Origin of the sequence: Flavobacterium sediminis (genome assembly GCF_003148385.1) — a bacterium.
Classification (GTDB): domain Bacteria; phylum Bacteroidota; class Bacteroidia; order Flavobacteriales; family Flavobacteriaceae; genus Flavobacterium; species Flavobacterium sediminis.
In genome coordinates this window covers 287,305-748,677 of sequence record NZ_CP029463.1, presented here as the reverse complement: position 1 = coordinate 748,677, position 461,373 = coordinate 287,305, and the positions used below count along the sequence as shown (strand labels likewise).

Genomic DNA, 461,373 nt, shown 5'->3' with positions numbered 1-461,373 from the left:
TGTAGATCATGAGAGGCATGATAAGCAAATTGCTCCAGTTCCTTATTGATGACAACCAGATTCTGAAGCTGCATCTTTAAATTTTTATTAGTGTCTTTAATTCGTTCCTTCTCTTTTGTTATCCTGTTTAAGCTACTCATGATCCCTATAACGATCATAGGAGAATTATCATCAGATTTATTAAGAATAATAGCTTTGTCCATAATGGGGATATACGAATCGTTATTCTTCCTGATTCTGTATTCTGTTTTCCAGCCTGTTGAAGAGCTGCTTTTGAAATGACTCTTTAGGGAGTGAAATAAACTATTGAAATCGTCGGGATGAATTATTTTTTTGAGATCATAAAGGTTATGAATACTTTTTATACCGAGAGCTTTGTGTAACCCTTTGCTTAGAAAGGCAGAAGAGCCATCAAAATACCAGATATATTCATTTGAAGCAAGAATTTTCTTTTTACAAAAAGCAGAGAACATGCTATGGTTAATGTAAACATAATTATCTAAGATATCGTTTAGAAGAGAAGAAAAGTCCGGACTTGAATCTGAAGGCAGTGCGCTTTCTGCATTTAGTTCGATCTTTTTTGACGAGCTTGGAGGGCCCAGTAGGTGTTTGATCTTTTCTTTTGCATAATTGGCATTGGCGATATGGTCTACAATTTCAATGATGCCGGATATTTTATTTGAATTATTTTTTTTGTCTTTTATGGATTCATCTGCTTCTCCGGTGATTCTTAGCCATTTAAGCTTCGGGTTCTTTAGTTTGATAAGGATGTCAAAAGGAATAGCATCATAATGCAGTTTTTTTAGATTGCTAAGCAACCATTTCTTACTGTCAGGCTCAATTTCATTGTAAAAAAGTGAGAGCGGGTTATGGAAAGCAGTAAGCTCATCATGTCCGAAAAAAAGACTTAGATCCTTTGAAGTATGAAGAGAATCAGTCCTCCTTTTCAGAAAGTCAAATTCCCAATAGCAGATTTTTAAATTTCCCATAACTTAAAGATATATAGGTGATAAGGGTCAAAAATATAAAAAAAAACTGAAAAAATGATTAAGACTTTATCAGATAGGGTTGAGTAACAGAACACTTATGGTACAAAAACGTACCACATATTAATAAATAACAGCCACCTGTTAAAAACGGATTTCAAATTACAAATGTTAATGCAAAATTTGTGTAACAAAAAGTAAAAGAATCACAAGTATGTATTTACACTATAGATATTTGATTATGGTAATCTTAATGATAAGCACTGCTTCAACAGGACAGTGTTTAGACAATTTTACCAGACCAAGTGATGATTTTGTTTTGAGTTCATGGTCCGTTCGTTGTCAAAACGGGAATGACGGAATAATAGATATTTCAAATATAAGTAGTACAGCAGGTAATTTTACGAACCAAGGGTTTATTATCAGAATTTTGAGCGGTCCTACGGGAACTTCAAATTATGCTGTTCCGATAAATGAATCAACTTTTTCAATAACAGGATTAGTTGCCGGAACCTACACATTAGACATCATGGATCAATGTGGAGGAAATAGTTCGGACAAAACAATAGTCGTAGGGAGTCCTAGTAACTATTTAACGGCAACTTTTTTGATGCGTAATACTTTCAATAATACTTCACTGTCGGGGTGTGGCAATTCTGTCAAATATCGTTTTCTTTTTGTTGCCCCAGGTTCATCAGGAGATATTGAATTGGTTTTAACTAATTCAGCAAACAACACTTTGATTTTCAATCTTCCGATTGCCAGAACTAAATCGGCTATGAATAACTCATATAGTTTAGATGTAGAGGTGCCGGTAGCATTTTTTAACGGACAAGATATTACTTACAACGCATCAAATTTATGTAGTTCATTCTCAGGAGCTATTTCTTGTCCGTTAAATTATGATATTGTTTTCGGAGTGCCTTCCATTAATGAAAGCAGTGACCCTGATAATTCCTGTAATTTAGGGTTTAATATAAAGATATTCAGAGACTATATGGTCAACCCGATTACGGTTAGTGTTGAAGAAAGTTGCAATCCGGGACAAGCTGCGACTAATGCTTTCGGAGAAGTTTTACAACCACAAAGCGTTAATGTAGCACACTTGAACTCCCAGCCTATGGGAATGGCAACAGTAGTAGATCTAGGATTAAAATACAATACACATTATGATATAACTTTTACAGATGCTTGTGGGAAAGAAGTCGTTAAGCATGTGATACAGAACGGAACACCTTTTGATCCGGCTTTAAGCTGTGAGAATGGTTTAGTGACTGATTCAGGAGGCTTCTTTGATGATGTGGCTTTTATAAATTTTAACGGATTGCCATACAGTTCACAATCAGTAGGGCCGTTAACAATAACGGTAAATTCAGGGCCTTCAACGTATACAACAAGTAACGGAACCGGCGGAAGTGTAATCACTTCTCCTATTCAGTATCCTTATATAGTTAATTTCAGTTCGCCTTATGCTTATATGCTGATAGAAAAAGACAATGTAAAAGCATTTCCGTCAGGAAATTATAATTTTACCATAGAAGATGCTTGCGGAAAAACCGCTAATTACTCAATGAATACGTCATGTGTAAAAGATTATACGCTTTCTCATCATATAAATTATTGTGAAGAGGTTTCTGATAGCCTGGAGGTACGGATCAATATACCAAAAGCTTTATTCGGGACTTATGCCGCTATTTATAAATCGGACGGAACATTAGTGTATTCAGATAAGATACAAGTGGGACCACCATTTAATTTTCAACCGGTAGCTCAAACCGGAAGAATTTATCTGACATTGCAGAATAATGAAACCTATTTCTTCAGATACGGAGGTGTTGACGGTTTCGGTACAGCAGTTTATCCGACTCAATTAGGAGGAAGTAATTTAAATACCAGATTACAAGGGGGCTTTTTATACGAGTATCAATTCTCTATTAACCTGGAGCCATTTCACTTTGATTCAATAATAGCCTGTGAAACAACGGTAGAATTAGAAGCTACAGGAGGAACAGCTCCGTATAAGTATTCATTATATGACAGTACAGGTAATACACTATTAGAAAATTATCAGGATTCAAATATTTTTTCCGGATTGACCGTAGGAATGACCTATTTAGCTAAAACAAGAGATAATTGTGGTAGAGAATTTGCACAACCATTTACCGTTTATGCCGCTCCGGATCCGACTTTTCAAATTGTGAACCAACCATCATGTAATACAAGTAATGGAGTCGTTCTTTTTGAAAATCTTCCGACAGACTGGACGATTACCAATGTAGATACAAATGAGGAATATAATGGCGCTACTGCAACATTTAATTTAGAGAATTTACCGGGACAGATCTACAATTTTGAAGTTAAAGATAATGATACAAATTGTACATCTACATCATTTTTAACTATATATCTGTTTTCGGAAAATTGTCCTGAATCGCATGATGATGTATTTTATTGTTCTGATTCAGATAGTGATTATGTTATTGATGTACTCCAAAATGATAATACAAGCATAGGTTTAGATATGCAATCTATTAACCTTATTGCTCCCAATAATGCTACATCCTTCGTATATCAATGGGGGTTGGTGAAGGGGTTTACAGTACCTAGTGAAGGGGTATGGTCTGTAGACGATGTAGTAGGCAAGGTTCATTTCACTAAATTTCCTTCTGCTTTGAGTATAACAAGCGTAGCTTATACTGTAAAAGATATTGAGGGAAATTTAGCGAACCAGGCCAGTATTTATTTTGATTGTTTACCGATTGCCGTAGATGATGTCGGCTTTTATACTGTCGGTCAGTCAGTGACTTTACCGATCTTAGATAATGATACTTCGGGTTCTGTTGTAGATCCGTTAACAGTTGTATTGCTGTCAAATCAAGGAAATGCAACAAGTACTACAGCTGAATTAACCTTGCAAATTCCCGCTGAAGGAACATGGAGCGTTGATCTGACGAACGGACAAACGACTTTTTTACCGGAAACCGGCTTTTCGGGTTTGCCATCTTCAATTCAATATACTGTAGAAGATTTTGATGGAAATGTGTCTAATGTTGCTACTATAAGTCTGATCGAAAATGATTGTGATATTCAGGTTACAATTCCCGGTTTTTCATTGGAACATGTCCAGTGCTACGGTGAGATTCCTACTCAGGAAAGTTTATCTGTAGAAGACTTTATGGCATTGGGTGATCAAACCGGTCAGGTTAGTTCAAGCTGTGGCGTTATTGTAATAACGGCTGAAAATGAAGGTGTAAACGGCTGTAATCAAGTTATAACAAGAACATACCATATTGTAATCTATGATAACCAAAGCAATGTAACCAATAATTCAGCAGAAATACTTTATGAAACCGAGTTTACACAGCAATTTTTAATTCAGGATACAATTCCTCCCCAATTTACATCAACAGTACCGGCAACAATAGTATTAGGTCCTACAGATGAAATTCCTTCATCAGATACTGTCAGTGTTACAGATAATTGTAGTGAGGTGCAGATAGATTTTAATGAAGAAACAATAGAAGGAACTTGTGAAACAGAAATGAATATAATAAGAACTTGGATTGCAACAGATTGGTGTGGTAATGTAAGCTCATATACTCAGGAAATTATTATTCAGGATAACACCTATCCGGAGTTTTATCCTGATAGGTTAGAAACACTTTATTTAAGTTGTGAAACAACGCTTCCGGAGGTAGACGTTACAGCTTTGGATAATGGACAGCCTATAGCTGTTACTTATGAAGAGGAAAAGATAGAAGGAGACTGTTCCAGTTTTTATAGAATAAACAGAAAATGGAAAGCAGTAGATGGTTGTGGGAATATTAATATTTTGGAACAAACAGTAGAAGTGACCTGTGATATAAATGTCTACAATGCTTTGTCACCTGATGGTGATGGAATAAATGATTATCTGATTCTCGAAGGGATAGAGTGTTTTCCGGACAATCAGGTTACTATTTTCGATCGTTGGGGAAGTATCGTTTTTGAAACGCATGGCTATGATAATAGTTTAAATGTTTTTAAAGGGAGAGCTCAAAGCGGAATGCGTGTCGATACTAAAGCTTTACCGACAGGAACATACTATTACATTATAACGTACAATGCACCGATTGAAAATAATTTTGAAGATAAGAAGAAGACAGGTTATTTGTATATTAATCAGTAACTTAAATGTAGATGAAAAAGAAATTACAATTACTTATTTTATTGTTTTCCACTACTATACTATTTGCACAACAAGACCCACAATACACCAATTACATGTTTAACCCGATGTTGTTCAACCCTGCTTATGCCGGTTCGAGAGGTGTTTTCAGTGTTTTTGGATTACATCGGTCACAATGGGCCGGGCTCGACGGTGCGCCGATAACAAATTGTGTATCCGTGAATAGCCCGGTAGGATTAAAAGGAGTAGGTATGGGATTAATAATAAATAATGACAAACTGGGACCATCCGTTGAAAACAACATTTCGGCTAATTTTTCCTATAGCATTTATTTTTCTAACCTTTCCACTTTGTCTTTTGGTCTGAAAGCCTCTTTGGATGTTTTAAATGTAGATTATTCAAAATTATCCTTTTATGATCCATCTGATCCGCGATATCAATATAATATAAACAATCAGGTGTCGCCTAATTTCGGTGCCGGATTGTATTGGTACTCGTACAATTACTATCTGGGATTCTCCATACCGAATTTTTTAGAGACCAAACATTACAATGATGAAATAGTAAGTACCAAGACAGATCATCTGCATTATTATTTTGTCGGAGGATATATTTTTACAGTAACTTCTACTATTGAATACAAACCTGCTTTTTTAACAAAAGTAATTCAAGGAGGTAAAGTACAGGTCGATCTGACCTCTAATTTCAGATTTTATGAAAAATTCGAAATCGGAGCGTCTTACAGGATAAGCGGAGCCGTTAGCGGAGTTGCTTCTTTTCAGTTAACACCGGGTTTGCTAATAGGGTATTCCTATGATGCGGAAACTTCGCGGCTTGCAAACTATAATTCAGGAACACATGAATTCTTCTTACGCTTAGAATTACCTGAGAAAGGAAAAATTATAGAATCCCCGAGATTTTTTTAGAATTGGAAAGGCATGAAAAGAGTATTGTTCCACATATTGTTATTTGAATCTTTTTTGTCAATGGCTCAGACTAATTTTCAAACTGAGCTTGAAAAACAGTATGCCAAAAAAAACTATATGGAAGTGATTCAGCTTTATGAGAAGACAATCGCCAGAGGATACCGTTCAGCTAAAATGATTCAGTTGTTAGCAGATTCCTATTACTATAATTCATTTTATGAACAAGCAGCCGAATGGTATGAGAAACTATTGACTAATGAACCGGAAGGCTCACTGAATGAAATGGTTTATTTCAGATATTATCAAGTATTGAAAACACTTAAACAATACGATAAAGCTAAAGAATATTTCAGTCTTTACCTTAGGGCCAGTAAAAAATATAATTTAAAAATAGTGGAACAAGATACCGTAAAGTTGTTGCCTTTTTCTGTTACTTTAATTGAGAATTTACCTTTAAATACAGCTACTTCTGAGTATGGTTTGATAGAAGACAAAAATACAATGATCTTTACCAGTAACAGGGAAAATAAACAGCACCGTAACAAACATCAGTGGACAAAATTACCGTATTTGAGTTTGTATTCGGGAAGCACGGAAAAGCAGTATAAGAGTGCTATGGTCAAAGGAATTGAAAAGTTAGACTATAATGTATCCAGTCCTGTGTTTTCTAAAGACGGGAGAACCGTTTATTTTACGGTTAATGATCTTACCGGAAAAGATCACAAAAATGAAAAGTATGGCTTAAAGATCGTAAAAGCAACTATTGACGAAAAAGGAAACTGGGAAGATATTGTTTTTTTACCATTTAACAGTAACCAATACAATTGTGCTCATCCGGCTTTGAGTACAGATGAAAAGATACTGTATTTTTCTTCTGATATGCCCGGAGGTTACGGACAATCAGATATTTATGCAGTAGAAATTAACAAAGGGCAGTTCGGAACGCCGATAAATTTGGGGAACATAATAAATACATCCGGAAGAGAGACCTTTCCTGCCATAGAAGATAATTCAGGTTTGTATTTTGCTTCTGACGGAAGGATGACATTCGGAGGATTGGATATTTTTAAGGCAAAATTGTGGAACGGAATTGAGGTTTTGGATGTACTGTGTTTACCCGAACCTATAAATTCGTCATGGGATGATTTTGCCTATTACCGCAATCCGAATGCTGATTACGGATATGTGTCTTCAAACAGAGAAGGAGGTAAAGGCCTAGATGATATTTACAAATTTAACCTGAAAGCTCAAACAGGTATTGCAGCCACTTTACTGAATAAGATTAGCTCCGATCCGTTGGTTAATGCTACGGTAGCCTTGTATAATGAAAATTTTGAATTGATAGAAAAAACCTTAAGTGATGAAAAAGGTATTTTCAGATTTAAGAAATTAAACCTTACCGATATCTATATCCTCAGAGTCGAAAAGGATAAATATTTCACGGAAGAGCTGGTATATAACTTCGAGCAAGGTCTGCCTAGTGAGATATTTTTAGAACCAAAAGATCTGATTATTGAGCAAGGAGAAGATGTAGGAAAGAAACTTCAGATCAATGATATTTACTTTGACCTGGATCAATACAACATAACAAAAGAAGCCGAAGAAAAATTAGGCTTATTACTGGTTGTAATGGAACAATTTCCGGATATTTATATTGATATTCAATCTCATACCGATAGTCGGGCAGGGGACGAATACAATATGCAACTGTCAGAAAGAAGAGCGCAAGCGACAAAGAGTTGGTTAGTCGTAAACGGGGTGAGTGGTGATAGATTAAGGGCAAAAGGTTTTGGAGAAACCCGTTTGTTAAACCGTTGTTCAAACGGTGTAAATTGTAGTGAATCTGAGCATAAAGTAAATAGGAGAAGTGAATTTATTGTAAGATAACAAGCATAAAGAAAGTGCATTTTGTCGGTATTTATAGGTTATTTAACAAGTAAAGTTGTTTTTTTTATTTTTTTTAGATAAATTTATTAATGCTATAGTAAAAGAAACAACTTAATGAGAAAAAAGAATATTGTAATTGCAGTATTTTCTGTTTTACTCGTCATTGTAAATCAGTTTCTTATTGAATATTTTCTATACAATAAAAAGGAGGATGCTAATTTGATCAATCTGGTAGGAAAGCAAAGAATGATCGGTCAAAAAATAGCTTTAGAATTCTACAGTCTACAGCAAAAAAATAAGGAAAAGAATATTTCAGATATAGAAGAATCAGTTCAAGATTGGGAACATAGACAAAACCAACTGAAAAGATTCAATACAGATATGTCGAAATTACTTTTGTCAAAAGATGAAGTGCAATTTTTGTTAGATGATTTTCCGAAATTAGATCGTGAAATAGCGTTTGTCAAAAAGCAACTTATCGAATATAAAGACGGGCGAAAAATTGATTTAGAAGATATTGTAGCAAACCAGGATATTTATCTTGGTGAGATGGAAAAAGCAATAAGAATTTACACAGACCATGTAGATCGAAAATTATGGGTCGTTATTTTTTTAGTGATCTTTTCAAATATGATTATACTTCTGGTAGGGGGGTATGTGCTTTTATCGTTAAAAGCTGCCTTAGAAGAACATAAGAGCAAAGAAATAGAACTGGAGAAAGCAAACCTTACTTTAAAAGAAAAAAATAAAGAACTGGAACAGTTCAATCATATTGCGTCTCATGACCTGAAAGAACCTTTGAGAGGAATATCAAACTTCATCCAGATTATAGATGAAGATCATAAAGACAGTTTAAACGACGAAGTAAAAAGCTATCTGCAAAATATTGAGAAAGCTTCTAAAAGAATGGAAGGGTTGATAACCAGTTTGCTGGTTTATTCCAGAATAGGAAGGAACAGAGAATTGGTACTTTGTGATCTGGATATAGTGGTAAAGAGAATATTAGGCGATTTAGAAGACCTGAAGATACAGGAAAATATGAGCATAGAGTTTGATAGATTGCCCCTAATTGCCGGATATTCGTTAGAATTGAAGAGGCTCTTTCAAAGTTTGATCAGTAATGCTATTAAGTTCAGAAGAAATGACGAAAAACTTAAAATAGAGATCAGATGTAAAGAAATAGAAGGATATTATGAGTTTTCAGTAATAGACAATGGAATAGGAATTGAAAAACGAAATTTTGATAAAGTATTTTATATTTTTCAAAAACTGCACAACAATAAAGAGTATGAAGGCTATGGTATAGGGCTTACAAACTGTAAAAAGATTGTTGAGCTACATGGAGGGAAAATATGGATTGAATCCGTTTTAGGGCAGGGAAGCATTTTTAAGTTTACATTGAAAAGGTAAAATAAAAAAAGAAAAATGGATAAAAGTGTAAAATGTATTATGTTAATTGATGACAATGAGATGGATAATTTTGTTCACGAAAGAGTGATAAAAAAGCACAACGCCGCTGAACATATTGTTGCCAAACAATCAGCACTGGAAGCCCTCCATTATCTCGAGGCCGGAAATTCGGAAGATGGGAATTTCCCTAATATCATTTTTCTGGATATAAACATGCCCGGAATGGATGGATGGGAGTTCTTAGAAGAATACGGAAAATTAGAAGATGGACTGAAAGACCGGAAAGTCGTAGTGATCTTGACAACATCTGAAAACCCGGAAGATTTTTTAAAGGCAAAGAAAGCAAAGGAGCTTTTCTCTTTTAAGACCAAACCTTTAACCAAAGAAATTTTAGATGATATAATAGAAGGCTATTTGAAAAAGTTTAATTAATTCCCCCCTGTAGAATCTAGGGCACCCCATTATGAATTATTTGAAAGCAGTTTTAATTGAAAATGATAAGAAAACTATACAGTTTTTCAATGAAATCATTGAAAACTATAGTGCTATTGTAACTGTGGTGTCTGTAAATAGTACTTTGAAAGAGGCTTTGAATCTGATAGTACAAGAACGCCCGGATTGTATCATTATGAATTGCAATAAACAAAACTATGAGGCAATAGAACAATTAAAAAAGATGCAGATCGTGATTCCGAAATTTATTTTTATGTCTGGGGAACCTTCTGATGCCTGTGTAGCGTTTAAATATAATGCCATAGATTTTTTATTAAAACCTTTAGAGTTAAATTTACTCATTATAGCATTTTATAGAGTTATGAGATATCGAGAAATGGAATTGGCTTATCAAAACAGTAAAGTGATTCAGGTGAATACTACTGAAGAAGAAAATAAAATGGAGGATGTTATCGCTATTTCCTCGTCAGATAAAATAAATCTTGTTAAGATAATTGATATAATCTTTCTCAAAGCAGAAGGCGCTTATACAATAATACAGCTAAAAGACGGAACCAAGATATTTTCCAGTAAAAATCTTGGCGAATACAAACAAACGTTGCCCCAGAAGTCTTTTTTCAGAATACACCATTCTTATGTGATTAATGTAAAAGAATTATATAAGATCATTAAAAAAGACGGTACGTATTGTGAATTTATAAATGGGATCGTTTTACCTGTTGCCAAGAGGAGACAGGATGAGTTTTTTAAATTTATGAGATTGTGATTATAGTTATTAATCTACTTTGTTTAAGATGAAGAAAACAATAAAAAAAGTCATGATTATTGATGATAACGAGTTCGATTGTTACATCACATCTGCGTTAATCGAAAGCATTAATCCGGATATAGAGATAATGGAATTCAATTCTTCAAAATTAGCTTTAGAATATCTGATGGAAAATTTAGAGAAAGTAGATAAACTCCCTGATATTCTGTTTATAGATATCTATATGCCAGTGATGGATGGTTTCGAGTTTATTCAAAAATACAATCAGATACCGATCGTCCTGCGTCAGAAAGTAAAACTTTGCGTGACTTCAACTACAATAGATGATTTTCATGTTAAGAAGATGAAAAGTGATGTCAAGGTATTATTTGCCAGTAAGCCGATCAGTAGAGAATTCTTAGAACCATTATTAGCAAAATAAAAAAGCAAAATCCGTTTAATCTTTTTGCAATAAGTTTTCAGCTATTTCAAAAAATGTTACATTTGTCGAGATAGGATGAAGATAAAGAAATCAGGTGCAAACAAGTGACATATTTGTTGTTGAATACAGCAAAGAACTTGATCACTACGGTTTCTTAAACGTAAAAAGTATATATGGATAATTCCCTAATTTATACAATAGCCGAAATTGGCCAGGCACATGAAGGCAGTTTAGGCATGTTGTTTTCTTTCATTGAAGCCTTAGCAGAAACAGGAGTCAGTGCTGTAAAGTTTCAGATGCATATTCCTGAAGCCGAAAGCAGTGAACACGAACCTTTCCGGGTAAAGTTCTCATTAGAAGATAATACGCGTTATGACTATTGGAAAAGAATGAGCTTTACTCTGGACCAGTGGAAAATGATCAAACAGAAATGTGATGAATCAGGCGTAGTTTTTTTATGTTCTCCTTTTAGTAATCAGGCTGTTGACTGGTTGGAAGAAATCGGAGTAACACAATACAAAATAGGCTCGGGAGAAGTAAATAACTTACTTATGCTGGAAAAAATTGCTCAGACGGGTAAGCCTGTCATCTTATCATCCGGAATGAGCAGTTTTGCAGAACTGGACGAGACAGTTGCTTTCTTAAGAGGCAAAAAATCACCTTTCTCCATTTTACAATGCACAACTTCATATCCCACTTTACCGGAACAATACGGATTCAATGTTATTCAGGAACTAAAAGAACGTTATGGCGTAAAAGTGGGCTATTCAGACCATTCAGCTAATATCGCGACAAATATAGCAGCAGTAGCTGTAGGTGCTGAAATTATAGAATTTCATGCTGTATTCGACAGAAGACAATTCGGACCCGATTCAAAATCATCTCTGACTATTGACGAGATCAAAGAATTAGTTCACTATGTGAACAATATAAAAATAGCATTGGATCATCCTGTCGATAAAAACCGAAACGAAACATTTAAGGAATTAAAACATATCTTTGAAAAATCTTTGGCAGTGAATAAAGACCTGCCGCAAGGACATCAACTTTCATTTGCAGATCTGGAAGCTAAAAAGCCCAAAGGATATGGTATTGATGCCGCACTTTTCTCAACTGTAATCGGTAAGAAGTTGAGAAAGCCTTTAAAGAAATGGAGTTTCTTAAATGAAGAAGATTTAGGACATGAATAGAAAAAGAAAAATAGCGGTAGTGGTTACCGCAAGACCATCTTATAGTAGAGTTAAAACAGCTATTCAGGCTATAAAAAACCATCCCGAACTGGAATTGCAACTTATTGTAGCGGCCTCTGCATTATTAGATCGCTACGGTTCAGCCGTGAACTATATTAAAAAAGACGGTTTTGAGATTCATGCAAAAGTTTTCAATGTGCTGGAGGGCGAAAACCTGACCGCTGCTGCAAAAACAACCGGAATAGGAATCTTAGAATTGTCAACGGTTTTTGATAATCTGAAACCGGATATCGTGGTTACTGTTGCAGATCGTTTTGAGACTATGGCAACGGCTATAGCTGCTTCTTACATGAATATTCCGTTAGCTCATATTCAGGGAGGAGAAGTAACAGGGAACATCGATGAAAAAGTGAGACACGCTATCACTAAATTGGCAGATTACCATTTTGTAGCTTCAGAAAGTGCAAAAGAGAGAGTGATAAAGTTGGGAGAAGAACCGGACTTTGTATACAATACGGGTTGCCCGTCAATTGACTTGGCTAAAGATGTTCAGACTTCAAATTTAGATTTCGATCCATACCAAAAATATGGGGAGTAGGAGCCAAACCGGATTTAGAAAAATATCTGGTAGTCATGCAGCATCCGGTAACAAATGAATATCAGGATTCCAGAAGACATATAGAAGAAACCTTAAAAGCAATCGACGATTTAAAAATCCCTACTTTGTGGTTCTGGCCGAATGTTGATGCAGGTGCCGACGGAACTTCGACAGGAATAAGAGCTTACAGAGAATTTAATAAATTAGAGCACGTCCATTTCTTTAAGAACATGACAGGAGATGATTTCTTGAAATTATTAAATAAATCAATGTGCCTGATCGGGAATTCCAGTGTCGGAATCCGGGAGTGTGCTTACTTGGGAGTGCCGGTGGTTAATATCGGATCAAGACAAAATAAAAGAGACAGAGGATTTAACGTAAAAGATGTCGATTATAACAAAGAAGAGATCAAACAGGCTATTTTAAAACAAATTGAAAATGCAAGACCACAAAGTTCAGATGTATACGGTGGCGGGAATGCAGGAGAAAAAATAGCAGATTTGTTGTCGACAGTTCCGTTAAAATTCCATAAAACCATAACTTACTGATTGAAGAATGAAAATATTGGCAGTAATTCCGGCAAGAGGCGGATCTAAAGGAGTGCCTAAGAAAAATATTAAACCATTAGGCAATAAACCATTGTTAGGGTATACCATAGACAGTGCGAATCAGAGTGAAAAACTGACCACAACGATTGTCTCGACTGATTCTGAAGAAATAGCCGAGATAGCCAAAGCAAATGGAGCTTCTATCCCTTTTATCAGGCCAAAAGAACTGGCGGAAGACAAAACGCCCACTATAGAAGTCTTAAAGCATGCTATTAGATTTTTTGAAGATCAAGGCAAATTCTTTGATGCAATTTGTATCCTTCAGCCTACAACACCGTTTAGAAGAGAAGGTTTTATTGATGAAGCTATAGATAAATTTATCAGAACAAATGCAGATACTTTGATCAGTGTTTTACCGGTGCCGCATCAATTTAATCCTCATTGGGTATTTGAAGTTTCAGATGCCAAAGAGGGTAAATTAAAAATAGCTACCGGAGAAAAAACAATAATTCCGAGACGACAGGAATTGCCGCAAAGTTATTACAGAGACGGTTCCGTCTATCTGATAAAAACAGAATGGATAACAAAGTACAATACCTTGTTTGGCGAAACAATAGGTTATATAGAATCTGCTTCAGATGATTTTGTGAACATAGATACAATGGAAGATTGGTTAAAAGCAGAAGAAATTGCCAGACAATATAAATAAAATTGAGAACAGAAAAATAAAGTTCAAAAAAGATAATATTAGGGTAGAAAAAAATGGATAAAACAACTAAAATTTTATTTGTTGTACCGGATGGTGTAGGAATTCGTAATTATTTGTATTCTAACTTACTTGATGAACTCAAAGGAAATAAAATAGCCTTATTAAGTCCCTTGCCCGAAAAGGCATTTTATCAGATCGAAAATGAATTTGAATATTTTCCGCTCAATTTACCGAAGGAAGGAATAGTAACCAGAATAGCGCGTGAATCAGCTACCTATGCACGTTTGTGTAATAATGCTGATAAAGTTAGTAACCCGACTATTTTAAAAAACTGGAATTATTCGCCTAAGGGGAAAGCACTGAAAGCACTGACAAAAGTAGCTCAGTTTTTAGGAAAAAGAACTTTTAAGAATTACGAAAATATTCTCTTTCTGGAAAAAACAGCTCGTAACAACTGGCCGGTCAAAACGATCGCCTTTTACAAAAAGCAACTACAAGAGATTCAACCCACCTCAATCTTTATAACCCATCAAAGAGTAGCTGCATTAATGCCAATCTGTATTGCCGCAAAGCAACTGAATATTCCGGTTACAGCCGTTATTTATTCGTGGGATAATTTGCCCAAAGGGCGCTTGGCTGTTCTGGCAGATACCTATGTAGTTTGGTCAGATTATATGAAAGAGGAGATGCATACCTATTATCCTGAAATAGAAGCCAAAAATGTAATTGTAGCAGGAACACCGCAGTTTGAATTTTACCTGCAAAAGAATAAGATCATTTCAAGGGAAACATTTGCTTCACAACACGGGTTAGATGCTCAGAAAAAATGGATTTGTTACAGCGGAGACGATGTGAAAACATCACCGTACGATCCGCAATATTTAGAAGATTTGGCACAAGCCGTTTCTCAAATAGAAGAATCCTTGCGACCGCAAATTATTTTCAGACGCTGTCCGGTTGACTTTTCTGCAAGATACGATAGCATTTTAGAAAAATATAAAGGTACAATCATTCCGATCGACCCGCTGTGGAATGTACCGAATAAAGATGAAAATTGGGGCGCATTTTATGCTAAACGCGAAGATGTGGATATGCAGGTCAATTTAGCTTTTCATTGTGAATTCGTTGTAAATTTAGGGTCTACTATGGCACACGATTTTGCCATGTTCAATAAGCCTTGTTTTTATATCAATTATGATAAAGTATCGGATGGGAAATGGTCTGTTCAGATGGTTTATAATTACCAGCATTTCAGAAGCATGAACGGTTTAGAACCGGTTGAATGGTTCAATACCAAAGAAGAAATAAAGAACAAAGTGGCACATGCTTTGCAACATCCGGAAGCAATAGCAAAAGATAGAAAGAAGTGGTTGCAAAAGATCGTTAAACATCCGTTAGATAAAGCTTCCGTTCACATAGCCGAATTATTGACAAAATAAATGGAAAAGATCAAACTTTATACTGATGTTCTGAAAGTAAAGGAAGCGCCTAAATGGGGGTATGTATTTCCATTGGTCGAATATTTGGTCAAAGAGAATAAAAAGCTCTTAGAGTATTATGAAATTGTAACTAAGGTTCAGGATGCTGATTTTTTGGCTTTGCCGCTTTCCGTTGAATATTTATTACAAAACGGACAGCAAAAGTACTATGAAGATTTTCTAGCATTAGCGAAAAAGGAACATAAAAAATTACTTGTTTTTACTGCCGGAGATATTGGTAAAACCATTCATGATGCGGATGTCATCACCATAAGGCTAGGAGGTTTTAAAAGTAAACTGCCTGAAAACACATTTATCATGCCTCCTTTTATTGAAGATCCGTTGGAAAAATTCCAATTAGAGTTCAGACTTTTGCCTTATGAAGAAAAACCGTCGATCGGATTTGTAGGACATTCGGCAAAAGGAATTCGAAAATGGACAAAAGAAGGTATAGTGTTTTTAAAAGGAAATATAAAAAGACTATTAGGTAAAGAAGCTACAGATTTTCAATTGTTTTATCCGTCCAGTATTAAAAGGTTCCATTATCTAATGGAATTAAAATCAAAAAGTAAGCTTAAAACAGATTTTATTTTCAGGGAAAAATACAGAGCCGGAATTCAAACTGAAGAAGACCGTAAAAGAACGTCTTTAGAGTTCTTCCGCAATATACAGCAGAACCCTTATACCTTCTGTTTACGGGGAGCGGGGAATTTCTCTGTTCGTTTTTATGAAACACTGGCTATGGGAAGAATACCTGTTTTTGTAGATACAGATTGTCAGTTGCCTTATAGTGAGTCAATCGATTGGAATAAACAGGCTGTTATAGTTGATGCGGGAGCATTTGAAAGTATTGAAGAAAAAATCGCAAATTTCCATAAACAATTAGAAGGCGACAGATTTCAGCAAATTCAGTCAGAGAACAGGGCAATCTGGGAACAGTATTTCACTAAGGAAGGATATTTTAGTAACTTTCAGCAAGAGCTGAAAAAACAGGTATAAAATGCACATTTGTTTTATCACGAATGAATACCCTAAAGAAGGCTTTCCTCACGGAGGAGTAGGTAGCTTTGTAAAAACCATGGCAGAAGCTTTGGTCAAAGAAAAGTACAACGTCTCTGTAGTCGGGATGAATTATAGCGATAAAGATGAAGAAGAGACACAACAAGGGATAGCAATATACAGGATAAAGAAGAGTAAAATAAAAGGTATTTCCTGGTTCTTTAATGCAATGGCAATTAATAAAACCATAAAAAAGATCCATAAAGAAAACCCTATAGATATAGTGGAAACAGCCGAACTGGGCTTAGCTTTCATGCAAAAAATAAAAGGCATCAAATATGTGATACGATTGCATGGCGGTCATCATTTTTTTGCGGAAGCAGAAAAAAGAAAAATTAACAAATGGAAAGGCTTTCAGGAAAAAAGATCTTTTAAGAAAGCAGATGCCTTTATCGCCGTTTCGGAATATGTAAAACAGCATACGGCTCAGTATCTAAGTTATAATGATAAACCCGTAGTCACTATTTTTAATCCGATAAATACGGATGTTTTTAATCCGGTTCCCGGTAAAGTTGAAGAAAATACAATTACATTCGCAGGAACGGTTTGTGAAAAAAAAGGAGTCAGACAACTGATACAAGCTTTTCCTCTGGTTAAAAAAGAAGTGCCACAGGCCGTATTGAATATTTACGGACGGGATTGGTTTTACCCGGATGGGAGTTCTTATGTTGAAATGCTCCGAAGAGAGGAATTACCTCAGATAGCGCCTTACGACCAAGATGTTATTTTTCATGGAAGTATAGCTTATCAGCAAATACCTGAAGTGTATGCAAAAGCTGAAGTTTGTGTATTTCCGTCGCACATGGAGACACTGGGGTTAGTTGCTCCTGAAGCAATGGCTATGGAAAAATCGGTTATATTTACCGAAATGGGTCCAGGTCCGGAAGTAATTGTACCTTATGAGACCGGTTTGCTTTGTAATCCTTATGAACCGAAAGATATAGCAGAAAAGATAATCTGGTTATTTAAGAATAAAGAAAAAGCAAAGAACATAGCAAAACAGGCAAGAACCGTTGCTGTTGAGAAATTTTCATTGCCAAATAGTATAACCGAGAATATAGCATTCTATTCAAAAATAAAAGCATGATGAGTTGGGCAGGGCTAATTGCAACCGATTATAAGAAATATAAAAAATATGGAGGGAATTTTTTCTCCATTGTGTTTTTGACACAGGGTTTTTGGGCTATTATGCAATATAGGATTGCCCATACGGTTTATCGGATGAGAGTTCCTTTGCTTAAGCAAATTCTGCAACTCTTTATGTTGTTATGGCAAAAAGGAATTGAAATAACCACCGGGATTAGTATACCAGCTTCGGCTGTAATAGGGCATTCGTTCTATATAGGTCATTTCGGAGGTATTATTTTGAATGCTAATGTTTTGATGGGAGATAATTGCAATATTTCACAAGGCGTTACGATTGGAGTTTCAGGTCAGGGAAGCAAAAGAGGAGTGCCTATCATTGGAGATGAGGTTTATATCGGAGCCAATGCAGTTCTGGCAGGAAAGATCGCAATCGGAAATAAAGCTGTAATAGGGGCCTGTTCTTTAGTCACAACTGATGTGCCTGAAAATGCAGTGATGTTAGGTGTTCCGGCTGTTAAAATTTCAGATAAAGGATCAACAGGCTATATTTAAAAAGAGATCTCTATAAACTAAAATGTTAATTTTGAACAAAATTAGTAACTTGCACTAAAAATTAAATTCTTGGAACTTCTCGTTATTTCTTCAGCACCATTAATTCATAAGGAAGAAAAATGGTTTATGTATGGCCCCTATCAGAAAGAAATGAAGATCTGGGCTTCGCATGTAGATCAAATCCGGTTTTGTTGTCCGATCTGGAAAGAAGACAGAAAATTATTGATAGACGAAATAACGTTTTCGATAGAACCAACTATTGAACTTAAAGAATTTGACATTCAATCGCTTTATAAATTACCAAAGGCGATTTGGCTTTCAATCCTTAATTTCTTTATCATTCTTAAGGCAATGAAGAATGCCGATCACATCCATTTGCGTTGCCCGGGAAATATAGGGTTATTGGCAGCTTTAGCCCAAATTTGTTACCCTAAAAAGAAGAAAACGGTCAAATATGCCGGAAATTGGGATCCGAAAAGTAAACAGCCATGGAGTTATCGTTTACAGAAAAAGATCGTAGGAAATACTTTTTTAACCCGAAATATGCAGGTGTTGGTTTATGGAGAATGGCCGGATCAGACTACGAATATTAAACCTTTTTTCACGGCAACTTATTCTGAACAAGAAAAACTTCCTGTGATAGTAAGAGATTATTCTTCTGAAATGCAATTCTTGTTCATAGGAACATTATCCAAAGGAAAGCAACCTTTGTGGGCAATACAATTTGTAGAAGGACTTTATAAGAAAGGATTTGAGGTTCGCTTAGACATGTTCGGAGAAGGTACAGAACGGGAACAGTTGACACATTATATAAAGGAAAAAGGATTAGAAACGATCATTACTTTACATGGAAACCAACCTAAAGCTGTAGTGAAAGAAAAACTGCAAGTATCTCACTTTTTAATTTTGCCGTCCAAATCGGAAGGCTGGCCTAAAGTTGTTGCAGAAGCTATGTTTTGGGGATGTATCCCGGTTGTGACTCCGATATCTTGTGTTTCCTGGATGTTAGGCGGTAGCGAAAGAGGCATTTTAGTTTCTGATTCTCCGGAAAAAGAAGTTGAAAAGTTTACAAAGATGTTTTCAGAATCCGGATTCAAGAACATGTCAAAAGCCGGAGAGAACTGGTCCAGAACCTATACCCTTGAGTATTTTGAAACAGAAATATCGGATTTATTAAAAGCATAGATATGATTTTCCCCGAGTTTGTCAGAAATGAAGTAAATAGTATGAAGCCTTCAGGAGAGTTCTTCGCAGGCCTTTTTAGAAGAATATTCAATAAAAGGAAGGAGAAAGTCTTCGTTATTGGCTATCATAAAACGGGAACCTCTTCATTAGGAAAAGCAATGCTTACATTGGGATTCAGAGTATGCGGAAGTTTAAAAGAAGGATACGGATATAAAGACTCTGATAAAGCTTTTCCGGAATATTTAATGGAACAGGCACAGCCTTTATTTGATAAATACGATGCTTTTCAGGATACGCCTTGGTTCTTATTGTATAAAGAACTATACTATCGTTTTCCGGAGGCTAAATTTATCCTGACGATTAGAGATGAAGAGAAATGGATAAAGAGTATGCAAGGTCATTTCGGTAAGAATAGCTATCCTTATCACGATTACATTTATGAGGATTCGGATATGTTCAGTGATAGCGAAAAATACATACAGGTGTACAAGCAACATAACTCATCGGTAAGAGAGTTTTTTAAAGATAAACCGAAGCAATTATTGGAAATTAATTTGAAAGAAGATGATAAATGGGAAAAGATCTGTACTTTTCTAAATGTAAAAGTGCCACAAAGAGATTTTCCTCATGTTAATAAAGCTAGTAGTCGAACGGCTCTCGGAACCAAGATTAAAAAGTTCATTAAGAAAGTGCTGTATAAATAATTCCGAGATATGGAATACAATATTTCAATTCTGAGCTCCATCAATATTCCTTATATTTACAAACTAATTTTTTGAAAGTGCAAAAGCAAAACATACGGATTGTCCAACTTATTGATAGTTTAGAACCCGGCGGTGCTGAACGAATGGCTGTCAATTATGCAAATGCACTCGTAGATAAGCTGAGTTTTTCCGGATTAGGAGCTACCCGAAAGGAAGGCGAATTAAAACAACAGTTAAAGCAATCAGTTCATTATACTTTTTTGCATAAGCGGAATAATTTAGATCTTAAAGCTTTTTTAAAACTGAGAAGTTATTGTGTTCAAAATAAGATAGATTTTATTCATGCACATAGTTCCTCTTTTTTTTGGGCAGTATTGGTGAAATTAACCCATCCCAAGGTAAAAGTGATTTGGCACGACCATTTCGGGAATAGAGTTAGGCAAGCCAAGCCGGATTTTATGTTAAAACTATTTTCAAGATTCTTTTATCTGGTCATAGCGGTAAACGAAGAATTGCAAGAGTGGAGTGTAGAGAAATTAAATGCAAAAACCGTTTTATATCTTCCGAATTTTTCACTTCAGGATCAAGAACATGAAAAGAAAGAAACTTCTCTAAAAGGTGAAAAAGGAAAGCGAATTGTTTTTTTAGCGAATTTAAAGAATCCTAAGAATCATCTTCTGTTTTTAAAAGCATTCTACCGATCTTCAGTTTATGAAGAAGGCTGGACAGTTCATTTAATCGGTAAGAATTTTGAAGATGCTTACGCTCAGCATATTTTAGACTTTATAAAAGAGAAAAATTTACAATCATCCATATATTTGTATGGAAGTTGTAACGATATCCCACATATTTTAAAGCAGGGGACACTAGGAGTTTTAAGTTCTACTTACGAAGGTTTTCCCGTTACGCTTCTGGAATACGGTACTTATGGATTGCCGGTTCTGTCAACCAATGTGGGCTATTGTTCCAAATTGATAGAAAATGAAAAGACCGGATTGCTTTTCGATCCTTTAGATGAAGAAGGTATAGCCGGACTTTTAACCCGACTGACGGATGCTGAAGCTTTGGAGCAAATGAAGAAATTCGGAGCAAATTTAAAACAGAAAATAGAGCAACGTTACGGCGTTGAAAAAGTAATAACAGATTATATTGAGGTATTAAAATAGAGAATGAAGCTAGATGTTCGACATAATTATCTGACACTGATTGTGATTCATATTGCGATAGGCGGAATTTGTTTTTTAATTCCCTTTTTGTCAAAAGTTGTTTCTCTGATCCTTTTTTTTGGCGGACTTTGGTATGTTATCAAAAATCAGAACAGGAATCAGGAAGTTTTATACGTAGCTTCTTACATAACAGCTATAGAGGTTTTTTTCAGGATGACCAACGGAATGCACTTCAGTGAATATGGAAAATATTCCATTATTATCCTAATGGTGCTGGGAATGTTCTACAGCGGAATTAAGAAAGGATCCATGATCTATGTCTTCTTTTTGATACTATTAATTCCGGGAATACTGGTAGGGGTTCAAACCCTAAGATTTGATACCAATATCCGAAAAGCCATAGCGTTTAATATTTCCGGTCCTGCCTGTTTGGGAATCAGTGCTATCTATTGTGTCGGAAGAAACATAACATTCGAAAAGATAAAAGATATTTTAACAACAATGACTTTGCCTTTGGCAACAGTAACTACATATATCTTTTTATTTACACCAAGTGTAAAAAATGTAGTGACTAATACGCAATCTAATTTTGAAGCTTCAGGAGGATATGGACCTAATCAGGTTTCTACAATTCTGGATTAGGGATGTTCTTGTTTTTTGTTCAGATCTTATTTAATTCTAAAAACAGAAAACTGGTGTTGGTTAATACGGCTTTGTTAGCATTAGTAGCGTTCAGAGCTATTGTAACTTTTTCGAGAGGAGGAGTTATTACCGGTTTGGCAATGATAGGCGGTTTAGCCTTTTTTACCTTTATCGTTTTGAATTTGAAAGCAAAAGGGAGGTTCTTAGTGTATTTGATTGTCGGTTTTATTTTGAGTATGGGCATCTGGGCTTACAGTTCCTTGCAAACAGGAGGAATGATCGATAAACGATATGCAAACCAAGATATAAAAGGAAGAGAAAAAGAAAGTAAATTGTCAGGTAGGGAAACATTGATGAATACGGAAATTCAGATGTTTCTGGATAATCCGATCTTAGGAGTAGGAGTAGGAAAAAATAAAGAATACAGAGAAGAATTAACAGGTATCGAGGCTGCTTCACATAATGAAATTACCAGAATGTTGGCCGAGCATGGCTTATTCGGAATTATAGACTTTGTGATCTTACTTACAGTGCCAATGTTTATGTATTTAAACAACCGGCAGAATATATTTCTTTTTTCCTTTGCCGTGTTTTGGGCACTAACGATCAATCATGCCGCTATGAGGTTGGCAGCACCGGCATTTATTTACGCATTATCATTACTTAATATTCAGTTCACAGATGCCAATGAAACTACTGTACATAGGGAACAAATTAACTAAGCATGGTATCAATGCAACTACTGTTGAAACGTTAGGCAAAGCATTACAGGAAGAAGGGTATGAAGTAGTTTCTGTTTCCGATAAAAAGAATTTTTTTCATAGAATTCTGGAAATGGCAGTTGCCTGCGCTTTTCAAAAGAATGTCGATTACGTTCTGATAGATACCTATAGCACTAAAGCATTTTGGTATGCTTTTTTATGCAGTCAGATTTGTAGAATAAGGGACATACGCTATATACCTGTTTTGCACGGTGGTAATTTGCCGGAAAGGCTGAAAAGAAATCCTCGTCTGACGCGAATGATCTTTGCTCATGCCTATAAAAATTCTGCACCCTCCGGTTATTTGAAAAGTGTTTTTGAATCTCATGGCTATACCAATGTTGTTTTTATACCGAACTCGATAGCGATTGAGCAGTATCCTTTTAAAAGAAGAGAGCAATTTAAACCTGATTTACTTTGGGTAAGAGCGTTTGCTGAAATTTACAATCCTGAAATGGCGGTATATGTGTTGCAAAAAATAGCAGAAACGTATCCGGAGGCTAGTCTTACAATGGTTGGTCCCGATAAAGAGAACCTTCTCGAGGAGGTTAAGCAATTGGCTGACAAATTAAAACTGAACGTTACTTTTACCGGAAAATTAGCCAAAGAAGACTGGTGGAAACTTTCAGAATCATTTGACTTTTTTATTAATACAACCCATTTTGATAATACTCCCGTAAGCGTCATGGAAGCTATGGCACTTGGTATTCCGGTTATTTCAACTAATGTAGGAGGATTACCTTTTTTACTGGAAGATAAAAAAGATGCTATTTTGGTTTCAGACGGATCAGTTGAAGAAATGACTTCAGCAATTTTAGAATTAATACAGAATCCTTTAAAAGCAAAACAATTAGTTTACGAAGCAAGAGATAAAGCCGGGCAGTGGGATTGGGAAGAGGTAAAAACGCTGTGGAAAGAATTATTTTTAGGTTAATTTCTGTTTTTGAAATGTTAAAAAGTCTAAATAAATTCATTATTTTGCATAACTAATTTTTAAAAAATGTCCCCAAAGAAAAAAATGCATTTCGAGATATCCGAACGAAAAGTGCTATTGCGTATTTTCGACATCTTTTTTGTGTTTTTATTTTTACAGGTTATCGGGAACTTTTTTGAATTTGATTACTTTTCAATTACCGTAGATAATTATTATTGGGCTATAGTATTAGCTATATACCTGACCACGATCGGGACAATTTTTGAAATGTACAATCTGCAAATAGCGAGTAATCGTTACCAGATCATTAAAAGTATTGTGTTAACAACAGCAGTGACTACATTGATCTATTTGTTAACACCTTTCTATACACCGGTACTCCCTTCAAATCGTTTGCAGATTATTTTGTTTTTTGTATCTATTTTTACAGCGCTTTTGGTTTGGAGGTATCTTTATATTCAGTTCTTAGCGTCTAATCGTTTTTATAAGAATGTCATTTTTGTAGGGAATAGCAAAAAAATTGAAGAGCGAATCAAAGATCTTGTGAAGGGGAATCCGCATTATATTGTAAGAGGATTTGTTGCTACAGATGACAAACAACGAGCGGTTAATTTAAAAGAGATTCATATAGATGAATTAGAAAGGTTTGTATACGAAAAAGGTATTTCGGAAGTAGTCGTTACAAACGATTCCGGTAAATCAATTTCAGTGGAATTGTATGATAAATTATTAAATTTATTAGAACAGGGAATCGTAATTAAGCAATATGCTGATGTATATGAATCAGCGACTTATCGTTTACCTATTCATTTTGATAATAAAGAACTGTATCGTTTTTTCCCTTTTAGCCGAAGCAATCAGAACAAACTGTACCTTTTTTACACTCGCTTTTTTGATATTGTAATGTCGGTGTTAGGTTTATTAGGCTTACTTTTTTTACTGCCGTTCATCTCCATGTTTAACCTTATCGGAAACAGAGGGCCACTCTTCTATAAACAGGAAAGAATCGGTAGAAACGGTGAACCGTTTAAAATCGTAAAACTAAGAACAATGGTAGTCGATGCTGAAAAGCATGGGGCTGTTTTTGCAAGAGTGAATGATGCTCGTATTACCCCTATAGGAAAGCTTCTGAGGAAATCACGTTTGGATGAGGTTCCTCAGTTTATTAATGTGTTGAAAGGCGAAATGGCTATTATAGGGCCAAGACCTGAACGTCCGGTTTTTGTAGAGCAAATTGCCGAAAATATTCCTTTATATAAAACACGACATGTGATCAAACCCGGGCTAACCGGTTGGGCACAAGTTAATTATCCCTACGGAGAAAATCTGGAAGATAGCTTGATGAAATTGCGCTATGATCTGTATTACATTAAACACCGCAGTTTATTTCTTGATATAAACATTGTTGTTAAAACGCTAAGTACGGTGTTGTTCTTCAGAGGACAATAAGTGAAGTGTATTGTGACTTTTTTATTTAATGAAAAACAAAATTGTGATTACCCATTGTTTTTCCGAATCGTAAAAAAGAATAGATTACCTGATCTTTTTTGACTTAAAGCTATTTTTGCTAACAAAATAAAATGAGTAATAATAAACGGCAGTACAATACCTAAATGAATTTTGTTTAGCATGTAAACCAAATAGCCTAAAAGCATTGCAATCAATACTTTGGAGGTTAAGATGCGTTGTTTCGTTTTATGTGTAACGGAAAAAAAGAATAGAAGTAAATAAAGCGGATTGAAAAGCAATGCATTGTAATTCCATAAAACTTCCTGATGATCAGAATAAAACCCTACCAAACAAAAGAATATGCCTAACAATCCTAAAATAAAGAAATAAGAGAGCGTTAGCCATTTTTTCGGAATCAGAACAATTAAAAGCAATAAAAATATGACGGTATAAATACTGTTAAAAACAGATCCCGTAAAGTTGTTGTTTGGCGCTTCATAAACTGTTGCCATGGGTTTTGTCAGTGGTTTTCCGTTGTATTGCGCCTGATCTAAAGATTTTATAAAATCTAACGGAAGAAACAGCTTTTCTGCCGATTGGTCTACTTTAGTACCGAAAATGATATTGATCCCTAATTTTTCAAAGAAATGATTTTCTAAATAAGGATATAAAACCTCTCTGTAAGTTTGAGTAATGGGTTTTACACTTGTGATAATTTTGCTTCCTAAAACATCATTGACTTTGTCAATTACCATTGTCGTACAGTTGCGGTCAATAAATTTATATGTATAAAAGCGTTCATCCGAATGGAGTGACTGCCATAATTTATCAAATAAAGCTTGTTTTTGTGCTATAGTCAAACTATTTAATTCCTGTTCGTAAATAGAACGTTGCTCTGCTCTGTAGCTGTATTCAAATTCATTATATGAGTCAGTAGTGACAAAATACTGGAGATCCCCTTTGATAAACTTTAAGGCAAAATTAGGAGTAGAAAAATCAAATGCCCCATAGTTAAAAACAAGGTCTAAAAAGTTGACTCTATCATAGATCCGGATGGCAGTATGACCGTAAAGAGAATACGATTCATTTCCGGTACCGCAATTGAGAATACTGACTTTAGCATCTTTGGATAAGATGATATTTTGTGAAAATAGCGTAGTAAAAGTTAATAATGTAACCAGTAGGACTAATTTTCTTATCATAGCGAAATTTTTTCCGAGATTATCTGAAATATCCGAAATCGATCTTTACAGAGAAAATATTAGAATACAAGGCATCACTTTGATTTCCTAAGTCAGTTAATGCATAATCAATTTCAATTCCTTTGTATTTAAAACCAACTCCGAAATTCGGTTGAAAACTTAGTTTTGTTGAATTGTCTATTTGTGTGATCTTTTGAAAATTACCGACTCCGCCTCTTAAAAAGATCAGATCCAGATATCCGGCTTCAAAGCCGACTGCCGGAGCAATACTGGCAACATTGGTCGAAATGATGTCATTTGTTCTGGCAAACTCCATGTTCAGGTTGGCTGCACCGGTAATACTATAGTCATACCGTATAATATATTTCTTCGCAATTCCCAGTTGAGCTTTTGGTAGTGTAACCTCACTGGTTTCCGGTAATTCCTGATTTTCACCCGGAACAGCATCTTTAATGTCATTATATTTTTCCTCATTTATGGTCCAGGTATTATACGTTGTGGTAATATCCCGAAGCATTAAGCCGAATTTCCAGTCTTCATCATCAGATATATATTGCAATCCAAGGTCAAAACCGAATCCCCAAGAGGAAGCGAAGTCACCTATGACCCTGTGAATCACTTTAGCATTGATACCATAATTCAAATAGTCGATAGGAGAACTTCTGGCATAGGAAACTGTTAAAGCATAATCAGCAGTAGAAAAAAGAGAAATTCTATTGTAGTCAATATTTCCCTGACTATCGATTAACTGCGTAGTGTCCATAATATCGTCAACTCCGAAACGGATCAATGAAATACCCACAGCACTGTACGGGTCAATCGGCATCGCAAAGGCAGCATAGTCGTATTTGGCAATGTTCGCAAAATAATTTGCATGCATTAATGCTAACTGTTTATCTTCTATGTTCATCAATCCCGCTGGATTCCAATACCCCGAGTTTACATCAGCACTTTGAGCTGTTACGGCATTGCTCATACCTAAAGCAGCAGCATCAACACCGATGCTTAGAAATTCGTTGGAATATTTTCGAACGGATTGACCTACACCGGTTAATGTATATAAGGCAAGTATACAGAAGAGTAAAATCCTTTTCAAATTCTTTTTTTTACAAATATCAAATAAAAATCTTAAATACTAAACTTTAAAAGTAGTAAGTTATTGTGTTATCTTTGTCTTAAAATAAAGAAATCAACCTATTTTTATGTCTATTAAAAAACATATTCCCAATACTTTTACGCTGTTAAATTTATTAAGCGGCCTTTTAGCCATTGTTGAAATCTTCAACGGATATTACGATCATGCTTTCTATTTTGTATGTCTGGGAATCTTTTTTGACTATTGGGACGGTTTTGCCGCGAGAAAACTGAATGTTTCCAGTGAATTGGGATTGCAACTCGATTCTTTAGCAGATATGGTAACCAGTGGTGTTGTTCCCGGACTTATGATGTTTAAGTTGTTTGAATTTATACAGGCTGAAGCACCGGATTATATGTTGACTGATGATACTTACTATATGGGATTTGTTCCTTATTTAGGTTTTTTGATAACATTAGCTTCCGCTTACCGATTGGCTAATTTTAATATTGACGAACGTCAGACGGAGAACTTTATCGGGTTGCCTACACCGGCCAATGCACTTTTGATCATGAGTATTCCGATGATTCAGTATGCTGATTATTATCAGTGGTTAACCGATTTATTATACAATCCTTATGTCCTGTTAGGAATTACTTTAGTTAGTACTTATTTATTGAATGCTGAAATTGTATTATTCTCTTTGAAAATAAAAGAATTCAGTTGGAAAAAAAGTAAATTGCAGATCGGTTTTGTGTTATTTTCCATCGTTTTATTAGTGTTTTTCCAAGTAGTAGCACTACCGCTTATCATTCTTTCTTATATCTTAATTTCGATTGTTGTTAATGTGGCTAAAGCAAAGTAATGACGAAAAGAAATTATACGTCTTCACGAAATTACAAGCCAAAGACACAAAAAAAGGCTAAAGGATTAGGCTTCTATTTATTTGTAGTCGTTGTTTTTTTAACGGTTTCTGCTTTCGGGTTCTATTTTCGTGACGGATTTTTATATTATTTAGGATTCAGGGCTAAAAAAAGTGAACTTTCACATGAAGACAGAAAGATCGCCGACATCAGAATTTATGAAGTATTGAGTTCTCATACGAATCATGAATTCGGGTTTGATGTTTCAGAATACCAAGAAGACATTGATTGGCAGAATATTCAGGTACTGGAAGATACTTTTCAGCTTTCCTTTGCTTTTATTAGGGCTACAGCCGGACAGGATAAAGTGGATCTGAAATTTCGACGGAATTGGAAAAAGTCAAAAGAAAACGGTTTTTTACGAGGGGCCTATCATTATTATCGACCTAATGAGAACTCTATAAAACAGGCTGAGAATTTTATCAAAACCGTCAAATTAGAGAAAGGCGATCTGCCACCGGTTCTAGATATTGAAAAATTACCTAAAACACAGTCTTTAGAAAGGTTAAAACTGGGGTTGAAACGTTGGTTGACCAAAGTAGAGCAACATTACAAAGTTAAACCGATCATTTATACCGGTGAGAGTTACTACAACGACTTTTTGAAAAAAGAATTCTCAGATTACCCTTTCTGGATTGCTAATTACAACTTTTGGCGGAAGAATCCGGATGAGCATTGGCTGATCTGGCAATTCACAGAAAAAGCAAAGATCGAAGGTATTGACGGAACGGTAGATGTGAATGTTTTTAATGGGGATGTGGTTAAATTAATGAGCTACACGCAACCTTAATATTTAAAATGTTTTATATTTGTTTAATGATTTGAAATAAAATGCTAAACAATATTAAGACAATTTTTAGTGTGAAAGATTTAGAAAATCTTTCTGGAATAAAAGCGCACACCATTAGAATTTGGGAAAAACGCTATGAGATCTTTACGCCGGATAGAAACGAGAACAATGTTCGTTCTTATACTTCCGAAGAGCTTCAGAAATTACTCAATATTGCTTTTTTAAACCGTTTCGGATATAAGATATCCAAGATCGCACAATTGAATGAATCACAATTGGTTCAGTTAGTGCAGCAAACGTATTCGCAAAAAACCAGTGCTACTTTAGCCTTATCAGAGTTCAAACTGGCTATGTTCAATTTTGATACGGAATTATTCCACAAAGCGTATAATCAGTTGAAAGAGGTTAAAAATTTTGATGCTATTTTCTTTGATGTTTTTATCCCCTTGTTAGACGAAATAGGCTTGTTATGGCAAACAGCGACCTTAAAACCGGTCCATGAACACTTTATCAGTTCGTTAGTAAAGCAAAAATTGTTCTTTGAAATGGAAAACCTTTACCTTAAAGTGAAGGATGTAAAAGAGGATCGATTGTTTGTCTTATTTTTACCTTTGAATGAGATCCATGAACTAGGATTATTATTTCTGCAATATCAATTGCTGAAAAGAGACTATAGAGTTGTCTTCTTAGGCGAAAGTGTTCCTGTTGAAGATTTGCAGTTCATGGTTGATATTCATCCGAATCTTGTCTTTGTATCTTATTTTACGGTACAACCTTCTGCTTCAGAAATAGACAATTACCTGTCGCAATTCTCCGATTTAGTATTAAAAGAAACATCCCATGAGCTTTGGGTGTTAGGGCAACAAACACAGTATATTTCTAAACTAAATACTGGAATACAACAATTTATGAGTATTCAGGAATTGTTGCACCAAGTGTAATTTTTTTTGCCTTATTTCATTTTGTTTAATAAAATTATTATTTTTGTTAAACAAAATGATTGAAGATTGAAAACTAAAGTAAGTATAATTGGTTCCGGATTTTCCTCTCTGGCGGCTAGTTGTTATTTGGCTAAAGCCGGATTTGAAGTGGTGGTTTTTGAGAAAAACAAAAGCTTAGGAGGTCGTGCACGCCGATTATCCCGAGATGGTTTTCATTTTGATATGGGGCCAACTTGGTACTGGATGCCTGATGTTTTTGAAAAATTCTTTAATGATTTTGGAATGTCAACTCATGATTACTATGAGCTCAACCGTTTGTCTCCGGCTTATAAAGTTTACTTTAAGAATAAAGAAAGTATCACCATAGCAGATCATTTAGAGACTATTATTGCTGTTTTTGAACAAGAAGAAAGAGGAAGCGGTGAAAAATTAAGACATTTTATAGCGCAAGCCCAAAAGAACTATCACATTGCTATAAATGAAATGGTCTATAAACCGGGAGATTCTGTTTTAGAATTAGTAAGTTGGGAAACCATGATCAGAGTTCATCAGTTCTTTAAAACGATCAGTCAGAAAGTACGAAGTGAATTCAAAAGCGAAAAATTACAGCAGATACTCGAATTTCCGGTTTTATTTCTGGGAGCCAAACCATCTGATACGCCTTTGTTTTATAATTTTATGAACTATGCTGATTTTGGTTTGGGAACCTGGCATCCTTCAAAAGGGATGTATACCGTTGTAGAAGCAATGGTCACATTGGCACAATCTTTAGGCGTTCATTTTGTTTGTGAAGCTGAAGTAAATAGGATTGTACTGGAAGGGAAAAAGGCAAAAGGACTGGAAGTAAACGGAGAATTCATTGCATCCGATGTGGTATTAAGCGGGGCAGATTACCATCATACTGAACAGTTATTGCCGCAACAATTTAGAATGTATGACGAAAAATATTGGCAATCGAGAGTTTTCGCCCCTTCATCATTGTTATTTTATGTAGGCTTCAGTCAAAAGATCAGTAATGTAGAACATCATACGCTATTCTTTGATGAGCCTTTTGAACCACATGCTGTAGAAATTTACGATACACCGGCTTGGCCTAAAAAGCCTTTGTATTATGCTAGCTTTCCCTCAAAAACAGATCCCTTTTTTGCTCCCGAAGGAAAAGAAGCAGCTACATTTTTGATCCCTGTTGCACCGGGCTTAGAAGATTCTCCGGAGATCAGAGCACATTATTTTGAAATGCTAATGAACCGTTTAGAGCAAACCACCGGACAGGAACTTAAAGATTCTGTTTTGTTTTATGAATCATTCGGAATACAGGATTTTGTTCAAGATTATCATTCTTATAAAGGGAATGCCTACGGTTTAGCCAATATTTTGTTTCAAACCGCATTTTTAAGACCTAAAATAAAGAGTAAAAAAGTTCAGAATTTATTTTTTACGGGACAATTAACTGTTCCCGGACCGGGTGTTCCCCCCTCATTGATATCGGGAAAAATTGCAAGTGAAAAAATCAGAAAAGAATTTGGGTTATGAAAGCATTGTTTGACGTAGCATCTTTGGAATGCAGTAAAAAAATAACGAATACTTACAGTACTTCGTTTTCTTTAGCTATTAAAATGTTAGCGCCCGAGATACGGGATGATATTTATGCTATTTATGGTTTTGTGCGTTGTGCAGATGAAATTGTTGATTCGTTTGAAGGCTATGAACAGGAATTGCTTTTAAACGAATTTGAAGCCGAATATGAAAAAACTTTAGAGCGAAAGATCAGTCTGAATCCGGTATTGAATGCTTTTCAGAGCGTGGTTCATCAGTACGATTTGAAAGATTTGGTAGTACCGTTCTTAGAGAGTATGCGAATGGACTTGACGAAGAAAGAATATACTTCAATAGCCGAGTATGAAGACTACATTTACGGTTCAGCAGATGTGGTGGGCTTAATGTGTTTGAAAGTTTTTGTAAAAGGAGACGAGCAAAGATATGAGGCTTTAAAGACAAGTGCTATGAAATTAGGTTCGGCTTTTCAAAAAGTTAATTTTCTTCGCGATTTGAAATACGATTATGAAAATTTAGGAAGAGTTTACTTTCCGGGAGTTGATTTTAATGCGTTGACAGAAGCAAATAAAAAGAAAATCGTCGCGGAGATCAATGCCGACTTTGAGGTGGCGTACAAAGGTATTTTGCAATTGCCGGTTGAAGCTAAGTTCGGAGTCTATACCGCTTTTCGTTATTATAAAAGTTTGTTGAAAAAGATAGGGCAAACCCAACCGAATGAGTTTTTGAGAAAACGAATCCGAGTATCAGACCCTTTGAAATTATTGATTTTAGGAAAATCATATTTGCGTTACCAATTGAATTTAATTGTATGATGGTTTTAGTATATATATTGGCAACTATAGTAACTTTTCTGCTTATGGAAATCGTTACCTGGTGTACACATAAATATATAATGCACGGGTTTTTATGGTACTTGCATGAAGATCATCATCAGCCTAAATATCAGGGAGTATTTGAAAAGAATGATGCTTTTTTTGTCATTTTTGCTATCCCAAGTATCGCTCTTTTTTATTTTGGTATACATCCGGGGCTCAACCTATTATTTTTTGTTGCATTAGGAATTCTTTTTTATGGAATTGCTTATTTTTTAGTTCATGATGTCTTGATCCATCAACGTTTTAAATGGTTTAAGTATACTAAAAATAAATATTTGATAGGTTTGCGGAAAGCACATAAAGTACATCATAAGCACTTAGGGAAAGAGCAGGGGGAATGTTTCGGAATGTTGTATGTACCCAAAAAATATTTTTCAATGTAATGGAGCATTATTTGTATCTCATAATCGATTTGGCAACACTGTCTATTCCGTTTATGGCAAGTTTCTATCCGAAACACGCCTACTATAAGCGTTGGAAGTGTCTTTTTCCGTCTCTGATGATCGTGGGAATCCTTTTTTTGATTTGGGATGCTTATTTTACAAAAATAGGAGTTTGGGGGTTTAACGAACGTTATTTGACCGGTATAAAAGTTTTTACGCTTCCGTTAGAAGAAGTTTTGTTTTTTTTGTGTATTCCTTATTCGAGTGTCTTTATCTTTTTTTCGCTGGATTATCTCCTGAAAAAAGATCCCTTGTATAGAATACATAAATACATTACGTATTTGCTTATTATTCTGTCAATTGTTCTGTTAGGGCAATATTATGATCGCTGGTATACGGTATCAACGTTCGGGTTGTTGCTATTGTATCTGGTTTATCATGTTTACAGGAAAACCTATTTGGGGAGATATTATGTTTCTTATGCAGTAACCTTGGTTTTCTTTTTTGTGGTAAACGGAATTTTAACAGGTAGTTGGATAGATGCTCCCGTAGTTTGGTATAATAATGAAGAGAATATGGCTCTTCGTTTGGGAACTATACCTTTTGAGGATATGTTTTACGGGTTCTTGTTAATTGCTTTAGTTCTCGACGGATTCCAATACCTTAGAAAAAATCGGCATTAGTTAGTTTTCTTAATTATAGAAAAACCCCAATTCAGAATTGATTGGGGTTTTCTTTTTATTTATTTTCTTGTTCTTCTGATTCGTTCTTCAGGTTAAGATCTCCTTTTCCGTGAACTACAGTAGTTTTTGGAGCGTCAAAATCAATTTTTTTACGGCGAAGTTCAAAGTTCTGACCTAAATAAACCCGACGCACTACTTCGTCTTCTGCTAATTCTTCCGGTTTTCCGGCTTTTAAGATACCGCCTTCAAACATCAAATACGTTTTATCAGTAATGGCTAATGTTTCTTGAACATTGTGATCGGTAATCAAAATACCGATGTTTTTATTTTTCAGTTGGGCTACAATTCGCTGAATATCTTCTACAGCAACAGGATCGACCCCCGCAAAAGGCTCATCTAATAAGATAAATTTAGGGTCAGTAGCCAGAGCACGTGCAATTTCTGTACGACGACGTTCTCCTCCTGAAAGCAGGTCACCACGATTAGTACGGATGTGTTGTAATGAAAATTCATCAATTAAAGCTTCCATTTTAGCCTCTTGTTCTGCTTTCGAAAGATCGGTTAATTGCAGAACGCTCATAATATTGTCCTCAATACTTAGCTTTCTGAAAACCGAAGCTTCCTGAGCCAGATAACCGATCCCGTTTTGAGCCCTTTTGTACATCGGGAAATGCGTGATATCCATGTTGTCGAGATAGATGTTCCCGCTGTTAGGCTTTACCAATCCGACGATCATATAAAAAGAGGTGGTTTTTCCGGCACCATTAGGACCTAACAATCCCACAATTTCTCCTTGATTAACTTCAACGGAAATCCCTTTTACAACAGTTCTTTTTTTATAAGTTTTGACTAAGTGATCAGCTCTTAATTTCATATTTTTTTAGTTGCTCAGTAACAAAGAAAAGGTTACATGTGACTATTAGTTAGCAAATTAACAAATAAACGCTTAAACAAATAAGCGAATTAACAATTATTTAGACTCTTCCAGAGCTTCCCAGAATTCGTAAGCCCTTCTTAAATGCGGAACTACAATTGTGCCTCCTACTAAGGTGGCTATTCCCATAGCTTCCATCATTTCCTCTTTCGTAATGCCGTTTTTGTAACTGGTCTCTAAATGGTATTTAATACAATCATCACAACGCAGAACAGCTGAAGCTACCAAACCTAATAGTTCTTTGGTCTTTACGTCCAAAGCACCTTCCATATATGCATTGGTATCCAGATTAAAAATTCGCTTTACGATTTTATTGTTGTCTGCCAGTAACTTTTCGTTCATTTTGGAACGATACTCGTTAAATTCTTTTACCGGATCTGCCATTTTTTAATATTTTTTTAGTTCTTGGTTTTTACTTTCTATTCCTTTGACTACAACGGAACTGATCAAAATACTGATTTCGTATAAAATCATGATCGGAACAGCAACGATAACTTGGCTCAATACATCCGGAGGCGTTATAATTGCAGAAAGAATCAGAACAATAATAAGGGTGTATTTTCGATACTCTCTTAAGAATTTCGGAGTAACCAAACCAATTTTAGTCAGGAAGTAAATAATAATAGGTAATTCAAAAAGCAATCCGCTGGCTACTGTGGAGGAACGCAACAAACTGATGTATGAAGAAAGGTCAATGTCATTAAAGATCTCTTTACTGACATTATAATTCGCTAAAAAGTTTACAGATAACGGTGCTATTAAAAAATAACCGAAAAGGACGCCGGAAAAGAATAATAGCGAAGCTACAATAACAAAAGCCCTTGCATATTTCTTCTCATTCTCATATAAGGCAGGACTAATGAATTTCCAAAATTCCCATAAAATAAAAGGGAACCCGATGATAAACCCTGCTGTTATAGATGTCCACATGTGAGCGGAGAATTGACCGCCCATTTCGCGACTCTGTATACGGATAGGAATTTCAGTAACACAGAAATCACCGCTTAAACCGAATTTTTGAGACAGATCGCAAAAAATATGATACGTTATAAAATCCGGATTTTTAGGTCCGAAAATGATCTGATCAAAGATAAAATCACTGAAGAAAAAGGCTATAGCAGCACATATTATTACAGCAAGTGTACTTCTGATCAGTAACCATCTTAATTCTTCCAGATGGTCTAAAAACGACATTTCGCTAAGATTTTTATTTGCCATTATACGATGCCTTCTTTTAGGATGTCATGTAAGTGTAAAACGCCTTTGTACTCGCCGTTATCAATAACGATTAATTGAGTAATGGCATTGTTCTCTAAAATATTTAATGCGTCTGCTACCAAAATATCAGAGGCAATATGTTTTGGATTTTTAGTCATAATGTCTGAGGCTTTTAAATGGTTGAATGTATCATTTGTGTTTAGCATTCGTCTGATATCACCATCTGTAATGATTCCCACAACTTTATTCTGATCAACGACTGCTGTTACTCCTAAGCGTTTTTCTGAAATTTCTACAATAACCTGTTTGATAGGAGCATCAGAAGAAACCTGTGGTCTGTGAGTTGCATCCAGCATATCCTGAACCCGTAGCAATAATTTTTTACCCAATGCTCCACCCGGATGGTATAAAGCAAAATCTTCACTTTTAAAGTTGCGAAGCTCCATTAAGGCAACAGCCAAAGCATCTCCTAAAACCAACTGCGCTGTTGTACTGTTTGTAGGAGCTAAATTATTTGGACAGGCTTCTTTAGCAACGTGAGCATGCAAAATGAAGTGTGATTCTTTACCTAAAAAAGAGTTTTTATCAGACGTCATTCCGATCAAGATATTACCATGTCGTTTTAAAAGTGGAACTAAAACTTTGATTTCAGGACTATTTCCACTTTTAGAGATACAAATAGTGATATCGCCAGGTTGAACCATCCCTAAATCGCCATGAACGGCTTCAGCAGCATGCAAAAATAAGGAAGGCGTTCCGGTTGAGTTTAAAGTTGCTACTATTTTCTGAGCAATAATGGCACTTTTACCAATTCCCGTTACGACTAGCCGACCTTTAGTTTCGTAGATTTTCTGAACTGAAATAGCAAAGTCTTCCGTTAAGTAATTCGCTAATTCAGAAATGGCTTCACTCTCTTCTAATATGGTTTTTTTAGCAGATTCTAGTATTGTGGTAGTTGTGTTCAAAATGTGTTAATTATTGTTTTGTTCTTTTAAAGAAAATTGTATCTTTATAATTGCAAATTTATGTAAAAACATATTAATAGAGAATGAAACCGAACGAAATTGATTTACACAAAGAATTAAAAAAATATTTCGGGTTTAACCAATTTAAAGGACTACAAGAACAAGTTGTTAACAGTATCATAAACGGACATAATACTTTTGTAATCATGCCGACAGGTGGTGGTAAGTCGTTGTGTTACCAATTACCGGCACTTGTGCTTGATGGAACAGCGATTGTTGTTTCTCCATTAATTGCCTTGATGAAAAATCAGGTTGATGCTATTAGAAGTTTAAGTTCTGAGCCCGGTGTGGCACATGTGCTTAATTCTTCGTTAACCAAAACAGAAGTAAATCAGGTAAAAAGTGATATTACCTCAGGAGTAACCAAACTGCTATATGTTGCTCCCGAATCTTTAACTAAAGAAGAGTATATCCAATTTTTTAATGAAGTAAACATTTCCTTTGTTGCCATAGATGAAGCGCATTGTATTTCAGAATGGGGACACGATTTTAGACCGGAATACCGAAATCTTAAAAACATTATCCGTCAATTGGGAGATAATGTGCCGATTATCGGATTAACAGCTACTGCTACACCGAAAGTTCAGGAAGACATTCTGAAAAATTTGGACATGCCGGATGCGAATGTATTTAAGGCTTCTTTTAACCGTCCGAATTTGTTTTACGAAGTGCGACCTAAAACGAAGAATGTAGAAGCTGATATCATTCGTTTTATTAAACAACACAAAGGGAAATCGGGTGTTATTTATTGTTTAAGCCGAAAAAAAGTTGAAGATATAGCACAATTGCTCCAGGTAAACGGGATCAGTGCCGTTCCTTATCATGCAGGACTGGATGCTAAAACACGCGCTAAGCATCAGGATATGTTTCTAATGGAAGATGTAGATGTGGTTGTAGCAACGATTGCATTTGGAATGGGAATAGATAAACCGGATGTACGCTATGTTATTCACCATGATATTCCGAAATCACTAGAAAGTTACTATCAGGAAACCGGTCGTGCAGGACGCGACGGAGGCGAGGGATATTGTTTAGCCTATTATTCGTATAAAGATATTGAAAAACTGGAAAAATTCATGGCCGGAAAACCGGTTGCCGAACAGGAAATTGGTTATGCATTGCTACAAGAGGTAGTTGCTTATGCAGAAACCTCCATGTCCAGAAGAAAATATTTATTACACTATTTCGGAGAAGAATTTGATGAAGTGAACGGAGAGGGAGCGGATATGGACGACAATGTTCGCAATCCAAAGAAAAAAGTAGAGGCTAAGGATCAGGTGAAACTTCTGTTAGAAGTAATACGTGAGACAAAGGAATTGTTTAAATCCAAAGAAATTATCCTGACATTACTCGGAAAGATCAATGCGGTTATTAAATCGCATAAGATTGATGCCAATCCGCTTTTCGGAAAAGGATCTGATTTTGATGAGAGGTTCTGGATGGCATTGATTCGTCAGGTTCTGGTTGCCGGTTATATTAAAAAAGATATTGAATCATACGGTGTAATTAAACTTACAGATAAGGGGAAAGAATTTATTGAAAATCCGATTTCTTTTATGATGTCGGAAGATCACGAATACAGTGAAAATGAAGAAGAAAATGTAGTGTCGACCTCAAAATCTTCAGGAACAACTGATGAAGCACTGATGAATATGTTGAAAGAGTTACGTAAAAAAGTAGCTAAAAAACTGGGGGTACCTCCGTTTGTGGTTTTTCAGGATCCTTCCTTAGAAGATATGTCGCTTAAATATCCGGTGTCTATTGATGAATTGAGTAATATTCATGGCGTAGGAGAAGGAAAAGCTAAGAAATACGGAAAAGAATTTGTAGCTTTAATTGCGCGTTATGTAGATGAGAATGATATTATAAGACCAGATGACTTGGTCGTAAAATCGACAGGGACAAATTCTGCATTGAAATTGTATATTATTCAGAGCGTGGATAAAAAATTAGGCTTGGATGATATTGCTAAGGCAAAAGGACTGGAAATGGAGGAGTTATTAAAGGCTATGGAGCAAATTGTTTATTCCGGAACTAAGCTGAACATTAGCTATTGGGTTGATGAGATTTTAGATGAAGATCAACAAGAAGAGATACACGATTACTTTATGGAATCAGAGTCGGATAATATTAAAGATGCTTTAAAAGAATTTGACGGGGATTATGATACAGAAGAACTTCGATTAATGCGTATCAAATTTATTAGTGAAGTAGCTAATTAGATTCATGCGATTTTAAAAGATAACTTTAATGAAACGCAAAGTCTCTGACTTTGCGTTTTTTGTTGTACAAAGTTTTGTCTGTAAAAACTTTGTAACTTTACGGGAATACATTTTAAGTCATAATAAATGGAAGTAGAAAACTGGATTCCTCAAACTTTAATTGAGTTTGTTCTCGTTGTGTTATTTTCTTTGAGTATCGGTTTAGAGCAAAGAAAAAGATTTCCGAAAGAGAAACAAACCTTCGGTACAGACAGAACATTTGCATTCATCGGAGTATTAGGGTTTTTACTTTTGTTAGCCGATAAAGAAACACTGATTCCTTTTTTGGTCGGTTTTGTCATGGTCGGGGTTTTTCTTGCGATTTACTATTTCCAAAAGATTAAGATAGAAGGACGTTACGGGCTGACAACAGTGATATTGGGATTAATTACGTATTCTTTTTCACTGATCTTGTTGAAAAATCCGCATTGGTTTTCATTATTGTTTTTTGTAGCAGTTATTATTTTAGCCCAGATAAAAAAGCCGTTACAGGATTTTAGCGATGAGATTGATTCGGAGGAGTTCATTACGCTGGCAAAATTCATTATTATAACAGGAGTCGTGTTACCGCTGTTACCCAAAGAAACAGGATTGGACTGGCTTCCTGTATCTCCTTATAATATCTGGTTAGCAGTAGTAGTAGTATCAGCAATTTCATATCTAAGTTATTTGTTGCGCAAATATGCTTTTCCTAAAGCGGGACTTTTGCTTACCGGTATTTTAGGTGGTTTGTATAGTAGTACGGCCAGTACGATCATTTTAGCGAAGAAAAGCAAAGAAACAGGAAGACAACCTAAAACATACGCAGCTACAATTGTAATGGCAACAGCTATGATGTTTTTACGCATTTATATCCTGATCGTTATTTTTAATGTTGCTTTGGCGCTAAAAGCATTGCCTTATTTTATTGTCTTGTTTGGGGTAACACTAACTGTCGGTTTTTGGATGTATAGATCAGGGAAAGATGAAGTTTCAGCCTCTCAGCCCATATTAGATGATCGTAATCCGTTAGAATTTAAAGTAGCTGTAGTTTTTTCACTGTTGTATGTGTTGTTTTCGGCTATTACTCAGTTTTCTATTACTCATTTCGGGCAGCAAGGACTAAACGGACTGTCCATTATAGTTGGGTTTACAGATATTGATCCTTTTCTGTTGAATTTATTTCAGGGACATTATGATGTGACTAGCCATGCTTTGTTGGCAGCAACCCTTCAGGCTATTGTCGGAAATAATATTATAAAGTTGGGCTATGCCTGGTTTTTAAGTGGTGAAGGAACAAAGAAATGGGTTTTGAAAGGCTTTGGCGTTGTATTACTTTTTAATATTGCAGCAATACTATTATTGTATACGTATTGATTATGCCTCTGGTTCAATATAAACCTCACCCCTGTGTGGTTTTAAACTATCTCGGAATGTGATCATATCTTTTTCTTCAACTACCAGAAAAGCGGTCGCATACATGTCATTTATAATCTCAAAACCGGTAATTTGTAAGCTGTACTTCTCTTGTTCCAGAAACTCTTTTAGGTGAATATCGTGATGTTCGGCAGTTTTGGCGGCAGCCGGACCTCTGAAATCCCAGATTAATTTTATTTTTCTGTTCATAATTAAAGTTTAAAAACCTAAAATGATTTTAGCAATGGAAAAGTAGATCAAGATCCCGAAAATATCGTTGCTTGTGGTAATAAACGGTCCGGTAGCTAAAGCCGGATCAATGCCGAAGCGGTTTAACGTTATCGGAATAAAAGTCCCGATTAATGCTGCTAAAATAATGACGGAAACTAATGAAATAGCTACTGTAAAACCAACTAGATAATCGACCCCGATAATAAAATGACTACCTATTAGTAATAAAACAGCTAAAAAAAGACCATTCAATAAACTCAGAAGCAACTCTTTAATTAAACGTTTCCAAAGGGAGCCACTCAAAGAATTGTTGGCCAAACCTTGAACAATGATGGCAGAAGATTGAACGCCTACATTTCCGGCCATGGCAGCAATAAGCGGCGTAAAGAAGAATACTACCGGAAAATCATTCATTGCTCCCTGAAAAGTACTGGCAATCTTAACGGCTATAAAACTTCCGGATAAAGCCAGAACCAACCATGGTAAGCGTGCTTTGGTTAACTCTAAAATGCTATCATCAGCTTCTACGTCTTGTGAGATACCCGCAGCTAATTGGTAATCTTTATCAGCTTCTTCCTTGATAACGTCTACAATGTCATCAATGGTAATGCGTCCTACTAATCGTCCCAATTCATCAACTACAGGGATAGCTTCCAAGTCATATTTTTGCATAATACGGGCAACTTCCACACCTTCAGTATCCACTTTAACATAGTCTACTTTGGGAATGTATACCTCGCTGATAGGTGTTTTAGTAGAAGTGGTTAGTAAATCTTTTAAGGAAAGGCGGCCTTTTAAGCGACCTTCATCATCTACGACATAGATCGAATGTACTCGGGTAACATTTTCTGCCTGAGCGCGCATCTCTTTTACACAAGTCAGAACATTCCAGTTTTCATTGACTTTTACGAGTTCCTTTGCCATCAATCCGCCGGCAGAATCTTCGTCATAGCGTAATAAGTCAACAATATCTTTAGCATGTTCAACATCCTCCAGCTCTGATATTACCTGTTCTTTTTTCTCCTGAGGTAATTCAGCAATGATATCGGCGGCATCGTCAGTGTCTAATTCGTCCAGCTCATCAGCAATCTCTTTAGCCGAAAGGCTTTTCAGAATTTTAATCCTTACTTCTTCGTCAAGTTCCAGTAAGATCTCGGCTGTTTTTTCAGAATCTAAAGTGTTGAAAACATAAATAGCGCCATAATCATCCAGTTCTTCCATGATTTCGGCGACATCAGCATAGTGCATATCTTTAAGCAAGTGAAAAACTTCCTGCTCTTTATTTTCTTGAATTAAAACTTCAAGTTCGTGAATAAGCTCTCTGCTGATTTTAAACTCCATAGGCAGCTATTTTTTGAGTGAGTTCAATGAATTGTTCCACCGGAAGTTGCTCCGGGCGCAGGTCAAAGATACTATCTTCTTTTAAATTATCAGAATTAATAAAGCTTTTTAAGCTGTTTCGAAGTGTTTTTCTTCTTTGGTTAAAGGCTTGTTTAACTACAGAGAAAAATAATTTTTCATCACAAGGTAAATGATAATTTTCTTTACGGATCAAACGTAAAACACCTGATTTTACTTTCGGAGGCGGATTAAAAACATGTTCCGGTACGGTGAATAAATAGTCTGCCTCGTAAAAAGCCTGAGTCAATACCGAAAGAATGCCGTAAGTCTTACTGCCTGCTTTTTCGCAAATGCGTTCGGCAACCTCTTTTTGGAACATTCCTGAAAATTCAGGGATCTGATCGCGCATTTCCAATGTTCTGAAAACAATTTGGGAAGAAATGTTATATGGATAATTCCCTATGATAGCAAAAGGTTCGTTCTGGAAAACTTCATTAATATTATACTTCAGGAAATCCTTAGAAATGATATGCCCTTGCAATTTAGGGTAGTGTGTTTCTAAGTACGTTACAGATTCCGTATCGATCTCAATAACAAAAGTTTCTATAGGCTTTTCTAACAAATATTTTGTTAATACACCCATACCAGGACCTATCTCCAATACTTTTTGATACCCGTTTAATGTAAGCGTGTCGGCTATGTTTTTGGCTATATTTTCATCTGTCAAAAAATGTTGCCCAAGGTGCTTTTTGGCTCTGACTTTGTCCATTTATTTTGTTTAATGGTGAATAAAGGAAGTTTTTTTAGTTGCTTTCAGAGAAAAATTCGTTCATGACTTCCAACTCTGTTCTGAAAGACAACATTTTGTCACCGAAAAGTTCAAAACCTTCCTGACGCAATCTCGGAGCGTGTTCTTTGTAATAAAGATCCAGATTCTCTCTGGTTGGACAAAAATATTGAATAGAGTAGGTAGTTCCGCCCATTTCTTCTTCCACTAAGACTTTAACCATTCTGGCATTGGTGAATAAACCGGTTGCCAAAACATCTTGAATATGCTTGTTTTTCATCCAGTCTAACCATTGGTGGTGTACGGTTTCGTCTATATTGATAGTAACGTTGTATATAATCATATTGTTTTGCTAAATATTAGTATCACCTCTTAAAATTCTATACTGTCGTCTGGCATCAGTATAATAAATGCTGTCCTGATGCTCAAAAATTATTTTTTCGTAAAATGCTTTTGCCTGTTCGGGATCGCTTAGGAATTTATTATAAATTTCTGCGGAGAAAAATAAAGCTTCGTCTATATAAACCCCGTCTTTGTGCTCTGTTAAGATAGTATTGTAATAAACTAAAGCTTTGTCGTAATTTTTAAAGTCCTGATAAATCTGTCCGATTTTCATCAAGGTTGCTCCTTCGATTTCTTCTCCTTTGTGCCGTTCTAAAATTTGTTGAAAACCTTGTAGAGCGTCGGCTTTTTTGTTTTGATATAATTTGAGGTCAGCTTCTGAAAAAGCTTGTAATGCAATGTGAGTGCTGTCTTCTGTGGAAGAGTTGTCCTGAATGAGCAGGAATAGTTCCAATGCATCATTAGCAATTAATAAGCTTGGTGATTGTTTTAACATTTTTACATTTTGCAATGCCCAGTCAAAATCTTTCTTATAATAATTGGCTTTTGCCATTTTCATACTGGCCTGATGAGCCATTTCGTCATTCTTTAAATTGTCTTCAATTTGTGCGTAATACAAAATAGCCTGATTGAATTTCTCGTCATATAAGAAAATATCGGCTAACTCCATTTTAATTTTAGAAGACTGTCTGGTGTTCAAAGGTAATTCCAACGACTTTTGCAGAAGAGCAATTCCGGACGAAGCATCATTTCTGTAAAAAGTTTCAAAATGAGCAGTCAGAATTTGCAGGTCTAAAGTGTAAGGTGTAAAACCGTATTTTTTAAGTAGTAAGTCCATCTCTTCGGCAAGAGCAGGATATTCCTTTTTATCGGCAGAATCAATTTTAGATTGCATTAAAAAATGCTCGGCTTCAACCTGTAAAGAGGTATTTTGGGTATTTGCCAAGATAAACTCGAACATTGAAGTAGCTTCTGTTGTTTGTTGATCTTCAACAGCCATTTTAGCCAATGAAATGATATTGTATAAGGATTCCGGATCTCTTTTAAAAACGGCTTTTTCCTGAATAAATGCTTTTCCGTAATCTTTTTGCTGAACATAATACCAGCTTAAAAATTCATTCCAGAAAATATCCGGATTTTTTTGTGTACGGATAATAAGTGCCTTTTTTAAGCTATTGCTGAAAGATTCGTTTGCTTCATCGATCAAAAAACGAGTCAGATAGCTTTGTACCTGAACAGCACTTTCTTTTTTATGATAAGCATAGTCCAGTAATTTATTTGTCATCTCATCCAGTTGTCCCATTTGTCCGTAAAGTAATGCGATCTGATAGTCAAAATTTAAGTTCGGATTTAATTCCTGACCTTTTTGATAGGCTTTTAAAGCCCATTCCGGTAGAACTTTTTTATCAAATGCACTTCCTATCTGGTAGGCATAATTAGGATTGTCTTCGATGGACTTTAAGGCTTCTTCGTATTTTTTATGTGCTTTGTTTTCCTGTTTCTGAAGTTGCCAGTTGTATCCTTCTTCAATAAATAAATACGGTTGAAAGTATCTTTTACTTCTTTTAGCAATTAATTCGCCGGCTTTGTCATATTGTTGCAATTGCTGATAGCAAAAAAGAACTTTGTCAAAATAAAAGCTGTTTGAAGGTTGTTTTTCGGCTAAAGGTTCCAGTAACGTAAGCGCTTTGTCGAATTCGCCTTTCTCAAAATAATCTAAAGCCAATTGATCGTTTTGGGAAAAGGCAACCAACTGAAACAAAAGGAAGAAAGTGAAAATGGCTTTTTGCATACTAAAATAAATAATGCACTAAGTTAACATATTTGTGTTAAAATAGTGCATTGTTTGTATAAGATTAACGCTTAGTCAATAATGTCAAATCCGGTGTAAGGTCTTAATACCTCCGGAATTACAATTCCTTCAGGTGTTTGATAATTTTCTAAGATTCCTGCAAGTACGCGCGGTAAAGCTAATGAGCTTCCGTTTAAGGTGTGAGCCAGTAGATTCTTACCTTCTTTGTCTTTGAATCGCAATTTCAAACGATTGGCTTGAAACGTTTCAAAGTTAGAAACAGATGAAATCTCTAACCAACGATCCTGCGCTGTTGAAAACACTTCAAAGTCATACGTTAAAGCAGAAGTGAATCCCATATCGCCACCGCAAAGTCTTAAAATACGGAACGGTAATTTTAATTCTTGAAGAATATCTTTAACGTGTTCCACCATTCCGTCAAGAGCTTCGTATGATTTGTCAGGATGTTCAATGCGAACAATTTCCACTTTATCAAATTGGTGCAAACGATTTAAACCTCTTACGTGTGCACCGTAAGAACCTGCTTCTCTACGGAAACAAGGAGTGTAACCGGTACAAAGAACCGGTAGGTCATTTTCGTTTAACAAAACATCACGGTATAAATTAGTTACCGGGACTTCTGCTGTAGGGATCAAAAACAAAGGTTGTTCTTCATTTACTACATACATTTGTCCTTCTTTATCCGGTAATTGTCCGGTTCCGTAACCTGAAGCTTCATTTACTAAATGCGGAACCTGAGTTTCCTGATAACCGGCTGCTGTGTTTTTATCTAAAAAATAATTGATTAAAGCACGTTGTAAACGAGCTCCTTTACCTTTGTACACCGGAAAACCGGCACCGGTAATTTTAGCACCGAGGTCAAAATCGATGATGTCGTATTTTTTTGCCAATTCCCAGTGTGGTAAAGCGCCTTCAAACAGATTCGGAATTTCTCCGTCCTGGTATACGTTCAAATTGTCATCAGCTGTTTTGCCTTCCGGAACAATTTCATTCGGAACGTTCGGTAACTTGTATAGTTCTTCTTGTAAAGATGCAGCTACTTCGTTTAAAATATCGCTGAGTTCTTTACTTTTTTCTTTTAACTGAGCTGTTTTTTCTTTTAATGTTTCTGCTTGGGCTTTTTCGCCACTTCGCATCAATTCGCCAATTTCTTTGGATAACTTATTGGATTCGGCAAGAGTGTTGTCTAATTCAACCTGAGTAGTTCTTCTTTTTTCATCTAAATCTACTACTAAATTTACCAAATCGTTAGCATCCATGTTTCTCTTGGCTAAACGTTTGATAACTTCTTCCTTGTTCTCTCTAATGTAAGCTATCTGTAACATGATTAAAAAATTTAAGTGGCAAATTTAAAGAAATTTAGCGGGAGTTTGTTAACGAAATACTTTATTTTTAAACAAGTTGATTATTAAAATTTTAATAAATGATTGCTTTTGGCTACATTAGCTTAAAATTTCCCAAAAATGAAAAAACTTTACTTAATAATGCTTCTTGTTTTAGGCTTTGTTGCTTTTGCTCAAACGGAACAGGAAGAATTTAACCGAATGGTAGAAGCAGAAATGAAATCTGCTGCTGCGATTCAGAATTTTCAAGTTAATCCGAATACTCAAAATTATGATATAACCTATCATGAATTACGATTTTCCGTAGATCCGGCTGTTTATTTTATTAGCGGGCAGGTAACGACTACGTTTACTGCTTTAGAGGATATGAACAGTATTACTTTTGACTTGACTGATGTTTTAACAGTCAGTAGCGTTACTTTGGGAGGAGTGCCTTTAACCTTTACTCAGAATGTAAGTGAAGAGCTGGTAATTAATTTACCAACAACTATAATAAACGGAACATCGGCGACAATTACGATTAATTATTCGGGAGCGCCTGACACTGACGAAGCGGCTTTTACTGCAACAACTCATAGTGGTACACCTGTTATTTATACACTCTCAGAGCCTTTCGGTGCTCGAGATTGGTGGCCGTGTAAGCAAGATTTAAACGACAAAGTGGATTCAATTGATGTGTATATTACGGCACCGGATACTTATGTGAGTGTGACCAATGGTTTAGAACAATCGGTTGTGGATAACGGTAACGGAACAAAAACGACACATTTTCATCATGGTCATCCTATTCCGGCTTATCTGGTAGCAATTGCAGTAACTAATTATCAGATCTATACACAAACGGCAGGGATCGGAACGACATTTCCGATTGTGAACTATATTTATCCTGAAAACTACACTACGGCGCAGACACAATTAGCAGAAACCTTGCCTATAATGAATGTGTTTGAAACGTTGTTTGAACCTTATCCTTTTTTGAATGAAAAATACGGACATGCTCAGTTTGGTTGGGGCGGAGGAATGGAACACACTACGGTTTCTTTTATGGGGAGTTTCGGAAGGAATTTGATTGCGCATGAATTAGCCCATCAATGGTTCGGAGATAAGATTACTTGCGGAACATGGAAAGATATCTGGTTGAATGAAGGCTTTGCCGAATATTTATCAGGTCTGATTGTTGAAAACCTGGACGGGGTAACTAATTTTGTCTCTTGGAAAGCGTCAAAAATTAGTAATATTACGTCTCAGGTCGATGGGGCAGTATATTTAACAGATACTGAAGCAACAAATGTGAGTAGGATTTTTAGTGGTAGATTAAGCTATAATAAAGGAGCAATGGTTTTGCACATGTTGCGTTGGAAAATGGGAGATGCCCTGTTCTTTCAAGCCTTGCAAAATTATTTGGCAGATGCTAACTTGGCTTATGCGTATGCGATCACGCCTCAGTTGCAATCTCATTTAGAAGCTGTTTACGGAAGTAGTTTGACAGAATTTTTTAATGACTGGATCTACAATCAGGGGTATCCGAGTTATACAATTACAGCTCAGAACTGGGGTGCCGGTCAGGCAAAGATCACAGTAAATCAAAGCCAGTCTACTGCTTCTGTGACGTATTTTGAAATGCCTTTAGAGATCCGGTTGTTAGGCGCCGGAGGAGAGATTCAGGATGTAGTTGTCGATAATACATACAACGGACAAGAATTTGTGGTTGCTGTCCCGTTTGTGGTTTCAGATGTTGAGTTTGACCCTAATTACCACATTATTTCCAGAAATAATACAGCGACTTTAGGAACAGATTCTTTTACAATTGATGAATCAATTACATTGTACCCGAATCCTGTACAGGATGTTTTGACGATAAAGATGCCGAATTCAATGCTTTTACAGAATGTGACTATTTATAATGATTTGGGACAAAAAGTTTTGGAAAGCGAACAGTCTGAGATAGATCTAACGGCATTGGCAGACGGAATGTATGCCGTGAAGCTGCAGACAAGCGAAGGGGAAATTCATAAAAAATTGATAAAAAAATAGACTAACCCTAAAATAATGATAAAAAGTAAGGTGAAAACCTTACTTTTGTCGTTCTAAGTAAAAATGAAATTATAAAATGATTCAATTAGCACAAATCGTATTTATCTTATCGGTTTTAGTTATTCTTCACGAGTTTGGTCATTACATCACAGCAAAATGGTTTAAAGTAAGAGTAGAAAAATTTTATCTCTTTATGGATGCCGGTTTTTCTTTATTTAAAAAGAAAATAGGAGAAACAGAATGGGGGATCGGTTGGTTGCCTATAGGAGGATATGTAAAACTAGCCGGAATGATCGATGAAAGTATGGATACTGAACAAATGAAACAAGAACCGCAACCATGGGAGTTTCGTTCAAAACCGGCTTGGCAACGATTGATCATTATGTTAGGAGGTATTATTGTAAATATTCTTTTAGCCTGGTTCATTTATACCGTAATGTATACGACGGTTGGTAAAAAGTACGTTTCTACGGAAGTTATTCAGAAAAACGGATTGGCTTTTGGAGAAGTAGGTCAAAAAGCAGGGTTTAAGAACGGTGATAAAATTGTTTCGGTAGACGGAAAATTTCAGGACAACTTTAGCCGCATGGTAATGGATATTTTATTCAGTAGCGAAGTTAAAGTAGATAGAAACGGCGAAGTGGTTACCCTAAACTTGACAGACGAGCAAATCGGTGATATTTTAGCGAAAGAAGGGAGAAATTTTATAGCGCCTCGTATGCAGGGAGCAACTGTTGATTCTGTTTGGGCTGATACACAAGCAGAAAAAGCTGGGCTGAAAAAAGGCGATTCTATTATTGCCTTAAACGGGAATAAGTTTAAATTTACAGATGAGTTTTCATCAACATTGGGACATTATAAAAATGATTCGGTATCGATAACTCTTATTAGAAATAACAAAGAAGAAATACTAAAAGCAAAAACCGATTCTATTGGAAAACTTGGTTTTATGTTTAGAACGTATTTAAAAGATGATTATGTGATTGAACAAAAAATGAGTCTTTTTGAGGCGATACCTGCTGCTATAAAAGAATCATGGTCTTTATTAGTATATAATGTCAAAAGTTTCAAATTGATTTTAAGACCGGCTACAGGAGCTTATAAACAAGTGAAAAGCCCGGTGGGGATTGCACGCCAATTACCGGATACATGGAACTGGGAGTTTATATGGAATTTCACAGCATTATTTTCAATCGGTTTAGCGTTTATGAACTTGTTACCTATTCCGGGATTAGACGGAGGTCATGCCTTGTTCACTATTGCTGAAATGATTACTGGAAAAACATTAAGTGATAAAGCAGCTGGCTATGTTCAGACAGCAGGAATGATTATCTTGCTAACATTGATGGCATTAACATTTGGTAAAGATATTGTACAGTTAATAATCGATAAATTTTTCTGATTTTTTTAGAAAAATAATTTGTGAGTATAAAAAAACGGTTTATATTTGCACTCGCAAAAAAGGTAATACACCTTCCTCCTTAGCTCAGTTGGTTAGAGCATCTGACTGTTAATCAGAGGGTCCTTGGTTCGAGCCCAAGAGGGGGAGCAAACTTTTTTGTAAACGGAATTTAACCTATACGGTTATTCCTCCTTAGCTCAGTTGGTTAGAGCATCTGACTGTTAATCAGAGGGTCCTTGGTTCGAGCCCAAGAGGGGAGCAAAAAATAGAAAGCCTAGCGAAAGTTGGGCTTTTTTTGTATCAATACGTTAAATACTACTGTTGTCATGCCACGTGAATTTCAATTTCAAGTTTCTCCGGAAGTAGCAGCTCAGGAAGTGCTGTTAAAACAACATGTGGCTAAGCTGTTCCAAGTTTCTCCTCAGGATATTCAGAAGGTAAATGTTGTGAAACGCTCTGTTGATGCGCGTCAAAAGAGCATCAAAATCAACATTAAGGCTATCGTTTATTTAGTAGGAGAAGAATACCATGAAACGACTATTGGAATTCCGGAATATCCGAATGTAGAAAATGCACAGGAAGTCATTGTAGTTGGAGCAGGTCCGGCTGGCCTGTTTGCGGCTTTGCAATTGATTGAAAAAGGATTAAAGCCAATTGTTTTAGAACGTGGAAAAGATGTCCGTGGGCGTCGTCGCGATTTAAAAGCGATCAATAGAGATCATGTGGTTAATCCGGAATCGAATTATTGTTTCGGAGAAGGAGGTGCCGGAACGTATTCTGACGGAAAATTATACACCCGTTCTAAAAAACGCGGCGATGTAGATCGAATTCTTCAGTTATTAGTAGCTTATGGTGCGTCATCGGAAATTTTGGTTGAGGCGCATCCTCATATTGGGACTAATAAACTACCACAGATTATTCAGGATATTCGTGAAAAAATTATTGAACATGGCGGAAAGGTTTTGTTTGAAACTAAAGTAACGGATATTCTCATTAAGAATAATGAGGTAAAAGGAATTGTTACGCAATATGGCAATACTATTTTAGCGCCTAATATTATTTTGGCAACCGGACATTCGGCACGGGATATTTTTGAATTGTTATACCAAAAAGGGATTGAGATTGAAGCAAAGCCTTTTGCATTAGGAGTTCGGGCTGAACACCCGCAAAGTCTGATCGATAGTATTCAGTATTCTTGTGATTTCAGAGGGCAATATTTGCCACCGGCACCTTATTCGGTTGTGAAGCAGGTGAACGGAAGGGGAATGTACTCTTTTTGTATGTGTCCCGGTGGAGTTATTGCACCTTGTGCTACTGCTGAGGGAGAAGTGGTAACTAACGGTTGGTCTCCTTCAAAACGAGATCAGGCTACTGCAAATTCCGGAATTGTGGTAGAATTACGATTGGAAGATTTTAAACCGTTTGCTAAATTCGGACCGTTAGCCGGAATGGAATTTCAGAAAGATATTGAGCAACGTGCCTGGCGTTTGGCAGGACAAACTCAAAAAGTTCCCGCACAGCGAATGGTAGATTTTTCGCAACGAAAAACATCTGCTGAAATACCCAAAACGTCGTATGTGCCCGGAACAACTTCAATCGAATTAGGAGAGGTTTTTCCCGGATTCTTGACACAAACGATGCGTCAGGGATTTCAGGAGTTCGGAAAAAGTATGAAAGGTTATTTTACCAATGAAGCGATTTTGCATGCACCTGAAAGCAGAACATCTTCTCCTGTACGAATTTCGAGAGATCCGCAAACTTTAGAACACATACAGATTAAGGGACTTTACCCTTGCGGTGAAGGAGCGGGTTATGCCGGAGGAATTATCTCAGCCGCTATAGACGGAGAAAAATGTGCTCTGAAGATCGCTGAAAACCTTAAAAAGTAGGTTGAAATTGAAGGAAGCCTTTTCCTAGAAAATCAATAATGTCAGAGGCAATTAAACTTTCCTGACTTTTTTCTGTAGAAGCCAGATCACCTGCTAAACCATGAAGGTAAACACCCAGAATGCAGCTTTCTTTTGCAGTATATCCTTGAGCTAATAAACCGGTTATTATTCCGGTCAAAACATCACCGCTTCCGGCCGTTCCCATTCCCGGATTTCCGGTACTATTGAAATGGAGTGTTCCGTCCGGACAAAAGATACAGGTATAAGCACCTTTCAGCACAACATAAATTTTTAGTTGGTCTACTAATTTGAGTGTTTTGTCTATTTTTTCAGTGTCGTTTTTCCATGAACCGATCCAGCGAGATAATTCTTTCGGATGTGGTGTGATAATGCTGTTTACGGGAATTGTTTTTTGAAGTTCTGTATGTTCGGCCAATAAATTTAAGGCATCTGCATCTATAACCAATGGTTTGTTACAATTCATAAGTACTTCTTTCAGGAGTGCTAAGGTATTTTGCTCTTTTCCGATACCCGGGCCAATGCCTACGGCATCGTAGTGGTAAGCAAAATTTCCTGAAACAATGTTTTCTTCTTCACTTAAAAGTGTCATGATTTCCGGATTTGCTGTCTGAATAACAGTGTTTCCGCTTCGTGGAATTAGTGCAGTTACTAATCCGCTTCCGCTTTTTAAACATGCTTTCGACGATAAAACAGCAGCTCCCATTTTTCCTAGACTTCCTGTAATCAGGAGTGCATGTCCGTTTGTTCCTTTATGCGCAAATTTTGTTTTGGGTTGATAGATCCGGTGGCAATCTTCAAAGGTAGTGAAATACACATCAGTACTTTGTTGGGCAATGCCTTCCGGTAGCAAGCCAATGGGTAAAATGATTATTGTGCCGCTTTTATGTTCGTTGTCCGGAAGTAATAAGGATAGTTTCGGAAATTCGAAAGTAAGCGTGTAATCGGCATTTATAATCGTATCGTAAGTGTTTTTATGATTGTCATTCGTAAAAAGACCGCTAGGAAGATCAATACTGATCGTTTTTTTATTTAGCGAATTAAGGTATTGAATAATTGAAGATTCCAGTCCGGTCACAGGGCGGTTTAATCCATAGCCAAAAATAGCGTCAATAATAATGGTATTTTCGTCCGGTTGAAGAGTGAGATCGACCATGCTTTCAATGGTAATGGTTTGTCCTTTATTGGCATGCCAAAGCTCAAAATTAGATTCGAAATCTTCAGAATAATGATCGCTTTTTTTGACGTATACCGTTACATTGTAGAGTTTTTGTTTCAATATTCTGGCAATTGCCAAACCGTCACCGCCATTGTTGCCTATGCCACAAAATACATGAAAGTTATGTTGGTTGTCAAAATGTTTCATGATCCATTTACTGCATGCTTCTGCCGCTTTTTCCATAAGGTCAATGGAAGAAATAGGTTGGTTTTGTATGGTAAATACATCAACTTTTTTGATCTGTTCCGCTGTTAAGATTTTCATTCTTCAATAAAGGATTTAATTTTGTTTTTGTCGCCAACGATCCAAACGACATCGCTATCGTGAAGGATATAGCTTGATTTAGGATTTAGCATGCGATGACCATTGTGTTCTACTCCAACGATAATTCCGTTCGTTTCTTCTCGTATGAGAGAGTCTTTAATACTTTTGTTAACGAAAGAAGTGTTTTTAATATCCAGTTTCCAAAGTACAATTTCCATATCAGAATTGTCTGTGGATATGAGGTGGTTCTCTAAATATTTTTTGAACTCATTGACTTGTAAATCCGTTCCGATCACGTGCAATTCATCTTGAGGATAAATGAGTTCCGTTTTTGAAGGAATGTATACGGTTTTGTTTTCTCGTTTAATGAAAGCAATGTTAATTCCGAATCGCTCCCTGATCTTTAAGTCTTCTATAGTATGACCGCTGAAAACAGAATCGCACGGAACAACAAAAGACGCTATGTGACCATCCCAGGGTGTAAGGTTCTGACGTTCGATTTTAGGTTTGCTTTCTTTTCCGTTCTCTTTGAAATTTTTCAGAAAATGATCTTCCAGACGATAATAGAACTGATTGATCTGTTTTGTATAGGTAATGTAAACGAATATAGCCAGAAAGAACATTATAATGCCAAAGAAAGGCGAGATGATCTTATTAAGCATAAAACCGATCAAAAATACAGAAAGCAGCATTCTCGCGATGAACATTATAATTATAGCACCTCTGTATTTTCGTTCCTGAATTAAACTCTGAACAGCTTCTTTATTGATACGCTTCAAAGAGATCGCCCATAAAAACGGCAATAAAAACATCAGAGTAACCAAAGCTGTAATGATGGAACTGAAAGGTAATTTAAGTTCTTCGGTAAAGGGAAGCAAATAAAAACGGGATAATAAAATAATAGCAACAGCTAAAACGGTATTGATGGTTACCTGTCTTGTGTAATCAAAGATATAAGATTTCCAAAGGCTTGTCGGTTTTATTGCTTGGGTATAGGCACTGTATCGTTCAATTTGTTTTACCCATCTTTTAGGAAGTTTGTCTTCAACAAAAGCGGCAAACGGGGTAGAGAACTTAATCATGTAAGGCGTTGTAAAAGTAGTGATTGCAGAAACGGCAACTACTACCGGATATAAAAAGTCCTGAGTTACTTTTAGTGATAAGCCTAAAGTAGCAATGATAAATGAAAATTCTCCTATTTGGGATAAACTCATACCAGCCTGTATGGATTGTTTTAAAGGTTGTCCGGAAAGAAGAGAACCAATCGTAGAACTTATGGATTGCCCGAAAATGGTAACTAAAGTCAAAATAATTACCGGAACATAGTAGGTAACTAAGGTTTGCGGATTGATAAGCATTCCGACTGAAACAAAGAAAATTGCACCGAAAAGGTCTTTTACAGGTTTGATCAATTTTTCAATATGTTCTGATTCGGTTGTTTCAGCGATAATAGATCCCATGATGAAAGCACCTAATCCGGGTGAGAACCCAGCACTGGCAGCAAAGATGACCATTAATAAACAAAGTGCGATAGATATGATCAGGAGCATTTCGTCCGTTAAAAGATGTTTGGCTTTATTGAGGAAACTAGGGATAAAAAAGATTCCTAAAATAAACCATAAGATTAAAAAGAAGATCAGCTTCAAGATAGCAAAGATTAATTCGCTTCCTGAAAACTGACTACTTACAGCAACAGTGGAAAGTAAGACCATCATTAAAATGGCTAAAATATCCTGAACGATCAGTGAACCGATAACATTTCCGGCAAATTTCTGGCTCTTCACACCTAATTCTTCAAATGCTTTTAAAATGATGGTGGTAGACGAAATAGATAGAATGACACCTAAAAACAAACTGTCCATATTAGTCCAGCCCATTAGTTGTCCAACTGTATAACCTAAAAGGACCATACAGACAATTTGTGTTAATGCCGTAATAGAAGCTGTTCCGCCTACTTTTGTTAGTTTCTTAAAACTGAATTCTAGCCCTAAACTGAATAAAAGGAAGATAACACCTATTTCTGCCCAGATGGAAACATCGTGTGTTTTTTCTACTGTCGGAAAAAAATGAAAATTATTACCGGCTAAAAAACCTGCAACCAGATATCCCAAGACTAATGGTTGTTTTAGCTTCTTGAAAATAATTACAGCAATACTTGCGGTAATCAGGATCAGGCCCAAGTCAGTGATTAGTCCGGGTAAATGAATTGCATTTTGTGATAAACTATAAAACGGCATATAATTCTATTAGATTTTTCCCCTCCAAATTAAGCAAAGAAATGTAATCGGGCAAGAGTAGTTAAAACGAAAAATGATTTTTATGAAAAGATTATGATAAAGGTTAGAGCTATAGAGGTAAATGAAAAGTTTTTTTATCGGTTTATATTATTAAATTTGTATTTCGTGAAAACTAAGGATTAAGTATTCAATTTATGAAAGAAGAAAAAGTAATATTGGTTGACCAAAACGACAAACCGGTCGGACTTATGGAAAAAATAGAAGCTCATGAAAGAGCTTTGTTACATAGGGCTTTTTCCGTTTTTGTATTGAATGATAAGAATCAGGTTTTACTTCAGCAACGAGCAAAGTCAAAATACCATTCTCCCTTATTATGGACCAATACTTGTTGTAGTCACCAGCGACCGGAAGAAACCAATGTAGAAGCCGGAAAGAGAAGGCTGAAAGAAGAAATGGGATTTGAGGTAGAGTTGAAGGAGTTATTCCATTTTATTTATAAAGCACCATTTGATAACGGTTTAACAGAACACGAACTGGATCATGTTATGATCGGTAGATTTGACGGAGAGCCGAAGATAAATCCCGAAGAAGTGGAAAGTTGGAAATGGATGGCAATAGATGATATTAAGGAAGATCTGCAGCTAAATCCTGAAATGTATACCGTTTGGTTCAAGATAATTTTTGATGAATTTTACCATCACTTAGAAAGTCATAAAGTTTAAAAACTAGTATTATGAGAGCTACTGTTTCCAGAAAAGCCCATTTTAATGCTGCGCACCGCTTGTACCGCAAAGATTGGTCTATGGAAAAAAACGAATCCGTTTTTGGAAAATGCAACAATCCGAACTTCCATGGGCACAATTACGAACTGGTTGTAAGTGTAACCGGACAAATAGATGTAGAAACCGGCTTTGTAATGGATATAAAAATTCTGGCCGATCTGATTAAGGAACACATAGAAGAAGCTTTTGACCATAAGAATCTAAATATGGATGTAGAGGAGTTCAAAGACTTAAACCCTACAGCCGAAAATATAGCCGTCGTTATCTGGAATAAACTGAGATCTTTGATCAGTACAGATAAAGAATTGGAAGTAACTTTATATGAAACCCCAAGAAATTTTGTAACCTATAAAGGCGAATAATGTAACATGAAAGCTTATCCTATTCAATTTGAAGCAATTTTAAAAGAACGAATTTGGGGAGGAACCAAATTAAAAGATTACTTGAATAAACCCATTATTTCTGAGATTACCGGCGAAAGTTGGGAGATATCGACTGTTCCCGGTGATATAAGTGTTGTGGCAAATGGCGATTTGAAAGGTCGGAATCTCAATGAGATCATAGCCGATTTCCCGAAAGAGATCTTAGGAGAAAGAGTTTTAGAGAATTTCGGACAGCAGTTTCCGTTGCTGTTCAAATTCATTGATGCCCGTGAAGATCTGTCTATTCAATTGCATCCCAATGATGAGTTGGCTAAAAAGCGTCATAATTCTTTTGGTAAGACCGAAATGTGGTATGTAATGCAGGCTGAAGAACAATCACGTTTAGTGGTTGGGTTTAAAAAAGCAAGTAATCAGAAAGAATATGTACAACATTTGGAAAATAATTCATTGTTAGAGTTATTGGAAGAAATTCCGGTAAAGGCAGGTGATGTATTCTTTTTAGAAACCGGAACCATTCATGCTATCGGGTCAGGTGTTTTAATCGCTGAAATTCAGCAAACCAGTGATGTGACGTATCGTTTATATGATTGGGGCAGAGTAGATGCCGAAGGAAAATCCAGAGAATTGCATACAGAATTAGCGTTAGAAGCAATTAATTATGAACTGACGCCTTCAAAGATCACGTATACAGCAAATGAGAATCAAGCTACAGAATTAGTACACTGTCCTTATTTCAATACCGATGCTTTACCGGTGGATGGAACAGTAAAATGGAAATCGCATGAAGGTTCTTTTACTGTTTTTATGTGTGCAGAAGGAAAAGTTACATTCACTGTCGAGGGTGTAACGTATACATATCAAAAAGGAGATACAGTACTGATACCGGCTGAAATATCTTCAATAGTTATAGAAGGTAAGGCAACTTTGTTAGAAATTTTTCTATAAAAAGGCTTTGTAAAAGATATTTCTTTAATTTTGCATAAATTTTTAAACCAAAGAAAAAATGGCAAGCGTTAAAAACTTGAAAAAAGAAATCAACTACGTTTTAGGAGATTTAGTAAACATCGTTTATGTATGGGAGATGACTCACGGAGGGAAACCGACTGAGGCTACGGATGAAATTGTTGATAGTATTTACGACAAATATGATGAATTGATTACTAAAATCAACAATAATTCAGTTGAAAATAAAAAAGCATACTTCAAAGAAATTCGTAAAGAATATGAGGAAGCTGCTAATCAATTAGTTGCAAAAATCAACGATTTAAACTAAAAAAAAGTATAAAAAAAATGCGGTTTTTTTTTGCAAATGTAAAAAACAGATTTATATTTGCACCGCAATAAAGTTCACGGGACATCAGTGATAACGTGAATTTTAAATGCCGGTGTAGCTCAGCTGGCTAGAGCAGCTGATTTGTAATCAGCAGGTCGTGGGTTCGAGTCCCTCCATCGGCTCTTAAAAAGAGAAAACTTTTGTTTTCTCTTTTTTTGGAAAAAAAGAAAGAAAAGTTACTCTATCAAATCAAAAAAAAAGGAAAGCATTTGCTTTCCTTTTTTTTATACTGTAAACAAACCATTTTTATAAACCGGCTTGTTCTAATTCTTTATTGATAAAAGCAATTTCCTCAGTAGTAAGTTTAATAGTAATCGCTTTTGCGTTTTGAACGGATTGTTCCGCATTTCTGGCTCCGGCTAATGCAATAGTGATTCCCGGGCGTTCTATGGTCCAACGTAAGACCAATTGGGCTAAAGTAGCGCCTTTCTCATCAGCTAGAGGTTTTATTTTCGCTAAAAAAGCATTAGTTTTAGTAATACTTTCATCTGTGAAAAACTTGTTTTGAGCCCTGTGATCCCCTTCTTGAAACTGATAACCGGGTTTCATTTTTCCGGTTAGTAAACCTCTTTCTAACGGACTATAAGCTAAAACGGATTTATTGTGTTCTATGCAATAGGGTACAGTTTCTTTTTCCACATCACGATTTACCATACTGAATGGAATTTGATTGGATGCTAATTTAACGACTTTTTCAGCTTCAGCCATTTGCGCAGCAGTGTAATTGCATACCCCGGTATAACGTATTTTTCCTTGTTCAATTAAACGTTCTACGGCTTCAAAAGTTTCTGTGATAGGTGTTGTGCTTTCCGGCCAGTGTATTTGGTACAGGTCAATATAATCAGTACCCAGCCTTTTCAAACTGTCTTCACATTCTTTGATAACACTTTCTTTTCCGGCGTATTTATAAATAGCAATAGGTTCACCGTTGTTCTTTTGACTTTTAAAAGCGAAATCTCCTTTAGCCAGATCCCAGCGCATTCCGAATTTTGTCAGAATCTGTACTTTGTCACGGGCAATTCCTTTTATAGCTTCTCCAACGATTTCTTCACTGGTTCCCTGCCCGTAAATGGGAGCCGTATCAATAGAGGTTACGCCTAGATCATAAGCAGCTTTAATTGCTTCGACAGCATCGTTATGTTCGGTTTTGCCCCACATCCATCCTCCGGCAGCCCATGCTCCAAAAGTAATTGCAGAAACGGCTAAATCTGTTTCTCCTAGTTTTCTGAATTCCATAGTTCTTATTTGTTGTAAATTAATTTACGAATGAAGTGTTTTCCCTAACGGGAATAGCTTGTAAAAATAAGTAGTTCCTCAAATTTACGAAGAAATAAAAAAAGAGGCAAAAGCCTCTTGTTATTTATTGTTCTGATTTTTTACGTTCTTCAATATGTTCTTTTAAAAATTTACCATATTTAGACTCAGCTACTTTCGGAGTCATTTTTTTAGCAACTGTATCTAAATAAGGTAAAGCAATATCCGGAATTTCAGTTAATGCTAAATAAGGCGCTATTTCATAGTCACCATGAGTTGCGGCAAAATTAGCTACGTAGCGGTATTTGCGAACCAATAGTTTTTGGTAAGCATCTTCAATGCTATCGTGTGTTTTTTGATTAAAATCGATTTCGTTTTGAAGTCTCTTAGTAATCAATTCCAGATTAGCATCTGTAAATTTAGAATTTAAGGAATCAAATTTTTTCCATAGATCATGGTTTTTAGAACCTTTTACTTTCGCACTTCTATAGAATTCGTTTAAAGAAGTATTGATGGTAATGTTTCCAGGTTCAGCAAAAACAGCCAGACTGTTGTCTATAGAATTGGTTTGACCGCGATCCAGAAATAAATAAATTACTTCAGGTGATTCCAGATCAAAAGCCGTATCAAAATTAGAATTTCCTTTAAAATTGATACTATCAATAGTAACTAAAGTAGTGTCTTGAAGTTTTTTAATGAATAATTTTCCCTGGCTTAAACCTTTTATATCACCTGTAAGATGAACATTACCGTTTTGTTCTTGTTTGTTGCAGGCAACGAAAGCCAATAGACCTAATCCGAAAAGAATAACTTTTTTCATATATGAGATAAACAAATTATTGAGGTGATACAATTTCCATTAAATAAGTACAAAGAATAGCTCCGTATGTTCCGGCAATATAGCCAAAAATGGCTAATAGAACACCAACACTTGCGAGTGACGGATGAAAAGCCGATGCGACAACCGGTGCTGAAGCGGCGCCTCCTACATTGGCCTGACTTCCGACAGCTATAAAGAAATAAGGTGCTCTGATAAGTTTAGCCACTATAAAAATAATTAAAAAGTGAATGGTCATCCAAAGGATTCCTACCATAATTAACCCCGGATTTTCTAATACAGCAAACAGATCCATCTTCATTCCGATTGAAGCCACTAATATATAAATAAAAATACTTCCTATTTTGCTGGCTCCGGCTCCTTCATATTTTTTTAGGGGAGAAAAAGACAAAGCAATACCCAGTATAGTAGCAATAGTAATCATCCAAAAGAAGGTGCCACCGAATGTAGAGGCAAAGCTTTTTGGGTCGCGAACCGTTTCAAAATGAGTGTTGAAAAAATCGGCTAACACTTTTGAACCCCAATGTGCCAATCCGACTGAGGTAAAGGCTATTGCCGCAATTATCATGTAATCGGTCAGTGTGGGGTTTCGTTTAACACTTTCCTGATAGCTCGAAACTTTATCTTGTAATTCCTGAATAGAAGAATTGTCGGCTTTCAGCCATTTGTTGATGACTTCTTTTTTGCCAATACCATAAAGTAAGGCAGCCATTCCGATATTAGCAACAACGATGTCAACCAAGACCATGGCGCCATATTTTTGTTGGTTGTATTTGAATATTTCAAGCATAGCTGCCTGATTGGCACCGCCGCCTATCCAGCTACCAGCCAAAGTAGATAATCCCCTCCAAACGGCATCAAAACCTTGACCTCCTACAGTTTCAGGTGAAAAAGCTGAAACGATCAAAATGGCTACAGGACCGCCTAGAATGATCCCTATAGTTCCTGCCAGAAATATAATTAAGGCCTTCGGACCCAAGTTTAGTAAGGCTTTTAAGTCAATGCTGATTGTCATCAGCACTAAAGCTGCCGGTAGTAAGTAACGACTGGCAACAAAGTAAATTTTTGAGCTTTTAGTTACTATTTCGCCTTTGGAATCCAGTTCTGTCCATTCGGGGAAATAATGTGGAACGAACTAAAAAACGCGGGTAACAAATAGCATAGTAATAAAGCCGGAACAATGCTGTAGAATTTTTTCCAGAAGCCTTCTTCTTTTGAGGAAGTATAGAAAACTAATCCTATAAGAAACATTAGAATTCCGAAAACTATTGTATCATCAGTAAAGAAAGGTGGATTATGCATTTTGTGTTATTTTGGCACAAATAAAAGAAAAAATCCTCAAAATACTGAGTACTTTGAGGATTTATATGTTAGAATAAATTTTAGTTTTACCCTTTTAACCAAGCTTCACGTAATGCTTTTTTGCTTTCGTCAGTTACCTGATATCCTTCTTTACTTTCTTTAGGTAAAGTAATTTTGCCTTTTAGAACTTGTTCTTTTCCGTCTCTTTTGATCGTAACGGCAATGTCGTCGCCATCTTTCCAGTTCATACTGCCTAAAACAAGATCGTATACATTGTCAAGGTTATATTCTTTACCATCAACTGCTTTAATGATATCTCCGTTTTTAATACCTAAAGAGGTCATGAAAGCATTCAGCTCAATATTCGGTAAGATTTTGATCTCTTTTGTTGACGGATCAACAGTGATATATGGAACTTGTCCTTTTAAGAAAGGGTTTCCGTCAATTTGCAAAGTAGCTTCGGTAACTCCCATTTTTGCAAAATACTCATCATAAGGTATCGGAGTTTCTCCGGCTACGTATTTGTTTAAGAAAGCACCTACTTCAGGATACGTTAAAGCTGTTATTTTAGCAAACAGTTCGTTGTCTTTAAAAGCTTTAGTAGTTCCATACTCTTTAGAGAGTTTGTTCATAAGGTCTAAAATGCCTCTTTCACCATTGCTTTTTTCGCGAATGATAATATCAACACACATAGCAATTAAAGCCCCTTTTTGATAAACATTTACATATTGATCTTTATAAGGTTGTTCAAAAACGTTTTTACTCATTTTAGTAAAACTCATTTTATCATCCATTTGTTTGGATTGAAGAATTTTTTGAGACATTCTTTCAAAGAATTCATCTTCTGTAATTAAACCTTGGTTCACTTGAAACAAGTTAGCAAAGTATTCTGTTACTCCTTCATACATCCATAAGTGCTCTGACATTTGCGGTTGGTTGAAGTCGAAGTATTGAATTTCGTTTGAATGAACCGTTAAAGGAGTTACGATGTGGAAGAATTCGTGGGATACAACATCTTTTAATTGTTCCTGTAACATTTCCAATCCCATCATTTCCGGCATTACAACAGTAGTAGATGTCGGGTGTTCTAATGCACCGAATCCTTTAGCATCTTGTGCTCTTACATCTGACAGGTACAATAAGATCGCATATTTCTTAGTCGTATTCATTTTACCTAAGAAACGTTTTTGTGCTTTCATCATGTTTTCCATGTTAGGCGTAATGTCTTTAGCAGTGTATTTTCCTGTCGGAGAATATACACTAATGATAATCTTCATGTCATCAACCATAAATTCTGTAAAATCAGGTTTAGAGTACATGATCGGATTTTCTACTAAGCTGGCATAACGAGTAGTAGTGAACAAGTCAGAAGTGTCGCTGTTGTCTGCATCATTCATAGCAGATACACCTAATAAATTATCCGGATGTTGTACCACTAATTTATAAGGAGTTTCTGTTTTTTCATCGAAATAGCCCACAAAGCCATGTGTGTTAAGCATGAAATTCTCTCCGGCTTTGATGTTAGTTCCGGCAGGTGAAAACACATCTTCAGAGTTTCCGAAACCGGCTCCGGTCTCAGTATCAAATGTGTCATTTACCCAATACGTTATTTTGGCTAATTTTTTAGCATCAGAAATAGTATATGAGTTTTCGTCGATTTTGCCTACACTAAGTGTGTTTCCTTTAGCATCAAAAGCTTTAAATCCTTCGATGAATCTTCCGTAATCATCTTCAGAATAAGTTCCCGGAACAGTTTTAGGGATATGAAACGTAACTGTTTCAGTTGTAATGGTCGGAGGGACAGTCGTTACCATTACTTTATCATCTTTTACATTTACTAGGTCAATGGTAACATCAACTTCATTTTTTACAGAAGTTTGAGTTGGTTTACAACTCCAGAACATGCCTACCAATGCTAGTGTAAGAATTATTTTTTTCATTATTAAATTTATTTTGGTTCCTATTAGTAATAAAAACGTTGATTTTGTTACAGCACAAAAATAAAAATACTCTCTGATTCAGAGAGTATTTTAAGGAGGTAGATTAAAATTTATTTTTAAAATAGTATTTGCTGTCTAAGTCGTCATCTTCAATGTCATTAAATCGTTGAGGTTTAGGTTTAGGTTTGTTAGCTGTCGCTTTTTTCTTCCACACTTCAAAACTCTCTTTAGAAAGTTTTGTTCGCATCAATTCCGTTACTTCATTTTCAGAAACACCGAATTCTTCTTTAATTGTTTCAAAAGGTCTACGTTCCTCTTGAGCCATATTGACAATTCTTTCTATCGTTTGATTGTCAAATTCTGAAATCTTTCTTTTTTTCATCAGATGAAAAATTAATTCCTAAAGTTTTTTATTTTTATTTGGTTTACTATGTCAATATTACTAAAAAAATAAATTGAAAAAAGAAGGAGATAGTATTTTTTTGAAATTTTTTAATTTTTTTTCCGAACCAACCTTTTTTTAAATAATCTTTAAAAAATAGTTCGAAAAGTTAAATTTATTCTTGTTTTTTGAGGTTTAGAGGATTTGGGAAGTTGGTGTTTGTAATGAATTTGGCTTCCTTCTTTCATGAGTAAGAGGCTACCGTGGTTAAGTGTCAGGCTTTGCTTAATTTCTTTGTTTGTATTGTGCTTTATCTGAAATGTTCTTTCTGCTCCCAGACTTACTGAAGCAATAAAAGGATCTCTCCCCAGTTCCTTTTCATCGTCTGCATGCCAGCCATTGCTGTCTTTTTCATTGCGGTACAGGTTTAGGAGTACACTGGTAAATCTCTGATGAGTTAATGCTTCTACTTCATCTTTAATAAACATAAGTGTAGTGGTCCAAGGATGCGGCTTCATAAGAATATCAGAATAGCCATAAAGTCTTCCTTCATTTCCGTAAAGTGCCGTTAGTCTGGGTTGAAGGTGTGTTTTACCAAAAACAGTAATCTTGTCTTGTTGCCAAGGCGTTTCTTTATAAAGCTTTGCAAATAGTCGGTTGGCTGTTTCTGCACTTAAGAAATTCGGATAATACTCAAATGTGGCATCCGGAAGAGGCAGTATTATTTTTTCGTTTCCAAACAAACTCATTAGATAAAAATAAAAAAAAGGGAAATCAATCCCTTCTTTTTTATGTATTATTTTGCAATAGATTTTTATAAACAATTCCGGCAATGAGAGCTCCGAAAACAGGTGCGATCCAAAAGAGCCAAACTTGGCTTAATGGTTCGCCACCGACAAAAACAGCTTGCGAAAGTGAACGGGCAGGATTTACAGATGTATTAGTAATAGGAATGGAAATTAAATGAATTAGTGTTAAGGCTAACCCTATGGCGATCCCTGCAAATTTTGTATTGGCAAGTTTATCAGTGGCACCTATGATGACTAATAAGAAAAAAAAGGTTAAAATAAATTCAGCAACGAAAGCACTCATCAAAGGATAACCATGCGGTGAAAAGTCTCCGTAACCGTTTGAAGCAAATGCTCCGGCTTGTGTAGCGTCTATTGCAAAATCATCTTTACCTGATAAAATCAGATACAATATTCCGGCCGCCGCAATGGCACCTATACATTGAGCAATGATGTAGGGGATAATTTTTTTGGGATCAAAGCGACCTCCGGCCCATAGACCAAGTGTTACAGCAGGATTGAAATGACCTCCGGAAATATGTCCAACAGCATAAGCCATGGTTAAGACTGTTAACCCGAAAGCTAATGCTACTCCGGCATAACCAATACCCAGATCAGGGATTCCGGCTGCAAAAAGGGCGCTACCACAACCTCCGAACACTAACCAAAATGTTCCGAAGAATTCTGCAAATAATTTTTTCATAAAAATTTACTTTTAATATTTGTATATTAAAAGTATACAAAAAAATACTTTTATAGTTAAAATTTTTACAAATAATTATTTTAGGTACGTAAAAAAACTTAAATATTGAAGATGTGCAAATAGAGCTATGGTTCTATTTTCGGGTTTTTAAGTTTATAATCACAATTGAGATAAGGATTAAAAAGATTCCGAACCATTGCCAGACCTCTACTTTTTCATTTAAAATAAAGTAAGCCATAGAGACAGAGACAGGAAGTTCAAGTGATGACACAATACTTCCCAGTCCGATGCCGGTCTTAGGAAAACCTGCATTCATCAGAACAGGTGGGATTATAGTACCGAACAGTGCTAATAAAATTCCCCACTTTGTGAAGATTTCCCAATTGAAAGGAGTATTCTGAGTGATGAAAGTAAAGATCAGAACAACAATCGTTCCTCCCCAAAGCATGTAATAACTTCTTTTTAAATTAGGGGTTCCGACAGCTATCCGGTTAGCAGTATACATGGTCGTGGTGAATGAGGCAGCAGCCAGTAATCCCCAAACAATACCAAGCAATCCCGGAAATTCTTGCAGGTTGTAAATTTTTGTAGCCAAAAGTGTTCCGACTAAAACAATAATGACCGCTATTAAAGTTTTAGGAGATGGCATTTTTTTGTCAAGAATAGCTTCCAGCAGAACACTCATCCATACGGTTTGCATTAAAAGTACAATAGCAATTGAAACATTGATCTCTTTTACACACAAATAATAGAAAACACTGGTCAGTCCCAGAGATGTTCCGGCAACTATTAATGCTGTAATATCTCTTCGGGTAGTAGGATCTTTTTCTTTTTTCTTTTTTTTAGAAATTGCCATTAAAATAACCACACCGACTAAGCCGTAAATGAATTGTGCCAGTGTTACTTCAGCCGTAGTATAATCTTCTTTATAGGCCAATTTTACGAAAGTAGCCAGAAGGCCATAACTTATGGCTCCGATTCCTACAAGTACAACTCCTTTGAATATAGCATTGTTTGACATTTTCTGTTTTTTTAAGGGGCGCAAAGATAATAAATTTAGAATAGGATTATTTAAGTATGGTCGTCCTGTTTTTTAGTAGGTAAAGCCTGATTTAAAGAAAAATAAGGGTTAATGTGTAACATACAGCTAAAAATTGTGACTAAAGTAGTATAGTTTATTTAACCAACCTGATAAGAAAGCCCATGAGATTTTTTGTATTACTGATTGCTTTGAGTTGTATTTCGAATGTATCAAAAGCCCAAAACAAAGCAGCACAAGATAGTTTAAAAACGAAAGAATTAAACGAAGTTATAGTAGTACAAAAGAAAAAAGCTATAGAGCAAAAAGCAGATCGAACCATTTTTGATTTTTCTGAGCAAGCTCATCTGAATTCCGGTTCAGTAATGGAAGGGCTGAAAAAGTTACCGGGATTAATTATTTCAGATGTTGCCGGGATGATGTATCAAGGGAAGCAGTTAGAGGTTTATATGGACGGGAGACCTCTTAATATTTATTCGAATGAGTTAAACTCTTATTTAGAAAGCTTACCGGCAAATGCTATAGAAAAAGTAGAGGTGATCACACAACCAGGAGCTGAATTTCCGGCGACTTCGGGAGGGGCTATTATTAATATTGTGACTTCAAAAAGAGCAAAGAATTATCTTACGGCGACATATTCTAACGGTTATAGTTATACCAAATATGATGATTCGAGACATAAGTTCAACAACAGTTTACTGGTAAGTGCTAAAAATAGTATTCTGGGTTGGCAGGTACAGGTTGGCCAAAGTTATAACGAATCTTATCAAAGGAGTAACTTCTATAGTCCGGATGAGGTTATTTCTAAAAATGTATCGGATAGAATTAATCGTTTTTATTTCATCAAAACAGGATTAAAATTTGATTTTAAGAAAGATCGTCTGTTAGTGAATTATGATTTTAACACCAGTGCTAATACGTCTTATATTAATGCGGAAGGATTTGGTTTTACCTCTTCTGATAAAGGGATGACAGACATAGACCGTCATGACGTTATGCTGACCTATCAGAAACGATTTGAAGACATTACAAAGAAACTTGATTTTCGATTCAATTATAATGTAAACACTAATGATTTCGGGCTTTTATCCAGAGATACGAATAGTTTCGGACTTGAAAATTTATCAGACCAGAAATTCTATCAATTTAAAACGGATTATTCGCAAGAAGTCAATTTCTTAGAAGAATCGAAATGGAGTGTAGGTGCTTTAGCGGACCGATTGGATTTTACAACCAAAAGTTTCGGGACAGAAAATTTAGATTATTGGCGAACAACATTAGCGGCGTATACAGAATGGCAAACGACATATAAAAAGTTTGATTTTATTTTAGGAGGAAGACTGGAATCTTATAAAATTGAAGGAAATACAGATACAGGTTCTTTAACGCCTTTTGATTTAGTGAAGTTTTTTCCGAATGCTACCGTTCAGTACAACTTAATGGAGCAGGTTTCTTTTAATGCTAATTACAATAAAAAGATCAGCTTACCTAATACTTATGCGTTAAACCCTAATAATACCAATTATCAGAATCCGAATGTGTCATTTTACGGAAATCCTAATTTAGATCCTACGATTTTTGACAACTATGAGATCCGGTTAAGTGCATACGAATATTTCTTTATAGGGTATTCCGTTAGTGATGCCAATAATCAGGTGGTTAATAGAATTATACAAACCAATGACGGTGCTGCAAGTACCTCGATTAACGTTCCTAGACTGACTGTCCACAATTTTAATTTCGGATTGCCTATACCTTATATGCTGTTTACAAAAGGTTTAAAAGAAACCTTAAGTTTTAATTTTAATCCTGACGAAATTAATTTTATGTATTTCTATGTGGGACATCAAAAACATGTTTTGGACGATATTGATTATAAAGGGTTTTGGGTATTTAATTTGATGTCGCAACTTCAATTACCGGCAAAAATTAAATTTACGGCCAATTATAATACCTCAACAAAAGGAGGGAATTATCAATATTATGCTATCAGATATCCTTTAAGTCAGCAATTTGATCTGACATTCTCTAAAAAGTTTTTGAATAATAATTTGTCGATGTCCGTTTATATAAATGATGTTTTTAATACCAATAAACAGAAACTCGGAGCTATAGGAACCAACTTGTTGTACGATAGTAAATACGATTCAAGAAGAGTAGGGTTTTCGTTGAATTACAAGATTCCTACGAAAAACAGATTGGCAAAAGTAGAGAACAACATGCTTAACAATGACAAAAAAGAAGAAGGTGGGTTGTTGAATAACTAATTCTTCAGAGGATATTGCAACAGGAAAGCCTTGTAAATACTGTTATGTAAAATGGTAGCATGGTTTTCTTCCGGAAACAGGGCAAAGTGTATTTTCAAATCTTTTCGTTCTGTTAATAATTTTTCAAGTGTCTGCGCATCTTTGACCATTACTTTATGTTCTTGTTCGCCAACGGCTAGATAAATAAAAGTATTGTGGTAATCGTGTTGGCTTAAAAGTGTTTTAGCGTCTTTAAGCAACGATTGGTTATCCCACCACAAACTTGGGCTTGTAATTAAAAAATGTGTGAAGAGTTCCGGTTTTTTCAATAGGATCTCTGTAGCTAACAAACCACCCAGTGATTGTCCGATGATGATATTGGTTCCATTGGTCGGATAGTTGGTGTTAATATAAGGTTGCACTTCTTTTTCAAGATAGGCTATAAATCGTTCCGACCCGCCGGTTGTCGGGAACTCATTTTGAAGTTCTTTATCAGTAGTTGGGAAAGTGAAATCCCGTTTTCTATCTACATTCGTGATCCCTACAACAATAGTTTCAGGCATTTGAAATTGCAGATCAAAAAATTGAACCAATCCGCAGATGTGCAAAAAATCTTCATGAGAAGAACCATCAAGTAAATAGATCACCTGATATTTTTTATCGGAGTTATAATCCTGCGGAAGAAAAATATTCAGACTTCTTTTTTCATTGAGTTCTTTTGAGAACCATTCAATTTGTTCGCCGATAGTAAAAGCTTTTTTGGAAATTTCCTGAGCATTTACAGTCAATGTTATGATACTAAGTGTTAAAATCTGAAAAAAGCGTGTCATTTTAGCCTGTTTTTGCCAAAAATACAATTTATAAATTCAAATTGGTATAATTTTGGTACCTTTATGAAAGGAATAAAATAAAAAAATAAAATGCTAAAGATCAAGGATAAAGAAGAGTTTTTAAATACGGTTTCACACGCTGCAGGGATTGTTTTGGGCGTTGTCGGATTGGTGTTTTTATTGCTCAAAAACAGAGGGCTAAGCAGTTTTAGTACTCTGAGTATTTGGATTTACGGTTTTTGTGTGATTGCATTGTATACCGCTTCAACGGTTTACCATGCCATTTCACATGAAGTTAAAAAGCGGAAAGCGAGAATCTTTGACCATATCGGTATCTTTTTGCTGATTGCCGGAACGTATACCCCGATTTGTTTAGTTACTTTAGAACAAACTTCCGGGTGGACGTTGTTTTTCATTATCTGGAGTATTGCTACGGCCGGTTTGATCATGAAGTTGTTCTTAACCGGAAAGGTCGAAAAATTATCTCTGATCGTTTATCTCGTTATGGGGTGGCTGGTTGTGGCTCAAGTAAAAGAACTGATTCATTTGCTTTCTGTTGAAGCTTTGGTTTTTATGGCTGTCGGAGGTGCTTTCTACACGCTGGGAACTATTTTCTATGCTTCTAAGCGAATTCCGTACGGTCATTTTATCTGGCACCTGTTTGTGTTAGGTGGAAGTATTTCGCATTACTTTATGATATATACTATTGTTTAAATAAAAAATCCCGCTTCATTGAGCGGGATTTTTGTTATGAAAAAAATATTTTTACTTCAAAGTTTCAAAACTACGTTTTACAAAAGCCGTTAATTCTTCACCTTTTAATAATCCTTGCGATAGTTTCGCTAAATCTAATGCTTGTTTTACCAAAGCTGATTTTTCGGTTTCATTTTCTACATTCAAAATAGAACCGGCCAAGTCAGAATTAGTATTTACTATTAGATTATACATTTCAGGCAAGTTCCCCATTCCGAACATTCCGCCACCACCGGTTTGGCTCATTTCTTTCATTCTTCGCATGAATTCCGGTTGCGTGATGATGAACGGAGCAGATTTGCTGTCCATTGCCTCTAATTGAACGCTGTATTTTTCTTTTGGAACAACCGTTTCAAGATAGTCTTTCAATTTTGTTTTTTCGCCTTCCGAAAGTCTTGAAATTTGTTCTTCTTCTTTTTTGATTAAATTCTCTACGTGATCTGCATCTACACGAGCAAAGGTTAGTTTTTCATTATCAGCTTCTAATTTCTGGATCAAATGCGAAACAATAGGAGAGTCTAATATTAATACTTCGTATCCTTTTTCTTTGGCAGCTTCAATATAACTGTGTTGCATTTCCTGGTTAGAAGCATATAGTACAATCAGATTACCGTCTTTGTCCGTTTGTGTAGGTGCCAAAGTTTCTTTTAATTCGGCTAAAGTATAGTATTTCCCTTCGGTAGTAGGATATAATGCAAAGTCGCCTGCTTTTTCGTAGAATTTAGGTTCCGAAAGCATTCCGTATTCTAAAACGATTTTGATGTCATTCCATTTTTGCTCAAAATCCTCTCTATTTTCATTGAATAACGATTTTAGTTTATCGGAAACTTTACGGGTAATGTAGTTTGAGATCTTTTTCACATTACCATCAGCTTGTAAATACGAACGGGAAACGTTTAACGGAATGTCCGGCGAATCAATAACACCTTTTAACATGGTTAAGAATTCCGGAACGATCCCTTCTACATTGTCCGTTACAAAAACCTGATTCTGGTACAATTGAATTTTATCTTTCTGAATTTGTAAATCGTTCGATAATTTAGGGAAATATAAAATTCCGGTTAAGTTGAACGGATAATCTACATTCAGGTGAATGTTGAATAAAGGCTCATCAAACTGCATCGGATACAATTCGCGGTAAAAACTCTTATAATCTTCATCCGTCAGATCCGAAGGTTGTTTGGTCCAAGCCGGATTCGGATTGTTGATAATGTTATCTATTTCTTTGTATTCCGTTTCGTAATCTTCACCGGCATCCTCCGGTTTTGGCAATGCTTCTTTACGCGTTCCGAATTTGATCGGAATCGGCATGAATTTGTTATATTTTACTAGTAACTCGCGGATTCTGCTTTCCTCTAAGAATTCAGTTGAGTCATCTGCGATGTGAAGAATGATCTCAGTTCCTCGGTCTGTTTTATCAGCAGTTTCTAATGTAAATTCCGGGCTACCGTCACAAGTCCAGTGAGCAGCCGGTTCCTCTTTGTATGATTTGGTAATGATCTCTACTTTATTGGCTACCATAAAAGCAGAATAGAAACCTAAACCAAAATGACCGATCACGCCTGAATCTTTGGCAGTATCTTTGTATTTTTCCAAAAATTCTTCTGCCCCAGAAAAAGCGATCTGATTGATGTATTTTTTCACTTCGTCAGCAGTCATCCCTAAACCTTGATCGATAATGTGTAGTTTTTTACCTTCGGCATCAATTTTAACTTCAATCATGGGATCGCCATATTCTACAGTAGCTTCACCAATGCTGGTTAAATGTTTTAGTTTTAAAGTTGCATCGGTTGCATTCGAAATCAATTCACGTAAAAAGATCTCGTGATCACTGTATAAGAACTTTTTAATTAAAGGAAAGATGTTTTCTACTGAAACATTGATTTTTCCACTTGACATATTGTTAAATTTTTGATTAGACATAATTTGGTTAACTTTTTTCAAATAGAGTACCAAAATGGTTTTGGTGACAAAATGACATAAAAAAATCCTTTTTCAATTAGAAAAAGGACTTTACATGAAAAATAGTTAGGTTGGTTTAAATCTTAATATTCCCCGAATCGGTAAGTGATTCCGGCAGTTAAGTTATAGGTAATCGACGTAAATGAGTTAACTACATTTTCGTAGGAAAGATTTCCGTCGAAATTATAATGTTGTGAAAATACAAAAATGGCAGTTGCATCAAGTGTAAAATATAGGTTGTTACTGATTCGAAATCTCGGCGTAATACCACCTAAAAAATTTACTGTTTTATCATTTCCTTCCAGAACTGTTGATTTAACACTAGAATAACCGAATCCGGCATGTGTTAAAACATTGATGGGGTCATAAACGCGCTGACTGTCGGAAATAGTAGAGAGGTTAATGACTCCTTGTAAAGAAACGCGAAACATGTCTACTCCGCCTTCTTTATTCAATGCAGTATTGAATAAACGGTATTGGTCAGAACCAAAATCAAGTTGAAGAGCGTATGTTTCATCAAATTCATAGCTAAAACCTCCTCCTATGTGTGAAAAATTCTGAATACTGGGATCAGTAACACCACTTAACCCGTAATTTATATTTAAGGCATATTTATAATACTGTGCAAAACAATCGGATAGGTTAAAAGTCAGTAGTGATAATAATACTATTATCTTGGTTGTTTTTTTCATGGGGCAAATCTTAAAACTGGCGCAATTTAAAAATATTTTGATTAAGTATCTTATTTTTGTTAAAAAATATACAGAATGCTAAAAGTAAAAGATCTGAGCTTTTTTTATGAGAATGACAAGGAAATATTAAAAACAATTAATTTTTCTGTTACAAAGGGAAATAATTTAGCGATTATCGGGGAAAGTGGTTGCGGTAAAAGTACTTTGCTTAAGCTGATCTACGGTTTATATGATGCGGATTACGGAAGCATCCATTGGAAAGAGGGCTTAGTGACCGGGCCGAAGTTCAATTTAGTTCCCGGAATGCCTTATATGAAATATCTGGCTCAGGATTTTGATTTAATGCCTTATGTTACAGTTGCTGAAAATGTAGGGAAGTTTTTGTCAAACTTTTTTTTAGAAGATAAGAAAGCCAGAATAGACGAACTTTTAGATGTGGTTGAAATGACTGAATTTGAAATGGTTAAAGCCAAATTTTTAAGCGGCGGGCAAATGCAACGAGTAGCTCTGGCTAAAGTTTTGGCTAAAGAACCTGAAGTATTACTGTTAGATGAGCCTTTCAGTCATATTGATAATTTCAGAAAGAATAGTTTGAGAAGAAAGATTTTTCAATACCTGAAAGAAAAACAAATCACTTGTGTCATAGCCACGCATGACGTTCAGGATGTACTTTCTTTTTCGGATGAAGTTTTAGTTATGAAAAACGGAGAATTACTTGAAACAGGAACGACTCAAAGTATATATCAAGAACCTCAGAGCTTTTATACAGCATCCCTTTTCGGGGAAGTAAGTAAAATTCCTGCTCATTATTTTGAACTTCAACCTACATCTGAGGAAGAAGATTTTGTTTTATGTTATCCGCATGAATTACAGTTAGTAGAAAGATCTGCGTTGCGGGTAAAAGTATTGAAGAGCTATTTTTCTGGAAGTCACTATCTGGTTGAAGCACAGCATGATGGTGAAAAGGTCTATTTTAATTCGACAGTTGAAATAAATAAAAATGAAGAGGTCTTTTTGAGGTTAAACCGCTAAAAAAATAATTTAGTTAGGTGTTTTTTAATAAATTAGTAAATTTGCGCCACAAACTAAATCAAACATGTATCACTCAAAAATAACCGGGTTAGGATATTATGTGCCGGATAATATTGTAACCAATGATGACCTATCCAAAATAATGGATACAAACGATGAATGGATTCAGGAACGTACCGGTATACAAGAAAGAAGACACGTTAATACTCCTGAAGATACTACAACTTCAATGGGTGTAAAAGCCGCAAAAGTAGCTATTGAAAGGGCAGGATTAGAAACAGATGCTATTGATTTCGTCATTTTTGCTACTTTAAGTCCGGATTATTATTTTCCGGGTCCCGGAGTTCTGGTACAGAGAGAGTTGGGATTAAGAACTGTAGGAGCGTTAGATGTTCGTAATCAATGTTCGGGATTTGTCTATGCATTATCAGTTGCAGACCAATTCATTAAAACCGGAATGTATAAGAATATTTTAGTGATTGGTTCTGAAGTACATTCCAGAGGTTTGGACATGACAACGAGAGGCAGAGGCGTTTCTGTTATTTTCGGAGACGGAGCTGGAGCTGCTGTTTTGTCCAGAACGGAAGATGCTTCAAAAGGAATTTTATCAACCCACTTACATGCTGAAGGGCAACATGCTGAAGAGCTGGCTTTGATTGCTCCGGGAATGGGAAAACGTTGGGTAACAGATATTATTAGAGATAACAATCCGGAAGATGAAAGTTATTATCCGCACATGAACGGTCAGTTTGTATTTAAAAATGCAGTGGTGCGTTTCAGTGAAGTGATTATGGAAGGCTTACAGGCTAATGATTTACAGGTTTCAGATATTGATATGTTGATCCCGCATCAAGCTAATCTGAGAATTTCACAATTTATCCAGCAAAAGTTCAGATTACCGGATGATAAAGTGTACAATAATATCCAACAATACGGTAATACAACTGCTGCTTCTATTCCTATTGCTTTAACGGAAGCATGGGAAAAAGGAAAAATAAAAGAAGGTGATGTAGTTGTTTTAGCCGCTTTTGGTAGTGGATTTACTTGGGAAGTGTTATAATTCGCTGGTAAAAATGATATAAAATATAAAAAAGCGTTCCAAGTGGAACGCTTTTTTAGTTACTGGCAATGGTTTTTGATTGCTCAATCAAGTCTGTTGTCGTTTCATATAACGTACGGTTTTCCATTTTGCTTTTCAACCAGGCATAAAAGCTCATGACAAAAATATCTTCTTGATCCGGGCTGATCCATACAAAGGAGTTTTCGACTTTTTCTTTAAACGCCCCGGAGGTGACTTTTTCAGGGTTTTTATAATAATATTCAATGAGTTGCAGGTAAGTAATGACCCGTTCCTGATTAATTTCTTGAAGGTATTTGAAGTAGCTTCGTTTAAAACTCAGCAAACGCGATTCTACAAGGTCAATGAGGTTCAGATCGATATACAATAAGATCTCGATAAGGTTCTTTTTGATGACCCATTCTTTCCCGGCTTTTTCCATATACCAATTGTCTGTATGGTAGAGTTTGGATAAAATAGTCTGGGCATTTTTAAGTGATCCTTTCTGAAAATAGAACATGACTAAGCTTAGATGAATGTCTAATTGCGATTCTATATCGTTGTGCTTTTTATTCTTTACAGATTCCAGTAGCGCTATGGCTTCCTCTTGCCGATTTGAAAAATTATAGTTCAGGGCTAAAAGCTTATAGTGCTTTAAAAGAAAGGTATTGTAGTGCTTTTTATTTTTCTCAAGCATTTTTTGCCGCATCAGATCTAAGTATGCTAAAGAGTTCTCAAACTTCTTATTTCGGAATAACGTATTTGAGATCAGATAAAGGACTTGAATGTGATAAAAAGCTTGTTTGTCTTTGTCCTTCTGGTTTTTAATAGTTTTGTAAATAGAGATCAAAAAAGGTTCAACTTGTAAGTAATCGTTCGTCACAAAAGCAGAAATACTTATGATCGTCATCAACTGATAAACCGATTTAAAGGATACTGCTTCTTCAAGGCTAATATTATGTTCTTTGAGAATGGATTCAAATAGCATTTGAAAATTTATGGTCTTGCCTTTGTATGTAATTTGGTTCAGTGTCAGTCTCACTTTAGCATAGACCATATTCAACTGATCCTCTAATTGATGTTTTTTTTGATTGACCTTATATTTTTCTATTTCTGCTTCCAGTTCAATGCTCGGGTTGGTATGGGCATATTGTATTTTAGTGTGGTAAATTTCATTTAAAATAGCAAAAAGGTTGTGCTCTTGAGCCAGTATTTCTGCTTTGTGCAATAGTTTATACGCTATTATAGATTTGTTGTTCAATAAAAAAGTGCGAGACGCTAAAATGTACTTTATAACTTGCATATCCACAGAATTTTCTTCTTCAATGCTGATGTTTGCTATAAAATCGATAAGAGACTGGAGCAGTCTTTTTCGCAAAGCGTGATAAGCCGCTTTATTCCCGTCTTTATAGAGTTTTTTACAAAGCGCTTCAGAGGTTAAATGATCTTTGGAAATAAGTTTAAAAAGCTGGATGTTTTTAGTGTCATTGCGTCTGTTCTTTTTTTTTAGGTATTCTGTAAAACGAGTTTGTTCTTCTGATGAAAGACTGGAAATGATGTGGTTTAAATCATTCATTTAATCGTTAGATTTTTTTTAGAAATTTCAGTAAAAATAAGTGTTTTTGTCTAATTGTCTAAAAAATAATCGTCAGTTTTATGATGATTGTGTGTTTAAAGTTTTTGCAAACTGTAGCAGCTTTGTGGCAACATTACAAATAAAGAAATTATGAAAAGTATAGTAAAAACGGTAGTAATTGTAATAGGGATACTTACGCTGATGGTTTATTCGAAAAGTATCCTGACCAAAACAGGAAAAACATACACTAGTTGTATTAGCTATTTGTCTAAGCGTGCCACTGTAGGAGTAAATTGCTATTCAAAATAACCACATGCAGTTAAAACAGTTAAATAAAGCTTTTTTGATCATGACCGGAGTTTCAGTGACGGTGTTCCTGTATCTGGTTTTTTTAGGGTATGATGATATTAAGAGCGTCAGAGATGTATTAAAGATTGTAGCAGCAATACTATTTCCGGTACCGGTGATTTTTTTTATACGTTTTATATGGATTGAACGCTTTCTACCCCAAAATTCAGAAGAAGCTAAATTAAAAAATCAAAAGCCGGCAATATTGTTGTTGGTTGTAACAGTGATAATGGTTTTAGCCATCTTGCAACTACTGGAACGGATGCAGTTGTCATTAGAGAAGAACTTAATTTTTGCTCATCTGATGAATTCAACAGCGATCAGTGGTTATGTGCTCAATTATATCCTGTACAATAATTTAAAGGCAAACGGTATTTTAAGCGGCTTGTTAATGGCATTGGCTATCCATGTTTTCTTTTTTATAAACTAAATTTTATAATCATTAAATCAAATAAATATGAATTTTTCAGATCCGACTCACCAAGAATTAAACCAGGCAAATAATTCAAAAAAACGGGAATTGTTATTTACTTTTCAATCTATAATTGTTACGGGCTTATTAGCCTTAACAGCCATAGCCTTTTTCTTCTACAATGATTTGGCTATAGTAAAAGGGATTAAAGTGATCTTTGCACCGTTCCTGTCGGTAGTTCCTTTGCTATTTGTCCTGTCTATATTGCGAGAATTGCATCATGGGTTCAGAGAAGGAAATTACAACAGAGAAGAAATCCTCAAGTTTAGTGCTGTAGCTGTAGCAGTAACGATGGTTTTTACCGCATTAACCTATTTGCTGTCAGAAATAGACGCATTAGAAATATTATTAGCGGCAATTATGGCCATTCTATGTGTCGTATTCTTTTTGAAAAGTAAGATTAAAGATATCTTAGGAATGAGTATAATAACAGGAATAGCAGAAGGAATCCTGATCTATATGATTTTTTTGTTTTGATTGAAAAAAGCGTTCCATTCGGAACGCTTTTTTAGCTTTTAGAACATACCGCCGCCACCTTGTGTTTCATTTTTATCACGTTGCTTGCGCTGTAAAGCTCTGTTTTTGCCACCTCCGAATCGGTAATTGAAACCGATGTATAAGGTTTGACTTTCCCAAGTGAATTTTCCGACTTGAGGATAAGGCAGATCATTTTCAAATTGTGCTTTCATGGTATGGAAAATATCACTAAAGCGAGCGCTGATCGTTCCTTGCCCTTTCAAAACATTATAGCTGGCACCAATATCACTTCGCCACATAGTTTTACGTGTCATTTGTAAAGAAACATCTTTTCCCCGGTAAAAACCGAAAAGCTGAAAACGTAAATCTTTAGTTGCTTTAAAGGTGTTGTTAGCACGAGCATTAAAAAGAGTAGCGTCTTTTTCTACATAAATGTCGCCTACATAACCTCTGAGCGTTCTGAAATAAGCATCAATGCCAAAGTTTGCACTCCACCATTTGGTAAAATTCAAATTTCCGGAAATTTCTGCACCATAGGCATTGTTGTCTTTGAAATTGTCAAATGTCAAAACATTTTTGTTAGGATCTGTAGGATGTTCCAGCATAACACGAGTAATCTCGTCATTAATCCGTCTGTAAAATATTCCTGAAGTAAAAGAACCTATTTTAGTCGTACGAGTATAATTCAATTCAAAGGAATTCGTGAATTGCGGTTCCAAATATGGGTTTCCTTCTGAATCTAAAGTAGGAGTTGTCCATTCTCTGATAGGGTTTACCTGCCCGATACTTGGTCGATCCACTCTTCTGGAATAACTGAAATTAAATGTCCCCTTTTCGTTTGGAGTATAAGAAACAAAACCGGAAGGATAAACCGTAAAAATAGTGTCGTCAAAAGGAACATCGTCTTGACCGGATTTTTTAAATATTGCATCCACCTGATAATGTTCTAAACGAGCACCGATCTGGAAATTCCACTTATCCCATTGTTTTGCAAATGTTCCGTAAGCTGAAAAAATGTTTCTATCGTATTTAAAATCAGAATTGTACAACTGGTCAATGTAAAGATTGTTGGTCGTAGATTCGATACGCGCTTCTGCTCCTAACTCCAGTTTGGTCGTTTTAGTAAGCGGGTTGACATAATCAAGATTAGCTTTGAAATTTTTATTGTCATTAGCCGTGTTATTGGTGGTTGAACTCGGAACCAGCGGGTAATAATAAAAACTGTCTTCCGGACTTGAATAGGTGTTGTAGTTTATTTCCAATTCAATATTCTCGTCTTCTTTAGCAAAATCATGTTTGAAATCCAGATTGTAAACCTGTGTATTACCATTGCTCTTAGCAGAGAAATTCTGTGCAATATCTGTTGTCGCCGGGTTCAGATAATCGATAAAAGTTTTAGCATCGGCATCGCCGGAAAACCAGTTTTGAGTAGTGTAAACAGATAAGGTGTTTTTATCGTTGATATAGTAATCCGTTCCGAATTTCCACAAATGGGAAGTATTCTTGTTCCTGATATCAAAGCTTTGTTCGCTTTCGTTTCCGGATTGAAAACTGGATAAATGCCCCTCATTGGCATAAAAACCATGATTGAAACCGTAATTGGTATAAAAGTTCAATTTTCCTTTGCGGTAATTCATGTCTAAAGAATTATTGGTTTTAGGAGTTTTTCCGAAAGTTATACCGTTGTTAACAGAACCGTTAAAGCCGTCATTAGCATTTTTGTGCAACACAATATTGATGATTCCGCTCATTCCTTCCGGATTGTATTTGGCCGACGGATTGGTGATCAATTCAATTTGCTTGATCGAAGCCGATGGTATTTGTTTCATAAGTTGTTCAACCGGTATATTGGTGGGTTTGCCGTCCAGTAAAACACGTACATTAGAATTCCCTCTCAATGAAATTTCATTGGTTTGCGGATCAACGGAAACCGATGGGATATTATTCATGATCTCTCCGGCAGTGGCTCCGGCACTGATCAGATCTTTCCCGACATTGATCACTTTTCGATCGATCTTCTGTTCCATGATCGAACGTTCTTTAACCACTTCAACGCCTTCTAACTGGGATACATCTTCTTCAATAGTAATAGTGCCCAGATCTATTTTTTTAGAACTACTTAAATCAATGACCTGAACAATGGTTTTATAGCCTATGAACTGGATTTCCAGACTGAGTTTCTGTAGCGGTAGTTTATTGATCTCAAAGTTTCCGGAATCAGTGGTAGTACTTCCGGTTAGCATTTCAGCATTGTCTTTAACGACGACTGTAACATAAGGCAAAGGTTCCCCTGTTTTTTTGTCGGTTACTTTTCCGGAAACAGATCCGCTGTTTTGAGCAAATAAAGACATAAGATTGCTCAAAAAAAGTAAAATCAGAAAATTTACTTTCATTGTAATAACTGTTTGATTGATTGATGATACTTAGTAGACTTTGTTGTGAAGGTTTTGTTACAGGACTTCTTAAAATTATGTTTTTTTTAACAAAATCAGGATTGAGATTCTCTTTTGAAGAAATTGTCTGTTGCTTTTTAGATCGGAGAGAAAAAACTAAGCATCGGAGACTGACAACTAACAACTAAATTAATATCTTTGCAGCTTTAAAATAATAACAAAAATGACATTACAGGAAACATTAACCATTCACATTCAATCAGCCGTAAAAGATTTATTTGATTTAACTATTGAAAAAGTTGAATTTCAAGCGACAAGGAAAGAGTTTGAAGGTGATATTACCATGGTGGTATTTCCGTTAGTAAAACAATTAAAAGGTAATCCGGTTGAGATAGGAACTAAGATAGGAACCTACCTGGTTGAAAATGTAAATGACGTTGAAAAATTTAATGTTGTAGCCGGATTTTTGAACATCGTAATTTCAGATTCTTTCTATATCGATTTTTTCAATCAAATTAAAGGAAATCCCGATTTCGGAAAAGTGGAGCCAACTGTAGGGGACAAAGCGGTTATGGTTGAATATTCTTCGCCCAATACTAACAAACCCTTGCATTTGGGACACGTTCGTAATAATTTATTAGGCTATTCAGTTGCCGAAATTTTAAAAGCATCCGGTAAAAAAGTGTATAAAACCCAGATCATCAACGATAGAGGGATCCATATTTGTAAATCTATGTTGGCCTGGCAAAAGTTCGGAAACGGAGAAACTCCTGAAATTTCCGGGATCAAAGGCGATCATTTGGTTGGGAAATATTATGTAGAGTTTGATAAGCAATATAAAAAAGAGATCAACGAATTAGTTGCGCAAGGCAAAACGGAAGAAGAAGCAAAAAAGGAAGCAGTATCTATTTTAGAAGCGCAAGAAATGCTTCGTAAATGGGAGGCAGGCGATGCTGAGGTAGTAGCTTTGTGGAAGAAAATGAACCAATGGGTGTACGATGGTTTTGCTAAAACGTATGAGAGTTTGGGTGTCGATTTTGATAGCTATTATTACGAGAGCAATACCTATTTGTTAGGGAAAGACGTAGTGACGGACGGTTTGGCAAAAGGCGTGTTCTTCAAAAAACCGGACGGTTCCGTTTGGATCGATCTTACCGATGAAGGTTTAGATGAAAAATTAGTATTGCGTGCCGATGGAACGTCAGTATATATAACACAGGATATCGGAACAGCTATCCAACGGGTAAAAGATTATCCGGATGTGGGTGGAATGGTATATACTGTAGGGAACGAACAAGACTATCACTTTAAAGTATTATTCTTGATCCTGAAAAAATTAGGATTTGATTGGGCTTCCCATTTGTATCATTTGAGTTACGGAATGGTAGAATTGCCGTCCGGTAAAATGAAATCGCGTGAAGGAACTGTTGTAGATGCAGATGATCTGATGACTGAAATGACTGAAACGGCACAGTCCATTTCGGAAGAATTAGGCAAGTTAGACGGATATTCGGAAGACGAAAAAGCAGCACTTTACAAAACCATAGGTTTGGGAGCTTTAAAATATTTCATGCTTAAAGTAGACCCGAAAAAGCAAATGATGTTCAATCCGGCTGAATCGGTAGATTTTAACGGAAACACAGGGCCTTTTATCCAGTATACGTATGCGCGTATTCAATCGATCTTGCGTAAAGCCGATTTTGATTATAATGGAATAGCCTTAAGCGGAACAGAAATGGAATTGCACGAAAAGGAAAAAGAATTGATTAAACAAGTTCAACTTTTCCCGGAAGTAATTCAGAATGCAGCCGCAAACCATAGTCCGGCCTTAATTGCAAATTATACTTACGATCTGGTAAAAGAATTTAATTCATTCTACCAGAATGTATCGATATTAGGAGAAGCCGATCACTTTAAAAAAGTGCTTCGTGTACAGCTTTCCGAAGTAGTGGCTAATACGATTAAAACAGCGTTCAGCCTTTTAGGAATTAAGGTTCCTAACCGAATGTAATTCAGTTTTAGTGTGAAAACAAATAGCTATTTTGGAATAACTCTTGCGACATTGGTTCTGGCAACTATTTCTTTTTCGGTTTTTAAAGAGATTTTGCCGGAAAGGATATTTCCTGAAACCAAAGTAGCTACAAAAAATGTAGTGATCGACAGCTTGTTACTGGAAGCAATTGCTGAAGAAGCTAAACCGATAGATTCAGTTAAAGAAAAAGAAGTTGTTGCTAAACCGGTAATAGACCCGAAAGCAAAGCAAAAGATAACCTTTGTTCCTATCGAAGGAATAACATTTCCTGCGGAAAGATACGGGGATTTCAAAGGGAATCAGTATTTAATTCCTTTTTTTGAAAAACTTTATCAGTTACAAACGCAAAACAGCGGAAATGTTCGTATTGCGTATTATGGCGATTCCATGACGGATGGCGACATGATCGTACAGGATCTGAGAGCTTTGTTTCAGGCAAAATTCGGAGGACAGGGAGTCGGTTTTGTGAATATCACTTCAGAGTCGGCAGCTTCAAGGGGATCTGTAAAGCATCAATTTTCGAAGAATTGGCAAACGCAATCTTATTTAAAAACTAAAAAACCGGTTTTTCCGTTCGGGGTTAACGGTCATGTGTTTGAGGCTAATGATACGTTGAATAACAACTGGGTAAAATATAAAGCCGGTAGAAACCGTTTTTCAACAGTATTGAATAATCCGACGCTTTTTTATGGAAAATCGACAAACGAAGAAGCCGAAATCAGCGTTATTGTAAATGAAACGGATACACTTACGAAACATTTGAAACCTGATCATTTGGTAAATACTTTAAAATTAGCCGGTAATACAGATGTTAATACGATAAAAGTAACTTTTAAAGCAGCAGATAGTATCCCGGTTTACGGATTGAATTTTGATGACGGAAAAGGAGTGCATGTGGACAACTTCTCAAGCAGAGGAAATTCAGGTTTGCCTTTATCCATGTTTGATGCCGCTTTGATGCAACAATTTCAGAAACAATTGGGGTATGATCTGATCGTATTGCATTACGGAACAAATGTTTTAAATTACGGATCGTATAACTACTCTTGGTATGAAAAACGCATGAGCAGGGTAGTGGAACATTTGCGTCAATGTTTTCCGGGTGTGGCCATTTTGGTTATTTCGACAGCCGATAAAGCAACGAAATATGATTTAGAGATGCAATCTGATTCTGCAGTTGTACCATTAGTCAATGCACAAAAAAAATATGCAGTAGCTTCTAAAACAGGATTCGTTAATTTATATGAATTAATGGGAGGTGACGGTTCAATGGTTCATTGGGTAGAAGAAGAGCCTTCAAAAGCTAATAAAGATTATACACATTTTAATTACAGAGGAGCCAGAGAAGTAGCCGGCATGGTATACAATCAGCTTGACGAAGGTTATGAAAAGTATAAAAAAATGAGAGTAAAACGAAAAACGAAAGTAGCCGTGAAACGAAAAGACAGTGTAACCTCACAAAACGATTCTATACATGCAGATTAAGATACTCATTTTCATATTGTTCATCTTTCAATTCGGACAATGCCAGCAAATAGATACGACAGCAGTAGATACGGAGGAAGTAACCCATGAGTTTCTGGAAGATTCATTGCGGGGCGATAGTATGGCTACCGATGTTGTGTTAAACGGAGGAGCAATACAACATTTTTTCGAAAAATTACAGCAATTAGAGCAGAATAAAGATTGCAAGCTTCGAATTGTACATATTGGAGATTCTCATATTCAGGCTGATTTTTTCTCCGGAGAAATGAGAAGTTTGTTTCAGGAAAAATTCGGGAACGGGGGATTGGGTTTCACATTTCCGTATAACTTGGCTAAAACGAACGGAAATTATTTTATAAAATACAAATCATCTGTAGGTTTTGAAAATTACCGCAATATTTATCCGGATACTACAAAACCGGTGGGGTTAAGCGGAATTGCGCTATACAACAGTGCCAAAGATTTTGCCGTTGAGCTGAGCGTTCGCGATACCAGTTATACTTTTTCTAATGTAAAGATGTTAATGCCACACAATCAGAAGTGTTTTGATCTGGCAACAGCTTCAAAGGAGATCGTTATGGAATCTGTTGAGTTTAAAAAGATCGTTCATACGATTAAAAGAGGTGAAGCACTTTCCATCATAGCCGAAAAATACCATGTAAGTATTGCGGCTATAAAAAAAGAGAATCATCTGAGATCTAATAACATTCAGGCCGGTAAAAAATTAATCATCCCGACTAAAGAAACGGAGACAAAAAAGATCAGTCGCACGGAATTTATTCCTCTGGAATTGATAAAAGGAAAAACTTCCTGTACATACTATAGTCAGGAACCATTGGATAAGTTATACATTATTCCGGCCGAAAATCAATCTGATTTTGCATTGAACGGATTGATCTTAGAAAAGAATACTGCGGGAATTGTATACAGTTCTATAGGGGTTAACGGAGCCAAAGCATCAGATTATAACAAATTTTCGATGTTTTTTGAACAGATCCCGGCATTGGAAGCAGATCTGTTTATTATTTCCTTAGGAACCAATGAAAGTTTTGATAAAAAAGAGACTGAAGAATATTACGCCCAATTGCAACAAATGATAACTAAAATTAAAGCAGAAAACCCCGGAGCTGATATTTTATTGACAACGCCACCGCCGTCATTGTTAAAGAGAAGGTATCCTAATGCTCTGGCGAAAGACTATGCTGCACTTTTAGTAGAAAAAGCATCAGAAGATAATTTTGCCGTATGGAATTTGTACAAAGCTATGGGAGGGAATGAAAGAGTGAGCCAAAATTCGGCTCAGGGATTAATGGCTAAAGATAAAGTACATTATTCAAAGGCAGGATATGAAAAACAGGGCGAAATGTTTTTTGAAGCATTAATGAATACATACGAACAATTTAAATTACTGAAATAACCTTGATCAATTTGTTTTTGTTAGCCAATGGGTTACAAAACCTGATAGGGAATGTAACGATGGAAACGATAGAAAGCTGGTTTACTTTTAATCCTAAAGCACCTTTGTTATTTAACAGCGGTTTGTTTTTGGGAATGTTTCTGGTATTCTATTTTATCTATATTTTAAGTCGAAAGACACATTATTTCCGGATCACGTATGTTGTGTTATTTTCTTTGTTCTTTTATTACAAGTCCAGCGGGCATTATTTCTGGCTTTTGATCTTTTCATCAGTTGTTGATTACAGTTTGTCACGACTTATTTTTGCAGAAAGCAGACAAAGCTATCGGAAATTGTATTTGGTTATAAGTTTGGTTATCAATTTAGGTTTGTTGGCTTATTTTAAGTATACCAATTTCTTTATTGACAATCTCAACATGTTGAGCGACGGACATATTGCTTTTGCGGATATTGTGCTTCCGGTAGGAATTTCGTTTTATACCTTTCAAACCTTGAGCTATACAATTGACGTCTACCGAAAAGAACTGGAACCAACTAAAAGTTTTATTGACTTTTTATTTTTCGTTTCATTCTTTCCGCAATTGGTAGCCGGACCTATCGTCCGTGCAAGTGATTTTATTCCGCAGATTTACCAAAAGTTAAACCTTACAAAAGAAGATTTCAATAAAGCCTTATTCTTAATCATTGGCGGACTGATCAAAAAGGCGGTCATTTCCGATTATATTTCAGTCAATTTTGTCGATCGTGTTTTTGATGCACCTAATAGTTATACCGCCTTTGAAAATCTGATGGCATCTTACGGTTATGCGATTCAGATATATTGTGATTTCTCCGGTTATTCCGATATGGCGATCGGTTTAGCATTGTTAATGGGGTTTACTCTTCCACCCAATTTCAGAACACCTTACCAGTCGGCTTCCATTACTGAATTCTGGCGCAGATGGCATATTTCCTTATCAAGTTGGCTAAGAGATTACTTGTACATTTCTATGGGTGGGAACCGCAAAGGAAAGTTCAGAACGTATTTCAATTTATTTATGACCATGTTCTTGGGCGGATTGTGGCACGGAGCCAACTGGAAGTTTGTATTCTGGGGTGTTTTGCATGGTTTAGTCTTAGCTGTGGAACGCTATTTCGGTCAGTTTATCAAGTTACCTAAAACCATTTGGATAAAGAGTATACAAGTAGTTTTAACGTTCCATTTTGTGGTATTTTGTTGGTTGTTTTTCCGGGCCAAAGACTTTGGTACTGCCTTTCAGATCGCCGAGAACATTTCAAAGTTACAATTCAATTGGGAACAATGGAGTACTATGATTTTAGCGTATCGAAATGTATTTGTGTTACTGGCTTTTGGCTTTATCTGGCATTTTCTGCCGGAAAAATGGATGCAATACAACGAACAGCTATTCGGTAAGCTTCCGTTTTGGGCAAAAGCAATATTTCTGGGCTTCGTATTCTGGGTCGTGTATGCTACAGCAGCCGAAGGAACACAACCGTTTATTTATTTTCAATTTTAAAGATAGTATACTATTACCTGATATAAACAATCACATTAGTAAAAATGCGTATGCTACGTATTTTTTGCAGGAAATACGTATTTCGTAGTAAAAGCATCCAAGGTAAATTCGCACCAAATGTTTTTACGATTATGAAATATTTTACTTTGCTATTGTTTTATTTGCTTTTTATTACATGCGGATTTGCTCAGGTGGGTATTAATACAACATCCCCTGATGCATCTTCTGCATTAGATATCAGTTCTACTGATAAAGGAATTCTGATCCCCAGAATGACTGAAATCCAGCGAACAGCTATTGTGTTACCCGCAATAGGATTATTGGTTTACCAAACTAATGGTGAAGAAGGGTTCTGGTATTATAACGGAACAAGCTGGACTTCTTTGAAAGGAGGTGAGTTTAAAAGTACCTCAGGAATTGTGCATAACACAACAAATACGGCTGTGGATGATTTTGTCTTTGGTGCTACACAATTAGATCAGGATGGAAATCCTGACCATTACAATAAATTTTTCTTTAATAAAGAAAAGGCTGCTTTTAGAGCCGGACAAGTGGGAGATAATGCTTGGAATAATGTAAATACAGGGATTTGTTCTGTGGCTATGGGTTTTAATAATTTAGCTTCTGGGTTAGGCTCAACCTCTTTTGGGGTGGGTAATCAGGCGTCAGGGGGGATAGCAACCGCTATAGGGGAATACTCGCAGGCTACAGGTTATTCTTCTATAGCTTTAGGTGCTAATTTAATTGTTTCCGGAAATTACGCTATAGGTATTGGTTACGATAATGATGCAACAAATACGAATTCAATAGCTATCGGTAATTATAGTACTGCTAATGGAGAAGGAGCCTTTGCAATAGGAAATAATAGCTTAGCTTCAGGTTATTATTCTACAGCTATTGGTTCAGCTAATATTTCATCAGGAAATTTATCTATTGCGTTAGGTAACTCTAATACGGCTCTTTCATTTGGTGAAATGACTCTAGGCTTAAATGCTACGAATTATGTCCCACTAAGTACAACTTCATTCAATTCTTCTGATCGACTGTTAAGCGTTGGTAATGGCGTAAATACGTCAAATAGAAGTAATGCGCTAACAATACTTAAAAATGGAAATGTAGGTATTGGTGTTGAGAATCCCGAGGCAACTTTGGACTTAGTAGGAACTTTAAAATTCCAAGACGGAAATCAGGCGGTTGGTAAAGTATTAGTATCAGATGCAGATGGTAATGCTACTTGGGAAGTTGTTTCTAATTTTGGAGAATTTCAGAGTATTGCAGGAGTGGTTCAGAATACGACAAACACAGCTAATGATGATTTTGTTTTTGGGAGCTCTGCATTAGGAAATATAGCTGGGACCGGAGATGATAGACGTATGTTCTTTGACAAAAGTAAAGGTGCTTTTAGAGCTGGTAGTGTGTTTAGTGATCAGTGGGATGATGGTAATGTAGGTAACTTTTCTGTCGCTATTGGATTTAATCCTATAGCTTCGGGAGTTTTTTCAAATGCTTTAGGAATTGGGGCTAAAGCTCTGGGAGATCGTTCAACCGCAATTGGAGAAGGCTCTATTGCATCTGGTCAAAGTGCCACAGCTTTCGGTGCATTTACTAATGCTTCAGGATTTTTTTCTACTGCTATGGGTAGGTATACAAATGCTCTGGGTGCTTTTTCTACTACTTTCGGAGAAACCACAACCGCTTCAGGTAATTGTTCTACTGCTATGGGTAGAAATTCAGTTGCTTCTGGTGGGAACTCAATTGCTTTGGGACTAAGTACACAAGCTTCTTCTTTTTGCGAAACGGCACTAGGATTAAATAATTTAGTATTTACATCTTTATCTACTACAAGTTTTGATGCTAATGATGTTTTGTTAAGTGTTGGTAATGGCGTAAATACGTCAAATAGGAGTAATGCGCTTACAATTCTTAAAAATGGAAATAGTGCGTTAGGAAATCATACACCAACGGCAAGGATGGATATTGAAGGTGCGGCTTTGGGTGTAATTCCTTTACAATTAAGAGGGGGTAACAATAATGACGTTTATAACTTTAATCAAGTAACTTTTGGTTGGAATAACGATGATAGCTACAGACACAATATAAGAACGAGACATAATGGAGTTGGTGATGAGGGCAATTCAATAGATTTTTTTGTATGGGACTATGGCACAGATTCCTCTGAAACAATAGGGACTAAACACGTAATGACTATTGATGGTATTGGTAATGGTGCTTTGGGTATTGCAACTACAGCCCCTAATTATACTTTAGAAGTGAATGGCGATGCGGCAAAACCCGGAGGTGGTACTTTTATAGCAACGAGTGATAGCCGTTTAAAGCAAAATATCAATCCGTATACTAAAGGCTTAGATGAAGTTTTACTAATAAATCCGGTAACGTATCAATACAACAAACAATCCGGCTTTGATACCAAACCAGTTTATACAGGAGTTATTGCACAGGAATTAAAAGAAATTGCTCCGGAAATGGTAGGGACTTTTACAAAAGATAATACGGAATATTATAATGTAGATACAAGTGCTCTGACATTTATGTTAGTAAATAGTATAAAAAAGCTTTCGGAGGAAAATAATGCTGTTAAGAGTACCAATGAAGTTTTACAAAAGCAATTGAATCTGTTGGAAAGAAAGAATGAAGAATTAGAAAAGCAATATAGAGAAATGACGATCCGGTTAGAAAAAATAGAAGATCTACTTTCAGATTAATTATTTTGAAGGAGAAACGTAATGATATTTAAAGAAACAATGAAAGCTAGCCTTTTTTAAAAAATAATATCTTTACGGAAAATGAACATTCAATGAGAATAATAGCAATTGTTTTTCTTTTAAATTTAGGAGTATTTTGTAAAGCTCAGACTGTTCTTGAGCAAAAAAAGGATGCTGAACGTTTGATTGTGATGGATAGTCTATCCGACCTTCCTCAGGAAAGCGATTCCTTACTTAGAGAAACAATTGCAATGGCTATAAAATTAGATTCATTTGATATAGCCGTAAAGCAATCGGCAAATCTGATAAATTTTATAAATTATCAGACGAATCAAAGAGAAGAAGGTAGAAAAGTTATAGCAGAAACAAAGAAAATAGTACCTCTTGCTCATGATAAAAACACGTTGAGTAAATATTATTTTGAAATTGCCGATTTGTATTATTATTTAGGTGATTTTGACGTTTCTATAGAGAATTACAACAACTCTTATACTTATGCTGATCCGGATAATCCGCGTTTTATGGGTTTGTCAAAATTCGGATTAGGAATAGTCTATGTAGATAAAGGAGATTTCGGAAATGCTTCTTTAGCCCTGCAAGAAGCTATAAAATTATTTAGAGAGCAAAAAGATACCATTAAATGGATTGATGTTAAAAACTCAATGACTATTTTATATGGTAAGAACGGGTTTTATGAAGAAGAAGAAAAAGAGCGTCAGGAAATCATAGCTTTAGCTTCCAAGTTAAAAGGCTATTCCGGTTTATCTATTATTTATTATAATGCAGCAGCCAGTGCTAATAAATTAAACAAACAAGAGGAAAGGATCAATTATTTTAAGAAAGCAATAACATCTAATGAATCTTCAGAATACAAAACTTTTTTAGAACCGATTATAAAGTTTGGATTAGTTGCAGCTTATGCTGAGAATGATAGTTTGAAAAAAGCTAAAAAACTATTGAATGAAGTTGAACAGAATAACAATTATACCATAGGCTATAACGAATCATTTTATCTTGATGCCCGAAAGAGAGTAGCATTCGCAGAACAGAACTATGCTGAAGCAATTGATTATGGAATGGCTTATTTAAACCTAAAAAAAGCAAGTAAGGAGTATGAAGAGATTCAAAATGCAGAAAAGTTCTTATCAAAAGTTTATAAAAAAACAGGAAATGATAAAATGGCTTTAGAACATTTTGAAAATTATGTTAAAATAAAAGATTCTATAGGAGACATTCAAAAAGCACGAACGTTAAGTTATTATCAGACTTTATACGAAACCGAAAAAAGAGATTTGAAAATAAAAGCGCAGCAAAATGATATAGCACTTCTCAATACTGAAAATAAAGTTAAGAATCAGTGGTTGCTTTTCGGAGGATTAGGTTTACTAAGTCTTTTTGGTTTCATTAGCGGGCAACGTTCCAGAAATTTTGCAAGAAAGAAACAAAAAATGCAGGAAGCTTTTATTCAAAAAACGCTAATGGCTCAGGAAGAAGAACGAATTCGTGTGGCGTTGGAACTGCATGATGGGGTAGGACAGCAATTAATGCTCCTCACAAGACGAGCCGGAAACAGTAGTGACGAGAGCTTACAATATCTGGCAAAAGATACACTCGAAAATGTAAGAGCGATCTCCAGAGGACTGCATCCGGCAATCTTAGAAAAATTCGGATTTACAGTTGCCATTCAGGATTATATCAATACAATTGATGAAAACTCAGACCTGTTTTTTACAACGGAAATAGAAAATATAGATGCTTTTCTGGAGAAACAATCGGCATTACACCTGTATAGGATCTTTCAGGAATTATTAAATAACATCTTGAAACACGCGCAGGCTACATCCGTTATGATAGACATAGTCAAAAAAGAGAATCTCATTCTATGCGTAATTGAAGATAACGGAAAAGGCTTTGATTACCAACAAAAAATAAAATATTCTAAAAGTATTGGTATACAGTCAGTTATTGAAAGATGTAAGATCATTCATGCAGTACTAAAGGTTAATTCATCAAATGCAGGAACTGTTGTTGAAATAGTAATAAATAGTTCGTCCGGCATAAATACAGTGGAATAGAGAATTAAACAGAAAAAACAGAAAGCTATGCTAAAGAGTCAAATATCAATAATAATTGCTGATGACCATCCGATTATGCTTAACGGATTAAGAGAAGAGCTTGAAAAAGCAGGATATAATATTCAGGCTACCGCTAATAATGGTACTACAGCTGTTGAGGTAATAGCTTCTATGCAACCGGATATTGCCATTTTAGATGTGGAAATGCCATTTCTGAACGGTTTTGAGGTAATTAAAAAATGCCAGAGCTTGGAACTCAAAACCCGGTTTGTCATTATGACCTATCACAAAGAAAGAGGATTTGTAGTACAAGCCAAAAAGGTGGGAGTTCACGGGTATTTACTGAAGGAAGATACTATTGCAGATATAGAGATTTGTATAGAAAAAGTACTGAATAATGAAATCTATTTTAGTCGGTCTTTTACTGTTGATGTGGAAAAAGAAGTTGACAAAGAATTGAGAAAAATAGCGTTGTTAACACCTTCTGAACGAACAGTTGTCCGGCTTATTGCCCAAGAGAAAAGTTCTGCCGAAATCGGAGAAATTCTTAAAGTTTCTAAGCGGACTATCGAAAAACACAGATCAAATATTATCTCAAAACTAGAGTTAAACCCTTCGTTTGATGCACTGAACCAATGGGCGTTGGATTATAAAGAAATTATAATAACTCTTTAAAAAGGTTTTTTTATTTTGTAAAATCAGAGCAAATTCGTTTACAACAAAGAGTTTAAATCGAATGTGAAAAAATTAAATGCTGAGTACAAAGCAAGAAGCAATATTCAGCAGCAAATAAATGATGCTATTGGTGTGTGTTACTGTAGTTGATTTCTAGTAGAATAACATTAGATGAGTTCTTCAAAAGGTTTTTACAAAGCATTTCATGTATATTGATGAGCTTACGGACAAAGTTAAAGCCTGTAAAGTTACTTTTCGTTATGATGATGGAGGCTCCTCTTAATAAAATTCCTTCTTAAGGATTTGTATTTTATAACCTTCCCCGTTATTTCCACAACCTCAATAAGGCTTATTTAAGACTTTTTAAATGGTTTGTATTGGGTTTTTTGTGAATGAGGCGACGGTTAGGAATCGTCTTTGAGAATATCGTTAAGAAAAATTCTAGCTATTTTCAAAAAATAACTTTCAATTTAATAACTCAAATCCAAAAGTAAATTTTTAAAATGGAAACCAAAACAAGCAAGCTTTTACTGAAACAAATTGTCCTTCGGTTCAATCTTTTAAGATGTGTTCTGAGTGTTAGATTTTTTCTTTCAATATGATTTGTACCGAAACGTTTTACGGAATGTAGTTTCTCGTCAATCAAATAGCTGTAGTTTTTTAATCTATCTGTATATATTTTTTTCGCATCGGATAGTTTCAAAGTTTCAAGAACTTGGCTTAATGTTCTATTTGTGCGTTTTCCAACATTAAAACTGACAACATTTTTTGAGTTTCTCTCAAGCGCATATACTAACCAGATATAATTTTTCTTATGTCTAATGTAAGTGCATAATTCATCAACTTCATATGTTTTTCCTTTACTGATAATTGGACTGATAATGCTTTTGGCAATTGACACAATCCTTTTCAATAATGTTGTTGGTGAAATTTTTAATATTCTGGCTATACTTCTTATCCCTAAACCTTCTTTTGTTAATTTGATGATATTTTGGTTTGTATTTGGATTATATGCTTGATATGAATAATTTTCTATAAAACGATGACAGCAGGTTTTACAATAATATTGCTGTTTATTGTTTTTTGTTCTCCCGTTTTTAATAACCTTTTTCTCTTTACATTTTGGACAATTTATAGTATCACTAACTTTGAAACACGAGGTGGCATTTTTACTCATTTTAGTTCATTTAAGGCAATATTAGAATAAAAAAGATGAGCAGTATTGCTCATCTTTAAATTATTTTTTTCTATTATTTGTTCTATTTCAATAGGTTATAATTCTGAAATTTTATATCACTAAATTTGAAACACTACCGATATTTCCGTTATAGAGTGCCTCCGGGCTTTCTTGCGGATCGTTATATCCTATGGAAAAAGCAAAAAGATCATCTCCTAAGGTGTTCACATTGTTAATGTTTGTCAACCAACCTCTGATGTTGTAGGTATAGTCTACCGTTTGTAAACCCGTTGCTCCCGTAACGTCTGTACCGCCAACATTTTTTCTGATCAATTGCCCTAGTTTATCATAAGACTCTTAAATAGATGAAAAAGGCGAAACGGTTAGGAATCGCCTTTTTTAATTTATAAAGTATAATGCTTTTTTACTTTGCTTCATTTTGAATAATACATTAATTTTACAACAAAATTTATCAAAATGAAAAAGCTATTGTATTTAACATTACTTATATTTTTCTTTTCATGCAAAAACGAAGACAATACTAAAGTTCCTTTTGAATCCAATCAAACTAAAAGTAATGACCAACAAAATAATGCAGAAGAAAAACATATAATTAAAGATGATAATGGGAATATTATTGAGGAAGGTAACTTATTAAACAAACAAAAGCATGGCGTTTGGAAATATTATGAAGGTAAAAACCTAATTGCAGTCAAAAGATTTTATAAAGATTCTTTACTATATGTTTTAGACAAAAATGATTATATTTACAATGATGTCTATTTGCAAAAAATAAACTCTTTTATCCCAGTTCCTAAAAATTGGAATACAAATACTGTATTTAATGATTCAAATACTCTTCTTACATCTGTAAAAAATTGTGATGAAACTCTTAATTATTGTCCAAATATTGTTCTAAGATTTGAAGAACTAAATTCTATGAAATTTGAAGATTATATTCGGAATGATAAAGATCAAATTCAAAAAGATTTTCCAAATTTAAAAGAAGTTAGCTTCTCAAAAAATAACATAATAAAACAAGAATCTTATATTTTTAAATATTTTATTAATTATCAAAATGAAGATATTGCTTTTTTGATCATTTGGATAAAAAATAAAAGTAAGATTATCACTTATACAGCATCAAGTCAAAAAAGCGAAATAGAGAAAAATTTATATTTATTCTTACAAATTGGGAATTCTATAACAGAAAAAGAAAAGTAGGTTCAAACCACCTACTTTTCCTTTTTTTTTATAATTAAAAATATAACAATTGATATTATTCCGAAAAAAAATATTGGAACTAATTGTAAAAAAGCTTTTACGAAATCATTTTCAATTAACATTGAAATAAATTTAAGAAAGCTAAATAACAACATTATAAAACTTAATGAAAGGACAATATATAAAAGCTTAGTCATTATAAAAAAAATCTTTTACTTCCCAATCATTTCTATTCTTTTCCATAATTAAAATAACATTACTTTCTTTAATACTCCCTTCAACAAATAATTCAATTTGTGCATGCTCTATACCATTAATTGTTTTGATTCTACCACTCGGGAATGAACCAAACCTTTTAATATTACCTAACTGATTGATTATATTCTCATCATTAAGCACATAATCTTTAGCAACTTTAAAAGATTCAGAATTACTAATTTTAATAGTGTTTCCTATTGTTACAGAAATATATAGTACAATAATGCCAATAATTGAATAAACTAAGTATTTAATAAATTTATTTTTCATTTTTATTTTCTCCTTTTAAATCCTAATTCTAAACTTATCCCAAATTTAATACCTGCACCACCTTTCCCAGAAACTTTAATTGTTGAAGAGTCTGATGTACTTTCTGCATTTATGCTTCCTGTAGGGCTATTATGTAATGGCCCTTCTGTTGTAACTGATGTTCCTTTCGCAGATTCTTTATTACTGCCCTCTAAAGAGCCAGATGATTTTGATAAATATTCAAAACTTGATTTTTCATCAGTTGTTTTATCTAAATCACTACTATATGCAACAAATGAATTTTCCCCTTTAACAGCAATCACTTTTGTCTTCCCATCTGTAAATGAAACATCTACTGATTGACTAACTTCTAACTGTCCGTCTTTTAATGCATAATCGCTTTCAAAGCTATTTTCATCTAACAAACTACCACTAACATCAAGTAATTCAACACCTACTAATTCCCCATTTACTGATAAATTTGCATCACCTGCTGATAAACTCACACCAGCGCCAATAGAAAATTTTGAATTAAAATTAAAGTCCGCTACTACTTCGTTTTCGTCTAAAAATTCAGCTACAGCATTACCAACTTCAACAAATCCATTACTTTGATTATTAGCTCCAAAAAATGATTTAACACTATCCCAAGCCCTGCCAAACCAGCTTTTACGTGGGTCTCCTCCTTCTGCTTGCATTCCATCAGGGTCAATAAAATACATTGGGTTGTTGTAGGCATAATTATACGGTGTCCATCTTCTACTATTTTCAGCCAATGGGTCAATATTCATCCATCTACCCAGTGCCGGATCGTAATTCCTTGCACCATAGTCATATACGTTTAAACCAAGTTCATCTTGAAGCTCAAAGCCATTAAATTTGAATTTATACACCGATTCCACTGTTGTAGTTGGTCCTTTTAATACTACGGCTCCTGCTGTGCCTTTTTGATACAACAACTCATCACTGTTGTAATTAGCATGTTTTAACCCAAAAGGATAATAATGGTTCTCCTCCATGATCTTAAGGGTACTCGTTTCAGGGTCTATTCCATAACTCAATCTGATGTTCCCTAAATGATCGGTGTAGTTGAACACATAATTGTAAGCAAAGCCACAACTACCAAAAATAGTGCAAGCTTCCGTGACGTTCACATAACCCTCTGCATGCGGGAAAAACTTCAATACGTTGTCCACGTATTGAAAACCGCCTTGTAAATAAGCCGTTTGTGCTGTTTCACTTCCTAAATAGTCCAATACACTTTTCATCACTTTGGTTCCTAAAGCATCATAAAGATATACGATTTTTGCACTGGTTCCAAATGTAATCTCTACCGGAAGGTTTAAATGGTTGTACGTGATATTGGTTATACCTTTGTTGGCATCACTGATCATGTTGCCGTTGGCATCATACGCATAATCGTCATCCGGATCATATATCCCGTTACTATCATCCTTGAAACCCGATGGCATATTGGTACTGTCAAATACTTTTAACAATTGGTTACCGGTATCGTTATTCGAATACGTATAGGTAAGGTTGTCTATTTCCTGTTCTGACTGGGTGCCGTCGGTATCGCGGTCTCCGTTTCGAACCAAAGTTTTAATGTTACCGTTCTTATCGTAACTTACTTGTTCTTTGTAGTTGTTAAAAACGGCTGTCGCTTCCGGTTTAAGATAATCTGCATTGGTCAATCGGTTTAAGTCGTCATACGAATAATTGTATTTTCGCAGGACATTATCATTTGCCGTTCGCCAATAGGTAGCCGAGATGTTTCCGTTATACAAAGCATCCGGTGCCGCATCATGGATCGCCAGAGAAGCATAGTCGTTATAATCGATCTTAAAGTTAAACAGGTCATTGCCTGTCATAACATTATTAACATCATTAATGTTTGTCAACCAACCTCTGATGTTGTAGGTATAGTCTACCGTTTGTAAAGCGGTTGCTCCCGTAACGTCTGTACCGCCCACATTTTTGCTGATCAATTGCCCCAGCTCGTCATAGGTATTTTTGCTGATCAATTGTTCGGCAGTCTGGTCGATCTGCTGTTTGTGCAGCAACAAACGGCCTTGGTCGGTATAGGTATACATATCCTTTACGGTAACTACCGCTGCATTGGCATCGTATTGGTGGGTTGTCAGGGTATAGTCCACCTGTCCTGCCCAGTCCAGTTTGGTATCTACCTGGGTATAACCGCCTAAATGATTGGTCGTATAAGTCCGTACCGGGCGGTATTTGTCATCGTACAACGTATAACTTACGGTAGCCGTGGTAGCGGTCGGGTCGTCTAATACTCTTACCCAGCTACCTGTAGGGGAACCTTTTACATGCTGTGCTATCGGGTAAGTACTGTTCGGCAATGTAGTAGGAACGGTTGCCGGAGCAAAAGGATAATCGTAATTGTCATAATAGTTCAGGCTTAAAAGCTTGAAACCTGAAGTAGGCAGTACTTTATTGGTATACCCCAGTGTAACATTATCGTAGGTAAACGTATCGTCTATCCGTTCAAAAAATTCACCAACGAGATCCTGTTCGGCCTGATAAGCGGTACGCTCTACAGCTTTAACTGCTCTTCCGGTGTAGTAACCGGTATAGAGCACTCTTCCGAATACATCGTACTTGGTGATCAACCAGCCTTTGTCGTTTTCCCCTGTGGCTCCCCAAGGGTTGTATGCCGGACCGCTTGCCACTACCTGATCCTGACTGTTGTACACGATGTACTCCCATTGTTTTCCGGGTAGTTTTTTCTCGACCAAACGGTTGCGTTTGTCGTAGCGGTACTGGTAACACAACTCGTCCAGTATGTCCTGGGTAATATCGCTGGCAGCAGCCAGAGGAGGCAATACATAGGTCAGGTTGCCGAACTGGTCGTAAACGTAATAGGTGTCGTGTTTTACTTCGGTTTGTGCTCCGTAATCGGCATACGTTCGTTTAAGAACCACTTGTCCTTCTTTGTTCTTAAATTCTTCGGTGGTATGGTTCTTACCGCTGGTCCAGTTCTCGTCTTTGGTTACGGTCTTATAGAGTTCTTGTGCATTATAAGCCATTTGTTGTACCAGAGCTATGCTATAGATCTCTAAAGTAGCGTCCCAGCTTGCTGTAGCCTGAAAGAGCTTTACTTCGTTAGCATCGTTTGACTGGTAGTCAAAACGGATCTCTTTTCCGCTGTTCATCGCCCAGGCATCTCCCGGAGCTGCTTGTTTCTTTATACGGTCTAAAGGTGAGGCTTCCAGTTCTTTTTCGCTGAACGGGGTGGTGGTTCCTCCGTTATAGGAACTATAAAAGCTGTTCAGATCTGAACTCACGGTGGTTGCATCTATATAATTTAAACTCGGTGCGCTGTTTGCATAAGGCAGGAACTCTTTGGTTTGCCTACCGAAAGCATCGTATTCCACAGGGGTCACAATATCGTTTCCGCCATTAGACTGTTTGTGGGCAATCTGCTGAACAGGGCGCCCTAATCCGTCATAATAGGTGATTTGTACTACTGCCTCGTCTGCGCCCGGGTTACTCAATGAGGTTGTATTGGGCTGCTTGTAGGTCGTGGTCTTTACATAATTCTGATCCGGACTTTGCCCTAAAGCAAGAACCGGTACCAATGAAAGGAAAAATAACAGTTTTTTACGCATAAGATTATACTTTATTCTTGTTTAGGGGGTTAGTTATCGCTTGTATAGTGTATTTCGTTTTCGCTCAGGATGTTGCCGTCTTTGTCTTTGACATTCTGTAAACGGTTGAAGGCGTCGTACTGATAATCTATATAGTTTCCGTTAGGTTGAACCATCTGTACGATCAGATCGTACATATTATAGCGGTAACAATAAACTTGGGCTGTTGCCAGGGTGCTTTGATTGATCAAGGTTTGGTTTGCACTGATCGTAGCTCCGCTAAAACCGTTGCCCAGGGTAATTCCCGATGCGGTCAAGGCTGCCATCACGGTATCATAATCGCTGTTAACCACTTTATACAACGGTTTTCTGCTCTCTGACCAGATGTATACCACTTTGACTCCTTTTTCTTTTTGAACCTCTACGGGGTTTCCGTTATCGTCGTATTTTGCATAAATGATGCGGTCCTCTAACGACTGATCTTCTTTAGCACTCTGTACCTTACTCAGTAGAAAAGGTAGGTTTGCATCCGGTTGTTCGTAAATGTATTTTACGGCCGATGTTTTGCCGGTATTTTTAAAGCTTTCAACATAGATCGGTTGTGCTATACGGTTGGCTGTTTCAAGTGCTCCGTAGGCTGTTAGCTCGCTACCGCTTAAATTCGTCAGTTGCCCCAGAAAATAATCCGTAGGATAGTAATTTTTTACCTCTAGTATCTCTCCACTGCTGTTGGTGGTTTTTATATGTCCCGGCATACCGGAATAAATGTTATTGATATTATCCAGATAATCTGTTCTTAACGTTCGGGTGTCAAACGAACTGTAATCGGGTAATTGATTAAGGTTAAAACTGGTGTTGGCCGTAAAATAATCCCATACGCTTACATCGCTTAAAAAATCAGTTTCAACCTTCCATCGCAGCTCCGGTTTATAGGTATTATTGAAATAATAGCCCATATACATTGAGCCCAAATTCGTTGCATTTCCAGTAAAACCAAAAGTACTTTGGAACATCTGTACATAAAGCATATTAGGGTTTTGGTGAAAAAAGTTGATATGGTAATCGTAGCAGGTTTCTTTTTGCAATCGCAGATCAGGAGCCGAGTTGGTTCTTTCCCAAAGCCTTTCCCTGAGCAAGAGTCCGTCTACAGCACTTGTATTGGTTGCCGCATTGTTAAAGCTTTTAAAGGTATAGGCTAAAGCAGAATAATAAGAGCCGTATTCTTCTCCTGCCGGGTTAAAGAACTCTTGATACTCATCTCTTTGCGTATAAAAATCTTTTTCATAGCCTCCTTTTTCAAAATTCTCTCCGCCAAGGCTCACGCTAACGGTTCTTTCTTCTTCCAATGCTCCATAAAGCACCGGAAGGTTAAACGCCTGCAGTTGTGAATTCATCTCCATATAGGTCGATAGCACCATGCAATTTGACTGTGTCCCCTGATTAAAACCTTGTGTTCCTTCTAAAGAAAAACTATGGAACAAAGGATAATATTTTTTTATTCCTGTATCGTCTAATTTCTGAATGTTTGAGTAATAATACCGCTTATAGGAAGCTGTTTCTCCGGAAGCTGTGTAATCTACAATGCGTTTTACTCTGATCCCCAATCCGTCGTCCGGATCGTAACCGTCTAAATATTTGAATTCCAGTTTTCCGAACAAATTAGGTGTCAGCATAGTCGTGTTAGGATCATTTATATAGCCCTCATTGGGTGCATAATTATCCCCAAAACCGATCTTGATATTGTACTTATCCTGTTTCTTAAACGTATAATTAAAAGCGTATTGTGTCGTAAAACTCGTTTGCCCTGCGCTATTCATCAGCTCTTCTGCCGGAAAATGCAGGTTTTTTGTAAATACGGAATCCGTAGTTATATTCGTGATCTCCACGTATGCAAAATCTCTGTAATCTAAGGTCGCCACATTAGTATTAGACCCTGTAAAGGTTAAGGTCAACTCAACCGTTTGTTCTTCCGGAATTCCCGGAAGATCATTATATACTTCATAAAAATCATTGCCCGAAAAAACTACTGTATAATTTGATAAAAGCAGTTCGTCTTCCATGTCTGAACCGAAAACCGGATCAAAATTGATCTGTAGTTCTTTATCGGCATAAACCGTTTTTTTGTCTTCCGGTTCATAATCGATCAGGGTATATCCTCCGGTCGGGTAGGTTATTTTCTTTAAACACCCATTGGTTGCATAATCAAAATAAGGTTCTCTGTCGGCTAAATTACCGATCTCTGAGAATTTTGATTGCTCATATATATAATCGTAATACGATAAAGGTCCCGTTTCAGGGGTTATATAAAGTAATAAATAATCTGAAAATAATTTCTCGGCATTCTTAGGCAGTAGGTTAGCATTGGCTGTAACTCCGTTAAAATAGCCCAAATAGTCCTGTGCATTAGAGTTAACCCCCGGAATGTTGTTCAGATCTTCGTATTCAAAAGTATACTGCAGGGTTGTAGTTCCTGAGCTGGATTCCATGTTCGTATCCACTAAAAAGAATTTGTCGATATCCCCTGAGGCTAACTGGGTCAATGAAGGGGAATAGCTCAGATTAAAAGTATTGGTCCCGTAACTGATCTGACTCAGCACCTTGTATTTTAAGTTAGTGGTTATCGGTGTTACCTGTTCGTAAACTCCTGTGGACGTAAAATCGACATACAGTCCGTTTTGCGGACTCCAAATCTGCTTTAAGAACTTTCCGTTAAATATTTTATTTCTAACGGTCAGGGTCTGCATGTTATTTTCAGGAGTAGAAGAACTTCCTTCACAACCTGGCTCTGATTCTGAATAAATTATTTTACTTACCTTTTGGTTCTTTTTATAGTAAACATAATAGCTGGGAATGGTTTCATACGTAAAATAAACGGTATCTCCGTTAAAGCTTTCTATCTTGGTAAGGTAAAAAGCTGTTTTAGCTCTCATGCTTTGGTGTAACGGGTTGTGGTCAAATAGTTCCGTTTCCTCTACTGCCTCAAAATTATCGGCTCCGGTTTGACTGGTCACTACACCACCGAAAAAATAGGTCGTCCCGTCTGGTCCTGTAAACTTAAACTCGTAATGCGGATTGTTTGAACTTTGATCTCCGAAATCATAAAACCCGTTAGGTGCTGAAAAATTACCGAGTAGCTCTACTTTGAATTCTGATTCGTATTTGGAAAGTTTTGCACTGTAGTTCCCCAAACTGTCCTTCTCTAAATAAAATGTTCCTGAGTATCCCAGAAAATTAAAACTGAACACATCGGCTTCAGAATCGTAGTTCTTATTGTCTTCTACAAAAAAACCAAAATCATCCATATCTGCTATTTCTCCGCTTTGGAACATATCGGCAATCTGATCCGGTGAATAATGATAGGACGGATATGTCGTTTCATCCGGAAGATCACGCACCGTTCTTGTGATCACGCCTCCTGCATTCAAATTCCAATTCATCCCTGTCCAGTCAGGGTTTTCTTCAACTTTAACTCCATTTCCCATGTATGTTAAACCTACGGGAACGTTTATACTACCCGCCGGATAATTAAATACCGAAATGGTATGTGAAAATTTTCCGCTCGACTCATCTATATTCAAATCTCCGAATTGTGCCAATCCGTTTGATTGTGGTGACGGAACTGCATAATCCGGCAATTCCAGTTCTTCTTGTCCGTACCCTAAAAAACTTAAAAAGAGACAAAAAGCAGTAATTAGTTTATATTTTATCATTTCTTATCCGTATTTATTTCTTAATCACTTTAACCCCGCCGGTTTCGGTATCGGTCTTTATTTCTACTACATAGATCCCGGTTGGTAGGTTGGTCAAATCTACCGGTATCGTTTTTTCGCCTTTGATCTCCGTACGGCTGATCGTTCTTCCGCTCAAATCGTATAAAGTTGCTGTTCCTTTGCTGTAGTCAAAGCTTACAATTACATTGGTAAAATATTCCGTCGGGTTCGGTACCGCTTCCAGATCAATTCGGGCTTTCTCTTCCTTGTCCTTGTCTTTGAGCTTTACCACCCAAAAGTCATTACCGCCTTTGGCTGTCTTTTTGTCTTTTGAGGCAGTGCCGTTTGAGGTACCTGCCAAAAGATACCCCCATCGCGGGTTTCCAACAAGCGTTTCATCACCTCATCGCCTTTGCTTCCTACCGTTTGACTCCAAAGTTCCTCTCCGTTAGACTTGATCTTTAAAGCAATATAATCGTTGATCCCTTCTTTGTCTTTCCTGATGGTTTTAACAGGTGTTTTTTGTCCGCTTTTGTCCGCTTCACTCTGGGCGTAACCGCCAATGATAAACGTACCGTCTTTGTTCTCTACCAGTGAGGTTAAGATATCGGCTTTACCATAGTTATACGTTTGCTGCCATTCGATCTCACCCGACTCATCGAGCTTTAACACCCAGAAATCGGTTCCTTCACGGTTGGTCTTTGATTTGGAATACGTCGCTCCGGAATTGGAGTTCCCGCCTAACAAATAACCGCCATCCCGAGTGGGGATCAAAGCATTGAGATTATCGTCCTTTTCCCTCCGTAGGCTCTTTGCCAGTCGATCTCGCCCTGCGCATCGAGCTTCACGATCCAGTAATCTCCCAAACCGTAGTTCTCTTCTGTTTTATCGCCCGAAGCCGGAGAGTTGGAATAACCTCCTAAAATATAACCGCCGTCTGTAGTTGGTTGAATGCTGCGCAATTCGTCCACATATTTTCCGCCGATGGTTCTTTGCCATTCGATCGTTCCGGCTTCGCTGAGTTTTACAACCCAAAAGTCCAGATTCCCTCGCGAATCTTCTGATTTACCATACAAATCGGGAGTTTGTCCTTCCGGAGTTATCGTTTTATTGGAAGAGGAAGTTCCGCCTAAAATATAGCCGTTGTCTTTGGTCTGGGCAATGCTTAAAAGCTTTTCCATTCCGCTGCCGCCAATGGTTCTTTGCCACAGTTGTTGGCCTTTAGCATTGAGCTTGATGATCCAGAAGTCTTCTTTACCTTTGCTATTTTCGGTTTTGTCGGAACCTTTATCGGAAGCGGAAGTACCGCCGAGGATAAATCCCCGTCACCGGTAAGGCTATGCTTTGCAACAGGTCTTCTTTGTTGCCGCCAAAGCTCTTTTGCCAGTCCAAATTGCCGTGCTCGTCCATCTTCCAGACCCAGTAATCCAGATCGCCTTTGTTCTTTTCGTCTTTGTTGCCGTTTTTTCCGGAAACCGAACTTCCGGCCAGGATAAATCCGTAATCAGGCGTCGGTATGGCATCGTATAAGTATTCGGCATGTTTGCCTCCATAGGTCTTTTCCCATAGGATATCCTGCGCTGAAGCGATGGCAGGAATCAATAATGCAGGGAAAATAGCGGTTAAGCGTAATTTTATTCGCATTGCATTTTATTTGTAATTAAATATGGATAAATGTATATTTTTTTTGTAATACGAAAAGGCAAATAGTTGTTTTTACGGTTTTTTCAGTTTTAACCGGATATTTTAAATGTTTCTTAAATTTTTAAGGTTTTTTATCTGCATATTTTCTTTAAACTGTAGTTTTTATCTAAAAAAATACAGCGACTAAAAAATCAACACAGTGTCAAAATCGTACTCAAAATTGTTTTTTTCGGCATTTTGTGTCAATTTTTTTGATAGATTTTTTTTGACACAACAATTGTGGCATTTCTTTTTAAACTATTTTTTTGCTACAAAACGTGTGATTTTTTTCTAATGTGATTTTTTTGGATACAGTTTTTCTATATGAAAAAGAGAGGTTTTCAGATAGACGATAGATTGGAAACGATAAGAATAGATAGAAATAAAATGTAGAGCGAATCTTTTTTGGAAGATACTGATTGTATTGATTCTAATATTGTTATTGACAAGTGAATTGTTTTTTAGTATTTGGACTATACTAAATTAATGGGTAATCAATCAGGAAGACGTGGTTTGACTCTCAATTTAGAATATAAAAAAGCCGATTAATTATCGGCTTTTTTATATTTTTCATCAATATCAGCTGTCAGTGTTTTTAAGAAAGCAACAATATTATTAATCTCAGTTTCAGATAACTCTTTGTTAGTTTGCAGTTTACCCATGATCTTAACAGCGTCTTCTAACTTTGCTACTGAACCGTCGTGAAAATATGGATATGTTTTTTCAACATTTCTAAGACTCGGAGTTTTAAACATGAACTTATCCGTTTCATTTTTTGTCAGGTCATATATACCGTTATCTGTCGTTTTACTTTTAGTGTACTCCCAATAATTTCCATATAAACCGAATTTTTGCATCATTTGTCCGCCTATAGCCACACCGCTATGGCAGGTGATACATCCGTTGTTGATAAAGGATTTCAAACCGGCTTTTTCAGTTTCGTCTAAGGCATTGTCGTTCCCGTCTAACCATTTGTCAAAACGGCTTTCTGGCAGCAACTTTCTTTCAAAAGAGCCTATAGCATTCGTTAAATTAGCATAGGTAACAGGTTCCTTATCGTTAGGATATACAGATTTGAATAATTTTTGATATTCTTCAATACCTCTTAGGCGGTTTATTAAAAAGTCTTCAGACGGAATAGCGTGTTCTACCGGATTTAAGATTGGCATGCCGGCTTGTTCTTCCACATCTTTAGCCCGACCGTCCCAAAATTGTTTAAAGTGCAATGAAGCATAAATAACACTGGGAGAATTTCTGTTTCCGAAGGCTTTAGTATCGCCAAGTGAAGTAGGTGAGTTGTCTACACCGTAAGTGTCCAGATTATGACAGGAATTACAACTGATCGTTCCGTTTTTAGACAAACGTTTGTCATAATATAACTTTTGTCCTAAGCGTTCTTTATCATTTAAACGATCATCAAACCTAACAGAAGTAATATTGACAGGGTTGTTTAATTGCTGGAAATTTTCCGGAATATTTTTATTTGAAACAGAGGAAATTGGTTTGAAATAATCATCAGCTTCAACCATAAGTGCTGTTTTGACCTTGGTGTCAGCGAGCGGAATTTCTTTTGGCTCATCATTCTTACAAGAAATAAAACTTAGAATTGCCAATAGAGCTATATTTTTTTTCATAGGTCGGATTTTGTATCAAAAATAGTAAAAAAGCAAGTTGTGGTGCGTAACAAATGTAACTTACATTACAAAAAATAGCCCGAAGGCTATTTTTTATTTTTTAAGAACAGTGTCCAGAACTTTTTGCTTGTCCAGTTTCTTCGTACAGAAGAACCAGTCTTTACAGTCAAGTGTTTCTGCATCTTCCATTCTTTCTTTGGCTACACCGCAAGAACCTGCAGTAGGAACAATAACATCATCTCCCGGTTGCCAGTCAGCCGGACATGCGACCTGAAAAGCATCAGCAGTTTGTAAGGCTATTAAGGCTCTGTAAATTTCCTGAAAATTTCTACCGATGCTTAGCGGATAATATAAAATGGTTCTGATAATACCTTTCGGGTCAATAAAGAAAACAGCTCTGACTGCTTGTGTACTGCTTTCGCCCGGTTGTATCATCCCGTATCGTTTAGAAACTTCCATTGAGATGTCCTCAATCAAAGGAAAAGTTACCTCAATATCTTTCATTCCTTTGTATTCAATTTTCTCTTTGATCGTTCTTAACCAGGCAATATGACTATATAATCCGTCTACTGATAGTCCTACTAATTCACAATTGGCCTCATTAAATTGTTTTTCCATATTGGCAAACGTCATAAACTCAGAAGTACAAACCGGAGTAAAATCGGCAGGATGACTAAAAAATATAACCCATTTTCCTTCATAGTCTTTAGGGAAATTAATAGTTCCCTGAGTTGTTACTGCTGTGAATTCAGGTGCTTTTTCACCTATTCTCGGCATAAATGTTACTTGATCTTCCATAATAATTATAATTTTTGTTTAACATTAATTTTAATATTGCAAATATCAGATCAACTAATAATGTTATTTGTCTTAATAGTATTTGTGTATTAAATAATTTTATTGTAAATTTATATTTAATAAATAAAATCTATTTAAATATTGAAACGTTCTATATTAAATCAGATTGTGTAACATGTGTTACCTCAAAAGTAGAGTTAGCGTTATATTTTTGATAAAAACTAAAGAAATGAAAAATAGTATATGGTTTTTCGGTTTATTGTTATTGGTTAGTTGTAATAACAAGAAATCAGATTATCAGGAAGTTAAAACTACTGAGGATTCAGTCAGTATGGTTCAGTTTGAACCATCTGAAGCCAAAGAGCTAATGGAAAAACATTGCTATTTATGTCATAGCCCAAGTGCTGCAGAACAAGAAGGGCGTATCGCTCCGCCTATGGTTGCCATAAAAGGACGGTATATTACGATGCAGAGTTACACTAAAGCAGAATTTATAAAAGCCGTTACCGATTTTGTTGCGGAACCAACAGCTGATAAAGCATTGATGAACGGAGCTGTCAAGCGTTTTGGCGTTATGCCGAAGCAAGCTTTTCCGGAAGGCAGTGTTGCTAAAATAGCTGAGTTCATGTATGATTATCAAATTGAAGAACCGGATTGGTTTGCGGAACATTGGAAAGGAAATCATGGTGAATTTAATTGGAAACAAAGCGGGAAACAATTTCAGGAAGAAGCAAAAGAAAAAACCTATGCTGATATTGGTCTGGAATATGCTTTGGGAACCAAAAAGGTTTTAGGTAAAAATCTTATGGGAACTATACAAAAAGAAGGAACCGAAGCTGCTTTAAAATTTTGTAATGTAAGTGCAATGCCATTGACGGATAGTATGTCTGTTCACTATAATGCAGAAATTAAAAGAGTTTCCGATAAGAATAGAAATCCGAACAACAAAGCATCAGCAGAAGAATTAGGTTACATAGAACAATTCAAAAAAGATTTGTCTGCCCAAAAGGAAATCCAGCCTATAGTAGTAGAAGAGACCGAAAAAGTCCATTTCTATTATCCGATCGAAACCAATACCATGTGTTTACAATGCCATGGAAAACCCGAGAATATAAAACCGGAAGTTTTGAAGAAGCTCAAAACTTTGTATCCGAACGATCTGGCAACAGGTTATGCAGAGAATGAAGTAAGAGGAATTTGGAGCATCACGTTCGACAAAAAATAATGAAAAAGAAAACATACCTTATTACAGGAATTGGAGTAATTATCGGTTGTATTGCCGGTTATGCCTATTATTACTATGTGGGTTGTGCATCAGGAACCTGTGCCATAACGTCAAAACCGCTAAACAGTACGCTTTACGGTGGTTTAATGGGCGGTTTATTGTTCAATATGTTTGTTACTTCACCTAAGAAAGACGATAAAAAATGAAAGATTTTTGGAATAGTCGTTATGCAGAAACTGATTTTGCATACGGTGCTGAGCCTAATGAATTTTTAAAAGAGTACCTTGACTTTTTACCCAAAGGCAAAATTTTATTTCCGGCAGAAGGCGAGGGCAGAAATGCTGTTTTTGTAGCTCAAAACAATAGGGAGGTCTGTGCTTTTGACATGAGTGAGGAAGGGAAGAAAAAAGCGTTGGATTTAGCAGAAATAAAAAAAGTATCATTAGATTATGAAGTTTGTAGTGCAATGGGAATGCCCTATAAACCTGATAGCTTTGATGGTTTAGTACTGATTTTTGCTCATTTTCCGAAATCCATTCGCAAAGAAGTACATCAAAAGCTATTAACTTTAGTAAAGCCAGGCGGGAAAATTCTTTTTGAAGCTTTTAGTAAAGAACAATTGAAATATTCATCCGGTGGACCAAAGGATGTAGAAATGCTTTTTTCACCGGAAGAAGTAAAAGAGGAATTCCCGGGAGTTGTTTTTGAACAGTTGGAAAAAAAAGTTATTGTTCTCAACGAAGGAAAATACCATCAGGGAGAAGGTTCTGTTATTCGGTTTTTAGGAACCAAAGAATAAATAAAAAAGTCGGAAGATTTTTCTTCCGACTTGACTGGCTTTATGTTGGTTTTTATTAAAATTTATAATTCACAAAGAATGTAAAATTACGTCCCGGTTCTGTAATCGGAACTCTTCCGTAACCTGCTACATTGTTGAAGGCAAACGTTAAGTGGTTGTTGTAATATTGGTCAAATAAATTCAAAACACCTGTTCCTAATGAAAGGCTCTCAAAAGGCTTATAGCCTAATTTTATATCCATAACTTCATAGCCGGATGTGGCAATCTCATCATAGCTATATGAAATTTTGTTTTGTTTAGCAGTCAGTGTGTATTGTGCACTAGCCCAAAACTTTTTGATCTCATAACTCAATTTCAAGCGGGTGATCAAAGGAGGTGTTAAAGGCAGACTTTCGTTAAAATCTTTGTTTTCGGTATAGGTATAAGAAATTTCAGTGCTAAAATTAAAGTGATTTGCAAAATCAGCATTAGCATATATTTCAAAACCGGTTTTTAGCGCATTATCAATATTACGGAATACTTTCGGATGAATAGGCGGAGTTGTCGGGTTATATTTTCGAGTTAAACTTTCGTCTATAACACCTAAAATATAGTTTTCGTAAATTGAGTAGAAAACAGACGAACCGAATCGTAGCTGAGAAACAAAGCCATTAAAATTATGTTTTCCATTGAATCCGATTTCAAACTGGTTGTTTACTTCCGGTTTTAAATACGGATTCCCGACATATTCGTAAGTGTCTCTTCCTATGTTAAAAAAAGCAATATAGCGTTCTTCAATTGTAGCCGCTCTTGTTCCTCTACCAAATGAGAATTCAATGTTATAGTTCGGATTGAAAGTGTATTTGTAGGAAACCGTTCCGCTGTAATTGGCTTCGGTTTGCTTGTCTAAGTTGGGATAAAGTGCGGCAAATGTAGGATCCAGATCTTTAGCTTCAGCAGCAATAAAATCCATTCGCGAACCTATTGTTACCACAGACTTATCTGATGTTTTAATTTTGGCTTCCGCAAAAACTCCGGTATCGTTTGTATAACTGTCTTGCCAAACTTTGTCGTAAAAACTCATTGGCATAGGCAATGGGTTACCATTCATGACTTTAACTAATCGGTCTCTGCCACCATCTCGTGATAAGTTAACCATATCCACTCCGGTAAATAAAACGACTTTCGGGCTGAATTGCCATTTAGTCTCTATTTTTCCGCCATAAGTTAAAGCTTCCACATTTGAAACAGCCTCCATCATCATAAAAGAAGGTCTTCTGGTATTACTCATAGTATGGTCTACATACGAGTAATATAGTTTTGAAGTTAAACTTTTAAATGTTTTATGTGTACTATTCCATTTGTAGTCTAAAGCAGCCAGAGTACTATTGTCTTCATCGGTATCCATCGGTAATCCGGCATGTAAAACATCCCGTCCGAAATTTTGTTTGAAAGATGCCTGTAAGCGTTGATTTTCTGTAATGTCGTAACCTGCTTTTAAGCCATAATTAGTACTTCTGAAAGAAGAAGGAATCTCATTTTGGTTTCCGTCCTCATAATTTCCGTAATCTCGATAGCTTACATTTCCGGTGAAATCAAATTTCTTGATCTTGGTACCCAATTCCAGCATATTTACAATAGATTTTCCATTGCTTTCATAACCGGAAGATAATGACCCACTGATTTTTTTCTCGTTATACGCCGGGGTTTTGGTAACCAGATTGATCAGTCCGGCAAAAGTATTTCCGTAGCGAACGGAAAACGGTCCTTTGATGATCTCAATTTTAGTGACTTCTTCCGGGTTTACTAAAGTAGTTACCGGATCCATGCGATTAGGACACGCATGAAAAGCCTTGGTCCCTCCGTCGATCTGTACATTTAATTGTTCGTATTGACTAGCTCTGAACGAAGGGTCAACCGCATAATTTCCTCTTTTTATTAAAGAGAATCCGTTGATGCCCTGAAATAATTCACCCGAATTTTTAGGTTGAACCACCTTTTCGGTATAATCTTGTTTTACGATTACTTGGGCAGGATCATTGATCTGATTTCCTGTTACTAAAACTTCATTTAACAATGTTACTTTAGTAGAGTCAGTTGTGTTTTTTTGATTTTCCTGCGCATGAGATACAGTAAAGGCTAGTAAGCCTAAACTCATTATTATTTTTTTCATTTTAATTAAATAAAGTCAAACTTGTGCCATAACCGTTTTTTAAATGAATGCAAAACAGCTAAGGCAATAAAAAATTGATATTGAAAGTTAAAATGAAAATTGAGGAGGATGATCCAATTCTGTGAGAGTTGTCAATGAATATAAATCCGGACAATTCCAGAAAGTCTTTTTTAAAATTAAATACGGATTAAAAAAGGCAAAAGTTTTTTCAATATTTTGAAAAAATGTAATTTCGATATCCAGAAAAAATTGTTTTTCAGCGTTTTCTTTTTGATTTTCTTTAGCGATCTTGGCTAAGTGGCATTTACCGTTACATTTTAATTCCGGCTTGTCCTTGTTAATACAGTATTTTTCAGTGAACGCTTTGTTGTTAAAGGTATATTCAAATTGTAAAATGACCACTTTAATGTTAAACAGGAAAAGACTGCTAACAATGAGAAAAAGGAGTGTATTTTGTACAACTTTTATCAAAATAAAAGGCTGAGATCCGTTTTTTTAGAAAATATAAAGCAAATTTTGGTAAAAAAATAATACTAAAAGGTGACAAATGTCACATAACGTTTTTTCGTGATATCTTACTTTAGCTGATATGAAAAATATAAATTGGAAAAGAATGCTCTTTTCGAACTGGCATGTAATGCGTATAGTTCGTTTAGTTTTGGCTATAGGAATAAGTTTTCATGCTTACAAAAGCGGTGAAAGTTTCTTTTATTTATTCGCCTTGTATTTCTTAATACAAACTATCTTTGATTTTGGCTGCCAATCCGGTAGCTGCCCCTTAATGAAAAGGAATAAGTTATGGAAAATACATTATTAGAAATTATTCAGGATGAAAAGCCTGCTTTAGTTGAATTTACAATTGCAGATTGTGATCCTTGTGAAATGATGGCGCCAACCTTAAGGCAAGTTAAAAACGTTTTCGGAAAACGAATAAATGTGAGTATAATTACGGTAAACAGTTTAGATGAGATAGCCGAAAAATACAATATCAAATCAGTCCCTACAACAGCCCTGTTCTGTAAAGGAGAAATCTTATGGCAATCTTCATCAGTATTGTCTAAACAGGAAATTATTAATATTGTTTTAGATAAGATCGATAGTTGAGATTCTGGATTTACATAGTAGTACCCTATCTTTTTATAATTACACTTTTGCCTTCTGTCAGAGCGCTTAAGTTGCAATTTAGTGCAATGAATGATCTGGAGTGTAGTTATCAGGGAACAACGTGTGAAATGGGTAAATTTATTGCAGATTTGAATTTTAGCTCTGTTCAATGCGTCAAAGAAATGAAATTAGAGTTAGAAGAACACCTGTATATGGTTTATTCCCAAAAACAAAGTCAGTTCTTTTATACACTTTCCTTACCAACCCCGTTCAAAATTTCATCTGGCGACCGCCTAAAAAGTTGTTGTAATTCTCTTTACAAACATACTATTAATCAATAATTACAACAAGATGAAAAAAATATATTTTATTCTTGTGCTGGCGCTGTTGCAGTCAGTACACTCTCAAAGTACGTTCCCGTATGACGTGGTTTTAACACCTGTTACAGTAACAGGATTACCGGGATTGCATTCTTACGCTTTTGGACAACATAACGGCAAATGGTTGATCGTTGGTGGAAGAAAAGACGGAATCCATGCACGCCAACCTTTTAATGCTTTTCCGGAAAACCAGAATAATACGGATCTTTATGTGGTGGATCCTACTGCCAATCAGTTTTGGAGTGCCTCTGTAAATGTATTGCCGACAGGTTTACAAGAACAATTGCAATCGACTAATATGAATTTCTACCAAGATGGAGATACATTATACATTATCGGCGGTTATGCTTTTGCTACTTCTGCCAATGACCATATCACACATGATAAATTAACTGCTGTAGATGTTCCCGGATTAATAACAGCTATTGTTAATAATACATCAATTAGTCCTTATTTTAAACAAATTACAGCGCCTGAATTTGCTATAACCGGAGGACAGTTAGGAAAAATAGGAACGGATTTTTATTTGGTAGGAGGACATCGTTTTGACGGAAGGTACAATCCTATGAACGGTCCTTCATTTACGCAAACCTATTCTAATGCTATCAGAAAATTTCAAATTGACAACTCAGGAACACAACTCAGTATTTCAAATTATACAGAGATATCGGATGCTACTCATTTACATCGTCGTGATTATAATTTAGTTCCTCAGGTTTTTCCTGATGGTGAATTAGGCTATACTATTTCGTCAGGAGTTTTCCAGATCAGTGTCGATTTACCGTTTTTGTATCCTGTAGACATTAAAGCCGGCGGTTATATTCCGCAAACACAATTTAATCAGTATTTGAGTAATTATCATAGCGGAAGTGTAGGGCTTTATAATGCGACCTTAAACGAGATGCACAGTCTGTTTTTTGGCGGAATGAGTCAATATTATTATCAAAACGGGACATTGATACAGGATGATACAGTTCCTTTTGTAAAGACCATCAGCAGGGTTTCAAGATTAACGGACGGAACGCTGGAAGAATACCAATTACCTGTTGAAATGCCGGCTTTAAAAGGTTCGGGAGCAGAGTTCATTCCGAATAAAACCTTGCCGCATTATACGAATGAAGTTATTCAATTGGCTAATATTACTGCAAATGAGTTTGTGATCGGTCATTTGTACGGTGGAATTTTAACCTCTTCTGTATCGGCATTTACAGATAATCAAACCGATCTGACTTCTGCGGATACTTCAATTTATGAAGTCAAATTGGTGTACAATCCGACCTTATCAGTTTCCGGTATCGACGGAAGTAATCCTTTTACTTTTAAAGTATATCCGAATCCGACAAACGGAGATGTGGTTAAACTGACTTTTAATGCTCCTTATGCAGCATCACTGGAATACTTAGTCATGTCGATTGACGGTAAGATAATTTCTGACGGTATTATTACTGATTTTCAACCGGGAAATAATTCGATGAGTTTTGACCTGGAGTCACCTAATGATCAGGTTGTTATGCTTACATTGATTTTTGATAATAAATTTTTTGTAACACATAAGGTTATTAAAAATTAAAAAATATTAAGAAGTAAGTATTTTACTAAAGCAAAATTTCAGGTGTACGAGAAATTTTTCGTAACTTTTCGACTGTAAAATTTAACACATTTTTGTAATGGTTGTTACAGTTAAAAAGATGTAAACACCTGAAATTTGTGCAAAATTAATTATCATGGAAGAAATGCTATTTTATGACAGAATGCAATTTGCATTTACAGTCACATTTCATTACTTGTTTCCACAATTAACCATGGGCTTGTCCTTACTCATTGTGTACTTTAAGTGGAAATTTCTAAAAACCCATAATGAAGAGTACAACGATGCCGCCAAATTTTGGATGCGGATTTTTGCATTGAACTTTGCGATGGGAGTTGTTACCGGAATCCCTATGGAATTTCAGTTTGGAACAAACTGGGCGAAATTCTCCGAGTTAACAGGAGGAATCATAGGACAAACGCTCGCTATGGAAGGGATGTTCTCTTTTTTCCTGGAATCTTCATTTCTGGGATTGTTTTTGTTCGGTGAAAAGCTCTTAGGACATAAACTTCACTTTTTAACCGGTTTTCTGGTGTTCTTAGGTTCCTGGATGAGCGGTTTTTTAATTATCGCAACGCATTCCTGGATGCAAAATCCGGTAGGATATGAAATTTTAGCCAATGGTAAATTTGTACTCAATAATTTCGGAGCATTATTTACCAACCCTTGGCTTTGGCCTTCTTATTTACACAATCAGGCAGCTTCAATTGTAACCAGTTCATTTGTAGTTACCGGAATAGGAGCTTTTTATATCTTAAGTAAAAAGAATCTTGCATTCGGCAAAATGTTCGTTAAAACAGGAGTGATTTTCGGTTTGATATCTTCAATGATAGTGGCTATGCCTACAGGTGATTTGCTGGCAAAAAATGTGGTAAAACACCAACCAGTTACTTTTGCCGCTATGGAAGGGATCTTCCATACTGAAGAAGGAGGGTCTGAAATTGTATTGATCGGTCAGCCTGATGTTCAGAATAAAAAATTAGACAATAAAATTGCTGTTCCTAATATTTTAAGTTTTCTGACCTATGGAAATTGGGATCAGGAAGTAAAAGGATTAAATGAATTTCCGGAAGAAAACTATCCGACCAATATATCAGGTCTGTATTACGGATATCATATTATGGTAGGCTTAGGAACTATCTTTATCGGAATGATGTTTTTAGCGCTTGTCCAATTGTTTCGGAAAAAACTGTTTGAAACCAAGTGGTTATTGTGGGCGTTTATGTTTGCTATGCCTTTTCCTTATATAGCGAATACAACCGGATGGTATACTGCTGAATTAGGGCGTCAGCCTTGGTTGGTTTATAATTTGATGCGAACAAATGCCGGAGCATCTCCTACAGTATCATCAGGTAATACCTTGTTTACCTTCTTAGGCTTTATAGGTTTATACCTGTTGTTAGGAATGCTATTTTTAATATTAGCCGGAAAAATAATCAGAAAAGGACCTCATCCTCAAACACACTAAGTCATGGAATATTTTTGGTATATTATATTAGTCGCAATGTTAGCCGTTTATGTTGTTTTAGACGGTTATGATTTCGGAGCAGGAATTATTCATTTGTTTTTTGCAAAGACGGAAAAAGATAAAAAAGCAATAACTAATGCTATCGGCCCGTTTTGGGACGCCAATGAAGTCTGGCTTATAGCGGCAGGAGGGGTGTTGTTCTTCGCTTTTCCAACCTTATACGCTTCTTCTTTCAGTGGATTCTATCTCCCTTTGATGATGGTGTTATGGTTGCTGATCTTTAGAGCTATAGGTTTAGAATTGAGAGGTCAGATACATCATCCGATGTGGGAAGCTATCTGGGATAAAGCTTTCGGAATTGCCAGTTTATTGTTAGCCTTGTTCTTCGGAGCAGCTCTGGGGAATGTAGTCAGAGGTGTAAATTTAGGAATGGTTGAAAATGGTGTTGCAACGCAGGAAGCACATTATTTCTTTTTACCTTTATGGAATGAAAGCTTCAGTCCGCAAGCAGAACATTTAGGAATTATTGATTGGTTTACACTGATGTTAGGCGTTATTGCTGTTGTGGCTTTGACCATTCACGGAGCCAATTGGATTATCTTTAAAACCAATTCGGAATTGAACACCAAATTAAAAGATGTTGTTTTTAAACTGAATTTTGTTTTGTTTGCGTTAGTGATTGCATCATTATTGATCTGGCACATTATTGAACCGCAACCTTTTCATAATTTTATACAATATCCGTTTCTTTGGGTTTTGCCGGCTATTACTTTTACTGGCTTGTTTGGTTTGTTCAAAGTAAAAAGTTTCAAAAAAGACGGTTATGGGTTTTTATTTTCAACCTTGTTTTTGTTAGGCGGCTTGTCTTCAACGGTGGCTTCAATTTTTCCTAAATTATTGCCATCAACGAATGAGATCAATCCGTCATTGACCGTTGAAAATGTAGCGGCTCACGAATACGGTTTGTCTATGGGAATGGCATGGTTCTTTGTAGCTTTGGTTTTGGTGTTAATTTATATGGTAGTACAATACCGTGTATTTAAAGGAAAAATGGATGACGTAGGCTACGGCGAACATTAAAAAATAAGAAGTAAACAACTTCACTTTGAGCTTGTTTACTTTTTTTTAGTATTTTTGTTAACCAAATGGTTAAACTAAACAGTTAATGACAACTGAAGAGAAAATATTTAATGCTGCACGGACTGTGTTTCAGCAGAAAGGATTTGCGGGTGCCAGAATGCAGGAAATTGCAGATGAAGCCGGGATCAACAAAGCGATGCTGCATTATTTTTTTAGAAGTAAAGAGCAGCTTTTTAAAGCTGTATTTTTAAATGCTTTTTATCAGATTGCTCCCCAGATGAATGAAATTTTTAATTCATCGGATTCGCTTTTTGTGAAGATTGAAAAGTTTACGGAGAATTATATTTCATTTGTGAAGAAGAACAGGTTTTTACCGGCTTTTATTATTCAGGAAATGAATAACAATCCGCAATTTGTTAAAGAAGTTTTGTCAAATGAAGCAAGGCCAAATCCTATCAAATTAATCAAACAAGTTCAGGAAGAAATGGAGCAAGGAATCATAAAAAAGATGAATCCGAAACAGTTGTTGCTCGATATTTTTTCCATGACTGTCTTTCCTTTTGCGGCACAAACTCTGGTTAAAGGAATTTTAGAGATTTCAGAAGAAGAATTTGAGGTCTTATTAGAAGAACGAAAAAAACACATTACCGAACAAATTATTAATGCTATAAAACGATGAAAAGATACCTGTTGCTATTGGTTCCTTTTTTTACTCTGGCGCAAGAAAAAGTGAGCCTCAGAAATTGCTACGATGAGGTAGAGAAAAATTATCCGGTAGCATCTCAATACGAGCTTTTGGCTGAAAAAGGAGAATTAGAGACAAGCTCTATTAATAAAGCAAAATTGCCCAAGCTTGATGTAAATGCACAGGCAACGTATCAATCAGATGTAACTAAGATGCCGATTTCATTACCGGGTGTTACGGTAGATCCGTTGAACAAAGATCAATACAAAGCGACGTTAGATGCCTATCAGTTATTATATAACGGAGGTTTTGTAAAAGCGAATGCCAACCTGAAACAAGCGCAAACTAAAGTAGCGCAACAGCAAGTGGCTGTGACCTTGTATCAGCTTAAGGCAAAAGTAAACCAACTCTATTTTACAGTATTGTTGTTACAGGAACGGGTTTTATTGTTACAAGCCAAAAAAGAATGGTTGCAAAAAAGAATAGAAGAAGTAAAAGTAGGCGTAAAACATGGCGCATTGTTACCGTCATCAGAACAGGTTTTACAAGCTGAGGTATTGAAAATAAACCAACAGATAATAGAACTCAATGCCGATAAACAAAAGAATATCGAAACCCTGAAGTTGCTTACAGGAATTTCAATTTCTACGGATTCACAATTTGAAATTCCGACAGAGTCAACACAAAGTGTCGAAGGTATTCGTCCGGAAATTACGTTATTCAATTTACAGTCCGAACAATTAGATTTTACTAAAAAAGTAATCACTAAATCAAGATTTCCTAAGATTTCTGCTTTTGCACAGTTAGGTTATGGTAATCCGGGTTTGAATATGCTTAAAAATTCCTTCGAAACTTTTTATATGACCGGTCTGAAATTGAATTGGAATGTATTCGATTGGAACAAAACCAAAACCGATAAGAAAGTATTGGATATTGCTAAAAATATTGTCTCAACAGAACAAGAAACTTTTGAACTGAATCAAAAAAGTCAGTTGCAGGAAACAGAAAAAGAGATACAAAAAGCAGAAGCGTTATTGCAAAGTGATGAAGAAATAATTGACTTGAGAACTGAAATAGCTCAGGCATCCGAAGCGCAAATGAAGCATGGTGTTATTACAACTGCCGATTATTTAGTCGAGGTAACTAATCTTTTTGATGCTAAGAACACTAAAAAAATACACGAAGTACAATTAGCTTTAACAAAAGCAAATTATAATGTAATTAAAGGAAACTAAACATGAAATCAATGAGAAAAATACTGTTTTTACTGCCGGTTTTTAGTCTTTTAGCTTGCGGGAATGGTGCTGATGAAGCTGATGCTTACGGAAACTTTGAAGCAACAGAAGTAACCGTTTCGGCAGAAGCAAACGGAAAAATAGAATCTTTAAAATTAGATGAGGGTGATGTTTTAAAAGCAAACGAGCAAGTAGGACTGATAGATACGCTTCAGTTATATTTTGCCAAAGAACAACTCAAAGCAACACAGAATACCGTTGCCTCAAAAACAGCAGTAGTCTCTACACAAGAAAAAGTTTTACAGGAACAACTTAAGACCACATTGATCGAGCAGAAACGGATACACGATATGTTTGCGGAAAAGGCGGCGACGCAAAGACAGGTCGACGAAATTGACGGGAAGGTAAATGTGTTGAATGAGCAGATAACAAATGTTAAAACGCAAAATAGACCGATAGTAAATGAAGTAAAATCGGTAGCAGTGCAGGTAGCTAAAATCAACGATCAAATTGAGAAGAGCAAAGTCGTAAACCCGATAAACGGGACTGTTTTAGCCAAGTATGTTGAACCGGGTGAAGTAACGGCTTTTGGAAAACCATTGTATAAAATAGCCGATGTTTCACAACTGACATTAAGGGTTTATGTAGGAGAGAAGCAATTGCCACAGCTGAAAATAGGTCAGAAAGTAAATGTGAAGATTGATGTTGAAGACGGGATGAAAGACTACAGCGGTACGATTTCATGGATCGCTTCGAATGCAGAATTTACGCCTAAGATCATCCAAACGAAAGAAGAACGTGTGAACCTGGTCTATGCGGTAAAAGTTTTGGTAAAAAATGACGGAAGTCTGAAAATAGGAATGCCGGCAGAAGTTTGGTTAAAACAAGAATAAAATGAGCATTGTCGTTCAAAATATTTCTAAAAAATTTAAAAATGTTCAGGCACTTCAGGATGTTTCTTTTGAGGTGAAAAGTGGTGAGCTATTTGGTCTTATCGGTCCTGACGGAGCCGGAAAAACAACGCTTTTTAGAATTTTAACCACTCTTTTAGTGCCGCAGAACGGACAAGCTTCTGTTGTTGGTTTTGATGTGGAAAAAAAATACAAAACCATTCGTAACCGTGTAGGGTATATGCCCGGAAGATTTTCCTTGTATCAGGATTTGACTGTAGAGGAGAATTTAACCTTTTTTGCTACGATTTTCGGAACGACCATAGAAGAAAACTACGATTTAATTAAAGATATTTATGTTCAGATAGAACCTTTTAAAGACAGAAGAGCCAAAGATTTATCTGGTGGAATGAAGCAAAAACTGGCGTTGTGCTGTGCTTTGATTCATGCACCTGAAGTACTGTTTTTAGATGAACCGACAACCGGTGTGGATCCGGTATCGAGAAAAGAGTTCTGGGAAATGCTCAAACGATTAAAAAAGCAAAACATTACTATTTTAGTCTCTACCCCCTATATGGACGAAGCGTCACTTTGTGATAGAATAGCTTTTATCCGAAACGGAAAGATTTTCAAAATAGATACACCGGAAAATATTGTGCAAACTTTTGAACCGATCATCTACGAAGTAATCGCTGAGAATATGTATTTATTGCTTCAGGATCTGAAACAGTTTCCGGAAACTAAAAGTGTGTTTTCTTTCGGAGAGAGTATTCATTATATCAATAATGACCCTCGGTTTAAAACAGAAGATTTACAGCAGTATCTGGATCAAAAAGGACATTATAATTTCAGTATACGCCGGATTAAAGCAAGTATAGAAGATGTGTTCATAAATTCAGATGAAGAATAAGCTTATGGAACAAGATACTATCATTCAGGTCGAAAATCTAACCAAGCAATTCGGTGATTTTACAGCTGTGAAAGGAATCTCTTTTGAAGTGAAAAAAGGAGAGATATTCGGTTTCTTAGGTGCTAACGGAGCCGGAAAAACTACAGCCATGAAAATGTTGATCGGAATTTCAAGACCAACTTCCGGGACTGCGGTCGTAGCAGGATTTAATGTAGCTAAGGATGCTAATGAAGTAAAGAAAAATATTGGCTACATGAGCCAGCGATTTTCGCTGTATGACGATCTGACTATTAAAGAAAATATTCGTTTTTTCGGTGGGATATACGGCTTAAAACCAAAACTCATTCAGGAGAAAACAGTTGAACTGATTAAAAGACTGGATATGGAAAACGTGGCAGACGAAAGAGTAGGGCAATTGCCTTTGGGATGGAAACAAAAACTGGCTTTCTCAGTGGCTTTGTTACACGAACCTAAAATTGTTTTTCTGGACGAACCCACCGGGGGAGTAGATCCTATAACCCGCAGACAATTTTGGGAAATGATTGACGAAGAAGCCCATAACGGAACCACTATTTTTGTAACGACACACTACATGGACGAAGCTGAATATTGCACCAGAGTGTCTATTATGGTGGACGGAAAAATTGAAGCTTTGGACACTCCGAAAAAGCTCAAAGAGCAGTTTAAAGTTTCCGGAATGAACGAGGTTTTTTTAAAATTGGCTCGAAATGTCGAATAACAAATGGTGTATCTATGAAACGTTTTTTAGGCTTTGTTAAAAAAGAATTTTATCATATATTCAGAGATAAACGCTCCATGTTTATTTTGTTCGGGATGCCGGTTATTCAGATTATGTTATTTGGCTTTGCTATTACGAACGAAATTAATAATGTGAATATCGCTATCTTAGATAAATCCAATGATGTTGAAACAAAACAATTGATCTCAAAAATTGATGCTTCACGTTATTTCAATATCGAACAAAAATTACAATCCGATACAGAAATAGAATCGGTGTTCAAAAGAGGTAAAATAAAGTTAGTATTAGTATTTGAAAAAGATTTCGGGCAAAAATTAGCCAATCAGGACCAGCCGGAAATACAGATCATCTCTGATGCTACTGACCCTAATGTAGCTAATACAGCCACAAACTATGCTAATGCCATCATTCAAAATTATGTTAGGGAAGAAAGTGATGGGCAAACAAAACCTTCCGGTATTGTGTTAGATTCCCGATTTCTGTACAATCCGGATATGCGAAGTGTGTATACTTTCGTTCCGGGAGTAATGACTGTGATCTTAATGTTAGTTTCTGCTATGATGACTTCCATCTCCATCGCTCGTGAAAAAGAGATCGGCACAATGGAAGTATTGTTGGTTTCTCCCTTGCATCCGTTTCAGGTGATCTTGGGAAAGGTATTTCCGTATGTGTTTTTATCTGTGATTAACGCTATAGTCATTGTTTCGCTTGGTGTTTTTGTTTTTGGAATGCCTGTCAAAGGAAGCTTATTGCTTTTAGCAGCAGAAAGTATTTTGTTTATTGTAACCGCATTGTCTTTAGGTATTTTGATCTCGACTATTGCACAATCTCAACAAACAGCTATGCTGATTTCTATGATGGGATTAATGTTACCGGTTATTATCTTGTCCGGATTTATTTTTCCTATAGCCAGTATGCCGTTGCCCATGCAAATTATGAGTAACATTATTCCGGCTAAGTGGTTCATCATAATTATAAAAGCAATTATGTTAAAAGGAGCTTCGTTCGCTATAATTTGGAAAGAAACGTTGATCCTGTTCGGAATGACATCGTTCTTTATTTTGTTAAGTGTAAAGAAATATAAAATCAGATTAGAATAATGCGACTGTTATTATATATCATACAGAAAGAATTTAAACAGATCTTTAGAAATAAAGGAATGTTACCTTTACTTATCGTAATGCCGGTTATGCAATTGCTTATTTTGTCGAATGCAGCTAGTTTTGACATTAAGAATATTAAGATCGCTATTGTAGATCATGACCATTCAAAAATGTCGAGAGAGTTACAGTCAAAGTTCAGTGCTTCTCCTTATTTCAACGTAACCTCAGAAATGCAGACAGCCAAACAAGCTGATATTGCAATGCAGGAAGGAACTATAGATGTGATCTTAGAATTTCCGTATCAGTTTGAGCAAAATTTAATGAAAGATAATCTGGTACATATACCGGTACGGATCAATGCAATTGACGGAGCTACTGCCGGAGTGGAGAATGTGTATATAACAGAAGTGATCCGCAGTTTTAGTCAAAATATTTTAATGAGTACATTTCATCAGTCAGGGAACCAGTACACATTGCTAAGCGTTGAGCCCATACCTTCTTTTTGGTACAACAAAACACTGAATTACAAAACATATATGGTTCCGGGTATCTTGGTATTACTTGTTACAATGCTTACTTTGTTCTTGTCTGCCATGAACATTGTAAGAGAAAAGGAAATAGGAACATTAGAACAGATCAATGTTACTCCCATTAAAAAATACCAATTCATTATAGGTAAACTTTTTCCGTTCTGGGTAATCGGGTTAGTTGTACTTACTATAGGCTTGCTAATTGCTAAATTGGTCTTCAATGTTCCTATTGTTGGGAATATTGCTTTAGTATATTTGTTTACGGCATTATATTTGTTCTTGGTTTTGGGATTGGGATTGTTTATTTCTAACAATGCTCAGACACAACAACAAGCCATGTTTGTTGCTTGGTTCTTTATGGTGATTTTTATTTTAATGAGCGGTTTATTTACACCGATAGACAGCATGCCGGTTTGGGCGCAAAAACTAACCCTGTTAAATCCGATACGCTATTTTGTTGAAATGATCCGAATGGTCATGCTCAAAGGAGCAGGATTAAAAGAAATACAATTGCATTTAGTCGTTATTGTATCGTATGCTTTTGTGGTGAATGTTTTGTCAGTTTTGAGTTATAAAAAGGTAAATTAACCATTTTTGCTTCGCTTTGCAGATACCTGTTGGAGAAAATCATAAAAAAATAATAAAAGTGAAGTATAATTAGTAGAAATTTCTATATTTGCTTCCTAAGTTTAAAGAAAAGTAGTTATAAAATTAAAAATTAAGAAAATGAAAAAGTTGGTTTCAATGGTCGCTTTAGCAGCGTTCGTATTAGCTTTAAATGTAAATGCTCAAGAGCCTAAACAAGAGAAGAAAGCTAAAACAGAAAAATCGTGTTGTGCAGATAAAAAATCTTGTGATAAAGATAAGAAAGCATCTTGCGGTAGTGAGAAAAAAGCAGGATGTTGCGCATCTAAAAAAGCGGAAGACAAAAAATAATTTGAATTTTGTTTAAAAGTAAAAGGGTTACGGAAACGTAACCCTTTTTTTTATGGAGTTAAGGTTTTGATTATCTGTATCTTTTGTTACGGTAAAACTTCTTTTTAAGTACTAAATTTGGGAATAACTTAATTGAAATGCTATGAGAACCACTCTATTAAAAACAGGATTTATTTTGTTAGTACTCGTTCTATCCGGCTGTAGTGATAACGATGATAACAACAATTATGAGCCATTGACAGTTACTGAACAAAATAGTTTGCTTTTTATGCTGGAAGAAGAAAAATTAGCTCGTGATACTTATCGGTATTTAGATGACCTTTGGAGTTTAACTGAATTTGAAAATATTAAACAAAGTGAGCAAAGTCACATGGATGCTATTGCACAGCAATTAGATCGTTATAATATTTCTTATACAATCTTACCGGAAGGACAATTCAATAACCAGAACTTACAAGATTTGTATGATCAATTTGTAATAGACGGACAAGCTAATCAAGTGGCAGCTTTAACAATAGGAGCAACTATTGAAGATCTGGATATAGTTGATCTGCAAGAAGAATCTTTACTTATAAACAATTCTGCCGTACTGAATGTTTACGAAAGTTTACAATGCGGTTCCCGCAATCATTTAAGAAGTTTTGTTTCTGCTCTGGATAATCTGGGGGAAACATATACTCCTCAATATTTAACACAGGAAGAATATAATACTATAATCACGTCACCTCATGAACAATGTAATTAAAATAATAGCAGTGACCTTTTTATTTGGAATCCAAATGATAGCAGCACAGGAATCTTCTGCCATAGATTACCGTTACCTGTGGGAGGAAGAAAAATTAGCCCATGATATTTACGATGCTTTGGGTGAGAAATGGGATTTACGGATTTTTCATAATATCAAGCAAAGTGAAAGCCGTCACATGGAAAGTGTAGAAGTGATAGTTCAGACAAAACAAATAGCATTTGAATTATTTTCTGAAAGAGGAAAATTCCATAATCAAACTTTGCAAAAGTTGTACGATAGACTTTTAGCACAAGGATTGCAATCACCTAAAGAAGCTATTGAAGTAGGACGAATTATTGAAGAAACAGATATAGCTGACCTCGAACTTCTTTTAAAAGCAGAAATCCCTGCGTATGAAAAGCAGATTTTAGAATCACTCCTTTTTGCCTCAAAAAATCATCTGGCTGCTTTTAAGAGAAACGCTAACCGATTCTGATTTAGTTAAGTGTGTAACAATTGTTGCTGTAAGACAGAAGCCGTTAGAATAATTTTGACATAACAAAACTAATCATAATGTCCAAGATAGTCATACTAGGTGCGGGAATTGCAGGACATACTGCAGCAGCACATTTAAGAAGAAAGTTAGGGAAACAACACGAAGTATTGGTAGTTTCTCCTAATAGAAATTACCAATGGGTTCCTTCCAATATTTGGGTAGGAATCGGAAGAATGAAACCGAAAGATGTAATTTTTCCCTTAGAACCATTGTATAAAAGAAAAGGAATAGGATACAAACAAGCTAAAGCGGTCTCTTTCCATCCGGAAGGAGATGCACAGGAACCGAAGCCTTATATATTGGTAGAGGGTGTTTTTGGTGAAAATCAGGGAAAACAGGAAAAAGTGACCTACGATTATTTGGTCAATGCAACCGGACCCAAATTAGCTTTTGATTTGACTGAAGGCTTACAACCGGGAACAAACAACGTGTATTCCGTTTGTACTTACGATCATGCTACACATGCTTCTGAGGCTTTACACAAGCTGATTAATGAATTGAAAAAATCTGATAAAAAAGCTAAGATATTAATTGGAACCGGACATCCGAAGGCAACCTGTCAAGGAGCAGCGTTTGAGTACATACTGAATGTAGAAAAAGAACTGCAAAAGTTCGGAGTTCGGGATAAAGCCGATATTACTTGGATCTCTAATGAATATGAATTAGGAGATTTCGGTATGGACGGAATGTTGCTGGATTACAACGGTTTCAATATGAAATCTTCGGATATGGTCGAAATGGTCTTTGAAGACCGAGATATCAAATGGATTTTAGGAGCCGGAGTGAATAAAATTGAAAAAGGGAAAGCATATTATGAAAATTTAGAAGGAGAATACAAATCTGAAGAGTTTGATTTCGCCATGCTTATTCCTGCCTTTTCAGGACATGGTTTTAAAGCTTACGACAAGAATAATCAGGATATAACCGATAAGTTGTTCAAAGGATTTATGATCGTAGATGCCGATTATACTCCGAAACCATACGAAGAATGGACAGTTCAGGATTGGCCGGAAACGTATCAGAATCCTTCTTATAAAAATATTTTTGCACCGGGTATAGCCTTTGCGCCGCCACATACTATTTCAAAACCGCGCAAAAGTAAAAACGGAACAGACATTTTTCCGGCACCGCCACGAACAGGAATGCCGTCAGGTATTACCGCAAAATTAGTAGCTGACAACATTATTGACAGTATAAAAGCAGGAAAAGAATCCCTGCACCACAAAGGATCAATGGGTAATATGGGAGCTGCTTGTATTGCTTCGGCAGGTTATGGATTAACACAAGGTAGCGGAGTCAGCATAACAACATATCCTATTGTGCCCGATTATAAAAAATATCCGGATACACAAGGTAGAGATATCAATAAAACCTTTGGGGATATAGGTTTGGCAGGACACTGGGTAAAATTAGCTTTGCATTATGCCTTTATTTGGAAAGCAAAAATGCGTCCGTTTTGGTGGTTGATTCCGGAATAATAAATTAAAACAGAAAGAAAAATGGCACAAAGAATATCAAAATCTCAAAAGCGTAAAATGCAGAACCCTATTATACAGTTTTTTAAATTTTTGTATCTAAACATCAGAATTTTAAAGATTGTTGCCGGAGGGCATGGTGGTACGCGATAAGAAATTCATCGACGATGTTGATGATTGTTTTTAGTTTTATTGGTTAGTAAAGGAAGCATCTCTCAGGAGGTGCTTTCTCTATTTTGTGATAAATGTTGCATAGCAATGTAACTCTTGTTACTGATTGTGCAGCCGTTGCAGTCTAAATTTGCTATAAAATTAAGTTAAAAGCAAGAAACATATCATTTTTAAAGTATTGATTTATAATTGTCTGTTAAAAGATATGTCTCTCAGCCCGATTAACAAATACTAAAAAAGAAACAAATGAAAAAAAGTATCATTGCGTTAGGATTAACGCTTTTCTCCAATATCTTTTGGGCACAAGATACCCTTTCAGTTAAGAAAGAAGAAGTGCTTGAGAAGATAAACGAGAAGAACTTGCAGATAAAAATTGCAGAAGAAGCTTTTAAATCAGCACAAGCCGATTACCGACAATCAAACGCTTTGTTCTTACCTAATATTTCAGCTTCTCATACGGCAATTTCGACAACGAATCCGTTGATGGCTTTTGGTTCCAAATTAAATCAGGAAATTTTAACACAAGCCGATTTTAATCCGGCTTTACTAAATGATCCTGAACATATTGAAAATTTTGCAACCATGATCGAAGTACAACAGCCGATCTTTAATATGGACGGAATCTATGGACGTCAGGCCGCAAAAGCTAAAATGAATGCTTACGGTTTACAAACCGAACGAACTAAAGAATACTTACAATTAGAAGTGTCTAAAGCTTATATGCAACTACAATTGGCTTATAAAGCTGTGACAGTTTTAGAAAAAGCGAATGAAACGGCACAGGGTAATCTTAAAATGGTAGAAAACTACTTTAAGAACGGAATGTTACAAAAAACAGATGTACTGGATGTTCAGGTGCGGGTGAATGAAGTAGCTAACCAATTGCAATACGCAAAAAGTAATGTGCAAAATGCTTCTGATTATTTAGCGTTTTTGTTGAATGAAGATATGAAAGGAAAAGTATATAAACCTTATGAGGAATTAGAGAACGAAATTACAGTAGAAATTCCGGTAACAGCTCTTCCTGAAAACAGAAAAGATATTCAGGCAATGGACGAATCGGCGGCAGCATATAAAAAAATGTTCCAGTCTGCCAAAATGGGATTCTTACCGCGATTAAATGCTTTTGGAAATTACCAGTTATATGATGATAAACTATTCGGAACATCTGCTAAAGGGTATTTAATAGGAGCGCAATTATCATGGAATATTTTTGACGGTTATAAAAACATCGGGAAAACCCAAAAAGCAAAAGCCGATTTCCATAAAGCACAAACAGAAGCAGAGCAATATAAAAAGCAAAGCCAGCTTGAGTTAAACAAAACCAATCGTCAATTGGCAGATGCTGAGAACAAAGTTAATTTATCCAAATTAGCTTTTGAACAAGCAGAAGAATCTTTCAGAATCCGTAAAAACCGTTTTGAACAAGGTTTGGAAAAAACAACGGATCTATTAATGGCAGAAACCCAGAAAGCTAAAAAAGAACTGGAGTTTTTACAAGCTGTTTTTGAATATAATTTCACTAAACAATATTTACAATTCTTAACCCAATAATAATTAAAATGAAAAAAATAGTTATCCCTATAGTTGTATTGTCTACTATGTTGTTTGTAGCATGTGGTGGCGATAATAGAGAAAAAGTAGCTGAGCTAAAGCCGGTTGCTGTAAAAGTAGCCGGAACGGCTGAGACTGAAGAAGGAACTTATGTTTCGGCAAGTGGTAAGATTGAAGCGGAAAACAGTGCAAATCTTAGTACCCGAATGATGGGCTATGTGACTAAATTAAATGTTAAAGTAGGTCAAAAAGTACGTAAGGGACAATTGTTAATTAGCGTAAACAATACAGATCTTCAGGCTAAAAAAGCACAAGTGGAAGCTTCTATTATCCAAGCACAAGCTGCTTATAACAATGCGAAGAAAGATTACGATCGCTTTGTGAATTTATTTGCACAACAAAGTGCTTCACAAAAAGAGCTGGATGATATGACAGCTCGTTACGAAATGGCAAAAGCCGGTTTAGAAGCGGCAAAACAAATGCGTAACGAAGTAAATGCTCAGTTTGCTTATGCTAATATTTCCGCTCCTTTTGATGGTGTAGTAACCAACACGTTTGTGAAAGAAGGAGATATGGCAAATCCGGGAATGCCTTTAGTAAGTGTAGAAGGAGCTAAAAAATTACAAGTAACTGCCATGGTTTCTGAGAGTGATATTACTTTGATCAAAGAAGGTATGAAAGTGAATGTTTTGGTAAAATCATTAAACCAGCAGCTAACAGGTAAAGTATCAGAAGTGAGCTTATCAGCTAAAAATACCGGTGGACAATATTTAGTGAAGATCGATTTAGATAAAGCGGATGTTAAAATTTTATCGGGAATGTTTGTAAATGTTCAGTTTCCGATAGAGAGAACAGCAACACAGCAAGAAGTATCTGATGTGGTTCTGATTCCGCAAAGTGCTTTAGTTAAACAAGGACAATTAACCGGAGTTTATACGGTAGGAAGTGGTAATGTAGCCGTGTTGAGATGGTTGCGTTTAGGAAAAAACTTTGGAGATCAGGTAGAAGTTTTATCGGGTTTAAACGGTAAAGAACAATACATTGTTTCTGCTGAAGGAAAATTGTTTAATGGAGCTAAAGTTCAAATTAAATAATGAGTCAATTTGAAAATTTGAAGATGAATTATCAATTTTCAAATTATCTAATTTTCAAATCATCAAATTGTAAAAATTATGCAAGAAGGTATTTCAGGTAAAATAGCCAATTTTTTCATCAACTCTAAGTTGACCATTCTTTTAATGGTAGGGTTAATGATTATTGGTGTCTACAGTTCGTTCTTGATTCCTAGAGAAGAAGAACCGCAAATTAATGTCCCGATGGCCGATGTAATGGTGGTGTATCCGGGGCAAGCCCGAGTGAAGTGGAGAGCCGTGTGGTAAAACCACTGGAAAAAGTAATCAGTAATATTAAAGGAGTAGAGCACATTCACAGTATGGCTTTTAACGGCTATTCTATGATGGTGGTTCAGTTCTATGTAGGAGAAAATAGTGAGGATTCATACGTTAAACTGTATGATGAATTAATGAAACATCGCGATATGTTTCCGGAAGGGGTAATGCAACCCGTAGTAAAAACCCGTTCGATTGACGATGTACCTATGTTGGGATTAACCTTGTGGAGCGAGCACTACAATGATTTCGAATTGCGCAGAATTGCGGAACAGGTAACTGACGAGATCGAAAAAGTAAAAGACGTAGCTATTACCAAAGAGATTGGTGGTAGAACACGGGAGTTGAAAGTTATTTTGGATAAAGACAAAATGGCTGAAAACGGTGTGGATGCTTTAAGCATTATGCAAATGATTAAAGCGAATAACGGAAGTTCTCAATCCGGAAGTTTTGTTCGTAACGATCAGGAATATTTAGTGACTACAGGTAAGTTCTTAGCCAATACAGAAGACGTAGAGAATTTAGTAGTTGGGGTAAATAAAAATATGCCGGTGTACCTAAAACAAGTGGCTTCTATACAAGACGGACCGCAAACAGCTAAGAACTATGTTTCGTTTGGTTACGGTAAAGCCAATGAAAAATTTAAAGAGAATCAATCAGAATATCCGGCGGTAACTATTTCTGTAGCAAAAGTAAAAGGTGCCGACGCAATGAAGATATCAGAAAAGATATTGAATCATGTGGAAGAATTGAAGAAAACCTTGATCCCAAATGATGTTCATGTTGAAATTACCCGTAATTACGGTGAAACTGCTTCTCACAAAGTAGGGGAGTTGTTAATGCACTTAGGTGTAGCTATTTTAGCCGTAACCATTCTGGTAATGTTAGCTATGGGCTGGAGAGGCGGATTAGTAGTGTTCTTTTCTGTTCCTCTAACGTTTGCCTTGACTTTGTTCAGCTACTATATGCTGGGTTACACCTTAAACCGAATTACCCTTTTTGCCCTTGTATTCGTTGTAGGTATTGTTGTGGATGATAGTATCATTATTGCCGAAAATATGCACAGGCATTTTAAAATGAAACGATTGCCGTTTAAGCAAGCCGCAATTTATGCGATTAATGAGGTAGGTAACCCAACCATTTTAGCAACATTTACCGTTATCGCGGCTATTTTACCGATGGCTTTCGTAAGCGGTATGATGGGACCTTATATGAGTCCGATGCCGATCGGAGCATCTATTGCTATGATGTTGTCATTGTTTGTAGCTTTAACGATTACCCCGTATCTAGGATACCATTTGTTGCAGGAAAAAGACGAGCAGGAGCACAAAGAAGAGCAAGGCTTAGAGACGAGTTGGATTTACAAAATCTACAAGAAGTTAGAGCAACCTTTATTGGATAGTTCTGCGAAAAGAAATTTAATGTTTGCTATTACTGTTTTCTTATTGTTAGGTTCTGTGGCGATGTTCTTTACGAAATCAGTAGCTGTAAAAATGTTACCTTTTGATAATAAGAATGAATTCCAGGTAGTAATTGATATGCCGGAAGGAACAACTTTAGAAAGAACAGCTGCGGTAACTAAAGAAATAGCGCAATATTTATCGACCGTACCCGAAGTAGTGGATTATCAGAATTATGTAGGAGCCTCCTCTCCGATCACATTTAACGGTTTGGTACGTCACTATGATATGCGTGGCGGAAGTAATATGGCTGATATTCAGGTGAACTTGTTGCACAAAGAAGACAGAAGTTTACAAAGTCACGACATTGCTAAAGAAGTTCGTCCGCAAGTGCAAAAAATTGCCAAAAAATACGGAGCTAATGTAAAAATTGTAGAAGTTCCGCCAGGACCACCGGTATTATCAACTTTAGTAGCTGAGGTTTACGGACCGGATTATAAAGAGCAAATTAAGGTGGCGAATCAGGTGAAACACATTTTAGAAACAACTTCTGATGTAGTTGATGTAGACTGGATGGTAGAAGCACCTCAAGTAGAATACAAATTAGAAGTAGATAAAGAGAAAGCCATGCTAAATGGTATTGCTCCGCAACAAGTAGTAGGAAACCTAACCTATTTACTTCGTGAAATGCCGGTCTCTAATTTATACGATGAAACTTCCGTGGATCCTGTAGGTATTGTATTGGCATTAGATGATGCTGAAAAAACATCGTTGGAAGACATTGAAAACTTAAAGATCAGAGGAAGTCAGGGAAATGTAGTTTCAGTGAGTGATCTGGTTCAGGTAAAAGCAGATACATTACAAAAAGCAATCTATCGCAAAGACCAGAAACGTGTGGTATATGTATTGGCAGATATGGCAGGAGCTTTAGAAAGTCCGGTATATGCCATCTTAGGGATGAATGAGAAATTGCAAAAGATTCAGTTGCCCAAAGGTTATTCTGTAAATGAATTGTATATGGATCAACCGGAAAGTGAAAGTGATTTTACTGTAAAATGGGATGGAGAATGGCAAATTACTTTGGAAGTATTCCGTGATCTGGGAGCGGCCTTTGCTGTAGTAGTTATCATTATCTACATGCTGATCGTAGGATGGTTCCAAAATTTCAAAACCCCGATGGTAATGATGGTAGCAATTCCGTTATCATTAGTAGGGATTGTATTAGGACACTGGTTGCTAGGAGCATTCTTTACGGCAACATCTTTCATCGGTATGATCGCCTTAGCCGGAGTTATGGTGAGGAACTCGGTCTTGTTGATAGACTTTATTGAAATTCGTTTGAATGACGGTATTCCCATCAAACAGGCAATTGTTGAAGCCGGAGCAGTTCGTACAACACCTATTTTATTGACAACCGGAGCAGTTGTAATCGGAGCTTCTATTATTTTGTTTGACCCGATCTTCCAAGGTTTGGCTATTTCATTAGTAGCCGGTGCAATTGTATCCACTTTATTAACATTACTTGTTGTGCCGTTGATCTACTACATCACTGAACACAAGAAATGGGAGAAAAATAAATAAAACATAGCCTGCAAGGTTGGTAAAGCCTTGTAGGTTTAAAAAATATAAAAGATATGAAACTAGTCATCATAACCGCAATTGCAGAATTTGAAAAGGAAATAAAAAAAATTCTGAAAGAGGCAAAAGTACTTTCTTACTCTTACAGAGATGTAAAAGGGTATCGGGATAGTACGGAAGATGCTGTAGAAACCAACTGGTTCGGTGCAGAAATGAATGAAACGGAATCCGTTTTGTTTTACGCACTGGTTTCAGAAGACAATGTTAGCTTGTTTATGAATTTGATTCATGGGTTTAACGAGAAACAAGAAGCTAAGTCACATATTCATGTGGCAGTACTCAATGTAGAACAAACAAATTAAAAGTTATGATAAACAGATTAATTAGAGCAATAGCCGGAACATTTGTTATAATCAGTGTATTACTGGGGATGTATGTTAATCAAAATTGGTTTTGGTTTACCATTTTTGTCGGTGTCAATTTACTTCAGTCTTCTATAACCAAATGGTGTTTAATGGAAGATATTCTTCGAAAAGTTTTCAAAATTAAAGAGTAATTTTTTCATAGGAATTAAAGTGTTTTTAGTATAAAAGAGTTGTCTGTTATTTTATAGGCAACTCTTTTTTTAACGGATAAAATCTTCGGAATTATTCTCTGAATATTTACTTTTTTTATGAGTAGTCTGAAATATTTGGGTTTAAAATTCTATTCTGAAATTGACATTAAGGGTTCTTCTTAAAGCATAATTTCTTATTTCTTCAACGGTATTGTAATCCGGAGAGTATTTGTAGTATTCGTTAATTTCATTTTGTTTGTTCAGTATATTAATAAGTGAACAACCAGCACTGTATTTGATATTGTTTTCAGAGTTCCATTCATAAGATGCAGATGTGTCCATTTGAAAAAAAGAATTCAGATATTTATTATTCGGATAGTTATAATCTAAGCTTAAATCACCGGAAACCTGATCGCTGGATAAACTGGTTTCAGGTTTTCCGGAGTGCCAACTAGCTCCGAAGGCAAATTTTAGATTGTTTTTATTGTAAATTGTTGCAAAAGAAAAAAGATGATCAATTTCAAAATTGTTAGTGAAAACCGGTTGAGGTAAATCCGGAAAATCATATTTATTTTCATTGATACTATAACTAAACCACGTTATCAGATTACTTATTTTTTTCTGAATAAGGAATTCATAACCAGAGGTGTTATATTTACCAATAGCATAGACGAATTCCAATTGATTTTGAAACCCCTGTTGCGGAGTTGTAATCCCGTTGACTATTTTATAGAACCTTTCTGCAGACAAAAGCCATTTTCTTTTTTTGAAAGTTAAGTTAAAAGATATTTGTTTACTCCTCTGAACAGGAATAGCGTTGTCATTGCTAAGCATCCATCTTCTTTTTTCAATTCCGAAATAATCATTATGCAGTTCTATTGTTTGAACCGTATTTTGGCTTTTAAATTCACCTAAAACATTTAAAAATAAAGAATTATAAATTTCATAATTGAATTGCAATCGTGGTTCAGCAATAAGCTTTTGAAATTGTTCAATATAATTTGTTCGTAAGCCGACAGAAAGTTTCGTTCTTGAAATGGAATCTTCAAATTTTCCCTCAACAATAACAGAATGGATATTTAATTTTTCCGTTATTTCATCGTGAGCTGCATCAGTATTCGTTTGATCGAGATTTTTTGTTTTTAATCTTGTAAACTGATAACCACTATACCATTGAAATTTAGAGTTCAGCAGATGCTCGTTTTCAATTTTCAGACCAAAGTCTGATATTGAGTTTTCTTGTTTTAGGGAGGAGTTTAGAATGAGATTACTGTTTTGGGCGTCTAATTCATATTGCGAATTATAAATATTGATTTTTGAGGAATTGTTTGAATTCCATGTTTTTATCCAAGAAATATTTATTCCGTCATTTTTTTGATATAGAGTATTATAGTTACTGATAGTGGGGTTGTAAGTACTGTTTTTTTGGGTTATTTTCAGATTGTCTTTAATAGTAATAAAATCGACAACCAATTTATTCTTAGAGTTAATCTGGTTAAAATATTTTAATGTGATATCATAGAAGCCGAATTTTTCATCAGCTAAATAGAGAATATTTTCATTATTTGAATAATTTAAAATGGCATTATTCTGAAAAGCTTTATTATAATATTGCTGAAATGTTGGAGTATTAAGCCAGTCAGTAATGGATTTTCTTCCGGCAATTTCAATAAAGCTATTTTCATTTATCTTTTGTTTAACGAAAAGGTCAGCATTAATCATGTTCAACCCGAAACTGTAATTTTTTTTATCGGATAATTCAGAAGTTGTCGAAATATCTATAACACCGGAAACGCTTTCGCCATAAAAGGCAGAGCTACCATTTTTATATATTTTTATTTCATTTGATAAATAAGGGTTTATAGTTGAAATTAACCCGAATAGATGACCGGTTTGATACAATTTAATGCCATTCCATAAAAATAAATTTTGGTCATGAGTTCCGCCTCTGATGTTAATACTGGAAACACTTTCGTCAGTGCTGTAAATACCCGGGATTTGTCGGATTGTTTGAAATACATCAGCTTCAATCAGTCCGGGTAATAAGCCGAAGTCTTTAGGATGGATTACAAACGAACCGTCTTTTGCTTTAGATATTCCGGCAGTTAAATACTCTTTTATTACAATTTCATTTAATTGATATTCATTGTGTTCTAAGTAAATTGCAGTACAATCGTTTTCGTTTAAATTTACACTGGTGTTTAAAGGTTTGTAGCTGATGTGCCTAAGAAAGAGCATAGCATTTTCAGGGATAGATACTTCAAAAAAACCCTGATTGTCTGAAACGGAAACAATTTTGCCTTCCAAATAAATGTGTGTGTTCTCTATAGGAAGGAGAGTGCTTTTATCGTAGACGTAGCCACAAAATAAACGGTTGGAATGGTTCTTAGAATGATGAATGATAATGAATTCATTATCAATAATTTCAAAAGTTAAATTTGTGTTCTTTTCTAAATACTTTAATTTTTCGGTTAAGCTACTTTCTCTTTCCGGAGGTAAAAGTGTAATAGTAGCTATCGTATTTTCCAGATAATTGAAAGTGACCTGGTGTTCCCTTTCAATATCTTCTAAAATGCTTTTAAGTAATACTACTGATGTAACTTTGGGTTGACTTGTGCAAATAAGCGTTGTAAATCCAATTAGAATACTGTATATATAAATTCTTAAGCTCATTAATTTGACTCTAAAACAAACAGGCTTTCAGCCTTCTTAATTACTTTTAAGTTAAAAGTAGTAGAAACAATTTTTAGAGCAATATCCAGATCGTTTGTAGGTATTTTTCCGGTGAAAATTGTATCTCCGCTTGTCGATTTATTTTCAATAGTTACATTGTATTGTCTTTCAATTTCATTTAAAACCGCAATTAAAGTTTCTTTATGGAATGATACTTCATTATTCATCCAATCAGGCTTTTTAACAGTTACGGATAAATCAGTTTGGATGTCATTTTCAAAAATTACCTGCATGCCTTTAGTTAAAAGGAGTTCTTTGTTGTTGTAATTCACTCTTACTTTTCCTTCATAACATGTAACCTCAAATCGGTCTTCTCTGTTTTTTACATTGAATTGAGTGCCCAAAACCGTCACTTTACCCAACTCCGTCTGAACTTCAAACTTTTTTCCTTTGGCAACCTTAAAAAAGGCTTCACCCTTTAAATTTAGTTTCCGATTTGAATCCCAATTCCATTTTTTATATGAAATTTCAGAACCCGAGTTCAAAATTACTTTGGAATGATCGGGTAAAACAAAACTATTTTTCTCACCGTTTTTAGCCAATAGATTTTCTGTGCTAAAGTTTAGAAACATAAAAGTCCCTAGTCCGATAGATAAAATCAGGATAGCAGCAATTTTTAAGAACCAATTTTTTTGTAACGGAATTATTTTAGGCTTTTCTTTTTGCTGTTGCATTATATTTTCATAAATAGCATTTTTGTCAAATTCAGGAACCGTTAACTGATTTGAATATTCCTTAATTTTTAAATAGGTATGAAATTCGGGACTTTTTTCAAATTCAATCAATTCCTCGCCTTCTAATTCATCATTAAGCCATTTGGCTAAATAGTATTTTTCATCCATCTCAATTTGGTATTAACTATTTTAATAACAACTTTCTTTAGTTTTTCCCTACTTTTTATAGGTTATCAATATTCTTTCTTAATTCAAGTAAAGCTAAATGGATTCTTTTCTCAACGGCTTTTACACTAATGTCAAGTTCTTCAGCAATCTCTTTATATTTTTTGCCGTCAATTCGGTGCATTAAAAAAGCGATACGTTGTGTTTCGTTTAAATTTTCAATAGCCGTTAATAATTTATCTTTAAACTGATTTTCTTCTAAGATGAATTCCGGAGATTGATTTGTCTTGTCTAATCCCGAAAAATCTTTCATGTAGGATAACTTTACTTTTTCATGAGCAATGATATTCAGCGAACTATTATTCGCAATGGTATAGATGTATGATTTTGCTTTTTCTAAAGGAACATCTTTACAATTTTGCCAAAGTTTTATGAATGCTTCTTGGGAGACATCTTCTGCATGGTTACTATTCCCGAATTTATATAATATAAAATTCCTGAGAGTTTTTATATGACTCTCAAAAAAAACAGAAAAAATAGATTCATTACAAATATCTGTAGTTGATTTCGATTTCATTAGAGAAAAAATATTAGTAAATATACTATCTTCTTATTTATGTGTTTCAGTTTTTGTTAAAAATGTTTTTATCTATAGGCTATTTTACAGATTGTGTAAAATAATGAATATTGAGCTTTGTCAATAAAAAAATGAAATAATGAAAAAAAGAGGTAGGGTAATACGTTTTTCGCTTGTTTCATCATCAAATAATAAAAATTTTAAAAAGAATAAATTATGAAAACAATCAACAAATTTGCAATGCTAGCCGTATTATCAATTTCTTTATTTTCTTGTTCAAAAGACGATACAGATGATTCCACATCAGATAATGATCGTGATGGACTAACAAATTCAATGGAATTGAAATTAGGAACCAATCCGAATGTAGCAGATACTGATGGGGATGGTATTTTAGACGGAACAGAGGATTTTAATAAAAACGGAATAATTGATGCAGGAGAAACAAACCCGTTACTAAAAGATACTGACGGAGACCGTGTAAAAGACGGAACAGAAGACTTTAATCGAAACGGTATTCTGGATGAAGGTGAAACAGATCCGTTAAATATGGATTCTGATGGGGACGGAATAAATGACGGAGATGAAGATAGTGATAATGACGGTTTAACCAATAGTACAGAAAGTGATTCAGATACGTCTCCGTATGATAACGATACTGATCACGACGGAATAAATGACGGTGATGAAGATTCTGATCACGATGGAGTAACAAATTCAGAAGAACAACATAACGGGACAAATTCCGGAGATACTGATTCAGACGATGATGGTATAAATGATGGTGATGAAGATTCTGACGGTGACGGATTCCCTGATGGCGATGGAAATAATGACAACGATGACAATGACGGAGAATAATTAAGAATGATCATAAGTATTAATTAGTTTTTTTAGTTAGAAAAATCCCGATTACTTTATAGTATTCGGGATTTATTTTTTGAAATTTTTCGGACAGGAGTGAATTTAAGAATTTTTGTGTCTGATGTAGACTTCTTAAATCAGAGTATATATAACCTCCCCCCTTGTTTTTATTTTCAACTTTGTAATTTTCCTGTTTTGAAACTTTTAGACTTTATCTTATCTTTGCGGCTTATTAAAACTACAGCAGATCATGTTTGATAATTTAACGGATAAATTAGACAAAGCTTTCCATATATTAAAAGGGCACGGAAAAATTACGGATGTAAACGTTGCTGATACGCTTAAAGAAGTTCGTCGGGCACTACTTGATGCCGATGTTAACTTTAAAATTGCGAAAGAATTTACAAACAAAGTAAAGGAAAAAGCAATCGGAGAAAACGTATTGACTAATTTACAACCCGGACAATTAATGGTTAAAATCGTTAAAGACGAGTTAACCGAATTAATGGGAGGTGATGTAGCAGGAGTAAACCTGTCTGGTAACCCATCCGTTATATTAATGTCAGGGCTTCAGGGTTCGGGTAAAACGACTTTCTCAGGGAAGTTGGCCAACTTTTTAAAAACTAAAAAAAATAAAAACCCTTTGTTAGTAGCCTGTGACGTTTATCGTCCGGCTGCAATCAATCAATTACATGTAGTAGGTGAGCAAATAGGAGTAGAGGTTTATAGTGAACCGGAAAATAAAAATCCTGTCGAAATTGCTCAAAATGCAATCAAACATGCTAAAGCAAACGGTTTTAACGTAGTTATTGTCGATACAGCAGGACGTTTAGCAGTCGATGAAGAAATGATGAACGAAATTGCTAATGTTCATAAAGCGATTCAGCCACAAGAAACGTTGTTTGTGGTAGATGCAATGACCGGACAAGATGCTGTTAATACCGCTAAGGCTTTCAATGACCGTCTGAATTTTGACGGGGTGGTTTTAACCAAGTTGGATGGTGATACTCGTGGTGGTGCCGCTATTTCAATTAAATCGGTAGTAAATAAGCCGATCAAATTCATTGGTACCGGTGAAAAAATGGAAGCTATAGATGTATTCTATCCTTCCCGTATGGCCGACCGTATTTTAGGGATGGGAGATGTCGTTTCCCTAGTAGAACGCGCACAGGAACAATACAATGAAGAAGAAGCGCGTAAACTTCAAAAGAAAATTGCTAAAAACGAATTCGGTTTTGACGATTTCTTAACACAGATACAACAGATCAAAAAAATGGGGAACATGAAAGATTTGGTCGGAATGATTCCCGGTGCAAACAAAGCACTAAAAGATGTTGAAATAGAAGACGATGCTTTTAAACATATTGAAGCTATTATTCACTCAATGACGCCTGAAGAAAGAAGCAAGCCGGCTATTATTGACGGTAAGCGGAAAACGAGAATCGCTAAAGGTTCCGGAACTAAAGTAGAACAGGTAAATCAGTTGATGAAACAGTTCGATCAAATGAGTAAAATGATGAAGATGATGCAAGGAGGTGCCGGAAAGAATTTGATGCGAATGATGGGAGGAGGAATGAAAGGTATGAGATAAAAGAACAGACGCGTGTTTTCTCGCGTCTTTTTTTATACAAAATAATCAACAACACAACAATATGATATTATTAGACGGTAAAAAAATATCAGAAGATATTAAGAATGAAATTGCTGCGGAAGTAGCAATGATGAAAGCAAACGGAGAAAAGGTTCCGCACCTGGCTGCTGTTATAGTAGGAAACGACGGAGCCAGCTTAACTTATGTAGGAAGTAAAGTTAAAGCATGTGAACGTGTAGGTTTTGAATCTACCCTGGTAAAAATGCCAAGCACAACTTCTGAGACAGAATTGTTAAAAAAGATCAAAGAGCTAAATGAAAATGATGATATAGACGGCTTTATTGTTCAGCTTCCTTTGCCGAAACAAATTGATACCCAAAAAGTTTTGATGGCAATTGACCCTAGTAAAGATGTTGATGGTTTCCATCCGGAAAACTTTGGAAAGATGGCTCTGGATATGAGTACATTTATTCCGGCAACACCTTTCGGTATCTTAGAATTGCTGGAACGATACAATGTAGAAACACAGGGGAAACATACTGTAGTAATTGGTCGTAGCCATATTGTAGGTCGCCCGATGAGTATATTGATGGGGAGAAAAGGATTTCCTGGAAATTCAACGGTGACATTAACACACAGTCACACTAAAAATATTAATCAAATCACAACACAAGCCGATATTATTATTACAGCTTTAGGTGTTCCTAACTATTTAAAAGCAGAAATGGTAAAGGACGATGTTGTGGTTATAGATGTTGGTATTACAAGAGTTGCTGATGAAACTACTGAAAAAGGATACCGAATTACCGGAGATGTGGATTTTGAAAATGTATCTAAAAAAGCATCTTATATTACTCCGGTTCCCGGAGGTGTAGGGCCAATGACGATTGCCATGCTGCTTAAGAACACCCTACTGGCAAGAGAAAGAAGAAAATTAATGAAATAAAATAATAAAAAAAGGAGCTTTTAAAGCTCCTTTTTTTATTTATTGTTTAGAATTACTTTCTTTTGATTAAAAAAGTAAAACGCAAATACAATACCTACAATTGCTAACCAAATCATTTGATTATCAATTGGGGCAGAAGGTGGGTCTCCATCTGCTAATACACCAGATGACTGTGCAGTGCTATCAAATCCGATTAATAACACAAACAAGCTCACATAGAGCTTTACAAGAAGAGGTTTCATTTTGCAAATTAGAATTTGGGGGTTTTGTTTAGTGCAATTTACAAAAAAAAATTAATTCTGGTAAAAATCAGATGTAAAATAAAGTTTAACAGAAGGATATTTTTGTTGCGTCATCTGAATCGAAAATTCACTATCCGCTAAAAACACCAGTTGTCCGTGTTTATCGTGGCCTAAGAACTTTTGTTTCACTCTTTTAAATTCTGCAAATTCTTCACTTTTAGTGTCTTCAGGTTTTACCCAACATGCTTTATATGCCGGAAAATTTTCATAACTACACTTAGCACCATACTCATGTTCTAAACGATATTGGATAACTTCATACTGTAGAGCACCTACTGTACCGATAACCTTTCTCCCGTTCATTTCCAGTGTAAACAGCTGAGCTACTCCTTCATCCATCAATTGATCGATTCCCTTTTCTAATTGTTTTGATTTCATCGGATCAGCATTGTTAATATAACGGAAATGCTCCGGAGAAAAACTAGGGATTCCTTTAAAGTTCATAACTTCGCCTTCAGTAAGTGTGTCCCCGATTTTAAAGTTTCCGGTATCGTGTAAACCTACAATATCACCCGGATAAGAAACGTCTACAATTTCTTTCTTTTCTGCAAAAAAGGCATTCGGGCTGGCAAACTTTAAATTTTTGTTATGGCGAACATGCAGGTAAGGTTTGTTTCTTTCAAAAGTTCCCGAAACAATTTTAATGAATGCTAAACGATCCCGGTGCTTCGGATCCATATTAGCATGGATCTTGAATACAAAACCGGAGAATTTTTCCTCATCTGCTTTTACTAAACGAGTATCCGATTCTTTAGGTCTGGGTTGTGGAGCAATCTCTATGAAACAATCTAAAAGCTCACGAACACCGAAATTATTCAGAGCCGAACCGAAAAAAACCGGCTGTAAATCACCTTTAAGATAAGCTTCTCTGTCAAAATCAGGGTAAATCTCAGTGACTAACTCTAATTCTTCGCGAAGTTTTTCAGCATGTTCCTCTCCTACGATCTTGTCCAGTTCCGGATTGTTTACATCGTCAAAGGCAATAGTTTCTTCTATGTCTTTACGACTGTCTCCGGTAAATAAATTGATGTTCTTCTCCCAGATATTGTAAATTCCTTTAAAGTCGTATCCCATACCTATAGGAAAACTCAAAGGTGTAACAGTAAGTTTTAATTTTTGTTCTACTTCGTCTAATAGGTCAAATGCATCTTTTCCTTCTCGGTCTAATTTGTTGATGAAAACAATCATCGGGATATTACGCATTCTACAAACCTCTACTAATTTTTCGGTTTGTTCCTCGACTCCTTTAGCAACGTCGATCACTACAATTACACTGTCTACAGCAGTTAATGTTCTAAAGGTGTCTTCAGCAAAATCTTTGTGACCGGGAGTATCAAGAATATTGATCTTTTTATCCTTATAATTAAAAGCTAATACCGAAGTTGCAACCGAAATACCTCTCTGGCGCTCAATCTCCATAAAGTCGGAAGTCGCTCCTTTTTTTATTTTATTGCTCTTTACGGCTCCCGCTTCCTGAATAGCGCCACCAAATAACAATAACTTTTCGGTTAAGGTTGTTTTACCGGCATCGGGGTGCGATATAATACCGAAAGTTCTTCTTCTTGCAATTTCGTCTTTAAAACTCATTTTCTTTCTTTTAATTCGGGTGCAAAATTAACTCAATTAATTTAGAATTAAAATCTTCCGACAAAACAAATCTTTTAGGGTATAATTTTTTGTTAATGCAACTTATTATAGTTGGTTTATACAATTGAATTACTATTTTTGTTGGTCGCAATTCAAAAATATTACATAGAAAATGAAGAAAATTGCTTTTTTGCTTTTTGTAGTTTGTTTAAGTTCAGTGAGTTTTGGACAAAACAAACAAAAAGAAGTTCTGTTTACTATTGATAATCACCCTTATTATACAGATGAATTTATAAGGGTATATAACAAAAATCTGGATTTAGTAAAAGATGATTCACAAAAAGATTTAGACCATTATTTAGATTTGTTTGTCGGCTACAAACTTAAAGTTGAGAAAGCTAAAAAATTAGGGCTGCAAAATGATGCTAAATATACAAACGAATTAGGTTCGTATAGAAAACAATTAGCAAAGAACTATGTAAACGACAGCAAAGTAACCAATGCATTAATTGATGAAGCTTACGCCAGAACAAAAGAAGAAGTAAGAGCCTCGCATATTTTAGTATTGGTTAGCGAAGGAGCTGAACCTAAAGACACTCTTAAAGCTTACCATAAAATGTTGGATCTGAAAAAGCGTATCGATGCAGGAGAAAACTTTGAAGCGGTAGCGCAAAAATTTTCAGAAGATCCGTCAGCAAAGGAGAATAAAGGCGATTTAGGTTATTTTTCAGCATTTAAAATGGTATATCCGTTTGAAAGTGCTGCGTATAATACTCCGGTAGGGAAAATTTCAAAGATTTTCAGAACACGTTTTGGTTACCATATTTTAAAAGTAACGGATAAGCGACTGAACAGAGGAGAAGTAACCGTTGAACACATCATGTTGCTCAATCCGTCTGTGCCAAGTTCGGAAGCGAATACTGCGGTGAAGAAAGCAATAGATGACATTTATCAAAAGATAAAACAAGGTGAAAACTTCGAAGAATTAGCCAAACAATTTTCAGAAGATAAATCAACGGCTGCAAAAGGAGGTTTGTTACAAAGATTCGGTTCAGGACAGTTAACATCACAAGAATTTGAAAATATAGCGTTCTCATTAACTGAAAAAGGACAAATATCAGAACCGTTTAAGTCAAAGTTCGGTTGGCATATTGTAAAATTAGTAGAACGCAACCCGGTGCCTCCGCTTGATGAAATAAAGTATGATCTGGAAAACAAAATCAAAAAAGACGATCGTTCATTATTGATCACTAATTCGCTAGCTAAGAAGTTGCGCGCAAAATATGACATAAAGCAAAATGCTAAATTATTGGCACAAATAAAGAATGCCGTAACAGAAGATTTTTACAGAGGAATCTGGGAATATCCTTCGGATAGTAAAAAATATAATGATGACCTGATCGTTATCAATAAAGATAGAAAAATTGAAGGTTCTGCTTTTCTAACGTATTTGCAGAGCCAACAAAAAGGGAATATTAAAACCAGACCGCTCAATGCATTGGTTGATGAATTGTACCAAAAATGGGTAGACGATCAATTGATCATTTATTTTAATGACAATCTTGAAAACGAATTTCCTGAGTTCAGCTATGTGATGGATGAATATCGCGATGGTTTATTGTTGTTTGATCTGATGGAAAAAGAGATTTGGGAAAAAGCAAAGACCGATACATTAGGCTTAGAGAAATTTTACAATAGTCATGTAAAAGATTATATGTGGAAAACCCGATATGATGTTGATATTTATTCTTCTACAGAGGAAAAAGCGGCAAAAAAAGCACAGTCTTATTGTAAGAAAGGGAAATCAATAGAGTACATTAAAGAGAAATTAAATAAGGATGGAAAAGTAAACATCATGGTTAAATCGGGAGTTTTTGAAGAAGATTTTGATGTTTTGCAGGAATTGGCAATTAAAACAACCGGAGCCACAAAAATAGTACAAAAAGGAAGCTATTATTTTGTAGCAGATGTAAAAGAGATCAAAGCGGAAACACCGAAAACAATTAATGAATGCAAAGGGAAATTAACCAGTGACTATCAGCAATATCTGGAAAATAACTGGGTTACTGAACTGAAGAAAGAATTTGATGTAAAGATTGATAATACTGTTTTTGAAAAAGTAAAAGCACAAATCCGAAAATAAATGAAATACCTTGCTTCATTAGTTTTGCTGATCTCCGTTGCTTCTTGTGATTACTTCAAAAAGCCTCAGGCTCCTAAAGCTATTGCAAGAGTGGGAGAAGCTTATTTGTATGAAGAGGAAATTGAAAATTTAGTACCTAAAGGAACCTCAGACAAAGATAGCGTTGCAATTATCAGAGCATTTGTCGACCGTTGGGCAACACAAAAGATACTTTTGAATGCGGCAGAGGTCAATTTGAGTGAAAGCCGACAAGAAGAGTTCAATCAGTTGATCGAGCAATACAAAACAGATTTGTTTACCAATGCCTATTTGGAAGATATGGTCATTCGTAAAATAGATACCGTGGTAACGGAAGAGCAAATCGTAGCGTTTTATGATAAAAACAAACAATTGTTCAAGAATGCGAACGAATTAGTAAAGCTACGCTACATTAATTTAGTTAAAGAAAATCCAAAATTTGATAAAATTAAAGCAAAGTTTAGTTCCTTTACCACGCAAGATAAAAAAGAACTGAATGAAATGAGTATTCAGTTTAAAAGTTATGCTTTTAATGACTCAGTATGGGTGGATGTTAATCAGGTTTATGAAAAACTCCCTTTCATTAATGCTGACAACAAGGATCAATACATTGCCGACGGGATCAATTTTCAACATCCGGATTCCACGACGGTTTGGTTAGTGAAAGTGAAGCAGGTTATGCCGAAAGATTCACCAACCCCCTTGCAGTTTATTAAACCGACTATCAGACAGGTTATAATAAACAATAGAAAATTAGAATTAGTAAAAACATTAGAAAAAGAAATTACGGAAGATGCGATTAAAAATAAAGACTATGAAATTTACAAGTAGAGCGACAGCCTTATTCTTATTGTTTACTACAGTGTTGTTTGCTCAGCCTAAAAAGGAAAAAGTAGATGGTGTTATAGGGGTTGTAGGAGACTATGTTATTCTGGATTCTGATGTTGATTTAGAATTTATCGGACTGAAAGCTCAGGGTATTGATATCAAAAATATAAGTCGATGTGAACTTTTCGGAAAATTATTAGAAGATAAATTGTATGCTCACCAGGCCATTCAGGATAGTATTGTAGTAACGGATCAGGAAGTGAATGATTACATGAACCAACAGATCGATGCAATGGTAGAGCAAGTAGGTTCTTTAGAAAAAGTAGTGAGCTTCTACAAAAAGAAAGACGAAGAAGACTTCAGAAATTACTTTTTTGATATTATTAAAATGAACAAGCTTACTTCTCAGATGCAAAAGAAAATTGTAGACGAGATTGAGATTACACCGGAAGAAGTTCGTAACTTCTTTAAAGATATTCCTGAAGATGAAATCCCTGTTTTCGGAGCTGAAGTCGAAGTAGCACAAATTGTGAAAAAACCTAAGATATCCGAAGAAGAGAAGCAACGTACAATTGATAAATTAAAACAAATTCGTCAGGAAGTGTTAGATGGAGGAAGTTTTTTTACAAAAGCAGTGTTGTTTTCGCAAGATCCGGGTTCAAGTTCAAATGGAGGGTACTATAAAATGAATCGTAAAACCCCGTTTGTTAAAGAGTTTAAAGATGTAGCATTTAGTTTGGCAGAAGGGGAGATATCGGAACCTTTTGAAACAGAATTCGGATATCACATTATCATGATTGATAAGATCAGAGGACAGGAAGTAGAATTACGCCATATTTTAATTGCTCCGAAAGTAACACCTGAAGCTTTACAGGAAGCTAAAGAAGAAATTGAGAAGATCAGAGCGAAAATAGAAAGCGGTGAAATTTCTTTTGCAGATGCAGCTAAAGCTACTTCAGATGAAAAAGAAACCCGTAACAACGGAGGTGTTTTGTTTAATCCTCGTACAATGGAATCTAAATTTGAATTGACTAAAATGGATCCGGCTTTGTATAACCAAATTGTAGATTTGAAAGTAGGGGAATTATCGCAGCCAATTTTAGATCAGGACGAACGTGGTAACAAATTCTATAAAATTGTAACCATCAATACGAAATTGCCTGAGCATAAAGCGGATTTTGCCAGTGATTATTTAAAAATTAAAGAATTGGCTTTACGCGACAAACAAATTAAAGCAATTGCTAAGTGGACCGAAGAAAAAATCGGAGAAACGTATATTAAAATTGATAAAGAATATCAGGATTGTGAGTTTACCAATAATTGGTTGAAAAAATAATTTTTGAAGAGATCCAAAGAAAAAAATATTTGTAGGATATATAGTATTAGGGTAAGTTCTATTTTTTTTGTTTCTTTATCCTAATTTTTAATACTAAAATATAAGAGTATGTCAGACGTAGCAGCGATTCAACAACTGGTTCAAAAACAACAAGACTTAAAAAATGAGATTGCGAAAGTGATTATCGGTCAGGAAGAAGTTGTTAACCAAATTGTATTGAGCATTTTTGCCGGAGGTCATGCTTTATTAATTGGTGTTCCGGGATTAGCAAAAACCTTGATGGTTAATACCATTTCTCAGGCTTTGGGATTGGATTTCAAACGAATTCAGTTTACACCTGATTTGATGCCTTCTGATATCTTGGGAAGTGAAATATTAGATGAGAATCGAAATTTTAAATTTATAAAAGGTCCGATTTTTTCCAATATTATTCTGGCAGACGAGATCAATCGTACGCCTCCTAAAACTCAGGCAGCTCTGTTAGAAGCGATGCAAGAGCGAGCAGTTACGGTGGCAGGACATCATTATAAGCTGGATTTACCATATTTTGTATTGGCCACTCAAAACCCGATTGAGCAAGAAGGAACATATCCGCTTCCAGAAGCACAGCTCGACCGTTTTATGTTTGCTATTAAGCTAGAATATCCTTCTTTTCAGGAAGAAATTCAGGTAGTAAAAGCTACTACAACTGATTTTAAACCGCAGGTAGAGTCATTATTTACGGCGCAGGAAATATTGGATTATCAAAATGTGATCCGGAAAATACCAGTGGCAGATAATGTAATAGAATATGCCGTTACTCTGGTTAGTAAAACCAGACCTGATAACGAATTAGCACCTGATTTTGTAAAAACCTATATCGACTGGGGTGCAGGTCCCAGAGCCTCTCAGAATTTGATTTTGGCTGCCAAAACACAAGCCGCATTAAACGGAAAGTTTTCACCGGATATTGAAGAAGTTCAATCAGTAGCAACGGGAATCTTACGTCATAGAATTGTGAAAAACTACAAAGCAGATGCGGAAGGTATTTCGGAAGAGGACTTGATCAAAAAATTATTTTAGTTTTAATTTTTCATCCATTTCTTTGTCGTAGAAAAATAAGAACATACTGCCCATCATGTCTTGTAAGGTCATAGAAGTGTTATTGGTTTCCATGACTAATTCGTACTGATGATTTCCATATAGCCAAACGCCATCTATAGAGCTAAAAGGTTCTACTTTTAATAAGCCTGCTTTATCATTATAATTTTGTATCTGACTTTTGAAAATGTATTGTCGGGTAGTCGTATCATACAGACTGATGGAAGTTGCAAACGGATGCACGTGTATTGCTGAAAAATGCAGACGCAAACTGTCTTTTATTTGTAATTGTTCGTCAATAGAACTTCTGTAGGTTGCTTTCCCTTTAGGAATAATCCAATGTCCTGATAGCATATTGCCGTTGCGGTCAGTATAACAATGATTTTTAGTTTCCACCGGAATACATTGATTGCTTCCGGGAGTTAAAGGTGATTTAAAAGGGTTTTCTTTGTCAAAAGGCAACTGTATGAAAACCGTTTTACTCATCAAAGGCTTTTGAGTACCATCATATTTTTCATGTTCAACACTTACCAAGTGCTTTACTTTTTTAAAAATTTTAGGTTGGTTTAGATTTAAAGCTTGAGTAGTGATATAGAGATATTCATTTCCTTTTACAGGAATGCCATAACCGCTAGGAAAAATACAATCTTCAAAACCGCCGGAAAGAGAAGTGAGTCTCGGATATTGTTTTCCTATTCTGTCTTCCATGTTGAAATTAGAGTAATAATGAACATCATTAAGATCTACGTTCATGTGGCAGATGAAATCTTTTGAAACTTCTTTCAGGTTCTTTTCATCAACTGCTTTTATATTAAAACCGGTGATCCAAAGCAGTTCGTCTGAAGTGCTAAGCTGAATGTAGCGGGACGATTTTGGACCTTCCATTGATTTGTAAATGCCGTCAATTAAAAGAGTAGGCGAAAGCATGGTGTATCGTTGGTGAATATCTTTGACCTCCCAGTCACTATCAACTAAGTGAAGTTGGTGTAAAAGAGTTGTTTTTACGATTGCTTTATGACGGTTTGAAAGCATAAAATAGGTCAGGCTCCCAAAAAGAAAAGAAACCATAACACTAAACAGTAAGTATTTGTATATCTTTGGTCGTTTCAAAATTAAGAATATTGACACAAAAGTAACGGAAATGAATTTAGAAAAGCAAGTAAAGCAAAGAATTTTCGGATTAGATGTGGTAAGAGCCTTAGCAATAGCTCTTGTGGTTTTTTCGCATTTATATTATTTAACGGATAATCAAAGCTCTTTACTACTTTCTTTAAGCGGATTAGCAGGATACCTAGGGGTAGAGATTTTTTTTGTATTAAGCGGATTTTTGATCGGGACAATCCTCTTGAAACAATTTTTAAAGGATCAGTTCTCGATCAGAGATGTTTTATATTTTTTAAAAAGGCGATGGTATCGTACATTACCTAATTATTATTTGGTTTTAGGAATAGTGTTGTTAATTGCTTTTTTTTCAGGATTTCAATTGAGCTGGAAAGTTTGGCGTTATTTTTTCTTTCTACAGAATTTTGAGCAATATTCTATTACGATTTTTGTGGAATCATGGAGTTTGTCAGTGGAAGAATGGACCTATTTTTTAGTACCTGTGATGCTTTTTTTTGTAGCGTTTTTGGTAAAGAGTACTAAAAAAGTACTCTTCATAACAACGGTTTTTGTATTGATCGTTTTGTTTCATTTCTTTCGCTATATCCATTTTCTGAATGATAAGACGACCGACTTGAATGTTTGGGGAACAGCAATAAAATCAGTAGTTATCTATCGTGTTGATGCTATTTTATATGGGTTTGTAGTTGCTTGGGTTAACTATTTTTACACAAAAAAACTTAAACGATTACGGGTTTATTTTTTGATCGTAGCGCTGCATTTATTGTTTTTTCAGTATGTTGTTATGAATGTTTTAGGATTTAACCTGATTAAGACACCTTTGTATTATCAGGTGTTCTATTTTTCGTTGACATCGATAACGATTGCTATGCTACTGCCTTTTTTTGTGTTTTGGGAAAAAGAAGAAGGATTCATTGCTCGCGGAACAACATTTGTCAGTAAGATATCGTATAGCATTTACTTATTGCATTATTCCGTTGTTTTATACTTATTGAAAGATTTGTTCATGCAGCTTACGTATGAGATCCCTTCAGTTTTAAAAATAATTGTTTACCTGTTTAGTACACTTTTACTTTCGTACTTTTTATACCGTTTTTATGAAAAACCAATGATGGATTTGAGAAATGATAAATATTAAATTCTCATTTTTACACCCTCTATTTTAACGATTTAATAATTTTAAAAGCCTAAAATATCAATTTTGCAATAAAATATGATTTTGTTTAATTTTGATGAATAAAATTCATTAAAATGGAATAATTATAAATAATATTTCCCATATTTTAAGCTTTTGCTAAAAATTTTTAATTCTCGTGAAGATTTATTAAGTTTGTTCCAATTAAAAATAAACTAACATAAACATAACGTATTAATAAGTATGGATTCTGATATTCAAAAGAATGTTTACAACGATTACATCAAAGAGATTGAAGAACGTAAGACACAAGGTCTTCATCCAAAGCCTATTGATGGTGCAGAATTACTAAGTGAAATTATTGCACAAATAAAGGATTCAAACAGCCCAAATCGCGAAGATTCGCTTAAATTTTTTATCTATAATACATTACCGGGAACTACTCCGGCAGCTGGTGTTAAAGCTAAATTCTTAAAAGAGATCATCCTTAACGAATCAGTTGTAAGTGAAATTACACCTGCTTTTGCTTTTGAGTTATTGTCACACATGAAAGGTGGTCCTTCTATCGAAGTATTACTGGATTTAGCTTTAGGCAATGATGCAGCTATAGCAAAAGAAGCGGCAAATGTACTTAAAACACAAGTGTTCCTTTATGAGGCCGACACTAATCGTTTAAAAGAAGCTTACGAAGCGGGTAATGAAATCGCTAAAGAAATTTTAGAAAGTTACGCTAAAGCAGAATTTTTCACAAAACTACCTGAAGTACCGGAAGAAATTAAAGTGGTAACCTATGTTGCCGGTGAAGGAGATATCTCAACAGATTTACTTTCTCCGGGTAACCAGGCGCACTCGCGTTCTGACCGTGAACTACACGGGAAATGTATGATTACACCTGAAGCTCAAGAGGAGATCAAAGCTTTACAGGCGCAACATCCGGATAAATCGGTGATGTTAATTGCTGAAAAGGGAACAATGGGAGTTGGTTCTTCTCGTATGTCGGGTGTTAACAATGTAGCACTTTGGACAGGAAAACAAGCAAGTCCTTATGTTCCGTTCGTAAATATCGCTCCGATTGTGGGAGGTACAAACGGGATTTCTCCGATTTTCTTAACTACAGTAGATGTAACCGGTGGTATTGGTCTTGACCTTAAAAACTGGGTGAAAAAAGTAGATGAAAACGGAAATGTGGTTCGTAATGAAAACGACGAGCCGATTTTAGAAGAAATGTACTCTGTTGCTACAGGAACAGTTCTTACGATCAATACTAAAAAGAAAAAATTATACAACGGCGATCAAGAGTTGATTGATATCGCTAAGGCACTTACTCCGCAAAAAATGGAATTCATCAAAGCGGGAGGATCTTATGCTATTGTATTCGGTAAAAAATTACAAACATTTGCTGCAAAAACTTTAGGCGTTGAAGCTCCGGTTGTGTATGCCCCTTCAAAAGAAATCTCTAATGAAGGACAAGGTCTTACAGCGGTTGAAAAAATCTTCAACAGAAATGCTGTCGGAACGACTCCGGGAAAAGTGTTACACGCCGGATCAGATGTTCGTGTAGAAGTGAATATTGTAGGGTCTCAAGATACTACAGGTTTAATGACTGCTCAAGAGTTAGAATCTATGGCAGCTACAACTATTTCTCCTATTGTAGACGGAGCTTACCAATCTGGTTGTCACACAGCTTCCGTTTGGGATAGAAAAGCACAAACCAATATTCCGAAATTGATGAAATTCATGAACGATTTCGGTTTAATTACAGCTCGTGACCCTAAAGGGGTATACCATTCAATGACTGACGTTATTCACAAAGTGTTGAATGATATTACTATTGACGAATGGGCGATTATCATCGGTGGTGACTCTCATACCCGTATGTCAAAAGGTGTTGCTTTCGGTGCCGATTCAGGAACTGTTGCACTTGCTTTAGCGACGGGTGAAGCTTCAATGCCGATTCCGGAATCTGTAAAAGTGACTTTCAAAGGGGATATGAAATCGTATATGGATTTCCGTGATGTAGTTCACGCTACTCAAGCGCAAATGCTACACCAATTCGGAGGTGAAAATGTATTCCAGGGAAGAGTAATTGAAGTTCACATCGGAACACTGACTGCTGACCAAGCGTTTACATTTACTGATTGGACTGCTGAAATGAAAGCGAAAGCCTCTATCTGTATTTCTGAAGATGCTACTTTGATCGAATCATTAGAAATTGCTAAAGGTAGAATCCAGATCATGATCGATAAAGGTATGGATAATGCTAAGCAAGTATTAAAAGGGTTAATTGAAAAAGCAGATAAAAGAATTGCTGAAATTAAAACAGGAACTAAACCTGCTTTAACTCCGGATGCAAATGCTAAATATTATGCTGAAGTAGTAGTTGATTTAGATCAAATTGCCGAACCAATGATTGCAGATCCGGATGTAAACAATGCAGATGTTTCAAAACGATATACTCACGATACTATCAGACCTTTATCGTATTACGGAGGAGAGAAAAAAGTAGATTTAGGATTTGTCGGTTCTTGTATGGTTCACAAAGGAGACATGAAGATTTTAGCTCAAATGCTTAAAAATATTGAAGCGCAACAAGGGAAAGTTGAATTCAAGGCGCCTCTTGTTGTTGCACCGCCAACCTATAACATCGTTGATGAATTAAAAGCTGAAGGAGATTGGGAAGTATTGCAAAAATATTCAGGCTTTGAATTTGATGACAACGCACCAAAATCGACAGCACGTACTGAATACGAAAATATGTTGTATTTAGAGCGCCCGGGTTGTAACCTTTGTATGGGTAACCAGGAAAAAGCAGCTAAAGGAGATACGGTAATGGCGACGTCTACACGTTTATTCCAAGGGAGAGTTGTAGAAGATTCTACTGAGAAAAAAGGAGAATCATTACTGTCTTCCACACCGGTTGTGGTATTATCGACAATCCTTGGTAGAACACCTACAATTGAGGAATACACAACGGCTGTGAGCGGTATTAATTTAACTAAATTCGCACCTTCGCACAGACAATTAGTTATGTAATTATTGATAAGTTAAGCCTGAGTTAAAACTCAGGCTTTTTTATTATAAATATTCATTTTTTTTGTAAATTGTATATCCTAAAAAAAACTAACAAAATATATTAAAATTATGGCTTTTGATATTGAAATGATTGAAAAAGTGTACGCTGGTATGGCTGAGCGTGTTGATAAAGCACGCGAATTGGTCGGGCGTCCGCTAACATTATCTGAAAAGATTTTATATTCTCACTTGTGGGAAGGTATGCCTAATCAGGCTTATACAAGAGGAAAAGATTATGTTGACTTTGCTCCGGATAGAGTAGCTTGTCAAGATGCAACTGCACAAATGGCTTTATTGCAATTCATGCATGCCGGAAAAAATAAAGTAGCCGTTCCTACTACAGTTCACTGTGACCACTTAATTCAGGCAAAAGTTGGAGCAGCAACGGATTTAAAAGTAGCTAGAACACAATCCAGTGAAGTTTTTGATTTCTTATCTTCAGTTTCTAATAAATACGGAATCGGTTTCTGGAAACCGGGTTCAGGTATCATCCACCAGATTGTATTGGAGAACTATGCATTTCCGGGAGGTATGATGATCGGTACCGATTCACATACAGTTAATGCCGGAGGTTTAGGTATGCTGGCTATTGGTGTAGGTGGAGCTGATGCGGTTGACGTAATGTCAGGAATGTCTTGGGAATTGAAATTTCCTAAATTGATCGGTGTAAAGTTAACAGGTAAATTAAACGGTTGGACAGCACCTAAAGACGTAATCTTAAAAGTCGCCGATATCTTAACAGTAAAAGGAGGAACGGGAGCGATCGTAGAATATTTCGGAGAAGGTGCACAATCGATGTCATGTACCGGTAAAGGTACTATCTGTAACATGGGAGCCGAGATCGGAGCGACTACTTCAACTTTCGGTTACGATGATTCAATGAGAAGATATTTAGCGGCTACAGGTCGTCAAGATGTAGTAGATGCTGCTGATAAGGTAGCTTCTTATTTAACGGCTGATGCGGAAGTATATGCTAATCCAGAACAATATTTTGACCAGTTGATCGAAATTAATTTGTCAGAATTGGAACCGCATATCAACGGACCTTTTACTCCGGACAGAGGTACACCGGTTTCTAAAATGAAAGAAGAAGCTGAGAAAAACGGATGGCCATTGAAAGTAGAATGGGGATTGATCGGTTCTTGTACAAACTCTTCTTATGAGGATATGACAAGAGCAGTGTCAATCGTAGAACAAGCGGTTGAGCACCATATTACACCGAAAGCGGAATTTGGTATCAACCCGGGATCAGAACAAATTCGTTTTACTATTGAAAGAGATGGTATTATTGAAACTTTTGAAAAATTAGGAACCAAAGTATTTACCAATGCTTGCGGACCTTGTATCGGGCAATGGGATAGAGAAGGAGCTGATAAAGAAGAGAAAAATACCATTGTTCACTCATTCAACCGTAACTTCTCGAAAAGAGCTGACGGTAACCCGAATACTCATGCCTTTGTGACCTCTCCGGAAATGGTTGCTGCTTTAGCAATTTCTGGACGTTTGGACTTTAACCCGATCACAGATACTTTGTTGAATGATAATGGAGAAGAAATCAAATTAAATCCTCCGAAAGGAATTGAGTTGCCAACAAAAGGTTTTGAGGTGGATGATCCGGGATTCCAAGCTCCGGCAGCCGATGGATCTTCAGTACAAGTTGTTGTTTCTCCTACATCTGATCGTTTGCAGTTATTAGAGCCTTTCCCGGCTTGGGATGGTAAAAACATCACAGGAGCTAAATTGTTGATCAAAGCTTTCGGTAAATGTACAACCGACCACATCTCTATGGCAGGTCCATGGTTACGTTACAGAGGACACTTAGATAATATTTCAAACAATATGTTGATTGGTGCAGTAAATGCATTTAATCAGGAAACGAATAAAGTTAAAAACGAGCTAACCGGAGCTTATGATGCAGTTCCGGCGGTAGCGAGAGCTTACAAAGCGGCCGGAGTTCCTACAATCGTTGTGGGAGATCATAATTATGGGGAAGGATCTTCACGTGAGCACGCTGCGATGGAACCTCGTCATTTAGGTGTTAAAGCGGTATTAGTAAAATCTTTTGCTCGTATCCATGAAACGAACCTGAAAAAACAAGGAATGTTAGCTTTAACATTTGCAAATGAAGCCGATTATGATAAAGTACAGGAAGATGATACAATCAACTTCTTAGACTTAACAGATTTTGCACCAGGTAAACCATTAACTTTAGAATTTGTGCATGCAGATGGTTCTAAAGATGTGATTTCGGCTAATCATTCTTATAATGAAGGTCAGATCGAATGGTTTAAAGCAGGTTCTGCCTTAAATTTAATTGCCGCAGGTAAATAATTTTTATTACCGTCGAATATTTAAAAACTCCTTCTTATTGAAGGAGTTTTTTTATTCCGGATTTTCATTGTTAGCAATTGTACTTTTTAAGTTTTGATTTGGGCAATTCATACTTTTCAGATAAAAAGAAGAATAAGGAAAAATTACATTTGGATTATAAAATAAATGTGTTTGAAATTTAAATAAAATTGCTATGAAAAGAATTATTTTGAAAAGTATGACTTTATTTTTTCTGGGGTTAACGTTAGTCTCTTGTGACAACAATGATGATGTATACTATTATTATATTGAAAACCCTGATGTGGCTCACGGTATTTTGGTAAATGCAAGTCCGAATAGCGGTGATCTCTATTTTCATGCTGATGAGAATCAGATCAATTCAGGGGCGATAAATTACGGAACGGCAGTGGGGTATTTTAATTTTTCTTTAGGAGAACGATTATTTTCATTGTTAAATACGTCCGGCGATACCTTAGCTTCAACAGAATTTGTAGTAGAGGATCATCAGGTCTTTGGTCTCTTTGCAGTTAATACATTTAATCAGATCGAGTTATTTGTCGATGTAGAAGAGAATGTTAATCCCAACTCGTCGCATGCGGCAGTTCGTTTTATTAATTTATCTCCGGATAGCCAGCCAATCACAGTTTCTGTAAGTTCGGGTAATGTAGTAACTGAACTGGGTTTTAAAGAAGTTTCGGGTTTTATAGAATTTGAAGACGGAGAATACGATTTTACATTTTCAGATACTGCAACAGGGATCACACTGTTTTCCGATACATCGATGAATTTATACGGAAACCGTATCTATACAGTTTATGCAAAAGGTTTTGTATCGCCTCCTTCCGGGAGCAACGATACTTTTTCAACGGAGTATTATTGGCACTATTAATCTCCGGTATTATTATTTTTTTTGTTTTTCACTAAAAAATCCGGCCTTTAAGCCGGATTTTTAATCATAACCAATGTTCTATAAAGATATTAATAGTAAGTATATCTTCTAACTTTAGAGACATATTTGGCCAAACGAATTACCTGATGGCTGTATCCGTATTCGTTATCGTACCAAACATACATCACTACATTCTTACCGTCAGGGGCAACAATTGTAGCATTACTGTCAAAAATTGAAGGAGCCGAAGTCCCTACGATATCTGACGATACCAATTCGTTATTGAGTGAAAATTTAATTTGCTCAACCAGACTTCCTTCCAGAGCATATTTTCTCATAATATTATTCAGATCTTCTTTAGTAGTAGCCTTTTCTACTTCTAAATTTAACACAACCAGCGAACCGTTCGGAACAGGTACTCTGATAGCATTAGAAGTCAATTTACCGGTTAAGCTAGGCAATGCCTTTGCAACAGCACTTCCGGCACCGGTCTCGGTAATTACCATATTTAAAGCAGCAGCTCTACCGCGACGGTATTTTTTGTGCATATTGTCAACCAAGTTCTGGTCGTTCGTATAAGCATGGATAGTTTCTAAGTGACCTCTCACAACACCTAAAGTATCTTCTAAAGCAGCTAAAACCGGAGTAATAGCGTTAGTGGTACAAGAAGCTGCGGAATAAATTTTAACCTCGTCCGGATTGTATTCCAAATGGTTTACACCATAAACAATGTTAGGAACTCCTTTGCCGGGAGCAGTTAGTAAAACTTTGTCCACACCTTTTGATGTTAAATGGCGTTTCAAAGCTTCTTCTGTTGTAAAAGCACCGGTGTTATCAATTACTAAAGCATCGTCTATACCATATTGTGTATAATCAATGTCTTCCGGAGTATTAGCCGTAATAATATGAACGGTTGTGCCATTGATTGTTAAAGCATTGTTTTCAACATCGGCATGAACAGAACCTTCAAAATCACCGTGAACGGAATCATGACGTAATAAAGAAGCCCTTTTCTCTAATAAAACAGCATCGGTTTTATCTCGGGTAACAATAGCCCTTAAACGCAATTGTTGACCTTTGCCGATTTTACTCATCATTTCACGAGCCAGTAAACGTCCGATACGCCCGAAACCATAAAGAACCACATCTTTTGGTTTGATCTCAGAGTAATCTTTAGCGTCTTTTAATTTATCAATGACAAAAGCTTTGGCATCGTTGTATTTATCATCTTCTAAATGATATTCATAAGTCAATTTACCAATGTCAATTTTTGAAGGCGGTAAGTCAAGGCTTTCAATTGCACGGGCAATTTCCACAGAGTCAAAAACATTGATCGGTTTTTGAACAAATTCACCTGCATATTCATGCAAGTTAATAATATCGCTTACGTTACGGTCAATTAATTGGTTTCTGAAGAGTACCAATTCAATTGATTTGTCATACCATAAATCGCTTATTATTCTGATAAATTCTACACAAGCTTTTCTTCTGTCTGCCTGAAAAGCCAGCTCTTTTTCGTATAAAGCGTTATTGTTCATGTAAGTTAAGAATATGTGTTGTTTTTTTAATTCGGGGCAAAAATACTTATTTCAAACGTTTTCGTAAAATATTTTTGCATAAAAAAACCACGCCTTAGCGTGGTTGAAAATCAAATTAAAATCAATTAAAAGATAATTCGAACAATCTTTCCGTTTTTTGTGAGTATTTCATATCGGGAACGTTGTTTGTCTTTCCCACTTAAAAGTTTGGTGACGGTTTCAACATCTTTAGCTTTTACGTTATCCACACTCAGAATAATGCTTCCTTCTAATTCATTTGCATAATCAATGAGATCTTCATTGGTGATCTTTTTAATCTTAACACCATAATTGATACCGTATTCTTTTTTGTCGTTTGAACTGATATCTTCAAACTCAATTCCTTTAGCTTCGTAAGTGATTAATTCTTTTTTAGTCAGTGTAACAGGAATTGTTTTCTCTTTTTCGTCTCTGATGATGGTAACATTAACAACATCATTAGGTCGTTTGGTATTAATGTAGGAAGAAAGATCAGAAAAACCGTTGATTTTTTTAGTATCTAGTTTTACAATTACATCACCTTCTTTTAAACCTGCTTTCTCAGCACCGGATTTTTTAGTTATTTCGTTGATATAGAAACCTTGCGTTTCATTAATGCCAAAATGTTCGGCAACGGCACTGTTTAATTCAGATCCCTGAACTCCTAAAACACCTCTTTGTACATTACCGAACTGCATTAAATCTTCAATGATTTTACGGGTAATATTTGAAGGGACTGCAAACGAGTATCCGGCATAACTTCCGGTAGGAGAAGATATCATGGTGTTGATCCCGATTAGTTCTCCGTTAGTATTAACTAAAGCACCTCCGCTGTTTCCGGGATTAACGGCAGCATCGGTCTGAATAAATGACTGTAAACCCTCGTTGCTCAGATCTCTTGCTTTAGCAGAAACGATTCCTGCTGTAACGGTAGAGGTTAGGTTGTAGGGATTACCGACAGCTAAAACCCATTCGCCTACTTTAATAGCATCAGAATCACCAAACACCATATAAGGTAATTTTTCATCGGCATCAATTTTCAAAAGGGCAATATCCATTTTAGAATCAGTGCCTACCAGTTTAGCTTTGTATGTCTTATTATTGTTAAGAGTAACCTCCAGATCCGTTGCATCCTGAACCACGTGATTATTAGTTGCTATATACCCGTCTTCAGAAATAACTACTCCGGAACCGGTTCCTATTTGCTCTTGTTGTTGGACACTTCCTTTGGAACCGTAGAAAAATTCCATAATGGGATTGTAAACTTTTCGAACACTTACGTTCTTAACGTGTACAACACTGTGTACGGCCATATCGGCAGCTGTCGTAAAATCTACATTTTCAGCTCCGAGACTAACATTTTTGGAATAATTCGGGCTAACAGTAGTTAATGAAGAATTTGATTTCGGCTCTAAAAATAATTTATAAGCACCAAGAGTAATAATTCCACTTAAAAGGGAAACAATAAAAAGACTTCCTATTTTTTTCATAACTTTCATTGTTTTAATTTCATAGTAAAGTTAAAGACAAAAATTTAACATAAAATCAGTTTAACGCTCGGTTAACAATGTTTAACATCTTATTAATATTCCTTACTTTTGCTATTCTATTTTGCAATTGATGAAACTTACATTTTATAAATACCAAGGAACGGGAAATGATTTTGTAATGGTAGATAACCGACAAGATATATTCCCCAAAAATGATACCAAACTGGTAGCGCAGTTATGTGACAGGAGGTTTGGAATAGGTGCAGACGGATTGATCTTGTTAGAGAACCATTCGGAATACAACTTCAAGATGGTTTATTATAATTCTGACGGAAATGAGAGTACCATGTGCGGTAATGGCGGTCGTTGTTTGGTGGCATTTGCAAAACAATTAGGAATTGTATCGGATAAAGCGGAATTTGAGGCAATTGACGGTTATCATTTTGCTTCTGTAAGTGCAGATGATATTGTGTCTCTCCAAATGATTGATGTAGATACAGTGAAAATAACGGATGAATATACTTTTTTGAATACGGGTTCTCCTCACCATATAGAGTTTGTCAGTAATGTTAGAGATGTCGATGTAAAAAAAGAAGGGGCTGAGATTCGCTATTCAGATAGATACGGGAAAGCCGGAAGTAATATCAATTTTGTTTCACCTTTAGCGAATGGAAAATTTGCTGTACGGACTTATGAAAGAGGAGTAGAAGATGAAACCTTGTCTTGTGGTACCGGGGTAACAGCAGTTGCCATTGCGCTGTATTCTAATAAAAAAACAGTTGCAAACATAGTGAAACTACAAGTTGAAGGCGGGGATCTGTCAGTAAGTTTTAAAGAAGAGAACGGCAAATTCCATGATGTCTTTTTAATAGGTCCGGCTAAGTTTGTTTTTAAAGGAGAAATTGAGATCTGATCTATGACTTTAAGAGGACAAAATATTTATTTACGAGCTTTAGAGCCTGAAGATTTGGAGTTTATTTACACCATAGAGAATGACGAATCTGTCTGGGAAGTAAGTCATACACAAACACCCTATAGCCGTTTTTTAATCCGACAGTATTTAGAAAATGCCCATCAGGATATATATGAAGCGAAACAGTTGCGCTTAGCCATTTGTAAAAGCAAGACTGCTGAAGCAATAGGTTTAATAGACTTATTTGATTTTGATCCGCAAAACTCAAGAGCCGGGATCGGAATTTTAATTCATCAGGTTCAGGACAGACACAAAGGAGTGGGAGCTGAAGCATTACAGCTTTTGATGGATTATGCATTCACTCATTTGCAATTGCACCAGTTGTACGCAAATATAGCAGAAGATAATCAACCTAGTTTACAACTTTTTACTAAATTTGGTTTCCGAAAAATCGGAGTTAAAAAGCAGTGGAACAAGATAGGAAGTCAGTTTAAGGATGAAGTTTTGTTCCAAATTATTAATGATAAATGATAAAGCCCTTGAATTTAAAGAAATTAGTTCTGATAATTGCGGTAGCCGGATTGTTTGTAGCTTTTGCAGTAGCCGGTTATGTTTATTTTAAAGCCTTTACACCCAATACTACTTTTAATCAAAAGGAAGTTTTTGTTTACATTCCTTCGGGTTCAACTTATGAGCAGGCAAAAGAAGAATTAGCTCCGTTTTTGAAAAATATGGACAAATTTGATTTTGTAGCCAAACAAAGGAAGTATGACAGAAATGTAAAGGCAGGAAAGTTTCTGATAAAGCAAAATATGAACAGCTTTGATATGATCCGGGCTTTGCGACAAAATATTCCGGTAAAAGTAGCTTTTAACAATCAGGAAACTTTGGAGAAACTGGTACAGCGACTGGCAACGCAGTTAGAACCTGATAGTCTGGCTTTAGTACAAGCTTTTACTGCACCCGAATTTTTGCAGGAAAACGGCTTTACAGAAGAGGATATTTTAGCCATGTTCATTCCAAATTCGTATGAGTTTTATTGGAACACACCGGCTAATAAATTAGCCGATAAATTTGTTAAAGAATACAAACGTTTTTGGAATCCGAGACGTATTCAGAAGGCAATGGATAAAAATCTGTCTCCGGTTGAAGTATCTGTTTTAGCATCTATTGTACATAAAGAAACAGCAAAAGTAGATGAAAGACCTCGTGTAGCAGGGGTTTACCTGAATCGTTTGCGTACCGGAATGCCTTTACAGGCCGATCCTACAATTATTTATGCCATGAAAAAAAAATCAGGTGATTTTGATCAGGTTATAAAAAGAGTGCTGCATGCTGATTTAACTATTGAATCTCCTTATAATACCTATAAATATGCCGGGTTACCGCCCGGACCAATAGCCATGCCGGATATTTCTGCAATTGATGCTGTACTGAATGCAGAAGATCATAATTACATTTATTTTTGTGCAAGTCCGGATAAACCGGGATATCATGCCTTTGCGACCAATTTTGAACAACATCAGGTCAATGCAAGAAAATATGCGCAATGGGTAAATAAATTAGGAATAAACCGATAATCATTTGAAGCAAGGCATAGATTTATATCATTTATCGGCAACGGAAACGATTAAAGCGAGAAAAGGCATTATTCCTGTAAAGCTTTTGGTGTTTTCCTTTCTGTTTTTTGTGGGGACTTTTAGTTATTCGCAATCCAAATTAAATATATTTCTAACGCCTTCAGACTCTTTAAATAAGGTTCGTAAAAAAACCGTTTATGTAATTGAAGCTTCAGCAGCAGGTTTAGCTTTAGTAGGACTAAACCAATTATGGTATGCCGATTATCCGCAGTCTAAGTTCCATTTTTTTAATGATAATAATGAGTGGATGCAGTTAGATAAAATAGGGCATTTCTATTCAACATATCATGTCGGACGATTCGGAGCGGAGCTCTTAGCCTGGAGTGGAGCTTCTAAAAAAGAGCAATTATGTTACGGTGCTACTTTGGGATTTGGATTTCTGACGGCTGTAGAAGTATTCGACGGATTTTCTCAAGAGTGGGGATTTTCATGGGGCGATATGCTTGCCAATACTTCGGGAACAGGCTTGTATATAACGCAGGAGTTATTGTGGAAAGAGCAAAGGATAATTCCGAAATTTTCTTTTCATAAGACTTCCTATGCTGCAATCCGTCCTGAAACTTTAGGAAGTTCATTAAATGAGCAGCTTTTAAAAGATTATAATGGACAGACGTATTGGCTTTCGTTTAATCTTTATTCTTTTATAAAAAATAAACACGTACCAAAATGGTTAAATCTGGCAGTCGGATACGGCGCTGAAGGGATGCTATACGGAAATAACAAAGAAGCAATAGCGGATGGTTTTTCTCAAAATCCTAACCGACAGTTGTATCTGAGTCTTGATGTTGACCTGACAAAAATTGAAACTAAATCACATTTTTTAAAGACTGTTTTTTCACTTTTTAATACAGTTAAAATCCCGGCACCGACACTTGAACTGGGTGATTTCAACGGGGTTAAGGGACACTTGGTCTACTTTTAGAAAAGTTTAACACCTTGTATATCAATATTATAATTTTTTTCGTATCTTTGCCCTCGCAAATTTCAGATGGGTGACAGACGCTGAGAAATGAAAATTTATGATAAAAAAAGGTTCTTATTTTTTTGGATTGACCATCCTAGTAATGTTAGTTTCAACGGGATTTAATTCTTTTGAAATTGAAAAAGTAGAGGGGTTTCACTTAGAAGAGAATGAAAACTATGTGTATACAGTCCCTACAGAAGATGAATTCGAAGAAGAATTTGATGTGATTTTTCCTTATGTAGGAAAAACATTCGTAGGATTCAGAGAAGCAATAGCTTTCAGAGAGTCAAGAGGAATCTTAAATTTGGTAAACCCTTACGGATATATGGGGAAATACCAGTTTGGGAGAAGTACATTGAGAACAGTTGGTATTTACGATTTTCAGGAATTTTTGCACAATCCGGAGTGGCAGGAAAAAGCATTCAAAGCTTTAGTGGCACGTAATAAATGGGAATTGCGCAAAGAGATTAAAAAATATTCCGGAAGAAAAATGAACGGAGTAGTAATTACAGAATCAGGGATTTTAGCGGCAGCACACTTAGCCGGAGCAGGTTCTGTAAAAAAATACCTGAGAAGCAACGGAGCAAACGGCTTTAAAGATGGTTTCGGAACTTCTTTAAGAAGTTATATGAAAAAATTCGGAGGTTTTGACGTTTCTTTAATCGAAGCCGATGCTAATGCCAAAGTAAAATTAGATTAAAAACTTCACATTTTGTGAATAATGAAAATGCAAGGTCGCTTATGTAAGTCGACCTTGTTTTTTTTCCACTCACTAACCTTTTTGGTCTTAATAAATTCAGTAGGAAGGGTTATATCACAAGCGACACACAATAAAGTATCGGGTTGTAATATCTGTATAAGGTCTTCAAATAATTTATTATTTCGGTACGGAGTTTCTATAAACAATTGCGACTGATTTTTTTCAAATGATAAACGTTCCAATTGCTTGATAGTGTTCTTCTTTTCATGTCCGTCAATGGGCAAATAACCATTAAAAGCAAAGCTTTGTCCATTCATACCACTTGCCATAACGGCTAATAAAATAGAGCTTGGTCCGACTAAAGGAACTACCTGAATGCCTTTTTCATGTGCTATCTTTACGATTACAGCACCCGGATCAGCAACACCCGGACATCCTGCCTCGCTCATTAAACCAACATTTTCACCATGTAATAGCGGAGCGATCATGTTCTGATACTCATTGGGTTCCGTGTGCTTATTGAGTAGGGAAATTTTTAGTTCAGATTGTTTTTTATCAGGATGGACACTTTTAATAAAACGTCGGGCAGTCTTTTCGTTTTCTACAATATAGTGATCAATAAAATCGATACTTCTTTTGATGGTTTGCGGTAATACGTCTTCAGGGTTCATTTCGCCTAAAGTAGTCGGAATCAGATAAAGTTTGCCTAAAAAAGTGACAGGTTTCATTTTTGTAAATTCTTTGCAATTATTGAACAGGCTTCATCCAGCATTCGGTATACATTTTCAAAACCGTTTAATCCGCCGTAATAAGGATCCGGAACTTCTACATTCTCTTCGGGAAATAGTTCGTTTAGAATCAATTTTACTTTTTGTTTGGCATCCTCATCCGGTGCTAATGATAAAACGTCTTTATAGTTTGACATATCCATTGTATAAATGTAGTCAAATGTTTCAAAGTCGTCTGTTCTGAATTTTCTGGCTCTTTGGTAAGTAATATCTACACCATGTTCTTGTGCTGTAGCTATAGAGCGTTCGTCAGGCAATTCTCCTGCATGCCATCCACCGGTGCCGGCTGAATCAACTATAAAATTTTGTTTGGGAAGTTTAGACTGTAATATACCTTCTGCCAATGGAGAACGACAAATATTGCCTAAACATACCATTAAAATTTTGGTTTGCATTACATTGATAATTTTTTGTTGATATCGTCAACAAATTTACGGAATTGTTTGTCAGTTGTAACCAGATTATCAACGGTTTTACAGGCATGTAATACTGTGGCGTGATCTCGGTCACCGATTTGACTTCCGATATTGGCTAAAGAATTTTTAGTGAATTTTTTAGCAAAGAACATCGCCAGTTGTCTGGCCTGAACCACATGACGTTTTCTGGTTTTAGACTGTAAGGTCTCAATGTCTAACTGGAAATATTCAGAAACTACTTTTTGAATATAGTCGATAGAAATTTCACGTTTAACATTTTTGACAAATTTTTCAACGACTTGTTTTGCCAGATCAATAGTTACTTCTCGTTTGTTGAAAGAAGATTGAGCGATTAATGAAATGATGGCTCCTTCCAGTTCTCTGACATTACTTTTGATGTTTTTAGCCACATATTGAATGATTTCTTCCGGTATTTCAACACCGTCTCTGAACAAAATATTTTTCAGAATAGAAATACGGGTTTCAAAGTCAGGCTGGTGTAACTCTGCTGATAATCCCCATTTGAAGCGGGACAATAAACGTTGTTCAATATCCTGCATATCAACAGGAGCTTTATCAGATGTTAAAATAACCTGTTTTCCGTTTTGGTGCAAGTGATTAAAAATATGGAAAAATACATCCTGAGTCCCTGATTTACCGGACAAAAATTGTACATCATCAATAATCAGAACATCAATTAATTGATAGAAATGGATGAAATCATTACGCGTATTTTTCTTAACGGAATCAATATATTGTTGTGTGAAAATTTCAGCAGAAATATATAAAACCGTTTTTTCTGGGAATTTATCTTTTATTTCCACACCGATCGCATGTGCTAAGTGTGTTTTTCCTAAACCTACGCCCCGAATATCAATAACGGGTTGAAAGAAGTTCCTCCCGGTTTGTTGGCAACAGCTAAACCGGCACTTCTTGCCAAACGGTTCGAATCACCTTCAAGGAAATTATCAAAGCTGTAATTTGAATTTAATTGCGAATCGATGTTGATATTTCTGATGCCGGGAATGATGAACGGATTTTTTAATTCCGGATTTTTCTGTACAATAGGAACATCAACTTCCTGAGTTTTGATAACTTGTCGGTTGTTGCTAGGAATCTGTTCGGTAAATGGAAGTTTGTTCCCGTAAGGGTTTTCCATTTTAATTTTATATAATAACTTTGCGTTTGGTCCCAGTTCTTTGGTAAGAGCAACTTTTAAGAGTTTAACATAATGTTCTTCCAGCCATTCATAAAAGAATTTACTGGGAACTTGAATAGATAATGCGTTTTCATTAAGGTCAACTGACTGTATCGGTTCAAACCATGTTTTATAGGCTTGTTCCTGAACATTGTCCTTTATAAAAGAGAGACAGTTATCCCATACCGATTGCGCAGTTTTATTCATAAAAGTTCTTTTTTTACAGTTGCTTTTTAAAGATTAACAAAGGTTATCTTACAGGAAAAGGCACGAGACCTTCAAGTGATTTGGGAGAACAAATATGTGAACAATTTTCTGTAAAAAAAAATGAAACTGCTATTGGTTTTTAAAAAAAAATATTGTAAACCCTTTTATGGGAAATTAAGAATAAATTAAGATAAAATTAACAATGAAAGAACATCAGTTACAAGTAAGAGTTCGATATGCGGAAACCGATCAAATGGGAGTAGTTTATCATGGAAATTACGCCCAGTACTTTGAGATGGGAAGGGTTGAATGGTTGAGAAACCTAGGGGTTTCATACAAATGGATGGAAGAGAACGGTGTTATGCTTCCGGTCGTTTCTCTTACAATGAATTATAAAAAATCAGCCCGTTATGATGATCTGTTAACGGTAAAAACGATTTTTAAAAAACAATCCGGCGTAAAGATCGAATTTGACTACGAAATTTACAATGAAAAAGGAGAGTTATTAACAACCGGATATTCAATGCTGGTCTTTATAGATATGAAAACAGGGCGTCCGGTTTATCCGCCAAGCTACCTTGCTGAAAAGTTAGAAGTATTAGTCTGATTCTTTTTCTTTAATTGTTACTTCGTAAAGTGTATTGAAAATGTCGAATATGGTTTCGGCATTTTTTTTTCGGGTTGCGATTTCAATTTCACAACTCAATTCCATTTTTTGGTGTACAATATCTAAGTTTTTTCTTTTATAATTCGCATGACTTTATTCATGTTTTTATAATCGAAGGAAACGATGAAATGTTTGTTTATGGTTTTTTCGATAATGTCTGAGGCTTCTAAAGCCATTTGAGCCGCAGTTCGGTAGGCTGAGATTAAACCGCCGACACCTAGTTTTACTCCTCCGAAATACCGGACAACTACAATTAAAACATTGGTAAGGTCAAAAGATTGGACCTGTCCGTAGATAGGCATTCCGGCAGTATTGTTAGGTTCGCCGTCGTCATTTGCTCTGTAGTAGATTTTTTCAGTTCCGGTTTGAAAAGCATAACACCAGTGGCGTGCAGAAAAATGTTGCTTCTTTATTTCGGTCAAAATGTCTTTTACTTCATCTTCATTTTGAATGGGAAAAGCATAGCCGAAAAATTTACTGTTCTTTTCTTTGTATAATATTTCAGGCGAAGCCTGAGCGAGCGTTCTGTATGTGTCTTTTGTGTTCTCTGAATCCATTTATCGTACTAAAAATAAAGCTATGATGGCGATGATGATGCCTGCAAAATTTTGTTTGCTTAATTTTTCCTGAAAAAAAAGAAGCCCCAAAATTGTGGTGAACAAAATTACACCAATATTTAATAAAGTAAAAATGGTGGCACTTTCCATATTTTTCGTCTGCAAAGCTTTGATCATATAAAACATAGAAAAGAAGTTGGGAACTCCTAAAATTATTCCGCCTAAAATATTTTTAAAATGAAAGCCGGTTTGTTTTCGGAATATTCGGTAAGACAAAATGAGAATACCGATACTGAAAGCCGTTAAAAAGGTAAAGGCAGAAAAAATAGCCGTGTCGTTTTGGGGAACGTAAAAGCGTTGAATAAAATTCATGCCGGTATCTATTGTTCCGGCACCTATAAATAACAGACAGGGTAATAATAATGAATCAAAGCGAAGCTGGCCGGAATCTTTTTTGGAAACAAAGTAAACTGCTGTTAAGGCTAAAAATATTCCCAGTAATTTTTTAAAATGGATGGACTCGTTAAAAAATAATATGCCGAAAAGTACGGGAACTATCAGTGACATTTTGCTGGCAACGGAAGCTACTGTTAAGCCATTAACTTGAGCGGTTTTCCCCATAATGTTAAAAACAACAATAAATAAGAAACCTAAAAAAAGAGTTCCGGGAAACCAGGTTTGTTGCAATATTTCGCCGGTATTGATCTCAACCGGGCTTAGGATCATTCCGGTAGTGAAGGCAATAATATAGTTAAAAACAATGGCTTGAAAAACATCGATATTAATCTTTTTGAATAGTGTAAAAACGATAAATAGCAGCCCTGAAAAGATAATGGCTAATACCAGATCAAGCATGTGTTTTTTTTAGGTGTTCAAAAAGTTGAGTCACATCTTCTGAGGTAGGGTTCAGATGCCAGGTTTTAAAACCTAATTTTTTAGCCGACTCAATGTTTTCTTTTTTATCGTCAATAAATAAAGTTCGTTTCGGCGTTAAATTATGATTATTGATAACCAGTCTGAAAGTTTCTTTATCTGGCTTGCGCATCCCTATGTCGAAAGAGAAATAAGTCTTTTCGAAGCAACTGTAAAAATCTCGTGCAAAAGATTCGCCTACTTTGTGTTCAAAGTGTTCAATATGTGTAGCATCTGTATTGCTTAATAAAAGCAAGCGATAGTCAGACAGCATTTGAAGGAATTCCAATCGATCTAAAGGAAAGTCTTGCAGGATAGCATTCCAGGCCTCTTTTATCTCATGAATCTGGGCTTTCGGAACAAACTGTTTAATACCCTCTAAAAAAGTTCTTTCGTCTATTTTTCCGGTTTCATAGAGTTGGTTCAGCTCATTTAAAGCCGGATTCCACTGAAGTAACCCCAGTTTCTTTAAAGCATTTGGCGTTGCGTTTTTGTCTAAGTTAATGAAGACATCCCCAAAATCAAAAAGTATAGTGTTAATCATAATTTTTGTATTGTTTTAATTGGTTCCCTTGAACGTTTTCGATACTAATTGGAAAGCGATGGATTTTGGGTGCAGTAATTCCATTTTTTAAACTAATATTTCCGATAAAAACACGCGCTTCATCCCACAGGTCTTTATCTATGAAGCTTTGTAAAGTTTTAGCTCCGCCTTCGATAATAATTGACTGAAGTCCTTCCTGATGTAAATCGGATACTAAAAAGTCTAAAAAATGAGTATCAAATATAGCTTTTTTATGCGAAATAGTATTATTTTTTGTTAAAAAAATAGTGTCACTGTAAATAATTGATTTTTGTATTCCGTTTTTGACAGCAGAACTTTCCGGTATTTTTCCTTGTCGGTCAAGGATAATCCGAGTAGGATTGTTACCGAAAAAATCCCGTGCATTTAAGACCGGATTATCGTCTAAAACGGTTTGAGTACCTACTAAAATACTTTGCTCTTCCGTACGCCATTTGTGAACTAATTGTCTGGAATATTGATTGGTGATCCAAACGGGACGGTTACTGTCCTTAGTTAAAGGAGCAATGAACCCATCGTTGCTTTCGGCCCACTTTAGGATAATGTACGGACGCTTTTTCTCGTGAAATGTAAAAAAGCGTTTATTTAGTTCTTTGCATTCCTTTTCTAAAACTCCCACAGTTACATTTTTTCCGGCTTCTTTTAATTTTTGAATGCCGGTTCCGGCTACTTTGGCAAAAGGATCAATTGTGCCGACGACTACATTCGGAATTTCTTTAGCAATGATTAAATCACAGCAAGGCGGTGTTTTTCCGAAATGACTGCAAGGCTCCAGTGTAACGTAAATAGTAGCTTCTTTCAAAAGACTTTTGTCTTTAACTGAATTTACAGCATTTACTTCTGCATGGGGTTCTCCGGATCTCTTATGCCAGCCTTCTCCGATGATCTTTCCGTGGTGAACAATTACACTTCCCACCATAGGATTGGGATAAGTTGTTCCTAATCCGTTTTTTGCCAATTGTAAGGCGCGATGCATGTATTTTTCATGGGTCGTCATGATACAAAAGTAGGGATTTTAGAAATTTTTAAGTCAAAAAGGAACTCAATTTATGTATTTTTACAAAGTGAATTGTGAGATATGATAATCAGAAAAATAGAATGGAAAGATAATGCTCAAATTGCAAAAGTGATTCGAGATATTTTTGATGAATTAGATGCTCCGAAAACAGGTACGGCCTATGCGGATCCTATTTTGGATACCTTATACGAAGTATATCAAAAGCCCAGATCGGTTTATTATGTTGTGGAAAAAGATGGGCAAGTTCTAGGCGGCGGCGGAATAGCGCCTTTAGAAAATGCTTCGGAGGAATATTGTGAATTGCAGAAGATGTATTTTGCACCTGAAATAAGAGGTTTAGGCTTAGCACAGGAAATTATTGAGAAAGGTTTGGTTTTTGCTAAAGAACAAGGCTTTGAAAAATGCTATCTGGAAACGTTACCATTTATGAAGGCTGCACAGAAATTATACCATAGGGTAGGTTTTCAATATTTAGATCAGCCGCTTGGTTGCACCGGTCATAATAGTTGTGATGTTTGGATGATAAAAGAATTGTAAAACCGAACAAAAAGAAATAGATTTTGACATTAAGAGAGCTTAAAAAGCATTTCGAAAGTAAATTGGGAACCCTTTACGATCAGGGAGAAACGGAGTCGTTTTTTTATATGGTTCTGGAACATTTGCATCAAATGAAACGTATTGACTTTACGTTGAATCCTGACTTTTCAGTGGCTAGTATTGAGGGCTGGAACAGAATTATTTCCGACTTACAGCAAGAAAAACCCATACAGTATATTTTAGGAGAGGCGTGGTTTTACGGGTTACCGTTCAAGGTTAATGAATATACACTGATTCCGAGACCGGAAACGGAAGAACTGGTGGAGTGGATTTTGGAAAGTAGAAAGCCGGAAAGCGAAATGATGTTATATCAAGGAGAGTTGCGATCTGCGTTTTCAATTTTAGACATCGGAACCGGAACCGGATGTATTCCGATCTCGTTGAAAGTCAATTTACCGGAAGCAGAAGTTTTTGCTATTGACGTTTCGGAAGAAGCTTTAAAAGTAGCCAATGAAAACGCCCAGCAAAATAATGCACAAGTGCATTTTACCCAAGCGGATATTTTATTGGTCGAAGACCTTAAAAAACTGTCAGCGGTTAACGATCTGTTACCAACTAAATTAGATGTCATCGTTTCAAATCCGCCTTATGTCCGGAATTTAGAGAAAACAGAGATTCGAAAAAATGTTTTGGATTATGAGCCGCATCTGGCTTTGTTTGTGGAAGATAATGATCCTCTGGTTTTTTATCGAAAAATAGCTGAACTGGCTATAGAAAGTTTGAAACCGAATGGGTTATTGTTCTTCGAGATCAATCAGTATTTAGGTAAAGAAACCATAGAGATGTTAAAACAGTTAGGCTATCAAAATATAGAACTCCGTAAAGACTTGATGGGAAATGACAGAATGATTAAAGCAAAGATAAAAGATGAAATGAAATTTTAGCTATTATTGTAGCATCAATTAAAACATCAAGAGCCATCTGAATCCTAAAAAATAAGTGCTGAAATTCGTACTTCTGCCCTTGTACTTCGATAATTATTCATAACGCAAAGCTTCAACCGGATCTAATTTTGCAGCTTTTAATGCCGGATACAGACCGGAAACGATCGTAACGATAAAAGTCGTGATGAAAGCAGCGATAATAGCCATCCACGGAATCACAAATGAAAAACCGAAACTTAAGGCTATAATTGATCCTAATAAGATACCGAAAAGTATTCCCAGTACACCGCCTATCTGACTGATAACGAATGTTTCAGTAAAAAACTGCCAGGCAATGGTCGATTTTTTTGCCCCTAATGATTTACGGATCCCGATCTCCCGGGTGCGTTCCGTAACGGAAACCAGCATGATATTCATCAAGGCAATAGTAGAACCGAAAATGGTAATTGCACCTATCACTACTGCAATCAGGTTAATGAAAGCAATATTTTCACCCAAACGCTGGATCAGATCGTCACTTCGGTTAATTCCGAAATTGCTTTTTTCAATCGGATTCAATCGGCGTACTTTTCGCATCATTAAAGTAGCATCGTCAACGGCTTCATTAAGTAAGTTGTCGTTATTGACCATTACAGAAAGGTCGTAATTTATATTAGGAGCCGAAAACAAGGAACGGGCGATCTGATTTGGGATCAGAACACGTAAGTCCTGGCTGTTGCCGAAAGTAGATCCTTTTTCTTTTAAAACTCCGATAACTTTAAACTTAGCCCCTCTGATGGAAATACTTTTGTCTAAAGGGTTCATATCTTTAAAAAGTCCTTTTTCAAAGTCAGAACCTAAGATACAAACGTAATTATTGTTCTTAACGTCAAAAGGAGTAAGGTTTCGCCCTTTTACGACTTCCAAACCTTTGTTAGGACAAAAGTTCTCGTCGACCCCTACAATTGTAATTTCCGGATCGGTTTTTTGATCCTGATATTTAACTTCAATGCTCGAAGCGGCAGTAAAGGATAGAGAGGTAGAGGTAAAAGGGAAATTATAACGTTCTTTGAATTCTTTAGCCTGTGGGTAACTGATGATAGGATTGGGTTTTTGCTTGCTGTCATTTTGGTTGATCTCGGCAGAAAAATCGTATTGACTGATCGAAAAAGTATTGGCACCCATTGAAGCAAAATTTCCGAATAGGTTTTTTTCCAACGCCTTGGTTAAAGTCAGAATCCCTACCAGAAAAGTAATACCGATCATGATGATCAATACAGTTAATGATGTACGCAATGCCTGGCTCTTAATAGAATCAACGGCGATCTTTGAGTTTTCTTTAAATAATCCTATACGCATACAGCATTAGACTCAACTTTTTATGTTTTGTTACACAAAAAAGGGAAATAGTAAAAAGGGGACAGGAATTGCCGTTATAATTTTTAAGAATCAGTAATAAATTCGATATTTGCAGGAGTAAAATTTTAGTTTCGAAATTTATTTTTCAGATCGATAAACGGACAAACTTTTTAAATTGGCAAATTAAAGAAAATGGCTCAAAAACCTAGTATACCAAAAGGGACACGTGATTTTTCACCCGTTGAAGTGGCGAAACGCAATTACATCTTCAGTACGATAAAAACGAATTTTGAAAAATTCGGATTCCAACCGATCGAAACTCCTTCCTTTGAAAACTCTGAAACCCTGATGGGGAAATACGGGGAAGAAGGCGACCGATTGATCTTTAAGATCTTGAATTCAGGAAATTTTTTCTACAGTAAAAAAGGAATTGAGTTGCCGGAATCATTAAACGAATTGTTGGTGAATTCTGCTGAAAATATTACTGTGGAGCAACGCATTGAGTTAAATAAGTTTACCCATAAAATTTCTGAAAAAGCATTGCGTTATGATCTGACGGTTCCGTTTGCACGTTATGTGGTGCAACACCAAAATGAAATTGAGTTCCCGTTTAAAAGATATCAGATCCAACCGGTTTGGCGTGCCGATAATCCTCAAAAAGGACGTTTCAGAGAGTTTTACCAGTGCGATGCCGATGTGGTAGGTTCTAATTCGCTTTGGCAGGAAGTGGAATTGGTGCAATTGTATGATTCCGTTTTCACGGCCTTAGGTTTAAAAGGGGTTACGATAAAGATCAACAACCGAAAGATATTATCAGGAATTGCTGAAGTGATCGGTGCTTCTGATAAGTTGATCGATTTTACGGTTGCTTTGGATAAATTGGATAAAATAGGAGAAGATGGCGTTAAGAAGGAAATGGTCGCCAAAGGCATTTCGGAAGAGGCGCTTGAAAAAGTACAGCCGTTGTTCCATTTTACCGGAACTATTTCCGAGAAGATCGAAAAGTTAGCGCAATTGCTTTCTACTTCTGCAGAAGGAATGAAGGGTATTGAGGAGTTGAAATTCATTTGCGAAAATGTAATGGAACTAGGCCTGCAAACGGCTTATTTGAATTTAGATGTAACCTTAGCCCGAGGGTTAAATTATTACACCGGAGCTATTTTTGAAGTAGCAGCTCCGGAAGGAGTAGCTATGGGCTCAATTGGTGGTGGTGGTCGTTATGACGATTTAACGGGGATCTTCGGTTTAAAGAATATGAGTGGTGTCGGAATTTCGTTTGGCTTGGACCGTATTGCATTGGTGATCGAAGAATTGGGATTGTTTCCGGAAACGGTTACGGCTACTTCAAAAGCTTTGTTTTTGAATTTTGGTTTAGAAGAAGCTAAATATGCTATGAAAGCAGTGATGCAATTGCGTCAGAAAGGGCTTAAAGTAGAAATGTATCCGGATAATGCTAAAATAGGGAAACAGTTCCAACATGCAGATAAGCGTGGAATTCCTTTTGCAGTGATTGCCGGAACAGAGGAGATACAAAACGGAGTGTATGCTGTTAAAAATCTGGTTACCGGAGAACAACAAACCGTAGATTTTGATACTTTAGTTACCGTATTGCAGTAAAAAAAGGGCTTACTTTGTTGTTTCAAAGCAGGTAAAATTCTAAATGTATAGGTATGGATGTCGATAGTGAAGCTAAGAAAGTGATTTGGTCACTACAAAATAACGTTCGTTCAGAGGAAGAGCGCAATGTTTTTAAACCGACCGGGAAAAAGCCCAAAAGCAATACTTTGAAGTATGTACTGGTGGTGTTAACGGGATTGCTTGCCATTAGTTTTGTAATGGCACAATTTCAGAAAACAGCAGTGGATGTCTGTATTGTATCAGATTTCTGTATCAACTCAGAACAGGATGCTTTGTTGTATGTGCTGTATGTTTTTATAAATGTGGTACTAGTCGTCTTCGGAATATATTTTGCGTACCGTATAGGGAAATATCTGGCGGGAAGATTAATGTAATAAAAAAAGGCTTTAGAAAATCTCTAAAGCCTTTTTTATTAAGATAGAAAAATGATATTGTGATTATTCAACAATTACTTTTTTATACATTGCTTTATTATTTTTTAGCTGAACTCTTTGTGCTTCAGTAAGTCCTGATAAAACTTTGCGGTTGAATTTTTCGTTTATTTTCTTTTTTTCTTCGGTAGTAGCTGCATTAGATAAGGCTTCTAATCGCATGTCGACCAATTGTGTAAATGCGTTTTTAAGGTTAGCATCAATTTTTAAAAAGGTAGCAACTTCTTCTACACCTTTAAGCATTTCAGTTCGGTTAAGTCCTTTTTCTATGTTGATTTCCTGAGCAGAGGCATTTATTGAAAACCCAAGAAACAAAACAAAAAGTAATAGTATTTTTTTCATAATTTTTTGTATTTAGTTGTAACAAATCTAATTTAAAAAATGATTAATACAAAAAAAGAACATGAAAAAATGAATTTCTGTTCTTTTAGTGGTGTATACTTAAATTCTGTAGTTATTTAGAATTACTTCTGTAGGCGGCAAGTTCTCTTTCTAAACTTGCTATGATCTTATCTTTATCCTGTAAAGATTGTTTCAGTAATTCAATGATCTCACTTTCTCTTTTGTAATCGTCTTTCGGTTCCTGAACCACGTTTTTAGGAAACATTTCTCCCATGGGTTTATTAATGAAATCGTCAATACTGATTTCAAAATAGGTACAAATCTTTTGAATAGTTTCAATTTTAGGTAATGCTTTTTTGACAACGTAGGAGTTGATCGCACCGTTGTTTAAGCCAAACATTGCACCAAATTCATTTTGAGAACAATTCATTCGGTTGACTAAATAAGAAATATTTTCTGGAATATGATTAGTCATCAAAAATACAATATATTGATTATCAAATAATTATTAATAATTAAAAATTTACACTAAGAAAAAATCTTCTTTTTTTGTAAAATTTCTTGTTTGTTTAAGAAAAAATCTGTAAACTTGTACAATCAAAATACAAAAAAATAATTAATAATTGATAATTTCTTCAGAAAAGAGATTAAATAGTTGTGCTTTGGTGATAAGAAATGTCGTGTTAATGGATAAGGATAGTGACACAGCCGTAAAAAATGGAAGTGTTGTTTTGTGAAGGGGGCACATTTGCATAGTGTAGGGGTAAAGGATTAAAAAAATAAAAATAAAGCGTAAAATTACTATATTAACTTAACCAATAATTGGCATTTGCTAAATTAGCTTTAGAAAGAAACAGTTCATTTGAACTGTTTTTTTTATTATTGAAATTCCCTCTTTTAATTTTACGATCAAACTAAAAAGGATCAGGTGTTTTTAACTAAAGCAGATTTCGGTTATTATAATTTTATTTCGCTTGTTGAGTAAACAAATTTACAAGGAATTTAGTTCATAGAAAAGTATTCTTTTAGAATACGTCAGCTTTATATATAATGAAACATGCCTATACTTGAATATAGTTACATTCTTGCGAGTTGGGAAGTAAGTCTGCTACATTGTTTATATAATTTCCGATCTTTCGGCAGTGGAGTATCGTGTTTCATTCTGTTTCATTTGAATGTTGGTTCGGAGCTTTGGTAACTTTCCGAGCCGGGATTGAGCGTCATTAGGTGTTTGTCATTTACAGTACTATAAGAATAATAAAGTTCTTTTAATGATCTCAAACATATACAGAATTTGGGAGCAAAATAATTTGATTTATTTTTTATAGGTTGTTATATCTTGGCCACTTCCATGCAAGAGTCATAATTAGTATTAAAAGCATAAGTTCAATTATATTGAATAATACGAAGAACATTTGCCATTCGTTTCCAAAACTGGAAATAATAATCAAGATAGAAATAATAGCATATAGAGAGGATATAATAATGTTTAGCCACTTATTTAATTGTGGTTTTAGAAAAATTGAAAGAAATATCATCAAAGCAGGAATAATAAGAAGCACAGAAAAAATAACTAATAATTTGGGAGTAGTGGTGCCCATTGGTGTTTGAAGGTTTATCATTTTTTCTAATTTATTTGGTGTCATTAGTCTAAAGTAATCAGCATATATATAAAGAAACATTAATGCAGTCCATAGTGATGCCACCTTTATTTTTAGATTGATTTTATAATCTATAAGTGATTTAGAATTGTCGGTTTTTTGAGTCATTTTTATTTTGTTGATTTGAATTTAGAACATTAAATAAAGAAAAGTTTAACTACTAATTGAATTATCTTTACAGGTTGTTTATTTCTTAAATATGTGATTTAAGGGATCTACCGTATTTTTATTCGGAATTTATTTGGTCTCTTATCTTTTTCGGTAGTTTTGCAACTACCAAATCATAAGAAATATCTAACCATTCATATAGCTGTTTGTCTGTAACTGTTCCATCCATTACAACTCTACACCAATGTTTTTTACTAAAATATGATGGTTCCTGAAGAGCAGAGAATGATGCCCGAAGTTCATCTATGGTTTCGGGATTGCATTTTATACTAAAACTTGCAAATGTGGTGATATCCGTTCCTGTAAACATTTTTTCGTGTACTTTAAATACCAATACATTCGGTAAGTTAGAAAATGGAATAGATTCCGTTACTCCTTTTTTTGATAAGCAATATGTTCTAAATTCCTCTATGTTCATAATGGGAACCCTAATTTTTCTTTTAATAATCTGATTTCGTATAAGTTTTCACTGTTAGATTTATTTGCACAGAAGAGTTTGTCTTCTAATAATTCTATATTTGGAATAGCAAGTTTAATTTCTTCATTATCCAATGCCTGTTTACAGGCATACAATGGCATAACACATAAGCCATCTATTTTTTTCATTGTTTTTATAATGTCTGAAAATGAAGGGAAAACAATTCTTGCCATGATCTGTGGTCGATTCTTAAAATGATATTCCCAAAATCGATTCAAAAAAGGTAACTCATTGTCGAAAGCGAACCAATTTTGCTCTGTTAGCCATTTTTCAATTTTTTTATAGTCTATTTTTTTTAACAGAAATTCTTTTGGAATATTTAAATTGTTTGATGCTACCAAAATCAATTTTTCATTATTGAGAGGTGTAAAAGTATGCGGAAACGTATTGTATTTTTCTGTTCCGATACTTAAATGAGTTTTACCGTTTTCCAACCATTGCGCCAATTCATCAGCTGTTCCAAAATGAAAGGTCAAATACATATCTAACTCTGGTAAATAGGCTAACAAATTTGTTTTGAAATAATCATATTGGCAACCTACTACTATAGATGGACAATGTTTGTTTCCGGTTTTACTAAAGTGGGTTTCCGCTTTTTGTAATGTTGCTACCGATGCTGAAATTTGAGTATACAAAAATTTACCATACTCTGTTGGTAATATTTTTCGAGCTGTTCTAATGAAAAGCTTTTTCCCGATTTGAGCTTCTAATGCCGAAAGGTGCTTACTGACGCCAGGTTGTGTTAGAAATAATTTTTTTGACGCTTCAGAAATACTGTTGCATTCATAAATTGTTTTGAAAGTTCGATACCATTCAAAATTTACCATATAAATTTTGTTATTGTTTACATAAACAAATATAATAAAAATTATACATTAATTTGTACTAATATTGCTGGTGAATTTAAAAACATATTTAAAATGAAGAAAACATTAGTAGTAACTTACACACCGAGAATTGACTCAAACACAAAGAAACTAGTTGATTATTTTTTAGATTACAATCAAGATAATACCAATATTAAAATTCTTGATTTAACAGAAACTACACCGGATTTATTATTGCAAGAAAATTTAAATCTATTCTTAAAACGAAATTATGGAGGAATCGCTTTAGAAGATGAAGAAGTTCGAATTTTAGAAAAGAACGATTTTATGTTGCAACAAGTTTTGGATGCTGACTATGTAGTTTTAGCATACCCGATGTATAATTTTTCGTTGCCTGCTACCGTAAAGGCTTGGATAGATGGGATTACTCAAGCCGGAAAGACTTTTAAATTGACTGAAACTGGTTATAAAGGCTTATGTGAAAACAAAAAAGCTTTGGTATTAATGACAACAGGAAGTGATTTTAGTGTAGAGCCTGTCAAAAGTATGAACTATGCCACTCCTTTAATTAGTCAGCAGTTTGATTTTATTGGAATTCCCACCGAACATATTACAGCATTCGGTTTGCAACAATACCCTGAAAAAGTATTCTCAATTCTCGAAGATTCTAAACAAGAAATAAAATCATTGAGTGATATTTGGTATTCGTAAACTTGATGTTTTATAGTTACAGCCAACAGTCTTGTATAATTATATGAGAGTATAAGTTAATGATTTTTGGTTGAGTATTAACAATTGCAATTTCGAGTGGATCCAAATAAATACAGTTGAATCCACTGTAATTGCGGTTATAACTTGTTAGCGTTTTTTAGAGTAGATAAAATATACAATAAATCATTCCCAAGTTAAATCCTGCGTGACAAAATATTGCTCCCAACAAGGAACCTGTTCTTTTTTTTGTTCTAAAGAACATAATGCTAACGAGGAACATACTTAACACCCAGATCATTGTGGGAATAGGATAAAAATTCCAAATACCATAAGCAAACACTAATCCGAAATGGGCGATATGCGTTAAGGCAAAAGCCAAGCTATCTACAATGGAAGCTTTTTTTTCTCCAATTGATTTCGCAAAACTACCGTGAACTATACCTCTGAAAAATAGTTCTTCTCCGATCGGACTGAAGATCATTCCTGTAGTAGCCATTATCGAGAACAAAATAAGTTTGTCATTTCCAGCTATATCTTCGGGAATGTTGTAAGATTTTCCGATGTATTGATACCAATTATGATAAGAGCCTCCATATAGTTCTTTTCCTAAGAAGAAAAGTAGAAAGCTAAAGGCGACACCAAGGATTAATGACAAAACTAAACCCGCAATATTTTCAGTTCCTATAATTCCAATTTTCCTTCGTCCATATTTGTTTAAAAAAATGAATGGGACTAACGCTGAAACGAACATGACTGCGCCAATAGGCTCATAGTTCCCGGTTTGATTTGCTTGCAGAACCAAAATAAATCTTGGAATACATACCAATGCAATTAAAAAAAGTCCAAATTTCCAATCGAATTTGAAGAGTTTATTCCAGAAAGGTTTTAATTCAGTTTTAGTCATTATTTTTTCGGATGTGTTTCTTAATTGTTGTTAATGATTTCAGTGTAGAATGATTCGATAGAATTATTCCGTATAGAAATCAGCTTGGTTAATTTACATATTTTTCAAAACTGAGCATAGACAATGCTGAATTATAGCCGGCGTTGGTCACGGTTTATTTATATTAAAGACCACCAAATCATGGTTGTCAGAACTACAATAACCAAAACCAATGTAATTCCGTTTGTTTTTTTTATTTTATATACCTGCAAAATTTTATTGCGATGTAAAAAAAATACAAGTCCGCCAATAATTACTAATCTTAAAATCAAATTTATAAGATTAGGTTTCGGAAATAAATTATCTAATTGGCTATATACTCCACCTTCATTTCCATAAGATAATTTATAACTGCTAATTCCCGCATAAATTGTAGCAAAGGAGTAATACGTTAAAAGAGATACGATAATAAACCAACCATATTTTTTTATTTTCCACAGTCCAAAAATTCCGATTGGAAACAGTATTAGTGGGAGAAAGTGTTCGGTCATACTCAAATCCCAGTCATTTAAATCATTTAAGAGTGTTATTGTCAATGAGAAATTACTAATGAAATAAAATAAATATGATATGCTCAAAAAGATGCAAAGCGATAATAAGCTTTTAGTTAGTGTATCTTTTTCAGTCGGGATAAATAATTTTCCTAAATCTTGGGTCTTTTGTATTAAAAGTTCTTTCTGATTTTCTCTAATTAATTTTTTATTTGCTCTTGATTGTAATTGTTGCTCAAATTCGGATATTTTTGCCTTGCTAATATTTCGGGACTTGAATTCGTTCTCGGCTGAAATTAAAGCTTCTGGCACATAGCTATTTTTTTTGTAATATAAAATTTCGTAAAGTTCTAAATCCGATTTATTAGACATTACATTGTTAAATTCACTCATATTTCGTTTTCAAATTGTGACTAATGATTTCGGCTAACGAAATGGTGAGAACAAGCAATTACTTATAGTCATTGTTGGCGGTTCGTTTTTTGTTCGGTTAAGTCAGATTCGTATATTTTTTCATATTCCGAATGGACTTTTTAAAATTCAGTTGTTATTATTTTGATTCATTTATAAATCCACGCGAACCCTTCCATGTCCTTTTTTTCCAGTTGTTCTAAAATAACTTCCACCGTAAAAGTACCAATCCAAAGATCTAATGTATTCAACGCTATTTTCAGGTGTTATTTCTTTTATATCATTTTCTTTTATAATTCCTGTAAACCAACGTCCCGATTCAGAAAAAGATTCGTATTCTACAAAATACCTTATCCAAAATGAATTACAATTTTTACAGTGTCTGATTGTTACTTCACCAAACCTTCCATTAGTTTTATCAATTCCAACAAAATTTTCAGAGTCAAAATTCGAATAATCAATTGGAAGATTTTGACATTTACATTTTTCCAAATTCACTTTTATTTAGTTCATATAAATTACGAAAAACTCGTTTATATCCGGGACTTTTATCTTTTTATACATAAATTATGTTAGCTATGCTTACTTTTTAAAAAAGTATGAAAAAATAAAAGTTTGATACTTAGCTAAGTTAAAAACCTTTTACAGATTATCAAATAATTTTCTAACTCTTTTAGAATACTTCAGGTAACATGCCTATGCTTGGGATGTAGTTACATACTTGTGAGTTGGGAAGTGGAGTCCCGTGTCTCATTCTGTTTCATTTGAATGTTGGTCCGGAGCTTTGGCTACTTTCCGAACCAAAATACAGTGAGTTGTTTTTATTTTTCGGCATGCAATCCTATTCTGTTTCCCTCTGAATCAGTGATGATAGCAATAAAACCAAATGGCATTGATGTTTTAGGTTCTACTATTTTACCGCCTGCTGCTTCTACCTTATCTAATGCAGATTGAAGATAAGGACTTGCATTGATATAAATGAGTGCACCGCAATTTGAGGGTTTATTTGTGTCTGATTTAGTAAGGACACCTGTGACTCTTCCTGATGTTGCTTGAATTATTTCCGGATTATAAGGGAAAAAAGTTAGTTCTTCATTTGTCTCAGGAAAAATGCGGGTGGTCATTTCTATATCCAGAATGGTTTCATAAAACTTTTTGGCTCGTTCTGTATTATTTACAGGTATTTCAAACCAAGTTAGAACATTAGTTTCCGGGTCGATTTTCTTTAAATTTTGCATAATCTTTATCTTTAATTTATGTATGCAAATATCGGATCCTGCTTTTAGTATTTATTGTGGCAAATGTCACAAAATCATATATGCAGTCTGCGTTTTCGTATTCTGCTTAAAGTTTCTCTGGAAACGCCAAGAAATGAGGATAATTGTGTTAGTGAAACTCTTTTTGAAATTTCAGGATGATTCTTTTCGATATATTCAAAGCGTTCCTGAGGTGTGTAAAGTTTAAATAAATTTGAAAATTCTTCTTGTTTTTCAGCAAATACACGAATGCAATTACGTCCCAGAGCTTCTATTTCTTTCGATTGTTCAGTAGCCTGAAATAGTTTTTCTTTATCAAAAATAATTACAGTAGTAGGCTCACATGCAATCAGATTAAATTCAGACTTTTGTCCGCTTCCAAAACTTTTTACATTAGTAGCAATTTCATTTTCAAAGAAAAAAGCTGTGTTCTTAATGTTACCTTCAATTTCGTAATAGCTTTTGCAATAACCTTTATCAATATAAAAAAGCGAATGGCATACCTGTCCTTCTTGAAGTAGAAATTCCTTGTTCTTATAATCTTTTTTTATCAATGCGGATTGTAGTAATTCCCAACTTTCATTTGAGAAAGGCATTAAGTTTTGAATGTATTTTAAAAGGTTATTCATTGCTTTTTAGGTTTTGTATAAAAGAGCTGCTGTAGTAAGTTTATTTAATGTCGGAACACATTCAACTTTAGTCTCTTTAGATCGATAAGTATCTATTCCAGCTCAAATTTTATAAGTTTTGTTTTCTTCAGTTTTCAATCCTACAATCAACAGGCTCTTTCGTTTGTATTTCGTTATTGTTTTTTTGACTGTCTTTCTTTTTCAAATTTTTCAGACCTAAGTATTTGTTCTTCTAAATTCCACTCAAAATCAAATCTGTTTTTCAGAAATTCCGAGATTGGTTCTAATCCGATTTCAGCTCTTCTTTTATCTACATTTACAGGGTCAAATATTGGCCACACATTAAAGCTTTTCATTTCAGGGTAATATTTCATTTGTCCGCCATAGATTTGAAACTCGCCTTTGTCAGTAGCAATTCGATCTTCTGTTCTTGCTAACAGCCATGGGCTTAATTGGTTATTTTTTACAGCCTGACGCATCAAGGGGAGATATTTTATTCTGATTTCCGGACTGCTATGTTGAAGTACATTACAGAGGGTTAAATTTCCTTGTTTTCCTATAAGAGATCGATCTGGCCATCCTTGGGTATCCAGGATTTCTCGAACCTTTCTTTCGTTGAGGTCATGGTTTTTATGATATATAGTATTTTGTTTTACAAATTCCTTTGAATCAAATCCATAAATTCTCCCAATTGAATCTCTCAATCGAATAGGATCTTGTTCTGTTCTCCATATAGTATCTAAAACAGCAGCTAAGTTTTCCGATTTATGGTCGCTTGTTGTGTCTTTTTGCGATTTGTTCTTGTCAGTACAAGAAATAGTTGTTACTAAAAAGAGTATAAATATCAATCTCATCTTTAATTTTAAATTAGTTTTGTAATCCAATTTTCGTGATGATTGCTAGCCATGTCTATTTCTTTTAATATGGTTTTTTTCGAGGGTCATTTGAGTATTCCGGATGAGCGTCTGGTCAATTTTATAAAGTTCTTTATTTTAAGCTCTCTTCAAAACTCCTGAAAGGAAGATGTTTGTTCATGGTCTTTTATGCTATATGAGAATAAGGGTGCTCTTATTACCGGTTCAAACATTTATTTAGTTGTTGTCTGTTCTTGTTGTTTTTTCTTTAATGTCAGTATTCTTTGTTTATAGTAGTCATTAGGTTTTTTCTCATAAGCTTTAATCGTAAATGTTAAAGCATTGTCAAAGTCATTCATTCTTTCGTAAAATTCAGACATAGAATCATAGGTGTTAGCACTTTCAGGATAATATTTAATGGCAAGTTCAAAGTACATTTTTGCTTTTTCGGGTTGTCCCATATCCATGTTCATATAGCCTGACATATTTAAAAGCTCTTCCGGGTATGGTGGTTCTGAATATCCGAAATGGTATTTGAGCCTATTTTCTCTGTTTTTTATAATTTTGAATAATTCTTCTTTTGGGGTATCAAATGAGTTTATTTTATCAGTGTCTTCCATTTGATACCATTTAAAAAGTGATATTAAACCATCCATGATAGAAGGGAAAGAGATTGTACCATGTATATCTCCGGGGTAAAATTTCCATTCATAAGCTAATTCGTTTTTATTATTTTGATTAACTAAATTCGAAAATTCTATATTGGAACGACTAAACAAGGTAAAGTCTGTTGTGTCCTGCATTACATTATCTATGGTCACTTTTGAGTTCATCATGTGTAATTGTCCGTTTAAAGTCATATATAGCGACTTTCCTTTTAAACTATTGTTTGGAAAAATGTCTTTGGCATGATTCAATAATTTTTGATTGTCCCAATCTAAACTTGGATCAATAGCTAAATAATTTGCAAATAGTTGAGGATGATTAATAAGTGTGTAAATGGTAAAAAGACCGCCATATGAATGGCCTATTAATGTTCTGTAATTAGTGACAGAATATTTCTTTTCAACAAAAGGAACCAACTCATCTTCGATAAATTTATAGAACTTATCGGCCTCTCCGTTTTTTTCAGTAAAAGGCATTCCATATTTTGTGTCAATCTTAGTAGGGGTTAAATCTCGGGTTCTATTCTTACTGTTTGAAATTCCAATAAGGACCATTTCGGGCGTATAGCCTCCACTATAAAAACTTTGTACAACACTAACAGTAGGGAGTAGTTTTTCTCCGTCTAAAATATATGCTACGGGATATTTCTTATTATTTTTCGGGTCATAATTTTCAGGTAGTTCTATATAGATCTCTCTAAACTCTTTAAGAGTGTGGGAATACAGGCTATCAATAATTCCGATTTTCTTCAAGAATTGTTGATTTTCATGGATCTGTGCATTAACATTTAATTTGCCTAAAATAAAACATATTAAGATCAGGGTATATCGTATGTGCGTATTCATTTTTTAAATTTTTGTTTTGTTCATTTTCTTTATTTATTACAGCTTAGTCGGGATTATAAATTTCAACTGCTTTTTTTATGATTTTCATTTGAGTTTGAATGGAATTTCTTCTTCTGTAATCACTTTTAGTTTTAAAAGCTAAAACAACATCTATTTCCGGGTAAACTGTAATATTCTGTCCTAATGCTCCTTGAGCAGAATAGGCATGATTAAGTCTGTAATCATCTGTGTTTTCAATTAACCACCACATATAACCATAGCCTAAATCTAGTCCGTCTTCTTTTAGTAAAGGCACACTTTTTTGAGCTTCAATGTAAGAAGTACGCTCTTTAATTATTTCATTTACCCAATATTCCGGGATGATTTGTTCCTCGTTCCATTTGCCCTTTCTCAGCATGAGTAAACCAATACGCGCCATATCTCTGGTTGAAAACCACATATGGTAAGCAGGGAACTTAGATACCTTGTAGTTGCCGCTTTTTCGTTGAAGCGATTTGTCCCAATCCTGCATTTGCAGAGGTATGGCAAGTTGAGATTCTATTTCGTCATAAATGCTACGATTGGTTTCTTGTTCAAAAATATATCCAGCAACATTAAAGTCCCAATTACTGTATAGCCAATGCGTACCAGGTTTTACAGAACCTCTTTCCGGTGCATACCTGCGAAAATCTCCGCCGTTTGATCCGTTTAAGTATATTCCGGATCGAGCAGCAATTAAATCCCTTATTTTGGCTGTATTTTCTATCGGAAGAAGTTCGGACACATCGTTGATGTTTAATTCTCCTAACGTTTTGTCAAGGTTTATAATGCCACTTTCAATATATTTTCCAAACAATATAGCAAGAATACTTTTTCTACAGGAGGCTATATAGCTGTTTTCTTGTATATCACCATATTCTAAAACAATTTGACCTTTGTGAACAATGACCAATCCCGTAATATTTGTGCTGTCAATGATATAACGAGTAAAAATAGAGCGTTCTGTATTATCCCACCCGTTTAACGACGGATCTTCGTCTCTTGACCAAGTTTGGTCAGGATATGTCTGTGCTTCACAGGTATAGCAATATAAAAGTGAAGTGAATAATAATAGGATTAATAGTATTTTATAGTGTTTCATGTTTTATTTAAGTTTGATAAGATTTTATTTAGTGTTATGTCAAGCTGAATTAATTCTTCCTCTGTAATTCCTGCAAATGCTTTTTTTCTATTGTCTATAATAACAGGTTCCAATTTGCTTAAAACTTCTTTTCCTTTAGCGGTGATCTCTATTTTATACCTTCTACGGTCTTTAGTATTCATTGATCTTTTTATGAATTTTTTATGAACCATTAAATCAATCATGCGGGTTAGTGATGCATTGTCTTTAAAAACCAATTCCGCTATCTCTTTTTGGGTTAATTCAGGAAAATCATTAAGATATTGTAAGATTAGTTTTTGGTCAATGGTGATGTCGTTAATTACTTTAGAAAAATTTTGTTTTGAGAACCTTCTATAACTTTTTATAGTCTTTTCAATAGTATAAAATACTGTCTTAGATGGAATTTTCATATCAAATGTTTGATACAAATATAATTGATATATCAAATAAAATACATTTATATAATATTTTTTGTTACAAAACGGGTTATTTGTTATACTGATTTTTCCTTTCTATGAGATTTGTGGTAGAAAAAGGAGCATTAGAGATAAAAATTTTCGGTACTTAAATGAAATTTCCTCACTTCGATCCCTCACTCCTTAACTTTGAGGTATAAAGAAATTAGTAAAATTAAAAGCAATAAAAAAACCCTAACTGTTTGATTAGTTAGGGTTTGCTTTTAGTAGCGAAGACGGGAGTTGAACCCGTGACCTCAGGGTTATGAATCCTGCGCTCTAACCAACTGAGCTACCTCGCCATTTTTGTTGGTCTTGCATCTCTCAATGCGGGTGCAAATATAAAACAAATTCTAAACAGTCCAAATTTATTATGATAAAAAATTAGAGCTTTTTTTCTTTTTGCTTTTTCAAATATTTCTCTATATATTTCCAATCTAAAAATAAATAAAAGATGGAAGTAAAAGTAAAATATGAATTAGAATTCCCCATACACGTATCCCCATCATTACTATATCAATATATTTCAACACCTTCCGGTTTATCTGAGTGGTTTGCCGATAATGTTAACTCAAGAGGAGAATTGTTCACCTTTATTTGGGATGACTCCGAAGAGAAAGCTAAACTTATTTCGAAACGTTCCGGAGAACGCGTTCGTTTTCGTTGGCTCGATGAAGACGGAGTAGAAACCGAATACTTCTTTGAAATGAAAATTTTAGAAGATGAGATAACCAAAGATGTTTCGATACTGATTATAGATTTTGCAGAGGAAGAGGAGTTAGATGAAGCCCGATTGTTGTGGGAAAATCAAATATCAGATTTAAAACACGTTTTGGGTTCCAACTAGGTTTCCATTTACAATTATAAAGATTATATTTGTCCCGATTTTTAAGTCGGGATTTTTTATGGTTAATTTTAATGGAAATATTCAGGAAACAAGCGGTATCACAATAGAGAATAACAGAGGGTTCTTATTTGGAGACAGCATATTTGAAACAGTAAAAGTAGTAGAAGGAAAAGTGTTGTTTGCGGAAGATCACTACTTTAGATTAATGGCATCCATGCGAATTTGCAGAATGGAAATTCCTATGCGTTTTACGCTAGAGTTTTTTGAAGATGAAATTATAAAATTAACAGAGTCCTTGCCGCAAAGTAAAGCTTACAGAGCGCGTTTCACTGTTTTTAGAGTAGGTGACGGATTGTATTTGCCAGTTTCAAATGAAGTACAGTTCATTGTTACTGCCAGCGAAAACGATCAGGTGGCATACCAAATCAATGAACAGGCTGCCTATGAAATGGAAATCTATAAGGATGCTTATGTGACCAAGCAATTGTTCTCAACGTTAAAGACCAATAATAAAATGCTTCATATAACAGGAAGTGTTTTTGCTCAAGAGAATGGCTATGATAATTGCTTCCTGTTGAATAGTGAGAAAAATGTTATTGAAGCTTTACAATCGAATATTTTTATGTTAATGGGGAATACTTTAGTAACACCGCCGGTTTCAGATGGTTGTCTGAACGGAATTATGCGTAAAAAGATCTTAGAAATAGCTTCGGCAATGCCAAATATCTCTGTTGAAGAAAAATCGATTTCACCATTCGATCTGCAAAAAGCAGACGAGATCTTTTTGACCAATGTTATTAAAGGAATACAGCCTGTTACAAAATACAAAAAGAAGTCATTTCAACTGCACTTGGCAAAAGAAATAGTAGCGCAATTAAATACAGTACTTAATTTAGCATAGGGTCAGAAGGAGCGTTGGAAAACAAAATATATTCGCCACCCTGCTCTTTCATTTTCTCTTTCCAGAACTGTTGTACAGGTTTGGCTAAAAGTTTTGCCTTTAAATTATTCTCTGTAACAATCCAGGCGTTCTCTTTCAGTTCATTTTCCAATTGATGAGCCTCCCAGCCACTATACCCTAAAAAGAAACGAATATTCTTTTTGGTTATTTTCCCTTCGTTAATAAGGTCAAGTGTAACGTTAAAGTCGCCACCCCAATAAATGCCATTAGCTATTTCCACACTGTTTGGAATGATATCAGGAATGTTGTGAATGAAATACAAATTATCCTGTTCAACGGGACCGCCATTGTAAACGGAAAAATTAGCCTTGATTTCAGGTACCAAATCATGGATAGTATAGTCCAAAGGTTTATTAATGATAAACCCTACTGAACCTTCCTCGTTGTGTTCAGCTAATAAGATGATGGAGCGATTAAAAGAAATGTCTCCTAATGTTGAAGGTTCTGCTATCAGCAAATGACCTTTTTTGGGTAAAACTGATATCATAGCTTTGATTTTTTTTCTTAAAGCTATTAAAATTTTATTAAAAAATCAAGAAAAAAAGGAGAACGGGTAAAAAAAATCCTGCGAATTGCAGGATTTAATATTTTTTGAGTAAAAATTTTATTAGTTTACTGCGTTGTCAAGCTCAGCACCAGCTTTGAATTTCACAACGTTTTTAGCAGCGATTTTAATTGTTTTACCAGTTTGAGGATTTCTACCTTCTCTGGCAGCTCTTTTAGAAACCGACCAAGATCCGAAACCTACTAAAGAAACTCTACCACCTTTTTTTAGAGTACCTTCAACATTGCTTAAAAATGATTCTAAAGCTAATTTAGCAGCTGCTTTAGTGATACCGGCAGAAGCAGCCATTGCATCGATTAATTCTGATTTGTTCATAATAATACTATTTATGATTGGTTAAACTTAATTTAAGTGTTACAAATTTAGTTGTATAACGGAATTACACAAGGGTTTATGCGTTTTTTATATGAAAATGTTGATAAAACAAGGAAATTGTTAATAACATTATTTGTAAAATTCTAATTTCTTCTAATTCCAGTGATAATAAGGCTTAAGAAACGTTAGCTTCATCTGAAAAATGAATGCCGTTTAAAAGTTCCCGGATCTGCATTTTTTTCTTTCCGGGAAACTGCAATGAAAAAATTTCAAGAAAACCATCTTTTACCGCAATTTTCATTTCTTTTTTAGTGGTTAAAATTTTGCCTACTGGGAACGAATGAGATTCTGCAACGAATGTTGTATCGTATAATTTTATGTTCCATTGGTTGTTTTCATCGTTAAAATAAGTCCAAGCTGCCGGATAAGGGCATAAGCCTCTGATCAGATTGTATATTTCCTGTCCGCTTTTACTCCAATCTACCTTACAGTTGTCTTTATTTAGCTTGTAAGCTGTCTTGATCTCTCCGCTTTCTAACTGAACGGTAGTTTGTACCTCACCGTTTTCAATGAGCTTAAGTGTTTCTAAAACAGCTTCACTGCCGAGATCCATTAATCTATCGTGTAATATTCCTGCCGTTTCATCTTTTTCGATAAAGGTTTCTTTATGAAGGATCATGGCGCCGGTATCAATCTTGTCGTCAATAAAGAAAGTTGTTACACCGGTTTTGGTTTCCCCATTTATGATAGCCCAGTTAATAGGGCGGCTCCTCTGTATTGTGGCAATAGCGAAGCATGAAGGTTGAATGTACCCAATTTTGGCATGCGCCAAACAACTTCCGGTAGCATTCTGAACGCTACAACCACTTGTAGATTAGCCTTAAGACTTTTAAGTTCGGCTAAAAAATCCTCAGATTTTAAATTAGTAGGTTGTAACAGACGTAAGCCTTTTTCAACAGCATATTTTTTAACGGCACTTTCGCTTAATTTTTGTCCTCTGCCAGCTGGTTTGTCAGCGGCGGTTATGACTCCGACGATTTCGTAATTGTTATTATAGATAGTGTCAAGGATCCCGACAGCAAAGTCAGGGGTTCCCATAAAGACAATTCTTAATTTTTCCATTTGAAAATTGTATATTGGTTTTGAGAATTTAATGTGATATAATTTTGGTCTAAAAGTAATTGCAAAGCCTGTATTAAGGAAGAACTGTCTATGTTTAGTTGTTGTTCCAATTCTTCTGAAGTAGCCGCTTTCTTTAGTAATGCAGAATGGATTTCTGTAATGAGAACCGGAATGTTAGTTTCAGACTGCTTTTTTTGGAGGCAAACCGAACAGATACCGCAATCGTTTACTTCTTTTTCGTCAAAATAATTTAGCAATTTTTTGCTGTTGCAGATTTTCTGATCTGAAACATAGTATAAAACACTGTCAAATTGCTGTTTTTTAACCTCGTTGTATTGTTCTAAAAATTTTAGAACCGGATTAATGGTCAAATCGTCTTCTCTTGTTTCATTGAAAGTTATTATAGCGTCACTATTATGAACTTGAAGCGAAACACAGCCTGCTTTTTCCAGTTCGTGTATCACCTTTAAAACAATCGTTTCAGAGGTTTTCGCTTTTTTTGCTATCAAAGTAGTGTTGATACCGGTCTCTACTTCAAAGATGCCGCTGTATGTTCTTAAAATAGTGGTGATGATCTCTTCCTGATCGCGATGAAGACTGATATAACGGATGATCTCTTTACTGGGTAATAAAAAAAACATCTTTACTTTTTCACTGCTTTTATTCAAAAAAGTAATGATACCTTGCCGATCTAAAAATTGTAAAGCATTGAATGTTTTCAGAACCGGAAAAGTATAATGAGTACAAAATTGGTTGAGGTTGAAACTGAATTCTTGCCCGAAGCCCTCTCCGTAAGCGATCTGGAAAAAACTGTTCAGTTTTTTGTAAACGTCTTTTAAGAATGATTTGTCTATTTGGGCTGCTTCAAAAAGTTTTTTAGCCGTTTCTGTATCACTACTGCCTACCAGTAAAACGCTGAATGATTTTGAGCCATCCCTTCCGGCTCTTCCGGCTTCCTGATAATAATTTTCTAAATTTTCAGGCAATTGGTAGTGGATCACTGTCTTTACATCGGGTTTGTCTATTCCCATACCGAAAGCATTTGTTGCCACAATGACCTGCGTTTTGTTCTGCATCCACAATTCCATATTCTTTTCTTTTTCTTTAGCGGGTAGGCCGCCGTGAAAAAAAGTAGCGGTAAAACCTAGATATTGGATTTGACGGGCTAATTCATGACAGCTTTTTCGGTTGCGAACGTAAATGATAGAGGACTGAGGATTTTTCGTTAAAATTTGCTTTATTTTACTTAGTTTATCATCTGTTTTGATAGTATGGTATGCTAAATTTTCTCTGTAAAAAGATTTTTTAAAAAATTTAGGATGCTCTAATTCCAGATTTTCCACAATGTCTTGTTGGACTCTTTCTGTGGCTGAAGCCGTTAGTGCTAAAAACGGTACTTTGGGAAAATGTTGTTTTAAATTCTTGATTTTAAGATAAGCCGGCCTGAAGTCATGTCCCCATTGACTTATACAGTGAGCCTCGTCAATAGCGATCAGATTAACGGGGAGCTGTTTTAATCGCTCAACGATCCATTCATGCTGTAAACGTTCAGGTGAAAGGTATAGAAACTTGTAGTTGCCGAATTGGCAGTTGTCAAGTAGTGTAATGATTTCGTCTTGAGAAAGTCCTCCCGAAAGTGCGATAGCTTTTATGTCTTTTTTCTGTAAATTTTCGACCTGATCCTTCATTAAGGCGATCAAAGGTGAAATTACCAGCGTAATTCCGTCAGAAAGTAAGCCCGGAATTTGATAACAAACTGATTTTCCGCCTCCGGTTGGTAAAAGAGCAAACGTATCATTACCGTCAATAACCGATTGTATAATGGCTTCTTGAGGTTCTCTGAAGGAATTGTGTTTCCATACTTTTCGGAGAATTTGTAACGCTTGACTCATTAAAAAATTAAAAATTGTGATTGAGGTGGTCTAATACAAAGTTTACTCGTTTGTCAATGGCACCTTTAGGAATAGTGATTAGTTGGTATCCAAAGTTTTTATACGTTTCTTCTAAGTGTTCGTGTATAAGTACAGCTTGCTCATAGGTCTCGTAACGTTCCGAATCACTTTCGTAAATTTCTTTCCAAGGCGGTAAAATAAATACTTTGGTATATATATGATTTTTACATGCATCAGTAAAAAAACTCGGATAGGAGTCACCGATGTAGTGCATGTAGGCTAAAACATCAGGGATGCCACGATCCAGAAAAACAATATTTTCTTCTTCTTCCTGTGCGTTTCTATGTTGTTTGATACGGCCTTCCAGTAACAGCTCGCTAAAAAGCAAGGGCTTTTCAAGAAAAAGCTGTTCGATACCTTGCTTTTGAGCTTCGCGGATGACTTCACGCGAAACTTCCGGATAACAAATAAATCCTTTTTCGGTTAAGGCGTTAATTAAAGTTGTTTTTCCGGAACTTGGTCCTCCTGCTAAAACAATTATTTCTTTGTTCATGCTTCAATTCTAAAATACAAAAGTAAGTTTTTTTGAAAATCTAATCAACTTTGTTAAATTTATAGTTTTCACGCTATTAATTCTTGTCGGAAAGAAGTATATTTGCTGTAAATTACTAGATAGAATGGATAAGAAAACAGAAGAATTTTACATAAGACTAAAAGATGAATTGACGAATACATCACTTTGGCCTACAGAATATTTATATAAATTTATTGTACCTTCAGAACCTCATAAAATTGCAGAAATAGAAGGCGCTTTCAACGGAATGGGAGCAGTCATTTCAACTACTCAGTCAAAAACAGGGAAATATACGAGTGTTTCGGTAAGTGTTCATATGAAAAACCCTGATGCAGTTATTGAAAAATACAAAGAGGTTTCAAATATTGAAGGTATTATCTCTCTTTAAAATATGGAACAAAAAGCAGAATCTTCTTATTTAGAATACAATTCGCAGCGCTCTCCGTTGATTATACCGGAGTATGGCAGACATTTGCAAAAATTAATTGACCAACTTACGCAAATTAAAGACAGGGACGAGCGAAATAAGGCGGCCAAGTATGTGATCTCGGTAATGGGGACATTGAATCCGCATTTGCGTGACGTGCCGGATTTTCAGCATAAGTTATGGGATCAGTTGTTTATTATGTCTGATTTTAAATTAGATGTAGACTCGCCTTATCCTATACCGTCTCCGGAAGCACTGAACTTAAGACCGGACCGTTTAAAATATCCGCAAAACTTCCCGAAATATCGTTTTTACGGAAACAATATCAAATATATGATCGACGTAGCTACGAAATGGGAAGAAGGCGAAATGAAAAGCGCTCTGATCTTGGTTATCGCTAATCACATGAAAAAGTCGTATTTGAGTTGGAATAAAGAAACTGTTGAAGACGAAGTGATCTTCCAGCATTTATATGAATTGTCAGATGGAAAAATTAATCTGATGACTTCAAATGAAGAATTGTCAAATTCTCAAAGTTTGATCAAAGTCAATAAAAAAGTCTCAAATAAGGCACAATTCAACAACCAGAATAAAAATTCCAACCAAAAGAATCAGTTTAAGAAAAAGATCAATCAAAAGAATAAAAGAAACTAAAAGCACTCTATGGGTACATTTAAAATAGAAGGAGGAAAACCTCTAAAAGGTGAAATTATCCCACAAGGAGCTAAAAACGAAGCATTACAGATTTTAAGTGCTGTATTGCTGACTCCTGAAAAAGTAAAGATATCTAACATCCCTGATATCATCGATGTCAATAAGTTGATAACCTTGCTAGGAAATCTGGGGGTAAAAATCCAAAAGATCGGACACGGAAGTTATACTTTTCAGGCTGATGAAGTAAATGTAAATTATCTGGAGACAGAGGCTTTTAAGAAGGAAGGAGGAGCACTTAGAGGTTCCATTATGATTGTAGGACCGTTGTTAGCTCGTTTCGGTAAAGGATATATTCCGAAACCTGGTGGGGACAAGATCGGAAGAAGACGTTTGGATACTCATTTTGAAGGGTTTATTAATCTGGGAGCTAAGTTTCGTTATAACAGAGAAGATCATTTTTACGGAGTTGAATCAGAGGGGCGTTTGAAAGGAACATATATGTTACTGGATGAGGCTTCAGTTACCGGAACGGCTAATGTTGTTATGGCAGCCGTTTTGGCAGAAGGTATAACTACTATTTATAATGCAGCTTGTGAGCCTTATTTACAGCAATTGTGTAAAATGCTGGTTTGCATGGGCGCTAAAATATCCGGAATAGGCTCTAATTTGTTAGTGATAGAAGGTGTAGAGCAGCTTTCGGGTTGTGAACACCGTATTTTACCGGATATGATAGAGATCGGATCATGGATCGGACTGGCAGCAATGACCAGAAGTGAGATCACGATAAAAAATGTTAGTTGGGAAAATTTAGGTCAGATTCCTAATGTATTCGGGAAACTCGGAATTACAATTGAACAAAAAGGGGATGATATTTACATTCCGGCACATAAAGACGGTTACCGAATTAAAACGGATATCGACGGATCTATTCTGACTATTGCAGATGCTCCATGGCCAGGATTTACTCCGGACTTGTTAAGTATTGTTCTGGTGGTTGCTACTCAGGCAAAAGGAGAAGTTTTAATCCATCAAAAAATGTTTGAAAGCCGTTTGTTCTTTGTGGACAAATTGATCGATATGGGAGCCAAAATTATTCTTTGCGATCCGCATCGTGCTGTAGTTATCGGACATAATTTCCAATCCCAATTAAAAGCAACGACTATGACCTCACCGGATATCCGGGCAGGGATTTCATTATTGATAGCGGCTCTATCGGCTAAAGGATTCAGTACGATTCAAAATATTGAACAGATCGATAGGGGTTATGAACGAATCGATGAACGTTTGAGGCTATAGGTGCTAATATCGTGAGGGTTTAAAATATCTATCTTTCCATGAATAATAAAAAAGGCTGTTTTTTAAACAGCCTTTTTTATTTGTCTTCTAAGATAACCACTTTTTCTTTTCTGCATATTTAGCATAGCCAATAGAAAAAAGAGCCAGTATAACGATCATTACAGGCATTGCCATTGCTCCCGGACCATAAACAGCAATAGAATCAATGATAACAAAGTTGTAATACATTTGAATGATTATGGCGATGAATGAGATTGTAAATAATGTTTTAGCCCATTTTTTACGCAATAGCATAGCAATACTACCTAGTGTAGCACCAAAAACAGCAAGAGCAAAAGCTCCTGTTGACCAAGCCGGAGCATGGCAGATCATATTAAATTGTTCTTCAGTATACATGGCTTTAAAAGCTTCTGTTCTAAAAGCCTGTTGGAAATATTGGTTTACTCCCATGAGATTCCATAGTAGTAAAATACCATTGATAATCCAAAAAGATGCTGGTGGTTTTTTCATTTTGTTTTCAGTTTGGTTTACTTAAAAGTAATAAAATTAGAACTGTAAACCAAACATTACACCATCACCCATAAAACCTCCCTGATACGTTCTGACATAATCTACTCTTAAAAAACGGAATTTTCCGAAACCGATATTTCCGAAACCGATACCGAATTCCTGATAAGGTTTTCTATCGGGAACGTTGATTTGATGAAAGGTTCCGATCAGGTTCCATTGCAATTTATTCAGTAATGGTATTTTGTTCATGAGAAAACCTTTAAAATCATGTTGAAGATGTGTTTCTACATATGAATCGTTTGTGGATTGTGTATAATAAGGTAATAGATTAAAACTATTCAGATAATCCCCGTTTAGGTTAACATGCGTTTGATTACCGTTAAAATGTTTGTAATCAAGGAATGAGATATCATTGGCATTAAAAAACTTACCGGCTTTAATTCTCAACCCGAAATCTCCTTTATTTCCGAATGTTTGATTGTAATCCATTCGAGCAGCAAGAAAGTCGTATTTGTATTGCTCTTTACTGGCAGAAAATGCTTTACTGTAGTAGAATTGCAAAACAGGAAAATCATCATTTTGAACATTAAGTTTCGCATTCGGTCTGCTAATGTATTTTTGTCCGAATCGGATTCGGGTACTGATACTTGCTTTTAGGATTTCATGTTGTTCAAAAGGAACAGAGTAATTGTTGTATGGCTGTAGAGGATCATTAGAAAAGTAAAGATCACTGTTTTTAAATAGCGTATAATCTGTATTGTTAAACAACGGTCGTCGATTCTCATATTCCAATCCGGCGGTTACAAAAATTCCATTGGTCACTTCTTCACCAGCATGAATTGTAGCAAATTCCTTATTGTACAATTTCATATAATTATCCTTAAAAAATAAGGAACTGACTGAATTGACGATGTTGCTGATGGGATTAGCTTTGTTGATCTGACTGATGGCGCTTCCTCCGGAAATACTTATGTAAGCATCATTGATATTGTTAAAACGATGGTAAATGTATCCGTTTACACGTAAGCGGTCTTCGGCAAATCCATAATTAAATGTAGAGCTTATTGTGGTATATTTTCCGGTTTCTTCGTTCCATTTTCTGAATGAGAAGCCACTGTCTAAATTCCAGCCCTGAACCGTATTAAAACTCAGAGAAGTAATATCGGCCAGTCCTTTATAATTGAAATTCCATTTTTTAAATGAGTTTTTATAGGTATAGCCGGTAAAAATGTCAAAAACTTTAAAACGGTTTCCTTTAGCATCGATAGAGTCTAAGTATTCTTTAGATTTTCTGACCGTTTGAATACTGTCCTTTTTTATATAATTAGAAACCTCTTCCTCAGTCAATGGAACCTGACGGCTGGAGTTCCAATAAGCATCATCTTTTTTATTTGCGTTTTCGGCAAATGAGACAATTTCTTTCCCGAATGTTTTTTTGTCAAAACTATCTTTAAAAGTATAATTGGTAAATACATGTGTAAACTTACCGTTAAAATTCATACCGAAAATTCCGGCTTCAAAACTAATAGTCTGTATGTTTTTAACCCAAAGGCTATTATCCGTATTAAAACTGAAATTTTGTTTAAGATTTAGTGTCTCTAGAATGGGTTCCTGCATGCGGTATCCTTTAACGTCAACATCCACACCATATATTGCCCAGGAATCTTCTACAATGTAAATGTAACCTTCAAAGACAGGTTCTTTGTCTCGTTTTGGGTAAGCTTTATTTTGTTGATCAAATGCTTGTTGTTGTCGTAAAAAGTACCTTCTAAATGATATTTATAGTAATTAAAAGCATTGTTTGCGATAGGAGAGACCATTTTGATGGAAAGATCAACATAATTTTCGTAAAAATCATAGTCAGTACTCATTGCTGTATTGTAGCTGAAACCATTATCGTTTCCGGCTACTTTTGAAGCAATTATCTCTTCTTTGAGATGATCTGGCTTCTCAAATTTGATCTTAGAAACGGTTTCAGATAAATAAATTACACCGCTTCGGGTAGAATCTAAGCTACCGTTGAGATCGCCTATTTCCACTCCCATAAATTTTTCAGGAATGTCTTTGGCTCTGAAAATTCCTCTTGAATAAAAATCGGCTTCAAATTTATCAGTTTTAAAGGTATTTTTTTCTTTATTAGCTATAGCTTTTCGAATGATGTCGTTAGCCGGATTTTCTCCGTTTTGCACAACCACTTCGTTGAGCATCATGTCTTCTTCTTCTAAAGTGACATCTAAAGTGTAAGGGAAGTTAATGTTTTGTAGTATTTCTTTACGGGTTTTGAAACCTAAATATTGATATAAGACTACATAGGTTGAAGCATTTGAATTGACATATAGTTCGTATTTTCCTTGTTCGTTTGTCGTGGTACCGTTGTAAGTGTTCTCTAAATAGATACTGACATAGGGGATCGGGTTTCCGTTTTTGTCAACAACAGTACCTTTTATTTGAGAAAAAGTAAAAACAGATATCAGAAGAGAAAAGAATAGTAGTGTTTGCTTCATAATGATTAGGTGTTTCGTGATTAATAGTTATAGAAACGACTGAATAGCCAGATCGTAACTTTGTAGGCCAAAACCTATTATAACTCCTTTAGCATTAGGAGAAATATAAGATTGGTGTCGGAACGATTCTCTGGAGAAAGTATTTGAAATGTGAACTTCAATAACCGGAGTGGTAATTCCTTTAATGGCATCTCCGATTCCGATAGAAGTATGCGTGTAAGCTCCTGCATTTAAAATAATACCATCAAAAGTAAACCCCTTTTCGTGCAGTTTATTAATAATTTCACCTTCTATATTACTTTGGTAATATTCTAAAACGATGTTCGGAAATTTTTCTTGCAGTTTTTTATAATAGTCTTCAAAAGTAGCGTTTCCGTAAATTTCAGGTTCTCTTTTTCCTAACAGGTTAAGGTTCGGTCCGTTTATAATGATAAGTTTCATACAAATCTCTTTTAGGTAAAAATAAAAAAACCATTCTGAAACAGAATGGTTTTTGCATATCTTTAAGATTTTATTTTAAAACATTATTCCTACAGAGAGCTGAATAACCGAATTTTTAACATTCGCATCTTTTTTAACATCCGTTAAACCGGCAACATAACGTCCCGAAACAAAGAGACGTTTGGTTAATTTGTAGCTTAAGCCTCCGGCTATTCCGAAATCAAAAGTATTGGTGTTACTTGTGTCTATTTCATTTCGTTCACTGACCAGTACAGAGAATTGAGGACCGGCTTCTAAGCTAAGTCCGTTATCGGTCAAATAAAACTTAGCCAAAACCGGAAGAGATAAATAACCCAACTCGTTTTTTATCTGTTCGCCTAATCCTTTCAATTCTGATCCCTGAGTTGAATATAATAATTCGGGCTGTACTGCAAAATTGTCAAATATATTTAGTTCCGCTACAACTCCTGCATGGTAGCTGGCAATGTTATTAAAATCAATTCCTTCTACCGATCCTCCGGTGTAGTTTGCAAAATTGGCGCCGCCTTTGATTCCGAATTGCAGAAGCTGAGCATTTGAGCTAAGTGAAAAGATTGAAGAAATGACTGTAAAGATGATAACTGCTTTTTTCATAGCATTTTCTTTTTAAGGTTAAAGAATACTCAAAACACACTATAAATTTGAGGTTAAAATTTGATATTTTCTAACCTTAAAACGCAATATATGCGTTTTTATGACGTTTTTTCGATAAAATGCAAAAAAATACGATTAAAGGAAATTACTGATAATCAGTTGTTTGTTTTGTTTTTTGGTTTTCAAGAATGTGAAAGAATTATTAAATTTTTTAAAATTCAAACAATTGTTTAAAGTGTAAAATATTGTTAATCAATATTTAAGTTGGAATGTGTTACAAAAGTTACAATTTAGTGCGTGAATAGGTGTTTTTCATGTGAAAAAAACTTATAACTTTGCCCCGTTAACTTTAAAATTTAAACTAAACATGAAAAAAGTTTTATTATCTGTAGTAGCTTTATTCGCTTTCGGATTTGCTAATGCTCAGGAAGCAGAGACAACAGAAAACGCTGGTTTTGCACAAGGAGACGTATTTATTTCTGGTGCTTTAACTTTCAATAGTTCAAAAACAGGAGATTTCAAAGAAAATGCTTTCCAAATTGCTCCTAAAGCTGGTTATTTTGTAACTGATAACATCGCTGTTGGATTAATGGTAGCTTACCAATCTAATAAAGTTGATTTCGGTTCTGCTGATGCAACAAATGATGGTTTCGGTGTTGGTGCTTTCGGTAGATATTATTTTACACCTGCTAGCAAATTCTCTTTATTCGGAGAACTAGGTGTTAACTACATGGGGTATAACAACGAGTATGTAGAAACTACAAGTGGTTATTCTGCAGTTGATTACAAATCAAAAGTTTTCGGAGCTCAATTAGGTGCTGGTATGAACTATTTCGTATCATCTAACTTCTCTATTGAAGCTGGTGTAGGAGTTTTAGGATTCTCTACTGATGATAACGGTGGTAATGGTGCTGACAAAACTAATAGTTTTTCTTTCGGTGGAAACTGGACAGCTGTTACTTTTGGTGTTAACTACAAATTCTAATTTGTACAATAATATCCTGAAAAGGCCCGGGCATCGCCCGGGCCTTTTTGTTTGTGGTAAGCAGATGTTTTGAAAAGGTTAATTTAAAATAGCTTTTTATTGTTTATAGTATTAATAGCGGAAAAAATTTGTTAATTTAAATTTGTTAGTTATATTAGCGCAACTTTAATTCAAAATTAATTAACAAAATGAAAAAAATTTTACTTACAGTTGCGGCTATAGCAACTTTTGGATTTGCTCAAGCCCAAGATATTAAGTTTGGAGTAAAAGGTGGTTTAAACTTTACTAATTTTACAGGTGATTTCAACACGGACTCAAAAGTAGGTTTCTACGTAGGTGGGTTAGCAGATTTCACTGTGACAGAAAAGTTTCACGTACAACCAGAATTGTTGTATTCTGCTGAAGGTGCTGATAATGATGCGGCTATTTCTTATTTAAGAATACCGGTAATGGCAAAATATTATGTAGCTGATGGTTTTAACATTCAGGCTGGTCCGGAAGTGGCATTTAAAGTTGCTGCTGATGACGGAGTAGATAATGCTACAAAATCACTTGATTTCGGTTTAGGTTTAGGAGCAGGGTATGAAATGGAGAGTGGTTTAATGTTTGATGCTCGTTATAATTTCGGATTGGCTAATATTTATGATGGTGATAATTATGACCTGAAAAATGTTGGTTTCCAAATTGGTGTAGGATATAGATTTTAATACATATCATGTTTAGTTAACGAAATCCCGCCATAGGCGGGATTTTTTATGTTTAAAAATTGCTATTTTTGAAGTATGGCAAATTGGCAATCGTATTTAAAAGAATATCAGAATTATTTGCGTTTAGAAAGAGGACTTTCTGAAAATACGATCGTGAACTATAGTTTTGATATAGAGAAATTAATATTATTTTTAGATCAGCATCAAATAGAGGAGTCACCGCTAAAAATCGGCGAGGAAACAATCCAGCAGTTTATCTATGAGCTATCTGGTCAGGTCAATGCAACTAGTCAGGCTCGTGTTATTTCGGGCTTAAAAAGCTTTTTTTCTTATTTAGTATTTGAGGACTATCGGGAAGATTCTCCAATGGAGCTGATAGAAGTACCTAAAGTGGGCAGGAAGTTACCGGATACGCTTTCTACGGTTGAAATTGATCAATTAATCGGAGCGATTGATCTGTCAAAGGAGCAGGGGGAACGAAACAGAGCTATGCTTGAAACATTATACAGTTGTGGTTTGCGTGTTTCGGAATTAGTAAGTTTGAAACTTTCAGATCTTTTTTTTGAAGAAGGTTTTGTTAAGATCACCGGTAAAGGAAATAAACAACGCTTTGTTCCGGTTGGAAAATCGACTCAAAAGTATATAAATCTGTATATAAATGAGGTTAGAGTACATCAGGAAATCCAAAAAGGTTTTGAGGATATGCTTTTTTTAAACAGGAGGGGAAAGCAATTAACCCGTGCGATGGTTTTTACCGTAATTAAAGATCTGGCTAAAAAAATAAACCTGAATAAGGTAATTTCACCACATACTTTCAGGCATTCTTTTGCGACACACTTGTTGGAAAACGGGGCAGACTTACGTTCCATTCAATTGATGTTAGGACATGAGTCTATCACAACAACAGAAGTATATATGCATCTGGATCGAAAATTCTTGTCGGAAGTGTTGAATAACTACCATCCTAGAAAGTAGATTTCTATTAATTTTAAAAATAATAAAAAAGGGTTTATCAAACGATAAACCCTTTTTTAAATATAGGAATAATTATTTTGCAATATTAACAGATCTGGTTTCGCGGATCACGGTAATTTTTACCTGTCCCGGATAGGTCATTTCAGTCTGGATTTTTTGAGAAATCTCAAAAGAAAGTGTTGCAGCCATTTCGTCTGAAACTTTTTCACTTTCAACGATTACACGTAGTTCCCTACCGGCTTGGATTGCATAGGCGTTTTTAACACCGTTGAATCCGAAAGCAATGTCTTCCAAGTCTTTCAAACGTTGAATGTAAGAGTCTAATACCTGACGTCTTGCTCCCGGTCGAGCTCCTGAAATAGCATCACACACCTGAATGATAGGTGAGATCAGGTATTTCATTTCAATTTCATCGTGGTGCGCTCCAATAGCATTACATACTTCGTCTTTCTCACCATATTTTTCAGCCCATTGCATACCTAAGATTGCGTGTGGCATTTCGCTTTCTGTTTCCGGCACTTTACCGATATCGTGTAAAAGTCCGGCACGTTTAGCTAATTTTACATTTAAGCCTAACTCGGCAGCCATGATACCACAAAGGTTAGCTACTTCACGGGAGTGTTGTAATAAGTTTTGTCCGTAAGATGAACGGTATTTCATTCTACCTACGATTTTAATCAATTCAGGATGTAATCCGTGAATACCTAAATCAATAACTGTACGTTTACCTACTTCAATGATTTCCTCTTCAATTTGTTTCTGAGTCTTAGCAACTACTTCTTCGATACGAGCCGGGTGGATACGTCCGTCAGTAACTAATTTGTGAAGAGCTAAGCGTGCGATCTCTCTTCTTACCGGATCAAAGCAAGATAAGATAATAGCTTCAGGTGTATCGTCGACAATGATCTCAACACCGGTAGCAGCTTCTAAGGCTCTGATGTTACGTCCTTCACGTCCGATGATTCTACCTTTAACGTCGTCAGATTCGATGTTGAATACAGAAACACAGTTTTCTACAGCTTCTTCTGTACCGACTCTTTGAATAGTGTTGATAATGATTTTCTTTGCTTCTTGTTGCGCTGTCATTTTTGCTTCTTCCATCGTATCCTGGATGAATGACATAGCATTAGTTTTAGCTTCAGCTTTTAAGCTTTCTACCAATTGGTTTTTAGCTTCTTCAGCAGAAAGTCCGGAAATCACTTCTAATTGTTCTACCTGACTGCGGTGAACTTTTTCTATCTCTTGTTGTTTTTTCTCTAAAAACTCAACGCGATTGTTGTAGTCAGATACTTTGTGTTCTAACTCTTCGTTCAGTTTTTTGTTTTTAGCTAACTCATTAGATACTTGCGATTCTTTATCGCGTGTTCTTTTTTCTGCATCCGTGATCTTTTTGTCTCTTGACAAGATTACTTGTTCGTGCTCAGCTTTTAATTCTAAAAACTTTTCTTTAGCCTGTAAGATTTTATCTTTTTTGATTGATTCAGCTTCTGCCTTGGCATCTTTCAAAATAGAGGCAGCTTCTTTTTTTGCATTTTTGATCAGGTTTGATACGTTGCTTTTTTCCAGAAACTTAGCAATACCGAAACCTAATGCAATTCCTAAAACAATTCCTATTATACTTATTATATCCATAGTTAATTAAAAAAATTATATATAAAAAAAGCCTACATTAGGTGTTTGTATAAACTCGTAAAGACAAGTTTTGAGCTAACTCGCAGTTCATGTTTCCCACTTAAGGGCTTACAATAGATGCGACGATTCACTCGTTTAATTTGTTAGTGTTGAGTTTATCAAAATGTGAACTAATGTAGGCAGTACCTTTATTGTTACTGTAAGAACGTATTTTTTATTTTGAGAGTAACTCACTCAATTTCTTATCCAAGTTTTGCAGGCGCCTGATCCCGTTTTCATAATCTTCAGATGAATCAATCTGTTTTTGTTCTAATTGGGCGGCAAACTGTAAGGCACACATGGCCAATACATCCTGCTTGTCTCTAACAGCATAGCTTTGTTCAAACTGTTGAATCATCTCGTCTATCTTTTTTGAAGCGCTGCGCAAAGCTTGTTCTTGCTGCTCTTCAATAGTAAGCGGATAAACACGATCGGCAATTGATAACTTAATTTTTAATTTTTCATTCATCTTTTAGTCCGATAGCTGTGCTATGCAATTGTCAATTTCTCGAATAAGAGAATTTATTTTGAGTTTCGTTTCTCGTTTGTTTTCGTCACTGCCTAATAAAGAATTGACCATCTTTAAATTTTCCAATTGTTTCTTTAGTTCAGCAATTTCACTTTGTTTTACATTGTTTTCCTGTGTCGTTTTCAGTAACAAAGCTTCTAATTCTGAATTTTTTTTCTCTAATTGAATCAGTTTTTGGTTCAATTTAAAGAATTTAACTTCTAGAGAATCAATTAATTCAGTTAATTTATTCATCAATGGTACAATTCATTTCCCTTCCTACAAAATTAGTATTAGAATTTAATAATTACAATATTTTTTCTCTTTTTTTATGAAATAAGGTTTAGGGTTTATAATATTTTGGCTGTTAAGGAGTTGTAACAGAGGTTTTAATTCCTCTTTTTATTTTATTACTTTAGCTGAAAAATCTTAAAATATGCTACGTTATATTTTTCTTTTAATTGGTTTATGCGCTTATTCACAGAGTGAATACCCAAGTGGATTTATATCACCGTTAGACATTCCTTTAGATTTTTCGGGCTCATTCGGAGAATTGAGAAGTAATCATTTTCATTCAGGATTGGATATGAAAACGAATGCAGTAGAAGGATTGAAAGTGTTTGCAGTAGCCGACGGGTATATCTCCAGAATTAAAATTTCACCTTTTGGCTATGGTAAAGCTATTTATATAACGCATCCGAACGGATATACTACTGTATACGGACATTTACAAAAAGCTAACGGAGCGATTGAAGAATATATTAAAAAGGAACAATATCGTCAAAAATCGTTCGGAGTTGAAATGTTTCCCGGTCCGGCGGAATTACCGGTTAAACAGGGAGATGTTATTGCTTTTTCGGGAAATACTGGAGGAAGTGGTGGTCCGCATTTGCATTTTGAATTTCGTGAAACCAAGAGCGAGAAAGCGGTAAACCCTCTTTATTTTGGTTTTAATAAATTAGCTCCGGATAAATACAAACCGGATTTACAGGGAATAATGGTATATCCGATGGGAGATAGCGTAATCGCAAATTCTTCTCAAAAGCCATCCCGGATTTCTTTTTTGAAGCAAGTTGACGGGAATTATAAAGCAGAAAAAGTAGTAGCTAACGGAAAAATAGCATTTGCGATTAATGCGTATGACCATTGTACTAATCCGTATAATAAAAACGGACTTTTTAAAGTAAATGCATATTTGAACGGAGTACTGTATTATAGTTTTGAGCTCGATAAATTTGCTTTCAATGAAACACGGTATCTGAATAATTTTATCGATTACGGGATTTATAAGGACAAGAAGCAACGTTTTCAAAAGTTATTTTATGAGACCCCTTATCCGCTTTCTATTTTGAAACAAAATAAAAATAACGGAGTAATCAATACACAACCTAATTCGACATATACTTTCAGAATTGAAATGTTTGACTTTCATGGTAACCAAACGAATATTTTTATTCCGATTGAATATGGAGTTGAAGATGCTAAAATCACTAAAGAGGAATCTTCTGCACCTTACGTCTTGAAATCTAAGATTGAAAATAATTATGAAAAGGACAATATATCGGTTTACGTTCCGGAGAATGCGTTCTATGATGACTTTAATTTGGATTTTGAAGTAAAAGAAGGTGTTTTGACTTTTGGAAAACCTGAAATTCCGGTGCATAAAAACATTACAATTACTTTTTCAAACGTAGAAGGATTGTCTGAAGAAGAGTTGTCTAAAACTTTTATTGCTACTTTAGACGGGCATCAATTAGAATATAACGGAACACTTAGAAAAGGGAATGTTTTTTCGGCAAAAGTAAGAGAGTTAGGTATGTTTAAACTCGCACAGGATTCTGTTCCGCCAAGGATTTATAATGTTAATTTTGTGGAAGGGCGCAATTTGAACAAACAAAACACATTAAGTGTTTCAATTTCTGATAAACTTTCAGGAATTGATACGTATAACGCCTATTTGAACGGGGAATGGATTTTAATGGAATATGACTATAAAACTAAAAAGCTGATCCATCAGCTATCAGATGGTAAATTTGTTTCCGGTAGGAATGATTTGAAAATTATTGTTACAGATAATATGCAAAATTCAACTACCTTTGAGAGCTATTTTTTTATGAATTAAAAATTTAAACTACTTGAATAAATATCTTTTTCTTTTCGTTTTCGGCTTATTCACAACTTTTGCGTTTGCACAAACAGCACGTATAAAAGGAGTTATTTTGGATGAATTCAATCAGCCGGTTGAAAATGTTACAGTGAGTGTTGGTAATAAAGGAACAGTTACGAATAAGAACGGTTTTTACAGTTTGGATGTTCCTGCTAATCAAAAAGTAACGGTTACGTTTTCCCACGTTACCTATAAACGAGTAACTGTAAATGTTGAGTTAAGACCTAATGAAGATTATGAGTTTAATCCGGTATTAAATACCAATGTAGAGCAAATAGGTGCTGTGGTCGTTATGGGAAGCAGTAAAAAAAGAGTAGAAGGAATCACCACAATTGATCCCGTAGTAATCCGGAAAATTCCGGGAGCTAATCCGGGTATTGAAAACATCATTAAGACGTTGCCGGGAGTATATTCAAATAATGAATTGAGTACATCGTATGCCGTAAGAGGAGGGAATTATGATGAAAATCTGGTTTATGTTAATGAGATCGAAGTGTACCGTCCTTTTTTAATTCGCTCAGGACAACAGGAAGGTTTGAGCTTTACAAATACGGAAATGGTTGAGAGTGTAGATTTTTCAGCCGGAGGCTTTCAGGCTAAGTATGGAGATAAAATGTCTTCTGTTTTAGATATCACCTATAGAAATCCGACGCGTTTTAAGGCTTCTTTGGATGCCAGTTTATTGGGGGGAGCTTGACGGTCGAAGGAGTGTCAAAAAATCAGAAATGGAGTAATATTACCGGTGTTCGTTACCGCGATAATAGCCTTTTAGTAAATAGTAAAGAAACGGAAACCAATTACAGACCTTCATTTGCAGATATTCAAACTTTATTTACGTATAATGCCTCTTCAAAATGGCAATGGAGTTTTTTAGGAAATGTATCCCAGAATAAATACCATTACCAACCTTTAAGCCGTCAAACAAATTTCGGTACGGTTAGTGACCCGATTGCTTTGTTAGTGGTATATGACGGACAGGAAAAGGATGAGTATACTACTGCATTCGGAGCTATAAAATCAGTATATCAGTATAACGAGAAAAATAAACTGAAGTTTATAGCCTCGACCTATCATACTCAGGAACAGGAATATTATGATATTCTGGCTCAATATCGTCTGGGAGAAGTAGATTCAAATATTGGTTCGGATACTTTCGGAGATGTGGTATATTCTCGTGGAGTAGGAGGCCAATTAACTCATGCCCGTAATGATTTAGATGCTTTGATCTTTAACGGAGAAGTTAAAGGTTTTCATCAGTTAAATGAAAGATCGGAAGTAGAATGGGGGATAAAATATACTTATGAGGATATCCGCGACCGATTGGTAGAGTGGGAAGTGATCGATTCCGCCGGATTTTCATTACCAAGACCGGATCTTGAGTATCAGAATGATCAGCCGTATAATCCTTACACAGGACCATTAGCACCTTATTTTAGCTCAAGAGCAACAAATTATACTACTATCAATCGTTTTTCGGGGTACTCTCAATGGAATTACAGAGGGAAAATAGGAGAGCATCAATATTGGTTAAATGCGGGTGTAAGAGGACATTTTTGGCAAGTAGAAACTCAGGATGAAAAAGGAAATGCTCAATTTGTATTCTCGCCGAGAGCTCAGTTTGCTATAAAACCGAATTGGGATAAAGATATGCTGTTCCGTTTATCAGGAGGATTGTATTACCAGCCGCCTTTTTATCGTGAGTTAAGAGACTCGTCCGGAGTGGTAAATCCTAATGTAAAAGCGCAGCGATCATTTCATGTAGTGGTGAGCAATGATTATAGCTTTAAAATATGGAATCGCCCGTTTAAATTGGTTAGTGAGGCGTATTACAAAAAAATGACGGATGTAAATGTTTATACCATCAATAATGTCAGGATTCGCTATAAAGCGGATAATAATGCAGAAGCGTATGCTTATGGATTTGATGCAAGACTTAATGGGGAATTCGTTCCCGGAACCGAATCTTGGTTCAGTTTCGGCTTTTTAAAAACCGAAGAGAATTATAATGACAGAGGTTATATTGCCCGACCGACCGACCAAAGGCTGAAGTTCGGACTTCTATTCCAGGATTACATGCCGAATATACCTAATGTGAAGTTATATCTGAATTTAGTCTACAATACGGGATTGCCGGGAGGTTCGCCTTCTTATGCTGATCCGTATGATTATCAGTTGCGTTTAAAAGATTACCGCAGAGCTGACGCCGGATTCTCTTATGTGTTTAAAGATCAGACCCTGAAATCAGAACACAGATGGTTAAAGCCATTCAGTGAATTTGCATTAGGGGTGGAAATATATAATCTGTTCAACAATCAAAATGCGATTACGAATACTTGGGTTCGCGATGTATATACCAAATCACAGTACGGTATACCGAACTATATGACAACGCGAGTGTTTAATATTAAGTTAATTGCACGTTTGTAAAGTTGGAGATGCTTAAAAATTAGTATATTTGATAAAGAAATTTTTAACTTATGCGAGTACTTATTGCTTATATATCGGTTGTTTCGGTAATGTTTTTGGCAAGCTGTAAAAGAGAAGAGAAAGAAACACCTAAAAAAGTGATTTACGAAGAAGTGAAATCAACAGCGGTTAAAGAAGAGAAAAAAGTAGACACATCTTCTATAAAAATTGCAGATTTACCGATTCTTATGGACGGAACGAAATACTTGATCCATCCGGTTGGAGATGTACGCGTATACGATGATTACAGCAGAGTTTACGGTTCCAGTAAAACCAATCAGGTAAGTTATGCTATCTCTAATTACAATCGTTTTGAATTAACCGGATATTTTGAGAACCTGAAGTTTCAACATATTGATTCCACAGCTATTCATTCGTTGACGGATACTAAAATGCAAATTCAGACAGTTACTTATCTGAATACTATTGCAGAAAAATTTAAGAAGCACGTTTTGGTGTACACTTTAGTGGATCATGATACCAATAAGGATGGAAAAATTGATCAGAACGATATTAAATCTTTGTATTTGAGTAATATTGACGGAACTCAATTCACTAAGGTTTCAGAAGATTATAATGAATTGATCGACTGGAATATCATTGAGCCTCAAAAGAGACTTTATTTGCGCAGTATTGAAGATATCAATAAGAACGGAGCTTTTGATAAGAAAGATAAAGTACATTACCATTTTGTAGATCTTTTAGCGGACGAATGGAAAGCAGAAGAATACATGCCGATATAAAAGACTGAAAGTTACTTTTCTATGAAAGATTCTCTTTCATTTAAGAATATAAACAAACTTGCAATTCCTGCCTTGATATCCGGAGTATCAGAACCTTTACTATCTCTGACGGATGTTGCTATTGTCGGAAATATTAAAGAGCATGCAACTGAGTCTTTGGCAGCGGTGGGTATTGTAACCACTTTTTTGTCCATGCTTATCTGGGTTTTAAGACAAACGAGAAGCGCACTATCAGCTATAGTTTCACAATATTTAGGAGCGGAAAAATTAGATGAGATTGAAAATTTGCCGGCACAAACGGCTTATTTGATTACCTCATTAGGAATATTTATCATTTTTCTGACCTTACCTTTTACAGAAGAAATCTTTAAGTTATATAATGCTTCAGACACAATCTTAGCGTATTGCGTGGAGTATTATAAGATCAGGATATTCGGTTTTCCGTTTACACTGTTTACTATTTCGGTTTTCGGAACTTTCAGAGGGCTTCAGAATACTTTTTATCCGATGTTGATAGCCATTACAGGAATGGTTGTCAATATTATTTTTGATTTCCTTTTTGTTTTTGGTTTAGAACCTTTGATGCCGGCAATGGGAGTTAAAGGAGCAGCATTAGCAAGTGTTCTGGCTCAAATGATAATGGCGGTTATGTCGGTTGTTTTATTGTTACAAAAGACAAGGATCTCCATGCGGTTACGATTGCCTGTAAATAAAGAACTGAAAAGGTTCATGCAAATGGTGCTCAATCTTTTTATCCGTACATTAGCCTTAAATGTAACTTTATATTTAGGAACCAGTTTTGCTACAGCTTACGGAGAATCTTTTATTGCAGCTTATACAATAGCAATCAATATCTGGTTTTTGGGAGCTTTTTTAATAGATGGTTATGCAAGTGCCGGAAATATACTGTCCGGCAGGTTATACGGTGCTAAAGATTATAAATTATTATTGAAGTTAGGCAATACTTTAATGAAGTATGGTTTTGTTTTCGGGATAATAATGGCTATTATAGGTTTTACCTTTTATAAACCGATAGGTACTATTTTTACAAGTGATAAGGAAGTGTTGGAAAAGTTTTATTCGGTTTTTTGGATTGTTTTACTAATGCAACCGTTTTGCGGACTGGCCTTTATTTTTGATGGTATTTTTAAAGGATTAGGAAAAATGAAACAGCTTAGAAACTTATTATTAGTCGCTACTTTTACCGTTTATGTACCTGCTTTATGGATGTTAAACCAATTCGATTACAAACTAAAAGCAATCTTTATAGCAATGACATTCTGGATCGTAGCCAGAAGTTTTCCATTGATCTACCAGTTCAGAAAGATATTTCTTCCTTTAGTTGATGAAAGAAAAAATTAAATAAGGATTTCACTTTCCAGATCCGATTTTTCAATAGTAAAATCGAATCCTAGTTTCTCAACCAGTTCTATAACCAGTTTTTTGTACCAGTTTTCACTTTTAGGATGAATGTAAATTTTTTCAATAAGCGAATTAATATCCACATTGATCTTTAATCCGTTATCTATAATGACATTATTTTGACTAACGTCGGAAATAATTCGGATTTCTTTTTCGTACTGAAAGCTTTTTCGCTTGAATAAAAACGGGAAAAACGTATCGTCAAACGGAATAAAATCTTTTTTATAATCGATATAGTTTACTTCACCTATGAATTGTTCAAAATGATTTTCGGGTTGTAAAGCTTCTTTTACCCGTCCTATTGTCGATTGAATAGCTAAACCTTCATTGTTTTTGGTAAATATCTGCCACATGGCAAAAGATTCATATTCATTGGCGTGCCAACTGCTGATGACTACTTTTTCACGATGGGATTTATAGTAATCTAAAAACTTCGGATTGTTCTCAGCTATTTTTTTGATCTCTTCAAAGGTAGGTTCAGAAAAAGTTCCTTCATATTGATCTTCAAATTTATCGGAACGAGACATGAAGAGCTTTTCTGAAAGCAACATGTCTAAGAATTTTGACAGATCCAGATATTTCCAAACAATAGTGGAATCAGTATCACTTAATTTTATATTAGGATTTTCAATATACATACATAAAAAAATCTCCATAAATTTAAACATTTTATGGAGATTCTTCAATTATTTAAAAACTATATTTAATCAAAAGACTGAAGAGAAACTAATTTGGCATAAGTGCCGTTTTTCGCCATGAGTTCAGCATGTGTTCCTTGCTCAACGATTTCTCCTTTTTGCATGACTACAATTTTATCAGCTTTTTGAATAGTAGACAATCGGTGCGCAATAACCACAGAAGTTCTGTTCTGCATCATGTTTTCCAGAGCAACCTGAACCAATTTCTCACTTTCAGTGTCCAAAGCAGAAGTTGCTTCGTCTAAAATCATGATCGGTGGGTTTTTGAGGACTGCACGGGCAATAGATAAGCGTTGCTTTTGTCCACCTGATAGTTTACCGCCGGCATCACCGATGTTGGTCTCGATTCCATTCGGAAGGTCTTTTATAAATTCATAAGCATTAGCAATCTTTAAAGCCTCTAAAATTTCCTCTTCAGTAGCGTCAGGTTTACCGATTAGCAAATTGTTTTTGATCGTATCGTTAAACAAGATAGAGTCTTGTGTGACCAATCCCATTAATGAACGTAAAGAATGAATATTCCAATCGCGGATATCAGTTCCGTCAATTTTAATATGTCCTTCATTTACATCGTAAAAACGAGTTAATAAATTAGCAATTGTACTTTTTCCACTTCCGGATTGTCCTACTAAAGCAACGGTTTTTCCTTTAGGAACTTCAAGAGAAAAGTTTTTCAATACATTTTCATCTCCGTATCTGAAATTGATATTTTCAATAGTAATAGATTTATCAAAAGTGTCCTTAACCAAGGCGTTTTCTTTGCTGTCAATTGTATTTTCCTGTTCTAATATTTCAAAAACTCTTTGAGCAGCTGCAATACCGTTTTTAACTTGATATGAAGCTTTGGAAATAGCTTTTGCCGGAGTTAAGATATTGTATGCTAATCCCATGAAAGGAAGAAAAACCGTACCTGCTAATGTTTTTTCAACTAATACAAGATTTCCGCCATACCATAGTAGAACCGCAATAGTGACAATACCTAAGAATTCACTCATAGGAGAAGCCAGATTGTGTTTTTTACCTATTTTATTAGATAACTGTAGTAAGCGTTGGATAGAGCCCTTAAAATTCTTTTTGAATATAGGTTCTGCATTATAACTTTTTACTACTTTAAGTCCGCTCAGGGTTTCTTCAGCTAATGAAATCATGTATCCGCTTTCATTTTGAGCACGAAGCGATTGTGATTTTAAGCTTTTACCGATTCTGGAGATGATTAACCCGGAAATAGGAATGAAAATAAAAATGAAAAGACTTAGTTGCCAACTAAAAGTAAACATCATTATGATGGAAAATACAATAGTAAGCGGTTCTTTTACAATTAGTTCCAATAAGGTGAAAAATGAATTTTGAACTTCACCGATATCGCCGAGCATCCTTGCCATAACATCACCTTTTCTTTTTTCTGAATAAAAAGAAACCGGAAGACTGATAATTTTGTCATACATCTGCTGACGCAAACTGGCCATAATGCCGTTGCGCAGGTGCATCATGTGGAAAGAAGCAAAATAACCGGCTAAATTTTTAAGTAAAAATGTAACAATTACTAATGAAATTACGATTAGTAATGCAAATTGAGGCTCGCCATTTTCGGTAAGGCTCGTTATTTTATAATTAAAAAAACTTTTTACGTAATTAAAAACTTCGCTGATGTGGATTACATAATCGTACCAATTTTCTTGTTTGATAAAAACCGGCTCTTTTGATACTTGCTGGTTCTGATCGAACATTACATTGAGTAATGGTATAAGGGTAACGAAAGATAGCGTACCAAAAAGAGCGTATAAAACGTTATAGATAATATTCCAGACCACATGTCTTTTTAACGGACGGACATGTGGCATTAATTTTTTAATAATTTTTTTCATTAGTTCAATTTCATTTCAGCAATGATTCGGGCAATTTTGGCGTCCAATTCTTTTTCGACTGCTTTGTATTGCTCGGCAGTAGGCAATACTTGGTGAACACTAAAGTAAAACTTGATCTTAGGTTCTGTTCCGCTCGGGCGAGCACAGATTTTGCTTCCGTCTTCTAAATAATAGATAAGAACGTTTGATTTAGGAATGGTAATCTCAAATTGATCATCGTTCATTAAATCTTTTCCTTTAGAACTTTGATAATCCTCTATGCAAACTACACGTTCACCGGCAATTTCAGTTAAAGGGTGTTCGCGCAGGTTAATCATCATCTGTTTGATTTCATTAGCTCCTTCAATTCCTTTTTTAGTGATCGAAATTAAATGTTCTTTATAAAAGCCATAGTCAACGGAAAGATTTATCAATTCCTGAAATAAACTGCTTCCGGCTGCTTTGGCCTGAGCCGCAATTTCACAAACTAATAAAATGGCTGCTACAGCATCTTTATCGCGAACATTATCACCCACCATATAGCCGAAACTTTCTTCACCACCACCAATAAATTTTTGGTTAGGGAAATCTTTAATGAATTTAGCGATCCATTTAAAACCGGTTAAGCCTACTTTACATTCTACACCGTAAGTTTCTGCTAATTCAAGCATTAACGGCGTAGATACAATAGTGGAACCAATGAATTCATTACCTTTTAACTTTCCGGAGCGTTTCCATTGTTCTAAAAGAAATGCTGTCATGATAACCATGGTCTGGTTACCGTTAAGTAATTTCATATTTCCTTCCAAATCACGTATGGCAACTCCTAAACGGTCCGAATCAGGATCTGTGCCTACAACAATGTCAGCCTTAATTTTATCGGCTAGTTCTAAAGCCATGGTTAAAGCTTCAGGTTCTTCAGGATTCGGCGATTTTACTGTAGGGAAATTACCGTTAGGAACTTTTTGTTCTTCTACGATATTAACATTTTTGTATCCTGCTAAATCCAAAACATTCGGAATGGCCTTAACAGATGTACCGTGTAAAGGCGTGTACACAATTTTTAAGTTGTCTTTTGCCTCCTGAGGAGTACTAAAACTAGCGTTTTCTACAGTAGATTTCCAAAAAGCTTGGTCAATAACAGTGTCAATGTATTCGATCAGGCTTTCATTCGCTTCAAAGTTAATCTCACTGTACTGTAAGTTTTCAATAACCTGAATGATCTCCCCGTCTTGTGGCGGAACTAATTGACCGCCGTCTTGCCAATATACTTTATAACCATTGTATTCCGGTGGATTGTGTGAGGCTGTCAAGACTATTCCGGCATGGCAATTCAAATGACGAACAGCAAATGATAATTCCGGAGTGGGACGCATATCTGAAAACAGGTATACTTTAATTCCGTTCGCTGAAAATACATCGGCAACGATTTTAGCTAAAGTGTTACTGTTGTTTCTGCAATCATAAGCAATAGCTACTTTGATTTCTTCTCCGGCAAAAACTTTTTTCAGATAATCTGATAGGCCTTGTGTATTTTTACCTAATGTGTATTTATTGATCCGATTGGTTCCTACTCCCATGATCCCGCGCATTCCTCCGGTTCCGAACTCCAGGTTTTTATAGAAACTGTCTTCCAATTCTTTAGGAGCGGAGGTTATCATTTCTTTAATAGCTTCTTGTGTTTTTTCATCAAAAACAGGAGTCAGCCATTCATTTACTTTGTCTAAAATATGTTTATCGATGTGCATATCTAATTTTTTTTGTAACCAATTTTTTCTCGGTTTTCCTTTTCAATATTTTTTTGATTGGAATTCATTAAAAAGTTCAAAGCCTTGTATATATCGGGAAATTGATTTTCAATCTCTGTTAAGCGTTTTGTTAGTTCTTCGTAAGTTAAAGCAAATTTTCTTAATGAAATAAAACTTCTCATTATGGCAATGTTTATAGCTATTGCTTTTTCGTTATTTAGTACAGAGGAGGGCATTGCTACGCCTTGTTCGGTAAAGGCAAAGGGCAAATATCTGGTTCCTCCTCTTTTTTGGGTCACAAATTGTGACCTCAAAATTTCAAATTCTTCTAATGTTAATCCAAACATAAAATCAGTAGGGAATCGTTTTAAATTTCTTCTGACTGCCTGTTTTAAAGCTTTAGTTTGAATTTTGTAAAGTTCAGCTAAATCATAATCAAACATTACTTTTTGATTCCTGATTTCATAAATTTTGTCGTTAATAATTTCAATTGTGTTCATGGCGTATATAAATAAAAAATAATGCAAATTTACTAAAATTCTTGTTCAATCTTATAGCGTTCTTCATCGCTTTTGGTTCTCAAAATGATCTCGCCTAAAAAACCGGCCAGAAAAAGTTGAGTACCGATGACCATAGTTGCCAGAGAAATATAGAACCAAGGATTGTCTGTAACTAAAATAGTAGGTTCCTGATGGTATAGTTTCCAAAGTTTGAAGAAACCTATGAATCCTGCAGAAATAAAACCGATTAAGAACATCAAAACCCCTAAGGCTCCGAATAAATGCATCGGACGTTTCCCGAATGTAGATAAGAACCAGATCGTGATCAGATCTAAAAAACCGTTGATGAATCGATTCATACCGAATTTAGAATGGCCGTATTTACGAGCTTGATGTTGAACCACTTTTTCACCGATTTTAGAAAAACCGGCATTTTTGGCTAAAACCGGAATATAACGGTGCATTTCTCCTGATACTTCAATATTCTTAACGACATTTTTATTGTATGCCTTTAATCCGCAGTTAAAATCGTGTAGTTTAACCCCCGATGTTTTACGGGCAGCCCAGTTGAATAACTTAGAGGGCAGGTTTTTACCGATAACGGAATCATACCGTTTCTTTTTCCAACCCGAAACCAAATCATAATCGCCTTGGGTTATCATATTGTAAAGTTCCGGAATCTCATCGGGGCTATCTTGTAGGTCGGCATCCATAGTAATGACCACATCCCCGTTTGTTCTGGCAAAACCAGCATGCAAAGCCTGACTTTTACCATAGTTCCGGAAAAAACGAATTCCTTTTACATTCGGGTTTTCTTTAGATAGGGATTGAATGATTTGCCAAGAGTGGTCTGTACTACCGTCGTCTATGAACCATATTTCATAAGAAAAGTTATGAGAATCCATAACTTTCTTGATCCAATTGTGTAATTCAGGCAACGATTCCTGTTCGTTTAATAAAGGGATTACTATAGATAAATTCATAAAATTAAAAAGCCGGTTTGTCTTTTTTTACAATGGCGCCTACAATCAAAGAGTGAATTAAACCAATTACACTATACATAACAATAGAGAAAGGTATAGCAACATAAGGTTTCATGAACATTTCTACAAATTTCATAGACATTTTTAATTGATCTGCAGTCATATTCGGATTTTGTTTAACTGTGATTTCCTGAATTTGAGAAATAACTTCTGTTTTAAATTCCGGAAAGATAAAGTCAAAGATAAAATAAAATATACCGTAGATAACTGCTGCTAAAGCACAAAGGGATAATCCTACTTTTAACGTTTGACCGAATGAGATGTATCCGTTGTTGATCTTGTTCTTAAAATCATTAGCGGCTAAATAAATAAATGTAAAAGGTAAAATTAAATAATTAAGTACATTAATAATTACGCCTATAGTAGGATTGGTCTGGGCACTTAAATTAAATGCATACATAATTACAAATTCAAGAATCATAACGATCCCGAAAACAATTGCATAATTTACAGCCGATTTACTTGGTGATATAGTTTGTTCCATGTTAAAAATAAATTACAAATATAAACAGAATAAATATTACTAGTTATTAGTTGGTATTAAATAAAAAAAGTTACACGAATGCTTGTAAATTAAAAATTTAGTGTAAATTTGCACTCTCAAAATAAAAAGATTAACAATAAAAGGTTATTGTGTTGCTTACACCTTTTGAAGAGAAAGCCGCGGAGTAACAGATAATCACAAATAAAAAGATTTACATTATGAAAAAAGGTATTCACCCTGAAAATTACAGATTAGTGGCATTCAAAGATATGTCAAATGATGATGTTTTTATTACTAAATCTACAGTAGAGACTAAAGAAACTATCGAAGTTGATGGTGTTGAGTATCCTGTATTTAAAATGGAGATTTCGAGAACTTCTCACCCGTTTTATACCGGTAAATCTAAACTTATTGATACAGCTGGTCGTATCGATAAATTCAAAAACAAATACGCTAAATTCAAAAAATAATTTTTGGATACAGAAATACAGGAAAGCCTCTCAAAATTTTGAGAGGCTTTTTTTTTGATACTATTAAAAATAATTTTTGCTTTTGCAGATTTGTCTTAACTTTAAGCACTTTAATGTAATTGAAAAAATAAATGAACTATATACTTTTTGACGGAACTGTACGCAATGCGTTATTACCGTTTACGTTTACCCGTCCGGTCGCTGATATTCGTGTAGGTATCCTGACCATCAGAGAAAAGTGGGAAAGGTTTTTAGGCTATACAACGACAACTTTAACAGAGGAGTATTTAATGGATAAATACCCGATGGTAGAAATGGAGGAGAATATCATGATTAACGCTTCTTTTTTTCCGAATGATGTTTTAGTTGAAATGATTCTGAATTTAGAACGCAATCAAGCCATAATTGCCGGAGAAGAGATCATAGCATTTTTTACAGATGATACTCAGGAGGAGATTGATTTTGATGAGTACGAACTATTGGATTATGAGGAAGATTTTATTCGTATTGAAAATACATGGGATATTTTTGCTAAAAATGATTTAGCAATTCGTGAAGACTTTGAACTTTTAACAGAAGGCAGGGTTTCTCAACCTATTCCTAAAAGTGTTAACGTCATTGCTCCGGAGAATATATTTATTGAAGAAGGAGCACAATTAGAATTTGTGACTTTGAACGCTTCGTCCGGGCCAATTTATATAGGTGCTAATTCAGAGATCATGGAAGGATCATTAATTCGTGGACCATTTGCCTTGGGTGAAGAAGCACAGGTAAAACTCGGGCTAAAATTTATGGGGCAACGACTGTTGGTCCGCATTGTAGAGTGGGAGGAGAAGTAAATAATTCGGTCTTATTCGCATATTCAAACAAAGGTCATGATGGGTTTTTAGGAAATTCTGTTTTAGGAGAATGGTGTAACATTGGAGCAGATAGTAATAATTCAAACCTAAAGAATAATTATGAACCGGTGCGTTTGTGGAGTTATGAGACAGAAAATTTTGCAAAGACCGGCTTACAGTTTTGTGGTTTAATGATGGGAGATCATAGTAAATGTGGTATCAATACAATGTTTAATACCGGAACAGTTGTAGGTGTTTCTACCAATATTTTCGGGAGTGGATTTCCTCGAAATTTTGTGCCAAGTTTTTCTTGGGGTGGAGCTTCAGGTTTTACTACTTATTTGACTAAAAAAGCTTTTGAAACGGCTAAAATAGTTATGGCGCGTCGCCATATAGAATTTACAGAACAAGATGCGGCAATTTTAGAACACGTATTTGAAGAAACTAAGAAATACAGAAAAGAATAATGTTTGGGCTTATTTTAATTTATTGGGTAGGAAAATATTTTTACCAATTAGCAGAAAAATATAGCCAAAACAAATGGTTGTATGCTATTTTAGGAATAGTAGTCTATTACGCAGGACAGGCAATTATAGGTTTTACAATAGGACTGGTAACCGTTTTTTTCGATATTTCAATAGATTGGGATAATAAGATAATGATGGCGCTTATCGGCGTACCGGCCGGAGCTTTGTCTGCGTACCTTTTTTATATTTTTTTAGAGAAAAAATGGAAAAATGAAGAAGTAAAAGTCGACTCGATCCAGGATATAGGTAAAGAGATAGAAGATTAATGTTGGTTGAAAGAGAAGTTTTTTAGCTTCTCTTTTTTGTCTTAAAAAAATAGGACTAAGCAATAATGTTAGGAAGTAATTTTAGGAATTATATAAAGTAATAAAATGCTAAGAAATAATGAAAGCGCAGCTAATATAATTTGGCGTTTCTTTCTTTTTTTATTTTCGACTTGAAGTTTAGTTCGAATTGCTTCCAATTGTTCAAGACTAGATTTAATAGAATCTTTGGTGTCGCAATGTTTTACACTTAAATAATCTTTTATAGAAAGTCTATTTTTTTCTCCAAGTAAATCTTTATTGTTTTTTATTACAGTTTTTGGAGAGCCATAATATCCACTCATAATTTTTTTGGTAATTATACGCAAGAAATTTTTTAAAAGTTACAGAATTGTTTTAGAAACAACATCAGATTTAAAAATATCTAAGCTTTACAATAGTCTAGATATCTAATTTAATCTTATCTTTGCACTCCTCAATTTTTTGACAACGATTTCATTAATTGAGAGTTATATATGGAAAATAAAAATAAAGTAGCATTCTACACTTTAGGGTGTAAATTAAATTTCTCAGAAACCTCTACAATTGCCAGAAATTTTCAAGACGAAGGCTTTGACCGCGTTGACTTTGATGAAGTAGCTGATATTTATGTGATAAACACTTGTTCGGTTACGGATAATGCCGATAAACAATTCAAACAAATAGTACGTAAAGCGCTAAAAAAGAATGAAAAAGCCTTTATAGCGGCTGTGGGATGTTATGCCCAGTTAAAACCGGAGGAACTAGCCGCAGTTGATGGTGTGGATTTAGTTCTGGGAGCAACTGAGAAATTCAAGATTACAGATTATATCAACGACCTGTCTAAAAACGATATGGGTGAAGTACATTCGTGCGAAATTGAAGAAGCTGATTTTTATGTAGGGAGCTATTCTATTGGTGATAGAACACGTGCGTTTTTAAAAGTGCAGGACGGTTGCGATTATAAATGCACCTATTGTACTATTCCTTTGGCGAGAGGTATTTCTCGTAGCGATACCATGGAAAATGTATTGAAAAATGCTGCTGAAATTTCTGCAAAAGGAATTAAAGAAATTGTATTGACCGGAGTAAATATCGGGGATTACGGAAAAGGAGAGTTTGGTAATAAAAAGCACGAACATACTTTTCTGGAATTGGTTCAGAATTTGGATAAAGTAAAAGGGATTGAACGTTTGCGTATTTCGTCTATTGAACCTAATTTGTTGAAAAATGAAACGATTGATTTTGTAGCAAACAGTCGAACTTTTGTGCCGCATTTTCATATTCCGTTGCAAAGCGGAAGTAACGACATTTTAAAGAAAATGAAACGTCGTTATTTACGGGAATTGTATGCAGAGCGAGTGGCGAAAATTCGTGAAGTGATGCCACATGCGTGTATCGGAGTAGATGTTATTGTCGGCTTTCCGGGTGAAACAGATGAACATTTCTTGGAAACCTATCATTTTTTAAACGATTTGGATATTTCTTATTTACACGTGTTTACTTATTCTGAGCGAGATAATACGGAAGCTGTTGCAATGGAAGGCGTGGTGCCTATGAACGTGCGTTCTAAAAGAAGCAAAATGCTTAGAGGGCTTTCGGTTAAAAAGCGTAGAGCTTTTTATGAAAGTCAGATCGGAACAGCGAGAACAGTATTGTTTGAAGGCGAAAATAAAGAAGGCTATATTCATGGATTCACAGAGAATTATGTAAAAGTAAAAACTCCTTGGAATCCGGAATTAGTAAATACACTTCGCCCGGTCAATTTGTCAAAAATTGACGAAGAAGGTGCTGTCAGAATTGAATTTACGGATACTTTAGTATAAAAAAGACAAAACACGCTTTAAGCGTGTTTTTTTATATTTTAATTCCCGGAGGTAGCATATTCTGGTATCTTCTGTTCTTTCTGAAAAAACTGATCAGTTTAGCATGGGTAGGAACAACTCGTAAATTTCGCTCCTCTACCAGGTCTAAAACAGTTTTTATAAATTCTTGATGTACTTTTTCATCTTCACAATCATTTGGGCAGAATTTGGTTAAAAAAATCTTTCTTTCCTGAAGTGAGTATTCAATGGTCAGTAGGCCTTCGTCAGTTTTAACTTCGAATTGTCTTAACAGTTCGTTATCTTTTATTTCCATCTGAAAAATATTTTATGGTAGAACGTGTGTTGATTTCGTTGCGAATCAAAAAAATAATTTTCAATTACTTCTGCAAAGTTAGTGATTTGATTGTCAAATTCAAATCAATATGGCGTTAAACTTTTAAAGTTTCTAACAGAAAGTTAAAATTTATAAATTCTATTTTGAAAAATACAGAAAAGAAAAATAAAATGGTATTTTTATAGTGACTTTACAAAACAGATATAGATTGTATGGCTAAGATTCCTGTTTATTTTATGCCCGGTCTGGCTGCAAGCCCGGCTATTTTTGAGAATATAAAGTTACCGGAAGAGCAATTCGAAATGTTTTTTTGGAATGGATGGTACCGTTGCCGGAAGAAACTTTGGAACAATATGCCAAGCGAATGAGTGAAAATGTAAAGCATGATAAAGCAGTTTTGATAGGAGTATCTTTCGGAGGGATTTTAGTTCAGGAAATGAAACGGTTTTTGAATGTTTCTAAAGTAATAATCATCTCAAGCGTTAAAACCAATAAAGAACTCCCGAAAAAAATGCAGTTTGCAAAAAAAACTTTGGCCTACAAATTGATACCTACCGGTTTGTTGGCTAATACGGATAGTCTGGTGAAATATTCGTTCGGGAACAGTATTGTTGCTAAACGGATTAAGCTTTATGAAAAGTATTTAAGCGTCAGAGATAAATACTATCTCGACTGGTCAATACAAAATGTTGTCAATTGGTCACGAACAGAGCCGGATGATGAAGTTGTTCATATTCACGGAGATAAAGACGAAGTGTTTCCTATACAATATATTTCAGATTGTATAGTTGTAAAGGGAGGAACACATATTATGATTATAAATAAATTCATGTGGTTAAATCAAAATTTACCCTCAGTAATATTAGAAGAAAAAACAAGAAAACAAGTAGTATGAAAAAGATCGGTGTAATTTTAGGAGTTGTTTTAGTGGCAAGTTTATTTGTTTATGCTACAGCCACCGTTGTGAAAGAATCTGTTTATGTAGACTATCCTAAGCAAATGAATTTTGCTGATGAAGTAGTTCCTTATAAAATAACGGATGTTCAGGAGCGCTTGGATCGTGAAATGGTAACCAATATGAATTATCATTCCAATACCACTTTGGTTATCAAAAGAGCCAATAAAGTTTTTCCGGTGATCGAACCTATTTTGAAAAAAAACGGAGTGCCGGATGATTTTAAATATTTAGCCGTAATCGAAAGTAGCTTGGTCAATGCGGTTTCTCCTGCCGGAGCAAGAGGAGTATGGCAATTTATGCCGGCAACGGCCAAAGAGAACGGGATGGAAGTGAATAGTTATGTAGACGAACGTTATGATCTGGTAAAATCTACCGAAGCTGCCTGTGCTTATTTAAAAGAGGCTTATGCTAAATTCGGAAGCTGGACATTGGCAGCAGCTTCTTATAACGGTGGAATGAATGGGGTTTCCAGAAGATTGGAGGAACAACAAGTTGGCGATTTTTACGATTTACTGCTGCCTGAAGAAACCTCTCGTTATGTTTTTCGTATTCTGGCATTAAAAGAGATCATGCAGAATTCAGCTAAATACGGATTTGCGATCCCTCAGGAAGCATTGTATAAAGAAGTACCGTTTAAGACCATTCAGGTTGATAGTACAATTAATGATCTGGCAGATTTTGCTAAGTCTCAGGGAATCAATTATAAAATCCTAAAATTACATAACCCTTGGCTTCGTGATAAAAGTTTACCGAATAAATCAGGGAAAATGTATGAGTTAGTTATTCCGACAGCCGGTTACTAAAATGAGTAGAATGACACTGCAAATAATACTCTTTTTAATATGTATAGGACTTTTAGCAGGGATACTGAGCGGATTAATAGGTATAGGAGGAGGGATTATAATAGTACCTCTGCTGCTGCTGTTGGGATTTACTCAGCAGGAAGCACAGGGAACCAGTCTGGCAGCGCTATTACCACCGGTAACACTTTTAGCGGTTCTGAATTATCATAAAGAAGGTTTTGTTGATTGGCGTTACGCCGTGATGATTTCTCTCTTTTTTATTGTAGGCGGATTTTTAGGTAGTAAAATTGCCGTTGGTTTAAATGAAAAAGTACTACGCAAAATATTCGGAGTGATACTTTTACTGATCGCCGGAAAGATGATATTCACAAAATAAAAAAATCCCCTGAGTACTCAGGGGATTTTTTTATTAAATCTTTTTCATTTGCTGTTGCATCATTTTAATCTGATCTTTCAGCATATTGTGCTTATCTAACTTCTTCGCTTCATTCAGTAAATTGGTTGCTTCCATTTTACGTCTCTTGGTCATCGCAATTCCGGCCAATTGTAATTTGGCTAAGGCTAAGTCCTGATCCATAGATAAACCTAATTCAATGGCTTTTTTAAAGAATTTTTCAGCCTGAGTTAAATTGGTCTGCGAAACCATGATACCATTAAGATAATTGTAATATCCTTGTTGTTTTTTTACTAATGCAGTTTCCGGATTTTTAATTTTATCTAACCAAACTTTAGCGCCTTCTAAGTCTTGTTTACGTAACTTTAAAAAGGCTAATAAGATTAATTCGTTTTTGAAATATAAAAAGATAAAAATGGAAGAAAATAATAATAAAAATATTCCGTTTCCGATATTGCTTTCAAAGAATTGGTAAATTCCAAAAGCAATAATTAGTCCGGCAATGATTAATTTGATATTTTTGTTAAACATATTCGTATTTTTTAGTGAGTTGCAAAGGTAATAAAATCAATTAAAAATATTTTTAAAAAAGTACTTGCTATTGAAAAAAGTCTTTGTATATTTGCACTCGGTTTTCCAAAAACGGTAACCGCTTATTTTTTTGAGTTTCGATTTTAATTATAGATTTTAAAAATACAAGCAATGAGTAAGAGAACATTTCAACCATCAAAAAGAAAAAGAAGAAACAAGCACGGTTTCATGGAAAGAATGGCTTCTGCTAACGGAAGAAAAGTGCTTGCTCGTAGAAGAGCTAAAGGAAGACACAAATTAACTGTTTCTAGCGAACCTAGACACAAAAAATAATGTTCTTTTACCTAGCAATAATATAAAGGTGTTACTTCTTTTGGGTAACACCTTTTTTTTATATTTTTATGAAGACTTTTTTGTCTAATTATTTGACTACTAATAACACAACAACTTTATAATGCCAAAAGACAATTCAATCAAATCGGTTTTAATTATAGGCTCAGGGCCTATCATCATCGGACAAGCATGTGAGTTTGATTACTCCGGTTCGCAAGCTGCTCGTTCCCTAAGAGAAGAAGGTTTGGAAGTAATTTTAATTAATTCTAATCCGGCAACCATCATGACTGACCCAAAAATGGCAGATCATGTATACTTAAAGCCACTTACAACTAAATCAATTATTGAAATCTTAAAAGCACATCCTCAAATTGATGCAGTTTTGCCAACTATGGGAGGGCAAACAGCTTTGAATTTATGTATCGAAGCGGATGAAAAAGGAATTTGGGATGATTTTAATGTAAAGATTATCGGAGTAGATATCAATGCGATCCAGATCACGGAAGACCGCGATAAGTTCAAACAACTTTTAGCTAAGATCGATATTCCGGTTGCACCTGCAAAAACAGCCAATTCTTTTTTGAAAGGAAAAGAAATAGCGCAGGAATTTGGTTTTCCTTTAGTAATTCGTCCGTCATTTACCTTAGGAGGTACAGGAGCTGCTTTTGTTCATAAAGAGGAAGATTTTGATAAATTATTAACTCGTGGTTTAGAAGCTTCGCCTATTCATGAAGTTTTGATTGACAAAGCTTTGTTAGGTTGGAAAGAATACGAGTTGGAATTGTTACGTGATAAAAATGATAACGTAGTCATCATTTGTACGATTGAAAATATGGATCCGATGGGAATCCACACAGGAGATAGTATTACAGTAGCTCCGGCTATGACATTATCAGATACTACTTTCCAGAGAATGCGTGATATGGCTATCAAAATGATGCGTAGTATCGGAAACTTTGCAGGTGGTTGTAACGTTCAGTTTGCAGTTTCACCGGACGAAAAAGAAGATATTGTAGCTATTGAGATCAATCCTCGTGTATCACGTTCGTCAGCCTTAGCCTCTAAAGCAACCGGTTATCCTATTGCTAAAGTCGCATCAAAATTGGCATTGGGTTACAACTTGGATGAATTGCAAAATCAGATTACAAAGTCAACTTCAGCATTATTTGAGCCAACGCTTGACTACGTAATTGTTAAAATACCACGCTGGAATTTTGATAAATTTGAAGGTTCAGACAGAACTTTAGGTTTACAGATGAAATCAGTAGGGGAAGTAATGGGAATCGGGCGTTCGTTTCAGGAGGCTCTGCATAAAGCAACTCAGTCATTAGAGATCAAGAGAAATGGTTTGGGTGCAGATGGAAAAGGATATAAAAATTACGAGCAGATCATTGAAAAATTAACGTATGCCAGTTGGGACAGAGTATTTGTGATCTATGATGCTATTTCAATCGGTATTCCGTTAAGCCGCATTCATGAGATCACTAAAATAGATATGTGGTTCTTAAGACAATATGAAGAACTTTATCATCTGGAAAAAGAAATTTCGACTTATACTGTAGAAACCTTGCCAAAAGAGTTGCTTTTAGAAGCTAAGCAAAAAGGTTTTGCGGATAGACAGATTGCTCACATGATGGGATGTTTGGAGAGCGATGTTCATAAATTACGGGAAGAGAAAAAGATCAATAGAGTATTCAAATTAGTAGATACTTGTGCGGCAGAATTCAAGGCACAGACACCATATTATTATTCAACATTTGAAGCTGAAATTGAAACAGCAGATGGAACTCGTTATGTGGCTAATGAAAGCGCTGTAACTGATAAGAAAAAAGTAGTGGTTCTGGGGTCAGGACCTAACCGAATCGGACAAGGTATTGAATTTGATTACTCATGTGTTCATGGAGTTTTAGCAGCAAAAGAATGCGGTTATGAAACGATCATGATTAACTGTAATCCGGAAACGGTTTCTACCGATTTTGATACGGCTGATAAATTGTATTTCGAACCTGTTTTTTGGGAACATATCTACGATATTATTCAACATGAAAAACCGGAAGGCGTAATTGTACAGTTAGGAGGTCAAACGGCTTTAAAATTGGCAGAGAAGTTATCTAAATACGGAATTAAGATCATCGGAACTAGCTTTGAAGCATTGGATTTAGCAGAAGATAGGGGAAGATTCTCAGAATTATTGACAGAATTGAATATTCCGTTCCCTAAATTCGGAGTAGCAGAAAATGCGGAAGAAGCTTCTGAATTAGCAGATACTTTAGATTTCCCGCTTTTAGTTCGTCCTTCGTATGTATTAGGAGGTCAGGGAATGAAGATCGTGATCAACAAAAAAGAACTGGAAGAGCATGTGATCGAAATCCTGAAGCACATTCCGAATAATAAATTGTTGCTGGATCACTATTTAGACGGAGCTATCGAAGCAGAAGCCGATGCTATTTGTGATGCAGATGGTAATGTGTATATTATCGGAATTATGGAGCATATTGAACCTTGTGGTGTTCACTCGGGAGATAGTAATGCTACTTTACCACCATTTAATTTAGGTGAGTTTGTGATGCAGCAAATTAAAGATCATACAAAGAAAATAGCCGTAGCTCTAAAAACGGTTGGACTTATCAATATACAGTTTGCAGTAAAAGACGATACTGTTTACATCATTGAGGCTAATCCGAGAGCATCGCGTACCGTTCCGTTTATTGCGAAAGCCTATAACGAACCATATGTGAACTATGCAACTAAAGTAATGTTAGGAGAGAAAAAAGTAACGGATTTTAACTTTAATCCGCAATTGAAAGGATATGCGATCAAGCAACCGGTTTTCTCTTTCAATAAGTTTCCTAATGTTAACAAAGCTTTGGGACCTGAAATGAAATCAACCGGAGAAAGTATCTTGTTTATTGATGATCTGAAAGACGATCAGTTCTATGAACTATATGCAAGAAGAAAAATGTATCTGACTAGATAATACATAAAAAAAGGAGCTTAATTAAGCTCCTTTTTTTATGTTCCTTATTCTTATTTTTTAATGAAGTTTTTGGTATACTTCTGGTTTTCGTTGGTTTCAATAGTTAAAATATAAACTCCTTTTTGCAATGGACTAACATTGATAGAATTCGTTAATGAAGTATGGTTCATTACTTCTTGTCCCAATTGGTTGTATATTTTAATACTTTTGATCGTTAAAAGATCGATATTTGAAATATTTAGTACATTGTTAACCGGATTAGGGTAGATGTTGATCTGATCTTCATTGAAATCTGCTAAACTCAAAGGGCTTGAGCCTTCGACAATCATTAAAGATTGGTTGATGGCAGGGTTTTCAATGACATCAATTGTTCCGGAAGGCCAAATGATATGAACTTCGTCAATTGAGGTTGCTGTTCCTATCCCGAAATGAGCATTCAATGAGCTCATATATCTAAAGCCTTCACCACTTCTTATGTCTCTGATTTGTTTTCCCCAACTTCCATAGATTTCAACGCGGGCACCGATACCGTTTTTATTACTTACGATACCGTCTAATGTTATTTTTATCCAATTGTTTCCATTAGGTATTGCGTAATGGATATTGTTGTTGTTTTGAATGTCTAGAAAGCCGTCATTGTTTAGGTCACCAATAGCTCCTACACTTAAGCCTGTGTATGGAATAGGATAAAAAGTTCCGTCTCCCTGATTGTTAAACATGATCTTGTTTCCACCTCCTAATACATCGACAAAACCGTCATTGTCAAAATCGTAAGCTACATTGTCTATGTTAGTACTGGAATTGGTGTCCCAGCCTGATCCGGATGTTATTTCTGTATAGGCTTCTTCGACTGAATTACTAGTGTCTAAATTGTTCTGAAAATAATGATGAACTCCGGAACTTGCTGTAATAATGATATCCATATCACCATCATTATCAAAATCAGCTACGGCAGATGACCAAGTTTGGATAGGGGTTATATTGATTTCCGCTATAGCGGAAATGTCCGTGTAAATCCCGTTACCGTCATTTCTGTGTAATTCACAAGGAGGCCCTGAACATTTAGAGATAAAGACATCTGTATCTCCGTCATTGTCAAAATCTGTAAATAAGGTAGAATAGTTTCCACCGCCGCTTCCGATGTTCATAGCTCCGGGAGTTACACTACTTTGATAATATGTCAGATTATTGCTGGAGTCATTCAGATAGTAAACATTCGGTGCGATATCATGGCACGAGAAAACATCTAAATTTCCGTCATTGTTGAGGTCAGAAAAGTTTGTTCTTTGGCAAAAAATATACTGACCGGGAGTAAAATTGGAATAAGCAGTGCCGGTATTGTTTGAAGTCCATACGCTTAATCCGTTTCCGCTTCCTAATACAATATCATTATACCCGTCTCTGTTATAATCTCCGGCAGCCATACTCCAAGAAGGCATTTTACTGGTGCCACTGATCGGAATATCTGTAATGGAGAATACCCCGGGAGCGGTTTGATAATGAATTCTAAGATTATTAGCACTGACTCCTACTATATCGTCTTTAAAATCTCCGTTCATATCCACAATACAAATATTATAGGTGCTGTTTAGTGTACCGACAGTTACATCTGAATATGAAATAGGGGAAGCAGGAGGAACGACTATAGGATTTTCAATTACTTCAAACACAAAGCCATTATTGCTCCATCGGTTATCCCAGGCAATATAATAAGTTTCGCCGGCTGAAACATTAAATGTAGCCATAGAAGAATAGCCTGAACCGCTATCGTCATCACCGGAATAGCAAACTAAATTGTTGCAATCTCCGGTATAAACGTGAAAGCGCGTATCCACTAAAGGACTGTTTGCTGACAGGTAAGATGTTACTGTTACGGTATAATCATCTGACGGAGTATAGGCATACCATTCCCCACGAGGGTCTCCGTTGGTGATCGTTCCGTTTGGTGCACAAAAAATAGTGGGTGCGGTACCGTCAACAGCAGCTACAGTGTAGAAACCTGCTGTTGTAATAGGCAGAGCAGTCTGGCACGTGTCTTGAGCCTTTATGCTACTTACAATAAAAAATATTGAAAGCAGTTGTAAAGTAGTTTTTTTCATGTTGTTGTGGTTTTAGGTTAGTTTTATGGACAAGGCGTAAGGGAATTAATCCATTGCTCAATTAATTCAACACCTTCAGTATGTATAATAGTCCTGCCGTGTAAAGGCATTCTATAACTTTCATCTTCCGTATTTAAACGGTAATACATCATAGATCTGCCGATATTGCCCGGAGTTACAATTTTTGATAATGCCGGCGGAAAATCCTGCATGTCCTCAGTATCGACACATACTCCCATATTAGTGTTGTTGTTATAGGTATCACTATAGGCAAAACGCATAGGTCTGTAACTACAATGACCACCAACACTATGGCAGTGAGCGCAATTGATGTCTACATAGGAACGGGCTCTCAGATCAATAGGTAGAGAAGTATCGTGATAATCTACTACAGTGTTTTGTACAGAGGGCAGATTAAAGTTGTTTTCGAGATAGTCTTCTTCTATCCATTTTAATAGTTGATTTTTAGTTCCGTCAGTATAATTGTAATTAAAATTTAGGTTCTGAGGTTTGATTCCTATAGGTGTGTGAGTAGTTATTAAAACATTGTTGACTTCTTGTTCTGATTTGTGGCAGGTTATACATTGTACCTCATTCGGGATCCTGTAGGTAGCATTTTTCAGATTGTTGTTTTCGTCAATCCAACTGATCGGGATATCACTACCGTCTAAATCGAAATAAGCTTCGGTTTGTTCATCGTTCCATACATAATTAGCAAAGATCCACCCGCTTTCTTTGCGAATCATTAGTCTTGTTTCTAAAATGCGGGTTGTGTTTGAAGGCTGTACATTGTCATAATAGAACGTTTTGATAAGTACAGCTCCTACAGGTAGTTCTAAAACTTTTCCATCGCCGTTAAAAGTAGCTTTTGTGTTTTTCGGTAGCCATACAAATCTCTTTTTAAGAGCATAATCTGTAAATAGGGTACTGGCCGGGGTGTAAGGCAGAACATTTAATGAAGGATTTTGGTTTTTTAAAGAACCTTCAAAAAAATGATAGTCAGAAAGTTTTTCATAAGGAACCTGAGTCAGGTCTACAGTTACCGGAGAAATAGGAGTGTACTCGCTACTACTTCCCTGATCGTCTGAACAGGCATAAAATCCTAAAAAAAATAGTAAAATTAAATTAAAAAAAGTGTATTTTTTTGTCATATTGATTGATTTGTTTCTAACAAAAATAATACTTTTTTTAATTTAATGTAATATTATGGTTAAAAATCCATTATTATGTTGTGGGATTTTAATTGTTCTAAGGCTTCTTCGCTTTTATAATCAAAAGTGACTTCCTGCATTTTATAATTTTTCTTGTGGTTGATACGCCTTAAAGAATCAAAAAAGCGACGAACTTCTATCCAACTGCTTAGAGCTAGCGTTGGTACTTTGACATTTTTGCCTTCATTGTCTTTGGCAACCATGGTAAAATAACTGGAATTGCAATGTTTTTCTATTCCGGTCTGTATGTTTTCGGAGGTTACTCTTATCCCAACGACCATAGAGCTATTACCGACATAGTTTACGGAAGCTTTCAGGGTTACTAATTCACCCACTTCGATAGGATTTAAAAAATCAACAGTATCAACAGATGCGGTAACGCAGTAACTCCCGGAATATTTAGAAGCACAGGCAAAAGCAATCTGATCCATTAGGTTTAACAGATAGCCGCCATGTATCTTTCCGCTAAAATTAGAGTGGGAGGGCAGCATGAGTTCCGTTAAAGTAATTTTGGAAGCTTCAACAGTATTAGTTCTCATCATTATTCAGGTTAAAATGCGGTGAATTTTCTTTTTCTACTTTAGTGATATAATAGCGGGTGTCTCCCCACCAGAAAAAGGTACGGTAACGCTCAATATATTCTACTTTTACGTATTTACCCTGGTAATCTTTCAATTGTTGAATAATGTCCTTGTGTTTGTCTTCTACAGAGAAACTAAAGATCTGAGCACCGGAGATCCCCTGACTGATCTCTCCTTCCCAGGTTTTAACTAAATAGCCTTTGTGGCTGATCTTTATTAATTCTCCGGAGCGTACTCCGTTACTGTAAGGGACATAGTAAATGAAACTGATATAGCCTATTGATCCTAGTGATAGTAATAATAGGGCATAGATCACAATTTTTTTTAGAATACTCATAAAAATTAATTTTCAATTAATGAATCGTCGTTATCTGCTCTTTTTAAAATATTTTCCGGTAAGGATTTTTTAGCTTTGGCCCCCATTTTTTTCAAACGTTCTACGCTGGATACCAGATTTCCTCTTCCATCTACCAGTTTATTCATAGCATTGCTATATTCTCCTTTTGCTTCGTCCATTTTTTTACCGATTTTAATCAGATCCTGAACAAAACCTTCAAATTTGTCATACAAAGCTCCGGCCTGACGTGCAATTTCAATAGCGTTTTCTTGTTGCTTTTGATTGGTCCACATGCTGTCGATCGTACGGAGTGTTGCTAAAAGGGTAGAAGGCGTTACTATAACAATGTTTTTTTCAAAAGCTTTATTGTATAAAGTATTGTCTTCTTGCAAGGCAATAGCAAAAGCCGGTTCTATCGGAATAAATAACAAAACAAAATCAGGGCTTTCCATGTGGTAAATATCCTGATAGTTTTTATCCCCCAATTGTTCTACGTGACGTTTAATAGAAGTAACGTGTTCTTTTAAAAAGTTGGTTTTTAAACTGTCGTCGTCTTCATTCACAAAACGTTCATAAGCAGTAAGCGAAACTTTTGAATCGACCACCATCTTTTTACCATCCGGAAGATTCACAATCACATCGGGTTGGATTCTGTTGCCTTCTTCCGTAGTAAAACTTTGTTGTACTTCATATTCACGTCCTTTTTCTAAGCCCGATTTTTCTAATACACGTTCCAGAACGAGTTCGCCCCAATTTCCTTGCATTTTACTGTCGCCTTTTAACGCTTTGGTCAGGTTTATGGTTTCCTTGCTCATTTGCTCGTTCATTTCCTTTAAGCCTAAAATTTGTTGGCGAAGTGCAGCATGGTAATCAATACTTTCTTTATGGGTATCTTCTACTTTTTTCTCAAACAACTGAATTTTTTCCTGAAGCGGATTCAGGATAGTTTTCATATTCTCTTTGTTTTGTTCCGTGAATTTATTGGTTTTTTCTTCCAGAATTTTATTCGCCAGAAGTTCAAATTCTTTGGTGAATTTTTCCTGAACTTCAGTTAGTTCCTGCTTTTGTTCTTTGTTACGTTCCAGTAAATTATCGAAATCATTCTCTTTTTTAGCCAAGTGAATTGCTAAACTTTCCTTCTCTTTTTGAAGAGTATCTTTTTCAGTAGTTAAGTTTTCTAAATTTCTTTCCAACTGATTTTTTTCTTGCAGAAACTGCTGCTTTAATTGATCTATTTGGCTCAATAAACCATTAATACGTTCCTCTAAACCTGAAGTTGTGGATTGTGATTGTGTTTTGGTAAGCAATTTACCAATGTAAAAACCGATAGCTAATGCTAAAATAAAAACGGCGAGTACTAAAATTGTTTGCGACATATAAAATTGAATTTCAAATGTAAATTTAAGGAAATTAATCAATTTAAGAATTCTCTTCGGCATAATTTGAAAAACGTATTTTTGTGAAAATTTCTACATGGATCATCATCATTTTTTATTGCACAAACCACATGGTTTTTTAAGTCAGTTTATTTACGAAAAGAAACGAACGAAACGTTTGTTAGGCGAATTATATTCTTTTCCGGAAGGAACGATGGCAATTGGTCGTTTAGATGAAGATTCAGAAGGGTTGTTATTACTGACCACTGATGGGATGATGAGCGAAATAGTACGTGCAAAATCAGTTGAAAAAGAATATTATGCGCAAGTAGACGGTTTAATAACGGACGAAGCCATTGAACAATTGCAAAAAGGAGTAGAAATTGGTTTTAAAGGAATTCGGTATGTAACCAAACCTTGTCAAGCTAAACGAATAATCGAATTGCCAGATTTTATTGGTACAGGCAGAAAAATTCGCGATGAACGTCACGGACCCACGAGTTGGGTTTCCATAACGGTAACCGAAGGTAAATTTCGACAAGTACGAAAAATGACTGCAGCAGCTGGTTTTCCTACGTTACGTTTAGTTCGCGTTCGAATTGGAAATACTTTTTTAGCAGGAATTTCTGCAGGAGAAGTGAAAGAAGTAACTTCTTTTGATCTGTAAATAGATAGAATTGTCTAAAAAATATAATATTCAATTTCTTGTAAAATCTGAAACCGGTTCAGAATAATTGCTACTAGCTATTATAGTTCATTACGTAATTTAATTTTATCAAAGAAATTAAATTTGAAATGTGTTTTTGTAATATCTCCGGGGAATAAGTAGAAATACGTGGTTTTTAAATGGGGTTTTATTCACCTTAAATGGCATTTGCTCTTTAGCTTACTTTGCGGTAGATAACTAAAAACATATTATTATGCCACAAGAACAAGAACAAAGATTCAGAGAACAAGTATTAGTGAACGGAGAACAAGTGATTTCAAATGAAGGAACTATTGAAGAGTTAGGAGAAAAAGCAAGAAAGCAGGCAACAAGTAGTAAATTAAAAGGGTTGACTGCTAAAGGAGGAACTGCTGAGACTGTTATTGAAGTTGCAAAATTTGTCTGGGATATTATAAAAGATTCAAAAGCCTCTGCTGCAACGGAAGAAACCACTTCAAGAGTTTTATCTGTTAAAGATACGAATTGGGAAAATTATGAATTAGCTAAAAATTTTGCTTCAGATGAGATCACCTATAAATTAGATAACTTTGTCGGAGTAAATTGTTATACCGTTAAATTTAAGGTAGCGGGAACTTATAAAGCAGTAAACCCTGATTTCGGTGGAAAATGGATTCCTAACATTCATGTCACTTTTTCCAGATGTGATGCTAATATTCCTTGGGTAATTAACGGAAGTGCCGTTATAGATAGTACTTATGTATCAAACATCGGTACAAAAGAAAATCCGATACCTCAATTGGTATTGAATATCAAAATAAAAACGGATGCTAAATTTGCACTCAACTGGGAAAGCCACGAACGAACATTTGAATTTATACTGAACGGAGAGACTGGTGTTAAATTGATTAACTAAGAATATAAAATCCCTTTTCAAAAGGGATTTTTTTATTAAAATATTTCTTTGAAAAAAGTTTTCATTGCTTTCCAACTTCTTTTATCGGCCAATTCGTTATAAGCAGCTCCTTTACTATTATCCGTATCCAGATCTTTATGCGTAAAGGCATGTACGGCATTCGCATAAAATACCATTTGCCAGTCAGCTTCAGAGGTTTTCATTTCTTTTTGAAAAGCCAGTACTTCACTTTCTGGTACATAAGGGTCATCTGCTCCGTGTAGAACTAATACTTTGGTAGTTATTTTTTCAACTGGTCTTGAAGGATCTTTTCCTAAACCGCCATGAAAGGAAACCACTCCTTTTACGTTAAAATGAGCACGAGCTGCTTCTAAAGCTCCGGTTCCGCCAAAACAATAGCCAATCACTGCAATTTCGTTTTTATCTGCTCCTTGTAGGATCAATTGCTCAATAGCCAATTGAATACGTTTTTGATATTCTTTGTAATGGGTTTTATAATAACCGGCTTTTTGTCCGGCTTCTGAAGGATCTTTCGGTTTATTACCTACTCCGTAAATATCAGCAACAAAAGCGTGGTAACCTAGTTTTGATAAATCTTCGGCGACTTCTTTAGAGTGATCATCAATTCCCATCCAGGCGGGAAGAATAACAATTCCGATATTTTTAGGATTGCTTTTCTGAGCTTTATAAAAAAAACCTTCTAACTTTTGATTGCCATCATTATATATAACGCGGCTTAATTGGGCTTGTGTTGTTAACCCCAATAGGATAACAAAACATGAGATCAGTATTTTCATTTTTCAGGATATTGGTTGTTCTTGTAAAGATACTGATAATCGGTTTTTTAGGAGGTTCCTTTTCAGAACTATTTTTTAATGATCTTAGTTAAATATTCTTTTCGGGAAGTAGTTACTTTTACAAAGTAAGCTCCGCTATCCAGATCAGAAAGGTCTATTTTAAGAGTGTTTGACTCCAAATTGTTTTGATAAACCGTCTGACCTAATAAATTGAAAATAGTGATTTGACCTTGGTTAAAATCACCTTTAGAATCTGTTATCGTTATAAAGTCAGATGTCGGGTTAGGATAAATATTTAATGAATCAGTAGTAAAAGCTTCGTTGTGTAATGTACTGTCCAAATAGGCAATTGCGGCTTGCATATCCGGTATGGGACCAATGTGACCTGCGGTTGTACCGCCCTGAGCAATTCCGGTTGTAATTAAAATGTTTCGGATTTCCTGACCGGTCATATAGTTTCCGGTGTAAAAATGGTAATAGGATTGTAACACCGCAGCACATGAAGCTACAATAGGCGTAGCTGAACTGGTTCCGGAAAAAAGAGTGTAACGTTGGTTAAAATCACCTCCTATTGTGCTATAGTCTCCGTATCCGGAAGAAATTACATTTTGAGCCCAAGCCTGTACATCAACTCTGCTTCCGTAAGTACTGTAATATATTCGTTCGTGGTTTAAATTAGACGTCCCAGCTCCGACTAATATGGCGCCGCTGTCTCCTTTGTTCATGTATGTAGCATATCCGGAAGCATCTAAATTCTGGTTTCCGTTTCCGGCTGCTGCTACCACAATTATTCCGGCATCAGTAGCGGCTTTGGTTAAATCCCAGATCACATCATTGTATTCTGCAGGGACATAGTTGTATGGTCCGGCGCCGATTCCTCCGGTTTGCATTTCATACATTATGATATCGCCAATAGCTGCATTGGCAATAGCCTGTGTAACAGCATAAGCCCGGTTGTATCCGTTTTCTACAGTATATTCAGGATATAAAATAACAGTATCAAGTCCATAAGCCATTCCGGTAACACCATAATTGCCGTTGTCTGCGTAAACTACTCCTAAGGCACCGGTTCCGTGTTCAGTATAGCTTTCGTCTAATGTAGGTTCAACGGTCATTCCGCTTGCAATAGAGATATTTACAGCATTGAACTCTTCGTGGTAAACATTCATGCCGTATTCTACATCAAAAAGAGAAATTCCTGCTCCGGTAAAATTTTGATCCCAGGCATATTGCATGTTAACACCGGGGTTACTTTGAATATAAGTCTGTTGGGAAAAATAGTCAGGTGTAGTTGGCGGAATATCAGTTGGCGGAGCAATCGGTTCCGTTTCCATTTTTACACAATATATAATTCCTTTTTGATTCGTTAATTTATCTTTAGGCTCATCCACTGTTGTTGGATTAGTATCAGGGATCAGTATCCTGAAAATATTCTTTAAGCGCAGAACTGATTCATCTGTTCCGGTAACGGAGAGAGCTTGCTCTTTCAGAGAAGAGAATTGATCTTCTGACAATCGGATGCCATTTTCAATGGTAGCATTGTATACATTCAGAAATTCTTGCAATTCCGAAAAGTTCAATTCCTTTTCATTGATGCGGATATAAAGCGAAACAGTATTGTTGTTTTGAACGCTTTGTTGTGCAGTTATAAATGAAAAGCAAAAAAGAAAGAAAAGAAGTAGTTCTTTTTTCATAGACTGAAAATTAATGCTTTAGCAAATATATCAAATAATTAAATTGGTTTTTGTTATTTTATAATGAACTTTCCTTTTTCGGTATCAAAAGAAATATTTTTATCATCAAATATCTGATTGAATACATTTTGAGCTATCAGATTGCAAGGTTCATCTTTATAAATAGCATTTTCCGTAAAAACGATCATTTCGTCAGTAAGTTGAATAGCCAGATCGAGATCGTGAGTGGAGTACAAAATGGTTTTTCCGGTTTCGTGGGTTAATTTAGAAAGTAATTTGAGTAAAGTTACTTTATGAACCAGATCTAAATGAGTTGTAGGTTCGTCTAAAATGATGATAGATGTATCCTGAGCCAATGCTCTTGCGATCATGGTTTTTTGTAATTGTCCGTCGCTGATTTCATAATGCTTTTTATGGGCGAAATCCGAAATTCCGGTCAGTGAGATGGCTTCGTCAATTTTTTGACGGTCTTCAGTAGTGAGTGTTCCCAACCAATTAGTATAAGGTTGGCGACCTAAAGCAACAATCTCATAGACGGTTAAATTACTAGGAGGAAGACTTTCGGTTAGTACTAAACTCATTTCCTGAGCTAATTCGCTATTGTCATAATCGGAAAGATCTTTATGATTGATTACAATTGTTCCGGAAAGGGGTTCTAAAATCCCGGTGATTGTTTTTAAAAATGTTGATTTTCCAATACCGTTTTTCCCGATAAGAGCAATGAGCTTTCCTTTTTTCAGATCCAGTGAAATATCACTTTGAATAACAACAGATGATTTTCCTTTAGTGTAACCAATGGATAAATTTTCAGTATGTAGAATAAACGGAACCATCTGTTATTGAATTTTTCGTTTTCTGATTAGGAGCCAAACAATGATCGGAGCTCCGAAAATAGATGTTATAGCATTGATCGGTAGAGTGAGTTCACTATTCGGAACCTGAGCAATACTGTCACAGATCAGCATCATAATACTGCCTAAAAGCAAAGTGCTCATCAATAGAACAAGGTGATTGCTGGTTTTGAAAAGTAGTTTTGCCATGTGAGGAACCGCTAAACCTATAAAAGCGATCGGTCCGACCAATGCTGTTGTGCTTCCTGCTAAAATACTCGTAGCAATAATAATTATTAAGCGTGTTCTTTTAAAATGGATACCGATACTTTTAGCATAGCGTTCTCCTAAAAGAAGGGCATTCAAGGGTTTTATGATTGTGATGCTAAAGATAAGCCCTATAGCTATGAGTATAAATAGCAGTGTAACTTCTTCCCATGATAAATTACTAATGCTTCCCAGTGACCAGAAAGTATATTTTTGCAATTGTTCGGCAGTTGAGAAGTATGTTAAGACTGAAACGATAGCACTTGTAAAACTGCTGAACATTAAACCGACAATAAGGATTGCCATAGTATCTTTTAATCTTTTGACAACCAGTAAAACGGCGGCAAGTACTAAGAAACTCCCGATTCCGGAAGCTAAAGTTAATCCATAAGTTGACAGAAAAAAGGAAGCGACGGAAACCGGTAGTAAGGCAGAACCTAAAATAACAAAGGCAACACCTAAACTGGCTCCTGAACTTAAGCCCAGAACATAAGGACCGGCTAAAGGATTTCGGAACAGCGTTTGCATCAGCAGACCGCTGACTGACAATCCGATCCCGACTAAGATGGCGGTAACAGCTTTAGGCAAACGGAAATGGAACAGGATGATTTCCCAGGTCTCTTTTTCCATTTTGAATCCTAATATGCCTTTGCAAATCTCCGAAACGGGAATAAATACCGAACCTAAACTTATATTGATTAAAAATAAAGCGATGCTCCCTAAAACAAGGATCCCGAAAAGTAGCTTATGTTGGCTTGACATGTTCATTATTCTAAATGTTCAAAGAAGAATAATTCATAATCCGGTAATACTTCCGGGTGTAAGATTTTAATAAGGTCTTTTACCACCAGGTCAGGGCGGTTAGGTGCTAACTCATAATAAATTACGCCGCCTGTTTTTCCTTTTTTGTTACTGAAAGAATAAACTTTTTTGTCCCGAACAGATCTGAAATAGTTATAGTTCGGATTGCTTTCTAAAATGGCATCTATTGAAGTGAATTGTCCTGGACCTATCCAGTATTCGGCATCTTTTGCTTTGTCTAAAACGCTTTCAAAAGATAAGGAGAGACTTCCGGTTCCCTGAGTATCTTTCCAAAGATAATTGCCATGGGCTTCTTTTAAGAAATAAGCAGCCCAACTACCCCTTGAGGTAAAAACCACTGGTCTTCATAAATACTTCCTGCCATGATACTGGGTTCGTTTTGAGTATTTTGTGCCAGAGTAACGGCATTCTGATAATCCGATTTGATCTGGTTGAACAATTTTTCGGCTTCTTCGGATTTGTCAAACAGAACCCCGAAAAATTTGATCCATTCGGCTTTACCTAAAGGTGTTTGTTCGGTCCAGTCACTGTTTAAAATAATTTTTTGTCCGTTGCGCTCCAGATTTTTATAGGCTTTCATGCTTCCGTTAACACTGAAACCTACAATTACATCCGGCTGAAGCTCTAAAATAACTTCCGTATTCAAATTTTGATTGTTGCCCAGATCACGTATTTTACCTTCATCAATAAGAGCTCTTGTTTTTTCAGACGAAATATAATCAGTGGTAGGAAAAGCAACCAGTTTGTTTTCTTCGCCTAACATTTCGAGTGAAGGAATGTGCGTGGTAGAGGTGACTATGATCTTCTGAACTGGAATTTCTATAGCAGTATATTGGCTTAAACTATCAGGAACAGTAGTTCCCTTTTTATGTAAAACATAATTGTAATTTTCAGTTGCTTCCGGGAATGTATTTGTTATCGTAACCCAGTAAAACGAACCGAAATCTTTAATGGATAGGCCTTCTGAATCCGTAATCAATTCCTTAGCTTTCGGGTTTTCCTGAGCTTGGTTTTCTTGTTTTTTGCATTGAGAAAATAAGAAGAGTAATCCTAAAAAAAAGCTGATCTTAGTAATGAAAGACATACCTGAAAATTTTTAGCAAAAATAGAATTTTGTTTTCATAAAAGCTATTTTGAGTAACAAATGCTACATTTTCATTGGTGATTTCAAATTAACTTAGCTTAAAAAAGATGAGAGACAGCAACACCTTTATGTATATCGTCATTGCAGTAATTGTACTACACTTTGTAGTAGGTTTTATTTGGCTGATAAAAAAAATGAGTGGTAAAAAATGATTAGTATGTATTAAAAGTAATAATTTTTGAATACCTAACTTTAATAGGTTTCCTATTTATAGTGCCAGGAACTAAATTAGGAATGTTTTTGATTAAACGTTCTGCTTCGTCTATTAAAGGTTGTCCATTTTCAGGTCCTCTTGATTTTAGGTTAGATATACTGCCGTCAGCTTCTATTACAAAAGAAACTATAACCTTTCCACTTATATTATTCTTTTTAGCTTCTTTTGGATAAATTTGATGTTGTATAATGTATTTATTAAGTTGTTTTTCAAAGCATTCTTTTTGAATAAATATGTCATCTGAAAGGTCTAAGCAACTTTTAAAAGTTGGTTCCGTTATTAAATTATTAACGTTAACATATGGTATTATAATATCTTGATTAGTTTCTTGATTTTCCTTTTTTATAAGTGAACAGCTAATAATATCTTTAAAAAAGACATTTACCGCATTATTGTTTTGTAAACCCGGATAAAATTTAGGTGCTAATTCTAAAACTCTAACAATTTCTTTTTCAAATAAATCTTTAAAAGTCGTATTTTCTGGACTTTCAACTGTAATACCTGAAATATCTCCCTCGTTTGTAATTACAAAAGAAACATTAATTCTTGACATACTTAGAGTCTCAAACTCTTCGTTAGGAATTTGCAAATTCTTTTTTAAATGCTCACGTAAAAATTCAATTAAACAATTTGTTTGTTCTTCTACTGTTACATTTTTACAATTTTCTGTATAAGGTATTTGTTCAACTTTATAAGCAGAGAAGGTTTCAAGTGATAAATCTTTATTTTGAGCTAAACAAGAAAAGCTAAATAAAATAATGCAGTAGAATATATTTTTCATTTTTATTTTTTTTCAAAAATATAGAAAATTACAATATCTTTGCAATCGAATTAAGGTTGAGGTACATATTTTTTGTACTTCATGAAAAGGGAATCAGGTGCTGATTATTTTGTGTCAAAATCCTGAGCTGTACCCGCAACTGTAAGCTAAAAAGCTTGTTATTTACTGCATTGCCACTGAAAATTAATTGATTTTTTGGGAAGGCTAATAACAAGACGCAAGCCAGGAGACCTGCCTGATTCAATAAAGTAAAAAACTTTCGGGAATAAAGGTTTTCAAAATGGTAAAGCAATTACAGGTATTTTTAGTATTTTTTATTGGTCTTGGCGTTTATGCGCAACAAGACACATTGGTACAACTGCAAGAAGTAACAGTTGCCGACCGGCAATTGAAAAAATTCTCGGGGAGTCAAAAACTTATCGTACTGTCTGATAGTATCATTGCTAAAAACAAAGGATCGCTTACTGATCTACTTCGTAATAATTCCTCTATCTATTTCAAAGAGAATGGTTTTGGTATGGTTTCATCTCCTTCTTTTAGGGGAACCACAGCATCGCAGACTGCTGTAGTATGGAATGGGATCAATATTAACTCACAATTCAATGGACAAACCGACTTTAATACGATCAATGTTACTGATTTTGACAATGTAACGATACGCCCCGGAGGCGGGAGTGTTACGTACGGAAGCGGAGCCATAGGCGGAACGGTGCATCTCAATAATGAAATGAAATTTAAAACTGCTTCTGTTCACGCTGTAAGAGTTAACTATGGAAGTTTCAGTACATACGGAATTCGCTATGGCGGAGTTTTTTCCACTCAAAAATTTTCTTCTACGATCCATTTCAGCCGAAACGAATCTCAAAACGATTACAAATACATTGGCTATGATAAAAAGAATGAAAACGGCTTTTATCAGAATAACAGTTTTAATACGGTTTTCGGATATAAGCTAAATGGCCATAATACGTTGAAGTTCTATACACACTATTTTGACGGTGAGCGTTATTTTTCGGGTACTATTTCTTCGCCATCTAAAAGTAAGTATCTCGATCTCAATATGCGGAATATGGTAGAATGGCAAATGAAGTCGGGAAGATTCACCTCTCAATTGAAAGGTGCTTTTTTGCAAGAGAATTATAAGTATTATGAAAACAGAATGAGTGAAAATTTTACTCACGGAACGGTGGAGAGTACAATTTTTAAGTATGATGTTATTTTTGAGCCCAGTAGAAAAGTTCGATGGAATGTTATATTAGACTACACTCAAAACAACGGAAGAGGATCAGGAATAGCAAAAGCAAAAAGAGAAATTGCAGGCGGGAGTTTGTTGTTTCAACATAAAATAGCAAAAACATTTCAGTATGAGGGAAGTTTTCGTTACGAAGCTACCTCTGTTTACAAAAGTCCTTTATTGTTCTCACTGGGTGGGAAATGGGATGTGACTACTTTTTATGCTATTAAGATCAACGGCTCTAAAAATTATAGAATTCCTACTTTTAATGACTTGTACTGGCAAGGAAGTGGCAATCCGAATCTGAAGCCGGAACATTCTTATCAGGCTGAACTATCACAAATACTGAGCTTTTCAAAGTTTAAATTTACCGCAACGGGCTATTATTACGATATTACAGATATGTTGCGTTGGGTTCCAAATGCAAGCGGGATCTGGACTCCGGAAAACACGGATAAAGTAAGCACGTACGGTGCTGAATTAGGCACTGAATGGCAAAAGAAATTAGGACAAACAAAATTAAGCTTTAATCTGAACTATGCTTATACCGTTTCTGAGAATGAACAAACAAGGAAGCAACTGATCTATGTGCCTTTCCATAAGATCAACGGACAAGTTAATGTAGGCTATCGTAGAGCATCATTATATTACCAGTTTTTGTTTAACGGCAAGGTGTATACCTCAAATGATAATTTTTACGATCTGGAGAGCTATTGGCTATCTAACGCCGGATTGCAATATGATTTGGGTAAAAAGAAAAATATAAATGTTTTGTTTCAGGTTTTTAATCTTGAAAATAAAGCATATCAAAATGTTTTATCACGTCCTATGCCGGGACGAAATTATAATTTGAGTATCAATTTTAAACTTTAATAGAATGTATATTAGAAAAATTTCATTATTAGCGGCAACAATAGCTTTATTTTTTGCTTCGTGTAGCAATGATGACGATAACAATCAGGAACAACCGGAACCGGCTGTTACTTATGAAAATGGAATCTTTATTTTGAATGAAGGGAATTATGGTGTTGATAACAGCACTGTTTCTTTCTTAGCAGATGATTTTTCTTTTTTTCAGGCAGATGCTTATGGAGCGGTGAACAATGAAGGTGTAGGGAATACAGGTCAAAGTATCGGTTTTTACAATACTATGGCTTTTATTGTGGTTAACGGCTCTAACAAGATCGAGATCGTAAACCGTTATACTTTAGAACCTATAGGAACAGTTTCTTCAGGTCTATCCAATCCGCGATACATTGCTTTTGCAAATGATAAAGCTTATGTAACCAATTGGGGAGATGCTTCAAGTGCAACAGATGATTATGTAGCGGTGCTGAATACAACAACCTATGCTGTTGAAGCTACAATTCCGGTAGGAGAAGGTCCGGAAAGAATAGAGGAAGAGAACGGTAAATTATATGTCGCTTTAAAAGGTGGTTGGAATAACGGAAATGCTGTTGTAGTGATCGATTCAGCAACTGATACTGTTACAACAACAATTACTGTGGGAGATGTTCCGAACTCATTGGCAACGGAAAACGGTTATTTATATGTGCTATGCGGAGGAATTACAGACTGGACAGGTGGCGGAGGAGATACTAACGGAGTTTTGGTTACAATAGACCTTTCGGACAATACTTTTACGACACTTGATTTTCCGACAGGTCATCCTGCAAATTTAGATATTGAAAACGGAACAATTTATTATACAATCAATGCTGCTGTATATTCAATGAGTACATCTGCTACTACATTGCCTTCTACGCCTATTTTATCAGTTGCAGATCAGGGAGTATACGGAATTTACGGTTTTCAGGTTGAAGGCGGTAAAGTTTACATAGGAGATGCTGCAGACTACAGTTCAAACGGTTCTATCTATATTTTTAATACAAGCGGAACATTATTATACGAGAACACAGTTAGAGTAAGTCCTAACGGTTTTTATTTTAATAATTAATTCATTCTTTTTGCCCCAAAAAAAGTCCTGCACATGCAGGACTTTTTTTTATTGCGGTAATTCAAGGTACATTTCAGTTTTTAAAATATCCTGATCAAGTGTACTATTAAATGGTTTATAGATTTCAGTCCTTTGAGGAATTGTTGGTCGACCATTCAAGTCAATAAAGTTCAGCGCTGTCTGTAAAAGTGGTTCATTTTGATCTCCGAGTATTCCGAGATTTTCCAGATCTTCTGATTGAGAAACATCAGGAGGTAGTCCATTTGTAGAATAATCAGAAAATCCGTTAACATTTGATATTTTTAAAACAATAGGTTGCATAGCATACCTGTGGTTTGGGTTAACATTGCTTTTAGAAAAAGTAGGAGAGTCATACAAAGTGATGGAGCCAACATTTTTTCCGATAGTGTGATCTCCGATCTGTGTGACATTAATATAGGGCGTAAGACCGTTAATGACCAGCTCACTGGCCGAAGCTGTTTTTTGAGTCGTAATGATGTAAATTTTATCCAGATTCAAATGATTAATTGCAGCTCCGTTTTTTATAGTATTCGTAAAGCGGTTTAACAGTTGTTCCGAATCGCTACCGAAATAGTCTTCTAATTTATAGTTCCATTCCTGACGGGCAAAGATCTCATTGTTGAACTGTCCGGTTATCATACTCGCCAGTCGGGTAGCCGTAGCTACAGCACCTCCCGAATTGTAACGCAAGTCTAAAATTAAATGGGTAATCCCTTCAGCCTGAAAGTAGGCAAAAGCATTGTTTAATTCGTTTTCATAACTTTCATAAAAGCCGTTGTACATCAAATAACCTACATTTTTATTACCGACAGTAAATGTGGTTTTTATATAAACAGGATTTTCCGAATAAGGAGTTTTGTTCAGTGTTACGGTATTTCCGTTGGGAACGATTTGTCCGTTAACTAGATCTGCTAGATATAAAGTATAAGTACTCTGTCCCAGCAATGTTTTATAGTTATTAACGTTTAAAGAGACGCCGTCTATGGCATAAAAAACATCTCCTCTGTAAATAGTTTTTGTCGAAGCGTCAGAATTAGGAAGAATATAACGCACCCAACCGAAGATTTCGGTTGAACTATTAGGAGCATAGCGCAGTTCGTAATCAACTCCGTTACTCTCAGAAGTTCCGGTTAGAGCCTGCTCTAATAATGTATAATCCGAATAAAGAACACTAAAGCGGTCTGTGGGGCTTCTAGTTTTAAATGATCGAATACGTTTTCAGGTGTCGCAAAAGTTTCCAGAAATTGAGTGTATTCGGTTTGTGAAGCAAATCGATCATCAGATAGATCCGGACTATCCGTGAGCCAATAATAATATTGGTTTAGACCTTTCCAGATAAAATCATTAACAGAGGCGCTTTGAGGATTGTCATCCCAGTCGTCAGAACAACTGACTGTCAGCCCGCTTAAAACCAAAACGAGCAACATTTTTAAGGGGAAATATTTCATGCTTTTTTTATTTTTAAAAATACTTAATTTTTTCGTGTAACAAAAATAAAGTACATTCGTCTGTATCATATAAACCTTTTAAAATGAAGCAACAGGAGTTTATACAGATCATTTCTCCTTTTAAAGACAAACTTTTTCGCTTAGCCAAGCGAATGTTAGTCAGTAGAGAAGAAGCTGAGGATGCTACACAAGAGGTTTTATTAAAATTATGGAATAGAAACGATCATTTAAAAGGTTATAACAGTGTTGAAGCACTGGCCATGACAATGACAAAAAATTACTGTCTGGATCAGTTAAAATCGAAAAGAAGCGGAAATCTGCAACTGGTACACAGTAATTATAAAGACGGTAAACCGGATGTAGAGCAGCAATTAGAAGATAGAGATGCTTTAAACTGGGTAGAGAGAATTATTAATGAATTGCCGGAACAGCAAAGACTCATTGTTCAAATGCGGGATATAGAGGAGTTAGAATTTAATGAGATCGCTTCCGTTTTAGATATGAACGAAACAGCAGTTCGGGTGGCATTATCAAGAGCAAGAAAAACAATAAGAGAAAAAATAACAGCAAAACATAATTATGGAATCAAAACAAGTTAAACAATTGCTGGAAAAATATTTTGAAGGACAAACATCAATAGCAGAAGAGAAACAATTAAAGGCCTACTTCTCCTCTGAAGATGTGGCACCCGATCTGGTGTCTTATCAGCCGATGTTTGCGAACTTCCGAATGCAAAGAGAAGAACAATTTACTAAAGCACTACCATTACAACCTAGAAAACATAATCATATTGTAAAATGGATAGGCATTGCTGCCAGTTTTGTTGTTCTTTTCGGAGTGTTACAATTCTATTTTTCTGAGAGTCCTAAAGAAGATCTGGGAACGTTCAACAGTCCTGAAGAAGCCTTTGTTGCAACTCAAAAAGCGTTGGACATGGTTTCAAACAGCGTAAATCAGGGGGTAGAAAGTGTAGCTGTTTTAAAAGAGTATGAAAAAACAAAAAAAACAATTTTTAAAGAGTAAAGAAATGAAAAATTTAGCATTTAGTTTCGTTCTGTTTTTAGTGTCAAATGTGATTTTTTCACAATCCGTTTTTGATAAGTTTGAAGATAAGGACGGAGTGACATCTGTAATAGTGAATAAGAAAATGTTTGAATTGATGGGCAAAATGTCTATCGATGCAAAAGAAAAAGATGCCCAACAATATTTGAACCTGCTTAAAAAGCTTGAAAATCTGAAAGTATTCACTACTAATGACGTTAAAGTAGCCGCTGATATGAAAGCAACGGTTGCGAGTTATCTGAAATCTAATCCGTTAGAAGAATTGATGCGTGTTAACGACAGCGGTAAAAAAGTAAATATTTATATCAAATCTTCCGGAAACGGAGAGATCGTAAAAGAACTGTTGATGTTCATTGATGAGACAACAGGACAGGAACATCAGACAGTAGTTTTGTCACTTATCGGAAATTTTGATCTGAATGAGATATCAGCTTTAACCGAAAAAATGAGCCTTCCAGGAGGAGATGAATTAAAAAAAGCTTCAAAAAAATAAAAGATGAGAATTGTAGTTATAGTAGCAGTATTTGTTTTAAGCTTGGTTTCTTGCGAAAACAAAGAATCACTTCAAAAATATTTTGTTGAGAATTCTGAATCTCAGGATTTCATAGCATTAGATCTGGCGCCGAGTTTTATTAATACAGAGAAGTTAACCTTGACTTCAGAGGAAAAAGAAGCTTTGTCGTCTTTTAAAAAACTAAACGTTTTAGCTTATAAAAACGATTCGTTACATAAAACCCGATTTGAAGCAGAAAAAAATAAAGTAAAGGGTATTCTGAAAGAAGAAGCGTATGAACCGTTAATGAAATTCGGGAATACTGACAAAGGACTTTCTGTGTATTTGGTAGGAAACGATGAGAAAATTGACGAGTTTGTTTTATTTGCTTCCGGAAAAGAAGAAGGTTTTGTAGTAGCCAGATTGTTAGGAGATAACATGAAGCCGACTGATGTGGTTAACTTAGTTGAGATCATCCGAAAAGCAGATCTGGATCTGGATCAACTAAAGCCATTGAAAGAAGCTCTGAAATAAGAAATAAGGTTAGTTATTATGAAAAAAAGAGCCTTGGGGTTGTAAAATCCAAGGCTCTTTTTGTTGTGATTCTAAACCGGACTTTGAATTCATAATTTGAGCAGCTTTATAAGCTGCATTTTATTCAAATAGCTTTATGGTATAATCAAATAGTTCCGTTTTACCCCATTGTCCATGACCCGGAATCACAATTTCAGCATTGGGATATTTCTGTTTAATTTTTTTTACAGTAGTTGACCATTCTTTAGTATTAGCATCCCCTAAATATCCTTTACTAGCTCCGACTTCCTTTATCAGGCATCCGCCAAAGATCGCATTGTCATCCGGAAAATATCCGATGATGTTATCTTTTGTATGACCTTCTCCAAAGTATTCCACATAAACTTTTTTGTTCCCGATGTTTAATGTGAAACTATCTTCAAAATTAGTTATCGGATTAGAAAAATTAATTTTATTTTCTTTTAATAAAGCAATTGTTTGGTTAGTAGCATAAGCCGGAATATCATGTTTTTCAAATTCAGTGATTCCCCCAACACAATCTTCGTGAAAGTGGGTGGGAATAAGTGCAATTATGTTAGTTTTAAGCTCATTAGTAACATAATTTATTAACTCATTTGAACTTTCATTATCTGTTGGGGTGTCAAAAACAATTCCTCTGTTTTCATTTATGACTAACATACCATTGCAGGCTACTTTTCCGAAATTTTCTGTATTCAGATAAGAAATATGCTGATAGATGTGATCGGATAATTTTTTGATGATGAGTTTTTTTGTTTCATATACTAATATACCATCTGTAGAATGTGTTTCAAAATTGTCGTTTTCAGTTGTTGGCTCTTTCTGATTTTCTTTAGATGATGATTCTTTGCAGGACACAAAAACTGATCCCGTAAAAAGAGATAGTATCATGAATAGCTTAGTGGTAAATTTCATTTTTTATAGTTTTAGATATCATATTTTATTCAGATCATAACATCAACCTCCGGTTTTTTGAAAGGCTTACGGCGTTTTATTTTTGATCTTTAATTAAATTTTTTATCCAATTTGTCCGAATAGTATTCAATTGCTTTTTGATATTCTTCAATACCTTTATCAGTACTCGTTTTAGCGATAACATTCAATAGCAAGTACATTGCTTCTTGATGATTCTTTAAATTGTATAGTGCCATTGCTTTAAAGACTTTGAATTCATTATCAGAAGGGAATTCTTTTATGGCTTTGTCAAAAATGACAATGGCTTTTTCATATTCTCCAATACACCTGTAAGTACTTCCTAAGCCGAGATAGCACCCTTTTAAATCTTCTCCTGTTAATCCTAATTCCAGTGCTTTTTCATATTTTGGTCGGGCTTCGGTTTCTCGTTCCATATTATCACAAAGCCATGCAAAATGATAATATACCAGAGCACTATTGGGATATTCTAAAATCAATTCATTGAAAATAGATTCGGCCAATTTGAATTTTTTCTGGCTTCTTAATTCTATGGCTTTGTTTAATTTCTCTTTCATTTCTTCAGTTTTCGTTATTCTATCGGAAATAGAATTGCATTTTTATAAAAACCATCATATTCAATGGTTACATTATAACCATCGCTTTTACATATTAAACTTGAAGGACATGCATTAGGATAAGTTGTGAAAATGTACGGAATGATCGCTTTTAATTTTACTTGGTACTCCTTTTCACTAAGAAAATATTCAGCAAAACCGTAATTGTATCCAGTCTTTCCGTAGTAAATATTTTCAAGTCCATTTCGATCTATGTTTAGCTTGATCCATTTTTCAAGGTTATCAAATTCACTATGTTCTCCTTCGACAATAACTGAATGAAGGTATTTTTTAAGTAATTTTTTTCTTTCTGCTAAGTCTTCAGTTTCTAATCCTTCGTTTTCAGTTTTATACTGGACTTCCATATTTTCAAATGATTGTACTCTCATAGTTCTATATGAAACTTATTTTTTCTTTCTAACTTTCTGATTTCAATTTTTCAATTTCTTCTTTCCAGATTCGTCTGCCATTAACCACAAATTTTTCGGTTTGACCGTCCGTTGTTTTTATTTCTAGTCCATTGGGAATAAGTCCGAGAGCGTTATAAAAACCTACTTCTTTGATCTGATTGAGATTTATACTTAGTCTGTGATTCTGAACATTGAAATTATGCGATTGAAACTGGAGCTTATCTTTCAGTAAATAAAGTTTCCCGCCTACTGCCTCACCATTTTTAAAATGATTAGCGCCTCCGGAACGAATAACCGTTTCTCCGTCAATATTCTCAATTTGAGTTTGTTTTTTTACGGTCTTGGAACTCGCGAACAAATATAGGATTAATCCGAAAGCAAGTCCGGATATCGGTCCTGCGATCAAGGCATATTTCATCTCAAAACGAATGGCAAGAAAGAGTCCGAATAAAAGTCCAAAAGCAATTCCTGCTAAAAAGGAGTTTCTGATTTCATTCATATTTTCAATTGGATTAAATTAATTTTATTGTATGATTTCTATTCTGTAGGTATAGGAAGTTGGTGTTGTCTTAAAAAAGACAATTTGTCCCAATAGCCTCTTTGAAATTTAATTTTTCCCTCTGTGATATGAAAAAAGCCGCAACCTCTTAAGCCCAAAGGATCTTTCCATTCTAAAATGCCCCAATCGTTATCTTCAAAAATGTTTTCAACGAGGCAAGTCATTTCAGCCTGACTAAATTCATTTTCAAACATTTCCTGAATGGCTACTTTTCCTATAACAGGTTCATTTGCCACTTGATGGTTAATAGCGTCTGAATGATAGAAGGATGATATCTTTTCAGCATTACCTTCATTAAATGCTTTTACCCATTCTTCAACTAGTTCTTTTGGTTTCATATTCTGTTTTTGTATGCGTTTCTATAGTAATTCATATTCTTTTTTGAAAATAAATTCAACAGGCTTTTCAGTGGATCTCATTCCGGAATATTCAAATAACATTTCATTTGTTTCGTAAGTGCCAATCTCACCGAAAAGAAATGTAATAAAATTTAAGGCATTCAGGTCTCTCTTTTTTAATTCCGAGATCAGTTCTTCAAAGAAGTATTGAGAGTCCGGTAAAACATCTTGATTCTGAATGATATTATTGATCTCTAATTTTTTAAACCACCAACTTTCAATATAATCTTCGTCATAATATTCCAGCTCAACATCTTTTCCGAATTGTGATGTAGGCTCATCCTCGTTTTCATAATCAAATTTTAAATACTCCTGATAAAATTCTTTTTCTGAATTATAGGTTCCGATCCAAACGCAGATTATCTTTTTTGTGGTCATTTTTTAATGGTTCTTCTTAATGTTATAACTGTTTTATAAAGAGTAGTTAGTTAAAACAAATATAATGTAAACTTTTAATTTTAGAAGGTATGAGTAGAGTAACTGGTTAAACAAAAGGGAAGTTCTCAGAACCTGAGTACATGTTAGTCGCTTTTAATTTTTATTCAAATATTTTGTCTTTATAAAATTACAGTGATGTAAGTTATGACCTACTGTCATAAAACCAAGTGTCCTCGCTGTGAAATCAACCTTGTTTGCCGATCCTTTAAAATCTAACATTTCGTTTGTCATTGTCTTAAACAATACAATTGTTGATTTTCTAATATTTTCATACTCCTCTTTTAAGTCAGATAAATGGAGTGTTTTTCCTTTCACAGCTTCAATATATTTATTTTCGTCAAATCCCGGAAGCTCAGTATTGTCAAATCTTGAAAAGCGAAATGCTCTGTATGTATAAACTCTTTCACAATCAATGATATGTCGTATAACTTCTTTTGTGGTCCATTTGTCAGGCTGGTAAGAAAAATTCTCTTTTTCAGGTGTGATCCGCTGAAATAATTCGTTTGTTATTTGATAACTCTTATAGAGCTCGTCCAGTAGGTTGTCCGTTTTAACTAAATCAAAAAAGTAATGACAATAGTCTGGAGCATCCTTGTAAATGGTTTTGTCAGTCATAGTTAAAATTTTCTATAAGATAATTGAATACTTAATGTTATAAGCTTTAGAGATCAAATATACAAGTACCTCTGGGCTTTCGGAGGCACAAACAAAGCGAATTGCTAGTACAAAATTAGAAATATAGACAACAGAGAGTGTTTCTATTCGTTTTTATTGGCTTCTATGAGTTTATACATATTCGAATTAAAGTCAGAAAGTTTGTCTCCAATACTTGAGAAAAATTCAATGTCTGCATTTTCGATTTTTGTCAGTGCCAATTGTAATACTTTTTCGCCATGAGATGTTAATCTGACAATTTTTGCTCTGGTGTCGGTTTCGTGCTCTTGTCTTATTATTAATTTTTTGGTTTGTAGAGTTCGAAGAACCTTAGATACCATCATTCGGTCAAAATTATTCAGATTGGCAATTTCCACTTGTGTTACATTATCACTTTTGTTTGTTAACCAGGCGATTGAAGAAAGTAAGACAAATTGTGTTTGTGTCAGATCTAATGGATCTAAAACCTTTTTATGTTTACGCTGCCAAAGTAACATCAGTTGGGCCAACAAATATCCGGGACTCTCTTCCGGACTTTTAAATAGAAAATTAATTTTATCAGACATATTCTTTTTTTAGCATTATAGACGAAATTAAATCAAAATCATGTTTGTTGATTTCCAAAACTCCAAAACGAAACGGATAACCCCAACTTTGTTTGTTCTGGATAAATTGTAAATCATTTATCAGGGGTAAAATGGAAATGTCATGGTGCTCGAAAAACTCAATATTTCGTCTGAATGGACAAAAATCGTCTGTCATTTGAAACGGATATACCTCTTCATCTTTGACTTTTCCGATAGCTGTAAACTTTTGGCATTTGTCTGTTTTGTCCATTGTCTGTTTGCTCGAATAATAGATTACAAAATCGCCTTTTAGCATTCTTTTTAACGGAGCGGCTTTTCCGTGGCAGGCTTGTGCAATTCCTTCCGAAACACCTGTTCTTACATGGTCTTTGGATGCTACGAAAATCCAATATTTTGTTTCTCTTTCTTTCATTTTAGTTGTTCAGTTGTAGAAAAGTAAGCACGTAACCATCAGGATCTTTCACCATTAAAGTCTTTCCGAATGGAGTATTGTTTATTGTTCCTAAAATTAGAACTTCTTTTTCTGTCAGACCTTTTTGAAACTCTTCAATTGTGCCGTCAATGGCGAACCAAGGTGAAACACCGATTCCTAATTCTTTACCGTCAATATTTCCGATAGGTTTTCTAATGGCAAAACTTGCTTCACCTTTATTGTATTTAAAAACGTATGCGTCAGGATTAGGTATTCCTGCAAGTTCAAAACCTAATTTTTCCGTGTAGAAGTCTTTTGATACTTCTAAATCTCTTACTTGAAGAGATATAAATTCTAATTTTCTCATTATTTTAATTTTGTTGTCACAAATATAATATATACGACAACAAAAATACAAATATTTTTTACTTTTTATTTTTGAACGACTAAAAAAGTATGTTGTAAGCTGTTCTGTAAAAGTTTGGTTGGTGTTATGTCAAGATTGAGTAAAATAGATAATTCAAACTTTTGAATTTTCGGATAAAATTTGGAAGTGGGTGAAAAGCCATAATGCTGGCTGACCAATGTTGTAGAACATTTTTTATTAAACCGTTATAATATTGACTTTTGTTCCGTCCGGCAAATCTTGGATTTGTTTATGAATTTGTTGACTTAATTCGAAATGAACTTCGATATCTGTTAATTCAAAATTCTCTGGCTCTTATTTTCCGCCTAAAGCTGGCAATTTTTTATACTGCTTATAAAAAAATCCCCAAATCTTTTTTGTATAAAGTCTTGGGGATCTTAACAGTGACCACGATCAGATTCGAACTGACACGTCTTGCGACACCACCCCCTCAAGATGGCGAGTCTACCAATTTCTCCACGTGGCCTAAAAGTATTTAGCAAAAAAAAGCTACCATAAGATAGATAACTTTTGTATAAAACAAGAAAGCTTATTCCTGCTTTTGCGAGCAGCAAATGTATAGCCTTTTTTTGAATTGACAAGTTTTGAAAAGAAAAACAGGGATAGTAGATTGAGTTCCTGAAAGACTTTTCATTCTTATTGTAAAGAAAAAAACGTATCTTTAAAAAACGAAACCCAGCTATACATTATATGCCGAAAACAAGTACCATATTCAGAAAAGCAGGGGATTTTCTTCAGCTTACAGGCGAGTTAACCGGTTTTGCCGGGAGGTTCTTTATTGAAACATGGAAGTCGCCCTATGAGTTTGAAGAACTATTTCGCCAATGTTACCGGGTGGGAAACAGATCTTTTCCTTTAGTCGGACTTACCGGTTTCATTATCGGACTTGTACTTACGTTACAAACAAGACCCACTTTACAAGAGTTTGGTGCCGTATCATGGATGCCTTCCATGGTGGGAATATCTATTATCAGAGAGATAGGACCTGTAATTATAGCACTTATCTGTGCAGGCCGGATAGCATCAGGTATTGGAGCCGAACTGGGGTCTATGAAAGTAACCGAACAAATCGATGCAATGGAAGTTTCGGGAACAAATCCTTTTAAATTTTTAGTAGTAACCAGAATAATGGCTACAACGCTCATGATTCCTTTATTGGTGATTTTAGGAGATGTACTGGCACTCTACGGTTCTTTCCTGATAGAAAATATAAAGGGGAATGTTTCTTTCTACCTGTATTTTAGTCAGGTATTCAGATCGTTGGAGTTCAGTGACCTTATTCCGGCAACGTTAAAAACCTTTTTCTTCGGGTTTGCTATTGGACTGATAGGGTGCTTTAAAGGCTATAACTGTAAAGGAGGAACTGCCGGCGTAGGCGTAGCTGCTAATACAGCTGTAGTAATGGCTTCAATTTTTATTTTTGTGTTAGATTTTGTAGCCGTTTTGGTAACAGATATATTTTATGGGCTATGAAGGAAGAAAGAGGTATAAGAGGTAATTATACGAGAACTCAAAGTACTAATGAGATCGTTATTCAGATTAAAGACTTGCACAAAAGTTTTGATGAGAACAAGGTACTCAATGGTTTTAATATGCTACTTTACAAAGGAGAAAACCTAGTGATTATGGGAAAATCCGGCTCCGGAAAAACAGTAATGATCAAGTGCTTGGCAGGATTGATGCAACCCGATAGCGGAAGTATTGAAGTTATGGGGAGAGAGATCACACAATTAGGGCATAAAGATCTGGATGATCTCCGGGCAGATATCGGATTCCTTTTTCAGGGAAGTGCGCTTTATGACTCTATGACCGTACAGGAAAATCTTGAATTTCCTTTAAGAAGGCACAAGAGAAAACAGAAGAACAGAGGAAACACAGATGATCTGGTTAGGGAAGCTTTAGAAAATGTCGGACTTGCCCATACGGTGAACTTAATGCCGGTAGAGCTTTCGGGAGGAATGAAACGACGGGTTGCTTTAGCAAGAACCCTGATTATGAAGCCCAAAATCATTTTGTATGATGAACCGACCAGTGGACTGGATCCTATAACCTCCAAAGAGATCGTTGAACTGATGAGAACTATTCAGAAAAAATACGATACTTCTTCGATCATCATTACACACGATGTGGATTGCGCCAGAGTTATTTCTGATCGAATGATCTTATTGGTAGACGGAATTAACTATGCAGAAGGAACGTATAAAGAATTATCGGAAGCTTCAGATCCTAAGATCAAAGCTTTTTTTAAATAACAGATTATGACAAAGACATCTTCAGAAAATATCCGATTAGGCATTTTTGTTATCATAGGCAGTTTGTTTCTGCTGTTAGCGATTTATTTTATAGGGAATTACAAAGGGATAATAGGAAAAACGTTTACTATTAATGCTGTGTTTACCAATGTGAACGGCTTGCAAAAAGGAAATAATGTCCGTTTTTCAGGTGTAGACATAGGAACCGTGGGAGATATAGAAATGGAAAGCGATACAACAGTCCGGGTGCACATGGTTATAGATGAAAAAATGATGAAACATATTAAAAAAGATGCCATTGCTACAATTGGCTCCGACGGATTGGTCGGAAATATGATCGTAAATATCATACCGGGCAGAAATTCCCAAGAATATGTGCAAAACGGTGATCAGATCATATCCTACACCAGAATAGGAACAGAGGAGATGTTGAATACATTGAATGTTACTAATGAAAATGCCGCCCTGCTCACGGCAGACTTGTTAAAAGTAGTTCGGTCACTAACGCAAGGAAAGGGAACATTCGGTAGGCTGCTCAATGATACCCTAATGGCAGACGATCTTCAGGTAGCGATCAGAAATTTAAAATACACAAGCAGCCGCGCAGATAAGACTGTGTTAGCATTAGAAAATATGGTAGAACGCATCTCTTTTGAAGAAAGTGTTGCCGGAGTATTATTGACAGATACAGTTTCCGGAAATAAAATGAGACATCTTATTACAGATCTTGAAGCATCCGGTAAAGAAATAAGTCAAATGACAAAGGATCTGAATGATTTTGTGGCTCTCTTAAATGAACGCAAAGGAACGGTTAACTATTTAGTACAAGATACTGCATTGGTAAAACAATTGGAAAACATAGTAAAAAATGTAGACGAAGGTACCGGGAGATTTAATGAAAATATGGAAGCGCTAAAGCATAATTTCCTGTTCAGAGGCTATTTTAAAAAGAAAGAAAAAGAAGAAAAGAAAGAGAAAACAAAGTAATAAAGAGATCTTCTCCTGATAAAGAGAATGTATAAAACAAAAAAAGGGACAAGTCTTTTTTTAGACTTGTCCCTTTTAAGTGACCCCGCTGGGGCTCGAACCCAGGACCCCTACATTAAAAGTGTAATGCTCTACCAGCTGAGCTACGGAGTCAATGCGCTAATAAGTGAAAAAAATTGTGACCCCGCTGGGGCTCGAACCCAGGACCCCTACATTAAAAGTGTAATGCTCTACCAGCTGAGCTACGGAGTCAATTCATTTCCTTATTGCGGGTGCAAATATAAGACCTTAAATTTATTTTTCAATGCTTTTTTGTTATAAATTTGCTTTTTTTTACAAATTATTTTTTAAGTTATTAATTATTAGAACTTTATTTTTACATGGAAATTATCTTGATTGGTTACATGGGATCAGGGAAATCTACGATCGGTAAAATTTTATCAGAAAAAACTGAAATACCTTTTTTTGATTTGGATCAGATTATTGAAGAAAAAGAAAAAATGACTGTGAAAGAAATCTTCCAGAGAAAGGGTGAAATTTATTTCAGAAAGGTAGAGAGTCTGTATTTCAATGACTTCGTGGCTAATAATGATCATTATATACTTTCGCTAGGAGGCGGAACACCTTGTTATGCTAATAATCATGAAAAATTGCAACTTCCGGAAATAGCATCTTTTTATTTAAAAGTGCCTATAGCGGATTTGGTAAAACGTTTAACGGAAGAAAAAGAAAACCGCCCGCTGGTAGCTCAGTTGAATGTTGAAGAACTGGAAGATTACATACGCAAGCATTTATTTGATCGCAATTTCTATTACCATCAGGCAAAACATACAATTGATGCCAGTCAACCGACAGATGAGGTTGTCGCGGAGATTTTAAGAAAATTAACTTAAATAAGCATAATCGTTTTCATCTTCAAAAACTACTTGTACGTGTTCTTGAAGGGAGGTAGATAAAGAAAGCCCTTTAAAATCGGCTTTAACAGGGAATTTTTTGTGATTCCGGTCTACTAAAACAGCCGTTTTGAATTTTTTAAGCGGTACATCTAAAAAGTGTTTCACACCATATATTAAAGTAGTTCCTGAATTTAATACATCATCTACCAGAACAATTCCTTTGTTAGCGTATTCTTCTTTTTTCAGTGACGTTTCAATAGGTTTTTGTGGTTCTGGTTTGTCAATGAAAACTTCACAAAGTACAACTTTTAAATCGGAGATCTTTTGAACTTCAGCAACAATTTTTTGAGCCAGAATAAAACCGTTTTTACTGATTCCGGCTATGATGATTTCTTCTTCATCAATAAAAGTTTCCAAAATCTGATAGCTGATTCTGGTTATCTTATTTTTAATCTCCTGATGATTTAAAATGATGTTTTTCATGTTGTGCGGTTATTTTTTTCAAAGATAATAAACAGTTCTCTTCCTGCTCTTGGTTTTATGGAATTATTAGCGTTCTCTAATGTTTTGATCATGAAATGATTGCAGAATAAATCCAGATATTCTTCCTTAGAGCCACCGAAAGGAGGACCATCTTCCGTTAGTGGGAATTGAAAAAGCAATCCGGCTATTTTTCCGTTCTGGTTTAATAGACTGTGCATCTTTGAAACATAATCTTTCCGCAAGTCAGGATTTAAAGCGCAAAAAAATGTTTGCTCCAGTATTAAATCATATTGTCCTTGGTGATCAAAAAAATTCCCTTGTATTATTTGATGAGAATAATCCGGATGCAAGTCGCTGATTCGTTTTAAAGGTGTAGGTGCTAAGTCAACAACAAAAGTATTGCGGAAACCATTTTGAATCAGGTAATTGAATTCGTGTCCGTTTCCTGCACCGGGGATTAAAATCTTAAGTTCCTTATTGTCGATCTGGTCAATATATTCTTTTAAAGGAGTTGTTATGCCTCCGGTGTCCCAACCGATATCATTATTCAAATATCGGTTTTCCCAATAGTCGCTATTCAAGTTCATGGTCTGAAAAATCGGTTTCGTCTGAATAATTCTCTATATCTCTTCTGTCCTTTTTGGTAGGTCTGCCCGTACCTTTGGCGCGGTAATGTTCTTTACTGAGTTTTAACATTTCTAGGTGTGCAAAGGCTTCCTGCGGCGTTTCGTCTTTTCTGTAAATATCAACCAATTTAGCCCCAACACGGCTTTGCGGAATATCTAATATCGTCAACAAATAGTTGATCTGGTCTCTTCTGACTGAGACTTTGTCCATTGGGTAAATTTCCCGGGAAGGTTTGGCTACCTGTCCGTTTACCGTAACATGTCCCTTTTTAATGGCTTCACTAGCCATGTTCCTTGTTTTGTAATAGCGTATAGCCCATAAATATTTATCTATCCTCATGAAAAATCAAAAAACAATGTTAATAAACATACAAAAATAAAGGAAAATTGTATCTTGCGCACAAAATTTAATTGCATGAAATCAAAAATTTATTGGTTAGGAGTTTTGGCAATAGTGCTGTTACAATCTTGTAATAAGAGTGATGATAGTTCAACTACGGTCCGAAACAGACAAAAAGTGTATGACGAGAATATCGTAGAGATAGAAGAATATTTGCAGGCTTGTTTCATGACTGTGGATTCTGATATGAATGTAACAGTGGACTCTATCGAGAACGGTGAAACATCAATTTGGGACCAAACAAATTATCCTTTACAATACATTACGGTAAAGAACGATACACGGGAAACTTTGTATACAGATGGAAGAATTGATGATGATGTTGATTATAAATTGTATTATGTGGTTTTAAATGAAGGGGAGGAGTAACTCCTACCAGTGTGGATTCCACTTTTGTGGGCTATAAAGGTTGGAATCTGAAAAATGTAGTATTTGATCAGAATGATTTCGGAATGTGGTTCACTTTTCCGGCCATATATTCTTCAGATGCTGTTTCTATATCCGGATTCAGACAGATATTATCTGTAATAAAAACAGAAGCATCTGCAGTTGAAAACGGAGATGGAACGATTACTCATAATGATTATGGGAATGTTCTTGTATTCATTCCTTCCGGTTTGGCTTATTTTAGCAATGTAGCTACTAATATATCACAATATGCACCTATAGCTTTTCAGATAAAACTATATTCAAGAGAAGAGCGTGATCATGAAGGAGACAAAGTTCCCTCATATATGGAAGATCTGAATGGAAACAATGATTATTTTGATGATGATACAGATGGTGATTTATTACCTGATTTCTTGGATTATGATGATGATGGAGATGATTTTTTAACAAAGGATGAGATCAATGTAGATGCAAACGGTGATTTGTTGTTGCCGTTTCCGACTTGTACAAGTGGAACGCCTAAGTATTTGGATTCCAGTTGTCATTAATAAGAAGTTAATTGAAATAAAAAAACCACGCTAAGCGTGGTTTTTTTATTGTATATATATCACAATTATTTTTTTCTGGCAATAGCTTTTTCGGCTGCTTTAATAATTGAATCGGCATTTAATCCGTATTTTTCCATTAGTTGAGCCGGAGTTCCGCTTTCTCCGAAACTGTCGTTTACAGCTACAAATTCCTGAGGAACCGGATTGTTTTGAATCAATGTACGAGATACGCTTTCACCTAAACCTCCTAAAATATTGTGCTCCTCAGCAGTTACTACACAACCTGTTTTAGCAACGGATTTTAAAATTGCTTCTTCGTCTAATGGTTTAATAGTATGGATGTTAATTACTTCGGCAGAAATGCCTTTTTCTTCTAATTTTTCAGCTGCAACTAAAGCTTCCCAAACTAAGTGACCTGTCGCAAGAATGGTTACATCAGTGCCTTCGTTTAGCATTACTGCTTTACCAATTACAAACTCTCCGTTTTCAGGAGTGAAGTTCGGTACACTTGGACGTCCGAATCGTAAATAAACCGGACCGTGGTGTTCGGCAATAGCAATAGTAGCTGCTTTAGTTTGATTGTAATCACATGGGTTGATAACAACCATTCCCGGTAACATTTTCATCAAACCGATGTCTTCTAAGATTTGGTGTGTAGCGCCGTCTTCTCCTAATGTTAATCCGGCGTGTGAAGCACAGATCTTTACATTTTTATCAGAATAAGCTACTGATTGACGGATTTGATCGTAAACACGTCCTGTTGAAAAGTTTGCAAATGTTCCGGTAAAAGGAATTTTTCCACCAATTGTTAAACCTGCAGCAATACCGATCATATTAGCTTCAGCAATTCCTACCTGAAAGAAACGTTCCGGATGATTTTTCTTGAAATCATCCATTTTAAGAGAACCGATTAAATCAGCACAAAGTGCTACTACATTTTCGTTCTTTTGTCCTAATTCGGTTAAACCGGCACCAAAACCTGAACGAGTATCTTTATTTCCTGTATTTTCGTATTTTTTCATTGTTGCGTTGTGTTGAATTAATAATCTCCTAAAGTTTCAGGGTTTTGAGCTAAAGCTTTTTCTAATTGTTCATCGTTCGGAGCTTTTCCGTGCCAAGCATGGGTGTGCATCATGAAATCTACACCATTGCCCATTTCTGTATATAATAACACACAAACAGGTTTTCCTTTTCCGGTTCTTGATTTCGCTTCGGTCATGCCTGCAATGATAGCTTCAATGTTATTTCCTTCTTTAACTTCTAAAACATCCCACCCGAAAGCCTCGAATTTAGCTTTTAAGTTTCCTAAAGAAAGTACATCTTCTGTAGTACCGTCTATTTGTTTCCCGTTGTAATCAACAGTTGCAATATAATTATCTACTTTTTTTGCAGAGGCATACATGGCAGCTTCCCAAATTTGCCCTTCCTGTAATTCGCCATCACCGTGTAAGCTATAAATTAAATGATTGTCACCATTTAGTTTTTTAGCTAAAGCAGCTCCGATTGACACACTCATTCCTTGTCCTAACGAACCGGAAGCCATTCTGATACCAGGTAAACCTTCGTGAGTTGTAGGGTGCCCTTGTAAGCGGGAATTTATTTTTCTAAAAGTTGCCAGTTCAGAAACAGAGAAATAACCACTTCTGGCCAAAACGCTGTAGAATACAGGAGAAATATGTCCGTTTGACAAGAAGAAAAGATCTTCTCCGATCCCGTCCATATCAAAACCTTCTTTGCGTTCCATTAAATATTGATATAATACGACTAAGAATTCAGTACAGCCTAGTGATCCTCCCGGATGCCCTGAGTTAACGGCATGAACCATTCGTAATATATCACGTCTTACCTGAATGGTTAAATCTTGCAATTGTTGTGTGTTAGGTTTCATTTATTTTGATTAAAATTTCTGCAAAAATAATTTTTAATTTTGCTTCCAACAAACCTTTTATCAGGAACTTATTAAAGTTATCCGTTAATTATCCACAAAATAAATCCTAAATCTATTTTAAATTTTTTAGACAAGTACTTTCAAGTGGTTCATTTCCTTTATATTTGCCGTGTAAATTTTGTTTATGAAGTTTGATTTAATTAAGAAAGACGAGAAAAGTAAAGCAAGAGCAGGTATTGTTACTACAGATCACGGAGTGATTGAAACTCCTATTTTTATGCCTGTGGGAACTGTTGCTTCTGTAAAAGGAGTTCACCAAAGAGAATTAAAAGACGATATTAATCCTGATATTATTTTAGGAAATACCTATCATTTATACCTACGGCCACAGACTGATATTTTAGAGAAAGCCGGAGGCTTACATAAATTTATGAATTGGGATCGGAATATTTTGACGGATTCCGGTGGATATCAGGTCTATTCTTTGTCATCTAACAGAAAGATCAAAGAAGAAGGAGTCAAGTTTAAATCGCATATAGATGGATCGTATCATTTCTTTTCGCCAGAAAATGTAATGGAAATTCAGCGTACGATTGGTGCTGATATTATTATGGCATTTGACGAATGTACACCATACCCTTGTGATTACCGTTATGCGAAACGTTCTATGCACATGACGCACCGTTGGTTAGACCGTTGTGTAGATCATTTGGGAAAAGTTCCTGCGAAATACGGTTACGAACAAACCCTGTTTCCTATTGTTCAGGGAAGTACATATAAAGATCTACGTCAGCAATCGGCAGAATACATAGCAAATGTCGGGGCAGAAGGTAATGCTATAGGAGGTCTTTCTGTAGGAGAACCTGCTGAGGAAATGTATGCAATGACTGAAGTAGTAACTGCAATTTTACCGGAAGATAAACCAAGATATCTAATGGGAGTAGGAACTCCGGTGAATATCTTAGAAAATATAGCATTGGGTATTGATATGTTTGATTGTGTTATGCCCACGCGTAATGCCAGAAACGGAATGTTATTCACGGCAAACGGAATCATCAATATTAAAAATAAAAAATGGGAAGCTGACTTTAGTCCGATCGATAGCATGGGGCATACCTTTGTAGATTTAGAATATTCTAAAGCATATCTTCGTCATTTATTTGCGGCTAATGAATATTTAGGAAAACAGATAGCAACAATCCATAATTTAGGATTCTACTTGTGGTTAGTCCGTGAAGCAAGACGTCAGATCTTAGCCGGTACGTTCCGTGAGTGGAAAGATAAAATGGTAATACAACTGGCACAAAGATTATAAGTATGCTGAAAATAATCGACATTTATATACTACGCCGTTATCTCATGACTTTTACTGTCATGTTATTAATGTTTATTCCTATCGGGATCGTTATTGATGTTTCGGAGAAGGTCAATAAAATGATCGAGAAGAATATTGCGATCGGGGATATCTTAGTATATTATGTTGACTTCACCATTTATTTTGCCAATTTACTATTTCCTATTTTCCTTTTCTTATCGGTGATCTGGTTTACATCTAAGTTAGCTAATAATACAGAGATCATAGCAATATTAAGTTCAGGGATCTCTTTTCAACGATTTTTAAGACCATATTTTATCGGGGCAACAATAGTCTCTATTTTCGCTTTGATTATGGGTTTTTTTCTGGTTCCTAAGGCAAGTAAGGGTTTCAATGATTTCAGGTATGAGAACCTAAAAGGGAGTAATAAAACGAGAGAAACATCAGATATTTTCAGACAGATAAACAAAGACGAATATATTTATGTAAGTAACTATAATTACCTGTCTAAAACCGGATTCAATTTTGTACATGAAAAATTCAACGGGACACAATTGGTTGAGCGAGTAGATGCAAATCGTATCAGGTATAATGAAGAAACAAAATCATACACACTCTATAATTACAACAAGAGAACTATCGGTGAGTTTAACGATGTGTTAGAATCGTCGTCGAAAGAAATTAAAGAATACAATTTTGAACCGGATGATCTGACGCCGGTTATTTATGTTGCCGAAACGATGACCATAGGGCAATTGAATGATTTTATTAATAAGGAAAGAAAGAAAGGAAATGCCAATATCAATACTTATCTGGTCGTGTTTTATAAAAAATTCAGTTTGCCGGTATCGGCATTTATCCTGACGATCATTGCAGTTGCTGTTTCTTCCATGAAAAGAAGAGGAGGTATGGGAGTGAACTTAGCCATAGGAATATGTATTGCTTTTACGTTTATTTTCTTTGACAAAGTTTTTGGAACAATGGCTGAGAAGTCGAGTATTTCTCCGTTAATAGCGGTTTGGTTTCCGAATACGGTTTTTGGTATTTTAGCTTTTTACTTGTTGCGCAATGCAAAACGATAATTTCAAAAGTTATTTACATCTTCATTTAATAGTTTTTATCTGGGGATTTACAGCAGTTTTGGGAGCCTTGATCTCACTGGAAGCCTTACCGTTAGTTTGGTGGCGCATGGCGATAGCTACAGCTATTATATTACTTTTTATCTTTTGGAAGAAGATCCCTTTGGCACTAACCAAGCGAGCCGTTTTTTTTATGGTGTTGGCAGGTTTGGTCATTGCCCTTCATTGGCTGACCTTTTTTAAAGCGATTAAAGTTTCTAATGTTTCGGTTACTCTGGCCTGTTTGTCTACAGGAGCTTTTTTTACCTCATTTTTAGAACCGTTATTATACGGAAAAAAAATAGTTTGGTACGAAGTGTTGTTCGGATTAATTGTTATTCTGGGATTGTATATCATTTTTAATGTGGAAGGCGATTATGTGTTGGGGATAATTTTAGCTTTGACTTCCGCTTTCTTATCAGCATTGTTTTCTGTGATAAACGGGAAATTTGCGAAGGAATACCATCCGGCAACGATTTCATTTTATGAATTATCAGGAGGTGTTCTCTTTTTGTCGATCTATCTTTTATTTACTTCGGGTTTTACCACAGCATTCTTCCGGTTATCGCTTCCCGATTTGGGATGGCTATTTGTTTTAGCATCTGTTTGTACAGCCTATGCTTTTATAGCTTCTGTAGCCGTGATGAAACATTTAAGTCCATATACAGTGATGCTTACAATCAATCTGGAGCCTATTTACGGAATTATTTTAGCAGTTATAGTGTTTCAGGAAAAAGAAAAAATGAATCCGTCTTTTTATGTTGGAGCATTGATTATTTTGTCGACAGTGATCCTGAATGCAGTCGTTAAAAATTATCAGAAAAAGCAAAAACTGAAAAATAACTTGAATTAATATTATTGAAAATTTTATCTTTGTATTGGTAAACACTAACCAAATTAGAAACCTATGGAATATTTAGATTTTGAACTACCGATTAAAGAACTTGAAGATCAGTTGGATAAATGTGTGGTGATAGGGCAAGAGTCGGATGTTGATGTTTCAAATACGTGTAAACAGATTGAAAAAAAACTGGAAGAAACTAAAAAAAATATATACAAAAACTTAACGGCTTGGCAAAGAGTCCAATTATCAAGACATCCGAGTCGTCCATATACGATGGATTACATCAAAGCACTTTGTGGAGATAGTTTTTTAGAACTTTTCGGAGACAGAGGTGTAAAAGATGATAAAGCAATGGTTGGCGGGTTAGGAAAGATCGGAGATCAATCTTTTATGGTAATCGGACAGCAAAAAGGATTCAATACTAAAACACGCCAATACAGAAATTTTGGTATGGCTAATCCGGAAGGATACCGCAAGGCTTTACGTTTAATAAAAATGGCTGAAAAATTCGGATTACCTGTTGTAACATTTATCGATACACCGGGAGCCTATCCGGGATTAGAGGCAGAGGAAAGAGGGCAAGGAGAAGCAATTGCCAGAAATATCTTTGAAATGTGCCGACTTAAAGTGCCGATCATCTGTGTAATTGTAGGTGAAGGAGCATCAGGAGGAGCATTGGGAATTGGAGTCGGAGATAAAGTATTTATGTTGGAAAATACTTGGTATTCTGTAATTTCACCGGAATCATGTTCGTCTATTTTATGGAGAAGCTGGGAGTTCAAAGAGCAAGCAGCAGAAGCGTTGAAATTGACTGCTCCGGATATGAAAAAACAAAAACTAATTGACGATATTATTCCGGAACCTCTTGGAGGAGCTCACTATGACAGAGAGACTACCTTTAAAACCGTTGAAAAGTTCATTACAAAATCATATAAAGAATTAAAAGATTTATCAACAGCTGAACTTACGGCTAAAAGAATGGATAAATACTGTAATATGGGAGAATTTAAAGAATAATCCCATAAAAAGCTTGAAAATTATCCGAAGCCTTAACGTTTCGGATTTTTTTTATCTTATTAACAAAATAAAGTGACTTATAAACAGGTTATTAACGTGTGTTGTTTAATAACTTGAAAATAAAGCTATTAATTTTTGGTTACCTTAGCATAATGGAAAATATCAAGAATATAAACCCTATTAAGGTAGATAAAACTACCGTCATTAATTTAGAAAAAGGAAAATTGCCCCCCAAGCTGTTGATTTAGAGGAAGCTGTGTTGGGTGCTATGATGATTGATAAAAAAGGAGTAGACGAAGTTATTGATATTTTACAACCAGATGCCTTTTACAAAGATGCCCATAAATATATTTTCGAAGCTATAGTTGAGCTATTTAACGATACCCAGCCTATTGACTTATTAACCGTTTCAGCTCAATTGAAGAAAAACGGGAAATTAGAGATGTCTGGAGGTGATTTTTATCTGATCCAGCTAACGCAAAAAATTTCATCCTCAGCGCATATTGAATTTCACTCAAGAATTATTTTGCAAAAATATATTCAGCGAAGTTTGATTAAAATTTCAAATGAAATTATCGAGGAGTCTTATGATGAAACTACCGATGTTTTTGATTTATTAGACAAAGCCGAATCAAAACTGTATGAAGTAACTCAGGGAAATATTAAACGGAGTTCTGAAACTGCTCAAAGTTTGGTTATTCAGGCTAAAAAACGAATTGAAGAGATATCAAATAAAGAAGGTCTAAGTGGAATTCCGACAGGTTTTCATGATCTGGATAAATTAACTTCAGGTTGGCAGCCATCCGATTTGATTATTGTGGCAGCACGTCCGGGTATGGGTAAAACCGCTTTTACATTGTCAATGGCTCGTAATATGGCGATCGATTATCAGGCGCCGGTTGCTTTTTTCTCTTTAGAGATGTCATCGGTACAGTTGATTACTCGATTAATTTCGTCTGAAACCGGATTGTCATCTGAAAAACTGAGAACCGGAAAATTAGAAAAACACGAGTGGGAACAATTATCAATCAAAGTAAAGGATTTAGAAAAAGCGCCTTTATATATCGATGATACTCCGTCATTGTCAATTTTTGATTTAAGAGCAAAAGCACGTCGTTTAGCGTCTCAATACGGAATCAAAATGATTGTTATTGATTACCTTCAATTAATGACGGCCGGAGGTAATGGTAAAGGTGGAGGAAACAGGGAGCAGGAGATTTCGACCATTTCGCGTAATCTAAAAGCTTTGGCAAAAGAATTAAATGTTCCGGTTATAGCCTTATCACAGTTGTCGCGTGCTGTAGAAACTCGTGGTTCAAGTAAAAGGCCCTTACTTTCGGATTTGAGGGAATCGGGAGCTATTGAACAGGATGCCGATATTGTATCATTTATTTACCGTCCGGAATATTATAAAATAGACGAATGGGACGATGAAGAGCGCTCACCAACTCAAGGACAGGCTGAATTTATTGTAGCAAAACACCGTAATGGTGGTTTAGATAATATCCGTTTAAAATTTGTTGGAAGTTTAGGTAAGTTTGACAATCTGGATGATTTTAGTTCTCCTTTTGATGAATTGCCTTCTAAAATGAACTTGGATGACAGTAATCCGTTTATTACGCCAAATTTACCATCGCCTAATGAAGCTTTTGGTAGTAATATGAATAGTTCAGATGATGATTCAGATGTTCCTTTTTAAAAGTTGAGAAAAAAAGAGATAAAATAAAAAGAGCGATTCAATTTTGAATCGCTCTTTTTTTGAATGAATTAGTTGTTTATAATTAGCTTTTGGCCTTTCGACGAGTTATTGCTGCTGTCTATTATCAGATAAATACCTTCTGATAAATTACTTATATTGATAGTGTTCTCAATAGAAGATAATGCTTTGAATTTTTTAACGGTCTGCCCCAGTTGATTGATAATAACCAACTCTTTATCTGTTTTCGTTTTTATATAGAGTGTGTGTTGGGCTGGGTTAGGATACATTACAAAATTGTCGTTTCTTTCAAAATCTTCAGCGCTAAGAACTGTGGTACAAATAGACTCAACAGTACACGATCCGACAGTAATTTCAACTTTGTAATCTCCGTCAACTGTTGGTGTATAACTTTGATTGGTTTCTCCGGTCAAGATCGTATTCGGACAACTGTACCATTGATAGGTAGCACCTGATTGATTAGCAGTTAGAACACCTAAATTTTCAGTTACTGTATCATCAATAGCAGTTGGTTCAGTAATAGTAAAGTTAGTGGAAGTAGTACATCCGTTGGCATCCGTTACGGTACAAGTCCATGTTCCTGCAGTTAGTCCAGTTACGGAAGTTGTTCCGTCCCCAGTTGGGTTACCCGGAGTCCAGTTATAGGTATATCCTCCTGCACCACCAGTAGCTGCATTAACAGTAGCTTCTCCGGTCGAACCACCGTTACAAGCAACATCGGTCTGTGAAGCCTGTGTCAAGGCTAATGCAGTCGGTTCAGTAATAGTAAAGTTAGTGGAAGTAGTACATCCGTTGGCATCTGTTACGGTACAAGTCCATGTTCCTGCAGTTAGTCCAGTTACTGAAGTTGTTCCGTCCCCAGTCGGGTTCCCCGGAGTCCAGTTATAGGTATATCCTCCTGCACCACCAGTAGCTGCATTAACAGTAGTAGCTCCGGTCGAACCACCGTTACAAGCAACATCGGTCTGTGAAGCCTGTGTCAAGGCTAAGGCAGTCGGTTCAGTAATAGTAAAGTTAACAGAATCAGTACATCCATTGGCATCCGTTACGGTACAAGTGTAAGTACCTGCGGTAAGACCTGTAGCTGTTGTACCAGTTCCGCCGGAAGGTAACCAAGAATAGGTATATCCCCCTGCGCCGCCAGTAGCTGTATTAACAGTAGCTTCTCCTGTTGACCCTCCGTTACAAGCAATGTTGGTTTGTGAAGATTGGGTTAAGGCTAAGGCAGTTGGTTCGGTGATGGTAAAGTTAACAGAATCAGTACATCCATTGGCATCCGTTACTGTACAAGTGTAAGTACCTGCAACAAGACCTGTAGCTGTTGTGCCAGTTCCGCCGGAAGGTGACCAAGAATAGGTATATCCTCCTGCGCCGCCAGTAGCTGTATTAACAGTAGCTTCTCCTGTCGAACCGCCGTTACAAGCAACATTGGTCTGTGAAGCCTGTGTCAAGGCCAAGGCAGTCGGTTCAGTAATAGTAAAGTTAGTGGAAGTAGTACATCCATTGGCATCTGTTACGGTACAAGTCCATGTTCCTGCAGTTAATCCAGTTACGGAAGTTGTTCCGTCCCCAGTGGGGTTCCCCGGAGTCCAGTTATAGGTATATCCTCCTGCACCACCAGTAGCTGTATTAACAGTAGCTTCCCCTGTTGAACCACCGTTACAAGCGATGTTGGTCTGTGAAGCCTGTGTCAAGGCTAATGTAGTCGGTTCAGTAATAGTAAAGTTAGTGGAAGTAGTACATCCATTGGCATCCGTTACTGTACAAGTGTAAGTACCTGAGGCAAGACCTGTGGCTGTTGTGCCAGTTCCGCCGGAAGGTGACCAAGAATAGGTATATCCCCTGCGCCGCCAGTAGCTGTATTAACAGTAGCTTCTCCTGTTGAACCTCCGTTACAAGCGATGTTGGTCTGTGAAGATTGGGTTAAGGCTAAGGCAGTTGGTTCAGTAATAGTAAAGTTAGTGGAAGTAGTACATCCGTTGGCATCCGTTACGGTACAAGTCCATGTTCCTGCAGTTAGTCCAGTTACTGAAGTTGTTCCGTCCCCAGTCGGGTTCCCCGGAGTCCAGTTATAGGTATATCCTCCTGCACCGCCGGTAGCTGCATTAACAGTAGCAGCTCCGGTCGAACCTCCGTTACAAGCGATGTTGGTTTGTGAAGCCTGTGTCAAGGCTAAGACAGTCGGTTCAGTAATAGTAAAGTTAGTGGAAGTAGTACATCCATTGGCATCCGTTACGGTACAAGTCCATGTTCCTGCAGTTAGTCCAGTTACGGAAGTTGTTCCGTCCCCAGTGGGGTTCCCCGGAGTCCAATTATAGGTATATCCTCCTGCACCGCCAGTAGCTGCATTAACAGTAGCAGCTCCGGTCGAACCTCCGTTACAAGCGATGTTGGTTTGTGAAGATTGGGTTAAGACCAAGGCAGTCGGTTCGGTGATAGTAAAGTTAACAGAGTCAGTACATCCATTGGCATCCGTTACGGTACAAGTGTAAGTACCTGCGGCAAGACCTGCAGCTGTTGTACCGGTTCCGCCGGAAGGTGACCAAGAATAGGTATATCCGGTACTACCTGAAGCGCTTACTGTTGCAGAACCATTAGTCCCTCCGAAACATGATACGTTTGTTTGAGATGATGCACTTAAAGAAAGATTAACTACATTAACAGTAGCTGTACCACAACTACCTGGAGTTACACAACCACCTTCACCTCTAACGTAGTAAGTAGTGTTTGAACTTGGAGTAACTACAAAAGTTGATCCTGAAGTTGTTCCAATTAATGTTCCTCCACATGATCCTGTATAAACAGCCCATTGAGTGGCATCATTCAAAGTACCACTGATAGTCAAAGTGCTTGAATTTCCTGCACAAACAGGGGTAGTAGCTGTTACAGTCGGAACTGTAGGATCTGTACAAGCCGGAGTAGCTAATAATCTGAAATTATCAATTGCGATTTCTTGTGCTGTACTGGCATTTACAAAACAATTGAAACGTAAATCTAATGTTGTTCCTGTTCCTGATATGTTTGCTGTTAATTCGGTAAAAGCATAGCTTAAAGCTGTTCCGTCTCCGATTAAATCACCATCTGTATCGACACTAAAAGTACTTGAAGATGTTGTGGAATTAGCATAAATGGCAATGATTCTGTTCCATGAGCCTCCGTCTATCCGATATTCAACAGCCATAAAATCCTGACTGGCACCGAATGAACTTCCTTGATAACCACCGTTAAAATCATTATCGGCAAATAGTCCTTTGAAAGACAAATTTGTTTTTCCGCTTATATCAATTCCGCTCCAGGTTACCTGTTGGTTTGCAGATATACTGCTATTTGTACAGGTTGGACCTTTATCAATATCTTCAGCGGCCCAAAATTTTGAACCTTCAATATTTGAATATGTACCGGATTGCAAATCAATGTCAGCTAAACCCGCTCTTCTAAAATAGGCTGTTGCCGGAGGTCCTCCGCATGAGAATTCGGCAATAGACGGTGTTCTGCTACCGGAACTTGGAGCACCGGTATCTTCAAAAGTATCACTCCAAAACTGAGTTTGTGCGTATGAACTTGTTGAAAATAAGCTCATTGCAATCAAAATGAAAGTAATTTTTTGTTTCATGTGATGTAAATTTATATTGTTAGACCTTAACTAAATGTTTTGCCAATAATGTTACTATGATCACTGAATTGTTTGGCTGTTATAATTCCTTCTTCAGTGCTAAGTATCTCAATGGCAATTTGTTTATTATCAGAGCATGCTACAGCGATTAAGTTTTCTTCTGTAATTTCTGTAACAGTACCGGGATGAATATTTTTATGGGGGTGTTAAGGGGTGTTGCTGTTATGATTTTTGCCTGTTCACCCATAAATGTGGTGTCAGCGCCGTTATTCCAAGGGTTACAGGCATTGATTAATGCAATTATTTCTTCTGAATCCATTCTTCTCCAATTGATGAATGTATCAGAAAACTGGGGCTTTTCATAATAATAAGCTTCATCTTCATCTTGAGGTATATTAGGGATTTTACTGCCAAATTGAAGCATTTCCGCCATATTCAGAGCAACTTGAGCAACTCTGTTACTTAATTTTTGGGTTAATTTGCCGTAAGTTTCTCCTCTTTCAATGGGAATTGGGTCATTGAAGATAATATTCCCTTCATCAAAATTTGAGTTCATGAAGTGAACGCTGATGGCGGTTTCTGTTTCCTGATTTTTTAACACTTCAAAAATAGGCATTACACCTCTGTATCGGGGTAAAGGTCCCGGATGGAAATTAATAAATCTTTCCGTTCCGAAAGAAAGTACATCTTCAGGAATTAGAAAAGGGAAGGAAATAGAGAAAATATAATCCGGTTGTATCTCATTGATCCAATTTTTCATTTCAGACATGCTTTTTTTATCGGGAAATGCTTTAAACAATATTTTGTTTTTGTCGCACTCGTTTTCTAAAGCTTCTGTCATCATTTCGGTTCCTTTTCCAATTGCTACACCGTATAGGAATTTTTCATAAGCCATTAATTGTAAGGCTTTGAAAGCAAATTTTCCACCGCATAATAATACTATTTTCTTTTTCTCTTCCATCTAAATACAAGTATAACTGTTGTACCATGCAGAAGTTACCTCATGTAGTGGTAGATTGCATAACTTTTCAAATTCTTCTTTAGTGTCTTTTATTTCTTTGCCTAACTTTATTTCGCAAGTACCTTTGTTTTCAATCAATGTTGCTTCGTAAAGATTTGTAATAGAAGTGTTTGTTTTTTTATCAAAATATATTTTCCCTCTCGGGCTTTCAAATTCAAATTCATGTAATTCGCTTGCAACTTTAGAAATCACATGCTTTTGTTCTGCCAGTAGGTCTAGGGTTTTTATGGCAATTGAAGACGCTTCCCAACTAATTAAAGAAAACAGGTTTGGTTTTTTTCCTGATGATTCTATAGTTTCAATAAAGATTTTATTTTCGTTATTTTCTATCTTTTTTGACCAGGAGATAACTCCGCTCACGGCATCACTCGGTAAAACAGCAGCTTCCAATACGGTTTCTTCCAGTCCGAAAGGAGTTAGGTATATTGGTAAGTTTTGATTTCTATATCTATTATTTATTTCTTTGAAGTACCATTGTACAAAATCGCCGCTGAATAGACTTAGAAAGGCTGTGTTTGCGTTAGTAGCTAACTGGTTTTGTATCGGTTCCATTGTAAAATCTGTTTCTTGATAGCCGGTAGCATGGTTAAAACAAATTTTACTGCCTGCATTTTCAAAACTTTTTGAAATGCTATACGTATGTAAATATCCTCCGTCATAATATCCGGTTATCATAGCGCCTTCCTGATATCCGTCCTGAGAAGCTTTTCTGGCTGTAAGCCATGCACCTAAGGAATTGTGAAGCGAGTGATAGAAAATGTTAGGACATGTTGGCCATTCATTTGGTAAATTGGCTCCTGCATCTAAAACAATTAGCATTTTATTAGCAGCAAGGAAAAGAGGTCTGAGTAGTTCAGCAGTACGATGTCCTATAAAAGCAAGGACTAAGCTTACCTCTTCTTCCAATAATAGTTTTTCGGCTGAGCGGTAGCATTGTTGTTTATCTGCGCCGAAACCGATATTTTCGGTAATGATTTTAATATCTTCTCTTCCGGCTTGTTTTAATCCTGATTTTAATCCTTCATAGATGTCAAAGCCGATAGTTTTATAATATGTGGATCTTGGTAAAAGAACTCCTATTTTTTGCATATTTTTTTATTGTTAATAAAGGAAATATTTTTGAAAATATTCCCTTTATTTATGTTTGAAAAATTAGTTCCTGCTTGGGAATATTCCTTGCATAGCAATAGAAAAATTTATGGTTAGGTAAGGATTCATGATATCTACAGGAATACCTGATCCGGTAACGTCAGTAGTACCTGATAGTACTGCTCCTCCTGTATATGTATTAGGAGTTGCTCCGTTACCGCTATAAATGGCATCTGTAGCCGTAGCCGGGAAATTTCCTGCCGGCGATAATTCGTCTGCATTATCCGTTGATGCTTGTAAATTAACATGAGCATTCAATAATGAATGGATGTGTGGAGGCAAGTTTGAAGTTGTTAGTGTTTTAGTTGTACTACCCGCTTTTTGTCCCATTGTGTAAAGGGGTAATCCCGGACCTTGTCCTTGTCCAATTGGCATACGCCCTTGTAAATCAGGAAGAGCAAAAGTGGTCTGTCCGTTACCTCCGTAAGTAGTTCCTATAAGTGAAAATAAGGCTGTGTATTGAGAAATTGAAATAATTTGACCGGCACAAAGTGAATATCCCAAAGGGGCAAAATTGAATCCGAATAGTTTAATCTCTCCGATAAATGGTTCCGTTGACATGTGTTTTTCTTTTATAGTTAGTAAATTAATTACGACTTGGAAAAATTCCGTATATAGCAATGGAATAATTTATAGTTAAATACGGGTTCAAGACATTTACAGGAATACCTGATCCGGTAATATCAGTAGTACCTGTAAGACGTGCTCCTCCTGTATATACATTAGGAGTTGCTCCGTTACCGCTATAGATCGCGCTTGTTGCTGTTGCTGGGAAATTTCCTGCCGGCGATAGTTCATCTGCATTATCCGTTGATGCTTGTAATAGTACACGAGTTGAATTCAAAGAGTGTGTGTGTGGCGGAATGTTACTTGTTAATAGCGTAACTGTAGTGTGACCTCCGATTTCTCCCATTGAATAATCAGGTAATCCCGAACCTTGACCTTGTCCTATTGGCATACGTCCTTGTAGATCAGGAAGAGCAAAAGTGGTTTGTCCGTTGCCTCCGTAGGTAGTTCCTATAAGTGAAAATAAGGCTGTATTTTGAGCGATAGACATTATTTGTCCGGCACAAAGCATATGACCTTTTGGGGCAAAGTTAAATCCGAATAGTTTAATTTCTCCGATAAATGGTTCTGTAGACATAAAAAATTTAGTTTTTATAGTTAATATAAACAAATGTACCATTAACATCAGTTTTGAATATAGGTAGAAATACCTGTTTTTATGAGCTATATAAGAAATATATCAGTTTTTATGATATATTTGTTTACTACTAATCTTAATAAAATTTACTATTATGGCAAAAAACACAATTAGTTTGGAAACTGCTCAGACTTGGGCTAGCAGATGGAAACAAGAGGAAGGAACTTATAACCAACATAATAAGCTAAAAGCCTTTCTTATTCCCGGAATTGATATTCAACAAGTAATGCAGGAAGACGGTGTTGTGAATGTCAGAGCATATTTAGGAGTTGATGAAAATCAGGTAGAACGATTAATGGTCGTAGGAGTTGATGCAGAGGGGAACGATATGATATCTGAGGAGAACGGTAACTACATTTATGATTTTTCGGAGCCTTGCCCGAATACATGTAATCAAAAAGCTCCTTTTATTAGTTAATACTTGACTTGTTAGGTAGCCTTACGTATATAGGATATTTTTTGCTGGGTACAAATTTTATTTTGTTTCTCTTGGGACTTAAAAAATTTGTATCCAGATCTTATTTTATTTTTACATTTTATCTTTCCATCATCATTATAATTCAGTTTTTTACAGCTTTTTTTAAAAGAAATGGGATTAATAATTTGTTTCTATCGCATCTGTATTTTGTTTTTCAATTTATTATTTTGAGTTTTTTTTATTTATCGATCCTGAAAAATAAGAAACAGAAAAAAATCGTAAAATATAGCCTGTTACTTTGTCCTCTAATTCTGGTTATTCAGTATATTTTTAATCCGGAACTTTTTTTGAGATTCAACCTTTTAGAAATTTTCCTTACCTCATTCTTGTTGATCATTTTTTCAATGTTTCATTTTTATAATATTCTGAACGAAAAGCGAACGTATTATTATATAAATATGGGAATCTTGATTTATTTATTCGGGAGTACGGTTGTTTTTTTATCGGGTAATATCATTTCTGTTTTGAATTTTTCGACCAGTAAGATCATTTGGGAGCTTAATTCAGTACTATACGTGATCTATCAGATTTTAATAATGGTTGAATGGTTTAATATAAGAATAAAAAAAATGTAAATGAACAATGCAGCTCTTACGGATAAGGAATTGATCCTTGCGATCATTTATACATTTATAGCCTTTGTCTTAATGACGATTGCTGTAGTGGTATTCGTTTATTATTCCCGAAAGAAGATCATTCAAAAAGAGATTGAGAATAAAGATATGGAGATCAAATATCAGAAGGAGATCATCAATGCCACTATTTTAGCTCAGGAAGAAGAGAGGAGCAGGATAGCCAGAGATTTACATGATGATATAAGTTCTAAATTAAATATCATTTCATTAAGCAGTTATATGTTAAATTCAGAGAATTTATCAGATGAAGAGCAAAAAGAAATAACGGCTAATATAGTCAATGTATGCGGGAAAGTTTTGCAGAGTACCAGAAGAATATCCTATGATCTTTTGCCTCCGGTTTTGGAAAATTTCGGTTTAAATGTGGCGATAGAAGAATTGTGTAATAATTTTTCAGTTGCAAATAAAGTACAAATAAATTATAAAAATACGTTAAAACAAAGTATCTTTGAAGATATACCCCTCCATAATCATCTGCACCTTTACAGAATATTGCAGGAATTGATCAATAATTCCATAAGACATGGAAATGCGAGACAGATAGACATTCGTTTTGCTATTGAAGATGGAAAAAAAATTTGTGAGTATGTAGATGACGGTAAAGGATTCGACATAAAAAACACAAAGTATCGTAGAGGACTTGGAATAAAGAATATCGAAAGCAGAACAAGTTTTTTGAAAGGAGATTTAAAAATTGAAAGTGCTATTAGCCAAGGAGTACGAGTAATTTTAAATTTCTAATAAAGATGGACAATATAATAAAAATAATATTGGCTGATGATGAGCTGCTTTTTAGAAAAGGTATTGCTTTTTTACTAGAAAGAGAGCCTAATTTTAAGGTAATTTATGAAGCTTCTGACGGAAGTGACCTCGTTAATTATCTCGAAGACGATCCGATTGAATTGCCCGATTTAATTCTTATAGATTTAAAAATGCCCTTATTAAACGGAGTTGAAGCTACAAAAAGAATTCACAGTAAATTTCCGGAAATAAAAATAATAGCCCTGACCAGTTATGAAACAAAACCTTTTGTTTTAAATATGATTCAGGAAGGTGCCTCGTCTTACCTTGTTAAGAATACGTCTCCTAAAGAAGTGGTAAAGACGATCAATGAAGTAATAGCCAAAGGTTTTTATTATAATGACATGGTCATGGAAATAATCTATGAAGGGATTTCGTCAGGAAATAAAAAGGTAAAATGCAGTATTGAAGAAGACTATCTTACCTCAAGAGAAAAAGAAGTGCTAAAGTTGATTTGTATGCAGCATAACACCAATGAAATAGCTGAAAAATTGTTCATTAGCCCCAGAACTGTTGACGGACATAGGAACAATCTGCTGTTAAAGACAGAAGCACGAAATATAGCCGGTTTAGTCGTCTATGCAATTCAAAACAAAATAGTAGATGTAGAACAAATCAGTCAGAGATTTTAAATAGAAACAAATAAGGAGCTATAAATTAGCTCCTTATTTTATTTTAGCTGATCAGGTTAGCATGTTCGTTTTCCCAATTATCCGTAGTTTGAATTGTTGAACCATCTTGGTTAAACATAATGGCCGCTTTTTTAGTTCCTGAAACCAGATCAATGTCAAGGATCACTCTGAAAATGACAACATCTTTTCCATCGATAGTAACAGACAACGGACTGATGTCGGACATAAAAGCTAAGACACCTGCTATTCCAAGAGGATGAAGCGTTAAGTTTAATTCGGTGTTCTCAATACTTTCTAAAAGGGCAAGCCCCATGTTTTTACTGAAGTCCCAATCATAGCTAAATGAACAGTCCGGATTTGTCAGAACCGGTGTTCCTTTAATCGTTTGATCCAGAGTTAAATTAAATTTTACTTTAGAAGGAATTTTATTTTCCATGGTTAAATGTTTTAAATTGCTTTTAAACAAAATTCCTCATTTGACAGCTATTTGTTACAGGCGAAAGTTATAGATAAAAAAAAAAGGTTGAATTACCTGGTCTGTCAGGTATTTCTACCTGTTTGCCGAACCAATTAATCTTATTATATTTGAATAAAAATGAAATGAAGGGTTTATCATTTTCTATAATTCTATACCTTATCTTTTTTTCCATAACTATTAAGGCCTCTTCCGTATTGTTACCTATGGACGCTGAGGGGCAGCAAAATCATCTGAAAGCTTACGGAATTACCTATTGGGCACTGACAAAGGACTATAAAGTGAGTTGGCTGTTAAATTACAGAGGAGGTTCGTTCTTGTTACCCGATGCTGCTGAGATCCGAAGAGAATGCCAGATCAGAGGAGTTACATTTGAAATTTTATCAGATGCTTCTGCTAATAATATTCTGGAACAAATTAGCAGCCCTTCTCAAAACATGGAAACGGTGATTTTAGAAAAAGCACCTAAGATTGCAGTGTATACTCCTAAAGGGAAACAGCCTTGGGATGATGCTGTGACCATGGTTTTAACTTATGCCGAAATTCCATATACTGAAGTTTACGATGCGGAAGTACTGAGCGATCAGTTATTGCTTTACGATTGGTTGCATTTACATCATGAAGATTTTACCGGACAATACGGAAAATTTTTCGGAGCATATCGAAATGCACCTTGGTATATAGAACAAAAAAAACAAGCAGAAGAATTAGCCGCAAGTCTGGGATATCAAAAGGTATCAGAAGAAAAACTGGCAGTAGCCAGAAAAATAAGAGATTATGTCATTGGGGGAGGTTTTATGTTTGCCATGTGTTCCGCAACCGATAGTTTTGATATTGCTTTAGCTGCTGACGGGGTTGATATTTGTGAGCCTATGTTTGATGGTGATAATAGTGCACCGAATTATCAGGCTTCCATCAACTACAACAATAGTTTTGCATTCAAGGATTTTATTTTAGAGCGTAGCCCGATGGTCTATGAATTTTCGGATATCGATACAACTAATGACAGGATAAATAAAACTATTCCTTTTGAGCAGGATTATTTTTCCTTAATGGATTTTTCAGCAAAATGGGATCCGATCCCAACGATGTTATGCCAAAACCATACGCAACTCATAAAAGGATTTATGGGACAGACGACAGCTTTCAGAGGAAGTTTGATTAAGAGTAACGTTCTTCGTTTAGGAGAGTGTAAAATAAACGGAGAAGCCCGCTACATTCACGGAACCAGAGGTAAAGGTATGTTTACTTTTTACGGAGGACACGATCCGGAAGATTACCAGCATAGAGTAGGAGATCCGCCAACAGTTTTAGATTTGCATCCCAATTCGCCGGGATATCGTTTGATCCTGAATAATGTATTATTTCCGGCAGCAAGGAAGAAAAAGCAGAAAACCTAATATGAAATTCAAAATACTTAGCTTTTTTTTATATTTTTTTCTGATATATCCCGTTAAAGCGCAGTTTCATCAGGATTTTCAGAAAGGCATAGATTATTTAAAAACGTCTAAAATTGACAGTGCTCTATACTTTTTTAAGAAGATTGAGAAACAGGTAACATCTTCTGATGATTCCATTAAAGGTATTTACAAACTGAATTTAGGTAAAGTTCTGAAATTAAAGCAAGATTACCCGGAGGCATTAAAACTTTATGAGGAAGCCGAATCCATTTTCAATACGATAAAATTATACGATCGCTTAGCGGAAACATATCTCAATATAGGCGAGTTTTACAGGGCTAAATATGATTTTGACTTATCTTTAGAATACCTTAATGAGGCTAAAGAAATTATAGACAAACATCACGTTTCACGCGAAACAGAAGCGTATTACTGGAGCCGAAGAGCTGCTCTTTATATAGAGAAAGAATACGATTGTCATAACTCTATAAAATGTTCACAAAAAGTCTTAGAATTATTTAAAGGAGAAGGTGCTAATGCTTTAGTGGCTTCAGCTTTTAATGAAATAGGGTATGCCTATAAAAATCTGAATAAAGATGTCCTTGCCGAAGAGTACTATAAAGAAGCTTTACAGCAATTTAGAAAAATTAACGACGAATTATACGAAGCTAATGTGTTAATTAATATCATTAGATTGTATGAAAAGAAAGGACGTATACAAAAGGCAAAGTCTTTTATTGACAGAGGTTTAGAGATTTCCCGTAAAAAACAATACAATATTTACCTTCAGGATTTTAAATTTTTAGAAGCCGGATATTTTAAAGTAACCGGGAATTATAAAAAGGCGCTCGATTCTTATGAGGTTTTCCGTGAATTAGAAAAAGCAGAGTTTATCAGTAAATGGAATAAGCAGATCATTGAGGCAGAGCGGAAATATGAATTAGAAAAGAAAAATTCGGAGCTTGAGATTAAAGAGTTGAATTTAAAAAATCAGGCTAATGAACTAAAAAGTTCCCGAGTTAATTTTTTTATTGCGGTAGGAATACTTTTTTCTTTAATTATTTTGACATTAATAGTTTTGTTTTTTTTCAGGAAAACTCAAAAGAACAATAAAGTGCTTGAAAAACTATCAAAAGAAAATGAATTCCTTTTAAGCGAAACTAATCATAGAATTAATAATAACCTACAGTTGATTACAATCTTAATTTCTGATGAGCTCAGAAAAGCCAACGCTGAATCTGAAAATATTCCGATAAAAAAAATATTAGCAAAAGTAGAGACTATAGCTATTCTTCACAGACATTTATACCAATCAGCAGATAAAAGGCAGGTAGACATACATGAATATCTGAATGAAATTAAATCCGTTTATGGTGAAGTTTTCGAAGAAAGGAATATAACTATAGATTTAAAAATTGATTCTGTTTTATTGAGTTCAGATACTACCATGTTCATAGGCTTGTTGGTTACAGAACTGATAATAAATTCCATAAAGCATGCTTATACTCGTGAACAGGAGAAGGCAATTTTGATTTCTGTTTTAAGAGAGAAAGATTTCATTCATTTTTTGTACCATGACAATGGCGAAAAACCTAAAACAAAGGAAATAGATCCTAAATTAGTGGCACAGTTGTGTTTGCAATTAGACGTAGAATACAAAATTGATGTAACAAAAGGATTCAAAATAACATTTTCAAAAAAGATTGCATAAATGGTAAAGATACTGATAGTTGAAGATCAAGTGTTGATTGCAAATCACATAAAGAATATCTTAAATGAAAATAATTACACCCAAATCGATATTGCGTATAAAATTAATCAGGCAATTGAAAAACTAAATTCTTTTAAACCGGATGTTGTTCTGTTAGATATCAATGTCGAGGGTAGAGATACGGGAATTGACTGGGCCAAACAACATGTAAAAGAAGCAAAAATTATTTTCATTACAGGGCAATCGGAACTTTCTACTTTGCAAAAGGCATTAGAAGTTAATCCTGTGTCTTATTTAACAAAACCCGTAAGGACAATTGATCTGTTAGCAGCACTTCAATTAGTTGTGATCAATAATAAATCGAATTATGTTGTTATAAGAGACGGACACAATGAAATTAAATTGAATACTGATCAAATACTATTTGTAAAGAGTGATAAAAATTATATTGACATTCAAACCCCGGGAAAAAAGTATACTGTAAGAAATACATTAGATAATTTTTATAAAGATTTAGACCCTGCTATTTTTTGCAAAATTCATCGTTCCTATATTGCTAATGTATCAAAAATAGCACAAAAAAAATCAAATGCAGTAATTATTGACAAATATGAATTACCGCTTTCCAGGAACTGTGATCTGATCTTTTAATTCGTCCACAAACTTTTGCAGTTCGTCCCAATAAACTTTTAAATAGTTAATAGCAAATTACTTTTGCCATAGAATTTTAAATTTAATTTTATGAAACAAAAGTATTTTTATTCTTTTTTATTATTCTGTTTATCGGTTATTGCTTTTAGCCAAACATTAGATCAATCTAATGCCCCTTCAGATAACGGAGGAGGAAGTTTTACCGTTTCTTCAACACAGAATGTAGGACAGTCATTTGTAGCCGGTATGACCGGAGATATGACGCAAGTGAATCTTAGAGTTGGAAATTGGGGATCAGTTTTTAGTGCCGGAGATTTTCAATTGAGAATCTTTGATGGAAACGGATATGGAGGTACAGTATTGAACACTACGAGTTTTACTATTACAAATCCGCCAGTTACCAATGGTTATGAAGAGTTAAGTGTTGTTCTTTCTTCTAGTGTAGCTATTGTTAGCGGTAATAGTTATACCATAGATTTTAGAGGGATAACAGGTTCTGTTTCTACTCATGGTACAGGAGCAAATTATGCTAACGGAGGGTTGTATTTTAGTGACGGAAACACAATCTTGTACGATTCGTATGATTTATGGTTTAAAACATTTCTTACGGTTCCTACACCGGCAACACATTTAAATTTTGACGGAGTTAATGATTATGTAAACTTAGGAACTTCAATCTCTACTGCTTTAAATGGAGCAACTGCTTTAACATTTGAAGCATGGATTAATCCATCAGTTTTAAATGGGTGGAATAATATTATTACAGATTATGATGGAGCTTATCATAAAGTATTATTACGTGTAAGAAATAACAACAACATTCAATTTGTTTTAAATGGTACTTTTTTAAATTCTCCTTTTAGTGTTCCCTTAAATACATGGACTCATATTGCTGCAGTTTATGATGGAGCAAATATGTATGTTTATGCAAATGGAACTTTAATCGCTTCTCAAGCTGCTTCTGTAAGTTTACCAACCACTTCAAATCAATTTAACATTGGTAATAGAATTAGTGGTTCAGAGCTTTTCACAGGAAATATTGATGAAGTTCGCGTTTGGACTACTGCAAGAACAGTTGAACAAATTAATGGCTCTATGAACTGTGAATTACAAGGAACAGAATCAGGCTTAGTAGCTTATTACCAATTCAATCAAGGAATAGATCAGGCAGACAATACAAGTGTTACTACTCTAACGGATGCCACTTCAAATGGATATGACGGAACATTGACTAATTTTGCTTTAACAGGTTCAACTTCAAATTGGTTAGCAGGTTCTGCGGTAACAACCGGATCTACAGTTCCTGTTGCTCCTACCGTTTCAACACCAGTGGTTTACAATCAAGGAGCTACCGCTACCGCTTTAACAGCAACTTCTGGCGAAACAGGCTTACTATGGTATACAACTGCTACAGGTGGAACAAGCAGTACTACTGCACCGACTCCTGATACTTCAGTTGCAGGTTCTACATCATATTGGGTTTCTTCAACCAATGCAAATGGTTGTGAAAGTGAAAGAGCCGAAATTGTAGTTACTGTCAATGCGGCTGCGACACATTTAAATTTTGACGGAGCTAATGATATTGTTAATTTAGGAACATCGTTAACTACTTATTTTACAGGTAAAACGGCAACAACAGTAGAAGCTTGGGTTAGACCGGAAACAAATTCAGGTTTAGGAGTGATTGCTGGTAATTATGATTACCCAACATCAGGACTTGGTTTACAAATGTTATTGAGAAGAGATAATAACGGTTATTCTTTCTGGATAAACGGAGGTACAGGATATTCATCAGTAGTAGCTTCCAATGCTGTGGTGTTAAATACCTGGCAACATGTTGCAGGTGTTTGGGATGGTGCAACGATGAAAATTTATGTAGATGGTGTTCTAATTAATTCAGCAGCAAAAACCGGAGCAATGCCTTCAATAACATCGACTTTTGTTATCGGTGGAAATGCACAAACTGTTCCTGAAATGTTTAAAGGAGATATAGATGAGGTTCGTATTTGGGATATTGCTTTGGCAGATTCTGATATTTTAGCTACTAAAGATTGTGAGTTAGAAAATGGGCAAAATAATATTATAGCATATTATAAATTCAATCAAGGGTTTGAAAATGCTGATAATTCCGGTGTTACAAGTTTAACCGACAGTTCCGGAAATAATTATAACGGAACTCTTAATAATTTTGCTTTAACAGGATCTACTTCAAACTGGAAAATAGGTTCTCAAGTAACAACGGGTAATGTTTGTCCTCTTGTATTAAGCAGTACTGCTTTTAATACGAACAAGTTTTTGATGTATCCTAATCCGACAAAAGGAATTTTTACGGTTAGAACGGAAGAAAATGTGACGATTGAAGTTTATGATATTGTTGGAAAAGTTGTTAAAAAGCAAAAGATAGTATCTGGAGAAGCAAATGTTGACATCACAGCTCTGAATTCAGGAATTTATATTGTTAAAACTATTGATTCAGAAAATAATTTTGAAATCTTCAAATTAATTAAAGAATAACAATTTAAATTTTATAGTAGAAAAAGCTCTCATTTTTGAGAGCTTTTTTAGTAATAGTAGCTTCAGTAAGTTTCAATAATAATAATTAATCAATCAAATAATGAGGATTAATTCTAAATAATGTACAAAATATAAGTGAAAATCTTTATTTTAGCTCAATGAGAAGCCCTTTTTTTTCTTTTCTTTTTTTATTGATAGGTTTTCCGAATAGCTTTTTGTGGGGACAAGTTAACGCCGTTGATAGTTTGGAAAGGGAGTTAAAACACATCACAGATTCAAAATCATCATCTGAAACTTCTGTTGATACATTACAAGTTCAAATTTTACTTTCTCTTTCAGAAGAGTTAGACGAAACAAAAACGGATGATGCTATTCTTTATGCTAAAAGAGCTTTAGAAAAAGCCATCAAATTAAAATTCCCGGAAAAGATACTGGAAGCAAGCTTTCTCTTAGGTAAAATTTATAACAATACCAGTGATTTTGACCTTTCAGAAACCTATCTGAAAAAAGCATTGGCTATAGCCAACGATCAAAAAGATTATATCTATATCGGAGATTGTCATTTCTATATGGCCAGAGCAAACTTAATCCGAAATAATTTTCCGGAGTCCATAAAACACTTGAATTGGGCCTTACAGGCATACGAAAAGATCAATGATAAAGTTAAAATAGCCAGAGTGTTCAATAGCAAAGCTATTTTATATGGAAAGCAAAGCCGTCATGATCAAGAGCTTGAATATTATAATAAAGCATTACATTCTTTAGACGGACTGGAATCAAAGGATGCAGAATGGCTCAAGCATATTATCTCTACCAATTTAGCCTATAATCATTTAGACAATAAAGAGTACAAAAAGGCTTTATCAATTTTTCTGGATTCATATCTAAAATTAAAAGAGGAACAGTCAAATCATTCAGCCGGAAGTGCCCGTGGGGTAGGAGCTTCCTATTTGAAATTGAACCAACTTGAAAAGGCACTGGAATATTTTAATATAGCATTAGAAATCTATAAAAAGACAGGCAACAAGTCTGGCTTAGGAGATATAAACAGAGAAATAGGATATGTATACTTTCTGGAGAAGAATTATAAGCAGGCCGAACAATATACTTTAGAAGGGTTAAAATATTCGACACAAATAGGAGAGTTAGAATCTATCAAATTCTGTCATGAGAATTTGGCTAGAATTTATAATGAGTCAGCAAAATACAAACTGGCTTATGAGAATGAATTATTATATAAAAAGTATAGTGACTCTATGTTCAATATAGAGATCAATAACAGGGTTTATGAATTGCAAAAGCAATATGAGTTTGAAAAGGAAAAAGAACTATTAGCACAGGAGCAACTTCAAAAAGAAAAAGCAAGCAAGGTCAGAGCTGAAAAACAGCAAATGTTGATCTATATTATTGTTATAAGCCTTATTGTGTTGAGTGTCTTAACTGCTGCTATATATTATAATTTAAAAGAGAATAAAAAACAGCGAAAAATTGTAGAAGCCCAAAAAGAAATGATCCAACGATCCCTATATGAAAAGGAAACCCTTTTACGGGAAATACACCATCGGGTGAAGAACAACCTTCAGATCATTTCCAGTTTGCTCAATATGCAGTCAAAAGATGTAAAGAATGACGATATTTTATATCTTTTAAAGGAAGGACAAAACAGGATACAGGCGATGAGTCTTATCCATCAAAAGCTTTACCAGTCAGAAGATATAGATAAGGTTGATATTGAAAACTATGTAAAAGATCTTACGACATTCTTATCGCAAATGTATATCGGAGATTCAAAAAGAATAACGGTAAATATTTATGCCCATAAATGTAAATTTGATTTTGAAACTGCCGTTCCGCTTGGGTTGGTCATAAATGAGCTGGTCTCTAATGCTTACAAGCATGCGTTTATTGACCAGTCGCAAGGAACTATAAAAATTGAGATTGAGTCATTAGGAGATTTAGATTATGAACTCAAAGTCAGTAACAACGGTATCCCATTACCGGAAGACTTTTCGATGGAAAATCAAAAGTCACTGGGATTAAAAATAGTTTCTATTTTAAGCCGCCAGTTAAGAGGAAGCTTTGAAATAAAAAAAGAAGGAAAATTCACTACCTTTATAGTGATGTTTAAGAATTTAAAATTATATAAGAAGAGGAATGATTAAAGTTTTAATTGTTGAAGACGAATTGATCATAGCTGAAGATATTAAAACAATATTGCAGGAGCAACACTATAATGTAGTGGGGATAGCTATGGATTATAAAGAAGCGATTAAAATTTTAAACGAAAATGAAAAACCGGATCTGGTGCTACTTGATGTCAATTTAAATGAGACCAAAGACGGAGTCGATCTGGCTCATTATATTAACGAAAACTATAAGATACCATTCATTTTCGCAACGTCTTATTCAGATAGTCAAACTTTAGAAAGAGCTAAAAAGGCAAATCCCGTTAATTATCTGGTAAAGCCTTTTAAAAAAGAACAATTGTTATCAACCATTGAGATTTCCTGGCATAAGATTAATAATGAAAAGCCTAAGCCTGAGGGAAGTTCAGAAAGTAATACAGATGTAGTAGTTAAAGATGCGATCTTTTTAAAAGATAAATCAAGATATACTAAAGTAGAACTGGAGGATATCTTATGGATCAAATCAGATGGTAATTACTTGGAAATAAAAACAAAGAAAAAAGAAGAGCTAATCAGAGCATCGTTGTCAGGTTTCATAGAAAAATTAAACAGCGATCAGTTCTTCAGAACCCACAAGTCTTATATTGTAAATTTAAAGAATATCACAAATATAGAGACTAGCTTTGTTCTTATCGGAGACACTAAAATCCCTCTTTCGAAGAACTATTATGATGATTTGGTAAAAAAACTGAATATCATTTAAAAACAAAATCACAGCATATAGTTGTTTGATAACAAATAGACAGGACTTCAGAACATTTTTTTTGAAAAGCAATAAAAATATCGTCACTTTATGGTATACTTATTGAGTAGTAGAAAAAAATTACGTGATGATTGACCTTTTTAAAAAACACATCGGTGAGAATTTCGTGTTGCTATTAAAGGCAGTAGGTCTGGTACTGCTTTTAGCACTCATACTACTTTATTTTTATTTGGTTTTCAGATATGTACTCATATAAAAAGGGAAGCCATTGCTATTAACCATAACCCTTTTTAGACAACAAGGCCCCACAAATTTATACGTGGGGTTTTGTTTAGCAATGTGTTATAGATTAACTAAATAATCTTAGTTTTTATTTTTTTATAACATTTTTTCGGTATATAATTAAATTTTTTAAGAAATAAGTGTTGGTTTTTTGTGAAAAAGTATATATTTGAAACATAAAACTATAAAAAATGTCTTGTCCAAAATGTGGTAGAAGAAAAAGGAACAAGAATTCTATTAAAGATTTTATTCCTACATTAAATTATTTTAAGTGCTTTAATTGTAGAAAGAGGTTTATTTGGTTATCAATGATGAATAAAATGTATTTTCTGCAAAAAGCCTCATTATTAAAATAATTTAAAAAAGAAAAACCCGCATGCTGCGGGTTTTTGTATTATTCTAAATCAACTAATTTTTTGAGTACAGTAAAAACCCCATTATGATCATTGCTATCAGTAATGTAAGAGGCTATTTTCTTTAATTCCGGATGCGCGTTCTGCATAGCAACAGCAGTGCCTGCTTGTTCGAACATTTCAAGATCGTTTAAGTAATCCCCGAAAACTAAAGTTTCATCCTTAGTAATATGGTTCTGCTTTTGAATAAATTCAATGGCATTACCCTTATTCACTTGCAACTGCATAATATCAACCCAGTACTCTCCTGAGATCTTTACTTGTAGTACCTCTTTAAAATCTTCAAAGTAAGGGTAAATATGTTTTTCAGCCCCATTCGGATTGTATAAAGCGATTTTAAAATAATGGTCATTCGGATCGCTCAACAGATCATGAACTAATGAGTATTTGTTGTAGAACTCTTTAAAATAATTTACAAATTGCTCGCTATCCTGTTCTATATAAGCTCCGTTTTTTCCGCAAAGAACAATATAAGTATCAGGGGTCTTTCGGGCATGTTCAATAACATTTTGTAATAAAGAGATATTGATTGCTTTAACTAAGATCTCAGTTCCGTTCTTTTTAACAAAAGAGCCGTTTTCAGCAATGATAGTCAGTTCATTTAAAATAGGTTTGAATTTATCAGCAATGCTGAAATATTGTCTTCCGCTTGCAGCGATGAACTGAATGTTTTTAGTTCTTAGTTTTTCATATATTTCAAAAAAAGACGGATCAAGTTCGTGTTTAGAATTGAGTAATGTTCCGTCCATGTCAGAGACGATTAATTTGATCTTAGATAATTCCATAGGAGTTTCTATTGGGAAAATAAAAATCCCGCTAAAAAAGCGGGATTTTCTATATAAGTAAGATAAGGTTTGACAAACGTTTTATTATTTAACTTGATTTACAATAGCAGCAAAAGCTTCAGGGTGATTCATTGCTAAGTCAGCTAAAACTTTACGGTTTAGCTCAATGTTATTAGCTTTTACTTTACCCATAAATTGAGAATAGCTCATACCGTGTAATCTTGCAGCAGCGTTAATACGCATAATCCACAATGCACGGAAGTTTCTCTTTTTTTGCTTTCTGTCGCGGTAAGCATATTGCATTGCTTTTTCTACCGCGTTTTTAGCTACTGTCCAAACGTTTTTACGTCTTCCAAAGTATCCTTTGGCTTGCTTCAATACTTTTTTTCTTCTAGCTCTTGAAGCTACATGATTTACTGATCTAGGCATAATTTTTAATTTTTTTGTAGTAAGGCGGTCATTGTTTTGACACTTCTGAATCCTGATTTATCAGGACGGCCCACTCCAGGGTTACTAAATAAATTTTTTAAACCGAGATTAGATTATACTAATCTTAATTGTTCTTTCACACTTCTTTCGTCAGCTTTGTGAACTAAAGTCGAGTGAGTTAAAGCTAATTTACGCTTTTTAGTTTTTTTAGTCAAAATGTGACTTTTAAAAGCATGCTTTCTTTTAATCTTTCCAGAACCTGTGATAACGAAACGTTTTTTAGCTCCGGATTTAGTTTTCATTTTAGGCATTTTCTTCCTTAATATTAAATTATCTTACTTACATTATCTTTAGCAGTTACCTGCAATATCTCAAATGAGATTATTTCTTTTTCTTAGGAGCAATATACATGATCATACGTTTTCCTTCTAAAACAGGCATGTTTTCAACTTTGCCATATTCCTCAAGGTCTTGAGCTAAACGCAACAATAAGATCTGTCCTTGCTCTTTATATATAATGGATCGTCCTTTAAAGAAAACAAACGCTTTTAGTTTTGCACCGTCACTTAAAAATTTAATAGCATTCTTCTTTTTAAATTCATAATCGTGCTCATCAGTCTGAGGACCGAAACGTATTTCTTTAACAACGATCTGGGTAGATTTTGCCTTAAGCTCTTTTTCACGCTTCTTTTGTTGGTACAAAAATTTACCGTAATCCATTATCTTACATACAGGAGGTGCAGCATTGGGTGAAATTTCAACCAAGTCTAATTCCTGTTCGTTAGCCATTCGTAAAGCTTCGGCTGTTTTATAGATACCGTTTTCTATATTATCACCTACTAAACGAATTTCAGGCACACGAATATTTTCATTAATTCGGTGTGCATCTTTTTTTTCTTCTCTGGGGTTAAAACCTCTTCTGTTGTTTCTAATTGCTATGGCTCTAAAATTTTAAATTAAACTTAAAATTGTTTTAATGTCTTGTCGATTTCTTCTTGGACCAGTTTAGCAAATTCCTCAATTGTCATAGACTGATTTGATTTGCCGGAGTCACCGTGGCGTCGTACCGAAATAGTTCCATTCTTTTCTTCTTCCTCACCTACGATCAACATGAATGGGAACTTTTGAACTTCAGCTTCTCTGATTTTCTTACCAATAGTTTCGTTTCTATTGTCAATTTGGGCGCGAATTTCGTGATTTTCTAGCAAATTTAAAACTTTTTGAGCATATTTTTCATATTTCTCGCTCAAAGACAGTATTATAGCTTGCTCCGGCATTAGCCAAATAGGGAAATTACCCGCAGTATGTTCCAATAAAATAGCTACAAAGCGCTCCATACTGCCGAAAGGAGCACGATGGATCATTACAGGTCTGTGTAATTCATTGTCGCTTCCTTTATAAGTCAGGTCAAAACGTTCCGGTAAATTATAATCAACCTGAATGGTTCCTAACTGCCAACTTCTTCCCAGTGCATCTTTGACCATGAAATCAAGTTTCGGACCGTAAAAAGCAGCTTCACCCGATTCGATCACATAATTTAATCCTTTGTCTTTTGCTGCACTGATAATAGCATTTTCTGCTTTTTCCCAATTTTCAACGCTACCTATATATTTATCAGGATTGCTTAAGTCTCTAACTGAAACCTGAGCTGTGAAGTTTTCAAAACCTAATGAACCGAATACATATAATACAAGATCAATTACATTTTTAAACTCAGCGTCTAACTGATCCGGAGTACAGAAAATGTGTGCATCATCTTGAGTAAAACCTCTTACGCGAGTCAAACCATGTAATTCTCCGGATTGCTCATATCTATATACGGTACCGAATTCAGCATAACGTTTTGGTAAATCTTTATAAGACCAAGGTTTTGCATTGTAAATCTCACAGTGGTGAGGGCAGTTCATTGGTTTTAATAAAAATTCTTCTCCTTCGGCTGGCGTATGAATTGGTTGAAAACTATCAGCACCATATTTAGCATAGTGACCGGAAGTTACATACAGTTCTTTTTGACCGATATGAGGAGTTACAACTTGCTCGTACCCGGCTTTTTTCTGTGCTTTTTTTAAAAATTGTTCCAAACGATCACGTAAAGCGGCACCTTTAGGTAACCATAAAGGTAAACCTTGACCCACTTTTTGAGAAAAATGAAATAGTTCCAATTCTTTTCCTAACTTTCTGTGATCTCTCTTTTTTGCTTCTTCAAGCATTTGAAGATACTCTGTAAGATCTTTTTGTTTAGGGAATGAAATACCGTAAACGCGTGTTAATTGCTTGTTTTTTTCATCTCCTCTCCAGTAAGCACCTGCCACAGACAAAATTTTCATGGCTTTAATAATTCCAGTATTAGGAATATGACCACCACGACATAGATCTGTAAATGTGGAGTGATCACAAAATGTTATAGTGCCGTCTTCCAGATTTTCAATTAACTCTGTTTTGTATTCGTTGCCTTTATAAAAAGCTAACGCTTCAGCTTTTGTTGCGGAGCGCATTTTGAAATTGTGCTTTTCACGAGAAATTTCTAAAACCCGGTCTTCGATCTTTTTAAAATCAGCATCAGTGATTTTATGTTCGCCAAAATCTACATCATAGTAAAAACCATTGTCGATTGCTGGTCCGATAGTTAATTTAATACCCGGATATAATTCTTCTAATGCTTGGGCCATTACGTGAGAAGTAGAATGCCAAAAAGCTTTTTTGCCTTCAGAATCATTCCATGTATATAATATAAGAGAACCATCGGTGGTCAATGGAGTAGTGGTTTCAATCGTTTTTCCATCAAACGAGGCAGAAATAACATTTCTGGCTAAACCTTCGCTTATACTCAAAGCTACATCCATCGGTGTTGCACCTTGTGTAAACTCTTTAACCGAACCGTCAGGTAAAGTAATCTTAATCATCATATAAAATTTAAAGTTGCAAATATATAACATTAGATAGTCAGATACATATAATAAGTGTAATTTTCTATGTACAGAAATGTTCTTCCTTTCTTTTTTAATAACTATATATGGCATGGAAAAGAGATTTTATAGCAAAATAACAGGAAAGTAAGAATAGATAATGTAATTGTTATATATAAAGAGTGCAAGGGGGGGATTTGATTTAGCACTTCCTTTTTGTTATAGATTAACAAGGGTTAAAAAAAAGTTTTTTTTGTAAGTTATTGTGTTTCAGGGTTAGTAAAAAAAACTTTAAAAAAAAGGCATAAAAAAGTTTGCGAGAATGGAAAAAGCTACTACTTTTGCACCCGCAAATCAGCCGAGATATGTTTTTAAATAAAGCGATTTAGGGAGGTTTGAGAGGTTCATAGAAAGGGTGTTAAAACGGGAAAAATATTTTGAAAAAAACTTGAAAAAATATTTGGATTGTAAAGGATAAACACAGTATCTTTGCCCTCCGCAAGATGAGAGTTCTTTGGAAGCGTTAAGGTTTTAATTTTAACGAAAAAATACTGAAAAAACGAGTTTTAAAATTTTTGAAAAAAAAATTAAAAAAAAGCTTGCCAGTTAAAAAAGAAGTTGTACTTTTGCACCCGCTAAACGAAAGAATAGCGAGAATAAAAAAGAAGACACGTTCATAGACATATTGAATTGACAGCATACAAAAAAGAGAGTAAGGCGAATTAATTAGACGAATGACCAAGTATCGTACGAAATTAAAAATACTACGATGAAGAGTTTGATCCTGGCTCAGGATGAACGCTAGCGGCAGGCCTAACACATGCAAGTCGAGGGTAGAGTTAGCTTGCTAACTTGAGACCGGCGCACGGGTGCGTAACGCGTATGCAATCTACCTTGTACAGGGGATAGCCCAGAGAAATTTGGATTAATACCTCATGGTATTTTAGAGTGGCATCACTTTATTATTAAAGATTTATCGGTACAAGATGAGCATGCGTCCCATTAGTTAGTTGGTGTGGTAACGGCACACCAAGACGATGATGGGTAGGGGTCCTGAGAGGGAGGTCCCCCACACTGGTACTGAGACACGGACCAGACTCCTACGGGAGGCAGCAGTGAGGAATATTGGGCAATGGAGGCAACTCTGACCCAGCCATGCCGCGTGCAGGAAGACGGCCCTATGGGTTGTAAACTGCTTTTGTACGGGAAGAAACACTGGTATGTATACCGGCTTGACGGTACCGTAAGAATAAGCATCGGCTAACTCCGTGCCAGCAGCCGCGGTAATACGGAGGATGCGAGCGTTATCCGGAATCATTGGGTTTAAAGGGTCCGTAGGCGGCCTTATAAGTCAGTGGTGAAATCTTCTGGCTCAACCAGAAAACTGCCATTGATACTGTAAGGCTTGAATATTTGTGAAGTAACTAGAATATGTAGTGTAGCGGTGAAATGCTTAGATATTACATGGAATACCAATTGCGAAGGCAGGTTACTAACAAATGATTGACGCTGATGGACGAAAGCGTGGGGAGCGAACAGGATTAGATACCCTGGTAGTCCACGCCGTAAACGATGGATACTAGCTGTTCGGATGCAAATCTGAGTGGCTAAGCGAAAGTGATAAGTATCCCACCTGGGGAGTACGCACGCAAGTGTGAAACTCAAAGGAATTGACGGGGGCCCGCACAAGCGGTGGAGCATGTGGTTTAATTCGATGATACGCGAGGAACCTTACCAGGGCTTAAATGGGAGACGACAGTTTAGGAAACTAGACTTTCTTCGGACGTCTTTCAAGGTGCTGCATGGTTGTCGTCAGCTCGTGCCGTGAGGTGTCAGGTTAAGTCCTATAACGAGCGCAACCCCTATCGTTAGTTGCCAGCGAGTAATGTCGGGAACTCTAGCGAGACTGCCGGTGCAAACCGAGAGGAAGGTGGGGATGACGTCAAATCATCACGGCCCTTACGTCCTGGGCCACACACGTGCTACAATGGCCGGTACAGAGAGCAGCCACTTAGCGATAAGGAGCGAATCTATAAAACCGGTCTCAGTTCGGATTGGAGTCTGCAACTCGACTCTATGAAGCTGGAATCGCTAGTAATCGGATATCAGCCATGATCCGGTGAATACGTTCCCGGGCCTTGTACACACCGCCCGTCAAGCCATGGAAGCTGGGGGTACCTGAAGTCGGTGACCGTAAGGAGCTGCCTAGGGTAAAACTAGTAACTGGGGCTAAGTCGTAACAAGGTAGCCGTACCGGAAGGTGCGGCTGGAACACCTCCTTTCTAGAGAAATCGATACGGTTTATTCGAGATGAGTTTTACTCTCGCTGTTAGTTCAAAAATTAAAGCTAAAAATACAGAGTCTCGTAGCTCAGCTGGTTAGAGTACTACACTGATAATGTAGGGGTCGGCAGTTCGAGTCTGCCCGGGACTACTAATTTTAGTTTTAAAAAAAGAGGAAATTCTAGGTGTTGGCTAACCGTTTAAAGTTACTGTTAACTGTAGACTGTTAACTGATCACTGAGACGGGGATTAGCTCAGCTGGCTAGAGCGCCTGCCTTGCACGCAGGAGGTCATCGGTTCGACTCCGATATTCTCCACGAGATCGAGAGATCAAAAGTTCATTGACATATTGAGATACTAAAAAACAAAGTAGAAAGAAAACACAAAGAATACGAAAGTATTAAAGTACAATAAGCAAAATAAGGGCGTATGGGGATGCCTAGGCTCTCAGAGGCGAAGAAGGACGTGATAAGCTGCGAAAAGCTACGGGGATTGGCACATACGAATAGATCCGTAGATATCCGAATGGGGCAACCCACTATGTTGAAGACATAGTATCCGATAGGAGGCGAACCCGCTGAACTGAAACATCTAAGTAGGCGGAGGAGAAGAAAACAAAAGTGATTCCGTAAGTAGTGGCGAGCGAACGCGGATTAGCCCAAACCAATGTTGTTACGGCAATATTGGGGTTGTAGGACCACGAGATTTCTTACGGATTGAATTAGAATAACCTGGAAAGGTTAACCATAGAGGGTGATAGTCCCGTATAAGTAAGAGAAGATAAGGATAGTGGTATCCTGAGTAGCGCGGGGCACGTGAAACCCTGTGTGAAACTGGCGGGACCATCCGCTAAGGCTAAATACTCCTGAGAGACCGATAGTGAACCAGTACCGTGAGGGAAAGGTGAAAAGAACCGTGAATAACGGAGTGAAATAGATCCTGAAACCATACGCTTACAAGCGGTCGGAGCCCTTTTGGGGTGACGGCGTGCCTTTTGCATAATGAGCCTACGAGTTACCGTTGCCGGCAAGGATAAGCACTTCAGGTGTGGATCCGTAGCGAAAGCGAGTCTGAATAGGGCGCCATAGTCGGTAATGGTAGACGCGAAACCGTGTGATCTACCCATGGGCAGGTTGAAGCTGTGGTAACACATAGTGGAGGACCGAACCGGTTGACGTTGAAAAGTCTTCGGATGACCTGTGGGTAGGGGTGAAAGGCCAATCAAACTCGGAAATAGCTCGTACTCCCCGAAATGCCTTTAGGGGCAGCGCTGGCTTAGTTTATTAGAGGTAGAGCTACTGATTGGATGCGGGGGTTTCACCACCTACCAATTCCTGACAAACTCCGAATGCTAATAAATGTTTACCAGCAGTGAGGGCATGGGTGCTAAGGTCCATGTCCGAGAGGGAAAGAACCCAGACCATCAGCTAAGGTCCCCAAATGTATACTAAGTTGAAAAAACGCGGTTTGTCTGCTTAGACAGCTAGGATGTTGGCTTGGAAGCAGCCATTCATTTAAAGAGTGCGTAACAGCTCACTAGTCGAGCGGACGAGCATGGATAATAATCGGGCATAAGTATACTACCGAAGCTATGGCATCGAAAGATGGGTAGGGGAGCATTCTAAACTGGGTTGAAGGTGATCTGTGAGGATTGCTGGACTGTTTAGAAAAGCAAATGTAGGCATAAGTAACGATAATGCGGGCGAGAAACCCGCACACCGAAAAACTAAGGTTTCCTCAGCTATGCTAATCAGCTGAGGGTTAGTCGGGTCCTAAGGCAAACCCGAAGGGGGTAGTCGATGGCCAACGGGTTAATATTCCCGTACTACTTATAATTGTGATGGAATGACGGAGTGATGAAAGCACCGCGAACTGACGGAAGTGTTCGTTGAAGTATGTAGCTATAAGACCTATAGGCAAATCCGTAGGTTTTGGTGAAATACGATAGTACTCGGAGTCTTCGGACAAAGGGATAGTGTGCCTAAGGGCTTCCAAGAAAAGTTTCTAAACTTAGATTATAAGTACCCGTACCGTAAACCGACACAGGTAGTTGAGGAGAGAATCCTAAGGTGCTCGAGAGATTCATGGCTAAGGAATTAGGCAAAATAGACCTGTAACTTCGGGAGAAAGGTCGCCCCGCTCAGGCGGGGCCGCAGTGAAAAGGTCCAGGCGACTGTTTATCAAAAACACAGGGCTCTGCAAAATCGTAAGATGAGGTATAGGGCCTGACACCTGCCCGGTGCTGGAAGGTTAAGAGGAGATGTTATCTTCGGAGAAGCATTGAATTGAAGCCCCAGTAAACGGCGGCCGTAACTATAACGGTCCTAAGGTAGCGAAATTCCTTGTCGGGTAAGTTCCGACCTGCACGAATGGTGTAACGATCTGGACACTGTCTCAGCCATGAGCTCGGTGAAATTGTAGTATCGGTGAAGATGCCGATTACCCGCAGTGGGACGAAAAGACCCTGTGCACCTTTACTATAGCTTAGTATTGACCTTGGACACGTGATGTGTAGGATAGGTGGGAGACTTTGAAGCGGCGTCGCCAGGCGTTGTGGAGTCATTGTTGAAATACCACCCTTTGCTTGTCTGAGGCCTAACCCTGCGGATGTAGGGGACATTGCTTGGTGGGTAGTTTGACTGGGGTGGTCGCCTCCAAAAGAGTAACGGAGGCTTCTAAAGGTTCCCTCAGCACGCTTGGTAACCGTGCGTAGAGTGCAATGGTATAAGGGAGCTTGACTGAGAGACATACAGGTCGATCAGGTACGAAAGTAGAGCATAGTGATCCGGTGGTTCCGTATGGAAGGGCCATCGCTCAAAGGATAAAAGGTACGCCGGGGATAACAGGCTGATCTCCCCCAAGAGCTCACATCGACGGGGGGTTTGGCACCTCGATGTCGGCTCGTCACATCCTGGGGCTGGAGAAGGTCCCAAGGGTTGGGCTGTTCGCCCATTAAAGTGGCACGCGAGCTGGGTTCAGAACGTCGTGAGACAGTTCGGTCTCTATCTACTGCGGGCGTTAGAAATTTGAGTGGATCTGATTCTAGTACGAGAGGACCGAGTTGGACGAACCTCTAGTGTATCTGTTGTCTCGCCAGGGGCACCGCAGAGTAGCTACGTTCGGAAGGGATAAGCGCTGAAAGCATATAAGTGCGAAACCCACCACAAGATGAGATTTCTTTTAAGGGTCGTGGAAGATGACCACGTTGATAGGCTATAGGTGTAAAGGCAGTAATGTCATAGCCGAGTAGTACTAATAACCCGTAAGCTTATGTACACGCTCTTCCCCGCTGCAAGGCGGGGGAGAACTTTCTTAAGGTTTTTTATTATCTTAGTATGTTACAATATTGCAACCGATGTTGCAGTCTTAAGTAAAGTATTTTTACTTTAGACTAAAAACTTAAGGTGGTTATAGCGTCGGGGCTCACCTCTTCCCATTCCGAACAGAGAAGTTAAGCCCGACAGCGCAGATGGTACTGCAATCCTGTGGGAGAGTATGTCGCCGCCTTTCTTTAAGAGGATCATATAAAATATGATCCTCTTTTTTTTTACCCTATTTTTGAGAATGAGGGGATGACTTTTTTGAATAACATCTTTTTAACGTTATAATTGTGAAAGTAAAGTTAAAAAGGTTAAAAAAGTGTATTTAGCTTTGGACTTCTTTTTTTGTCAAATAATTGAATAGTATCTTTACTTTGTTTTTATCCCTCAATTGAACTTTTAAGAATTCTCTTTTTGAGAATTGTCTAGTTGCTTTTTTAACTCATCATTATTTTTTAACTTTTTAAAAAGGATTTTTTTAACATCCCCTTTTAATCATTCCTAAGGATTTGACTTCTAGTTGATTTGGTTGAATAAAACCTAATTATTATGGAAGTAAAAACTATTTTTAATGGAATTAAAGGAATATGTTGTTTCGACCTTATTCTTTTTAGATGGAAAATAAATGAAGGATATGCTAATTTAATGCAAACTAAATTAGTGTATCTTTTTTTTATTTTAATGCTTTTGTTGAATATACCGAATGGTTATTCACAGATCATTATTGAACAAGGAACTGTTAAAGCTAATTTTGGAGTAGATGCTGATATTTATTCAGATGTTACAACATTTACAAATCCCGTTTGGCCTAATCCACAAAACACAGATGATTGGTTTAAGTTGAATGGAGGTACTGGTAAAGGGGTAATAGATGTTACTTCAGCTTCGGCATTGAGTCAGATACAGAATTTACAAACAGATCCTAATGCATCAGCTGAACTAAGAATGGCATATCCGTATTTTTCTGTTGTTGACGGAAGATATTGGATAGATGCAGTTTATTTGAGAGACCAGCAAACATCAGGAAATTATAAGGATGGAAATGTATTTTCCGGACAAAGTAATAAAAATTTTGATAATCCTAATACTTGGGTTATCGGTTTGGGTGATGTCCCTCAAAAGAATGATATCATTGATGTTTTCGGACATCTTAGACGTGACGGAACGGATATATTATTGAATCCGGAATGGGGATTTGTCGGACTATCAACCAGAAATGATAATGGTGATAGTTATATTGATATTGAATATTTCAGAAAAAAAATAGAAGTAGGTGGGAGCGGTATTGTTTCAACTGCAACCGACGGAGGTAGAACAGCTTGGCAGTTTACAAATACTGGTATGCCTACTCAATTAGGGGATATCATTATATCACTTGATTTTTCTAATGGAGGTGTAGGAGTCACAGGTAAGATATACATTTGGATGCGCCTTGATGATAAAAATACAGCTTATTTTGATAATTTCAATACTTTACCGGACAGACCATTTAGATTTGTAAAGGCCGGAAATAGTTATGTTAATTATTCCGGGGTGATGGTGCCGGTGGTTTTGGCTATGCCAGAATTGAATTGAAAAATATAGGTGATCCGACAGCTATTTTTTCTGCAATTAATGCCGGAGCAAATGTAGACGCGCCTAGTTGGGGAACGATCAATAGTAGTGGAGATATTGCTTCGACTTATGCCCCGATTATTTTTTATGAATTTGGGTTCAATTTAACGGCCTTAGGTTTCGATAGTTCAGCCACACAAGTGGGATGTATAAGCCCTTTTGGTAGTGTAATTGTTAAAACGCGTTCATCTGATTCATTTACAGCAGAACTTAAAGATATTGCTGGTCCGATTGAATTAGGAGCCGATTTAGAAGTTGATGTAGCCATTGATGGAGATACATTGATTGATTGTACAGAAACAACGACTACTTTAACGGCTACTGCTTTACCGGCAACTAATAATTTTGTGTATCAATGGTATTTTAACGGAAATGCAATACAAGGTGCAACTACTAATACCTTGGTTGTTTCTGAAGCTGGAAATTATACTGTAGAAGCAACTATTGTTTTGGGAAGTATTCAAGGGTGTACAGCATCTAATAGTGTAGATATTACGGTTGTTCCACCGGTGCCAATTCAATTGAATTGTCCGAGTAATGTTCAAATGCCGAGTTGTTCAAGTCAAGCTGATATTAATTCTCAGTTTGAAGCTTGGTACAACAGTTTTACGGCAACAGGGGAACCAATCTGCAAACTCAGATAATTGTAACGGATGCCCAGGGAAACACAGTTATTTTAGGAGATCCGATTGTAGGTCCGTCAAAATGTGGTGGAATTTATAATGTGTCGGTTCAGGTGTCTGACGATTGTAATCAGTCAGATCAATGTAGTGGAACCTTTACGGTACTACCGGATGATGAATTACCTGTTATCGTAGATTCCGGTGATATCGATTTGCAAGGTTGTAACACGCCTTGGCCGGTGGAAGTCACCACAAGCTGGAGCGACAACTGTGGCGTAAACGGAGAGACCAGTGGTACTTTAGTCGGAGTAGCAGGTGATGTGGTAACCAACGGTTGTACACAATACATTGATTATACGTTCACTATTACAGACGATTGTGGCAATCAGGCAGCACCTGTAGTGATCCGTGTAAGCCGTCACTACGATATGGAATTACCTGTTATCGTAGATTCCGGTGATATCGATTTGCAAGGTTGTAACACGCCTTGGCCGGTGGAAGTCACCACAAGCTGGAGCGACAACTGTGGCGTAAACGGAGAGACCAGTGGTACTTTAGTCGGAGTAGCAGGTGATGTGGTAACCAACGGTTGTACACAATACATTGATTATACGTTCACTATTACAGACGACTGTGGCAATCAGGCAGCACCTGTAGTGATCCGTGTAAGCCGTCACTACGATATGGAATTACCTGTTATCGTAGATTCCGGTGATATCGATTTGCAAGGTTGTAACACGCCTTGGCCGGTGGAAGTCACCACAAGCTGGAGCGACAACTGTGGCGTAAACGGAGAGACCAGTGGTACTTTAGTCGGAGTAGCAGGTGATGTGGTAACCAACGGTTGTACACAATACATTGATTATACGTTCACTATTACAGACGATTGTGGCAATCAGGCAGCACCTGTAGTGATCCGTGTAAGCCGTCACTACGATATGGAATTACCTGTTATCGTAGATTCCGGTGATATCGATTTGCAAGGTTGTAACACGCCTTGGCCGGTGGAAGTCACCACAAGTTGGAGCGACAACTGTGGCGTAAACGGAGAGACCAGTGGTACTTTAGTCGGAGTAGCAGGTGATGTGGTAACCAACGGTTGTACACAATACATTGATTATACGTTCACTATTACAGACGACTGTGGCAATCAGGCAGCACCTGTAGTGATCCGTGTAAGCCGTCACTACGATATGGAATTACCTGTTATCGTAGATTCCGGTGATATCGATTTGCAAGGTTGTAACACGCCTTGGCCGGTGGAAGTCACCACAAGCTGGAGCGACAACTGTGGCGTAAACGGAGAGACCAGTGGTACTTTAGTCGGAGTAGCAGGTGATGTGGTAACCAACGGTTGTACACAATACATTGATTATACGTTCACTATTACAGACGACTGTGGCAATCAGGCAGCACCTGTAGTGATCCGTGTAAGCCGTCACTACGATATGGAATTACCTGTTATCGTAGATTCCGGTGATATCGATTTGCAAGGTTGTAACACGCCTTGGCCGGTGGAAGTCACCACAAGCTGGAGCGACAACTGTGGCGTAAACGGAGAGACCAGTGGTACTTTAGTCGGAGTAGCAGGTGATGTGGTAACCAACGGTTGTACACAATACATTGATTATACGTTCACTATTACAGACGATTGTGGCAATCAGGCAGCACCTGTAGTGATCCGTGTAAGCCGTCACTACGATATGGAATTACCTGTTATCGTAGATTCCGGTGATATCGATTTGCAAGGTTGTAACACGCCTTGGCCGGTGGAAGTCACCACAAGTTGGAGCGACAACTGTGGCGTAAACGGAGAGACCAGTGGTACTTTAGTCGGAGTAGCAGGTGATGTGGTAACCAACGGTTGTACACAATACATTGATTATACGTTCACTATTACAGACGACTGTGGCAATCAGGCAGCACCTGTAGTGATCCGTGTAAGCCGTCACTACGATATGGAATTACCTGTTATCGTAGATTCCGGTGATATCGATTTGCAAGGTTGTAACACGCCTTGGCCGGTGGAAGTCACCACAAGCTGGAGCGACAACTGTGGCGTAAACGGAGAGACCAGTGGTACTTTAGTCGGAGTAGCAGGTGATGTGGTAACCAACGGTTGTACACAATACATTGATTATACGTTCACTATTACAGACGACTGTGGCAATCAGGCAGTACCTGTAGTGATCCGCGTAAGCCGTCACTACGATATGGAATTACCTGTTATCGTAGATTCCGGTGATATCGATTTGCAAGGTTGTAACACGCCTTGGCCGGTGGAAGTCACCACAAGCTGGAGCGACAACTGTGGCGTAAACGGAGAGACCAGTGGTACTTTAGTCGGAGTAGCAGGTGATGTGGTAACCAACGGTTGTACACAATACATTGATTATACGTTCACTATTACAGACGACTGTGGCAATCAGGCAGCACCTGTAGTGATCCGTGTAAGCCGTCACTACGATATGGAATTACCTGTTATCGTAGATTCCGGTGATATCGATTTGCAAGGTTGTAACACGCCTTGGCCGGTGGAAGTCACCACAAGCTGGAGCGACAACTGTGGCGTAAACGGAGAGACCAGTGGTACTTTAGTCGGAGTAGCAGGTGATGTGGTAACCAACGGTTGTACACAATACATTGATTATACGTTCACTATTACAGACGACTGTGGCAATCAGGCAGCACCTGTAGTGATCCGTGTAAGCCGTCACTACGATATGGAATTACCTGTTATCGTAGATTCCGGTGATATCGATTTGCAAGGTTGTAACACGCCTTGGCCGGTGGAAGTCACCACAAGTTGGAGCGACAACTGTGGCGTAAACGGAGAGACCAGTGGTACTTTAGTCGGAGTAGCAGGTGATGTGGTAACCAACGGTTGTACACAATACATTGATTATACGTTCACTATTACAGACGACTGTGGCAATCAGGCAGCACCTGTAGTGATCCGTGTAAGCCGTCACTACGATATGGAATTACCTGTTATCGTAGATTCCGGTGATATCGATTTGCAAGGTTGTAACACGCCTTGGCCGGTGGAAGTCACCACAAGCTGGAGCGACAACTGTGGCGTAAACGGAGAGACCAGTGGTACTTTAGTCGGAGTAGCAGGTGATGTGGTAACCAACGGTTGTACACAATACATTGATTATACGTTCACTATTACAGACGACTGTGGCAATCAGGCAGTACCTGTAGTGATCCGCGTAACCAGACTATTTGATGAAACTCCACCAACACTGACTTGTCCTTCAGATATAGAAGTGTTTGATTGTGAAGGAGATCCGGTTATTGATATTCCTACAGCTTACGACAATTGTGATGAGGATGTGAGTGTGATTCCGACCCGTTCTGATGGTTTAGCATTGAACGATCCATTCCCGGTAGGAGAAACAGTAACTGTTACGTTTACTGCAGAAGATGATTGTGGTAATCAGTCGAGTTGTAGTTTTACAGTACTGGTTAATTCATGTGATAGTCCACATTGTACGTATACACAAGGTTTTTATGGTAATGTAAATGGAGTTGCTTGTACTCCTGGCGGAGGAGGAATTATGGCTCAGGATATTATGGTGGCAGCATTGACTAATGTCGGAGGAGAATTTAATTTCGGTAGTTTGAGTACAGGTAATTATTTCTTATTGAAATTATCAGACATTAATGCAAATCCGATTACGGCTCAAAATAATATCTTTAAAATGCTTCCCGGTGGCGGAACGCCAAGAAAATTGGTTGATTTTGCAACCTATGATATATATGCGACATGGGCAGATAATGATCCTCTTAATGCGAGCTTTAAGAAAAAAGGAAGAATTAATAATAATTTGTTAAGCCAAACAATAACCTTATTCTTTAATTTACAAATGGATACAGCCTTGAATTCAGTGATGTTAGAGAATACATTTGCAACAGTAGATGTGGAATGTGGAACTGATACTCCGATTCCGGATACTACTCAGATTTTTACTATTCCTCAAAGTGTTATTGCTTATCTGGATATGAATGGAGGGGCTACAGTTGCTAATTTGTTTATACTGGCAAATCAAGCGCTCGGAGCAGAAGATATAGGAAGCTTGTCTCATTCGGATATTAATCAGGCTGTGGATGCCATTAATAGAGGGTATGACGGATGTAGAATGAAAGTAGCTGTTCCTGCTGAAGAGACTTATACAGATTCTTCTTCCGAAAGTATCTTTACAGCTGATTTTAAAGTTTACCCTGTTCCGTTCAGAGATTATATTACGATTCAGTATTTGTTCCATTATAAATCTGATGTTGAAATTCAGATTTTTGATGCCAGAGGTTTGTTGTTAATGACAACATACGATAATGATGCTTATTATGGTAAAGAGATTAGAATTAACACAGATTTTAATGCAGTAGGTAGAGATGCTGTCTACTATGTTAAAGTTATTTCTAAAACAGGAGTTTCAATCAAAAAAATCGTAGCGATGAGTTATTAATTAAAAAAAGCGACGAAAAGAGAAGGGCAATGGATTCATTGCCCTTTTTTATTTAGAATTTTAAAATAGTATTATAAAACTCAATGTGTTTTTTAAATTCGTTAATACCTTGTGTCGTACTTAAATAAGGAGCTCCCTTTTTATGATTGTCTTTGCTGATTAAGTAAAGGTAGTGATAATGACGGATCAATTCTTTCCAACCAAAAAAGATAGAGTGTTTCGGGTCATAAATATGAGTAGGTTCACTAATTGCTCCGTTAATTTCTACAATCTGAAAGTTTTTTCCGTTTTCCAGGTCTTCAAAATCGGTAAACATAATATCCATTCTTCCGTAATGAAATCCTTCGATCTGATTGCAGATCTCTGTAAATGTGGCTTCTAATTTTGTTGTGATCTTATGACTTCTGTCTATAAATTTAGTTCCTCTGCAATGATTTCCGTAAGGAACCAAATTAAAGGTTTCTCCTTCCGGTAAAATAGTGTCTAAATAATTGTTGTATTCTTTTTCTAAAACTTCAATTTGGAATTCATATCGAGGGTCTTTTAATAAAATTTCCCGAATGTTTTCTTTTCCGTTTCCGGTAACTATCAGGAATTCTTTCCAAACAATTCCGGTGATCCTTCCTTTTTCTTCTTTGGGGAGTTTAACATAGAATAGTCCTATTTCATTTGAAAAAGGAATACAATCCTGCAGTAAAAAGTCAAAATCAGCCTTTTGCCAGTAGGATTTAACTTCTTCCGGATTGTACAGCTTCTTTACAGCTGTTCCTCTTAAACCGATATCCGGCTTGGCAATTAACGGAAATTGTAAATTTCCATTTTGGATTTGAGTTTCAATAGCTGAGAAATTAGTTCCAGTTTTAATTAATTCAGTTTTTGGATAATATTGCTGTGGAATTAAATCATATATTTCTTTTTTGGATTCCATAAAAAATCCACCATTTTTAATGGTTGGATTGGAAGCATTAAAGTAAAATAAAGATCTGGTTCTCAATACATAAAAGAGATATTGAAAGTAAACGGGGAAATAAATAATTTGATAGGGCCAATATTCCCAATGAGTCAATTTATGGAAAAATAAACGAAATTTTTTCATACGTTACAGCGGTAAATATTCCATAGTTATAGAGCCATCAGAGCTATAGAAGCATTGGGTGATACTCACGGTTTTTAATTCGTTATTTCTGTTGATTTGTAAGCCGAATTCCTGATTCTCTTTTTGGGTAAACTGATGAAAGTTTAAAATAGATTCAGGAGAAATAGTATCATTTTGTTCTAAGAATTCTTCAAACCATATTTTTCGTTGAGTTCTTATGGAAGCACTATACAACGTAGAAGAAGACCAGATATGAGCTATATTAATATCTAAATGAAGTATAGATTTTTCAATCTCATTCCACTGCAGCTGATACAAACCATTTCCGTCAAAAAGGACAATAGTAAAAGGTTCTATGTCTGTTAAATCAGTTGTTTTCCAGGTTTCTAAAATACTTTCTGAAGCAATCAAATCTAAAGCGATTAAACCTCTACTTTTGCGATATTTTGGCTTAGGAATGTGTTTTTCCTGAGCACCATTCAATAGAATAATAATGTTTTCGGAATCATGCGCTATCCATGTTCCGCCTGCTTTCGGGTCTTTCGGAAAGTAGATCGTTTTTCCGTTCAGTTTATAAAGTTGCGGAGGAACAGCAGTAGCTCGACTTGTTTTTTCATCCCGGTTAGAGGTAAGGCAAAAACCGTTTTGAGTGGCTAAAAAAGTTACTGTGCACATTTTAAACGGTATTCAATAGTAGATTTAGCTACGCCGAAATGATCGGGTAAAGATACGTGAGAAAGCTTTAGCGCAGCTACTTTAATTAAAGCTTGGTGATGAATGCTGTGCTCTAAATTGTAGAGTAATTCTCTGAAATAATTGGTTTCAACAGAAAAACTAACCAAATCAATTCCTTGTTCAAGTTGCATTTTTTTATTCGGTTTGTCAATTTCACAGCATAAACTTTCTATACGATCAATAGCTGTTGTTATCTGAGTTTGTATTAAAACATTTCGTTCCCTGAAATCATAGTTTACAATACCTGAAGCGTAATTGTTTACCAAGCATTGATAAAGTTCAACAATATGTCGTATATGATCACCGATGCTGGCATTGCTTAATTCAAGATGTTGTATTGTGTAATCCTCAGGCTTTAATTGCCTTAAGAAATCAAGAATTTCGCAGAAATTTTTTTTTACAGAAGATATTAGCATTTTTATAGTTTGTTTAAAATAAAAAATTTTTAGCATCAGTGATCAGAACATAACAGCAACAAGTAAATGTAACACAAGCCATGAGAAATAAACTTCCGTGGTCTTGATTTATTTCTATATTGAGAATAAAAATATGTGATAGAATAGCACCTAACATTGTCCCGACTCCTAAAATAGCACCATAGAATGATTTTTTAGGAATCAAGAGTAAAATAGAAGCAATTAATTCTATTATTCCGGTTCCGATTCTTCCATAAGGCTCTAAATTCAGTTTGCTGAAAAGAGCAACACTTTCCGGTGCCGCTGTAAATTTATAAAATAAAGTTTGCAACATTATAACAGCCGGAATTATTCTGGATAACCAATAAATCAATCGTTTCATGAGTCTTATTTTTCCGGAATGAACTTGATCGAAACAGAATTGGTGCAAAATCGTTTTCCGGTAGTTTCTCTTGGACCATCATCAAAAACATGTCCTAAGTGGCTACCGCATTTAGCACACATAACTTCAGTTCTGACCATTCCGAAACTCAGATCTTCTTTGTAAATAACCGAACCTTTGATTGCCTGATCAAAAGAAGGCCAGCCACAATGCGAATCAAATTTGGTATCAGAAGTAAAAAGTTCATTACCGCAAGCGGCGCAAACATATTTTCCTTTTTCAAAAGAGTCCCAATATTTTCCGGTAAATGCCCGTTCAGTACCTTTTTCGCGTAATACTCTGTATTCTTCATCGGAAAGTTCGGCTTTCCATTCAGCATCCGTTTTTTTGATATCAAAGTTCATATCCTCACTTTTTTTAGTTTGTGATTGACAAGATTGAATCACTAAAATTAAAAATAATATCTTTTTCATAGCACATTTTTATTTTGTTATTTTTAGCCAATTTGTATCAGCTTTCTTTTTTAACACTGTTTCATTTTTATTCCAACTTTTTAGTGTGTTACTAAAATACGCATTATAAAATAAATAGAGTTTACCATCTATAATTTTAAAAGTCTGAGGATTAATCTCAACTTTTGAACCGTTGTTTCCCATAGCATAAGCACACCACCCGCCATATTGAGGTTCGTATCGCTCAGGATTGGCTTCTACAAGTTTTTTATGGTTTAAAGAGCTACAATAATAAATGGCATTGTGGACAAAAACAGCAAATTCCTTTTTCCCTTTTACTGCTTTTCCAATGGTGAAATAACTGACCGGATCGTAGCCTTGTAAAGCAACACCTGATTCCAAATTTCGATTTTCTTTTGGATTTTGGCCCAAACTAATCTGAAAAAAGGAAAGGATGAGTAATAAAACTATTTTCGTTTTCATAACTATTATTTTTAACAAAGTTATGACGCTTTCAACAATAGAAATGTAAACTACTTTACTTTACGGATCAAATTTTTGAGTTGGGTAAGATTCGGGATTATGATTTCTTTTCTGGAGTAATAAATCTGATGCTCATTTTCTAACTCATTGAGTAGCGAAATAGTGGTTTGTCGGGAAGTACAAATGATTTGGGCAATATCATTTTGCGTGAGGTAATTTTCAATGCGAATGCCTCCGTTTTCTTTTATGCCATCACGTTCAGCCCACTCTGTTAAAAAGAGTAAAAGACGCGTTTCCGCATTTAAAAAAATAAGATTGTTATAGTTGTTTTTCCATTTTTTGATTTTAAACCCGATAAATTTGGTGTAAGATAAAGCTAAATCAGGGTATTTTCGCATCAGGTTCTCAAAATCTGATAATAGAAAACTACATATAATAACTTCATCAGAAAGTGCTTTGGCAACCTCATTCGAAACACCTTGTTCTAAAGTAAGTTCACCGAACAAGTCACCTTTCTGAATGATCTCTTTTATTTGCTCATTCCCATCATCATCCATTGCAACAATTTTGATATTTCCTTTCTTCAATAAAAAGATCTGAGGAACTTTTGTATCTGAAAAATAAAGAATATCTCCTTTTTTAGCTTTCTTAAAATTAGAGATAATACATAATTGTTTGATCTGGTTATAGCTCAGAATTCTAAAAAGCTTGTGGTCACGCAGATACCAGTATTTTAACTCTTCATACATATAGTAAAGTTAAGTATTAATCTCCAGATCTTTGATGTATTCTTCATGCTCATAAAAAAACATTTCAAAAGCAGTCATTTTTTCGTAAAAGAAATCAAAAACTTGCGACCATGTATTTTTATTGTTGATGCTGATTCCGGGAAGTTCTACCCAAATTCGGCTGATCTCTTTTCCGCTTTCTAAAAAGTAATGCCGCTCAAAAATAGCATCCGGTAAATAGTCTTCTTGCAAAATAGTTTTTAAAGATTCCACTTTTTCAAAGTAAATTTTACGTTTTTCGTCTTCTTTCGGCTCAATATCAAGAGAAACCTGAGCTTTTTTATTATCAATGTAAAATTTAAAAGAAACATCTTTGATCTTGGTATCATAGAGTAACCATTTACGAGGATATTCTTCAGCAAAATGGGTCCAAAATTCTTTTTTTATTTGACGGGCTTCTTCTTTACTAAACATAATTATGGCTAAAAAAATTGATTTTTGTTAAAAATAAAGCTAACTTTATAGGATACAATAAGCAAAGTTAACGTTATGCTGTTTAAAGATTTTAAAAAATATGTTCCAAAAATAGAAAAAGAAAAATTGTTAGCCTCTGATGCTCATACAAAAATGGCACCATTAGAGCGAATAAGTTTTCTTAAGGATAATGATTTTTTAAAATATTCCCCCAGAGAAGCAGCAGTTCTGATGTTATTGTACCCAAAGAATAACCAAACCCATCTGGTTTTAATTGTCAGGAATTCTTACCCCGGAGTACATTCTTCACAAATAGCCTTTCCCGGAGGGAAGGTAGAAGAGGTAGATGTCAATCTGGAACAAACGGCATTGCGCGAAGCTTATGAAGAAGTCGGGGTAAACCCCAAAAGTGTTGAGATCATAAAACCTTTCAGTCAGGTATATATTCCTCCCAGTAATTTTTTAGTTTCTCCTTTTATGGGGATAGCAGATGAAGAAGTGCAATTTACGGCTAATCCTGATGAAGTAAAACGAATCCTTGAGTTTCCGTTGTCTTCCTTTTTAGATGAAAAATCCATCGTTCAGGTTCAGATGACCACTTCTTATGCTAAAGATATTCAGGTGCCGGCTTTTAAAGTCGATAAGTATATTGTTTGGGGAGCAACGGCTATGATGATGAGCGAACTGAAGATGGTTATCCAGAATTCAATATTGGTTAAAAGTATTTGATAATTAGTAGTTTGGACTAGTTATAAATAATGTAAAAACGTAAAAACATGATATTTATCATGTTTTTAAAAATGCTATTACGCTATTTTCGTATAGTTTGTGATAAAGTTATTGCATTACCCATACACCAACCAATATCTGAAAGCATATGAAACAAGAAAGTAATCAAAACCAGACCTATTTGCAAAGTATTGAGGCAAACGGGTATACCAGAAGGGATTTTATGAAGTTTGTGGCTTTTATAGGAGCCTATATGGGGGTTGAAAACACGGCTATTGGGCAAATTGCCAAGGCTTTGGAAACTACACCGAGACTACCGGTAATTTGGGAACACTTTCAAGAGTGTACCTGTTGTAGTGAATCTTTTATCCGTTCAGACCATCCTATTGTTGCGGATATTATCTTAGATAAAATTTCTTTGGATTATACATTGACGTTAATGGCGGCATCAGGTCATCAAGCTGAAGCAGCTAAAAAAGCAACAATGGATAAGTATAAAGGCGAATATATTTTGTGTGTAGAAGGTTCTGTTCCTTTAGGTGCTGACGGGAATTATTGTTGTATTGCCGGAAAAAGTGCATTGGAAACACTAAAAGAATCAGCAGCAGGAGCTAAAGCAATCATTGCTTGGGGAAGTTGTGCAACAACAGGTTGTGTACAAGCAGCAAAGCCTAATCCGACAGGTGCTGTTCCGATTGAAAAAATTATTACAGATAAACCTATTATAAACGTTCCGGGATGTCCTCCGATCGGAGAAGTTATGGCCGGGATCATTGTTCATGTAGTGACTTTTGGCAGATTGCCGGAATTAGACAGTGCCGGTAGACCAAAAGCTTTTTACTCTAAACGCGTTCATGACAGTTGTTACCGACGTCCTTATTTCGATGCCGGATTGTTTGCCGAAACTTTTGACGATGAAAATGCTAAAAAAGGATATTGTTTGTACAAAGTGGGATGTAAAGGTCCTAGTACCTATAATGCCTGTGGTAACATCAGATGGAATGGCGGGGTAAGTTATCCGATCCAATCCGGTCACGGATGTATCGGTTGTAGTTCAAACAATTTCTGGGATGCCGGAAGTTTTTATACTCGTGATGCTGCTATAGGCGGAGGAATTGAAGCGGATGCCGATACTATCGGTAAAGTAGCGATCGGAGCAGTTGCAGCAGGAGCAGCAGTACATGCTGTAGCGTCTAACATTTCGAAAAGAAAAGATCTGAACAGACGTATTCACAATGCAATCGAGAACGAAAAGAGAGTTGAAGAGTAAAAATAACCATAAACAGTTAAGAATATGGCAGAAAGAATAGTAGTGGATCCTATTACCAGAATTGAAGGCCACTTACGTGCTGAGGTTGAGATCAGCGACGGAACAATAAAAGACGCATTCGTATCTTCTACAATGGTGAGAGGATTAGAAAATATAGTAAAAGGAAGAAACCCTAAAGATGTTTGGGCATTTGTTCAACGTACCTGTGGGGTATGCACAGCATCGCATGCTATTACTTCGGTAAGAGCGGTTGAAGATGCACTGGGAATTGTAGTTCCGCCAAATGCAGAGATGGTTCGTAACATGATGTTAGGTGCTTTGCATTTGCACGACCACGTAGTACACTTTTATCATTTACACGCATTTGACTGGGTTGATGTGGTTAGCGGTTTAAACGCTGATCCGGTTAAAACCTCTCAATTGGCACAATCTATTTCAAATTGGCCAAAGAGCTCACCGGGATATTTCTCAGATCTGCAAACGCGTTTGAAAAAGTTTGTAAACAGTGGACAATTAGGAATTTTTGCGAATGGTTATTGGGGACATCCGGCTATGAAACTACCGCCGGAAGTTAACTTAATGGCTACAGCGCACTATTTAGAAGCTTTAGAATGGCAAAAAGAGATCGTAAAAGTTCATGCAATCTTCGGAGGTAAAAATCCGCACCCGAATTTCTTAGTTGGCGGAATGGCTTGTGCTATCAACTTAGACGATGCCAGTGGCTTAAATGCAGAGCGTTTAGCATTTGTTCGCCAATTATTAGAACAAGGAAAAGAATTTGTAGAGCAGGTCTATATTCCGGATGTATTGGCAATAGCCAGTTTCTATAAAGATTGGGGAAAAATAGGCGGATTCCATAATTTTATGGCTTTTGGAGATCTACCAATGCAAGGGTACAACAATACAGATCATAAAACCTTTAAATTCCCTTCTGGAGTAATCATGGACAGAGACTTGTCTAAAATTCATGAAGTGGATATCCGAGACTTGAAGACTGTTGAAGAATATGTAAACAACTCTTGGTATGATTATGAAGGTGATGGTAATACCGGTAGACAGCCGTGGAGCGGAGAAACTAATATTCACTATACAGGTCCGCAACCTCCTTATTCTCACTTAGATGTTTCTCAAAAATATAGTTTTATTAAAACACCGCGTTGGAAAGGACACGCTATGGAAGTCGGTCCGCTGGCAAGGGTTTTAGTAGGATATGCAGAAGGAAGAGAAGATTACAAAGAATTAGTAGATTCAGCTTTAGCAAAATTAGAATTGCCTTTAGATGCTTTATATTCAACTTTAGGAAGAACGGCTGCCAGAGCTTTAGAATCACAGTTAGTAGCGAATTGGAACTTAGAATTCCATGATGAACTAATCAAGAATATTAAAAATGGCGATACTCGCATGGCAAATATGGATAATTGGGAAACCAAAGCCTGGCCGAAAGAATGTAAAGGTGTCGGATTGGTTGAAGCACCGCGCGGAGGCTTAAGCCACTGGATCGTTATTAAAGACGGAAAGGTTGAAAATTACCAACAAGTAGTTCCATCCACCTGGAATGCTTCGCCACGTGACCCGAAAGGGCAACGTTCACCTTATGAGAGTACGTTGATTAATACTCCGGTTGCAGATCCGGAATTGCCGTTAGAATTAATCAGAACCATTCACTCATTTGACCCGTGTATCGCTTGTGCCGTTCATTTATATGATGAAAAAGGAGAAATTATCAAGCAAGTAAATGATATTTCGGTGTGTACAATTTAGAATTTAAAAGAATGAATTATGGCCACAAAAAATTTTAAACGCGTATACGTTTGGGAATTACCGGTTCGGATTTTCCACTGGTTAAATGCCTTAGCCATAACTGTATTAATTGTTACTGGTTTTATCATTAGTAATCCGCCGGCAATTATGTCAAAACTGGAAGCTTCGCAGCAATTTTGGTTTGGCTATGTTCGAAAAATACATTTCATTGCAGCTTACATTATGGTTGCAGTAATGATTTTAAGAATATACTGGGCTTTTGTAGGAAATAAATTTGCGAATTGGAGAACTTTTTTCCCTTTTAATAAAAAAGGGATGAAGAATATATGGCACGTTTTAAAATACGATATCTTTCTACAAAATGAGCAAGCTCACAAAATTGAAAGTTTCAGTATCGGGCATAACAGTGTAGCCACTTTTTCTTATCTTGTAATGTTCGTTTTAGCGTTACTAATGATGGCAACAGGTTTTGCAATGTACGCACCTACAGCTTCTTGGTTCTTTCCGAAAATGTTTGCTTGGGTGACTCCATTGTTTAATGATAATGAAATTCTGATTCGTAAAGTACACCATATAACCATGTGGATGTTTATCCTGTTTATGGCAGTTCACATTTATTTAGTGTTATTCCACGATTGGTTAGAAGGCAGAGGAGAAACTTCTGCAATGATTAGCGGACAAAAATTTGTGTCTTCTGAGCGGGTTCAGGAAGAGACAAAACAATAATTAAACGTAATAGAATAGTTTGATTGAAACAATTATGACAGAAGATGTTTTAGCGTATAAAAAAGACGATTTTCACTCTAAGGGAAACGATATCCTTATTTTGGGAATAGGAAATTACCTTATGGGAGATGAAGGAGTTGGTGTGCATTTTATCAATAATTTGGAACAATCAAAATTTCCCGAAAATATAACTTTTATAGATGGAGGAACCGGAGGTTTTCTTTTGGTTCCTTATCTGGAAAGTCATCCCGTTGCAATATTGGTTGACGCTACTATGGATGGTAAGGAAGAAGGAACAATTTCCTTACTGAAACCAAAATTTTCCAATGATTTTCCATTAGCTTTAAGCGGACATAATTTCGGATTAAAAGACATGGTCGAAATTTTGACTATGTTTGATAGAATGCCTCAGATTTATCTCTACACTATTACTATTTCAAAAATGGATCCAATGGTAGTAGGGCTTTCGCCAAAAGTAGAAGCAGCTATTGAAAAGGTAACCGAAGAAATCTTAAATTTGGTTCACAACATCAGAGAACAGAAAGTAATCACTGTTGAATAGTACATTCAAAATAAGGATTTCCGGAAGAGTTCAGGGAGTTGGTTTCAGACCCTTTATTTACAATTTGGCAACCCAATATAAAATTAAAGGCACTGTGACCAATACTACTTTCGGCGTAGAAATAACAGCGCAAACTTCAGCTGAGGTATTTAGAAATTTTTATGATAACATTTCACTTCAAGCGCCATCAAGTTCTAAAATTGAAGCTATCACGTTTACTGAAGTTTCAGAACAGATACATTTTAAGGATTTTCAAATTGTAGCCACAAATTCAGGAAACCCAATAAACGCTCCTTTGACGCCTGATTTTGCCATTTGTTCGGATTGTAAAACGGAAATTCTGGACAAAAACAACAGAAGGTTTTATTATCCGTTTACTACTTGTACTACCTGCGGACCGCGTTATGCTATTACTGAAAATTTTCCTTTCGAAAGAGAAAATACAAGTTTGCATCACTTCAACATGTGTCCGGAATGTCAAAAAGAATATAACAATCCAAAAGATAAACGTTTTTATTCGCAAACCAATACGTGTTCTGTTTGCGGAATACAAGTTTGGGTAACTAATGCCAACGGAGAAAAATTATACGAAACCAATCCAGAGATTTTTCCTTTTTTGGCAAACCAATTAAAATCCGGAAGTATCATCGCGCTAAAAAACACATCGGGTTATTTATTACTTTGCGATGCAACAAAAGCTGAGGTTGTTCAAAAATTGCGACTTCGAAAACAAAGACCTGTTAAACCTTTAGCTGTTTTGTTTCCTAGCGAAGAAAGTTTGCATAAAAACGTTTCGGTTGATGATTTTGCGTTAAACGAATTGCAATCTACGGTTTCACCAATCGTTATTTTGCCTTCAAAAGCAAAAAGTGATGTGGCTATAAACGAAGTTTCACCTATCAATAGAACCATTGGAGCGCTATTGCCTTATTCGGGTTTGTTGCATTTGTTGTGTCATGAAACGCAAATTCCGTTGGTGGCAACCAGTGGAAATGTTCATGGTTCGCCCATTTGCAGCAGCGAAAAAGAAGCCGAAGAAAAACTAAAAAACATCGCCGATTTCTTTTTGCATCATGATTTACATATTGAGCACCCGCAAGATGATTCGGTTGTGCGATTGACCAAAAAGAAACGAAAAATTATATTGAGAAGAGCTCGAGGTTTGGCGCCCAATTTTAGCTTGCCTTCAGCGTATAAAGAACAGATCCAAAGCAAAAAGATTGTAGCATTGGGAGCCGATTTAAAAAGTTCCATTGCCATTTTTCCTAATACGTATTTGTATGCAAGCGAATATTTTGGGAATTTATCCGATTACGATACAGCTTTGCGATTCCAAAAAACGATTCAAGATTATTTTTCCATATTCAAGTTTCAACCCGAAGTTGTTGTGAAAGATAAACATCCGTTGTATGAATCAGGTCGAATGCTTGAAGAATTGCAAATCGATAAAAACAACATAAAAGTAGAAGAAGTTCAACATCATATAGCGCATTTTTCGGCTATTTTAACGGAACACAATTTGTGGCAAAGCCAAAATAAAGTGTTGGGTATTATTTGGGATGGCATTGGTTTTGGCACTGAACACGAAATTTGGGGTGGTGAATTTTTCGAATATCAAAAGAAAGAGTTCAAACGAATCCAGCACTTCGAAAACTTCAATTGGATTTTAGGCGATAAAATGTCGAAGAATCCGAAAATAAGCTTGTTGTCACTTTGGAACGGAAATCCCGATGAAATTCGTCATTTGTTTAGTGCGAATGAATGGATTTTATTCGAAAAACAGAAAGAACAAAATACGTTGCAAACTTCTTCGGTAGGAAGATTGATTGATGCTGTTGCATGCTTGTTAGGCTTTACATACGAAATGACATTTGAAGGCGAAGCTGCGATATATTTGGAAAGTCTGGCGCAAAAAGCCTATGATATTCAAACAGCAAAAATCGATTATTTGGAAGGAGAAGACTTGACAGAAACGATTCTTTCATTCAAAATAATTGAAAAGGTCGTTTCAGATAGCAAACAAAATATAAGCAAAGAAGAAATAGCGCTTAATTTTCATTTTACCTTAGTTAAAGTGATCGAAAAAGTTGCAAACTTCCACAGTTTTAAAGAAATTGCATACAGCGGCGGCGTATTCCAAAATGCACTTTTGGTAGATTTAATTGAAGAAGAATTAGCAGTAAAATTTAACTGTTATTTCCACGAAAATCTATCGCCAAATGATGAGAATATCGCTTTTGGGCAATTAAATTATAGTGTAAACATTAATTCGTAACACATGAATATTTCAGAATTATTAGGAACCATAGGAAAGACAGAAGAGCAAGATAAAATTTCATATTCGGCAGGTGTTGTAATGGGTTTAAGCCTTAAAGACAATGGCTTTGATGAAGTTTCGTATGACGATTTTGTAGACGGATTAAAATCGGTTTACAGCAATTCGTATCCCAAAATTTCTCAAAAAAGGGCTATTGAGATCTTTAATAATTACATTACGCTTTTGCGCGAAGAAATGAAAGAGCAAAATGCAGCAGAAGGATTGAAGTTTTTAGAAGAAAACGGAAAACGCCCGGAAGTGATAACTTTACCATCGGGAGTACAATATGAAATTTTAGTAGAAGGAAACGGAAAAACACCTGTGGTAACAGATGATGTACGTGTTTTGTATGAAGGTTATTTGTTGGATAAAACCGTTTTTGATTCTACAAAGGATATTGGTTCGTTTGATATCAATATTGGTGAAACCATCAGCGGATGGCAACAAGTTTTACCTTTAATGAATGAAGGAGCACGCTGGAAAGTGTATATTCCACATCAATATGCTTATGGTGAAGAAGGTGCTGCGCCAATGATTCAGCCCAATTCTACTTTAGTGTTTATCATTGAATTGCTTCAAATTTTAGAATGAAATATTTAACCGAATATAGAAATCCCGAACTCGTTAAACATTATATAGACGAAATTCACAAGGTAACTACAAAACCGTGGAACATCATGGAAATTTGTGGTGGTCAAACGCATTCGTTGGTGAAGAACGGTTTGTTGGATTTGTTGCCTGAAAATATTCGAATGATTCACGGTCCCGGTTGCCCGGTGTGCGTAACGCCCATGAATTTGATCGATAAAGCAGTCGAGCTCATGGAAAAAGGCGTGGTCATGTGTTCTTTTGGTGATATGATTCGGGTTCCGGGTTCAACGATCAGTTTGTTGCAGGCGAAAGCTAAAGGAGGTGATTTGCGTATCTTGTATTCGCCTTTGGAAGCGGTTAATATTGCAGCCCAAAATCCGGATAAAGAAGTGGTTTTCTTTGCAGTTGGTTTTGAAACCACAGCGCCGAGTAACGCTTTGGCAGTTCATCATGCGGCTAAATTAGGTTTGAAGAATTTTTCATTGTTGGTTTCACATGTTTTAGTTCCACCGGCAATGGAAGCTATTTTGTCGGACGAATTTTGTACCATTGATGCTTTTTTGGGAGCAGGTCACGTGTGTACAATTATGGGATTAGACGAATATTATCCGATTGCTGAAAAGTATCAAATCCCCATTGTAGTTTCTGGTTTTGAACCCGCCGATTTACTTCAGGCTATTTATCATGCCGTTTTGCAATTAGAAAACGGTAAATATGAAGTAGAAAATCAATACACGAGAATGGTGAAAGAAGAAGGAAATCTTCGGGCCAAAGAAGTTATGTTTGATGTTTTTGAAATTGGTACACAAGAATGGAGAGGAATTGGTGCTATTGCTGACAGTGGTTATGTTTTGCAGCCCAAATATGCGGCTTTTGATGCGAATAAAAAATTTGAAATTAAAACAGTTTCCGGTTGTGAGACCAATGGTTGTATAGCAGGTGAAATTTTACGTGGCTTAAAAAAACCACACGAATGTCCGCAGTTTGCTGCTACTTGTAATCCTTCTAATCCGTTAGGTGCGCCAATGGTTTCATCGGAAGGAGCTTGTGCGGCTTATTATAATTACGCTAAATAAAAAGAAATCATGCTAAAAGTATTCTTAATCATATATTCCGGTCTGGAACATGCTTTTGAAGCCGATCATTTAATTGCGGTAAATAGCTTGGTGACCAATAGAAATAAAGTAACTACTGCTGTTAAAGACGGAATTTATTGGGGAATAGGGCATACTGCGACTATCTTTTGTGTGGGTTTACTGATGATTGGGCTAAAATACAGCATTGACGAAAAAATCTTCAGTTATTTTGAAGCCGGAGTGGGAGGTATGTTGATTGTTTTAGGAATATTTCGTTTAATGAAAATGTTTCTTAAGCAAGAAGACGATTCGAACGATCATAAACACAAAGCGGCATTTGGAGTCGGCTTAATTCACGGATTAGCCGGAAGTGGCGCTTTAGTAGTGGTTGTGATGTCACAAATGAAAAGCACCTTAGAAGGTTTGCTTTATATCGTTATTTTCGGATTAGGTTCTATTATAGGAATGTTAGCCGCCGCCGGATTGTTTAGCGTTCCTTATTCCAAAACAGTTATGAAATCAGAAAGATTACAAGTGGCTTTAACCATTTTATCATCGCTACTTTGTGTTTTTTATGGCACTAAAGTAATTTTTGAAAATCTTAATCCTTAACAAATACGCGGTAATTGTTCGCCAATTAACGGATTTACAACTCTTTTTCCGCCAAAGGCACTATGTAAGATCACTTTATTCGGATGTTCTTCGGTAATTGTACCGATATTGGAAGCCAACGGATTTTTAGTTTGTAGCAAAGCTAAAGCTTCATCAGCAACACTTTGGTCCACAATACAAACGAAAGCACCTTCATTAGCCACGTATAAAGGGTCTAAACCGAGAAGTTCACAAGCGTTTTTAACCTGAGTCTCCACGTTGATTTTTTCGTCAAAAATTGAGATGCCCAAATGACAATCAGTGGCAATTTCATTGAGTACAGAAGCCAATCCACCGCGAGTAGCATCGCGTAAAAAATGAACTTTATTACCAAATCTTTCAATCAATTGCTGAACGGTAAAGTTGAGGTTGGTTGTGTCGCTTACAATATCGCTTTCAAATTGCAAACCTTCACGTTCTGACATGATCGCCATACCGTGAGAAGCGATAGCACTGTTGATCAAAACGGCATTTCCGGGTTTTATTTGCAAACTACTGATTTCTGCCTTGTCATAAACCACACCAATCCCGGAAGTATTGATATAGATTTTATCGCCTTTTCCACGTTCTACCACTTTAGTATCGCCGGTCACAATTTGAACTTCAGCTTTATCGGCTGCTTTTCTGATGGACTCAACAATAGTGGTAAATTCAGCTAAGGAGAACCCTTCTTCAATAATAAAAGATAAGGATAAATATTTGGGTTTTGCACCACACATAGACAAATCGTTCACGGTTCCGTTCACGGCTAATTCGCCAATATTTCCACCTTTGAAAAAAATGGGAGAAATCACATAACTATCGGTAGAAAAGGCTAATTTTCCTTGTAAATTAAGAAAAGCACCGTCGTGTTTTACGTCTAAAATATCGTTGTGAAGCGTTTTGATAATGACCTCATTTAAAAGCTTGGTCATGTGTTCGCCACCGCTTCCGTGGTGTAAGTGTATGATTTCGTTAGCTGATTGCTTCATTTTTTACTTCAGTTCTTCAATGTCTTCGCCCATGTCTTTTAAAACCTGCATGGTTTTGTGGGCTTCGTCTTCATCAATAATTCCTATGGCCGCACCTACGTGAACCAAAACATAATCGCCCAATTTGGCTTCGGGAACCAAAGCTAAATTGACTTCCTTTTTAACACCTTCAAAAGACACTTCGCCAATGCGAAATGTAGGGTCTAGTTCGGTAACAATACGTTCTAATTTTCCGGGAACTGCTAAACACATACGCTTATTGTTTTAACGATTGTTTTAAAAAATCATACCATTGGTCTAAACCTTCACCACTTGTTGCTGAAACTTCAAAGAATTCTAAATGCGGATTTACTTTTTTAGCATTCTCTTTTAGTTTTTCCAAATCAAATTTTAGATACGGCAACAAGTCAATTTTGTTGATGATGCAAATATGAGATCCGTAGAACATATCCGGATATTTCAAGGGTTTATCTTCGCCTTCAGTAGTTGAAATAATCACAACACGTTTGGCTTCTCCTAAATCAAACATAGCCGGACAAACCAAGTTTCCTACATTCTCGATCATTAAAACGGAATTCGATTTCGGAGCCAAAGTTTTAGTCGCTTTTGCGATCATATCGCTGTCTAAGTGACATCCTTTTCCGGTATTAATTTGCATCACCGGAACGTTCAGTACGTGAATGCGCTCGGCATCGTTATTGGTTTGTTGGTCGCCTTCAATTACAGAAAACTCAACTTCGTCTTTTAAATCGGAAATTGTTTTTTCTAAAAGAGACGTTTTTCCGGAACCGGGAGAACTTACCAAGTTAATAGCAAAAATATTCAAGGCTTCAAAATAACCTCTGTTACGCTCAGCTGTTAATTGGTTTTTCTGTAGAATATCTTTTTCTAAATCAACAATGCTGATTTCGTGTGTATGCGCATGATGGTGGTGTCCATGATCGTGTGAATGGCCGTGATCATGTGAATGCTCATGGTCGTGATGGTGGTGATGTCCGTGATCGTGATGATGATGTCCGTCATGAGTATGTTCATGCACTTCTAATTTGGTATATTTTACACCGTTTTCATCTGAGCTACATCCGCAAGTAGTACACATAATATCTTGAATTATTGAATGATTAGTTTTTTTATTTTCATTTCTTTTCCCTGAGTAATGTTTTTGAACGGGCTATTGCAATTGGGACAACTATCGAAAAAAGCTTTGATGTCAAAAGGAGTTCCGCATTCGGCACAAGTTGCTTTTCCTTCGGGTTCATTAATAATCAATTCAGCGTGTTCCAGACTTGTATTTTTAATACATTGTGGCCAAACGTATAGGAACGAACTCATTTCAACACCGGATAATTTCCCTATTTCCAGATGAATTTCCCTGACTGAAGTCCCATTTATTTTTTTGACCTCTTCTTCAGTAGATTGTACCACTGAAGTAACAATAGACAATTCGTGCATATACTCAATTTGTCTAACAAATTTAAGGGTAATTTAATTAATTTTTATGATAAAAGTCAATAATTTGGTTTAATTTTAAAGGTAAATTTGGCAACTTAAAAGTGTAAAACAAGTATCAAAGGTAAATTGTATTCCAATTTTATTACATTTGTAGCCTTGTAAAAAAATGAGAGTATGGGGTTGTTTAAAAGAAATCCTTTTGGACACATATTATTTTTGAAAAAATGGTTGATTCGTTTTGCTGGAATTATAACACACAAACGCTATAGAGGGTTTAACGAATTAAAGATCGAAGGTTCTGATATTTTAAGGAGCTTACCGGATAAGAATGTATTGTTTATATCGAATCATCAGACGTACTTTGCTGATGTGGTGGCTATGTTCCATGTTTTTAACGCAGCTTTGAAAGGGCGTGAAGATTCTATTAAAAATGTAGGGTATTTGTGGAATCCTAAACTGAACTTGTATTATGTAGCTGCTAAGGAAACCATGAAGCAGGGACTTTTACCTCGTATTATGGCCTATGCGGGAGCAATTACTGTGGAACGAACCTGGCGAGCTAAAGGTCAGGATGTGAAACGAGATGTAAATCCGAATGATACGGAAAATATCAAATTAGCTTTAGAAGACGGTTGGGTTATAACTTTTCCTCAGGGAACAACACGTTCTTTTAAACCGGTTCGAAAAGGAACAGCGCATATCATCCTGCAACACAAACCTATTGTTGTTCCGATTGTGATCGATGGTTTCAGACGTTCATTTGACAGAAAAGGACTTCGCATCAAGAAAAAAGGAATATTACAATCTTTCGTGATCAAAGAACCACTTCAAATAGATTACGAACACGATTCTGTTGAGGACGTGGTTGAAAAAATAGAATATGCAATTGAGCAGCATCCTTCTTTCTTAAAAGTAATTCCGGCTGAAGTACTGGAAGAGCAAGCAAAACTGGACAAGCAACGTCAGTGGAGCTATTAAAGCTTAAAGATCTATCTTTTTTAATTCTTTATAGTTATTGTACAGACGTTTTAGCAGAATACCGTAAAGTAAGCGGTAGAATAACCATATTAATCCGACGAAAACAATAGCGACAACAAAATAAATGACAAAGATGAAAAAGTAAAAAGTGTTGCTGTTGCCACCGTTTTGCGAAAAGCTATCCAATAACTCATTTATCTTAGGATCATACATGAATTGAAATGAGAACACTAATATAAATGAAAAGAATACCATTGCCAGATTGTACCAAACGTAATACTGAACGGTTTTTCGGGTTTTTAAAATAGAGATCATCAATTGTTTTACCGTATCAATAGCATTAATAGTTTTGTAGTTCTTATAGAACAGGTAAATGAAACCAATTAAAACAACATAATTTACAGCCGAAATAATGGGCAAAATAGTGTTTAAGTGGTAAGTTTTCAGTGTTTTAAAATAATCATCGTCTGCAGTTAAAATGCTGATCGTAGTCCAAAATAATACCTCTGCAATACTAATTACAAGAATCCATTTCACAATAGAAGAGGATCTTTTGTGTAGCATAGCATATATTTCTTTTTCACTAATACGTTTAAAAGAATGCTCTTTATTTTTCCAGTCTCTCTTTAAAATCTCTAGTTCATCCATGAGGCTACGGATTTAAAATTTTTTTTAATTTTCCTTTTACACGATTCATCTTTACTCTTGCATTCACTTCGCTGATACCCAAAGTTTCCGATATTTCCGTATAATCCTTATCTTCTAAATATAAAAATACCAAAGCCTTTTCTATATCGTTTAATTCGCTTATGGCACCATATAATAATTTCAATTGTTCTTCTTCTTCAAAGTTATAGTCTTCTTGTTTTACTTTGTGATAGCTTCCGTCAAACTCAATGGTATCTATTGTTTTTTTCTTTTTCCGATAGAGTGTTATGGCTGTATTCAATCCTACCCTGTAGGCCCAGGTAGTGAATTTTGAATCTCCTCTGAAGTTTGGGTATGCTTTCCAAAGCTGGATGGTAATTTCCTGAAATAGATCTTTATGAGCATCCTCATCAGTGGTATATAACCGACAGATCTTGTGGATTATATTCTGATTTTCTTCCAGTTGTGAAACAAACTCTTTTTCTTCGGATGATTTCATATCAAATAATAAGTAGCAGCTTCTTGTTTTTTGTTACAAGTTTATAAAAAATCAATGACAAGCTCAATTTCAAAAGTCAAAAGAAGAATGAGTTATAATTCAAAAGTTTTATTGTATTTGTCATTGCCGTTGAAATTGCTATTGAAAAGCAGTATCTTTGAGCTTCAAAATTTTCTTAGTAAAATGAACATACCTCAATGTAGTTTTCCGCGTGTTGTAATTATTGGCGGAGGGTTTGCCGGAATTTCGTTAGCCAAAAAACTGAAAAACAAAAAACTTCAAGTAGTTCTGTTAGACAAGCACAATTACCACAATTTTCAGCCTTTAATGTATCAAGTAGCAACAGGAGGTCTGGAGCCTGATTCCATAGCGTACCCGATTCGTAAAGTGGTTCAGGAATTTGAAGATTTTTATTTTCGTTTAGCCGATGTAAAAGAGATCGATACTACTAATCAAAAAGTGATAGCAGATATAGGTGAACTAAAATATGATTATCTGGTAATCGCCACCGGTTCAAAAACTAATTTTTTCGGAAATAAGGAAATGGAACGCAATTGCATGGCCATGAAAACCATTCCTCAGTCATTGAATATCCGTAGTTTGATCCTTGAGAATTTTGAACAGGCTTTACTGACCAATGACATAGAGGAGCGCCAAAGTCTGATGAATTTTGTTTTAGTCGGTGGCGGACCTACAGGTGTAGAGCTTGCCGGAGCTTTGGCAGAGATGAAAAAAGCCATTTTACCTAAAGACTATCCGGATCTGGATATTCGAAAAATGCAAATTAACCTTATCCAAAGCGGTAACCGTATCTTGAATACCATGAGTGAGAATGCTTCTGAAAAAGCAGAAAAATTCCTGATCGATTTAGGCGTTGAGGTATGGAAAAATATTCGGGTAACGGATTATGACGGAAAAGTAGTGACCACCAATTCTGATCTGAGCTTTCAAACGGCGACTGTGATCTGGACAGCCGGAGTAAAAGGAGCTTTACTAAGAGGATTTAAGCAATCTTCAACAGAAGCACGTTCCGAGCGTTTAAAGGTGAACCAGTTTAATCAGGTAGAAGGATATGATACCATTTTTGCAATAGGCGATATTGCAACAATGGAAACAGAAGCGTATCCTCACGGACATCCTATGATGGCACAGCCGGCAATTCAACAGGGACAGCATCTGGCAGCTAATATTATTCGCTTAATCAATCAAAAAGAGATGCAACCTTTTGCCTATCGTGATAAGGGTTCGATGGCTACGATAGGGCGTAATAAAGCAGTTGTAGATTTGCCTAAGTTTAAATTCAGTGGCGTTTTTGCCTGGTTTGTATGGATGTTTGTGCATTTATTTTCTTTAATCGGGTTTAAGAACAAGGCAGTTGTCTTTTTAAATTGGGTATATAATTACATTCGTTTTGACCGGGAAGCTCGTTTGATCATTCGCCCGTATAAAGAAAAAGAACCGATAAGTTTTGTGAGCGATGAGATATAAAAAAAGAATCCTGAATTTCAGGATTCTTTTTGTTTTTAATAGTGTATAAATTATTCCTTGATGATTTTTTTACGGATGATCTCTTTTCCGTTATTAATTTCAACCAGATAAATACCTTTTCTAAGGTTTTGTACATTAATGGTATTTGGTCCTTTCTTGTTTATATTTGTTAGAGCTTCTTTTTTAACAATTAATCCGGAAAAGTCGTAGATAGTTATTTCGTATGAAATATTGGTATCATTTGTTATTTCTAAAAGCATGACATCTTTAACAGGGTTGGTTAACTTGATGTCACTATTTTTTAAAGCAAGGTGGTTTCTAATAGGTTCTGCTAGGTTGAAACACATTTTAAATGTTTTAGTAAAAGAGTAATCTGTCCAGTTATAAGAACCGCTAGGGATGGTATAAACGATTAAATTTCCACTTAAGTTCACTCTTTTATATAATAATTGAACGGTATAAGTTCCGTTAGTATTACAGCTAAAAAAACCACTATTGTTTATGCTACCATTTGCAGCAGTATTTCCTAACGCAGGAATATTCATTTGAGTAGAAGGACATGCTGTTGTAGGAGCAGTTGTTTTTAAATACAAATGCGTTGCATTTGTATAAGTTCCTGTTCCTTTAATGCTTATGTATCCATTATAGGTTCCATCACTATTAGTGCTACATGATGCAGCAATATTCAAATTAAGTACAGGTGCTGCTTCTTTTACTATGATAACTCTTATTAATTGTCTTGAACCTGTAATTTCAACACTACCACAAAAACTTTTTACGGTATAGTAAGTAGTTCCAACTGGTAGATTAGGTATACTATACCATTTGTGAAGAGCAGTATTGCCATTACTTGCATAAGTTGAGTTTACTCCATTAACGTTTATCATTACACTACCAGAACAACTACCAGCATAATCTGTTCTTAAACTTAGTAAATCCAATGTGTTACTGTAAAAAGGAATTGTAATGGTAAAAGTTTTATAAGTATCAACACCATTAGAAGTACCACTTACAGTTTTTACAAATGCATTCGAAGAAGATGAAAAATCTACCTCAATTGAGTTTACTGCAAAGGTAGAAATGGAAAGGTTTAACATTAAAATAAGAATTAAATTCTTGAATGTTACTTGATTAAATAACTTTGTTTTCATACTTTTTGTTTTAAAGATTGTTTGTCAAAAGTATAACCTATACGAAACGCAAAATGTTTAATATTACCTTTTGTGATAGTCATGTGCAATAATAGTGATGAGTTAAAATTGATTTGGGATGAAATATTCTTTAATTGTGACGAATTTAACAGTGTGCTTTTTCAATTTTTGAAGAAAAGTTATTGTTAACAGCTAATTTTTCATTGCAAATGATCATCCCCGTTTTTAGTAGTGATTTCAACTTTATCAATTCGGATTATATATAAGTCAATAAATCCTTGTATTTTTTATTAATTGATTGTGTAGTAGAACCATCTGTTTTAACCGAATCCTATAGGTTTTCTTTTCTACTATAAGGTTAATCCTAGTTTCCGGTGATAGGTTTCTTTATGGATATCTTTTCTGTAATTAGGTAGTAAATACACTTTTTACTTGTCTTTTTTAGGTGATCGAGTTTAGGAACCAATCTTTTTAAATCGGATATAAATAAAAAACCCCGATAAAGTATCGAGGTTTTTAATTCATGATAAATATAGTATTTATTGACTACAATAAAGACCACTTGCTGTAAGTACGTGGTTAAATCCGTTTGAATGAGAGAAATGAATTTCGTAAGGATCAGCAGCATCTATATGGTAAAGTGCCGGGAATTTTTCTTTTTGAACATTCCTTTTCTTACCTGTCGTTGTTTTTGAAGGAACTACAGACGAGATATTTACTTGCATACAACCTCCGTTAGTTGCACTCGGATTATAGATGTTACCTGCACTTTGAATCGTTTTTGAACCTGTAACCCGCCATTTAAACACATTTTTAAATACAGATTTTCCAAAAACATTCCTTTTTAATTTTGCGGTAAGCTTGACCTTTTTGCCATTCACATTATCTTTATAAGTAGGGAATTTGTAGTTTTTTCTCATGCAAGGGTTCCCCACCGGAATATTACTTTTAATAAAGACTGGGTTAGAAACACCGCATGCTGTTCCTTGGATAGTTGCTGTTACTGTAAAATATTCCATACTACAAGGCGATGAATATGTGTGAGTTTCTGTTAGACCTCCCGTGATGCTTGTTCCGTCTCCGAAATTCCATGTTACTTTGTCTGCTGAAAAGGTACATCCGCTTCCGGACGTGATTGAAAAAGTCCATATAGATTGAGACGAGTTTACGGCATTTTTAATTGCAGAAATTGAGAAAGGACATGCATTGTCAATAGTCGTTTGATCCAAGGCTAAACAGGAGTTTCCTGTGAATAGATTGACTGCTGAACTAAATGTAACCACAAATGTATCGGAAAGGTTATTTGGAATTCGCAAATAGAATGTATCCGTAAATGGCATAATATAACCGTAAGTCTGATCTTGATTTGTAAGCGGAATTGCACCATAAGATCCGGCTAAAGCAGTAGCTGCTTCTACTTGACTTAAATCGCCAAACGGACTACTAACGTAGAAAACGTTTAACGGAGCGGTAGAACCTAAGGGAACAATGCTTTCAAATGAAATTTCATAAGTATTGAAACCGTTATCACAGGATGTTAGTTTGCTGTTTACCACTACATCATATCCACATCCGTTTTTGTTTTTATAGCGAGGCTCTTCACCATTCACTTTTCCGCCATTTTCAGAGATTTCTTCAAAGTCAAAGTTAGGATCATCACAAATATTGATGTTTTGGATGCCATAATGAACAAAAAGATCGTGCATCTGGTCAGGAGAATTAGACAGTGAAGCATGGTAAAAATCTAAAAGAACTAAATAATTAGAGCAGGAAAATGGTATGGATTGAATGATACAACCGGAATCCCAAATATAAAGTCTGTCGTCAATTATAATCATGCCATCTTCATTTAACAAAGTCTCTAAAATAGGATCAAGTGTAAAGTTAGTTTCATCAAAATTCGGATCATTCGGGATGATACCGTCATCCATATCCTGGTCTTTTTTTCTTAAGGAATAAAAATTATTGAGATTTTCATAATCAACTAACACTTGTTCATCCTGATTATTAGCTTCATATTGTTGGTACAAAGCCAGATGTTCTTGTTGGAGATCAGCTAAGGAGCCAAACTTTAGTATTTTCTTTCCGTCACAGATGACTCCGTTAAAGCTTTGTGTAGTTTTTGCTGTTTGGCTATTAGTCTGTTTTTCTGTTACATTATCATCAGGAAAACAGGAATAAAAAACTAAAAACGATAGAAAAATTAAAATAAATCCGGTGATTCTCAGGTTTGTTTTCATAAAGTTGAGTTTTAAAATTTATCTCTCAAATTTATATTTTAAAATGTATTATTTTCTTTCTTTTTTATATTTGTGACGATTGTAGCTTAAAGTTGTGATAAAGTGGATAGGTTCTGTGACGAAATCATAATATATAGTGACGAATCTAAAAAAATACTTTTTCAAGTTCAGAAGAGAAGCTGTTACTGACAGGTAATTTTTCACCTCTGATAGTGATCTCCGTTTTAGATTTGGTTTCAATTTTATCAATACGGACAATATAAGACCGATGTATTCTGATATATTCTAACGGATCAGGTGTAGTAGCAATAAAATCGCCTATTTTACATCGTATCGTATAGATCTTCTTTTCTGTTACAAGATCAATATAGTTTCCTGCCGATTGAACATACAGAATCGTATTTGTCTTTATTCGTATCTCTTTTCCGGATTCTTTGAAGACATAGTAACTTTCTTTGTTCTTTATTTTCTTAATGATGAGTCGGATCAATTCTCTTATGATATCTTTATTGTAAGACAGCACATTAGTTTTAAAGAATAAATAGATAATGATACCTATCGCAAAAATAAGGCTTGCAATGAACCAACTGTTTTTCCAAAAAGGCGGACTGATATAAATTGGAATTTCAAGATATTTTTTTGAGTCTGAGCCATTAGAGTCGGTCACGGCGACTTTAAAGGTATAATGCCCGGGAGGTAGTAAAGGAAAAATAACCTTTCGGTTAGTAGTACGATACCATTTTTTATCTAAGCCTTCCAGAAAATAATGATAGATTATTTCATTTCCTTTTTTGAAAGAAACGTCAGAAAAAGCGATCTCTAATCGACTTTCTTTATACGAGAGCTGTGTCAGTTGTTCCGGACTTGCCTTTGCATCATTAACTTTTATATAATCGATCTTTAGAAAATGAGGGATTGCTTGATTTTGTTGGTCAAAAATTTGCTTTTGAGTATAAACAAGTCCTTTTTTAGAAGCAATCCAAAGGGTATCATTTGTAATTTCGACATCATTTATACCGTCATTCAGCAGTCCGTTGGAACTTTTAAGTCCGGTTATAGAAAAATGACCTTCTTCATCCAGAATAACACGGTTTAGCCCTGAATTCGTACAGACCCATATCGTATCTTTATTTTCGATGTATATCTCATTGATAATATCACTTAAAAGGCCGTCTTTTTTAGCGATAGAAAATACCTTTTCATTGTTCTTATTGTAAACAACAACGCCTTGCCCCAAGGTAGCAAAATACAATTCGTTTCTGGCTTCGTTGTAATCAATGTCGTCTACTCGGAAAGAAAATAACGCATTGGATTCTTTTAGATCGGAAACAGTATTCTTCTCATCCACAACATAAACACCTTCAGGGGTTCCTAAAAAGATATCGTTTTTAAAGAAACAGGCATCGTGAATCCTGAAAGGAAATTCCCGGATGGTCTTAAAAGAATTCTTTTCGTAAACTGAGAAACCATTAATCAGCGAAAAGATGATTCTCTGTTCCTGAGGCTCTGATATTTTAGTTGTATAAATCGGAAATTCAATCGGTGCTGAAAAGTCTTTATTGATAAACAGATCTTGGTTTGAAAAGAAATAACTATTCTTTGTTTTTTTATCAAACTCAACAAAAGCCTTTCGGGTATGTGTTGTGTTATAGATCATTTGGCATTGAGTATTCGGTCCAATCCCAAATATTTTTCCGCTTAAAGTGCCGGCAAATATTTTTCCGTTATCATCCTTTGTCAGCGAATTAACCGGGAAATTGCTCAACTCTCCTTTAAGTATTTTAATTTTAGGTTCTTTGGTATACCATATACCTGAGTGTAATGTTGTAAACCAATAACCGCCCTCATGATCGATTAAGAAATTAGTAACCGATTTATTTTCCAGAAAAGATTCCGTAGTGTTATTTTTCAGATCAACTATTTTAGCGCCTCCGAAATGATAGCCGATAAAGAAGCGGTTTTCGTCTATAGCTTTAATGGAAATAGGATCAAATTCAGTTTTAATCTCCCGGATCAGTTTGATGTTTTCATCAAATACAGATACCATAAACGGGCTTTTGTACACATAATATTTTGAACCGGGTAGCTGGATGACATCCACTTTGGTAAGTGTAGCTTTGTTTTTAAAATGAACACTGTTCTTCTTAGGGGAAATAGTTTGGGTCTTATAGAAAAAGAAAGCACCGTTGTCTTTTTTTTCCAAGACTGTATAGGTGTTCTCCGTTTCAGATGAGTCTGTTATTTTATCAGGTCTCTGAAGTATTTTCCCGTTTTTGGAAATAACTAACGCTCCGAGGATTCCTTCACATCCCAAATGCAACGAACCGTCTTCGGAAGTGTATATACTTTTAACGTATTGAAGTGTGTTTAAGTTTTTGGCTAAGAGACTGTTAAAAGGATAGGGGAAGAAACCCTGAAAATCTTCATGGAAGTAAAATAAGTTACAATCCAGAGTAGAACAATAAACCGTACCGTCAGCTTGCGGATGAAAATCCAGAACAACATTATTCAGCACGCCGTCCTGAATACCGAATGATTTAATTTCATAGCCGTTATAATTGGCAATTCCTCTGTCAGTAGCAAACCAGAGAATACCGTTTCTATCCTGATGAATATCGTATACCTGTAAACTCGGTAATCCTTCATTTAATCCAAATTCTCTGTAACTATACTCCTGAGCATACGAGAAAAAAGCCGTTAAAAAAACAATGACAGTTAAATTTTTTTTCATAAAATTACTTTGCTATGCGATCATAATGGATCATTAATCCTACAAACTTGCTGTAACTGGCTATACCATCTTGTTGTTGGTTAGCTTTTAAAAAGTTATCATAGAAGAATTCAAAAAAGGAATCAATAGGAGTATGGTAATGTTTCCAGAACATTTCATGTTCCTGAAAATTTTTAATAACCCCTTTGTTGAGTCGGTCAAAATACTTTTTCCCTTCCCCTTTTTTCATTCGTTCTAAATGGTGTAGGCAATAGCGAGTAATAAAACTGTAAGCTGAATATTGAAAATATAGATCTTTATTTCGACTGGCAGCAATAAAGCCAATGAAGTTGCATTCACTTTCACTGCCAATACCGGTCTGGTGAGCCATTTCGTGACAAACGGTAAGCGGCGTTGAGAATTTAGGTTTCAGGGTATTGACCTGAGCTTCATTGGTAAATGGATTCAGATAACCGCCAAATCCCATGTAGCTTAAGGGCAAACGTAAAAGCGAAGCTTTTATACTTTTATTCTCATAGTGAAAATCACTAAGATCAGAAGGCAATTGGTCGTAGCCTTGTCGGGCCAAATTAAACAGTTCATCTTCGGAATAAGGAACCACAACAGCTAAAGTGTCATTTCCGGCAAGCCGGAGCTGTAAGGCATTGGTCTGAGCTACCATTTTTTCCGTAAAGGCGGCTAAATCTTCACCGCTATATTCTTTTTCAAGTGCAAGCTTTTGGGCGATCGGGATCCGGTAATAATTCATGCCCCAAAGCAGATGAAAACAAAAATAGAAAACAGAAACCCAGCTCAAGAGAGTTAATCCGTTGGTTTTCCAATTCCTGAAAAATCCTTTTCGATTCCGCCAGATCCAGCGAAGTAAACCAATAATTAAAACAATGTAAATGATGTCTCCGACCGAGAACGGAATGCTTCCCAGCAGTTTCCTGCTGAACCATGCAATTTTAGGGTATAAGCCTTTACTGTATCCGTTTTCAACAAAATGAGGAAACCGTCCCAGTGTTTTAACCAGAACAATTTGGAAAATGAGGAAAACAGGAAGGATACGTTTTCGGTTCAAGGCTTTTTTTCAGTAAATATAAACAGAATTTTAGTATCTAAGGAAATATACTTTGTAACTTTGCACCGTTAAAAACAACAAACTAAATAGAATGAGTCAAGAAGTTAGAAATTTAGAGCCTAAAGCGCTTTGGAATAAATTTGCCGATCTGAATGCCGTACCGCGTCCGTCGAAAAAAGAAGAGCGGGTAATCGCTTTTATGATGGATTTCGGTCAGAAATTAGGTTTAGAGACCTTAAAAGATGAGGTGGGCAATGTAATCATCAAAAAGCCGGCAACGGCCGGAATGGAAAACCGTAAAACGATAGTGATGCAGTCGCATTTAGATATGGTGCATCAAAAAAATAACGATACGGTTTTTGATTTTGACAACCAAGGGATCGAAATGTATGTGGACGGTGACTGGGTACGTGCCAAAGGAACAACTTTAGGTGCCGATAACGGTCTGGGTGTTGCTACCATTATGGCAATTCTGGAAAGTACAGATATTTCGCATCCTGCTATTGAAGCCTTGTTCACTATTGATGAAGAAACGGGAATGACCGGAGCGATGGGTTTAAAAGGCGGTTTGTTAGAAGGACAGATCCTGTTGAATTTAGATACCGAAGAAGACGATGAAATCGACATCGGATGTGCCGGTGGGGTAGACGTTACGGCTGTTGCCGAATATGATGAAGAAGACGCACCGGAAGATTCAGTAGGTTACAGAATTACGGTAAAAGGGTTAAACGGAGGACATTCGGGAATGCAAATCCATGAAGGTTTAGGCAATGCCAATAAAATCATGAACCGTTTGTTGTATAACGGTTACGAAGATTTCGGTTTACAAATAGCAACTATTAACGGCGGAAGTTTGCGCAATGCTATTCCGCGTGAAAGTGTGGCGGAAGTGGTGATCGCTGAAATGTATGACGAAGCTTTTGAATTTGACATGCAGGAAATCGTAAACGAGATCAAAGCGGAGTTCAAAACTACAGAGCCGAATTTACAGGTGATCATTGAAAAATTAGAAGAAACACCGAAAAAAGTGTTGCCTTCTATGGCGCAGTTCTATCTGGTTCGTTCGTTATATACAGCGCATAACGGCGTGTATCGCATGAGTGCTGATTTCGAAGGTTTGGTAGAAACGTCAAACAACATTGCGAAAGTAACTGTAGGTGGTGGAAATTTAAAAATCGAATGTTTAACACGTTCTTCTGTGGAAAGTTCGAAGTTTGATTTAGCCAATGCCTTGCGTTCGGCGTTTGAATTGATGGGTTGCGAAGTAACGTTTTCGGGAAGTTATCCGGGTTGGACTCCTAACCCAAAATCGGAAATTTTAGACATACTGACTTCTCTTTACGAGAAACAAAACGGAACGCAACCTAGCGTTGTGGCGTGCCATGCCGGATTAGAATGTGGTATTTTAGGACTAAACTACCCGGGAATGGATATGATTTCTTTCGGACCAACGATTAAAGGCGCACACAGCCCGGAAGAACGAGCGAGTATTTCCTCAGCACAAAAGTACTGGAAATTTGTGTTGGACATTTTAAAGAATATTCCGAGTAAGTAATTTGAGAGAATAGAAAATACAGAAACTCCCAAGTGAAGCTTGGGAGTTTTTTGTTTTTATTATTAAAAATTAAAAGGATTTTTGTTTGAAAGGAGTAATAGTTTTTTTCTGCATCAAATCATTTGTTTGTAATTCTAGGGATTTGATTATTTTTACATTAGATTCAAAATCAAAAAGTCTATTTGTTTCTGTTTCTTTAGTTTGAATTAAAATTTTCATTTTATAGTTTTTCCCAATTGAAGCTTTTTCTATTTTCTCGATAGCATCCTCTAAAGTTTCATATTCATTTTGAATCTTTACAGGGATTGGCATGTTTTCATAATGCTCTTTTAAGAATCCATCTATGCCACTATTTCTTTGAACTGGGAAAGCATTAATATTTTGTAAAATAGCTAATTCTTTTTCTGTTTTTTCTTGATATTCATTTGATCCTTTATTTAATAAATTTGATTCAGAAATTATCATTTCTTCTAATCGAGAATTAGCAAGTTTAACTGCTTCCATTGAAATATCAAATCCAATAAAGTTTCTTTTTAAATATTTTGCTGATACGCAAGTAGTTCCACTACCGCAAAATGGATCAACAATTAAATCGCCTTCGTCTGTTGCAATATTTAATATTTGATTAATTAATAAAACAGGTTTTTGAGTTGGATAACCGGTTCTTTCTTTTGCTTTTGGATTTAAATATGGAATATCCCAAACGTCAGATAGTGGAACTCCTTTTTTCTCTTTTCCTAAAATTATATTTCCATTTTTATCTTTTTTATAAACAGATTTTCCATTTTTATCGCGTTCTCTATCTTGTAAAATTTGATCTAGATTTGTCGTTGTAGAATATTCTGTATAAACTGTATTGAATTTGAAGTTATGAGTTTTTGAATAAAAGAAAATTACTTGATGGGAATTTAGAAGACCTTTTTTACTATTAGACCATCTTTTATAAGACCAAATAATTTCACTTTGAAAATTTTCTCGACCAAAAACTTTATCCATCACAACTCTTATATTGTGCGAAGCAGTCTTATCGCAGTGAAGAAATACACTGCCTGTATTTTTTAAAACCCTTTTTGATTCCAATAAAACATTTTCTATAAGAGTTAAATATTCTTCTATTGAGTCATATTTATCGTCAAATTCATATGTTTTAGAATTATCCTTATTCTTAAGTATATGCTTTCGTTGAGTAAAAAAAGGAGGGTCAAAGTAAATTAAATCAATGTTGTTTTCTTTAATTTCTTTGAGCTTTTCAACACAATTTCCATGATAAATTTTATTAGTTTCCATTTTAGGGTGTTCTTTCGTTAGCAATTTTAGTCAATATAGTTTTGAGATCAACTCCAGAATATTTTTCTAAATATTTCCAAGCATCATCTCCACCGTAATATTCTCCGTTAACACCTGCATATAAAGTTTTTAATGCGCTTTGTATTTTTATGGCTTGAGCTCTTTGAGGATAATAAAACATTATTCTAATTGGTTTATAACCGTGTGCTTTTATAACCTGAACCCTTGTGTGTTCTTTAGTTATATGGTCTCCATCTGTTGTTGCATCTCTCCATTTAACTTCAATTGCATCATTTGCATTTAAAAAGTCAATTTCAAAAGTTTTTGGTCTTTGACCAATTGTGTTAACAACTTTAGTTTTTTGCCCGTCAGGGTATTTGTATTTTAAACAAAGTGTCGCCGCTTCTTCAAGAAACGAACCTGCATATTTATATAGGAATCTTCCCGTGTTTTGATATTCATCAATGAGTTGACCTTCTTTTATAGTAATTCCTAAAACTCGATAAATAAGATAGTGAGAGTTATCATCCGCTTTCATTTCTTCTTTTCTCTGTTCAATTTGATTATTCAAGTTGTTAGAGTAGGTTTCAGCAAGATTCTTTATTTTTTCTATTAATTCCTCCATTTTTATCAAAATTTATTTCTAGTGCAAGTTACAAAAAATCTAGTTTACAGTAAATTTAAAATAAATTAGTAAAGCTAAATTCTAAACTTTAAATTCCATCAAGAAACATATTTTTAAGTATATTTTCAATTCCTCTCCAAAAACGCTTTTCGATACTCCGTAGGGCTTTGGTTGTATTGCTTTTTAAATACTTTGGTAAAATAGCTTTCGTCAGTAAAACCAAACTCGTGCGCAATTTCCGAGAACGTAATGTCTTCTCGTTGTACTTTTTCCACAATCAATTGCATGCGACATTGATTCGTATATTTTTTTAACGCGGTATTCATTTCCTTTTTAAAAAAACGTGTCAGTTGGTTGGTACTGAGGTTAAATTTATGCGCCATATAGTCCACTTTGAGCATTTCGGGATGCCTGATGTTCTTGTGAATATGCGTCACAATACTGTTGATGTTTTTCTTTAATCGGGTGTTTTTTTGCGTGTGCGGATTAGGCGTGTTGCGCTCAATAATGGAAACCAAATTGAGTACCGGATAATAAAACAAGTTCTCATTTTTATTGGGTTCGTCATACAAAAGCGTCAAATATTCAAACAATCGGGTGATTAAGATTTCGTCTTTGGCATCAAAGGTAATTTTCCGGTTCAAAGGCGAACGTGCTTTGGCTAAACCTACGCCTTTTCCTTTGGAGCTCAAAACCAATTCGCGCAATTCCAACCGAAATAAATCGGTAATCATTAAATGATAATACGTAGTATCTTCTAGCGTTTCCATCGAAAAATCTTCAAAAGGCGGTACAAAAAATAAATCGCCATTTGAAAACGAATTGGGCGTTTGATATTTGGTAAAAATACCACTTCCGCTGCATACAAAAATAAGGTTGAACTTCTTGTTGGAAAAGGTTTTCAACTGTCCTAAAGGACAATTTTGTTGAACAATACGAATAGCCTCAAAATCTTTTTCTTTCATGTTTTAAAAGTAATGAAAAATACCAATAAATGATAAAAAAATACCGAAAATGAATTATTGATTTGCGCTACTTTTGTGGTAGTAATATAAATGATAAAGCTATGATTAGAAGAGAAATGCCTGCAATTATGTCGGGAGTTTTAACGTTAAAAGAGAAAAAATATGTAACGCCTCATTATATCCGAATTGTGTTAACCGGGGACGAAATTGCTAATTTTAAAGATGCAAAAGTGGGTGATAACAATAAAATTGCAATTCCTAAATCAAAGGATGTGGTATTGAATTCGGGAAGTTTACAACAAAGAGAATCGGTAAAAGAAAACTTCTACATTCGCACTTATACGTTGCGTGCATTAGATTGGGAACAAGGTGAAATGGTGGTGGATTTTGTGGCGCATGGCGATGAAGGCCCGGCGTCATCGTGGGCGATTCATGCCGAAGTAGGCGATAAGCTAGGCGTGATGATGAAAGTGAAAAACAAAGCGTTGTTTCCGGAGGAAGCCAATCGTTATTTTTTATTTGGAGATCACACAGCCGTTCCTGTAGTGAGTGTCATGCTGGAAAAATTACCTGTTGAAGCTAAAGGAGAAGTGTTTTTAGAGGTTTTTGACGAAAGTGATATTTTGGATTTGGAAGCTCCCAAAGGGATAAAAGTGAATTGGTTACTGAACAGCAAACCCGGACAACAGTCTTCATTGTTTACCAAGTTGAGCCAATTGAATTTAGCGGCTAAAGATTTTGTTTTTGCGGCTTGCGAACACGGTTTTGCGAACCAAATGCAATCGCATTTAAGAGAACAAGAGATTCTTGAACGCAAAGACTGGCAGGTTTATGCGTATTGGAAATATGGCGTTTCAGAAGATGCTTCTTCAGTAGATAGAAAATCGATCAGAGCATAAAAAAAGAGACTGTTTCAAAAGTAAAATAGTTGTCATTTTCAATTTATGTCAAAATTTAAACATGATATGCAATTTGTTGTAAAACCTGAAACGCGTTCAGATTGACAACAAAAGCATTTTTGAAACAGCCTCTTTAAGTTTTTTTTTTTAAGATATTATCGTTGGTAATAAGTTACAATACTGGCTTTAGCCAATGTATTGTTCCAAAGGTAAAAGCCAACGATCGCCGGATTAGCATTTTCATCAAGACCTAATTTATCGGTTTTTAAGGCATAAACCGTTATAATGTACTGATGCAATCCGTGTCCTTCCGGTGGACATGGTCCTCCGAATCCTTTAATTCCGTAATCTGTTACACTTTGGATAGCGCCTTTCGGAGTTAGATTTAAGGCCGAATTTCCTGCATTCGGAACCAATTCGTTTGCATTGGCAGGAATATCAAATACTACCCAATGCCAAAATCCGCTTCCTGTAGGTGCATCGGGGTCGTACATTGTTACGGCAAAACTTTTGGTTCCTTGCGGTGCATTTTTCCAGGATAATTGAGGTGATTGATTGTCACCCGAACAGCCGAATCCGTTAAATTCTTGTGTTTTAGTAGCTTCTCCGCCCAGATCGTTACTGGATAAGGTAAATGTATTTTGTCCGAAAAGGGTTGTCGAGAACAACAAGGACAATACCCAGATTAAATTTGCTTTTTTCATTTTGTCAGGATTTAATGTTTTAAGCAAAATTAGGGCAAATACTGCCGGATGAATTTAGAAAATGGTTCAAAAACTGTTGCTAAAAGCTCAATTTTTGACTTGCTGTTTAGGTGTTATTCCGTATTTTGATTTATAGGCCTGAATGAAGCTCGACAAATTTTCATAGCCTACTTCAAAATAGATCTCGGAGGAATTTTTTTGCCTTTGATTGAGTAAGAAATGGGCATGTTCCAACCTTTTGTTCTGAAACCATTTACTAGGCGATTCGGAATAATGTTTTTCAAATTCTCTTTTAAATGTAGAAACGCTCATTCCGCACAGGAAGGCTAATTCTTTTAAAGATAATTTGCTCAATTGGTTGCTTTCGATCGTGCGAATGAATCTTTGACTGGTATCGCTGCTGTTTGCAGTTAATGAATACAGGAATTCACTGCCGTATATTTCGGTAAGATAGAGCATGATCTCTTCAAATTTAACGGCAAGTAACTTTTCCCGGACTGTTTTTGGAAGTTTGGCAATATCCAGCAGACTGTTGACAAAACGCCGGATAAAGTCATCGTATGCAAAGGCATGAACGGAACGGAATTCCGTTGGTTCACTTGGGGTTACTTTATTTTTTCGAAGAAATTGTAATACGGTTTCATTTGAGAAAAATAAGAGAACGCTTCTGTAGTTTTTGACTTCGGAAAGTTTTTCGGTCATTAAACAATGTCCCGATTTCATTAAGAGAAATTTGGAATTATCAATGGATAAAGCAGAGTTGTCAAATACCACATCTTTAGTTCCTTCGGTCAGAAAGCTAAGTATATTTTGGTTTAAGACAATTTGTTTTCTTGCTGCTTCCTGCGAACTGGAATAATCGTAAACCTGAACGCTTTGTGATGTGTTCAAATTCAGTTCATCAGGAATAGTAATTATTTTCATGGTAGTAATGTATTGATGTCATCGCCTGTTAAGTGCTGTACATTTTTTGTGATCTTTTCGATATCCCAATCCCACCATTTGAGTTCCAATAGTCGGGCTATTTTTTCTTCGGAAAATCGTTTTTTGATTTCCTGCGCCGGATTTCCGCCTACGATCGCATAGGGTTCAACATCCTTAACGACCGTTGCATTTGTGGCAATGATCGCTCCGTCTCCGATTGTAACTCCTGCCATGATCGTAGCATTGTACCCGATCCAGACGTCATTTCCGATAACAATATCGCCTTTTTGCGGATAGGTTTTTCCGTCCATTGCTTTTTCCCAACCGTTCCCGAAAATAGCAAACGGATAAGCGGTCAATGCCTGTGTTAAATGATTGGCTCCGTTCATGATGAATTTTACATCAGAAGCGATCATACAAAATTTTCCGATTACTAAGCGGTCACCAATGAAATCAAAATGGTATTTCACATTTTTTTCAAAATTCTCAACATTTTCAAAATCATCGTAATAGGTGTAATCACCAACGATAATATTCGGATTCTTAATGCTATTTTTCAGAAAGCAAAGCCTGTTGTAATGTTCAAGCGGGAAAATGGTGTTTTTATCAGGTCCTTTCATGTTGATGTTTTAAGGTGATATTATGATTGATCCAACGTCTCTTTTAGAAACTACTGGAATAATAGTATCAAATATATAACTTTTATAAGACCAATAAAAAAGCAGTATAAATTAAGTGCGACCTTTAAAAAATAAATGTTTTACTCCTGTAATTGACGAAAAAAGAACTTAATAACATCCATATTTACAGCGGAAGTGGTCCAGTGTCCAACCTCTTCATAGGTAGTGAATCTAGCATTGACACCTTCTTGTGTATAAATGGACTGGCATACTTTCCAGCGTTCCTGTACGTTGTCTCCAAGCTCATGGTTAATGAGCTTCCGCTCACTATCGTTATAGGCATCGTCAAACTGAACCGCATCGTTAGTGTCCAGTTGTCCCATGTAGATGTATTGCGGTATCTTTTTATAAGAAGCACTGTCAAACGGTTTGTGAAACAGCTTTTTAAAGTCGCCGGTTCCTAAAGGATAGTTAAACATCCGGTTATGGTATTGTTTCAACGGAAGCATTAATTCTCCGTTAAAGCCGCCCATTGCAGCTGCTTTTATGATTTCGGGATGCAGGAATAAAAAGCGGTTGGTAAAGGATCCCGAAGCTGAAAATCCATTCATAAAAACTTTATCATGAGTGGGAATATCAAGTTTTTTTAAGGTTTCATGAGCATCGTTTAGCATCGCAATTAATTGCAGGTCGAGTCGTTTGAGTGCTTTTGATTTTTCTAACATAACATCTCTGTCGAGTGCGTGTGTGTATACTAAGGGCTCAGAATCCGGTCTCGGGAACACCGGAACCAAAAGCGGAATTTTCAACATAGCAGCAATATTATTTCCCACAGAGCTGACCGAAGCTAAGTGTAAGGCGCTTTCTTGATGAACACTTATAGAGTCTGACGTTCTTCCGGTGTTGTTAGGCTCCACCAATAAATAGGTCAATTTCCCTTTGGGGGTTTCTTTGGGTATAAAAAGAATATAAGAATGTTGAAATCCTTTTTCCGGTTTAGCATTAACGATCAGAATAGTATCTTGAGAGAAAACCTGATTCTCAGTTTGGCTAAAAGAAAACAGGGATAACAGAAAAAAGAAGAGGCTGTAGTATTTCATTGTTTCGACGGGTTTTATCATGAGACGAACCAGACTTAAATGTGTTACATCTATTTTCTATATTTCTGATCTCAGATGGAGAGGATAAGAGTAGGTGAGCGGAAAGCTATAATGTGAGGGTAAAGGTTGTTCCTGAATTAACCTGACTTTCAACAGTGATCGTACCGCCTAAGGATTCTATTTGGTTCTTGGTCATGAATAAGCCAACTCCTTTAGCATCTTTATGTTGATGAAAGGTTTTACTAAGTCCGAATAACTTTGTACCGTATTTTTCCAGATCGATTCCTAAGCCATTGTCACTGAACGTTACAATTGTTTTTCCTTTTTCAGCGTAGGAAGTTGTGATACGGATAACAGGGGCTTGTTCGGCAGATCTGTATTTAATGGCATTGGTAATCATGTTCAGAAAAATGCTTTCTAAATAAGTTCTCTTGTATTTTATGTTTTCAGCCTTATTGAAGTCTGATATGATCTTAGCATCAGATTCTAAAATTTGTCCGGTCAGCATTTCTTTTGTTCTTTCCAGAATTTCATCAAAATAGATTAATTCCAGATCATCATTGCTGCTTTCTTTTATTTTAAGCGTTTCAACTAAGGTGTCTAATGTTTCGGATAAGCGTGTGATTACCGTTTGGAATTTTGACATTAACAGGTCTTTTTCCTCAGGGTCACTTGTGTTTGTATATAAATAATTAAGAGAGGTAAGATTAGCAACAGGAGATCTTAAATTATGCGATATGATATGAGCAAAGTTAGCTAGTTGAGAATTCTTTCGGGTAAGCTTTTGAGTTAATTCTTCCAGTTTTTGATTGCTGCTGATCAAAGCTTCCTGAAGATAGATCGTTTCCGTAAGGTCGGTAGCTATTTTTAAAAAACCGGTAGTCACTCCTTCCGCATTTTTTAATGCTGTAACCGAAAGTTGCATTTTTAAATTTGTGCCGTCTTTCCGAACGTATATCCACTCTCGGGTATTGGGTCTTCCTTCACGCGTAGGCGCAAAAATAGCTTCTATGCCTGAAATGTGTTTTCGGTATTGTTTTGAAAGCTCTTTTCCTCTTCGTATTAATTCTTCTTTATTGTGAAAAATCTCAGGTGTTTTTTTGCCGATTATTTCTTTGGCCTTATAGCCTAGTAATTTTTCGGCTCCGGAGTTGAAATAAGTTATAATGCCATTCAGATTAGTCCCTATAATGGATATTTCCGTTGCGGATTGCATGATTGCATTTAAACGGGCTAAGAGGGAGGAATTTCTCAGTTCGAGTGTTTTGTATTTATGGATATCCTGGAATACTCCGAACAGTCGGACGCATTTTCCGTCTTTGAATTCGGGTTCGCCGATAGCTCTGACCCAGATAATATTGTTTTTGGCAGTTACTATTTCAAGTTCCAGATCAAAAGGTTCTCCGTTTTTTACAGCTTCTTCTATGGCTTTTTCAATTTTTTCTCTGCTTTCTCCTTTATTGTAATATTGAATGGCAGTATCTAAGGTCGGTTCAAAATCATCCGGAACTTCATGTATCTCTTTCGTAAGTTTACTCCAGTACAGGTTACTTTTGTCGATATTCAGTTCCCAAGCACCTATTCGGGCCACATCACTGATTTTATCTATTATTTCATGCAAACGGTTTTGTTCCAGTCGCAATAATTTATAGTCGGTAATATCATTCGTGTACATGATGATCCCGCCAATATTCCCTTTTTCGTCTCTCCAGGGACGAACATCCCAAGCCAACCATTGCACCGATCCGTCTGCACGTTCAAAAAGGGCTTCGTCATTATGGTTTATTTTGCCGTTTAGACATTCCCGGTGGATCTGCTTCCATTCCTGACCTATTTCCGGAAAGACATCATAATGTGATTTTCCGATGATGTCTTGTCCTACTAAATTGTAATCCTCATACCATTGGGAAGAAGCAACCAGATAGTTCATGTTGTTATCGAACATGGCTATAGCTCCAGGCATTTGTTCGACAAAAATGGTATAGCGTTCCCAACTTTTTTCCAGCGATTTGTTTTTGGTTTGTATCTTTTGTATGAAAGGGAAAATTAAAGATGTCAGTAAAATAATGGTAAGTAATAATAAAACAGCATAAATAATAATTTCTATTCGGGATATTTGCTTTAGTGTTTCTTTTCCGTAGTTTTCATATAAGTCTACTTCGCTTTCCATTGCTACCAGAAATTGAGATTGGGCTTTTTCGAGTGATGCTACAGCGGAGGATAGTTCTTGCTTATTTTGAGATTGAAGAACTTGATTAACAGCAAAGGTCAGATGGTTTATACTGGTATTTGAAATCTTGATAGAATCAAGTGAAGCATTATGGTGTATTGTGGTCGTATACTTTAGAATTATTGAATCTGCTTTTTGAAATTGCGATATAATATCGGTTAACTCTTTTTTAGTTAACTCAATTTCCAGCGGATTTTCCCAGTTGTTCTGCTTAAGACGATAAGACAAGGAGAGCATTTTTTGGCTTAACATTCGTTGTCGTCCGGCTATATTAATAAGAGAAGAAACGCCTTCTTTACTGGAAACCTGGTATCCGATGTATAAATGGCTAAGAAGTAATGACGTTAGTAAAATGAGTGCAAACGCAGTTATTTTTAATCTTCCCATTGTGGTAGGTATTATTAATTATAATAGATAATAATGAAGGGGAGAATAACAAACAGTACATTCTTCTAATATAAAAAACATTAGCTAACAATGTGTTATTGTTACGGTTACATAGTATAACGTTTTATAAATTTAGAAAAAATTAATTAAAAGACCAAAAAAAATACCGACTGTCAGTCGGTATTTTTCATTAGCTTAAAAATAGTAGAAATAAAATAGGGAAGAGTAAACCTACGGCGGTTAATTTCCAACCACGTTGTTTAAATGTGTGTTTCCCGTATTTAATCATCATAGCGCCTGTTACAGCGATTATAATCAAGGATAGTCCGAAAATATCTGAATAGTAAATCCACCAGTTAGAAGTGTTTTTGTGTAATCGCATCGTCTGGCTGATTAAAGGTGTATTGACAAATTGAACGATCTCACCTTTTCCGGTTTTAACATCCAGTTCCACTTCGGTATTGTCAAATTGCATTCTGAACTTTCCTTTACGAACCATTTGACGTTTTAGTTTTTCTTCAATATGAAGGTCTTTTGCTAGTTGTTTTGCATAATCTTCCGTGATCTCATTCTCAGCAGGTAAAGCTACTTCGATATCTTTAGCTTCTATTGTGAATTTTTCAGGATGCCAATGTTCACGGTGATTCATCATTATTCCTGAAAGAGCAAATGAAATGATTAAGCCTAAGTAAAAGTAACCTAAATCGCGGTGAATGTTTCTGATTTTTTGTGCACTCATTTTTTAAAAACGTTAAGTTGTTAATAGTGTGTTTTGAGGATTAAAATTTGTACGACAAAGCTACAGAATAATTTCGAGGCGCAATAGGATTTAAGCTGTTATCATCATGCGCATTATAGTTCAATTCATTAAAAATATTGGCCAATTTTGTACGAATGCTGAAATTTTTATAATCGTATCCTAAAGTAGCATCAACCTGAAAATAATCGCTTAAGTAGATCAATTTTCGATTGTCGTTCTCTTCTGTAATGCGAGTAGAACGTCCTGCATAACGCGTTCCGAAATAGGAGTTGATTAAACCGACATTTAAACCTTTCAGTTTGCCGCTCTCCACTTTGTAGTTAATGCTTAGGTTTGCTGTATTTTTAGGGTTGTATCGAAGCAAACTACCTTCTATGTAGGTATTACTTTTTCTGTATTTGGTTTCGTTAAAGCTGTAACCGGCAACAATTTGTAAGCCTTTTACCGGATTTGCTGTAATGTCTATCTCTACACCGTTACTTCTGATTGCTCCGGCTAATTCTTTAATGCTTGAATTAGTGTTTCCGTTTGCCAGTGAAGTTTGTGCCAAATTATCATTGTTAATTTGGTAGAAGGTAACGTTTGCTTGGATTTTATCATTGAATAATTTATTTTTTATTCCCACTTCATATTGGTCAATAATTGACGGGTCAAGAGCATTACCGTCAATATCCGTTCCTGTATTGGTCTGGAATGAATTTGAATAGGTGGCAAAAAGGGAATGTTTTTTAGATGGCTGGTATATTAAACCGACTCTGGGAGAAAAGGCACCGTCATAATTATTGGTTATAGTTGTTGAGCTATTTGAATATTTGTAAACATTACTCTCAGTATCCTGATAGCTGTAACGAACACCTGCTAATAATTTCCATTTTTCAGCAAAAGAGATCAAATCCTGAACATAGATACCAAAACGGCTAATAGGTGTTTGTGTATAGGTATTTAAAGTTAGATCAGGAATAGCTCCTTCAGATGATGGATCGTAGTTATCAAAGATATTGATCGTATCATAGCCGGTATAATTATTATAACGGGTAGCATTGGTCTTATAATTTTCCACATCGGCACCGAATAAGAACTGATGTTGTGTTTTTCCTATGGTAAATTTACCGTTTAAATTAGCTTGCTGGGTAAAATAGTTATTCTTCTCTTTCGATCTTTGTAAGTTACGAGTCCATTCACCATCTTCAGAAATACTACCACCGGTATTGGGTCTTGCATTTGAGAACAGTTCGGTTTCGTAGTAGCGAATACCGTTAATAAAGTTAACACTCCAGTTATCGTTGAGGTGATGAGTTAAGGTAATGGTATTGGATAATTGCTCACTGTCAAAATAACCCCAAGTTACACCTAAGAAACGGCTTCTCGGAATATCTACTAGTTCATAATCAATCACACCGGAACCGAAATCGGGAGTGCGACTGTCATTCGTATAATCCGTTTCAACTAATAATTCTGTTTTATCTGAAAGTTTGAATAGGAACGAAGGGTTTAGGTAGTAGCGTTCTGATTCTACATAATCTCTGAAACTTTCGGCCTTTTCATAACTTCCGTTTACCCGAAAAGCTACTTTTTTATTTTTACCGATAGCATTGTAAACATCAAAAGTAGGTTTGTAAGTATTGAAACTACCGAAAGCAAAGCCTACTTCTCCTCCAAAATTAAATTTAGGTTTTTTGGTTACCAGATTCAGAATTCCGCCCGGTGCCACATTACCATATAGCATGGCAGCACTACCTTTTAAAAATTCAACTTTTTCTAAACCGGAAGTCTCTATCATCATTCCGTTAAAATAACGTACACCATTTTTAAAGGTATTGTCACTTCTCATTGAAAAACCTCTTGATGCAATCTCTTCCTGATAACCACCTACCGTTCCCATGATATAAACACCATTGGCATTTTTTAAGATGTCACTTAGCGAACTTACTTGTTGGTCCTTCAGCGTTTCGTTTGTGATAATTGTAGTAGCCTGCGGTAAATCCATAGGATTAATATTGGCTTTACCTACGGTGGCAGGGACGTCCTGAGGATTGCCGTTTACAACCACTTCATTTAGACTGTACTTTTTTACTGTATCATTAACAATCGCAAATTCATCAGCAGAATCATACTGTTTTTCTTGTGCTAAAATAAAGGGAGCAGCACTTAAACTCAGGGTTAGTAGTAAGATTTTTTTCATTTTATTTAGAACAAATTAAAATAACGGCGCAAAAGTATAGAAATACAGGAAATCTCCAAAATTTATTTAGATTAATTTTAATTAAAAGTGATAACTATTTGTTTTTTAGTGATTTTGATCTGCTTTTATAACATAAAAATGCGTGCTTTTAGTTCCAGATAATAGTATTCTTAATGTCAGAAAACCTTAAAAAGGAGCAATACTCTTTTTGAAGTAAACGTAGTAGTTCTTCAATTTCAATGCGATCCAGTAAAATGATAAAATTCTTTTGTAATGTAGGAATCGGTATTTTTTTGGGGTAAATAGAATTTTGATATTCAGTTTCCCAATATTCAATATTTATTTTTTTGAGGTAATTTTTAAATGCTTTAAGTTCTTCTTTAGTAAGGCTGAAATTCAGATTTTTATAGCTTAACTGATAATTAGCACATCCTTTAAGAAAAAGCAGAAGGCCATTTTCGGTTTGATTAAGTAATATATAATTGCGACACATTATTAAGAATGATTTTAAATAGTTAGGCTAAAATACTAACTCTCTTGTTAAAGAGCAAATTATTTAGAATTATTTTAAATAATGTAAATTTTGTAATTACAACAAAAGAGATAGTGGCAAACTAGTGTCTCTTTTTTCTCCCCCACCATATTAAAAAACCGGTTACGGGAAGGGAAGCACAGATCAGACTGATTATGAAGGCTAAAATTTTACCCCAAATGCCTAATATGGCACCAATGTGTACGTCATAATTGGCTGAAACTGCTTTTTCTCCCATGTTTTTATCTTTATGGTCATGAACATGTAGTAACTCTCCGGAGTTCTCATCAAAGATAAGGTTGTGGTTGATGTGATAGGAATACGAAAGTTGTTTCACATAGACAGAATAGTTAGGGTGCTCATGTTCGTCTAGATGTTCGTAACCGAAATCTAATGCGTAAGCAAAAGCATCCGGATATAATTCTTCTACTTTAGCACTAATCTTATCAAGAGTTTGCGCGTTACGCATTTCAATAGGAGCTTTCGTTTTGATATGTGAAAAGTCAGGATAAGTAGTATCGCCACCCGAGAATACAATGTAAATGAGAGCTTTGATAAAAAGAAAGGAATAGAACAGTCCGGTTATTGCTATGATTAATGCAATTGAGGAGGCATAGAACCCCAGAATATTATGTAGGTCATAATTTTTTCGCTTCCATTTTTTTACTTTTTTCCAGTTGAAGCGGAAACGTTGTTTGCGTGCATTTTTATTTTTCGGCCACCAAAGAATGATTCCGGAGATCAGCATGAAAACAAAAATAAGTGTCGGAATTCCACAAACATAAACTCCCCAACTCGTATTGAGCATCAGGCTGAAATGGATTGATTTAATAATGTTGAAAAAGGAGCTTATTTCATCATAACTTCCGAGTATCTCTCCGGTAAAAGGGTTAACATAAACAGATTTGTAAATGATGTATTCTTCAAAGAGGTTCCATCCGTTGGGATCGTGTTCGTAATAGTAAAAAATGTAGCTTCTTTTTTTATCAACCGGAATTGTGACCCAATGTAAAGGGAATTTTTCAGATGTATATTCATTAACTTTTTTTTCCAGTTCTTTGATTGGCAGAATAGCTTTAGCTTCAATATTTTGTTCTTTGTGAAAAATAACATCTTTTCTAAGATGATTGGTGATTTCTTCCTGAAAAGCATAGATCGCTCCGGTTATCGATATAATGAAAACAAGTAATCCTGTTGTTAAACCTAACCATAAATGAAGTTTTCCGATCCAGTATTTGAATCTGTTTTTTTTTGTCTTTTTCATCAAAAATGTGTCTTTTTATAATGAGCTTTTCCGGTTGTGTTTTAAGACTTGAAACTCCTCTAATGCAAACACATTAGAGGAGCTCAAAATTTAAACTAACATGAAATTAAAATTAAAAGCGGTAGGCAACTGTGATCCTCCCATTGATTCCCGGTTCACTTTGCCAGTATAGATAAGTTCCGTAATTAGAACCGCTATACAGGTATTCATCTAAAATATTGTTGATAGTTAAAGTAGCACTAAAATGTTGGTTTTTCCAGGAGATAGCTCCGTCCAGTCTGAAATAATCCGGTAATTCAGATTCATTGTCCGCCCCCCAGTTCCATGAAGATCTGTCAACCTGATATTGATATCCGGCGGAGATTCCGAAACCTTTTAAGAACGAGTCTTTTTTGAAATTATAATTAATCCAGCCGTTTGTGATATGTTTGGCAAATCCGGCGACTTTGGTACCGACATTAGCCGGATCAGAGTCTTTAGTGATCTCGACATCAGTATTAGCATAGTTCAATATTATATTTAATTCCGGAGTTATTTGTCCTTGCATATCAAATTCAATTCCTTTAGATTGAATTTCACCTAACTGAATACTGAAGTTTGGGTTTTCAGGATCGTTTACTAATACATTTTCTTTGGTAATTTGATAAACGGTCAATCCGGTATTTAATTTGCCTTTGAACCATGATTTTTTTAGACCTCCTTCTATATCTGTTCCCAGAACCGGGTCAAATTTTTCTCCGGTGGCACTTGCTCCGTATTGCGGTGCAAAGGATTGGTCATATAAAGCATAGGCAGTAAATCCTTTTAAAATATCGTAGCTTAGACCGAATCGGGGAGTGAAACGAGCTTCTTTACTTTCGGCTCCGTAAGCAAATGTTTTACCTTCTGTATAACGAGTTGCAATTGTTAAGCGTAACTTTTCGTCTAAAAAATTCAATTCATCCTGAGCATAAGCCGAATACAGATCCGCTCCCTGATGATTAGCCGCTCCTCTTTCTTTTACAGATTGCGAACGGTCAAATTCAGGATAAACGGCATTCCCGTAGACCGGATTATAAATGTTGAAAGGATTTGCCGGATCATCAATTAATCCGTATTGTCCCCAGTCCGCATAATAACTTAAGTTTCTGGAATCAATGCCACCCATTACTTTATGTTTGATAAAACCGGTATTGAATGTGCCGTTTGTATAAATTTGAGCCAATTGGTTCGTAGATAAAGCATCCCAGATACTCAAATAGCGCAATAAGTCTCCGTTTTCAGCCATGCTGTAAGCCCATAAACTGCTTCCCGTTCCGCTATATTGCATAATCATGTATTGGCCGGCAACAGACCAGTTTTCATTGAATTTATGTGTAATGTTGGTCAGAAAGCTGACTTCTTCGATGGTAGACATTGGAAAATCCTTATCAAGGATTGAAAAATCTCTGTCCAAACTTCCGTAACCTGCTGAAGCAGGCGCAAAAACATAGGCTGCCCCGATCATTTGTTTGGCCTTTTGGTAAGTAACTTCAGTAGTAACCGTAGTGTTATCTGAGAATTCATAACGGAAAGACGGTACAATACTGTAACGGTTGCTTTTTTCAAATTCTCTTTGACTTTCCAGGTTTTGATACATACCGTTTAAGCGGTATTGAAATTTACCATCTTTACTTAAAGCACCACCTAAGTCGATAGTTCCTCTATAGGTGTTGTAACTCCCGGTAGTAAAACTCAATTCTCGGATCTTATTTTTAGTTGGTTTTTTAGTAACAACATTGTAAAAACCTCCTGGTTCACCTGCCGACATCATAAATCCTGAAGGTCCTTTTACAAACTCAATGCGTTCTACCATCGACATGTCTTCAGAAAGTGGTCCCCAAGGCAGTTCTACGTTCATTCCGTTTCGGAAAGCCGGTAGTTTAAAGCCTCTCATATTTATACGGGCAAAGTGTCCCCAGTGTTCAATCATTTGAGCACCACTGACATTGCGGGTAACCGATTCCATCATGTTAATGATGTTTTGGTTATCAATGGCATCTTTAGTAATAACCTGAATGTTTTGTGGGATCTTTTCTATCTCGGTTTGTAAGCGGAGACTGTTTGAAGGTTCTTTAACGACATATTTATTCGGTGTGCCACTCACGACAACTTCTTTTAAACTTTTTATGCTGTCTTTTTGTTTTTCCTGTGTCCAACCTGAAATGGCAATTGAACTAATAGCTAAGATGAGTATTTTATTTTTCATTTATTTAGATTTAATAAAAACAATGCAAAAATAGTAAGTGTACAATAAGAATCAAAATTTATTTAGACTTGTTTTAAATAAATGTTTTAATCGTTTGATTCTCAAAAAATAAAACTTAAGATTTTTTAACTTTAAACATTGCGTAAAAAAGCATAAATTTGCACTCCTAAAAAAGAAAGACAGCTATGTTAGAAAAGTTGCAATATGTAAAACAACGTTTTGATGAGATTTCAGATCTGATCATTCAACCTGATGTAATCGCAGATCAGAAGCGATATGTACAGTTGAATAAGGAATACAAAGATCTGAAAGCACTTGTTGAAAAGCGCGAGGAGTACATTAATGTTACCGGAAATATAAAAGAGGCTAAAGAAATTATTGCAGACGGATCGGATGCAGAAATGGTGGAAATGGCCAAAATGCAACTGGATGAAGCTCAGGAGCGTTTGCCTCAGTTAGAGGAAGAGATCAAATTTATGTTGATTCCTAAAGACCCTGAAGATGCTAAAAATGTAATGGTTGAGATCCGTGCGGGAACGGGTGGTGATGAGGCATCAATTTTTGCAGGAGATCTATATAGAATGTATACCAAATATTGCGAAGGCAGAGGTTGGAGAACTTCAGTAGTAGACTTGAATGAAGGAACTGCCGGTGGTTATAAAGAGATCGTTTTTGAAGTGAACGGTGAAGACGTTTACGGAACTTTGAAATTTGAAGCCGGTGTGCATCGTGTGCAACGTGTTCCGCAAACTGAAACTCAGGGAAGGGTACATACCTCGGCGGCTACAGTGATGGTATTGCCAGAAGCAGAAGAGTTTGACGTGCAAATTGATATGAATGATGTGCGTATTGATTTGTTTTGTTCGTCAGGTCCCGGTGGTCAGTCGGTAAATACAACTAAATCTGCAGTGCGTATGACACATATTCCTACGGGATTAGTGGCGCAATGTCAGGATGAAAAATCACAGCATAAGAATAAAGATAAAGCTTTACAGGTATTACGTTCTCGTTTGTACGAAATGGAATTGGCTAAGAAGCAGGAAGAAGATGCTAAGAAACGTAATTCGCAAGTAAGTTCGGGTGACCGTTCGGCTAAGATCAGAACGTACAATTATCCTCAAGGTCGTGTGACGGATCATAGAATCGGGTTGACGATTTATGATTTGGATGGTGTAATGAACGGAAATCTCCAAAAGATAATTGATGAGTTGCAATTAGTAGCTAATACAGAAAAATTAAAAGAGTCTGAAGTATATTAATAAAAAATCCCCGCATCGCGGGGATTTTTTATGTCTTAGTTTTGTGCTTCCTGTTGTGCTTGCTGTACCATATTTTCATTGGCAATAATAGCAAATTCAACCCTTCTGTTATTGGCCATGCTTTCTTTCGTTTCATTGGTATCGATAGGTTCGGTTTCTCCCATACCTACAATTTCAAATCGCGAACCGGAAAGTCCTTTGGCAATCAGGTAGTTTTTTACGGATTCGGCTCTTTTAACCGATAAGGTCATATTGTAATCATCGTTTCCGGAACTATCTGTATGTCCGTAGATGATAATGTTAGTGTCATTGTAATCTTTAAAGACCGGAACTAATTTATCTAAATTAGCTTTAGCTGTACTGGTCAAAGACGATTCGTTTAAATTGAATCGAATTGCATTCTCATTTAAAGTCAGTTTAATACCTTCTCCGACACGTTCTACTTGTGCTCCTGGTAATTGTTCCTGAATTTCACGTGCTTGCTTGTCCATTTTTCGCCCGATTAATCCTCCGGCGACTCCACCGATAACACCTCCTAAAATAGCTCCGGTAGCACCTTTTCCGCCTTTTCCTAAGTTGTTTCCTAAAATACCTCCGATCACGGCACCTCCTGCTGCACCGATCACAGCCCCTCGTTGTGTATTGTTTGAATTCTTCACCGCATTACACTGTACCAATAATACAGCCGATAATGCTATTAAAATTGTTTTTTTCATAACTATATGCGTTCAAAAGTTAATACAATATCTTGTGTTTTGTTTAATACGTCAGCTTGTTCGATCAATTGGAATTTATTTTCATTAATCGGTACATACTGAACTACGTATCCGGTAGTCACTTTTTTACTTTTTGTTCCGTTTAAAAATTTGATTACCATTTCATTATTCTGATTGATGTACCAGGTAATATCACTTTCATACGCACAGGAATAGTCATTGATTTTCATACTTCCTTTGTTGTTGTTGGAAATGAAATGCCAGGTACTGTTTACAAAACATTTGGTATTTCCCAGATCAAATAAACTGACTTTTATGTAGTCAGAATTAGCATAAGAAACATCAGTGACCTGCCAGTCTCCTTTTACAGCGACTTGTGATTGGTAATTGAGTTTGGTTTCCACAGCTTTTTCTGTTGGTTTACACCCAAAGACAAAAAGTGTGACAAGAATAAGAGTTATTTTTTTCATAATTTGGTATTTAAAAGGAGTCCGGCAAAAGCCGGACATCATGATTATTCTTTTGCTTCTGCATTTTCTTCAGCCTTAGCATTCATTCTGTTTAAAGTATACATAGGCGCAAATTTTACTTTTAAAGCAGCAATTTTTAAATTGTCATCAGAAGATAAGCCTTCTTTTTCAATGGTATTTTTACGAGAATCCAAAGCTTCATAAAGTAACTTTATTTCGTCCCAATCTTCTCTGGAATAAAGAGCTTTGTTTTGCTCAACAGTGTTGACAAAGTTTTCATAAACTTGTAAAATATTGTCTTTGTTAACCCAACTAAAGGTTAGGTCTTCTCCAGTGTGCTCTTCGCCTAGTAGCGCTTTTCTCAACTTCTTTTTTTCCATTTGCATCTTTGATTCAGTAACTTCAGATTTATACAAATCAAATTTTGTGGTTGAGGCATCAATATTTTCTTGGGCAGTAACTTTATTATCTATTTTGGTAATAGCTTGTTCAGCTTCATTCTTTTTCATTTGATATGTTGCTTCAATGTCTTTCCATTTTTCAGAAGATTCATTGATAGAAACTGAACTTATTGAGTCTACAAATTTAGTGAAATTATCAATTTTTTGAGCAGATATTTTGTTTTCTTTATCGGTACATGCAATCATAATTATTGCAAATACCGTTGATCCTGTTAATCTTAATAAATTTTTCATAGCACATTTTTTTTGTTAATATATTCTATAGATTAAAGCCATACGCTAAACGAATCATGATTTGGCCAAGACCTTTGTTGAACTGATCATTTTCAACAGTAGGGAAATCACTTAAGTGTTCGTATCGTAAGCTTAAGTCGATGTATTGAGTAGCATAACCTATCGTGGGGCTTAAGAGTAAAGATGTTTTGTCGTATCCGTTGGTAACGGCAAAGGCTGCTCCGGCTTCTCCCATCAAATAGAACTTGTCTTTTAGAACAAAGGCTTTGAAACCTCCTTTCAGAGGTATATATCCCAAGTCATTGTTACTACCGTTTACAAATAAATTGTTATACCCGGTGGTTAACGTAAGCGAATAAGGTTTTGAAAAGTCGTATTGTAAACGAACGTCTCCTCCCAGACTACTTTCGTAAGGATCTTGTAATGGCGCTCCTATTGACAAGCCTATTCCTAATTTGAACTTAGGGTCATAAGGTGTGTCAAGATTGTATTTTTCCTGTGCAAGTGATCTTACCGTTGTTAAGAGTAACGTACTCATAACAACGGTATAAAATATTTTTTTCATGTGATTTTGTTTTTAGTGGTACATAAATTCAGTGTATGAATTATTCTAAATAGAGGCTTTAAATTTTTCGACTGTTGTTAATAATTCGCAATAGAATGGCGATGATAGCTATAATCAACAGGATATGAATTAAGTTTCCGAATGAACCTACATATAATCCTAATGCCCATAGTATTACCAGTATTACTGCGATCAGATATAATAAATTTCCCATAGCATTTTTTTTAATTGTTAAAATTTAATTCCCATATAAACACTCACGGAACTGTTTTTTCCATCCGGAAAAGTATAAGTGGTTCCGCCGATGTTTTGTTTTTTTCCTACGGTATTGAGTCCGTAGTTGTAGCGCGCTCCGATGGATATAGTTGAAAAGTCAAATCCAAATCCGCCGGAAAGTCCGTAATCGAATGTATTAAGATCGTCGTTATTGATATTTTGTTCGAAGTCAAATGTCCCTCCGTTTGTTTCATTGGTCACTTTAGAATCGACTAGGTAAGCAATATATGGACCGGCATGAAGGTTAAAGTTTGGCGTAACGTTTAATTTCAATAATACAGGTACTTCTAAATAGTTCAACCGGAACTTAGCCTCTCCGGTAGCTAATGCATTGTTGTAGGATAGTTTAGCACCTTTTTGTGAATACAAAAATTCAGGTTGAATTGAGACTACTTCATTTAGAGGCATATTGACAAATAAACCTAAGTTGAAACCAGTCAATACGTTGTTGTCGTCAACATCATCGACATAAAGGTTCGAGAAATTAGCTCCACCTTTAATACCAAAGGATGCGGTTGTAGTTGATTGAGAGTGAACCACCGTTGTATAGCCTATTAAGCCTAATAGAACTATACCGTTTAAAATTTTCTTTTTCATAGCAATTTGTATTTATGGTTAACTTTAATTTAATTCCGAATTGATCAGGTTGAGTTTAGAATTCAATTCGCCGATAGCATTTTCGGCCAATTGTTTTAACTCTTCGTTCTGTGTATTTTTCTTTACCATAGTAAATTCTTCAACTTCTTCTTTTATCAGTTTTTCAAGAGCCACTAAATACACATAATCTCTGGTTTCTGTTTCATTTTGTTCAGTTATGCCTTCCGTTTCCTGAATAGTGTCGGGTAAAATAATAAGGTTCTTTTTCGCAATTTTTTTAATACGCTTATTAAGGTTAAGGTGTTTCGCCTCTATACCAGAAACAATGTTTTGTGTAGCCAGGCTTAGTTCTTGTTCTTTGGCATATTGAGTTACGTTTAAGATCTTTAGCCCTGAAACGGTAATATCATTTAAGAATTGAGAATCTACTTTGTTATGAATATCTTCATTGATCATGTGAATAATCGGATTATCCATATTTTTTTCTTCTCTTTTACACGAAACCAATACTCCTGTAGTTACAGCAAGTAAAAAGAGTAGCTTTGGGATAATTCTTTTAATTTTCATGTTAAACTTAGTGGTTATGTAAAGTTTTGTTTTTAATTACATTACAAAGTTCGTGAGTACGTATTTTTTTACGTTACAATATTTTTTACCATTGTTATAATATTTCCATTCAGTTGTTGCAAAAGAAAAAAACACCTACTGAATTCAGTAAGTGTTTTTTAGATTTTAAAAGGAAAATGATACTAAGAAGGGAGGTAGATGATAAATTCGGTTCCTTCATTCGGAATACTTTTAGCCAATATGTAGCCTCTGTGGTTTTCTACTATTTTTTTACAAATAGCAAGACCTACTCCCGTTCCGGGATAATCTGTTTTGGAATGCAATCGTTGAAAAAGATTGAATATTTTCTCGGCAAACTCTTGTTCAAATCCGATTCCGTTATCAGCGAACTTTATTTTGATATACTTACGGTTCGTATTGTCTGCAATATCCGTTTCTTTTGAAGCCGTAATTTCTTCCCAAGTTATTTTTATGACCGGATCAACTTCCGGTTTGCGGTATTTGATGGCGTTACCGATCAGGTTCGTGAATAATTGCTCCAGTTGAAACTCCACTCCTTTAACGATAGGTAATTCAGGATACCGGATATCTGCATTTTGCTCTGAAATGGTTTCGGAAAGCTCGGCAATGGAGTTGCTGAGCATGAGGTTTAAGTCAACAGATGTAAAGGTTTCCTGAGAGCGGCTACTTCGTGAATATTGTAATAGATCATCGATCAATATGCGCATGCGACTGGCGGCACTTTTAATTCTGTCAAAGTACAACTTGCCGTTTTCTGAAAGATTCTCGGTTTCTTTGTCTTCAATTCTGGAAATAAAAGTTTGTATTTTTCGTAAGGGTTCTTGAAGGTCGTGGCTGGCAACATGATTGAATTCCAGCAATTCCATATTCGTTTTTTCTAACTCTTGGTTTCTTTCTTCAATCAATAATGCTTTTTTGTAATCATCAGTAATATCCCGTGTAGTACAAATAAGACTTTTTATTCCGTTTTTATCCGTGATAAGCTTTGCTTTAGTTCTTAAATAACGTAACTCGCCGGTATCTTTTCTCTTGATCTTAAATGTTATTGAAGGAGCATCAGTACGGGATAGACTATCTTCAAAGCTTTTTTGATATTTTTCTTTATCTTCGGTAACGATAAGTGTCCGAAAAGAATCCATTTTATGTGGAGTGGTTTTAGGATTTAGACCGAAAAGATTAAAATAATTCTCTGAAAATAAGAACTCGTTTTTTGAGATATGATAGATCCAAGTTCCGTAATTACCCAATTTCTGAGATTGATTACTTAGCTCATCATAGATCTTTAATTGGCGGTTTGATTTTAGGATGCGTCTGTAATTTTTAGAAATTTTAAGATAACCGAGAACAATCGTTAAGATAGAGATTAAAAATGTAGAGAACAGAATTAACGGAGTGTTGGATTTACTTATTCTGTAAATCCTGTCGTTGTTATGAATCTGTTTTTTTTCATTGGTGATCATCTGATTGACTTCCAGACGAAGTGAATCCATGATCTGTTTTCCGGTTCTCAGGTTATCCTGAAACTCATATCGGGTAGAAAATTCTTTTTTGAAATAGACGAATCGTCTGTCAACTAAATTATAGATTGTGTTTAAATGCACTTGTTGCAAGGTATCTTTTTCAGTCGCTTTTCTTAAAATAAAAAAAGAATTGTTGACCTTATCTCTGGCATTAGAATAGGGCTCCAGAAAAGTAGAGTCATTTGACAACACAAAACCTCTGTCACTGGTCTCTGCATCTTTTATGTAGGATATCAGTTTTTCCAGTTCCAAGGAAACTTCATAGGTTTTTAGCATGGATTCTCTAATGTTTTCCAACTCTTTGATATGCCTGTAAGTGATAGAGGCCAGAAAGATCAATACAAACAGCGCTGTATAAAAAATTCCTTTTATAAAAGAAAAAGAGTTGAAAAATTTAGAGTTCAGCATATTGGTCTATAGTTTCAGTAAAAAGTTTTCTTTCTTCAATCCTGATGTATAATATTGCCAGTTCAGGGTTACTACATCATTAAGAACCTTTTTCAACATATTAAAATCACTAGGTTTTTTAATATAGATGTTAGCTCCTAAAACAAACGTTTCTTCCACATCGGCATCCGATGAAGAAGTAGAATATATAGCAATTGCAATATCTTTTAAGCGATCGTTCTGTTTGATCTCTTTTAAGCAATCCATACCGTTCTTGATCGGCATGTTTAAGTCGAGAAAAATAATGTTCGGTAAAACACTTTCCGGATGGTTTAAGAAATCCATTAATTCTTGTCCGTTTTCAAAAGTATTTACTACAGTATTAATTTTGAGTTCCTCAAAGGCGTCAGTAAAAAACATTCTGTCATCTTCATCGTCATCAGCCAAAGTGATTAGTAAAAAATCTTTTTGCATAAAAAAATATAAGTTAGTGAATGTTTTTCGATACTAATTCCCTGCGTTTTTCAATGATCCGTTGAAAAGCAGAGGGTGTTATTCCGGTTGTATTTTTAAATTGGGTACTTAAATGAGCCACACTCGAATAATTGAGTTTAAAAGCAATTTCTGTTAAACTTAGATCTGTATTGACTATTAATTGTTTTGCGTGTTCTATTTTTTGAAGGATAACAAAATTCTCAATGGATGTATAAGTAGTTTCAGAAAACAGATTCGACAAATAACCATAGCTATGACCAAGTTTCTCGGATAAATAGGTTGAAACTTTCACATTGATGCCTTCTTCTTGTAAAACCATTTCAATAATAACATCCTTGATCTTCTGGACTAAAACATTCTTTGAATCTTCGATGACTTCAAAGCCATATTCGCTAACGATCTTTCGGATAGCTTCGTATTGTTCGGTAGACACGGTTTCCAGAAATAATACTTCATTAGTGTTTATTAAATTGTATTTGATCCCAAAAGAAGATAGCTTTTCATTTAGCACCTTTTGAGCAAGAATAGTATGGTCTACTTTAAAAAATAGTTTCATAATAATGATTAGTTTCGTAAAGTTAAGTATTACTTTGCTTAAACAAAAACAAACGAAATGTTAATTTGTTGTTTTACTTTAAGTATTCGTTTAAACGCAAGCTCAGGTTAAATCTTATGTACAAACACTATTTTTAATTTTTTAGCAGTATTAGAAATGGGATAGAACCAAAAGTAGAATAAAAAACGCAAGTGAACCTTATAAGATTTTCAGATAATTTTATAGAATAGTTACTTTTTTGATTACCGCTTTGTAAATTTGCACTAATCAAAACAACAACATGACAACACGGCAACTTATTGAACAGATCAGAAGCAAAAAATCATTTTTGTGTGTAGGACTGGATGTAGACCTGAATAAAATTCCCAGCCACCTGTTAAATACTGAAGATCCGATCTTTGAATTCAACAAGGCAATTATTGACGCAACGCATGATTTGTGCGTTTCATATAAGCCTAATACCGCTTTTTATGAAGCTTATGGAATCAAAGGTTGGCAATCACTGCAAAAAACGATTGACTATATCAATGAAAAGTATCCGGAAATATTTACTATAGCGGACGCCAAACGCGGAGATATAGGTAATACATCCACAATGTATGCTAAAGCATTCTTTGAAGACTTACAGTTTGATTCGGTTACAGTAGCACCTTATATGGGAAAAGATTCTGTAGAACCTTTTTTAGCATTTGAAAATAAGCACACCATCTTATTAGCATTAACCTCAAATGAAGGCGCTTTTGATTTTCAAACATTAGAAACCAATCATAAAGAATTATACAAGCAAGTATTGGAAACGTCTAAAAGTTGGAAGAATTCGCAAAACTTAATGTACGTTGTCGGAGCAACCAAAGCTGAATATTTTGCAGAGATCCGAAAAATAATTCCCGATAGCTTTTTGTTGGTTCCCGGAGTTGGAGCGCAAGGAGGAAATTTACAGGATGTATGCCAGTACGGGATGAATGATACCATAGGTTTGCTCATCAATTCTTCAAGAGGAATTATTTATGCGTCCAATGGAAATAATTTCGCAGAAAAAGCAAGAGAAGAAGCTTTAAAACTGCAACAACAAATGAAACAGATTTTAGAAAAATAATTATCAATTTGTGGCAAAAACACTAAAAGACCAACTAGGGACAGAACATATTTTTGAAACAACACCTAAAAGAATAGTTTCTTTGGTACCTTCACAAACCGAATTGCTATATGATTTAGGCTTAGAAGATTCAATAGTAGGAATTACTAAATTCTGCATCCATCCTTTTCATCTGAAATCGACCAAAACGATAGTAGGAGGAACAAAGAATGTTAAAATTGACAAGATTATGGCCTTACAGCCTGATGTGATTATTGCCAACAAGGAAGAAAATACATTAGAGATTGTCGAATCATTGAAAGGCATTTGTCCGGTTTGGGTAACAGATATTATCTCTGTTGAAGATAATTTAAAAATGATCGAGGATTTGGGACTTCTGTTTAACAAAAGAGTGGAAGCTCAAAAATGGCTTGATAAGATCAAATTTGCGCATCAGGATTTTTTGCAGTTTGTACAAGATCAGCCGGAAAAGAAAGTAGCTTATTTTATCTGGGCTAATCCATATATGGTAGCCGGCAATGATACATTCATCAATACGCTCTTAAAACTTAATAAGTGGAACAATATTTATGAAGCTAAAGAAGGACGTTATCCGGAAGTTGAATTGAAAAAAATGAGACTGGAAGGCGATCCTGATTTTGTATTTTTGTCTTCAGAGCCTTTCCCGTTCAAAGACGAACATGCTTTTGAAGTAGGAAGATTTACCCATCACGCTAAGACTGCTTTTGTAGACGGTGAAATGTTTTCCTGGTATGGTACTCATTTGTTCAGAGCCTTTGACTACTTTAAAAAGATACACCAAAGATTACAATAAATACCCATTAAAAAAAAGAAACTCCGATATTGCTATCGGAGTACTTTTTTAACTAACCCTAACCAAAATGAGAAATTTATCTTTTTCTTGATGCAAATATCAGGCGAATTTTTGGTTATATGTGTTAACAATATGTTATTTATATGTTATTGATTATTAAAAAATTAAAATGCTATTTTGAATCTTGTAAAGCAAAAACTTTTTTTAATAAATCACTAGTCCTTGAAGACAAGTCGGTTCGTATATTTTTCTCTTCCACAGCGATCATTTTAAACACGCCTTCCATAGCTTTATTAGTCGTGTAATCTGTTAAATCCGGATTTACTTTTTTGACCAATGGAATGCTGTTGTATTTAGTAATGATATTGGTCCATATTTTATCAGCACCTACTTTTGCAAAAGAATTTTGGATAACCGGACTGAATTTAGAATATAAAGCAGTAGAAGTAGTGTTTTCCAGATATAGAGTAGCCGAATCGTCAGTTCCCATCAAAATATTTTTAGCATCTGTAAAAGTCATCTGTTTTACAGCGTCAACAAAAATAGGAGTTGCTTCTTTAACAGCATCTTCAGCAGCTCTGTTTAGCATTTTAATACCTTCATCTGCTAAGCTTGATAATCCTATATCTCTAAGGGTTTTGTCTACTTTCTGTAGTTCTTCCGGAAGTAAGATCTTAACTGCGGCATTTTTATAAAAGCCGTCGGTTGCCGTTAGTTTGGAAACCTGTTTAGAAATACCGTTGTCTAAAGCTTCTTTCAAACCGTTACCAATATCTGTTTGACTCAATGTTCCGGCTTGCGGTAGTTGATCCAGTACTTGTTGCATCTCAGAGCAAGCAGAAAGACTAAATACTAAAAAAAATAAAACTAGTTTTTTCATGGATTTTAAATTTGTTCAAAAGTAAGTTTTTTAATCGGTATTCGACAAATCATAATTATTTGTTATTATAAAATAAAAACAATCAATTTCACTTATATTTTTCGTAACTTTAGTTTCAATACCTTTGAGAAATAAGACATATAGTTGATAATTAATTGATTATTGGTCTAAAAATAAGCATTAACTATATCAAAAACTAAATAAAAATGGAACACAGTAAAAACGGTAACGGCAAATGCCCATTCACAGGAGCGGCTAACAGTCACAGTGCAGGAGGTGGCGGAACAAGAAATAGAGATTGGTGGCCTAATCAGCTAAGATTAGGGATTCTTCGTCAAAATTCAGCATTATCAAATCCTATGGGTGAAGAATTCGAATATGCAGAAGCTTTTAAAAGTTTGGATCTTGATGCTGTAAAAAAAGATCTCAACGATTTAATGACAGATTCACAGGAATGGTGGCCGGCAGATTTCGGTCATTACGGACCTTTGTTTATTCGTATGGCATGGCATAGTGCCGGAACCTATCGTATAGGTGACGGAAGGGGAGGAGCCGGAGCCGGACAACAGCGTTTTGCACCTCTTAATAGTTGGCCTGATAATGCTAATTTGGATAAAGCACGTAGATTACTTTGGCCGATCAAACAGAAATATGGTAAAAAAATATCTTGGGCAGATTTAATGATCCTGGCAGGGAATGTGGCATTGGAGTCCATGGGATTCAAAACCTTTGGTTTTGCCGGAGGTAGAGAAGACGTTTGGGAACCGGAAGAAGATATCTATTGGGGAAGCGAACAAACTTGGTTAGCACCTAGCGAAGCACCTAAAAGTCGTTATTCAGGAGAGCGAGATTTAGAAAACCCGCTAGCAGCAGTACAAATGGGGTTGATCTATGTGAATCCGGAAGGTCCGGACGGGAACCCGGATCCGATTGCAGCGGCTAAAGACATACGGGAAACTTTTGCCCGAATGGCAATGAATGATGAAGAAACTGTGGCGTTGATTGCGGGAGGACATACCTTTGGTAAAACCCATGGAGCAGGTGATCCTGCACTTGTAGGGGCAGAGCCAGAGGCTGCTGGTATAGAAGAACAAGGCTTAGGTTGGAAGAGTAGTTTCGGTTCCGGAAAAGCGAGTGATGTCATCACGGGAGGACCGGAAGTAACTTGGACACAAACGCCGACAAAATGGAGCAATTTTTTCTTCGAAAATTTATTTGAAAACGAATGGGAATTGACTAAAAGCCCGGCAGGGGCTTATCAATGGGTAGCAAAAGCAACTACAGAAAGCATTCCGGATGCGTTTGACCTGACAAGAAGACACAGACCTACGATGTTGACAACAGATTTGTCACTGCGATTGGATCCGGCTTATGAAAAAATATCCAGACGTTTTTATGAAAATCCGGATGAGTTTGCAGATGCTTTTGCGCGCGCCTGGTTCAAATTGACGCACCGTGATATGGGACCGATTGCTCGTTATTTAGGACCGGAAGTGCCTAAAGAAGACTTAATATGGCAAGACCCGGTTCCGACAGTAGATCATCCGTTAGTAGACGAAAAAGATATTGAATCCTTAAAAAATACTATTTTAAATTCAGGCCTCTCAATTGCAGAATTAGTAAGTACAGCTTGGGCTTCGGCTTCAACGTTCAGAGGTTCAGATAAAAGAGGTGGAGCCAACGGAGCGCGTATTAGATTGGCACCGCAAAAATATTGGGCTGTCAATAACCCAACCCAATTATCTAAAGTTTTAGATAGCTTGGAAAACATTCAAAAAGACTTTAATAACACTCAAACGAATGGTAAGAAAATTTCTTTAGCAGATCTGATCGTATTAGGAGGCTGTGCTGCAATTGAAAAAGCCGCAAAAGAAGCCGGTAATGTTTTAAAAGTTCCTTTTACTCCGGGCAGAACGGATGCCACTCAGGAACAAACTGATGTTGAATCCTTTGCCGTTTTAGAACCTATTGCTGATGGTTTCAGAAATTACCTGAAAACAAAATTTGTAGTATCTACCGAAGAATTGTTAGTAGACAGAGCACAACTACTCACTCTCACAGCTCCTGAAATGACGGTTTTAATTGGAGGAATGCGTATGTTAGGAACCAATCATGAAGGTACGCAGCATGGCGTTTTCACCAAACGACAAGGAACCTTGACCAATGATTTCTTTGTGAATCTGTTGGATATGGGAACTACTTGGAAAGCTATAGACGAACATGAAGAAGTTTTTGAGGGTAGAGACCGCTCCACTAATGAGTTGAAATGGACAGCTACCCGGGCAGATCTTATTTTCGGTTCCAATTCTGAACTAAGAGCCATAGCAGAGGTGTACGGAAGTGCTGATGCAAAACAAAAATTTGTACACGATTTTGTCGCTGCCTGGAATAAAGTAATGAACTTAGATCGTTTTGATCTCAAATAATTTAGCTGTTAACTTTTCAATGTAAAAAGCATTGACCCAATTGAGACTGTCCGAAAGGACAGTCTTTTTTTAGTTAAAATTTTAAAAAAAAATATATCGCATGCGATATAAAGTAATACATTTGTATCGTAAACGATATAAATTAAAGACAATGGCAGCATTTTATGATTTTACAGCAGAAAGCTTACAAGGGAAAACAATTGCTATGGAAGCGTATAAAGGCAAAACGGTTTTAGTAGTAAATACAGCCAGTCAATGTGGGTTAACACCTCAGTATGAAGGCTTAGAAAAACTTTACGAAAAGTATAAAGATAAAGGTCTGGTGATATTAGGATTTCCCTGTAACCAATTCGGAAATCAAGAACCCGGCGATGCTCATTCCATTTCAGAAGGGTGTTTGATCAATTACGGCGTTACTTTTCCGATGTTCGCTAAAATAGAGGTCAATGGTAATAATGCCCATCCGATCTTTAAATATCTGAAAAGCAAATTAGGCGGAATATTCGGAAGTCGCATTAAATGGAATTTTACCAAGTTCTTAATTGATGCTGACGGTAAACCGGTTAAACGTTTTTCGCCGATCACCAAACCGGAGAAAATAGACGAATACCTGCAAAAAAGAATGAAATGGTAGTCGAACAATTAAAATTGGAAAATCAAATCTGTTTTCCGGTATATGCCGCTTCGCGTTTGATTATAAGGGAATACCAGCCTTATTTGGAAAAATTAGGAATTACCTATCCGCAATATTTAGTAATGCTGGTATTATGGGAACACAAACAACTTTCTGTAAACGAGATCACTCAAAAATTGATTTTAAATACCAATACAGTTACTCCTTTATTAAAAAGAATGGAAGTGTTAGGTTTGCTGAAAAGAGAAAAAGACAGTTCTGATGAAAGAAAAGTACTTATTCGACTGACAGAAAAAGGCAAAAGAATGCAAAAAGAAGCCGAATGTATTCCTCAGAGCATTGCTGGTGATATCAATGGTAGTCCTATGCGTACGGAAGATCTGATGGCTCTGAAAAAACAATTGGATCAATTGATTCAATACCTATTGAATAAAGAGGAACAACATTAAAAATATAAAAGATAATAGAAAGACTCTGTTTTTATTTAATATTTTCGCTGTTTACAAAAAGAATAACAGCTACTAATGGAGATATCACATCAGGAAAAATTGATAAAATTGGCTCATGCCAAAATGCCTTTCGGAAAATATGAAGGTCGTTTCTTAATTGATTTACCGGAACATTATATAGTTTGGTACAAACAGAAAGGATTTCCTAAAGGACAATTAGGACAACAACTGGAATTGGTTTATGAATTAAAACTAAATGGGTTGGAAGAGTTGGTTCGAAATATTCAAAAAAAGTTTCCGAAGCCTTAAACTGAAAAATATAAATTGGATTTAAGATCTTATTTTTTATTTTTGATAATAAATTTAGTTTAAATGGAAAGATTAGAAGAAGATTTCGGAATTATTGATTGGTGGAAAAAGGTAGTTTTAGAAAACTATGCCAACTTTGAAGGAAGAGCCAGAAGGAAAGAATTCTGGATGTTCCAATTGATAAATGTTCTTGTAATATTTATAGGAATGTTTTTGTTCGGAGTAATTTCGGGTTCTGTCAAGAATTCATCTTCTGAATTTGCTTTAATACCTTTAGGATTATTAGCATTATATTTATTGTTGATTTTTTTACCTGCTTTAGCGGTAACTATTAGGAGGCTTCATGATACAAACAGAAGTGGTTGGTACTATCTTTTGAGCTTTATCCCTTATGCAGGAGGAATCATTATGCTGATCTTTTATGTAAGTGAAGGAACAGTAGGTCCGAATCAATACGGATACGACCCGAAAAGACCTACTCAAAACAATGAAATAGACGAAATAGGTCAGATACAAGAATAAAAATTAAAAAGCCGGTTAATTTTAATCGGCTTTTTAATTAAAAATAAGGAAATAGGAAATTAATTTCAGAAATCTACAAATTAACAAATTCTCAAATTGCCACATTGACTAATTAATATTATCTTTGCCCAGTTTTTTAAACAACAACACAACAAAACAACACAATGAATCAAACAAAGTATATTTTTGTTACAGGAGGCGTTACGTCTTCATTGGGGAAAGGTATTATTGCAGCTTCTTTGGCTAAATTATTACAAGCCAGAGGGTATAGAACTACCATTCAAAAGTTTGACCCGTATATTAATGTAGATCCGGGAACTTTGAATCCTTATGAACACGGAGAATGTTATGTAACGGACGACGGAGCAGAAACAGATTTAGACCTGGGGCATTACGAACGTTTTTTAAATGTACCAACCTCTCAGGCTAATAATGTAACGACCGGAAGAGTATACTTATCAGTTATAGAAAAAGAGCGTCGAGGCGAATTTCTAGGAAAAACGGTTCAGGTGGTTCCGCATATTACCAATGAAATTAAGCAACGCATGCAATTACTGGGGCAATCCGGTGATTATGATATTGTGATTACAGAGATAGGAGGAACTGTTGGAGATATTGAGTCTCTACCTTATATAGAATCGGTTCGCCAATTGTTGTGGGAATTAGGAGATGAAAATGGTATTGTGATCCACTTAACTTTGGTGCCATATTTGGCTGCTGCCGGAGAGTTGAAAACAAAGCCGACACAACACTCGGTTAAAACGTTAATGGAAAGCGGGATCAAAGCCGATATTTTAGTTTGTAGAACGGAACATGAATTATCAGATGATCTACGCCAGAAATTAGCATTATTTTGTAATGTTAAGAAAGAAGCTGTTATTCAGTCAATTGATGCTTCAACAATATATGACGTACCTAATTTAATGCTGGAAGAAGGCTTAGACAAAGTAGCGTTGAAAAAATTAGGATTGCCGGAAAAACAAAATCCGGATCTGAAACAATGGAATGAGTTCTTACATCGATTGAAAAATCCTAAGCATACCATTAATATCGGTTTGGTGGGTAAATATGTTGAATTGCAGGATTCGTACAAGTCTATCCTAGAGGCATTTATACATGCCGGAGCCTCTAATGAAACAAAAGTAAATGTTGTTTCGGTTCATTCGGAATATTTAGATGCAAAAAATATAGCAGAAAAATTAAAAGATTTAGATGGAATTTTAGTTGCACCGGGATTCGGAAACCGAGGAATTGAAGGAAAGATAGAAACTGTTCGCTATGCGAGAGAAAACAATATTCCGTTTTTAGGAATTTGTTTGGGAATGCAAATGGCAGTTATTGAGTTTGCCCGAAATGTTTTAGGTTATGCTGATGCTAATTCAACGGAAATGAATGAAAGTACAGCACATCCGGTCATTAATTTAATGGAAGAACAAAAGGATATTGAAAATATGGGAGGAACCATGCGTTTAGGAGCATGGAAATGTAGTTTGAAGAACGATACTTTGGCAAACAAAATTTACGGAAAAAGTGAAATTATGGAACGCCACCGCCATCGTTATGAATTCAATGGTGATTACCTTACTGAAATGGAACAGAAAGGACTGGTCGCTTCCGGTATAAATCCGGATACTGGATTAGTAGAAGTGGTAGAAGTACCAACGCATCCGTTTTTCATAGGAGTGCAATACCATCCGGAATATAAAAGTACAGTTGCTAATCCGCATCCGCTATTTGTAAGTTTTGTAGCGGCGGCAGTGCAACACAAGTTGAAATAAAAAGTTACTTTTAATGTAACAGAATACTGATACTAAATGGAAGAAAAAAAGTTAGACGTAAAATCGATTATCGGGTTTGTTTTAATCTCAGGGATCCTGATGTGGATGATATATTCCAATACCCCGACACCGGAGGAACTTCAGGAAAAAGAAAAACAAGAGCAGGCAGAAAAAGCCAAAGAAGCTGCTACTGAACAGGAAGCTACTGTGGTTGTAAACCCAACGGATTCGGTTACTGTGGCTAAGGCCCAAAAAGAATTAGGTTCGTTTGCTTATTCTGCAACCTTACCTTCTGCTACAAACGATTTTACTGAAATCAAAAATGAGGTTTTGGCTTTAAAGATCGCTAATAAAGGTGGTTATATAGCTGAGGCAACTATTTTAGGTTTCGAAAGGTTTGAAAAAGATTCAAAACAATTAGTTCAGTTAATAAAAGATAACAATGCACAATTCGATTTAACTTTAAATACAAAGGACAATCGCGTTTTGCATACACAAGACTTATATTTTGAGCCTAAATTTACTAAAGAAGGAGAAAATCAGATTTTAACCATGCAGCTAAAAGCAGGTCCGAACCAGTTTTTAGAATACCGCTATGTGTTGAAACCTAATGAATACATGCTTGATTTTGCTATTCGTTCGCAAGGTTTGGAGAATGTGATCGATGCTTCTAAGCCGGTTGATCTGGAATGGCAAATGAAAACGTACAGAAATGAAAAAAGCATTTCGTACGAAAATCGTTATACAGATCTTAGATTTGAATATGAAGGTGGTAAAGATGACTACCTGAACGCTCAACGAAAAGAATCCGATGACACAGCAGATGAAGTAACATGGATCGCTTTTAAACAGCATCATTTCGTTTCTGTTTTATTAACTGATACACCATTTAAAAAAGCAGAGCTTAAATCAAACAATCTTGTAGATAACGAGGATATAGATACCATTTATACCAAGAAATTCTTAGCTAAAATGCCTTTAGAGGTGAAGAATGGTACATTGAATTATACTATGAATTGGTATTACGGTCCGGCTCGATATCAGACATTAAACGATTACAATAGAAACTTAGACGAGATCATGCCGCTAGGTTGGGGAATTTTCGGATGGATCAACCGCTATGCGTTCATTCCTGTGTTTACATTGATCAGTGGTTTTATGCCTTATGGTATTGCGATCATCATTTTCACAATTTTAGTACGTTTAGTAATGTCTCCGGTAACGTATAAATCCTATTTGTCGCAGGCAAAAATGAAAGTATTGCGTCCGGAAATTGCGGAACTTAACGAGAAGTACAAAGACAATGCGATGAAAAAACAGCAAGAGACAATGAAGCTGTACTCAACGGCCGGGGTAAACCCGATGGCTGGTTGTATTCCGGCTTTATTACAGATGCCGGTATTCTATGCGTTGTTCCAATTCTTCCCGTCAATGTTCGACTTGCGTCAGAAAAGCTTCTTATGGGCTAAAGATTTGTCTTCTTATGACAGTATTTATCAGTTGCCATTTAAGATCCCTTTTTACGGAGACCACGTGAGTTTGTTCCCTATTTTGGCATCAGTAGCAATTTTCTTCTATATGAGAATGACAACCGGAGATCAGCAAATGGCACAGCCGCAACAAGAAGGAATGCCCGATATGAGTAAGATCATGAAAATGATGTTGTACATTTCTCCTTTGATGATGTTGGTATTCTTTAACAACTATGCTTCAGGTTTATCGTTGTATTATTTTATTTCGAACTCTATTACCATCGGTATCATGTTTGTTATTAAAAATTACATTATAGATAACGATAAGATACATGCTAAGATTCAGAAGAATAAAACGAAACCTAAAAAAGAAGGGAAATTCCAGCGTAAGATGCGTGAAATGATGGAACAGGCTGAGGCGCAGCAAAAAAATAGTAAAAAATAATATAAATACTAAGCCCTGTTTCAACAACGGGGCTTTTTTATATCTTGCAGTATGAAAGTTTTAATTATTGGTTTCGGAAATATGGGACAAACCTATGCCAACAGTTTTGTAGGTTCAGGTTTTGTGGCTTCATCAGATATTTTTGTGTTAAATCGTAGTGAAATTCAACAAAAGGAAAGATTCCCAATCGATGCTGCTAATTTTTACACAAAGCCTACAGCAAAAGTCTTTGATGTGGACATCATCATTATAGCCGTTAAACCTCAGGATTTTAATGCTCTGGCAGAAACCATAAAGCCTTTTATTCATGTTGAACATCTGATTTTGTCTGTGATGGCAGGAATTACAATAAACAGTCTTAGCGAAGCGTTTTCCAATACAAAAGTTGTGCGTTCAATGCCTAATATCCCGACACAGATCGGTTTGGGGATGACCGTTTTTTGTGCTTCCAATGATTTGGACAGAAAAGAATTGTTTATTATTCAGAACCTGATTAATACAACCGGAAAATCAATTTATATTGAAAAAGAAGAAATGCTGAATGCCGCAACAGCCGTTTCCGGTAGCGGACCGGCTTATGTTTTTTATTTTATGAATGCCATGATTGAATCGGCTATAAAATTAGGCTTTTCAAAATCAGAAGCAGAATTCTTAGTCAATCAAACCTTTTTAGGAGCTGTTCAGTTGCAAAACCGAAGCAAGATCCCTCATCAGGAATGGATTAATAAAGTAGCTTCTAAAGGAGGAACAACAGAAGCTGCTTTAAAAATGTTTAATGCATTCAATCAGTTTGAAGGAATAGGAAAAGGAGTTGAGGCTGCTAATGAACGTGCAATTGAACTTGGCAAACTATTTGATAATTATGAAAAAAAATAAAACCATGCGATATATACTTTTATTTGTTCTAAGTTCATTTTTAATGGCTGCTCAGGAAAAGATCAATCAATATGACACTAACGGTAAGCGTCACGGGTTGTGGAAAGGAGTTCACGAGCAATCAAAACGCCCTCGTTATGAAGGAACTTTTGAACATGGAAAAGAAATAGGTGTATTTAAGTATTTTGATGACACAAAGGCAGGGACAGTTATTGCTACACGTGATTTTTCTAAAGGAAACGGAAGCTGTTATGTTATTTTTTACAATCAAAAAAGTAATAAAGTAAGCGAAGGACTTTTGAAGAATAAGCTGCCGGAAGGTGAATGGAAATATTACCATTTAGACAGCCCTCAGTTAATGACAACAGAGTTCTATAGGAATGGAAAACTGGAAGGCGAAAGAAAAGTGTTCTACAGAGACGGTTCGGTAGCGGAGATATCTCATTATAAAAAAGGACTGTTAGACGGGAATTACAAGAAATATGGTGAAAACGAAAAGCTGCTTGAAGATATCAATTATAAAAATGGACAACTTCACGGCAATGTTGCCTATTATGACGGAAACGGACATTTGGAGTTTAAAGGAACCTATAATAACGGACGAAAAGTCGGTTATTGGGAAACATACGAAGAAGGAAAATTAGTTAAAAAAGAAAAAGTGACACATTATACCCGTAAAACCTTTAAAATGGATAATCCGGGGGAATTGGAAACTAAAAACGATAAAAAATAAATGAAACGAGTTGTTGTAGGACTTTCAGGTGGTGTAGATTCTAGCGTTGCGGCTTATTTGTTAAAAGAGCAAGGCTATGAAGTGATCGGCTTGTTCATGAAAAACTGGCATGACGATTCTGTAACCATTTCTAATGAATGTCCGTGGTTGGAAGATAGTAATGATGCCCTTTTAGTAGCTGAAAAATTAGGAATACCTTTTCAAACGGTCGATTTATCCGAACAATACAAAGAGCGCATAGTAGATTATATGTTCAATGAATACGAACAAGGGCGTACGCCTAATCCGGATGTTTTGTGCAACCGGGAGATCAAATTCGATGTTTTTATGAAAATTGCTTTGTCCTTAGGAGCTGATTATGTAGCAACGGGACATTATTGTCGTAAAGGAACTATTGAAAAAGACGGGAAAGAGATCTATCAGTTACTAGCCGGAAAAGACGGAAATAAAGATCAATCTTATTTTTTGTGTCAGTTGTCGCAAGAACAATTGTCAAAAGCGCTGTTTCCTATTGGGGAATTAACAAAACCGCAAGTACGCGAAATAGCCGCAAAATTAGATTTGGTTACTGCAGAGAAGAAAGATTCACAAGGTTTGTGTTTCATCGGGAAAGTGCGTTTACCTGAGTTTTTACAGCAAAAATTAAAACCAAAAGAAGGGATAATTGTTGAGATTCCGGCAGAAGCCGCTATCTATGAAACAGAAAAACCGGAATTTGCTTCACTGGAAGAAGAGTTACAATTTGAATCACAAAATCGTGAGTATGCTAAAGATCTGGGAAAAATAGTAGGAAAACACCAGGGAGCACATTATTTTACGAAAGGACAACGAAAAGGCTTAAATGTCGGAGGAACAAAAGAAGGACTTTATGTAATTGAAACTGATGTGGAGAACAATGTGATCTATACCGGTCAGGGAAACCAACATCCAGGATTGTTTAAAAAAGCGTTGTTCATACAGCAAAGCGAAGTACACTGGATTCGTGAAGATTTGGCGTTAAAACCTGGAGAAACAATGGAAGTAATGGCTCGGATCCGTTACAGACAGCCTTTGCAAAAAGCTACCTTGCACCAATTTGAAAACGGAATGTATGTTGTTTTTGACCAACCGCAATCTGCAATTACGGAAGGGCAATTTGTGGCTTGGCACCATGATGACGAAGTGTTAGGAAGTGGTGTAATTTCATAATGAAGTCTGAAAGAAAGGATAAGTATAGAAAAGATTAAGAAGTAAAAACGTCTTAGTCTTTTTTCTTTTTAATACCTTTTGGTCACTGTAAAGAAGTTTAAAATCTAAACAAATAGTTATATTCGCATTTTAATCAATAGTTATGAATTTATTCTACGTCATTATTGGATTGGTTTTATTAGTATTGGGAGGAAACTGGCTGCTAAAGTCTGCAGTAGGTTTGTCTCTTAAATTTAATATTTCCAAGATCATTATCGGTTTAACCGTTGTTTCCTTTGCTACATCTGCTCCGGAAATGATTGTAAGTATAGAAGCAGCATTAGATGGTTTTCCGGATATTGCAGTAGGTAATGTAGTAGGATCTAATATCGGTAACATAGGGCTAGTATTAGGAGTCGTGCTATTGATCAATGCTATTCAGGTGGAAACCAGCTTTTATGCGACCGATTGGCCAATGAAAATGCTGGCTTCGTTCTTATTGTATATCTTTTTACTGGGAGATGGTGTTTTGAGCAGAGTTGAGGGCTTTATCTTTATTGCCATTTTAATAGCTTTCATCATTTACCTGATCAGGAAGAATAAAACCATTGTGTCTGATTCTGAAGAGCTTTTATCAGATGAGAATATGAGTTATCTGACGATCTTCGGTTTGTTAATTGCCGGAAGCGTCGGACTTTGGGCAGGCTCAGAATTATTGATCAAAGGAGCCGTGAACTTGGCACAAAGCTTAGGGGTGAGCAACCGTATCATTGCCGTTACAGTCGTTTCAATAGGAACCAGTGTTCCGGAACTGGCTTCCTCCGTTATTGCAGCATTGAAAAAAGAGAATGATATTTCCATCGGAAACATTATCGGTTCAAATATTTTTAATATTCTAAGTGTTTTGGGGATCACAGCTATTATCAAACCGATCAACCATATAGATCCTAAGATCATTGGAAATGACATTTACTGGATGTTAGGGTTTGCTTTAGCATTGTTACCTTTAGTATTTTTACCCAAACGGAACAGTTTAAGTTTAAAAGAAGGAACCTTATTATTAACAGCCTACTGTATATTCATATATTTAACCGTTAAGTAATTTTACATTAGAACCGGCTTAAGCTGATCTTTCAGATTTTTAGTTATCTTTACCATACTATAAATCAGAAAGAATCATGAAAAGAACATTACTAACTTTCTTCATTTTTTTACTGCCGATATTAATCTTTTCACAAGAAGATGCATGGGTTTATTTTACAGACAAGCCTGATGCTTCTTATTATTTAGCGAATCCGTTACAAATGCTTTCTCAAAAAGCATTAGACAGGAGAACAAATCAGGGAATAGCCTTAGACAATACAGATGTTCCCGTTTCAACGGCTTATTTAGGGCAAATAGAAACATCAACCGGAATTACTGTTATGGCAAAATCCAAGTGGCTGAATGCCGTTCATGTAAGAGGAACTCAGACCGATATACAGGCATTAACTGCTTTATCATTTGTAGATCATATTTATTTTGCAAACCATTCCTTAAATACACTTACCGGTCCGGGAAGTACCACACCGGTTGCAACTAGCAGAGTAGGAGAAGTAAAAGACAAATTTGAAGTAGAGGTTAATTTCAGTTATGGAAATTCTGCCAACCAGATTGAAATGTTAAACGGAGATCTGTTACACCAACAGGATTATACCGGTGCCGGAAAGATCATTGCAGTTTTAGATGCCGGATTTATAGGAGTAGATACAGCATCACCTTTTCAGAGATTACATGATAATAATCTGATCTTAGGAGGCTATAATTATCCCGACGGAAATACGAATTTCTACACACGTCACAATCACGGTACAAATGTACTGTCTACTATGGGAGGTTATGTAGACGGACAATTAGTAGGAACAGCACCGGATGCAGAATATTATTTATTCATTACTGAAGATGTAAATTCAGAAAATCCGGTAGAAGAATCGTATTGGGTAGAAGCAGCAGAAAAAGCCGATAGTCTGGGAGTTGACGTGATCAATTCATCTTTAGGCTATGGAAGTTATGATAATCCGAACTATACATACACTTATGCGATGAGAGACGGTCAGGTTGGCTTTGCTTCAAGAGGTGCTTCCATGGCTTTTCAAAAAGGAATAGTTTGTGTAGTTAGTGCCGGAAACGAAGGAAGTACTTCTGAACCGCACATAGGCATTCCGGCCGATGCCGAAAATATCTTGACGGTAGGAGCCGTAGATAGTTCTGAAAATTATGTTTCTTTCAGTTCCATCGGAAATACAGCTGACAACAGAGTTAAGCCTGATGTATGTGCAAAAGGTTTGAGTGCCACGATCAGTTCAACCACCGGAACTATAACTACAGCAAGCGGAACTTCTTTTTCCAGTCCCATTTTAGCGGGAATGGTAGCTACTTTTTGGTCGGCTCTACCGAATTTAACAGCAGCTGAGGTCATTCAGTTTGTCAAAGAATCAGCAGATCAGTATGCCACTCCTGATATTTATAAAGGATACGGAGTGCCGGATTTTCAATTGGCTTTAACGAATGCTTTGTCGGCGCAATCTTTTCAACTACAAGAGGTTCATTTGTATCCTAATCCGGTTGCAGATTATTTATGGATCGATCCAAAAGAGAGCAATACAGGTAATTTAGAGATTTTTAATCAACTAGGACAGAAAGTCTTAACGGTTAAGGTTGAGGGGCAAATGGTAAAAGTACCAACCGATGATTGGGCTTCCGGGATTTACTTCTATGATTTTTCCACTAATAATAGTAAATTGCGAGGGAAATTAATCAAACAATAATGAATCGAATTACACAACTTTTTAATATACAATATCCTATAGTTCAGGGAGGAATGATTTGGAACAGCGGTTACAAATTAGCCAGTGCAGTGAGTAATGCCGGAGGACTTGGACTAATAGGAGCCGGATCGATGTATCCGGATGTTTTGCGTGAACATATCCAAAAATGTAAAAAAGCAACTGATAAACCTTTCGGAGTTAATGTTCCTATGTTGTATCCTAATATAGAGGAGATTATGCAGATCATTAAAGAAGAAGGTGTGAAGATCGTTTTTACTTCAGCCGGGAATCCTAAGACCTGGACGCCTTTTTTAAAGGAGAACGGAATTACAGTGGTACATGTTGTGAGTAGTACCAAATTTGCCTTAAAAGCGCAGGAAGCCGGAGTCGATGCCATAGTAGCAGAGGGTTTTGAAGCCGGTGGACATAACGGAAGAGACGAAACAACCACACTGACATTGATTCCGATGGTAAAAGAAAGAGTGACGATTCCGTTAATTGCTGCCGGAGGTATTGCCACAGGAAGAGGAATGCTTGCCGCTATGGTTTTAGGAGCTGATGGTGTGCAGATGGGAAGCCGTTTTGCCGCATCTGTTGAATCAAGTTCACACGAAAATTATAAGAAAACGATTGTGGAAACCAATGAAGGTGACACGATGTTGACATTAAAAGAGTTAGCACCCGTTCGTTTGATCAGGAATAAATTCTACAATGACTTACAGGAATTGTATGCAAAATGTCCTACGCCGGAAGACTTAAAAGCACTTTTAGGAAGAGCAAGAGCTAAAAAAGGAATGTTTGAAGGCGATTTGGTAGAAGGCGAATTAGAGATCGGACAAATTGCAGGAGTTATCCATGAGATATTGCCGGTTGATACAATTGTTGAAAATGTAATCAATGAGTTCCGCCAGGCGCAACAAGAAGTTAGTAAAATTGAATTCTAAGACTATGAAGTTTTTTAAATACCTGACATTGTTATTATTATTTAGCGGAGTGTTTGTTTCGGCGCAATCTTTCCGTTTTAAGACAACCTCTTTGTCTATTTTAGAAAAAGACCATTACGGAAAATGGAAAAAATGGACCAAACCGAAACCAACAGAAGTTATTGTGACATTGGATTACGATAAAAATAAAATTGTTATTTATTCTTCTGATATTCAATATTACAGAATTGTAGAGTATTTAGGGAAAGAAATTTCAGAGACAGATGAGGTTAATTCCTATTTATGCACTAATGTAGAAGGAATAGCTGTTAAGATCTCATTCTTCGTCAGAAAAGACCAGCACAACAAAACACAACTTTACGTTTATCATAAGGACTTTTCGTTTTGTTATGATATAGAAGAAATTACAGACTAAAAAAATAAAAATGAAAACTAAAATCAGTGTACTGTTTTTTGCCTTAACAGCAGTACTGTCCTTTGCACAGCAAAAACCAAAGTTAGTTGTCGGAATTGTTGTAGATCAGATGAAAATGGAATACCTGTACCGTTTTGCAGATGATTTTTCAAATGACGGTTTCAAACGATTAATGGACAAAGGCTATACGTTCCATAATACACATTACAATTATTTACCGACTTTTACAGCTCCCGGACATGCTTCTGTTTTTACAGGAACGACACCTTCAGTACACGGAATTGTAGGGAACTATTGGTTCAATAAAGCGATCGGTAAAGAAATGTATTGTACAGATGATGATTCGGTTACCACTTTGGGAGGAGGAACAGAAAGTGAAGGTAAAATGTCACCTAAAAACCTTCAGGCAACAACGATTACTGACGAATTAAAATTGGCTACTAAATTTGAAGGGAAAGTGATCGGGATCAGTATTAAAGACAGAGGAGCTATTCTTCCGGCGGGTCATTTTGCCAATTGGGCTTTCTGGTACAGTAAAACCGGTAATTTTGTAAGTAGTACGTATTACGGAGCTGAGATGCCGAAATGGGCGCAACAGTTTAACGATGAAAAACATTATTTAGAATACACCAATAAGACTTGGGATTTGCTGAAGCCTAAATCTGCCTATAACGAAAGTTTGAATGATAATAATCCTTACGAAGGGAAATTATTTAAAAAACAAGCCTTCTTTCCTTACAACATGAAAGAAATGTATGAAAGCAATGATGCCGGTGTTTTAAGAAGCAGTCCTTTCGGAAATAATTTAATCGTTGATTTTGCTAAAAGAGCCATTCAAAGTGAACAACTGGGCCAAGATGCCGTAACCGATTTTTTAACGGTAAGTTTTTCTTCAACAGATTATATCGGTCACGCTTTAGGACCCCGTTCTATAGAGTTGCAGGATACTTATTTAAGGCTGGATCTGGCTATTGCCGACTTGTTAAATTACTTGGACAAAACAGTTGGTAAAGACCAGTATTTAGTTTTCTTAACGGCTGACCATGCCGGAGCTGAAAATGTTACCTATTTAAAAGACAACAAATACGATGTCGATAATATCCTTACCAAAAATTTTGAAAACTCGATTCATGCCTTCTCAGAAGAACATTTCGGTGCGGATCTGTTATTGAATTATTCCAATTTTAACTTGTTCCTGAATAAAGAATTAATTCAGCAGAAAGGTTTAGATTTATCCGAAGTAAAAGAAGCTTTCAGGACCTTTTTATACCGTCAAAAATTCATTAAGCGTGTTTATACCGAAGAGGATGTGATGCATGCTGCTGCCGGAGCAGATTATTATCTGAATTGTATAGCAAGAGGTTATGACCCTGTTCAAAACGGCGAACTGGTATTTATTTTCAAACCGGCTTATATAGAATATTCAGCAACAGGAACATCACACGGTTCGCCTTATACATACGATACCCACGTGCCACTTATTTTTTATGGTTGGAAGGTACCAAAGGGCGAAAGTCATCAAAAGAAATACATAACTCAAATCGCACCTACCTTAGCTCAAAAGTTAAAGATAACTTTTCCTAACGGAACAGAAGCTGAAGTTTTAGAGGAAGTACTGAAATAATAAAGAAAAACGGTTGCTCAATTAAATGCGCAGCCGTTTTTTATAACCAATTTTAATCTAAATTATAAACCTTCAACTTCTACCTGATTTTTCAGGATATCTTCAAATGTTTCCCGTTGGCGTATTAAATGTCCTTTTCCGTTTAACCATAAAACTTCGGCAGGTTTTACTCTGGAATTGTAGTTAGAAGACATAGAGAAACAATAGGCTCCGGCATTGTGGAAGCACAAAATATCACCTTCTTTAATTTCAGCAATTCTTCTGTTGGAGGCAAAAGTATCAGTTTCGCAAATATAACCTACAACCGAATAGAATCGTTCTTTTCCTTTGGGATTGCTGATGTTCTCAATATAGTGTTGTGAACCGTATAACATAGGACGGATCAAATGATTGAAACCACTGTCAACTCCTGCAAAAACTGTTGATGTTGTTTGTTTTACCACGTTTACTTTTGTTAAGAAGAAACCGGCCTGACTGACTAAGAATTTTCCGGGCTCAAAAGCCAAAGTTAACGGACGACCGTATTCTTTTTCAAAAGTTAAGAAACGTTTGGTTAGTTTTTTCCCGAATTCTTCGACATTCGTTTCAATATCGTCTTTTTTATACGGAACTTTGAATCCGCTACCGAAATCGATAAAATCCAGATCTTTAAAGTGTTTAGCGGTTTCAAACAAAATTTCAGCAGCATATAGGAATACATCAATATCTAGAATATCAGAACCTGTATGCATGTGGATACCGTTAATGTGCATTTTAGTATTTTCTACAATGCGAAGTAAATGGGGTAATTGGTGTATGGAGATACCGAATTTACTATCAATATGCCCTACTGAGATATTGGCATTTCCTCCGGCCATAACATGTGGATTGATTCGAACACAAACCGGAATTTTCGGGTGGAGTGTTCCGAATTGTTCTAAAATGGATAAATTATCAATGTTGATCTGAACACCTAATTTAGCTACCTGTTCAATTTCTTCCAGTGAAACACCATTCGGTGTGTACATGATGGTTTTCGGGTCAAATCCGGCATGTAGCCCTAACTGAACTTCTTCAATGGAAACAGTGTCTAAACCGGAACCTAATTTTTTTAAAACCTTTAAAATGGAAATATTGGAAAGTGCTTTTACAGCATAATGGACTTTAAAATTTTCAACCTTAGAGAAAGCTTTTGTTAATCGTTGATACTGTTGTTCAATTCGTTCGGCATCATACACATACAGCGGACTCCCAAATTCCTTTACTAACTGTACTAAATCTTGCGTTTTCATTTTTAAAATTTTGTGCAAAGTAAAGGAATAAATTCTGAAGAAATCAATATTGTAACAATAATTAACAAATTATAACAAAATGTTATTTATGTGTAAAAATAAAATCAAATTTTGATTAAAAATAACAAAAAGATGTGTATATCAAATTCCCAAATAATATACAAAAAAGTTAGCCATTTAAAAATTAGTTTGCTATTTTTGTTCCACATAAATAAAGAATAACAATCAAAAATTATGAACTTACACGAATATCAAGGGAAAGAAATATTATCACGCTATGGTGTGCGTGTTCAGCGAGGGTATGTAGCTAACAATGCTGAAGAAGCGGTTGAAAAGGCAAAACAACTTACTGCTGAAACAGGTACTGGATGGCACGTAATTAAAGCGCAAATCCACGCAGGTGGTCGCGGTAAAGGTGGTGGTGTTAAACTGGCTAAAAATTTAGATCAGGTTAAAGAAATCGCCGGACAAATCATCGGAATGGATTTGATCACTCCTCAAACACCTCCAACTGGTAAAAGAGTTCATAAAGTTTTAGTAGCTGAGGATGTTTACTATCCAGGTGAAAGCGAAACAAAAGAGTTTTACATGTCTGTTCTTTTAAATCGTGGAGAAGGTCGTAATATGATCATGTATTCTACAGAAGGAGGGATGGATATTGAAGAAGTTGCAGAAAAAACACCTCATTTGATCTTTACTGAAGAGATCGATCCTGCTGTTGGCTTACAAGCTTTTCAGGCAAGAAGAATCGCTTTCAATTTAGGATGTGAAGGAGATGCTTTCAAAGACATGGTAAAATTTGTTGATGCTTTATACAAAGCTTATGTCGGAGCTGATGCTTCGTTATTTGAGATCAATCCGGTTTTAAAAACATCAGATAATAAAATTTTAGCAGTTGATGCTAAAGTGGTTTTAGACGACAATGCTTTATACCGTCACAAAGATTTAGCAGAGATGCGCGACGTAAGAGAAGAAAATCCAATTGAAGTAGAAGCTAAAGAAGTTGGTTTAAATTATGTTGACCTTGACGGAACAGTAGGTTGTATGGTTAACGGTGCCGGTTTAGCAATGGCAACAATGGATTTGATTAAATATGCAGGTTTTGAGCCGGCTAACTTCTTAGATGTAGGAGGTACAGCAGATGCTAAACGTGTAGAAACAGCTTTCCGTATTATCTTAAAAGATCCTAATGTAAAAGCAATTTTGATCAACATTTTCGGTGGTATCGTTCGTTGTGACCGTGTAGCGCAAGGTGTTGTAGATGCTTATACAAATATGGGAGACGAAATTAAAGTGCCTATCATTGTACGTTTACAAGGAACAAATGCAGAGATCGCTAAAGAATTGATCGATAATTCTGGGATGCCGATCTTATCAGCAGTGCAGTTCCAAGAAGCAGCTGACCAAGTGAAAGCGGCTTTATCATAAGACAAAATTTTAAGAAGTGTATATAGTAAAAAAACGCCTGTACAGGCGTTTTTTTTATGCTATATAATTTTGATAATTATTGATGCTGATGTTTTGGGCCTTAATGTCGTGCATTAAGTTGTATAAACCGAAAAACGTTCGGTTGATGTAAATAAAATGCTTGGATCCTCTGTTGCCGTTCATATTTCGGATCTCAGTATCTTTAGAGTATTTTTCGCCCAATTCAGCTATTTTACCAAAGAAGACCTCATCCGAAAAATCGAAAGTAGTATTGTGAAACGGTTGCGTGAATAAACTCAACATTTCATGAAAGAGTTTTTTAAAGAAAACAATTTCTTCTTTAGAGTCATTAGGTTTCAAAATTTCCAGATCGTATAGTTTCCGTTCAAAAAAGTCGGGATTATTAATGTTTTCTTTTTGTGCCAATTCAAAATAGGGAGCATAGAACTCTTCCGGGACAGTTTTCATACAGCCAAAATCCAATACAATAAGTTCACCGTTTGTATTCACTAAAAAATTTCCAGGATGCGGATCGGCATGTACTTTTTTTAATACATGCATCTGGTACATGTAAAAATCCCAAAGTGCCTGCCCGATTTGGGTTGCTTTTTCCTGATCGGTATTTACAGCAGTAAATTCAGAAAGATGCTGCCCTTCCATCCAGTCCATTGTAATGATTCGTTCAGAAGAAAGTTCGCTGTAATATTTCGGAAATAGAATATTAGGCAAATGCTGACATGCTTCAGCTACTTCAATACTTTGTTTAACCTCATTGACATAATCTGTTTCTTCGATGAGCTTGTTTTCTACTTCTTTGAAGTATTGGTCGGAATCTTTTCCTTTGATATTGAACATCTTAATAGCAATGGGCTTTACCAAAGCCAGATCAGAGGAAATGCTTTGTGCAACACCGGGATACTGGATCTTTACGGCTAATTTTTTGCCGTCTTTTTCAGCTTCATGTACCTGACCGATACTGGCTGCATTAACTGAAACAGGATTAAAGGTGTCATAAATTTCATTCGGACTTTTGCCGAAATATTTTTTAAAAGTCTTCGTAACTAAAGGAGCAGAAAGCGGAGGAACCGAGAATTGTGACAATGAAAACTTTTCTACATAGGCTTGCGGCAGAATACTTTTTTCCATACTCAGCATCTGAGCCACTTTAAGAGCGCTTCCTTTGAGTTGTTTTAAACTGTCATAAATATCCGAAGCATTGTCAAGATTTAGTTGCTCTTTGGCTTCTTCTTCCGTTTTAATGAATTTGTTGCCATAGTATTTTAAATAATTGGCACCAACTTTTGCTCCGGTTTGCAATAATTTAGAAGCTCTTTCAATTTTTGAGGTCGGAATGTTGTCAATTGTTTTCATGACTTACGCTTTTACTTTTTCCTGCCAAATGAATTTTCCGAAATCAATGATATTTTTAAGCGGTTCAAGACTTAAGAAATCAAAACCGGCTTGTATCGACTTTTCAATAAAAACATCTGTTTTTTCAAACCCGGCTGAGGTATCATCGATCCAGAATTTCAAAGTGGACATTAATTGAAGCCATGCCAATTCAGAAATACCTTTTTGTTGTATCTTTTCTAAGTTTTCTTTTGGGAGATCAACAGGTTTTATACCTAAACCGTCTACATATTTTTTGAATTCAACACGAAGTGAACTTAATTTTTTCAGGTTTTCCAAGGCAGGTTTCCCGTTTTCTAAAAGAAGTAAAACTAAGGTTCGGTTTGCCGTCAGCTGTTCGAAAAAAGTAAAATAAAAGCTCAAAAGTTTAGTTTTGACATCATACGAATCATAATCTTTGCTATTACTCAAAGTTTTTACTGTAGCTTCAAAGAAATAGGTAAAAACACTTTCTTCTAATTGATCAAAATTGGTAAAATGCTCATAAAATTCTTTTTCACTGATCTTAATGCTTTCACAAAAAGCATAAACTGATTTCGGTTTTTCGTTTGTTTTTAGAAGTTCCTGAGTATAAGCTTCTAAAATTCCGTTTTTATCTTTAACTACTTTTTTAGCCATGACTTTTTCTTTCAAATTTACTAAAAAAATGTTGAATAGAATTGTAACAAATGTTAAACAAAAGTCAATTAATAACTATAAGTAAACAGAAAGTGTTAAAATTAAAATAGTATAAAGCAGTAATAAGAAAACCAGAGGCATTACAAATTTCAGCCATTTGTTATATCCCACATTGATCATGGCTAAAGAGGCTAAAATAAGTCCGGTTGGGTTGATAAAAGCAAATAACCCCATACCGTATTGGTAAGCATTAACGATAACTTCTCTGCCCAATCCGAAGGAATCGGCTAAAGGAGCCATGATAGGCATAGTTAAGACCGCCATTCCGGATGAAGAAGGAATAAAGAAGGACAAGCCTCCGTAAGTGATCAGCATACTGTTTACAAATACGATTTCATTCATGCCTGAAGTAAATTGACTGGCATGGTATAAAAGGGTATCGCTGATAAAACCTTCTTCCATAATGACTGAAACACCACGGGCAATTCCTATGATAAGAGCAACTCCTAATAATTCTGCAGCGCCATTGATAAAGGAGTTGACAAATTCACTTTCCTTGATTCGGGCAATAAAACCGATCAGTACAGCAGCTACCAGAAATACACTGGACATTTCAACAAACCACCATCCCAGTTGGGAAACACCATAGATCATAACGACAAATGCCATAATAAAAATGAATACGATCAATTTTAGTTTTGCGTTGAGTTGTAAAATGGTTTGTTCTAAGCTCTGATAGTGTTCCAGAATGACTTGGTTTTCTTCAAAAATGACCGATTTTGAGGGATCTTTCTTTACTTTATTGGCATACCAGATGATATAAATTATACAGATCAATGTCCCCAGAATTAAAGCAATGATCCGTCCTTCGATTCCGGTGGTCCAGTTGATTCCTGCAGCGTTTGAAGCAATAATGGTGCTAAACGGATTTACGGTAGAAAACATAGTTCCGATTGATGAGCCTAAGTAAATAGAGGCCAGAGCGACCATAGCGTCATAACGAGCCGCAAGAAAAACCGGAATCAGAATAGGATAGAATGCAATCGTTTCTTCTGCCAAACCAAAGGTCGTTCCGCCCAAAGCAATTAACAGTGTAACAAAAATGATCAGTAAATATTCTTTTCCTTTCAGTTTTAAGGCTAACCAATTGATTCCTGCATTGAATGCTCCGGTCGTGTTCATGATGCCGACCAGTCCGCCGATGAACAGAACAAGAAAAATAATGTCTGCCGCTTTAATAATTCCTTTTATTGGTGATTCTATAAAATCTACTATTGTTTGGGGTTTAGCATCGATCTTTTTATAAGTATCGGGAATATTTATCGGTTTTCGGATGTCCTCATTTTTAAATTTAGCAATAGAAATTTTAATGTTGCGTTGCTCCAAATTTTCCTGAGTAGCAGCAATAGTTTCAGTACCTTCCGGAGTTGTAATGATGAAACTATCATTTTCTTTATTGTAAGTTAAAGTATCATATTTTCCTGCCGGAATGATCCAAGTTAAAAGCATCGTTAAGGCTGCAATGATGATAAGGATGGTTTGTGCTGTAGGGAATTTTATTTTTTTCATGTACTACTAAAAAATGAGCAATTGAATTATAAAAGTACTAAAAAAAGAAACTGTCTAAAAAGATGTGGTAACTTAGTTTGTTTTAAAGATACATCCTTTTAGACAGTTTAAAGAACAAAAGTAAAATGTTTATGATTTTAACTCTTTGTTGAAATATACTAAGTAATAATACATTTGTTTTTCTTCGTCCCAACCTTTTTCTACAAATTTTTCGGCACTTTCAGGATTAATGAAATCCATTTTGATCTGAATGTTCGTATCCAGTTCTATAGTATTTTTGGTTTTCTTTCTCACATCGGTTACGGCAGCGTTGGCGATCGGAAAGTTAGAAACATCTTCAATACTGTATTTAGCTCCTTTGTCTACTTTGTAATTTTTGAATTCAGGAATAAACTCAGGGTTTTCCATTACTTCATTCAAGAAATTGGTTTCTTCGAATTCATCATTTTTAGCAAAGTGGTTAATGGCACGATTCATGAACAAAACTTCTTGTTGCTTATCTTCAGCCGGCAATACCACATCTTTAGCGAAATCTTTACAGAACTGAAGGTATTTTTTAGTCATAAAGTTTTCGTCTTGGAAAACATCAACAGAAAGGAAATGTTCTAACCAGTAGCGTGCATCGTAACGATTACTGTCAACCGTTAAAATTTTATACCCTTCTTCTTTTTGATAATTGAAAATGATACAACCTTTGTCTAATTTGTTTAGGTTAACCCCTTGTTGCAGGATCATGTTCAGACTGCTTTCGTTTTCTTCAAACTGAAGGAAATCAGTTTTGATCTCACTTTTGAAAACCCCGATAGCGTCAACTACATTGTTGTCAATAGAAACATGGGTTAAATAAGTAACGTAAACTTCTCCGCTTTTAATATGCGGATGATTAGACTGCTCAAACAGATGGTTCGCTATTTTTTTAGAGATTGTATGTACTTCAGAAGGATTGTTAAACGCCTCTGTAACCAAATTGTACATTTCGTTGTATTCTAAATCTACTTCATGCGCAAATTGATAATAGTTTTCTTCTTTTTCTCTGAAAGGTTTAAAGAAGAATTCCTTTAATAAAGGCATGATCTCATCGTTCAAGGCATAAGGCACATCAGATAAAAAGATAGCTTCGTTTCTGCTTTTATTCCCTACGCGGTGAATGGAAAGGTTCTCTATATGGGTGTTGAATAAGTTAATCATAAATACGGTGTCAATTAGTCAATTTTAATTTTTTAGAAATAGTACATACCGGTTTATTGTCAAACAGACAAACTACATGGGCAACTAGTTCCAGTTTTCATCAAATCCGAAGTCTTCAAAGCTATCATCTCCGTCAAACATATCAAAATCTTCATCATCAAGATCATCATTAAATTCACCGTAAATATCTTCACTAGACATAGCTGAACCTTTGAAACCGGTTTCAGGTGCTTCATTCGGTAAGTTTCCGTGAGAGAATAAAAGCTGCGGATAGTTTTCTCCTTCCTCTTTTTCCTCAATCGCGCCTAGTTCAACAAAAAAGGTCCACATAGTGAAGAAATCGTAAACATAGATAATTTTAGTCTGGTTCTCATCTAAAATGTTTTCCAATACGAAATCGTGCATTACACTCATTTCTCCCGGAACATCTCCTGTATCAAATAGCGGAATTTCTTCGTCTTGTGTCCATTGGTCGTCACAAGTGTAAAAAGCAGCCATTTCCGTTCCGTCAAATCCGAAAGCGTTTACTACAGCATTATGTAAATCCTCTAAAGTTGCTTCACTTTCAATAGCAATGTCTCTAAAAATATCCTCTTCGGCATCGAGTATAACTCTGAATTTATAAATCATAACATGGGTATTAGATAAACCACAAAAGTAAGCATAATTTTAGATTTGGGATTTTAAAGTTGTCAACATTATTTTTCGTAGAACTCAAGAGGAAGATTGTCAGGGTCTTCAAAGAAGAAGAATTTTTTACCTGTAAATTCATCGATTCTCACAGGTTCTGTCTTAATGTTTTGAGACTGAAAATATTTGAATGTTTCTTCTATGGAATCTACTTCAAAAGCTAAATGACGCAAACCGGCAGCTTCGGGTCTTGATATTCTGGCCGGTGGATCCGGAAACGAAAAAAGTTCAATGCAGTAATTGTTTCCTAATGCCAAGTCCAGTTTATAAGAATCCCGTTCTTCTCTGTACACTTCTTGCTGAATAGTGAACCCCAGAATTTCAGTATAGAATTTTTTGGAAACCTCATAGTTTGAACAAATGATGGCAATATGGTGTATTTTATTGATTTTTAACATAAATAAGAGCTTGTGAAAAGCAAAGATAGGCAAGAACTACAATTCGTCCTATTAATTCAACAGTTCGGTCAGGAACATTTCGATAGGAAGAAAAGCTAACGCAACTTTGTCATGTGAAAATTTAAAAACAAAATACTATGACACGATTAATTACAATTATTGCTCTTTTAATAGTTAAGTTGCTTTCGGCTCAGAGCATGAGTGAGAGTAAGATGGAAAAAGCTTTATCATTTTGGCAACAATCTAAAAATGAAGAAGCCAAAGTATTGTTTGAAGAAGTAACAGAATCCGATGCCGGCAATTGGTTACCGTATTATTATTTGTCACTATTGTATACAGCCGACGCGTTTGAGCAAAGAGGAAATCAAGAAACAATGAAAAGATTGTTAGAAACCGCTCAGGGATTTCAGGATAAGGCTAATAATTTACAGCCTGAAAATGCAGAAGTACTGATTATTCAGGCACGTATTTTAACCGGTTGGATTTTGGTAGATCCAATGTTGTATGGGCGTCAAAACTCGGCAGATGCAATGTATATTTTGAATAAAGCAGCTGAATTAGAACCGGAAAATCCGAGAGTTGCTTTGGAAAAAGTACTTTTTGATATAGGAAAAGCGAAGTATTTCGGACAGGATGTTCAAGGCTTTTGTGGTGAATTACAACGGACCAAAGAACTTTTTGCTACCTTTAAACCTGAAACGGCTTTGCACCCTGATTGGGGAAGGGAAAAGTTAGCCGAAGCATTGGCAAAATGTAATGAATAAAACTATGAACATTCAACGTGAATTTATAAAGGCTTTAAGCATCAGTATTATTATTTTTTTCGTTTTGGAAAGTGTTAATTATTTATACAACAGGCATTTTCCGGATCTTACAACATTAAAATGGCATTTGCTTTTTACCTTGTTGTACGGAATAGTATTGTACTTTATAAATGCAATGGTCTTTGTGGTACTGGATAAGATATTTATAAAGAACAGGTTTCATGTCAAACGACTGATAGTTGGGTTTTTAGCATCGTTCTTTATCTCCGGTTTAGCCGTTTTTGTATTGAGAATCGTGGAGGAGGTTTTGATTGAGAAAGTGCCGTTTTCACAATTTATAAAAGAAGAAACGCCTAATAACTACATGTTTACCATTGTTATAACCTTGATCGTTACTCTGGTTCTTCATCTGGTTTATTTTTATAAAAGTTTTCAGGAGAACAGGGTTAAACAGGAAAGGATCATAGCGGGAACGGCTTCAGCTCAGTTTGAAAGTTTAAAGAATCAGTTAGATCCTCATTTCTTATTCAACAGTTTAAATGTTTTGAGTTCGTTAATTGAGGAAAATCAGGATCAGGCTCAACGTTTTACTACTTCGCTATCCAAGATTTATCGCTACGTTTTAGAGCAACGTGATAAGGAGCTCGTTTCGGTTCAGGAAGAAGTAGCCTTTGCTAAAACCTATATGAATCTGTTGAAAATGCGTTTTGAGAACAGTATTTCATTTGAGATTCCGGAAGATATTCCTCTTGAAGAATCTAAAGTAGTACCGTTGTCGCTACAGTTGCTTTTAGAAAATTGTATAAAGCACAATGTGGTAAGTGAAAAAAAACCGCTGCACATCAGGATTTATATTGATAATAACGAATTAATAGTAGAAAATAATAAACAAAAGAAAGAAGTTTTACGAGACAGAAAGGGGGTAGGCTTGCAAAATATTGTGGATCGATACGCAATTTTAACCGAGAGAAATGTAAAAGTAGAAGAAACCGACGAGTCTTTTAAAGTAAAACTTCCGATTTTAACCAAACAAATCAGTATTATGGAAACAATAACAAATTATAACGAACAAACCGCTTATGCCAGAGCGAAAAAAAGAGTCAAGGAAATTAAAGAATTCTATGGCAACCTGTCTTCTTATTTAATTGTCATTCCCGTTTTGATGCTTATTAATTATAAAACGTTCTGGGCATTCCAGTGGTTTTGGTTCCCAATGTTGGGATGGGGAATGGGATTGATCTTTCATGCAATAAGAGCTTTTGGCTACGGAAGGTCATGGGAAGAACGCAAGGTTCAGGAAATATTACGAAAAGAGCAGGAATCAAAGAATAATTGGCAATAATAATTTAAGAAATCAATAGCAGAATATCATGGAAACAAATTATATGGAACAAGATCGTTACGATAGAGCTTTGCATAAAGTAAAAAGGATGAAAAGATTTTATATACATGCTTTAGTATATGTAGTTGTAAATAGTATACTCATAATAGAGAGCATTCAGGAGTTAGGACCTGATGAGTCTTTTTGGGATTTAAAGAATTTTTCTACCGTTTTTTTCTGGGGAATAGGGTTAATGGCACATGGTTTATCAGTATTCCTGCCGGATATTATTATGGGGAAAGATTGGGAGGAACGCAAGGTGAAGGAGTTTATGGAAAAAGAAAAGGGAACTCAAAATAAGTGGCAGTAACCGGTTAATTACAGGATGAGAAAATACCTTTTAGTCATTATAAGCTTAGTCGCAATAAAGTTAGCTATTCATTTACCGGGAAATGGGAATTATGGTTTTCACAGAGACGAATTGTTACATCTTAGTGTAAGCGAACATTTAGCAACAGGATATTTTGAATTTCCTCCATTTATAGCATTTCTCGGGAAATTTGCACATGAGCTGTTCGGATACGATTTATTTTGGATAAGGATGTTTTCTACTTTAGCAGGTGTATTAATACTGATCTTAACGTGTTTAATGACATACAAAATAGGAGGAAAGCTAAAAGCGGTTATAGTATCAGGTGTTTTAATTTTAGCTTTCGTTCCTTTTTATAGAAATCATTTACTTTTTCAACCGGTTGCTTTTGATCAGTTATTTTGGACGTTAAGTTTCTTTTTTACGGTTCTGTATTTAAAAGATAAAAAGAATTTGTACCTGGTTCTACTAGGAATTTCTCTAGGTTTAGGCTTTTTGAATAAGTATATTATATTTTTGTTGATAGTTTCTCTTTTTATAGCTTTGGTTATAACGCAACGAGAAAAGATCATAAAGAATAAATGGTTTTATCTGTCGGGAATAATTGCCTTGATGATGGTTTTGCCTAATTTATTCTGGCAGTACGAACACCATTTTCCTGTATTCTTACATTTTCAAAAATTAAAAGAAAGCCAGCTCGATGCAACAACCGGCTTAGATTTTCTGAAAGAGCAAGTAGCATCGCCGTTTACTTTTATAATGGCATTACTTGGATTAATAAGCGTGTTTTTTATTGATTCTATTAAGAGATACAAAGCGATTAGTATTGCTGTTCTATTGGTTTTTGTGAGTATGTGGTTATTGAAATCAAAAGGATATTATTTCTTTTCGGCTTATCCGGTGTTGTTTTCATTTGCCGGTTTTGCAGTTGAAACTATAACACAAAAGCGAAAATATATTTACTATATAATTACTGCAATTGTTTTGTTGCCAAGTATTTATTTTATTCCGGAAGCCATCCCGGTTTTACCTATTCCGGATTTTATTAAATACGAAAATCTTAAACCCGATGCAAATGGAAGATATAGGCTGACAGGCGACTATGCCGATATGTTTGGATGGGAAGAGCAAGTACAATTAGTCGATAGTATTTATAAGACTTTTCCGGAAGAAAAAAGGAAAAGTATAGGTATTATGGCTGAAAATTACGGAGAAGCCGGAGCAATAACCATTTTAGGTAAAGCCTGTGATCTGCCTCAACCCGTTTGTGCTCACGGAAGTTTTTGGACATTTGGACCTGGCGAACCCAAAGTAGCATATATCACTATCGGATTAGAACCGGAAATAGTTGACTTTGTGTTTAAAGAACGAAAACGGATTAAAACAATTCATCATCCTTATGCAATTGATGAAGAAAACGGAATTCCGGTTTACATTTGTTCGAAACCCAGTATCAATTTTAAAGAGTTTTGGCCAACTTTAGAAAGTAAAGTATTTAATTAAATCATATTTTTAAAAATGAATATATTAATCATCGAAGACGAAAAACCGGCAGCAAGACTATTGCAACGAAAAGTAGAGAAATTAGGTTTTACCGTGAATCAAATGTTACATTCAGTGGAAGAAGCTATAGTTTGGTTTCAGGCAAATGCCCAACCGGATCTGATTTTTTTAGACATTCAGTTGTCTGATGGTTTATCGTTTGAAATTTTTGAGCATTTTGATACAACCGATCCTATTAAAAGCGCCGTGATCTTTACGACCGCTTATGATGAATATGCGTTGCGGGCTTTTAAGTTGAATAGTATTGATTACTTGTTAAAGCCTATTGACGAAGAAGATTTAGAAGTAGCAGTTCGTAAATTTAAGGAACGTTCAGGAAATCAGCAGATTAATTTAGACTTTGATGCTATTAAGAGAATGTTGGTCAACCCTGTAGAAAAAGAGTATAAATCTCGTTTTTCAGTGAAAATAGGCAACCAGATCAAAGTGATTGCTATTGAAGAAGTAGAATGTTTTTATAGTGAAAACAAAGGGACCTATCTGCACACATTGGATAACCGTGATTATTTATTAGAAGGAACACTGGAAGTTTTAGAGAGTGAATTGAACCCGAAAGATTTTTTCAGGATCAATAGAAAATTTATCATTCCGTTAAAACCGATCCGTGAGATTCAGATGCACTCTAATTCCCGCTTAAAACTTATATTGCCAACGTATAAGGCGGATGAAGTAATTGTTGCACGTGAACGTGTAAATGATTTTAAAGATTGGATCGGGTAATTAAAAAAATAAGCGCCAATAGATAAAAAATCCAATTAAAACTAAATACAAAATATTGTTGAAACTAAAAGTTAGTAAGGCGAATGTATTCCACAATTTCTTTTTTATCAATTTGTAGTTAATTTTTAATAATGGAATTATAGCGATAGTCATTATATAAGGTAAATACGAAGTTAGAGTAACAAATACGCTATAAAAATCTTTGAAAGGTGCTGAAAAATAAAAGACATTACTATTAGTACTCAAAACAAACATGTAGTAAAACAATATTGGTCCCGTTGCTACTAAAAATAGTTTTACTGCATTGTATTTTTTTAATTTACGAGTTTTAAAATAATTGATGAGAAAATAAATAGAATTTACGATAAAAAATAATCCAGAAAGAACAAGGAAAAATCGGATAGCATTAGTGTTTTGCGGCGTTTTATAATGTGCCAATTGTTCAAATTCTTTGTTTCTCGGAAATAGAGTATCTATTTTTAAAATATGGTTTCCTTTTGCTAGTTCCTCTTTAATGTTAAACTGAATAGTCGTGTTATAATTATGATAAAAATATAGATTTATAGTTCCATTTGCATTATCCCAAATAGACGTTAAAAGAGTTCCATCTCCAATTTTATCTCGGCAAACGTGCATAGTGTCTGAAACGTTTTTACAAAATTCTAAATCTGTTTCGTACTTATCTTTTAAAAAAAGTACTCCGTTTTTATAGCGTGCTAGTCTAGTGGCATTTTCTTCCGAAGTAATAGATGGACAAAAATTGGATAATACGTAAGTTGGATTATTACCTTCGATAATTTTATAAGGTTCCACAACTATATAATCTCCGGATTTATCGATATAAATGAAAACATCATCAATAAAGAAACTTTGATCATATTTTTCAATGTATTCTTTAACTTCTGCTATTGTTTTACAAGTATGAAGAATATCTTTTAAATAAAATGTAGGATTTTTGATTTTTGATTTTGATTTAAGAGCTGAGTTTTCAATTTTTGGATGATAAGAAGCTAATCGGGAAAAAACTAATCCATATTCATTCATTCCGGATTGTGGTGCATAGCCGTTTTGACCGTCATGTCTTGAACCTGTAAAAGCAGCACCATAAGGAGAATTAATAGTTCCGATTTCAAACCAAATACGAGGTGTTGTGCGCCATGCGTCTTCATTACATCCTACAATAGTTTTACCATTTTTGGTTATTTTGTACATGCTACACGAATTTCCAATACTAATTGAAAAAAGGAATAAAATACTGAATAGAACTTTTAAACACTTCATAATATTTTTTATCGCTATAAGTAAAACGATTGAAGTGCTTAAATATTACAAAAACAAATTATTTACTCAAACGATGTAACGTATAAACCATAGTTGTTAATAAAACAAAAGCTACTAATTGATGTGCTAATCCTAACCATAACGGAACATGGAATAATAAAGTCATAACCCTAAAGTGAACTGAAGCAAGACAATCGCTATCAGTACATTCAATCCGTTTCGCTGTTGTTTATCCGTGCTGAACTTTCTACTTTTAAAATATAAAAGAAACATCATAAAAACAACAATATAAGCAAAAGTTCGGTGAATGAACTGAACGCCGCTTTTTCCTTCGGTAAATGATAATAAAAGATTAGGCTGTTCTAAGGTAATACTTTCATGAAAAAACTGTCCGTCACTCATTAAAGGCCAATGATTATGCACTAAACCGGCATCTAAACCGGCAACAAAGCCCCCGTAGATAATTTGTATAATTAAGGCTATCAGAGCAATTCGGGCAATTTTTTGTAAAGATACAACAGCCGCTTTTCTTTCCGGATACATCAGATCTAATGCAACCCAGAGAGTGTAGGCAAATGTAATAAAGGCAAATGTTAAATGTAACGCCAGTCTGAAATGACTTACATCCGGATTGTCAATTAAGCCGCTTTTAACCATGAACCAACCTAAAAAACCTTGAAATGCTCCCATTCCTAATAGAATGATACATTTTTTGATCGTTTCGCGATCGAGTTTCTTTCTGATTAAGAAATAAAGAAACGGAATGATAAAAACAACGCCTATGATCCTACCGATGAAACGATGAAACCATTCCCAAAAATAGATGAATTTGTAATCTTCAAGATTAAATCCGCCTGATTTGAACTGGTTGATCTTTTGGTATTCCGGAAAAGTTTTATAGGCTTCAAAAGCCTCGTTCCATTTTTCTTCTGAAGTAGGAGGAAAAGTATCGGTAATTAAATGCCAATCGGTCATCGACAAACCGGAATTGGTTAAGCGGGTAATTCCGCCGACCATTACCATAATAAAAAGTAATACACAACCTGAAAGTAGCCAAATGATGACTGGTTTATTCGATTTCATTGTCCGATTTAATTTTTGCAAAATTACTTGATTTTATTTCTTTGATTGTATAACAAATCATAAAGTTTACTGTAATACTTTTTCATAAGCTCTCCTTGCGTTTCCTCTTAAATAAACTTCACCACAATACTGATAGCCCATCCTGTCAAAGATCTTCATCATGGCATGATTATCAAAGTTTGTATCGACTTTAACGCTGAAAATATTTTGTTCTTTAGCATAGTTTTCAACATGTTCAATAATTACTTTGGATAAGCCTTGACCGAGAAAATTTTCATCGATTGCAATTCTGTGGATCACCACAAAATCAGAATCGGTTAACCATTTTCCGATAATGGTATCATAAGCAGGTTCAAAATTTTCAATTGCTGCACAATAGCCTATAACAGTTTCACTTTTAGTTAAAACAAATCCTGCATGATTCGCAATATCATTTTCAATTGATTGTTCATTCGGATATCCATCTTGCCATTGATCACTACCGTCTGCTTTTCTTCTCAAAATGGCTTGTCGGATTATTTTCCAGATAGTCTCTTTATCTTCAATTTTAGCTTTTCTAAAGGTATATGTTGTCATTCAATGCTCTAAAAATAATCCAACAGTATGTTTTCAACTTAACTTATTTTCTTTAATCCCATTTTTTCGGCTCTTGCCAAAATAAACCGGTAAGCAGCATCATATTCATTAGGAATTTCTCCTTCTAAGATAGCTTCTTTTACAGCTTCTTTTAGAACACCGATTTCTCTCCCGGGTTTCAGGTCAAACAATTGCATGATCTCTTCACCATCGATTGGCGGTTGAAAATTACGTACTCGGTCTTTTTCTTCAACTTCTACAATTTTTTCGCGAACGATCTTGAAATTGTTGTGGTATTTCTGAAACTTCTTAGGGTTTTTGGTTGTAATATCAGCTTCGCAAAGGGTCATAAGATTTTCCACATCGTCTCCGGCATCAAAAACCAATCGGCGAACAGCCGAATCAGTTACAATGTCCTGTGCGAGAACGATAGGTCGCGAACTCATCATGACCATTTTTTGTACGAACTTCATTTTCTGGTTTAGCGGCATGTGTAAACGTACAAAGATCTTCTTTACCATTTTTCCGCCTAAGAACTCGTGTCCGTGGAATGTCCAACCTTGTTTTTTGTTGAATTTTTTAGTGGGTGCTTTACCGATATCATGAAGCAAGGCAGCCCATCTTAACCATAGATCGTCTGTATTAGGGCAAATGTTATCGACTACTTCTAACGTGTGATAGAAATTGTTTTTATGTGTATGCCCTTCTACTTCTTCGACATTGTTCAAAGCTGTAAGTTCCGGTAAAATGAGATCTAGTAATCCTGTTTGGTGTAACAGCAGAAAACCGATGGAAGGTTTAGCTGTGACTAATATTTTATTCAGTTCGTCGATAATGCGTTCTCCGGAAATTATTTCAATACGCTCAGCATTTCTGCTTATGGCTTCAAGAGATTCTTTTTCAATTTCAAAATGCAATTGTGTAGCAAAACGAATAGCACGCATCATACGAAGCGGATCATCAGAATATGTGATGTCCGGATTTAATGGCGTACGGATAGTTTTGTTTTTCAGATCTTCAACGCCGTTGAACGGATCGATCAATTCACCGAAGTTATTTTCGTTCAGGGAGAAAGCCAAAGCATTGATCGTGAAGTCGCGGCGCTCCTGATCGTCTTTAAGTGTGCCGTTTTCTACTACCGGTTTTCTGCTTTCAAAATTGTAGCTTTCTTTACGGGCTCCCACAAATTCTACATCAATATCATTATAACGCAACATGGCGGTTCCGTAATTTTTGAAAACCTGAACTTTGGGTTGGTTCGGTAATAATTCCGAAACTTTTAAAGCCAGATCAATGCCGCTTCCTACCGCTACGATATCAATATCTTTTTTGTGATCACGTTGTAATAAAATATCGCGTACAAATCCGCCGATGACATAACTTTCAAGGTTAAGTTCTTTAGCGGCTTGAGCTACGATTTTAAAAACGTTATTGTCGAGATGTTGTTTGTAATTCATTATTCTTTGTTCTTTTTGTCATTTCGAACGTTTGATACTAAGAAAGGCAAACAAAGTTTGCGGTAAATAATATCGAGAAGGCTCAAATATGATGAGATCCTTCACTTTGTTCAGGATGACAAAGAGTCATTACTTTCGGATGATCTTCACTTGACTATCAAGTGTTAATTTGATAATTGTTGAAGGTTTATCGCAAATTTTATCGCGGTGCAAATTTACAACATAGTCAACACCTTTTATAATTTCAGGAGAAATTTCTTGAAAGGATTTCGGAGCAGGCTGTCCTGAAATATTTGCTGAAGTAGAAACCAAAGGTTTTCTCATTCGTTCCATGAGTTTGTAACAGAAGGGTTCGGATACTAAACGGATACCTAAAGTATTGTCGTCAGCAATAAGGTTTTTTGCTATGTTTTTCGGTTTGTCTAAAATAAGTGTTGTCGGCTTTTTGGTATTGTCCCAAATATCCCAGGCTACTTGTGGTATTTCGTTAAAAACCTGATACAACATCCGTTCACCGTTTACTAAAACAAGCATGCTTTTGCTTTCTTCCCGTTGTTTAAGGGCGTAAATTTTTTTTACGGCTTCTTCATTGGTTGCATCGCAACCGATTCCCCATACGGTATCGGTCGGGTAGAGAATAATGCCTCCTTTTTGAATGACTTCTAAGGCGTTTTGGATTTCGGTTTGCATAGTGTTATTCTATAGAATTGGTATTTTGCAATATTTTTTGCCAAGCAGCCAGGATGCTCTCTTCCTCTTTTTCCATACTGTAATTTGATGTGATGAAGGTTGAAGCTTTTTCTGCTTTTTCTTTAAATAGGGAGGGGTTATTATTGTATTCGCTTGTTATAGATTCAATGGTTTCAACAAATTCAATGATTTCCCCTTCTTTAATTTCAAATGAAAATTCCGGTTTAAAATATTCTTCTCCGCCTTGTCCGGAAAAACCGATAACAATGTTTCCTGCGGCCATTGCTTCTGCCGATGGTAGTCCGAACCCTTCTTTATGGTTCAGACTTAGGAAAAAAGTACTTTTTTTGAGAATATCAGAAACCTCTTTTTCTGATTTATTGTCAATTTCTGTGAATTGCCAGTCTTTTATTTTTTGGTGTGCTTTGAGTATTTGAATAATTTGAGTAATATCTTCTTTTCTTTTTCTCGGCATATAGGCAATTGTTTTTTCCTTGCTATTTGATTCACAAGAAAAAAGATTCTTATCTATACCTAGTTTAATTCTGTAAACTTTGGAGTCAGGATATACAAAGTTTAAATATTTTTCAGAATTTTCAGAGACAACGATTGACCCCAGAAAGGATTTGTCGGTGTAGATATTGCCTTTTTCAAAAGAGTCAGAAGAGCTATTGTCAAAAGTGTAAAAACAGTTTTGATTGAAGATGACTTTTTTCATGTCAGGTCTTATACAGTTTATATCCGGACCAAAAATTTCCGGAAATACCAGAATGCCGTTTTCGTCAATAGGGTCTTCACTTTTTGATCTTAGAAAGTTCTTAATAGATTTGTAGGTACCTGTCTTTTCTTTTAAGATCAATGTTTTTATTTCATTAAATAATGAGACATTATAGATGATCTTAGTGTTATTTTTAAACCATTGATGTCTGAACCCTTTTTTTCTGTGTACAACTTGCGCATCAAATCCGTTTTTATTCAGAATATCTACTTGACGGTATATTTGTTTTACCCCCCGGCCGGTGCTTTACTATCTGTACAGATAAAATATATTTTTGTACTATTCATGTTATTTACGACAATATTGTTTTTACCCAGTTTTCTAATTTATATTTATTGTAGATATCTTCAGGAATATCCTCGTAAGGTGTTTGTAGAAAAGACTCAGGAATACTCTCGGTATTTTCATCCCATATAAAGATATTGTTGGGGTTGTAGAAATCGTATTCTTTTATATATGGATTAGTTGTTATTAATTTCTTTTTTAAGCCTAAGGCTTCATAAGGTCTGAATGATAAGCCTACTTGTGTAGCGTGTTGAATGTCTAATATTATTGTAGTATTTTGGTTATAGATAAAGGCTTCGTTAAAGGGAACAATTTTATGTATAAAAGAAATGTTCTTATGGTTTACAGTTTTAGAAAGCCCTTTGTCGTATGAGAATAGTGTAGCATGTGCGTGTAAATTTTGAGAACTGATTCTTTCCAGTATATTTATTAAATTGTTATAGCGATCATCATAGGTTCCCAGAAAGAAAACATCATATTCCGGTTCTTTTGAATTATCACTGTTGTAGAAAAAATTATACCCTTTAATCATTCCGTATTTTTTACAATCGTATTTGTCAAAACTATATATTTTGTCAAAATATTTCATAGTTTCAAACTGACCTTCTATTTTTTCGAAACTATCCCAGTAATATACAATAGATTTATTGCATTTATTAGTAATTTCTTTAAGTTGTTTTTCAGTTAAAATGTCAGGTCTGTTAATATAAGCAATGTCATATTTTTCATATTCGTTTATTTTTTTTTCAAAATACTCTTTTTCATATATTTTTTTAATGTTTTTTCCTGTGAGTAGTTTTAAAAAAAAGTTATAAACTCTTTGTCCGAAATTTTTATATTTAAAGCCTTCGGCTCTGTTTGAAAAAGCAAATTGAACTTCATAATCGCTGAATTTTTCAAAACCTTCCAGAATCGTTTTGTAAAAACTATAATGATCCGGAGCAATATACAGAAGCCTTTTTTTTGAGGTACTCATTAAGAACTATGTTTAGATTATGTTTCCTGAAGTTTAATTTGATGTAAAAATAAGCAACAAAGATATTGTATGGATTCTAAAAATCATAGTTTGTTTTTAAGTATGAAAAGATTTTTAAACGTTCTAAGCAACTTCCATTTCTTTAATGTTATTTTATTATCTGACATTTTATATTTGTTAAAAATAATAGAGAACCATATATAAAATGTTTATTTTTGGCTTTTTATTTTCATTCAGACAAATGTTTTTTAAAAAAAGAGAGAGTAGACCATTAGATTTTTTAGTAATAGGAGCACAAAAATGTGGAACCACGGCTTTGTATTCTTATTTGAAGGAACATGAAGAAATAGGGATGTCTTTTAAAAAAGAAATGCACTTTTTTGATGATGAGACCTTATTTAGCGCAGATAAAGAAATTGACTATAAGGCTTATGAATCTTCGATTCAGGTAAAAACGGGCAAAGAAAAAATATACGGTGAGATAACACCGATCTATTTATATTGGCAGAACTCTTGTGAGAGAATTTGGCGATATAATAAAAATATAAAGTTGATAGCTATTTTAAGAAACCCCATTGAAAGAGCATTTTCTCATTGGAACATGTCAAGGGAAAGAGGAATAGAAAAACATACTTTTTATGAAGCGATTCTGTTAGAAGAGCAAAGACAAAAAGAAAGTTTACCATATCAAAACAGAGTGTTTTCTTATGTTGATAGAGGATTTTATTCAGAGCAGATCAGGAGATACAGAAGATTTTTTGATGATGATCATATACTTTTTATAAAGTATGAAGATTTTAAAGCGGATCAAAAAGAAAAATTAAATTCTATATTTGAATTTTTAAATGTAGATCCGTCCCGTTATGATTATGCTCATAAAATAATTCATAAAAGAGAATACGAATCAAAAATAACAGAGAAAGAGCGTCAGCTTCTTTTAGATACTTTTTATTATGATATAAAAGAAGTAGAAAGAATGTTAGGTTGGGATTGTTCAGATTGGCTAAAAAAAGAGAATGGATAAAAAAGTAATAGCTATAGGAGCGCTGGGAGGTAGTGGAACCAGAGCGGTTGCAAAAATAGTAAAAGAATCAGGTGTTTTTATTGGAGACGAATTAAATGGTCCTTTGGATAATCTGATTTTTACAAGACTTTTTAAAAATCCGAAATGGAATAAAAAAGCGGCTATAAGTGATATTAATTTTAGATTAAGTGTTTTTGAAAAATATATGAAAGGCGAGAAACTTGATTTCAGAAGCTTTTATGAACTATTGAAAGTAGCAAAATCAAATAAGTTATCTCCTTCTCGGTATAATTTTTATTTTAATGTTTTAAAGAGGCGGGCAATATTAGAAAAACCTAGAGATGTTTGGGGATGGAAAGAGCCTAATACACAGTTTTATATTAAAGAAGTTTTAGATTATTTTCCTGATCTGAAATACATTCATGTAATAAGAAATGGCTTAGATATGGCTTTTTCAACTAATAAACAGCAATTGCATAATTGGCATTGGAAGTTTAATATTGGCAAAGATTTTAAGAATAAAGAAAGTTTTAATCAACTGGATTTATGGATCCGTTCTACTAAAAAAGTTATCAAAATAGCTCAAGAAGAAAAATATAAAAACAGGATTTTAATACTAAACCATACAGCATTATGTGACAACCCTAAAGAAGAAATTGACAGGATCATAGATTTTTGTGGTATTCCGTTATCTCAGGAAAAGTTAAATAAGCTTTATGAGATACCCGGGGATAAAGGTTCTAACGATAGGTATAAAAATTATGATCTCTCAATATTTGATTCTGAACAGTTGAAATTTGTTGAAAGTATGGGCTTTAATCTAAATTATAAAAAATGATCTCTCATAAATATAAGTGTATATTCATTCATATATCAAAATGTGCAGGAACATCAATAGAAGAAGCTTTTGGTGTAGACTCAGATAAATGGGATCAGCCGTCTTATGAAAATCTGTACGGTTGGTGTCCGAAAGAAAAACTCTTTCTGCAACATGCAACTCCTCAGCAGTTACTGGATAAAAATTATATTTCTAAAGAGCAATGGGAAACGTATTATAAGTTTATTGTCGTAAGAAACCCTTATGACAGAGCATTTTCGGATTATAATTGGGTGAAAAAAAATTTAGGGATCAAGAGAGCCGGTTTTTCAAGTTTTATAAATGCTAAAGGTAAGTTTTATAACTGTCTGAACGTTAAAAACCTTGATTATAGAGGAGATCATTTATACACTCAAAAATCATATTTTATATTGAATGATGATTTAATAGAGTATGACAAAGTGTTGAGGTTTGAAAGTTTAAAAGAGGATCTTTCAGAACTTATTAAAGATCTGGGAGTAGAGAAAACTTTTTTCTCAGCAAAGCATAATGTTAACGACGATAAAAAGAAAAAGCATTATTCTCATTTTTATAATTTCGCAAGAAAGAATATTTTAGAGCGAAAATACAAAGAAGATATAGCGTTCCTGAATTATTCATTTGAAGATAAGAGAACCTTTTTTGAAAAGATATTTTAAACGAAATAAAATCTAGTTTTCTGATTTTATTTCGTTTAAAAAGTTAATTCTTAAGAATAGTAGAAATCCAGCTTTTTAGAGTGTATTTATTGTAGATATTTTCCGGAATTTGTTCATATTCATCACTGAAAAAATCGTTGGGAATATTTATTTCGTCATCTTCAATCACAAAGATGTTTTTAGGGTTATAGAAATCGTATTCTTTAATGGATTGGTTCGTCGTGATGATCTTTTTTTCCAAAGCCAAAGCTTCAAAAATTCTAAAACTAAGCCCGTTTTGGTCTTTTCGCAGAATGTCTAAAATGATATCGCATTGTTCTAAATATTCTTTGACTTCTTTTTGCGAGATGCGTTTATTTGTAAAAATAGCATTTTCAATGAAGTCTTCAGGTTTCTTTTTGTTGAAGAAAATAGTTTGGTGAGAGATATTTTGGCGATCCAGAAAATCAACGATTTTTCGAAAAGTTGAGAAGCGCTCATCGATTGAAGCGATAGAGAAAACTTTATATTTTATTTGCTTTTCCTCATTGTGCGGCTCCTTATCTAAAGGGATATAGTTCGGTAAAAAAGTTAAATTGTATTTTTTGACATCATCTTTGTCAAAAGAATAAACCTTGTCAAAAATTTTTAAAATAGGTCGGGCATCATATCTTTCAAGGCTATCATACAAATAAGCAATGTAAGAAGAAGAAAATTGTTTGATTTTAAGATGTGTCTCTTTTGAAACCCATTCAGGGTTTATCACTATAATTTTGTCGAAATCTGAATGCGAACGAAGCTGTTCAATAATATATTCTTCTGCTTTAATCCGCTTAATATTTTTCTTAAAAAAAGTTTTTTGAATGGAATTATGGATTCTTTCGAAAATGTGTTTGTACTTGTATTTGAATTGGCTAATTCTGATATGTTTAGCTTCATGACCTAATTCGTTCAGTTTAGCTACAATTTTTTCATCATATCCCCAAATATCAAAGCTTATTATACAGATTCTCATAGAATTTTTATATTTTTGCAAAAGTAACAATAAATTGGGTTTGAAAAAGATTTGTGTTGGTTTTTTGCTTTCGTATGACTATGAAAAGTTAAAGATATCTATTCCTTTGGTTTATAGAGATTCTGATAGGATTTTTATTGCAATTGATAGGGATAATCTTACTTGGTCAGGAAATAAGTTTGAGGTCAATGAAAGCTTTTTCGAATGGCTCAAAACCTTTGATGTCGATAATAAAATCGAACTGTATTACGAATCTTTTTACGTTCCTTCACTGTCAACTGAAGAAATGGATACCAGAGAACGGACAATGTTATCTGAAAAGATGGGGATAGGGAATTGGCTTATACAAGTTGATTGCGACGAATATTTTGTAGATTTTGCAGGTTTTGTCAAACAATTGAGAAAGTACGACCACTACTTAGATTTTCCAATCAAAGATAAAATTCAGATAGCAGCTTTTTGGGTCATTATATATAAATATACAGAGAAAGGCTTCCTCTATGTAGATAAGCCCATGAAAGCAATTTTTGCAACAAACTATCCTAATTATAAGTCTTTTAGAAGAACACATGAGAGAACTATTTATCTCGATAACTTAGTTTTACATGAATCCGTTGCTAGAACTGAAGAAGAACTTGAGTTTAAATTAAAGAACTGGGGCATAATACACAAGTAAATGAGACTTTTTTGGCGAAATGGAAGAAAGTTGATGAGACGAATTACAAAGAACTTAAAGACTTTTATTATATAGAGCCGGAACGTTGGAAAACTTTAGGTTTTTTCCCGGTAAAAGAGCTTTCAGAAATTAATTTTTACACCAATAAAGACAAAAAATTAAAATTGACCAAGAGCTTTTTGTTCTTTAAAAACTTTGGGCAATGGTTTAAATTCCGGATTCTGAAACCGATTTCTTCAAAAGATAAAAACTGAATTCTCCTTAAAAATAGAATTTGAAAAGCATTAGGAACCTAACAAATGAATATAGTTATAGTAAATAAAGGATTGCCTATTCCTGCCGTTCATTATGGGGGAACAGAAAGGGTGATCTGGGGGTTAGGTTATGAGCTAACTAAAATGGGACACGACGTTACATTTATAACTCCTCCGGGGTCTAAGTGTGATTTTGCAAGAGTAATCCCTTTAGATGAGAACAAATCTATTAATGAATTAATTCCGGCAGAAACTGATATTGTTCATTTTAATTCTTTTCTCGATGAGAGTTGTAATTTCCCTTTTGTTTTTACATTACACGGAAACAATCCGGAAGAGCATGAGATAAATCCGTATACAATTTATATTTCAAAGAATCAGGCAGAAAGAAATGGAGGGAAAACTTTTGTGTACAACGGATTACTCTGGGAAGATTATCCTGAAGTTTCTCTTACTAAACAACGTAAATACCTGCACTTTTTAGGTAAAGCGAGATGGAAAGTTAAAAACTTTGCAGGGGCTTGTGAGATTGCTTTGAAGGCTAATGAAAAGTTGTTAGTCATGGGAGGCAAAAGATTTGAATGGTATAATTTTAAGAATAAACCCTTTTATACTTTAAATCCGAAGATTCAGTATTTGAACTTCGTAGATAATTCTAAAAAGATAAGCATTATTGAGGAGTCAAAAGGTTTGGTTTTCCCTGTAAAATGGCACGAACCTTTCGGATTGGCAATAATTGAGAGTATGTATGCCGGAGCTCCGGTTTTTGGAACAGAAATGGGATCCTTGCCGGAATTGGTAAAATCAGAAGTCGGTTTTTTAAGTGATGACTACGATAAGATCGCAGATGTGATTAAGAACTCCTCTTTTTCGGCTAAAGTCTGCCACGAATATGTTGTAGAAAATTTTAGTGCTAGGATAATGGCAGAAAATTATTTAAAACAATACGAGAAAGTTTTAAATGGAGAAAAACTGAATTGATTTTTTCTACAATTTTACTTGTAAATATTGATCAATCCCTTTTTCTGTGAATTTGATCTTTTTTAAAGCCGTTTCATCCTCAATGGACTGATTAATTGTTACTCTGTCCTTTTTTAATTCTTTGTGATAGATATGATAGGCTATAGCAACATTTTTAAGCCTTCTGCCTTTTATCCCTGCATTATGAAATCTTTCTATGAGTTCAGAGTCTTCCATTCCCCAACCGTTGAACTTTTCATTATAGCCGTTTATAGCAATAAAATCTTTTTTCCAGAAAGACACATTACAGCCCCGTAATTTTTTTGACCTTTTGGAAGTTGTTTTTATAAAGTTCATTAGGAAAGGAAACCGTATGGTTCTTGTTCTTTTTTTAATTCCTTTTGAAAAAGGTGAAAAATCGATTATCTTGTGGGTAAGTACACGATTGAGTGCCTTTTCCTGGATATTAGATCTGGAGCCGAACAAATAATGATTATCAAGAGCGTATGTTAAGTGGTCTTTGATAAAATGCTGATGCATAATAATATCACCGTCAATCTGAATAATATATTCATATTTTGATTGAGCAATGGCTTTATTTAAAATAGTAGCTTTTTGGAAGCCATTGTCTTCTTGCCAGACATGTAGTAAAGGGACAGGGAATTTTTTTTGAAATTTTTGAATTAGAAGCACAGTATCTTCGTTTGAACCATCATCAGCAATTATTACTTCATCCGGCAGATGGCTCTGTCTTAAAACACTCAGCAGGAGTAATTCTAAGGCACTTGGCCAGTTATAAGTAGAAGCAATTAATGTGCATTTCGGGAAAAGGTTCATTTTAATATGTAATAAAGTTAATCTATATGTCTATACTTCATCCATAAAAATAATTCTTCTTTGAACTTTTTAAAAGCTAATAGATTTGCCAAAATTAAGCCGTTAAATCCATTAAAAATACATTTCATAAAAAAAAGTTCATACAAAAATACTTTAAAAGGTTCATTTAATATCCTGATCAAATAACTTTTTTTTCTTAATCTATAGGAGCGCATCGCATTTATTTGAGCTTCAATGGTAAGTAGAGAGTTGAATTGATCAAAATTATTATAAGGATGATAGTTAATCAGTTGTTTAGAAGTATAAAGGACAGGTTTAATCTTTTGCTCTGAAATGAAGAAAGCTTTAAAATATTCCTTGCTGAAAAGTACAGGAATAGTTTTTTTAGATAAACTGCTGTAGTTTATGGAGCCATCAATGAAATCAATTTGCTTTTTAAAAGCTAAACATTTATCAGGATGCCGTTTGTCTATAAAGGTTTTAAATTCTGTTACAGTGTCATCATGAATTCTGTCAAATGGTGATAGAATCAGGAAAAAATCTGCATCAGATGAGTTATAGATTTTTTTATAGCTAATTTCTAAATCAAAATCAGTACAGTCTAAAAATGTAACCTCCCGAGAGGTAGATTTTATATCGCTATTATCAAATGAAAGTATAAAAATTTCAGAGATAAAATCATTTAATGAGTTGATAAGCGGCTCAAAATTAATATTTTGATGGTATTGGAATGTAATTAAGGCTACCTTGTTTTTCAACTGTTTTTTTATTAAAATGAAAACAAATTTAGTAAAATAATGAGTACTTTTGCAATTATTGCAAAAATATGAAGAAGCTACCGGTCTTAATGTATCACAATTTCACGACCATTAAAGAGAAGGGGAGTGGGCTGACAATTCATGCAGATCTTTTTGAATCCCAATTACAATATTTGGTAAAAAAGAACTACAAAGGACTGCATTTTAAGGATATAATAGCAAATAAGGATTTGCCGGAAAAAAGTATTATTTTAACTTTTGATGATGTAACGGTAAACCAATTGGAAATAGCACTTCCTTTACTTCAAAAGTATAATTTTAAAGCAACATTCTTTATACCGTTTGCTTATGTTGGAAAGTCAGATCTGTGGAATTCCGGTACCGAAAAGATCATGACTGTTGAGCAACTTAAATCTTTACCGGCTGATCTTATTGAATTAGGGCATCATTCTTTCGAACATAAAAGGTTTAAAGCGTTATCAATCCTTGAAGCTAAAACAGATTTAGAACGATCAAACCAATTTATAAAAGACAATCAACTCGAAGTAGTGCCGGCCATTGCATATCCCTATGGAAGTTATCCTAAAGAGGTACAAAAGTTCAAGGAGTTTAAAACAGTTTTAAAAGAAAGCGGGATATTGTTCGGATTAAGAATCGGAAACAAGATCAATAGGTTTCCTTTTAAAGAACCTTATCTGATTAAAAGAGTTGATGTAAAAGGAGAAGATAATCTTCTGATATTCAGGATAAAATTGCTTTTCGGAAGAATAAAATTATTTTAAACCTTTTTTGATCAGATACATTTTAGCATATCTGGAAAAAACTCCGTAGGCGTTAATACTGGCAATAGCTAAGCCGGGAACGCCATCTAAAAAACCTCTTTTCAAAATAAAAGATGAAAAAAAGCGGTAAAATGGCTTGAAGATCAATTTAAAAGTAGAGGCTTTCTTTCCTTTTTTAGTTTCCATATTAGCCTGAAACCAGGCATACGAATCCTTTTTTTGTAAAAAATGGTTTAACCCTTTATAGGTATAATGGAGCATAAAATTTTTTAAGATACCTATTTCTCCTTCAACATGAAGTTTTTCATGAACATCACCGGAAAACGAAACACCGTTATTTTTAACCAATCGTAAAACTCTGTCTACTTTGTGGTATAAAAAACGGTTCATATAGAAATGAGGAAAATTGATTTTGTATCCATCATACCTGCGTGATTCAATGGCTTTAAGGATCTCTGCTTTTAACCTTTGAGTTACCCTTTCATCTGCATCAATAAATAAGATCCAGTCACTTTTAACCTGAATTAAAGCGAAGTTCTTCTGGTTAGAAAAGTTGTCAAATTTTCGTTTTAGAACTTTACAGCCTAATTCTTCTGCTAATTCAGCCGTACCGTCTGTGCTATAAGAATCTATCACAATAATTTCATCCGCAAAATCAACTGACCGGATAGCATCTTCCAGATAGTCAATTTCATTATAGGTAGGGATGATAACGCTTAACGTTGGCATAATTAGTTTTTCAAATAAGTAAGCAAATTTAAAAAAATGAAGTAAATTTGCCCTATGAAAAAAGAAATTTCTGTAATTATCAGTACATATAATTCACCGGAATGGTTGCAAAAAGTGTTGTGGGGCTATAATACTCAAAACTATAGGAACTTTGAATTGATTCTTGCGGACGATGGATCTAAACAGCCTACTTTTGATTTGATTGAACAGATGAAGAAAGAGGTTTTTTACCCTATAATCCATGTTTGGCACGAGGACAACGGTTTTCAAAAATCACAGATATTAAATAAAGCGATCGAAGCTTGTACCACAGACTACATTTTAATGTCGGACGGAGACTGCATTCCAAGACCTGATTTTGTAGAGCAGCACATTAAATACAGAGAAGAAAATCATTTTTTATCCGGAGGATATCATAAATTACCGATGAACCTTTCCAAAATGATTACCAAAGGTGACATTTACTCCAATAGGTGTTTTGATTTGTTCTGGTTGAAGAAACATGGTATGAAAACCTCTTTTAAAAATTTAAAAGTATATGCTAAAGGCTGGTTCAGTGATATTTTAAATTTTTTGACACCTACAACGCCAAGTTGGAACGGTCACAATTCATCAGGTTGGAAAAGAGATATTGTAGCAATTAACGGTTTTGACGAACGAATGCAGTACGGAGGACAAGACAGAGAGTTAGGCGAACGTTTGGTGAATTACGGGATTAAACCCAAACAAATCCGCTACAGCACTGTTTGTTTGCACTTAGACCACCCGAGAGGTTACGCTACCAAAGAATCTATTGATAAAAATAAAAATATCAGAAAAGAAACGCGTACCGAAAAGAAAAAGTGGACACCTTACGGGATTGTAAAATCATAATTTGTTTGCTAAAAAGCTTTCCATCTTCGGGATAATGATTTCAGGGGTTAGTTCTCTATACATGATACTAGGATTAGCCTCTATTTTTTTGCGCTCTGCAAACGTAAAAGCAGAATACAATTCCGGTTTTTCTTCTAACAGATGGACGGAAGCATGTAACTTGCCATCTTCAAAACTAGCCCAGTGATCTTTATTGACATAAGGAGAGAAAATAGTAAAAGTAGGTTTGTTTAGAGCCTTAGCGATATGAACGGCACCACCTTCATTACCGATAAAAACATCGCATTGGTACATTAGAGTGATAAAATCACGAATGGATTGCGCATAAAGATCAATCAGTATGTTTTCCTTATGTTCGCATAAATTGTATATTTTTAAAGCTTCTTCTTTTTGTTTGGGAGCGTAATTAAAAATAATATTGATATCATATTGCTTAACCAGAAAATCACAGATTGCGGCAACATAATCATAAGGCATTGATTTTTGCGGTGTGCTGCCTAAGACGCCTAAAATAACTGTTTTCTTTCCGTTAGCATCAAACCATTTTTTGTTTTTCTCAGCTTCTGATAAGAAAAGTTTAGGGTAATAGTCAAATTCAGCATTAGGTTCAATTTGCTTAATTAACTCAATTCTGTCTTCAATAGCTTTTCCGCTATTATGACTTTTCTCTTTAAGATGCTCTACAGGATGAGTATAGAATCCGAGATTTCCCATTTTTTTCCGACTCTTATTCCCGATGGTTATTCTGGCACCGCCAAATTTACAGATCAATCGGCTTTGCGTTTTTGAATAAGGGTCAAAAATGATATCGTATTTTTCTTTTCGTATCTGACCGATAAAAAGAAAGAGGTTCTTTAAATTCTTTAATTTTTTTTCTTCAATAGGAATTATTTTATCTATATTGGGATTGTGTTCAAGGACACCGGTAGTAAAATCATAAGCCATGAAATGAATTTCAGCATCTGGGTGTATCCTTTTATAATTATTTGCAATTATAGAGCTGATCAAAACATCGCCAATCCTTTTATTTTGGATGATTAAAACTTTCATGATAAAATAATTTCTTGGTGCAAAGTACTATTTTTTATACTTTTAAGCCAAAATTTAATTCAACATTTGTGAACATACGCATTTATACGAATCATACTATTGATCAAAGTATTATAAAACAATTGATTACAGATCTTCCGGCAAATAAAGATGTTTTAGTTGAGGGAAAAAGAAATGTAATTAAAAAAGCTTCGTATAATGGTGCGGCAGTTACAATCAAGCAATTTAAAAGATTAAATTTTCTTAAAGCAATTATTTATACGTACTTCCGGGAAAATAAAGCAAAACGTTCTTTTGAATATGCAGCATACCTATTAGAACACGGAATTCTGACGCCTAAGCCTTATGCTTATGTTGAGGTGAGGAACGCTTTGGGACTATTATCTGAATGCTACTATGTTTGCGAATTGATCCGGTATGATTTTACTATCAGGGAAATTATTCACGACCCGTTATTTCCGGACAGAGAGAAAGTTTTAGAAGGTTTTACGGAGTTTTCATTTAAACTGCATGAAGCAGATGTGAATTTTTTAGATCATTCGCCGGGAAATACTTTAATTGTTAAAGACGGAGATCATTATAAATTCTATCTGATAGACCTTAATAGAATGAAATTTCAGAAAATGTCTCTTGAAGACAGAATGAATAACCTGAAAAAACTTTGGTTCTCTAAGGATATGATTCGTCTGATCTCAAAAAAGTATGAACAACTAAGTGGTTTGTCAGCAACAGAACTATCAGCTGAGCTGTTAAAGAAAACCAATAGTTTTAAAAAGAAAATTTACAGAAAAAAGTACTTAAAAAGAAAGTTGAAAGGAATATTCTAAATAAAAAAAAGGATTCAATTTCAATTGAATCCTTTTTTTTATTTATTTTAAACGGCTACATTGTATTCTCTTAAAGCATCGTTCAGAGATGTTTTCAGATCGGTTGAAGCTTTTCTTTTACCAATGATTAAAGCACAAGGAACCTGATAGTCACCGGCAGGAAATTTTTTGGTATAACTTCCCGGAATAACGACAGAACGTGCCGGAACAATTCCCTTATATTCAACCGGTTCATTACCGGTAACGTCAATAATTTTAGTGGAAGCGGTCAGTACAACATTAGCACCTAAAACGGCTTCTTTTTCCACTCTTACACCTTCAACAACAATACTTCTTGATCCTAAAAAAGCACCATCTTCAATGATTACAGGAGCTGCTTGTAACGGTTCCAATACACCACCGATTCCAACACCACCACTTAAGTGAACGTCTTTCCCGATCTGAGCACAACTTCCCACGGTAGCCCAAGTGTCAACCATAGTTCCCGCATCAACATAAGCCCCGATATTAACATAACTAGGCATCATGATTACTCCGGAAGAAATATAAGCCCCGTGACGAGCCACTGCATTAGGAACTACACGAATCCCTTTCTCAGCATATCCTCTTTTTAAAGGCATTTTATCGTGATACTCAAAAATTCCGGCTTCGAGAGTCTCCATCTTTTGAATAGGAAAATATAAAACAACGGCTTTCTTTACCCATTCGTTTACTTGCCAACCTTTTTCTGTAGCTGTAGGTTCAGCAACACGAAGTGTCCCGTTGTCTAGCAATTCAATCACTTCTCTGATAGTCTTCTGTGTATTCTCGTTTTGTAATAGGGAACGGTCTTCCCAAGCCTGCTCTATAATAGTTTGTATCGCTTGCATTTTTTTAATTTTTGTGCAAAGATATAATCTTTTTTACAGATAAAATTTTGGTTTCAAAGGCTATTTTGTGAAAAAAATGAATATTCTTCTATCACAACCTCTTAAAATAGTATGGCTGTTTTGGATAAATTTAAAATTTGTTGCATTATTTTAATCGATTTTTGCGAAAAGGTTATAATTTTTCAATAACTAACTAATATATTTGCAGTAGAAATCCTTTAAATCAAAATTAACATGAATATAGATGCAGATGTAGTACTAGTGGGTTCTGGTATCATGAGTGCTACATTGGGGACATTTTTAAAAGAGCTAGATCCAAATACTACAATTGAAATTTTTGAAAAATTAGACACCGCATCAATTGAAAGTTCCGATGCTTGGAACAACGCCGGTACCGGACATTCCGCTTTTTGTGAATTAAATTACACACCAGAAAAAAGCGATGGAAGTGTTGACATTTCCAAGGCTGTTAAAATAGCCGAACAATTTGAAGTTTCCAGACAGTTCTGGGCTTATTTAGTCAAAAAAAACTTAGTTGCTTCTCCTGAAAATTTTATTAGAACAACCCTCATGTTAGTTTCGTATGGGGAGAAGATAATGTGAATTTTCTAAAGAAAAGACATGAAAAATTAACAGAGAATAACCTTTTCAAAGGAATGAAATTCTCTACAGCTGCAGATGAAATTAAATCTTGGATACCACTGGTAATGGAGGGTAGAAAAGAAGATGAGAAAATTGCAGCAACTTACATGGACAGGGGAACAGATGTGAATTTCGGAAATCTTACTCGTGCCTTGTTTGAATACCTTAAAGCGCAGTCAGGCGTTAAAATGCATCTGAAACATGAAGTATTGAATCTGGATAAAACCAAAGAAGGAACCTGGACTGTTGAAGTAAAAGATCTGAATTCCGGTAAGAAACGAAAAGTAACCGCAAAATTTGTGTTTTTAGGAGCCGGAGGAGGAGCCTTACCTTTATTAGAGAAATCTAATATTGAAGAAGGAAAAGGTTTCGGAGGTTTTCCGGTAAGCGGTCAATGGTTGCGTTGTACAAATCCGGAAGTGATCGAAAAACACCATGCAAAAGTATACGGAAAAGCAGCTGTTGGCGCTCCGCCAATGTCAGTTCCGCATTTAGATACGCGCATGATAGACGGGAAACAAGAGCTGTTGTTCGGACCGTATGCCGGATTTACGACTAAATTTCTGAAAAACGGTTCTTATAGCGATTTATTCAAATCGATCCGAACAAGTAATATTTCTCCGATGCTGGGAGCCGGAATGAAAAATATTCCTTTGACTAAATATCTTATCGGACAGGTAACTCAATCGCAGGAAGACAGGGTAGAAGCCTTGAGAGAATATTTTCCTAAAGCTGACGGGAAAGACTGGATGTTACAGGAAGCAGGAGTTCGGGTTCAGATTATTAAGAAAGATACAAACGGAAAAGGTATTCTTCAATTCGGAACAGAGATTGTAAGTGCGGCCGATTGTTCTATCGCAGCTTTGTTAGGAGCTTCGCCGGGAGCTTCCACAACAGTTTCGATTATGCTGGAATTACTGGATCGCTGTTTCGCCGAAAAAATGAAAACAGAGGAATGGCAAACTAAAATAAAAGAGATGATTCCTTCCTATGGACAATCGCTCAACAATAGTACGGAGCTTTTTGAAAAAGTAAGGAGTATGACCTCAGAAATATTAAAATTAGAAGCGTAAAAGTGGGATTTTCCCACTTTTGCTTTTTTAAATTTGTTACTTAAAACAGAAATAATGGCCAGAGTTTTAGCTTTAGATTACGGAACGAAAAGAATAGGAGTTGCAGTTACTGATGAATTACAGATCATAGCATCCGGTTTGACGACCGTGACAACAGAAACAATTTTTACTTTTTTAAAGGACTATTTTGAAAAAGAAAAAGTCGAAACGGTTATTATTGGAGAACCCAAGCAAATGGACGGAACACCTTCACAAAGTGCTGAAGCAATTCTAAAATTCAGTACAAAGTTTCAAAAAGAGTTTCCCCAGATTCCGTTGGTAAAAATAGATGAACGCTTCACATCAAAAATGGCTTTCCAGACTATGATTGATAGCGGGCTGAAAAAGAAGCAGAGACAGAACAAAGGCTTGATTGATGAGATTTCCGCAGTTATTTTATTACAAGATTATCTAAAGTATAAAAGTTAATAAAATATATTTTTTTTAAAGAAATAATCTTTTTATATTAGAATTTTAAAACAAAATGTTAATGAAAGAAGTTTTAGATTCTAAAGATTTACAAATCTTAGAAATACTGCAAAATGACTCAACGCTGCCCATAAAAGAGATCGGTGAACAAATAGGACTTTCTTTTACGCCTACTTATGAACGCATTAAAAACTTGGAACGCAAAGGAATCATCAAAAAATATGTAGCACTAATTGACCGTATGAAAATAGGTCTGGAAATCGTAGTGTATTGTAATGTTACTTTAAAGGAACAATCCAAACAAGCCTTAATGGATTTTGAAAACACGGCTGCTTCTATTCCCGAAATTCAGGAATTGATCAGTTTGTCAGGAACATACGATTACATGCTCAAAATAGTGTCTACCGATATTACAACATACAATAATTTCGTTGTTAATGTAGTATCGAATATTCCTAACATAGGACAATACCATAGTAGCATTGTCCTGAATGAGATCAAAAAAGAAACGATGTTCAAACTTCCTAAAGCCAATAAATAGTATTAAACAACTTTACTCCTCACAGCATAGAAGGCCGATTTAATTTCATCCAAGCATAGATTTCCTATGCTGCCTTCGTGTGTGTGATGTAAATTTGTTTCAGGCTCATATGTGTTATTTTCAATTTCCAAACCAATTTTCTTATAGGCTTCTCTGAACGACATGCCGTTTAAAACTTCTTGGTTTACGTTTTCTACGCTAAATAAGTATTTGTATTTTTCGTCATCCAAAATATTGTCTTTAATGATGATATGGTTCAGCATGAATTGACAAATCGATAAGCAGTCTTTCAACGCTTCAATTCCGGGAAATAAACATTCTTTGGTCAATTGCCAGTCTCTATGGTAACCTGATGGTAAATTGTTCGTTAAAAGCGCTAATTCGTTTGGAATGGCTTGAATTCGGTTGCATTTTGCACGAATCAATTCAAATACATCCGGATTTTTTTTGTGAGGCATAATACTGCTTCCGGTGGTTAACGAATCAGGGAAGGATAGAAAGCCAAAGTTTTGGTTCATATACAAACAAACGTCATACGAAAATTTACTCAGCGTAGCCGCAATACTAGATAATGCCACGGCAACAGCTTTTTCCGATTTTCCGCGTGTCATTTGCGCATAAACCACATTGTAATTCAAATCGGCAAAATTGAGTAATTCAGTCGTCATTTTTCGATTTAGCGGAAAAGACGAACCATAACCCGCACCGGAACCTAACGGATTTTTATTGGTCACATTATAAGCGGCAACTAAAAATTCCATATCGTCAGTTAAAGCTTCGGCATAAGCACTAAACCATAAACCAAATGACGATGGCATGGCAATTTGCAAATGTGTATAACCGGGTAAAAGTACTTTTTTATATTGGTCACTCAACGCAATCAATTGTTCGAATAAGTTGGTTGTAAGTTGGGCGACTTCGCCTAATTCGTGTTTTAAAAACAATTTTAAATCAGTTAAAACCTGATCATTTCTCGAACGGCCACTGTGAATTTTCTTTCCGATTTCGCCAATGCGTTGCGTTAGCATAAATTCAATTTGCGAATGAATATCTTCAATTCCTTCTTCAATTTGGAATTTGCCCAATTCAATTTCGCCTAAAATCGTGTTGAGTTCCTTTTCTAAAATAATCCATTCTTCATCTGAAATCAACCCGATGCTGTTGAGCATTTTAGTATGTGCCAATGAACCTAAAACGTCAAATTCAGCCAATAACATATCAAAATCGGTATCATTACCTACGGTAAATTTTTCGATAATGGCAGCATGATCTAAGTTTTCCGTTGATTTTTTTTGCCAAATTTTATTTCCCATTGTTATAAAATTTTTGAAAGTATGTTGATGTAAATGGATATTCCGTCTTTAATTTCGTCCAAAAAAATGTATTCGTCAGCGCTATGCGAACGTGTCGATAATCCTGGTCCCATTTTTAAAGAAGCACAAGGAATTACCGCCTGGTCAGATGAAGTAGGAGAACCGTATGTTTTTCGTCCGTAAGTAATTCCGGCTTGAACAAACGGATGTTCCAAAGGAATAGAAGACGAATTTAATCGCAACGACCTTGGTGTAGCTTCACTTTTTACGTGTTGTTGTATGATTTCGTAAACTTCTGTATTCGAATAGTTTTCTGTAGTGCGCACGTCAACGGTAAACTGGCATTTGTCGGGAACTACATTGTGTTGTTCTCCGGCATGAATCACAGTAACCGTCATTTTTACTTCGCCTAATAATTCCGATTTTTTAGGAAACGAATACGATCTGAACCACAAAATATCGTCTACAGCATTTAGTAAAGCATTGTCGTTATTAGGATGTGCCGCGTGCGATGGTGTTCCTTTGGCTAAACAATCTAAAACTAATAATCCTTTTTCGGCAATGGCCAAATGCATTTCCGTTGGTTCACCTACAATCGCAAATTCAATAGCACCCAATTTGGAATAAATAGATTCGACACCGTTAACTCCGGAAATTTCTTCTTCTGCAGTAGCGGTCATCACTAAATTATAGTTGAGGTTTTCTTTGTCGTAGAAATAGACAAAAGTAGCTAAGAGCGAAACTAGTGCGCCTCCGGCATCATTACTACCTAATCCAAATAATTTTCCGTCTTTTTCAATAGGTTCAAACGGATTTAAAGTATAGCTTTTATTTGGTTTTACGGTATCGTGATGCGAATTCAACAAAATGGTTGGCTTGCTTTTATCGTAAAATTTGTTGTAAGCCCAAATGTTATTTTGTTCTCTGTGATATGGAATTTGGTGTTGTTTAAAAAAATCTTCAATCAACAAAGCGGTTTGATCTTCTTCTTTACTGAACGATTGCGTAGCAATTAATTTTTTTAGTAAATCTAAAGCGTTTTGGTATAAAATATTATGTTGTTCCGTTTGTAATTCGAGTACCTTCATACGAGTTTTTATTTAAGAGCGAAAGTATCGCATCTTCTTTAATTATAAATACATTCCTGACTCCTTTTTCAATAGCGGTAAAAGCATTTTGTAATTTGGGTAACATGCCTTTGTTGATGATTCCTTTTTCTTTGAGTTCCAAAAAATAGTCATAATTGATTTCCGGAATAAAAGAATTGTCATCTTCAAGATTAATCAAAACCCCTTTTTTTTCGAAGGAGTAAATCAAATTTACATCATATTTTTCAGAAAGTGAAACCGCTAATGATTGCGCAATAGTATCGGCATTAGTGTTTAATAACTGACCGTTTGCATCGTGAGTTATTGCACAGAAAACGGGGACAAGTGCATTATTTAAAAGGATTTCGATGAATTCCGTATTGATACTTTTTTCGGTCATGTCGCCTACGAAACCGAAATCTATCGGTTCAGTGGGACGTTTAACGGTTTGAATTGCATTTCCATCAGCACCCGATAACCCGATTGCATTACAACCTGATTTTTGCAATTGGGCAACCATATTTTTATTGATGTAACCGGCATACACCATCGTTGCAATTTTTAAGGTTTCAGCATCCGTAATGCGTTTTCCATCAATCATTTGTTGCGGAATGTGTAAACCTTCAGCCATTTTAGTAGCCAATTTTCCACCGCCGTGTACCAAGATTTTTAGCCCTTTTACCTGAGCAAAATCGGTCAGGAATTGGGCTAAAGTATCCGGATTGTCAATGACATTTCCACCTATTTTTATGATGTTAATTTGTTTTGTACTCATAATTGTTCCAAAATTTTCTTGAAAACAACTTGTGCCGAATAGATTCTGTTTTTGGCTTGTTCATAAATTAATGAATTTTCGCTATCCAAAACAGCATCACTTACTTCAACATTTCGTCTTACCGGAAGGCAATGCATAATTTTTGCACTATTGGTAACCGCTAATTTTTCAGGCGTTAGCATCCAATCTTCTTTCGTAGGAAGCACTTGTCCATAATCGGTAAAAGAAGACCAGTTTTTCACGTAAACGAAGTCGGCATCTTTCAAGGCTTCTTCCTGATTAGTTGTTACCACAGCATTTTGAGTGTATTTTTCATCTAGTTCATACCCTTTAGGATGTGTTATAACGAAATCTACATCGCTTGCCTGCATCCATTCGCTAAAAGAATTGGCAACAGCATGCGGAATCGATTTAATGTGCGGAGCCCAAGTCAACACTACTTTTGGTTTCGGTTTTGTTACCGGATGTTCGGCAATGGTAATACAATCGGCTAAACTTTGTAACGGATGTAAAGTTGCAGATTCTAACGAAACTACCGGAACAGTAGCGTATTTCATGAATAAACTCAAGGTTTTTTCTTGGATGTCTTCTTCTTTATTTTTTAATCCGGCAAAACAACGAATGCCAATGATATCGCAATATTCGCTTAAAACACGTGCGGCATCTTTAATGTGTTCTACCGTTGTACCGTTCATGATAGCTCCTTCTTCAAATTCCCAATTCCAAGCATCTTGTCCGGCATTTAAAACCATAACTTCCATTCCTAAGTTTTGAGCCGCTTTCTGCGAACTCATCCTCGTACGCAAACTTGAATTTAAAAAGACTAAACCTATAGTTTTTCCTTTGCCTAAAGTTTCAAATGCGAATGGATCTTTTTTTAAAGCTAAGGCTTCGTTTACCAATTCGTTTAAATTGGTTATATCCTTAACTGAAATAAATTGTTTCATTTTTTATGGTTATAAATTATTTTTAAAATTATGCGTTAACTGCTGTTAGTGCTTCAAAAGCTGTAACAAATGCATCAATTTCTGTTTTACTGATATTCAAAGCCGGAAGAATACGAAGCGTATTGGGGTTCGAAGCATTTCCGGTTAACATTTTGTATTCGTCTAATAGTTTTTTACGAATTGGCGCACAAGGCGATTTCAATTCGATGCCAATCATTAAACCTTGGTAACGAATTTCCTGAATAGCACTGTTGTCTTTTAATTGGGCAACCAAATAATCACCCATTTCAGCAGCGTTTTCAATTACGTTTTCGTCTTCCATGATTTCTAAAACTGCCAAAGAAGCAGCACAAGCCAAATAATTTCCGCCGAAAGTTGTACCCAGCATACCATATTTTGCTTGGATTGAAGGAGCAATTAATACGCCACCAACAGGGAAGCCATTACCCATTCCTTTAGCTACGGTAATCACATCGGGTGTAACATTAGCAAATTGGTGTGCAAAGAATTTTCCGGTTCTTCCGTAACCCGATTGGATTTCGTCGCAAATAAAAACAGCACCAAATTCGGTACAAAGCGTTCTTATTTTTTGCATAAAAGCTGTAGTCGGAATTTGAACGCCACCCACACCTTGAATTCCTTCGATAATTACTGCGGCAATTTCATGTTGTTGGAAAGCTTCTGCTAAAGCGTTTTCATCGTTGAATGGCAGTAAAATAAAATTATCCGATTCGTTTACCGGAGCCACAATACTAGGGTTATCCGTTGCGGCAACAACAGCCGAAGTTCTTCCGTGAAAAGCTTTTGAAAAGTAAATTACTTTTTTTCTTCCGGTGTGGAAAGAAGCTAGTTTTAATGCATTTTCATTGGCTTCCGCACCGGAATTGCACATGAAGAAATTGTACTCCTCGTAACCGCTCAATTGTCCTAATTTTTCAGCCAATTGGTTTTGAATCGGGATTTGAACCGAATTCGAATAAAAACCGATGTTTTGCAATTGTTCGGTGATTCTTTTTACATAATGCGGATGCGAATGACCCACTGAAATAACAGCGTGACCCCCATATAAATCTAAATATTTTGTTCCGTTTTCGTCCCAAAGATAGCTTCCTGAAGCTTTTACAGGTGTTACATCAAATAACGGATAAACATCAAATAATTTCATTGTTCAAAAATTTAAAAAGCGTTTGCTTTAAGTTGTAATCCGGTGTTTTCTTCCCAACCCATCATCAAATTCATGTTTTGAATCGCTTGTCCGGAAGCACCTTTTAATAAATTATCTATAGCCGAGTGCACTACTATAAAATCGTCTTGTTTTTCGATGTGTACCAAAGCTTTATTCGTATTCACTACTTGTTTTAAATCAATCCTATTTTTAGAAACCGTAACAAAAGCGGCATCCGCATAAAACGATTCGTATAACGCATACAATTCGTCCAAACTCAACGTTGTTTTAATCGTTGAACTCGTGTAAATTCCACGAGTAAAATCGCCACGCCAAGGCACAAACTGAATGCTCACTTCGTTGTTGTAACTGTTCAGCGTTTTTTTAATTTCGCCCAAATGTTGATGCGTTAAGGTTTTATAAGCCGAAATATTATTGGCTCTCCAACTAAAATGAGAAGTAGGCGAAAGCGATTGTCCCGCTCCGGTTGAACCTGTAATTCCTGTGGTATAGACTTCTTTCAACACATTTTTTTGTGCCAAGGGTAATAGCGCCAACTGAATGGCAGTGGCAAAACAACCCGGATTAGCAATATATTGCGCTTTTTGAATGGCTTCTTTTTGAAATTCCGGCAAACCATACACAAATTCGCCCGATTCGAAAGCGCCTTCCAAACGGAAATCATTTCCTAAATCGATGATTTTAGTGTTCGCATCTAATGTGTTTTTTTGCAACCAATTTTTACTTTCTTTATGTGGTAAACACAAAAAAAGAACATCGGTTTTTTCAACAGCATCCGTGAATTTTAAATTGGTTTCACCCCATAAATCCGTGTGAATTTCCGAAACTGGTTTTCCACTATAGGTACGACTCAAAGCAAATTGCAATTTCACTTTGGGATGAATTTGTAATAATCGAATCAATTCTCCGCCCGTATAGCCGGCTGCGCCTATAATTCCAACTGTAACCATATTAGATTTCTAAAGGTTTTGCTTCTTTGTTTACTTGGTAATAAATAGAAAGTGAGTTGCTTACGATTTTGGAAAATCCTTTTACGTCTTCTCCGGTCCAAGCATTGTTCATTTCGCCATAGCTACCAAATTTAGAAGCCATCAAATCGTGTTCCGACTCAATTCCGTTTAAGATAAATCGGTAGGGTAAAAGTGTTACGTAAACTGTTCCGCTTACCATTTTTTGAGAGCTTTGTAAAAAAGCTTCGATATCGCGCATGGCAGGATCAAGGAATAAACCTTCGTGCAACCAACTGCCATACCATTCTGATAATTGTGCTTTCATACTCAATTGGAATTTAGAAAGCGTATGTTTTTCTAATAAATGATGTGCTTTTAACGTAATTAAAGCCGAAGCTGCTTCAAAGCCTACACGACCTTTAATTCCGATAATCGTATCGCCCACATGAATATCACGACCAATAGCAAACGGAGCGGCTATTTTTTCTAAATGTTGAATAGCTTCCGATGGATGTGCAAATGAAATTTCGTTAACACTAACTAATTCGCCTTGGTTAAAAGTCAAACTGATTTTTTCAGCTTCTGTTTTTTCTAATGGAGAAGGGAAAGCATCTTCCGGTAAATATTCGTGAGAAGTCAGCGTTTCTTTTCCACCCACAGAAGTTCCCCAAAGCCCTTTGTTGATTGAGTACAAAGCTTTTTCGAAATTCATTTCCACGCCATGTTCTTTTAAGAATTCGATTTCGGCTTCACGCGATAATTTTAAATCACGAATTGGTGTAATGATTTCAATTTGCGGACAAATTACCGAGAAAATCACATCAAAACGGACTTGGTCATTTCCTGCTCCGGTACTTCCATGTGCTACAGCATCGGCATTAATTTGTAACGCATAATTAGCAATACTTGTCGCCTGAATGGTTCTTTCGGCACTAACCGATAACGGATAGGTGTTATTTTTTAAAACATTACCGAAAACCAAATATTTAATGCAACTGTCGTAGTAGCTTTTTACAGCATCGACACAATGGTAAGAGTCAACGCCTAAAGCTAATGCTCGGGTTTTGATTTGTTGGATTTCTTCATCTGAAAAACCACCTGTATTTACGGTTACTGCGTGAACTTCATATCCTAAAGTTTTGGTTAAATAAATAGCACAAAATGAAGTGTCTAATCCTCCGCTAAATGCTAATACTACCTTTTTTTTCATTTTAAATTTTGATTTTCAATTGTTAAAAAAATAATCCTACGCCTTTGTTTCTAAACTTTACAGTTAAAATCTTGAGCAAAGAGTGTTTCTTTTTCATGTTCTTTAAACGCTCTTTTGCTTTTGACTTTTGTTCTATTTTTAAACGTTTTTCTTTTTCCTTTTCTATCGGATCCCAGAGCATAGCAGTACACATACAGTTCTTTCGTTCTTTACTCTTTAGTATTTCGAAATTCACACAGGAAGTGCAGCCTTTCCAAAAATCTTCATCTTGGGTAAGTTCTGAATATGGTACAGGTTCGTAACCTAAATCACTGTTGATTTTCATTACCGCTAATCCGGTGGTTAAACCAAAGATTTTTGAATTCGGGTATTGGGTTCTGGAAAGATTAAAAATGGCTTGCTTAATCTTTTTGGCTAAGCCAAACTGGCGGTATTCAGGAGATACAATTAAACCGGAATTGGCCACAAATTTTTCATGGCTCCACGTTTCTATATAACAAAATCCTGCCCAATCACCGTTTTCTGTAAGTGCAATAATGGCGTTTCCCTGCAACATTTTTTTTTCTAAATATTCGGGTGAACGTTTTGCAATGCCGGTACCCCTCACTTTTGCGGAGGCTTCCATTTCGTTACAAATAGCTTCTGCATATTGTATATGCTTTTCAGAGGCTTGTTCAATTTTAAATACCATAGAGTTCTAATCCAAATATGTGGACAAATATAGATACAAAATTTGTATGAAATATTAGTTTAAGGATAAATTAACCTGTAAAAACATCAATTTGGATAAAAAATATTTTTTGTAATAACATTTTAGATAATTTATCTTTTTAGTGGGTAAAAATTCTATCAAAACATATAATTTAATTGTGTAATTTTGCGGTGAAAAATAAAAAAGCACATGATTTTACCAATTTATGGATATGGAGAGCCTGTTTTACGTAAAGTAGGAGAAGATATTTCGAAAGATTATCCTAATTTAAAACAGACAATTGCTAATATGTATGAAACAATGTATAATGCGCATGGAGTAGGATTGGCGGCTCCGCAAGTAGGCTTGTCTATTCGTTTGTTTGTTATTGATGCAAGACCGTTTGCTGAAGGAGATGATGTTTCTAAAGAAGAAGCTGCTCTGTTGAATGACTTTAAAAAAACTTTTATTAATGCAAGGATAGTAAAAGAGGAAGGTGAAGTTTGGGGATTCAATGAAGGCTGTCTGAGTATTCCGGATGTCAGAGAAGATGTTTTTCGTCATGATAAAATCACTATAGAATATTATGATGAAGATTTCAATAAAAAAACAGAGGAGTACGATGGGTTGATTGCTCGTGTCATTCAGCACGAATACGATCATATTGACGGAATATTATTTACAGACCATTTGTCTAGCCTTAAAAAGAAATTGATAGGTAAAAGACTTCAAAATATAATGGAAGGTAAAGCACGTCCGGATTATAAAATGAAATTTGCGAACAAAAAAGGGAAATAATAAGTGTGTCGTTAGTTTATAGCGAATAAGGATTAGTTTTTTTCAGCTTTTTGACTTTGAACTTTCGACTTTGAACTATATATTTGCCAACCTTAATTAAAAACAAGATTATGAGTATTCAAAAGATATTGGCTATATCAGGGAAACCGGGATTATATGAACTGAAGTTACAAACTCGTACAGGTTTTGTAGCGGAGTCTTTATTAGACGGCAAAAAAATTACTGTTGGTATGAGAAGCAACGTAAGTTTATTATCAGAGATTGCTGTTTATACCTATAGTGAAGAAATCCGTTTGAGCGAAGTGTTTAAAGCAGTTGCTACAAAAGAAAATGACGGTCCGGCGATGTCGCACAAAGAAAGTGAAGCTGATTTGAGAGACTATTTCAGAGAGGTACTTCCTGAATTTGATGAAGACCGTGTATATACTTCTGATATAAAGAAGATACTGAACTGGTATAATATTTTACAGCCTAAAGGATTGGTGACTGTAGAAGCCTTGACTGAGGAAGAGAATCAGGAAGAAGAAAAAGCAGCAGAATAAATTTCAGAGCATAAAATAAAAAATCCTACGTTTTTCCACGTGGGATTTTTTATTTTTATACATCAAATTAAACAGTAACAGAAATGAACACACGCCAACAACAATTGGAAGCCTTTAACAGGTTATTGGATATCATGGACGATTTGCGCGAAAAATGTCCTTGGGACAAAAAGCAAACCCTACAAAGTTTACGTCATTTAACGATTGAAGAAACGTATGAACTGGGTGATGCTATTTTGGATAATGATCTTGAAGAAGTTAAAAAAGAGTTGGGTGATGTTTTGCTGCATATCGTTTTTTATTCAAAAATAGGAAGTGAAACTAATGCTTTTGATATTGCTGATGTTGCCAACTCAATTTGCGATAAATTAATTGACCGACATCCTCATATTTACGGAGATGTGGTGGTAGAAAATGAGGAACAAGTAAAACAAAACTGGGAAAAATTGAAACTGAAAGAAGGCAAAAAATCAGTTTTAGAAGGCGTTCCTAAAAGCTTGCCGGCTTTGGTAAAAGCCAGTCGCGTTCAGGATAAAGTAAAAGGCGTAGGCTTTGACTGGGAAGAACCGCATCAGGTTTGGGATAAAGTTCAGGAAGAATTACAAGAATTGCAGGATGAGGTAAAAGAAGGAAATCAGGATAAAATAGAAGCTGAATTTGGAGATGTGTTGTTCTCTATGATCAATTATGCCCGATTTTTAAAAGTGAATCCTGAAGATGCACTGGAACGAACCAATAAAAAATTCATTAAGCGATTCCAATATTTGGAAAGCAAAGCTGCCGAATTAGGGAAACCTTTAGCGGATATGACCTTAGCTGAAATGGATGTATTTTGGGAAGAAGCGAAGCGCTTACCAAAATAAGGAATTGGAAAATCTATGATTTTCAAATATTCGAAAGGGAAGAAGCGAAGCGCTTACCAAAATAAGGAATTGGAAGATCTATGATTTTCAAATACTCCAAAAGGAAGAAGTGAAGCGATTATGATTACCGATTTAACTAAATTCATATAAACAAAACAGTTAAACCATGGCACAGATTAACCCTCATATTAATTTCAATGGAAATGCAGAAGAAGCCTTTATATTTTACCAATCGGTTTTTGGTGGAGAGTTTGCAAAAATTATCCGTTTCAAAGATATTTCAAGTCCGGAATTCCCGGTTTCAGAAAAAGAGGCAAATAAAATAATGCACATAGCATTACCCATTGGGGAAAATTTTTTAATAGCAAATGATGTCCCGGAAAGTATGGGGCGAACAAACGAAAATGAAAATAGAAGTAAAATTTCGATAACTACTGAAAGTAAAGAAGAAGCACTCAGATTATTTAAAGGACTTTCGGCTGGCGGACAAATTGAAGTGCCTATGGAGGAAAGCTCTTTAGGAGCTTGTTTTGGTATGTTTAGAGACCAATACGGTATTGAATGGATAGTGAATTTTGATCCTAATGATAAAGGATAAAGAACCGATTCATGATAAAAATTTTAAAACTTCATTTTACTATTTACATAAGAATAAAGATTAATTTTACAACCCAATTAAAAAATAATACTATTTTATGGCATCAGGTATTTTTGCGATTTTAGATGATATTGCGTCTTTGATGGACGATGTAGCAATGAGCAGTAAAATTGCAACCGAAAAAACAGCAGGTATTTTAGGTGATGATTTAGCAGTAAATGCAGAGAAGGCAACAGGTTTTGTTTCGTCAAGAGAATTGCCGGTACTTTGGGCGATCACTAAAGGTTCATTACTGAATAAAATGATCATTATACCGATCGCTTTAGTATTGAATTACTTTTTTCCGATAGCAATTAAAGTCATTTTAGTTTTCGGAGGGTTATATCTGGCTTTTGAAGGAGTAGAAAAGATCATTGAATATCTTTTTCATCGCTCAGAAACAGTGGTCGAAGCCCAATCGGATGAAAATATCGATAATGGATTAGAGGCGGAAAAAGTAAAAGTAAAATCAGCCATTACAACCGATTTTATTTTGTCTATTGAGATCGTTATAATAGCCTTAGGAACAGTTTTAGACAAAAGCATAGGAACACAGATTATAACGGTTACTATTGTTTCTTTTTTAGCAACTGTGGGAGTATACGGAATAGTAGCATTGATCGTAAGAATGGATGATGCCGGTTTTAAACTGTTGAAACGTTCCAACAATAGAAAAGGTTTTTTGTCAAGTCTAGGACAATTTTTAATAAAAGCCTTACCGGTTGTGATCCGGTTACTGGGAGTTATCGGGACAGTAGCTCTTATTTTGGTTTCCGGAGGAATCTTGGTACACAATATAGATTATTTACACCATTTGTTTCCGCAAGTACCTTCTATAATCAAAGAAATAGTTTCTGGTTTAATAGCCGGAGTTTTAGTAGTTTTTGTAGTGAAGACTTTCGGTAAACTACTTACTGTTTTTAAGAAAAAATAACATACTTTAAACTATATAAAAAAACCGAAGATATACTTCGGTTTTTTTTAGTTCTGTATAATTTATTTATCATCTCTGATATAAGGTTTAAAGATCAGGCGGAGTGACGAATTTTTATTAAAATAGGCCGCCGTCCAGTTCACAAAAACATGAATTCGGTTACGCATTCCCATGATGAACAATAAGTGAAGTAACATCCAGGTTAGCCAGGCAATAAAGCCTCCGAATTTTATTTTCGGTAAATCCACAACTGCTTTACTACGTCCTACGGTTGCCATACTTCCTTTGTCTTTGTATTGAAAAGGTTTTAACTTTTTGTCATGTAGTAGTTTTTCAAAATTATGTGCCAGATTACCTGCTTGATGGATAGCAACATTGGCTAACTGAGGATGACCATGAGGAAATTTTTTGGTTTCCATGTAAGAAATGTCACCTATAGCATAGATGTTTTCATAACCTTCAATCTGATGATATTCATCGACTTTAATTCGATTGCCTCTTACCTTAATTGCTTTGTCAATACCTTCAGGATAGTTTCCGGCGACACCGGCTGCCCAGATCAACAAGCGGGAACGTATTTTAGTACCGTCAGCTAATTCTACCCATTTTCCGTCATAATCTTTTACCTGAGTCTTTAGCATAACATTAACGCCCATTTCCGTTAAGTATTTTTCAGCTTTTTTAGACGAGAACTCAGACATAGCACCTAGTAATCTTGGTCCGGCTTCAACCAGATAAATTTTCATTCTGCTGATATCCAGATCCTGATAATCTTTTGGTAAAACATATTTTTTCATTTCCATTAGGGCACCGGCTAATTCAACCCCTGTAGGACCACCACCAACTATTACGTAGTTAGACAAACTCTCTTTGGTATCTTCGTCTTTGGTTTTGTACATATCCTCAAAATTCTGGAGAATACGCATACGAATATACATGGCTTCTACAGTACTTTTCATAGGATAAGCATGTTTTCGTATGTTTTCATTACCAAAATAATTGGTATCGGCTCCGGTGGCAAATACTAAATAGTCATATTGAAAATCGCCGATCTCTGTAATAATAGTATTCGTTTCCGGTACCACTTTCAATACGTTTGTTATACGTAATGTTACATTGCGGGAACCGTTAAAAACTTTTCGTAAAGGAAAGGAAATATTACTGGCCGCTAGGCGTGAAGTTGCAACTTGGTAAAATAGAGGCTGGAATTGGTGAAAATTATTTCGGTCAATGACCATTACTTTGTAATCAGAATCGGATAATTCTCGTGCCAGCTTTAGTCCGGCGAATCCACCGCCTACGATGATTATTTGTTTTTTCATTTTATAGTTTTAAAAATGATGAAACGTCAGTTAAACAGTAATTTTTGAGGGTGATTGTTCAGATTGTGAATAATAGAATAAAAGGAACAATCGCTCCTGAAATGTAGATGATGATACATTAGATTATTGATTTTGGGTTAATGATTGTCTTGTTTTGTAATAAAAGAGTAGAGCGTTTTATGGTATTGTTTTGATTTCAAGTATTCTATGAACAGAAAAGAGCACTTGAACGTTTTACGGAATAAAATTAATCAATTATTATTTATGAAATCAAAAAATCGTTGAATTTTTATTAACGAAAACGAAATATTAGTGTAAATACTTCAAACAGGTTTTGGAGTTTGTAAAACTCAAGTGCTCTTAATTTATTTTTTATTTGAGATGGGCTCTCAGCATCCAGGCTGTTTTTTGGTGTTTATTCATTAGACCGGTAATAAAATCACTCATTCCTTCAGCTTTGTAATCTTCGGCAAAAGGAGCAATTTTTTCTCTCAGATTGATGATAATGCTTTCGTGCGTGTTCAAAAGTTCAGCAAAATAGCTCTGACTATCATTTTTACCTTCATAGACTTCACTTAAATGCGTTAATTCCTGATATTTAGATAAATTAGCCGGAACATAATGTCCTATAATACGAATGTATTCGGCTACTTCGTCAACGGTTTCCAACTGTTCGTGGTACAGTTCATCTAAATAAGTATGAACACTATGAAAGTCAGAACCTTCAACATTCCAGTGCGCATTCAGTAATTTAGAAAATAACACAAATTCATCTGCTAAAATGGCAAATAGTTTTTCAGCAATTGCCTGACGGTTTTCGGTGGTAATTCCAATGTTCGTTTTCATATATGATTTTAATTTAAGATTATCGAAATTCATTTGAAAGTATAGTTCAAATAAAAAATAAAAGACTGTCTATAATAAAATGTTATAACAGATATTTATAGCATAAAATGTCCTCGCCTGAAATGAATCCAGTGAAGCCCTTCTTTTGAAGCAAGAGATTTCGATACAGCTAAAGATGTATTTTGGCTGTTTAAAAGAAAGGATTTTTGTTGTTGTAACGTTAGATTGGGGAAATCTAAAGTATTCATAGCTGTAAATTTTAATTAAACTTTAGTAAAAACTAAAATAGGTGGATGAATTTATTGAGCTATTTTGTTACCCAAATTTACGAAGAAATCAGCGCTTAAATAATTAACTTAGCTTAAGGTTTTGTTAAAGTTTAAATTGTTTAATTTCAATAAGTCAGATGAACACAGAAAATAAAAAACTTCCGTATTATGCAGTAATTTTTACGTCAGTCAGAACCGCTATCGATGAAGGATATGCAGAAACAGCATCCCGAATGATCGAACTGGCAGAGAGCCAACCCGGTTTTTTAGGGTTGGAAAGTGCTCGTAATGAGATCGGGATCACAGTTTCCTATTGGGAAAACCTCGAAGCTATACGAGCCTGGAAACAAAACAGCGAACACCTTTTAGCTCAGGAAAGAGGAAAAGTTTTGTGGTACGAACAGTATAAAGTAAGGATAGCTAAAGTAGAGCGGGAGTACTCATTTTAAAAATGAGTAATAAAATATAAACTTCCGATACTGATTATACTCCAGAGAATAACAGCAAAGACTAAAGGTTTACTTCCGATGGTTTTCAGGGTGCGGAGTGTTAAAGTAGAACCGATAAGGAATAAGGTCAAGGTTAATCCGGCTTTAGCTATTTGAGTGACAACAGGGGTAAAAGGATTGAGAACAGGAAAATAACTGTTCAGCAGAATGGCTAATACAAACAAACCGATGAACCATGGAATTTTGATTTTTGACGTTTGGTTCTTAAACCAGAACATAGAAAATAAAGAAACCGGAATGATCCATAAAGCCCGTGCTAGTTTAACGGTAGTGGCAATTTTTAACGCTTCGTTCCCGTACTTAGAAGCGGCTCCTACAACCGAACTGGTATCGTGTATACCAATGGCACACCACAAACCGAATTGTTCCTGTGTTAGTCCTAAAAAGTGTCCGATCACCGGATAAATAAACAAGGCAATAGAATTAAGCGTAAAGATAATAGCTAAGGACAATGAGATTTGTCGGGTATCTGATTTGATAATAGGGGAAACGGCAGCAATAGCGCTTCCGCCGCAAATGGCAGTTCCAACGGAGATCAGATAGGACAAGGAATTTTCCAGCTTAAAAATTTTACCGAAAACGTACCCCAGAATTAAAAGAACAGAAATACTCACAGCAGTTATACTAAAACCGGTTTTTCCGGCGGCTAACGCTTCGTCTATCTGTAAGCCAAAGCCTAACCCTACAATTGAGATTTGTAATAGTAAGTGTATGGCGCCGTGTAATTGTTTTTCAAACGGATTGCCTATGGCAATTGCAGTAATAAAACCCAACGCCAATGCTAAGGGCGAAGAAATGAGCGGAGTCAGACACAATAGTCCTAAGATTATAAATAACAGTTTCGTGTAGAGATGCGGTTGTGCAATGCTTTTCATCAGTTGACTTTTTGAATTTCAGAGTTCAAAAGTCTTTATTTTTATAGTACAAAACCAATCGTATTTTGTTCTAATGGATAACTAAAAGTTATAAGTAAGAAATCGCATAAAGAGCGTAATAAGTTCCGAACGTTCGCCTTTGGGTAAAATGAGTTGGAACGTACGGTTAATATTAAAGTTCTTAATATCAATTATAGAGAGTGTATGATTTTGCAATTCTTGAAAAATACTGCTGATGGATAAAAATGCCATTGCCTGAGAATGTAACAGGTAATTTTTGATGCTTTCGCTACTTCCTAAGTGCATAATGACCTGTAGTTTGTCAAGAATAATCCCTTTGTCTTGTAAATGTTTTTCGATAAATTCCTGAGTACCCGAACCTGGTTCACGAAAAACGAGTTCCATAGCATACAGGTCGTTTACTTTTAGAGTCGTATTGGCCAAAGGATGTTGCGCCTGAGCGACCAATACAATTTCATCTTTTTTAAAAGGGTGGTATTCCAGAAGAGAGGATTGTGAAGCACCTTCTATAATGCCCAGATCGATAGTGTGGTTTTCCAATAAGGAAGAAATGGTTTCGGTATTGTGCGTAAGCAGTTCAATCTGAATGTCTTTGTAATACGCATGAAAAGTAGCCAGAATTTCCGGTAAGATATAGTGTGCAACAGTGGTACTGGCACCGATTCTGAGTTTACCTTTTTGTTTTTGGTTCACCTGATGGATTTCAAATTCCAGATCGCGGTAAATACTTCTGATTTTTACGGCATAGTCGTATAAGATTTTACCGCTTTGTGTAAGTTGAATGCTCGTGCCTTTGCGGTCAAACAGTTTGGTGTTGAACTGTTGCTCGATTTCTTTGATGTGTTTGGTTACAGCAGGCTGACTGATATGCAATTCCTGTGCGGCTTTGGTAAAACTCAGCCGAGTAGCAACGGTATAAAATACTTTTAAACGGTAATCAAACATATACAAAGACTTGGATAAAGGTCAAAGGTAGGTTTTTTATAGAAAAAGGAAAACAACTGAAAACAGATCTATATTTAGTCTAAAGATTCTTTTAAGAGATTTAGTATTTGAGAGAAGTGTTTTATTCTGTTAAAATTATCCAAGTAAAAAATAAGTTTCGTTTGAATTTTATAATTTTACAAGATGAAAACAACCGAAAATATAGAGCAGTTTTACCAACGTGTTCCCAGAGCCAATGCTTTAAATTTACCGTTAGACAATACCGGAGCGGGGCATATCAATGTGTTTTCCCGAGAGCAATGCAGCATTAAAGCGCCGTATATGCGCCGTGATTTTTACAAAGTATCTCTGGTTATCGGAACCGGAAAACTGCAATATGCTAATCAATACTTACTTATTGACCGACCGGCTTTGCTTTTCAGTAATCCGCAAATACCATATTCATGGGAAATTACCTCTCAGGATCAGAAAGGTTGGTTTGCTTTGTTCTCCGAATCTTTTTTACTGAACAACGAGCGTGCCGGCAGCCTGAAAGAATCGCCTTTATATCGGGTAGGTGGGAATCCGGTTTATTTTCTGAACGAAGCACAATTACAGGAGATCTCAAGGATCTTCGAAAAGATGTATGCAGAGATACAGTCCGATTACCCTTTTAAATACGATGTCGTTCGCAATTGTTTGCATTTAATTATACACGAAGCTATGAAAATGCAACCGGCTGATACGTTCCAAAAGCATCACAATGCCTCTGAACGGATCGTAGCTTTGTTTCTGGAATTGCTGGAGCGGCAGTTTCCGGTAGATTCACCCGACGATCCGTTGGCTATGACGACTGCTAATCAATATGCAGAACAACTTTCGGTTCATGTCAACCATTTGAACAGAGTGGTGAAACAACATACCGAACAAACCACAACGCAGCATATTGCACAACGCATTGTTCAGGAAGCATGGGCATTATTGCAACACAGCGATTGGAGTATTTCGGAGATTGCTTACAGCCTCGGATTTGACACACCGGCTTATTTTACGAACTTCTTTAAACGTAAAACAGGAAAAAATCCGTTGCAGGCTAGAGGAAGTACAAATATTTGAAATTTATAAGTGATGCTTTGAAATCTATAAGCTAAAAGAATCCTTTCGGGATAACTTTGTTGTATCAAAAAAATAATTATGATGAAGTATAGAATTTTAGGAAACAGCAACGAAAAAGTTTCCGCTTTAGGCTTAGGTTGTATGGGGATGAGCTTTGCTTATGGTCCGTTTGACGAAAGTGAGAATTTAAAAACACTGCAACGAGCATTAGACTTAGGAGTTAACTTTCTGGATACTGCGGATATGTATGGTAACGGAGCCAATGAAGTTCTGTTGTCTAAAATACTCAAAGACAATCGGGATAAAGTATTTTTAGCAACAAAGTTCGGTTTTCGTTTTCGCAACGGAAAGGTTGGTGACAGCAATGCTGTAGACACCTATTTTGACGGTTCTCCCGAATATGTAAAACAGGCTGTTGATGCCAGTTTGCAACGTTTGGGTGTAGATGTAATTGACTTGTATTATGCACATCGGGTAGATCCACAGGTGCCGATAGAGGAAACGGTTGGTGCCATGGCTGACTTGGTACAAGCGGGAAAAGTACGTTATCTGGGATTGAGTGAGGCTTCACCGGAATCCATCCGCAAAGCGAATGCGATTCACCCTATTGCGGCTTTACAGAGTGAATATTCTTTGTTGACACGGGACGTGGAAGGAGAGATATTAAATACGGTAAATGAATTTAATATGGCTTTGGTTCCGTATTCACCTTTGGCGAGGGGTTTGGTTACAAATGATTTCAATGTATCGGCTTTAGATGCCGGAGATTTCAGAAAAACATTGCCGCGCTATCAGGGAGAGAATTTAGAAAATAATATGAACCTTACGGATGCTTTTAAAGCGTTTGCAATCGAAAAAGGCATTACATCAGCACAATTAGCACTGGCTTGGGTATTGCATCAGGGAGAAAACATCATTCCTATTCCGGGAACGCGTAAAATAACACGATTAGAAGAAAACAGTAAGGCTGTTGATGTGGTACTTACAGGAGAAGATTTAAGAACAATAGATGCTATTCTGGCGAAATACCCTAATGTAGGGAATCGCTACAACGAAGGTGCTATGAAATTGGTGAACAACTAGATCAACCAACATTTTCATAAAAATAAAACCCAAGCTTTAGCTTGGGTTTTTTGTATTAGATCTCTCTGAGTTTTGTTAACTTTTCTTTCCAAAGTTTCAGATCATCCTTGTGGCGTTCAATGTTCTTTTGTACTTCTTTTAAGAACGGATTGTCTTTTTTAGCGTTAGTGATGAACTGTATGTTATTTTCCAATTGGAAAATTTCGTTTTGCACTTCATCAATTTTCTTTCTGATGAAGAACTGCTCTTTTTCAATAGCATGATTGTCTTCATTTTCCACCCATTGTTCCAGTTTGGCATCAAACTTCATTAATTCAGTATCTTTTTTAGACAAGCTTAGCTTTTCAAATAAAGCATCTAATATTTTGTTGAACTTTCCTTCAATATGGCGACGGTTAAAAGGTACTCTTCCAATAGATTTCCAAGCTTCTATATGTCCTTTGATCGCATCCAGATCTGTTTTGTGATCGCCGCTTAAAACAAAAGATTTTAAATCTTCTAAATAAGCTTTCTTATTTTCAAAAGCTTCTACTTCTTCTTTGTTTTCGGCGTTTCTTACTTTGTGTAAACGGTCAAAATAATGGTTGCAGGCATTTTTGAACTCAGTCCAGATCTTGTCGGAATATTTTCGTGGTACATGACCGATCTTTTTCCAGTCATCCTGAATTTTTTTCATGATCGGAGTAACTGTGTTGAAATCCTCACTATCTTTTAAGGACTTGGCTTGTTCTACTAAAGCTAGCTTTTTATTCAGGTTGTCCTGTTGTTCGTTTTTAATTTCTTTGTAAAAAGCATTTTTCTTAGCGTTGAAATTGCGAACGGCAGTTTTGAACTCGTCCCAGGTTTGCTCTGTAACTTCTGCAGGAACTCTTCCGGCTTTAAAGAAACGTTCTCTCATTTCTTCCATTTTCTTGATCTGAGCCTGCCATGCATTGTGACTGTTGATCTCTTCTTCGCTTAGAGCAATGATCTGATCAATGATTCCTTTTTTCTTTGCTAAGTTCTCTACTTCACGTTCTTTGATAGTCGACAAATACGCTTCTCGTTTGTCGTGCATCTCTTTAGTTACCTCGCTGAACTCGTTCCAGATGGCTTCGCGGTGTTCGCGATCCACAGGTCCGATCTCTTCTTTCCAGACACGGTGTAACAGTTGTAATTCTCTGAAAGCTTTTAAAACATCTTCTTCCTGAAGCAGCTCTTTAGCTTTATCTATAATCTCTTGTTTTTGTTCTAAGTTGTGTTTAAAGTCCAGATCACGGGCTTCTTTGTCCAAATGGATCAGGTCATAAAAACGTTCAATGTGAAAATGGTAGTTATTCCAGACAATATTGTATTTGTCTCTCGGAATAGCTCCTGCCGTTTTCCATTGCTCGCGAATGTCGTTCAAGCGTTTGAACATATCTGCAATAGAAAGCGTTTCATCTGTATTGTCTACCAAAGCTTTTAGCTCTTCGATCAACTCATTTCGTCTTGATAGATTGCTCTTCAAGTTTTTCTGAAGCTGATTGTAATGCTGATTGCGTTTGTTCTTGTAATCGCCGTATACTTCGTCAAAACGGTTCTTTATTGGTAAGTGGTATTCGAATTCGACATTTTCATCCGTATTAGAAGCATTGAACTCATCTCTTTTTTCATCCATCAGATGCTGATAATGGTTCATGAAAGCTTTGCGAATTTCTTCAGCATGATCTTTAAAAGACATTACCGGATGATTTTTTACCAATTTCTGAAGTTCATCGGTAAGTTCGTCCATGGACATGGAATCGTAATCTAACATCGGGATGCTATGGCGATCCTTAATTGAGTCGTCTTCATTTTCTTCTGCGTTGGAATTGTCAATTTCATCCTGAGCAGATTGGTTCTTTACAACAACATTTTCTTGCGACTCTAATTGTGGTTGTCCATCTGCTTCTTGCAGGTTATCATGCTTATCTTCTAACATTTTATAAATGCTTAAGGTTACTAATTCTGCACCAAGATAGTAAAGCGGAATGAGAATTCAAAGAAAATCCGATAAATGTATCGTTTTTTTAAGCTAATGAATTGTCCTGTTGAATGATAGTTCCGGGTTTGTTGTTTGCTGTCTGTTTTTCTATCAGGTTTAAATGTGATATACTATTTATTCCAGATGCGCCAAGCTTTTTCAGCCTGAAAAACTAACATTTCGTAACCGTTTTGGATTTTAGCACCTTGTTCTTTCGCTTTTTTCATAAAAGTGGTTTCTTCCGGATTGTACACTAAGTCAAAAGCAATGTGTTTGGCGGTGAACAAAGAATAGTCAAGTGGGGGACATTCATCTACCTTAGGGTGTGTGCCGAGTGGGGTAGTATTGATAACGATTGTATATTCTTTAAAAACATCGGCTGTAAGTTCGTCATACGAAAGCTCATATTCAGATGGTGTGCGACTTACATAATCAAATTCGATCTTTAATTTGCGCAACGCAAAAGCAATAGCTTTGCTGGCTCCGCCGGTTCCTAAGATCAGTGCTTTAGTATGGTGCTCTTCTAATAGGGGGAGTAATGCTTTTTTAAAACCGTAATAATCTGTATTGTAGCCTTTTAGTTTTTTATTCTTTGAAATAGTTATCGTATTGACTGCGCCGATCTTTCGGGCATTTTTAGAAAGCGCATCAAGATAAGGGATGATCTCTTCTTTATAAGGAATTGTCACGTTGAGTCCGCGCAATCCCTTTGTGTCTTTTAGTAATTGGGGGAAATCTTCAATTTTAGGCAGATCAAAATTCACATATTCGCAATTGTCAAAATGAAGCAAAGCAAATTTTTCAGCAAAGTATTTTCTGGAAAAGGAGTAGGAAATATTTCTGCCCATTAAACCAAATTTTACCTGTTTTTTGAATTTTTTCTTTTTTCCCATTTTATTCTTTTTTTCCTAATTGAAGGGCTAATTTTTCAAGTCCAAAAATTACTAAAAATCCTGCCAATGCCATAACGATTGCCCAAATAATTTTAGGGTCGCCGTTAAAATATTGCGGTAAAATGCTTTTTTCTATAAAGGGAACCGTTTCGCCATGGCTGTTGATCCTTGTTTCCAAAACTTCTTTCCAAGGCCATATTTTATTCAGTGAACCGATCATAAAACCGATCAATAAAGCCAAAGTGGTATTCTTATGATGGGCAAACATCCAGGTAAGTATGCGGGAAAACAGTTTTAAGCCTAAGATAGCACCTAAGGCAAAAACAACAAGCTTAAGTATAGCTTGTCCTAAAAGTTCAGAGTTCATTTGTGTAATGCCTTCTCTTAGTTGGTTGATCGTGCCAATAACCGTTGCGTAAGACCCCATTAAAAGTAGGATAAAAGCTCCTGATACACCCGGTAAAATCATAGCAATGATAGCTAAAAAACCCGACAAAAAGAGGTATGGATAACTGTCAGGAGAATGAGTCGGTTCTGCAATGGTGATGTAATAGGAAAGTACCGTTCCTAAAAGTAACGCAATAATGCTTCGTGCTTTCCAATGTGTAATTTCTTTCCATATAAAAGCAATACTGGCCAGTACCAATCCGAAGAAGAAAGACCATACTAAAACAGGATGTGTTTCCAGTAAATGTGTTATGACTTTAGAGAAAGTAAAGATACTGATCCCGATACCAAGAAGCAAAGCAACTAGAAAATTAGCGTTTATAGCTCCCCAGGTTGCTTTTAATCCGTTTGTTTTTAAACTTTTTAAAGTACTCAGGTTAATTTTATTGATACTATCGATCAATTCCTGATAAATTCCGGAAATGAAAGCAATGGTTCCTCCGGAAACTCCCGGTACAACATCGGCTGCTCCCATAGCAATTCCTTTTAGCGTAATGAAAAGGTAGTCGGGGAAAAGTTTTCTCATAGTTCATAAAAAAAGCCATTTTACTCCGCTAAAAGGTAGTGTTGTAAAATGACTTTGTAATTATCAATTAGTTTCTAAATTTTTCAATAAGGTTTTGTACAGCTTTCTTTGTCCATACGCTTGGGAAAATTTCCGATAGAATTGTATGATTGTTGAAATTTAAGCGCAAGGCATTTGTCAGGTGAAATTTTCCGCTTTTGCCATCACCTACTAAATAATACAATCCTGCTAAACGGTATTCGATTTCATATTCATCTGGAAAAACTTCTATGGATTGCAACAATACTTCAATAGCGGAATCATATTCGCCTAATTGTTGTAATGAATTGGCCCATAAAACAAAAGTGTCCGGATTAATATCACCGTTCTCAAATGCTTTTTTATAGCCTAATTCGGCTTCTTCATAAAACTGAAGGGCATCATTTATTGCAGCATAGCGTTTCCAGTAAAAGCTATTGTCCCCGTCAATTCCTAAAGCTTTATTAACATAATATAGAGCTTTCTGGAAGTTTTTTTCATGAAGGTAAAAATCGGTAATAGCGATCCAGCCTTTGTCAAGTAAGGGGTCTTCATGAACAGTTTTATGATAGAATTTTAATGCTTGTTCTTTGTTTCCCAGCTTTTCATAGCATTTTCCCATGCGCAACAGCGCGAAAGAGGTCGCATCATCAATTTCTGTTGTTATTGTGTAGCAGTCAATGGCTTCCTGATAACGTTTTAGTTTTTCAAGTGCCTTTGCTTTTTCTAAATAAGCACCTAAAAAAGATTCATCAATTAAAGTAGCATAATCAAATGCCCAAACAGCTTTTTCGTAATTTTTTAAAGCATAGTACTGGCGGCCTAACTGATGCCAGGCTACCTCGCTATATGGACTTCTGTCAATGAATTTTTCTAAGTAACGGATGGCGTCTTCATTTTGGTCTAAAAAGTCAAAACAATAGACAACATTGTATAAGGAGGAATAATCCTGTTCGTCTTCTTCCAGACATTTGATAAAGAATTCTTTGGCTTTTTCCAGATCGTCCATGAAAAGATATTCCATACCAATCATTGAATATACATCAGCATAGTCCTCGGTGTACTTTAAGGCGACTTTCAGGGAATCGATTGCTTTAGCATGTTCGTCTCTCTTCGAAAATATATTAGCCTGCTGAATGTAGATCTCTTCATTTGTAGGTTCAATGGCATACAATTCACCCAAGAGTTTTTCTGCAAGGTCTAATTTGTCTTCGTAAACCAGCATTTCAACCTGTACCAGCTTTAAACCTGTTGACTTAGGGTGTTGCTCTAAACCAAGTTTTAAAGCTTTTTTGGCTAAATTTAGCCTTCCGGTATCCATGTAATGGAGTACTATGTCTTCGAATTCTTCCGAATCGAAAAAGAAAACTTTATTCGTTTTCAACATGGACTCAAACTTGGATAGTGAAAGGTTGTTTTCATCTTCATCGTGACTCAATCTCATACGCTTTGCAATTTATGGTTTTGTCCTTACTAAAAGTAAGGAATATATTTGGGTCGATTTTTTGAATAGCAAATTGTTTTAAACAATTTAATTAACAATTCAGATCGCTCTTAATTTTCGTTTGCTATTTCATTTAGTATGTCAATAATGATGCCACAACCTTCTTTGATTTCTTCTTTTGATATAGTAAGCGGAGGGGTTATACGAATTGCCTTACCTTCGAAGAGTAACCAGAACATGATAACGCCTCTTTTAAGGGATTCTAAGATGACACGATTAGTGATTTCAGGACTTTCTGTCATGGCTGCAAGCATTAAACCCTTACCACGGACTTCAGTAATAAGCGGATGAACTAAAAGTTCCCGGAATAATTGTTCTTTTTCTAAAGCTTCTTCCATTAAATGGCTTTCCGTTATTTCCTGTAAAGTGGCCAGTGAAGCGGCAGCTATTACAGGATGTCCGCCAAAAGTCGTGATGTGTCCTAATTTAGGATCATGGCTTAATAGATCCATCATAGCATCAGAGGCTGTAAAAGCACCAACCGGCATACCGCTGGCCATTCCTTTACCCATAACCAAAACGTCAGGAACTATATCGTAATTCATAAAACCGAATAATTTTCCGGTACGGCCAAAACCCGGTTGAATTTCGTCTAATATCAATAGGGCACCTACTTCGTCACATCGCTGGCGTACTTTTTTCAAAAAACCGTTTTCCGGTTGGATGAAACCGGCACCGCCTTGAATGGTTTCTAACAGAACGCCGGCAGTTTTAGTGGTTATTTTTTCTAGATCGTCTTCGTTGTTGAAGGTGATAAAGTCAACATCGGGAATTAGAGGACGAAAAATTTGTTTGCGTTCTTCGTACCCCATAACACTCATACTTCCCATTGTATTTCCGTGGTAAGCATTATAACAAGAGATCCATTGACTTCTTCCGGTGACTCTCCGGGCTAATTTTAAAGCACCTTCAATAGCTTCGGTTCCGGAATTGACCAAATAGGTTTTATTCAACGGTTCAGGTAGGTGAGTAGCGAGTAGTTTACAGAATTCTGTTGCAGGATGTTGGGCAAACTCTCCGTATACCATTACATGAGAATATTTGTCTAATTGCGCTTTAATGGCATCGTTGACTCTTTTAGGTTGATGTCCTAATGTATTTGCTGAAACTCCTGCTACGAAGTCGAGATAAGCGTTACCGTTAGTATCGTAAATATAGCTTCCTTTAGCATGTGATATCTCTATTGCTAAAGGATGTTCAGAGGTTTGTGCCTGATATTTGAAAAAATCGTTAAGCATGGTAAATTGAGTGAATAAAAGTTAGATCAGGGCTGTTTTTCTACAGTCTTCTTGTCTTTGTTATCCGGATTATTTTTGTCGTATTCTAAAGTTTCCGGTAAAACTTCCATAGGAACATCTTCTTCTAATGCTTTTTTCCTGCTTTCGATTAGGATTTGTTCGTGAATAAGGTTCTCTTCTTCCGGAAAGATCCCTTCTTTAGATGTAATGCGTTCGTCTCCTCTCCATATAAATCCTCTTAACCTTCTGGCATTTTCAGGGAATTCACTTTCAGGGTAAAGATTGCTTTCTATTTTGTCAAATGCAGTTACCGTTTCTATCTGGTTGTTGCTGATCTGCATGTTAATCTTACTGCACTTTTTCTTGTCTATACCAATAAGTTCATTATCATCGTTATAGATGTAATAAATGGATTCTGTGTTTTTAACGAGATCAACTTCACTTAGTTTGTTGTCCCTGAATTTTCCGAATAGGTTTTGTCCTTTCATCTGATTGTAGCCGTTTTGGCTTAAGGTATCTTTTTGGACCAGAAAAGCATTATTCAAAACTTTCAGTGAATCCAGTTGCTCTGTTTGGTTGTTACCGATAAGATGCATAACATCACCGGTCATTTGATTTTCATTATTCCATAGAACAGGGTTTCCGATTAATTGTGTCAGAGCTGTTTTATTATTGGAATGGATAGAATCGCATTTTCCGCTCATATCGGTCTTGTAAAAGCGCACGTTGTTAAAAGCTCTGATCGTTCGGTCTTCGGGAGGACCGGTTACCAGAATTTTTTTGCCGTGCATATACAGCGAGTCGTCTTCTACTTTTGTAATAACAACAGCTCGTTTCGTTAATATGATGGAATCTTTTCGGGTTACAGGATCGCGCCACATTTCCGCATAATGCCCTTTGGCAACCATGTTGTTTATCGTATCCGTGATTTTGACATTATTGACGGCTCTGGAAAAGTTTCGGGATTGGTCGTAGTAAAGATCATCTCCTTCAATAATTTTATTATCATACGTTATTGTGGAGTTCTTTAATAGTTTCCCTGTATTGTTCTTGGTGTCATAAAAGCCGTTTTCAGTATAAATGACATTTCCTTCGTTTGTAATAGTTGATGGTCCGAAAACATAAGCATGTCCGGAGTCTTCGTAGAAATCCAAGTGATTGGTCTCTATTTTTGCTTTTGAGTTGGTAACAACAACTTTGGTGTTGAATTGGTATTTTTTAGACTGAACAAAGTATTTTCCGGATTTACTCTTTAAGGTATTTTCTTTGTTTACAATTGTACCGTAACTGTTGTAAAAAGCAACTTGATTTTTTTTGTCAAAATAGATTGTATCTGTTGTCAGAGTAGATTCAGGAGAGCGCAAATATACATCTCCGGTCGCAAAAGCCAATTCTTTTTGTCCGTCATATTCAGCATAGCGACTGTTCAGGGTAATGCTGTCTCCCTGATTTATACGAACATTTCCGAATGCTTTGATGTAATTTTCCTGATCAAAGTAATAGGCTTTGTTGCAATTGATCTTTACGCCATTATGCAGGACTTTCACATTTCCGGTAAAAACGGTAGCTCCGGGAATTTCGTCTTGATTCCGATCTACAAAATCCGAATTTTCTACAATTATTTTTTTGGTTTCCTGAGCATTTAATAGTGCGAAGCAGCTGAACAGGGAAATAATATATAAGGCTAATTTTTTCAAACTTTGATATTTTGGTTCAAAAATAAGTAAAAACTCTAAAAGCCTTTGAGTATTAAGAATTTTTTATAAAAAAAGCGTCCTACTTTTTTGTGGGACGCTTTGTGTATTATTTCACTATAGTTTGTGTTCTATCCGGACCAACTGATATAACTTTTATAGGAACTTCTACTTCTTTTTCAATAAAAGCAATATATTCTTTTAGTTCCTGTGGAAGTTCTTCATAGGAAGACATTCCTGTTAAATCTGCATTCCAGCCTTTTAATTCTGTGTAAACCGGTTGAACATTTTCAGGTTCTATGTTGTAAGGCAAATGATCAATTGTTTGACCTTTATACTTATAAGCAGTGCAAACTTTTAAAGTATCAAATCCGGAAAGTACATCTCCTTTCATCATATATAACTGAGTTACTCCGTTAATCTGAGCAGCATATTTTAAAGCTACGAGGTCTAACCATCCGCAACGACGGGCACGACCGGTCACCGAACCGAATTCGTTTCCTACTTTTGCCATAGTTGAGCCGGTTTCGTCAAAAAGTTCAGTAGGAAATGGACCAGAACCCACACGGGTTGTATATGCTTTGAAAATTCCGAAAACTTCTTTAACGCGGTTAGGCGCAATACCTAAACCGGTACAAGCTCCGGCAGCAGTAGTATTTGATGAAGTAACGAAAGGATATGTTCCGAAATCAACATCTAATAAAGAGCCCTGAGCTCCTTCAGCTAAAATAGATTTTCCTTCTTTTAAAGCTTTGTTTAAATAGTCTTCACTATCAATAAAAGTTAGTTTTTTTAAGGCTGCAATAGCTTCAAAAAATTCTTCTTCCATTTCTTTTAAGTCGTATTGCAGGTCAACATCATAAAAAGCGATCATGGCTTCGTGTTTGTCTGCTAAGGCTCTATAACGTTGTTTAAAATCGTTTAATTCAATGTCTCCTACACGTAAACCGTTTCTTCCGGTTTTATCCATGTAAGTTGGTCCGATTCCTTTTAATGTGGAACCGATCTTTGCTTTTCCTTTAGAAGCTTCAGAAGCTGCATCGAGTAATCGGTGAGTGGGTAGAATAAGATGTGCTTTGCGAGATATGAATAACTTAGAGGTTACATCCATATCAAATTTAGCTAAACCTTCAATTTCTTTTTGGAAAACAACAGGGTCCATAACCACGCCGTTTCCGATAATATTAATGGCATTTTTGTGAAAGATCCCGGAAGGAATTGTTCTTAAAACGTGTTTGATACCATCAAATTCTAAGGTGTGTCCGGCATTCGGTCCTCCTTGAAAACGGGCAATAATATCGTATTTTGAAGTAAGAACGTCAACGATTTTTCCTTTACCCTCGTCGCCCCATTGTAGTCCCAGTAGTAAATCTACAGTCATTTTTTAGCAGTTAGAAATTATAAGTTAGTATTAGTTTGTTGTGTTATTTTCTTTTTTTCTTCCGTAGAAGTAAAGCGAGTGGTTCTGAATTTCGATTCCGAACATATCTTCCATTGTTTTTTTGATCTGCTGGATGCGTGGATCGCAAAATTCAATAACTTCACCTGTATCGGTTAAAATAATGTGGTCATGTTGTTTGTCGAAATAGGATTTTTCATAATGCGCTTGGTTTTGGCCAAACTGATGCCGACGAACTAAACCGCAATCTAAAAGTAATTCTATGGTGTTGTATAGTGTTGCTCTACTAACGCGATAGTTTTTGTTTTTCATTTTGATATACAGGGATTCAATATCAAAATGTTCGTTTGAATTGTATATTTCCTGAAGAATAGCATACCGTTCAGGGGTCTTACGATGTGCTTTTTCTTCTAAGTATTTGGTAAATACGTTTTTTACAATTTCCTGATTGTTGTTGTTTTCCATTAGTTATAAAATGAAACAGCTACAAAGATACTCTTATTTTTTGAATGTGAAAAACATCTCTGAAAATGAAGTTGAGATCTTAGTTCTGATACACCCGATTCACCTTGTCTACGCCGTCTACTTTTTTAATATTATCAATTAATTTTTTCAAAACAGTATTGTTGGGAACAATAACGGTAATTCGCCCTTTAAAGATACCCGCTTCTCCGCTTAGTGATATGTTTTGAATGTTTACGTGCATCTCGTTAGAGATCACTTTGGTTAATTCATTCGTTAAGCCTAAGGTGTCCATTCCTGTGATTTCTATAATGGCTTTGAAATCTTCCTGAGAGGAGTCGATCCACTTGGCCTGAATGATACGATAAGCATAGTTAGACTGTAAACTAATAGCATTCGGACAATCTTTTCTGTGTACTTTTATGCCTTCATTGATTGTAATAAAACCAAATACATCATCTCCGGGAATAGGGTTACAGCAACTAGCCAGTTTGTAGTCCAGTTTTTCCTGTTCTTTTCCGAAAACCAGCATGTCATATTTTTTGCTGATCTCATTACGCTGAATGATTTCCGGTTGCGGATTCGGAGAACGCTTGATGGTTTTCTTGAAAAAGTTTACCAAAGTATTGTTCTTCTGGGCTGCAAAATCTTTTAACTGTTGGTTGTCGATGGTGCCTATACCTACTCTGTAAAACAGATCCAGACTGGTTTGTAATTTAAAATATACAACTAATTCATTGATAACATTTTCGGAAAGATTGATTTTTAAATGGCGAAGTTTACGAGCCAGTATTTCTTTTCCGTCTTCTCCTATTTTTTTGATGTCTTCGTTCAGTACATTCTTAATCTTATTTTTAGCACGAGATGTAGTAACGTAATCCAACCATTGAGCTGTAGGCTTTTGATTAGGAGAAGTGATGACTTCTACCTGATCTCCACTGTTTAAAATATGATTTAGCGGAACCAGTTTTCCGTTGACACGAGTACCTCTTGTATGTACTCCGATCTCAGAGTGTATAGAGAAGGCAAAATCAAGAGAAGTAGCTCCTTTAGGTAAGGATTTAATATCTCCTTTAGGAGTAAAAATATAGATCTCTTTGGAATACAGGTTTAATTTAAAATCTTCGACAAAATCTACAGCATTTGAAGTCTGATTTTCCAGAGCTTCTTTTAATTGATTGAGCCAGATCTCTAATGTATGTTCTTCGGTATCATCTGAATTTTTGTATTTGTAATGTGCTGCATATCCTTTTTCAGCGATTTCATCCATACGTTCGCTACGGATCTGAATTTCTACCCAGCGCCCCTTGGGACCCATAACGGTCGTATGCAGGGCTTCGTATCCGGTTGATTTCGGAGAAGAGATCCAGTCACGCAGACGACTTGGACTCGGGCGGTAATGATCGGTAACTATGGAATAAATTTTCCAGGCTAAGAACTTCTCGTCGTGTTGGGTGGCTTTATAGATGATACGTAAGGCAAACTTGTCATACACTTCATCAAATGTTACTTTCTGAGCACGCATTTTTCTACGAATAGAATAAATGGATTTCGGTCTTCCTTTGATGATGAACTCAATACCTTCATCGTCTAAAGATCTGGTCAAAACATCTGAAATGGATTTGATATAAGCATCCTGTTCCTGTTTGGTCTCTTTTATTTTGCTGACAATTTCGTTGTAGATGTCAGGTTCTGTGTATTTTAACCCCAGATCTTCCAGTTGGGTTTTAATGTTGTACAAACCTAAACGATGTGCTAACGGAGCATAAATATATAGCGTTTCAGAGGCAATTTTAGCCTGCTTATAGTCAACCATGCTTTCCATCGTCTGCATATTATGCAAACGGTCGGCTATTTTGATTAGAATTACCCGAACATCTTCATTGAGTGTCAGCAACATTTTTCGGAAGTTTTCGGCTTGAAGCGAAATATCCTGATCGGTTTTTACTTTGGCAATTTTGGTTAAGCCTTCAACGATCTTCGCAATTTTAGGATTAAACATTCGCTCTATATCTTCAACAGTGATATCGGTGTCTTCAACGACATCGTGCATTAGGGCAGCAGCGATAGAAGTAGCTCCCAAACCGATTTCCGCAGCAACAATTTTAGCTACGGCAATAGGATGGAAAATATAGGCTTCTCCGGATTTTCTTCTTTGCTCTTTATGAGCATCTACTGCTACATCAAAAGCTTTACGGATCAGTTTCTTATCCTCGTCGGAAAGTGTTTGATAACTGATGCGTAAAAGCTCTTTATATTCTTGCGCAATGGCTTTGTTTTCTGCTTCTAAATCTATTTCTACCATATAAAACCTCAATAACTATCTAAAGTTAGTACAAAGTAATGAAATTAACAATTTTATTTGAATCCTTTTTAGGTGCTTTTTTGTCCGCTTGCCTTTTTAAAAAAAAGATCACTTTATTGCAAGATACTATTTTTGGACTAATAAGCAGAAATAAATATTGTTATTCAAAAAATGAATGTTGGAGAACAGTTAAAATTATTAAAGTATTTGCCTTTTACTACAGAACAGAGAGCTAAAAAAGTAGTGGATTTGAATTATTTACGACTTTTTTTAAACTGCTATAATAAATCAGTTACACTTATTGATGTTTTAAATTATAGTTTTCAAATCATTGAAGTTGAACAAAAACAGAGAGGAATTGTCTTTGTATCTGTTCAAAAATTAATGATTGAAGATGATTCGTGGTTTCTTATGCTCAAGAATGAAATTGAACTATTTAATAAAAGAGCATTTGTAGATGATTTTTGGATAATAATTAAAGATGAAAAGAAGACATCTTTTTTAAGAATAGAAAAATTGATAAGTAATATGGGTTTAAAAGAGATTTTTACAGCCATTTATTTTTTTGATGTAATTGATAAACAAATAAAATCTTTAACTTAAAAATGAAAAATATAAGATTTCTTATTTTAGGGTTTTTACTTTTTTTGAATTGTAACAGCTTATTTTCCCAAAATAAAAAAGACAGTATCCCTCAAAAAGCAATAATGGGAGTAACCGATAGATTTCCTATTACAAGACTTTTAAATATTGAATACCAAGAGCAGACACCTCATAATTTTTCATCTCAATATCCTGATTCGGATTTGCCTAACGGAAGAGTAGAGCGTTTTTCACAGTTTAGAATTAGTTCAAATATCAATTTTCTGAAGAAGAAAAAATGGATATTGGGAACTACTTTAAATTACAATTATAATAAGATAGATTATAATTTTCTAGATATAGAAAGTAAATCCGATTTTCATTATCACTTTACTTCTCTGAATGCTACTTATTTTTCAAGATTGTTTAAAAAAACAGCTGTTTTTTCTGCTAGTACAATTATAGATGGTAGCGATCAGCATTTTGAACGAATTAAAGGAATGGCTACCGGAACGCTGGTTCTTAAGGCTAATGCTAAAACAAAAATGATTTTAGGTGTAGTCCTTTTGGTAGATCCTAATGCATTAGTTCCCGTATTTTTGACTTTTGGTTATGAGCATAAGTTTAATAATGGTTGGATAGCAGATATTGTTTTGCCTAAAAGTGTGTTAATGAGAAAACATGTTTTTACTGATGGTAGAATCTCTTTGGGTAGTACTTTAGAAGGAACTTATTTTTATGTATATGATTCGCAAAATAGTTCTAAAACATATAGTTTCAATCAAATGGAAATCAACTCCGGTTTAATTTATGAACATTATTTAGGGAATTCATTTATCATTACCTTTAGATCAGGTTTAAAATATGTGCCAATATCTAAAATAACAGAAAAGAATTCAACGCTCAATGACTATATTTTTAAAGCTAATCCAGATGCTTCTTTTTACTTTAATTTAGGTATTTCCTTTAATCCTTTACAAAAGAAAAAGAAATGATCGAAATATTTAAAACTAATGTGCAAGAGGAAAAAGAGGCAAAGAAAATACTTAACATATTAATTGCTGAGTTTCCAAAGTGTAAAATAAATTTTGATTTGGAAGATTGTGATAAGATTTTAAGAATAGAAGGAATAGATTTTACCGTTCGAATTATAGAAAAAAGACTTAAAAAGATAGGATTTATATGTACTGTAATTGAATAAAGTGATTTTAAAAAATGGATAAGAAAACTAAAAAAATAAAATAGTCAAAAGATTACTCTACATAACCATTTCTTTCTTTATTTTATTTTTAATTATAATTAGTGTACTACTCAATTTTATTTTTACACCTGAAAAAGTTACTCCGGTTGTTTTAGGAGTTTTGAATGAAAATTTAGATGGAAAAGTAGAATGCACTAGTGTAGAGCTTACTTTTTTTTCTACGTTTCCAAATTTTGGAGCTAAAATGAATAACGGAAATATTTATTCAGGAAAAGAAAATCAAGATACGATAGGATCTTTCAAAGAATGTAAAATAGCACTGAATGTTGTAAAATTATTAAGAGCTAATGAAATAGATGTTAGACGAGTAAGCCTAATTCAACCGAATTTGAGAATTTTAACGAAAAAAGATGGTAAGCTAAATTGGGATATCTTAAAGAAAGAGAATACAATTGATGTACAGACTGATACGGCAAAGTTTCATGTTGATTTTAATTCCATGAAAGTTAAAAAGTTGGTGATTAAAGAAGCTTCGATTTCATATCAAGATATGGTAAGCAAACTTGCAATAGCAATTCCTAAACTCAATCTTAACCTGAGTGCATCAGATGATAAAAAACAAACGGTTTTTAAGGTCGACTGTACTACAGAACAAATGGCTGTAGGAAGTGATATTTATAAAGTAGTTAAAGATCTAAAAACATATTTGAAAACCGATTTAGTGCTAAACAAAACGACTCGAGAACTAAAATTATCGGATACAAAATTAGAGTTGAATGACATCGCTTTTGATCTGGAAGGAGATTTTAAAAAAGTTCCCAAAGAGAAAAAAGTAAGTGTTAATCTTAAAGCATTTTTGAAAGTACCTTCTTTGGAAACACTTTGGTTGGCATTACCAAGAAAATATTTAAACATAGAAGACGTCGATATAGATGGACTAGCTCAATTGGAATTATCAACCACAGGTTTTTGGGAAGTGGAAGTTTACCAGTATCTAAAGGAATATTAAAAATTGAAAAAGGGAAAGTAGCTTACAAAAAATCATCCGGAACGATAAATCTTTTGGAAGCTGACATTAATTGGTTAGTTGATTTGAAAGCAAAAGAAAAAACACAGATTGATATCCATAAATTAATTGTTCAGGGAACAGGAATTCAGCTTAATGCAAAAGCAGATGTAAAACGTATTTTGACAGCACCTCAAATAACAGCAGATTTACAATCTGATATCGATTTGACACAACTTAAAAAAGCTTTTCCAGTGAGTACAAATTATCATTTTGAAGGGAAAGCTGTTCTGGATGCAAAGACCAACTTAAATTATGATTTAGCAAAAAACGAGGTAGACTATAAGAATATCATTCTTTCGGGAAAATGTTTTTTGAACAATTTAAAATTCAAAGCTCCAAAAGACACGATCTCGATTGATATCCAAAAGACAGAAATAGAAGTCGATAAAAATCAGATGGAAAGCTTTGTAGCCCATTTAGATGTAGAGCAATTAAACCTGAATTATAAAGATTTTCATCAAATTCATTCTAAAAAAATGAAAGCCGATTTAGCCAGAGGAAAAAAAGTAGGTTCAAAATATCCTATTGATGTAAACTTAGCTATTGAACAACTCAACTATTCTTCAAAAGACAGTATAGGAGGTGAGGTAGAAAATACGAATCTTCTTTTAAAAGTAATTCCGGGAAAAGGAGAAGAATCTTCTATTTTTTCAGCAGCCTTAGCTTCTCAAAAACTAAAAGCGCGTCAAAAAGATAAAAAAATATTCATAGAAGATGGTAATTATACTTTCAGTGTTCAAAAAGATAAGATAAAAGATAAAGACTGGTATCCTAAAGGTTCTATAGCATTTAACAAATTAGTAGCAATAATTCCAGAGTTAGGAATTCCTTGTTTAGTAAAGAAAACCAGAGTTAATTTTGAAGATAGAAATATTACTTTAGATAATGCATTTGTAGCTCTAGGAAAGTCTAAAATGAGATTAAGTGGAAACATAAACAATGTTTTTCCTAGAGATAAAAAAGACACAACCTTATACGCTTCGTTATCCGTAAGATCCCGTTATATAGATGCAAATCAGTTGATGAGTGCAATGCATAACAATACTGCGGCAGTTAATAATTTAGAGAAAGTGACAGAAGAAAAACTTGATAGCGAGAAAACAGTAACCCAAAAATCAGTTTTTAAAATTCCTGCCAATATTAATTTTTCATTAGATACATCGGTTGACAAATTAGCCTTTGGAGATTTGGAATTTTCTAACATAAAAGGAGATGTAAGTATAAAAGAATCACAATTAAATTTGTCAAATCTAAGCCTGAAATTAAATGAAGCCGAATTGCAAACGAAATTTAAATACAAACCAGTAGATGAAACTTCGGCAAAAATATTTTACTCCATGTCAATTCATAACATAGAAATGGAGCAAATCAAAGATATGGTTCCGGTTATTGACACATTATTGCCAGTCGCAAAAACACTAGAAGGAAAAGCAGATTTTGTGATAAAAGGAATGATGACAATTAACGAATCCATGGAACCTGTTATAAAAACAGTAAAAAGTATTGCCGCTTTAAAAGCTCAGAATTTAAAAATTACAGAAAGCGAAGCATTTAAAGAATTAGCAAAAACATTTATGTTTAAAGATAAAAGCAATGCTACTATTGATAATCTTGAAGTGGAAATGCTTATTGAAGACAGTCATTTGGAAATATTACCTGCTTTAGTCGAGGTTGACCGTTATCAGTTAGCAATAGGCGGAATTCAAAATGTTGACCTTTCCTATAATTATCATATATCGGTATTAAAATCTCAAATTCCGTTTAAAACCGGTGTGGATGTAAAAGGAATTATTCCCAACTATGATATTAGTTTATCAAAAGCTAAATATAAATACTATTTTACAGATAAAGAACGTTTACAAAGCAAAGCAGACAGCACATTAATAAAGAAAAAAGCTTTTATACAAGACAAAATTAAGTTTTAAACCGTATAAAAAAGAATGACAGAAGTTATAAAAAAAGGAGTGTTGAATTTAGCTATGAAAAATCTTCATCGAACAAACGGTTTGTTTGTACTTTGTTCTTTTTTTATAACTATAATCAATTTATTTATCAGAGATAATATTGTTATCATATTAATAATGTCATGTGAGATAGGTTTGTATACATTGTTAATAGCGAAGCTGGGAATCATAATTTTAAAATTTTGTGTAGCAAAATATAATGATGATCCCATTCGGTTTAAATGCTGGCGTTACGGATTGTCTTTTGGACTAGGACTTATCATTTTTTTGATTCTATCGGTTATTTTTACAAGATTAGCAGGAATATTTGATGATATTTTCTATACGCAACGAATTATTTTCTTTATTCTGTTTCCCAATGCATATATCATCATTGTCTTAGTTCTTCATGATTATGTAATAGTCAGAGAAACAAAAAACTTAACCGATTTAAAAAATTATCAATTAGAGATTAAAAAATCAGAAGCAGAAAATTTACTTCTAAAACAACAAATACAGCCTCATTTCTTATTCAATGCCTTAAGTACTTTGAAAGTGTTGTATAAAACGGATCAAGAAAAAGGAGAACACTATTTATTGCAATTATCTGATTTTTTAAGAGTTTCAATTTCTCATAATAATGAAGAAATGACAACACTCAAAGATGAGGTTTCTCTTTGCCTAAATTATCTAGAAATGCAAAAAATAAGGTTTGGAGATTCTTTGATTTGGGAGTTGAAAGTAAACGAATCTACTTTAGAAACTACTTTTCTACCTTCTTTTTCATTGCAACCTTTAGTAGAAAACGCCATAAAACACAACCATTTTACAAAACAGAATCCTCTTTTGATTGCAATTAGGCAAAATCAAGACAGTATAGAAATAACTAACAACATCAATACAAAAGAAAAAATAGAATTCTCAACAGGCATAGGACTTAGTAATCTTTCAGATCGTTTCTTGTTATTGACAGGCAAAGAGATTATCATTAAAAATGATGGTAATAGCTTTAACGTTAGTTTAAATTTAATTAAGAATGAAAATAATAATAATTGAAGACGAAGCATTATTAGCACAAGAATTAGCCACAACACTAAAAAGTATAAACAATACTATTGAAATTGAAGTCATTCTTGAATCAGTTCAAGAGGCAAAAACGTATTTCCAAAATCATCCTCGACCTGATCTGATTTTTAGCGATATTCAATTAGGAGACGGTTTAAGTTTTGAAATTATTAAAGACGAAAATATTAAAACTCCTGTAATTTTTTGTACGGCTTATGATGATTATGCCATAGAAGCCTTTAAAGCTAGTGGAATAGAATATATACTCAAACCATTCAGCAAACAAACTTTAGAAATAGCCTTGTTAAAATTTGAACATTTAAAAGAACATATTACCAGTAATATGATTCAAAAATATGAAGCTGTACAAGGGAATTTACAGAAAGTAAACAATACCAAAAAAAGTTTTGTGATTAATTATCGGGGGCGTTTTTTACCTGTATCACTTGATAAAATAGCAATGTTTTATCTGGAAAATGAAGTGAATTGCGTTCAGCTTTTTACAGGAAAGGTATATTATATTCCCAATTCATTAGAAGAAGTAGAACAAAAAGTAGATGATAATTTTTTCCGAGTAAACAGACAGTTTTTAATTAATAAAATGGCAATTCAGGAAGCTATAGAACATTTTCCCAGAAAGCTAAAAATTCAACTTACCTTTCCATTTGAAAAAGAAATTGTAGTAAGTAAAGAAAAGAAGACAAAACTGCTACGTTGGTTAAGTGGAAAATGAAAAATTAATTGAAATCCCGTTGACGTTTGGCTTCAAAAAGTAAAATAGCAGCAGCAACAGAAACATTCATGGAGTCTATTTCACCCTGCATCGGGATGATGATGTTTTTAGTACTTTCGGTTCGCCAAATCGCGGTTAAGCCTGTCGCTTCAGTTCCGACAACTAAAGCGGTAGGCAAGGTGTAATTTTGAGTATGGTATTCGGTCGAATCCTGTAATGTCGCCGAAAAAATGTTGACCTCGTGTTCTTTTAAATACTGTACTACTTCTTCAGACGTTCCCACAGCAAGTTGTATTGTAAACAAACAGCCTACACTTGACCGTACGATGTTAGGATTGTAAATATCAGCCCTGGGATTAGCAATAATTACCGCATCTATATTTGCCGCATCTGCGGTACGTAGAATGGCCCCTAAATTTCCGGGTTTTTCTAAACCTTCGGCAACCAGAATAAGCGGATTATTTGATAATTTTAAATCTTCAAGAGCTAACGATTTGGATTCGGCCACCGCCAAAATACCTTCGGTAGTATCTCTGTAGGCTAACTTTTGGTATACTTCTTTTGAAATTTCTATTTTCTCTGTTTCATTTGAAATTTTTAATGAGGCTAATTGTTCTTCCGAAAAGATATGAGGTAAAAACAGGACGGTTTTCAGGGTGTACCCGCCCTTTATAGCAAGTTCTATCTCTCTTTTTCCTTCAATTAAAAAGGTTCCGGTTTGTTTTCTGGTCTTGGCTTTTTCCTGAAGCTGGATCAGTGATTTTACATACGGATTCTGAACAGATTCTATTTTTTTCATCATGCTTTTAGTTCTCAGTTTCTTTTGGATCGGAATTATCAGTAGAAACAATACTTTCTTCCTTCGTAACTTCTTGTTCTTTACTTCCGAAAATGAATTTTCTCAGAGCGCCTAATAATCCGAGAAGACCCACAATGATAACTTTTCCGAATTTAGCTAAAATAGCAAAAAAACCTGTTTTTGCGAGTAGCTTTCCGGCTACAAGTCCGCCAATGGTCCATGCTGCTACATTATCGGTTCCGGAATCAAAGTCACTATAGCGTGATCCCTCTTTGTATGTCACACTTTTTGTTATGAGCGGAATAGATTTTTTAACTTCATCCAGTTGGTTGATACCGGAAACTGCCGAAAGGTTAAACATCCCTTTTCTTCCCAGTACCCTAAGATCATAATTTAAAGTATTGGTCTCACTATCGTCAAATTTTATTTCTTTTGCCCAGTGAAGCACTTTTGCAGTATTGTCATAATATGGTTTTGAAGCCCAACCTACCAGGTGCGCTTTTTCATAGCCTAATTTTTCTCTTTCAACATTTTCACTTTCAAAATCTTTCTGTAATTCTTCCAGTAACTCATCATAATCAATGTCATTGGCATCGTCGTCTTTTACATAGCCGATATTGTGATAGCTTATCACAAACATCCAAGAATTTTCACTGGTAACGCCTAGTTTTTCAGGTAAAATAGCTCCCAAAACAGTTGTGTCTCTCATATTCCCCATAGATCGGTTAAAACATATTGGGTTTGCTCTCCGTCTAAGAATTTATATCCTTTTGGGATATCAATATCAGCATTTTCATTTTTAAATTCAATTTTTCCGGTTTGATACTGCATTGAACTTTCGATCTGCTGAAAAAAAACAGCCAGAGAGTCAACCTCTTCTTGAGCAGTGGAAAAATAAGTACAGCTAATAGTTAATAGAAAGGTTAGTAGAGCTTTTTTCATATAGGGTTAATTTTTAAAGTATTCCTCGAGCTTTGATTTCTAAATATTTATTGATCGTGTCTAATGTTAACTGTTCGGGTTCGGTTAAAACCGAGTAAATGCCATATTTTTTTAATTCATTGACAATTAAGCGTTTTTCAAAAGCAAATTTTTCGGCAATGGTTTTGTCATAAATTTCTTGAACAGTGGTCGCTTTTTTATGAATCAGTTCATTAAGTTCCGTATTGTTAAAGAACACCACAACCAGTAAATGATTTTTAGCCATTCCTTTTAAATAAGGCAATTGTCTGTGTAAACCGTCTAATGTTTCAAAGTTGGTATACAACATAAGTAAACTTCGCTGGTTGATGTTTTTCTTTATATCTACATACAGACGACTGAAATCGCTTTCAAAAAAATCGGTTTTTATGTTGTAAAGATTTTCCATGATCTGCTGCATCTGGCTCTGGCGTTTTTCGGCAGCTATAATGTTCTCAACCTTCTTTGAAAAAGTCAGCATCCCTGCTTTATCGTGCTTTTTAAGGATTACATTCGATAAAACTAAAGTTGCATTGATCGCATAATCGAGTAAACTTAAACCATTAAAAGGCATTTTCATAACACGCCCTTTATCGATGAGCATGTATACATTTTGCGATTTTTCGTCCTGAAACTGGTTAACCATCAATTGGTTTCTTTTTGCAGTTGCTTTCCAATTAATCGTTCGGATGTCATCTCCCTGAACGTATTCTTTGATCTGTTCAAACTCCATAGTATGACCGATACGTCTTATCTTTTTTAATCCGTATTGGAAGAGGTTATTGGAAAAAGCCATTAAATCGTATTTTTTTAATTGAATATACGATGGGTAAGTGGGTACCATTTGGTTTTCCTCATAAATGAATCTTCTGCTGATTAAACGCAGCGGAGAAGACACATAAATATTAAGTTTTCCGAATGTATATTCACCACGTTCAGTAGGTCTCAGGAAATATTGATAACTATCTTTTGCCTGAGTTTTAATTTTTCTGGAAACTTCAAAATGCCGTTGCTGGAACTGATACGGAACTTCGTCGATGGCTTTAATCAGAACCGGAAAAGTATAATAGTTTTGTAAATGAATAGTAATGCTATTGTCATCACCATTAGAAAGTTTTTCCGGAGTAAGGCGAGAAGCGGTTACTTTTTTTCCGGAAGCAAAGAGTAAAAGGATATCGATAGTGGTAAAAGCCACTAATAACACCAAAAGATACCAGGCGGCATTGTAGAACATAGGAAGAAAGAACGACACTATGAATAGTGCAATGATCCCCATGATACAATAGAAGAAAAAATTATTGATGTATAGTTGTTTATAGAATGCCGGCATTGTCCTTTTTCAAATTGAGTTTTTAGTTATCGCGGAATTTCAACGGTATCAATGATCTGTTTAATGATTTCAGTACTGTTAACTCCTTCCATTTCACGTTCCGGAGTAACAACAACGCGGTGTTGCAATACCGGAATAGCTGCCTCTTTAATATCGTCGGGTGTTACAAAATCGCGTCCTTTGATCGATGCGAAACCTTTAGCAGCATTTAAAATAGCTATAGAAGCTCTTGGAGAAGCTCCCAGATACAAAAAGGCATTTTCGCGGGTATTGGAAACTATTTTTGCAATGTATTCAATCAAATGCGGTTCAATGATGATTTGTTTTACCAAATGTTGAAAATCAGCAATATTAGTTTTAGATAAAATTGTAGCGATAGCGGCTAATTTATCTTCATTTTTCAATTCATTTTCTTTATTTAAGATATGGATCTCCTCTTCTAAGTTCGGGTAATCGATATTGATCTTAAACAAGAAACGGTCTAATTGTGCTTCGGGCAGTCGATAAGTACCCTCTTGCTCAATCGGGTTTTGCGTGGCAATTACAAGAAACGGTTTCTCTAATACGTATGTAGTTCCGTCGGCAGTAATTTGGCGTTCTTCCATTACTTCAAACAAAGCGGCTTGTGTTTTTGCCGGAGCCCTGTTGATCTCATCAATTAAAACAAAGTTGGAAAATATCGGTCCTTTTTTGAATTCAAAAGTTGATTTTGACAAATCAAAAACGGAAGTTCCGATAATATCCGAAGGCATCAAATCGGGTGTGAACTGGATTCTGCTGAAATCAAGAGATAAAGTCCTGGCTAACAGTTTAGCACTAATAGTTTTGGCTACTCCCGGAACCCCTTCGAGTAAAACATGTCCGTTTGCTAAAACAGCTACGAGCAATTGGTCGATCATTTTATTTTGCCCTACAATCACTTTAGCGATTTCCTGACGAATTTGAGCCAGACCATCCTGTAAGGGCTGTAGATCGATACGAGATTCAAAATTTACATTTTCGGCATTTTCATTTGTCTCGTTTTGCGGATTGTTTTCAAAAAAGTTTTCCATTATAGATTTAATTTTTCAATCAGTTCGTTCAATTTAATAATATCAGCTTCTGTAGCTTGTGTTTGTCTGCGTAATTGGTTGATGTGATGGACCAATTTTGCAATATCGTCTATATTTTTACCGGTTTTTTGATGTAATCTTTTAATAAAAGAGTCATCCAGATTAAAGGTATCAATATAGTATTCGTTTCTAATTTTTTCAAGTAAATATTTGATCTTTTTTTCAATGATATCCAAATGATTCTTTTCCTGATAATACAGATTCCCTATGGTTTTGGTGAATTCTACGGTTGTATTTTTTAACGGTTCAATAACGGGAACTACTCGTTGGCGGCGCTTAGCATTAAAGATCATAAAAAAGATCATAGAAAGCAGTGCAAAGAGCCAAGCCCACTTTAATGAAGGTTCACTAAAAATAAAACGCAATGGTGACTGATCTAAATTTTCACTTTCATAGCGATCTACTTTCCAGAAGATAGGATCTTTTTGCGGGATATTATTCAGTATACTTTCAGCATAGGACTGGTTCTTCAGCATGTAATAATTTGTGAAAGCTTCCGGCTGGGTGTGTAGGTAAAAAGCGCCTTCACCAAAGGGAACTTTAATGAAATTGGTTTGTTCGTTTTTAAAATTCTTGCCGTATTTCTGTTTCCCTAAAACAGTTGTACGAGCAGAGTCAATTTCAATAAAATAACTGTTGTTAGTGCCTTTGTCAAAATAGTTCTTTTCTTTTTTTGCATTTTGAACCTCCAGTTGTAAGGTATCACTAAATATATTTCCATAACTTATTTTAAAATGAAGTGAATCTTGTAAGATCTTCGGAAAATCAAAAGAACTCAGAAAGATAGAGTTTCCGTGACTGGCAAAATACATTAGTTCTTTTAAGGATTCATCATCAATATCAAATTCGTTGTCAATGTACAAGACCGTTCCTGAGACACTATAAGAGGAATCTTTGTAACGGTATTTAGCATCTAAAAATTCGTATGGACTTTTCCCGAATCGTGTAACGGATTGCGGATTAAAATAGGTGTCACACTCGTTATCAAAGATATAGAGTCCGAAAGGCTTCTTGTCTTTGATCTTATAGGTTTCGGTCCAATCAACAGGTTTCGGTCGGCTGGCATCAATAGCGATGATGGCAATCCAGAGAAAGAACAGAATTCCTATGAATATTTTTAACTTTTTTGACATCTTATTGTTTTCCTATTGATTTTAAAAAGGCTTTTTGGGCTTTCTGGAAATCCTCTTCGGTTAGTTCAAATTCGCCATACCAACTGTATTCGTACACATACGAAAGAAATCGGAAATCTTTTTGTAAAGCCATATCGTTAATTTCGTATAGGTAGTCTGAATTCGTCTTTTCGATATCCCATTCAATAATGTTTCTGTCGGAAAGCGATTTTAGCAACCATAAATAATAGTAACGAATCGCAACGCGGAAATCTTTTCCGCCTACGGCATCTTTTACAATTTTATTGAAATCAATGGTATGGATATTTTCTTCAACATTTTCTGTTACGTTGATCTTTTTACTTGAACGACTAAAAATCCAGCCTCCTTCTTTGTTGATGATCATTCTGACGATCAGATAGACCACAAATAGAATAACGATAACAGCCAGAACGCGGATGAGGATCTGAAAACCGCTCAAAGCTTCTGAGGCAGAAGTATTACCGAAGATATCAGAGATCAAATTTTGTAGAAATCGTAAAATTTTATCGCCTAAAGAGGGTTCGTAACTGTCTTGTTCTATTTCGTAATTAAAATCGTTTCCGTTGTATTTTTCAGCTAATGCACTTCCGAATGTTCTATGAGCATTAGCAATAGAATCTCTAGCTGTTTGTGCTAAAGACTGAAAGGCTATAACAAGGCTTAATAGAAAGGTTATGTAGATGCTCTTTGTTTTCATATTAAGCAATGGTAACTGATTTTTTTACTTTTTGATGTACTTTGAACGGATAGATCAGATAATAAAAACTAATTGCTGAAAGCGTAAGTAAAATAATTGAAATGCTTAGAAATGTAGGCATTTCTAAAGCGTATCGGGTAATGAAACCTTCTAAAAAACCTGCTGCAAAGGTAAAAGGCATGGTGCTGATGAAGATTTTAAAACTGTTTTTGAATCCTATTTTGAAGGAATCTAAGCGCGAATAGGTTTTAGGAAATAAAATGCTGGCTCCTAAGATAAATCCGGCTCCGGCTTCAATGACCATGGCAAAAATTTCCATTGAACCGTGGATCCAGATACCGCGAACACTTTCCCAGAATACATTTTCCTGATAAAAGAAATATTGGAAAGATCCCAGCATGATACAGTTCTGCAACAATACATAAAAAGTACCGATCCCTAGAAAGATTCCCCAGAAATAAGACATGGCACCTACTTTTAAATTATTAAGCGTGATACCGATAAAACTTCCCCAATTACTGCCACTTTTGTAAACAGCTACAGGATTTCCGTCTTTGATATTCTCTAAGGTCATGTTTACATAGTAATCCCCTAAAATAAGTCGTACAAAGCTGTCGTCGTTGTGAGCAGAAAGCACACCAATCCCTGTTAGCAGGAAGAATGTAATAAAAGCGTATAGAATGTACCTGCGGTACTGGTAAACCAGTAAAGGAACCTCTGTTGTAAAAAAATACTGAATTCTATTGGTCTCAGTTCTTTTTGTTTTGTAAATTTTTTGATAGGTTTGTGCCGCTAAATAATTTAGATAAATGGTTGTCTTGCTTTTCGGGTAATAAGTCTGAGCATAAGACAAATCATTGACTAAATGAACGTATAAACTAGCCAAATCATCAGGATTTTTTTTAGCTTTGCCAAAAATAGCTTGTTCAAAATTAAGCCATTTTTCTTTATTTTGTTTAATAAATGCGACCTCTCTCATGGGAGTGCTAAAATATAAATTAAGATGCAATTAACCATAAACACTACACAAAATGTTACTATAAATTTTACAGCTGCGACTGTAGGAGATAGGTTATTGGCTCAGATCTTAGATATTTTAGTTAAGGCAGCATACATTATTTTAGTTGTTTTTTTATTTGAACTGACTGATTTTGACCGTTTTTTTACAGGTTTAGATCCTTGGTCAATTATGGCTGTCATTTCGTTGATCGGTTTACCGGTCATGTTCTATTCTTTAGTTCAGGAAAGCCTGTGGGAGGGACAAACCATAGGTAAGAAGATCGCAAAAATAAAAGTGATCAAACTGGACGGTTATCAGGCAGGTTTTGGAGATTATTTAATTCGATGGTTGTTCCGTATTGTGGAATTAACCGTTGGGAATGGTTTGTTTGCTTTAATCGTTATGATTATAAACAAGCGCAATCAGAGGCTAGGAGATATTGCAGCCGGTACGGCAGTGATCTCTTTAAAGAATAAAATTAATATCAATCATACAATTTTACAGGAGATCAATGATGATTATGTACCTACGTATCCGTTAGTTATCAAATTATCAGATAATGATATGCGGATCATCAAAGAGAACTTTGAAAAAGCAATAGCTATGAGAGACTTTAATACCATTATAAAACTACGGGAAAAGGTCATTGAAGTAACCGGAATAAAGAACCAGTCCGGAAACGATCAGGATTTCATCAAAACACTATTGAAAGATTACAACTATTATACGCAAAATATGTAATTAATAGGTAAGGTACAGGTATCCGGTTAAGGCTTCGGGATAGTCTTCGTCGTTAAGGTATAAAATGTAGAAATAAGTACCTTCAGGAGCTTTATTACCGGCAAATCCATCTTTAACATAACCGTCCCAATTCGGAACATTATTGTTACCTGTCCATAATAATTTACCCCATCGATTGTAAATTTCCAGTTTAAAGTCGGTAAAAATATCCCGCAATCCGTCAATGAAGAAATCATCGTTATAACCATCATTATTGGCAGAGACTGCATTGTAAATTGTCGGAGGACAATTTCGGACGATCAGGTCAAATGAGGTAATACTATAGCAGCCAAATTCATTTTCAATTCTTACATAAATAGTTTCCGGAGTCGTTAAAGCCTCATAATTCATTGTATTGAGGATTTCATTTTGTTCATTTTCGGCATCTTCATAGGAATTATAAAAAGTAACCGAATGATCAGCATTGGTTGTAACCGACTCTTCATAAGCCGAAAAGTCAAAATTACCTTTGGTAAGTCCTAAATTGCAAGAGGTAAGGTTTTCTAAAGTAGCAAACGGAGGAGATAACCACTGTGTTATTTCCATTTCAAAAGAATTGTTAGTTTCTACTAATTCTAAAATAGTATTATCATAATCAACAGTAGCAGTAAGGATGAAAATTTCCGTTGCGTCCGGCGGAATTGTTAATGTCACCGAACCTTGTTCATTGGCTCCGATGGCAATAGGATTTTGTGTAAACGTAGTTCCGATCAAGGTGTTGTTGACATAAAAGCCAATGGCAGTATCTTCCGGAAGGATCTCAGTACTATTAACATTGTAAACGGTATAATCAACAGTTATTGAGTCGGAATTACAACTTGTGCTGTAATCATTCAAAACAATAGTAGCGTCGGGCAGTTGACTATTCAGTTTTACAGCAACAGCATTAATCATGATAAAATCCTGAAAAGATGTTAGTTCAATCAAAGCATCTGTATCACTGACTTGGATATAATTTTGAATATTATAGATGTCCAGATCCATATTATATAGAGTATTAGATCCCGTAACACTATTAGTTCCGTTAAAAACATTATTGGCCGGATTAAGAGCGTTACTCAGAACCTGACTATTGATATAAAAGGATTCCGTAGGTAAAACGGCATCACCTTCCCAAGCGATGAATCCGGCAGTAGCACCGTTGTTATCTAAAACGTTAAGATTGGTCAGATTAATGCTAAGGTTATCCGGAACACCTTGTAAACCATCATAAATATTGATCTGATTGAGTTGAAAGACCGGATTTTCATAAACGATTAAAATGGCCCAGCCTGCAAAGTTAGTTTTTCGAATAAGATGTAAACTTTCATAGGCAGAAATGTCTAACCCGGAAAGTTCGTATGTACCATTTCCATAACTTTGTACGTAAGAGGTAATATCTTTGAAAGCACTGAAATAAGTATACGTATTGGGCGAAAAAAAACGGCTATGGCTAAAGGTACGATCAGGAGTGATTGCATTGCCGTTTAACTGAACATCAAAATCCCCATCGCCGCTTCCTGCCCAGTAAAGATAAGCTTTAACCACAGTATCATTAGGACCGAGATTTAAAGTAGCTGAAGAAGATGTGATCGTTACAGAACCGGCTGAGGTATTATTTTCGGCAGTATTCATGGTATTACCGACAAAAGTAAAATCATAACGCCCGTTAACCTGTGTATAAAGTGAAACATCTTGGCTGTAACTATAATAAGAAAGCAGACTTAATATGAAGAAAAATAAATTTCGGGTCTTTTTAGTCATTGGGTCACCGGATCTTTTATAAAGCAAATTGCCATAAAAATAATAAAAAAGCCAATAGCTTTTTATTCCTATGGTAAAAATTAGTAATTTTCCCCGTTAAAAGATGTAATCTTGAAAATTTATCAGGTAAGGAAATACGAGAAAGAAAGTAAAACGCTTTGGAACGAATTTGTTAAAAAAGCTAAAAATGCTACTTTTTTATTTGATCGGGATTTTATGGAATACCATCAGGATCGATTTGAAGATTATTCTTTATTGGTCTTTGATGCGAAAGAAAATGTAAAAGCTGTTTTTCCGGCAAATAAGGCAGGAGATACAGTGTTCTCACATCAAGGGCTGACTTACGGAGGCTTAGTTGTGGAGAAAAAAACAAAATCGGAAGAAATTTTTACAATAATGGATTCCATTGTTCGTTTTTTAAGAGCACAAGGGATTATCACTTTACAAATGAAATCCTTGCCTATCATATACAATTCAACGATGTCTAACGAATTGGATTTTTACTTTTTTAAATCCGGTGCCAATTGTTTCAGAAAAGATCTGAATTTAGCATTTCCTTTAAAGGATCCGGAATTATGGTCTAAAAGTAAATGGAAACATTATAAAAAGACTAAAAATATTGAAGTTAGATTTGATAATAAGTTCAACGATTTTTGGGAAGAAATATTAATTCCCAGACTTTTACAAAAATACAATGCAAGCCCGGTACATACCTTACAAGAAATAGAATCACTGGCATCCGATTTTCCGGAGAATATAAAACAGATTAATGCTTACATAGATAATCAGATCGTAGCAGGAATCACACTTTTTCAGGATACGTTTGTTGTAAAATCCCAATACGGAGCTACGTCAGACTTGGGAGAAAAGAACAGAGCGCTGGATTATTTGTATTTTACCTTATTTGAACATTTCAGAGCGGAAAATAAGCTTTATTTTGATATGGGAGTTGTTACAGACACAAGTTTTAAAGAAGGTTTTAATAAAGGCTTATTGCAGCAGAAAGAAGAGCTCGGAGGTGTTGTGTTTTGTCAGGATTATTACCAATTAGATTTACAGGTAAAATGATAAAATTTCTTGATTTACATAAGATCAATAAACCATTTGAAAATCGGTTTAAACAAAAATTTCAGCAATTCTTAGATAAGGGCTGGTACATTTTAGGAAATGAGGTTCAGACATTTGAAACTGATTTTGCGGCTTATAGCGGTAGCCGATTTTGTGTAGGAGTAGCCAATGGATTAGATGCTTTGACTTTAATTTTAAAGGCATATATTCAACT

The 461,373-nt window shown here is 35.6% G+C and carries 426 protein-coding genes, 9 tRNA genes, 3 rRNA genes, 15 pseudogenes and 1 riboswitch (2 of these 454 cut by a window edge); of the genes and pseudogenes, 225 read left to right on the top strand and 228 right to left on the bottom strand.

The features are described from left to right. Positions 1–989, bottom strand: the 5' portion of a protein-coding gene (locus tag DI487_RS03535) for a PAS domain-containing sensor histidine kinase (protein WP_109568432.1). 622 nt of this gene lie to the left of the window's left edge; only the first 989 of its 1,611 coding nucleotides appear in the window; it begins with the start codon at positions 987–989; its stop codon lies beyond the left edge, outside the window. Between the two features lie 211 nt (positions 990–1,200). On the opposite strand from DI487_RS03535, the gene DI487_RS03530 reads away from it, so the two are divergent. From DI487_RS03530 to DI487_RS03435, 22 genes are all read left to right on the top strand, one after another. After that, positions 1,201–5,154 (top strand): gliding motility-associated C-terminal domain-containing protein, encoded by a 3,954-nt coding sequence (locus DI487_RS03530; RefSeq protein ID WP_109568431.1) that lies wholly within the window; start codon positions 1,201–1,203, stop codon positions 5,152–5,154. 11 nt (positions 5,155–5,165) lie between these two features. Beyond that, complete coding sequence (locus DI487_RS03525) at positions 5,166–6,080, top strand: PorP/SprF family type IX secretion system membrane protein (RefSeq protein ID WP_179948688.1); 915 nt, start codon at positions 5,166–5,168, stop codon at positions 6,078–6,080. Positions 6,081–6,092: 12 nt separating this feature from the next. Continuing rightward, the gene (locus DI487_RS03520) at positions 6,093–7,967 is read left to right on the top strand and encodes an OmpA family protein (protein ID WP_109568430.1); all 1,875 of its coding nucleotides are present in this window, start codon (positions 6,093–6,095) and stop codon (positions 7,965–7,967) included. A 114-nt stretch (positions 7,968–8,081) separates the two neighbouring features. Continuing rightward, entirely contained in the window at positions 8,082–9,377 is a 1,296-nt protein-coding gene (locus DI487_RS03515) for a sensor histidine kinase (protein ID WP_109568429.1), read from the top strand. A gap of 15 nt (positions 9,378–9,392) precedes the next feature. Then, positions 9,393–9,809, top strand: coding sequence for a response regulator (locus DI487_RS03510; protein ID WP_109568428.1), 417 nt, complete (start codon positions 9,393–9,395; stop codon positions 9,807–9,809). A 31-nt stretch (positions 9,810–9,840) separates the two neighbouring features. Then, complete coding sequence (locus tag DI487_RS03505; protein ID WP_109568427.1) at positions 9,841–10,596, top strand: LytR/AlgR family response regulator transcription factor; 756 nt, start codon at positions 9,841–9,843, stop codon at positions 10,594–10,596. Positions 10,597–10,624: 28 nt separating this feature from the next. Further along, complete coding sequence (locus DI487_RS03500; protein ID WP_109568426.1) at positions 10,625–11,020, top strand: response regulator; 396 nt, start codon at positions 10,625–10,627, stop codon at positions 11,018–11,020. Between the two features lie 173 nt (positions 11,021–11,193). Then, entirely contained in the window at positions 11,194–12,210 is a 1,017-nt protein-coding gene (locus DI487_RS03495; RefSeq protein ID WP_109568425.1) for an N-acetylneuraminate synthase family protein, read from the top strand. After that, a complete protein-coding gene (locus DI487_RS16525) occupies positions 12,203–12,808 on the top strand; it encodes a UDP-N-acetylglucosamine 2-epimerase (protein ID WP_317046261.1) in 606 nt (201 codons plus the stop codon). The genes DI487_RS03495 and DI487_RS16525 overlap by 8 nt, the downstream gene beginning before the upstream one ends. Before the next feature lie 35 nt (positions 12,809–12,843). Further along, positions 12,844–13,356 (top strand): UDP-N-acetylglucosamine 2-epimerase, encoded by a 513-nt coding sequence (locus tag DI487_RS16520; RefSeq protein ID WP_317046260.1) that lies wholly within the window; start codon positions 12,844–12,846, stop codon positions 13,354–13,356. A 7-nt stretch (positions 13,357–13,363) separates the two neighbouring features. After that, a complete protein-coding gene (locus DI487_RS03485; RefSeq protein ID WP_109568424.1) occupies positions 13,364–14,065 on the top strand; it encodes an acylneuraminate cytidylyltransferase family protein in 702 nt (233 codons plus the stop codon). Positions 14,066–14,118: 53 nt separating this feature from the next. After that, complete coding sequence (locus DI487_RS03480; RefSeq protein ID WP_109568423.1) at positions 14,119–15,504, top strand: hypothetical protein; 1,386 nt, start codon at positions 14,119–14,121, stop codon at positions 15,502–15,504. Further along, positions 15,505–16,542: an exostosin domain-containing protein gene (locus tag DI487_RS03475; RefSeq protein ID WP_109568422.1), complete on the top strand. Its 1,038-nt coding sequence runs from the start codon at positions 15,505–15,507 to the stop codon at positions 16,540–16,542. Between the two features lies 1 nt (position 16,543). Continuing rightward, positions 16,544–17,689, top strand: coding sequence for a glycosyltransferase family 4 protein (locus tag DI487_RS03470; RefSeq protein WP_109568421.1), 1,146 nt, complete (start codon positions 16,544–16,546; stop codon positions 17,687–17,689). After that, on the top strand, positions 17,686–18,240 hold the full coding sequence (locus DI487_RS03465; protein WP_170108163.1) for a serine O-acetyltransferase: 555 nt from the start codon (positions 17,686–17,688) through the stop codon (positions 18,238–18,240). Before DI487_RS03470 ends, DI487_RS03465 begins: the two co-directional genes overlap by 4 nt. A gap of 69 nt (positions 18,241–18,309) precedes the next feature. After that, positions 18,310–19,425: a glycosyltransferase gene (locus DI487_RS03460; protein ID WP_109568419.1), complete on the top strand. Its 1,116-nt coding sequence runs from the start codon at positions 18,310–18,312 to the stop codon at positions 19,423–19,425. A 2-nt stretch (positions 19,426–19,427) separates the two neighbouring features. Continuing rightward, complete coding sequence (locus tag DI487_RS03455; RefSeq protein ID WP_109568418.1) at positions 19,428–20,129, top strand: sulfotransferase family protein; 702 nt, start codon at positions 19,428–19,430, stop codon at positions 20,127–20,129. A gap of 77 nt (positions 20,130–20,206) precedes the next feature. Beyond that, on the top strand, positions 20,207–21,295 hold the full coding sequence (locus DI487_RS03450) for a glycosyltransferase (RefSeq protein WP_245896562.1): 1,089 nt from the start codon (positions 20,207–20,209) through the stop codon (positions 21,293–21,295). A 3-nt stretch (positions 21,296–21,298) separates the two neighbouring features. Beyond that, the gene (locus DI487_RS16515; protein WP_317046259.1) at positions 21,299–21,937 is read left to right on the top strand and encodes a hypothetical protein; all 639 of its coding nucleotides are present in this window, start codon (positions 21,299–21,301) and stop codon (positions 21,935–21,937) included. A gap of 2 nt (positions 21,938–21,939) precedes the next feature. Further along, positions 21,940–22,659, top strand: a complete 720-nt coding sequence (locus DI487_RS16510) for an O-antigen ligase family protein (RefSeq protein ID WP_317046258.1) — start codon at positions 21,940–21,942, stop codon at positions 22,657–22,659. Beyond that, positions 22,625–23,632, top strand: coding sequence for a glycosyltransferase family 4 protein (locus tag DI487_RS03440; RefSeq protein WP_109570595.1), 1,008 nt, complete (start codon positions 22,625–22,627; stop codon positions 23,630–23,632). Before DI487_RS16510 ends, DI487_RS03440 begins: the two co-directional genes overlap by 35 nt. A 66-nt stretch (positions 23,633–23,698) precedes the next feature. Beyond that, complete coding sequence (locus tag DI487_RS03435) at positions 23,699–25,081, top strand: exopolysaccharide biosynthesis polyprenyl glycosylphosphotransferase (RefSeq protein WP_109568417.1); 1,383 nt, start codon at positions 23,699–23,701, stop codon at positions 25,079–25,081. A gap of 47 nt (positions 25,082–25,128) precedes the next feature. Here DI487_RS03435 and DI487_RS03430 read toward each other — a convergent pair whose 3' ends face one another. Further along, positions 25,129–26,283, bottom strand: a complete 1,155-nt coding sequence (locus DI487_RS03430; RefSeq protein ID WP_109568416.1) for a lipoprotein N-acyltransferase Lnb domain-containing protein — start codon at positions 26,281–26,283, stop codon at positions 25,129–25,131. A 19-nt stretch (positions 26,284–26,302) separates the two neighbouring features. Next, positions 26,303–27,379 (bottom strand): putative type IX sorting system protein PorV2, encoded by a 1,077-nt coding sequence (locus DI487_RS03425; RefSeq protein ID WP_146193357.1) that lies wholly within the window; start codon positions 27,377–27,379, stop codon positions 26,303–26,305. A gap of 106 nt (positions 27,380–27,485) precedes the next feature. On the opposite strand from DI487_RS03425, the gene DI487_RS03420 reads away from it, so the two are divergent. The 7 genes from DI487_RS03420 to DI487_RS03390 all read left to right on the top strand — a co-directional run bounded on the left by DI487_RS03420 (position 27,486) and on the right by DI487_RS03390 (position 33,510). Further along, the gene (locus DI487_RS03420; protein WP_179948687.1) at positions 27,486–28,223 is read left to right on the top strand and encodes a CDP-alcohol phosphatidyltransferase family protein; all 738 of its coding nucleotides are present in this window, start codon (positions 27,486–27,488) and stop codon (positions 28,221–28,223) included. Continuing rightward, positions 28,223–29,071, top strand: coding sequence for a glycoside hydrolase family 25 protein (locus tag DI487_RS03415; protein ID WP_109568415.1), 849 nt, complete (start codon positions 28,223–28,225; stop codon positions 29,069–29,071). Before DI487_RS03420 ends, DI487_RS03415 begins: the two co-directional genes overlap by 1 nt. A 71-nt stretch (positions 29,072–29,142) precedes the next feature. Further along, complete coding sequence (locus tag DI487_RS03410; RefSeq protein ID WP_245896526.1) at positions 29,143–30,012, top strand: MerR family transcriptional regulator; 870 nt, start codon at positions 29,143–29,145, stop codon at positions 30,010–30,012. Positions 30,013–30,078: 66 nt separating this feature from the next. Next, positions 30,079–31,545, top strand: coding sequence for a phytoene desaturase family protein (locus DI487_RS03405; RefSeq protein ID WP_109568413.1), 1,467 nt, complete (start codon positions 30,079–30,081; stop codon positions 31,543–31,545). Continuing rightward, positions 31,542–32,381, top strand: coding sequence for a phytoene/squalene synthase family protein (locus DI487_RS03400; protein WP_109568412.1), 840 nt, complete (start codon positions 31,542–31,544; stop codon positions 32,379–32,381). The genes DI487_RS03405 and DI487_RS03400 overlap by 4 nt, the downstream gene beginning before the upstream one ends. Further along, a complete protein-coding gene (locus tag DI487_RS03395; protein ID WP_109568411.1) occupies positions 32,378–32,827 on the top strand; it encodes a sterol desaturase family protein in 450 nt (149 codons plus the stop codon). The genes DI487_RS03400 and DI487_RS03395 overlap by 4 nt, the downstream gene beginning before the upstream one ends. Continuing rightward, positions 32,827–33,510, top strand: a complete 684-nt coding sequence (locus tag DI487_RS03390) for a lycopene cyclase domain-containing protein (protein WP_109568410.1) — start codon at positions 32,827–32,829, stop codon at positions 33,508–33,510. Before DI487_RS03395 ends, DI487_RS03390 begins: the two co-directional genes overlap by 1 nt. A gap of 55 nt (positions 33,511–33,565) precedes the next feature. On the opposite strand, the gene lptB is transcribed toward DI487_RS03390, so the two are convergent. The 4 genes from lptB to DI487_RS03370 form a co-directional block, all read right to left on the bottom strand. After that, positions 33,566–34,384 (bottom strand): LPS export ABC transporter ATP-binding protein, encoded by an 819-nt coding sequence (gene lptB / locus DI487_RS03385; RefSeq protein WP_109568409.1) that lies wholly within the window; start codon positions 34,382–34,384, stop codon positions 33,566–33,568. A gap of 96 nt (positions 34,385–34,480) precedes the next feature. After that, the gene (locus DI487_RS03380; RefSeq protein ID WP_109568408.1) at positions 34,481–34,828 is read right to left on the bottom strand and encodes a carboxymuconolactone decarboxylase family protein; all 348 of its coding nucleotides are present in this window, start codon (positions 34,826–34,828) and stop codon (positions 34,481–34,483) included. Between the two features lie 3 nt (positions 34,829–34,831). Next, on the bottom strand, positions 34,832–35,662 hold the full coding sequence (gene tatC, locus DI487_RS03375; RefSeq protein ID WP_109568407.1) for a twin-arginine translocase subunit TatC: 831 nt from the start codon (positions 35,660–35,662) through the stop codon (positions 34,832–34,834). After that, a complete protein-coding gene (locus DI487_RS03370) occupies positions 35,662–36,627 on the bottom strand; it encodes a KpsF/GutQ family sugar-phosphate isomerase (protein WP_170108162.1) in 966 nt (321 codons plus the stop codon). The genes tatC and DI487_RS03370 overlap by 1 nt, the downstream gene beginning before the upstream one ends. 83 nt (positions 36,628–36,710) lie before the next feature. Here DI487_RS03370 and recQ point away from each other — a divergent pair, with 83 nt between their 5' ends. Next, the gene (recQ, locus tag DI487_RS03365; protein WP_109568406.1) at positions 36,711–38,909 is read left to right on the top strand and encodes a DNA helicase RecQ; all 2,199 of its coding nucleotides are present in this window, start codon (positions 36,711–36,713) and stop codon (positions 38,907–38,909) included. A 126-nt stretch (positions 38,910–39,035) separates the two neighbouring features. Beyond that, a complete protein-coding gene (locus DI487_RS03360) occupies positions 39,036–40,304 on the top strand; it encodes an MgtC/SapB family protein (RefSeq protein ID WP_109568405.1) in 1,269 nt (422 codons plus the stop codon). Here the strand turns inward: DI487_RS03360 and DI487_RS03355 are convergent, their stop codons facing one another. The 6 genes from DI487_RS03355 to serS all read right to left on the bottom strand — a co-directional run bounded on the left by DI487_RS03355 (position 40,305) and on the right by serS (position 46,182). Beyond that, entirely contained in the window at positions 40,305–40,553 is a 249-nt protein-coding gene (locus tag DI487_RS03355) for a hypothetical protein (RefSeq protein ID WP_109568404.1), read from the bottom strand. 9 nt (positions 40,554–40,562) lie between these two features. Then, positions 40,563–41,915, bottom strand: a complete 1,353-nt coding sequence (mgtE, locus tag DI487_RS03350; RefSeq protein WP_109568403.1) for a magnesium transporter — start codon at positions 41,913–41,915, stop codon at positions 40,563–40,565. Continuing rightward, entirely contained in the window at positions 41,905–42,684 is a 780-nt protein-coding gene (gene rsmA / locus DI487_RS03345) for a 16S rRNA (adenine(1518)-N(6)/adenine(1519)-N(6))-dimethyltransferase RsmA (RefSeq protein WP_109568402.1), read from the bottom strand. Before rsmA ends, mgtE begins: the two co-directional genes overlap by 11 nt. A gap of 34 nt (positions 42,685–42,718) precedes the next feature. Beyond that, positions 42,719–43,045: a DUF4286 family protein gene (locus tag DI487_RS03340; protein WP_109568401.1), complete on the bottom strand. Its 327-nt coding sequence runs from the start codon at positions 43,043–43,045 to the stop codon at positions 42,719–42,721. A gap of 9 nt (positions 43,046–43,054) precedes the next feature. Beyond that, complete coding sequence (locus DI487_RS03335) at positions 43,055–44,836, bottom strand: tetratricopeptide repeat protein (RefSeq protein ID WP_109568400.1); 1,782 nt, start codon at positions 44,834–44,836, stop codon at positions 43,055–43,057. A gap of 71 nt (positions 44,837–44,907) precedes the next feature. Beyond that, positions 44,908–46,182, bottom strand: a complete 1,275-nt coding sequence (gene serS, locus DI487_RS03330; protein ID WP_109568399.1) for a serine--tRNA ligase — start codon at positions 46,180–46,182, stop codon at positions 44,908–44,910. Positions 46,183–46,320: 138 nt separating this feature from the next. Between serS and DI487_RS03325 the strand changes: the two genes are divergently transcribed. The 5 genes from DI487_RS03325 (at position 46,321) to DI487_RS03305 (ending at position 51,525) form a co-directional block, all read left to right on the top strand. Then, positions 46,321–48,234 carry a M1 family aminopeptidase gene (locus tag DI487_RS03325; RefSeq protein ID WP_109568398.1) on the top strand — a complete coding sequence of 638 codons (1,914 nt, stop codon included), beginning with the start codon at positions 46,321–46,323 and terminating at the stop codon, positions 48,232–48,234. A 76-nt stretch (positions 48,235–48,310) separates the two neighbouring features. Continuing rightward, entirely contained in the window at positions 48,311–49,636 is a 1,326-nt protein-coding gene (gene rseP, locus DI487_RS03320) for an RIP metalloprotease RseP (protein ID WP_109568397.1), read from the top strand. A 73-nt stretch (positions 49,637–49,709) separates the two neighbouring features. Next, positions 49,710–49,783: transfer RNA gene (locus DI487_RS03315), tRNA-Asn, on the top strand. Positions 49,784–49,827: 44 nt separating this feature from the next. Then, positions 49,828–49,894, top strand: a tRNA-Asn gene (locus DI487_RS03310). Positions 49,895–49,962: 68 nt separating this feature from the next. After that, positions 49,963–51,525, top strand: a complete 1,563-nt coding sequence (locus DI487_RS03305; RefSeq protein WP_109568396.1) for an NAD(P)/FAD-dependent oxidoreductase — start codon at positions 49,963–49,965, stop codon at positions 51,523–51,525. Here the strand turns inward: DI487_RS03305 and DI487_RS03300 are convergent. Both DI487_RS03300 and DI487_RS03295 read right to left on the bottom strand, forming a co-directional pair. Further along, positions 51,515–53,026: an NAD(P)H-hydrate dehydratase gene (locus DI487_RS03300; RefSeq protein WP_109568395.1), complete on the bottom strand. Its 1,512-nt coding sequence runs from the start codon at positions 53,024–53,026 to the stop codon at positions 51,515–51,517. The two genes, DI487_RS03305 and DI487_RS03300, sit on opposite strands and share 11 nt — an antisense overlap. After that, positions 53,023–55,263 (bottom strand): cation:proton antiporter domain-containing protein, encoded by a 2,241-nt coding sequence (locus tag DI487_RS03295; RefSeq protein ID WP_109568394.1) that lies wholly within the window; start codon positions 55,261–55,263, stop codon positions 53,023–53,025. Before DI487_RS03295 ends, DI487_RS03300 begins: the two co-directional genes overlap by 4 nt. A 194-nt stretch (positions 55,264–55,457) precedes the next feature. On the opposite strand from DI487_RS03295, the gene idi reads away from it, so the two are divergent. The 5 genes from idi to DI487_RS03270 all read left to right on the top strand — a co-directional run bounded on the left by idi (position 55,458) and on the right by DI487_RS03270 (position 57,883). Next, a complete protein-coding gene (gene idi / locus DI487_RS03290) occupies positions 55,458–55,985 on the top strand; it encodes an isopentenyl-diphosphate Delta-isomerase (RefSeq protein WP_109568393.1) in 528 nt (175 codons plus the stop codon). Between the two features lie 11 nt (positions 55,986–55,996). Next, positions 55,997–56,407, top strand: a complete 411-nt coding sequence (locus DI487_RS03285) for a 6-pyruvoyl trahydropterin synthase family protein (RefSeq protein ID WP_109568392.1) — start codon at positions 55,997–55,999, stop codon at positions 56,405–56,407. A gap of 6 nt (positions 56,408–56,413) precedes the next feature. After that, positions 56,414–57,373 (top strand): type I phosphomannose isomerase catalytic subunit, encoded by a 960-nt coding sequence (locus tag DI487_RS03280; protein ID WP_109568391.1) that lies wholly within the window; start codon positions 56,414–56,416, stop codon positions 57,371–57,373. Between the two features lie 58 nt (positions 57,374–57,431). Then, complete coding sequence (locus DI487_RS03275) at positions 57,432–57,701, top strand: hypothetical protein (RefSeq protein WP_109568390.1); 270 nt, start codon at positions 57,432–57,434, stop codon at positions 57,699–57,701. Positions 57,702–57,809: 108 nt separating this feature from the next. Next, a tRNA-Thr gene (locus DI487_RS03270) sits at positions 57,810–57,883 on the top strand. 124 nt (positions 57,884–58,007) lie between these two features. On the opposite strand, the gene DI487_RS03265 is transcribed toward DI487_RS03270, so the two are convergent. The 8 genes and pseudogenes from DI487_RS03265 to DI487_RS03230 form a co-directional block, all read right to left on the bottom strand. Then, a complete protein-coding gene (locus DI487_RS03265; RefSeq protein WP_109568389.1) occupies positions 58,008–58,997 on the bottom strand; it encodes an aldo/keto reductase in 990 nt (329 codons plus the stop codon). Positions 58,998–59,121: 124 nt separating this feature from the next. Further along, positions 59,122–59,835 carry a DUF4369 domain-containing protein gene (locus DI487_RS03260; protein ID WP_109568388.1) on the bottom strand — a complete coding sequence of 238 codons (714 nt, stop codon included), beginning with the start codon at positions 59,833–59,835 and terminating at the stop codon, positions 59,122–59,124. 16 nt (positions 59,836–59,851) lie between these two features. Continuing rightward, a pseudogene (locus DI487_RS03255) lies at positions 59,852–61,155 on the bottom strand (DUF819 family protein). 86 nt (positions 61,156–61,241) lie between these two features. Then, positions 61,242–63,095 (bottom strand): M61 family metallopeptidase, encoded by a 1,854-nt coding sequence (locus DI487_RS03250; RefSeq protein ID WP_109568387.1) that lies wholly within the window; start codon positions 63,093–63,095, stop codon positions 61,242–61,244. A 103-nt stretch (positions 63,096–63,198) separates the two neighbouring features. Then, on the bottom strand, positions 63,199–63,477 hold the full coding sequence (locus DI487_RS03245) for a TIGR03643 family protein (RefSeq protein WP_109568386.1): 279 nt from the start codon (positions 63,475–63,477) through the stop codon (positions 63,199–63,201). 149 nt (positions 63,478–63,626) lie between these two features. Continuing rightward, positions 63,627–64,226, bottom strand: a complete 600-nt coding sequence (locus tag DI487_RS03240) for an alpha-ketoglutarate-dependent dioxygenase AlkB family protein (protein WP_109570591.1) — start codon at positions 64,224–64,226, stop codon at positions 63,627–63,629. A 40-nt stretch (positions 64,227–64,266) separates the two neighbouring features. After that, on the bottom strand, positions 64,267–64,968 hold the full coding sequence (aqpZ, locus tag DI487_RS03235; RefSeq protein WP_109568385.1) for an aquaporin Z: 702 nt from the start codon (positions 64,966–64,968) through the stop codon (positions 64,267–64,269). 133 nt (positions 64,969–65,101) lie between these two features. Beyond that, positions 65,102–65,989, bottom strand: a complete 888-nt coding sequence (locus DI487_RS03230) for a DMT family transporter (RefSeq protein ID WP_109568384.1) — start codon at positions 65,987–65,989, stop codon at positions 65,102–65,104. A gap of 182 nt (positions 65,990–66,171) precedes the next feature. Between DI487_RS03230 and DI487_RS03225 the strand changes: the two genes are divergently transcribed. Continuing rightward, a complete protein-coding gene (locus tag DI487_RS03225) occupies positions 66,172–68,274 on the top strand; it encodes a TonB-dependent receptor domain-containing protein (RefSeq protein WP_109568383.1) in 2,103 nt (700 codons plus the stop codon). Here the strand turns inward: DI487_RS03225 and DI487_RS03220 are convergent. Beyond that, the gene (locus DI487_RS03220; protein WP_109568382.1) at positions 68,271–69,083 is read right to left on the bottom strand and encodes an alpha/beta hydrolase; all 813 of its coding nucleotides are present in this window, start codon (positions 69,081–69,083) and stop codon (positions 68,271–68,273) included. The genes DI487_RS03225 and DI487_RS03220 overlap by 4 nt on opposite strands. A 90-nt stretch (positions 69,084–69,173) precedes the next feature. On the opposite strand from DI487_RS03220, the gene trhA reads away from it, so the two are divergent. Then, positions 69,174–69,797, top strand: a complete 624-nt coding sequence (gene trhA / locus DI487_RS03215; RefSeq protein WP_109568381.1) for a PAQR family membrane homeostasis protein TrhA — start codon at positions 69,174–69,176, stop codon at positions 69,795–69,797. Between the two features lie 51 nt (positions 69,798–69,848). Here the strand turns inward: trhA and htpG are convergent, their stop codons facing one another. Together htpG and DI487_RS03205 are read right to left on the bottom strand one after the other, a co-directional pair. Next, positions 69,849–71,735 carry a molecular chaperone HtpG gene (gene htpG / locus DI487_RS03210; protein WP_109570590.1) on the bottom strand — a complete coding sequence of 629 codons (1,887 nt, stop codon included), beginning with the start codon at positions 71,733–71,735 and terminating at the stop codon, positions 69,849–69,851. Positions 71,736–71,881: 146 nt separating this feature from the next. Then, positions 71,882–72,490: a hypothetical protein gene (locus DI487_RS03205; protein ID WP_109568380.1), complete on the bottom strand. Its 609-nt coding sequence runs from the start codon at positions 72,488–72,490 to the stop codon at positions 71,882–71,884. A gap of 75 nt (positions 72,491–72,565) precedes the next feature. Between DI487_RS03205 and DI487_RS03200 the strand changes: the two genes are divergently transcribed. Further along, entirely contained in the window at positions 72,566–73,522 is a 957-nt protein-coding gene (locus DI487_RS03200; protein ID WP_109568379.1) for an ABC transporter ATP-binding protein, read from the top strand. Between the two features lie 64 nt (positions 73,523–73,586). Further along, positions 73,587–74,593, top strand: a pseudogene (locus DI487_RS03195) (3-oxoacyl-ACP synthase III family protein). Positions 74,594–74,637: 44 nt separating this feature from the next. Here the strand turns inward: DI487_RS03195 and DI487_RS03190 are convergent. Next, the gene (locus tag DI487_RS03190) at positions 74,638–76,155 is read right to left on the bottom strand and encodes a hypothetical protein (RefSeq protein ID WP_109568377.1); all 1,518 of its coding nucleotides are present in this window, start codon (positions 76,153–76,155) and stop codon (positions 74,638–74,640) included. Positions 76,156–76,468: 313 nt separating this feature from the next. Between DI487_RS03190 and DI487_RS03185 the strand changes: the two genes are divergently transcribed. Continuing rightward, on the top strand, positions 76,469–76,933 hold the full coding sequence (locus DI487_RS03185; RefSeq protein ID WP_109568376.1) for a hypothetical protein: 465 nt from the start codon (positions 76,469–76,471) through the stop codon (positions 76,931–76,933). A 27-nt stretch (positions 76,934–76,960) separates the two neighbouring features. Continuing rightward, positions 76,961–77,452: a hypothetical protein gene (locus DI487_RS03180; protein WP_109568375.1), complete on the top strand. Its 492-nt coding sequence runs from the start codon at positions 76,961–76,963 to the stop codon at positions 77,450–77,452. 38 nt (positions 77,453–77,490) lie between these two features. Here DI487_RS03180 and DI487_RS03175 read toward each other — a convergent pair whose 3' ends face one another. Then, positions 77,491–79,845, bottom strand: coding sequence for a TonB-dependent receptor domain-containing protein (locus DI487_RS03175; protein WP_109568374.1), 2,355 nt, complete (start codon positions 79,843–79,845; stop codon positions 77,491–77,493). Between the two features lie 223 nt (positions 79,846–80,068). Between DI487_RS03175 and argS the strand changes: the two genes are divergently transcribed. The 7 genes from argS to DI487_RS03140 all read left to right on the top strand — a co-directional run bounded on the left by argS (position 80,069) and on the right by DI487_RS03140 (position 91,769). Next, positions 80,069–81,856 (top strand): arginine--tRNA ligase, encoded by a 1,788-nt coding sequence (gene argS / locus DI487_RS03170; RefSeq protein ID WP_109568373.1) that lies wholly within the window; start codon positions 80,069–80,071, stop codon positions 81,854–81,856. 12 nt (positions 81,857–81,868) lie between these two features. Further along, on the top strand, positions 81,869–83,362 hold the full coding sequence (locus DI487_RS03165; protein ID WP_109568372.1) for an SGNH/GDSL hydrolase family protein: 1,494 nt from the start codon (positions 81,869–81,871) through the stop codon (positions 83,360–83,362). Next, the gene (locus DI487_RS03160; RefSeq protein ID WP_109568371.1) at positions 83,352–84,779 is read left to right on the top strand and encodes a GDSL-type esterase/lipase family protein; all 1,428 of its coding nucleotides are present in this window, start codon (positions 83,352–83,354) and stop codon (positions 84,777–84,779) included. Before DI487_RS03165 ends, DI487_RS03160 begins: the two co-directional genes overlap by 11 nt. A gap of 59 nt (positions 84,780–84,838) precedes the next feature. After that, complete coding sequence (locus DI487_RS03155) at positions 84,839–86,296, top strand: MBOAT family O-acyltransferase (RefSeq protein ID WP_109570589.1); 1,458 nt, start codon at positions 84,839–84,841, stop codon at positions 86,294–86,296. A gap of 131 nt (positions 86,297–86,427) precedes the next feature. Beyond that, positions 86,428–89,019, top strand: a complete 2,592-nt coding sequence (locus DI487_RS03150) for a tail fiber domain-containing protein (protein ID WP_170108161.1) — start codon at positions 86,428–86,430, stop codon at positions 89,017–89,019. Between the two features lie 92 nt (positions 89,020–89,111). Further along, the gene (locus DI487_RS03145; RefSeq protein WP_109568369.1) at positions 89,112–91,094 is read left to right on the top strand and encodes a tetratricopeptide repeat-containing sensor histidine kinase; all 1,983 of its coding nucleotides are present in this window, start codon (positions 89,112–89,114) and stop codon (positions 91,092–91,094) included. 27 nt (positions 91,095–91,121) lie between these two features. Continuing rightward, positions 91,122–91,769: a response regulator transcription factor gene (locus DI487_RS03140; RefSeq protein WP_109568368.1), complete on the top strand. Its 648-nt coding sequence runs from the start codon at positions 91,122–91,124 to the stop codon at positions 91,767–91,769. Between the two features lie 478 nt (positions 91,770–92,247). Here the strand turns inward: DI487_RS03140 and DI487_RS03135 are convergent, their stop codons facing one another. Further along, positions 92,248–92,946: an IS1 family transposase gene (locus tag DI487_RS03135; RefSeq protein ID WP_109568367.1), complete on the bottom strand. Its 699-nt coding sequence runs from the start codon at positions 92,944–92,946 to the stop codon at positions 92,248–92,250. A gap of 111 nt (positions 92,947–93,057) precedes the next feature. Further along, complete coding sequence (locus DI487_RS03130; protein ID WP_109568366.1) at positions 93,058–93,279, bottom strand: hypothetical protein; 222 nt, start codon at positions 93,277–93,279, stop codon at positions 93,058–93,060. Between the two features lie 144 nt (positions 93,280–93,423). Between DI487_RS03130 and DI487_RS03125 the strand changes: the two genes are divergently transcribed. Further along, entirely contained in the window at positions 93,424–94,170 is a 747-nt protein-coding gene (locus DI487_RS03125; protein ID WP_109568365.1) for a hypothetical protein, read from the top strand. A gap of 189 nt (positions 94,171–94,359) precedes the next feature. On the opposite strand, the gene DI487_RS03115 is transcribed toward DI487_RS03125, so the two are convergent. The 9 genes from DI487_RS03115 to DI487_RS03090 form a co-directional block, all read right to left on the bottom strand. Further along, positions 94,360–94,698, bottom strand: a complete 339-nt coding sequence (locus DI487_RS03115; protein WP_109568363.1) for a cytochrome c oxidase assembly factor Coa1 family protein — start codon at positions 94,696–94,698, stop codon at positions 94,360–94,362. A gap of 2 nt (positions 94,699–94,700) precedes the next feature. Then, complete coding sequence (locus DI487_RS16245) at positions 94,701–98,309, bottom strand: DUF6443 domain-containing protein (protein WP_109568362.1); 3,609 nt, start codon at positions 98,307–98,309, stop codon at positions 94,701–94,703. Positions 98,310–98,338: 29 nt separating this feature from the next. Then, positions 98,339–101,998 (bottom strand): RHS repeat protein, encoded by a 3,660-nt coding sequence (locus DI487_RS03105; protein ID WP_109568361.1) that lies wholly within the window; start codon positions 101,996–101,998, stop codon positions 98,339–98,341. A 13-nt stretch (positions 101,999–102,011) separates the two neighbouring features. Next, the gene (locus DI487_RS16240) at positions 102,012–102,290 is read right to left on the bottom strand and encodes a T9SS type A sorting domain-containing protein (protein ID WP_245896313.1); all 279 of its coding nucleotides are present in this window, start codon (positions 102,288–102,290) and stop codon (positions 102,012–102,014) included. Further along, positions 102,284–102,772, bottom strand: coding sequence for a hypothetical protein (locus DI487_RS16235; RefSeq protein WP_245896523.1), 489 nt, complete (start codon positions 102,770–102,772; stop codon positions 102,284–102,286). Before DI487_RS16235 ends, DI487_RS16240 begins: the two co-directional genes overlap by 7 nt. After that, positions 102,769–103,179, bottom strand: coding sequence for a hypothetical protein (locus tag DI487_RS16230; protein ID WP_245896521.1), 411 nt, complete (start codon positions 103,177–103,179; stop codon positions 102,769–102,771). The genes DI487_RS16235 and DI487_RS16230 overlap by 4 nt, the downstream gene beginning before the upstream one ends. A gap of 106 nt (positions 103,180–103,285) precedes the next feature. Beyond that, a complete protein-coding gene (locus DI487_RS16225; RefSeq protein WP_245896518.1) occupies positions 103,286–103,642 on the bottom strand; it encodes a hypothetical protein in 357 nt (118 codons plus the stop codon). A gap of 584 nt (positions 103,643–104,226) precedes the next feature. Further along, entirely contained in the window at positions 104,227–105,315 is a 1,089-nt protein-coding gene (locus DI487_RS03095) for a cytochrome-c peroxidase (protein WP_109568360.1), read from the bottom strand. Between the two features lie 93 nt (positions 105,316–105,408). Continuing rightward, positions 105,409–106,113, bottom strand: coding sequence for a peroxiredoxin (locus tag DI487_RS03090; RefSeq protein WP_109568359.1), 705 nt, complete (start codon positions 106,111–106,113; stop codon positions 105,409–105,411). A gap of 229 nt (positions 106,114–106,342) precedes the next feature. On the opposite strand from DI487_RS03090, the gene DI487_RS03085 reads away from it, so the two are divergent. Genes DI487_RS03085 through DI487_RS03075 form a run of 3 tightly spaced genes read left to right on the top strand, consistent with a single transcriptional unit; the run spans position 106,343 to position 108,137 of the window. Next, the gene (locus DI487_RS03085; protein WP_109568358.1) at positions 106,343–107,338 is read left to right on the top strand and encodes a Tll0287-like domain-containing protein; all 996 of its coding nucleotides are present in this window, start codon (positions 106,343–106,345) and stop codon (positions 107,336–107,338) included. Beyond that, complete coding sequence (locus DI487_RS03080; protein ID WP_109568357.1) at positions 107,338–107,544, top strand: DUF6132 family protein; 207 nt, start codon at positions 107,338–107,340, stop codon at positions 107,542–107,544. Before DI487_RS03085 ends, DI487_RS03080 begins: the two co-directional genes overlap by 1 nt. Then, entirely contained in the window at positions 107,541–108,137 is a 597-nt protein-coding gene (locus tag DI487_RS03075; RefSeq protein ID WP_109568356.1) for a class I SAM-dependent methyltransferase, read from the top strand. Before DI487_RS03080 ends, DI487_RS03075 begins: the two co-directional genes overlap by 4 nt. 55 nt (positions 108,138–108,192) lie before the next feature. Here the strand turns inward: DI487_RS03075 and DI487_RS03070 are convergent, their stop codons facing one another. Together DI487_RS03070 and DI487_RS03065 are read right to left on the bottom strand one after the other, a co-directional pair. Further along, positions 108,193–110,289 (bottom strand): TonB-dependent receptor domain-containing protein, encoded by a 2,097-nt coding sequence (locus DI487_RS03070; protein ID WP_245896514.1) that lies wholly within the window; start codon positions 110,287–110,289, stop codon positions 108,193–108,195. An 87-nt stretch (positions 110,290–110,376) separates the two neighbouring features. Further along, positions 110,377–110,691, bottom strand: coding sequence for a hypothetical protein (locus tag DI487_RS03065; RefSeq protein ID WP_109568354.1), 315 nt, complete (start codon positions 110,689–110,691; stop codon positions 110,377–110,379). Between the two features lie 396 nt (positions 110,692–111,087). Here DI487_RS03065 and DI487_RS03055 point away from each other — a divergent pair, with 396 nt between their 5' ends. The 21 genes and pseudogenes from DI487_RS03055 to DI487_RS02955 all read left to right on the top strand — a co-directional run bounded on the left by DI487_RS03055 (position 111,088) and on the right by DI487_RS02955 (position 132,363). Next, positions 111,088–111,393, top strand: a complete 306-nt coding sequence (locus tag DI487_RS03055) for a thioredoxin family protein (RefSeq protein WP_109568352.1) — start codon at positions 111,088–111,090, stop codon at positions 111,391–111,393. Positions 111,394–111,744: 351 nt separating this feature from the next. Then, positions 111,745–113,343: a hypothetical protein gene (locus DI487_RS03045; protein WP_109568350.1), complete on the top strand. Its 1,599-nt coding sequence runs from the start codon at positions 111,745–111,747 to the stop codon at positions 113,341–113,343. A gap of 154 nt (positions 113,344–113,497) precedes the next feature. After that, on the top strand, positions 113,498–114,829 hold the full coding sequence (locus DI487_RS03040; RefSeq protein ID WP_109568349.1) for a cytochrome ubiquinol oxidase subunit I: 1,332 nt from the start codon (positions 113,498–113,500) through the stop codon (positions 114,827–114,829). Between the two features lie 3 nt (positions 114,830–114,832). Continuing rightward, entirely contained in the window at positions 114,833–115,909 is a 1,077-nt protein-coding gene (gene cydB, locus DI487_RS03035) for a cytochrome d ubiquinol oxidase subunit II (protein ID WP_109568348.1), read from the top strand. Positions 115,910–115,994: 85 nt separating this feature from the next. Continuing rightward, complete coding sequence (locus tag DI487_RS03030) at positions 115,995–116,588, top strand: TetR/AcrR family transcriptional regulator (RefSeq protein ID WP_109568347.1); 594 nt, start codon at positions 115,995–115,997, stop codon at positions 116,586–116,588. Next, positions 116,585–117,829 carry a TolC family protein gene (locus DI487_RS03025; protein WP_109568346.1) on the top strand — a complete coding sequence of 415 codons (1,245 nt, stop codon included), beginning with the start codon at positions 116,585–116,587 and terminating at the stop codon, positions 117,827–117,829. The genes DI487_RS03030 and DI487_RS03025 overlap by 4 nt, the downstream gene beginning before the upstream one ends. 11 nt (positions 117,830–117,840) lie before the next feature. Next, complete coding sequence (locus tag DI487_RS03020; RefSeq protein ID WP_109570588.1) at positions 117,841–118,722, top strand: HlyD family secretion protein; 882 nt, start codon at positions 117,841–117,843, stop codon at positions 118,720–118,722. Position 118,723: 1 nt separating this feature from the next. Next, positions 118,724–119,629: an ABC transporter ATP-binding protein gene (locus DI487_RS03015; RefSeq protein ID WP_109568345.1), complete on the top strand. Its 906-nt coding sequence runs from the start codon at positions 118,724–118,726 to the stop codon at positions 119,627–119,629. A gap of 4 nt (positions 119,630–119,633) precedes the next feature. Further along, positions 119,634–120,368 carry an ABC transporter ATP-binding protein gene (locus tag DI487_RS03010; protein WP_109570587.1) on the top strand — a complete coding sequence of 245 codons (735 nt, stop codon included), beginning with the start codon at positions 119,634–119,636 and terminating at the stop codon, positions 120,366–120,368. Between the two features lie 14 nt (positions 120,369–120,382). After that, on the top strand, positions 120,383–121,489 hold the full coding sequence (locus DI487_RS03005; RefSeq protein ID WP_109568344.1) for an ABC transporter permease: 1,107 nt from the start codon (positions 120,383–120,385) through the stop codon (positions 121,487–121,489). Beyond that, complete coding sequence (locus tag DI487_RS03000) at positions 121,489–122,610, top strand: ABC transporter permease (protein ID WP_109568343.1); 1,122 nt, start codon at positions 121,489–121,491, stop codon at positions 122,608–122,610. The genes DI487_RS03005 and DI487_RS03000 overlap by 1 nt, the downstream gene beginning before the upstream one ends. Positions 122,611–122,748: 138 nt before the next feature. Beyond that, positions 122,749–122,958 (top strand): hypothetical protein, encoded by a 210-nt coding sequence (locus DI487_RS02995; RefSeq protein ID WP_109568342.1) that lies wholly within the window; start codon positions 122,749–122,751, stop codon positions 122,956–122,958. 142 nt (positions 122,959–123,100) lie between these two features. After that, on the top strand, positions 123,101–123,703 hold the full coding sequence (locus DI487_RS02990; protein ID WP_109568341.1) for a DUF2202 domain-containing protein: 603 nt from the start codon (positions 123,101–123,103) through the stop codon (positions 123,701–123,703). Then, positions 123,687–124,181 (top strand): DUF2202 domain-containing protein, encoded by a 495-nt coding sequence (locus DI487_RS02985; protein ID WP_109568340.1) that lies wholly within the window; start codon positions 123,687–123,689, stop codon positions 124,179–124,181. Before DI487_RS02990 ends, DI487_RS02985 begins: the two co-directional genes overlap by 17 nt. A 77-nt stretch (positions 124,182–124,258) precedes the next feature. After that, on the top strand, positions 124,259–125,719 hold the full coding sequence (locus tag DI487_RS02980; RefSeq protein ID WP_109568339.1) for an NAD(P)/FAD-dependent oxidoreductase: 1,461 nt from the start codon (positions 124,259–124,261) through the stop codon (positions 125,717–125,719). A 21-nt stretch (positions 125,720–125,740) separates the two neighbouring features. Beyond that, a complete protein-coding gene (locus DI487_RS16445) occupies positions 125,741–125,869 on the top strand; it encodes a hypothetical protein (protein WP_256475980.1) in 129 nt (42 codons plus the stop codon). Between the two features lie 264 nt (positions 125,870–126,133). Further along, positions 126,134–127,441 (top strand): TolC family protein, encoded by a 1,308-nt coding sequence (locus DI487_RS02975; protein WP_109568338.1) that lies wholly within the window; start codon positions 126,134–126,136, stop codon positions 127,439–127,441. An 8-nt stretch (positions 127,442–127,449) separates the two neighbouring features. Then, entirely contained in the window at positions 127,450–128,535 is a 1,086-nt protein-coding gene (locus DI487_RS02970) for an efflux RND transporter periplasmic adaptor subunit (protein ID WP_109568337.1), read from the top strand. A 78-nt stretch (positions 128,536–128,613) separates the two neighbouring features. Then, positions 128,614–131,810 (top strand): annotated as a pseudogene (locus tag DI487_RS02965) (efflux RND transporter permease subunit). 53 nt (positions 131,811–131,863) lie between these two features. Continuing rightward, positions 131,864–132,169, top strand: a complete 306-nt coding sequence (locus DI487_RS02960) for a hypothetical protein (RefSeq protein WP_109568336.1) — start codon at positions 131,864–131,866, stop codon at positions 132,167–132,169. A 5-nt stretch (positions 132,170–132,174) separates the two neighbouring features. Next, entirely contained in the window at positions 132,175–132,363 is a 189-nt protein-coding gene (locus DI487_RS02955; protein WP_109568335.1) for a YgaP family membrane protein, read from the top strand. Between the two features lie 141 nt (positions 132,364–132,504). On the opposite strand, the gene DI487_RS02950 is transcribed toward DI487_RS02955, so the two are convergent. Genes DI487_RS02950 through DI487_RS02940 form a run of 3 tightly spaced genes read right to left on the bottom strand, consistent with a single transcriptional unit; the run spans position 132,505 to position 136,512 of the window. After that, entirely contained in the window at positions 132,505–135,036 is a 2,532-nt protein-coding gene (locus DI487_RS02950; RefSeq protein ID WP_109568334.1) for a TonB-dependent receptor plug domain-containing protein, read from the bottom strand. Beyond that, complete coding sequence (locus DI487_RS02945; protein ID WP_109568333.1) at positions 135,036–135,938, bottom strand: FecR family protein; 903 nt, start codon at positions 135,936–135,938, stop codon at positions 135,036–135,038. Before DI487_RS02945 ends, DI487_RS02950 begins: the two co-directional genes overlap by 1 nt. A gap of 55 nt (positions 135,939–135,993) precedes the next feature. Continuing rightward, complete coding sequence (locus tag DI487_RS02940) at positions 135,994–136,512, bottom strand: RNA polymerase sigma factor (RefSeq protein WP_109568332.1); 519 nt, start codon at positions 136,510–136,512, stop codon at positions 135,994–135,996. Positions 136,513–136,728: 216 nt separating this feature from the next. Between DI487_RS02940 and DI487_RS02935 the strand changes: the two genes are divergently transcribed. From DI487_RS02935 to DI487_RS02925, 3 genes are all read left to right on the top strand, one after another. Continuing rightward, entirely contained in the window at positions 136,729–137,373 is a 645-nt protein-coding gene (locus DI487_RS02935; protein ID WP_109568331.1) for a hypothetical protein, read from the top strand. A 253-nt stretch (positions 137,374–137,626) separates the two neighbouring features. Next, positions 137,627–138,967: a signal recognition particle protein gene (gene ffh, locus DI487_RS02930; RefSeq protein ID WP_109568330.1), complete on the top strand. Its 1,341-nt coding sequence runs from the start codon at positions 137,627–137,629 to the stop codon at positions 138,965–138,967. Positions 138,968–139,028: 61 nt separating this feature from the next. Then, positions 139,029–139,913, top strand: a complete 885-nt coding sequence (locus DI487_RS02925) for a bifunctional 5,10-methylenetetrahydrofolate dehydrogenase/5,10-methenyltetrahydrofolate cyclohydrolase (protein ID WP_109568329.1) — start codon at positions 139,029–139,031, stop codon at positions 139,911–139,913. Between the two features lie 35 nt (positions 139,914–139,948). Here the strand turns inward: DI487_RS02925 and DI487_RS02920 are convergent, their stop codons facing one another. Further along, positions 139,949–140,155 (bottom strand): hypothetical protein, encoded by a 207-nt coding sequence (locus tag DI487_RS02920; RefSeq protein WP_109568328.1) that lies wholly within the window; start codon positions 140,153–140,155, stop codon positions 139,949–139,951. 51 nt (positions 140,156–140,206) lie between these two features. After that, complete coding sequence (locus DI487_RS02915; protein ID WP_109568327.1) at positions 140,207–141,802, bottom strand: peptide chain release factor 3; 1,596 nt, start codon at positions 141,800–141,802, stop codon at positions 140,207–140,209. Between the two features lie 172 nt (positions 141,803–141,974). Between DI487_RS02915 and DI487_RS02910 the strand changes: the two genes are divergently transcribed. From DI487_RS02910 to DI487_RS02895, 4 genes are all read left to right on the top strand, one after another. Next, positions 141,975–143,945 carry a peptidylprolyl isomerase gene (locus tag DI487_RS02910; RefSeq protein ID WP_109568326.1) on the top strand — a complete coding sequence of 657 codons (1,971 nt, stop codon included), beginning with the start codon at positions 141,975–141,977 and terminating at the stop codon, positions 143,943–143,945. Beyond that, on the top strand, positions 143,946–144,794 hold the full coding sequence (locus tag DI487_RS02905; protein WP_109568325.1) for a hypothetical protein: 849 nt from the start codon (positions 143,946–143,948) through the stop codon (positions 144,792–144,794). After that, the gene (locus tag DI487_RS02900; RefSeq protein WP_109568324.1) at positions 144,778–146,127 is read left to right on the top strand and encodes a peptidylprolyl isomerase; all 1,350 of its coding nucleotides are present in this window, start codon (positions 144,778–144,780) and stop codon (positions 146,125–146,127) included. Before DI487_RS02905 ends, DI487_RS02900 begins: the two co-directional genes overlap by 17 nt. 108 nt (positions 146,128–146,235) lie before the next feature. Then, positions 146,236–147,189 carry an AAA family ATPase gene (locus DI487_RS02895; RefSeq protein ID WP_109568323.1) on the top strand — a complete coding sequence of 318 codons (954 nt, stop codon included), beginning with the start codon at positions 146,236–146,238 and terminating at the stop codon, positions 147,187–147,189. Here DI487_RS02895 and DI487_RS02890 read toward each other — a convergent pair. Beyond that, complete coding sequence (locus DI487_RS02890; RefSeq protein ID WP_146193356.1) at positions 147,181–148,275, bottom strand: hypothetical protein; 1,095 nt, start codon at positions 148,273–148,275, stop codon at positions 147,181–147,183. The genes DI487_RS02895 and DI487_RS02890 overlap by 9 nt on opposite strands. A 73-nt stretch (positions 148,276–148,348) precedes the next feature. Between DI487_RS02890 and DI487_RS02885 the strand changes: the two genes are divergently transcribed. The 4 genes from DI487_RS02885 to DI487_RS02870 all read left to right on the top strand — a co-directional run bounded on the left by DI487_RS02885 (position 148,349) and on the right by DI487_RS02870 (position 155,756). Then, the gene (locus DI487_RS02885) at positions 148,349–149,467 is read left to right on the top strand and encodes an acyltransferase family protein (RefSeq protein ID WP_109568321.1); all 1,119 of its coding nucleotides are present in this window, start codon (positions 148,349–148,351) and stop codon (positions 149,465–149,467) included. Positions 149,468–149,707: 240 nt separating this feature from the next. After that, positions 149,708–152,497 carry a bifunctional aconitate hydratase 2/2-methylisocitrate dehydratase gene (locus DI487_RS02880; protein ID WP_109568320.1) on the top strand — a complete coding sequence of 930 codons (2,790 nt, stop codon included), beginning with the start codon at positions 149,708–149,710 and terminating at the stop codon, positions 152,495–152,497. A 108-nt stretch (positions 152,498–152,605) separates the two neighbouring features. Then, a complete protein-coding gene (locus DI487_RS02875) occupies positions 152,606–154,867 on the top strand; it encodes an aconitate hydratase (RefSeq protein ID WP_109568319.1) in 2,262 nt (753 codons plus the stop codon). Between the two features lie 193 nt (positions 154,868–155,060). After that, complete coding sequence (locus tag DI487_RS02870) at positions 155,061–155,756, top strand: DUF4397 domain-containing protein (protein ID WP_109568318.1); 696 nt, start codon at positions 155,061–155,063, stop codon at positions 155,754–155,756. Positions 155,757–155,845: 89 nt separating this feature from the next. Here the strand turns inward: DI487_RS02870 and DI487_RS02865 are convergent, their stop codons facing one another. Both DI487_RS02865 and DI487_RS02860 read right to left on the bottom strand, forming a co-directional pair. Then, a complete protein-coding gene (locus DI487_RS02865) occupies positions 155,846–157,294 on the bottom strand; it encodes a glyceraldehyde-3-phosphate dehydrogenase (RefSeq protein ID WP_109568317.1) in 1,449 nt (482 codons plus the stop codon). A gap of 125 nt (positions 157,295–157,419) precedes the next feature. Then, positions 157,420–158,802 carry a Do family serine endopeptidase gene (locus tag DI487_RS02860; protein ID WP_109570586.1) on the bottom strand — a complete coding sequence of 461 codons (1,383 nt, stop codon included), beginning with the start codon at positions 158,800–158,802 and terminating at the stop codon, positions 157,420–157,422. Positions 158,803–158,932: 130 nt separating this feature from the next. Between DI487_RS02860 and dapF the strand changes: the two genes are divergently transcribed. The 5 genes from dapF to DI487_RS02835 all read left to right on the top strand — a co-directional run bounded on the left by dapF (position 158,933) and on the right by DI487_RS02835 (position 163,019). Then, the gene (dapF, locus tag DI487_RS02855; protein WP_109568316.1) at positions 158,933–159,715 is read left to right on the top strand and encodes a diaminopimelate epimerase; all 783 of its coding nucleotides are present in this window, start codon (positions 158,933–158,935) and stop codon (positions 159,713–159,715) included. A gap of 3 nt (positions 159,716–159,718) precedes the next feature. Continuing rightward, the gene (locus DI487_RS02850) at positions 159,719–160,246 is read left to right on the top strand and encodes a GNAT family N-acetyltransferase (RefSeq protein ID WP_109568315.1); all 528 of its coding nucleotides are present in this window, start codon (positions 159,719–159,721) and stop codon (positions 160,244–160,246) included. 8 nt (positions 160,247–160,254) lie between these two features. Next, entirely contained in the window at positions 160,255–161,295 is a 1,041-nt protein-coding gene (mltG, locus tag DI487_RS02845) for an endolytic transglycosylase MltG (RefSeq protein WP_109570585.1), read from the top strand. A 109-nt stretch (positions 161,296–161,404) separates the two neighbouring features. Then, entirely contained in the window at positions 161,405–162,277 is an 873-nt protein-coding gene (locus DI487_RS02840) for a DUF2279 domain-containing protein (RefSeq protein ID WP_245896561.1), read from the top strand. A gap of 97 nt (positions 162,278–162,374) precedes the next feature. Then, positions 162,375–163,019: a peptidoglycan-binding protein LysM gene (locus DI487_RS02835; protein ID WP_109568314.1), complete on the top strand. Its 645-nt coding sequence runs from the start codon at positions 162,375–162,377 to the stop codon at positions 163,017–163,019. 5 nt (positions 163,020–163,024) lie between these two features. On the opposite strand, the gene DI487_RS02830 is transcribed toward DI487_RS02835, so the two are convergent. The 3 genes and pseudogenes from DI487_RS02830 to dnaA form a co-directional block, all read right to left on the bottom strand. Further along, the gene (locus DI487_RS02830) at positions 163,025–163,747 is read right to left on the bottom strand and encodes an SAM-dependent methyltransferase (RefSeq protein WP_109568313.1); all 723 of its coding nucleotides are present in this window, start codon (positions 163,745–163,747) and stop codon (positions 163,025–163,027) included. Further along, on the bottom strand, positions 163,744–164,202 hold the full coding sequence (locus tag DI487_RS02825; RefSeq protein ID WP_109568312.1) for a low molecular weight protein-tyrosine-phosphatase: 459 nt from the start codon (positions 164,200–164,202) through the stop codon (positions 163,744–163,746). Before DI487_RS02825 ends, DI487_RS02830 begins: the two co-directional genes overlap by 4 nt. Beyond that, positions 164,202–165,628: pseudogene (dnaA, locus tag DI487_RS02820) on the bottom strand (chromosomal replication initiator protein DnaA). The gene DI487_RS02825 and the pseudogene dnaA overlap by 1 nt, the downstream one beginning before the upstream one ends. A 202-nt stretch (positions 165,629–165,830) precedes the next feature. Here dnaA and DI487_RS02815 point away from each other — a divergent pair. Then, positions 165,831–166,235, top strand: a complete 405-nt coding sequence (locus tag DI487_RS02815; RefSeq protein ID WP_109568311.1) for an acyl-CoA thioesterase — start codon at positions 165,831–165,833, stop codon at positions 166,233–166,235. Here DI487_RS02815 and DI487_RS02810 read toward each other — a convergent pair. The 4 genes and pseudogenes from DI487_RS02810 to ribD all read right to left on the bottom strand — a co-directional run bounded on the left by DI487_RS02810 (position 166,227) and on the right by ribD (position 169,344). Continuing rightward, a pseudogene (locus DI487_RS02810) lies at positions 166,227–166,852 on the bottom strand (IMPACT family protein). The gene DI487_RS02815 and the pseudogene DI487_RS02810 sit on opposite strands and share 9 nt — an antisense overlap. Then, positions 166,853–167,707 (bottom strand): EamA family transporter, encoded by an 855-nt coding sequence (locus DI487_RS02805; RefSeq protein ID WP_109568310.1) that lies wholly within the window; start codon positions 167,705–167,707, stop codon positions 166,853–166,855. Further along, positions 167,700–168,308 carry an HAD family hydrolase gene (locus DI487_RS02800; protein WP_109568309.1) on the bottom strand — a complete coding sequence of 203 codons (609 nt, stop codon included), beginning with the start codon at positions 168,306–168,308 and terminating at the stop codon, positions 167,700–167,702. The genes DI487_RS02805 and DI487_RS02800 overlap by 8 nt, the downstream gene beginning before the upstream one ends. Continuing rightward, complete coding sequence (gene ribD, locus DI487_RS02795; RefSeq protein WP_109568308.1) at positions 168,301–169,344, bottom strand: bifunctional diaminohydroxyphosphoribosylaminopyrimidine deaminase/5-amino-6-(5-phosphoribosylamino)uracil reductase RibD; 1,044 nt, start codon at positions 169,342–169,344, stop codon at positions 168,301–168,303. Before ribD ends, DI487_RS02800 begins: the two co-directional genes overlap by 8 nt. A gap of 81 nt (positions 169,345–169,425) precedes the next feature. Here ribD and DI487_RS02790 point away from each other — a divergent pair, with 81 nt between their 5' ends. Beyond that, entirely contained in the window at positions 169,426–169,902 is a 477-nt protein-coding gene (locus DI487_RS02790; protein WP_109568307.1) for a GNAT family N-acetyltransferase, read from the top strand. A 23-nt stretch (positions 169,903–169,925) separates the two neighbouring features. Beyond that, complete coding sequence (gene prmC, locus DI487_RS02785) at positions 169,926–170,846, top strand: peptide chain release factor N(5)-glutamine methyltransferase (RefSeq protein WP_245896512.1); 921 nt, start codon at positions 169,926–169,928, stop codon at positions 170,844–170,846. 93 nt (positions 170,847–170,939) lie between these two features. Here the strand turns inward: prmC and DI487_RS02780 are convergent, their stop codons facing one another. Then, positions 170,940–172,184, bottom strand: coding sequence for an ABC transporter permease (locus DI487_RS02780; RefSeq protein WP_109568306.1), 1,245 nt, complete (start codon positions 172,182–172,184; stop codon positions 170,940–170,942). 192 nt (positions 172,185–172,376) lie between these two features. Between DI487_RS02780 and hisS the strand changes: the two genes are divergently transcribed. Further along, entirely contained in the window at positions 172,377–173,801 is a 1,425-nt protein-coding gene (gene hisS, locus DI487_RS02775) for a histidine--tRNA ligase (protein WP_109568305.1), read from the top strand. Positions 173,802–173,854: 53 nt separating this feature from the next. Continuing rightward, on the top strand, positions 173,855–174,196 hold the full coding sequence (locus tag DI487_RS02770) for a hypothetical protein (RefSeq protein WP_109568304.1): 342 nt from the start codon (positions 173,855–173,857) through the stop codon (positions 174,194–174,196). Positions 174,197–174,259: 63 nt separating this feature from the next. On the opposite strand, the gene DI487_RS02765 is transcribed toward DI487_RS02770, so the two are convergent. From DI487_RS02765 to DI487_RS02745, 5 genes are all read right to left on the bottom strand, one after another. Beyond that, positions 174,260–174,595 carry a hypothetical protein gene (locus tag DI487_RS02765; protein ID WP_109568303.1) on the bottom strand — a complete coding sequence of 112 codons (336 nt, stop codon included), beginning with the start codon at positions 174,593–174,595 and terminating at the stop codon, positions 174,260–174,262. 112 nt (positions 174,596–174,707) lie between these two features. Next, the gene (locus DI487_RS02760) at positions 174,708–175,070 is read right to left on the bottom strand and encodes a helix-turn-helix domain-containing protein (protein WP_109568302.1); all 363 of its coding nucleotides are present in this window, start codon (positions 175,068–175,070) and stop codon (positions 174,708–174,710) included. Positions 175,071–175,917: 847 nt separating this feature from the next. Further along, entirely contained in the window at positions 175,918–176,364 is a 447-nt protein-coding gene (locus tag DI487_RS02755; RefSeq protein ID WP_109568301.1) for a DUF6326 family protein, read from the bottom strand. A gap of 118 nt (positions 176,365–176,482) precedes the next feature. After that, positions 176,483–176,842 (bottom strand): MmcQ/YjbR family DNA-binding protein, encoded by a 360-nt coding sequence (locus DI487_RS02750; protein WP_109568300.1) that lies wholly within the window; start codon positions 176,840–176,842, stop codon positions 176,483–176,485. After that, positions 176,839–177,729, bottom strand: a complete 891-nt coding sequence (locus tag DI487_RS02745) for a LysR family transcriptional regulator (RefSeq protein WP_109568299.1) — start codon at positions 177,727–177,729, stop codon at positions 176,839–176,841. The genes DI487_RS02750 and DI487_RS02745 overlap by 4 nt, the downstream gene beginning before the upstream one ends. Positions 177,730–177,822: 93 nt before the next feature. Here DI487_RS02745 and DI487_RS02740 point away from each other — a divergent pair, with 93 nt between their 5' ends. Beyond that, the gene (locus tag DI487_RS02740; RefSeq protein ID WP_109568298.1) at positions 177,823–178,440 is read left to right on the top strand and encodes an FMN-dependent NADH-azoreductase; all 618 of its coding nucleotides are present in this window, start codon (positions 177,823–177,825) and stop codon (positions 178,438–178,440) included. A 157-nt stretch (positions 178,441–178,597) separates the two neighbouring features. On the opposite strand, the gene DI487_RS02735 is transcribed toward DI487_RS02740, so the two are convergent. The 10 genes from DI487_RS02735 to DI487_RS02690 all read right to left on the bottom strand — a co-directional run bounded on the left by DI487_RS02735 (position 178,598) and on the right by DI487_RS02690 (position 186,433). Beyond that, a complete protein-coding gene (locus DI487_RS02735; RefSeq protein WP_109568297.1) occupies positions 178,598–179,344 on the bottom strand; it encodes a CPBP family intramembrane glutamic endopeptidase in 747 nt (248 codons plus the stop codon). A gap of 158 nt (positions 179,345–179,502) precedes the next feature. After that, a complete protein-coding gene (locus tag DI487_RS02730; protein ID WP_109568296.1) occupies positions 179,503–180,267 on the bottom strand; it encodes a hypothetical protein in 765 nt (254 codons plus the stop codon). A 171-nt stretch (positions 180,268–180,438) separates the two neighbouring features. Then, a complete protein-coding gene (locus tag DI487_RS02725; protein ID WP_109568295.1) occupies positions 180,439–180,783 on the bottom strand; it encodes a hypothetical protein in 345 nt (114 codons plus the stop codon). 323 nt (positions 180,784–181,106) lie between these two features. Further along, positions 181,107–181,523, bottom strand: a complete 417-nt coding sequence (locus DI487_RS02720; RefSeq protein ID WP_109568294.1) for a VOC family protein — start codon at positions 181,521–181,523, stop codon at positions 181,107–181,109. Positions 181,524–181,597: 74 nt separating this feature from the next. Then, positions 181,598–182,170 (bottom strand): Crp/Fnr family transcriptional regulator, encoded by a 573-nt coding sequence (locus DI487_RS02715; RefSeq protein ID WP_109568293.1) that lies wholly within the window; start codon positions 182,168–182,170, stop codon positions 181,598–181,600. A 173-nt stretch (positions 182,171–182,343) separates the two neighbouring features. Then, positions 182,344–183,024, bottom strand: coding sequence for a DUF6624 domain-containing protein (locus DI487_RS02710; RefSeq protein ID WP_109568292.1), 681 nt, complete (start codon positions 183,022–183,024; stop codon positions 182,344–182,346). Between the two features lie 233 nt (positions 183,025–183,257). Next, positions 183,258–184,535, bottom strand: a complete 1,278-nt coding sequence (locus DI487_RS02705) for an alpha/beta hydrolase-fold protein (RefSeq protein ID WP_109568291.1) — start codon at positions 184,533–184,535, stop codon at positions 183,258–183,260. A gap of 43 nt (positions 184,536–184,578) precedes the next feature. Beyond that, entirely contained in the window at positions 184,579–185,655 is a 1,077-nt protein-coding gene (locus DI487_RS02700) for a serine hydrolase domain-containing protein (RefSeq protein ID WP_109568290.1), read from the bottom strand. Then, the gene (locus tag DI487_RS02695; RefSeq protein ID WP_109568289.1) at positions 185,652–186,086 is read right to left on the bottom strand and encodes a MarR family winged helix-turn-helix transcriptional regulator; all 435 of its coding nucleotides are present in this window, start codon (positions 186,084–186,086) and stop codon (positions 185,652–185,654) included. The genes DI487_RS02700 and DI487_RS02695 overlap by 4 nt, the downstream gene beginning before the upstream one ends. Before the next feature lie 273 nt (positions 186,087–186,359). Next, positions 186,360–186,433 (bottom strand) — tRNA-Met (locus DI487_RS02690). A gap of 152 nt (positions 186,434–186,585) precedes the next feature. On the opposite strand from DI487_RS02690, the gene DI487_RS02685 reads away from it, so the two are divergent. Further along, on the top strand, positions 186,586–186,978 hold the full coding sequence (locus DI487_RS02685) for an START-like domain-containing protein (RefSeq protein ID WP_109568288.1): 393 nt from the start codon (positions 186,586–186,588) through the stop codon (positions 186,976–186,978). 58 nt (positions 186,979–187,036) lie between these two features. Continuing rightward, positions 187,037–187,879 carry an aminotransferase class IV gene (locus tag DI487_RS02680; RefSeq protein WP_109568287.1) on the top strand — a complete coding sequence of 281 codons (843 nt, stop codon included), beginning with the start codon at positions 187,037–187,039 and terminating at the stop codon, positions 187,877–187,879. Here the strand turns inward: DI487_RS02680 and DI487_RS02675 are convergent. The 5 genes and pseudogenes from DI487_RS02675 to DI487_RS02655 all read right to left on the bottom strand — a co-directional run bounded on the left by DI487_RS02675 (position 187,866) and on the right by DI487_RS02655 (position 192,386). After that, the gene (locus DI487_RS02675) at positions 187,866–188,426 is read right to left on the bottom strand and encodes a YqgE/AlgH family protein (RefSeq protein WP_109568286.1); all 561 of its coding nucleotides are present in this window, start codon (positions 188,424–188,426) and stop codon (positions 187,866–187,868) included. The two genes, DI487_RS02680 and DI487_RS02675, sit on opposite strands and share 14 nt — an antisense overlap. Positions 188,427–188,546: 120 nt before the next feature. After that, positions 188,547–188,819, bottom strand: a complete 273-nt coding sequence (locus DI487_RS02670; protein ID WP_109568285.1) for an HU family DNA-binding protein — start codon at positions 188,817–188,819, stop codon at positions 188,547–188,549. Between the two features lie 175 nt (positions 188,820–188,994). After that, positions 188,995–189,941: pseudogene (gene fmt, locus DI487_RS02665) on the bottom strand (methionyl-tRNA formyltransferase). Then, a complete protein-coding gene (locus DI487_RS02660) occupies positions 189,929–191,833 on the bottom strand; it encodes a RecQ family ATP-dependent DNA helicase (protein WP_109568284.1) in 1,905 nt (634 codons plus the stop codon). The pseudogene fmt and the gene DI487_RS02660 overlap by 13 nt, the downstream one beginning before the upstream one ends. 7 nt (positions 191,834–191,840) lie before the next feature. After that, the gene (locus tag DI487_RS02655) at positions 191,841–192,386 is read right to left on the bottom strand and encodes an AAA family ATPase (RefSeq protein WP_109568283.1); all 546 of its coding nucleotides are present in this window, start codon (positions 192,384–192,386) and stop codon (positions 191,841–191,843) included. A gap of 124 nt (positions 192,387–192,510) precedes the next feature. Here DI487_RS02655 and DI487_RS02650 point away from each other — a divergent pair, with 124 nt between their 5' ends. The 3 genes and pseudogenes from DI487_RS02650 (at position 192,511) to murA (ending at position 194,807) form a co-directional block, all read left to right on the top strand. Beyond that, positions 192,511–192,795 (top strand): DUF493 family protein, encoded by a 285-nt coding sequence (locus DI487_RS02650; RefSeq protein WP_109568282.1) that lies wholly within the window; start codon positions 192,511–192,513, stop codon positions 192,793–192,795. Between the two features lie 3 nt (positions 192,796–192,798). Further along, positions 192,799–193,488, top strand: a complete 690-nt coding sequence (locus DI487_RS02645; RefSeq protein ID WP_109568281.1) for a DUF4290 domain-containing protein — start codon at positions 192,799–192,801, stop codon at positions 193,486–193,488. A gap of 9 nt (positions 193,489–193,497) precedes the next feature. After that, positions 193,498–194,807: pseudogene (gene murA, locus DI487_RS02640) on the top strand (UDP-N-acetylglucosamine 1-carboxyvinyltransferase). A gap of 64 nt (positions 194,808–194,871) precedes the next feature. Here the strand turns inward: murA and DI487_RS02635 are convergent. From DI487_RS02635 to DI487_RS02620, 4 genes and pseudogenes are all read right to left on the bottom strand, one after another. After that, complete coding sequence (locus DI487_RS02635) at positions 194,872–195,294, bottom strand: hypothetical protein (protein ID WP_109568279.1); 423 nt, start codon at positions 195,292–195,294, stop codon at positions 194,872–194,874. A 36-nt stretch (positions 195,295–195,330) separates the two neighbouring features. After that, a pseudogene (locus DI487_RS02630) lies at positions 195,331–197,798 on the bottom strand (DUF5686 and carboxypeptidase regulatory-like domain-containing protein). A gap of 27 nt (positions 197,799–197,825) precedes the next feature. Next, a complete protein-coding gene (gene aroQ, locus DI487_RS02625) occupies positions 197,826–198,239 on the bottom strand; it encodes a type II 3-dehydroquinate dehydratase (RefSeq protein WP_109568278.1) in 414 nt (137 codons plus the stop codon). A gap of 75 nt (positions 198,240–198,314) precedes the next feature. After that, a complete protein-coding gene (locus DI487_RS02620; RefSeq protein ID WP_109568277.1) occupies positions 198,315–198,872 on the bottom strand; it encodes a porin family protein in 558 nt (185 codons plus the stop codon). 367 nt (positions 198,873–199,239) lie between these two features. Here DI487_RS02620 and DI487_RS02615 point away from each other — a divergent pair, with 367 nt between their 5' ends. The 3 genes from DI487_RS02615 (at position 199,240) to xerD (ending at position 201,539) form a co-directional block, all read left to right on the top strand. Beyond that, on the top strand, positions 199,240–199,857 hold the full coding sequence (locus tag DI487_RS02615) for an OmpW family outer membrane protein (RefSeq protein WP_109568276.1): 618 nt from the start codon (positions 199,240–199,242) through the stop codon (positions 199,855–199,857). Between the two features lie 188 nt (positions 199,858–200,045). Next, complete coding sequence (locus tag DI487_RS02610) at positions 200,046–200,564, top strand: porin family protein (protein ID WP_109568275.1); 519 nt, start codon at positions 200,046–200,048, stop codon at positions 200,562–200,564. A 75-nt stretch (positions 200,565–200,639) separates the two neighbouring features. Further along, positions 200,640–201,539, top strand: a complete 900-nt coding sequence (xerD, locus tag DI487_RS02605; protein ID WP_109568274.1) for a site-specific tyrosine recombinase XerD — start codon at positions 200,640–200,642, stop codon at positions 201,537–201,539. 72 nt (positions 201,540–201,611) lie between these two features. Here xerD and rny read toward each other — a convergent pair whose 3' ends face one another. The 3 genes from rny to DI487_RS02590 form a co-directional block, all read right to left on the bottom strand. Continuing rightward, positions 201,612–203,171 carry a ribonuclease Y gene (rny, locus tag DI487_RS02600; RefSeq protein WP_109568273.1) on the bottom strand — a complete coding sequence of 520 codons (1,560 nt, stop codon included), beginning with the start codon at positions 203,169–203,171 and terminating at the stop codon, positions 201,612–201,614. Between the two features lie 214 nt (positions 203,172–203,385). Then, positions 203,386–203,679, bottom strand: a complete 294-nt coding sequence (locus tag DI487_RS02595; RefSeq protein ID WP_109568272.1) for a cell division protein ZapA — start codon at positions 203,677–203,679, stop codon at positions 203,386–203,388. Positions 203,680–203,682: 3 nt separating this feature from the next. Next, positions 203,683–203,973, bottom strand: a complete 291-nt coding sequence (locus DI487_RS02590) for a hypothetical protein (RefSeq protein ID WP_109568271.1) — start codon at positions 203,971–203,973, stop codon at positions 203,683–203,685. A gap of 181 nt (positions 203,974–204,154) precedes the next feature. Between DI487_RS02590 and DI487_RS02585 the strand changes: the two genes are divergently transcribed. The 4 genes and pseudogenes from DI487_RS02585 (at position 204,155) to DI487_RS02570 (ending at position 210,456) form a co-directional block, all read left to right on the top strand. Beyond that, positions 204,155–205,840 (top strand): peptidoglycan DD-metalloendopeptidase family protein, encoded by a 1,686-nt coding sequence (locus DI487_RS02585; protein ID WP_109568270.1) that lies wholly within the window; start codon positions 204,155–204,157, stop codon positions 205,838–205,840. Positions 205,841–205,853: 13 nt separating this feature from the next. Beyond that, positions 205,854–208,312, top strand: a pseudogene (locus DI487_RS02580) (TonB-dependent receptor). Positions 208,313–208,362: 50 nt separating this feature from the next. Beyond that, complete coding sequence (locus tag DI487_RS02575) at positions 208,363–209,094, top strand: hypothetical protein (RefSeq protein ID WP_109568269.1); 732 nt, start codon at positions 208,363–208,365, stop codon at positions 209,092–209,094. 21 nt (positions 209,095–209,115) lie between these two features. Then, the gene (locus DI487_RS02570; RefSeq protein ID WP_109568268.1) at positions 209,116–210,456 is read left to right on the top strand and encodes an MATE family efflux transporter; all 1,341 of its coding nucleotides are present in this window, start codon (positions 209,116–209,118) and stop codon (positions 210,454–210,456) included. Here the strand turns inward: DI487_RS02570 and DI487_RS02565 are convergent. From DI487_RS02565 to DI487_RS02540, 6 genes are all read right to left on the bottom strand, one after another. Next, positions 210,453–211,154, bottom strand: coding sequence for a hypothetical protein (locus DI487_RS02565; RefSeq protein WP_109568267.1), 702 nt, complete (start codon positions 211,152–211,154; stop codon positions 210,453–210,455). The two genes, DI487_RS02570 and DI487_RS02565, sit on opposite strands and share 4 nt — an antisense overlap. A gap of 65 nt (positions 211,155–211,219) precedes the next feature. After that, the gene (locus tag DI487_RS02560; protein WP_109568266.1) at positions 211,220–213,079 is read right to left on the bottom strand and encodes an ABC transporter ATP-binding protein; all 1,860 of its coding nucleotides are present in this window, start codon (positions 213,077–213,079) and stop codon (positions 211,220–211,222) included. Continuing rightward, positions 213,079–214,806: a phospho-sugar mutase gene (locus DI487_RS02555; RefSeq protein ID WP_109568265.1), complete on the bottom strand. Its 1,728-nt coding sequence runs from the start codon at positions 214,804–214,806 to the stop codon at positions 213,079–213,081. Before DI487_RS02555 ends, DI487_RS02560 begins: the two co-directional genes overlap by 1 nt. A 2-nt stretch (positions 214,807–214,808) precedes the next feature. Further along, a complete protein-coding gene (locus tag DI487_RS02550; protein WP_245896509.1) occupies positions 214,809–215,249 on the bottom strand; it encodes an ORF6N domain-containing protein in 441 nt (146 codons plus the stop codon). 89 nt (positions 215,250–215,338) lie between these two features. Then, positions 215,339–216,289, bottom strand: coding sequence for a glycosyltransferase family 2 protein (locus DI487_RS02545; protein WP_109568263.1), 951 nt, complete (start codon positions 216,287–216,289; stop codon positions 215,339–215,341). Positions 216,290–216,293: 4 nt separating this feature from the next. After that, a complete protein-coding gene (locus tag DI487_RS02540; RefSeq protein ID WP_109568262.1) occupies positions 216,294–216,833 on the bottom strand; it encodes a DUF4199 domain-containing protein in 540 nt (179 codons plus the stop codon). A 218-nt stretch (positions 216,834–217,051) separates the two neighbouring features. Between DI487_RS02540 and DI487_RS02535 the strand changes: the two genes are divergently transcribed. The 3 genes and pseudogenes from DI487_RS02535 to DI487_RS02525 all read left to right on the top strand — a co-directional run bounded on the left by DI487_RS02535 (position 217,052) and on the right by DI487_RS02525 (position 218,935). Next, on the top strand, positions 217,052–217,303 hold the full coding sequence (locus DI487_RS02535; RefSeq protein ID WP_109568261.1) for a type B 50S ribosomal protein L31: 252 nt from the start codon (positions 217,052–217,054) through the stop codon (positions 217,301–217,303). 131 nt (positions 217,304–217,434) lie between these two features. Next, positions 217,435–218,609: pseudogene (locus tag DI487_RS02530) on the top strand (GlmU family protein). Further along, a complete protein-coding gene (locus tag DI487_RS02525) occupies positions 218,609–218,935 on the top strand; it encodes a hypothetical protein (protein ID WP_109568260.1) in 327 nt (108 codons plus the stop codon). The pseudogene DI487_RS02530 and the gene DI487_RS02525 overlap by 1 nt, the downstream one beginning before the upstream one ends. Before the next feature lie 68 nt (positions 218,936–219,003). On the opposite strand, the gene DI487_RS02520 is transcribed toward DI487_RS02525, so the two are convergent. Then, a complete protein-coding gene (locus DI487_RS02520; RefSeq protein WP_109568259.1) occupies positions 219,004–219,276 on the bottom strand; it encodes a hypothetical protein in 273 nt (90 codons plus the stop codon). Between the two features lie 171 nt (positions 219,277–219,447). Here DI487_RS02520 and mtaB point away from each other — a divergent pair, with 171 nt between their 5' ends. Continuing rightward, a complete protein-coding gene (gene mtaB / locus DI487_RS02515; protein ID WP_109568258.1) occupies positions 219,448–220,776 on the top strand; it encodes a tRNA (N(6)-L-threonylcarbamoyladenosine(37)-C(2))-methylthiotransferase MtaB in 1,329 nt (442 codons plus the stop codon). A gap of 31 nt (positions 220,777–220,807) precedes the next feature. On the opposite strand, the gene DI487_RS02510 is transcribed toward mtaB, so the two are convergent. Beyond that, positions 220,808–221,089, bottom strand: a complete 282-nt coding sequence (locus DI487_RS02510) for a GNAT family N-acetyltransferase (protein WP_109568257.1) — start codon at positions 221,087–221,089, stop codon at positions 220,808–220,810. A gap of 233 nt (positions 221,090–221,322) precedes the next feature. Here DI487_RS02510 and DI487_RS02505 point away from each other — a divergent pair. From DI487_RS02505 to DI487_RS02495, 3 genes and pseudogenes are all read left to right on the top strand, one after another. Beyond that, positions 221,323–222,005, top strand: a pseudogene (locus DI487_RS02505) (alpha/beta hydrolase). Further along, positions 222,002–222,871 (top strand): lytic transglycosylase domain-containing protein, encoded by an 870-nt coding sequence (locus DI487_RS02500; protein WP_109568256.1) that lies wholly within the window; start codon positions 222,002–222,004, stop codon positions 222,869–222,871. The pseudogene DI487_RS02505 and the gene DI487_RS02500 overlap by 4 nt, the downstream one beginning before the upstream one ends. A 10-nt stretch (positions 222,872–222,881) precedes the next feature. Beyond that, positions 222,882–223,247: a sulfite exporter TauE/SafE family protein gene (locus tag DI487_RS02495; protein WP_109570582.1), complete on the top strand. Its 366-nt coding sequence runs from the start codon at positions 222,882–222,884 to the stop codon at positions 223,245–223,247. A gap of 33 nt (positions 223,248–223,280) precedes the next feature. Here the strand turns inward: DI487_RS02495 and DI487_RS02490 are convergent, their stop codons facing one another. Further along, entirely contained in the window at positions 223,281–223,796 is a 516-nt protein-coding gene (locus tag DI487_RS02490) for a hypothetical protein (protein ID WP_109568255.1), read from the bottom strand. Positions 223,797–223,967: 171 nt separating this feature from the next. On the opposite strand from DI487_RS02490, the gene rpmH reads away from it, so the two are divergent. Both rpmH and carB read left to right on the top strand, forming a co-directional pair. Then, entirely contained in the window at positions 223,968–224,129 is a 162-nt protein-coding gene (rpmH, locus tag DI487_RS02485; RefSeq protein WP_026979292.1) for a 50S ribosomal protein L34, read from the top strand. A 121-nt stretch (positions 224,130–224,250) separates the two neighbouring features. Beyond that, entirely contained in the window at positions 224,251–227,106 is a 2,856-nt protein-coding gene (carB, locus tag DI487_RS02480; protein WP_109568254.1) for a carbamoyl-phosphate synthase large subunit, read from the top strand. A gap of 50 nt (positions 227,107–227,156) precedes the next feature. On the opposite strand, the gene DI487_RS02475 is transcribed toward carB, so the two are convergent. Genes DI487_RS02475 through rmuC form a run of 5 tightly spaced genes read right to left on the bottom strand, consistent with a single transcriptional unit; the run spans position 227,157 to position 232,710 of the window. Then, on the bottom strand, positions 227,157–229,205 hold the full coding sequence (locus DI487_RS02475; RefSeq protein WP_109568253.1) for an FG-GAP-like repeat-containing protein: 2,049 nt from the start codon (positions 229,203–229,205) through the stop codon (positions 227,157–227,159). A gap of 23 nt (positions 229,206–229,228) precedes the next feature. After that, a complete protein-coding gene (locus tag DI487_RS02470) occupies positions 229,229–230,356 on the bottom strand; it encodes a hypothetical protein (protein WP_109568252.1) in 1,128 nt (375 codons plus the stop codon). Between the two features lie 59 nt (positions 230,357–230,415). Next, positions 230,416–230,958 carry an acyl-CoA thioesterase gene (locus tag DI487_RS02465; RefSeq protein ID WP_109568251.1) on the bottom strand — a complete coding sequence of 181 codons (543 nt, stop codon included), beginning with the start codon at positions 230,956–230,958 and terminating at the stop codon, positions 230,416–230,418. Then, positions 230,945–231,334, bottom strand: coding sequence for a 6-phosphogluconate dehydrogenase (locus DI487_RS02460; protein WP_170108160.1), 390 nt, complete (start codon positions 231,332–231,334; stop codon positions 230,945–230,947). Before DI487_RS02460 ends, DI487_RS02465 begins: the two co-directional genes overlap by 14 nt. Positions 231,335–231,339: 5 nt before the next feature. Next, positions 231,340–232,710, bottom strand: coding sequence for a DNA recombination protein RmuC (rmuC, locus tag DI487_RS02455; RefSeq protein ID WP_109570580.1), 1,371 nt, complete (start codon positions 232,708–232,710; stop codon positions 231,340–231,342). A 97-nt stretch (positions 232,711–232,807) separates the two neighbouring features. Between rmuC and DI487_RS02450 the strand changes: the two genes are divergently transcribed. Then, complete coding sequence (locus DI487_RS02450) at positions 232,808–233,377, top strand: pseudouridine synthase (protein ID WP_109568250.1); 570 nt, start codon at positions 232,808–232,810, stop codon at positions 233,375–233,377. A 253-nt stretch (positions 233,378–233,630) separates the two neighbouring features. Next, positions 233,631–234,290 (top strand): hypothetical protein, encoded by a 660-nt coding sequence (locus tag DI487_RS02445; RefSeq protein ID WP_109568249.1) that lies wholly within the window; start codon positions 233,631–233,633, stop codon positions 234,288–234,290. Between the two features lie 35 nt (positions 234,291–234,325). Here the strand turns inward: DI487_RS02445 and DI487_RS02440 are convergent, their stop codons facing one another. From DI487_RS02440 to DI487_RS02415, 7 genes are all read right to left on the bottom strand, one after another. Then, on the bottom strand, positions 234,326–235,087 hold the full coding sequence (locus tag DI487_RS02440) for a dienelactone hydrolase family protein (protein WP_109568248.1): 762 nt from the start codon (positions 235,085–235,087) through the stop codon (positions 234,326–234,328). A gap of 68 nt (positions 235,088–235,155) precedes the next feature. After that, positions 235,156–236,781 (bottom strand): S8/S53 family peptidase, encoded by a 1,626-nt coding sequence (locus DI487_RS02435; RefSeq protein WP_109568247.1) that lies wholly within the window; start codon positions 236,779–236,781, stop codon positions 235,156–235,158. Between the two features lie 53 nt (positions 236,782–236,834). Next, on the bottom strand, positions 236,835–237,614 hold the full coding sequence (locus DI487_RS02430; RefSeq protein ID WP_109568246.1) for an ABC transporter ATP-binding protein: 780 nt from the start codon (positions 237,612–237,614) through the stop codon (positions 236,835–236,837). A 3-nt stretch (positions 237,615–237,617) separates the two neighbouring features. Beyond that, the gene (locus DI487_RS02425) at positions 237,618–238,646 is read right to left on the bottom strand and encodes an iron ABC transporter permease (RefSeq protein ID WP_109568245.1); all 1,029 of its coding nucleotides are present in this window, start codon (positions 238,644–238,646) and stop codon (positions 237,618–237,620) included. Continuing rightward, positions 238,646–239,038 carry a substrate-binding domain-containing protein gene (locus tag DI487_RS16220; RefSeq protein WP_245896507.1) on the bottom strand — a complete coding sequence of 131 codons (393 nt, stop codon included), beginning with the start codon at positions 239,036–239,038 and terminating at the stop codon, positions 238,646–238,648. The genes DI487_RS02425 and DI487_RS16220 overlap by 1 nt, the downstream gene beginning before the upstream one ends. Beyond that, a complete protein-coding gene (locus tag DI487_RS02420) occupies positions 238,996–239,784 on the bottom strand; it encodes an ABC transporter substrate-binding protein (protein WP_245896505.1) in 789 nt (262 codons plus the stop codon). Before DI487_RS02420 ends, DI487_RS16220 begins: the two co-directional genes overlap by 43 nt. Positions 239,785–239,996: 212 nt before the next feature. Further along, positions 239,997–240,839 (bottom strand): energy transducer TonB, encoded by an 843-nt coding sequence (locus DI487_RS02415; protein WP_109568244.1) that lies wholly within the window; start codon positions 240,837–240,839, stop codon positions 239,997–239,999. 36 nt (positions 240,840–240,875) lie between these two features. Beyond that, a riboswitch (cobalamin riboswitch) is annotated at positions 240,876–241,091 on the top strand. Positions 241,092–241,119: 28 nt separating this feature from the next. On the opposite strand from DI487_RS02415, the gene DI487_RS02410 reads away from it, so the two are divergent. After that, a complete protein-coding gene (locus DI487_RS02410) occupies positions 241,120–242,946 on the top strand; it encodes a TonB-dependent receptor plug domain-containing protein (protein WP_109568243.1) in 1,827 nt (608 codons plus the stop codon). 4 nt (positions 242,947–242,950) lie between these two features. Further along, the gene (locus tag DI487_RS02405; protein WP_245896503.1) at positions 242,951–244,030 is read left to right on the top strand and encodes a DUF5074 domain-containing protein; all 1,080 of its coding nucleotides are present in this window, start codon (positions 242,951–242,953) and stop codon (positions 244,028–244,030) included. A gap of 48 nt (positions 244,031–244,078) precedes the next feature. Here the strand turns inward: DI487_RS02405 and DI487_RS02400 are convergent, their stop codons facing one another. Continuing rightward, on the bottom strand, positions 244,079–245,104 hold the full coding sequence (locus tag DI487_RS02400; RefSeq protein ID WP_109568242.1) for a S41 family peptidase: 1,026 nt from the start codon (positions 245,102–245,104) through the stop codon (positions 244,079–244,081). An 89-nt stretch (positions 245,105–245,193) separates the two neighbouring features. Then, a complete protein-coding gene (locus DI487_RS02395) occupies positions 245,194–245,499 on the bottom strand; it encodes a hypothetical protein (RefSeq protein ID WP_146193355.1) in 306 nt (101 codons plus the stop codon). Between the two features lie 83 nt (positions 245,500–245,582). Here DI487_RS02395 and DI487_RS02390 point away from each other — a divergent pair, with 83 nt between their 5' ends. Genes DI487_RS02390 through DI487_RS02375 form a run of 4 tightly spaced genes read left to right on the top strand, consistent with a single transcriptional unit; the run spans position 245,583 to position 247,588 of the window. Continuing rightward, positions 245,583–246,098, top strand: a complete 516-nt coding sequence (locus tag DI487_RS02390; RefSeq protein ID WP_109568240.1) for an RNA polymerase sigma factor — start codon at positions 245,583–245,585, stop codon at positions 246,096–246,098. Continuing rightward, entirely contained in the window at positions 246,079–246,522 is a 444-nt protein-coding gene (locus DI487_RS02385) for a hypothetical protein (protein WP_109568239.1), read from the top strand. Before DI487_RS02390 ends, DI487_RS02385 begins: the two co-directional genes overlap by 20 nt. 4 nt (positions 246,523–246,526) lie before the next feature. Continuing rightward, on the top strand, positions 246,527–247,054 hold the full coding sequence (locus DI487_RS02380; RefSeq protein WP_109570578.1) for a DUF4252 domain-containing protein: 528 nt from the start codon (positions 246,527–246,529) through the stop codon (positions 247,052–247,054). Positions 247,055–247,057: 3 nt separating this feature from the next. Continuing rightward, positions 247,058–247,588, top strand: a complete 531-nt coding sequence (locus DI487_RS02375) for a DUF4252 domain-containing protein (protein ID WP_109568238.1) — start codon at positions 247,058–247,060, stop codon at positions 247,586–247,588. Between the two features lie 120 nt (positions 247,589–247,708). Here DI487_RS02375 and bla read toward each other — a convergent pair whose 3' ends face one another. The 11 genes from bla to DI487_RS02320 form a co-directional block, all read right to left on the bottom strand. Continuing rightward, the gene (gene bla / locus DI487_RS02370; protein WP_245896500.1) at positions 247,709–248,521 is read right to left on the bottom strand and encodes a subclass B1 metallo-beta-lactamase; all 813 of its coding nucleotides are present in this window, start codon (positions 248,519–248,521) and stop codon (positions 247,709–247,711) included. An 89-nt stretch (positions 248,522–248,610) separates the two neighbouring features. After that, positions 248,611–249,096, bottom strand: coding sequence for a tetratricopeptide repeat protein (locus DI487_RS02365; protein WP_109568236.1), 486 nt, complete (start codon positions 249,094–249,096; stop codon positions 248,611–248,613). Between the two features lie 14 nt (positions 249,097–249,110). Then, entirely contained in the window at positions 249,111–249,524 is a 414-nt protein-coding gene (locus DI487_RS02360; protein ID WP_146193354.1) for a hypothetical protein, read from the bottom strand. Between the two features lie 28 nt (positions 249,525–249,552). Beyond that, positions 249,553–250,044 carry a GRAM domain-containing protein gene (locus DI487_RS02355; protein WP_109568234.1) on the bottom strand — a complete coding sequence of 164 codons (492 nt, stop codon included), beginning with the start codon at positions 250,042–250,044 and terminating at the stop codon, positions 249,553–249,555. Between the two features lie 38 nt (positions 250,045–250,082). Further along, positions 250,083–250,442, bottom strand: coding sequence for a nuclear transport factor 2 family protein (locus DI487_RS02350; protein ID WP_109568233.1), 360 nt, complete (start codon positions 250,440–250,442; stop codon positions 250,083–250,085). Between the two features lie 21 nt (positions 250,443–250,463). Next, positions 250,464–250,880, bottom strand: coding sequence for an immunity 22 family protein (locus tag DI487_RS02345; protein ID WP_109568232.1), 417 nt, complete (start codon positions 250,878–250,880; stop codon positions 250,464–250,466). A 153-nt stretch (positions 250,881–251,033) separates the two neighbouring features. Then, positions 251,034–251,555, bottom strand: a complete 522-nt coding sequence (locus DI487_RS02340; RefSeq protein WP_109568231.1) for a DinB family protein — start codon at positions 251,553–251,555, stop codon at positions 251,034–251,036. Positions 251,556–251,698: 143 nt separating this feature from the next. Then, positions 251,699–252,160 carry a MarR family winged helix-turn-helix transcriptional regulator gene (locus DI487_RS02335; RefSeq protein WP_109568230.1) on the bottom strand — a complete coding sequence of 154 codons (462 nt, stop codon included), beginning with the start codon at positions 252,158–252,160 and terminating at the stop codon, positions 251,699–251,701. Next, positions 252,153–252,593, bottom strand: coding sequence for an EVE domain-containing protein (locus DI487_RS02330; protein WP_109568229.1), 441 nt, complete (start codon positions 252,591–252,593; stop codon positions 252,153–252,155). Before DI487_RS02330 ends, DI487_RS02335 begins: the two co-directional genes overlap by 8 nt. Position 252,594: 1 nt before the next feature. Further along, positions 252,595–252,960 carry a VOC family protein gene (locus DI487_RS02325; RefSeq protein WP_109568228.1) on the bottom strand — a complete coding sequence of 122 codons (366 nt, stop codon included), beginning with the start codon at positions 252,958–252,960 and terminating at the stop codon, positions 252,595–252,597. 444 nt (positions 252,961–253,404) lie between these two features. After that, positions 253,405–253,486, bottom strand: a tRNA-Leu gene (locus tag DI487_RS02320). A 224-nt stretch (positions 253,487–253,710) separates the two neighbouring features. Here DI487_RS02320 and DI487_RS02315 point away from each other — a divergent pair. The 3 genes from DI487_RS02315 to DI487_RS02305 are packed head-to-tail and all read left to right on the top strand — an operon-like array spanning position 253,711 to position 256,259. Continuing rightward, on the top strand, positions 253,711–254,493 hold the full coding sequence (locus DI487_RS02315; protein ID WP_109568227.1) for an MlaE family ABC transporter permease: 783 nt from the start codon (positions 253,711–253,713) through the stop codon (positions 254,491–254,493). Then, on the top strand, positions 254,490–255,272 hold the full coding sequence (locus DI487_RS02310) for an ABC transporter ATP-binding protein (RefSeq protein WP_109568226.1): 783 nt from the start codon (positions 254,490–254,492) through the stop codon (positions 255,270–255,272). The genes DI487_RS02315 and DI487_RS02310 overlap by 4 nt, the downstream gene beginning before the upstream one ends. Before the next feature lie 6 nt (positions 255,273–255,278). Next, positions 255,279–256,259 (top strand): MlaD family protein, encoded by a 981-nt coding sequence (locus DI487_RS02305; protein ID WP_109568225.1) that lies wholly within the window; start codon positions 255,279–255,281, stop codon positions 256,257–256,259. Positions 256,260–256,339: 80 nt separating this feature from the next. On the opposite strand, the gene DI487_RS02300 is transcribed toward DI487_RS02305, so the two are convergent. Further along, a tRNA-Lys gene (locus tag DI487_RS02300) sits at positions 256,340–256,412 on the bottom strand. A gap of 26 nt (positions 256,413–256,438) precedes the next feature. Beyond that, a tRNA-Lys gene (locus DI487_RS02295) sits at positions 256,439–256,511 on the bottom strand. A 128-nt stretch (positions 256,512–256,639) separates the two neighbouring features. On the opposite strand from DI487_RS02295, the gene DI487_RS02290 reads away from it, so the two are divergent. Then, the gene (locus DI487_RS02290; RefSeq protein ID WP_109568224.1) at positions 256,640–257,152 is read left to right on the top strand and encodes a shikimate kinase; all 513 of its coding nucleotides are present in this window, start codon (positions 256,640–256,642) and stop codon (positions 257,150–257,152) included. On the opposite strand, the gene DI487_RS02285 is transcribed toward DI487_RS02290, so the two are convergent. The 3 genes from DI487_RS02285 to DI487_RS02275 are packed head-to-tail and all read right to left on the bottom strand — an operon-like array spanning position 257,144 to position 258,604. After that, positions 257,144–257,638 carry a phosphoribosyltransferase family protein gene (locus tag DI487_RS02285; protein WP_109568223.1) on the bottom strand — a complete coding sequence of 165 codons (495 nt, stop codon included), beginning with the start codon at positions 257,636–257,638 and terminating at the stop codon, positions 257,144–257,146. The two genes, DI487_RS02290 and DI487_RS02285, sit on opposite strands and share 9 nt — an antisense overlap. Next, a complete protein-coding gene (locus DI487_RS02280) occupies positions 257,635–258,225 on the bottom strand; it encodes a class I SAM-dependent methyltransferase (RefSeq protein WP_109568222.1) in 591 nt (196 codons plus the stop codon). The genes DI487_RS02285 and DI487_RS02280 overlap by 4 nt, the downstream gene beginning before the upstream one ends. Beyond that, positions 258,212–258,604: an RNA-binding S4 domain-containing protein gene (locus DI487_RS02275; protein ID WP_109568221.1), complete on the bottom strand. Its 393-nt coding sequence runs from the start codon at positions 258,602–258,604 to the stop codon at positions 258,212–258,214. Before DI487_RS02275 ends, DI487_RS02280 begins: the two co-directional genes overlap by 14 nt. Before the next feature lie 75 nt (positions 258,605–258,679). Between DI487_RS02275 and DI487_RS02270 the strand changes: the two genes are divergently transcribed. Further along, positions 258,680–259,033: a hypothetical protein gene (locus tag DI487_RS02270; protein WP_109568220.1), complete on the top strand. Its 354-nt coding sequence runs from the start codon at positions 258,680–258,682 to the stop codon at positions 259,031–259,033. A gap of 11 nt (positions 259,034–259,044) precedes the next feature. Next, positions 259,045–259,602 (top strand): FKBP-type peptidyl-prolyl cis-trans isomerase, encoded by a 558-nt coding sequence (locus DI487_RS02265; protein WP_109568219.1) that lies wholly within the window; start codon positions 259,045–259,047, stop codon positions 259,600–259,602. 65 nt (positions 259,603–259,667) lie between these two features. Here DI487_RS02265 and DI487_RS02260 read toward each other — a convergent pair whose 3' ends face one another. After that, positions 259,668–260,624 carry a transketolase family protein gene (locus tag DI487_RS02260; protein WP_109568218.1) on the bottom strand — a complete coding sequence of 319 codons (957 nt, stop codon included), beginning with the start codon at positions 260,622–260,624 and terminating at the stop codon, positions 259,668–259,670. A gap of 17 nt (positions 260,625–260,641) precedes the next feature. Beyond that, positions 260,642–261,490 carry a transketolase gene (locus DI487_RS02255; RefSeq protein ID WP_109568217.1) on the bottom strand — a complete coding sequence of 283 codons (849 nt, stop codon included), beginning with the start codon at positions 261,488–261,490 and terminating at the stop codon, positions 260,642–260,644. Positions 261,491–261,674: 184 nt separating this feature from the next. On the opposite strand from DI487_RS02255, the gene tgt reads away from it, so the two are divergent. The 5 genes and pseudogenes from tgt to dnaB all read left to right on the top strand — a co-directional run bounded on the left by tgt (position 261,675) and on the right by dnaB (position 267,483). Next, positions 261,675–262,805, top strand: coding sequence for a tRNA guanosine(34) transglycosylase Tgt (tgt, locus tag DI487_RS02250; protein ID WP_109568216.1), 1,131 nt, complete (start codon positions 261,675–261,677; stop codon positions 262,803–262,805). 2 nt (positions 262,806–262,807) lie between these two features. After that, positions 262,808–263,887 (top strand): LptF/LptG family permease, encoded by a 1,080-nt coding sequence (locus DI487_RS02245; protein ID WP_109568215.1) that lies wholly within the window; start codon positions 262,808–262,810, stop codon positions 263,885–263,887. Continuing rightward, positions 263,874–264,776, top strand: a complete 903-nt coding sequence (locus DI487_RS02240; protein ID WP_109568214.1) for a DMT family transporter — start codon at positions 263,874–263,876, stop codon at positions 264,774–264,776. Before DI487_RS02245 ends, DI487_RS02240 begins: the two co-directional genes overlap by 14 nt. Positions 264,777–264,830: 54 nt before the next feature. Beyond that, positions 264,831–265,784 (top strand): acetyl-CoA carboxylase carboxyltransferase subunit alpha, encoded by a 954-nt coding sequence (locus tag DI487_RS02235; protein WP_109568213.1) that lies wholly within the window; start codon positions 264,831–264,833, stop codon positions 265,782–265,784. Positions 265,785–265,936: 152 nt separating this feature from the next. Beyond that, positions 265,937–267,483: pseudogene (gene dnaB / locus DI487_RS02230) on the top strand (replicative DNA helicase). Positions 267,484–267,551: 68 nt separating this feature from the next. Here the strand turns inward: dnaB and DI487_RS02225 are convergent. The 6 genes from DI487_RS02225 to DI487_RS02200 all read right to left on the bottom strand — a co-directional run bounded on the left by DI487_RS02225 (position 267,552) and on the right by DI487_RS02200 (position 274,428). Then, a complete protein-coding gene (locus DI487_RS02225; RefSeq protein ID WP_109568212.1) occupies positions 267,552–269,195 on the bottom strand; it encodes a T9SS type A sorting domain-containing protein in 1,644 nt (547 codons plus the stop codon). 62 nt (positions 269,196–269,257) lie between these two features. Further along, positions 269,258–271,114, bottom strand: a complete 1,857-nt coding sequence (locus DI487_RS02220; protein ID WP_109568211.1) for an Ig-like domain-containing protein — start codon at positions 271,112–271,114, stop codon at positions 269,258–269,260. Between the two features lie 148 nt (positions 271,115–271,262). Next, positions 271,263–272,075, bottom strand: a complete 813-nt coding sequence (locus DI487_RS02215; protein ID WP_109568210.1) for a methionyl-tRNA formyltransferase — start codon at positions 272,073–272,075, stop codon at positions 271,263–271,265. After that, positions 272,076–273,224 (bottom strand): ABC transporter substrate-binding protein, encoded by a 1,149-nt coding sequence (locus tag DI487_RS02210; protein ID WP_109568209.1) that lies wholly within the window; start codon positions 273,222–273,224, stop codon positions 272,076–272,078. It abuts the gene before it with no gap. A gap of 63 nt (positions 273,225–273,287) precedes the next feature. Then, positions 273,288–273,845, bottom strand: coding sequence for a phage tail protein (locus DI487_RS02205; protein ID WP_109568208.1), 558 nt, complete (start codon positions 273,843–273,845; stop codon positions 273,288–273,290). Between the two features lie 25 nt (positions 273,846–273,870). Beyond that, a complete protein-coding gene (locus DI487_RS02200) occupies positions 273,871–274,428 on the bottom strand; it encodes a phage tail protein (protein ID WP_109568207.1) in 558 nt (185 codons plus the stop codon). A 154-nt stretch (positions 274,429–274,582) separates the two neighbouring features. Between DI487_RS02200 and DI487_RS02195 the strand changes: the two genes are divergently transcribed. The 3 genes from DI487_RS02195 (at position 274,583) to DI487_RS02180 (ending at position 277,034) form a co-directional block, all read left to right on the top strand. Beyond that, on the top strand, positions 274,583–274,906 hold the full coding sequence (locus tag DI487_RS02195; RefSeq protein WP_109568206.1) for a hypothetical protein: 324 nt from the start codon (positions 274,583–274,585) through the stop codon (positions 274,904–274,906). Between the two features lie 635 nt (positions 274,907–275,541). Beyond that, positions 275,542–276,342 (top strand): sensor histidine kinase, encoded by an 801-nt coding sequence (locus tag DI487_RS02185; RefSeq protein ID WP_109568204.1) that lies wholly within the window; start codon positions 275,542–275,544, stop codon positions 276,340–276,342. Positions 276,343–276,347: 5 nt separating this feature from the next. Then, positions 276,348–277,034 (top strand): response regulator transcription factor, encoded by a 687-nt coding sequence (locus tag DI487_RS02180; RefSeq protein WP_109568203.1) that lies wholly within the window; start codon positions 276,348–276,350, stop codon positions 277,032–277,034. 43 nt (positions 277,035–277,077) lie between these two features. On the opposite strand, the gene DI487_RS02175 is transcribed toward DI487_RS02180, so the two are convergent. Then, positions 277,078–277,470, bottom strand: coding sequence for a hypothetical protein (locus DI487_RS02175; protein WP_109568202.1), 393 nt, complete (start codon positions 277,468–277,470; stop codon positions 277,078–277,080). 164 nt (positions 277,471–277,634) lie between these two features. Between DI487_RS02175 and DI487_RS02170 the strand changes: the two genes are divergently transcribed. From DI487_RS02170 to DI487_RS02145, 6 genes are all read left to right on the top strand, one after another. Continuing rightward, positions 277,635–278,909 (top strand): asparagine synthetase B, encoded by a 1,275-nt coding sequence (locus DI487_RS02170; protein ID WP_109568201.1) that lies wholly within the window; start codon positions 277,635–277,637, stop codon positions 278,907–278,909. A gap of 1 nt (position 278,910) precedes the next feature. Further along, positions 278,911–280,620, top strand: coding sequence for a tetratricopeptide repeat protein (locus DI487_RS02165; RefSeq protein WP_170108159.1), 1,710 nt, complete (start codon positions 278,911–278,913; stop codon positions 280,618–280,620). Further along, positions 280,621–281,271, top strand: coding sequence for a LytR/AlgR family response regulator transcription factor (locus tag DI487_RS02160; RefSeq protein WP_109568199.1), 651 nt, complete (start codon positions 280,621–280,623; stop codon positions 281,269–281,271). Positions 281,272–281,361: 90 nt separating this feature from the next. Beyond that, positions 281,362–283,785, top strand: a complete 2,424-nt coding sequence (locus tag DI487_RS02155; RefSeq protein ID WP_109568198.1) for a LamG-like jellyroll fold domain-containing protein — start codon at positions 281,362–281,364, stop codon at positions 283,783–283,785. 158 nt (positions 283,786–283,943) lie between these two features. Further along, the gene (locus DI487_RS02150; protein ID WP_109568197.1) at positions 283,944–285,947 is read left to right on the top strand and encodes a tetratricopeptide repeat-containing sensor histidine kinase; all 2,004 of its coding nucleotides are present in this window, start codon (positions 283,944–283,946) and stop codon (positions 285,945–285,947) included. Then, positions 285,940–286,674: a LytR/AlgR family response regulator transcription factor gene (locus DI487_RS02145; protein ID WP_109568196.1), complete on the top strand. Its 735-nt coding sequence runs from the start codon at positions 285,940–285,942 to the stop codon at positions 286,672–286,674. The genes DI487_RS02150 and DI487_RS02145 overlap by 8 nt, the downstream gene beginning before the upstream one ends. A gap of 676 nt (positions 286,675–287,350) precedes the next feature. On the opposite strand, the gene DI487_RS02140 is transcribed toward DI487_RS02145, so the two are convergent. From DI487_RS02140 to thrS, 5 genes are all read right to left on the bottom strand, one after another. Beyond that, complete coding sequence (locus DI487_RS02140) at positions 287,351–288,154, bottom strand: HAD family hydrolase (protein WP_109568195.1); 804 nt, start codon at positions 288,152–288,154, stop codon at positions 287,351–287,353. An 84-nt stretch (positions 288,155–288,238) separates the two neighbouring features. Next, positions 288,239–288,583 (bottom strand): 50S ribosomal protein L20, encoded by a 345-nt coding sequence (gene rplT / locus DI487_RS02135; RefSeq protein WP_109568194.1) that lies wholly within the window; start codon positions 288,581–288,583, stop codon positions 288,239–288,241. Positions 288,584–288,696: 113 nt separating this feature from the next. Next, positions 288,697–288,894: a 50S ribosomal protein L35 gene (gene rpmI, locus DI487_RS02130; RefSeq protein ID WP_109568193.1), complete on the bottom strand. Its 198-nt coding sequence runs from the start codon at positions 288,892–288,894 to the stop codon at positions 288,697–288,699. A 70-nt stretch (positions 288,895–288,964) separates the two neighbouring features. Next, positions 288,965–289,516: a translation initiation factor IF-3 gene (gene infC / locus DI487_RS02125; RefSeq protein WP_109568192.1), complete on the bottom strand. Its 552-nt coding sequence runs from the start codon at positions 289,514–289,516 to the stop codon at positions 288,965–288,967. Positions 289,517–289,545: 29 nt separating this feature from the next. Continuing rightward, entirely contained in the window at positions 289,546–291,486 is a 1,941-nt protein-coding gene (thrS, locus tag DI487_RS02120; protein WP_109570577.1) for a threonine--tRNA ligase, read from the bottom strand. Positions 291,487–292,255: 769 nt separating this feature from the next. On the opposite strand from thrS, the gene DI487_RS02115 reads away from it, so the two are divergent. The 8 genes from DI487_RS02115 (at position 292,256) to DI487_RS02080 (ending at position 303,800) form a co-directional block, all read left to right on the top strand. Next, positions 292,256–293,771, top strand: a 16S ribosomal RNA gene (locus DI487_RS02115). A 77-nt stretch (positions 293,772–293,848) separates the two neighbouring features. Further along, positions 293,849–293,922, top strand: a tRNA-Ile gene (locus tag DI487_RS02110). 93 nt (positions 293,923–294,015) lie between these two features. Beyond that, positions 294,016–294,088 (top strand) — tRNA-Ala (locus tag DI487_RS02105). A 91-nt stretch (positions 294,089–294,179) separates the two neighbouring features. Continuing rightward, positions 294,180–297,047, top strand: a 23S ribosomal RNA gene (locus DI487_RS02100). A 124-nt stretch (positions 297,048–297,171) separates the two neighbouring features. Next, a 5S ribosomal RNA gene (rrf, locus tag DI487_RS02095) occupies positions 297,172–297,281 on the top strand. The 16S, 23S and 5S rRNA genes sit together here with 2 tRNA genes alongside, the layout of an rRNA operon. 359 nt (positions 297,282–297,640) lie before the next feature. Beyond that, positions 297,641–298,666 carry a hypothetical protein gene (locus tag DI487_RS02090; protein WP_109568191.1) on the top strand — a complete coding sequence of 342 codons (1,026 nt, stop codon included), beginning with the start codon at positions 297,641–297,643 and terminating at the stop codon, positions 298,664–298,666. After that, positions 298,663–299,349 (top strand): hypothetical protein, encoded by a 687-nt coding sequence (locus DI487_RS02085; RefSeq protein WP_109568190.1) that lies wholly within the window; start codon positions 298,663–298,665, stop codon positions 299,347–299,349. Before DI487_RS02090 ends, DI487_RS02085 begins: the two co-directional genes overlap by 4 nt. After that, positions 299,298–303,800 (top strand): HYR domain-containing protein, encoded by a 4,503-nt coding sequence (locus DI487_RS02080; protein ID WP_109568189.1) that lies wholly within the window; start codon positions 299,298–299,300, stop codon positions 303,798–303,800. Before DI487_RS02085 ends, DI487_RS02080 begins: the two co-directional genes overlap by 52 nt. 52 nt (positions 303,801–303,852) lie before the next feature. On the opposite strand, the gene DI487_RS02075 is transcribed toward DI487_RS02080, so the two are convergent. The 8 genes from DI487_RS02075 to DI487_RS02040 form a co-directional block, all read right to left on the bottom strand. Continuing rightward, the gene (locus tag DI487_RS02075) at positions 303,853–304,728 is read right to left on the bottom strand and encodes a D-alanine--D-alanine ligase (RefSeq protein WP_317046254.1); all 876 of its coding nucleotides are present in this window, start codon (positions 304,726–304,728) and stop codon (positions 303,853–303,855) included. Between the two features lie 171 nt (positions 304,729–304,899). Beyond that, positions 304,900–305,571 carry an NRDE family protein gene (locus DI487_RS02070; RefSeq protein ID WP_109568187.1) on the bottom strand — a complete coding sequence of 224 codons (672 nt, stop codon included), beginning with the start codon at positions 305,569–305,571 and terminating at the stop codon, positions 304,900–304,902. Next, positions 305,559–306,047, bottom strand: a complete 489-nt coding sequence (locus DI487_RS02065; protein WP_109570576.1) for a hypothetical protein — start codon at positions 306,045–306,047, stop codon at positions 305,559–305,561. Before DI487_RS02065 ends, DI487_RS02070 begins: the two co-directional genes overlap by 13 nt. Positions 306,048–306,060: 13 nt before the next feature. Continuing rightward, complete coding sequence (locus tag DI487_RS02060) at positions 306,061–306,429, bottom strand: DoxX family protein (RefSeq protein WP_109568186.1); 369 nt, start codon at positions 306,427–306,429, stop codon at positions 306,061–306,063. Between the two features lie 5 nt (positions 306,430–306,434). Next, entirely contained in the window at positions 306,435–306,902 is a 468-nt protein-coding gene (msrB, locus tag DI487_RS02055) for a peptide-methionine (R)-S-oxide reductase MsrB (protein ID WP_109568185.1), read from the bottom strand. A gap of 9 nt (positions 306,903–306,911) precedes the next feature. Then, the gene (locus DI487_RS02050; RefSeq protein ID WP_245896496.1) at positions 306,912–307,382 is read right to left on the bottom strand and encodes a YHS domain-containing (seleno)protein; all 471 of its coding nucleotides are present in this window, start codon (positions 307,380–307,382) and stop codon (positions 306,912–306,914) included. 32 nt (positions 307,383–307,414) lie between these two features. After that, a complete protein-coding gene (locus DI487_RS02045) occupies positions 307,415–308,113 on the bottom strand; it encodes a Crp/Fnr family transcriptional regulator (protein ID WP_109568183.1) in 699 nt (232 codons plus the stop codon). A 9-nt stretch (positions 308,114–308,122) separates the two neighbouring features. Then, positions 308,123–308,566 (bottom strand): DUF4268 domain-containing protein, encoded by a 444-nt coding sequence (locus DI487_RS02040; RefSeq protein ID WP_109568182.1) that lies wholly within the window; start codon positions 308,564–308,566, stop codon positions 308,123–308,125. Positions 308,567–308,641: 75 nt separating this feature from the next. On the opposite strand from DI487_RS02040, the gene DI487_RS02035 reads away from it, so the two are divergent. The 9 genes from DI487_RS02035 (at position 308,642) to DI487_RS01995 (ending at position 318,210) form a co-directional block, all read left to right on the top strand. Beyond that, positions 308,642–309,295 carry an NUDIX hydrolase gene (locus tag DI487_RS02035; RefSeq protein WP_109568181.1) on the top strand — a complete coding sequence of 218 codons (654 nt, stop codon included), beginning with the start codon at positions 308,642–308,644 and terminating at the stop codon, positions 309,293–309,295. Positions 309,296–309,443: 148 nt separating this feature from the next. Then, on the top strand, positions 309,444–310,565 hold the full coding sequence (locus DI487_RS02030) for a hydrogenase small subunit (RefSeq protein ID WP_109568180.1): 1,122 nt from the start codon (positions 309,444–309,446) through the stop codon (positions 310,563–310,565). Positions 310,566–310,589: 24 nt separating this feature from the next. Then, a complete protein-coding gene (locus DI487_RS02025) occupies positions 310,590–312,326 on the top strand; it encodes a nickel-dependent hydrogenase large subunit (protein WP_109568179.1) in 1,737 nt (578 codons plus the stop codon). Between the two features lie 18 nt (positions 312,327–312,344). Further along, entirely contained in the window at positions 312,345–313,052 is a 708-nt protein-coding gene (gene cybH, locus DI487_RS02020) for a Ni/Fe-hydrogenase, b-type cytochrome subunit (protein WP_109568178.1), read from the top strand. Positions 313,053–313,071: 19 nt separating this feature from the next. Next, positions 313,072–313,614 carry a hydrogenase maturation protease gene (locus DI487_RS02015; protein ID WP_245896494.1) on the top strand — a complete coding sequence of 181 codons (543 nt, stop codon included), beginning with the start codon at positions 313,072–313,074 and terminating at the stop codon, positions 313,612–313,614. Further along, positions 313,607–315,889, top strand: coding sequence for a carbamoyltransferase HypF (gene hypF / locus DI487_RS02010; RefSeq protein WP_170108158.1), 2,283 nt, complete (start codon positions 313,607–313,609; stop codon positions 315,887–315,889). Before DI487_RS02015 ends, hypF begins: the two co-directional genes overlap by 8 nt. A 3-nt stretch (positions 315,890–315,892) precedes the next feature. Next, complete coding sequence (locus DI487_RS02005) at positions 315,893–316,522, top strand: FKBP-type peptidyl-prolyl cis-trans isomerase (RefSeq protein WP_109568175.1); 630 nt, start codon at positions 315,893–315,895, stop codon at positions 316,520–316,522. Continuing rightward, positions 316,519–317,598: a hydrogenase formation protein HypD gene (hypD, locus tag DI487_RS02000; RefSeq protein ID WP_109568174.1), complete on the top strand. Its 1,080-nt coding sequence runs from the start codon at positions 316,519–316,521 to the stop codon at positions 317,596–317,598. Before DI487_RS02005 ends, hypD begins: the two co-directional genes overlap by 4 nt. Before the next feature lie 9 nt (positions 317,599–317,607). Beyond that, positions 317,608–318,210, top strand: a complete 603-nt coding sequence (locus tag DI487_RS01995; protein ID WP_109568173.1) for an urease accessory protein — start codon at positions 317,608–317,610, stop codon at positions 318,208–318,210. On the opposite strand, the gene hypE is transcribed toward DI487_RS01995, so the two are convergent. Genes hypE through DI487_RS01975 form a run of 4 tightly spaced genes read right to left on the bottom strand, consistent with a single transcriptional unit; the run spans position 318,207 to position 320,672 of the window. Then, positions 318,207–319,220: a hydrogenase expression/formation protein HypE gene (gene hypE / locus DI487_RS01990; RefSeq protein ID WP_109568172.1), complete on the bottom strand. Its 1,014-nt coding sequence runs from the start codon at positions 319,218–319,220 to the stop codon at positions 318,207–318,209. The genes DI487_RS01995 and hypE overlap by 4 nt on opposite strands. A 3-nt stretch (positions 319,221–319,223) precedes the next feature. Then, positions 319,224–319,472 carry a HypC/HybG/HupF family hydrogenase formation chaperone gene (locus DI487_RS01985; RefSeq protein ID WP_109568171.1) on the bottom strand — a complete coding sequence of 83 codons (249 nt, stop codon included), beginning with the start codon at positions 319,470–319,472 and terminating at the stop codon, positions 319,224–319,226. 4 nt (positions 319,473–319,476) lie between these two features. Further along, the gene (gene hypB, locus DI487_RS01980; protein ID WP_109568170.1) at positions 319,477–320,319 is read right to left on the bottom strand and encodes a hydrogenase nickel incorporation protein HypB; all 843 of its coding nucleotides are present in this window, start codon (positions 320,317–320,319) and stop codon (positions 319,477–319,479) included. A gap of 11 nt (positions 320,320–320,330) precedes the next feature. Then, complete coding sequence (locus DI487_RS01975; protein ID WP_109568169.1) at positions 320,331–320,672, bottom strand: hydrogenase maturation nickel metallochaperone HypA/HybF; 342 nt, start codon at positions 320,670–320,672, stop codon at positions 320,331–320,333. Positions 320,673–320,846: 174 nt separating this feature from the next. On the opposite strand from DI487_RS01975, the gene DI487_RS01970 reads away from it, so the two are divergent. Continuing rightward, positions 320,847–321,650, top strand: a complete 804-nt coding sequence (locus DI487_RS01970) for a lysophospholipid acyltransferase family protein (RefSeq protein ID WP_109568168.1) — start codon at positions 320,847–320,849, stop codon at positions 321,648–321,650. A gap of 3 nt (positions 321,651–321,653) precedes the next feature. Here the strand turns inward: DI487_RS01970 and DI487_RS01965 are convergent, their stop codons facing one another. Both DI487_RS01965 and DI487_RS01960 read right to left on the bottom strand, forming a co-directional pair. Continuing rightward, a complete protein-coding gene (locus DI487_RS01965) occupies positions 321,654–322,298 on the bottom strand; it encodes a hypothetical protein (protein ID WP_109568167.1) in 645 nt (214 codons plus the stop codon). Between the two features lie 4 nt (positions 322,299–322,302). Further along, entirely contained in the window at positions 322,303–322,797 is a 495-nt protein-coding gene (locus DI487_RS01960) for an RNA polymerase sigma factor (protein WP_109568166.1), read from the bottom strand. Positions 322,798–322,980: 183 nt separating this feature from the next. On the opposite strand from DI487_RS01960, the gene DI487_RS01955 reads away from it, so the two are divergent. After that, on the top strand, positions 322,981–324,285 hold the full coding sequence (locus tag DI487_RS01955; RefSeq protein WP_109570575.1) for an NAD(P)/FAD-dependent oxidoreductase: 1,305 nt from the start codon (positions 322,981–322,983) through the stop codon (positions 324,283–324,285). Between the two features lie 50 nt (positions 324,286–324,335). On the opposite strand, the gene DI487_RS01950 is transcribed toward DI487_RS01955, so the two are convergent. The 4 genes from DI487_RS01950 to DI487_RS01935 form a co-directional block, all read right to left on the bottom strand. After that, positions 324,336–325,436: a T9SS type A sorting domain-containing protein gene (locus DI487_RS01950; RefSeq protein ID WP_109568165.1), complete on the bottom strand. Its 1,101-nt coding sequence runs from the start codon at positions 325,434–325,436 to the stop codon at positions 324,336–324,338. A gap of 539 nt (positions 325,437–325,975) precedes the next feature. Beyond that, complete coding sequence (locus DI487_RS01945; RefSeq protein ID WP_109568164.1) at positions 325,976–327,676, bottom strand: hypothetical protein; 1,701 nt, start codon at positions 327,674–327,676, stop codon at positions 325,976–325,978. A 145-nt stretch (positions 327,677–327,821) separates the two neighbouring features. Further along, entirely contained in the window at positions 327,822–330,407 is a 2,586-nt protein-coding gene (locus DI487_RS01940) for a LytTR family transcriptional regulator DNA-binding domain-containing protein (protein WP_109568163.1), read from the bottom strand. A gap of 4 nt (positions 330,408–330,411) precedes the next feature. Further along, positions 330,412–331,470: a DUF3810 domain-containing protein gene (locus DI487_RS01935; protein WP_109568162.1), complete on the bottom strand. Its 1,059-nt coding sequence runs from the start codon at positions 331,468–331,470 to the stop codon at positions 330,412–330,414. Positions 331,471–331,561: 91 nt separating this feature from the next. Between DI487_RS01935 and DI487_RS01930 the strand changes: the two genes are divergently transcribed. Next, positions 331,562–333,025 (top strand): aminoacyl-histidine dipeptidase, encoded by a 1,464-nt coding sequence (locus DI487_RS01930; protein ID WP_109568161.1) that lies wholly within the window; start codon positions 331,562–331,564, stop codon positions 333,023–333,025. Positions 333,026–333,094: 69 nt separating this feature from the next. On the opposite strand, the gene DI487_RS01925 is transcribed toward DI487_RS01930, so the two are convergent. From DI487_RS01925 to DI487_RS01915, 3 genes are all read right to left on the bottom strand, one after another. After that, complete coding sequence (locus tag DI487_RS01925) at positions 333,095–334,312, bottom strand: DNA-methyltransferase (protein ID WP_109568160.1); 1,218 nt, start codon at positions 334,310–334,312, stop codon at positions 333,095–333,097. 1 nt (position 334,313) lies between these two features. After that, positions 334,314–334,937: an ApaLI family restriction endonuclease gene (locus tag DI487_RS01920; RefSeq protein ID WP_109568159.1), complete on the bottom strand. Its 624-nt coding sequence runs from the start codon at positions 334,935–334,937 to the stop codon at positions 334,314–334,316. Positions 334,938–335,062: 125 nt separating this feature from the next. Then, entirely contained in the window at positions 335,063–335,902 is an 840-nt protein-coding gene (locus DI487_RS01915) for an AraC family transcriptional regulator (protein WP_109568158.1), read from the bottom strand. Between the two features lie 101 nt (positions 335,903–336,003). On the opposite strand from DI487_RS01915, the gene DI487_RS01910 reads away from it, so the two are divergent. Then, entirely contained in the window at positions 336,004–336,801 is a 798-nt protein-coding gene (locus tag DI487_RS01910) for a siderophore-interacting protein (RefSeq protein ID WP_109568157.1), read from the top strand. A gap of 155 nt (positions 336,802–336,956) precedes the next feature. Here the strand turns inward: DI487_RS01910 and DI487_RS01905 are convergent, their stop codons facing one another. From DI487_RS01905 to DI487_RS01860, 10 genes are all read right to left on the bottom strand, one after another. Continuing rightward, a complete protein-coding gene (locus DI487_RS01905) occupies positions 336,957–337,505 on the bottom strand; it encodes a YbhB/YbcL family Raf kinase inhibitor-like protein (protein ID WP_109568156.1) in 549 nt (182 codons plus the stop codon). Between the two features lie 87 nt (positions 337,506–337,592). Beyond that, positions 337,593–338,429, bottom strand: a complete 837-nt coding sequence (locus tag DI487_RS01900; protein WP_109568155.1) for a helix-turn-helix domain-containing protein — start codon at positions 338,427–338,429, stop codon at positions 337,593–337,595. After that, positions 338,426–339,049, bottom strand: a complete 624-nt coding sequence (locus DI487_RS01895) for a CatB-related O-acetyltransferase (protein WP_109568154.1) — start codon at positions 339,047–339,049, stop codon at positions 338,426–338,428. Before DI487_RS01895 ends, DI487_RS01900 begins: the two co-directional genes overlap by 4 nt. Before the next feature lie 140 nt (positions 339,050–339,189). Further along, positions 339,190–340,149 carry a hypothetical protein gene (locus DI487_RS01890; RefSeq protein WP_146193353.1) on the bottom strand — a complete coding sequence of 320 codons (960 nt, stop codon included), beginning with the start codon at positions 340,147–340,149 and terminating at the stop codon, positions 339,190–339,192. A 106-nt stretch (positions 340,150–340,255) separates the two neighbouring features. Further along, entirely contained in the window at positions 340,256–342,766 is a 2,511-nt protein-coding gene (locus DI487_RS01885; protein WP_109568152.1) for a PAS domain S-box protein, read from the bottom strand. 190 nt (positions 342,767–342,956) lie between these two features. After that, on the bottom strand, positions 342,957–343,505 hold the full coding sequence (locus tag DI487_RS01880; protein WP_109568151.1) for a PepSY-associated TM helix domain-containing protein: 549 nt from the start codon (positions 343,503–343,505) through the stop codon (positions 342,957–342,959). 40 nt (positions 343,506–343,545) lie between these two features. Next, complete coding sequence (locus DI487_RS01875) at positions 343,546–345,708, bottom strand: TonB-dependent siderophore receptor (RefSeq protein ID WP_109568150.1); 2,163 nt, start codon at positions 345,706–345,708, stop codon at positions 343,546–343,548. A 148-nt stretch (positions 345,709–345,856) separates the two neighbouring features. Beyond that, a complete protein-coding gene (locus DI487_RS01870) occupies positions 345,857–346,201 on the bottom strand; it encodes a DUF6686 family protein (RefSeq protein WP_109568149.1) in 345 nt (114 codons plus the stop codon). Positions 346,202–346,322: 121 nt separating this feature from the next. Further along, positions 346,323–347,504 carry a PepSY-associated TM helix domain-containing protein gene (locus tag DI487_RS01865; protein WP_109568148.1) on the bottom strand — a complete coding sequence of 394 codons (1,182 nt, stop codon included), beginning with the start codon at positions 347,502–347,504 and terminating at the stop codon, positions 346,323–346,325. Positions 347,505–347,616: 112 nt separating this feature from the next. Continuing rightward, on the bottom strand, positions 347,617–349,731 hold the full coding sequence (locus DI487_RS01860; protein WP_109568147.1) for a TonB-dependent siderophore receptor: 2,115 nt from the start codon (positions 349,729–349,731) through the stop codon (positions 347,617–347,619). 185 nt (positions 349,732–349,916) lie between these two features. Between DI487_RS01860 and prfA the strand changes: the two genes are divergently transcribed. Then, complete coding sequence (prfA, locus tag DI487_RS01855; RefSeq protein WP_109568146.1) at positions 349,917–350,990, top strand: peptide chain release factor 1; 1,074 nt, start codon at positions 349,917–349,919, stop codon at positions 350,988–350,990. Positions 350,991–351,025: 35 nt separating this feature from the next. Here the strand turns inward: prfA and DI487_RS01850 are convergent, their stop codons facing one another. The 10 genes from DI487_RS01850 to DI487_RS01805 all read right to left on the bottom strand — a co-directional run bounded on the left by DI487_RS01850 (position 351,026) and on the right by DI487_RS01805 (position 357,855). Next, on the bottom strand, positions 351,026–351,706 hold the full coding sequence (locus DI487_RS01850; RefSeq protein WP_109568145.1) for an OmpA family protein: 681 nt from the start codon (positions 351,704–351,706) through the stop codon (positions 351,026–351,028). A 2-nt stretch (positions 351,707–351,708) separates the two neighbouring features. Next, positions 351,709–352,176, bottom strand: coding sequence for a hypothetical protein (locus tag DI487_RS01845; protein WP_170108157.1), 468 nt, complete (start codon positions 352,174–352,176; stop codon positions 351,709–351,711). Positions 352,177–352,220: 44 nt separating this feature from the next. After that, complete coding sequence (locus DI487_RS01840) at positions 352,221–352,871, bottom strand: hypothetical protein (RefSeq protein ID WP_109568143.1); 651 nt, start codon at positions 352,869–352,871, stop codon at positions 352,221–352,223. Between the two features lie 25 nt (positions 352,872–352,896). Further along, positions 352,897–353,436, bottom strand: a complete 540-nt coding sequence (locus DI487_RS01835; RefSeq protein WP_179948686.1) for a hypothetical protein — start codon at positions 353,434–353,436, stop codon at positions 352,897–352,899. 58 nt (positions 353,437–353,494) lie between these two features. Further along, on the bottom strand, positions 353,495–353,650 hold the full coding sequence (locus tag DI487_RS01830; RefSeq protein WP_109568142.1) for a lmo0937 family membrane protein: 156 nt from the start codon (positions 353,648–353,650) through the stop codon (positions 353,495–353,497). A gap of 17 nt (positions 353,651–353,667) precedes the next feature. Next, a complete protein-coding gene (locus tag DI487_RS01825) occupies positions 353,668–354,309 on the bottom strand; it encodes a porin family protein (RefSeq protein ID WP_109568141.1) in 642 nt (213 codons plus the stop codon). Between the two features lie 24 nt (positions 354,310–354,333). Then, positions 354,334–354,876: a hypothetical protein gene (locus tag DI487_RS01820; protein WP_109568140.1), complete on the bottom strand. Its 543-nt coding sequence runs from the start codon at positions 354,874–354,876 to the stop codon at positions 354,334–354,336. A gap of 182 nt (positions 354,877–355,058) precedes the next feature. Then, a complete protein-coding gene (locus DI487_RS01815) occupies positions 355,059–356,825 on the bottom strand; it encodes a CHASE3 domain-containing protein (RefSeq protein WP_109568139.1) in 1,767 nt (588 codons plus the stop codon). Between the two features lie 6 nt (positions 356,826–356,831). Then, positions 356,832–357,278, bottom strand: a complete 447-nt coding sequence (locus DI487_RS01810; protein WP_109568138.1) for a response regulator — start codon at positions 357,276–357,278, stop codon at positions 356,832–356,834. A gap of 13 nt (positions 357,279–357,291) precedes the next feature. Continuing rightward, the gene (locus tag DI487_RS01805) at positions 357,292–357,855 is read right to left on the bottom strand and encodes a helix-turn-helix domain-containing protein (RefSeq protein ID WP_109568137.1); all 564 of its coding nucleotides are present in this window, start codon (positions 357,853–357,855) and stop codon (positions 357,292–357,294) included. Positions 357,856–358,135: 280 nt separating this feature from the next. On the opposite strand from DI487_RS01805, the gene pyrF reads away from it, so the two are divergent. Together pyrF and DI487_RS01795 are read left to right on the top strand one after the other, a co-directional pair. Then, positions 358,136–358,951, top strand: coding sequence for an orotidine-5'-phosphate decarboxylase (pyrF, locus tag DI487_RS01800; RefSeq protein ID WP_109568136.1), 816 nt, complete (start codon positions 358,136–358,138; stop codon positions 358,949–358,951). A gap of 10 nt (positions 358,952–358,961) precedes the next feature. Continuing rightward, on the top strand, positions 358,962–359,765 hold the full coding sequence (locus DI487_RS01795; RefSeq protein ID WP_109568135.1) for an ABC transporter substrate-binding protein: 804 nt from the start codon (positions 358,962–358,964) through the stop codon (positions 359,763–359,765). Positions 359,766–359,937: 172 nt separating this feature from the next. Here the strand turns inward: DI487_RS01795 and DI487_RS01790 are convergent, their stop codons facing one another. Then, positions 359,938–360,645, bottom strand: coding sequence for a DUF4197 domain-containing protein (locus DI487_RS01790; protein ID WP_109568134.1), 708 nt, complete (start codon positions 360,643–360,645; stop codon positions 359,938–359,940). Between the two features lie 206 nt (positions 360,646–360,851). Here DI487_RS01790 and katG point away from each other — a divergent pair, with 206 nt between their 5' ends. From katG to pafA, 15 genes are all read left to right on the top strand, one after another. Then, positions 360,852–363,071, top strand: a complete 2,220-nt coding sequence (katG, locus tag DI487_RS01785) for a catalase/peroxidase HPI (protein ID WP_109568133.1) — start codon at positions 360,852–360,854, stop codon at positions 363,069–363,071. Positions 363,072–363,171: 100 nt separating this feature from the next. Next, positions 363,172–363,705, top strand: a complete 534-nt coding sequence (locus DI487_RS01780) for a glutathione peroxidase (protein ID WP_449404177.1) — start codon at positions 363,172–363,174, stop codon at positions 363,703–363,705. Next, positions 363,699–364,154 (top strand): MarR family winged helix-turn-helix transcriptional regulator, encoded by a 456-nt coding sequence (locus tag DI487_RS01775; protein ID WP_109568131.1) that lies wholly within the window; start codon positions 363,699–363,701, stop codon positions 364,152–364,154. The genes DI487_RS01780 and DI487_RS01775 overlap by 7 nt, the downstream gene beginning before the upstream one ends. Positions 364,155–364,229: 75 nt before the next feature. Then, positions 364,230–364,463 carry a DUF3820 family protein gene (locus DI487_RS01770; protein ID WP_109568130.1) on the top strand — a complete coding sequence of 78 codons (234 nt, stop codon included), beginning with the start codon at positions 364,230–364,232 and terminating at the stop codon, positions 364,461–364,463. A 63-nt stretch (positions 364,464–364,526) separates the two neighbouring features. Beyond that, complete coding sequence (locus DI487_RS01765; RefSeq protein ID WP_218925781.1) at positions 364,527–364,985, top strand: DUF805 domain-containing protein; 459 nt, start codon at positions 364,527–364,529, stop codon at positions 364,983–364,985. A 164-nt stretch (positions 364,986–365,149) separates the two neighbouring features. Beyond that, entirely contained in the window at positions 365,150–366,763 is a 1,614-nt protein-coding gene (locus DI487_RS01760) for a CTP synthase (protein WP_109568129.1), read from the top strand. Between the two features lie 36 nt (positions 366,764–366,799). Further along, the gene (gene yidC / locus DI487_RS01755; protein WP_109568128.1) at positions 366,800–368,680 is read left to right on the top strand and encodes a membrane protein insertase YidC; all 1,881 of its coding nucleotides are present in this window, start codon (positions 366,800–366,802) and stop codon (positions 368,678–368,680) included. 51 nt (positions 368,681–368,731) lie between these two features. After that, complete coding sequence (gene proC, locus DI487_RS01750; protein WP_109568127.1) at positions 368,732–369,556, top strand: pyrroline-5-carboxylate reductase; 825 nt, start codon at positions 368,732–368,734, stop codon at positions 369,554–369,556. Continuing rightward, the gene (locus DI487_RS01745; RefSeq protein ID WP_109568126.1) at positions 369,543–370,289 is read left to right on the top strand and encodes a toxin-antitoxin system YwqK family antitoxin; all 747 of its coding nucleotides are present in this window, start codon (positions 369,543–369,545) and stop codon (positions 370,287–370,289) included. Before proC ends, DI487_RS01745 begins: the two co-directional genes overlap by 14 nt. Continuing rightward, entirely contained in the window at positions 370,290–371,477 is a 1,188-nt protein-coding gene (mnmA, locus tag DI487_RS01740; protein ID WP_109568125.1) for a tRNA 2-thiouridine(34) synthase MnmA, read from the top strand. 142 nt (positions 371,478–371,619) lie between these two features. Then, the gene (locus DI487_RS01735) at positions 371,620–372,558 is read left to right on the top strand and encodes a calcium/sodium antiporter (RefSeq protein WP_109568124.1); all 939 of its coding nucleotides are present in this window, start codon (positions 371,620–371,622) and stop codon (positions 372,556–372,558) included. Between the two features lie 76 nt (positions 372,559–372,634). Next, complete coding sequence (locus DI487_RS01730) at positions 372,635–374,263, top strand: S8 family serine peptidase (protein ID WP_109568123.1); 1,629 nt, start codon at positions 372,635–372,637, stop codon at positions 374,261–374,263. After that, a complete protein-coding gene (locus DI487_RS01725; RefSeq protein WP_109568122.1) occupies positions 374,263–375,207 on the top strand; it encodes an NAD(P)H-dependent flavin oxidoreductase in 945 nt (314 codons plus the stop codon). Before DI487_RS01730 ends, DI487_RS01725 begins: the two co-directional genes overlap by 1 nt. Before the next feature lie 4 nt (positions 375,208–375,211). Continuing rightward, the gene (locus DI487_RS01720) at positions 375,212–375,622 is read left to right on the top strand and encodes a hypothetical protein (RefSeq protein WP_109568121.1); all 411 of its coding nucleotides are present in this window, start codon (positions 375,212–375,214) and stop codon (positions 375,620–375,622) included. Positions 375,623–375,632: 10 nt separating this feature from the next. Continuing rightward, positions 375,633–377,246 carry an alkaline phosphatase PafA gene (gene pafA / locus DI487_RS01715; RefSeq protein WP_109568120.1) on the top strand — a complete coding sequence of 538 codons (1,614 nt, stop codon included), beginning with the start codon at positions 375,633–375,635 and terminating at the stop codon, positions 377,244–377,246. Positions 377,247–377,308: 62 nt separating this feature from the next. Here pafA and lysA read toward each other — a convergent pair whose 3' ends face one another. Further along, positions 377,309–378,517: a diaminopimelate decarboxylase gene (gene lysA / locus DI487_RS01710; RefSeq protein WP_109568119.1), complete on the bottom strand. Its 1,209-nt coding sequence runs from the start codon at positions 378,515–378,517 to the stop codon at positions 377,309–377,311. Positions 378,518–378,751: 234 nt separating this feature from the next. Between lysA and sucC the strand changes: the two genes are divergently transcribed. Then, positions 378,752–379,945, top strand: coding sequence for an ADP-forming succinate--CoA ligase subunit beta (gene sucC, locus DI487_RS01705; protein WP_109568118.1), 1,194 nt, complete (start codon positions 378,752–378,754; stop codon positions 379,943–379,945). Between the two features lie 54 nt (positions 379,946–379,999). Here the strand turns inward: sucC and DI487_RS01700 are convergent, their stop codons facing one another. The 6 genes from DI487_RS01700 to gloA2 all read right to left on the bottom strand — a co-directional run bounded on the left by DI487_RS01700 (position 380,000) and on the right by gloA2 (position 385,818). Next, positions 380,000–381,316, bottom strand: coding sequence for an ABC1 kinase family protein (locus DI487_RS01700; RefSeq protein WP_109568117.1), 1,317 nt, complete (start codon positions 381,314–381,316; stop codon positions 380,000–380,002). Positions 381,317–381,319: 3 nt separating this feature from the next. Next, positions 381,320–381,973, bottom strand: coding sequence for a TetR family transcriptional regulator C-terminal domain-containing protein (locus DI487_RS01695; RefSeq protein ID WP_109570573.1), 654 nt, complete (start codon positions 381,971–381,973; stop codon positions 381,320–381,322). Positions 381,974–382,048: 75 nt separating this feature from the next. Beyond that, complete coding sequence (locus DI487_RS01690) at positions 382,049–383,542, bottom strand: YfcC family protein (RefSeq protein ID WP_109568116.1); 1,494 nt, start codon at positions 383,540–383,542, stop codon at positions 382,049–382,051. A 129-nt stretch (positions 383,543–383,671) separates the two neighbouring features. Further along, on the bottom strand, positions 383,672–384,730 hold the full coding sequence (locus DI487_RS01685; RefSeq protein WP_109568115.1) for a nucleoid-associated protein: 1,059 nt from the start codon (positions 384,728–384,730) through the stop codon (positions 383,672–383,674). Positions 384,731–384,814: 84 nt separating this feature from the next. Next, positions 384,815–385,360 carry an IS1096 element passenger TnpR family protein gene (locus DI487_RS01680; RefSeq protein ID WP_109568114.1) on the bottom strand — a complete coding sequence of 182 codons (546 nt, stop codon included), beginning with the start codon at positions 385,358–385,360 and terminating at the stop codon, positions 384,815–384,817. A gap of 68 nt (positions 385,361–385,428) precedes the next feature. Then, positions 385,429–385,818 (bottom strand): SMU1112c/YaeR family gloxylase I-like metalloprotein, encoded by a 390-nt coding sequence (gene gloA2, locus DI487_RS01675; protein ID WP_109568113.1) that lies wholly within the window; start codon positions 385,816–385,818, stop codon positions 385,429–385,431. A gap of 137 nt (positions 385,819–385,955) precedes the next feature. Here gloA2 and DI487_RS01670 point away from each other — a divergent pair, with 137 nt between their 5' ends. The 5 genes from DI487_RS01670 to DI487_RS01650 are packed head-to-tail and all read left to right on the top strand — an operon-like array spanning position 385,956 to position 390,556. Continuing rightward, entirely contained in the window at positions 385,956–386,582 is a 627-nt protein-coding gene (locus DI487_RS01670) for a tetratricopeptide repeat protein (protein ID WP_109568112.1), read from the top strand. A 4-nt stretch (positions 386,583–386,586) separates the two neighbouring features. Then, positions 386,587–387,924 carry a histidine kinase gene (locus DI487_RS01665; protein ID WP_109570572.1) on the top strand — a complete coding sequence of 446 codons (1,338 nt, stop codon included), beginning with the start codon at positions 386,587–386,589 and terminating at the stop codon, positions 387,922–387,924. Positions 387,925–387,952: 28 nt separating this feature from the next. Next, on the top strand, positions 387,953–388,273 hold the full coding sequence (locus DI487_RS01660; RefSeq protein ID WP_109568111.1) for a 2TM domain-containing protein: 321 nt from the start codon (positions 387,953–387,955) through the stop codon (positions 388,271–388,273). 15 nt (positions 388,274–388,288) lie between these two features. Next, on the top strand, positions 388,289–389,776 hold the full coding sequence (locus tag DI487_RS01655) for an ArnT family glycosyltransferase (protein ID WP_109568110.1): 1,488 nt from the start codon (positions 388,289–388,291) through the stop codon (positions 389,774–389,776). Positions 389,777–389,791: 15 nt separating this feature from the next. Beyond that, complete coding sequence (locus DI487_RS01650) at positions 389,792–390,556, top strand: LytR/AlgR family response regulator transcription factor (RefSeq protein ID WP_109568109.1); 765 nt, start codon at positions 389,792–389,794, stop codon at positions 390,554–390,556. On the opposite strand, the gene DI487_RS01645 is transcribed toward DI487_RS01650, so the two are convergent. From DI487_RS01645 to DI487_RS01615, 7 genes and pseudogenes are all read right to left on the bottom strand, one after another. Next, positions 390,557–391,768, bottom strand: coding sequence for an Ntn hydrolase family protein (locus DI487_RS01645; RefSeq protein ID WP_109568108.1), 1,212 nt, complete (start codon positions 391,766–391,768; stop codon positions 390,557–390,559). It lies immediately after the preceding gene. 127 nt (positions 391,769–391,895) lie between these two features. Continuing rightward, a pseudogene (locus DI487_RS01640) lies at positions 391,896–392,920 on the bottom strand (COX15/CtaA family protein). A 66-nt stretch (positions 392,921–392,986) separates the two neighbouring features. After that, a complete protein-coding gene (locus DI487_RS01635; RefSeq protein ID WP_109568107.1) occupies positions 392,987–393,496 on the bottom strand; it encodes a GNAT family N-acetyltransferase in 510 nt (169 codons plus the stop codon). 38 nt (positions 393,497–393,534) lie between these two features. Next, the gene (locus tag DI487_RS01630) at positions 393,535–394,953 is read right to left on the bottom strand and encodes a CCA tRNA nucleotidyltransferase (protein WP_109568106.1); all 1,419 of its coding nucleotides are present in this window, start codon (positions 394,951–394,953) and stop codon (positions 393,535–393,537) included. Between the two features lie 129 nt (positions 394,954–395,082). After that, positions 395,083–395,643, bottom strand: coding sequence for an L-threonylcarbamoyladenylate synthase (locus DI487_RS01625; RefSeq protein WP_109568105.1), 561 nt, complete (start codon positions 395,641–395,643; stop codon positions 395,083–395,085). A gap of 4 nt (positions 395,644–395,647) precedes the next feature. Further along, entirely contained in the window at positions 395,648–396,502 is an 855-nt protein-coding gene (locus DI487_RS01620) for a glycosyltransferase (RefSeq protein WP_109568104.1), read from the bottom strand. A 211-nt stretch (positions 396,503–396,713) separates the two neighbouring features. Next, positions 396,714–397,682 carry a lipopolysaccharide core biosynthesis protein rfaS gene (locus DI487_RS01615; RefSeq protein WP_109568103.1) on the bottom strand — a complete coding sequence of 323 codons (969 nt, stop codon included), beginning with the start codon at positions 397,680–397,682 and terminating at the stop codon, positions 396,714–396,716. A gap of 205 nt (positions 397,683–397,887) precedes the next feature. On the opposite strand from DI487_RS01615, the gene DI487_RS01610 reads away from it, so the two are divergent. The 3 genes from DI487_RS01610 to DI487_RS01600 are packed head-to-tail and all read left to right on the top strand — an operon-like array spanning position 397,888 to position 400,221. Further along, complete coding sequence (locus DI487_RS01610; RefSeq protein ID WP_109568102.1) at positions 397,888–398,706, top strand: sulfotransferase domain-containing protein; 819 nt, start codon at positions 397,888–397,890, stop codon at positions 398,704–398,706. Then, positions 398,699–399,544, top strand: coding sequence for a sulfotransferase family protein (locus DI487_RS01605; protein ID WP_109568101.1), 846 nt, complete (start codon positions 398,699–398,701; stop codon positions 399,542–399,544). Before DI487_RS01610 ends, DI487_RS01605 begins: the two co-directional genes overlap by 8 nt. Further along, a complete protein-coding gene (locus DI487_RS01600; RefSeq protein ID WP_109568100.1) occupies positions 399,541–400,221 on the top strand; it encodes a sulfotransferase family 2 domain-containing protein in 681 nt (226 codons plus the stop codon). The genes DI487_RS01605 and DI487_RS01600 overlap by 4 nt, the downstream gene beginning before the upstream one ends. A gap of 43 nt (positions 400,222–400,264) precedes the next feature. Here DI487_RS01600 and DI487_RS01595 read toward each other — a convergent pair whose 3' ends face one another. Then, positions 400,265–401,215, bottom strand: coding sequence for a hypothetical protein (locus DI487_RS01595; protein WP_109568099.1), 951 nt, complete (start codon positions 401,213–401,215; stop codon positions 400,265–400,267). A 40-nt stretch (positions 401,216–401,255) separates the two neighbouring features. Between DI487_RS01595 and DI487_RS01590 the strand changes: the two genes are divergently transcribed. Genes DI487_RS01590 through DI487_RS01585 form a run of 3 tightly spaced genes read left to right on the top strand, consistent with a single transcriptional unit; the run spans position 401,256 to position 403,126 of the window. After that, positions 401,256–401,891: a hypothetical protein gene (locus DI487_RS01590; RefSeq protein WP_317046250.1), complete on the top strand. Its 636-nt coding sequence runs from the start codon at positions 401,256–401,258 to the stop codon at positions 401,889–401,891. 11 nt (positions 401,892–401,902) lie between these two features. Continuing rightward, positions 401,903–402,145 carry a hypothetical protein gene (locus DI487_RS16505; protein ID WP_317046249.1) on the top strand — a complete coding sequence of 81 codons (243 nt, stop codon included), beginning with the start codon at positions 401,903–401,905 and terminating at the stop codon, positions 402,143–402,145. 45 nt (positions 402,146–402,190) lie between these two features. Beyond that, complete coding sequence (locus DI487_RS01585; RefSeq protein ID WP_109568098.1) at positions 402,191–403,126, top strand: glycosyltransferase; 936 nt, start codon at positions 402,191–402,193, stop codon at positions 403,124–403,126. A 6-nt stretch (positions 403,127–403,132) separates the two neighbouring features. On the opposite strand, the gene DI487_RS01580 is transcribed toward DI487_RS01585, so the two are convergent. Both DI487_RS01580 and DI487_RS01575 read right to left on the bottom strand, forming a co-directional pair. After that, complete coding sequence (locus tag DI487_RS01580) at positions 403,133–403,942, bottom strand: glycosyltransferase family 2 protein (protein ID WP_109568097.1); 810 nt, start codon at positions 403,940–403,942, stop codon at positions 403,133–403,135. 17 nt (positions 403,943–403,959) lie between these two features. After that, complete coding sequence (locus DI487_RS01575) at positions 403,960–404,700, bottom strand: hypothetical protein (protein ID WP_109568096.1); 741 nt, start codon at positions 404,698–404,700, stop codon at positions 403,960–403,962. A gap of 68 nt (positions 404,701–404,768) precedes the next feature. Here DI487_RS01575 and DI487_RS01570 point away from each other — a divergent pair, with 68 nt between their 5' ends. Further along, the gene (locus tag DI487_RS01570; protein WP_109568095.1) at positions 404,769–405,482 is read left to right on the top strand and encodes a polysaccharide deacetylase family protein; all 714 of its coding nucleotides are present in this window, start codon (positions 404,769–404,771) and stop codon (positions 405,480–405,482) included. Here the strand turns inward: DI487_RS01570 and DI487_RS01565 are convergent. Beyond that, entirely contained in the window at positions 405,474–406,211 is a 738-nt protein-coding gene (locus tag DI487_RS01565) for a glycosyltransferase family 2 protein (RefSeq protein ID WP_109568094.1), read from the bottom strand. The genes DI487_RS01570 and DI487_RS01565 overlap by 9 nt on opposite strands. 54 nt (positions 406,212–406,265) lie before the next feature. On the opposite strand from DI487_RS01565, the gene DI487_RS01560 reads away from it, so the two are divergent. Beyond that, complete coding sequence (locus DI487_RS01560) at positions 406,266–407,084, top strand: glycosyltransferase family 2 protein (RefSeq protein WP_109568093.1); 819 nt, start codon at positions 406,266–406,268, stop codon at positions 407,082–407,084. Here the strand turns inward: DI487_RS01560 and DI487_RS01555 are convergent. Then, positions 407,079–408,134 (bottom strand): glycosyltransferase family 9 protein, encoded by a 1,056-nt coding sequence (locus DI487_RS01555; RefSeq protein ID WP_109568092.1) that lies wholly within the window; start codon positions 408,132–408,134, stop codon positions 407,079–407,081. The genes DI487_RS01560 and DI487_RS01555 overlap by 6 nt on opposite strands. 68 nt (positions 408,135–408,202) lie before the next feature. Between DI487_RS01555 and DI487_RS01550 the strand changes: the two genes are divergently transcribed. After that, positions 408,203–408,961 carry a lipopolysaccharide kinase InaA family protein gene (locus DI487_RS01550; RefSeq protein ID WP_245896491.1) on the top strand — a complete coding sequence of 253 codons (759 nt, stop codon included), beginning with the start codon at positions 408,203–408,205 and terminating at the stop codon, positions 408,959–408,961. 47 nt (positions 408,962–409,008) lie between these two features. Here the strand turns inward: DI487_RS01550 and DI487_RS01545 are convergent, their stop codons facing one another. Beyond that, positions 409,009–409,830 carry a 2,3,4,5-tetrahydropyridine-2,6-dicarboxylate N-succinyltransferase gene (locus tag DI487_RS01545; protein WP_109568091.1) on the bottom strand — a complete coding sequence of 274 codons (822 nt, stop codon included), beginning with the start codon at positions 409,828–409,830 and terminating at the stop codon, positions 409,009–409,011. 234 nt (positions 409,831–410,064) lie between these two features. Between DI487_RS01545 and DI487_RS01540 the strand changes: the two are divergent. The 3 genes and pseudogenes from DI487_RS01540 to DI487_RS01530 all read left to right on the top strand — a co-directional run bounded on the left by DI487_RS01540 (position 410,065) and on the right by DI487_RS01530 (position 412,554). Next, positions 410,065–411,545, top strand: a pseudogene (locus DI487_RS01540) (malate:quinone oxidoreductase). A gap of 54 nt (positions 411,546–411,599) precedes the next feature. Further along, entirely contained in the window at positions 411,600–412,013 is a 414-nt protein-coding gene (gene ruvX, locus DI487_RS01535) for a Holliday junction resolvase RuvX (RefSeq protein WP_109568090.1), read from the top strand. Positions 412,014–412,074: 61 nt separating this feature from the next. Next, positions 412,075–412,554 (top strand): Lrp/AsnC family transcriptional regulator, encoded by a 480-nt coding sequence (locus tag DI487_RS01530; protein WP_109570570.1) that lies wholly within the window; start codon positions 412,075–412,077, stop codon positions 412,552–412,554. A gap of 2 nt (positions 412,555–412,556) precedes the next feature. Here the strand turns inward: DI487_RS01530 and argH are convergent, their stop codons facing one another. The 8 genes from argH to DI487_RS01490 are packed head-to-tail and all read right to left on the bottom strand — an operon-like array spanning position 412,557 to position 420,714. Beyond that, complete coding sequence (gene argH, locus DI487_RS01525; RefSeq protein WP_109568089.1) at positions 412,557–413,867, bottom strand: argininosuccinate lyase; 1,311 nt, start codon at positions 413,865–413,867, stop codon at positions 412,557–412,559. A gap of 2 nt (positions 413,868–413,869) precedes the next feature. Further along, positions 413,870–414,955: a M20 family metallo-hydrolase gene (locus DI487_RS01520; protein ID WP_109568088.1), complete on the bottom strand. Its 1,086-nt coding sequence runs from the start codon at positions 414,953–414,955 to the stop codon at positions 413,870–413,872. Beyond that, positions 414,921–415,730, bottom strand: coding sequence for an acetylglutamate kinase (gene argB / locus DI487_RS01515; RefSeq protein ID WP_109568087.1), 810 nt, complete (start codon positions 415,728–415,730; stop codon positions 414,921–414,923). Before argB ends, DI487_RS01520 begins: the two co-directional genes overlap by 35 nt. Further along, a complete protein-coding gene (locus DI487_RS01510) occupies positions 415,727–416,677 on the bottom strand; it encodes an N-acetylornithine carbamoyltransferase (protein ID WP_109568086.1) in 951 nt (316 codons plus the stop codon). Before DI487_RS01510 ends, argB begins: the two co-directional genes overlap by 4 nt. A gap of 28 nt (positions 416,678–416,705) precedes the next feature. After that, the gene (locus tag DI487_RS01505; protein WP_109568085.1) at positions 416,706–417,842 is read right to left on the bottom strand and encodes an aspartate aminotransferase family protein; all 1,137 of its coding nucleotides are present in this window, start codon (positions 417,840–417,842) and stop codon (positions 416,706–416,708) included. An 11-nt stretch (positions 417,843–417,853) separates the two neighbouring features. Further along, complete coding sequence (gene argC, locus DI487_RS01500; RefSeq protein WP_109568084.1) at positions 417,854–418,813, bottom strand: N-acetyl-gamma-glutamyl-phosphate reductase; 960 nt, start codon at positions 418,811–418,813, stop codon at positions 417,854–417,856. 1 nt (position 418,814) lies between these two features. Beyond that, complete coding sequence (locus DI487_RS01495; RefSeq protein WP_109568083.1) at positions 418,815–420,023, bottom strand: argininosuccinate synthase; 1,209 nt, start codon at positions 420,021–420,023, stop codon at positions 418,815–418,817. Positions 420,024–420,045: 22 nt separating this feature from the next. Next, a complete protein-coding gene (locus tag DI487_RS01490) occupies positions 420,046–420,714 on the bottom strand; it encodes a GNAT family N-acetyltransferase (RefSeq protein WP_109568082.1) in 669 nt (222 codons plus the stop codon). Between the two features lie 210 nt (positions 420,715–420,924). Between DI487_RS01490 and def the strand changes: the two genes are divergently transcribed. From def to DI487_RS01465, 5 genes are all read left to right on the top strand, one after another. Next, positions 420,925–421,512: a peptide deformylase gene (gene def / locus DI487_RS01485; protein WP_109568081.1), complete on the top strand. Its 588-nt coding sequence runs from the start codon at positions 420,925–420,927 to the stop codon at positions 421,510–421,512. Between the two features lie 110 nt (positions 421,513–421,622). Beyond that, positions 421,623–422,054: a DUF5606 family protein gene (locus tag DI487_RS01480; protein ID WP_109568080.1), complete on the top strand. Its 432-nt coding sequence runs from the start codon at positions 421,623–421,625 to the stop codon at positions 422,052–422,054. An 83-nt stretch (positions 422,055–422,137) separates the two neighbouring features. Beyond that, on the top strand, positions 422,138–422,917 hold the full coding sequence (gene mazG, locus DI487_RS01475; RefSeq protein ID WP_109568079.1) for a nucleoside triphosphate pyrophosphohydrolase: 780 nt from the start codon (positions 422,138–422,140) through the stop codon (positions 422,915–422,917). A gap of 166 nt (positions 422,918–423,083) precedes the next feature. After that, entirely contained in the window at positions 423,084–423,515 is a 432-nt protein-coding gene (locus DI487_RS01470; RefSeq protein ID WP_109568078.1) for a VOC family protein, read from the top strand. A gap of 97 nt (positions 423,516–423,612) precedes the next feature. After that, positions 423,613–424,488 (top strand): DUF808 domain-containing protein, encoded by an 876-nt coding sequence (locus DI487_RS01465; RefSeq protein WP_109568077.1) that lies wholly within the window; start codon positions 423,613–423,615, stop codon positions 424,486–424,488. A 62-nt stretch (positions 424,489–424,550) separates the two neighbouring features. On the opposite strand, the gene DI487_RS01460 is transcribed toward DI487_RS01465, so the two are convergent. Together DI487_RS01460 and DI487_RS01455 are read right to left on the bottom strand one after the other, a co-directional pair. Next, complete coding sequence (locus tag DI487_RS01460) at positions 424,551–425,810, bottom strand: NAD(P)/FAD-dependent oxidoreductase (protein WP_109568076.1); 1,260 nt, start codon at positions 425,808–425,810, stop codon at positions 424,551–424,553. A gap of 372 nt (positions 425,811–426,182) precedes the next feature. Next, the gene (locus DI487_RS01455; protein WP_109570569.1) at positions 426,183–426,656 is read right to left on the bottom strand and encodes a Dps family protein; all 474 of its coding nucleotides are present in this window, start codon (positions 426,654–426,656) and stop codon (positions 426,183–426,185) included. A 406-nt stretch (positions 426,657–427,062) separates the two neighbouring features. Here DI487_RS01455 and DI487_RS01450 point away from each other — a divergent pair, with 406 nt between their 5' ends. After that, positions 427,063–427,374: an antibiotic biosynthesis monooxygenase family protein gene (locus DI487_RS01450; protein WP_109568075.1), complete on the top strand. Its 312-nt coding sequence runs from the start codon at positions 427,063–427,065 to the stop codon at positions 427,372–427,374. Here DI487_RS01450 and DI487_RS01445 read toward each other — a convergent pair. Beyond that, positions 427,371–428,309 carry a YeiH family protein gene (locus DI487_RS01445; RefSeq protein WP_109568074.1) on the bottom strand — a complete coding sequence of 313 codons (939 nt, stop codon included), beginning with the start codon at positions 428,307–428,309 and terminating at the stop codon, positions 427,371–427,373. The two genes, DI487_RS01450 and DI487_RS01445, sit on opposite strands and share 4 nt — an antisense overlap. Before the next feature lie 81 nt (positions 428,310–428,390). After that, a complete protein-coding gene (locus DI487_RS01440; protein WP_109568073.1) occupies positions 428,391–429,275 on the bottom strand; it encodes a LysR family transcriptional regulator in 885 nt (294 codons plus the stop codon). Positions 429,276–429,458: 183 nt separating this feature from the next. Between DI487_RS01440 and DI487_RS01435 the strand changes: the two genes are divergently transcribed. Both DI487_RS01435 and DI487_RS01430 read left to right on the top strand, forming a co-directional pair. Next, positions 429,459–430,370: a helix-turn-helix domain-containing protein gene (locus DI487_RS01435; RefSeq protein WP_109568072.1), complete on the top strand. Its 912-nt coding sequence runs from the start codon at positions 429,459–429,461 to the stop codon at positions 430,368–430,370. Positions 430,371–430,448: 78 nt separating this feature from the next. Continuing rightward, positions 430,449–431,453 carry an aldo/keto reductase gene (locus DI487_RS01430; protein WP_245896489.1) on the top strand — a complete coding sequence of 335 codons (1,005 nt, stop codon included), beginning with the start codon at positions 430,449–430,451 and terminating at the stop codon, positions 431,451–431,453. A gap of 55 nt (positions 431,454–431,508) precedes the next feature. Here DI487_RS01430 and DI487_RS01425 read toward each other — a convergent pair whose 3' ends face one another. From DI487_RS01425 to DI487_RS01385, 9 genes are all read right to left on the bottom strand, one after another. Next, positions 431,509–433,395 (bottom strand): DUF349 domain-containing protein, encoded by a 1,887-nt coding sequence (locus DI487_RS01425; protein WP_109568070.1) that lies wholly within the window; start codon positions 433,393–433,395, stop codon positions 431,509–431,511. A gap of 173 nt (positions 433,396–433,568) precedes the next feature. Continuing rightward, positions 433,569–434,330 (bottom strand): shikimate dehydrogenase family protein, encoded by a 762-nt coding sequence (locus DI487_RS01420; RefSeq protein ID WP_109568069.1) that lies wholly within the window; start codon positions 434,328–434,330, stop codon positions 433,569–433,571. A gap of 1 nt (position 434,331) precedes the next feature. Further along, a complete protein-coding gene (locus DI487_RS01415; protein WP_109568068.1) occupies positions 434,332–435,303 on the bottom strand; it encodes a DUF368 domain-containing protein in 972 nt (323 codons plus the stop codon). A gap of 67 nt (positions 435,304–435,370) precedes the next feature. Next, a complete protein-coding gene (locus DI487_RS01410) occupies positions 435,371–436,765 on the bottom strand; it encodes a tetratricopeptide repeat protein (RefSeq protein WP_109568067.1) in 1,395 nt (464 codons plus the stop codon). A gap of 110 nt (positions 436,766–436,875) precedes the next feature. Then, positions 436,876–438,063, bottom strand: a complete 1,188-nt coding sequence (locus tag DI487_RS01405; protein ID WP_109568066.1) for an aspartate aminotransferase family protein — start codon at positions 438,061–438,063, stop codon at positions 436,876–436,878. 26 nt (positions 438,064–438,089) lie between these two features. Continuing rightward, a complete protein-coding gene (locus DI487_RS01400; protein ID WP_109568065.1) occupies positions 438,090–439,760 on the bottom strand; it encodes an OstA-like protein in 1,671 nt (556 codons plus the stop codon). Positions 439,761–439,866: 106 nt separating this feature from the next. Then, positions 439,867–441,138 (bottom strand): adenylosuccinate synthase, encoded by a 1,272-nt coding sequence (locus DI487_RS01395; RefSeq protein ID WP_109568064.1) that lies wholly within the window; start codon positions 441,136–441,138, stop codon positions 439,867–439,869. A gap of 30 nt (positions 441,139–441,168) precedes the next feature. Then, positions 441,169–441,621: a Fur family transcriptional regulator gene (locus DI487_RS01390; protein WP_109568063.1), complete on the bottom strand. Its 453-nt coding sequence runs from the start codon at positions 441,619–441,621 to the stop codon at positions 441,169–441,171. A 79-nt stretch (positions 441,622–441,700) separates the two neighbouring features. Next, on the bottom strand, positions 441,701–443,923 hold the full coding sequence (locus tag DI487_RS01385; protein WP_109568062.1) for a RelA/SpoT family protein: 2,223 nt from the start codon (positions 443,921–443,923) through the stop codon (positions 441,701–441,703). 171 nt (positions 443,924–444,094) lie between these two features. Here DI487_RS01385 and DI487_RS01380 point away from each other — a divergent pair, with 171 nt between their 5' ends. The 7 genes from DI487_RS01380 to DI487_RS01350 all read left to right on the top strand — a co-directional run bounded on the left by DI487_RS01380 (position 444,095) and on the right by DI487_RS01350 (position 450,516). Then, on the top strand, positions 444,095–444,526 hold the full coding sequence (locus tag DI487_RS01380) for a hypothetical protein (protein ID WP_109568061.1): 432 nt from the start codon (positions 444,095–444,097) through the stop codon (positions 444,524–444,526). Positions 444,527–444,528: 2 nt separating this feature from the next. Then, a complete protein-coding gene (locus DI487_RS01375; RefSeq protein ID WP_109568060.1) occupies positions 444,529–445,500 on the top strand; it encodes a DUF6268 family outer membrane beta-barrel protein in 972 nt (323 codons plus the stop codon). Continuing rightward, on the top strand, positions 445,497–445,706 hold the full coding sequence (locus DI487_RS01370; RefSeq protein WP_109568059.1) for a hypothetical protein: 210 nt from the start codon (positions 445,497–445,499) through the stop codon (positions 445,704–445,706). Before DI487_RS01375 ends, DI487_RS01370 begins: the two co-directional genes overlap by 4 nt. Positions 445,707–445,950: 244 nt before the next feature. Continuing rightward, on the top strand, positions 445,951–446,715 hold the full coding sequence (locus tag DI487_RS01365) for an AsmA family protein (protein WP_245896487.1): 765 nt from the start codon (positions 445,951–445,953) through the stop codon (positions 446,713–446,715). Next, positions 446,676–448,700, top strand: a complete 2,025-nt coding sequence (locus tag DI487_RS01360) for a nucleoside phosphorylase-I family protein (RefSeq protein WP_109568057.1) — start codon at positions 446,676–446,678, stop codon at positions 448,698–448,700. Before DI487_RS01365 ends, DI487_RS01360 begins: the two co-directional genes overlap by 40 nt. A gap of 15 nt (positions 448,701–448,715) precedes the next feature. Next, on the top strand, positions 448,716–449,774 hold the full coding sequence (locus DI487_RS01355) for a sensor histidine kinase (protein ID WP_109568056.1): 1,059 nt from the start codon (positions 448,716–448,718) through the stop codon (positions 449,772–449,774). Beyond that, positions 449,755–450,516: a LytR/AlgR family response regulator transcription factor gene (locus DI487_RS01350; RefSeq protein WP_109568055.1), complete on the top strand. Its 762-nt coding sequence runs from the start codon at positions 449,755–449,757 to the stop codon at positions 450,514–450,516. The genes DI487_RS01355 and DI487_RS01350 overlap by 20 nt, the downstream gene beginning before the upstream one ends. Before the next feature lie 4 nt (positions 450,517–450,520). Here DI487_RS01350 and DI487_RS01345 read toward each other — a convergent pair whose 3' ends face one another. From DI487_RS01345 to DI487_RS01310, 7 genes and pseudogenes are all read right to left on the bottom strand, one after another. Further along, complete coding sequence (locus DI487_RS01345) at positions 450,521–451,315, bottom strand: TrmH family RNA methyltransferase (RefSeq protein ID WP_109570568.1); 795 nt, start codon at positions 451,313–451,315, stop codon at positions 450,521–450,523. Positions 451,316–451,322: 7 nt separating this feature from the next. After that, a pseudogene (locus tag DI487_RS01340) lies at positions 451,323–452,146 on the bottom strand (DUF2167 domain-containing protein). A 124-nt stretch (positions 452,147–452,270) separates the two neighbouring features. Beyond that, entirely contained in the window at positions 452,271–453,605 is a 1,335-nt protein-coding gene (locus tag DI487_RS01330) for a DUF58 domain-containing protein (RefSeq protein WP_218925780.1), read from the bottom strand. A 26-nt stretch (positions 453,606–453,631) separates the two neighbouring features. Further along, positions 453,632–454,657, bottom strand: a complete 1,026-nt coding sequence (locus DI487_RS01325) for an AAA family ATPase (protein WP_109568051.1) — start codon at positions 454,655–454,657, stop codon at positions 453,632–453,634. Then, positions 454,657–455,850, bottom strand: a complete 1,194-nt coding sequence (locus tag DI487_RS01320; RefSeq protein WP_109568050.1) for a DUF4350 domain-containing protein — start codon at positions 455,848–455,850, stop codon at positions 454,657–454,659. The genes DI487_RS01325 and DI487_RS01320 overlap by 1 nt, the downstream gene beginning before the upstream one ends. A gap of 1 nt (position 455,851) precedes the next feature. Continuing rightward, positions 455,852–456,568: a DUF4129 domain-containing protein gene (locus DI487_RS01315; RefSeq protein ID WP_109568049.1), complete on the bottom strand. Its 717-nt coding sequence runs from the start codon at positions 456,566–456,568 to the stop codon at positions 455,852–455,854. Position 456,569: 1 nt separating this feature from the next. Further along, positions 456,570–457,547 carry a stage II sporulation protein M gene (locus DI487_RS01310; protein ID WP_109568048.1) on the bottom strand — a complete coding sequence of 326 codons (978 nt, stop codon included), beginning with the start codon at positions 457,545–457,547 and terminating at the stop codon, positions 456,570–456,572. A gap of 24 nt (positions 457,548–457,571) precedes the next feature. Here DI487_RS01310 and DI487_RS01305 point away from each other — a divergent pair, with 24 nt between their 5' ends. Next, complete coding sequence (locus DI487_RS01305) at positions 457,572–458,309, top strand: RDD family protein (protein ID WP_109568047.1); 738 nt, start codon at positions 457,572–457,574, stop codon at positions 458,307–458,309. Here DI487_RS01305 and DI487_RS01300 read toward each other — a convergent pair whose 3' ends face one another. Beyond that, positions 458,310–460,091, bottom strand: a complete 1,782-nt coding sequence (locus DI487_RS01300) for a T9SS type B sorting domain-containing protein (protein ID WP_109568046.1) — start codon at positions 460,089–460,091, stop codon at positions 458,310–458,312. A 111-nt stretch (positions 460,092–460,202) separates the two neighbouring features. Between DI487_RS01300 and DI487_RS01295 the strand changes: the two genes are divergently transcribed. Together DI487_RS01295 and DI487_RS01290 are read left to right on the top strand one after the other, a co-directional pair. Beyond that, positions 460,203–461,159 (top strand): FemAB family protein, encoded by a 957-nt coding sequence (locus DI487_RS01295; protein ID WP_109568045.1) that lies wholly within the window; start codon positions 460,203–460,205, stop codon positions 461,157–461,159. After that, positions 461,156–461,373 carry the start of a DegT/DnrJ/EryC1/StrS family aminotransferase gene (locus DI487_RS01290; RefSeq protein WP_109568044.1) on the top strand. 865 nt of this gene lie beyond the right edge of the window, so only the first 218 of its 1,083 coding nucleotides appear in the window; its start codon is at positions 461,156–461,158; its stop codon lies off the right edge, out of view. Before DI487_RS01295 ends, DI487_RS01290 begins: the two co-directional genes overlap by 4 nt.

Coding starts and splice junctions, on each gene's coding strand:
- DI487_RS02285 (WP_109568223.1), bottom strand. CDS start 257,638: ATGAAAAACATCATTTTAAATCATCAGGAGATTAAAAATAAGATAACC.
- DI487_RS02935 (WP_109568331.1), top strand. CDS start 136,729: ATGAAAACAATCAACAAATTTGCAATGCTAGCCGTATTATCAATTTCT.
- DI487_RS01720 (WP_109568121.1), top strand. CDS start 375,212: ATGAAGTTTTTTAAATACCTGACATTGTTATTATTATTTAGCGGAGTG.
- DI487_RS01765 (WP_218925781.1), top strand. CDS start 364,527: ATGGAAAGATTAGAAGAAGATTTCGGAATTATTGATTGGTGGAAAAAG.
- DI487_RS16525 (WP_317046261.1), top strand. CDS start 12,203: ATGAATAGAAAAAGAAAAATAGCGGTAGTGGTTACCGCAAGACCATCT.
- DI487_RS03045 (WP_109568350.1), top strand. CDS start 111,745: ATGAAAAAAATATATTTTATTCTTGTGCTGGCGCTGTTGCAGTCAGTA.
- mtaB (WP_109568258.1), top strand. CDS start 219,448: ATGGAAAATAAAAATAAAGTAGCATTCTACACTTTAGGGTGTAAATTA.
- DI487_RS01835 (WP_179948686.1), bottom strand. CDS start 353,436: ATGAAAAAAATATTTTATACCGTTGTTATGAGTACGTTACTCTTAACA.
- DI487_RS02495 (WP_109570582.1), top strand. CDS start 222,882: ATGACACTGCAAATAATACTCTTTTTAATATGTATAGGACTTTTAGCA.
- DI487_RS03300 (WP_109568395.1), bottom strand. CDS start 53,026: ATGAAAATCTTAACAGCGGAACAGATCAAAAAAGTTGATGTATTTACC.
- DI487_RS02140 (WP_109568195.1), bottom strand. CDS start 288,154: ATGGAATTATCTAAGATCAAATTAATCGTCTCTGACATGGACGGAACA.
- DI487_RS01955 (WP_109570575.1), top strand. CDS start 322,981: ATGAACATACCTCAATGTAGTTTTCCGCGTGTTGTAATTATTGGCGGA.
- hypB (WP_109568170.1), bottom strand. CDS start 320,319: ATGTGTACTACTTGCGGATGTAGCTCAGATGAAAACGGTGTAAAATAT.
- DI487_RS03510 (WP_109568428.1), top strand. CDS start 9,393: ATGGATAAAAGTGTAAAATGTATTATGTTAATTGATGACAATGAGATG.
- DI487_RS02835 (WP_109568314.1), top strand. CDS start 162,375: ATGATAAAAAAAGGTTCTTATTTTTTTGGATTGACCATCCTAGTAATG.
- DI487_RS01850 (WP_109568145.1), bottom strand. CDS start 351,706: ATGAAAAAAACAATTTTAATAGCATTATCGGCTGTATTATTGGTACAG.
- DI487_RS03180 (WP_109568375.1), top strand. CDS start 76,961: ATGAATTTTTCAGATCCGACTCACCAAGAATTAAACCAGGCAAATAAT.
- DI487_RS02790 (WP_109568307.1), top strand. CDS start 169,426: ATGATAATCAGAAAAATAGAATGGAAAGATAATGCTCAAATTGCAAAA.
- DI487_RS01745 (WP_109568126.1), top strand. CDS start 369,543: ATGAAAAAAAATAAAACCATGCGATATATACTTTTATTTGTTCTAAGT.
- DI487_RS02425 (WP_109568245.1), bottom strand. CDS start 238,646: ATGAACATGTCAAGCCAACATAAGCTACTTTTCGGGATCCTTGTTTTA.
- aqpZ (WP_109568385.1), bottom strand. CDS start 64,968: ATGAAAAAATTATTTGCAGAATTCTTCGGAACATTTTGGTTAGTGTTC.
- DI487_RS01480 (WP_109568080.1), top strand. CDS start 421,623: ATGAGTATTCAAAAGATATTGGCTATATCAGGGAAACCGGGATTATAT.
- xerD (WP_109568274.1), top strand. CDS start 200,640: ATGGCAAATTGGCAATCGTATTTAAAAGAATATCAGAATTATTTGCGT.
- DI487_RS01495 (WP_109568083.1), bottom strand. CDS start 420,023: ATGAAAAAAAAGGTAGTATTAGCATTTAGCGGAGGATTAGACACTTCA.
- DI487_RS02275 (WP_109568221.1), bottom strand. CDS start 258,604: ATGAGGATAGATAAATATTTATGGGCTATACGCTATTACAAAACAAGG.
- DI487_RS02435 (WP_109568247.1), bottom strand. CDS start 236,781: ATGAAAAAAGAACTACTTCTTTTCTTTCTTTTTTGCTTTTCATTTATA.
- DI487_RS01880 (WP_109568151.1), bottom strand. CDS start 343,505: ATGAGTGCACAAAAAATCAGAAACATTCACCGCGATTTAGGTTACTTT.
- DI487_RS03085 (WP_109568358.1), top strand. CDS start 106,343: ATGAAAAATAGTATATGGTTTTTCGGTTTATTGTTATTGGTTAGTTGT.
- mnmA (WP_109568125.1), top strand. CDS start 370,290: ATGAAACGAGTTGTTGTAGGACTTTCAGGTGGTGTAGATTCTAGCGTT.
- DI487_RS03430 (WP_109568416.1), bottom strand. CDS start 26,283: ATGATAAGAAAATTAGTCCTACTGGTTACATTATTAACTTTTACTACG.
- DI487_RS01940 (WP_109568163.1), bottom strand. CDS start 330,407: ATGAAAAAAAATTTAACTGTCATTGTTTTTTTAACGGCTTTTTTCTCG.
- DI487_RS01685 (WP_109568115.1), bottom strand. CDS start 384,730: ATGATTAACTTATTCAACACCCATATAGAGAACCTTTCCATTCACCGC.
- DI487_RS02350 (WP_109568233.1), bottom strand. CDS start 250,442: ATGAAACCAAAAGAACTAGTTGAAGAATGGGTAAAAGCATTTAATGAA.
- DI487_RS02355 (WP_109568234.1), bottom strand. CDS start 250,044: ATGAATGAAATCAGAAACTCCTTTTTAGCAGGAATTGCTTTTGGACTT.
- DI487_RS03260 (WP_109568388.1), bottom strand. CDS start 59,835: ATGAAAAAAGTTATTCTTTTCGGATTAGGTCTATTGGCTTTCGTTGCC.
- DI487_RS02405 (WP_245896503.1), top strand. CDS start 242,951: ATGTATATTAGAAAAATTTCATTATTAGCGGCAACAATAGCTTTATTT.
- DI487_RS02670 (WP_109568285.1), bottom strand. CDS start 188,819: ATGAACAAATCAGAATTAATCGATGCAATGGCTGCTTCTGCCGGTATC.
- DI487_RS02655 (WP_109568283.1), bottom strand. CDS start 192,386: ATGAACAAAGAAATAATTGTTTTAGCAGGAGGACCAAGTTCCGGAAAA.
- DI487_RS01520 (WP_109568088.1), bottom strand. CDS start 414,955: ATGAAGGTACTCGAATTACAAACGGAACAACATAATATTTTATACCAA.
- DI487_RS02950 (WP_109568334.1), bottom strand. CDS start 135,036: ATGAGCTTAAGAATTTATATATACAGTATTCTAATTGGATTTACAACG.
- DI487_RS02200 (WP_109568207.1), bottom strand. CDS start 274,428: ATGTCTACAGAACCATTTATCGGAGAAATTAAACTATTCGGATTTAAC.
- DI487_RS03325 (WP_109568398.1), top strand. CDS start 46,321: ATGAAAAAACTTTACTTAATAATGCTTCTTGTTTTAGGCTTTGTTGCT.
- rmuC (WP_109570580.1), bottom strand. CDS start 232,710: ATGTCGCAAACAATTTTAGTACTCGCCGTTTTTATTTTAGCATTAGCT.
- DI487_RS02075 (WP_317046254.1), bottom strand. CDS start 304,728: ATGGAATCCAAAAAAGAAATATATGATTTAATTCCACAGCAATATTAT.
- DI487_RS02615 (WP_109568276.1), top strand. CDS start 199,240: ATGAAAAAAGTTTTATTATCTGTAGTAGCTTTATTCGCTTTCGGATTT.
- DI487_RS01505 (WP_109568085.1), bottom strand. CDS start 417,842: ATGAAATTATTTGATGTTTATCCGTTATTTGATGTAACACCTGTAAAA.
- DI487_RS03395 (WP_109568411.1), top strand. CDS start 32,378: ATGATGGTTTTAGTATATATATTGGCAACTATAGTAACTTTTCTGCTT.
- DI487_RS01465 (WP_109568077.1), top strand. CDS start 423,613: ATGGCATCAGGTATTTTTGCGATTTTAGATGATATTGCGTCTTTGATG.
- DI487_RS02160 (WP_109568199.1), top strand. CDS start 280,621: ATGGTAAAGATACTGATAGTTGAAGATCAAGTGTTGATTGCAAATCAC.
- DI487_RS03265 (WP_109568389.1), bottom strand. CDS start 58,997: ATGGAATTCAGAAAACTAGGAGAAACAGATTTAGCCGTTTCTGCAATT.
- DI487_RS01310 (WP_109568048.1), bottom strand. CDS start 457,547: ATGAGAGAGGTCGCATTTATTAAACAAAATAAAGAAAAATGGCTTAAT.
- DI487_RS03000 (WP_109568343.1), top strand. CDS start 121,489: ATGCGACTGTTATTATATATCATACAGAAAGAATTTAAACAGATCTTT.
- def (WP_109568081.1), top strand. CDS start 420,925: ATGATTTTACCAATTTATGGATATGGAGAGCCTGTTTTACGTAAAGTA.
- DI487_RS02070 (WP_109568187.1), bottom strand. CDS start 305,571: ATGTGCACAGTAACTTTTTTAGCCACTCAAAACGGTTTTTGCCTTACC.
- DI487_RS02150 (WP_109568197.1), top strand. CDS start 283,944: ATGAGAAGCCCTTTTTTTTCTTTTCTTTTTTTATTGATAGGTTTTCCG.
- DI487_RS01900 (WP_109568155.1), bottom strand. CDS start 338,429: ATGAAAATAATTACTATTCCTGATGAACTGAATTTGAACACATCACAA.
- DI487_RS03125 (WP_109568365.1), top strand. CDS start 93,424: ATGAAAAAGCTATTGTATTTAACATTACTTATATTTTTCTTTTCATGC.
- DI487_RS01890 (WP_146193353.1), bottom strand. CDS start 340,149: ATGAAATACTACAGCCTCTTCTTTTTTCTGTTATCCCTGTTTTCTTTT.
- DI487_RS01985 (WP_109568171.1), bottom strand. CDS start 319,472: ATGTGTTTAGCAGTTCCCGGAAAATTAGAACGTATTGTTACCGAACTA.
- DI487_RS02595 (WP_109568272.1), bottom strand. CDS start 203,679: ATGAATGAAAAATTAAAAATTAAGTTATCAATTGCCGATCGTGTTTAT.
- DI487_RS16245 (WP_109568362.1), bottom strand. CDS start 98,309: ATGCGTAAAAAACTGTTATTTTTCCTTTCATTGGTACCGGTTCTTGCT.
- DI487_RS03175 (WP_109568374.1), bottom strand. CDS start 79,845: ATGAAAGTAAATTTTCTGATTTTACTTTTTTTGAGCAATCTTATGTCT.
- DI487_RS02780 (WP_109568306.1), bottom strand. CDS start 172,184: ATGCGTATAGGATTATTTAAAGAAAACTCAAAGATCGCCGTTGATTCT.
- DI487_RS01410 (WP_109568067.1), bottom strand. CDS start 436,765: ATGAGATTGAGTCACGATGAAGATGAAAACAACCTTTCACTATCCAAG.
- DI487_RS01700 (WP_109568117.1), bottom strand. CDS start 381,316: ATGAAAACAATTGACAACATTCCGACCTCAAAAATTGAAAGAGCTTCT.
- DI487_RS02475 (WP_109568253.1), bottom strand. CDS start 229,205: ATGAAAAAAACTACTTTACAACTGCTTTCAATATTTTTTATTGTAAGT.
- DI487_RS02575 (WP_109568269.1), top strand. CDS start 208,363: ATGCGAGTACTTATTGCTTATATATCGGTTGTTTCGGTAATGTTTTTG.
- DI487_RS02245 (WP_109568215.1), top strand. CDS start 262,808: ATGCTGAAAATAATCGACATTTATATACTACGCCGTTATCTCATGACT.
- DI487_RS02420 (WP_245896505.1), bottom strand. CDS start 239,784: ATGTCTTTCATTACTAAGATCAGCTTTTTTTTAGGATTACTCTTCTTA.
- DI487_RS01390 (WP_109568063.1), bottom strand. CDS start 441,621: ATGGAAAACAACAACAATCAGGAAATTGTAAAAAACGTATTTACCAAA.
- DI487_RS03220 (WP_109568382.1), bottom strand. CDS start 69,083: ATGACACGCTTTTTTCAGATTTTAACACTTAGTATCATAACATTGACT.
- DI487_RS01970 (WP_109568168.1), top strand. CDS start 320,847: ATGGGGTTGTTTAAAAGAAATCCTTTTGGACACATATTATTTTTGAAA.
- DI487_RS03055 (WP_109568352.1), top strand. CDS start 111,088: ATGGAAAATACATTATTAGAAATTATTCAGGATGAAAAGCCTGCTTTA.
- DI487_RS01560 (WP_109568093.1), top strand. CDS start 406,266: ATGAAAAAAGAAATTTCTGTAATTATCAGTACATATAATTCACCGGAA.
- DI487_RS02875 (WP_109568319.1), top strand. CDS start 152,606: ATGGCTTTTGATATTGAAATGATTGAAAAAGTGTACGCTGGTATGGCT.
- DI487_RS01645 (WP_109568108.1), bottom strand. CDS start 391,768: ATGTACAAAATAACCAAAAATGGTAAAACTATTGTAGGATGTAATGAA.
- DI487_RS02060 (WP_109568186.1), bottom strand. CDS start 306,429: ATGAAACGATTGATTTATTGGTTATCCAGAATAATTCCGGCTGTTATA.
- DI487_RS02375 (WP_109568238.1), top strand. CDS start 247,058: ATGAGAATTGTAGTTATAGTAGCAGTATTTGTTTTAAGCTTGGTTTCT.
- DI487_RS03145 (WP_109568369.1), top strand. CDS start 89,112: ATGAGAATAATAGCAATTGTTTTTCTTTTAAATTTAGGAGTATTTTGT.
- DI487_RS01305 (WP_109568047.1), top strand. CDS start 457,572: ATGCAATTAACCATAAACACTACACAAAATGTTACTATAAATTTTACA.
- DI487_RS01920 (WP_109568159.1), bottom strand. CDS start 334,937: ATGGAGGAATTAATAGAAAAAATAAAGAATCTTGCTGAAACCTACTCT.
- DI487_RS03280 (WP_109568391.1), top strand. CDS start 56,414: ATGAAAGCTTATCCTATTCAATTTGAAGCAATTTTAAAAGAACGAATT.
- DI487_RS01345 (WP_109570568.1), bottom strand. CDS start 451,315: ATGAAAAAAATAGAATCTGTTCAGAATCCGTATGTAAAATCACTGATC.
- DI487_RS03070 (WP_245896514.1), bottom strand. CDS start 110,289: ATGAAAAAAATAATAATGAGTTTAGGCTTACTAGCCTTTACTGTATCT.
- DI487_RS01300 (WP_109568046.1), bottom strand. CDS start 460,091: ATGACTAAAAAGACCCGAAATTTATTTTTCTTCATATTAAGTCTGCTT.
- DI487_RS02345 (WP_109568232.1), bottom strand. CDS start 250,880: ATGACCACAAAAAAGATAATCTGCGTTTGGATCGGAACCTATAATTCA.
- DI487_RS03095 (WP_109568360.1), bottom strand. CDS start 105,315: ATGAAAAAAAATATAGCTCTATTGGCAATTCTAAGTTTTATTTCTTGT.
- DI487_RS03025 (WP_109568346.1), top strand. CDS start 116,585: ATGAAAAGATACCTGTTGCTATTGGTTCCTTTTTTTACTCTGGCGCAA.
- DI487_RS02255 (WP_109568217.1), bottom strand. CDS start 261,490: ATGAAACCTAACACACAACAATTGCAAGATTTAACCATTCAGGTAAGA.
- DI487_RS03160 (WP_109568371.1), top strand. CDS start 83,352: ATGCAGATTAAGATACTCATTTTCATATTGTTCATCTTTCAATTCGGA.
- DI487_RS01680 (WP_109568114.1), bottom strand. CDS start 385,360: ATGATTTATAAATTCAGAGTTATACTCGATGCCGAAGAGGATATTTTT.
- DI487_RS03390 (WP_109568410.1), top strand. CDS start 32,827: ATGGAGCATTATTTGTATCTCATAATCGATTTGGCAACACTGTCTATT.
- DI487_RS03140 (WP_109568368.1), top strand. CDS start 91,122: ATGCTAAAGAGTCAAATATCAATAATAATTGCTGATGACCATCCGATT.
- ruvX (WP_109568090.1), top strand. CDS start 411,600: ATGGCCAGAGTTTTAGCTTTAGATTACGGAACGAAAAGAATAGGAGTT.
- DI487_RS02545 (WP_109568263.1), bottom strand. CDS start 216,289: ATGAATTTATCTATAGTAATCCCTTTATTAAACGAACAGGAATCGTTG.
- DI487_RS02895 (WP_109568323.1), top strand. CDS start 146,236: ATGTCAGACGTAGCAGCGATTCAACAACTGGTTCAAAAACAACAAGAC.
- DI487_RS03150 (WP_170108161.1), top strand. CDS start 86,428: ATGAAATATTTTACTTTGCTATTGTTTTATTTGCTTTTTATTACATGC.
- DI487_RS02185 (WP_109568204.1), top strand. CDS start 275,542: ATGAACAATGCAGCTCTTACGGATAAGGAATTGATCCTTGCGATCATT.
- DI487_RS01895 (WP_109568154.1), bottom strand. CDS start 339,049: ATGAAAGGACCTGATAAAAACACCATTTTCCCGCTTGAACATTACAAC.
- DI487_RS03005 (WP_109568344.1), top strand. CDS start 120,383: ATGAAACGTTTTTTAGGCTTTGTTAAAAAAGAATTTTATCATATATTC.
- DI487_RS01595 (WP_109568099.1), bottom strand. CDS start 401,215: ATGAGAATCTGTATAATAAGCTTTGATATTTGGGGATATGATGAAAAA.
- ffh (WP_109568330.1), top strand. CDS start 137,627: ATGTTTGATAATTTAACGGATAAATTAGACAAAGCTTTCCATATATTA.
- DI487_RS02970 (WP_109568337.1), top strand. CDS start 127,450: ATGAAAAAAATAGTTATCCCTATAGTTGTATTGTCTACTATGTTGTTT.
- DI487_RS01975 (WP_109568169.1), bottom strand. CDS start 320,672: ATGCACGAATTGTCTATTGTTACTTCAGTGGTACAATCTACTGAAGAA.
- DI487_RS03415 (WP_109568415.1), top strand. CDS start 28,223: ATGACGAAAAGAAATTATACGTCTTCACGAAATTACAAGCCAAAGACA.
- DI487_RS01915 (WP_109568158.1), bottom strand. CDS start 335,902: ATGAAAGAAAAAGATTTTGAGGCTATTCGTATTGTTCAACAAAATTGT.
- DI487_RS02540 (WP_109568262.1), bottom strand. CDS start 216,833: ATGGAACAAACTATATCACCAAGTAAATCGGCTGTAAATTATGCAATT.
- DI487_RS02305 (WP_109568225.1), top strand. CDS start 255,279: ATGACAAAGACATCTTCAGAAAATATCCGATTAGGCATTTTTGTTATC.
- proC (WP_109568127.1), top strand. CDS start 368,732: ATGAAAGTTTTAATTATTGGTTTCGGAAATATGGGACAAACCTATGCC.
- DI487_RS02395 (WP_146193355.1), bottom strand. CDS start 245,499: ATGAAATATTTCCCCTTAAAAATGTTGCTCGTTTTGGTTTTAAGCGGG.
- DI487_RS01565 (WP_109568094.1), bottom strand. CDS start 406,211: ATGCCAACGTTAAGCGTTATCATCCCTACCTATAATGAAATTGACTAT.
- cybH (WP_109568178.1), top strand. CDS start 312,345: ATGGCCACAAAAAATTTTAAACGCGTATACGTTTGGGAATTACCGGTT.
- DI487_RS02155 (WP_109568198.1), top strand. CDS start 281,362: ATGAAACAAAAGTATTTTTATTCTTTTTTATTATTCTGTTTATCGGTT.
- DI487_RS02065 (WP_109570576.1), bottom strand. CDS start 306,047: ATGCTAATATCTTCTGTAAAAAAAAATTTCTGCGAAATTCTTGATTTC.
- prfA (WP_109568146.1), top strand. CDS start 349,917: ATGTTAGAAAAGTTGCAATATGTAAAACAACGTTTTGATGAGATTTCA.
- DI487_RS01730 (WP_109568123.1), top strand. CDS start 372,635: ATGAAAAGAACATTACTAACTTTCTTCATTTTTTTACTGCCGATATTA.
- recQ (WP_109568406.1), top strand. CDS start 36,711: ATGAAACCGAACGAAATTGATTTACACAAAGAATTAAAAAAATATTTC.
- DI487_RS02730 (WP_109568296.1), bottom strand. CDS start 180,267: ATGAGTGAATTTAACAATGTAATGTCTAATAAATCGGATTTAGAACTT.
- DI487_RS03530 (WP_109568431.1), top strand. CDS start 1,201: ATGTATTTACACTATAGATATTTGATTATGGTAATCTTAATGATAAGC.
- DI487_RS01965 (WP_109568167.1), bottom strand. CDS start 322,298: ATGGATGAACTAGAGATTTTAAAGAGAGACTGGAAAAATAAAGAGCAT.
- bla (WP_245896500.1), bottom strand. CDS start 248,521: ATGAAATTTACCACTAAGCTATTCATGATACTATCTCTTTTTACGGGA.
- DI487_RS01405 (WP_109568066.1), bottom strand. CDS start 438,063: ATGCTTAACGATTTTTTCAAATATCAGGCACAAACCTCTGAACATCCT.
- DI487_RS03485 (WP_109568424.1), top strand. CDS start 13,364: ATGAAAATATTGGCAGTAATTCCGGCAAGAGGCGGATCTAAAGGAGTG.
- DI487_RS01665 (WP_109570572.1), top strand. CDS start 386,587: ATGAACATTCAACGTGAATTTATAAAGGCTTTAAGCATCAGTATTATT.
- DI487_RS02500 (WP_109568256.1), top strand. CDS start 222,002: ATGAAAAAGATCGGTGTAATTTTAGGAGTTGTTTTAGTGGCAAGTTTA.
- DI487_RS02770 (WP_109568304.1), top strand. CDS start 173,855: ATGGATGTCGATAGTGAAGCTAAGAAAGTGATTTGGTCACTACAAAAT.
- DI487_RS03495 (WP_109568425.1), top strand. CDS start 11,194: ATGGATAATTCCCTAATTTATACAATAGCCGAAATTGGCCAGGCACAT.
- DI487_RS01580 (WP_109568097.1), bottom strand. CDS start 403,942: ATGAACCTTTTCCCGAAATGCACATTAATTGCTTCTACTTATAACTGG.
- DI487_RS02310 (WP_109568226.1), top strand. CDS start 254,490: ATGAAGGAAGAAAGAGGTATAAGAGGTAATTATACGAGAACTCAAAGT.
- DI487_RS03030 (WP_109568347.1), top strand. CDS start 115,995: ATGACAACTGAAGAGAAAATATTTAATGCTGCACGGACTGTGTTTCAG.
- DI487_RS02710 (WP_109568292.1), bottom strand. CDS start 183,024: ATGAGATTGATATTTATACTCTTTTTAGTAACAACTATTTCTTGTACT.
- DI487_RS02330 (WP_109568229.1), bottom strand. CDS start 252,593: ATGAAAGAAAGAGAAACAAAATATTGGATTTTCGTAGCATCCAAAGAC.
- katG (WP_109568133.1), top strand. CDS start 360,852: ATGGAACACAGTAAAAACGGTAACGGCAAATGCCCATTCACAGGAGCG.
- DI487_RS02535 (WP_109568261.1), top strand. CDS start 217,052: ATGAAAAAAGGTATTCACCCTGAAAATTACAGATTAGTGGCATTCAAA.
- rny (WP_109568273.1), bottom strand. CDS start 203,171: ATGGATATAATAAGTATAATAGGAATTGTTTTAGGAATTGCATTAGGT.
- DI487_RS01330 (WP_218925780.1), bottom strand. CDS start 453,605: ATGCCGGCATTCTATAAACAACTATACATCAATAATTTTTTCTTCTAT.
- DI487_RS02885 (WP_109568321.1), top strand. CDS start 148,349: ATGAATTTAGAAAAGCAAGTAAAGCAAAGAATTTTCGGATTAGATGTG.
- DI487_RS01930 (WP_109568161.1), top strand. CDS start 331,562: ATGAGTCAAGAAGTTAGAAATTTAGAGCCTAAAGCGCTTTGGAATAAA.
- DI487_RS02220 (WP_109568211.1), bottom strand. CDS start 271,114: ATGAAACAAAAAATTACTTTCATTTTGATTGCAATGAGCTTATTTTCA.
- DI487_RS02390 (WP_109568240.1), top strand. CDS start 245,583: ATGAAGCAACAGGAGTTTATACAGATCATTTCTCCTTTTAAAGACAAA.
- DI487_RS01585 (WP_109568098.1), top strand. CDS start 402,191: ATGAATATAGTTATAGTAAATAAAGGATTGCCTATTCCTGCCGTTCAT.
- DI487_RS01735 (WP_109568124.1), top strand. CDS start 371,620: ATGAATTTATTCTACGTCATTATTGGATTGGTTTTATTAGTATTGGGA.
- tgt (WP_109568216.1), top strand. CDS start 261,675: ATGAAGTTTGATTTAATTAAGAAAGACGAGAAAAGTAAAGCAAGAGCA.
- aroQ (WP_109568278.1), bottom strand. CDS start 198,239: ATGAAACTTATCATTATAAACGGACCGAACCTTAACCTGTTAGGAAAA.
- hisS (WP_109568305.1), top strand. CDS start 172,377: ATGGCTCAAAAACCTAGTATACCAAAAGGGACACGTGATTTTTCACCC.
- DI487_RS02705 (WP_109568291.1), bottom strand. CDS start 184,535: ATGAATACGCACATACGATATACCCTGATCTTAATATGTTTTATTTTA.
- DI487_RS02280 (WP_109568222.1), bottom strand. CDS start 258,225: ATGAACTTGAATAGCGACTATTGGGAAAACCGATATTTGAATAATGAT.
- DI487_RS16445 (WP_256475980.1), top strand. CDS start 125,741: ATGGCACAAAGAATATCAAAATCTCAAAAGCGTAAAATGCAGAACCCT.
- DI487_RS01655 (WP_109568110.1), top strand. CDS start 388,289: ATGAGAAAATACCTTTTAGTCATTATAAGCTTAGTCGCAATAAAGTTA.
- msrB (WP_109568185.1), bottom strand. CDS start 306,902: ATGAAAAAGATATTATTTTTAATTTTAGTGATTCAATCTTGTCAATCA.
- DI487_RS01860 (WP_109568147.1), bottom strand. CDS start 349,731: ATGAAAAATAAAATACTCATCTTAGCTATTAGTTCAATTGCCATTTCA.
- DI487_RS02745 (WP_109568299.1), bottom strand. CDS start 177,729: ATGGTAAATTTTGAATGGTATCGAACTTTCAAAACAATTTATGAATGC.
- DI487_RS01350 (WP_109568055.1), top strand. CDS start 449,755: ATGAAAATAATAATAATTGAAGACGAAGCATTATTAGCACAAGAATTA.
- DI487_RS03245 (WP_109568386.1), bottom strand. CDS start 63,477: ATGAAAAAAAGAAAGATTTCAGAATTTGACAATCAAACGATAGAAAGA.
- DI487_RS01875 (WP_109568150.1), bottom strand. CDS start 345,708: ATGAAAAAAATCTTACTACTAACCCTGAGTTTAAGTGCTGCTCCCTTT.
- DI487_RS01355 (WP_109568056.1), top strand. CDS start 448,716: ATGACAGAAGTTATAAAAAAAGGAGTGTTGAATTTAGCTATGAAAAAT.
- DI487_RS03505 (WP_109568427.1), top strand. CDS start 9,841: ATGAATTATTTGAAAGCAGTTTTAATTGAAAATGATAAGAAAACTATA.
- DI487_RS02005 (WP_109568175.1), top strand. CDS start 315,893: ATGAATATTTCAGAATTATTAGGAACCATAGGAAAGACAGAAGAGCAA.
- DI487_RS03455 (WP_109568418.1), top strand. CDS start 19,428: ATGATTTTCCCCGAGTTTGTCAGAAATGAAGTAAATAGTATGAAGCCT.
- DI487_RS03080 (WP_109568357.1), top strand. CDS start 107,338: ATGAAAAAGAAAACATACCTTATTACAGGAATTGGAGTAATTATCGGT.
- mgtE (WP_109568403.1), bottom strand. CDS start 41,915: ATGGAGTTTAAAATCAGCAGAGAGCTTATTCACGAACTTGAAGTTTTA.
- DI487_RS02175 (WP_109568202.1), bottom strand. CDS start 277,470: ATGGAAAATAAAATTCCTTCTAAAGTAAAATTTAATTTAACTCTGGAT.
- DI487_RS01545 (WP_109568091.1), bottom strand. CDS start 409,830: ATGCAAGCGATACAAACTATTATAGAGCAGGCTTGGGAAGACCGTTCC.
- DI487_RS02045 (WP_109568183.1), bottom strand. CDS start 308,113: ATGTATGAAGAGTTAAAATACTGGTATCTGCGTGACCACAAGCTTTTT.
- DI487_RS03355 (WP_109568404.1), bottom strand. CDS start 40,553: ATGAACAGAAAAATAAAATTAATCTGGGATTTCAGAGGTCCGGCTGCC.
- DI487_RS02585 (WP_109568270.1), top strand. CDS start 204,155: ATGCTACGTTATATTTTTCTTTTAATTGGTTTATGCGCTTATTCACAG.
- DI487_RS02740 (WP_109568298.1), top strand. CDS start 177,823: ATGAAGAAAACATTAGTAGTAACTTACACACCGAGAATTGACTCAAAC.
- DI487_RS02920 (WP_109568328.1), bottom strand. CDS start 140,155: ATGAAACCTCTTCTTGTAAAGCTCTATGTGAGCTTGTTTGTGTTATTA.
- DI487_RS01815 (WP_109568139.1), bottom strand. CDS start 356,825: ATGCTGAACTCTAAATTTTTCAACTCTTTTTCTTTTATAAAAGGAATT.
- DI487_RS02995 (WP_109568342.1), top strand. CDS start 122,749: ATGAAAAAGTTGGTTTCAATGGTCGCTTTAGCAGCGTTCGTATTAGCT.
- DI487_RS03105 (WP_109568361.1), bottom strand. CDS start 101,998: ATGATAAAATATAAACTAATTACTGCTTTTTGTCTCTTTTTAAGTTTT.
- argS (WP_109568373.1), top strand. CDS start 80,069: ATGACATTACAGGAAACATTAACCATTCACATTCAATCAGCCGTAAAA.
- DI487_RS02040 (WP_109568182.1), bottom strand. CDS start 308,566: ATGTTTAGTAAAGAAGAAGCCCGTCAAATAAAAAAAGAATTTTGGACC.
- DI487_RS02385 (WP_109568239.1), top strand. CDS start 246,079: ATGGAATCAAAACAAGTTAAACAATTGCTGGAAAAATATTTTGAAGGA.
- DI487_RS01415 (WP_109568068.1), bottom strand. CDS start 435,303: ATGAGAAAACTTTTCCCCGACTACCTTTTCATTACGCTAAAAGGAATT.
- DI487_RS02360 (WP_146193354.1), bottom strand. CDS start 249,524: ATGAGAGTACAATCATTTGAAAATATGGAAGTCCAGTATAAAACTGAA.
- DI487_RS01470 (WP_109568078.1), top strand. CDS start 423,084: ATGGCACAGATTAACCCTCATATTAATTTCAATGGAAATGCAGAAGAA.
- carB (WP_109568254.1), top strand. CDS start 224,251: ATGCCAAAAGACAATTCAATCAAATCGGTTTTAATTATAGGCTCAGGG.
- DI487_RS01670 (WP_109568112.1), top strand. CDS start 385,956: ATGACACGATTAATTACAATTATTGCTCTTTTAATAGTTAAGTTGCTT.
- DI487_RS01780 (WP_449404177.1), top strand. CDS start 363,172: ATGCGATATAAAGTAATACATTTGTATCGTAAACGATATAAATTAAAG.
- DI487_RS02170 (WP_109568201.1), top strand. CDS start 277,635: ATGAAGGGTTTATCATTTTCTATAATTCTATACCTTATCTTTTTTTCC.
- DI487_RS03340 (WP_109568401.1), bottom strand. CDS start 43,045: ATGATTATATACAACGTTACTATCAATATAGACGAAACCGTACACCAC.
- DI487_RS02850 (WP_109568315.1), top strand. CDS start 159,719: ATGACTTTAAGAGGACAAAATATTTATTTACGAGCTTTAGAGCCTGAA.
- DI487_RS03075 (WP_109568356.1), top strand. CDS start 107,541: ATGAAAGATTTTTGGAATAGTCGTTATGCAGAAACTGATTTTGCATAC.
- DI487_RS02990 (WP_109568341.1), top strand. CDS start 123,101: ATGAGAACCACTCTATTAAAAACAGGATTTATTTTGTTAGTACTCGTT.
- DI487_RS02980 (WP_109568339.1), top strand. CDS start 124,259: ATGTCCAAGATAGTCATACTAGGTGCGGGAATTGCAGGACATACTGCA.
- DI487_RS02430 (WP_109568246.1), bottom strand. CDS start 237,614: ATGGTTCCGTTTATTCTACATACTGAAAATTTATCCATTGGTTACACT.
- DI487_RS16230 (WP_245896521.1), bottom strand. CDS start 103,179: ATGGAAAAGCTTTTAAGCATTGCCCAGACCAAAGACAACGGCTATATT.
- DI487_RS01370 (WP_109568059.1), top strand. CDS start 445,497: ATGATCGAAATATTTAAAACTAATGTGCAAGAGGAAAAAGAGGCAAAG.
- DI487_RS02335 (WP_109568230.1), bottom strand. CDS start 252,160: ATGTCTGATAAAATTAATTTTCTATTTAAAAGTCCGGAAGAGAGTCCC.
- DI487_RS02830 (WP_109568313.1), bottom strand. CDS start 163,747: ATGAAACCTGTCACTTTTTTAGGCAAACTTTATCTGATTCCGACTACT.
- DI487_RS02800 (WP_109568309.1), bottom strand. CDS start 168,308: ATGATTAACACTATACTTTTTGATTTTGGGGATGTCTTCATTAACTTA.
- DI487_RS02410 (WP_109568243.1), top strand. CDS start 241,120: ATGGTAAAGCAATTACAGGTATTTTTAGTATTTTTTATTGGTCTTGGC.
- DI487_RS02610 (WP_109568275.1), top strand. CDS start 200,046: ATGAAAAAAATTTTACTTACAGTTGCGGCTATAGCAACTTTTGGATTT.
- DI487_RS02645 (WP_109568281.1), top strand. CDS start 192,799: ATGGAACAAAAAGCAGAATCTTCTTATTTAGAATACAATTCGCAGCGC.
- DI487_RS03200 (WP_109568379.1), top strand. CDS start 72,566: ATGCTAAAAGTAAAAGATCTGAGCTTTTTTTATGAGAATGACAAGGAA.
- DI487_RS02985 (WP_109568340.1), top strand. CDS start 123,687: ATGAACAATGTAATTAAAATAATAGCAGTGACCTTTTTATTTGGAATC.
- DI487_RS03275 (WP_109568390.1), top strand. CDS start 57,432: ATGGCAAGCGTTAAAAACTTGAAAAAAGAAATCAACTACGTTTTAGGA.
- yidC (WP_109568128.1), top strand. CDS start 366,800: ATGGAAGAAAAAAAGTTAGACGTAAAATCGATTATCGGGTTTGTTTTA.
- DI487_RS01425 (WP_109568070.1), bottom strand. CDS start 433,395: ATGTTAGAAGATAAGCATGATAACCTGCAAGAAGCAGATGGACAACCA.
- DI487_RS02145 (WP_109568196.1), top strand. CDS start 285,940: ATGATTAAAGTTTTAATTGTTGAAGACGAATTGATCATAGCTGAAGAT.
- DI487_RS01925 (WP_109568160.1), bottom strand. CDS start 334,312: ATGGAAACTAATAAAATTTATCATGGAAATTGTGTTGAAAAGCTCAAA.
- DI487_RS01605 (WP_109568101.1), top strand. CDS start 398,699: ATGGATAAAAAAGTAATAGCTATAGGAGCGCTGGGAGGTAGTGGAACC.
- DI487_RS02205 (WP_109568208.1), bottom strand. CDS start 273,845: ATGTCAACGGAACCATTTATCGGAGAGATTAAACTATTCGGATTCAAT.
- DI487_RS01905 (WP_109568156.1), bottom strand. CDS start 337,505: ATGAAAAAAGCAAATTTAATCTGGGTATTGTCCTTGTTGTTCTCGACA.
- DI487_RS03440 (WP_109570595.1), top strand. CDS start 22,625: ATGAAACTACTGTACATAGGGAACAAATTAACTAAGCATGGTATCAAT.
- DI487_RS02525 (WP_109568260.1), top strand. CDS start 218,609: ATGTTTGGGCTTATTTTAATTTATTGGGTAGGAAAATATTTTTACCAA.
- DI487_RS16510 (WP_317046258.1), top strand. CDS start 21,940: ATGTTCTTGTTTTTTGTTCAGATCTTATTTAATTCTAAAAACAGAAAA.
- DI487_RS02090 (WP_109568191.1), top strand. CDS start 297,641: ATGGAAGTAAAAACTATTTTTAATGGAATTAAAGGAATATGTTGTTTC.
- DI487_RS01660 (WP_109568111.1), top strand. CDS start 387,953: ATGGAAACAAATTATATGGAACAAGATCGTTACGATAGAGCTTTGCAT.
- DI487_RS02890 (WP_146193356.1), bottom strand. CDS start 148,275: ATGGTTTCTTTTCTTTTTGGGAGCCTGACCTATTTTATGCTTTCAAAC.
- DI487_RS01315 (WP_109568049.1), bottom strand. CDS start 456,568: ATGAAAACAAAGAGCATCTACATAACCTTTCTATTAAGCCTTGTTATA.
- DI487_RS02915 (WP_109568327.1), bottom strand. CDS start 141,802: ATGAGTTTTAAAGACGAAATTGCAAGAAGAAGAACTTTCGGTATTATA.
- DI487_RS01810 (WP_109568138.1), bottom strand. CDS start 357,278: ATGCAAAAAGATTTTTTACTAATCACTTTGGCTGATGACGATGAAGAT.
- rplT (WP_109568194.1), bottom strand. CDS start 288,583: ATGCCTAGATCAGTAAATCATGTAGCTTCAAGAGCTAGAAGAAAAAAA.
- DI487_RS03295 (WP_109568394.1), bottom strand. CDS start 55,263: ATGCCGTTTTATAGTTTATCACAAAATGCAATTCATTTACCCGGACTA.
- mazG (WP_109568079.1), top strand. CDS start 422,138: ATGAACACACGCCAACAACAATTGGAAGCCTTTAACAGGTTATTGGAT.
- DI487_RS02450 (WP_109568250.1), top strand. CDS start 232,808: ATGGATCATCATCATTTTTTATTGCACAAACCACATGGTTTTTTAAGT.
- DI487_RS01950 (WP_109568165.1), bottom strand. CDS start 325,436: ATGAAAACAAAGTTATTTAATCAAGTAACATTCAAGAATTTAATTCTT.
- sucC (WP_109568118.1), top strand. CDS start 378,752: ATGAACTTACACGAATATCAAGGGAAAGAAATATTATCACGCTATGGT.
- DI487_RS01825 (WP_109568141.1), bottom strand. CDS start 354,309: ATGAAAAAGAAAATTTTAAACGGTATAGTTCTATTAGGCTTAATAGGC.
- DI487_RS02415 (WP_109568244.1), bottom strand. CDS start 240,839: ATGAAAAATATATTCTACTGCATTATTTTATTTAGCTTTTCTTGTTTA.
- DI487_RS01625 (WP_109568105.1), bottom strand. CDS start 395,643: ATGCAAACCGAAATCCAAAACGCCTTAGAAGTCATTCAAAAAGGAGGC.
- DI487_RS16225 (WP_245896518.1), bottom strand. CDS start 103,642: ATGCGAATAAAATTACGCTTAACCGCTATTTTCCCTGCATTATTGATT.
- argC (WP_109568084.1), bottom strand. CDS start 418,813: ATGGTTACAGTTGGAATTATAGGCGCAGCCGGCTATACGGGCGGAGAA.
- DI487_RS02755 (WP_109568301.1), bottom strand. CDS start 176,364: ATGACTCAAAAAACCGACAATTCTAAATCACTTATAGATTATAAAATC.
- DI487_RS01435 (WP_109568072.1), top strand. CDS start 429,459: ATGAAAACAACCGAAAATATAGAGCAGTTTTACCAACGTGTTCCCAGA.
- DI487_RS03250 (WP_109568387.1), bottom strand. CDS start 63,095: ATGAAAAAAATAATTCTTACACTAGCATTGGTAGGCATGTTCTGGAGT.
- DI487_RS03435 (WP_109568417.1), top strand. CDS start 23,699: ATGTCCCCAAAGAAAAAAATGCATTTCGAGATATCCGAACGAAAAGTG.
- DI487_RS01995 (WP_109568173.1), top strand. CDS start 317,608: ATGCTAAAAGTATTCTTAATCATATATTCCGGTCTGGAACATGCTTTT.
- DI487_RS02025 (WP_109568179.1), top strand. CDS start 310,590: ATGGCAGAAAGAATAGTAGTGGATCCTATTACCAGAATTGAAGGCCAC.
- DI487_RS02945 (WP_109568333.1), bottom strand. CDS start 135,938: ATGGATGAAAAATACTATTTAGCCAAATGGCTTAATGATGAATTAGAA.
- lptB (WP_109568409.1), bottom strand. CDS start 34,384: ATGAAATTAAGAGCTGATCACTTAGTCAAAACTTATAAAAAAAGAACT.
- DI487_RS03520 (WP_109568430.1), top strand. CDS start 6,093: ATGAAAAGAGTATTGTTCCACATATTGTTATTTGAATCTTTTTTGTCA.
- DI487_RS02165 (WP_170108159.1), top strand. CDS start 278,911: ATGAAATTCAAAATACTTAGCTTTTTTTTATATTTTTTTCTGATATAT.
- DI487_RS01840 (WP_109568143.1), bottom strand. CDS start 352,871: ATGAAAAATTTATTAAGATTAACAGGATCAACGGTATTTGCAATAATT.
- DI487_RS02460 (WP_170108160.1), bottom strand. CDS start 231,334: ATGAGTATTCTAAAAAAAATTGTGATCTATGCCCTATTATTACTATCA.
- dapF (WP_109568316.1), top strand. CDS start 158,933: ATGAAACTTACATTTTATAAATACCAAGGAACGGGAAATGATTTTGTA.
- DI487_RS02620 (WP_109568277.1), bottom strand. CDS start 198,872: ATGAAAAAAGCAGTTATCATCTTTACAGTCATTTCTTCAATCTTTTCA.
- pyrF (WP_109568136.1), top strand. CDS start 358,136: ATGACAACACGGCAACTTATTGAACAGATCAGAAGCAAAAAATCATTT.
- DI487_RS01830 (WP_109568142.1), bottom strand. CDS start 353,650: ATGGGAAATTTATTATATCTGATCGCAGTAATACTGGTAATACTATGG.
- DI487_RS02765 (WP_109568303.1), bottom strand. CDS start 174,595: ATGAAAAAAATACTATTACTTTTTGTTTTGTTTCTTGGGTTTTCAATA.
- DI487_RS01650 (WP_109568109.1), top strand. CDS start 389,792: ATGAATATATTAATCATCGAAGACGAAAAACCGGCAGCAAGACTATTG.
- DI487_RS02880 (WP_109568320.1), top strand. CDS start 149,708: ATGGATTCTGATATTCAAAAGAATGTTTACAACGATTACATCAAAGAG.
- DI487_RS02865 (WP_109568317.1), bottom strand. CDS start 157,294: ATGAACAATAACGCTTTATACGAAAAAGAGCTGGCTTTTCAGGCAGAC.
- DI487_RS01635 (WP_109568107.1), bottom strand. CDS start 393,496: ATGACAACATATACCTTTAGAAAAGCTAAAATTGAAGATAAAGAGACT.
- ribD (WP_109568308.1), bottom strand. CDS start 169,344: ATGACGACCCATGAAAAATACATGCATCGCGCCTTACAATTGGCAAAA.
- DI487_RS02685 (WP_109568288.1), top strand. CDS start 186,586: ATGGAAGTAAAAGTAAAATATGAATTAGAATTCCCCATACACGTATCC.
- DI487_RS02760 (WP_109568302.1), bottom strand. CDS start 175,070: ATGACTAATCATATTCCAGAAAATATTTCTTATTTAGTCAACCGAATG.
- DI487_RS02210 (WP_109568209.1), bottom strand. CDS start 273,224: ATGCAAAAAATAGGAGTTCTTTTACCAAGATCCACATATTATAAAACT.
- DI487_RS01430 (WP_245896489.1), top strand. CDS start 430,449: ATGATGAAGTATAGAATTTTAGGAAACAGCAACGAAAAAGTTTCCGCT.
- DI487_RS01420 (WP_109568069.1), bottom strand. CDS start 434,330: ATGGGAAAAAAGAAAAAATTCAAAAAACAGGTAAAATTTGGTTTAATG.
- DI487_RS02700 (WP_109568290.1), bottom strand. CDS start 185,655: ATGAAACACTATAAAATACTATTAATCCTATTATTATTCACTTCACTT.
- rsmA (WP_109568402.1), bottom strand. CDS start 42,684: ATGGACAAAGTCAGAGCCAAAAAGCACCTTGGGCAACATTTTTTGACA.
- DI487_RS01870 (WP_109568149.1), bottom strand. CDS start 346,201: ATGTGTCGCAATTATATATTACTTAATCAAACCGAAAATGGCCTTCTG.
- DI487_RS03155 (WP_109570589.1), top strand. CDS start 84,839: ATGGAAACGATAGAAAGCTGGTTTACTTTTAATCCTAAAGCACCTTTG.
- DI487_RS02555 (WP_109568265.1), bottom strand. CDS start 214,806: ATGCACATCGATAAACATATTTTAGACAAAGTAAATGAATGGCTGACT.
- argB (WP_109568087.1), bottom strand. CDS start 415,730: ATGAGTACAAAACAAATTAACATCATAAAAATAGGTGGAAATGTCATT.
- DI487_RS03135 (WP_109568367.1), bottom strand. CDS start 92,946: ATGAGTAAAAATGCCACCTCGTGTTTCAAAGTTAGTGATACTATAAAT.
- DI487_RS02235 (WP_109568213.1), top strand. CDS start 264,831: ATGGAATATTTAGATTTTGAACTACCGATTAAAGAACTTGAAGATCAG.
- DI487_RS01530 (WP_109570570.1), top strand. CDS start 412,075: ATGAAAGAAGTTTTAGATTCTAAAGATTTACAAATCTTAGAAATACTG.
- DI487_RS03090 (WP_109568359.1), bottom strand. CDS start 106,113: ATGGAAGATCAAGTAACATTTATGCCGAGAATAGGTGAAAAAGCACCT.
- argH (WP_109568089.1), bottom strand. CDS start 413,867: ATGGGAAATAAAATTTGGCAAAAAAAATCAACGGAAAACTTAGATCAT.
- DI487_RS02825 (WP_109568312.1), bottom strand. CDS start 164,202: ATGCAAACCAAAATTTTAATGGTATGTTTAGGCAATATTTGTCGTTCT.
- DI487_RS02720 (WP_109568294.1), bottom strand. CDS start 181,523: ATGCAAAATTTAAAGAAAATCGACCCGGAAACTAATGTTCTAACTTGG.
- DI487_RS02030 (WP_109568180.1), top strand. CDS start 309,444: ATGAAACAAGAAAGTAATCAAAACCAGACCTATTTGCAAAGTATTGAG.
- DI487_RS02975 (WP_109568338.1), top strand. CDS start 126,134: ATGAAAAAAAGTATCATTGCGTTAGGATTAACGCTTTTCTCCAATATC.
- DI487_RS01320 (WP_109568050.1), bottom strand. CDS start 455,850: ATGTCAAAAAAGTTAAAAATATTCATAGGAATTCTGTTCTTTCTCTGG.
- DI487_RS02815 (WP_109568311.1), top strand. CDS start 165,831: ATGAAAGAACATCAGTTACAAGTAAGAGTTCGATATGCGGAAACCGAT.
- DI487_RS01450 (WP_109568075.1), top strand. CDS start 427,063: ATGAACACAGAAAATAAAAAACTTCCGTATTATGCAGTAATTTTTACG.
- DI487_RS01910 (WP_109568157.1), top strand. CDS start 336,004: ATGATTAGAAGAGAAATGCCTGCAATTATGTCGGGAGTTTTAACGTTA.
- DI487_RS03465 (WP_170108163.1), top strand. CDS start 17,686: ATGATGAGTTGGGCAGGGCTAATTGCAACCGATTATAAGAAATATAAA.
- DI487_RS03515 (WP_109568429.1), top strand. CDS start 8,082: ATGAGAAAAAAGAATATTGTAATTGCAGTATTTTCTGTTTTACTCGTC.
- DI487_RS02660 (WP_109568284.1), bottom strand. CDS start 191,833: ATGAGTCAAGCGTTACAAATTCTCCGAAAAGTATGGAAACACAATTCC.
- DI487_RS01760 (WP_109568129.1), top strand. CDS start 365,150: ATGAATCAAACAAAGTATATTTTTGTTACAGGAGGCGTTACGTCTTCA.
- DI487_RS02315 (WP_109568227.1), top strand. CDS start 253,711: ATGCCGAAAACAAGTACCATATTCAGAAAAGCAGGGGATTTTCTTCAG.
- DI487_RS02860 (WP_109570586.1), bottom strand. CDS start 158,802: ATGAAAAAAATAGGAAGTCTTTTTATTGTTTCCCTTTTAAGTGGAATT.
- DI487_RS01690 (WP_109568116.1), bottom strand. CDS start 383,542: ATGAAAAAAATAAAATTCCCTACAGCACAAACCATCCTTATCATCATT.
- DI487_RS03360 (WP_109568405.1), top strand. CDS start 39,036: ATGGAAGTAGAAAACTGGATTCCTCAAACTTTAATTGAGTTTGTTCTC.
- DI487_RS01885 (WP_109568152.1), bottom strand. CDS start 342,766: ATGGGAAGATTAAAAATAACTGCGTTTGCACTCATTTTACTAACGTCA.
- DI487_RS02650 (WP_109568282.1), top strand. CDS start 192,511: ATGGATAAGAAAACAGAAGAATTTTACATAAGACTAAAAGATGAATTG.
- DI487_RS03335 (WP_109568400.1), bottom strand. CDS start 44,836: ATGCAAAAAGCCATTTTCACTTTCTTCCTTTTGTTTCAGTTGGTTGCC.
- DI487_RS02510 (WP_109568257.1), bottom strand. CDS start 221,089: ATGGAAATAAAAGATAACGAACTGTTAAGACAATTCGAAGTTAAAACT.
- DI487_RS02490 (WP_109568255.1), bottom strand. CDS start 223,796: ATGTTTAACAAAAATATCAAATTAATCATTGCCGGACTAATTATTGCT.
- DI487_RS16520 (WP_317046260.1), top strand. CDS start 12,844: ATGCAGCATCCGGTAACAAATGAATATCAGGATTCCAGAAGACATATA.
- DI487_RS03240 (WP_109570591.1), bottom strand. CDS start 64,226: ATGAGTTTGTTTGGAAACGAAAAAATAATACTGCCTCTTCCGGATGCC.
- DI487_RS01725 (WP_109568122.1), top strand. CDS start 374,263: ATGAATCGAATTACACAACTTTTTAATATACAATATCCTATAGTTCAG.
- DI487_RS02735 (WP_109568297.1), bottom strand. CDS start 179,344: ATGACTAAAACTGAATTAAAACCTTTCTGGAATAAACTCTTCAAATTC.
- DI487_RS16515 (WP_317046259.1), top strand. CDS start 21,299: ATGAAGCTAGATGTTCGACATAATTATCTGACACTGATTGTGATTCAT.
- DI487_RS03475 (WP_109568422.1), top strand. CDS start 15,505: ATGGAAAAGATCAAACTTTATACTGATGTTCTGAAAGTAAAGGAAGCG.
- DI487_RS01385 (WP_109568062.1), bottom strand. CDS start 443,923: ATGGTAGAAATAGATTTAGAAGCAGAAAACAAAGCCATTGCGCAAGAA.
- DI487_RS01820 (WP_109568140.1), bottom strand. CDS start 354,876: ATGAAAATTAAAAGAATTATCCCAAAGCTACTCTTTTTACTTGCTGTA.
- DI487_RS01600 (WP_109568100.1), top strand. CDS start 399,541: ATGATCTCTCATAAATATAAGTGTATATTCATTCATATATCAAAATGT.
- DI487_RS01865 (WP_109568148.1), bottom strand. CDS start 347,504: ATGAAAAAGACAAAAAAAAACAGATTCAAATACTGGATCGGAAAACTT.
- DI487_RS02340 (WP_109568231.1), bottom strand. CDS start 251,555: ATGACTGACAAAACCATTTACAAGGATGCTCCAGACTATTGTCATTAC.
- DI487_RS02440 (WP_109568248.1), bottom strand. CDS start 235,087: ATGAAAATACTGATCTCATGTTTTGTTATCCTATTGGGGTTAACAACA.
- DI487_RS02325 (WP_109568228.1), bottom strand. CDS start 252,960: ATGAGAAAATTAGAATTTATATCTCTTCAAGTAAGAGATTTAGAAGTA.
- DI487_RS02960 (WP_109568336.1), top strand. CDS start 131,864: ATGAAACTAGTCATCATAACCGCAATTGCAGAATTTGAAAAGGAAATA.
- DI487_RS02675 (WP_109568286.1), bottom strand. CDS start 188,426: ATGATATCAGTTTTACCCAAAAAAGGTCATTTGCTGATAGCAGAACCT.
- DI487_RS03400 (WP_109568412.1), top strand. CDS start 31,542: ATGAAAGCATTGTTTGACGTAGCATCTTTGGAATGCAGTAAAAAAATA.
- DI487_RS03285 (WP_109568392.1), top strand. CDS start 55,997: ATGAGAGCTACTGTTTCCAGAAAAGCCCATTTTAATGCTGCGCACCGC.
- thrS (WP_109570577.1), bottom strand. CDS start 291,486: ATGATTAAGATTACTTTACCTGACGGTTCGGTTAAAGAGTTTACACAA.
- idi (WP_109568393.1), top strand. CDS start 55,458: ATGAAAGAAGAAAAAGTAATATTGGTTGACCAAAACGACAAACCGGTC.
- DI487_RS03190 (WP_109568377.1), bottom strand. CDS start 76,155: ATGAATGATTTAAACCACATCATTTCCAGTCTTTCATCAGAAGAACAA.
- DI487_RS02925 (WP_109568329.1), top strand. CDS start 139,029: ATGATATTATTAGACGGTAAAAAAATATCAGAAGATATTAAGAATGAA.
- DI487_RS03480 (WP_109568423.1), top strand. CDS start 14,119: ATGGATAAAACAACTAAAATTTTATTTGTTGTACCGGATGGTGTAGGA.
- DI487_RS01460 (WP_109568076.1), bottom strand. CDS start 425,810: ATGAAAAAACAAATAATCATCGTAGGCGGTGGATTCGCCGGACTAAAG.
- gloA2 (WP_109568113.1), bottom strand. CDS start 385,818: ATGTTAAAAATCAATAAAATACACCATATTGCCATCATTTGTTCAAAC.
- DI487_RS02560 (WP_109568266.1), bottom strand. CDS start 213,079: ATGAAAAAAATTATTAAAAAATTAATGCCACATGTCCGTCCGTTAAAA.
- DI487_RS01490 (WP_109568082.1), bottom strand. CDS start 420,714: ATGGTATTTAAAATTGAACAAGCCTCTGAAAAGCATATACAATATGCA.
- DI487_RS01395 (WP_109568064.1), bottom strand. CDS start 441,138: ATGACTGTAGATTTACTACTGGGACTACAATGGGGCGACGAGGGTAAA.
- tatC (WP_109568407.1), bottom strand. CDS start 35,662: ATGGCAAATAAAAATCTTAGCGAAATGTCGTTTTTAGACCATCTGGAA.
- DI487_RS01775 (WP_109568131.1), top strand. CDS start 363,699: ATGGTAGTCGAACAATTAAAATTGGAAAATCAAATCTGTTTTCCGGTA.
- DI487_RS02570 (WP_109568268.1), top strand. CDS start 209,116: ATGAAAGATTCTCTTTCATTTAAGAATATAAACAAACTTGCAATTCCT.
- DI487_RS01510 (WP_109568086.1), bottom strand. CDS start 416,677: ATGAAACAATTTATTTCAGTTAAGGATATAACCAATTTAAACGAATTG.
- DI487_RS03500 (WP_109568426.1), top strand. CDS start 10,625: ATGAAGAAAACAATAAAAAAAGTCATGATTATTGATGATAACGAGTTC.
- DI487_RS03230 (WP_109568384.1), bottom strand. CDS start 65,989: ATGTCAAACAATGCTATATTCAAAGGAGTTGTACTTGTAGGAATCGGA.
- DI487_RS03470 (WP_109568421.1), top strand. CDS start 16,544: ATGCACATTTGTTTTATCACGAATGAATACCCTAAAGAAGGCTTTCCT.
- DI487_RS02940 (WP_109568332.1), bottom strand. CDS start 136,512: ATGAAATCGAAATCAACTACAGATATTTGTAATGAATCTATTTTTTCT.
- DI487_RS02565 (WP_109568267.1), bottom strand. CDS start 211,154: ATGTATATTGAAAATCCTAATATAAAATTAAGTGATACTGATTCCACT.
- DI487_RS01570 (WP_109568095.1), top strand. CDS start 404,769: ATGAAGAAGCTACCGGTCTTAATGTATCACAATTTCACGACCATTAAA.
- DI487_RS03205 (WP_109568380.1), bottom strand. CDS start 72,490: ATGAAAAAAACAACCAAGATAATAGTATTATTATCACTACTGACTTTT.
- DI487_RS03420 (WP_179948687.1), top strand. CDS start 27,486: ATGTCTATTAAAAAACATATTCCCAATACTTTTACGCTGTTAAATTTA.
- pafA (WP_109568120.1), top strand. CDS start 375,633: ATGAAAACTAAAATCAGTGTACTGTTTTTTGCCTTAACAGCAGTACTG.
- DI487_RS01380 (WP_109568061.1), top strand. CDS start 444,095: ATGAATGTTGGAGAACAGTTAAAATTATTAAAGTATTTGCCTTTTACT.
- DI487_RS03020 (WP_109570588.1), top strand. CDS start 117,841: ATGAGAAAAATACTGTTTTTACTGCCGGTTTTTAGTCTTTTAGCTTGC.
- DI487_RS02035 (WP_109568181.1), top strand. CDS start 308,642: ATGCTGTTTAAAGATTTTAAAAAATATGTTCCAAAAATAGAAAAAGAA.
- DI487_RS01695 (WP_109570573.1), bottom strand. CDS start 381,973: ATGGCTAAAAAAGTAGTTAAAGATAAAAACGGAATTTTAGAAGCTTAT.
- DI487_RS02900 (WP_109568324.1), top strand. CDS start 144,778: ATGAAATTTACAAGTAGAGCGACAGCCTTATTCTTATTGTTTACTACA.
- DI487_RS03225 (WP_109568383.1), top strand. CDS start 66,172: ATGAGATTTTTTGTATTACTGATTGCTTTGAGTTGTATTTCGAATGTA.
- DI487_RS02380 (WP_109570578.1), top strand. CDS start 246,527: ATGAAAAATTTAGCATTTAGTTTCGTTCTGTTTTTAGTGTCAAATGTG.
- DI487_RS02290 (WP_109568224.1), top strand. CDS start 256,640: ATGGAAATTATCTTGATTGGTTACATGGGATCAGGGAAATCTACGATC.
- trhA (WP_109568381.1), top strand. CDS start 69,174: ATGCTAAAGATCAAGGATAAAGAAGAGTTTTTAAATACGGTTTCACAC.
- DI487_RS01375 (WP_109568060.1), top strand. CDS start 444,529: ATGAAAAATATAAGATTTCTTATTTTAGGGTTTTTACTTTTTTTGAAT.
- htpG (WP_109570590.1), bottom strand. CDS start 71,735: ATGTCAAGTGGAAAAATCAATGTTTCAGTAGAAAACATCTTTCCTTTA.
- DI487_RS03010 (WP_109570587.1), top strand. CDS start 119,634: ATGGAACAAGATACTATCATTCAGGTCGAAAATCTAACCAAGCAATTC.
- DI487_RS02635 (WP_109568279.1), bottom strand. CDS start 195,294: ATGAAAAAACCACCAGCATCTTTTTGGATTATCAATGGTATTTTACTA.
- rseP (WP_109568397.1), top strand. CDS start 48,311: ATGATTCAATTAGCACAAATCGTATTTATCTTATCGGTTTTAGTTATT.
- DI487_RS02470 (WP_109568252.1), bottom strand. CDS start 230,356: ATGACAAAAAAATACACTTTTTTTAATTTAATTTTACTATTTTTTTTA.
- DI487_RS02270 (WP_109568220.1), top strand. CDS start 258,680: ATGAAATCAAAAATTTATTGGTTAGGAGTTTTGGCAATAGTGCTGTTA.
- DI487_RS03525 (WP_179948688.1), top strand. CDS start 5,166: ATGAAAAAGAAATTACAATTACTTATTTTATTGTTTTCCACTACTATA.
- DI487_RS02240 (WP_109568214.1), top strand. CDS start 263,874: ATGCAAAACGATAATTTCAAAAGTTATTTACATCTTCATTTAATAGTT.
- DI487_RS01440 (WP_109568073.1), bottom strand. CDS start 429,275: ATGTTTGATTACCGTTTAAAAGTATTTTATACCGTTGCTACTCGGCTG.
- DI487_RS02465 (WP_109568251.1), bottom strand. CDS start 230,958: ATGATGAGAACTAATACTGTTGAAGCTTCCAAAATTACTTTAACGGAA.
- DI487_RS02715 (WP_109568293.1), bottom strand. CDS start 182,170: ATGAATAACCTTTTAAAATACATTCAAAACTTAATGCCTTTCTCAAAT.
- rpmH (WP_026979292.1), top strand. CDS start 223,968: ATGAGTAAGAGAACATTTCAACCATCAAAAAGAAAAAGAAGAAACAAG.
- DI487_RS02215 (WP_109568210.1), bottom strand. CDS start 272,075: ATGGAAGAGAAAAAGAAAATAGTATTATTATGCGGTGGAAAATTTGCT.
- DI487_RS01770 (WP_109568130.1), top strand. CDS start 364,230: ATGGAGATATCACATCAGGAAAAATTGATAAAATTGGCTCATGCCAAA.
- DI487_RS02260 (WP_109568218.1), bottom strand. CDS start 260,624: ATGAAAAAATACGAAAATACAGGAAATAAAGATACTCGTTCAGGTTTT.
- DI487_RS02695 (WP_109568289.1), bottom strand. CDS start 186,086: ATGAAAATTCCATCTAAGACAGTATTTTATACTATTGAAAAGACTATA.
- DI487_RS02550 (WP_245896509.1), bottom strand. CDS start 215,249: ATGTTTGATTATGATTTAGCTGAACTTTACAAAATTCAAACTAAAGCT.
- DI487_RS02520 (WP_109568259.1), bottom strand. CDS start 219,276: ATGAGTGGATATTATGGCTCTCCAAAAACTGTAATAAAAAACAATAAA.
- hypE (WP_109568172.1), bottom strand. CDS start 319,220: ATGAAGCAATCAGCTAACGAAATCATACACTTACACCACGGAAGCGGT.
- DI487_RS01790 (WP_109568134.1), bottom strand. CDS start 360,645: ATGAAAAAACTAGTTTTATTTTTTTTAGTATTTAGTCTTTCTGCTTGC.
- hypD (WP_109568174.1), top strand. CDS start 316,519: ATGAAATATTTAACCGAATATAGAAATCCCGAACTCGTTAAACATTAT.
- DI487_RS02910 (WP_109568326.1), top strand. CDS start 141,975: ATGAAGAAAATTGCTTTTTTGCTTTTTGTAGTTTGTTTAAGTTCAGTG.
- DI487_RS01960 (WP_109568166.1), bottom strand. CDS start 322,797: ATGAAATCATCCGAAGAAAAAGAGTTTGTTTCACAACTGGAAGAAAAT.
- DI487_RS02445 (WP_109568249.1), top strand. CDS start 233,631: ATGCCACAAGAACAAGAACAAAGATTCAGAGAACAAGTATTAGTGAAC.
- serS (WP_109568399.1), bottom strand. CDS start 46,182: ATGTTACAGATAGCTTACATTAGAGAGAACAAGGAAGAAGTTATCAAA.
- DI487_RS01945 (WP_109568164.1), bottom strand. CDS start 327,676: ATGAAAACAAACCTGAGAATCACCGGATTTATTTTAATTTTTCTATCG.
- DI487_RS01365 (WP_245896487.1), top strand. CDS start 445,951: ATGAATAACGGAAATATTTATTCAGGAAAAGAAAATCAAGATACGATA.
- DI487_RS02365 (WP_109568236.1), bottom strand. CDS start 249,096: ATGAAAGAGAAATTAAACAAAGCCATAGAATTAAGAAGCCAGAAAAAA.
- DI487_RS01805 (WP_109568137.1), bottom strand. CDS start 357,855: ATGAAACTATTTTTTAAAGTAGACCATACTATTCTTGCTCAAAAGGTG.
- DI487_RS03015 (WP_109568345.1), top strand. CDS start 118,724: ATGAGCATTGTCGTTCAAAATATTTCTAAAAAATTTAAAAATGTTCAG.
- DI487_RS01630 (WP_109568106.1), bottom strand. CDS start 394,953: ATGAATTACAAACAACATCTCGACAATAACGTTTTTAAAATCGTAGCT.
- DI487_RS01325 (WP_109568051.1), bottom strand. CDS start 454,657: ATGGAAAACTTTTTTGAAAACAATCCGCAAAACGAGACAAATGAAAAT.
- DI487_RS02955 (WP_109568335.1), top strand. CDS start 132,175: ATGATAAACAGATTAATTAGAGCAATAGCCGGAACATTTGTTATAATC.
- DI487_RS02750 (WP_109568300.1), bottom strand. CDS start 176,842: ATGAACATAGAGGAATTTAGAACATATTGCTTATCAAAAAAAGGAGTA.
- DI487_RS02195 (WP_109568206.1), top strand. CDS start 274,583: ATGGCAAAAAACACAATTAGTTTGGAAACTGCTCAGACTTGGGCTAGC.
- DI487_RS02590 (WP_109568271.1), bottom strand. CDS start 203,973: ATGAATAAATTAACTGAATTAATTGATTCTCTAGAAGTTAAATTCTTT.
- DI487_RS03305 (WP_109568396.1), top strand. CDS start 49,963: ATGCCACGTGAATTTCAATTTCAAGTTTCTCCGGAAGTAGCAGCTCAG.
- DI487_RS03040 (WP_109568349.1), top strand. CDS start 113,498: ATGGAAGAAATGCTATTTTATGACAGAATGCAATTTGCATTTACAGTC.
- DI487_RS02680 (WP_109568287.1), top strand. CDS start 187,037: ATGGTTAATTTTAATGGAAATATTCAGGAAACAAGCGGTATCACAATA.
- cydB (WP_109568348.1), top strand. CDS start 114,833: ATGGAATATTTTTGGTATATTATATTAGTCGCAATGTTAGCCGTTTAT.
- DI487_RS01445 (WP_109568074.1), bottom strand. CDS start 428,309: ATGAAAAGCATTGCACAACCGCATCTCTACACGAAACTGTTATTTATA.
- DI487_RS01845 (WP_170108157.1), bottom strand. CDS start 352,176: ATGAAAAAAATAACTCTTATTCTTGTCACACTTTTTGTCTTTGGGTGT.
- DI487_RS03185 (WP_109568376.1), top strand. CDS start 76,469: ATGCAGTTAAAACAGTTAAATAAAGCTTTTTTGATCATGACCGGAGTT.
- rpmI (WP_109568193.1), bottom strand. CDS start 288,894: ATGCCTAAAATGAAAACTAAATCCGGAGCTAAAAAACGTTTCGTTATC.
- DI487_RS01455 (WP_109570569.1), bottom strand. CDS start 426,656: ATGAAAACGAACATTGGAATTACCACCGAAAACCGTCAGGCAATTGCT.
- DI487_RS02870 (WP_109568318.1), top strand. CDS start 155,061: ATGAAAAGAATTATTTTGAAAAGTATGACTTTATTTTTTCTGGGGTTA.
- DI487_RS02905 (WP_109568325.1), top strand. CDS start 143,946: ATGAAATACCTTGCTTCATTAGTTTTGCTGATCTCCGTTGCTTCTTGT.
- DI487_RS01615 (WP_109568103.1), bottom strand. CDS start 397,682: ATGAGTACCTCAAAAAAAAGGCTTCTGTATATTGCTCCGGATCATTAT.
- DI487_RS03115 (WP_109568363.1), bottom strand. CDS start 94,698: ATGAAAAATAAATTTATTAAATACTTAGTTTATTCAATTATTGGCATT.
- DI487_RS01555 (WP_109568092.1), bottom strand. CDS start 408,134: ATGAAAGTTTTAATCATCCAAAATAAAAGGATTGGCGATGTTTTGATC.
- DI487_RS02180 (WP_109568203.1), top strand. CDS start 276,348: ATGGACAATATAATAAAAATAATATTGGCTGATGATGAGCTGCTTTTT.
- DI487_RS03380 (WP_109568408.1), bottom strand. CDS start 34,828: ATGGCAGATCCGGTAAAAGAATTTAACGAGTATCGTTCCAAAATGAAC.
- DI487_RS01610 (WP_109568102.1), top strand. CDS start 397,888: ATGTTTATTTTTGGCTTTTTATTTTCATTCAGACAAATGTTTTTTAAA.
- lysA (WP_109568119.1), bottom strand. CDS start 378,517: ATGAAAACGCAAGATTTAGTACAGTTAGTAAAGGAATTTGGGAGTCCG.
- DI487_RS02805 (WP_109568310.1), bottom strand. CDS start 167,707: ATGCTTGATCTGGTATTAGCCATTATCTTTTCAGGGCTGCTATTTATC.